This window comes from Flavobacterium sp. (assembly GCF_035195345.1).
GTDB lineage: Bacteria > Bacteroidota > Bacteroidia > Flavobacteriales > Flavobacteriaceae > Flavobacterium.
Genome location: NZ_CP136574.1, coordinates 2129484 through 2590856, shown reverse-complemented (window position 1 = coordinate 2590856; position 461373 = coordinate 2129484). Strand labels below are relative to the sequence as shown.

377 protein-coding genes, 7 tRNA genes, 3 rRNA genes, 2 pseudogenes and 1 riboswitch (2 of these 390 running past the window's edge) are annotated in these 461373 nt (G+C 32.6%); of the genes and pseudogenes, 143 read left to right on the top strand and 246 right to left on the bottom strand.

Going from position 1 to position 461373, the window contains the following annotated elements:
• Together RSE15_RS12055 and RSE15_RS12050 are read right to left on the bottom strand one after the other, a co-directional pair.
• On the bottom strand, positions 1 to 1518 hold the start of the coding sequence (locus RSE15_RS12055) for a T9SS type B sorting domain-containing protein (protein ID WP_324068799.1). The gene continues 5175 nt to the left of window position 1, outside the view; only the first 1518 of its 6693 coding nucleotides appear in the window; its start codon is at positions 1516 to 1518; the stop codon falls past the left edge of the window.
• A 6-nt stretch (positions 1519 to 1524) separates the two neighbouring features.
• Positions 1525 to 1938: a hypothetical protein gene (locus RSE15_RS12050; RefSeq protein WP_324068798.1), complete on the bottom strand. Its 414-nt coding sequence runs from the start codon at positions 1936 to 1938 to the stop codon at positions 1525 to 1527.
• A gap of 159 nt (positions 1939 to 2097) precedes the next feature.
• Between RSE15_RS12050 and folE the strand changes: the two genes are divergently transcribed.
• The 4 genes from folE (at position 2098) to lgt (ending at position 6078) form a co-directional block, all read left to right on the top strand.
• On the top strand, positions 2098 to 2769 hold the full coding sequence (gene folE / locus RSE15_RS12045) for a GTP cyclohydrolase I FolE (protein ID WP_324068797.1): 672 nt from the start codon (positions 2098 to 2100) through the stop codon (positions 2767 to 2769).
• Positions 2770 to 3000: 231 nt separating this feature from the next.
• Positions 3001 to 4488 carry a cysteine--tRNA ligase gene (gene cysS / locus RSE15_RS12040; protein WP_324068796.1) on the top strand — a complete coding sequence of 496 codons (1488 nt, stop codon included), beginning with the start codon at positions 3001 to 3003 and terminating at the stop codon, positions 4486 to 4488.
• Between the two features lie 125 nt (positions 4489 to 4613).
• A complete protein-coding gene (gene yidD / locus RSE15_RS12035; protein ID WP_324068795.1) occupies positions 4614 to 4871 on the top strand; it encodes a membrane protein insertion efficiency factor YidD in 258 nt (85 codons plus the stop codon).
• Positions 4872 to 5145: 274 nt separating this feature from the next.
• A complete protein-coding gene (gene lgt / locus RSE15_RS12030) occupies positions 5146 to 6078 on the top strand; it encodes a prolipoprotein diacylglyceryl transferase (RefSeq protein ID WP_324068794.1) in 933 nt (310 codons plus the stop codon).
• 41 nt (positions 6079 to 6119) lie between these two features.
• Here the strand turns inward: lgt and RSE15_RS12025 are convergent, their stop codons facing one another.
• Positions 6120 to 6782, bottom strand: a complete 663-nt coding sequence (locus tag RSE15_RS12025) for a hypothetical protein (RefSeq protein ID WP_324068793.1) — start codon at positions 6780 to 6782, stop codon at positions 6120 to 6122.
• A gap of 125 nt (positions 6783 to 6907) precedes the next feature.
• Between RSE15_RS12025 and RSE15_RS12020 the strand changes: the two genes are divergently transcribed.
• The 9 genes from RSE15_RS12020 to RSE15_RS11980 all read left to right on the top strand — a co-directional run bounded on the left by RSE15_RS12020 (position 6908) and on the right by RSE15_RS11980 (position 15268).
• Complete coding sequence (locus tag RSE15_RS12020) at positions 6908 to 9277, top strand: TonB-dependent receptor (RefSeq protein ID WP_324068792.1); 2370 nt, start codon at positions 6908 to 6910, stop codon at positions 9275 to 9277.
• 2 nt (positions 9278 to 9279) lie between these two features.
• The gene (locus RSE15_RS12015; RefSeq protein ID WP_324068791.1) at positions 9280 to 10119 is read left to right on the top strand and encodes a DUF4249 domain-containing protein; all 840 of its coding nucleotides are present in this window, start codon (positions 9280 to 9282) and stop codon (positions 10117 to 10119) included.
• Between the two features lie 39 nt (positions 10120 to 10158).
• Positions 10159 to 10821: a thiamine diphosphokinase gene (locus RSE15_RS12010; RefSeq protein WP_324068790.1), complete on the top strand. Its 663-nt coding sequence runs from the start codon at positions 10159 to 10161 to the stop codon at positions 10819 to 10821.
• A 32-nt stretch (positions 10822 to 10853) separates the two neighbouring features.
• On the top strand, positions 10854 to 11084 hold the full coding sequence (locus RSE15_RS12005; RefSeq protein WP_324068789.1) for a hypothetical protein: 231 nt from the start codon (positions 10854 to 10856) through the stop codon (positions 11082 to 11084).
• Positions 11069 to 11365: a type II toxin-antitoxin system RelE/ParE family toxin gene (locus RSE15_RS12000; RefSeq protein WP_324068788.1), complete on the top strand. Its 297-nt coding sequence runs from the start codon at positions 11069 to 11071 to the stop codon at positions 11363 to 11365. Before RSE15_RS12005 ends, RSE15_RS12000 begins: the two co-directional genes overlap by 16 nt.
• A complete protein-coding gene (gene uvrB / locus RSE15_RS11995) occupies positions 11366 to 13354 on the top strand; it encodes an excinuclease ABC subunit UvrB (RefSeq protein ID WP_324068787.1) in 1989 nt (662 codons plus the stop codon). It begins immediately after the preceding gene.
• A gap of 76 nt (positions 13355 to 13430) precedes the next feature.
• Complete coding sequence (locus tag RSE15_RS11990; RefSeq protein ID WP_324068786.1) at positions 13431 to 13934, top strand: DMP19 family protein; 504 nt, start codon at positions 13431 to 13433, stop codon at positions 13932 to 13934.
• Between the two features lie 50 nt (positions 13935 to 13984).
• A complete protein-coding gene (locus tag RSE15_RS11985; protein ID WP_324068785.1) occupies positions 13985 to 14830 on the top strand; it encodes an SRPBCC domain-containing protein in 846 nt (281 codons plus the stop codon).
• 6 nt (positions 14831 to 14836) lie between these two features.
• Positions 14837 to 15268: a VOC family protein gene (locus RSE15_RS11980; protein WP_324068784.1), complete on the top strand. Its 432-nt coding sequence runs from the start codon at positions 14837 to 14839 to the stop codon at positions 15266 to 15268.
• 2 nt (positions 15269 to 15270) lie between these two features.
• Here RSE15_RS11980 and RSE15_RS11975 read toward each other — a convergent pair whose 3' ends face one another.
• On the bottom strand, positions 15271 to 15672 hold the full coding sequence (locus tag RSE15_RS11975) for an excinuclease ABC subunit B (protein ID WP_324068783.1): 402 nt from the start codon (positions 15670 to 15672) through the stop codon (positions 15271 to 15273).
• Positions 15673 to 15714: 42 nt separating this feature from the next.
• Here RSE15_RS11975 and RSE15_RS11970 point away from each other — a divergent pair, with 42 nt between their 5' ends.
• The 3 genes from RSE15_RS11970 (at position 15715) to RSE15_RS11960 (ending at position 17477) form a co-directional block, all read left to right on the top strand.
• A complete protein-coding gene (locus tag RSE15_RS11970) occupies positions 15715 to 16503 on the top strand; it encodes an alpha/beta hydrolase (RefSeq protein ID WP_324068782.1) in 789 nt (262 codons plus the stop codon).
• A gap of 37 nt (positions 16504 to 16540) precedes the next feature.
• Positions 16541 to 16990, top strand: a complete 450-nt coding sequence (locus RSE15_RS11965; RefSeq protein WP_324068781.1) for a DUF1456 family protein — start codon at positions 16541 to 16543, stop codon at positions 16988 to 16990.
• 115 nt (positions 16991 to 17105) lie between these two features.
• The gene (locus RSE15_RS11960; protein ID WP_324068780.1) at positions 17106 to 17477 is read left to right on the top strand and encodes a hypothetical protein; all 372 of its coding nucleotides are present in this window, start codon (positions 17106 to 17108) and stop codon (positions 17475 to 17477) included.
• A 14-nt stretch (positions 17478 to 17491) separates the two neighbouring features.
• On the opposite strand, the gene RSE15_RS11955 is transcribed toward RSE15_RS11960, so the two are convergent.
• From RSE15_RS11955 to pyrF, 3 genes are read right to left on the bottom strand one after another with little or no spacing between them, the layout of a single operon-like run.
• Positions 17492 to 18274, bottom strand: coding sequence for an alpha/beta fold hydrolase (locus RSE15_RS11955; RefSeq protein ID WP_324070470.1), 783 nt, complete (start codon positions 18272 to 18274; stop codon positions 17492 to 17494).
• 56 nt (positions 18275 to 18330) lie between these two features.
• A complete protein-coding gene (locus tag RSE15_RS11950) occupies positions 18331 to 19128 on the bottom strand; it encodes an ABC transporter substrate-binding protein (protein ID WP_324070468.1) in 798 nt (265 codons plus the stop codon).
• Between the two features lie 22 nt (positions 19129 to 19150).
• Entirely contained in the window at positions 19151 to 19963 is an 813-nt protein-coding gene (pyrF, locus tag RSE15_RS11945) for an orotidine-5'-phosphate decarboxylase (protein ID WP_324068779.1), read from the bottom strand.
• 213 nt (positions 19964 to 20176) lie between these two features.
• Here pyrF and RSE15_RS11940 point away from each other — a divergent pair, with 213 nt between their 5' ends.
• Genes RSE15_RS11940 through RSE15_RS11920 form a run of 5 tightly spaced genes read left to right on the top strand, consistent with a single transcriptional unit; the run spans position 20177 to position 22005 of the window.
• Positions 20177 to 20329 carry a lmo0937 family membrane protein gene (locus tag RSE15_RS11940; RefSeq protein WP_324068778.1) on the top strand — a complete coding sequence of 51 codons (153 nt, stop codon included), beginning with the start codon at positions 20177 to 20179 and terminating at the stop codon, positions 20327 to 20329.
• Between the two features lie 19 nt (positions 20330 to 20348).
• Positions 20349 to 20618, top strand: coding sequence for a YtxH domain-containing protein (locus RSE15_RS11935; RefSeq protein ID WP_324068777.1), 270 nt, complete (start codon positions 20349 to 20351; stop codon positions 20616 to 20618).
• A gap of 7 nt (positions 20619 to 20625) precedes the next feature.
• Positions 20626 to 21009 (top strand): hypothetical protein, encoded by a 384-nt coding sequence (locus RSE15_RS11930; RefSeq protein WP_324068776.1) that lies wholly within the window; start codon positions 20626 to 20628, stop codon positions 21007 to 21009.
• A 2-nt stretch (positions 21010 to 21011) separates the two neighbouring features.
• Entirely contained in the window at positions 21012 to 21341 is a 330-nt protein-coding gene (locus RSE15_RS11925; RefSeq protein ID WP_324068775.1) for a hypothetical protein, read from the top strand.
• A gap of 10 nt (positions 21342 to 21351) precedes the next feature.
• On the top strand, positions 21352 to 22005 hold the full coding sequence (locus tag RSE15_RS11920; RefSeq protein ID WP_324068774.1) for a DUF6565 domain-containing protein: 654 nt from the start codon (positions 21352 to 21354) through the stop codon (positions 22003 to 22005).
• A 75-nt stretch (positions 22006 to 22080) separates the two neighbouring features.
• Here RSE15_RS11920 and prfA read toward each other — a convergent pair whose 3' ends face one another.
• On the bottom strand, positions 22081 to 23154 hold the full coding sequence (gene prfA / locus RSE15_RS11915; RefSeq protein WP_324068773.1) for a peptide chain release factor 1: 1074 nt from the start codon (positions 23152 to 23154) through the stop codon (positions 22081 to 22083).
• Positions 23155 to 23353: 199 nt separating this feature from the next.
• Between prfA and RSE15_RS11910 the strand changes: the two genes are divergently transcribed.
• From RSE15_RS11910 to RSE15_RS11895, 4 genes are all read left to right on the top strand, one after another.
• Complete coding sequence (locus RSE15_RS11910; RefSeq protein ID WP_324068772.1) at positions 23354 to 25498, top strand: TonB-dependent siderophore receptor; 2145 nt, start codon at positions 23354 to 23356, stop codon at positions 25496 to 25498.
• A gap of 64 nt (positions 25499 to 25562) precedes the next feature.
• Positions 25563 to 26735 carry a PepSY-associated TM helix domain-containing protein gene (locus RSE15_RS11905; RefSeq protein WP_324068771.1) on the top strand — a complete coding sequence of 391 codons (1173 nt, stop codon included), beginning with the start codon at positions 25563 to 25565 and terminating at the stop codon, positions 26733 to 26735.
• Positions 26736 to 26739: 4 nt separating this feature from the next.
• The gene (locus RSE15_RS11900) at positions 26740 to 27087 is read left to right on the top strand and encodes a DUF6686 family protein (RefSeq protein WP_324068770.1); all 348 of its coding nucleotides are present in this window, start codon (positions 26740 to 26742) and stop codon (positions 27085 to 27087) included.
• 204 nt (positions 27088 to 27291) lie between these two features.
• Positions 27292 to 27615 (top strand): hypothetical protein, encoded by a 324-nt coding sequence (locus RSE15_RS11895; RefSeq protein WP_324068769.1) that lies wholly within the window; start codon positions 27292 to 27294, stop codon positions 27613 to 27615.
• A gap of 164 nt (positions 27616 to 27779) precedes the next feature.
• On the opposite strand, the gene RSE15_RS11890 is transcribed toward RSE15_RS11895, so the two are convergent.
• Entirely contained in the window at positions 27780 to 29246 is a 1467-nt protein-coding gene (locus tag RSE15_RS11890; protein WP_324068768.1) for an aminoacyl-histidine dipeptidase, read from the bottom strand.
• Between the two features lie 132 nt (positions 29247 to 29378).
• Between RSE15_RS11890 and RSE15_RS11885 the strand changes: the two genes are divergently transcribed.
• The 4 genes from RSE15_RS11885 to RSE15_RS11870 are packed head-to-tail and all read left to right on the top strand — an operon-like array spanning position 29379 to position 32455.
• Positions 29379 to 30431, top strand: a complete 1053-nt coding sequence (locus RSE15_RS11885; RefSeq protein ID WP_324068767.1) for a DUF3810 domain-containing protein — start codon at positions 29379 to 29381, stop codon at positions 30429 to 30431.
• Positions 30432 to 30461: 30 nt separating this feature from the next.
• Entirely contained in the window at positions 30462 to 30956 is a 495-nt protein-coding gene (locus tag RSE15_RS11880; protein ID WP_324068766.1) for an RNA polymerase sigma factor, read from the top strand.
• A 3-nt stretch (positions 30957 to 30959) separates the two neighbouring features.
• Positions 30960 to 31601 carry a DUF8845 family protein gene (locus RSE15_RS11875; protein WP_324068765.1) on the top strand — a complete coding sequence of 214 codons (642 nt, stop codon included), beginning with the start codon at positions 30960 to 30962 and terminating at the stop codon, positions 31599 to 31601.
• Positions 31601 to 32455, top strand: coding sequence for a TraB/GumN family protein (locus tag RSE15_RS11870; protein ID WP_324068764.1), 855 nt, complete (start codon positions 31601 to 31603; stop codon positions 32453 to 32455). Before RSE15_RS11875 ends, RSE15_RS11870 begins: the two co-directional genes overlap by 1 nt.
• A 56-nt stretch (positions 32456 to 32511) precedes the next feature.
• Here the strand turns inward: RSE15_RS11870 and RSE15_RS11865 are convergent, their stop codons facing one another.
• The 10 genes from RSE15_RS11865 to RSE15_RS11820 form a co-directional block, all read right to left on the bottom strand.
• Positions 32512 to 32973, bottom strand: coding sequence for a gliding motility lipoprotein GldH family protein (locus RSE15_RS11865; protein WP_324068763.1), 462 nt, complete (start codon positions 32971 to 32973; stop codon positions 32512 to 32514).
• 79 nt (positions 32974 to 33052) lie between these two features.
• Complete coding sequence (gene secDF, locus RSE15_RS11860; RefSeq protein WP_324068762.1) at positions 33053 to 35974, bottom strand: protein translocase subunit SecDF; 2922 nt, start codon at positions 35972 to 35974, stop codon at positions 33053 to 33055.
• A 302-nt stretch (positions 35975 to 36276) separates the two neighbouring features.
• Entirely contained in the window at positions 36277 to 37209 is a 933-nt protein-coding gene (mdh, locus tag RSE15_RS11855) for a malate dehydrogenase (RefSeq protein ID WP_324068761.1), read from the bottom strand.
• A 28-nt stretch (positions 37210 to 37237) separates the two neighbouring features.
• Positions 37238 to 38233 (bottom strand): DUF6588 family protein, encoded by a 996-nt coding sequence (locus tag RSE15_RS11850; RefSeq protein WP_324070466.1) that lies wholly within the window; start codon positions 38231 to 38233, stop codon positions 37238 to 37240.
• Complete coding sequence (gyrB, locus tag RSE15_RS11845; RefSeq protein WP_324068760.1) at positions 38226 to 40166, bottom strand: DNA topoisomerase (ATP-hydrolyzing) subunit B; 1941 nt, start codon at positions 40164 to 40166, stop codon at positions 38226 to 38228. Before gyrB ends, RSE15_RS11850 begins: the two co-directional genes overlap by 8 nt.
• 270 nt (positions 40167 to 40436) lie before the next feature.
• On the bottom strand, positions 40437 to 42053 hold the full coding sequence (gene asnB / locus RSE15_RS11840) for an asparagine synthase B (RefSeq protein WP_324068759.1): 1617 nt from the start codon (positions 42051 to 42053) through the stop codon (positions 40437 to 40439).
• A gap of 227 nt (positions 42054 to 42280) precedes the next feature.
• Complete coding sequence (locus RSE15_RS11835; RefSeq protein WP_324068758.1) at positions 42281 to 42730, bottom strand: GreA/GreB family elongation factor; 450 nt, start codon at positions 42728 to 42730, stop codon at positions 42281 to 42283.
• A gap of 59 nt (positions 42731 to 42789) precedes the next feature.
• Positions 42790 to 43269: a hypothetical protein gene (locus RSE15_RS11830; RefSeq protein WP_324068757.1), complete on the bottom strand. Its 480-nt coding sequence runs from the start codon at positions 43267 to 43269 to the stop codon at positions 42790 to 42792.
• A 184-nt stretch (positions 43270 to 43453) separates the two neighbouring features.
• Positions 43454 to 45208, bottom strand: a complete 1755-nt coding sequence (locus RSE15_RS11825) for a porin family protein (RefSeq protein WP_324068756.1) — start codon at positions 45206 to 45208, stop codon at positions 43454 to 43456.
• A 73-nt stretch (positions 45209 to 45281) separates the two neighbouring features.
• Positions 45282 to 48293, bottom strand: coding sequence for a tetratricopeptide repeat protein (locus tag RSE15_RS11820; RefSeq protein WP_324068755.1), 3012 nt, complete (start codon positions 48291 to 48293; stop codon positions 45282 to 45284).
• 189 nt (positions 48294 to 48482) lie between these two features.
• Between RSE15_RS11820 and RSE15_RS11815 the strand changes: the two genes are divergently transcribed.
• Genes RSE15_RS11815 through RSE15_RS11805 form a run of 3 tightly spaced genes read left to right on the top strand, consistent with a single transcriptional unit; the run spans position 48483 to position 51207 of the window.
• Positions 48483 to 49166: a cell division ATP-binding protein FtsE gene (locus RSE15_RS11815; RefSeq protein WP_324068754.1), complete on the top strand. Its 684-nt coding sequence runs from the start codon at positions 48483 to 48485 to the stop codon at positions 49164 to 49166.
• Positions 49166 to 50053, top strand: coding sequence for a glycosyltransferase family 2 protein (locus RSE15_RS11810; RefSeq protein WP_324068753.1), 888 nt, complete (start codon positions 49166 to 49168; stop codon positions 50051 to 50053). Before RSE15_RS11815 ends, RSE15_RS11810 begins: the two co-directional genes overlap by 1 nt.
• On the top strand, positions 50050 to 51207 hold the full coding sequence (locus tag RSE15_RS11805; protein WP_324068752.1) for a glycosyltransferase family 4 protein: 1158 nt from the start codon (positions 50050 to 50052) through the stop codon (positions 51205 to 51207). The genes RSE15_RS11810 and RSE15_RS11805 overlap by 4 nt, the downstream gene beginning before the upstream one ends.
• Here RSE15_RS11805 and RSE15_RS11800 read toward each other — a convergent pair.
• Both RSE15_RS11800 and RSE15_RS11795 read right to left on the bottom strand, forming a co-directional pair.
• Positions 51187 to 51582: a sugar 3,4-ketoisomerase gene (locus RSE15_RS11800; protein ID WP_324068751.1), complete on the bottom strand. Its 396-nt coding sequence runs from the start codon at positions 51580 to 51582 to the stop codon at positions 51187 to 51189. The two genes, RSE15_RS11805 and RSE15_RS11800, sit on opposite strands and share 21 nt — an antisense overlap.
• Entirely contained in the window at positions 51582 to 52688 is a 1107-nt protein-coding gene (locus RSE15_RS11795; protein WP_324068750.1) for a glycosyltransferase, read from the bottom strand. Before RSE15_RS11795 ends, RSE15_RS11800 begins: the two co-directional genes overlap by 1 nt.
• Before the next feature lie 48 nt (positions 52689 to 52736).
• Here RSE15_RS11795 and RSE15_RS11790 point away from each other — a divergent pair, with 48 nt between their 5' ends.
• The gene (locus tag RSE15_RS11790) at positions 52737 to 53612 is read left to right on the top strand and encodes a glycosyltransferase family 2 protein (protein WP_324068749.1); all 876 of its coding nucleotides are present in this window, start codon (positions 52737 to 52739) and stop codon (positions 53610 to 53612) included.
• Between the two features lie 3 nt (positions 53613 to 53615).
• On the opposite strand, the gene RSE15_RS11785 is transcribed toward RSE15_RS11790, so the two are convergent.
• From RSE15_RS11785 to RSE15_RS11770, 4 genes are read right to left on the bottom strand one after another with little or no spacing between them, the layout of a single operon-like run.
• Positions 53616 to 54638, bottom strand: coding sequence for a glycosyltransferase family 2 protein (locus tag RSE15_RS11785; protein WP_324068748.1), 1023 nt, complete (start codon positions 54636 to 54638; stop codon positions 53616 to 53618).
• 2 nt (positions 54639 to 54640) lie between these two features.
• Positions 54641 to 55930: an oligosaccharide flippase family protein gene (locus RSE15_RS11780; RefSeq protein ID WP_324068747.1), complete on the bottom strand. Its 1290-nt coding sequence runs from the start codon at positions 55928 to 55930 to the stop codon at positions 54641 to 54643.
• The gene (locus RSE15_RS11775; protein WP_324068746.1) at positions 55923 to 57026 is read right to left on the bottom strand and encodes a DegT/DnrJ/EryC1/StrS family aminotransferase; all 1104 of its coding nucleotides are present in this window, start codon (positions 57024 to 57026) and stop codon (positions 55923 to 55925) included. Before RSE15_RS11775 ends, RSE15_RS11780 begins: the two co-directional genes overlap by 8 nt.
• Positions 57023 to 58003 (bottom strand): GNAT family N-acetyltransferase, encoded by a 981-nt coding sequence (locus RSE15_RS11770; protein WP_324068745.1) that lies wholly within the window; start codon positions 58001 to 58003, stop codon positions 57023 to 57025. Before RSE15_RS11770 ends, RSE15_RS11775 begins: the two co-directional genes overlap by 4 nt.
• A gap of 109 nt (positions 58004 to 58112) precedes the next feature.
• Here RSE15_RS11770 and RSE15_RS11765 point away from each other — a divergent pair, with 109 nt between their 5' ends.
• The 15 genes from RSE15_RS11765 to RSE15_RS11695 all read left to right on the top strand — a co-directional run bounded on the left by RSE15_RS11765 (position 58113) and on the right by RSE15_RS11695 (position 79214).
• The gene (locus RSE15_RS11765) at positions 58113 to 59939 is read left to right on the top strand and encodes a T9SS type B sorting domain-containing protein (protein ID WP_324068744.1); all 1827 of its coding nucleotides are present in this window, start codon (positions 58113 to 58115) and stop codon (positions 59937 to 59939) included.
• A gap of 97 nt (positions 59940 to 60036) precedes the next feature.
• Positions 60037 to 63066 (top strand): amidohydrolase family protein, encoded by a 3030-nt coding sequence (locus tag RSE15_RS11760; protein WP_324068743.1) that lies wholly within the window; start codon positions 60037 to 60039, stop codon positions 63064 to 63066.
• Positions 63067 to 63068: 2 nt separating this feature from the next.
• A complete protein-coding gene (locus tag RSE15_RS11755; RefSeq protein ID WP_416380773.1) occupies positions 63069 to 64361 on the top strand; it encodes an amidohydrolase family protein in 1293 nt (430 codons plus the stop codon).
• Between the two features lie 62 nt (positions 64362 to 64423).
• A complete protein-coding gene (locus tag RSE15_RS11750) occupies positions 64424 to 65218 on the top strand; it encodes a TrmH family RNA methyltransferase (RefSeq protein WP_324068741.1) in 795 nt (264 codons plus the stop codon).
• A gap of 97 nt (positions 65219 to 65315) precedes the next feature.
• The gene (locus RSE15_RS11745) at positions 65316 to 67535 is read left to right on the top strand and encodes a RelA/SpoT family protein (protein ID WP_324068740.1); all 2220 of its coding nucleotides are present in this window, start codon (positions 65316 to 65318) and stop codon (positions 67533 to 67535) included.
• Positions 67536 to 67630: 95 nt separating this feature from the next.
• Positions 67631 to 68071: a Fur family transcriptional regulator gene (locus tag RSE15_RS11740; protein WP_324068739.1), complete on the top strand. Its 441-nt coding sequence runs from the start codon at positions 67631 to 67633 to the stop codon at positions 68069 to 68071.
• Positions 68072 to 68135: 64 nt separating this feature from the next.
• Positions 68136 to 69407 carry an adenylosuccinate synthase gene (locus tag RSE15_RS11735; RefSeq protein ID WP_324068738.1) on the top strand — a complete coding sequence of 424 codons (1272 nt, stop codon included), beginning with the start codon at positions 68136 to 68138 and terminating at the stop codon, positions 69405 to 69407.
• 115 nt (positions 69408 to 69522) lie between these two features.
• Positions 69523 to 71217, top strand: a complete 1695-nt coding sequence (locus RSE15_RS11730) for an OstA-like protein (RefSeq protein WP_416380760.1) — start codon at positions 69523 to 69525, stop codon at positions 71215 to 71217.
• A gap of 74 nt (positions 71218 to 71291) precedes the next feature.
• Positions 71292 to 72482: an aspartate aminotransferase family protein gene (locus tag RSE15_RS11725; protein ID WP_324068737.1), complete on the top strand. Its 1191-nt coding sequence runs from the start codon at positions 71292 to 71294 to the stop codon at positions 72480 to 72482.
• 148 nt (positions 72483 to 72630) lie between these two features.
• On the top strand, positions 72631 to 74025 hold the full coding sequence (locus tag RSE15_RS11720; protein WP_324068736.1) for a tetratricopeptide repeat protein: 1395 nt from the start codon (positions 72631 to 72633) through the stop codon (positions 74023 to 74025).
• 10 nt (positions 74026 to 74035) lie between these two features.
• Complete coding sequence (locus RSE15_RS11715; protein ID WP_324068735.1) at positions 74036 to 74683, top strand: VTT domain-containing protein; 648 nt, start codon at positions 74036 to 74038, stop codon at positions 74681 to 74683.
• A gap of 271 nt (positions 74684 to 74954) precedes the next feature.
• Positions 74955 to 75440, top strand: coding sequence for a VTT domain-containing protein (locus tag RSE15_RS11710; RefSeq protein ID WP_324068734.1), 486 nt, complete (start codon positions 74955 to 74957; stop codon positions 75438 to 75440).
• 93 nt (positions 75441 to 75533) lie between these two features.
• Positions 75534 to 76289, top strand: coding sequence for a shikimate dehydrogenase family protein (locus tag RSE15_RS11705; protein ID WP_324068733.1), 756 nt, complete (start codon positions 75534 to 75536; stop codon positions 76287 to 76289).
• Between the two features lie 383 nt (positions 76290 to 76672).
• Positions 76673 to 78556, top strand: coding sequence for a DUF349 domain-containing protein (locus RSE15_RS11700; protein WP_324068732.1), 1884 nt, complete (start codon positions 76673 to 76675; stop codon positions 78554 to 78556).
• Positions 78557 to 78782: 226 nt separating this feature from the next.
• The gene (locus tag RSE15_RS11695) at positions 78783 to 79214 is read left to right on the top strand and encodes a hypothetical protein (RefSeq protein WP_324068731.1); all 432 of its coding nucleotides are present in this window, start codon (positions 78783 to 78785) and stop codon (positions 79212 to 79214) included.
• Between the two features lie 133 nt (positions 79215 to 79347).
• Here RSE15_RS11695 and RSE15_RS11690 read toward each other — a convergent pair whose 3' ends face one another.
• The 5 genes from RSE15_RS11690 to ruvX form a co-directional block, all read right to left on the bottom strand.
• Positions 79348 to 79635: an antibiotic biosynthesis monooxygenase family protein gene (locus tag RSE15_RS11690; protein ID WP_324068730.1), complete on the bottom strand. Its 288-nt coding sequence runs from the start codon at positions 79633 to 79635 to the stop codon at positions 79348 to 79350.
• Positions 79636 to 79811: 176 nt separating this feature from the next.
• Positions 79812 to 80585 carry a nucleoside triphosphate pyrophosphohydrolase gene (gene mazG, locus RSE15_RS11685; protein WP_324068729.1) on the bottom strand — a complete coding sequence of 258 codons (774 nt, stop codon included), beginning with the start codon at positions 80583 to 80585 and terminating at the stop codon, positions 79812 to 79814.
• 142 nt (positions 80586 to 80727) lie between these two features.
• Positions 80728 to 81159, bottom strand: a complete 432-nt coding sequence (locus RSE15_RS11680; protein ID WP_324068728.1) for a DUF5606 family protein — start codon at positions 81157 to 81159, stop codon at positions 80728 to 80730.
• Between the two features lie 115 nt (positions 81160 to 81274).
• Positions 81275 to 81862: a peptide deformylase gene (gene def / locus RSE15_RS11675; RefSeq protein WP_324068727.1), complete on the bottom strand. Its 588-nt coding sequence runs from the start codon at positions 81860 to 81862 to the stop codon at positions 81275 to 81277.
• A gap of 33 nt (positions 81863 to 81895) precedes the next feature.
• The gene (gene ruvX, locus RSE15_RS11670) at positions 81896 to 82309 is read right to left on the bottom strand and encodes a Holliday junction resolvase RuvX (protein WP_324068726.1); all 414 of its coding nucleotides are present in this window, start codon (positions 82307 to 82309) and stop codon (positions 81896 to 81898) included.
• A gap of 116 nt (positions 82310 to 82425) precedes the next feature.
• Here ruvX and RSE15_RS11665 point away from each other — a divergent pair, with 116 nt between their 5' ends.
• Together RSE15_RS11665 and RSE15_RS11660 are read left to right on the top strand one after the other, a co-directional pair.
• The gene (locus tag RSE15_RS11665; RefSeq protein WP_324068725.1) at positions 82426 to 83241 is read left to right on the top strand and encodes a 2,3,4,5-tetrahydropyridine-2,6-dicarboxylate N-succinyltransferase; all 816 of its coding nucleotides are present in this window, start codon (positions 82426 to 82428) and stop codon (positions 83239 to 83241) included.
• Positions 83242 to 83400: 159 nt separating this feature from the next.
• Positions 83401 to 85269 carry an LTA synthase family protein gene (locus RSE15_RS11660; protein WP_324068724.1) on the top strand — a complete coding sequence of 623 codons (1869 nt, stop codon included), beginning with the start codon at positions 83401 to 83403 and terminating at the stop codon, positions 85267 to 85269.
• Here the strand turns inward: RSE15_RS11660 and RSE15_RS11655 are convergent.
• A complete protein-coding gene (locus RSE15_RS11655; protein WP_324068723.1) occupies positions 85255 to 86016 on the bottom strand; it encodes a glycosyltransferase family 2 protein in 762 nt (253 codons plus the stop codon). The genes RSE15_RS11660 and RSE15_RS11655 overlap by 15 nt on opposite strands.
• 97 nt (positions 86017 to 86113) lie before the next feature.
• Here RSE15_RS11655 and RSE15_RS11650 point away from each other — a divergent pair, with 97 nt between their 5' ends.
• Positions 86114 to 87175 (top strand): glycosyltransferase family 9 protein, encoded by a 1062-nt coding sequence (locus RSE15_RS11650; protein ID WP_324068722.1) that lies wholly within the window; start codon positions 86114 to 86116, stop codon positions 87173 to 87175.
• On the opposite strand, the gene RSE15_RS11645 is transcribed toward RSE15_RS11650, so the two are convergent.
• From RSE15_RS11645 to RSE15_RS11635, 3 genes are read right to left on the bottom strand one after another with little or no spacing between them, the layout of a single operon-like run.
• On the bottom strand, positions 87165 to 87986 hold the full coding sequence (locus tag RSE15_RS11645; protein WP_324068721.1) for a glycosyltransferase family 2 protein: 822 nt from the start codon (positions 87984 to 87986) through the stop codon (positions 87165 to 87167). The genes RSE15_RS11650 and RSE15_RS11645 overlap by 11 nt on opposite strands.
• A gap of 24 nt (positions 87987 to 88010) precedes the next feature.
• Positions 88011 to 88778, bottom strand: a complete 768-nt coding sequence (locus tag RSE15_RS11640; RefSeq protein WP_324068720.1) for a lipopolysaccharide kinase InaA family protein — start codon at positions 88776 to 88778, stop codon at positions 88011 to 88013.
• Positions 88779 to 88782: 4 nt separating this feature from the next.
• The gene (locus RSE15_RS11635) at positions 88783 to 89637 is read right to left on the bottom strand and encodes a glycosyltransferase family 17 protein (protein ID WP_324068719.1); all 855 of its coding nucleotides are present in this window, start codon (positions 89635 to 89637) and stop codon (positions 88783 to 88785) included.
• A gap of 56 nt (positions 89638 to 89693) precedes the next feature.
• On the opposite strand from RSE15_RS11635, the gene RSE15_RS11630 reads away from it, so the two are divergent.
• Both RSE15_RS11630 and RSE15_RS11625 read left to right on the top strand, forming a co-directional pair.
• Entirely contained in the window at positions 89694 to 90491 is a 798-nt protein-coding gene (locus tag RSE15_RS11630; RefSeq protein ID WP_324070462.1) for a glycosyltransferase family 2 protein, read from the top strand.
• Positions 90491 to 91399 (top strand): glycosyltransferase family 2 protein, encoded by a 909-nt coding sequence (locus RSE15_RS11625; protein WP_324068718.1) that lies wholly within the window; start codon positions 90491 to 90493, stop codon positions 91397 to 91399. The genes RSE15_RS11630 and RSE15_RS11625 overlap by 1 nt, the downstream gene beginning before the upstream one ends.
• 49 nt (positions 91400 to 91448) lie before the next feature.
• On the opposite strand, the gene RSE15_RS11620 is transcribed toward RSE15_RS11625, so the two are convergent.
• The gene (locus RSE15_RS11620) at positions 91449 to 92411 is read right to left on the bottom strand and encodes a hypothetical protein (protein ID WP_324068717.1); all 963 of its coding nucleotides are present in this window, start codon (positions 92409 to 92411) and stop codon (positions 91449 to 91451) included.
• A 175-nt stretch (positions 92412 to 92586) separates the two neighbouring features.
• Between RSE15_RS11620 and RSE15_RS11615 the strand changes: the two genes are divergently transcribed.
• The 4 genes from RSE15_RS11615 to RSE15_RS11600 all read left to right on the top strand — a co-directional run bounded on the left by RSE15_RS11615 (position 92587) and on the right by RSE15_RS11600 (position 96556).
• Complete coding sequence (locus tag RSE15_RS11615) at positions 92587 to 93153, top strand: L-threonylcarbamoyladenylate synthase (RefSeq protein WP_324068716.1); 567 nt, start codon at positions 92587 to 92589, stop codon at positions 93151 to 93153.
• A gap of 79 nt (positions 93154 to 93232) precedes the next feature.
• On the top strand, positions 93233 to 94648 hold the full coding sequence (locus RSE15_RS11610) for a CCA tRNA nucleotidyltransferase (protein ID WP_324068715.1): 1416 nt from the start codon (positions 93233 to 93235) through the stop codon (positions 94646 to 94648).
• Between the two features lie 74 nt (positions 94649 to 94722).
• Positions 94723 to 95742: a COX15/CtaA family protein gene (locus tag RSE15_RS11605; RefSeq protein WP_324068714.1), complete on the top strand. Its 1020-nt coding sequence runs from the start codon at positions 94723 to 94725 to the stop codon at positions 95740 to 95742.
• A 43-nt stretch (positions 95743 to 95785) separates the two neighbouring features.
• Positions 95786 to 96556 carry a CDP-alcohol phosphatidyltransferase family protein gene (locus RSE15_RS11600; RefSeq protein WP_324068713.1) on the top strand — a complete coding sequence of 257 codons (771 nt, stop codon included), beginning with the start codon at positions 95786 to 95788 and terminating at the stop codon, positions 96554 to 96556.
• On the opposite strand, the gene RSE15_RS11595 is transcribed toward RSE15_RS11600, so the two are convergent.
• The 4 genes from RSE15_RS11595 to RSE15_RS11580 are packed head-to-tail and all read right to left on the bottom strand — an operon-like array spanning position 96553 to position 99335.
• Positions 96553 to 97308 (bottom strand): LytR/AlgR family response regulator transcription factor, encoded by a 756-nt coding sequence (locus tag RSE15_RS11595; protein WP_324068712.1) that lies wholly within the window; start codon positions 97306 to 97308, stop codon positions 96553 to 96555. The genes RSE15_RS11600 and RSE15_RS11595 overlap by 4 nt on opposite strands.
• A gap of 51 nt (positions 97309 to 97359) precedes the next feature.
• On the bottom strand, positions 97360 to 97668 hold the full coding sequence (locus tag RSE15_RS11590) for a 2TM domain-containing protein (protein ID WP_324068711.1): 309 nt from the start codon (positions 97666 to 97668) through the stop codon (positions 97360 to 97362).
• A 27-nt stretch (positions 97669 to 97695) separates the two neighbouring features.
• Positions 97696 to 97995 carry a 2TM domain-containing protein gene (locus tag RSE15_RS11585; protein ID WP_324068710.1) on the bottom strand — a complete coding sequence of 100 codons (300 nt, stop codon included), beginning with the start codon at positions 97993 to 97995 and terminating at the stop codon, positions 97696 to 97698.
• A 2-nt stretch (positions 97996 to 97997) separates the two neighbouring features.
• Positions 97998 to 99335, bottom strand: a complete 1338-nt coding sequence (locus tag RSE15_RS11580; protein WP_324068709.1) for a 2TM domain-containing protein — start codon at positions 99333 to 99335, stop codon at positions 97998 to 98000.
• Between the two features lie 295 nt (positions 99336 to 99630).
• Between RSE15_RS11580 and RSE15_RS11575 the strand changes: the two genes are divergently transcribed.
• The 11 genes from RSE15_RS11575 (at position 99631) to RSE15_RS11525 (ending at position 111113) form a co-directional block, all read left to right on the top strand.
• The gene (locus RSE15_RS11575; RefSeq protein ID WP_324068708.1) at positions 99631 to 100182 is read left to right on the top strand and encodes an IS1096 element passenger TnpR family protein; all 552 of its coding nucleotides are present in this window, start codon (positions 99631 to 99633) and stop codon (positions 100180 to 100182) included.
• A 103-nt stretch (positions 100183 to 100285) separates the two neighbouring features.
• Positions 100286 to 101344 (top strand): nucleoid-associated protein, encoded by a 1059-nt coding sequence (locus tag RSE15_RS11570; protein WP_324068707.1) that lies wholly within the window; start codon positions 100286 to 100288, stop codon positions 101342 to 101344.
• A 140-nt stretch (positions 101345 to 101484) separates the two neighbouring features.
• Positions 101485 to 102144, top strand: a complete 660-nt coding sequence (locus RSE15_RS11565; RefSeq protein ID WP_324068706.1) for a TetR family transcriptional regulator C-terminal domain-containing protein — start codon at positions 101485 to 101487, stop codon at positions 102142 to 102144.
• Positions 102145 to 102150: 6 nt separating this feature from the next.
• The gene (locus RSE15_RS11560) at positions 102151 to 103461 is read left to right on the top strand and encodes an ABC1 kinase family protein (protein WP_324068705.1); all 1311 of its coding nucleotides are present in this window, start codon (positions 102151 to 102153) and stop codon (positions 103459 to 103461) included.
• A 128-nt stretch (positions 103462 to 103589) separates the two neighbouring features.
• Positions 103590 to 104486 carry an ABC transporter ATP-binding protein gene (locus tag RSE15_RS11555; protein WP_324068704.1) on the top strand — a complete coding sequence of 299 codons (897 nt, stop codon included), beginning with the start codon at positions 103590 to 103592 and terminating at the stop codon, positions 104484 to 104486.
• A gap of 7 nt (positions 104487 to 104493) precedes the next feature.
• The gene (locus RSE15_RS11550) at positions 104494 to 105345 is read left to right on the top strand and encodes an ABC transporter permease (protein ID WP_324068703.1); all 852 of its coding nucleotides are present in this window, start codon (positions 104494 to 104496) and stop codon (positions 105343 to 105345) included.
• A gap of 16 nt (positions 105346 to 105361) precedes the next feature.
• Complete coding sequence (locus RSE15_RS11545; RefSeq protein ID WP_324068702.1) at positions 105362 to 107380, top strand: choice-of-anchor L domain-containing protein; 2019 nt, start codon at positions 105362 to 105364, stop codon at positions 107378 to 107380.
• 44 nt (positions 107381 to 107424) lie between these two features.
• A complete protein-coding gene (locus tag RSE15_RS11540; RefSeq protein ID WP_324068701.1) occupies positions 107425 to 108435 on the top strand; it encodes a DHH family phosphoesterase in 1011 nt (336 codons plus the stop codon).
• Between the two features lie 4 nt (positions 108436 to 108439).
• A complete protein-coding gene (gene gldI, locus RSE15_RS11535; protein ID WP_324068700.1) occupies positions 108440 to 108997 on the top strand; it encodes a gliding motility-associated peptidyl-prolyl isomerase GldI in 558 nt (185 codons plus the stop codon).
• 7 nt (positions 108998 to 109004) lie between these two features.
• Positions 109005 to 110084: a peptidylprolyl isomerase gene (locus RSE15_RS11530; protein ID WP_324068699.1), complete on the top strand. Its 1080-nt coding sequence runs from the start codon at positions 109005 to 109007 to the stop codon at positions 110082 to 110084.
• 18 nt (positions 110085 to 110102) lie between these two features.
• A complete protein-coding gene (locus RSE15_RS11525; protein ID WP_324068698.1) occupies positions 110103 to 111113 on the top strand; it encodes a peptidylprolyl isomerase in 1011 nt (336 codons plus the stop codon).
• Positions 111114 to 111164: 51 nt separating this feature from the next.
• Here the strand turns inward: RSE15_RS11525 and RSE15_RS11520 are convergent, their stop codons facing one another.
• From RSE15_RS11520 to proS, 6 genes are all read right to left on the bottom strand, one after another.
• Positions 111165 to 111596 (bottom strand): hypothetical protein, encoded by a 432-nt coding sequence (locus tag RSE15_RS11520; RefSeq protein ID WP_324068697.1) that lies wholly within the window; start codon positions 111594 to 111596, stop codon positions 111165 to 111167.
• 47 nt (positions 111597 to 111643) lie between these two features.
• The gene (gene typA / locus RSE15_RS11515; protein ID WP_324068696.1) at positions 111644 to 113440 is read right to left on the bottom strand and encodes a translational GTPase TypA; all 1797 of its coding nucleotides are present in this window, start codon (positions 113438 to 113440) and stop codon (positions 111644 to 111646) included.
• Positions 113441 to 113585: 145 nt separating this feature from the next.
• Positions 113586 to 113837, bottom strand: coding sequence for a 30S ribosomal protein S20 (gene rpsT / locus RSE15_RS11510; RefSeq protein ID WP_026724626.1), 252 nt, complete (start codon positions 113835 to 113837; stop codon positions 113586 to 113588).
• A gap of 156 nt (positions 113838 to 113993) precedes the next feature.
• Positions 113994 to 114065, bottom strand: a tRNA-Glu gene (locus RSE15_RS11505).
• Positions 114066 to 114094: 29 nt separating this feature from the next.
• A tRNA-Glu gene (locus RSE15_RS11500) sits at positions 114095 to 114166 on the bottom strand.
• Positions 114167 to 114250: 84 nt separating this feature from the next.
• A complete protein-coding gene (gene proS, locus RSE15_RS11495; RefSeq protein WP_324068695.1) occupies positions 114251 to 115729 on the bottom strand; it encodes a proline--tRNA ligase in 1479 nt (492 codons plus the stop codon).
• 98 nt (positions 115730 to 115827) lie between these two features.
• Here proS and RSE15_RS11490 point away from each other — a divergent pair, with 98 nt between their 5' ends.
• The 5 genes from RSE15_RS11490 (at position 115828) to RSE15_RS11470 (ending at position 120466) form a co-directional block, all read left to right on the top strand.
• A complete protein-coding gene (locus RSE15_RS11490) occupies positions 115828 to 116763 on the top strand; it encodes a hypothetical protein (RefSeq protein WP_324068694.1) in 936 nt (311 codons plus the stop codon).
• Between the two features lie 18 nt (positions 116764 to 116781).
• Positions 116782 to 118257 (top strand): OmpP1/FadL family transporter, encoded by a 1476-nt coding sequence (locus tag RSE15_RS11485; RefSeq protein ID WP_324068693.1) that lies wholly within the window; start codon positions 116782 to 116784, stop codon positions 118255 to 118257.
• Between the two features lie 210 nt (positions 118258 to 118467).
• Positions 118468 to 119772 carry a 30S ribosomal protein S12 methylthiotransferase RimO gene (gene rimO, locus RSE15_RS11480; RefSeq protein WP_324068692.1) on the top strand — a complete coding sequence of 435 codons (1305 nt, stop codon included), beginning with the start codon at positions 118468 to 118470 and terminating at the stop codon, positions 119770 to 119772.
• Positions 119773 to 119775: 3 nt separating this feature from the next.
• A complete protein-coding gene (locus tag RSE15_RS11475; RefSeq protein ID WP_324068691.1) occupies positions 119776 to 120057 on the top strand; it encodes a hypothetical protein in 282 nt (93 codons plus the stop codon).
• Positions 120058 to 120229: 172 nt separating this feature from the next.
• Entirely contained in the window at positions 120230 to 120466 is a 237-nt protein-coding gene (locus RSE15_RS11470; RefSeq protein ID WP_324068690.1) for a DUF465 domain-containing protein, read from the top strand.
• A gap of 53 nt (positions 120467 to 120519) precedes the next feature.
• On the opposite strand, the gene RSE15_RS11465 is transcribed toward RSE15_RS11470, so the two are convergent.
• The 6 genes from RSE15_RS11465 to RSE15_RS11440 all read right to left on the bottom strand — a co-directional run bounded on the left by RSE15_RS11465 (position 120520) and on the right by RSE15_RS11440 (position 130272).
• Positions 120520 to 121644, bottom strand: a complete 1125-nt coding sequence (locus tag RSE15_RS11465; protein WP_324068689.1) for a C40 family peptidase — start codon at positions 121642 to 121644, stop codon at positions 120520 to 120522.
• 190 nt (positions 121645 to 121834) lie between these two features.
• Positions 121835 to 124627, bottom strand: coding sequence for a bifunctional aconitate hydratase 2/2-methylisocitrate dehydratase (locus RSE15_RS11460; RefSeq protein WP_324068688.1), 2793 nt, complete (start codon positions 124625 to 124627; stop codon positions 121835 to 121837).
• A gap of 444 nt (positions 124628 to 125071) precedes the next feature.
• The gene (locus RSE15_RS11455) at positions 125072 to 126025 is read right to left on the bottom strand and encodes an AAA family ATPase (protein ID WP_324068687.1); all 954 of its coding nucleotides are present in this window, start codon (positions 126023 to 126025) and stop codon (positions 125072 to 125074) included.
• A 79-nt stretch (positions 126026 to 126104) separates the two neighbouring features.
• Entirely contained in the window at positions 126105 to 127460 is a 1356-nt protein-coding gene (locus tag RSE15_RS11450; RefSeq protein ID WP_324068686.1) for a peptidylprolyl isomerase, read from the bottom strand.
• Positions 127444 to 128295, bottom strand: coding sequence for a hypothetical protein (locus RSE15_RS11445; protein ID WP_324068685.1), 852 nt, complete (start codon positions 128293 to 128295; stop codon positions 127444 to 127446). The genes RSE15_RS11450 and RSE15_RS11445 overlap by 17 nt, the downstream gene beginning before the upstream one ends.
• Positions 128296 to 130272: a peptidylprolyl isomerase gene (locus RSE15_RS11440; protein ID WP_324068684.1), complete on the bottom strand. Its 1977-nt coding sequence runs from the start codon at positions 130270 to 130272 to the stop codon at positions 128296 to 128298. It lies immediately after the preceding gene.
• 112 nt (positions 130273 to 130384) lie between these two features.
• On the opposite strand from RSE15_RS11440, the gene RSE15_RS11435 reads away from it, so the two are divergent.
• Entirely contained in the window at positions 130385 to 131980 is a 1596-nt protein-coding gene (locus tag RSE15_RS11435; protein WP_324068683.1) for a peptide chain release factor 3, read from the top strand.
• Between the two features lie 56 nt (positions 131981 to 132036).
• Here the strand turns inward: RSE15_RS11435 and RSE15_RS11430 are convergent, their stop codons facing one another.
• The 3 genes from RSE15_RS11430 to ffh form a co-directional block, all read right to left on the bottom strand.
• Positions 132037 to 132363: a hypothetical protein gene (locus RSE15_RS11430; RefSeq protein WP_324068682.1), complete on the bottom strand. Its 327-nt coding sequence runs from the start codon at positions 132361 to 132363 to the stop codon at positions 132037 to 132039.
• A 172-nt stretch (positions 132364 to 132535) separates the two neighbouring features.
• On the bottom strand, positions 132536 to 133417 hold the full coding sequence (locus RSE15_RS11425; protein ID WP_324068681.1) for a bifunctional 5,10-methylenetetrahydrofolate dehydrogenase/5,10-methenyltetrahydrofolate cyclohydrolase: 882 nt from the start codon (positions 133415 to 133417) through the stop codon (positions 132536 to 132538).
• A 130-nt stretch (positions 133418 to 133547) separates the two neighbouring features.
• Positions 133548 to 134894, bottom strand: a complete 1347-nt coding sequence (ffh, locus tag RSE15_RS11420; protein WP_324068680.1) for a signal recognition particle protein — start codon at positions 134892 to 134894, stop codon at positions 133548 to 133550.
• A gap of 210 nt (positions 134895 to 135104) precedes the next feature.
• Here ffh and RSE15_RS11415 point away from each other — a divergent pair, with 210 nt between their 5' ends.
• Positions 135105 to 135407 (top strand): YbjQ family protein, encoded by a 303-nt coding sequence (locus RSE15_RS11415; protein WP_008254165.1) that lies wholly within the window; start codon positions 135105 to 135107, stop codon positions 135405 to 135407.
• A gap of 60 nt (positions 135408 to 135467) precedes the next feature.
• Here the strand turns inward: RSE15_RS11415 and RSE15_RS11410 are convergent, their stop codons facing one another.
• The 11 genes and pseudogenes from RSE15_RS11410 to argS all read right to left on the bottom strand — a co-directional run bounded on the left by RSE15_RS11410 (position 135468) and on the right by argS (position 145687).
• On the bottom strand, positions 135468 to 135935 hold the full coding sequence (locus tag RSE15_RS11410) for a hypothetical protein (protein ID WP_324068679.1): 468 nt from the start codon (positions 135933 to 135935) through the stop codon (positions 135468 to 135470).
• A 45-nt stretch (positions 135936 to 135980) separates the two neighbouring features.
• Positions 135981 to 136073 carry a hypothetical protein gene (locus tag RSE15_RS11405; RefSeq protein WP_324070460.1) on the bottom strand — a complete coding sequence of 31 codons (93 nt, stop codon included), beginning with the start codon at positions 136071 to 136073 and terminating at the stop codon, positions 135981 to 135983.
• A gap of 7 nt (positions 136074 to 136080) precedes the next feature.
• Positions 136081 to 136686: pseudogene (locus RSE15_RS11400) on the bottom strand (TolC family protein); the annotation flags it as partial.
• A gap of 145 nt (positions 136687 to 136831) precedes the next feature.
• Entirely contained in the window at positions 136832 to 137038 is a 207-nt protein-coding gene (locus RSE15_RS11395; protein ID WP_324068677.1) for a hypothetical protein, read from the bottom strand.
• A 109-nt stretch (positions 137039 to 137147) separates the two neighbouring features.
• The gene (locus tag RSE15_RS11390; RefSeq protein ID WP_324068676.1) at positions 137148 to 138746 is read right to left on the bottom strand and encodes a hypothetical protein; all 1599 of its coding nucleotides are present in this window, start codon (positions 138744 to 138746) and stop codon (positions 137148 to 137150) included.
• Positions 138747 to 138808: 62 nt separating this feature from the next.
• Entirely contained in the window at positions 138809 to 139129 is a 321-nt protein-coding gene (locus tag RSE15_RS11385; protein WP_324068675.1) for a hypothetical protein, read from the bottom strand.
• Positions 139130 to 139184: 55 nt separating this feature from the next.
• Positions 139185 to 139388: a DUF6132 family protein gene (locus tag RSE15_RS11380; RefSeq protein WP_324068674.1), complete on the bottom strand. Its 204-nt coding sequence runs from the start codon at positions 139386 to 139388 to the stop codon at positions 139185 to 139187.
• Between the two features lie 58 nt (positions 139389 to 139446).
• Positions 139447 to 140961, bottom strand: a complete 1515-nt coding sequence (locus RSE15_RS11375) for an MBOAT family O-acyltransferase (RefSeq protein ID WP_324068673.1) — start codon at positions 140959 to 140961, stop codon at positions 139447 to 139449.
• Between the two features lie 2 nt (positions 140962 to 140963).
• Positions 140964 to 142385, bottom strand: coding sequence for a GDSL-type esterase/lipase family protein (locus RSE15_RS11370; protein WP_324068672.1), 1422 nt, complete (start codon positions 142383 to 142385; stop codon positions 140964 to 140966).
• Positions 142375 to 143826 (bottom strand): SGNH/GDSL hydrolase family protein, encoded by a 1452-nt coding sequence (locus RSE15_RS11365; RefSeq protein ID WP_324068671.1) that lies wholly within the window; start codon positions 143824 to 143826, stop codon positions 142375 to 142377. The genes RSE15_RS11370 and RSE15_RS11365 overlap by 11 nt, the downstream gene beginning before the upstream one ends.
• A 79-nt stretch (positions 143827 to 143905) precedes the next feature.
• On the bottom strand, positions 143906 to 145687 hold the full coding sequence (gene argS / locus RSE15_RS11360; protein ID WP_324068670.1) for an arginine--tRNA ligase: 1782 nt from the start codon (positions 145685 to 145687) through the stop codon (positions 143906 to 143908).
• Positions 145688 to 145856: 169 nt separating this feature from the next.
• Here argS and RSE15_RS11355 point away from each other — a divergent pair, with 169 nt between their 5' ends.
• Entirely contained in the window at positions 145857 to 148271 is a 2415-nt protein-coding gene (locus tag RSE15_RS11355; protein WP_324068669.1) for a TonB-dependent receptor, read from the top strand.
• Between the two features lie 87 nt (positions 148272 to 148358).
• Here RSE15_RS11355 and RSE15_RS11350 read toward each other — a convergent pair whose 3' ends face one another.
• Together RSE15_RS11350 and RSE15_RS11345 are read right to left on the bottom strand one after the other, a co-directional pair.
• On the bottom strand, positions 148359 to 149366 hold the full coding sequence (locus RSE15_RS11350) for a 3-oxoacyl-ACP synthase III family protein (RefSeq protein ID WP_324068668.1): 1008 nt from the start codon (positions 149364 to 149366) through the stop codon (positions 148359 to 148361).
• 57 nt (positions 149367 to 149423) lie between these two features.
• The gene (locus RSE15_RS11345) at positions 149424 to 150353 is read right to left on the bottom strand and encodes an ABC transporter ATP-binding protein (RefSeq protein ID WP_324068667.1); all 930 of its coding nucleotides are present in this window, start codon (positions 150351 to 150353) and stop codon (positions 149424 to 149426) included.
• Positions 150354 to 150471: 118 nt separating this feature from the next.
• Here RSE15_RS11345 and htpG point away from each other — a divergent pair, with 118 nt between their 5' ends.
• Positions 150472 to 152358, top strand: coding sequence for a molecular chaperone HtpG (gene htpG / locus RSE15_RS11340; protein WP_324068666.1), 1887 nt, complete (start codon positions 150472 to 150474; stop codon positions 152356 to 152358).
• Between the two features lie 78 nt (positions 152359 to 152436).
• On the top strand, positions 152437 to 152835 hold the full coding sequence (locus tag RSE15_RS11335; protein ID WP_324068665.1) for a DUF2721 domain-containing protein: 399 nt from the start codon (positions 152437 to 152439) through the stop codon (positions 152833 to 152835).
• On the opposite strand, the gene RSE15_RS11330 is transcribed toward RSE15_RS11335, so the two are convergent.
• A complete protein-coding gene (locus tag RSE15_RS11330) occupies positions 152836 to 154935 on the bottom strand; it encodes a TonB-dependent receptor domain-containing protein (protein WP_324068664.1) in 2100 nt (699 codons plus the stop codon). It abuts the gene before it with no gap.
• 58 nt (positions 154936 to 154993) lie between these two features.
• A complete protein-coding gene (locus RSE15_RS11325) occupies positions 154994 to 155590 on the bottom strand; it encodes a murein L,D-transpeptidase catalytic domain-containing protein (RefSeq protein WP_324068663.1) in 597 nt (198 codons plus the stop codon).
• 158 nt (positions 155591 to 155748) lie between these two features.
• On the opposite strand from RSE15_RS11325, the gene RSE15_RS11320 reads away from it, so the two are divergent.
• The 5 genes from RSE15_RS11320 (at position 155749) to RSE15_RS11300 (ending at position 160777) form a co-directional block, all read left to right on the top strand.
• Positions 155749 to 156654: an EamA family transporter gene (locus tag RSE15_RS11320; protein WP_324068662.1), complete on the top strand. Its 906-nt coding sequence runs from the start codon at positions 155749 to 155751 to the stop codon at positions 156652 to 156654.
• A gap of 37 nt (positions 156655 to 156691) precedes the next feature.
• Entirely contained in the window at positions 156692 to 157294 is a 603-nt protein-coding gene (locus tag RSE15_RS11315) for an alpha-ketoglutarate-dependent dioxygenase AlkB family protein (RefSeq protein ID WP_324068661.1), read from the top strand.
• Positions 157295 to 157534: 240 nt separating this feature from the next.
• Positions 157535 to 157816, top strand: coding sequence for a DUF2805 domain-containing protein (locus RSE15_RS11310; protein ID WP_324068660.1), 282 nt, complete (start codon positions 157535 to 157537; stop codon positions 157814 to 157816).
• 228 nt (positions 157817 to 158044) lie between these two features.
• A complete protein-coding gene (locus RSE15_RS11305; protein ID WP_324068659.1) occupies positions 158045 to 159904 on the top strand; it encodes a M61 family metallopeptidase in 1860 nt (619 codons plus the stop codon).
• Positions 159905 to 160057: 153 nt separating this feature from the next.
• The gene (locus RSE15_RS11300; RefSeq protein WP_324068658.1) at positions 160058 to 160777 is read left to right on the top strand and encodes a DUF4369 domain-containing protein; all 720 of its coding nucleotides are present in this window, start codon (positions 160058 to 160060) and stop codon (positions 160775 to 160777) included.
• Positions 160778 to 160883: 106 nt separating this feature from the next.
• On the opposite strand, the gene RSE15_RS11295 is transcribed toward RSE15_RS11300, so the two are convergent.
• Together RSE15_RS11295 and RSE15_RS11290 are read right to left on the bottom strand one after the other, a co-directional pair.
• Positions 160884 to 160957 (bottom strand) — tRNA-Thr (locus tag RSE15_RS11295).
• Positions 160958 to 161034: 77 nt separating this feature from the next.
• Positions 161035 to 161304, bottom strand: coding sequence for a hypothetical protein (locus tag RSE15_RS11290; RefSeq protein ID WP_153207631.1), 270 nt, complete (start codon positions 161302 to 161304; stop codon positions 161035 to 161037).
• Positions 161305 to 161411: 107 nt separating this feature from the next.
• Here RSE15_RS11290 and RSE15_RS11285 point away from each other — a divergent pair, with 107 nt between their 5' ends.
• Together RSE15_RS11285 and RSE15_RS11280 are read left to right on the top strand one after the other, a co-directional pair.
• Complete coding sequence (locus tag RSE15_RS11285) at positions 161412 to 162386, top strand: ATP-binding protein (RefSeq protein ID WP_324068657.1); 975 nt, start codon at positions 161412 to 161414, stop codon at positions 162384 to 162386.
• Complete coding sequence (locus RSE15_RS11280; protein WP_324068656.1) at positions 162387 to 162716, top strand: STAS-like domain-containing protein; 330 nt, start codon at positions 162387 to 162389, stop codon at positions 162714 to 162716.
• A 67-nt stretch (positions 162717 to 162783) separates the two neighbouring features.
• Here the strand turns inward: RSE15_RS11280 and RSE15_RS11275 are convergent, their stop codons facing one another.
• From RSE15_RS11275 to idi, 4 genes are all read right to left on the bottom strand, one after another.
• Complete coding sequence (locus RSE15_RS11275; protein WP_324068655.1) at positions 162784 to 163743, bottom strand: type I phosphomannose isomerase catalytic subunit; 960 nt, start codon at positions 163741 to 163743, stop codon at positions 162784 to 162786.
• A gap of 81 nt (positions 163744 to 163824) precedes the next feature.
• Entirely contained in the window at positions 163825 to 164277 is a 453-nt protein-coding gene (locus tag RSE15_RS11270) for a peroxiredoxin (protein WP_324068654.1), read from the bottom strand.
• Positions 164278 to 164279: 2 nt separating this feature from the next.
• On the bottom strand, positions 164280 to 164690 hold the full coding sequence (locus tag RSE15_RS11265; RefSeq protein WP_324068653.1) for a 6-pyruvoyl trahydropterin synthase family protein: 411 nt from the start codon (positions 164688 to 164690) through the stop codon (positions 164280 to 164282).
• A 107-nt stretch (positions 164691 to 164797) separates the two neighbouring features.
• Positions 164798 to 165325 carry an isopentenyl-diphosphate Delta-isomerase gene (gene idi, locus RSE15_RS11260; protein WP_324070458.1) on the bottom strand — a complete coding sequence of 176 codons (528 nt, stop codon included), beginning with the start codon at positions 165323 to 165325 and terminating at the stop codon, positions 164798 to 164800.
• A 300-nt stretch (positions 165326 to 165625) separates the two neighbouring features.
• Between idi and RSE15_RS11255 the strand changes: the two genes are divergently transcribed.
• Positions 165626 to 166072, top strand: coding sequence for a cold-shock protein (locus RSE15_RS11255; protein WP_324068652.1), 447 nt, complete (start codon positions 165626 to 165628; stop codon positions 166070 to 166072).
• Between the two features lie 103 nt (positions 166073 to 166175).
• Entirely contained in the window at positions 166176 to 167054 is an 879-nt protein-coding gene (locus tag RSE15_RS11250) for a phospholipase A (protein WP_324068651.1), read from the top strand.
• 9 nt (positions 167055 to 167063) lie between these two features.
• Here RSE15_RS11250 and RSE15_RS11245 read toward each other — a convergent pair whose 3' ends face one another.
• Both RSE15_RS11245 and RSE15_RS11240 read right to left on the bottom strand, forming a co-directional pair.
• Positions 167064 to 168620 carry an NAD(P)/FAD-dependent oxidoreductase gene (locus RSE15_RS11245; protein ID WP_324068650.1) on the bottom strand — a complete coding sequence of 519 codons (1557 nt, stop codon included), beginning with the start codon at positions 168618 to 168620 and terminating at the stop codon, positions 167064 to 167066.
• A 47-nt stretch (positions 168621 to 168667) separates the two neighbouring features.
• Complete coding sequence (locus RSE15_RS11240) at positions 168668 to 169714, bottom strand: DUF2891 domain-containing protein (RefSeq protein ID WP_324068649.1); 1047 nt, start codon at positions 169712 to 169714, stop codon at positions 168668 to 168670.
• A 57-nt stretch (positions 169715 to 169771) separates the two neighbouring features.
• On the opposite strand from RSE15_RS11240, the gene RSE15_RS11235 reads away from it, so the two are divergent.
• Positions 169772 to 170005 carry a hypothetical protein gene (locus RSE15_RS11235; protein ID WP_324068648.1) on the top strand — a complete coding sequence of 78 codons (234 nt, stop codon included), beginning with the start codon at positions 169772 to 169774 and terminating at the stop codon, positions 170003 to 170005.
• Between the two features lie 87 nt (positions 170006 to 170092).
• On the opposite strand, the gene recQ is transcribed toward RSE15_RS11235, so the two are convergent.
• Positions 170093 to 172288: a DNA helicase RecQ gene (gene recQ / locus RSE15_RS11230; RefSeq protein ID WP_324068647.1), complete on the bottom strand. Its 2196-nt coding sequence runs from the start codon at positions 172286 to 172288 to the stop codon at positions 170093 to 170095.
• A gap of 85 nt (positions 172289 to 172373) precedes the next feature.
• Between recQ and RSE15_RS11225 the strand changes: the two genes are divergently transcribed.
• From RSE15_RS11225 to lptB, 4 genes are all read left to right on the top strand, one after another.
• Positions 172374 to 173339, top strand: a complete 966-nt coding sequence (locus RSE15_RS11225; protein WP_324068646.1) for a KpsF/GutQ family sugar-phosphate isomerase — start codon at positions 172374 to 172376, stop codon at positions 173337 to 173339.
• Positions 173339 to 174160 carry a twin-arginine translocase subunit TatC gene (gene tatC, locus RSE15_RS11220; RefSeq protein WP_324068645.1) on the top strand — a complete coding sequence of 274 codons (822 nt, stop codon included), beginning with the start codon at positions 173339 to 173341 and terminating at the stop codon, positions 174158 to 174160. Before RSE15_RS11225 ends, tatC begins: the two co-directional genes overlap by 1 nt.
• A 2-nt stretch (positions 174161 to 174162) precedes the next feature.
• Positions 174163 to 174513: a carboxymuconolactone decarboxylase family protein gene (locus RSE15_RS11215; protein WP_324068644.1), complete on the top strand. Its 351-nt coding sequence runs from the start codon at positions 174163 to 174165 to the stop codon at positions 174511 to 174513.
• A gap of 121 nt (positions 174514 to 174634) precedes the next feature.
• The gene (gene lptB, locus RSE15_RS11210; protein ID WP_324068643.1) at positions 174635 to 175432 is read left to right on the top strand and encodes an LPS export ABC transporter ATP-binding protein; all 798 of its coding nucleotides are present in this window, start codon (positions 174635 to 174637) and stop codon (positions 175430 to 175432) included.
• 234 nt (positions 175433 to 175666) lie between these two features.
• Here lptB and RSE15_RS11205 read toward each other — a convergent pair whose 3' ends face one another.
• Positions 175667 to 176518, bottom strand: a complete 852-nt coding sequence (locus RSE15_RS11205; protein WP_324068642.1) for a glycoside hydrolase family 25 protein — start codon at positions 176516 to 176518, stop codon at positions 175667 to 175669.
• Complete coding sequence (locus tag RSE15_RS11200) at positions 176518 to 177261, bottom strand: CDP-alcohol phosphatidyltransferase family protein (protein WP_324068641.1); 744 nt, start codon at positions 177259 to 177261, stop codon at positions 176518 to 176520. The genes RSE15_RS11205 and RSE15_RS11200 overlap by 1 nt, the downstream gene beginning before the upstream one ends.
• 211 nt (positions 177262 to 177472) lie before the next feature.
• On the opposite strand from RSE15_RS11200, the gene RSE15_RS11195 reads away from it, so the two are divergent.
• On the top strand, positions 177473 to 178462 hold the full coding sequence (locus tag RSE15_RS11195) for a putative type IX sorting system protein PorV2 (protein WP_416380772.1): 990 nt from the start codon (positions 177473 to 177475) through the stop codon (positions 178460 to 178462).
• 44 nt (positions 178463 to 178506) lie between these two features.
• Positions 178507 to 179631 (top strand): lipoprotein N-acyltransferase Lnb domain-containing protein, encoded by a 1125-nt coding sequence (locus tag RSE15_RS11190; protein WP_324068637.1) that lies wholly within the window; start codon positions 178507 to 178509, stop codon positions 179629 to 179631.
• A gap of 32 nt (positions 179632 to 179663) precedes the next feature.
• Here the strand turns inward: RSE15_RS11190 and RSE15_RS11185 are convergent, their stop codons facing one another.
• From RSE15_RS11185 to RSE15_RS11095, 19 genes are all read right to left on the bottom strand, one after another.
• Positions 179664 to 181046 carry an exopolysaccharide biosynthesis polyprenyl glycosylphosphotransferase gene (locus RSE15_RS11185; protein ID WP_324068635.1) on the bottom strand — a complete coding sequence of 461 codons (1383 nt, stop codon included), beginning with the start codon at positions 181044 to 181046 and terminating at the stop codon, positions 179664 to 179666.
• Between the two features lie 57 nt (positions 181047 to 181103).
• A complete protein-coding gene (locus RSE15_RS11180) occupies positions 181104 to 182117 on the bottom strand; it encodes a glycosyltransferase family 4 protein (RefSeq protein WP_324068633.1) in 1014 nt (337 codons plus the stop codon).
• Positions 182077 to 183438: an O-antigen ligase family protein gene (locus tag RSE15_RS11175; protein ID WP_324068631.1), complete on the bottom strand. Its 1362-nt coding sequence runs from the start codon at positions 183436 to 183438 to the stop codon at positions 182077 to 182079. Before RSE15_RS11175 ends, RSE15_RS11180 begins: the two co-directional genes overlap by 41 nt.
• Positions 183435 to 184523 carry a glycosyltransferase gene (locus RSE15_RS11170; RefSeq protein WP_324068629.1) on the bottom strand — a complete coding sequence of 363 codons (1089 nt, stop codon included), beginning with the start codon at positions 184521 to 184523 and terminating at the stop codon, positions 183435 to 183437. Before RSE15_RS11170 ends, RSE15_RS11175 begins: the two co-directional genes overlap by 4 nt.
• Positions 184524 to 184592: 69 nt before the next feature.
• Positions 184593 to 185726, bottom strand: coding sequence for a glycosyltransferase family 4 protein (locus RSE15_RS11165; protein ID WP_324068627.1), 1134 nt, complete (start codon positions 185724 to 185726; stop codon positions 184593 to 184595).
• On the bottom strand, positions 185727 to 186278 hold the full coding sequence (locus tag RSE15_RS11160; RefSeq protein WP_324068625.1) for a serine O-acetyltransferase: 552 nt from the start codon (positions 186276 to 186278) through the stop codon (positions 185727 to 185729).
• Positions 186278 to 187420, bottom strand: coding sequence for a glycosyltransferase family 4 protein (locus RSE15_RS11155; RefSeq protein WP_324068623.1), 1143 nt, complete (start codon positions 187418 to 187420; stop codon positions 186278 to 186280). The genes RSE15_RS11160 and RSE15_RS11155 overlap by 1 nt, the downstream gene beginning before the upstream one ends.
• A 2-nt stretch (positions 187421 to 187422) precedes the next feature.
• Positions 187423 to 188451: an exostosin domain-containing protein gene (locus RSE15_RS11150; protein ID WP_324068621.1), complete on the bottom strand. Its 1029-nt coding sequence runs from the start codon at positions 188449 to 188451 to the stop codon at positions 187423 to 187425.
• The gene (locus RSE15_RS11145) at positions 188448 to 189851 is read right to left on the bottom strand and encodes a CDP-glycerol glycerophosphotransferase family protein (RefSeq protein ID WP_324068619.1); all 1404 of its coding nucleotides are present in this window, start codon (positions 189849 to 189851) and stop codon (positions 188448 to 188450) included. The genes RSE15_RS11150 and RSE15_RS11145 overlap by 4 nt, the downstream gene beginning before the upstream one ends.
• Positions 189841 to 190731, bottom strand: coding sequence for a hypothetical protein (locus tag RSE15_RS11140; protein ID WP_324068616.1), 891 nt, complete (start codon positions 190729 to 190731; stop codon positions 189841 to 189843). The genes RSE15_RS11145 and RSE15_RS11140 overlap by 11 nt, the downstream gene beginning before the upstream one ends.
• Entirely contained in the window at positions 190731 to 192164 is a 1434-nt protein-coding gene (locus tag RSE15_RS11135; protein WP_324068614.1) for an MBOAT family O-acyltransferase, read from the bottom strand. Before RSE15_RS11135 ends, RSE15_RS11140 begins: the two co-directional genes overlap by 1 nt.
• The gene (gene neuC / locus RSE15_RS11130) at positions 192164 to 193288 is read right to left on the bottom strand and encodes a UDP-N-acetylglucosamine 2-epimerase (RefSeq protein WP_324068612.1); all 1125 of its coding nucleotides are present in this window, start codon (positions 193286 to 193288) and stop codon (positions 192164 to 192166) included. The genes RSE15_RS11135 and neuC overlap by 1 nt, the downstream gene beginning before the upstream one ends.
• Before the next feature lie 88 nt (positions 193289 to 193376).
• Complete coding sequence (neuB, locus tag RSE15_RS11125) at positions 193377 to 194417, bottom strand: N-acetylneuraminate synthase (protein WP_324068610.1); 1041 nt, start codon at positions 194415 to 194417, stop codon at positions 193377 to 193379.
• A gap of 15 nt (positions 194418 to 194432) precedes the next feature.
• Positions 194433 to 195095, bottom strand: a complete 663-nt coding sequence (locus RSE15_RS11120; protein ID WP_324068608.1) for an acylneuraminate cytidylyltransferase family protein — start codon at positions 195093 to 195095, stop codon at positions 194433 to 194435.
• Positions 195088 to 195675: a CatB-related O-acetyltransferase gene (locus RSE15_RS11115; RefSeq protein ID WP_324068606.1), complete on the bottom strand. Its 588-nt coding sequence runs from the start codon at positions 195673 to 195675 to the stop codon at positions 195088 to 195090. Before RSE15_RS11115 ends, RSE15_RS11120 begins: the two co-directional genes overlap by 8 nt.
• 79 nt (positions 195676 to 195754) lie before the next feature.
• Positions 195755 to 196753, bottom strand: a complete 999-nt coding sequence (locus RSE15_RS11110) for a glycosyltransferase (protein WP_324068604.1) — start codon at positions 196751 to 196753, stop codon at positions 195755 to 195757.
• Between the two features lie 15 nt (positions 196754 to 196768).
• Positions 196769 to 198034 carry an ABC transporter ATP-binding protein gene (locus RSE15_RS11105; protein WP_324068602.1) on the bottom strand — a complete coding sequence of 422 codons (1266 nt, stop codon included), beginning with the start codon at positions 198032 to 198034 and terminating at the stop codon, positions 196769 to 196771.
• A gap of 5 nt (positions 198035 to 198039) precedes the next feature.
• A complete protein-coding gene (locus RSE15_RS11100; RefSeq protein ID WP_324068600.1) occupies positions 198040 to 198912 on the bottom strand; it encodes an ABC transporter permease in 873 nt (290 codons plus the stop codon).
• Between the two features lie 62 nt (positions 198913 to 198974).
• Entirely contained in the window at positions 198975 to 199616 is a 642-nt protein-coding gene (locus RSE15_RS11095; protein WP_324068598.1) for a hypothetical protein, read from the bottom strand.
• Between the two features lie 264 nt (positions 199617 to 199880).
• On the opposite strand from RSE15_RS11095, the gene RSE15_RS11090 reads away from it, so the two are divergent.
• Positions 199881 to 200630, top strand: a complete 750-nt coding sequence (locus tag RSE15_RS11090) for a tyrosine-protein phosphatase (protein ID WP_324068596.1) — start codon at positions 199881 to 199883, stop codon at positions 200628 to 200630.
• Here the strand turns inward: RSE15_RS11090 and RSE15_RS11085 are convergent.
• From RSE15_RS11085 to RSE15_RS10930, 32 genes are all read right to left on the bottom strand, one after another.
• Positions 200614 to 203007, bottom strand: coding sequence for a GumC family protein (locus RSE15_RS11085; protein WP_324068594.1), 2394 nt, complete (start codon positions 203005 to 203007; stop codon positions 200614 to 200616). The two genes, RSE15_RS11090 and RSE15_RS11085, sit on opposite strands and share 17 nt — an antisense overlap.
• A 10-nt stretch (positions 203008 to 203017) precedes the next feature.
• Positions 203018 to 203884 carry a polysaccharide biosynthesis/export family protein gene (locus tag RSE15_RS11080; RefSeq protein ID WP_324068593.1) on the bottom strand — a complete coding sequence of 289 codons (867 nt, stop codon included), beginning with the start codon at positions 203882 to 203884 and terminating at the stop codon, positions 203018 to 203020.
• 198 nt (positions 203885 to 204082) lie between these two features.
• Positions 204083 to 204562, bottom strand: a complete 480-nt coding sequence (locus RSE15_RS11075; protein ID WP_324068591.1) for a sugar transferase — start codon at positions 204560 to 204562, stop codon at positions 204083 to 204085.
• 105 nt (positions 204563 to 204667) lie between these two features.
• Positions 204668 to 205798, bottom strand: coding sequence for a DegT/DnrJ/EryC1/StrS family aminotransferase (locus tag RSE15_RS11070; protein ID WP_324068588.1), 1131 nt, complete (start codon positions 205796 to 205798; stop codon positions 204668 to 204670).
• Between the two features lie 508 nt (positions 205799 to 206306).
• The gene (locus tag RSE15_RS11065) at positions 206307 to 206852 is read right to left on the bottom strand and encodes a hypothetical protein (protein WP_324068586.1); all 546 of its coding nucleotides are present in this window, start codon (positions 206850 to 206852) and stop codon (positions 206307 to 206309) included.
• A 225-nt stretch (positions 206853 to 207077) separates the two neighbouring features.
• Positions 207078 to 211454, bottom strand: a complete 4377-nt coding sequence (locus RSE15_RS11060) for a MopE-related protein (protein WP_324068584.1) — start codon at positions 211452 to 211454, stop codon at positions 207078 to 207080.
• 194 nt (positions 211455 to 211648) lie between these two features.
• Positions 211649 to 216784 carry a MopE-related protein gene (locus RSE15_RS11055; protein WP_324068582.1) on the bottom strand — a complete coding sequence of 1712 codons (5136 nt, stop codon included), beginning with the start codon at positions 216782 to 216784 and terminating at the stop codon, positions 211649 to 211651.
• Positions 216785 to 217071: 287 nt separating this feature from the next.
• Entirely contained in the window at positions 217072 to 218223 is a 1152-nt protein-coding gene (locus RSE15_RS11050; RefSeq protein ID WP_324068580.1) for a glycoside hydrolase family 16 protein, read from the bottom strand.
• Between the two features lie 196 nt (positions 218224 to 218419).
• Complete coding sequence (locus tag RSE15_RS11045; protein WP_324068577.1) at positions 218420 to 234283, bottom strand: DUF8696 domain-containing protein; 15864 nt, start codon at positions 234281 to 234283, stop codon at positions 218420 to 218422.
• Positions 234284 to 234568: 285 nt separating this feature from the next.
• Entirely contained in the window at positions 234569 to 243385 is an 8817-nt protein-coding gene (locus RSE15_RS11040) for a putative Ig domain-containing protein (RefSeq protein WP_324068574.1), read from the bottom strand.
• A gap of 321 nt (positions 243386 to 243706) precedes the next feature.
• Complete coding sequence (locus RSE15_RS11035; protein WP_324068572.1) at positions 243707 to 244387, bottom strand: YdcF family protein; 681 nt, start codon at positions 244385 to 244387, stop codon at positions 243707 to 243709.
• Positions 244388 to 244858: 471 nt separating this feature from the next.
• A complete protein-coding gene (locus tag RSE15_RS11030) occupies positions 244859 to 245548 on the bottom strand; it encodes a copper homeostasis protein CutC (protein WP_324068571.1) in 690 nt (229 codons plus the stop codon).
• 17 nt (positions 245549 to 245565) lie between these two features.
• Entirely contained in the window at positions 245566 to 246207 is a 642-nt protein-coding gene (locus RSE15_RS11025) for an acetyltransferase (protein WP_297869137.1), read from the bottom strand.
• Positions 246208 to 246211: 4 nt separating this feature from the next.
• Positions 246212 to 246817 (bottom strand): sugar transferase, encoded by a 606-nt coding sequence (locus RSE15_RS11020; RefSeq protein WP_324068569.1) that lies wholly within the window; start codon positions 246815 to 246817, stop codon positions 246212 to 246214.
• A 16-nt stretch (positions 246818 to 246833) separates the two neighbouring features.
• Positions 246834 to 247859 (bottom strand): sugar-transfer associated ATP-grasp domain-containing protein, encoded by a 1026-nt coding sequence (locus RSE15_RS11015; protein ID WP_324068567.1) that lies wholly within the window; start codon positions 247857 to 247859, stop codon positions 246834 to 246836.
• Positions 247860 to 247865: 6 nt separating this feature from the next.
• On the bottom strand, positions 247866 to 249068 hold the full coding sequence (locus RSE15_RS11010) for a glycosyltransferase family 4 protein (RefSeq protein ID WP_324068565.1): 1203 nt from the start codon (positions 249066 to 249068) through the stop codon (positions 247866 to 247868).
• Positions 249069 to 250202, bottom strand: coding sequence for a glycosyltransferase family 4 protein (locus RSE15_RS11005; protein ID WP_324068563.1), 1134 nt, complete (start codon positions 250200 to 250202; stop codon positions 249069 to 249071). It abuts the gene before it with no gap.
• Positions 250202 to 251062, bottom strand: coding sequence for a carbohydrate deacetylase (locus tag RSE15_RS11000; protein ID WP_324068561.1), 861 nt, complete (start codon positions 251060 to 251062; stop codon positions 250202 to 250204). Before RSE15_RS11000 ends, RSE15_RS11005 begins: the two co-directional genes overlap by 1 nt.
• Positions 251059 to 251913, bottom strand: a complete 855-nt coding sequence (locus RSE15_RS10995; RefSeq protein WP_324068559.1) for a carbohydrate deacetylase — start codon at positions 251911 to 251913, stop codon at positions 251059 to 251061. Before RSE15_RS10995 ends, RSE15_RS11000 begins: the two co-directional genes overlap by 4 nt.
• 35 nt (positions 251914 to 251948) lie before the next feature.
• Positions 251949 to 252863 (bottom strand): hypothetical protein, encoded by a 915-nt coding sequence (locus RSE15_RS10990; protein WP_297869144.1) that lies wholly within the window; start codon positions 252861 to 252863, stop codon positions 251949 to 251951.
• A gap of 3 nt (positions 252864 to 252866) precedes the next feature.
• A complete protein-coding gene (locus RSE15_RS10985; RefSeq protein ID WP_297869145.1) occupies positions 252867 to 254309 on the bottom strand; it encodes an MBOAT family O-acyltransferase in 1443 nt (480 codons plus the stop codon).
• 55 nt (positions 254310 to 254364) lie between these two features.
• Positions 254365 to 255492, bottom strand: a complete 1128-nt coding sequence (locus tag RSE15_RS10980) for a glycosyltransferase family 4 protein (RefSeq protein WP_297869146.1) — start codon at positions 255490 to 255492, stop codon at positions 254365 to 254367.
• A gap of 3 nt (positions 255493 to 255495) precedes the next feature.
• Positions 255496 to 256674 carry an O-antigen ligase family protein gene (locus tag RSE15_RS10975; RefSeq protein ID WP_297869147.1) on the bottom strand — a complete coding sequence of 393 codons (1179 nt, stop codon included), beginning with the start codon at positions 256672 to 256674 and terminating at the stop codon, positions 255496 to 255498.
• Positions 256675 to 256678: 4 nt separating this feature from the next.
• Positions 256679 to 257686, bottom strand: coding sequence for a hypothetical protein (locus RSE15_RS10970; RefSeq protein WP_324068557.1), 1008 nt, complete (start codon positions 257684 to 257686; stop codon positions 256679 to 256681).
• 11 nt (positions 257687 to 257697) lie between these two features.
• Positions 257698 to 259083: a glycosyltransferase gene (locus RSE15_RS10965; protein WP_324068555.1), complete on the bottom strand. Its 1386-nt coding sequence runs from the start codon at positions 259081 to 259083 to the stop codon at positions 257698 to 257700.
• A gap of 7 nt (positions 259084 to 259090) precedes the next feature.
• Positions 259091 to 260125, bottom strand: a complete 1035-nt coding sequence (locus RSE15_RS10960; RefSeq protein WP_324068554.1) for an N-acetylneuraminate synthase family protein — start codon at positions 260123 to 260125, stop codon at positions 259091 to 259093.
• The gene (locus RSE15_RS10955) at positions 260104 to 260796 is read right to left on the bottom strand and encodes a cytidylyltransferase domain-containing protein (RefSeq protein ID WP_324068551.1); all 693 of its coding nucleotides are present in this window, start codon (positions 260794 to 260796) and stop codon (positions 260104 to 260106) included. The genes RSE15_RS10960 and RSE15_RS10955 overlap by 22 nt, the downstream gene beginning before the upstream one ends.
• Positions 260793 to 261338, bottom strand: coding sequence for an acyltransferase (locus RSE15_RS10950; RefSeq protein ID WP_324068550.1), 546 nt, complete (start codon positions 261336 to 261338; stop codon positions 260793 to 260795). Before RSE15_RS10950 ends, RSE15_RS10955 begins: the two co-directional genes overlap by 4 nt.
• A 6-nt stretch (positions 261339 to 261344) precedes the next feature.
• The gene (locus tag RSE15_RS10945; RefSeq protein WP_324068548.1) at positions 261345 to 262610 is read right to left on the bottom strand and encodes an oligosaccharide flippase family protein; all 1266 of its coding nucleotides are present in this window, start codon (positions 262608 to 262610) and stop codon (positions 261345 to 261347) included.
• A 30-nt stretch (positions 262611 to 262640) separates the two neighbouring features.
• Positions 262641 to 263915 carry a nucleotide sugar dehydrogenase gene (locus tag RSE15_RS10940; protein ID WP_324068546.1) on the bottom strand — a complete coding sequence of 425 codons (1275 nt, stop codon included), beginning with the start codon at positions 263913 to 263915 and terminating at the stop codon, positions 262641 to 262643.
• A 23-nt stretch (positions 263916 to 263938) separates the two neighbouring features.
• Complete coding sequence (locus RSE15_RS10935) at positions 263939 to 264907, bottom strand: SDR family oxidoreductase (RefSeq protein WP_324068544.1); 969 nt, start codon at positions 264905 to 264907, stop codon at positions 263939 to 263941.
• Between the two features lie 74 nt (positions 264908 to 264981).
• Complete coding sequence (locus RSE15_RS10930; protein WP_324068542.1) at positions 264982 to 265485, bottom strand: ArsR family transcriptional regulator; 504 nt, start codon at positions 265483 to 265485, stop codon at positions 264982 to 264984.
• A gap of 231 nt (positions 265486 to 265716) precedes the next feature.
• Between RSE15_RS10930 and RSE15_RS10925 the strand changes: the two genes are divergently transcribed.
• Positions 265717 to 267612, top strand: coding sequence for a polysaccharide biosynthesis protein (locus RSE15_RS10925; protein ID WP_324068540.1), 1896 nt, complete (start codon positions 265717 to 265719; stop codon positions 267610 to 267612).
• Between the two features lie 532 nt (positions 267613 to 268144).
• On the opposite strand, the gene RSE15_RS10920 is transcribed toward RSE15_RS10925, so the two are convergent.
• Together RSE15_RS10920 and RSE15_RS10915 are read right to left on the bottom strand one after the other, a co-directional pair.
• On the bottom strand, positions 268145 to 268333 hold the full coding sequence (locus RSE15_RS10920; protein ID WP_324068538.1) for a hypothetical protein: 189 nt from the start codon (positions 268331 to 268333) through the stop codon (positions 268145 to 268147).
• A 105-nt stretch (positions 268334 to 268438) separates the two neighbouring features.
• Positions 268439 to 275440 carry a PKD-like domain-containing protein gene (locus RSE15_RS10915; protein ID WP_324068536.1) on the bottom strand — a complete coding sequence of 2334 codons (7002 nt, stop codon included), beginning with the start codon at positions 275438 to 275440 and terminating at the stop codon, positions 268439 to 268441.
• Between the two features lie 374 nt (positions 275441 to 275814).
• Here RSE15_RS10915 and RSE15_RS10910 point away from each other — a divergent pair, with 374 nt between their 5' ends.
• Complete coding sequence (locus RSE15_RS10910) at positions 275815 to 277488, top strand: helix-turn-helix domain-containing protein (RefSeq protein ID WP_324068534.1); 1674 nt, start codon at positions 275815 to 275817, stop codon at positions 277486 to 277488.
• 492 nt (positions 277489 to 277980) lie between these two features.
• Here the strand turns inward: RSE15_RS10910 and RSE15_RS10905 are convergent, their stop codons facing one another.
• The 4 genes from RSE15_RS10905 to RSE15_RS10890 form a co-directional block, all read right to left on the bottom strand.
• Complete coding sequence (locus RSE15_RS10905; protein WP_324068532.1) at positions 277981 to 278451, bottom strand: T9SS type A sorting domain-containing protein; 471 nt, start codon at positions 278449 to 278451, stop codon at positions 277981 to 277983.
• Between the two features lie 365 nt (positions 278452 to 278816).
• A complete protein-coding gene (locus RSE15_RS10900) occupies positions 278817 to 280643 on the bottom strand; it encodes a LuxR C-terminal-related transcriptional regulator (protein WP_324068530.1) in 1827 nt (608 codons plus the stop codon).
• A gap of 206 nt (positions 280644 to 280849) precedes the next feature.
• A complete protein-coding gene (locus tag RSE15_RS10895; protein WP_324068528.1) occupies positions 280850 to 282220 on the bottom strand; it encodes an OmpA family protein in 1371 nt (456 codons plus the stop codon).
• A 177-nt stretch (positions 282221 to 282397) separates the two neighbouring features.
• A complete protein-coding gene (locus RSE15_RS10890; RefSeq protein WP_324068526.1) occupies positions 282398 to 283006 on the bottom strand; it encodes a hypothetical protein in 609 nt (202 codons plus the stop codon).
• A gap of 147 nt (positions 283007 to 283153) precedes the next feature.
• On the opposite strand from RSE15_RS10890, the gene RSE15_RS10885 reads away from it, so the two are divergent.
• The 4 genes from RSE15_RS10885 (at position 283154) to RSE15_RS10870 (ending at position 294360) form a co-directional block, all read left to right on the top strand.
• Complete coding sequence (locus tag RSE15_RS10885; protein WP_324068524.1) at positions 283154 to 285916, top strand: T9SS type A sorting domain-containing protein; 2763 nt, start codon at positions 283154 to 283156, stop codon at positions 285914 to 285916.
• A gap of 10 nt (positions 285917 to 285926) precedes the next feature.
• Positions 285927 to 286145, top strand: a complete 219-nt coding sequence (locus tag RSE15_RS10880) for an Fjoh_0651 family PID-CTERM protein (RefSeq protein ID WP_297869165.1) — start codon at positions 285927 to 285929, stop codon at positions 286143 to 286145.
• Positions 286146 to 286279: 134 nt separating this feature from the next.
• Entirely contained in the window at positions 286280 to 293359 is a 7080-nt protein-coding gene (locus RSE15_RS10875) for a PKD domain-containing protein (RefSeq protein WP_324068520.1), read from the top strand.
• Between the two features lie 8 nt (positions 293360 to 293367).
• A complete protein-coding gene (locus RSE15_RS10870; RefSeq protein WP_324068518.1) occupies positions 293368 to 294360 on the top strand; it encodes a PorP/SprF family type IX secretion system membrane protein in 993 nt (330 codons plus the stop codon).
• Positions 294361 to 294466: 106 nt separating this feature from the next.
• Here RSE15_RS10870 and RSE15_RS10865 read toward each other — a convergent pair whose 3' ends face one another.
• The 4 genes from RSE15_RS10865 to recR form a co-directional block, all read right to left on the bottom strand.
• A complete protein-coding gene (locus RSE15_RS10865) occupies positions 294467 to 295858 on the bottom strand; it encodes a UDP-glucose 6-dehydrogenase (RefSeq protein ID WP_324068516.1) in 1392 nt (463 codons plus the stop codon).
• A 10-nt stretch (positions 295859 to 295868) separates the two neighbouring features.
• Positions 295869 to 298310 (bottom strand): polysaccharide biosynthesis tyrosine autokinase, encoded by a 2442-nt coding sequence (locus RSE15_RS10860; protein ID WP_324068514.1) that lies wholly within the window; start codon positions 298308 to 298310, stop codon positions 295869 to 295871.
• 7 nt (positions 298311 to 298317) lie between these two features.
• Positions 298318 to 299112: a polysaccharide biosynthesis/export family protein gene (locus tag RSE15_RS10855; protein ID WP_324068512.1), complete on the bottom strand. Its 795-nt coding sequence runs from the start codon at positions 299110 to 299112 to the stop codon at positions 298318 to 298320.
• Positions 299113 to 299242: 130 nt separating this feature from the next.
• The gene (gene recR, locus RSE15_RS10850) at positions 299243 to 299860 is read right to left on the bottom strand and encodes a recombination mediator RecR (RefSeq protein WP_324068510.1); all 618 of its coding nucleotides are present in this window, start codon (positions 299858 to 299860) and stop codon (positions 299243 to 299245) included.
• Between the two features lie 142 nt (positions 299861 to 300002).
• On the opposite strand from recR, the gene RSE15_RS10845 reads away from it, so the two are divergent.
• Positions 300003 to 301499 carry a sodium:solute symporter gene (locus RSE15_RS10845; protein WP_324068508.1) on the top strand — a complete coding sequence of 499 codons (1497 nt, stop codon included), beginning with the start codon at positions 300003 to 300005 and terminating at the stop codon, positions 301497 to 301499.
• Here the strand turns inward: RSE15_RS10845 and RSE15_RS10840 are convergent.
• The gene (locus RSE15_RS10840; protein WP_324068506.1) at positions 301496 to 301852 is read right to left on the bottom strand and encodes a CoA-binding protein; all 357 of its coding nucleotides are present in this window, start codon (positions 301850 to 301852) and stop codon (positions 301496 to 301498) included. The two genes, RSE15_RS10845 and RSE15_RS10840, sit on opposite strands and share 4 nt — an antisense overlap.
• Before the next feature lie 155 nt (positions 301853 to 302007).
• Between RSE15_RS10840 and RSE15_RS10835 the strand changes: the two genes are divergently transcribed.
• Both RSE15_RS10835 and RSE15_RS10830 read left to right on the top strand, forming a co-directional pair.
• A complete protein-coding gene (locus RSE15_RS10835; protein WP_324068504.1) occupies positions 302008 to 302631 on the top strand; it encodes a MarC family NAAT transporter in 624 nt (207 codons plus the stop codon).
• Positions 302632 to 302660: 29 nt separating this feature from the next.
• Positions 302661 to 304082 carry an SDR family oxidoreductase gene (locus tag RSE15_RS10830; protein WP_324068502.1) on the top strand — a complete coding sequence of 474 codons (1422 nt, stop codon included), beginning with the start codon at positions 302661 to 302663 and terminating at the stop codon, positions 304080 to 304082.
• Between the two features lie 53 nt (positions 304083 to 304135).
• Here RSE15_RS10830 and ctlX read toward each other — a convergent pair whose 3' ends face one another.
• Together ctlX and RSE15_RS10820 are read right to left on the bottom strand one after the other, a co-directional pair.
• Positions 304136 to 305071: a citrulline utilization hydrolase CtlX gene (ctlX, locus tag RSE15_RS10825; RefSeq protein WP_324068500.1), complete on the bottom strand. Its 936-nt coding sequence runs from the start codon at positions 305069 to 305071 to the stop codon at positions 304136 to 304138.
• A gap of 77 nt (positions 305072 to 305148) precedes the next feature.
• Positions 305149 to 306063 (bottom strand): dimethylarginine dimethylaminohydrolase family protein, encoded by a 915-nt coding sequence (locus tag RSE15_RS10820; RefSeq protein WP_324068499.1) that lies wholly within the window; start codon positions 306061 to 306063, stop codon positions 305149 to 305151.
• A 134-nt stretch (positions 306064 to 306197) separates the two neighbouring features.
• On the opposite strand from RSE15_RS10820, the gene RSE15_RS10815 reads away from it, so the two are divergent.
• Positions 306198 to 306560, top strand: coding sequence for a hypothetical protein (locus tag RSE15_RS10815; RefSeq protein ID WP_324068497.1), 363 nt, complete (start codon positions 306198 to 306200; stop codon positions 306558 to 306560).
• A 36-nt stretch (positions 306561 to 306596) separates the two neighbouring features.
• Here the strand turns inward: RSE15_RS10815 and RSE15_RS10810 are convergent, their stop codons facing one another.
• From RSE15_RS10810 to rpsL, 35 genes are all read right to left on the bottom strand, one after another.
• The gene (locus RSE15_RS10810; RefSeq protein ID WP_324068494.1) at positions 306597 to 307880 is read right to left on the bottom strand and encodes a citrate synthase; all 1284 of its coding nucleotides are present in this window, start codon (positions 307878 to 307880) and stop codon (positions 306597 to 306599) included.
• Between the two features lie 183 nt (positions 307881 to 308063).
• Positions 308064 to 309362 (bottom strand): phosphopyruvate hydratase, encoded by a 1299-nt coding sequence (gene eno / locus RSE15_RS10805; protein WP_324068492.1) that lies wholly within the window; start codon positions 309360 to 309362, stop codon positions 308064 to 308066.
• A gap of 100 nt (positions 309363 to 309462) precedes the next feature.
• Entirely contained in the window at positions 309463 to 310572 is a 1110-nt protein-coding gene (gene carA, locus RSE15_RS10800; RefSeq protein ID WP_324068490.1) for a glutamine-hydrolyzing carbamoyl-phosphate synthase small subunit, read from the bottom strand.
• Positions 310573 to 310706: 134 nt separating this feature from the next.
• The gene (gene rplQ / locus RSE15_RS10795; RefSeq protein ID WP_324068488.1) at positions 310707 to 311189 is read right to left on the bottom strand and encodes a 50S ribosomal protein L17; all 483 of its coding nucleotides are present in this window, start codon (positions 311187 to 311189) and stop codon (positions 310707 to 310709) included.
• Between the two features lie 62 nt (positions 311190 to 311251).
• Positions 311252 to 312244: a DNA-directed RNA polymerase subunit alpha gene (locus tag RSE15_RS10790; protein ID WP_324068486.1), complete on the bottom strand. Its 993-nt coding sequence runs from the start codon at positions 312242 to 312244 to the stop codon at positions 311252 to 311254.
• Between the two features lie 21 nt (positions 312245 to 312265).
• On the bottom strand, positions 312266 to 312871 hold the full coding sequence (rpsD, locus tag RSE15_RS10785) for a 30S ribosomal protein S4 (RefSeq protein WP_008254444.1): 606 nt from the start codon (positions 312869 to 312871) through the stop codon (positions 312266 to 312268).
• An 84-nt stretch (positions 312872 to 312955) separates the two neighbouring features.
• Positions 312956 to 313339 (bottom strand): 30S ribosomal protein S11, encoded by a 384-nt coding sequence (gene rpsK, locus RSE15_RS10780; RefSeq protein ID WP_008254446.1) that lies wholly within the window; start codon positions 313337 to 313339, stop codon positions 312956 to 312958.
• Positions 313340 to 313350: 11 nt separating this feature from the next.
• Entirely contained in the window at positions 313351 to 313725 is a 375-nt protein-coding gene (gene rpsM / locus RSE15_RS10775) for a 30S ribosomal protein S13 (RefSeq protein ID WP_264368713.1), read from the bottom strand.
• Between the two features lie 2 nt (positions 313726 to 313727).
• Positions 313728 to 313844, bottom strand: coding sequence for a type B 50S ribosomal protein L36 (gene ykgO / locus RSE15_RS10770; RefSeq protein ID WP_002987490.1), 117 nt, complete (start codon positions 313842 to 313844; stop codon positions 313728 to 313730).
• Positions 313845 to 313854: 10 nt separating this feature from the next.
• A complete protein-coding gene (gene infA / locus RSE15_RS10765; protein ID WP_008254466.1) occupies positions 313855 to 314070 on the bottom strand; it encodes a translation initiation factor IF-1 in 216 nt (71 codons plus the stop codon).
• Between the two features lie 5 nt (positions 314071 to 314075).
• On the bottom strand, positions 314076 to 315419 hold the full coding sequence (gene secY, locus RSE15_RS10760) for a preprotein translocase subunit SecY (RefSeq protein ID WP_111566952.1): 1344 nt from the start codon (positions 315417 to 315419) through the stop codon (positions 314076 to 314078).
• Between the two features lie 12 nt (positions 315420 to 315431).
• Positions 315432 to 315884 (bottom strand): 50S ribosomal protein L15, encoded by a 453-nt coding sequence (rplO, locus tag RSE15_RS10755; protein WP_008254468.1) that lies wholly within the window; start codon positions 315882 to 315884, stop codon positions 315432 to 315434.
• Between the two features lie 12 nt (positions 315885 to 315896).
• On the bottom strand, positions 315897 to 316079 hold the full coding sequence (rpmD, locus tag RSE15_RS10750) for a 50S ribosomal protein L30 (protein ID WP_111566953.1): 183 nt from the start codon (positions 316077 to 316079) through the stop codon (positions 315897 to 315899).
• A 13-nt stretch (positions 316080 to 316092) separates the two neighbouring features.
• Positions 316093 to 316617: a 30S ribosomal protein S5 gene (rpsE, locus tag RSE15_RS10745; protein ID WP_008254470.1), complete on the bottom strand. Its 525-nt coding sequence runs from the start codon at positions 316615 to 316617 to the stop codon at positions 316093 to 316095.
• Positions 316618 to 316623: 6 nt separating this feature from the next.
• A complete protein-coding gene (rplR, locus tag RSE15_RS10740; protein WP_026725631.1) occupies positions 316624 to 316974 on the bottom strand; it encodes a 50S ribosomal protein L18 in 351 nt (116 codons plus the stop codon).
• Positions 316975 to 316985: 11 nt separating this feature from the next.
• The gene (gene rplF / locus RSE15_RS10735; protein WP_324068467.1) at positions 316986 to 317528 is read right to left on the bottom strand and encodes a 50S ribosomal protein L6; all 543 of its coding nucleotides are present in this window, start codon (positions 317526 to 317528) and stop codon (positions 316986 to 316988) included.
• 15 nt (positions 317529 to 317543) lie between these two features.
• Positions 317544 to 317942, bottom strand: a complete 399-nt coding sequence (gene rpsH / locus RSE15_RS10730) for a 30S ribosomal protein S8 (protein WP_133609608.1) — start codon at positions 317940 to 317942, stop codon at positions 317544 to 317546.
• Between the two features lie 105 nt (positions 317943 to 318047).
• A complete protein-coding gene (gene rpsN / locus RSE15_RS10725) occupies positions 318048 to 318317 on the bottom strand; it encodes a 30S ribosomal protein S14 (protein ID WP_014387709.1) in 270 nt (89 codons plus the stop codon).
• A 3-nt stretch (positions 318318 to 318320) separates the two neighbouring features.
• Positions 318321 to 318872 carry a 50S ribosomal protein L5 gene (gene rplE, locus RSE15_RS10720; RefSeq protein ID WP_324068465.1) on the bottom strand — a complete coding sequence of 184 codons (552 nt, stop codon included), beginning with the start codon at positions 318870 to 318872 and terminating at the stop codon, positions 318321 to 318323.
• A gap of 2 nt (positions 318873 to 318874) precedes the next feature.
• Positions 318875 to 319189: a 50S ribosomal protein L24 gene (gene rplX, locus RSE15_RS10715; RefSeq protein ID WP_324068463.1), complete on the bottom strand. Its 315-nt coding sequence runs from the start codon at positions 319187 to 319189 to the stop codon at positions 318875 to 318877.
• Positions 319190 to 319200: 11 nt separating this feature from the next.
• Positions 319201 to 319569: a 50S ribosomal protein L14 gene (rplN, locus tag RSE15_RS10710; RefSeq protein ID WP_007803649.1), complete on the bottom strand. Its 369-nt coding sequence runs from the start codon at positions 319567 to 319569 to the stop codon at positions 319201 to 319203.
• 2 nt (positions 319570 to 319571) lie between these two features.
• A complete protein-coding gene (rpsQ, locus tag RSE15_RS10705) occupies positions 319572 to 319829 on the bottom strand; it encodes a 30S ribosomal protein S17 (RefSeq protein WP_008254481.1) in 258 nt (85 codons plus the stop codon).
• Between the two features lie 18 nt (positions 319830 to 319847).
• Positions 319848 to 320039, bottom strand: coding sequence for a 50S ribosomal protein L29 (gene rpmC, locus RSE15_RS10700; RefSeq protein ID WP_008254482.1), 192 nt, complete (start codon positions 320037 to 320039; stop codon positions 319848 to 319850).
• 12 nt (positions 320040 to 320051) lie between these two features.
• Positions 320052 to 320471, bottom strand: coding sequence for a 50S ribosomal protein L16 (gene rplP / locus RSE15_RS10695; RefSeq protein WP_008254483.1), 420 nt, complete (start codon positions 320469 to 320471; stop codon positions 320052 to 320054).
• A gap of 19 nt (positions 320472 to 320490) precedes the next feature.
• Complete coding sequence (rpsC, locus tag RSE15_RS10690) at positions 320491 to 321225, bottom strand: 30S ribosomal protein S3 (RefSeq protein ID WP_264368715.1); 735 nt, start codon at positions 321223 to 321225, stop codon at positions 320491 to 320493.
• A gap of 5 nt (positions 321226 to 321230) precedes the next feature.
• Positions 321231 to 321641, bottom strand: coding sequence for a 50S ribosomal protein L22 (rplV, locus tag RSE15_RS10685; protein ID WP_324068405.1), 411 nt, complete (start codon positions 321639 to 321641; stop codon positions 321231 to 321233).
• Between the two features lie 9 nt (positions 321642 to 321650).
• Positions 321651 to 321929, bottom strand: a complete 279-nt coding sequence (rpsS, locus tag RSE15_RS10680; protein WP_073583326.1) for a 30S ribosomal protein S19 — start codon at positions 321927 to 321929, stop codon at positions 321651 to 321653.
• 10 nt (positions 321930 to 321939) lie between these two features.
• Positions 321940 to 322764: a 50S ribosomal protein L2 gene (gene rplB, locus RSE15_RS10675; protein ID WP_264548177.1), complete on the bottom strand. Its 825-nt coding sequence runs from the start codon at positions 322762 to 322764 to the stop codon at positions 321940 to 321942.
• Between the two features lie 6 nt (positions 322765 to 322770).
• Positions 322771 to 323061 (bottom strand): 50S ribosomal protein L23, encoded by a 291-nt coding sequence (gene rplW, locus RSE15_RS10670; RefSeq protein WP_324068400.1) that lies wholly within the window; start codon positions 323059 to 323061, stop codon positions 322771 to 322773.
• Between the two features lie 7 nt (positions 323062 to 323068).
• Positions 323069 to 323698: a 50S ribosomal protein L4 gene (gene rplD, locus RSE15_RS10665; protein ID WP_324068397.1), complete on the bottom strand. Its 630-nt coding sequence runs from the start codon at positions 323696 to 323698 to the stop codon at positions 323069 to 323071.
• On the bottom strand, positions 323698 to 324315 hold the full coding sequence (gene rplC, locus RSE15_RS10660; protein WP_324068395.1) for a 50S ribosomal protein L3: 618 nt from the start codon (positions 324313 to 324315) through the stop codon (positions 323698 to 323700). The genes rplD and rplC overlap by 1 nt, the downstream gene beginning before the upstream one ends.
• A gap of 233 nt (positions 324316 to 324548) precedes the next feature.
• The gene (gene rpsJ / locus RSE15_RS10655) at positions 324549 to 324854 is read right to left on the bottom strand and encodes a 30S ribosomal protein S10 (RefSeq protein ID WP_008254495.1); all 306 of its coding nucleotides are present in this window, start codon (positions 324852 to 324854) and stop codon (positions 324549 to 324551) included.
• Between the two features lie 11 nt (positions 324855 to 324865).
• Positions 324866 to 327022 (bottom strand): elongation factor G, encoded by a 2157-nt coding sequence (gene fusA, locus RSE15_RS10650; RefSeq protein ID WP_008254497.1) that lies wholly within the window; start codon positions 327020 to 327022, stop codon positions 324866 to 324868.
• A gap of 11 nt (positions 327023 to 327033) precedes the next feature.
• Positions 327034 to 327510, bottom strand: a complete 477-nt coding sequence (gene rpsG, locus RSE15_RS10645; RefSeq protein ID WP_264548182.1) for a 30S ribosomal protein S7 — start codon at positions 327508 to 327510, stop codon at positions 327034 to 327036.
• Between the two features lie 24 nt (positions 327511 to 327534).
• Complete coding sequence (gene rpsL, locus RSE15_RS10640) at positions 327535 to 327942, bottom strand: 30S ribosomal protein S12 (RefSeq protein WP_026725646.1); 408 nt, start codon at positions 327940 to 327942, stop codon at positions 327535 to 327537.
• 340 nt (positions 327943 to 328282) lie between these two features.
• Between rpsL and RSE15_RS10635 the strand changes: the two genes are divergently transcribed.
• Together RSE15_RS10635 and rlmB are read left to right on the top strand one after the other, a co-directional pair.
• Positions 328283 to 329896: a BamA/TamA family outer membrane protein gene (locus RSE15_RS10635; RefSeq protein ID WP_324068388.1), complete on the top strand. Its 1614-nt coding sequence runs from the start codon at positions 328283 to 328285 to the stop codon at positions 329894 to 329896.
• 148 nt (positions 329897 to 330044) lie between these two features.
• Entirely contained in the window at positions 330045 to 330782 is a 738-nt protein-coding gene (gene rlmB / locus RSE15_RS10630) for a 23S rRNA (guanosine(2251)-2'-O)-methyltransferase RlmB (protein WP_324068386.1), read from the top strand.
• 81 nt (positions 330783 to 330863) lie between these two features.
• On the opposite strand, the gene RSE15_RS10625 is transcribed toward rlmB, so the two are convergent.
• Positions 330864 to 331616 (bottom strand): rhomboid family intramembrane serine protease, encoded by a 753-nt coding sequence (locus tag RSE15_RS10625; protein ID WP_324068384.1) that lies wholly within the window; start codon positions 331614 to 331616, stop codon positions 330864 to 330866.
• A gap of 72 nt (positions 331617 to 331688) precedes the next feature.
• On the opposite strand from RSE15_RS10625, the gene RSE15_RS10620 reads away from it, so the two are divergent.
• On the top strand, positions 331689 to 332966 hold the full coding sequence (locus tag RSE15_RS10620; protein WP_324068382.1) for a replication-associated recombination protein A: 1278 nt from the start codon (positions 331689 to 331691) through the stop codon (positions 332964 to 332966).
• 21 nt (positions 332967 to 332987) lie between these two features.
• On the opposite strand, the gene RSE15_RS10615 is transcribed toward RSE15_RS10620, so the two are convergent.
• The 8 genes and pseudogenes from RSE15_RS10615 to radC all read right to left on the bottom strand — a co-directional run bounded on the left by RSE15_RS10615 (position 332988) and on the right by radC (position 339392).
• A complete protein-coding gene (locus tag RSE15_RS10615) occupies positions 332988 to 333698 on the bottom strand; it encodes a hypothetical protein (protein WP_324068380.1) in 711 nt (236 codons plus the stop codon).
• A 2-nt stretch (positions 333699 to 333700) separates the two neighbouring features.
• A complete protein-coding gene (locus RSE15_RS10610) occupies positions 333701 to 334393 on the bottom strand; it encodes a YjjG family noncanonical pyrimidine nucleotidase (protein ID WP_324068378.1) in 693 nt (230 codons plus the stop codon).
• A gap of 51 nt (positions 334394 to 334444) precedes the next feature.
• Entirely contained in the window at positions 334445 to 334933 is a 489-nt protein-coding gene (locus tag RSE15_RS10605; protein ID WP_324068376.1) for a hypothetical protein, read from the bottom strand.
• On the bottom strand, positions 334926 to 336185 hold the full coding sequence (locus RSE15_RS10600) for an ABC transporter permease (RefSeq protein WP_324068374.1): 1260 nt from the start codon (positions 336183 to 336185) through the stop codon (positions 334926 to 334928). Before RSE15_RS10600 ends, RSE15_RS10605 begins: the two co-directional genes overlap by 8 nt.
• Positions 336182 to 336811, bottom strand: coding sequence for an ABC transporter ATP-binding protein (locus RSE15_RS10595; RefSeq protein ID WP_324068371.1), 630 nt, complete (start codon positions 336809 to 336811; stop codon positions 336182 to 336184). The genes RSE15_RS10600 and RSE15_RS10595 overlap by 4 nt, the downstream gene beginning before the upstream one ends.
• A 467-nt stretch (positions 336812 to 337278) precedes the next feature.
• A pseudogene (locus RSE15_RS10590) lies at positions 337279 to 337938 on the bottom strand (superoxide dismutase); the annotation flags it as partial.
• Between the two features lie 329 nt (positions 337939 to 338267).
• The gene (locus RSE15_RS10585; RefSeq protein ID WP_324068369.1) at positions 338268 to 338672 is read right to left on the bottom strand and encodes a GxxExxY protein; all 405 of its coding nucleotides are present in this window, start codon (positions 338670 to 338672) and stop codon (positions 338268 to 338270) included.
• A 36-nt stretch (positions 338673 to 338708) separates the two neighbouring features.
• Positions 338709 to 339392 carry a RadC family protein gene (gene radC / locus RSE15_RS10580; protein WP_324068367.1) on the bottom strand — a complete coding sequence of 228 codons (684 nt, stop codon included), beginning with the start codon at positions 339390 to 339392 and terminating at the stop codon, positions 338709 to 338711.
• 189 nt (positions 339393 to 339581) lie between these two features.
• On the opposite strand from radC, the gene RSE15_RS10575 reads away from it, so the two are divergent.
• Positions 339582 to 340229, top strand: a complete 648-nt coding sequence (locus RSE15_RS10575; protein ID WP_324068365.1) for a DUF1287 domain-containing protein — start codon at positions 339582 to 339584, stop codon at positions 340227 to 340229.
• Positions 340230 to 340293: 64 nt separating this feature from the next.
• Here RSE15_RS10575 and RSE15_RS10570 read toward each other — a convergent pair whose 3' ends face one another.
• Positions 340294 to 341649 carry a UDP-N-acetylmuramate--L-alanine ligase gene (locus RSE15_RS10570; protein WP_324068363.1) on the bottom strand — a complete coding sequence of 452 codons (1356 nt, stop codon included), beginning with the start codon at positions 341647 to 341649 and terminating at the stop codon, positions 340294 to 340296.
• Between the two features lie 86 nt (positions 341650 to 341735).
• Positions 341736 to 342422, bottom strand: coding sequence for a tetratricopeptide repeat protein (locus RSE15_RS10565; RefSeq protein WP_324068360.1), 687 nt, complete (start codon positions 342420 to 342422; stop codon positions 341736 to 341738).
• Between the two features lie 111 nt (positions 342423 to 342533).
• On the opposite strand from RSE15_RS10565, the gene RSE15_RS10560 reads away from it, so the two are divergent.
• Positions 342534 to 349070 carry an alpha-2-macroglobulin family protein gene (locus tag RSE15_RS10560; protein ID WP_324068359.1) on the top strand — a complete coding sequence of 2179 codons (6537 nt, stop codon included), beginning with the start codon at positions 342534 to 342536 and terminating at the stop codon, positions 349068 to 349070.
• A 56-nt stretch (positions 349071 to 349126) separates the two neighbouring features.
• Here RSE15_RS10560 and RSE15_RS10555 read toward each other — a convergent pair whose 3' ends face one another.
• From RSE15_RS10555 to hpt, 5 genes are all read right to left on the bottom strand, one after another.
• Positions 349127 to 351274, bottom strand: a complete 2148-nt coding sequence (locus RSE15_RS10555) for a S46 family peptidase (RefSeq protein WP_324068357.1) — start codon at positions 351272 to 351274, stop codon at positions 349127 to 349129.
• A gap of 182 nt (positions 351275 to 351456) precedes the next feature.
• The gene (obgE, locus tag RSE15_RS10550; protein ID WP_324068355.1) at positions 351457 to 352467 is read right to left on the bottom strand and encodes a GTPase ObgE; all 1011 of its coding nucleotides are present in this window, start codon (positions 352465 to 352467) and stop codon (positions 351457 to 351459) included.
• A gap of 136 nt (positions 352468 to 352603) precedes the next feature.
• Complete coding sequence (locus tag RSE15_RS10545; RefSeq protein WP_324070456.1) at positions 352604 to 353827, bottom strand: hemolysin family protein; 1224 nt, start codon at positions 353825 to 353827, stop codon at positions 352604 to 352606.
• A 167-nt stretch (positions 353828 to 353994) separates the two neighbouring features.
• Positions 353995 to 354570, bottom strand: coding sequence for an adenylate kinase (locus RSE15_RS10540; RefSeq protein WP_324068354.1), 576 nt, complete (start codon positions 354568 to 354570; stop codon positions 353995 to 353997).
• A 58-nt stretch (positions 354571 to 354628) separates the two neighbouring features.
• A complete protein-coding gene (gene hpt, locus RSE15_RS10535) occupies positions 354629 to 355159 on the bottom strand; it encodes a hypoxanthine phosphoribosyltransferase (RefSeq protein ID WP_324068352.1) in 531 nt (176 codons plus the stop codon).
• A gap of 96 nt (positions 355160 to 355255) precedes the next feature.
• Here hpt and RSE15_RS10530 point away from each other — a divergent pair, with 96 nt between their 5' ends.
• From RSE15_RS10530 to RSE15_RS10515, 4 genes are all read left to right on the top strand, one after another.
• Positions 355256 to 355804 (top strand): hypothetical protein, encoded by a 549-nt coding sequence (locus RSE15_RS10530; protein ID WP_324068350.1) that lies wholly within the window; start codon positions 355256 to 355258, stop codon positions 355802 to 355804.
• 73 nt (positions 355805 to 355877) lie between these two features.
• Entirely contained in the window at positions 355878 to 357041 is a 1164-nt protein-coding gene (locus tag RSE15_RS10525; protein ID WP_324068348.1) for a 5-(carboxyamino)imidazole ribonucleotide synthase, read from the top strand.
• A 66-nt stretch (positions 357042 to 357107) separates the two neighbouring features.
• On the top strand, positions 357108 to 357590 hold the full coding sequence (gene purE / locus RSE15_RS10520; RefSeq protein WP_324068346.1) for a 5-(carboxyamino)imidazole ribonucleotide mutase: 483 nt from the start codon (positions 357108 to 357110) through the stop codon (positions 357588 to 357590).
• A gap of 158 nt (positions 357591 to 357748) precedes the next feature.
• Positions 357749 to 359773 (top strand): M3 family metallopeptidase, encoded by a 2025-nt coding sequence (locus tag RSE15_RS10515; protein ID WP_324068345.1) that lies wholly within the window; start codon positions 357749 to 357751, stop codon positions 359771 to 359773.
• A 41-nt stretch (positions 359774 to 359814) separates the two neighbouring features.
• On the opposite strand, the gene RSE15_RS10510 is transcribed toward RSE15_RS10515, so the two are convergent.
• Positions 359815 to 360930: an ATP-binding protein gene (locus RSE15_RS10510; protein ID WP_324068343.1), complete on the bottom strand. Its 1116-nt coding sequence runs from the start codon at positions 360928 to 360930 to the stop codon at positions 359815 to 359817.
• Between the two features lie 189 nt (positions 360931 to 361119).
• Between RSE15_RS10510 and RSE15_RS10505 the strand changes: the two genes are divergently transcribed.
• The 3 genes from RSE15_RS10505 (at position 361120) to RSE15_RS10495 (ending at position 362764) form a co-directional block, all read left to right on the top strand.
• A complete protein-coding gene (locus RSE15_RS10505; RefSeq protein WP_153207769.1) occupies positions 361120 to 361623 on the top strand; it encodes a GbsR/MarR family transcriptional regulator in 504 nt (167 codons plus the stop codon).
• Between the two features lie 398 nt (positions 361624 to 362021).
• Complete coding sequence (locus RSE15_RS10500; protein ID WP_324068339.1) at positions 362022 to 362366, top strand: hypothetical protein; 345 nt, start codon at positions 362022 to 362024, stop codon at positions 362364 to 362366.
• A gap of 11 nt (positions 362367 to 362377) precedes the next feature.
• Positions 362378 to 362764: a hypothetical protein gene (locus RSE15_RS10495; protein WP_324068337.1), complete on the top strand. Its 387-nt coding sequence runs from the start codon at positions 362378 to 362380 to the stop codon at positions 362762 to 362764.
• A gap of 2 nt (positions 362765 to 362766) precedes the next feature.
• On the opposite strand, the gene RSE15_RS10490 is transcribed toward RSE15_RS10495, so the two are convergent.
• Positions 362767 to 363606 (bottom strand): UbiA prenyltransferase family protein, encoded by an 840-nt coding sequence (locus tag RSE15_RS10490; protein WP_324068334.1) that lies wholly within the window; start codon positions 363604 to 363606, stop codon positions 362767 to 362769.
• Between the two features lie 150 nt (positions 363607 to 363756).
• Here RSE15_RS10490 and gcvP point away from each other — a divergent pair, with 150 nt between their 5' ends.
• From gcvP to RSE15_RS10450, 8 genes are all read left to right on the top strand, one after another.
• Positions 363757 to 366600 carry an aminomethyl-transferring glycine dehydrogenase gene (gcvP, locus tag RSE15_RS10485; RefSeq protein ID WP_324068332.1) on the top strand — a complete coding sequence of 948 codons (2844 nt, stop codon included), beginning with the start codon at positions 363757 to 363759 and terminating at the stop codon, positions 366598 to 366600.
• 110 nt (positions 366601 to 366710) lie between these two features.
• Positions 366711 to 367538 (top strand): peptidoglycan DD-metalloendopeptidase family protein, encoded by an 828-nt coding sequence (locus tag RSE15_RS10480; RefSeq protein ID WP_324068329.1) that lies wholly within the window; start codon positions 366711 to 366713, stop codon positions 367536 to 367538.
• Positions 367539 to 367614: 76 nt separating this feature from the next.
• Positions 367615 to 367986, top strand: a complete 372-nt coding sequence (locus RSE15_RS10475; RefSeq protein ID WP_324068327.1) for a group III truncated hemoglobin — start codon at positions 367615 to 367617, stop codon at positions 367984 to 367986.
• Positions 367987 to 368120: 134 nt separating this feature from the next.
• Complete coding sequence (locus RSE15_RS10470; RefSeq protein WP_324068325.1) at positions 368121 to 369179, top strand: 3-oxoacyl-ACP synthase III family protein; 1059 nt, start codon at positions 368121 to 368123, stop codon at positions 369177 to 369179.
• A 129-nt stretch (positions 369180 to 369308) separates the two neighbouring features.
• Positions 369309 to 369836 carry a class I SAM-dependent methyltransferase gene (locus RSE15_RS10465; RefSeq protein ID WP_324068323.1) on the top strand — a complete coding sequence of 176 codons (528 nt, stop codon included), beginning with the start codon at positions 369309 to 369311 and terminating at the stop codon, positions 369834 to 369836.
• Between the two features lie 20 nt (positions 369837 to 369856).
• Positions 369857 to 370705, top strand: coding sequence for a glycosyltransferase family 2 protein (locus RSE15_RS10460; RefSeq protein WP_324068322.1), 849 nt, complete (start codon positions 369857 to 369859; stop codon positions 370703 to 370705).
• Positions 370706 to 370763: 58 nt separating this feature from the next.
• Complete coding sequence (locus RSE15_RS10455) at positions 370764 to 371510, top strand: MlaE family ABC transporter permease (RefSeq protein WP_324068320.1); 747 nt, start codon at positions 370764 to 370766, stop codon at positions 371508 to 371510.
• Positions 371510 to 372280 (top strand): ABC transporter ATP-binding protein, encoded by a 771-nt coding sequence (locus RSE15_RS10450; RefSeq protein ID WP_324068315.1) that lies wholly within the window; start codon positions 371510 to 371512, stop codon positions 372278 to 372280. The genes RSE15_RS10455 and RSE15_RS10450 overlap by 1 nt, the downstream gene beginning before the upstream one ends.
• Before the next feature lie 2 nt (positions 372281 to 372282).
• On the opposite strand, the gene RSE15_RS10445 is transcribed toward RSE15_RS10450, so the two are convergent.
• The 9 genes from RSE15_RS10445 to porU form a co-directional block, all read right to left on the bottom strand.
• Positions 372283 to 373338 (bottom strand): mannose-1-phosphate guanylyltransferase, encoded by a 1056-nt coding sequence (locus tag RSE15_RS10445; protein ID WP_324068312.1) that lies wholly within the window; start codon positions 373336 to 373338, stop codon positions 372283 to 372285.
• Between the two features lie 40 nt (positions 373339 to 373378).
• The gene (locus RSE15_RS10440) at positions 373379 to 373981 is read right to left on the bottom strand and encodes a SprT-like domain-containing protein (protein WP_324068310.1); all 603 of its coding nucleotides are present in this window, start codon (positions 373979 to 373981) and stop codon (positions 373379 to 373381) included.
• Between the two features lie 2 nt (positions 373982 to 373983).
• Positions 373984 to 374667 (bottom strand): SDR family NAD(P)-dependent oxidoreductase, encoded by a 684-nt coding sequence (locus RSE15_RS10435; protein WP_324068308.1) that lies wholly within the window; start codon positions 374665 to 374667, stop codon positions 373984 to 373986.
• Positions 374657 to 375619 (bottom strand): M28 family metallopeptidase, encoded by a 963-nt coding sequence (locus RSE15_RS10430; RefSeq protein ID WP_324068306.1) that lies wholly within the window; start codon positions 375617 to 375619, stop codon positions 374657 to 374659. The genes RSE15_RS10435 and RSE15_RS10430 overlap by 11 nt, the downstream gene beginning before the upstream one ends.
• Positions 375620 to 375692: 73 nt before the next feature.
• Complete coding sequence (locus RSE15_RS10425; RefSeq protein WP_324068304.1) at positions 375693 to 377291, bottom strand: dihydrolipoyl dehydrogenase family protein; 1599 nt, start codon at positions 377289 to 377291, stop codon at positions 375693 to 375695.
• Positions 377292 to 377296: 5 nt separating this feature from the next.
• Positions 377297 to 378295 (bottom strand): pyruvate dehydrogenase (acetyl-transferring) E1 component subunit alpha, encoded by a 999-nt coding sequence (pdhA, locus tag RSE15_RS10420; RefSeq protein WP_324068301.1) that lies wholly within the window; start codon positions 378293 to 378295, stop codon positions 377297 to 377299.
• 160 nt (positions 378296 to 378455) lie between these two features.
• Complete coding sequence (cdd, locus tag RSE15_RS10415; protein ID WP_324068299.1) at positions 378456 to 378935, bottom strand: cytidine deaminase; 480 nt, start codon at positions 378933 to 378935, stop codon at positions 378456 to 378458.
• Between the two features lie 67 nt (positions 378936 to 379002).
• Positions 379003 to 380208, bottom strand: coding sequence for a type IX secretion system outer membrane channel protein PorV (gene porV, locus RSE15_RS10410; RefSeq protein ID WP_324068297.1), 1206 nt, complete (start codon positions 380206 to 380208; stop codon positions 379003 to 379005).
• Between the two features lie 39 nt (positions 380209 to 380247).
• Positions 380248 to 384123: a type IX secretion system sortase PorU gene (gene porU / locus RSE15_RS10405; RefSeq protein ID WP_324068295.1), complete on the bottom strand. Its 3876-nt coding sequence runs from the start codon at positions 384121 to 384123 to the stop codon at positions 380248 to 380250.
• 211 nt (positions 384124 to 384334) lie between these two features.
• On the opposite strand from porU, the gene gldJ reads away from it, so the two are divergent.
• A complete protein-coding gene (gldJ, locus tag RSE15_RS10400; protein ID WP_324068293.1) occupies positions 384335 to 386032 on the top strand; it encodes a gliding motility lipoprotein GldJ in 1698 nt (565 codons plus the stop codon).
• An 82-nt stretch (positions 386033 to 386114) separates the two neighbouring features.
• On the top strand, positions 386115 to 387398 hold the full coding sequence (locus tag RSE15_RS10395) for a UDP-N-acetylmuramoyl-tripeptide--D-alanyl-D-alanine ligase (RefSeq protein ID WP_324070454.1): 1284 nt from the start codon (positions 386115 to 386117) through the stop codon (positions 387396 to 387398).
• 276 nt (positions 387399 to 387674) lie between these two features.
• Here the strand turns inward: RSE15_RS10395 and RSE15_RS10390 are convergent, their stop codons facing one another.
• The 12 genes from RSE15_RS10390 to RSE15_RS10335 form a co-directional block, all read right to left on the bottom strand.
• Positions 387675 to 389588 (bottom strand): OmpA family protein, encoded by a 1914-nt coding sequence (locus RSE15_RS10390; RefSeq protein ID WP_324068291.1) that lies wholly within the window; start codon positions 389586 to 389588, stop codon positions 387675 to 387677.
• Positions 389589 to 389599: 11 nt separating this feature from the next.
• Complete coding sequence (locus tag RSE15_RS10385) at positions 389600 to 390523, bottom strand: PorP/SprF family type IX secretion system membrane protein (RefSeq protein ID WP_324068289.1); 924 nt, start codon at positions 390521 to 390523, stop codon at positions 389600 to 389602.
• 54 nt (positions 390524 to 390577) lie between these two features.
• Positions 390578 to 395779: a T9SS type B sorting domain-containing protein gene (locus tag RSE15_RS10380; protein WP_324068287.1), complete on the bottom strand. Its 5202-nt coding sequence runs from the start codon at positions 395777 to 395779 to the stop codon at positions 390578 to 390580.
• A 131-nt stretch (positions 395780 to 395910) separates the two neighbouring features.
• Positions 395911 to 405126 (bottom strand): hypothetical protein, encoded by a 9216-nt coding sequence (locus tag RSE15_RS10375; protein ID WP_324068284.1) that lies wholly within the window; start codon positions 405124 to 405126, stop codon positions 395911 to 395913.
• 634 nt (positions 405127 to 405760) lie between these two features.
• A tRNA-Val gene (locus RSE15_RS10370) sits at positions 405761 to 405838 on the bottom strand.
• Positions 405839 to 405920: 82 nt separating this feature from the next.
• A complete protein-coding gene (locus tag RSE15_RS10365) occupies positions 405921 to 407135 on the bottom strand; it encodes a bifunctional folylpolyglutamate synthase/dihydrofolate synthase (protein ID WP_324068282.1) in 1215 nt (404 codons plus the stop codon).
• A gap of 21 nt (positions 407136 to 407156) precedes the next feature.
• Positions 407157 to 407963 (bottom strand): energy transducer TonB, encoded by an 807-nt coding sequence (locus RSE15_RS10360; protein ID WP_324068280.1) that lies wholly within the window; start codon positions 407961 to 407963, stop codon positions 407157 to 407159.
• Positions 407964 to 407968: 5 nt separating this feature from the next.
• Positions 407969 to 408364 (bottom strand): ExbD/TolR family protein, encoded by a 396-nt coding sequence (locus RSE15_RS10355; protein ID WP_324068278.1) that lies wholly within the window; start codon positions 408362 to 408364, stop codon positions 407969 to 407971.
• On the bottom strand, positions 408364 to 409068 hold the full coding sequence (locus tag RSE15_RS10350; protein WP_324068276.1) for a MotA/TolQ/ExbB proton channel family protein: 705 nt from the start codon (positions 409066 to 409068) through the stop codon (positions 408364 to 408366). Before RSE15_RS10350 ends, RSE15_RS10355 begins: the two co-directional genes overlap by 1 nt.
• A 49-nt stretch (positions 409069 to 409117) precedes the next feature.
• Positions 409118 to 410491, bottom strand: coding sequence for a sodium:proton antiporter NhaD (gene nhaD, locus RSE15_RS10345; RefSeq protein WP_324068274.1), 1374 nt, complete (start codon positions 410489 to 410491; stop codon positions 409118 to 409120).
• Positions 410492 to 410503: 12 nt separating this feature from the next.
• On the bottom strand, positions 410504 to 411730 hold the full coding sequence (locus RSE15_RS10340) for a Glu/Leu/Phe/Val dehydrogenase dimerization domain-containing protein (RefSeq protein ID WP_324068273.1): 1227 nt from the start codon (positions 411728 to 411730) through the stop codon (positions 410504 to 410506).
• 77 nt (positions 411731 to 411807) lie between these two features.
• The gene (locus RSE15_RS10335; RefSeq protein WP_324068271.1) at positions 411808 to 412878 is read right to left on the bottom strand and encodes an anhydro-N-acetylmuramic acid kinase; all 1071 of its coding nucleotides are present in this window, start codon (positions 412876 to 412878) and stop codon (positions 411808 to 411810) included.
• A gap of 96 nt (positions 412879 to 412974) precedes the next feature.
• Between RSE15_RS10335 and RSE15_RS10330 the strand changes: the two genes are divergently transcribed.
• Positions 412975 to 414114 (top strand): acyl-CoA dehydrogenase, encoded by a 1140-nt coding sequence (locus tag RSE15_RS10330; protein WP_324068269.1) that lies wholly within the window; start codon positions 412975 to 412977, stop codon positions 414112 to 414114.
• 75 nt (positions 414115 to 414189) lie between these two features.
• Complete coding sequence (locus RSE15_RS10325; RefSeq protein WP_324068267.1) at positions 414190 to 414822, top strand: endonuclease III domain-containing protein; 633 nt, start codon at positions 414190 to 414192, stop codon at positions 414820 to 414822.
• Positions 414823 to 414878: 56 nt separating this feature from the next.
• Here the strand turns inward: RSE15_RS10325 and rrf are convergent.
• From rrf to RSE15_RS10295, 6 genes are all read right to left on the bottom strand, one after another.
• Positions 414879 to 414988, bottom strand: a 5S ribosomal RNA gene (rrf, locus tag RSE15_RS10320).
• Positions 414989 to 415150: 162 nt separating this feature from the next.
• Positions 415151 to 418031: ribosomal RNA gene (locus RSE15_RS10315) — 23S ribosomal RNA — on the bottom strand.
• A 162-nt stretch (positions 418032 to 418193) separates the two neighbouring features.
• Positions 418194 to 418267 (bottom strand) — tRNA-Ala (locus RSE15_RS10310).
• Positions 418268 to 418355: 88 nt separating this feature from the next.
• A tRNA-Ile gene (locus RSE15_RS10305) sits at positions 418356 to 418429 on the bottom strand.
• Positions 418430 to 418514: 85 nt separating this feature from the next.
• A 16S ribosomal RNA gene (locus RSE15_RS10300) occupies positions 418515 to 420028 on the bottom strand.
• The 16S, 23S and 5S rRNA genes sit together here with 2 tRNA genes alongside, the layout of an rRNA operon.
• A gap of 1072 nt (positions 420029 to 421100) precedes the next feature.
• Positions 421101 to 422333 (bottom strand): ABC transporter permease, encoded by a 1233-nt coding sequence (locus tag RSE15_RS10295; protein ID WP_324068266.1) that lies wholly within the window; start codon positions 422331 to 422333, stop codon positions 421101 to 421103.
• A gap of 82 nt (positions 422334 to 422415) precedes the next feature.
• On the opposite strand from RSE15_RS10295, the gene RSE15_RS10290 reads away from it, so the two are divergent.
• The gene (locus RSE15_RS10290; RefSeq protein WP_324068264.1) at positions 422416 to 423648 is read left to right on the top strand and encodes an exo-beta-N-acetylmuramidase NamZ family protein; all 1233 of its coding nucleotides are present in this window, start codon (positions 422416 to 422418) and stop codon (positions 423646 to 423648) included.
• Between the two features lie 54 nt (positions 423649 to 423702).
• Positions 423703 to 424362 (top strand): hypothetical protein, encoded by a 660-nt coding sequence (locus RSE15_RS10285; RefSeq protein WP_324068262.1) that lies wholly within the window; start codon positions 423703 to 423705, stop codon positions 424360 to 424362.
• A 14-nt stretch (positions 424363 to 424376) separates the two neighbouring features.
• Here RSE15_RS10285 and RSE15_RS10280 read toward each other — a convergent pair whose 3' ends face one another.
• Positions 424377 to 424874, bottom strand: a complete 498-nt coding sequence (locus tag RSE15_RS10280) for a YkgJ family cysteine cluster protein (protein ID WP_324068260.1) — start codon at positions 424872 to 424874, stop codon at positions 424377 to 424379.
• Positions 424875 to 425002: 128 nt separating this feature from the next.
• Between RSE15_RS10280 and RSE15_RS10275 the strand changes: the two genes are divergently transcribed.
• Positions 425003 to 425707: a class I SAM-dependent methyltransferase gene (locus tag RSE15_RS10275; protein WP_324068258.1), complete on the top strand. Its 705-nt coding sequence runs from the start codon at positions 425003 to 425005 to the stop codon at positions 425705 to 425707.
• A 100-nt stretch (positions 425708 to 425807) separates the two neighbouring features.
• On the opposite strand, the gene RSE15_RS10270 is transcribed toward RSE15_RS10275, so the two are convergent.
• On the bottom strand, positions 425808 to 426440 hold the full coding sequence (locus tag RSE15_RS10270; protein ID WP_324068256.1) for a 7-carboxy-7-deazaguanine synthase QueE: 633 nt from the start codon (positions 426438 to 426440) through the stop codon (positions 425808 to 425810).
• Between the two features lie 119 nt (positions 426441 to 426559).
• On the opposite strand from RSE15_RS10270, the gene RSE15_RS10265 reads away from it, so the two are divergent.
• Positions 426560 to 426928 carry a DMT family protein gene (locus RSE15_RS10265; RefSeq protein WP_324068254.1) on the top strand — a complete coding sequence of 123 codons (369 nt, stop codon included), beginning with the start codon at positions 426560 to 426562 and terminating at the stop codon, positions 426926 to 426928.
• Positions 426929 to 426932: 4 nt separating this feature from the next.
• Positions 426933 to 427295, top strand: coding sequence for a cupin domain-containing protein (locus tag RSE15_RS10260; protein ID WP_324068251.1), 363 nt, complete (start codon positions 426933 to 426935; stop codon positions 427293 to 427295).
• 6 nt (positions 427296 to 427301) lie between these two features.
• Here RSE15_RS10260 and RSE15_RS10255 read toward each other — a convergent pair whose 3' ends face one another.
• Positions 427302 to 428642, bottom strand: a complete 1341-nt coding sequence (locus RSE15_RS10255; RefSeq protein ID WP_324068249.1) for an FAD-dependent oxidoreductase — start codon at positions 428640 to 428642, stop codon at positions 427302 to 427304.
• Between the two features lie 148 nt (positions 428643 to 428790).
• On the opposite strand from RSE15_RS10255, the gene RSE15_RS10250 reads away from it, so the two are divergent.
• The 4 genes from RSE15_RS10250 to RSE15_RS10235 are packed head-to-tail and all read left to right on the top strand — an operon-like array spanning position 428791 to position 432394.
• Positions 428791 to 429426 carry a flavin reductase family protein gene (locus RSE15_RS10250; RefSeq protein WP_324068247.1) on the top strand — a complete coding sequence of 212 codons (636 nt, stop codon included), beginning with the start codon at positions 428791 to 428793 and terminating at the stop codon, positions 429424 to 429426.
• Positions 429426 to 429572, top strand: a complete 147-nt coding sequence (locus tag RSE15_RS10245) for a DUF2256 domain-containing protein (protein WP_324068246.1) — start codon at positions 429426 to 429428, stop codon at positions 429570 to 429572. The genes RSE15_RS10250 and RSE15_RS10245 overlap by 1 nt, the downstream gene beginning before the upstream one ends.
• Positions 429569 to 430861, top strand: coding sequence for a DASH family cryptochrome (locus tag RSE15_RS10240; protein ID WP_324068244.1), 1293 nt, complete (start codon positions 429569 to 429571; stop codon positions 430859 to 430861). The genes RSE15_RS10245 and RSE15_RS10240 overlap by 4 nt, the downstream gene beginning before the upstream one ends.
• Positions 430862 to 432394: a cryptochrome/photolyase family protein gene (locus RSE15_RS10235; RefSeq protein WP_324068242.1), complete on the top strand. Its 1533-nt coding sequence runs from the start codon at positions 430862 to 430864 to the stop codon at positions 432392 to 432394. It abuts the gene before it with no gap.
• A 99-nt stretch (positions 432395 to 432493) separates the two neighbouring features.
• On the opposite strand, the gene RSE15_RS10230 is transcribed toward RSE15_RS10235, so the two are convergent.
• The 3 genes from RSE15_RS10230 to queA form a co-directional block, all read right to left on the bottom strand.
• Positions 432494 to 433570 (bottom strand): agmatinase family protein, encoded by a 1077-nt coding sequence (locus RSE15_RS10230; RefSeq protein ID WP_324070453.1) that lies wholly within the window; start codon positions 433568 to 433570, stop codon positions 432494 to 432496.
• A gap of 119 nt (positions 433571 to 433689) precedes the next feature.
• Positions 433690 to 434970 carry a kynureninase gene (kynU, locus tag RSE15_RS10225; protein ID WP_324068240.1) on the bottom strand — a complete coding sequence of 427 codons (1281 nt, stop codon included), beginning with the start codon at positions 434968 to 434970 and terminating at the stop codon, positions 433690 to 433692.
• Between the two features lie 137 nt (positions 434971 to 435107).
• Entirely contained in the window at positions 435108 to 436157 is a 1050-nt protein-coding gene (gene queA, locus RSE15_RS10220) for a tRNA preQ1(34) S-adenosylmethionine ribosyltransferase-isomerase QueA (protein ID WP_324068238.1), read from the bottom strand.
• Between the two features lie 155 nt (positions 436158 to 436312).
• On the opposite strand from queA, the gene RSE15_RS10215 reads away from it, so the two are divergent.
• Positions 436313 to 436386: transfer RNA gene (locus RSE15_RS10215), tRNA-Pro, on the top strand.
• Between the two features lie 13 nt (positions 436387 to 436399).
• Here RSE15_RS10215 and RSE15_RS10210 read toward each other — a convergent pair.
• The 7 genes from RSE15_RS10210 to RSE15_RS10180 form a co-directional block, all read right to left on the bottom strand.
• Positions 436400 to 437668 carry a 3-phosphoshikimate 1-carboxyvinyltransferase gene (locus RSE15_RS10210; RefSeq protein WP_324068237.1) on the bottom strand — a complete coding sequence of 423 codons (1269 nt, stop codon included), beginning with the start codon at positions 437666 to 437668 and terminating at the stop codon, positions 436400 to 436402.
• Positions 437669 to 437708: 40 nt separating this feature from the next.
• Entirely contained in the window at positions 437709 to 438035 is a 327-nt protein-coding gene (locus RSE15_RS10205) for a nucleotide pyrophosphohydrolase (protein WP_324068235.1), read from the bottom strand.
• A 1-nt stretch (position 438036) separates the two neighbouring features.
• Positions 438037 to 438234 (bottom strand): hypothetical protein, encoded by a 198-nt coding sequence (locus RSE15_RS10200; RefSeq protein ID WP_324068234.1) that lies wholly within the window; start codon positions 438232 to 438234, stop codon positions 438037 to 438039.
• Positions 438235 to 438687, bottom strand: a complete 453-nt coding sequence (dtd, locus tag RSE15_RS10195) for a D-aminoacyl-tRNA deacylase (RefSeq protein WP_324068232.1) — start codon at positions 438685 to 438687, stop codon at positions 438235 to 438237. It abuts the gene before it with no gap.
• A gap of 66 nt (positions 438688 to 438753) precedes the next feature.
• Positions 438754 to 439731, bottom strand: a complete 978-nt coding sequence (gene rsgA, locus RSE15_RS10190) for a ribosome small subunit-dependent GTPase A (protein WP_324068230.1) — start codon at positions 439729 to 439731, stop codon at positions 438754 to 438756.
• Between the two features lie 144 nt (positions 439732 to 439875).
• Positions 439876 to 440397 (bottom strand): hypothetical protein, encoded by a 522-nt coding sequence (locus RSE15_RS10185; RefSeq protein WP_324068228.1) that lies wholly within the window; start codon positions 440395 to 440397, stop codon positions 439876 to 439878.
• Positions 440398 to 440479: 82 nt separating this feature from the next.
• Positions 440480 to 441562 (bottom strand): bifunctional 3-deoxy-7-phosphoheptulonate synthase/chorismate mutase type II, encoded by a 1083-nt coding sequence (locus RSE15_RS10180; RefSeq protein ID WP_324068226.1) that lies wholly within the window; start codon positions 441560 to 441562, stop codon positions 440480 to 440482.
• A 167-nt stretch (positions 441563 to 441729) separates the two neighbouring features.
• Between RSE15_RS10180 and gldA the strand changes: the two genes are divergently transcribed.
• Positions 441730 to 442632 carry a gliding motility-associated ABC transporter ATP-binding subunit GldA gene (gene gldA / locus RSE15_RS10175; RefSeq protein WP_324068224.1) on the top strand — a complete coding sequence of 301 codons (903 nt, stop codon included), beginning with the start codon at positions 441730 to 441732 and terminating at the stop codon, positions 442630 to 442632.
• On the opposite strand, the gene metF is transcribed toward gldA, so the two are convergent.
• From metF to RSE15_RS10160, 3 genes are all read right to left on the bottom strand, one after another.
• A complete protein-coding gene (metF, locus tag RSE15_RS10170) occupies positions 442633 to 443589 on the bottom strand; it encodes a methylenetetrahydrofolate reductase [NAD(P)H] (RefSeq protein ID WP_324068222.1) in 957 nt (318 codons plus the stop codon). It lies immediately after the preceding gene.
• A 75-nt stretch (positions 443590 to 443664) separates the two neighbouring features.
• Positions 443665 to 446340, bottom strand: coding sequence for a methionine synthase (gene metH / locus RSE15_RS10165; protein WP_324068221.1), 2676 nt, complete (start codon positions 446338 to 446340; stop codon positions 443665 to 443667).
• A 160-nt stretch (positions 446341 to 446500) separates the two neighbouring features.
• A complete protein-coding gene (locus RSE15_RS10160; protein WP_324068219.1) occupies positions 446501 to 447493 on the bottom strand; it encodes a homocysteine S-methyltransferase family protein in 993 nt (330 codons plus the stop codon).
• Between the two features lie 97 nt (positions 447494 to 447590).
• A riboswitch (SAM riboswitch) is annotated at positions 447591 to 447697 on the bottom strand.
• Between the two features lie 640 nt (positions 447698 to 448337).
• On the opposite strand from RSE15_RS10160, the gene metK reads away from it, so the two are divergent.
• A complete protein-coding gene (gene metK / locus RSE15_RS10155) occupies positions 448338 to 449588 on the top strand; it encodes a methionine adenosyltransferase (protein WP_008254742.1) in 1251 nt (416 codons plus the stop codon).
• Between the two features lie 70 nt (positions 449589 to 449658).
• Here metK and RSE15_RS10150 read toward each other — a convergent pair whose 3' ends face one another.
• Both RSE15_RS10150 and RSE15_RS10145 read right to left on the bottom strand, forming a co-directional pair.
• Complete coding sequence (locus RSE15_RS10150; RefSeq protein ID WP_324068215.1) at positions 449659 to 452403, bottom strand: carboxypeptidase regulatory-like domain-containing protein; 2745 nt, start codon at positions 452401 to 452403, stop codon at positions 449659 to 449661.
• A gap of 17 nt (positions 452404 to 452420) precedes the next feature.
• Positions 452421 to 453332 (bottom strand): GLPGLI family protein, encoded by a 912-nt coding sequence (locus RSE15_RS10145; RefSeq protein ID WP_324068213.1) that lies wholly within the window; start codon positions 453330 to 453332, stop codon positions 452421 to 452423.
• 174 nt (positions 453333 to 453506) lie between these two features.
• Between RSE15_RS10145 and RSE15_RS10140 the strand changes: the two genes are divergently transcribed.
• Positions 453507 to 454250: a hypothetical protein gene (locus tag RSE15_RS10140; protein WP_324068212.1), complete on the top strand. Its 744-nt coding sequence runs from the start codon at positions 453507 to 453509 to the stop codon at positions 454248 to 454250.
• Positions 454250 to 454864 (top strand): deoxynucleoside kinase, encoded by a 615-nt coding sequence (locus RSE15_RS10135; protein ID WP_324068210.1) that lies wholly within the window; start codon positions 454250 to 454252, stop codon positions 454862 to 454864. Before RSE15_RS10140 ends, RSE15_RS10135 begins: the two co-directional genes overlap by 1 nt.
• Positions 454865 to 454893: 29 nt before the next feature.
• Here the strand turns inward: RSE15_RS10135 and RSE15_RS10130 are convergent, their stop codons facing one another.
• The 4 genes from RSE15_RS10130 to RSE15_RS10115 all read right to left on the bottom strand — a co-directional run.
• A complete protein-coding gene (locus tag RSE15_RS10130) occupies positions 454894 to 457362 on the bottom strand; it encodes a beta-mannosidase (RefSeq protein WP_324068208.1) in 2469 nt (822 codons plus the stop codon).
• A gap of 50 nt (positions 457363 to 457412) precedes the next feature.
• Positions 457413 to 458093, bottom strand: a complete 681-nt coding sequence (locus tag RSE15_RS10125; protein ID WP_324068207.1) for a copper homeostasis protein CutC — start codon at positions 458091 to 458093, stop codon at positions 457413 to 457415.
• Positions 458094 to 458174: 81 nt separating this feature from the next.
• Positions 458175 to 459173 (bottom strand): isoaspartyl peptidase/L-asparaginase, encoded by a 999-nt coding sequence (locus RSE15_RS10120; protein WP_324068205.1) that lies wholly within the window; start codon positions 459171 to 459173, stop codon positions 458175 to 458177.
• Positions 459173 to 461373, bottom strand: partial view of a glycoside hydrolase family 20 protein gene (locus RSE15_RS10115; RefSeq protein WP_324068202.1) — the 3' portion only. Its footprint extends 64 nt past the window's final position; only the last 2201 of its 2265 coding nucleotides appear in the window; the start codon falls outside the window, past its right edge — the gene reads right to left on this strand; it ends in the stop codon at positions 459173 to 459175. Before RSE15_RS10115 ends, RSE15_RS10120 begins: the two co-directional genes overlap by 1 nt.

The window sequence follows — 461373 nt, the reverse complement described above, 5'->3', positions numbered from 1 at the left end:
ATCTAAAGTTACAAATTGAATTGGATTACTATTAATTGTATAAAAAACATTAGCACCAGGTGTACCAGATAGATTAAACACAGCATCAGCACCAACACAAATTGGACCATTTGCTGTTAATGAAGTAAAAGTTGGATTTGGATTAATAGTGATTACTCCAGTTAATGTTAAATTTGGAGAACAACCAACCGTTTCAACAGTATAATTAAAAGTTCCTGTTTCTGTTGGAACTCCACTTATTGTTAATATGTTAGTATTATAAACAGCTGTAAGACCTAATGGCAAACCAGTAGCTGTTACATTCGTTGCATCTCCAGCCGTTTGATATGTAATATTAGATATAGGATCATTTAAACAAATAGTTTGATTAGCTGTTGCTGGATCAGAAGTTAAATCGACATCACAACTAGCAACAACACAATCAACGAATAATTCAAAAGTTGTTATTTCAGAACACGAACCTGCAAATATTTCTACAATAATTGTTGTATCATCGTTAGTAGTATAGTTTGCTAAATCTGTAATAACTTGACCTGTCATACCATCCGTAAAGATAAAAGTAAAACCCGCAGGATTATTAGGCGCTACTAAATCATCTAAATAGGCGGATAAATCAAATACCGGATTACACTCACCAGCTGGACTTGAATAAGGACCTATATTGTTATAGGGGACAGAACCTATAATATTTACAATAACATCATCTGTTGCAATATCAGAACAACCAGGTCTTGTTACGCTTACGCCCCATGTACCATTCTGAGTTACGATTGTTGTATTGGTTGGCGTTGTAAATTGTAAAACCCCATTTAAATACCACGAATAAATAGGAGACCCTGGTGTAGAAGGTGCTTGTAAAAAGGTTGCCGTTAAAGAAACATTAGTTGCAGAGCCACATAAAATTCTATCAGGACCTAAATTAACACCACAAACTATATCACAAGTTATCTGTCCGGACGATGGTGTTACGCCAACTTGATTGACCGAATAAGTACCTGACTGAGTACTATAATTTGTAACTAAAAGCAAATAAGTTTCACCAGCAAGAGCATTTGGAAAATGAATAGTTTCATCAAAATCACCTGAAAAACTAGCATCTACAAGGTTACATGGCCCAGTATAAGTAGTACCAGGAAAACCAGATAGACTATTACATATGCTAGCCAAATTATTATTTGGAAATGGACCCCAAAGCGCAAAATCAACATCAATTCCAGTACCAGAGTTATTAAACTGTTGCAAATTTAAATTTATAGGACCAGACTGACCGATTTGAATGGTAAACCATGCAGGTCGTGGTGTTGACCCCAAGGAGCCGTTATTTCCATGACTATTACTACCTCCACATCCAGTAATTGGACCATAACCTGTTTGATTTCCGCCTGGGGTTCCAGGATGTGTATTAACGTAAGGCCCCCCTTGACCAGAACACATTGCAGAAGCAGATGAACAATCTGGTGATTGAGCAAAAGTCAAACTAAAACTCAATAGAAATATAATTTTAAAAAATAACTTCATAATCAACTACTTTAGAAATGAAAAATATGACCACTCAGAAACTTGTTCACTAGTAGATTCTTTAACTACAACACGCCACTTAAAGCATTTAGCCATTAATTCTAAATGTATAAGTTGATGACTACCTTTTACAGAAAAATTATCTTTATTTAATATTGAAAATTGAGTTTTAAAATCAGACGCATTTTCTTCATTAAAGCAATCATAAATTGTAATCACTTCAATTGAAACTTGATTATTCTGTAAATCAACTGATGAAAAATCCCAAGAAATTTCAGCATTATTAATGTAATCAAATTTAGCGTCATTAATTTTTTCAAGTTTAATTCTTTTTAAAATAAGAGAATTAGGATTCAATTTAGCTTGAGAGTATCCTAATTTAAAAAAAAGAATAAAACCTAAGAGTAGTAATTTTTTCATTTTTATAGTTTGATAATTTAGTTAACTGAATTACAAATTTAACAAATTTTTAATCTTAACTAATATTTTTTTTAATAATTAACATTTAAAAATATTTTTTAAAGTTTATTATTTATCTTTGCAATACTTTTTAAATTGCTATAAAAACATATTGTTAAAATGATACAAAACGAGGATTTTCAAGACGAAATAGGAAACAACCACATTGCAACAAGTACTCAAACACCCATGCGTGACGATGCTTTCGCTATTTCTGATGAAGAAAAAATTGAATTGATTAAAAAAGATGTAGAACATATTTTAAACACATTAGGTTTAGATTTAACAGATGACAGCTTAAAAGGAACGCCTAATCGTGTAGCAAAAATGTTTGTTAAAGAAATTTTTGGCGGTTTAAATCCTACTAAAAAACCAAGTTCTTCAACCTTTGATAATAAATATAAATATGGTGAAATGTTAGTAGAAAAAAACATTGTTGTTTATTCTACTTGTGAACACCATTTATTACCAATCGTAGGTCGTGCACACGTGGCTTATATTTCAAATGGAACTGTAGTAGGTTTATCAAAAATGAATCGTATTGTAGATTTTTATGCTAAAAGACCTCAGGTTCAAGAACGTTTAACTATTCAGATAGTTCAAGAATTACAAAAAGTATTAGGAACTGAAGATGTAGCCTGCGTAATTGACGCTAAACACTTGTGCGTAAATTCGAGAGGAATTCGTGATATTGAAAGCAGTACTGTTACAGCAGAATATGGCGGAAAATTCAAAGAAGATAAAGTTCGTAGAGAATTTTTAGATTATATTAAATTAGATACACAGTTTTAAGTTGGGAAATGGGAGTTAGAAGTTCTGACTTAAAACATGAAATTTGAAACCCAAAACCTAAAAATCTTAAATAAATTAGCCCTGATAGTAATGAAAAGCCCGGAGCAATAAAAATGTAGCTTTTGTTGTTTTAAAAATGCGACCTAAGAAGCACTTTTTAAAATGTAGAAAAACAGATTTTTAGGCTAGGACTTGTAATGAATAGCAGGAATAGCTTCAAAAAATAGCATAATGGAATTACATAAAAATCAAACGTTGCAATTATACAATACGCTTTCGGGCGAAAAAGAAACCTTTACTCCTATTCATGAAGGGAATATTGGGATGTATGTTTGCGGCCCTACTGTTTACAGTAATGTGCACTTAGGAAACGTGCGTACATTTATGAGTTTTGATGTAATTTTTAGATATTTATTGCATTTAGAATATAAAGTTAGATACGTTAGAAATATTACCGATGCAGGGCATTTAACCGATGATGGCGATGTGGATAACGACCGTTTTGTGAAACAATCGCGCTTGGAGAAATTAGAACCTATGGAAATCGTACAGAAATATACGGTGGATTTTCACAAGGTTTTGGATACCTTTAATTTTCTTCCGCCAACGATTGAACCTACAGCAACGGGACATATTTTAGAACAAATTGAGTTAACTCAAAAATTAATTGATACCGGATTTGCTTATGAAAGCAATGGTTCGGTATATTTTGATGTGTTTGCTTATAACCAAAAAGGAATGAATTACGGTGAATTGAGTAACCGTAACATTGAAGAACTTTTTGCTAATACCCGTGATTTAGACGGACAAACCGAAAAGAAAAATCCGCAAGATTTTGCCCTTTGGAAAAATGCTTCTCCAGCACACATTATGCGTTGGAACTCGCCTTGGGGTGAAGGTTTTCCTGGTTGGCATTTAGAGTGTACCGCAATGAGTACGAAATACTTAGGCGAAACTTTTGATATTCACGGTGGTGGAATGGATTTGAAATTCCCGCATCATGAGTGCGAAGTAGCACAAGGAAAAGCTTGTAATGGTCATTCACCAGTTAATTTTTGGATGCACACCAATATGTTAACCATGAACGGTTTACGCATGAGTAAATCGACTGGAAACTATATTCTTCCAATGGAATTGGTTACGGGTGAAAATACGTTTTTCGAAAAACCTTTCCAACCTAATATTGTACGTTTTTGTTTCTTACAAGCACATTATAGAAGTGTTTTAGATATTTCTAATGATGCCATGTTAGCCAGCGAAAAAGGCTATTCTCGTTTGATGGAATCATACAAATTAATTCCGATGTTGAAAGCTGGCAAAACTTCTACCTTAGATATTGCAAGTTGGAAACAAAGTTGTTATGATGCGATGAATGACGATTTTAATACCCCAATTTTAATTGCTCAATTATTTGAAGGCGCGCGTTACATCAATTTGGTAAACGACGGAAAAGAATCGTTAACTGCGGAAGATATTAAGTTATTACAAAATACGATTTCAAGTTTCTTATTTGATGTGTTAGGAATTAGTAATGAAGCTACTTCAGGAAATTCCAATACTACTGAAAAATTAAGTGGCGTTGTTGAAATGTTAATTGGGATGCGAAACGAAGCTAGAGCAAACAAAAACTTTGCTTTATCGGACCAAATTCGTGACCAATTATTAGCATTAGGCATTCAATTAAAAGACGGAAAAGAAGGAACTAGTTTTAGTTTTTAAATATATATTATCGCTGTCATTCTGAACTCGTTTCAGAATCTCTTTTATCTTCAGAAACTTTTTTTTAGAAGCTGAAACAAGTTCAGCTTGACAGAGATTGTAGTTATTTTTATCAATCAATAATCATGTGTAGCCAACACCAATCGAAATATCCAAAAACACTGAAACAATGGGTGATTTATCCGTTTGTTTTATTGGTGCGATTTTATCAGGTTGGCATCTCCCCTTTCACACCCGCTACTTGCCGTTTTGAACCAACATGTTCTAGTTATACCATTCAAGCATTGCAGAAACACGGCGTTTTTAAAGGTGGTTGGTTAGCTTTGAAACGCATTTTTAGTTGTCATCCTTGGGGACGAAGTGGTTATGATCCGGTGCCATGATTAATTACACAGAGGTTCACAGAGCTTTTTTTTGATTTTGATTGTGTTGAATAGTGATACACAGAGCGTTTCAATTATTTGATTTTTGAGATTGAAATTGAAATTGATTTTTTTAAATTTCTTTAATCTGTGTTCCTAATTATTTGTTTCATGTTTGTGGTTTGAAGTTGATTTTTGAAATTGTCATTGCTCTTGAAAAAATTTCTTATCGGAATTTTAACATGTTTACCAATTTTATTATTTATTTTTACCCTTTAAACATTTACTCATTATTATGATTCACACACTCAATATGGTTTGGAATCCTTCGGAAGGGATTGATTTAGGATTTTTCTTACTACGTTTTTATAGTCTTTCTTGGGTATTGGCTTTTGGATTAGGCTGGTATGTGATGAAACCTATTTTCATGAGAGAAAACGAATCGGTTGACTCATTAGATAAATTATTTGTGTACACTTTGGTGGCTACAATGCTTGGTGCAAGATTAGGACACGTTTTGTTTTATCAATCTGAATTATTTTACCAAGATCCATTGAGTATTTTATTACCAATTAGCACAAAACCAACTTTACATTTCACAGGTTTTGCAGGATTAGCGAGTCATGGAGCGGCAATTGGTATCATTATCACTATGTTTTACATTCAAAGAAGAGTCATCAAGCGTTCATTTTTATGGATTTTAGACCGAATTGTAATTCCAGTATCTTTAGGTGCGATTTTTATTCGTTTAGGGAATTTCATGAATTCTGAAATCGTTGGAACTGAAACTAGTTCTGCGTTCGGAATTAAATTCTTAAGAGACAAATATAGTCCGAATGAAGCTATGCAATTAACCCAAATCGGAGATAAAAATGAAGCTTATCAAGCAATTGCTACAAACCCTCAATTTGTAGAATATTTAACAGCTGTAACGCCTAAACATCCCGCACAATTATACGAGGCTATTTGCTATGTTTTTGTTTTCGCTATTTTGATGTTTTTATATTGGAAAACAGAAGCAAGAAACAAAGCTGGTTACTTATTTGGCTTGTTCTTAATATTACTTTGGTCAATTCGTTTTGTGGTGGAATTTGTGAAGGAAAGTCAAGGTGGTTTTGAGCAATACACAATCTTTAATGCACTTTCAACAGGGCAATGGTTGAGTATTCCTTTTATTATTATTGGATTTTACTTTGTTTGGAAAGCGAAAGTGGTTAAAGAAGATTAATATTTATAGACAAAAAGGCGGTTTTAACAAAACGCCTTTTTTTATTTCTTATCAAGTGGTTTTACATATTCAATTGTAAACTTTGCTGATACTCCCGTATTCAAATTCCAATCGTTTTTTGTAATTAAATTATTATTTCCATCATATAAAGCAAATGTTGCTGTATTTGGTCCCGCTAATCCTTGATTTAAAGCAACAATATCTATACTATTTTCTCCTTCTCTTAATTCAATATAAGTTGTTTTAAATTCAGTTTCTAGAAAAATAACATTATATGCAACAATACTATTTAATAAAATTCTAATTTTATCACCATCAGGATCCATGTGATCTCGCGTCATTATTTTTAAAACAGATGTTGTTACTTTAAACTTCCCAAAGAATACATCATCCCAACTACCCTGTTGAGTTTCTTTGTTCAGTTTTTCTTTAATTGCATCACCTGGATTTTTAAATTCATTTTTCTTAATCAACACACTTTCCTCCCCTTTTTTTTGATTAAGAACAGAATAGCGTTTTAAGTAACTATCATCTTTATCAAAAATACTTTTATAAGGCAAAGTAATTGTATTTGATTTGGTATCTACTTTTGCAGGCTCATCCCAATCAATCTTCAATTTAGAAGTCTTGAAAGGGTTCTCTTTTTGTCCCAAAAGTGACACAAAATGAAACAGAAAAAGTAAAGTAAATAATTTGAATCTCATCTGTAAACTATTGAAAGATGTAAAATTAAAACAATAATTGATTTTTATTTATAAATTAACATATGTTTTAAACAATTGCCTTTTATTTTTGTGAAATTTGTGCAACAAAATCTATACCAAAAACAATGCTACAACAAAAACTTTATTGGTTTTTATGCTTCTTTTCGCTTCTTGGATTTGGACAAGAAAAAATGATCTTGAGCGGAGTTGCATCAGACACGAACACTAATGAAACATTAATTGGCGTTTCGGTCTACATCGCTGAACTGAACATTGGAACTTATACAAATGAGTATGGTTTTTATTCCATTTCGTTACCCAAAGGAACATATACTGTTCAAATTAGTTACATAGGGTTTGAAACTATCACGGAAAAGATAGAAATCAATCAAAATACAAAGAAAAACTTTGGTCTAATTGAAAGTAAGCTAGAACTGAATGAAGTTGTAATTACCAAAAATATATACAGAAACAACATAAAAAAACCTGAAATGAGTGTTAATAAATTATCGATTAATACCATAAAACAAATGCCAGCAATTTTAGGAGAAACCGATGTTATAAAATCTATTTTAACATTACCTGGAGTAACAAATGCTGGAGAAGGTCAATCAGGATTCAATGTTCGAGGAGGTTCTGCAGATCAAAACTTAGTTTTACTTGACGAAGCAACGATATACAATACGTCACATTTATTTGGATTCTTTTCTGTTTTTAACACCGACGCAATTAAAGACCTAAAATTATATAAAGGAGGAATCCCATCACGATTTGGTGGTCGAGTAGCGTCTGTGCTAGAAATTTACCAAAAAGATGGAAATAGTACGAATTTTCATATGAGTGGAGGAATTGGTATCATATCTAGTAGATTATTAGCTGAAGGTCCGATTGTAAAAGATAAAGGTTCATTTTTATTTGCTGGAAGAAGTTCGTATGCACATTTATTTTTAAAATTAACCGACAATAAAAATTCAGCCTATTTTTATGATTTGAACACTAAACTAAGCTATAAACTTAACGAAAACAATAATTTATATGCTTCAGGCTATTTTGGAAGAGATGTTTTTAGCTTAAATCAAAGTTTTGTAAACACGTACGGAAATTCGGTTTTTAATTTACGTTGGAATCATTTATTTTCAAATAAACTTTTTTCCAATCTTTCTTTAATTTACAGTGATTACTACTATGGATTAAAACTAGATTTTATAGGATTTAACTGGGATAGCGGAATTAAAAATTACAATTTAAAATATGATTTTAAACATTATATTTCTGATAAAGTAAAACTTTTTTACGGAGCAAATGCTATTTATCATGACTTTAATCCTGGTAAAATTGAACCAACAAATGACACTTCGGGAATTAATCCTGATCAATTAGCAAAAAAATATGCTTTTGAACCTGCTGTTTATGTTGATGTAGAGCAACAAATTACAGATAAATTAAGCATTAACTATGGTTTACGTTACAGTAAATTTTATCGATTAGGTGACGAAGAAATTAATTTATACGCAAATAATCAGGCTGTTGTTTATAATGAAGATTTTCAAATTTATGAAAAAGGAACTCCAACGGGAACAAAATCCTATGGAAAAAATGAAACAATTGCTGAATTTGGCAATTTAGAACCACGTGTTTCAGTTGCTTACAGCTTAAATGAAAACAGCTCAATTAAAGCAAGTTACAATCGAATGTCGCAATATTTGCATTTAATTTCTAACACACAATCTCCAACGCCATTAGATGTGTGGGCTCCAAGTGACGATTATTTAAAACCTCAAATTTTAGATCAAGTTGCCTTTGGATATTTTAAAAACTTTAAGAATGATGATTATACTCTTGAAGTTGAAACTTTCTACAAAAAACTAAAAAACAGAGTAGATTATATAGATGGTGCCGATTTAATTGCTAATGACGATATTGAACAAGTGGTTTTAAATGGAGAAGCTAGAGCCTATGGTTTAGAAATTTTAGCTCGTAAAAATAATGGAAAACTTAATGGTTGGATTTCCTATACTCTTTCTCGTTCCGAACAAAGAACACCCGGAAGAACAGCAGTTGAAACCGGAATTAATAATGGAAATTGGTATAAAACAGGTTGGGATAAATTACACAATATTTCTATCACCAGCATGTATAAGTTAAATGAAAAGTGGAGTTTTAGTAGTATTTTCACATTGCAATCTGGACAGCCGGTAACCTATCCTAATGGCCAATATCAATATCAAGGTATTACAGTTCCTACTTACGGATTACGCAATGAAAACAGACTACCAACATACCATCGTTTAGATATATCGGCAACTTTAGTTCCTGAAAAAAATAAAAACCGAAATTGGTATGGTGAGTGGATTTTTGGAATTTACAACCTTTACAGTCGAAAAAACGCTGCTTCAATTAGTTTTAGACAAAATCAAGATTCAGGTAATAATGAAGCCGTTCGTTTATCTATTTTTGGTATCGTACCAAGTGTAACCTATAATTTTAAATTTTAATTATGGTAAAGAAATTATTAAAAATAGTAACGTTATTTCTTTTAACAACAACTATTTCATTTTCATTATTTAGTTGTGAAGATGTCGTTGATATAGACTTAACTACGGCTGCGCCAAGATTAGTAATCGATGCTTCTATAAAATGGCAAAAAGGGACGCTTGGAAATGTGCAAACCATAAAACTAACCACAACAACTGGTTTTTATTCTTCAACAATTCCAACTGTTAGTGGTGCAACTGTTTTTATTACTGATGGAAATGGAATTCAATATGATTTTATTGAAAATCCGGGTACCGGCAATTATGTATGTACAAATTTTAATCCTGAAATAAGACAATCTTATACATTAACTGTTAGTCTAAACAGTCAAATTTATACTGCTACAGAATCATTAATAGAAGTTCCAACCATTGATGCTGTGCAACAAACCGAAGATGGTGGCTTTACAGGAAATGAAAAAGAAGTAAAATTCTTTTATCAAGACAATGGATTAGTCAATAATTTATATCTTGAAGAATACAATACCTCATTCACCATATTACCTGAATATGATGTAATAGACGATGCCTTTTTTCAAGGAAATCAGATGTTTGGATTATATACAAATGAAGACATGAAAACAGACGACACATTACAGTTCACGTTACATGGCATTTCCCAAAACTATTACAATTATATGAATGTTTTATTAGGAATTGCAGGTACTAATGGTGGAAGTCCTTTTCAAACGCCGCCAGCAACGGTTAGAGGAAACATTGTAAATCAAACTAATTTTAATAATTTCGCTTTAGGATTCTTTAGATTATCAGAAACCGATACAATGAGTTACACCGTTGAATAATTTTTTTCTAAATTCGTACTCTTTAATTTCAAAATCGAAATGTCATCACACCATATTGTTCGCGACGATCAAGAACCAGCATTAATAATTGCTAATGGTGCAGCATGTAGTGAAGAATTAATAGGACAATTATTAGAATGGTCGCCATTAGTAATTGTTTTAGATTCAGCTATTGAACGCGTACTACAACTTGGTATCAAAGTGGATGTATTATTGGGCGATTTTGATCGAGGCTTTGATCCAAACTACTATTTAGAAAAACAATATCCCTTAGAAATTGTTTACGCCCCTAATCAAGACAAAACCGATTTAGAAAAAGCATTTGATTACCTCATCGAAAAAGGCCATAAAGCCGTAAACGTTATTTGGGCAACCGGAAAACGTGCTGATCACACCATAACCAACATCACAAATATTGTAGCTTACCGCAATTCGTTAAAAATTGTAGTACTAGATGACTATTCTAAAGTTTTTTTACTGCCATTAACATATAATAAATGGTATACAGCTAACACCGTTTTATCATTAATTCCGATTGGAAAAGTGAGTGGAATAACTACAAAAAACTTATTTTATCCACTAAATAACGAAGTACTAACCATTGGATATCGTACCGGAAGCAGCAATCATGTAACCGAAGACGGCATTGTTTCAATAGAACACATTGAAGGTGATTTGCTATTGATGGAATGTTGGGACTAACTTTTTTTGTATCTTCGTAAAAATGTTTTGCTATGAATACATTGGAACTAAAAAATATTCTAAAATTTAAAATTGACCTCATAAACGACAAGAAGTTTTTGGAGGCATTAACAATTTTAATTGAATCTAAAACAGACCAAATTATAACACTATCCGACGAGCAAAAAAGCAGCTTAGAAACATCAAAAAATGAATATCTTTCAGGAAATTTCGAGAACAATAATATTCTAAATGAAGAAATGGAAAAATGGCTGAAAGAATAATTGTTTGGTCTTCAAAAGCAAAAATTGATTTAAAAAACCTTTATGAATTTTACAACTATCACAATAAAAGCAAAACCTATTCTCTTAAATTACATAGAAAAATTCAAAAAGAAATTAAACTATTGCTTAAACAACCCGAAATTGTCAAAAAAACAAATAAAATTGGAGTTAGAGGCTTGTTAATTGACAACCATTACCTTTTCTACGAAATTTTTCAAGAACATATTGTTGTTTTAGCCGTATGGGAAAACAGCCAAAACCCTTCAAAATTAAAGCCTTAAATGAAATTCCAAGTCGTATCTGATTACAAACCTACTGGTGACCAACCACAAGCTATTGAAAAACTTTCAAAAGGCATTCTCAATGGTGAAAAATACCAAACGCTATTAGGAGTTACAGGTTCTGGAAAAACATTTACTGTTGCTAATGTTGTACAAGAAGTGCAACGACCAACTTTAATTTTAGCACATAATAAGACCTTAGCAGCGCAATTATATTCAGAATTTAAGCAGTTTTTTCCACATAATTCGGTGCAGTATTTTGTTTCGTATTACGACTATTATCAACCCGAAGCCTTTATTCCTGTTACAGGAACCTATATTGAAAAAGATTTATCTATTAATGAAGAATTAGAAAAATTACGTTTAAGTACTACCTCTGCCCTACTTTCGGGAAGAAGAGATATTATTGTAATTTCATCTGTTTCTTGTTTATATGGAATTGGGAATCCCGTTGAATTTCAAAAAAACGTCATTAATTTAGAGACAGGTCAGCAAATTTCACGTACCAAATTATTACATCAACTGGTACAAAGTTTATATTCGAGAACTGAAGCCGATTTTGCTGCAGGAAATTTCAGAATTAAAGGCGATATTGTTGAAATTTTTCCAAGCTATGGCGATGAACCGTTCCGAATTCACTTTTTTGGAGACGAAATTGAAGAAATTGAAGCCTACGATCCTAGGACTTCACAAGTGATTGAACGTTATGAAAAACTAACGATTTATCCTGCCAATATGTTTGTGACTTCACCTGATGTATTGCAAAATGCTATATGGGAAATCCAACAAGACATGGTGAAGCAAGTGGATTATTTCAAAGAAATTGGAAAACATTTAGAAGCCAAACGATTAGAAGAACGCACTAATTTTGACTTAGAAATGATTCGAGAATTAGGCTATTGTTCAGGAATTGAAAACTATTCGCGTTATTTAGATGGAAGAGAACCTGGAACTAGGCCTTTCTGCTTATTAGATTATTTTCCAGATGATTTTTTGATGGTGGTAGATGAAAGTCACGTTACGATTTCGCAAGTGCATGCCATGTATGGAGGTGATAGAAGTCGTAAAGAAAACTTAGTGGAATATGGTTTTCGATTGCCTGCTGCCATGGACAATCGTCCGTTGAAATTTGAAGAGTTTGAAGCTTTACAAAATCAGGTGATTTATGTATCAGCTACACCTGCCGATTATGAATTGCAAAAAACGGAAGGCGTTTATGTAGAACAAGTTATTCGTCCTACAGGTTTATTAGATCCCATTATAGAAATTCGTCCTAGCGCCAATCAAATTGATGATTTAATAGAAGAAATTCAATTGCGATGCGAAGCAGACGAACGTGTTTTAGTTACTACGTTAACCAAACGTATGGCAGAAGAATTGGCAAAATATTTAACTAAAGTTGCTATTCGCTGTCGTTATATTCATTCAGACGTTGATACGTTGGAACGTGTGGAAATTATGCAAGATTTGCGAAAAGGAATATTTGATGTTTTAATTGGTGTAAATTTATTACGAGAAGGATTAGATTTGCCAGAAGTTTCTTTGGTAGCTATTTTAGATGCAGACAAAGAAGGTTTTTTAAGAAGCCATCGTTCGTTAACCCAAACCGTTGGGCGTGCCGCTCGTAATGTAAATGGAAAAGCAATCATGTATGCTGATAAAATCACGAATTCGATGCAAAAAACCATTGACGAAACCAATTACAGAAGACAAAAACAAATTGATTACAATACCAAACACGGCCTAGCGCCAAAAGCATTGAACAAGAGTTTAGGAAGTGCATTAAGTGGTAATTCGGTTTCAACAGGCTATTTTGAAAAAGAAGCATTGAAAGCCGCAGAACCAGAAAGTTTATACCTTTCAAAACCCGAAATAGAAAAGAAAATAAGAGACCTGCGCAAAATGATGGAAAAAGCCGCTAAAGAATTAGACTTTATGCAAGCTGCCAAATTGCGTGATGAAATAAAAGCATTGCAGGGGAAATTGTAATTTTCTCTAAACTTGTCAAGTTGAACTCGTTTCAGCTTCACTGTAAAATAAAATTAGATTCTGAAACGAGTTCAGAATGACAAAAATATTAAACGTTAATCAAGAAATTATGAGCAAAATTAACAACATTTTAAAACTAGAAGACGAAGTAGCCATCATTGAAGCTGTTGGGACATTAATTTGGGATAAAAAAGAAGAAACCGAAGACTTTTCATCATTAACAGACGAAGAAAAAGTATTTGTTTTTATCGATATTTTTGAAGGTGCTATGGGAGAAGGCGGATTTGAATTCTTCTTTTCTTCAGAATCTGGAAATTTTGTAGAAGAAATTATTACTTCTTACCAAGAAATAAATGCAATAAAAACGGCTGAATTAATTTCAAATGCCGTTAAAATTTTTCCAAAAGGATACGATACCAACTTAGAAACTCGCATTGCTGCTATAGAAAAAGCTGACGAAAACACAATTTCAGGTTGGGAAGATTTAGACGAGCTTTTCTTTACCAATGAAACTGAAGAAGATGTGGTTACACTTATTGTAAATTATATAAAAGCAAATGAATCTCAGTTTGGCAATTAATTGTATTCCAAAAAAACGTAACTTTAATTTTCATTTAATTCATACTAAAAATGAAAAAATTAGAATTTACAATATCTATTAAAGCACCGAAAGAAAAAGTTTGGTATTCCCTTTGGGACAACGAAAACTACGAAAATTGGACCACTGCTTTTTGTAATGGCTCGTATGCCCTTTCGAGTTGGGAGTTAGGTAGTAAAATCCACTTTTTATCGCCTCTAGGTGACGGAATGTATTCAAAAATTATTGAAAATAATGAATTTGAATCTATGGTCTTTTCGCACATTGGAAACATTCAAAATTATAAAGAAGTACCTCTGGATGAAGAAACTAAACAATGGACAGGCAATACAGAACGTTATACATTAACTGAAATAAATGGAACAACCTTACTGTTAGTAACTTTAGATACGCTTGAGCACTATATTGACTTTTTTAAGGGTACTTTTCCAAAAGCATTAGAAAACATTAAGGCTATAGCCGAAAATCCAACTATAAAATCAATTACTGTTCGTACCACAATTAAAGCACCTATTGAAAAAGTTTGGAACTTTTTTACTCAACCTGAACACATTACTAAATGGAATTTTGCTTCAGACGATTGGCATTGTCCAGTAGCAGAAAACAAATTACAAGTAAACGGGAAATTTAAATATACTATGGCTTCAAAAGAAGAACCAATTGCTTTTGACTTTGAAGGAACATATGAAGCTATTGAAACACATAAAAAAATAGTTTACAAAATTACGGATGGTCGAAAAGTAGTTGTGAAATTTGAACTCTTAGAATCAAAAGTAATTCTTACGGAAATTTTTGAACCTGAATATATCCATTCCATCTCGTTACAACGTAATGGTTGGCAAGCAATTCTGAACAATTTTAAAAAACATTTAATTTAAAAAATCATGGCAACCGTAAACGTTTATCTTACATTTAATGGTAATACTGAAGAAGCATTCAATTTTTATAAATCTGTTTTTGGTGGCGAATTTAGCTATCTAGGCCGATTTAAAGATGTACCAGCTGATGATAATTGCCCTACTAGTGAAGAAGAAGGCAACCGTATAATGCATGTGAGTTTACCAATTAGTAAAGAAACCATTTTAATGGCAAGCGACAGCACTTCATTTAGTGGTGACGTTACTTTTGGAAACAATTTCTCAGTTTCAATCAATGCAGATAGTAAAGAAGAAGCGGATCAATTATTCAATGGACTTTCAACAGGTGGCAACATCATCATGCCTATGGAAAAAACTTTTTGGGGAGCTTACTTTGGGATGTTCACCGATAAATTTGGCATCAATTGGATGATTAATTTTGATGAAGTTCCCTGCTAAAATTAGTTGTGCTGCTCACTAAAAACAGCTAATAAAACTTCGCTTGGTACCATTCTATTAGGCGAAGTTTTCATCAAATGCAATACACGTTTCATGGCAAAAGGATTTAATCCCATGTTAATACCAATTTCGTTGATTTTTATTTGTTCTCTTTCGTGGAGCACACCATCACAATGCATTAATAAAACCAAACGATAAAATTGACAAATACGGTGGAATTCATCTTTAATAACAATGATTTCAGCTATATTTTGAAACAATTGCAAAAACACTTCTTTTTCAATTTCGAGTTCTTGTGCTATAATTTCTAGAAAATCATATTCCCTATCATGCAATTCGCCATCAATTAAGGCAAAAGCAATCATTTCTTGCAATAAACTTATTTTTTCTTGGTAACTGTCCATCAAAATTGTAATTTTAGGTCTTAGATGATATCAAATATAAAAATGAAAAAGCACTATTTACTCTTTTCTTTCTTTTTTTTATTAACATACGTTTCTGGATGGTCGCAAGGAACTGTAACTACTTTTGACATCAAAGCGTTACAATTAGAAACTACAAAGAAAATTTGGGTGTATTTGCCACACAATTACGAAACATCAAAAAAGAAATTTCCTGTTATTTATATGCACGATGCTCAAAACTTATTTGATGCTAAAACATCGTATGCTGGAGAATGGCATATTGATGAAACCTTAGACAGTTTACAAGCCCAAGTTATTATTGTGGGAATTGAACACGGAAATGAAAAAAGAACCGAAGAGCTCACACCTTTTTCAAATGAAAAATACGGTGGCGGAAAAGCAGATGCGTATTTAGATTTCATTGTTACTACTCTAAAACCCTACATCGATTCCAATTTTAGAACTAAAAAAGGCAAGATGGATACTGCCATTGCAGGAAGTTCATTAGGTGGTTTGGTTTCCTATTATGCTGTTTTAAAATTTCCGAAAGTATTTGGAAAAGCGGCTGTATTTTCGCCTGCTTTTTGGATTAATCCTGAAGTGTATACTCTTACAGAAAACACCAAAAAGATGAAAAACAAACTATACTTTCTTTGTGGAGATAGCGAAAGTGAAACAATGGTTGCCGACATGAATAAAATGATTGGTTTAGTTAATACCATACGTTGTTCCTGCATGCACTTAACCAAATCTCGTGTAGTTGAAGGTGGTAAACATAATGAAAAATTATGGGCGAAAGAATTTGGAAAAGCGTACCTTTGGCTGTTTTAAATTTAGAATTTGAAATAGAATAATAAAATAGATACGAATGAATAATAATGATATTTTTAAAAAGTTACGTGTTGCCTTGCAATTGCGTGACGACCAAATTATTGAAATTGTAAACTTGGTTAATTTTAGAATTTCTAAAGGCGAATTAGCTGATATTTTTAGAAGTGAAGACCACCCCAACTACATGGAATGTGGCGATCAATTATTGCGAAATTTTTTAAATGGATTAATTATTCATTTACGTGGTACAAAGGAAGAACCTAAAAACCCAAGAGAAGTACTAAGCGAAATTGCAAAGAACAAAACTTCCTTATACAAAGAAGACAAAAAGCCAGATTTTAAAAAAGAAGGCGAAAAAAAACCTTTTAAACCCAAAGGCGCACCTGCTAATAAACCATTTGGACAAGGTAAACCTTCCGACAAAAAACAAAAGCCAGAAAACCCTGTAGAACGTTTTAAGTTCAACTCAGGTAAAACTAAAAAATAGACTGAATCCTCAAGCAATTGGGGATTTTTTGTTTGAAGATATTTTATAATTATTATTTATATTTGAGAAATGAAAATTGAATTTACTAATTAACGTATACTAACTTATAGAAGAAATGAAAAAAATAAAAAACTGCTTTACTCTTATTCTAATATTCATTTGTATAAATTCATTTTCACAATTAAAATCAAAGACTATATATTTTGAAATTTATTATGAAAAAGATTATCCAATAGCGGGAGCGAATATAGTAGAAAGAGAAGCAAAAAAAATAAATGAAACTACCACTGATTTTGATGGCAAGGCTCAACTAATAGTAACTAATTTTAATTCAGAATTCGAACTATCATTTACTGGCCCACATGTAAGATTCAAAATTCCTGAAAAAACAGAAAAAATAATAATCAATATTGATAAAAGAAGAATTGAGTATTATCACAATGATAAAATTTTCAAACGAAAAAGAGTTAAGTTAAAAGGATTTTAAAAAATCTAATCAACCTACCTTCCCTTCAAATACCCAATCACCGTTTCGTTAAAAATTACGGGTTGCTCTACATTCACTACATGACCACAATTTTGAATGATGAAAAGTTCGGCCGTTTTTACATGATTGGCAACTACTTGCTTTACTGTGGGTAGAAACATATAATCTTCTTGTCCCATAACATATAATGTGGGAATGTTCAGTTCTTTTTGGCGAAACCAACGCAAAACAGGATTGATTTCAGCAGTGAGTTTGAACCATTTAATAAATTCTTTTTGGTATAATTTCTTCGCTTCATTAATAAACAGTAAGCGTGATTGTTTGTGGTTCTTTTTTGGCATAATCACAAACGCAAAAAACTTGTACAAAACCAAATAAGGCAACACGTATTTAAACATATTACCCAAGCGCATTAATACTTGAGAACGGAAATTCATTTTTAAAATGGCACCGCCTAAAATCATGCTTTTCACTCGATTAGGATGCATTTCTGCCAATTGACGAATGACGATGGAACCCAATGAAATTCCCACAAAATGAGACGATTCTATTTTTAAATGATTGATTACCTCAACAATATCTTCGGCAATGGCTTTAAACGTATATTGCTGCTTAAATGCCGATTTCAATGGTTCTTTTGAATCGCCATGACCTCTTAAATCCAAAAGCAAAACATTAAAATGCTTCTGAAAATCACGAATTTGCTTAAACCATACAGACGAACTTCCTCCTGCTCCATGAACAAAAGTAACCCACTCTGAACTCGATTCATTTTTATAAATTGTATAGGAAATCAAATCTTTATTTTTTTTCAAATGTAAGCTTTTCAAGAGACTTTTGAGTTGAACAAATTTTAAATTTTATCATGGAGTACTTTGAAATAAGCAAAAGCTTTTAACAATCGGCTTCCGTACCACGAAAACATCTCGCCATCCACAAAAACAGTTTTGGCATGATGCGTAAAACATCCAATTTCAAACGCATGTTCATCCTTAAACGGAAAAGGTTCAGAAGACAAAAACACATAATCTGGATCCCCTTCTAATCGAATTTTCTTCAATTCAATTTCAGGATAACGTCCTTCTTTTTCTTTGTAAATATTTTCGAAACGATTCAATTGCAACAATTCGTTAATAAATGTGTTATTTCCAGCAACCATATACGGATTCGCCCAAATGAAATAAGCAGCTTTCTTAGTCGGTTTATCTTCAACAAATTGCTTGAAATCTTTGTAAGCAAAATTAATTTTATCAATCCATTTTTGAGCTTCGGTACGTTTGTTAAACAATTGACCAAAATCGGAAATCATTTGTAAATTATCTTCAATCGTATAGATATCAGTAACCCAAACAGGGCAAATTGCACTTAATTCTTCGACAATTTCTTTCGTATTTTCTTCTTTGTTGCAAATAATAATATCAGGCTGAAGCGCTTTTATTTTATCAAATTTGACGTTTTTAGTCCCGCCAACAATAGTTTTTGTAGCTTTAAAATGAACAGGATACACGCAGAATTTGGTAATTCCAACGATGTTGTCTTCTAACCCTAAATCGTATAACAATTCGGTTTGCGAGGGCACTAAAGAGACAATTCGAACAAGTTGAGTATCGAATGTATGTGAAGTTCCTAATTGGTCTGTGAGCTGCATGATTTCAATAGTAAATATTCAATATTTACCCTAAAATAGATTGCATTTCTAATTGCAATTTCAAAACTTCTTCCCTAGCCTTTGCTGCGAAATCTGTTCCGTTGGAAGCATAAATAATTCCTCTTGAAGAATTGATTAACAAACCTACGTTTTTACTCATTCCGTATTTACAAACCTCAGCTAAACTTCCCCCCTGAGCGCCAACACCCGGAACCAGTAAGAAACTATCAGGAACTATTTTTCTAATTTCAGTGAAATATTCGGCTTTTGTTGCGCCAACTACATACATTAAATTATGTGCGTTTTTCCAAGATTTTGAAGTTTCCAAAACAACTTTGTACAATTCTTTTCCCTCTACATTTTGCGTTTGAAAATCAAAAGCGCCTTCATTGGATGTTAAGGCAAGCATGATTGTATGCTTATCTTCAAATGCTAAAAAAGGTTCAACCGAGTCCTTTCCCATATAAGGCGCCACGGTTACCGAATCAAAATCCAAATCATTGAAAAAAGCTCTGGCATACATAGACGATGTGTTACCAATATCACCTCGTTTAGCATCGGCAATGGTGAAAATTTCTGGATAGTTGGAGTTGATGTACTTGATTGTTTTTTCTAATGATTGCCAACCTTTTATACCGTAAGCTTCATAAAATGCTATATTGGGTTTATAAGAAACACACAAATCATGCGTAGCATCGATAATTGCTTTATTGAATTCAAAAATTGGATCTTCGGTTTGTAATAAATGCTCTGGGATTTTATTCAAATCAACATCCAAACCAATACAAAGAAATGATTTTTTAGCTTGAATTTGGTCTTGAAGTTGTTGTGTTGTCAAAACGGTGTGATGTTTAGTGTTAGTAGTTTGGCAAAGTTAACTCAAAGTTTTGGAAACTCAAAGTAACAATATTTCAATAAAAGTGGGAAATATATAACATTTAAGATTTGCTATGTAACACAAATGTATTCAATAAGTTACACCTTTGTTTAAGTAAAAAAGAAGGGATTTAATACGTATCCCATCAAATTGTAACCTTTAAAATATAAAGATATGTCAAATTTATTATACACCGTGGCAGTTGTGCTTGTTATTCTTTGGGCATTAGGTTTTTTTGTTTACAGTGCGGGTAATATTATCCACATTTTATTAGTAATCGCAATAATTGCAATATTATTTAGATTAATCAAAGGGAGAGAAATATAAATCATTAAAAAATAATACGATGAAAAATACAGACGTGGTTATAGGAGTGTTAAGTGGATTAGCAATTGGTGCAATATTGGGTGTTTTATTTGCACCAGATAAAGGTAGCAATACAAGAAGAAAAATTGCACAGAAAGGAACCGATTTAAAAGATAATTTAAAAGGAAGTTTTACTGACTTTATTGCTTCGGTGGAAGATCAATATTCCAATTTTACTTCCAACGCAGAAGAAGTTATTGAAGAAGGAAAATCGAAATTAGAACGAATGAGTAACGAAATTACAAGATAAAAAAGCAATGGAAAACATAGCCACTGATATTGAACTACTTTATAATAAAGCAGAAAAATATACCAAAACTAGTTTTGAATTATTACAATTAAACACAATTGATAAAACATCAGATGTAATATCATCTTTAGCTGTAATAACTTCTATGGTAATCATAGTGGCTATGTTTATATTGTTTATTAACATAGGAATCAGTCTTTTAATTGGTAAACTCTTAAATGATTATGCTATGGGATTTTTCCTTATTTCTGGATTTTATTTTATAGTTGCCCTAATCGTTTTTGTTTTTAGAAAAACGTTAATTAAAATTCCAATCGATAATTTAATTGTTTCAAAGCTGTTAAAAGATAAGATTATCGCTGAAAATGAAAGTAATACAAACAATATATAGGGATGAAAGCGCTTAAACAAACCGATATTCTCGATGCTAAAATTGCTACTTTAAAAACAAAACGAACTAAGGAATTCATGGAATTAAAAGAACAATATTTCATAGTTCATAATTCTTTTACCGTTTCCAATATTGTTAATCAAGGTATTAGCGAATTTTATAAAACCGCTACTAACAAGGACAATTTATATACTAACATTGCCAGCGTTTTAGGTGGTTATCTAACTAAAAGATTGGTAGTTGGCACATCCAAAAATCCATTCAAACAAATTCTAGGTTATGGCGTTCAGTTTGCGGTAACTCAATTAATTTCAAAAATTTCTAACAAATAAATACTCAAAAATGAAAAAATTTAAAATTTTACTTATTACCCTTGCAACTGGAGCTGCTTTAATTTCATGTAAGAATGAAAAGCAAACTAATGCAGAAAAAGAAATTGTTGCCTATGAAATGTTCGTAGATTCACTAAATAATGTTGCTGTTATTGATTTAAAAACAAATTGGGATAGTATTGAAAATGATCACCAAAAAAGAAAATTAGTAGCCGAAAACGCATTATTAGAACTTGAAAACCGCGAAGAACTAAAAGGTAAAATTATAGTTTCTAGCGACAAATATGAATTGTATAAAGCTAGTTATTTAGCTCAACAACCTAAAAAAAGCACAAAATCGGTGGTAAGAACAGCGTTATTTGGCAGTGAAGATATTGGAGACGATATGGCATTTAGTTGGGTTAATAAAAACAATATTTTAAGAGTCTATGAAAATTTTACAACTACAGTAGAAAAAAACAAAGATGTGTACTCAAGAGAAGATTGGGATGAAATTAAATTGTATTATGAAGCATTAGATACCAGAAAAAATACGGTAGAAAATGAAGGTTTATCAAGTTCAGATAACATGAAAATTGCATCAATCAAATTCAAATTTGCTCCGATGTTAAAAATAAATAGAATAAGTTCAAAATCTGAAGAAAATTCAGAAGCTAAAGAATAGGTAGTAATTGATTCAAAAAAAGATGCCAAACTATTTATTTAGCTTGGCATCTTTTGTATAAATTAAGTTCCTAATTTAGAACACTTCGTTTTCTTTCAATTTCTCCATGTTGTTAACCAACTGAAGTTCGTCAACAAATTTTTGAATTTTTCCGTTCATCACTCCATCCATATCAAAAACGTCTAAACCAATTCTATGATCGGTTACACGACCTTGAGAATAGTTATACGTTCTAATTTTTGCTGAACGGTCACCTGAACTTACTTGCGAAGAACGTTTTGTTGCATCTTCCGCTTGTTTGATGGCTAATTCTTTTTCGTATAAACGAGAACGCAGTACATCCAATGCTTTGTCTTTATTTTTATGTTGCGATTTTTGATCCTGACATTGCGCTACCAATCCTGTTGGAATGTGCGTTAAACGAACCGCAGACTTCGTCGTATTTACCGACTGACCACCAGGACCAGACGAACAGAAAAAGTCTACACGAACATCATTCATATCAATTTGAACATCAAATTCTTCTGCTTCTGGTAAAACCATTACCGTTGCAGCCGAAGTGTGCACACGTCCTTGTGTTTCTGTTTGAGGTACACGTTGAACACGGTGTACGCCTGCTTCAAATTTTAAAGTTCCGTAAACATCTTCACCAGTAACTTCAAAAATTACCTCTTTAAAACCACCTGAAGTTCCTTCACTAATATCTACCACAGAAGTTCTCCAACCTCTTGCTTCACAATATTTAGTGTACATACGGAATAAATCACCTGCAAAAATAGACGCTTCATCCCCACCCGTTCCAGCACGAATTTCCACCATAACGTTTTTCGCATCTTCTGGATCTTTAGGAATCAACATAAATTTGATTTCTTCCTCCAATTGAGGCAAACGATCTTTCGCTTCGTCTAACTGCATTTTGGCCATTTCAACCATTTCAGCATCAGAACCATCCGCTATAATTTCGTTTGCTTCTTTTATATTTCCGTCAAGAGTTATATATTCTTCACGCTTTTCAACCAAACCTTTTAGGTCTTTGTATTCTTTGTTTAATTGTACATAACGCTTTTGATCGGCAATCACATCAGGCTGAATAATCAAATCTGATATTTCGTCGAAACGTTGTTTAACATATTGTAATCTATCTAACATAACTGTTATTTATTTTGGAGTGCAAAGTTACAATTTTAGTTTAAAGTTTAAAAATTTAAGTTCTGAAACTTCGGAATAAAACTTTTTACCTGAAAATCAATTCCTTATAAATATTATTTAAAATAAGTCTAAATAAATTTTGTAGTTTCATTTCGACTTAATATTTTTGCGAAGTTATTTTAATTAAATCTAAATAAAAATGAATAAAATAGTATTAACAACACTTTTGTTGTCATCGCTACTAGGTTTTAGTCAAGAAAAAGCGGATTCAACAAAAGTTTTAAAAGAAGTTACCGTTGAAGGCACGAGAGAAAACAAGTACAAAAAAGAAAGCAGTACAACTGTTTCTAAAATGCCTTTAAAGGATATCGAAAATCCGCAAGTGTACAATTCCATTCCAGCTAACCTTTTGAAGGAACAAGTGGTTACGAATTTTAACGATGCACTTAAAAACGCAACTGGTGTAACTAGACTTTGGGAATCTACTGGTCGTAATGGCGATGGTGCTGAATATTACTCCATGCGAGGTTTTTCGGTTCAACCAACGATGACAAACGGTTTACCATCCTTAACTAACACAACAATCGACCCAATTAACATCGACAACATTGAAGTCATCAAAGGGCCATCTGGAACATTGTTTGGAAGTAGCGTTATTTCGTATGGTGGATTAATTAATGTGGTGACTAAAAAACCGCATCAAATGTTTGGTGGTGAAATCAGTTACAACAACGGAACGTATGGTAGCAATCGCGTTACCGCAGATGTAAACCTTCCTCTTAATGAGAAAGCCGCTGTTCGAATTAATTCCGCTTACACCACAGAAGAATCGTTTCAAGATGCTGGATTTTCGAATACCTTCTTTTTAGCGCCTTCTATAAAATATGAAGTAAACGACAAATTGACTTTCTTAGTAAATACCGAATTTTATAAAAATACATCAGCAAAATCGAGCATGATTTTCTTGAGTCGTTACGCTCCTCTTTCATTTGATTCAATGGAATTATTTGACAGAAACTACAAAAGATCTTTTACTTCGAATGATTTAACCATGAACAACAATTCATTCAATATGCAAATGCAAGCATTGTATAAACTATCAAACTATTGGACTTCGCAAACGGTTTTATCTAAAAGTTCAACTAAAACAAATGGATACTATCAATATTTATGGGATTCGGCAAATGGTGATGAATTCACACGTTATATTTCAAAAGCAGATGGAACATTCTATACTACCGATATCCAACAAAATTTCATTGGTGATTTCAAAATCGGAAACATGAGAAACCGTTTGGTTGCAGGATTGGATTATTACAATTCGAGATTGATTAATAATGGTTCTGGTTGGGTTACTAATGGTACGGTTTCTTTAGTTAATGGCACCGATACTGGAATTTTAACGCAAGCAGGAACTGACGCTCTTCTAACGGGAAGCTTTGCTGGAAATACCGAAGCCAATCAAGAAATCATGAGTGCTTACGTTTCTGACGTTTTAAATGTTACCAATAAATTATCTGTGATGGCAAGTTTACGCTTAGATTATTTCGACGGAAAAACTTCACAATATGATGGTGTTGAAACAGAAGGTCAAGTAGCTTTATCTCCAAAATTTGGAGCGGTGTATCAAATCGTTGAAAACAAAGTTTCTGTTTTTGGAAATTACATGAATGGTTTCCAAAACGTTGCTCCAACAACTGTTGCCGATTTAGACGGAAGCAATCCAAGAACCAAAGAATTTGATCCAGAACAAGCGAATCAGTTTGAAGTAGGTTTAAAAACAAGTTTGTACAAAGATATTATTTCGGCATCGGTAAGTTATTATGACATCCGTGTGAAAGACCGCGTAATAACGGATCCATACAACATCAACAACTCGATTCAAGGTGGTGAAGTAGAAAGCAAAGGTGTTGAAGTAAGTATCGTTGCCAATCCAATTAAAGGATTAAACGTTATTACTGGTTTTAGTCATAATGATACGGAAGTTACAAAAGAATCTCCTAGCGACGGTTATTTAGGCTTACGTCCTGAAGAAGCTGGTCCAGAAACGTTAGTGAATTTTTGGGCAAATTACACCGTAACAAACGGACAATTGAAAGGTTTCGGAATTGGTTTTGGTGGAAACTACGCTAGCGAATACAAAACTTTGAACAGAGCCAACACAGGAACTTTCGCATTACCTGATTACACTGTATTAAATTCGGCTTTATCATATGACAACGACAAGTTTAACGTATCCTTAAAATTGAATAATATGTTGAATGAGAAATATTATTCGGGTTGGTCAACCGTTACTCCGCAACGTTTACGAAGCATTACGGCTGGTGTTACATACAAATTTTAAGTTTATTTTCTGTTTAGTTTAAAGTAAGCTCCTCATTTCGGTGGGGAGTTTTTATCGTAATCACATGCAAAAATCAAGTTTCAAAAAAGGCATTAGAAAATTACATCTCTGGTTAGGTTTATCGACGGGTTTAATCGTTTTTATCATTTCTATTACGGGTGCGATTTATGTGTTTCAAGAAGAAATCACCAATTACCTTCGAAAAGATGCTATTTATCATCACGAATCGAATATCGCCAACAAAAAACCGCTTTCGCTTAAAGTGTTAGAGCAAAAAGTAGATGCTTTTACCAATGAAAAATATCCCATTCACTGGGTAACTATTCCTATTGATAAAAGTCGAAGCTACATTTTCTATTACTACGAAAGAAATCCGGAAGGTTGGAACTTTTACAAAGAATATGTTGTTTACAAATCGGTTTATGTAAATCCGTTTACGGGCGAAATTCGCGGTGTTTATGATGAAACAACTGATTTTTTCAATATCATCAAATCGATTCACTTCAGTTTTATGCTGAAAACCGATTGGGGAACGTATGTGTGTGGTATTCCAACATTGATTTTTGTTTTCATGCTGATTTCGGGCATTATTTTATGGTGGCCAAAATACAAAAACGCGAGAAAACAGCGTTTTGCTTTTAAATGGAAAAACGTAAAAAGTTGGAAACGCAAAAACTACGATTTGCACAACATTTTAGGATTTTACGTGTCGTCATTAGCTTTTGTGGTTGCCTTTACGGGATTGTTTTATGCGTTTTTCTTCATTCAAGCGATTTTATACTTCGTATTTTCGGGCGGAAGCACAACGTATCCTGATTTTTCGCACATTCAAACCAAAGCACCTATCGAAATAAGAAACGAGCATACGTTGGATAAAATTGGGAAAAAAGTCGAAGAATTATATCCTGATGCGTTTCAATACAGTTTGGATTTTGGTTACGAACATTTAGACGACCACGAACATCCGAATTATGATGTGTTTGTGAAGCAACTCTCCTACTCGTATCATGTGAATCATAGTTTGATTTTTGATGAAAATTCAGGAGAATTGTTACATCAACATTCGCATCACGACAAAAACTTGGGTGAAAAAGCGGTTGCTGCAAATTACGATATTCACATTGGCGCCATTTTTGGGATTTGGAGCAAGATTTTAGGGTTGATTATTAGTTTAGTTTGTGCATCATTACCAGTTACCGGATTCTTTATTTGGTGGGGAAAACGAAATAAAAAATAAAACTATGTGTTGCAATTATTCCATTTTAAAACAAACCCAAAACGGCATGCTGATTTTCTTGAAAGGTTGTGGCAATTACCAATTAACCTTCAACAACCTCAACTTTAGCCTTACCGAAGATGAATTAATTGGGTTTGCAAATTACCTAAAACGCATTGATATCGACTATTGGGAAAAGGAATACAAACACTCGATTTATAAAAAGAAAATCCCTATTCCTACATTGCAAAGCAATTTCATTATTCTCATTACCCGATTGGAATTGTACGAATTGCTCGTACTCCTCAACTTCGAAAACATAAACGAAATGTTAGGTTATAACGATTTGAAAAACGGAATAATTTGGAATTGAAAAAATTAGGTTCATGAAAGTGAGCCTTTTTTGTTTTAGAAATTGTAAATATTTTATTATATTTGATTTCATTAAAACTATTACGCAGCAATAGTTGAGTATATCTAACTAAAAAACAGTTGGACATGGTCAAATAAACAGAAAAAAAATGAGCATATTTTCAAATTATAAGTAAGCCTCACAAAAATTGTAAAACGAGAGAAAATGAAGATACTTCACTATTCAATTTTAACTATTATTTTGTGTTTGCTTTTACAAAGTTGCAAAAAAAATAGACCAGAAGAATTTATAAATCTTAATCAGAAAACAATTGATTCTGGACATTTTGTGGCGACGATTTACTCCAAATCCAAATCTGATAGCACAATACTTTACACAGACACAATAGCTGGAAAATTATTTGGTGGAACGGAATTTGAAACTAAATGGTTTAATAATTCGGTTAAATGTTTAGTCCCAAAATATATTCCAGAGAAAACATATCGAACCAGTACAAACTTAAAAGTAATTCTAAAACATAAATTATAGGCCAGCTTATATCAGCGGTTTGCTTTACCTAGCTATCGCTAGCGTCATACCTGTGAACACAATGTAAAGCTGATAAAAAATAGTTACGAGTAAGATGCTCGCCCCAGCACAAAAAAAATCCCGAGCTAGCTCGGGATTTCCTCTTTATTCTATTTTCTATTCTCTTATTTCTTCTCTGGAATATTCTCTAAAATTTCTAAAACAAACTTCCAAAATTTCTGAGACGATTTAATGGATGCTCTTTCATCTGGACTGTGTGCTCCGTGAATGGTTGGTCCAAAAGAAATCATGTCCATGTTTGGATAGTTCGTTCCTAAGATTCCACATTCTAATCCAGCATGACACGCGACTACTTTTGGTTTATCTCCGTTTTGTTTTTCGTAAATTGAAGTCAAAACGTCTAAAATTTCAGAGTTTACATTTGGTGTCCAACCTGGATAACTTCCTCCAAATTCTACTTCGCAACCAAATAATTCATACGCCGAGCGCAAGCTATTTGCTAAATCCATTTTAGAACTTTCTACCGATGAACGCGTTAAATTCTGAATCGAAATTTGCCCGTCTTTTACAATTATACGTGCAATATTATTAGAAGTTTCTACCAAGTCTTCCATATCAGCCGACATTCTGTAAACGCCGTTGTGTGCAGCATAAATCGCTCGTAACAAACCTTCTTGCACACCTAAATCCATTACTTTTGTAGGAATCGTATCGTTTTTAACAATTTCAATCGTTAAATTTGGTTCCATCGTTTTGAATTCGGTTTTGATGTCGCCAATTACTTCTTGCATGTCAAAAACAAACGCTTCGTCATACATTTCAGCAATAATAACTTTCGCTACACTTTCTCTTGGAATCGCATTACGCAAACTTCCTCCTGAAATTTCGGCAATTTGCAATCCAAAATTCTCAAATCCGTCAAATAACAAACGGTTCATGATTTTGTTGGCATTTCCTAATCCTTTATGAATATCCATTCCGGAGTGTCCACCGTGTAAACCTTTCACAGTAATCGTGTAACCCACAGAGCCTTCAGGCGTTTCTTCTTCGTTATAACCTCTTGTTGCAGTTACGTCAATTCCACCTGCACAACCGATATCGATTTCATCATCTTCTTCGGTATCTAAATTTAATAAAATTTCACCTTGTAACACACCGCCTTTTAAGTTCAAAGCGCCTGTCATTCCAGTTTCTTCATCGATTGTAAATAAAGCTTCAATTGCAGGATGTTTAATATCAGTAGATTCTAAAATCGCCATAATCATCGCAACTCCTAACCCATTATCAGCACCAAGTGTAGTCCCTTTTGCACGAACCCAATCACCATCGACATACATATCGATTCCTTGCGTGTCGAAATCAAAATTCGTGTCGTTGTTTTTTTGGTGCACCATATCCAAATGTCCTTGCAAAACAATTGGTTTGCGGTTTTCCATTCCTGGCGTTGCTGGCTTGCGAATAATAACGTTTCTGATTTCGTCTTCAAACGTTTCTAATCCTAAACTGGTTCCGAAGTTTTTCATGAATTCAATCACACGCTCTTCTTTTTTAGACGGACGTGGTACCGCATTCAAATCGGCAAATTTGTTCCAAAGTGGCTTTGGTTCCAGATTTCTAATTTCTTGGCTCATTATATTTTTTGTGTTTTTTTGTTTCAAGTTTCAAGTTTCAAGTTTCAAGTTTCAAGTTTAAGATAACAAAGTTACAAAGTTTAATTTCTTTACAAATTGATTTGTGATTATATTTACGTTTTAAAATACGCTGTGAAAAGAAAATTCATACTTCCTCTTCTTTTAATAATCCAAATCATCGTTGTAAAAACGATTGGTTTATTTCCTGATTTTGTAGAAACCTGGTACAGTAAAGGTTTTTATCCGAAATTGGCTTTCTTGTCAAGAAAAGCATTGGGTTGGTTACCATTTTCGCTTGGTGATGTGATTTATTTTATCCTGATTTTACTATTATTACGATGGATTTGGAAGCACCGAACTGGCTTTTTCAAAGAATGGAAAAATAACGGATTGGCTATATTGAGTTGGGTTTCTGTTTTTTACTTTTTCTTTCATATTCTTTGGGGAATGAACTACTACCGAATTCCGTTACATGAAAAACTACAGATTGAAAAAGAATATTCGGCAGAACAATTAAAAACGTTTGCAGAAAAAATGTTATTGAAAACCAATGAATTACAATTACAAATCACAAAAAATGATTCTATTGCGGTTGTGATTCCGTATTCGCATGACGAAATTTATAATTTGGCTTTGAAAGGCTATGAAAATATTCCAATTGATTTACAAGAATTCCGTTATGAAGTAAAAAGCATCAAATCATCGTTGTTTAGTTATCCTTTGAGTTATATGGGATTTGGTGGTTATTTGAATCCGTTTACCAATGAAGCGCAAGTGAATTATTTAAAACCTAAATACACTTCACCTTTAACCACTTGCCACGAAATGGCGCATCAAATAGGAATTGGAAGCGAAAGCGAATGTAATTTCATCGGATTTATAACGGCAGCTAAAAATGACGATTTGTATTTCCAATATTCAGCATACAGTTTTGCGTTGCGTTATGCGCTGAATAATTTAGAAGCTTTAGAAGAAGGAAGTTCGAAGCCTTTTGCAGATAAAATCAACAAAGGTGTTTTAAAAAACTTTGAAGAGAACAAAATCTTCTGGAATCAATACAAAACACCTATCAATAGCTTTTTTGAATATTTCTACGATAATTTCCTAAAAGCCAACCAACAAAAAGACGGGATGGAAGGTTATAGTAAGTTTGTAGGATTAGCGATTGGGTATGAAAACTTGTAACAAATTTGTGCAAAAAACTACTTATTATTTATGAAATCAGAATCGGAAATACTTTTTGTGCAACAACTCAAAGAAAATCAGAATATAATCCACAAAATTTGTAGGTTATATACTACTGATTCAGATGCACATAACGATTTGTTTCAAGAAATTACCATTCAATTATGGAAGGCTTTTCCAAACTTTAGAGGAGATTCTAAGTTTTCTACTTGGGCATATCGTGTAGGGCTAAATACAGCTATAACCCTTTATCGAAAAAAGAAACGTACCGTTGACACCATTGAGTTTGATAATGCCTTTCACAAGGTGACTCAGGAGGAATATAACTTTGAAGATGAAGAAAAATTAAAATTGTTATACAGCGCCATTAGCGAGCTCAACGATATTGAAAAAGCCTTGGTTTTCTTATATTTAGAAGATAAAGATTATACTGAAATTTCTGAAACATTAGGGATTAGTGAAGTAAATGCACGGGTAAAAATGAATCGTGTAAAAGGAAAATTAAAAAAAATATTAAATCCGTAACAGATGGATGAATTAGAAATATTAAAAAAAGATTGGAAAAAACAAGAAGGTTCATTCCAACAAATAGGAGAAAAAGAAATTTACAGAATGCTCCACAAGCGATCCTCTTCTATCGTGAAATGGATTGTAGTAATTAGCATACTAGAGCTTTTACTATGGACAAGTATATCTGTTTTTTCTGCAGATGAAGAGTATTTTAAAACCTTAAAAATATATCATTTAGATACTGCAATGCCTATAATTGCATTTGTAAATTATGGTGTTATTTTATTTTTCATCTACTTGTTTTTCAAAAATTATAAAGCAATCAATACTACAGACACTGTAAAACAATTGATGCAAAGCATATTAAAAACTCGAAAAACTGTAAAATACTATGTTTGGTATAATTTAGGGATGACCGCTTTTTCATTTATTTTGGTCTTTATTTTTCAATTTATGTATGATCCAAATATTCGGAGAATGATAGATAAAGTTTCTCAAAATGTAGATCCAAATATTTTTTATTGCATAATGATTGTTATTTATGCTGTTATAATTACTGTTTTCATTGGACTAATCTGGCTGTTTTACCGCGTTTTATATGGTATTTTAATGCGAAGACTTCAGAAAAATTACAATGAACTCCAAAAAATAGATTATTAATGAAAAAGCTATTCATTTCTCTTTTAACCTTACTTACAGGTTTGTCATTTTCTCAAGAATTAGAAAAAAGTTTACTTTGGAAAATATCGGGTAATGGTCTACAACAAGACTCATTTTTATATGGAACCATTCATATAACTTGTGATGCTACTTTGGATGAAAATACAATAAAAGCACTTGGAAAAACAGAACAATTGTCTTTAGAACTCGACATGGATGAAAAATCATTGCAAATGCAAATGATGAAACACATGATGATGAAAGATGGCACAAAATTGTCTACTTTATTAAATGCGGATGATTTTAAAACAGTTGATGAATTTCTCAAAAAAAACATCAACATGTCGGCAAAAATGTTTGATAGTTTTAAACCATTTATTATAACAACAATGTTGTACCCAAAGATGATTGATTGCCCTTTTCAATCGGTTGAAAATGAATTGATGAAAGTAAGCAAGGAACAAAAAGAAGAAATCTTTGGACTAGAAACTGTGGAAGACCAAATGAAAGTATTTGATGCGATTTCCTACCAAGTTCAGGCCGATGAATTAGTAAAAATGGCTAAAAGTGATTTACAAAAGGACAAAGATGAACTAAAAAAAATGATGAAAATCTATCAAAGTAAAGACATTGAGGGCATGCTTAAAATGATGGATGATTCAGATAACAAAATTACTTCAGATAATCAAGATGTTTTGTTAAACAATAGAAACAAAAACTGGATTCCCGTGATGATAAAAACTATGAAAGCTAAACCAACATTTTTTGGCGTTGGTGCGGGACATTTAGCGGGAGAAGAAGGGGTAATTAAATTATTGCGTAAGGAAGGATTTACAGTTGAAGCTGCAAACTAGACACTGTGGAATAAATTATATCATAAGAAAGCGGTTAGAAATTCTAACTGCTTTTTTTATTTTTGTTTCTCGACTACAATTCCTACTCCTAACACATTTGGCAGATAAGGTCCTTTAAATTTACTTTTAATACTAATTTTGTATTTACCTTTTTCAAGTTTTTCAAAAGTTTTAATAGATTGGAACACATCACAAACATCACCTGTACAATCGCCAATATCATTTCCTGACTCATCAATAAGTTTCATAACCACAGGGAGTGTTTCTGCCATGTCATCAGGAGTTGAAATTTCGACTTCTAAAGGCACTTCCTTGAATTGAAAACCGCTTATGTGACCAATGTGTAATTTGACATCACAAACTTCCTCAGATTGCATATTTTCAAATTCAAATGACTTCACATCTTTGCTTTCCCAACGATTATCTGTAAAATCACGATTAAATTCGTCAAATACTTTATTCTTATTACAAGACATTACTACGAACACAAGAGCAAATAAAAAAAGTTTAGCTTTCATAATTTATCATTTTAGAATTATAAATATAAAAAAAGTCCTGAATAAATCAGGACTTTTCAATATAATGTAAACTAATTACTTAGTCTTCTTTTTTAAATTCAGCCATTTTACGACCTTCTTTTTCACCAATTGTATCTTGCATCACTGGAGTTGCAATGAATAATGAAGAATAAGTTCCTACTAAAATACCCACTAAGATAGCAAATACGAAACCTCTAATAGTTTCACCTCCAAAAATGAAGATTGCCACTAACACAACTAATGTTGTTGCAGAAGTATTGATTGTTCTACTTAAAGTAGTATTTAATGCTTTGTTAACTAATCCTTTGAAATCTGGTGAGGAATTGTAATCTAGGTATTCACGAACTCTATCAAATACAATTACAGTATCATTCAACGAATATCCAATAACGGTTAAGATTGCAGCAATGAACGCTTGGTCAATCTCCATGTTAAATGGTAAGATTGTATAGAAAAATGAGAAAATACCCAATACAATAATTACGTCATGCGCAACTGCTATAACAGCAGCTAATCCAAATTGCCATTTACGGAAACTAATCATTAAGTAAACAAATACAACAAATAATGAACCTAAAACTGCCCATAAAGAGTTTGTTTTAATATCTTTTGAAATAGTTCCTGTTACTTTAGCAGATGATAAAATACCAATTTCTTTACCTTCGTATAAATTGGCAAACTTTTCATAGGTTAAATCAGCTGGTAAATATTTCTTTAAACCTTCATATAATTTTTGGTTTACTTCTTTATCTACACCTTCGCCTTCGTCTTCAATTTTATATTTAGTAGTAATTTTTAACTGATTATTACCTCCATAAATTTTAGCTTCAGCACTTCCAAAAACAGCTACTAAATCAGCTGTAACTTCTGGAGCCGAAACCGCTTTATCGAAACGTACTTGGTACGTTCTTCCTCCTACGAAGTCAACCCCTTGATTTAATCCTTTAGTTGCTAATGAGAAAATACTTAATGCTACTAAAAGACCTGAAATTATATAAGCAATTTTCTTTTTCCCTAAGAAATCGATATTTAAGTTTTTAAACCAAGTTTTAGTTAACGAAGTTGAATAAGCTAATTTTTCGTTTCTGTTTAAACTCCAATCTAAGAACATTCTAGTTACAAAAACTGCAGTGATAACAGAAGTAAAAATACCAATTAATAAAGTAGTAGCAAAACCTTGAATAGGCCCTGTTCCAAACACTAATAAGATAATAGCTGTAATCGCTGTAGTAACGTTAGCATCAATAATAGATGACATCGCACCTTTCCAAGTAAAAGCATAATCAGTAGCTTCTTGTACCGATTTACCATTATCTAATTCTTCTTTTGCTCTTTCAAATATGATTACGTTAGCATCTACCGCCATACCGATTGTTAAAACGATACCTGCAATACCTGGCAATGTTAATACCGCACCAAAACTTGCTAATGTTCCAAAAATGAATAAGATGTTTACTAATAAAGCTAAGTTAGCATAGAATCCAGTTTTACCGTAGTAAACTACCATCCATAATAATACTAAAGCAAAACCAATAACGAATGATAACATACCATTATCAATAGCTTCTTGTCCTAATGATGGCCCTACTACTTCTGATTGAACAATTTCTGCTGCAGCTGGTAATTTACCTGCTCTTAAGATGTTTGCTAAATCTTTTGTTTCTTCAATTGTAAAGTTTCCAGAGATTTCTGATTGACCTCCAGTAATCGCTCCTTTACTTACACCTGGTGCAGAGTAAACGATATTATCTAAAACAATTGCAATAGCATTTCCTTGTTGAGAAACTGCTCCTGTAATTTGTTCCCATTTTCTTGATCCGTTACCATTCATTTGCATAGAAACGGCTGGTTTACCTAATTGATCAAAAGTATCTTTTGCATCAACAATAACACCACCACTTAAAGGAGCAACATTATCTCTTGTTCCTTTTAATGCATATAAATCTGTAATATCTGGATTTTTTTCGTTGGTTTTTCCCCAAGCAAATCTAATGTTAGTTAAATTAGCTGGTAATAAAGCTTTAATATCTGCTCTTTTTAAATACCCGTTAATAACTGCAGTATCTTTAGTAGCAAATGTTCCTACATGTGGAGCACCTTGCTGACCTGGAGCTAACATTTTACCTAAGAAAGGACTATTATTTGCAGCTGTAGTATCTGCTTTATCTGTTAATAAAGAATCTATTCCAGTTGTTTTAGTTGGTGCCGCTTTAACAGCTACTTCTGTTTTCTTTAATGCATCTTCTACAGACATTAAATATTGTCCAACTTCTTCAATTTTATAGGTTTCCCAAAACTCTAATTGAGCAGTACTTTGCAATAATTTTTTTATACGATCAACATCTTTAGCGCCTGGCAATTCTACCAAGATTCTACCAGAATTTCCTAATAATTGAATATTAGGTTGAGTTACACCAAATTTATCGATACGCTCTCTTAATACTTTGAAAGCACTTTCTACTGATTCTTGAACTTTTTGTTTGATGATTGGCTCAACTTGTTTGTTGGTCATATCAAACTTGATAACTTCATCTAAGTTTCTATTTCCAAAAACATCAGCAGCAGCCAATTTCACATTTGCTGCATTAGCTGCTTCAAAGAAAGCATCAATATAATCTTGATTTCCTTGTTGGTTTGCTTTTGCATCAGCAAGTGCTTTTAGGAAAGCTGGATTTTTAGAATCATTAGCTAATCCTTTCAAAACATCTTTAACTGAAATTTGAAGGATTACGTTTAATCCACCTTCTAAGTCAAGACCTTTGTTGATTTGGTTATTGGTAACTTCTTTGTAAGTATGTCCTAAGTATACTTCTTCTTTTCCTATAGAATCTAAATAACGTAATTCCTTAGCAGCATCTCCTTTTGCAAAAGCTTTTGCATCAGAAACAATACTATTTGCTACGAAAGTAAAAGAAAGTTGGTATACACATACCAAAGCAAAGATAATTGCGAAAAATTTAATAAGTCCTCTATTCTGCATTATACTAAAATTTATTTATTCTATATTATAAAAACGGACAAATATATAATTTACAATAAGATTAAGCAATTTTATTTTGGATTAAAATAGCCTTTTTAATAAATTTTAATCGCAAATCCTTATTATTACCTAATAATTAAACACTTACAACAAAAAAAAGTAATTCACAATCCTTCATTTATTGTTTAAAACTTATTAATTTACAGCAAAAAATGCAATCTTATTGTGTTCATAAAAAATGTCATAACAAAAAAAAACTGCCAATTTATTGACAGTTTTTGTATTTTATTTTTAAGATAAAATTACAATACTGATTTCAAATCTGCATTCATGTTACGAACTGCATCTGCACTTTTAGCAAATAATGCTTTTTCAGCTTCATTTAATTGCACATCAACAATTTTCTCAACACCATTTTTACCAATAATACATGGAACTCCCATACAAATATCTTCTTGTCCATACTCTCCTTCTAAGAATACTGAACATGGAATCATACGCTTTTGATCATTTAAAATACTATCAACTAAATAAGCCACAGAAGCTCCTGGTGCATACCAAGCTGAAGTTCCTAACAAACCTGTTAATGTAGCACCACCCACCATAGTGTCAGCAGCTACTTTATCTAATTCTTCTTGAGATAAGAAATTAGAAACCGGAACACCATTGTAAGATGCTAAACGTGTTAATGGAATCATTGTAGTATCACCATGACCACCAATAACCATACCTTGAACATCATTAGCTGGTTTATCTAATGCTTTTGATAAATAATATTTAAAACGAGAGCTATCTAAAGCACCACCCATTCCAATTACTCTATTTTTAGGCAATCCTGTAGCTTTTAATGTTAAATAGGCCATAGTATCCATTGGATTAGACACTACTACTATAATTGCATTTGGAGAATGTGTTAAAACGTTATCTGCAACCGACTTAACAATTCCAGCATTGATACCGATTAACTCTTCACGGGTCATTCCAGGTTTTCTTGGAATACCTGAAGTAATTACTACTACATCACTTCCTGCAGTTTTAGAATAATCACCAGTTGTACCACTCAATTGTGTATTAAACACAGTAGTTGTAGCGCATTGCATAATATCCATAGCTTTACCTTCGGCAAAACCTTCTTTAATGTCTACTAATACAACCTCACTTGCAATTCCTCTGTACGATATAACGTCTGCACATGTTGCACCTACGTTTCCCGCACCTACTATAGTTACTTTCATTTTATTGTGTATATTTAAAATTATTAAATTAAAATTGATATTGAACTCCCATATTTCCGTTGACAAATTTACCAAAAGCAATTGAACTTTGCAGATAAAATTTGCTTATTTGATATCTACCTGAAATTTCACCTATTGCATTCCATTTGGTTTCTTCAAGCTGTGGAATAAGCTTATTGATTGGATCTAAAAATACTGAAGGTTCAGAACTATCACTATATACCTTATAATTAAAATCACTCACATTAGTAATTATACTTCCAATAATTTCGAAATCCTTAATTCCTTTTGAAACAGCTAGTTGAAAATGATAAGTATTAATTTTACTACTAAATCTATCCAATCCTAAATTACCAAAAGTTGCCGTTTGGACATCTAAAAAATCAAATCGGATTTCTTCATTTGAATAAACCGTTAGCAATGAAATATTGATTTTCTTTTGTTCTAACTTTGAAAAATACTGACTAAAATTATGCTTTAAACCAAATCCATATACCTGATAATCGCCCTTTTTAAGTTTGGTTCGAGTTGAATATCTTCCTACAAATTCAAATCCATAAGGTAATCCTACGCTCGCTTGCAAATAAGGATAAACCACTACTTCTTGATTAATTCCTTCAGGAGTTTTAAATCGCACTTGTTGACCATCTAAATCTCCTACCAAATAAACTTGATTATCATTTCCTAAAGTAGAAGGAACAACTGCGGTTTCTGCATTTTCTATTTCAAAAAATAGAAAATCATCATTACTTATTTGAAATTCTCTATCCTTTTTAGGAACAAAAAAAGTATTTACATGTAAACCTAAATCAACTTTCCATTTTTCTTTTTTCTTTGCCGAATTCATCCAAGATGAAGAAGCTTGATAAACCGCTGCATCTGTTGCAGGAGTAATATACTGACCCGAATAGAAAAGGGCATCTGTTAACAGATACCCTATTTGTTCATTTACAGTCTGAGCCTTACTTTTTTGTGTAAAAAAGAAAGCAGCAAATAATCCTATTATTATACCCGATTTACGCATCAATTTTAGCGTAAGAGGCATTCTTTTCAATAAACTCTCTACGAGGCGGTACCTCATCACCCATCAACATTGAGAAAACTCTATCCGCTTCTGCCAAACTATCGATTGTAACTTGTCTGAACGTTCTGTTTTCTGGATTAAGAGTCGTGTCCCACAATTGTTCTGCATTCATTTCCCCAAGACCTTTATAACGTTGAATAGCAGCATTTCCTCCCATTCTTTCATTAGCAACATCACGTTGAACATCGTTCCAAGCATACTCTTTTTTGTTTCCTTTTTTAACCAAATATAAAGGTGGAGCTGCAATATATACGTGACCTTTTTCAATAAGTTCTTTCATATATCTAAAAAAGAACGTTAAAATCAAAGTTGAGATGTGAGAACCATCGACATCGGCATCACACATAATCACTACTTTGTGGTAACGTAATTTTTCTAAATTTAAAGCTTTTGAATCTTCAGCGGTTCCGATTGTAACTCCTAATGCGGTAAAAATATTACGAATTTCTTCGTTTTCAAATACTTTGTGTTGCATTGCTTTTTCCACATTCAAAATTTTACCACGTAAAGGTAAAATTGCTTGGAAAAATCTATCACGACCTTGTTTAGCTGTTCCTCCTGCCGAATCTCCCTCTACAAGGAAAATTTCGCATTTTTCTGGATCTTGTTCTGAACAATCTGATAATTTACCTGGCAATCCTCCACCACCCATAACGGTTTTACGTTGCACCATTTCACGTGCTTTTTTAGCAGCATGACGTGCTTGTGCAGCAAGAATTACTTTTTGAACTATGATTTTAGCATCATTTGGATTTTCTTCCAAATAATTTTCTAACATTTCAGAAACCGCCTGAGAAACTGGAGAAACTACTTCTCTATTTCCTAATTTAGTTTTGGTTTGACCTTCGAACTGTGGTTCTTGCACTTTTACCGAAATAATAGCTGTTAAACCTTCACGGAAGTCATCTCCTGAAATTTCAAATTTTAATTTATCCAACAAACCAGAAGCATCCGCATATTTTTTCAACGTACGCGTTAAACCCATACGGAAACCTTGTAAATGTGTTCCTCCTTCGTGTGTATTGATATTATTTACATAAGAGAAAATATTCTCGGTGTAACTTGTATTGTAAATTAAAGCAACCTCAACAGGAATCTCACCTTTTTCATGCTCCATGCTAATTACATGAGTAATGATAGGTTCACGATTTCCATCTAAAAACTTAACAAATTCTTTTAAACCTTCTTTAGAATGAAAAGTTTCAACTGGTTGAGAACCGTCTTCTGCTAAATTTCTTTTATCAGTTAAAGTAATGGTGATTCCCTTATTTAAGAAAGAAAGTTCGCGTAAACGAGCCGCTAATGTGTCGTATGAATATTCTAATGTTTGGGTAAAAATAGTAGCATCTGGTTTAAAAGTAACCATAGTACCTCTTTTATCAGTCGTTCCAATTTGTTTTACTGGATATAACGCTTTACCTCTTTCGTATTCTTGCTCATAGATTTTACCTTCACGATAAACCGTTGCACGTAAATGGTCAGAAAGTGCGTTAACACACGAAACCCCAACACCATGCAAACCTCCAGAAACCTTATAAGAATCTTTATCAAACTTACCTCCTGCTCCAATTTTAGTCATTACAACTTCTAGTGCAGAAACGCCTTCTTTTTTGTGTAAATCAACTGGAATACCACGACCGTTATCTTCAACTGAAATGGAATTATCTTCGTTTATTGCTACATAAATAGTATCACAATGTCCAGCTAACGCCTCATCAATAGAGTTATCAACCACTTCATACACTAAATGGTGTAATCCACGAACTCCAGTATCTCCAATATACATGGAAGGTCGCATTCTTACGTGCTCCATTCCCTCTAAGGCCTGAATACTATCCGCAGAATAACCACTTTTCTTATTTTCTTCACTCATAATATTTGTGCTAAATAAAGTATTTTTATATCAACAAATATAACTAATTAGAAGAAAAGAAGAAATAAAAACCAATCGAACTCACCTCTAAGTTATTAACATTTGTTAATTTCAAACAAAAAGCGCTTAAATCGAATAAAAACTAGCTTATTTTGAATTTTTGCACTTTTTTTGATTTTAGCGAAATAGAATAAAAACAAAAAGCCTCTTTAAAACTCAATTAAAGAGGCTTTTAAAAATCAACAAACCAAAAAATTTAAAAAATCAAAACTAAATTTTCTCCAATTCCACTGAAATCGACACATCTGCCTTAACATGAGCAGCATTGGCTCTACCACTTGGATCTTGGTTTTCTTGCCATTTTGGAATCCATTTACGAACCGTTTGAGCAGCACTTTCTTGTGGAAAATGTTTATGAAATATGCTTCTGTAATAAAAAGCCTCTTTTGTAACAGGTGTATTGTAAGGAAAAAACTGTTTTGCTTTTTCAAATTCATCATCTGTAACTTGGCTTGAGCAATACTCAATTAAAGTATCAATCCAGTTGTAACCTACTCCATCAGAAAATTGTTCTTTCTGACGCCATAAAATCTCTTCGGGCAAAAAGGGTTTTTCAGGTGTATCAAATGCTTTTCTCAAAATATATTTTTCAATTCCGTCGTACGATTTTGGCATTTTTTCTTCAGGTTGAATTTTGATGGCTAAATCCAAAAATGCTTTATCTAAAAATGGAACTCTTGCTTCTAATCCGTGCGCCATGGTTGATTTATCGGCACGAAGTAAATCGGCAGTAAATAGCTTTTGAACGCGTTCGATGGTTTCTTTTTGGAAATCTAATACGGATGGCGCATTTCGGAAATACAAATAGCCTCCGAAAATTTCATCTGCTCCTTCACCTGATAATACCATTTTGATTCCTTTTTCCTTGATTGCTTTCGATAAGAAATACATCGGTGTACTAGCACGAATTGACGTTACATCATACGTTTCTAAATGCCAAATCAATTTATCTAAAATTTCGATTCCTTGTTCGACTGTGAAATGAATTTCATGATGCGTAGTTCCAATGAAATCCGCTACTTTTTTTGCAGCAATTAAATCGGGTGCCGAAGCATCTAATCCGATAGAAAACGAATGCAATTCTTGTCCAGTTCCTTCTAACAATCTTGACGTTATTGATGCGATTAACGATGAATCTAATCCACCCGAAAGCAATACTCCAAAAGGCACATCGCACATTAATCGTTTTTCTACCGCTTGTGTTAAACTTGATTGCAAAGCTTGTAAATCTAATTTTTCAACTGCGGTTTCATGCGCTTCCCATTCTGGTTTATAATATTTTACAAAACCTGTTTTTTCAGTATAATAATGTCCAGGAGGAAAAGTTGAAAACGACTTACATTGGTCGGTAATAGCTTTCATTTCTGAAGCAAAATACAAACGACCTCTTTCATCCATTCCGTAATACAAAGGTTTAACTCCAAGCGGGTCGCGAGCTACTATATAATCATCTCCATCGATAACGACTAATGAGAAAATTCCGTCTAACATATCGCAGAAATCATAATCAAACTCCTCATACAAATGCACTATAACTTCTGAATCGGATGTAGTCCTAAATGTATGATGTTTTAAAGTTGTTTCTCTTAATTTTTTGTGATTGTATATTTCGCCATTATGCACCATCCAAGCGGAATCGGTTCCTTGAATCGGTTGTTTTCCTGTATGTAAATCGACAATTGACAAACGCTCGTGCGCCAAAATGTGCCCTTTCTCCGTTACATGAATATCACTTTCATCTGGACCACGATGACTCATTCTTTTTGATAATTGCTGCACTAATGTTTCTTCCTTTCCTTTTCCAATAATGGCTAATATTCCACACATAACTTTTTAGTTTAAGAGTTGATAAGTTTAAGTGATATTTTAGATTCACTTAATTTGATGAAGCAAAATTGAATATATAAGTTTAAATAATAAATCTTAAAACTAATTTTAGTTATAATTTTAAACTAAAATATACTTTTTTAATTGTATTATCAATCAGAAAGACTGTTTTTAATTTGTTTTGGTCACAAATCATAAAAAAACCACTCGAGAGAGTGGCGTTTGTTTTATTCGATGCATTTAATTTGGAATCGATTGGTATTGATCACAACCTCATCTCCGAGACTTTTTCCCATTAATTGACTTCCTAATGGTGATTGTGGTGAAACGGCAATAATCGTTTTATTTTCGAGTTGGACTTTTGGTAAAGCAGCGCTGATGTAAAACAACATTTCATTGGTTTGAACTAAACTTCCCAGAGCAACTTTGGTGTGAATTGCATCCGCATCAATTTTATCAACACTATTCTTTTGACCGATGATTTCTGCTAATTTTTGATTGAGTTTTTCTTGCTCTAAATGCATCATCGATAAAGCGGTTTCGTGCTTATCGCCAGCCGAACCTTTCGCATCGTTTTGCGCATCTTGAGCTAAATCGGAAATCATAAAACGCAATTCGTTTATTTTTTCAGATAATAGGTATTGGTAATGGGATTTTATTTTTTGTTTGAATGTCATGGTTTAACCGCTAAGTTCGCTAAGAAGGCGCTAAGAACGCGAGTATTATTTTTTCCCTTTTAAAATTTCATACAATCACCATACTCTCCACAGCTTCCAAAATCCCTTACATCATTAGAAGAACCTAAAATATAGCTTTGTCCACATTCAAAACAAATTTTTGCTATTCCTATAATCTTATCTTGTTTGTAAAAAACAAGAATATTTCTATAAACTGGAGCACAAGCTGAAGGATAACCTCCTTCACATTTTGATGTACTAAAAAGTTTATTTATGTCTTTATGGATATTATTATCAATTTGTATTTTCGAAAATTTGTATTTTACCAAATTACTTATAAATTCTTTGTCATTAACATCTTTAGGATAATTATACGCAATTAGATTTAGATAATTATATTCTTCAGAATGCTTATCAATACCATCTAATCTTTGCATTTCGTGCAAAATATCGTCATCTTTTATATTTTTAGAATAATGTTCAACATTATCAAAATCAAAGAAATTCAAATTATTAAATTTTATCTCAGCAGTATTCACAATTTTATTTTCCGAATTCTTACAATTCAAAAAACTAAAACAAACAATAAGAAAGAGATATTTATTCACGAATATAGTATTGAAAAAACTTATAAAATCACTTTAGTAAACTTCAAAATTCATTGTTCAAAATTGAATATTCAACATTTTTAACTTGGAACTATGAATGTTGAATATTGAAGTTTTAGAAATCGAATTTATAATTTGCACCTAACAACACCTGAATTCCTTGTACTGGAAAATTAGCCCAGCGATTATATTGTTGATTGGCTAAGTTGTTTCCTTTTAAGAAAGCAGTTAATTTTGCATTGTACTTATAACCCACGTGTGCATTCAAATCGAAATAGCTATCTAATGTGACCACTTGTTGTGAAAAAGTAGCTGGAAAAACCAACACATCATCTTGAATTGAAACTAAATCTTTTCTTTCGCCTACAAAAAACACATTGGCTCCTGCATACCATTTTTCATTGATATCAAAATCTACGGTTGAACCAATTTTTAATTGTGGTAAATTCCATGCTTCCGCTTGCGAATCGGTTGAGTAATTATTGTAGGTTCCGTTGATTCCGAAAGTTACGTTTTTAGAAAAATCAGCTTTCAATTCTCCGAAAATGCTTAGCGTGTTTAAATCGTCATACACCACTGCAAATGAATTTCCATAAGCATAACCGTTTGTATTCGTTCCTGTTTCATCAAAACCATTGCTAACAAATAATGCTCTATCTGCTTGATTTTTATTCGAAGCTCTAACATTGAAGGCTACAGAATTGGCTAATTTTCCTTTCATACCAACATACAAATCAAATTTATTATCCGTTGGCGCAATAAATAACGTTGGCGACACAAACGGATTTTGATCTACGAAATCAGCATACGAATTTTGCTCTAAATCACCTTCAGCTCCTGCATAAGCAACAAGAATATCACCTACTAATTTATAAGACGCTTTGATGTTTGGATAAATAAAAATTTTCCCGTCGCTTTCGCCATTGATTTTTGCAGTTGCATAATACACTCCAGCTCCAATTTGAACTGATAAATCATCTTGTTGGTACAAAATACTTGGTTTTGTTCCTGCAATAATAGTGCTGTATTTTAATTCCGAATCTACATCGTACATTCTCTCAAAACTTCCTCCCACATAATCCACTACGAAATCAGCTTTTATTTTTTGATTCATTACATCGAAATCGAAATTTGGCTTAATAAAAAAGCGATTTTCTCCCGAATCCAATCCATCAGAAAAACGTTTGAATTGCATGCTAGCATCATTAAAGATTCCGTCTTTGAAACTCATTTTTCCGCCAAGTGCAATCGTATTATACGTTTGTTTTGAATCGATTCCTGCAATTGTAGCATCATCAAAAACAATTGATTCTGTAGGTAAACCGTACCAATTATAAATTTGATTTTTCACTCCTAAATCAACATTCCAACTCATATCGCGTTCGCGAACTCCGTACGTAACATCTAAACTGGTGTTGTAGAATTTATCATCTAAAACCAAATCTTTGATTCCGCCTTGAGACGATAAATGACGTAACATTCCGCCCACATAATTGCTTCGGCTTAAATTTTGTGTAATAAACAATTCAGCATTGATAGTTGGATAATTTCCAAAACCTAAAGTTGCGTAATTGTTGTATAATTTTTCTTTTTCGATTTTATCTACTCCTGCTGCTTTTCCTTTTGCTGGTGTAAATGTTGATGCTACCGGAAATGAGAAAATATTGTACTGAATTGGCAACTTTTTTTGTTCTTCTTCATCTTCCAAAACAGGTGTTTCTTTTACTTTGAAAGCATCTGAAATAGTGGGCGTATAAGGTTTTACGATATTTACCACTTCTGAACCAATATTTTCATCTTTTACTTGAGCAAAAGAAAATTGGATACCGAATACGACTACAACTAAGGCGATTATATTTAATTTCTTCATGTTCTATTTTTTTAAATGAGATACTGAAACAATCCCGAAACTTCGGGGCAGTATGACAATTATCTAATTTTTATTAATTTGTGATTGATGAATTACGTTTTGCTTCTTCTCCTTTGATGAAATCCAATTCTTTTTGCGCTTCTTCAATTACATCTGTATATTCTTTGAAGTTTTCAATTACACTTTCTAAAATGTAAGTCGCTTGGAAACTATCTTTTAATCCGTAGAAGTTTTTCGCCATAATTACCAAACTCTTCGCTCCATAATATTTATACCCTGAGTAATCTTTAGCGATTTTCTGCACTACAACATTCGAAGGTTCAAACTTGCCTTCTTTGTTTTTGAAATACGCATCGTAATACAAAGCTTCTGCAGCTAATTCACCTTTTGCAATTTTTTGCAATTTAGCATACGCCTCTTTTGCTTTAGCTTCATCGTTTGTTTTTATTGCCGAACGCGCTACGATAATTTGCGCATCACTTTTAATTCTGTCATCGATTTTGTCGTTTTTCAACACTTTATCTGCATACACAACGGCATTAGTAAAATCTTGTTTTTCGTAATACGATTTCATCAAATTAGATTGCGCATACGTGATATTTTGCGGGAAATCTGCTTCAGTTTCTAATCGTTTTAAAACGGGAAGAGCGCTATCGTAATTCTTAGCTTTCAAATGCACTTGACACAAACGAGCTAGCGCTTGCTCCGTAAATTCATTTCTTGGTTTTGAAACTACAAACTCATAATGTTTCACTGAATTAGCTTCTAAATTATCTGCAAAATACAATTGCGCTAAATAGAAATTCGCCTTCAATGCATGCAATCCGTTTGGAAACTTGCTCACATAACTTGAGAATCCTGAAATAGCTTGTTTGGTATTGTTTTGTAAATATTGTTTTTCGGCAGATTCATAAGTATCATTATCCAAATCTGCATCTGAAACTTCTACAAATGATAAAGTTTTCACCCAAGCTGCATAATCATCCACTTGACCTTTATCTACATAAATTAAACGCGCTGTTGAAACCGCCTCAATAGATTCTGGCGAGTTTGGATATTCCGCTACAACCTTTTTGAATTTCGTTAAAGCTAAATCTTCTTTGCTTGAGTTATAGTAAATTAAACCTTGTTTTAAAATGGCTTTTGCTACATACGAACTTGATTTATATCCGTTGATTAACTTATCATACGTTGCAATTCCTTTTTCGTTCTGATTTTGATTTACGTAAGTATTTCCTAATTCATACAATGCATCATCGGCATATTGAGACGTTGGATATGTTTTTGCGAATTTTTCTAAATCTTCAATTTTACGATCGGGTTTGCTTACAAATCCATAGCTGATTCCTTTTTGAAATGCCGCATAATCAGCATCAACACTCTTCATGTCTATCGCTTTGTTGTAGGCATCCATAGCTGGCCAATATTTTGCTGCCATGAAATTACAATCACCTAAACGTAAATAGGCATCTGTTAATCGAATTTTATCATCTTTAATAGATTTGGTAAACGAATCGAAATACTGAATTGCATTTTCATATTCTTTCAACTTGAAATACGAATACGCTAAGTTGTAATTTGCATTTGCGTATTCAGGTGTATTTGAAGCTTCAGATGAATTTAAAAACTGCTTGAAACTCAATTTTGCTTCTTCAAATTGGTCTAAATTATACTCGGTTTCCGCTTTCCAAAAAGTAGCTCTTGCTGTGAATTTTGCATCTTTATTTTCAGCTAACGTTTTTTTAAATAACGCATAAGCACCTTTGTAATCGCCATCGGTATACAATTCTAAACCTCTGTAAAATGTTACTTTTTGATACGCTAATTTATTTTCTGGCGATTTATTTTTCTCTAATAACGAAAGTGCTTCTTTATAATTTTTGGATGTGATATAAGAACTAATCAACAAGTTATTAATCTCTGATTTATAAGGTGAATTTGGATACTTATCCAAATAAGCATTCATGATTTCAGGAACCGATTTGTATGGATTTCCTATTTCATAACTCAATTTGGTATAATTCAAATAGGCATCTTCTTGAATTTTTAAATCAAACTCCATTTCAGAAGCTGTTTTGAATGCATTTAATGCTTGTTGTTTTTTATCCGTTTTTAAATAACTTTCCGCCAAATGATAATACGCATTTTGAGCGACACCATCATTCCCATCAATGATTTTATTGAACTGCGAAATAGCATTTTCGTAATCTTTTTGTTGGTAATAAGTATACCCTAATTGGTAAAAATCGGTATTCGTCCATTTTCCTTTTTTCCCGTTATAAGCTAACAAATGAGGAAGTGCTTTGTCGTATTGTTTTAAATTAAAATAACTCTCTCCAATGATTTTAGACAATTCACTTCTTTCTTCTCCTTTTGATTTTGGTAATTGCTCCAAACCTAAATCGATGGCTTTTTGGAAATTCCCAAGCTTGAAATTCATATCCGCTTGAAAATACCCCATTTTTTCTTTGTACTTTTCTTGGTCGGAAACTTGATCGAAATATTGATTTGCACTTTTATAATCATCGGTTTCATAAGACATGTAACCTAAATAGTATTTCGCTTGACTTCCAAAAGTCTTTGAATTTACTACTTGATTAAAGTATTTTGTAGCTTCTTTTGTGTTTTTCGCTGTGAAATAGGCATATCCTTTTTGGAAATTATATTTTTCTCTTTCGGCTTGTGACATATTATTTGAATCGGCTTTATCAAACCATTCTAATGATTTTGGATAATTTCCTTGATCAAAATAATAATGCGCTACTTCAATATAGGCTTGATTCGTTTTTGTACTCGTAGGATAATCTTCTACAAAACTTTCTACCAAAACATCTGCTCCTATTTGGTCCAAACGAATAGCACAGTTCGCAAAATAGTAGGCACAATCCGATTCAACTTCCATATTATCGGTTTTGGATTTTACTTTGTCGAATAAAATTTGTGCTGCTTGATATTGTTTATCTTTATATAATTCAACTGCTCGATTAAACTCTGTCAATTCGTGCGTATAGACAAAAGATTGTTGGGCTAAAAGTGTTCCTGAAAAGAAAACAACTAAAAAAGAAAGTTTTAAATACTTTATCATTTGATTCGTTATTTATAAGTTCCAAATATAAGTCTTATTACAAGTAATAACGAAGGCTATTAACATATTATTGTACAATTTTTAAACATAGTTTTCAACCAAAACTACTATTTTTAATCGAAATTAACTTTAAATTTTGAAACAGCCGTTTAAGTTATTACTTTTACATTTTTAAATTAAAATTAACTTATGTCGCAATCAGTTCTATCTTTAAAAAACGTAACGATTTATCAAGAAAAAAATCCAGTTTTAACCGATGTTAATATTGAAGTAAAACATGGCGAATTTCTATACTTAATTGGAAGAACCGGTTCGGGTAAAAGTAGTTTTTTAAAAACGTTATATGCTGATTTAGCTTTAATTGAAGGCGAAGGTAGCGTAGTTGATTATGATTTAAATACTTTAAAAGAAAATGACATTCCCTATTTGAGAAGAAAATTAGGTGTAGTGTTCCAAGATTTCAAATTACTTTCTGACCGCAACGTAAAAGAAAACCTTTTATTTGTTTTAAAAGCAACTGGTTGGACAGCTAAAGAAGAAATGGATGTAAAAATCGAAGAAGTTTTAGACAAAGTAGGCATGAAAGGTTTTGCATCTAAAATGCCACACCAACTTTCTGGCGGAGAACAACAACGCATAGGAATTGCTAGAGCTTTACTGAATGATCCTGAATTAATTTTAGCCGATGAACCAACTGGAAATTTAGATCCACAAACTAGTGTTGAGATTATGGAAGTGCTAAGAAAAATTAATGCCAACGGAAAAACCATCTTAATGGCTACTCATGATTATGCATTGGTTTTAAAATACCCTTCAAAAACATTAAAATTTGAAGGCGGTAAAATGTTTGAAGTGGTTCAAAGAACGGTATAATGCTGTCTATTTTAATAACGATATACCATTACAATCTTTTGCATTTAGTTAAAGAGATTCATCAACAATGTGTTGATTTAGAAATAGATTTTGAGATTTTAACGCAAGACGATGCTTCAAATTCGATTCATAATTTAGAGAACGAGAAAATCAATTTATTATCCCATTGTAGTTATGTTTCTTTGAAGAAAAATGTAGGTTATCGTGAAAATAAAAATATTTTAGTTAGTCAATCTCGATATGAAAATTTACTAATTTTAGATGGCGATTGTGTATTACCTTTTCCTAATTTCATAAAAAATTACGTTAATCAAATTCCTGATTACGAAGTAGTATATGGTGGAAGAATTCACGCTGAAAAAGCACCGTCAAAACAACAATTACTTCGTTGGAAATATGGGAAATTCATGGAAGATCAAACGGTTGACCAAAGAAATAAAAATGTGTGTCGAGCGACTTTGTTCAATAATACTTTGATAAAAAAATCGGTTTTTAATCGCATTAAATTTGATAGTTCTTTTAAAAAATATGGTCATGATGATACGCTTTTTTCTTTTGAACTTCAAAAAATGAATACTAAAATCAAACATATTCATAATCCAGTTCAACATGACGATATTGACACGAATGCAGTTTATGTTGAAAAAACAAAGAACTCGTTAGATAATTTACACTTACTATATAAAAAACAACTTATTACAAAAGAATACAGCAAAATGGTTAACTTAGTTTCTAAGTTACATACTTTTAAAATTACGTATTTACTAGCTGTTTTGTATTCGGTTTTTGGGAAATTTTTAGAGAATCAACTTAAAGGAAACAATCCGTCTTTGTTTGTTTTCAATGTGTTTCGATTGACTTATTTTAGTAAAATTTATATTGGATGAAAATACTGATTATCAATAATTTTAATAGTGAGAATCGACTTGGTGGAGTTGAACATTATTTATATGAATTGATTCAGTATGCCGAAAAAAATAATTCTAACCTAACTTTTAAATGGTTTGGCAAAGAAAAAATCAAGACCAATTGGATTGAAAAATTCTACCACAAAAAAATTACAGCAGAAATTATTCAGGAAATTAAAGCCTTTAAACCTGATATAATTCATTGCTTTAGTATTGGAGCACCAGTAACTCCGCAATTCATGGAATATGCAAAATTGAAAGGCATACCAATTGTGTACTCGTTTCGAGATTATTATTACATCTGTCCAAAAAACTATATGTTGAATGATAAAAACGAAGTTCTTTTAAAACATGAAAGCGCTTTAGAATGTATTTTACATCATCAACCCAAACGAAATATTTTGTTTGATACGTTATTACATTTTAAACAGTCGTATCACAAAAGTATTATTAAAAAGCACATTGATTACTATTTAACACCTTCAGAAAATTTAACACAATTTATTGCTAAACATTTTCAAAAAGAAGGTCAAACTCTTGCAAATCCAATATTAATTGAACCTAAACGTAACTCCAATTCAGAAGAAAACTATATTTTGTTTGTTGGGCGTTTGGTTCCTGAAAAAGGAGTTTTAACCTTGTTAAAAGCGTTTCAGAATATTTCCAAACAATTTCCAAATGAACAATTATGGATTGTTGGTGAAGGAAATCAATTAGAAGAACTTCAGAATTTTACGATGTACAACAACTTGAAAAATGTTTCTTTTTTAGGGAATAAGTCTCGTGAAGAGCTTCAAGTTATTTATACTAATTCGAAATTTTCGGTAATTCCAAGTGAATATTTAGAAGCGTATGGCAATGTAATAATAGAGAGTTTATCCTTTGGTAAAACTATAATTATAAGTGATTTAGTTGGAATTAAAAATGAAATCGAACAAAATTGTGTTGGTTTGACATATCCTTTCAAAAATCAGAAAGCATTAGAAGAAAAAATGATTGCACTTCTTTCTAATCCAAGTTTAAAAACAGAATTAGAAAACAACATTCAAAATTATTTAGTTACAAAAACCTTTGCAAAACATTTTTCAGATTTAGTAAACGTTTATGAAAATTTAATTAGTCGAAATCGCTAAAAACTCTTCAAAATCTCTAATGTAATCTTCTTCTTCAAACACATCAGAAGCCACTACCAAACAAACCGCTCCCGAAGAAAAATTCTTCAATTCACGCCAAATTCCGTTTGTTATTAACAAGCCTTCAAAAGGTTTATTTAAAGTAATTGTTTGTTTGTTTTTTCCATCGTTTAAAACTACATCAAAACTTCCAGCAAGCGCTACTAAAAATTGTTGTAATTTTTTATGTGCATGCCCTCCACGCTCTGCGCCAGCTGGAACATCATACAAATAATAAACACGTTTGATTTTAAACGGAACCACTTCCTTTTCGATAACGGATAAATTACCTCTTGGATCTTCTATTTTTGGAATATTTATAATTTTGGCTTTCATTATTCTTGTATTTGCAGTAAATTTAACCATTCTTTCTTAATTTCTTCAAAAGAAAACTTTTGTACACTTTCTAACGCATTAATTTTACAAGTTGTATATAGTTCTTTATCTAAAAACAATATATTTATTGCTTCTGTAAGCTTTTCAAAATTTTGATTTTCCACTAACAAGCCATTTTTTCTATGCTCTATTATTTCATTTGGACCCGAAACTAAATCAAAACTAATTACTGGAGTTATACAAGCTAAAGCTTCTGCCAAAACAAGTCCAAATCCTTCACACTTACTACATAATACTAAAAATTTAGCGTTTTGCATATATTTATATGGATTATTAGAAAACCCCACAAATACAACATTTTCATTTAAATTTAAAGACAAAACTAATTCTTTACATCTCAAAAGTTCTTCTCCTTCACCAACAAGTACTAACTTTACCTGATTTTGAGGTAAAATAGAGTTTGCATAACTTATAATTAGTTCATAAAATTGCTTTAATTCAACAAATCGTCCAACTGCTAAAATATATTCAAAATTAAAATCAATAGATTCCTCTTTCTTAACTTTAATATCTTCAAAATCAATTGGATTATAAATAGTTATGGTGTTTTTGAAATGGTGCTTTTGAATAACCAACTTTTCATTTTCCTTTGCACCACATACAGTTTTATACGCTTTACCATATAAATAATTAGTCAAAAAAGTGTTATTAGGTAAATATGTTTCTAGTTTAGAACTATGAACATTATAAATTAATTTCGTTTTTGGATAAATTAATTTTACAATAAGTAACTCAGTTAAAGGATTTATCCTGTAGCGCAAATCAATAATAAAATCAAAATTCTGTTTTTTAATATATTTATTAAATTGAATATACTTATTAATTTTATTATAAAAGGAGGATTTTATGTTTGCTAAATCTCCAAAATAGACTACTTTTCCATCCAGATTAGAGCTTTTAATGTCATCTAATAATAATAATTCAACATTAAAAAAACTAATTACTTTGAATAAAAGAAAAACATTCTCAATCACTTTTGCCAATCCCCCAGAATCTAAGTTATAGGCAACAATAGCAATTTTATATTTTTTACTTTGCTCAATCATAGTTATTATTTACTTTCGTAACAAATATAAAACTCTTCTGTTTAAAATATGCAAAATTTTCCGTTAGTTAGTGTCATTTGCCTTTCTTATAATCATTCTCCTTTTGTTGAAGAAGCTTTAGATTCGGTTATGAACCAAACCTATACCAATATTGAACTTATTATAGCAGACGATTGTAGCACGGATAATTCAAAAAAAGTAATTGATAATTGGCTGAAAAAACACCCAAACATTTTATTTATACCAAATGTAATTAATTTAGGAAATACTAAAACTTTTAATAACGCAGTAAAACATGCTAAAGGTGATTATTTTATCGATTTAGCTGCAGATGATATTTTACTACCTAACTGCATTGAAAACCAAATAAAAACTTTTCAAAATTCAAAGTATAAAAACCTTGGAATTGTATACGGAAATTTAATTGAAATCGATGAAAACGGAAATTCTATAAGGAATTATTACACAGAAGAAGACCATCCAGAAAGTGGCGACATATACAAAATGGTTATCGCAAGAACAACTAAAATTTGTTCGGTTTCATCAATGATTAAGAAATCAGTTTTTGAAAAATTAAATTATTATGATGAAAATTTAGCCTATGAGGATTTAGATTTATGGGTTAGAGCCGCAAGAGTATTTGATTTTGAATATATTGATAAAGTATTGGCATGTAAAAGAGAAACGCCAAACTCATTAAGTGCTCATTTTTTATTTAAAAACAACTCAAAAACAAAGCAACTGAATCTATCAACTTTGAAAATTTTAAATAATGCTTATCAATTAAATAAATCAAAAAAAGAACATCAACTATTACTTGGAAGAATACGATTTGAAATGTATAAATTTTTTAAAGCTAGAAACTTTATCTTACTTTTCAAACTTTTTTTATTTGGAATAAAAGTTAAGTTTAAAAGTCTTTAAAATTTATTGAAATTGCTTTTTATACTTCTTTGAATATAAATTTAAAACAATATTAAAGAGCAATGGTATTCTAAATATCATTAAAAATAATATAAATTTTACTTTTGCATTTTTTACGGCGTAAATAATATTCTCTGAATAAAAATTTGTGTTAAAATTCGTCTTTTTGAATGATGACAAAAATAATTTTATTTCAGTTTTATCTGTTTCTGTTTTAAAATTATAAAAACTATATATACTAGCTAATTTCATGTAAACACGCAAAAAATTAAATTGTGTTTCATATACATACTTTTTATCTATTTTATTTTCTTTTAATAAATGATACAACTTTTCTAAAGTGTTTAGAACATAAAAATTTTTCTTAGAAAATATTTTTGTAATTGCTTTTAAATTATCTTGTCTGTAAAAAAAAGTCCCTGAAGAAAAAACAACTTTATTACTTTTTGAAAACAATTTTCTAGTTATAAACTCGTCTGAATCAAAAGCATCTTCAGGAAAAAATTCACTATTCATTAAGCTCTTTTTAAATAAAGCAAAACCATGAATATTCCAATTTAAAGATTCTATTAACGCTTGCTCTCCTGATAAAATTACACTTCTATCCAAATTTAAACCTATAATCTTTTTATTCACTTTTTTATTTTCGAAATAATATTCTAAATCTGGCAAAACAGTATCTGCAAAAGTCTCATTCTGTCTCTTTACCATATTTTCAATTAAATCGCTAGAAAAAAGATCGTCTTGTGAAGAGTAATAAAAATACTCCCCATTTAAATGTGGTAAAATGAAATTAAATGATTTCGCAACTATTTGACCATTTTCTTTCTTAAAAACCTTTATTCTATTATCCTTTAAAGCAAAATCTTTTAAAATTTGATAACTATTATCTAAAGAAGAATCATCTACTAAAAGTAATTCAATATTAGAATACGTTTGATGTAATACTGACTGTATGGTTTCATTTAAGTATTTCTCTCCGTTATAAACAGGTATAAAAATGGATACTAAATAATTATCTATCATAACTAAAATAACTTATTTTTTTTGAAATACATCTTAAAAAAAACAACCAATATAATGAAATAAAGAAAACTACTGGCTATTTGACTATACCATACGCCACGAAAATCAAAAAAATGCATTGCTATTACAAAGAGAATAAAATTTATGGTGAATGAAAAAATTTCAGTTAATAAAAATCCTTTTGTTTTTCCAAAAGCAAAAAAACGAATACCTAAAATTAAACATATAGATTTAATTATGTCTAAAACAACTTGATACTTGACAAATGGCGTAATTACCAAAAAACTTTTATTAAAAAAGAATGGTACAAAAAAATCTACACCTAATAAAAGAATAACTAAACCAATTACAAAAAGAGGAAATATTTTTTTATAATACTCTTTAGTTAACAACATAACTTCAACTTTCGAACTGCATTTTGCTAATTCTGGTAAATAATAAAAAGATACAAAAGTATTTATAAAAATCATATAGAACCCTGAAATTCTTAATACTGCTTCATAATATCCTGCATATTCTAATGAAAATTTATCAATTATCGTTATTCGCATATAATAAGAAAAAGCAAATGACATAATAATTGAAACTAATGACATTAAGCTATAGTTTAATAAAGGTTGAATTTCTTGTTTTACAAACTGAAAAGGTTGAAAGAAAATTGTAACAGAATATATTTTTAAAAAAAAATAGGAAGAAATTACAAACATTATTATTGAAGTAAATAATAAACCAATAATTGCTCCTTGAAGGTTGTATATAAGCATTAAAAAAACAGAAACAATTAATGTGAGTACATTTGTAATCATTCCGATAGAAGCAACATTTTTATATTCACTTTTTCCGTTTAAAACAGCATTAAATAGAAGTGATATAGCTTGAAATGGAATACTAATAACAAATAAAAAAAGTATCCAATCACTTTGAATTTGGTTTACAAAAAAGTATTTATTTATTTTCTCAAAAAAAATAAAAAAAATAATTGAAATAAAAGTAGACAAAAATAAAAATAGCCAGAACAAACTAACTATAAATATTTCTTCATTCTTTATTTTCCTTTTAGAAGCTAAACTTGTAACTATTCCATTTTGGGTTCCTAATAAAAGAAAATTATTAAAAAAAGAGGCAAATGTTTTTACTAAACCAATTACACCCATTCCTGCAATTCCTACAAAAAATGCAATGGCTTTAGTAGATAAAAACCCGACAATTAATTGAATTAAAATTCTAACACCACTTACTGAAAAAATTTTATATAATTCTTTTGAATAAAGTTTATCAATTAATTTATTCATTATATGAATTGAGTTTAAAAATTATATAATCAACTTCAGTTTTACTTACACTCGAATTCAGCGGAATACTCAAAACTTCATCATGGATTTTTTCAGTGATTTGAAACGATAAATTGTTCCAATCTGATAAAGCTTTTTGTTTGTGTGGTGGAATTGGATAATGAATCATGGTCTCAATTCCGTTATCTTTTAAAAAATGTTGTAATCCTAATCGATTGGAAGTTCGAATGACAAATAAATGAAATACATGATTTTTAAAAAAATCGTAGGTTGGTAAAATCAACTTATCATTTTTAATTTCTGAAAGATACCGTTTTGCTAAATTTCTTCTAAAATCATTTTCCGAATCCAGCTGTTTTAATTTGATATTTAAGAAAGCCGCTTGTAATTCATCTAATCTTGAATTTACTCCTAAAATTTCATTTTCATATTTTACTTTAGAACCATAATTTCTTAAAGAAAATAAAACTTCAGCTAATTCATCATCGTTTGTTGTAATGGCACCCGCATCGCCTAAAGCACCTAAATTTTTACCTGGATAAAAACTAAATCCAGCTGCATCTCCAAAATTTCCAGCTTTAATTCCATTCCATTCTGCACCATGAGCTTGAGCTGCGTCTTCAATAACCAATAAATTATGCTTTTTAGCAATTTCATTAATAGCTTTCATTTCGCATAATTGCCCGTAAAGATGAACTGGTAAAATAGCTTTAGTTTTAGAAGTTATTTTATCTTCAATTTCATCAGGATTAATAGTATATGAATCTAATTTTGGCTCAACCAAAACAGGAACTAAATCAGCTTGTAAAATAGCTATAATACTTGCAATATAAGTATTTGCTGGTACAATAACTTCATCGCCTTTTTGCAGTTTTCCTAAATGAATGTACGCTTTAAAAATCAGCACTAAAGCATCTAAACCATTCCCTACACCTATGCAGTGCTTGGTTCCACAATAAGTTGCAAAATTAGCTTCGAACTGTTTTACTTCATTTCCTAAAATGTACAAGCCACCTTCTAAAAATTGCTTCATTTTGTCTTGAAAAGCAATTTCAAAAGATTGGTTTATTTTTTTTAAACTAAGGAAATGTATCATATTAAAACGTTTTCTAAAAGTGGATAATTTTTAGTTTCAATTTCATAGAAATTTTGAACTATTGTTCTTGCTCCAAAACCTTCTTTCCAAAACAACAATCCTTGATTGATATTTTGTCCTTGATTCTCATTGGAAATTCCAAAATCAAAATACTTTTTATTACGAAACGTATAAGTTATTAATCTGTTGTGTAAAAAATCTAAACTACCTGTGGTGTTTTTTGAATCATCTGCCGAAATATATTGTGAATGTGCCACAAAATCACTTTCAAAAACGGTAGTTCCTGCAATAATTTTTCCTTGATTATAAACATTAAATTGTCTGATATTATTTGGAAATTTAGATTTTAAAAATGTTATTTCTTTTAATGAATGAACAGGTTTTGTCTTGAATTTTTGATCTAAATTAGGAATCAATATTTTATTCCAAAAAGAAGTAAAATCTTGCTCTTCTTTCCATTCTAATTTTAAGTCAGTTCCTCTTTTTATTCCTTCTGCTCTACTACTTGTAAATTCGAAATCAGTTTCTAAATTAATAACAGACAAACTATCTCTTCTACATAATTTGGCGTTTAATATAAAACTCAAATATTCCATTTCATCAGAAGGTGATTCGTGATAAATATTTGGTAATTGCTTTAAATTAAAAGATAAAATTGCATTTTCATTCAAAAACTTCAATAAAGAATACATCATTTCAACTACATCTTGCATTTTTGAGTTTTGATTTAAAATCAATCCTCCGTAAGTCAATCCTTGATGTGAATGCAAAACATCTTCTACTCTATTAGCAGGTAAAATAGCTTTAAGTGTATTCTTTTCATCGAAAATTAGAAGCGAAAAATCTTGAAATCTATCGCTATGATATTCCATAAAATCTCTATGAAACAAAAAGGTAGCATTTTTTGCATGAGCTACAAATTCATTCCACAAATGATAATTATCTGAACAATATTTTTGGATGCAATATTTTTTCAAAATTTGTTTTTAAAGCGGAAAATTACTAATTTTTTTGGTGTTACGATTTTAAAAATGCGATTTTAAAAAAAATTATAGTAAATTAGAACCAAATTTTCACAAAATCAATATGTTGAAAAAATTACTTTACTTCATTTTTTTGTTAGAAATTCTTTTTCCAACTTTAATAAAAGCACAGGATATATCTCTGTTTACGCAAATAAATGGAAGATATGATTTTACTTTTATTGGAAACACATTAAACCCATCTGAAAATACTAATTTCTCTCCTACCTTTTTATATACCCAATCTTCTGCTAATCTTACTTTATCATCAAATGATAGAATTGAAAGAGCATATTTGTATTGGGCCGGAAGTGGTGCTGGAGACACACAAATAAAATTAAACGGCATAGATATTTCGCCTGATCAATTAAGTACTGTAAATGGAACTTTTAGTAACTTCACATACTTTAGTGCGTTTAAAGATATTACAACTTTTGTACAATCCACGGGTAATGGCACGTACACTCTATCAGATTTTGACATTAATAGTTTGGTTTCAACCTATGCTTCAAATGCTACTCAATTTGCAGGTTGGGCAATTTTAGTGGTTTATGAAAACCCTAGCCTAACGTTGAATCAAATCAATATTTATCAAGGTTTAGAGGCACTTTCGCCAAATCCTAATGCAATTCCTCCACTAATTGATAACATGACAATTCAATTAAACAATCTTTATCTAATTAGTAATACTGGGGCAAAAATTGGATTTATTGCATGGGAAGGTGATCGCTTTATTCAAGTAAGTGAACGATTAAGTTTTTCTGCCAATGGAACTACAAACATATTAAGTAACCCCATAAATCCGAGTAATAACGCATTTAACGGAACCAACACCGAAACAAACGCTACAAATCTATACAATATGGATTTAGATGTTTATTCTATTGAAAATTATATTGTCCCTGGAACAACTTCTGCAACAGTTTCACTTCAATCAGGACAAGATTATGTAATGTTAAATACTGTTGTTACCAAACTTAATAGTCAACTACCCGATGCAACCATAGTTTTAGAAAACCCAACATCCACTTGTAATTCTAGAGAAGTTACAATTGATTTTACCGTTTCAAACTTAAACAGTACAGAAATATTACAAGCAAATACACCAATAACATTTTATATTGGAACACAAGCTATTACTACAACTTATACTCAAAGTATAATTCCAATAGGTGGAAGCGAAAACGGAACTATAACATTAACCATTCCTACTACAATTCCTTTAACATTTACATTAACCGCTGTGGTTGACGATACTGGAAATGGAAGCGGAATTAGACCCGAATTAATTGAAACCAATAACTCTTTCCAAATAGAAATTGAGCTAACTGTAGCACCCACTTTTAATCCCTTAGAAAATTTAACTAGTTGTAATTTAGGATTAACAAGAGGATTATTTGACTTTTCAAATTACTCAGAATTAGTTAAAACCAATCTTTCTGATATTGTTTCATTTCATGAATCTTATAATGATGCCGTACAAAACATTAATCCTATAACAAATAGCTCAAATTATGAAGCAATTACAACACCAAAAGAAATATTTATTAGAATAGACAATAGTTGCTTCTCCATTACCTCTTTTTTATTACTCACCGAAAACTGCCCTCCTATTGTTTACAATGCCGTTTCACCAAATAATGACACCACGAATGATACTTTTTTCATTGATGGATTAAGAGATGTATTTGTGAATTTTGAATTATTAATCTACAACCGTTGGGGAAAACATTTATGGACTGGAAACAATAATAAACCAGATTGGGATGGCTATATTCAAGATGGCGTAAGTAGCACAATTGCTCCAGATGGCACGTATTATTACATACTTTATTTGAATGACCCAAATTATCCTGAACCTCTAACTGGATATCTCTATATCAATAAATAACCTACTTACAACAAAAGTTAAAATTTCTTAAATAAGCCATAGAGAATATTATAATTGAAGATAATTTTTATCTTTATGCTTTACTAAACTAAAAATCATGAGATACTTATCATTATTGTTAGTATTCTTGCTTTCCTTTTCAGTGAATTCGCAAGAATATTTTCCTAAAAATGATGGCGTAAAACAAAGTTTCAAGAACTTTACCGCTATTACAAACGCTACAATTTATGTGTCAGCTACGCAAAAAATTGAAAAAGCAACACTGTTAATTAAAGAAAACAAAATTATTGAAGTTGGAACAAATGTTTCCATTCCAAAAGGCACTACTATAGTAGATGCCACAGGAAAAACAATTTATCCTTCTTTCATTGAATTATATAGCGAATTTGGTATTAGCAAACCTACTCCAAGACCTAATGGCAATTTCACCCCACAATATGACACCAACCGCGAAGGCTATTACTGGAACGATCATATAAAGCCAGAATACAATGCTTATGAAAACTTAAACTATGATGAAAAAGCAGCTGGAAGTTTAAGAGAAGTTGGTTTTGGTACAATTTTAAGTCACCACAATGATGGCGTAATTGCCGGAACAGGTTTACTTTGGACCTTAAATGATTTTGGAACCAATGCAGATAGAATTGTAAAAGATAAAGTTTCGCAACATTTCAAATTCAGTAGAAGCAAATTCACCAAACAAAGCTATCCGTCTTCTATGATGGGAAGTATGGCTTTAATTCGCCAAGTATTTAATGATGCTAAATGGTATGCACAAGGAAACGCAACTAACAGAGATTTATCGTTAGAAGCTTTTAATGCTAATAAATCATTACTTCAAATCTTCAACGCTGGTGATAAATTAAACGCTTTAAGAGCGGATAAATTAGGCGATGAATTCGGAGTAAAATACCTAATCAAAGGTGGAGGTAATGAATTTGAACGTATTAACGAAATTAAAAAAACAGGAGCTACCTTCATAATTCCATTGAATTTCCCTGATGCTTATGACGTTTCTGATCCATATTTAGCACAACAAGTAAGCTTGAGCGATATGAAATTTTGGAATCAAGCACCTTTCAACTTGAAAATTTTATCAGAGAACAATGTTTCATTTGTTCTTACTTCTTCCGATTTAAAAGACACAAAATCCTTTTTATCTAATTTAAGAAAGGCCGTATTATATGGTTTACCTAAAGACAAAGCCCTATTAGCTTTAACCGAAACACCAGCAAAATTGGTCAATCAATTTGATAAAGTAGGTTCAATTTCCAAAGGAAAATTAGCGAACTTTATTATTGTTTCAGGTGATATTTTTGAAGACAAAAGCAACATCTTAGAAAACTGGGTGCAAGGAAATAGAAATATCATCGATAAAATTAACCCAACAGACATTAGAGGAACTTATGATTTAGTTTTCGACAATACCAAATTCGAACTAATAATCGAAGGCGAAACTTCAAAATTCGAAGCAAAAGCAGTTAAAGATAGCATCAACTTTGGAACAAAAATTCAGTTCAATGATCCGTGGGTGAATTTGGTAATTAAAAATCAAGATACTACAAAAGCAAATTTCGTTAGACTTTCTGGAACTTTCGTAAAAGACATGATGCAAGGAAAAGCCGTTTTAGAAAATGGAAACGAAACTTCATGGACTGCTACTAAAAGAGCGACAGAAGTTAAAGAAGATAAAAAGAAAGATGATAAAAAAGACGAACCAAAAGTGCCGTCAATGTATTCGGTAACTTTCCCTAATATTTCTTTTGGAAATGACGAAAAACCAAAACAAGAAACCATTTTATTCAAAAATGTAACGGTTTGGACAGGTGAAAAAGAGGGAATTCTAAAAGAAACCGATGTTTTAATCCAAAACGGTAAAATTGTCAAAATTGGTAAAAACTTACCTGCTTCTGGAGCAAAAGTTGTGGACGGAACTGGTAAACATTTAACTGCTGGAATCATAGACGAACATTCACACATTGCTATTTCAAATGGAGTAAACGAAGGAGGTCAAAATTCATCTGCCGAAGTTACGATTGAAGATGTTGTGAATTCAGAAGACATCAATATTTACAGAAATTTAGCAGGTGGTGTTACTTCTGCAAACTTATTACATGGTTCTGCAAATCCTATTGGAGGTCGTGCAGCTTTCATCAAATTAAAATGGGGTTATTCTCCAGATGAAATGTTAGTAAAAGATGCTCCGAAATACATTAAATTTGCTTTGGGTGAAAACGTAAAACAATCCAACTGGGGCGATTTTTCACGAAACCGTTTCCCGCAATCACGTATGGGTGTGGAACAAGTTTATGAAGATTATTTCACAAGAGCTATTGAATACAAGAATGATTGGGATGCCTACAAATCAGGAAAAGGTAAAAACAAAGTTATGCCAAGATTTGATGTAGAACTGGAAGTTTTAGGCGAAATTTTAGCTAAAAAACGTTTCATTACTTGTCACTCTTATGTGCAATCAGAAATCAATATGTTGATGAAATTAGCTGAGCGTTACGGGTTTAAAATTCAAACATTCACTCACATTTTAGAAGGTTATAAATTAGCAGATAAAATGTCAGCTCACGGCGTTGCTGGTTCAACTTTTGCTGATTGGTGGGCCTACAAATACGAAGTAAACGATGCAATTCCTTACAATGCTTCTATAATGATGAATGAAGGTGTAAAAGTTTCTATCAATTCAGATGATGCTGAAATGTCAAGACGTTTAAATCAAGAAGCAGCTAAAACAGTTAAATACGGAAATGTAACGGAAGAAGAAGCTTGGAACTTCGTAACCTTAAATCCTGCAAAAATTCTTCAAGTCGACAACAAAGTGGGAAGTATTAAAGTAGGAAAAGATGCGGATGTGGTACTTTGGTCAGACAGTCCGTTATCAATCTACACAAGAGCTGAAAAAACGTTAGTAGACGGAATCATTTTCTACGATTTAGAAAAAGAGCAAGAAGTGTTGAACCAAATTCAAAAAGAAAGAGCCGATTTGATTAACATCTTATTAGACGCTAAAAACAAAGGAATGAAAACACAATTACCTAAGAAAAAAGAAAACGGTCACTACCACTGTGATACTTTAGGAGAATATTGCAAAGAATCTCACTACAAATACAATTAATGATGAAAAAATATATAGTTCTTTTATTTATTTCTTTGTTTGGTTTTGCCCAACAAACGCCTGCACCAAAACAAAGCAAATCGATTTTAATCATAGGTGCAAAAGCGCATTTAGGAAACGGAAAAGTAATCGAGAACAGTTTAATTTCGATTATTGATGGAAAAATTGCCAACATTGGCGATGCTACTGTAATGAAACCAGCTAAACACGATATTGTGATAGAAGCTTCTGGAAAACATGTTTATCCTGGATTCATTGCACCAAATTCAACATTAGGTTTAGTAGAAATTGATGCGGTTAGAGCTTCAGATGATGAAAGTGAAATTGGTGATTTCAATCCACACGTAAGAAGTATTATTGCTTACAATGCTGAATCTAAATTAGTAGAAACAACAAGACCAAACGGCGTTTTATTAGCTCAAATTACACCAAGAGGCGGAAGAATTGCTGGAACTTCTTCAATTGTTCAATTAGATGCTTGGAACTGGGAAGACGCTGCTATCAAAACTGACGATGGAATTCACTTAAACTGGCCAAGAAGTTATTCGAGAGCTGGTTGGTGGGCTGAACCTGGAGGAATCGAAATGAACAAAAACTACGATCCGGAAGTAAAAGCAATTCAAGAGTATTTCGACAATGCTTTTGCTTATTTAGGAAGTAAAAATGCTAAAAAAGATATTCCATATGAAGCTATGAAAGGTTTACAATCAAGCGAAAAAACCTTGTTTGTAAATGCAAATGGCGAAAAAGAAATCATTGATGCGGTTTTATTCAAAAAGAAGAACAACATCAAAAAGATGACGATTGTTGGCGGTTATTATGCTTTTAAAGTAGCTAATTTATTAAAAGAAAACAGCGTTTCTGTTTTATTAAAACGAGTGCACGATTTACCTTTATTAGAAGACGAAGATGTAAATTTACCTTATAAAAATGCTAAATTACTAGTTGATGCAGGTGTTTTAGTTGGGTTACAAAATGCAGGCGACATGGAACGTATGCAAACTAGAAACCTTCCTTTCTACGCTGGAACTTGCGCTGCTTGGGGACTTTCAAAAGAACAAGCGTTGCAATTAATTACTGGTAATTCAGCTAAAATATTAGGAATTGACAATTTATACGGAACCTTAGAATCTGGAAAAAGTGCCACATTATTTATTTCTGAAGATGATGCTTTAGATATGAAAACGAATGTTATTTCCTTCGCTTTCATTGATGGAAGACAAATCAGTTTAGAAAGTCACCATACCGAATTGTACGAACGATACAAAGGAAAATTCGAACAACAAAAAAAATAACACCAAAAGCCTTTCAGTAAATGAGAGGCTTTTTTGTATTTTTGCAATATAATTTCTATTTCATGAAACAAATCACCTCGGTTCAAAATCCGTATATAAAATCGTTAGTTCAATTACAGGAAAAGGCAAAAGTTCGTAAGCAAACGGGCACTTTTTTAATTGAAGGAAAACGCGAAATTGAATTAGCACTAAAAGGTGGCTATGAATTAGAAACGATTCTATTTTTACCAGAAATACAATCGGAAAGAGAAATAAAAAACCTTCTCAAATCGATCGAAGTTGAACTTATCGAAATTTCAAAAGAAGTCTATCAAAAGTTAGCCTATCGCGATACTACTGAAGGTATTTTAGCTATTGCGAAAACAAAATCATTAGCTTTAGCCGATTTAAAACTTTCTAAAAATCCATTGATTTTAATTGGAGAATCATTAGAAAAACCAGGAAACGTAGGCGCTATTTTAAGAACTGCTGATGCCGCAAACATTGATGCGGTTATTATCGCCAATCCAAAAAGTGATTTATACAATCCAAACATCGTTCGCTCCAGTGTAGGTTGTTTGTTTACTCGACAAATTGCTGTTGGAACTACAGAAGAAGTTATAGCGTATTTGAAAGCAAATAACATTAATATTTATTCGGCAACTTTACAAGATTCTACTGAATATCATACACAAAACTTCTCCACTCCTACTGCTTTAGTTGTAGGAACAGAAGCTACAGGTTTATCCAAAAAATGGCGAACAGAAAGCACCAAAAACATCATCATTCCAATGCAAGGCGAAATCGATTCCATGAATGTTTCCGTTGCAGCCGCAATTTTGTTATTCGAAGCCAAAAGACAAAGACAATTTCAATAACAAATTCAAAATTCAACTTCAAATCTTTGTTCTTTATTCTTTTCTCTATTGCACAATTAGAAAAAATAATATACTTTTAGGTTGTTAAAGAAAATGTATGACAGAGATTGAATTAGAAGCCGAAAACAAAGCCATTGCGCAAGAATATAAAGAATTACTTCGCATCAGTTATCAAACCCTTACAGCTGAAGACAAAAAAATCATCCGTAAAGCATTTGATGTAGCTGTTGATGCTCATAAAGACCAACGAAGAAAATCGGGTGAAGCCTATATTTTCCATCCTATTGCTGTTGCAAAAATTGTGGCCCGTGATATTGGTTTGGGAGCTACTTCCATTGCTGCTGCATTAATGCACGATGTGGTTGAAGATACGGATATTACTGTTCAGGACATTGAAAAAATGTTCAATCCAAAAATTGCGCAATTAGTTGAAGGACTAACCAAAATAGCAAAAGTTAAAACCGATCAGGAAATTTCAATGCAAGCGGAAAATTTCCGTAAAATGTTATTGACATTAAATGATGACGTAAGAGTAATTATTATCAAAATTGCCGATAGATTACACAATATGCAAACTATGGGAAGTATGGCTGATTACAAGCAAGCCAAAATTGCTTCCGAAACCTTATACATTTACGCACCACTAGCTCATCGTCTAGGCTTATATAACATCAAAACACAATTAGAAGATTTAGGACTAAAGTATACCGAACCCGAAGTTTACAACGATATTGTTAGTAAGATTAAAGAAACCAAAGAAGAGCAAGACTCCTATATCAAATCTATTTCTGACGTTTTGAGTAAATCAATGATTGATGAAGGAATTGAATTTACAATTAAAGGTCGACCAAAGTCTATTTATTCTATACGAAGAAAGATGAAGATGCAAGGCGTTACTTTTGATGAAGTATATGATAAATTCGCTTTACGCATAATTTATAAAGCCAATCAACATGATGAAAAATTTATTGCTTGGAAAATTTACTCCGTTGTAACAGACCATTATCGTCCATCTCCAAGTCGATTACGCGATTGGATTTCATCACCAAAATCATCAGGTTACGAAGCATTGCACATAACCGTAATGGGACCAAAAGGACGTTGGGTAGAAATTCAAGTACGTAGCGAACGCATGGACGAAATTGCAGAAAAAGGCTATGCAGCGCACTACAAATATAAAAACGGTGCAACAGAAGAACATGGATTAGAAATTTGGCTGAACCAATTAAAAGAAGCTTTAGAAAATTCTAGTGCCAATGCAGTTGATTTCGTTGAAGACTTCAAGCTGAATTTATATGCTAAAGAAATTTATGTATTTACCCCAAAGGGCGAAATCAAATCGTTACCTAAAGGAGCTACTTCATTAGACTTTGCATTTAGTATTCACTCGGAAATAGGCGTAAAAACTAGAGGAACAAGGGTTAACGGAAAATTAGTTCCTTTGAACCATGTTTTAAATAGTGGTGATCAGGTGGAAATTATTACTTCCGCAAATCAAAAACCAACTTCGCAATGGTTAGATTATGTTACTACCTCTAGAGCAAAAAATAAAATTAAAAATGTTCTAAACGAGAACACCAAAAAAATTGCCGAAGATGGTAAAGAAATTCTTACCCGAAAATTACGCCATTTAAAAATTACACTTAACGAAAACACAACCAATGAATTAGTTAATTATTTTAAATTTCAAACTAGTTTAGATTTATATTATCGTGCCGGAATTGGCGCAATCGAAAACCAACAATTAAAAGAATTTGCAGCTCAAAAAAGCAACACTTTGGTTAATTTCTTTAAGAAAACCATGAAGCGTTCGCCTACCAGCCAATCAGAACAAATAAACAAAAACGAAATCAGTAAAAAATACGATTTACTGGTATTTGGTTCAGAACAAGATAAACTTGATTATAAATTATCCAGCTGTTGTAACCCAATCCCAGGAGACGAAGTATTTGGTTTTGTAAGTATTAATGAAGGAATTAAAGTACACAAAAAAGATTGTCCAAATGCTATAAGAATGCAGTCTAACTATGCATACAGAATTATTCAAGCAAAATGGATAGACTCTTCACAAGAAGAATTTAAAGCTATTCTAAAAATTACTGGAATGGATATTTTAGGATTAACTAATGATTTAACCAAAGTTATTTCAAACCAAATGAATGTTAATATTCAAAGTATTTCTTTAAGTAGTGAAGCTGGAATTTTTTATGGACAAGTAGCTGTTGTAGTTCAAAATAATACGATCCTTAAAAAACTGATAGAAAACATCAAAAAAGTGGATGGAGTTGATAAGGTAATAAGGGTTTATAATAATTAACAAAAGTTAATAACTAAAATACCATCTATTAAATTTAGACTTTTTTACAATGCAAAAATAACACTATCTTTGCGAATATTTCATTAACCAAAACAATGGAAAACAAAAATCAGGAAATTGTAAAAAATGTTTTTACTAAATATTTAGAAGAAAAAGCACACCGTAAAACACCAGAACGTTTTGCTATTCTTCAGGAAATTTACAGTGCAACCGAGCATTTTGATATCGAATCTTTGTACATCAAAATGAAAAACAAAAATTATCGCGTAAGTAGAGCTACACTCTATAATACTATCGAACTTTTATTAGAATGCGGTCTGGTTCGTCGCCATCAATTTGGTCAAAATCAAGCGCATTATGAAAAATCATATTTCGATAAACAACACGATCACATTATTTTAACTGATTCTGGCGAAGTTATCGAATTTTGTGACCCAAGAATTCAACAAATAAAACAAACCATGGAAGAAATGTTTGGAATTGATATTCAAACCCATTCACTTTATTTCTACGGCACAAAAAAACAACAACAATAGAATAAATTAATTAAGTACAGACGTTGCAATGCAACGCCTCAACAACAACAAACAACACAACACAATGACTGTAGATTTACTACTTGGATTACAATGGGGAGACGAAGGAAAAGGAAAAATCGTTGACGTTCTTACCTCAAAATACGATATTATTGCACGTTTTCAAGGTGGACCAAATGCGGGACACACTCTAGAATTTGATGGAATCAAACACGTTTTAAGAACTATTCCTTCTGGAATTTTCCACAAAAACGCCATCAATATTATTGGAAATGGTGTTGTAATTGACCCTGTAGTTTTCCAAAAAGAAATTGAAGGTTTAGCAAAATTCAATATGGATGTTACTGCTAAATTATTCATTTCTAGAAAAGCACACTTAATTTTACCTACGCACCGTTTATTAGATGCTGCTTCAGAAGCATCAAAAGGAAAAGCAAAAATTGGTTCTACTTTAAAAGGTATTGGCCCAACATACATGGACAAAACCGGTAGAAATGGTCTTCGTATAGGTGATTTAGAATTAGAAGATTTCAAAGAAAGATACAGAACTTTAGCTGACAAACACGAAGCAATGATTAAGTTCTACGATGTAGAATTACAATACAATCTTAAAGAAATGGAAGATGAGTTTTTTGCAGCAGTAGAAGACTTAAAAAAATTAACTTTCATTGATAGTGAAGAATATTTAAACAAAGCGTTAAAAGAAGGAAAATCAATTTTAGCAGAAGGAGCGCAAGGTTCTTTATTAGATGTTGATTTTGGAACTTATCCATTTGTGACTTCTTCAAATACAACAGCAGCTGGTGCTTGTACTGGTTTAGGAATTGCGCCTAACAAAGTAAAAGACGTTTTCGGAATTTTCAAAGCATACACCACTCGTGTAGGTAGCGGACCTTTCCCTACAGAAGATTTTGAAGAAGCTGGGCAAACAATGGCAAAAGTAGGAAATGAGTTTGGTTCAGTTACTGGACGTGCTCGTCGATGTGGCTGGTTAGATTTAGTGGCTTTAAAATATGCCGTTCAAGTAAATGGCGTAACACAATTATACATGATGAAAGGCGATGTACTTTCAGGATTTGACACCTTACAAGTTTGTACAGGTTACAACTATAAAGGTCAAAAAATTCAACATTTACCATACAATATTGAACCAGAAAATGTAACCCCAATTTTCACAGAAATGAAAGGATGGAAAGCTGATTTAACTGGCATGACAACGTATGATGAATTACCTCAAGAATTAAAAACATACATCGAATTCATTGAAAAAGAAGTCGAAGTACCAATCAAAGTTATTTCGGTTGGACCAGACAGAAAACAAACTATCACAAAATAATTACCAAAACGCTTTCTATTGAAAGCGTTTTTTTATACTCCAAACTGATAAAAAAATCTTAATTCGCTACCGACTTTCTGCTTTTTACTTAAATTTGGCTCAAAATAAATTCGAATTGAAAAACACATTTTTTTATATCGCCTTCTTACTACTTTCAATTACCTTTTCGGTAGCGCAGGAAAAGAAAAAAATCATCATTGAAAACTCAGATTTCGTTGATATGAATCAAACCGAGATTCCAGGCGCAATTGTGTTTACTGGAAATGTTCGTATCATACACAATGGTGTAAAAATGTTTTGCAACAAAGCCTATCATTTTAAAGATGAAAATTACATAAAAGCATTTGGAAACGTTCAAATGAATCAAGGCGACACCATTACTATGAATAGCCGTTATACAGAATACAATGGTGATAAAGAACTTGCTTTTGCTACGGGAGATGTGGTTTTACGTTCGCCAGAATCTACATTGACTACCGATACCGTTTATTTTGATAAGAAAAATCAAGTAGCATCTTACAATACCTACGGTACCATTCACAACAAAGAAAATACGTTGAAAAGTAAATCAGGACGCTATTATGTGGACCAAAAAAAATACAAATTTACAACCGCAGTAACGGTTACGAATCCAGAAAGCACAATCAAAACCAATAATTTAGATTATTACGAAAATTCAGGTCACGCCTATGTTTTTGGACCTTCAACTATTACTAGCAAAGAAAACATAATTTATACCGAAAACGGATTCTACGATACCACAAATGACGTTGGAAAACTATCCAAAAATTCCAAAATAACGCTCGACAATAAAATAATCGAAGGCGATGATTTGTATTATGACCGAAAGAAAAATTATTCGAGAGGTATCAACAATGTAAAAATCACCGATACAATTAACAACGTAATTGCTACAGGTCATTATGCAGAATTATACCGAAATGCCGCTACCAAAAAAGACTCAATGATTTTAACCAAAAGAGCTTTAGTGAAAACCTTGGTGGAAAAAGATACAATGTACATGCATGGTAAAAAAATCATTGTTTCGGGTCCGCAAGAAGATCGTGTAATTCGTGCTTTTAACAATGTTCGATTTTATAAAAGTGATATGAGTGGGAAATGTGATTCTCTCCATTCAAACAATAAAACACAACTAACAAAATTAATTGGACGCCCAATTCTTTGGAACAATGAGAATCAAATGACGGGTGACATTATGCATTTAATTGGAAATAACAAAACCCAAAAATTAGATTCGCTAAAAGTTCTCAACAATGCTTTTATTATTCAAAAAGATAGTCTTAGTAAAAATGGCTACAATCAGATTAAAGGGCAAAATTTATTTGGAAAATTTATTGAAAGTAAACTAAAAGAAGTCGATGTCGTGAAAAATGCGGAAGTCATTTATTACATGTACAACGATGCCAACGAATTCATAGGAATCAACAAAACGGTTTGTAGTAAAATCAATTTAGAATTAGAGGCTAACAAAATCAATTCAATTACTTTCTTTACAAAAACAGATAGTTTTATTTATCCAGAAGCTGAGTTTCCAGAAAACGCACGAAAACTAAGAGGTTTCCTTTGGCGTGGTGATGAACGCATCTTATCAAAAGATGATATTTTCCCAGCAGAAGAAATTGCATTAGACGATAAAATTCAAATCGACGCCAAAAAGAAAGCAAAAGAAGCTGAAAAACCAATGGAAATTCTTCCAGAAACTTTAGATTTCGACGAAAACAAAAAAGCGAAAGAAAAGAAAATTGAGAAAAAAGCAGACTCAAAAAAGAAAACTGTGAAGAAGCAATAAGTTTTGTGCAAAATATTGTTTAGTAATTCACAACAAAGTTTTGAGCCATTGCTATAAACCTAAAGCAGATTAAAATGATTGACGATTTTTTTAAATACCAAGCACAAACCTCACCTCACCCATTAGCTATGGAAATTTCTCATGCTAAGGGTTCTTATATTTACGACACAGAAGGCAATGCCTATTTAGATATGGTTGCTGGAGTTTCTGCTTGCACATTAGGGCATCAACCAAAGCGTGTAAATGATGCTATCAAAAAACAATTAGACACCTATTCTCATGTAATGGTATATGGTGAATATGCCCAACATCCAGCTACTGAATTATGTAAATTATTAGCACAACACCTTCCCTACCCACTTACAAAAACGTATTTAGTTAATTCGGGTACAGAAGCTATTGAAGGTGCTCTAAAATTAGCTCGAAGAGTTACAGGAAGAAGTCAATTGATTTCATGTCACAACGCCTATCATGGTAATACTATGGGAAGTTTGAGTGTGATGGGATTTGAAGAACGTAAACAAATTTTCCGCCCTTTAATTCCTGATGTAGATTTTATTACGTTCAATAATGAAGCTGATTTAGAAAAAATAACTACAAGAACTGCTGGAATATTGTTAGAAACAATTCAAGGTGGCGCTGGTTTTATTGAACCTCAAAATGATTTTCTTAAAAAAATACGCCAACGTTGTGACGAAGTTGGTGCTATCATGATATTAGACGAAATTCAACCCGGATTTGGTCGCACCGGAAAACTATTCGGATTCCAAAACTACGATGTCATTCCAGATGTAGTGGTTATGGGAAAAGGAATGGGTGGCGGCATGCCAGTAGGTGCTTTTACCGCTTCTGAAAAAATGATGGATTTACTAAGTCATGATCCTAAACTTGGACACATAACTACTTTTGGCGGACATCCTGTCATTGCGGCAGCATGTTTAGCAACATTACAAGAAGTTACCGAAACCAAATTAATGACCGAAACATTAGAAAAAGAGCAATTATTCCGAAGCCTTTTAGTGCATCCATTAATTAAAGAAATTCGTGGTCGCGGTCTTATGCTTGCTGCGATGACCGATTCTCCGGAAATAACTAATGAAGTGATTTTACGTTGCCATAAAAGAGGCATAATTTTATTCTGGTTACTATTTGAAGGTTGTGCCGTACGAATTACACCTCCATTAACCATTAGCAATGACGAAATCGCAAAAGGATGTGGCACTATTATTGAGGTATTAAATGAAATTGAGAAAGAAATGAAGTAAATGATAGATGATTTTATCAGTTTAGGTTGACATTGTTTTTTGACATTGTAAATTGTTAATTAAATTGTTTAAAACAAATCCATTTCAATCAAATGCTTGCTTCAAATATAAGTACCTTTATTAAGGATAAATCATAAAAGATAGCGCTATGAATTTGAGTCACGAAGAAGAAGAAAACAGCTTGTCCTTATCTAAATTTGAATCGATGTTAAAAACCAATAAAGTTTTTTTCTTTGATTCTGAAGAGTTTGAAGATATTATTCTTCATTACATGGATACTGGTCGATTAAATTTGGCCAAAAAAGCGCTAAAATTAGGTTTAGAACAACACCCAAAATCTACAGGATTAAAATTAGTTCAGGTAGAAATGTTGGTTTACGAAGACAAACTCGATTTTGCTGAAAAGTTATTAAACGAGTTATACGCTATTGAACCTACCAACGAAGAAATCTACATTCAAAAAGCCAACATACATTCTAAAAGAGACGAACACGAAAAAGCTATTGAGTTTTTAAAAATCGCTTTAAAATATACCGATGATTATGCTGATGTATATTCGATGATTGGAATGGAATATTTGTTCATGGATAATTTAGAATTGGCTAAAGATAATTTCATCAAATGTTTAGACGAAGATACTGAAGATTATTCAGCACTTTATAATGTAGTCTATTGTTTTGATTTCTTAGATCAGAACGAAGAAGCTATTGTTTATTTAAATAAATTTATTGATAAAAATCCGTATAGCGAAGTGGCTTGGCATCAGCTTGGTAGACAATATTACGCGTTAAAAAACTATGAGAAAGCAGTTTGGGCGTTTGAATATGCTACTTTGATTGACGAAACTTTTTTAGGTGCGTACATGGAAAAAGCAAAATCCTTCGAAAAACTAAAAAAATATCAAGATGCCATTGACTGCTATAATATTACCTTAGAATTAGACGATCCCTCATCATTTGTATTGCTTCGTGTAGCAAAATGTTACGAACGATTGGGAAATACCGAATTCGCACTGAATTATTATTTAAAAACAGTCCACGAAGACCCGCTGCTCGATAAAGGTTGGATTGCAATAACTGATTTTTACATTCGTCAAAAGAATTTTCAAAAAGCCTTATATTATGTCAACAAAGCTATTGGCATTGACGGAGATAATTCGCTATACTGGAAACGTTTTGCGGCTGTAAATAGTGCTTTGCATTTTTTTGAAGAAGCCGAATATGGATACCGAAAAGCATTTGAAAGTGGTGATATCAATTTAGACACATTTACGCTTTGGACTGATGTTTTACAATATCTTGGTGAATTTGAAACAGCAATTGACATCCTTTTAGAAGCAACTAATGTTTTACCTAATGAATACGAAATCGAATATCGTTTAGCAGGATTATATTTCACATCAGGCAATAACAAAAAAGGAAGTATTCATTTAATCAACGCAATGAATTTAAACTTAAAACAACTATCTTTGTTCGAAGAGTTATTTCCAGTAATTTACGAAAGAACGGAAGTACAAAAAACAATTTTAAAATTTAAAAAATAGCCAAAATTTAATGGAATTAGTAACCTTTTTATTAGAATTTTTAAAAGACCCATTAACTGTAATTCAAGCATTAATTCAGGAATATGACAATCTGATTTATTTCATTTTATTTATGGTTGTTTTCGTAGAAACCGGATTTGTTATTATGCCTTTATTACCAGGCGACTCGATGCTTTTTGCTATTGGAGTAATCGCAGCAACAACAGGACAATTAAGCATGACTATTATTATACCGTTGCTAATTGTGGCCGCCTTATTAGGAGATAATCTTAATTATTTTGTTGGACATAAATTTGGAGAATTAATCAAAGAGAAAAAGAAAATTCTATTTCTAAAAAAAGAATACATCACCCAAACAGAACACTTCTTTGAAAAAAATGGAGGAAAAGCGGTTATTATGGCACGTTTTGTTCCTATCGTTCGTACTATTGCTCCTTTTGTAGCTGGAGCTGGAAGTATGCAATACTACAGATACATATTTTATTGTATTACAGGCGCAATTATCTGGGTAACTAGTATTACTTTCTTAGGATACTTCTTAGGACAAGTGCCTTGGGTAAAAGCAAACTTTGAAAAAGTAGTTTTATCCATTATCATAATTTCTGTTTTACCAATAATTATTAAACTTTTTAAAAAGAAGAAAGTAACAGAAGCATAAAAATTTAAATCATTCAAAATCAATAAGTAAGGCATAAAAAGAATAATTAATGCCTGGTGTTTTATCAAACAAATAACCCAAATTTAAAAATTTAGAATACCCAAACCCCTATAATGGAAATTATCGATTTTTTATCTGCCTTTTTAAACGATCCTTTAACTGTAATACAAGACTTAATTCATCAATACGATTACTTAATATACGTTATTTATTATTAGTTATTTTTATTGAAACTGGCTTTGTAATAATGACACTTTTACCCGGCGACTCCTTGCTTTTTGCGATTGGTGTAATTGCTGCTTCTACTGGACAATTAAGTATGTCAATTATAATTCCACTATTGATTATTGCAGCGCTTCTTGGAGATAATTTAAATTACTTCGTAGGAAATAAATTTGGAGAGTTAATAAAAGAGAAAAAGAAAATTCTATTTCTAAAAAAAAAATACATAACACATACTGAAACTTTTTTAAAAAAAAATGGCGGTAAAGCAATAATTATGGCGCGCTTTATATCCGTTCTTAGAACTATAGCTCCCTTTGTCGCTGGAGCTGGAAGTATGCTTTACTATAAATATATTTTTTATTGTATTATTGGTGCAGGCATTTGGGTAACAAGTTTAACCTTTTTAGGTTATTTTTTAGGACAAGTTATTTGGATGAAAGAAAATTTTGATTTGGTTATTTTATTAATAACACTTGTATCTGTATCGCCAGTTATCATTAAGTTAATAAAAAAGAAATATTCTAAGAAATAAACATTCTAAATTATTTAAAAAGATATTGTATTAAGTTTATATTTAAAAAATAATTTTAAATTTGATTATTATAACTTTATAAATAATTTACCCATGAAAAAGAAAACAAAAAAACAGTTAAAATTTGGCTTAATTGGCCGAAACATTAGCTATTCTTTTTCAAAAAAGTATTTCAATGAGAAGTTTGAAATTGGTCATTTCGACAATTGCGAATACAAAAATTATGATATTGAATGCAGTAAAGAGTTCCCAAAAGTAATTACTGAAATTAAAGGGTTATGCGGTTTAAATGTAACCATTCCGTACAAAGAAGAGATTATTCCGTATTTGGATAAATTATCAAAAACTGCTGAGAAAATTGGTGCGGTTAATTGCATTACAATTTCTAAAAAGAAAAAACTAAAAGGATATAATACCGATTATTACGGATTTAAAAAATCGATAAAACCTTTATTGAAAGACCATCACAAAAAAGCATTAATTTTAGGAACAGGTGGCGCTAGTAAAGCCATTGCTTACGCCTTAAGAAGCTTAAAAATTGAATATGATTTTGTTTCTAGAAACGCAGATGAATTTCTATACAAATACGATGAATTAGACGCTTCAATTTTCGAAGAATATACAATTATCATCAACACTACACCAGTTGGAACACATCCTAATGTAGACGATTGTCCAAACATAGATTACAGTTTATTTACCAAAAAACATATTGCTTACGACTTAATTTACAATCCAGAAGAAACCGCATTTTTAAGAAAAGCCAAAGCGCAAGGCGCCATGACTAAAAATGGTTACGAAATGTTAGTTTTACAGGCAGAAAAGGCTTGGAAGATATGGAATGAGTAGATTAGCACGCGGATGACACGGGTTTTCAAACACGGATTATAACTGATTTTTCTTTTAAACCCATAGACACATTATAAAAACTTTGCGTTGATTTTAGGCGTTTCACTTTGCATAGAACACATTTTATTTTTTGTTCACTGTGAAAAAGCATAAAACTAAAACTACTTCAAAAACCAATCCCAAGAAAGCCTTTTGACAACTATCTAACCCCGATAGGAGCGACATCTTGTAAAGCATATAGCGGGAAAATGGATGACAAAAATGCCTTAAACATCCGTTTCAAAGAAAAAATAAGATAAATAATGATTTTTTTTTTTGAATTTTCGTAGTGCTTTAGTACCTTCACACATTAATAATTTAAAGTAACCTTAAGCATTTACACAATGTCAGAAGCAACACATGATAACCTGCACAACGCAGATGGACAAGACCAAATGGAACAATTAGATGATGTTACCATTATTAGTCAATCGGTATTAGAGGAAATAGACAATTCTAATGCAGAAGAAAACGAAGATGAATCGATAAAAGAAAAGCACGAAATTCCAGTATTGGAGTACGATTCAATGTCGATGGAAGCCTTAACCGATGAACTAGAAAAATTGGTGGAAAACGAAAAAGTAATGGCAATTAAAGACCATGTAGAAGGCATTAGAAAAGCTTTTTCGGACAAATACCATCATTTTATTGAAGAGAAAAAAGAGGAATTCTTAGCACAAAATAGCGAAGAAGGATTAGATTTTGAATATCATTTCCCATTAAAAAACAAGTTTGATGGTATTTACAACGCTTACAAAGCAAGCAAAGCCAAACATTTCAAACAATTACAAAACAATTTAGAGCAAAATTTCGCAGTTCGTGAAGGCTTAATCGACGAGTTAAAAAACTTAATCGATTCGGGTGATTCTAACATAGGAGATATGTTCAAAAAAATAAATGATATTCGCGAACGTTGGAAAAATGCGGGGGCGATTCCAAGAGATAAATACAACATCTTGTGGAATAATTATCATTTTCATACGGAGCGTTTTTACGACATTATGAACTTAGACAAAGAAGCGCGTGATATAGATTTGAAACACAATTTAGAGCAAAAACAACAAATTATACTGAAAGCTACAGCCCTATTAAATGAGGAAGATGTAATGAAAGCTTTCCGTGAATTACAATTGTTACACCGCGTTTGGAAAGAAGAAATTGGTCCAGTTGATCGTGAACATAGAGAAGCAATTTGGAATGAATTCAGTGAAATTACCAAACAAATGCACGACAAAAGAGAAGGTTTGTTTGCAATTGCAAGAGGTAAAGAAACTGATAACTTAGCGCTTAAAAACGAAATCATTTCGCAAATTGAAGCTTTGGGAACCGAGAAAATCGATTCGCACAGTGGATGGCAAGGTCAAATTAAGAAAATGGAAGCATTACGCGAAACATTCTTTAAAGCAGGGAAAGTTCCAGCAGAAGTAACTGAGGAAACTTGGGCTAAATTTAAAAATTCGGTTAGAGCGTTTAATGCACACAAAAACGTTTTCTATAAAGATATTAAAAACGAGCAACACGATAATTTAACTAAAAAATTGGAGTTAGTTGAAAAAGCAAAATCGTTAAAAGAAAGTACTGATTTCGGTGTAACTACCCCAATTATGAAGAAAATTCAGGACGATTGGAAAAAAATTGGTCATGTACCTCGTAAATATTCAGATAGCATTTGGAAAGACTTTAAAGATGCGTGTAATGCGTATTTTGACCGAATGCACGAAGCTAAAAATGCTGAAACGGGTGAAGAAGTAGAAGCTTTTGAAAAGAAAAAAGCGTTTTTAGAAGAGTTGAAAGATTTTACCCTTTCGGGAGAACATAAAGCCGATTTAGAAGCGATAAAAGCGCACATTGCTACCTGGAAAACATATGGTAGAGTGCCGTTTAACCGCAGACACATCGAAGGAAAATTCAATAAAATTTTAGATGCCTTGTTTGAAAAATTAAGTATGTCAAAAAAAGATACTGAAATGATGCGTTTTAGCAACCGTTTAGAGCAAATGAGCGACAACGACGACAAACGTGCCTTAGAACAAGAGCAATTCTTTATTAGAAAGAAAATCGACGAAGTACAAAGCGAAATTTTCCAATTAGAGAACAACATTCAGTTTATTAGCAGTAGTTCAAAAGGTGAAAATCCTTTTATTAAAGAAGTTCAAAAAAGTATCGAACGCCATAAAGACGAATTGAAATTGTGGAAAGAGAAGCTACAGCAAATTAAAAATATGTAAGATAGAATCCCGAGTTTAGGCTCGGGATTTTTTTTGCTTGTTTATAACTTTAACAGAAACTGCAGAAAAACTACAGCAAGCACTATAAGAAATTTGTTATTTTTGTATAATTACTTAATGTAATTTACTAGTTACCTGCTAATTAAAACCTAAATGTAATCAAATGGATATTTATCATATTTGTCCGAATTGTAAAAAAGAAGAATATTTTTTCGACGGAGAAAAATTGAAATGCCCAAATTGTAATCAAAAACAATTTGAAATAGCCTTGTATATTAGTGAGGGTAATCACAATTTTCAGAATCTTGCAGAATTAAACCAACCGTATTTTTATTTAAACTGTGGAGAAATTTACAGTTGCACAGTTGAGCATAATCAAAGAATTGAAAATACTACAATTGTCCCAATAGTTTATGCCACGGATTCAAATAAAATGTTTTTCATGTTTGACGCCGAGAAGATTTTAAAACAAATGCCGAAAATGATAAATAAACTATTTTCAAAAACATTTTTAGAGCTTTTGATCTTAAAAATAAATTTTGACCTTGACGATGAAATCGGTTATTTAGTAGTTCCTGGAGCAAGTGAAAAAGACAACTCTATAATTGAATATAATGGATATGTATTTAAAAAATTCAGTAAAATAAACAACAGGTAACAGTAGTTACAAGAAATTGCTAGGCTTGGGATTTATCAGAATTGGAAATTGTTGAATCAAAGTTTTGTTTATATTTGTAATTGACAGTGAATGAAGTACGCAACTTCTTAAAGCCGCGAAACGTTAAAATTACTTAAAACTCATATTCCCTCTCCACTTTAGCAATTCTTACTTTGTAATTTTTGTACCAAGTAGTTTTACCTTTTTCTTGTGCTTCTAGATGTTCCATATTGGCTTTCCAGTTTTTTATGGCTTCCAAGCTTTCCCAATACGAAACGGTAATTCCAATTTCGCTTCGAGCGCTTTCCATACCTATATATCCGGGTTGGGCTTTGGCTAATTCCACCATTTTAATTGCCATTTCGGCATAACCTGCTTCCACTTCGGTTCTGGTAGAGGTAAAAATTACTGCGTAGTACATAATTAAATTTTTAAATTATCGAATCGCTAATGTTCGCTATGTAAAGTGCAACGTCCAAAGCTTCGGACTAAAATTATAAACAAAGTATTTCTATTGTGACTATGTGTTTAAACAGAGATGCTTTCAGCATGACAAACTAAACGTTAAAACTGAACACTGAGACTGAACACTGACCACTACAACTTCTTCGCTTCTTCCCAAAAAACATCCATTTCGGCCAACGTCATATCCATTAAAGGTTTGCCTAATTCGGTGGCTTTACTTTCTAAATATTGGAAACGCTTGATGAATTTTTTATTGGTGCGTTCTAAGGCATCTTCAGGGTTTACTTTTAGGAATCTTGCGTAGTTTATCATGGAGAACAAAACATCGCCAAATTCGGCTTCTATTTTATCTTGGTTGCCTGATTGCACTTCAACTTGTAGTTCGTTTAGTTCCTCTTGTACTTTGTCCCACACTTGATGCGGTTCTTCCCAATCAAATCCAACGCCTTTTACTTTATCTTGTATGCGACTGGCTTTTACTAATGCTGGTAAACTTTTTGGTACACCTTCCAAAACTGATTTCTTACCTTCTTTCAGTTTTAGTTTTTCCCAATTTTGCTTTACTTCTTCTTCGTCAGCCACTACCACATCGCCATAAATATGCGGGTGACGATCGATTAATTTATCACAAATGGAATTTGCTACATCGCCAATATCAAACGCATTGGTTTCGCTACCTATTTTTGCATAGAACACAATGTGTAACAAAACGTCGCCCAACTCTTTCTTGATTTCTTCCAAATCATTGTCCAAAATAGCATCGCCTAATTCATAGGTTTCTTCAATCGTTAAATGACGTAAACTTTCGAGTGTTTGCTTTTTATCCCACGGACATTTTTCGCGTAAATCGTCCATAATGTCTAAAAGGCGGTTGAAAGCTTGTAGTTGTTGTTGGCGTGTGTTCATGATTTTGTTTTTTGTTCCAAGTTTCAAGTTTCAGGTTTCAAGTTTGAAATTGTTCTTGAATTTGATTTTTGCACTTGTTTATGTAAAAATAAAAAATCCCACGTGGAAAACGCAGGATTTTAAAGTATATTTTTTCAAATGCTTATTCAGCTGCTGGAGTTTCTTCTTCTTTTACTTCTTTAGATAACGCTTCTAATGAAACGAAACCTTTAGGTTGTAACAAATTGTACCAATTTAAGATTTTCTTGATGTCAGACGTATATACTCTGTCTTCATCAAATTCTGGTAAAATTTCTCTGAAATAAGCTTTTAATTTCGCATCGTCTTCTTTGTGAGACATCGCCAAACCGTCGTTTTCTTTCGTAGCAATAGCTTTTAATACTTCTGCTAAACGCACTTCTTCAGAATAGGTGTACACTGCAATTTCTGACAACAAACTTACATTGGCTCTCATTCCTACCGTTATTTTTTTGCCATCTAATAAAGATTCAGCAACAAATCCGGTACGTGTTTGAATTTTTAATTCATATAATCCTGGTTTTCCAGAAACTGCTAATATTTTTTGAATACTCATGTTACTTAATTGTTAAGGTTGGCAAATATATTATTTAAAGTGAAAAGTGAAAAGTGAAAAGTGAAAAAGTTTAGTTAAAATAGTTATTTACTTTTCGCTAGTTACTAATCATAACTTAACGCCCTTTTTTGTTTACATATTTCATTTTATAATCGGGTCTTGCTTTACCATCCATAATGTTTTGCAATTTTTTCCCAATTAACTTCTTTTTCAACATGGATAAATGATCGGTAAATAAAATTCCTTCAATATGATCATACTCATGTTGGATAACACGAGCAATTAACCCATCATACACTTCTGTTTTTTTATTGAAATCCTCATCAAAATATTCAATAGTAATGGTGTCATGACGAAAAACATCCTCACGCACATCTGGAATACTCAAACAACCTTCATTAAATCCCCAAACATCACCTTCTTCTTTGATGATTTTTGCGTTAATGAACGTTTTCTTGAAATCTTTCATTAAAGCCGCTTCTTCTTTAGAAACGTCATCGCTATCACTAAAAGGTTCGGTATCAACAATAAACAAACGAATTGGCAAACCAACTTGTGGAGCAGCCAAACCAACACCATGTGCGTGATACATTGTATCATACATATTAGCTATTGTTTCTTTTAGATTCGGATATTCAGTAGTAATGTCCTCACAAACTTTTCGTAAAACTGGTTCTCCGTATCCGTATATTGGTAAAATCATGGTAATCGTATTAATTTTAAAAATGCAAAAGTACTATTTTTTATAATGTAAATAATCTTGCAACATAATTGTTGCGGCAATTTCGTCTACTAAAGCTTTATTTTGACGTTGTTTCTTTTTTAAACCGCTATCAATCATGGTTTGAAATGCCATTTTAGAGGTAAAACGCTCGTCTACTCTATCTACCTGAATTTCAGGAAAAGCTGTTTTAAATTTTACTACAAAGGCATTGATAATTTCAGCACTCTGTGAAGGCGTTCCATCCATTTGTTTCGGTTCACCAACGATTACGCAGGCTACTTTTTCTTTTGAAAAATAGTCTTTTAAAAAAGCTATTGCAGTTTCAGATGGAATTGTAGTGAGCCCAAAAGCTATCATTTGCATTTCATCGGTTACAGCAATACCTGTTCGTTTGATTCCGTAATCTATAGCTAAAATTCTTGGCATTTTATTTTTTTTACAAAAATAAGGCATTTGTTTAACAAAATAGACCCCAAACTTTAAACTATTCATTTTAGCTTTAAAACAAATGATTTATCTTTGCTACACAAATTTTGAAAACTATGATAAATTTACAAGCAACAATAGAGCAAGCATGGGAAAATCGTGCTTTATTACAAGAAGAACCTACACAAAAAGCTATAAAAGAAGTTATCGAATTATTAGATAGCGGAAAACTTCGTGTTGCTGAACCAATTGAAAATGGCTGGCAAGTAAACGAATGGGTTAAAAAAGCAGTAGTAATGTACTTCCCAATTCAAAAAATGGAAACTTGGGAATCAGGTATTTTTGAATATCATGACAAAATGTTGTTGAAACGCAATTATGCAGAAAAAGGAATTCGTGTAGTTCCAAATGCAGTGGCAAGATATGGTGCATACATTTCTTCGGGAGTAATTTTAATGCCAAGTTATGTAAATATTGGCGCTTATGTTGATGAAGGTACGATGGTAGATACATGGGCAACAGTAGGAAGTTGTGCGCAAATTGGAAAACATGTACATTTGAGTGGAGGTGTTGGAATTGGAGGAGTTTTAGAACCTTTACAGGCCGCTCCCGTAATTATCGAAGATGGTGCTTTCGTTGGTTCAAGATGTATTGTGGTGGAAGGTGTTCACGTAGGAAAAGAAGCGGTTTTAGGTGCGAATGTATGTTTGACAGGTTCTACCAAAATTATTGATGTTACAGGCGATGAGCCAATAGAATACAAAGGTGTTGTTCCGGCTCGCTCGGTAGTAATTCCAGGAAGTTATACGAAAAAATTCCCAGCGGGAGATTATCAAGTACCTTGTGCCATCATCATTGGACAAAGAAAACCTTCAACAGACTTGAAGACTTCTTTAAATGATGCTTTGAGAGAATATAATGTAGCGGTATAATTTAAAGTACGAAGTAAAAGCACAAAGTATAAAGTTGAATTCCAATTCATGACAAAATTGTTATGGATTGGAATTTTTATTTTCTTTTAAAAGTAAATTAAAGGTAAATAAATTGTAAATTTTGCATGAATAGTTAAATTTGCTAAAAATTACCATTTTATGTCAAACTATTTTAGCAGTGTAAAACTATTTTTCAATCGTTTTTTTATTGTTCTTTTTGTTTACCAAATCTGTCGTTTGTTATTTTACTTTTTTAATAAAAATGCCTTTGAAAACATTTCAGCTAAAGGTTTTTTAGGTGGTATTCATTTTGATTTATCGGCAATTGCATACATTAATTTAGTTTTTGCGCTTCTACATTTTATTCCAGGTAATTTTAAATACAAACCCAACTATCAAAAGTATTTGAAAATTGGATTTTTCATCGTGAATCTCATCTTCATCTTAACCAATTTTGTTGATTTCGAATATTATAAATTCACCGGAAGAAGAAGTACTTTTGGCATGATTACAGCAAGCGGAATGGAAAATGAAATTGGCGGCTTAATTTTTTCTTTTTTAGTTGAGTTTTGGCATTTGCCGTTATTAGCAATTCTTTTGGGTTTTGGGTTTTGGAAAATGATTGCTAATCTAAAATCAGCAAGCGAACAAAGTGCAAACTGGTCACAAATTGCAAAACAATCAGGAATATTTATTGTTTTAATGGGTTTTGTTTTCTTGTTAGGTCGTGGTGGTTTTCAGAAAAAACCATTGCGAATTGTTGATGCTGTGAATTATGGATCGATTAATCAATCGGCAATTGTATTGAATACGCCTTTTTGTATTCTAAAAACTATTGGTAAAAAAGAAACATTAGAATCACCAAAATATTTTTCAGAAACGGAATTAAACCAAATTTTCAATCCAATTACCGAAATTACATCAAGCGAAAATCCAAATAAAAAAAATGTAGTTATCATTATTTTAGAAAGTTTCGGAAGAGAAAATATTCAACGTGGACAAACCCCTTTTTTAGATGGATTAATTGAAAAATCGCTGTTTTTCGAAAATGGCTTTGCCAATGGAAAACTATCTATTGACGCGGTTCCTTCTACCCTTTCAAGTATTCCGAGTTTGATGAACAATTCGTTAATTACATCAAGTTATTCTATTAATGAAGTATATGGTTTGCCAAAAATTTTAAAAGCAAATGGTTATCAAACCGCTTTTTTTCATGGTGCTTTTAACGGAAGTCAGAATTTTGACCAATATTGTAAAGTTGCTGGTTTTGATACTTATTATGGGAAAAATGAATATGTAGGTCCGGAAGCTTTTGATGGAAGATGGGGGATTTTTGATGAAGAATTTATGCAGTATTTTTCGGCTAAAATGACCGAATTTAAACAACCTTTTTTTAGTACAATTTTCACCATTTCATCTCATAATCCGTACATTATTCCTGAAAAATACAAAGGAAAATTTCCAAAAGGAACTACAAAAATTCATGAAAGTATTGCCTATGCTGACAATGCACTAAAGCGCTTTTTTGAAACAGCTTCAAAGGAAGATTGGTATAAAAATACCTTATTCGTAATTACTTCCGACCATACTTCTTCGGAACCAACAGAGAAAAAATTCAAAACAAATGTTGGAAAATTCAGAGTGCCAATCTTATTTTTCGATCCGTCAAATCCATCAATTGTAGGAAAAAATCAGAAAAATTTACAGCAAATTGACATTATGCCTTCGATAATTGATTATTTGAATATAAAAAGTAAAATGATCACCTATGGAAAATCTTATCTGTCTGAAAAAGATTTTGTAGTGTATTATTTAGATAACATTTACCATTACATTTCAGGCGATTATTACTTAGCTTTCGACGGAAAAAAATCGTTAGCAATGTATAATTTTAAGAAAGATGAATTGCTAAAAACCAATTTAATCAAAACCGAAAAAGCAAAAGCTACCGAAATGGAAACGTTTATTAAAGCCTATATCCAATCCTTTAATGAACGAATGATTGGTAACAAACTAACGCTTCAATAATTTTTCTTCGCGTTGCAATTTTAATAATTTAGCGTATTTCATGTGTGAAAAAAAGCCTTGAATTAATGCGATTGTGATACCGTCAATTCCATTGAAAATTCCTTTTTTAAGAAAATAACAACGAAAAAAAGCGGTTAAACCATTAATTACAGGTTTTATTGCAGTAACTCTTTTTCCTTGATCAAAAAGTTGTTGGGCATGCCAAGTGGAATACTGATTTTTCTTGGCTACAATTTGCTCAAACGAATCCCAGCCATAGTGTAAAATATGAACTGCTACTTTTTTTTCATTCGTAGTAATAATTTTTTGATGCACTTTTGCTTCTGAAGGCTTTGCTGTTTTTTTATTAAAAAAACGCACTTTATGATCGGGATACCAACCTGAAAAATCAATTAATTCATCTTTTAAAAAGTTTTTAACTCGAAACGAAAAAGCATCATAATTTCCATCTAAATATTTTCCTTTTAAGATAAAGTCAGTAGCATCTGTGTCCAAAAACTCATCGGCATCTAAATTTAAAATCCAATCATTTGAACAAAAAGGTAATCCATGCGTACGTTGAGGACCATCGCCAAGGAACTTTTGAGAAATTACCTTAGCTCCTTTTTCTTCAGCAATTTTAACTGTATTATCAGAGCTTAACGAATCTACTATAATAACTTCATTACACACTTTAAAAAGTGCATCAATACATTTACCAATATTTTTTTCCTCGTTAAAGGTGATTACCAAACCGCTAATTGCCATTTTAAAACTTTTTTACAAATGTAATTAAATTATTTGTTTGCAATAATCAAAAATTAAGCAGTAGTTGTGTATTTTAGCCACTTAATAATTGTATATCATGAAAATATTAATCATACAGCAAAAACGCATTGGCGATGTATTAACTTCTACCATTTTAGCCAATAATTTAAAGAAAAAATACCCTACTGCAGTGATTGATTATATGTGTTATGCAAATTGTGTAGATGTATTAAAAAACAATCCAAACATAACAAACATTATTGTTTTAGAAGAAAAAGTACGTAAAAACTACCTTTCGCTTTTCCAATTTATTTTCAAAATTAGAAGTTCAAAATACGATGCTGTAATTGATGCTTATAGCAAATTAGAAACTAATTTAATCACTTTTTTTTCAGGAGCAAAATATAAAATTTCGTATAAAAAAGGGTATTCCAACATCTTCTACAATTATAATTTTGAACGTATAAAAAACGGCACAAAATCAGCTATTGGATTAGCAATTATTAATCGTTTAGGGTTGTTGAAGCCACTAATTGAAGAAGAAATTACCGATTATAAACCTAAAGTTTTTTTAACAGATTCTGAAATTGAATCGGCAAAAAAATTACTTCAATCCTACCCATTAAAAAACGATAAACCAACTTATATGATTGGAATTTCAGGCAGCGAATGGTACAAAACTTATCCATTTGAAAAAATGGCTGAATTACTAGATTTTACGGTTCAATCTACTGATGCAAATTTGTTATTTAATTATATTCCAAAGCAAAAAGAAGAAGCTCAAAAAATATTTGATTTATGCCAGCCCGAAACACAACAACGTATTTATTTTGATTTATATGCTAATGATTTGCGCTCGTTTTTAGGATTACTTTCGCAATGTGATGCTTTAATTGGAAATGAAGGCGGAAGTGTTAATATGGCAAAAGCATTGTTTATTCCAACATTTTCATTGTTCTCGCCAAGTGTAGATAAAGAAACATGGCAAATTTTTGAAGATGAGAAAAACATCTCAATTCATTTAAAAGATTTGAAACCTGAAATTTATACAGAATTTGACGAAAAACACATCAAAGAACATACTTTTAAATACTTTGATGAATACCCAATTGCATTAATTAAAGAGAAATTAAAAGACTTTTTTGAGATTATTCGCTAAAATATTTTGACAATCCATTTTCAATAAAAGTAACATTGTGTTTTTTATTAAAATTACGAATAGCATTATTTTTTGTCCAGGTTTCTGAAGTAGCATAACCTCTTTTGTGATCTAAGTGAAGGCAAACTGCGCTGTAACGAATTTGCTTAGATAAAATTCCAAAATTGAATAAGCGTTCTCCAACTTCTCGATCCAAACCACCGTATTGCATCTCTTCGTTAAAGCCATTAACCGCAAGTAAATCTTTCTTAAAACAAGAAGTATTGTGTCCGTTGAAGGTTCGTTTAGTAGGTGTTAACCAATTCATAAAAGTTGCAAAAAGTTGAATTTTTGTTAGTTTAGACAATTTAAAACTCTTTGAAACCCCATTTTTTAATAACCAAGAAATTGAAAAACATTGCTGACTTTTAATATTTTCTAATGAAATGGTTTTAGAAGTTTCCATTGGCAATTTAAAATAGCCACCCGAAAGAAAATAGCCTTCCTCTTTATTTTTTAAATGTTGCGCAACAAAATCCTTTCTTGGAATACAATCACCATCGGTAAAAAGTAAATAATCGGATTTGGTTTTTAAGATCGCTTTATTTAAGATTTTACATTTCTGAAAACCATTATCTTCCTGCCAAATATGTTGAATAGGATATTGAAATTTTTCACGAAAAGTATCAATAATCAATTTGGTTTTTTCTGTTGAACCATCATCAGCAATAACCACTTCAAAATTGTTCTCGGTTTGGTTACAGTAACCTTCGAGAACTTTTGCAAGCCATTCTTCTGAATTGTATGTGGTGATGATTACTGATAATTGCATCTATAGAATTAAAAAGTGAAAATACTACTTTTTCCAGAACTTCAATTTCTTTTTGATTCTTTTTTTTCTGTGAAATCGAAATTGAAAATCTGCAGTAAGTTTCCACATGGTTTCAAAAACTACTGCTTCAGGTTCGCCTGAAAGTTTTACGTATTCGTTACTCATCACTTCAATCATATCCTTTTTGTGTGTAATCTTGGATAAATTTTTCATTCGTGTTTGAAAATCAATCGTATTATGAAATTTCATTCGATTCAAATCTACCAGATAAAAAGAATAGCTACCGTTATAATTATCTTTAATTAGTGTATTTCCTGGCGAATGGTCTAAAAATTCAACCCCATTCTGATGCATTTGAAATGTAAATCGTGTGAATTGTCTAATAATCTCTTCTCTGTTAGTAAAATCTTCATTTTGAACAATAGCTCTAAACTCAAACACATTTTCAAGATGTTCACACACATAATAACTTTCATTCAATCCAACTAAATCAAAATGCTCAAAAAAAGCAACCGGCTGAGGCGTTCCAATTTGCATTTCCATTAATTTAGAAGCGAATTCAAAGGAGCGACTTGCTTTTGATTTTCTGAAGTATCGATATGCAATTTTGTTGACTAAATTTGGCTTTTTGAACGATTTGATATTCAATGTAATATCATCAACATCAAATAATTTAATGGCATTTCTTTGACCATTTACAAGAATTTTTCCTTTAGAATTAAAATTGACAATATTGTCTAATATTAACTCCTTAATGGAATGAAACTTACTATCAATTTTAAAATTATTCATGCTCTTACTTGGTAAAAAGATAGTCTTTAAATTTAGAATTAGTAGCGTTTTCTTGAATATATTTTGGTAATGACTCTAAGCTATTCAACATTTTGAATTGTAAATCACGCCCAAACAAATCCTTCCCAGAAGTTATAAAGCTTTCAATTTGTTCTTGACTTTTAAAATTATCATTATTGTATTCTGTATGAGAAAAAGCTTCTAATTTTTCTATAATTTTAGAAACACCACCAAGATAAGTAAAATGCCAACCCGCATTTGGAATTATTTTAAAAACTTCACCTCTACGTTTTGTTCGCATGATGATTTTTCTTATTCTGTTTGGTTTTTGCTTCAATAATTTATACGGTAAAACTGCTGTACAATGCCAAATTCCATCTTTAGCTTCTTCCATAGACATAGAACTTCCACCGTCATAAATTAACTGATTATTTAAAAAGTACATATACATGTCCATTTTTAAACCGTAAATTTCATTAATTCCTTTGTCTAATAAATTTTGTAAAACTGTAGGATTTGGTATTTCATCTACATCAGAAATTAAAACAATATCATCAGGTTTGCAATTTACCAATCCTTTTACAATAGAATTTCGTTGAAAAAATTCTAATTTCCAAGGTGTAAATGGATTAATAATTGGAATAAAAAGCGGGTATTTATCTAGTTTAATATGAATTATTTTTGAAGAAAATTGCGAAAAACGTTCTTTGTTTTCTTGAAAATAATAAGGCTTATGGTTGTTTTGAAATGTTTTGTTTGCTTCAATAATAACAAACTTATCTATCACATTATTTAACTCGTTTAATCTTATTTCTAATAAATCTAGTTCATTAAAAAAAATAAAACAATCATATACCATAATCTTTTTTTTACAAATATAAATATTTATATTAATTTGCACTATATTTATAGATGATGAATAAAAAACCAACTTCTAGTTTAGTTACACCAACATATAATTGGCCAAATGCACTAGAGCTATTACTTTTGAGTGTGAAAAATCAGACCGTATTACCCAATGAAATAATAATTGCGGATGATGGTTCGAGGCCTGAAACAACTGAATTAATCAAAAAATTTCAAAAAGATTTTCCAGTTCCTTTAATTCATGTTTGGCACGAAGATAATGGCAATCAAAAGCCAAAAATAATGAACAAAGCCATAGCAATAGCTAAAAACGAGTACATTATTGAAATTGATGGTGATATTATTATGCATCCAAATTTTATTGAAGATCATTTAAAATATGCACAAAAAGGAACCTATTTGTTTGGTTCGAGAGTAAATATTCAAAAAAACATATTAGAACAAATCTTTAAGAATAAAACTACTTACTTTCATTTCTTTTCTACGGGAATTAAAAAAAGAGCTAGAACGTTACGCTTACCATTTTTGATGAATTTTGTCAAATTGGTTGACAAACGTTCCTCTAAATTAAGAGGTTGTAATATGTCATTTTGGAAAGAAGATTTTATAAAAGTTAATGGTTTTAATGAAGGATTAGTGGGTTGGGGAATTGATGATTCCGAAATGATTCAAAGACTTCACAATATTGATATTCAGGGAAAAAGATTAAAAAATGTTGGCATTGCTTACCATATTTATCATAAAGAACAAGATAAAAGTCACATTGAAGTAAATCATATTATTGAAAAAGAAACAACAGAAAAGAAAATTACTTTTATAGAAAAAGGCATTAATCAATATTTATAATGAATACAATAGCGGTTATTTTAATTAACTACAACTCTGCAAAATATACAATTGATTGTATAGAAAGTATTTGGGATAAAACTTCATCAAACCTAAATTATGAAATTATTGTAGTAGATAATAATTCAAAATCTGATGATTTAAACCTAGTAGATATTTTTGTTAACAATGCAAATAGAGCAAATTTAAAGTTAATTAAAAGTAAAATAAATATAGGATTTGGTGGTGGAAATATGATGGGAGCCCAAGCTGCAAATGCCAAGTATTTTGCTTTTGTCAATAACGATTCTATTTTTAAAAATGATTGCTTAACCCTTTTAGTGAATGCAATGGAAGCAAATGAAAACTATGGCGTTTGTGGTCCAAAAGCGTACAAAGAGGATGGTTCCATATTGGCAACATTAGATCATTACACTTCCGTATCAAAAGAATTATTAGGAAGATCTTTTCTTGAAAAAATGAATCCGAAAAAATATCCAAATCGTAAAAAAGAATACACTAACCATCAAAAAGGACAATTTGTTTCTGGCAGTTTTATGATGGTTAAATCCGTAGATTTTTGGAAAGTTGGTGGCTTTGATACAAATATATTTTTATATCACGAAGAAACGGATTTATGTAAAAGAATAAACAAGTTAAACAAACATTCTTATCTAATTCCTGAAGCAGAATTTGTTCATTATCATGGAGCTAGCACTCCAAAATCGATAGCAATAAAAACAGAACTAAAACTTTCCCAATTATACGTAATAAGAAAACATTACGGCTACTGTAAGTTTAAATTTTTACTCACTTACTTTCAAATTAAATACTTTTTATCTTCCATTGTTAAGCCTAAGTATTGGCATTTGTTCTTTGTGCTTCTCAAAGGAGCTCACCTTTCAGATTCTTTAAAACAAAAACAATAAAAAACATCTAATTGGTAGCATAAACAATAGCTTAAAACTATATTTTTAGTTACTCTATAAATACACTTTTAAATTTATCCATTACGCGTTCTGGTGCAAATTCATTTGAATAAGCATCCCAGTCATTAGTTTTATCTACTTTAAAATTTTGAATTATTTCGTTCAAATCTTTTTCATTTTGGTATAAAATAGCTTTAGGACCTAAAATATCAATATGTGATTTTTCTTCCGAATTAGCCCACGTTATAATTGGTTTATTTGCGATTGAAAACTCTCCAACTGCTATACCAAAACTCTCGCCTTGTTGTCTTGCATGCAAATAGGCGTCGCAAGTATTTATAAATTTAGCTTTATAAATTTCGTCCTGCGATTTTGGAAGAAAAATAATATTTTTATATGGTGTAAAAATACTTTTAAATACAAAGCTATTGGTTCCCATAAAAACAAAGTATAGATCTTTTCTTTTTTTAGAAATTTCAACAATTAATTTTTTAACAAATGGTAAATCAAATGTAGTGTCGCCACCATGTCTTCCAAAAACGATAGCGTCTTTAGGAATATTTAACTCATCTCTTAAATTTGCTTCTGTTTTTTCAATAGAAATCATATGAGGAACAAATGGCGCCACACCATTAGTCATTTCTTTAGATAACCATTCTGACACATAAGCATATACATCACCATGCGGTTCATAATATTTAAAAACAGAATGAATAGCCGTTTTACAATTTTTAGGATTAACTCCATCAATTTTTCCTGCCTTTATTGCATAAAAAAGATCCGATTGGGTATTCAAAACAATTTTTTCAATTTCGTTCAAATTAGAATATGAATGAACTTCAAATTTTTTCTTAAACTTTTCAATTGCAGGAGCAAAATTATTCTTGTTGTTTTTTTGATGAATTATTATTGATTCATTATTCAAGTATTCTTGATTAAATAATGCATAATTATAAACTGCATTTGAGGTACCTCTATATGAAAGTTGATTTTCGTGAAAAAGTATTTTCATTTTTAAAATTCAGGGTTACAAAAAAAGAATTGACATTTTTTTTCAAAAATACATTTTTTTTAGTTTAACATATATACATTATATTTGATAAATTTTTTAATTTAAATTTTATCAAGAAAATCATTATTTTTCTTATCAAATAAAGTATTATTCTTTAAAACTAATAACTACCATTTTGGACATCAACACTCAAGTTCACAACGCATACGAAATCATCAAAAACGGAGGCATTATTTTATATCCAACAGACACCGTTTGGGGAATTGGCTGTGATGCTACCAATGAAGAAGCTGTAAAAAAAATCTATGCTTTAAAACAACGTGAAGAATCCAAAAGCATGATTGTTTTACTAAATGGCGAACGGATGATGTACAACGTTTTTAAAGAAATTCCTGAAGTGGCTTGGCAAATTTTAGACTTATCGGAAAAACCAACGACTTTAATCTTAGACAATCCTCGAAATGTTGCCAAAAATATTATAGCCGAAGACAAGACTTTAGGAGTTCGACTTGTTACTGAGCCTTTTTGCTTTAAACTAATGGAACGCATGAAAAAACCATTGGTTTCAACCTCTGCGAATATTTCAGGAATGTTTACACCAAAAACTTTCAAAGAAATTAGTCCCGAAATTATAAAAGGTGTCGACTATGTAGTAAATTTGCACCACGATAAAGTTTGCAAAAATCCTTCTACGATTATTAAATTAGGTTTAGATCATCAAGTAAAAGTGATTCGCAAGTAAAAATGTTCCAAGTTTAAAGTTCCAAGTTTAAAGTTATCTCCAACTTGAAACCTTAAACTTGAAACTTTAAACTAAGAAAATGAATTACAAACAACATTTAGAACATAACATCTTCAAAATCATTTCACAGGCCGCACAAGAACTTAACTTGGAATGCTATGTGATTGGTGGTTTTGTACGCGATATATTACTCAACAGAGACCACAAAAAAGACATCGACATTGTTGCCGTTGGTAGCGGCATTGAATTGGCTTTAAAGGTTTCTGAATTGATTCCTTTTCATCCAAAAGTGCAAGTTTTTAAAAACTATGGCACCGCAATGCTACGTTATGATGACATTGATGTGGAATTTGTTGGGGCTCGAAAAGAATCGTACACACACGATAGCAGAAATCCTTTAGTGGAAAATGGAACTTTAAAAGATGATCAAGAACGAAGAGATTTCACTATAAATGCTTTGGCTTTTTCTTTGAATTTTGAAAACTTTGGTGATTTAGTTGACCCATTTAATGGTGTAGAAGATTTGAAAAATAAAATCATCAAAACACCTTTGAATCCTGACATTACGTATTCTGATGATCCATTACGCATGATGCGTGCAATTCGTTTTGCTTCGCAATTGAATTTTGAAATTGAAACTGAATCCTTAGAAGCAATTTCAAAAAATAAAGACAGAATCAATATTATTTCAGGCGAACGAATTGTTGATGAATTGCATAAAATTTTAGCTTCTAATAAACCTTCGATTGGATTTTTACATTTGTATCAAACTGGCTTGTTGGATATTATTTTGCCTGAATTAACCGCTTTGAATAATGTCGAAGAAGTGGAAGGTCATACACACAAAAACAATTTTTATCACACATTAGAAGTAGTTGATAATATTTGTCCAAATACCAATGATGTTTGGTTACGTTGGGCTGCATTATTACATGATATTGGCAAAGCACCAACTAAAAGATTCAACAAAAAACAAGGCTGGACGTTTCACGGTCATGAATTTTTAGGCGGAAAAATGGTCAAAAAAATATTTGAACGTATGCACATGCCATTGAATCACAAAATGAAGTTTGTGCAAAAAATGGTCATGATGAGTTCACGACCAATTGTAATTGCAGAAGAAATTGTTACCGATAGCGCAGTCCGTCGTTTGGTTTTTGATGCTGGCGAAGACATTGATAGTTTAATGACCTTGTGCAAAGCAGATATCACTACAAAAAATCCAAAGAAATTTCAGAAATACCATAAGAACTTCGACATTGTTAAACAAAAAATTGTTGAAGTGGAAGAAAAAGACCGTGTTCGTGTATTTCAACCACCTATTTCAGGCGAAGAAATCATGGAATTATTCGATTTGAAACCTTGTAGAGAAGTTGGAATTCTAAAAGAAGCGGTGAAAGAAGCTATTTTAGAAGGAGAAATTCCGAATGAATACGAACAAGCAAAAGAATTTGTTTTGAAAAGAGCTGAAAAATTAGGATTGAAAAAAGTATAATTTTATAATTTGTTAAAGCACTTCAGAAAGAATCATTGATTAAATTTGAAGCGCTTTTTGAATATCAAGAAAAAATGAAAACAAATAAATCGGTTATTTACTGGCTACTTTCAGGATGTGTTTTGTTATTTATCATGGTTACTGTTGGCGGAATTACCCGTTTAACCAACTCGGGTTTATCCATGACTGATTGGCATTTAATCAACGACACCTTCCCTCCTATGTCGGAAGAAAAATGGGTAGAAGCCTTTGAAGAATACAAGAAATTTCCAGAATATCAAAAAGTAAATCAATACAAAGATTTTCAATTAGAGGATTATAAATTTATCTTCTTTTGGGAGTGGTTTCATCGTTTTATTGGTCGCATTATTGGGGTTGTATTCATTATTCCATTTATTTATTTCTTAATCAAAAAACAATTAGATAAAGAAACCATCAAAAAATGTTTCATTCTTTTAGGAATGGGTGCTTTCCAAGGATTTTTGGGTTGGTTCATGGTAGCCAGTGGTTTAAAAGACATGCCCGATGTGAGTCACTTCAGATTAGCGATTCACTTAACATTTGCTTTCATAACGTTTGCTTATACGCTTTGGGTTGCCTTAGATTTAATTTATCCTGAACGAAAATTGCCTGTTCTAGAATTAAGAAAAATTGCTCGAATAGCCTTAGCAATTCTAATCATTCAAATTATTTATGGAGGCTTTGTTGCTGGTTTAAATGCTGGTTTAATTCACAATCATTGGCCTTTAATGAGTGACGGACAATTTTTCCATGAAAGTATTCGATTAGAGCAATCGAATTTGCTTTTAGCATTTACAGAAGGAAAAAGTGGCGTGCAGTTTATTCATAGAACTTTTGCTTATTTTGTAGTTGGAATGATTATTTTCTTATTCATCAAAAGCAAAAAAATTGTATTAGATAAAACACAATACAACGGGGTTAAAACACTATTAGTTTTTGTTTTTATCCAGTTTTTATTAGGAATTTTTACCTTGTTATTCCATGTGCCACTTTGGTTAGGATTATCACATCAAATTATGGCGTTCTTTTTATTGACTGCCATGACGTTTACATTACATAGATTCACAAAATAAGGTTGCCGACTATATTGTCACAGTTCTTTATTATTAACTTTAAATGTCAAAATTAAACGCTTCGGATAAATTTTTAGATTTGTCTGACTACGGAAGATCTTTCGGACGATTCTTCGCCCTTCAATTGAAAGAAACACGCTTTACAGCTATTCATGTTACAATTTTATTTGGAATTTCTGGTTTACTTGCAATTTATTGTATTTTAAACCAATACTTTTTAGCTGCTGCTTTTTTCATCGTCTTAAAATCCGGAATTGATGCCGCTGATGGCGAATTAGCCCGATTAAAAAACACGCCTTCGTATGTGGGAAGATATTTAGATAGTGTGTTTGATATTATCTTGAACTTTCTGTTTCTAATGGCAATTTGTTATGTTTCTAAAACTACAATTTGGTTAGCATTATTGGCTTTTATTGGCATTCAATTACAAGGCACACTTTATAATTATTATTATGTGATTTTGAGAAATAAATCGGTTGGTGGTGACGCAACAAGTAAAATATTTGAATACAAAACCCCAAGAGCTTTACCTGGGGAAACGCAACAAGCTGTTAATATTCTATTTGGGATTTATACTATTGTTTATGGTTTTTTTGATAAAATAATTCACTTTTTAGACGCTGAAGCTTATAAAGTAAAAACATTTCCTAATTGGTTTATGACGTTACTTTCACTTTATGGGTTAGGTTTTCAATTACTAATTATTGCTTTCATGTTGCCTTTTGGTTGGATTGAATTAATCGCTCCCTTCTTTATTATTTATTCCCTATTGATTTTTGTGCTTATTGGAATTCGAAAAACTATGATTAATTAACCAATCCACTCTTTAAAATCACCAACACGCTCTCTGGCAACAATAACCTCATCGTATTTGTAAGTTGGCAAAATAATTTTCAATCTTGAATTGGAATAGACTTGTATTTCTTTAACGGCTTTCAACGGAACTATGAATTTTCGGCTTACGCGATAAAAGTCTTTTGGATTGATTTCAGCTTCTACAACTTCTAAAGTGGAATCAATTAAATAATCACGATTGTCTAAAGTGTGAATATACGTTCCTTTGTTTTCACTGTAAAAACATTCTACTTCATCAATGGAAATCACTTTTAACTGTTGCCCAATTTTTACTGAAAATCGCTTTTTATATTCCTTTTCAACTGGATTGACTAACATGCGCTTAATTGCTTCAAAATCTATACTTGAAATCGTATTTTTTTGAAATTGATTTTTGAATTTTGAAATTGCAGTTGAAAGTTCGTCTTCATCAATTGGTTTTAGTAAATAATCGATACTATTTAGCTTGAAAGCGCGCAATGCATATTCATCATAAGCAGTTGTAAAAATCACTGCGCTTTTAATATTGATTTGCTCAAATATCTCAAACGACAATCCATCAGACAATTGAATGTCTAAAAAAATCAAATCAGGATGTGCGTTGTTTTGAAACCAAGAAATTGATTCTTCTACTGAATGCAACATGGTATTCGCTTGCAATCCTAATTTTTCAACCTTACGTTGCAACAATCGTGCTGCTGGTTTTTCGTCTTCGATTATTAATATATTCATTGTTTTAAAACTTCAAAATTCAACATTCGTTGTTCAATATTCAGCATTTGATTATTCCCACTTATTCGCCTTCTCTTTCTCGATGAATTCCTTAATCTTACGATCTTCCCAGTTTTGTCCCATAATCCAATTAGGAACAAAAACCGAAAGTCCGTGCGCTAATAAACCAATTCCCCAGAAAAAAGCAGTCATAAAATTCTTAAACTGGAAATATGTTTCTCCTTCATTCAAACTTTGAATATTGATAATCACAATCATTATATTAATTATCACATAAACAATTGCATGCGTGTAAAAACCTTTAATTTTTTTAACTCGTTTTAAAGCTTCTTGATATTTAATTTCGTCTTGTGTGTTCATGATTTCTATTTTTTAATTGGTATGTAATTATTCCCATTTTGTGTTTTTTTCTTTTTCCATTATCTCTTTAACTTTTTTATCATCCCAATCTTTTCCAAAAAAAGGAATAATATTAAAAACGCCAACAGCATGAAAAAACAAACCGATCCCCCAACCTAACATAGGCCAATAAAACCAAATGTGTGCTGGTGAAAATCGAAGGTTAATGAAAGTCAAAAACGAAATTACAAGAACGTAACTTGCTAAATGTCCGTAAAAACCTTTTAACTCTTTTACTCTTTCTTTTGCTTTGTTGTATTTTTCTATGTCAAATTGATTTGCTTCCATGTTTACTTCCAATTTTTAGAATTATCGTCTTTATTCATTAATTCATTGATTTTGCGCTCTTCCCAAGATTTTCCGTAACCAAAAGTTTCTAAAGCATGAAAGGTTAATCCCATTCCCCAACCTAGCATAGGGAACCAAAACCACTGAAAATTAGAAGTGTTTAGATTAATAATAATTAATACTGGAATTACAATGCAATATGAAATCAAATTGCCATAAAATCCTTTTAGTTGTTCTACTTTATCTTTTGCTCGTTGATAAGCTAAGTTTTCGTTGTATATATTTTGTGTTTCCATAATGGTTACTTGTTTGGTTAAAATGGGTAGAAAAATTTTAAATTCTTTTTCGTTTTCTTCTACCAAAACGGTTCTTTTTGTTAATATAGCGTATCGATTAACAATATTTTGTAATCCAACGCCTTTTCGGTCTGATAATACTTCTTTCTTTTGCAAATTATTCGTTACGACCAACTGGTTATTTTCGATAGTAATTTTTACGTGAAGCGGTTTTGCTTCGCTCACTATATTGTGCTTGATGCAGTTTTCTAATAATAATTGCAATGATAATGGAACTACTTTTGCTTCTTCGTTATCAAAACCTTCTGGAATTTCAAATGTTATGCTGTTTTCAAAGCGCATTTTTAATAAATTCATATAGGTTTTTGCAAACTTTAATTCTTCTGCTACCGAAACCAATTCTTTGTCTTTTTGCTCCAAAACATAACGATACACTTTTGAAAGCGAAGTCGAGAATTTTTGAGCACTTTCTGGATTTTCTTCGATTAATGAACTCAATACATTCAAACTATTAAACAGAAAATGCGGATCGATTTGGTTTTTTAAACTTTCAAACTGTGCCGAAGCGTTTCCTGCAATAATTTTTTGTTCTTTAACTTTGTTTTCTTGATAGGCTTTATAAAAATAAAAAGCGTGAAAAGCAAGGGTTACAAAAAATGTAATTATAATAGTTACCAAATAATTTGCCAGTGTTTCATTTTGCAAAAATGCATCAAAACTCTCACCTTCTATAATAACATCTTCAATAATTCTTAGTAAAAAAATTACAACAACTGAAATCAAAAAAGAACCCAAAAAGCCTATGATTATCCTTCTTTTTGTAAACCGTTCGACTTCAAAAATTGAATCTAAATAGATGAACAAAAAAGCATTGGCATAATATAAAGTTAATCCATACAAAATAGTATAGCCCAAATTAACAAGCAAATATTCATTCAATTGAATGGTAACACCTGTAATTAATTTAATTACAAGTAAAACTAAAAAGATAGAAATGGATAAAATTATCGCTCTTGGAAATTCTTTTATGAGTTTATCAAACATATCAAAAGGTTTAGTATAAAATTAGTTAAAAAAATAAGTGACTTCGCAATAATTGCACTTAAATAAAAAATGAGTTGCATCATAATTTGTTTGCTTTTATTTCTGATACAAAATTCACTATAAAAACTCACCTAAAAAACTTAATGTAACCCAACTGTCGATTTTTAAAGATGAATTGTAAAATATAAAAGTTGAAGCTATTTTTATTATTGCTGAAATTTAAAATTGAACGTGATTTTTGTAATTGATTTTTGAAATTAATACTTACTTTTGCTTTTCTTAAAATTTCAAGATTATGATTTATAAATTCAGAGCTATTCTCGATGCTGAAGAAGATATTTTTAGAGATATTGCTATCGAAAGCGACAATTCATTAGAAGATTTACACAATGCGTTAATCAATGCATTTGGTTTTGACGGTACCGAAGTAGGCGCTTTTTATACCTGTGGTGCTAACTGGTCTTGGCATGAAGAAGATGGCATTCCGTTATTTGACACAGGGGATATTCCTGGCGAAATCAAAACAATGGCTGAATATAGATTAGACGATTTAGTTCACGAACAAAACACTAAATTAGTTTATGTGTATGATTTGTTTTCTATGTGGACTTTCTTCTTGGAATTAGCTGCCATTGAGAATGACAAACAAATTGGTGAAACCTATCCTGCTCTTTTATTTTCACATGGTGAACTTCCAGCCGAGGCTCTACAAAGTGGATTCAGAGGAGATTTATCTGAAGAAGATATGTTCGGGGAATTTGAAGACGATTTAGACGACGAAGATTACGACATGTTTGATGGAGACGATAGTTTTGAAGACATGGGATTTGAAGAAAATTGGAATTAAATAATTAGCCAATGTGCTAATATGGCAATGTGCCAATTATAAAAACTTAATACTAACATTGTTAATTGGCATATAGACCAATTGACGAATTGACACATTAATAATGATCAACTTATTTAACGCACATATTGAAAACCTATCTATTCATAGAGTAGGAAACAAAAGTAGAAACGAAGCCATTTTCTTATCTGAAAATCCATACGGATTGAATGATGAAATTATGCCTTTGTTAAAGGAATATTTCTTTAAACCTTTTAGAGAAAAAGAAGAAAATTATTTTCAATTTGCGCACGAAGTAGATTTAGAATACAATGATATGTTCAATTTTGCTTCAGAAGTTTTTAATAACCCAAGCGAAATTCACAACGTTTCAAAAAAAATCACAAAACACCTTTTCGAACAATCCAATCATCCGCATATTAAAAATGGAGAAGTATATGTAGCTTATTTTACACACGTTTCTATTGATAATAATGTTGTTGATGCTATTGGAGTTTTCAAAAGTGAAGTACAAACCGATTTCTTACAATTTGAAGAAAAAGAAAGCAACTTAGAAATGATTTTACAACAAGGAATCAACTTGAATAAGTTGGACAAAGGTTGTATCATTTTCAACTATAAAAAAGAAGAAGGTTATAAAATTTTAACTGTAGACAGCAACCGTTACGATGCACGTTATTGGTTAGAACATTTCTTGTCGGTAGATGCGTTTCAAGATGAAAACTTCATGACTAAGAAATACTTGAAATTCTGTCAAGAGTTCGCTAAAGAAGTGGTTTTACCAGCAGAAGACAAGCAACAAGAAGTATTGTTCATGAATCGTGCCATCAATCACTTTGCTAAAAATGATGAGTTTGAAGAAACCGCTTTCTTAAATGAAGTAATGCAAAATCCTGAATTTATTCCAGAATTCAAAAATTACAAAGTAGATAAAGGCGCAAAATACAGCATCGAAGACGTTTCAAGTTTTCCAATTGCAAATGCTGCCGTTACTGATGTGCGTCGTACGTTAAAAAACACGATTCAATTGGACACGAATATCCAAATCAAATTGGATTTCATCAACCCTGAAAGCGCGGAGAAATTCGTTGAAAAAGGTTGGGACGAAGAAAAACAAATGTATTATTACTTGGTTTACTTTAATAAAGAGCAGAAATCGTAAGCAGTTTACATACAAATTATTAAACCTCAATTACAATCTTGTACTTGAGGTTTTTTTTGAAAGAACTTTAACAAAAAATTTGTTTAACTTTTTTGATTATAAATTAAACATTCTTTACCTTTGATAAAATTTTAAAAGTCATGGCAAAGAAGAAAGAGATTACTCATCAAGATATTTTAGGTTTCTACATTGATTATTTTTTAGAAAATAACAAAGCGCCACATTCGGTATATAAATTTGCAAAGCAGTACAATTTTGAAGAAGCTGTATTTTATGCTAATTTTTCATCGTTTGAACAAATTGAAAAAACCTTTTTCACTTCATTATTTCAGCAAACAATGAATTTGTTAGAAAAAAGCGAAGATTTCGAATCGTATGATGCACGAACTAAATTATTAAGTTTTTATTTCACTTATTTCGAAATGTTAACTGCCAACAGAAGTTTCACGGTTGCACTTTTAAAAGAAGATAAAAACAAATTAAAAAGTCTTTCTAAACTAACCGAATTGAGAAAACACTTCAAACAATTCTTTGATACGTTAGAAATTGAAAAAATCGATTTAAAACAAGATAAGCTAGTCGAAATTCAAGAAAAAACTTTGAGCGAAATGGCTTGGTTCCAATTCTTATTCACTTTAAAATTTTGGATAGAAGACACTTCACTCTCTTTTGAAAAAACCGATATTTTCATTGAAAAATCAGTCAATACTAGTTTTGATTTAATGGATATTGCACCTTTAAAAAGTTTAATTGACTTCGGAAAATTTATGTGGCAAGAAAAAGCCTCATTTAAAATGTAAACAAAAATGAAAACTATAGATAGTATTCCTACATCAAAAATTCAGAGAGCATCCAAACTGATTCAAACTGGAGCAAAAGTTGGTGTAAATTACATTAAATATTATGGTGACAAAATCACCAAAACCGAAGAAGAAGCCAAAGAAAATCTAAACATTAATAATGCTTCTGACATTTACGATGGTTTAAAACAAATGAAGGGAAGCGCTTTGAAAGTAGCTCAAATGCTAAGCATGGACAAAAGTATTTTGCCTCGTGCTTATGTAGAGAAATTTTCATTAGCTCAATTTTCGGTTCCGCCGTTATCACCTCCTTTGGTAAATAAAACTTTTAAAAATTATTTTGGCAAACAGCCAAACGAAATATTTGACACTTTTAATGCCACTTCAATAAACGCTGCGAGCATTGGTCAAGTACACCAAGCGAGCAAGGATGGGAAAAATCTTGCTGTGAAAATTCAATATCCTGGAGTGGCAGAAAGTATCAGTTCTGATTTGGCAATGGTAAAGCCAATTGCGATTAAAATGTTCAATATCAAAGGAAAAGATTCTGATAAATACTTTAAAGAAGTTGAAGATAAATTGATTGAAGAAACCAATTACATCAACGAAGTCAAACAAAGTATTGAAATGGCTGAAGCTTGTGTCACTATTCCTAATTTGATTTTTCCTAAATATTATCCTGAATGGTCATCGGAAAAAATCATTACCATGGACTGGATGACAGGCGAACATTTGTCTGAATTCACGGCTTATAATACAGATGCAGAAAAATCAAATATTTTGGGGCAAACGCTTTGGGATTTTTATATGTTTCAAATGCATAATTTACGAAAAGTACATGCCGATCCGCATCCAGGAAACTTCTTGATTACAAAAGACACAAAACTAATTGCTTTAGATTTTGGTTGTATTAAAGAAGTCCCAAATGATTTTTATGTACCGTATTTTGAATTAGCGAAGAAAGAAAATCTGGCAAATCCGGAATTCTTTAAATCAAAATTATACGAATTAGAAATATTAAGAACCGACGATTCTAAAGAAGAAACAGAATTTTTTACAGAAATGTTTCATGAATTGTTAAGCTTATTCGCAAGACCATTTCATGTGGAAGAATTTGATTTTTCAGATGATGAATTCTTTGGTCAAATTGCCGATTTAGGTGAACGCTATTCTAAAAGCACCGAATTAAGAAACATGAACGGTAATCGCGGTTCAAAACACTTTATCTATATCAACAGAACGTTCTTTGGTTTATATAATTTAATGCACGACTTAAAGGCTAAAAATGTTAAAATCAACAACTTTATAAAATATTAATTTTATCTAACTAACTGTAAATCCCTAATCTTCAATTTTGATTAGGGATTTTTTTATGCAGATTAATTTCATATCGTAACAATTTACCTATTTGTTCGTCTTATCTCTAAATCAAAAAACGAACAAATTTGGAAACCATTTTAAAAATCACCCAACTTAATAAGATTTTCAACAAACATTTACACGCTGTTAAAAACGTGTCTTTTGAAATCAAAAAAGGAAATGTTTACGGTATTCTTGGCCCCAATGGTTCCGGAAAATCAACCACTTTAGGAATAGTTTTGAATGTTGTTAATAAAACTTCAGGCGATTTTGAATGGTTTGGAGGAAAAGTAGCCACTCATGATGCCTTAAAAAAAGTAGGTGCTATCATTGAAAGACCAAACTTTTATCCCTATATGACCGCCAAAGAAAATTTGGAATTGGTTTGTAAAATCAAAGGAACTTCTTTTGCAAAAGTGGATGAAAAATTAGAATTAGTTGGTCTTTTAGATCGTAAAAACGATAAATTCCGAACTTTTTCATTGGGAATGAAACAACGTTTAGCCATTGCATCTGCCCTTTTGAACGACCCTGAAATTTTAATTCTAGATGAACCAACAAACGGTTTAGATCCTCAAGGAATTCGTCAAATTAGAGATATTATTAGAGTAATTGCTTCGCAAGGCACTACTATTTTATTAGCATCGCATTTGTTAGATGAAGTTGAAAAAGTATGTAGCCATGTGGTAATTTTACAAAAAGGCGTAATGTTATACCAAGGTTCGGTTCATAACATGATTGAAAATAACAGCTTTTTTGAGTTACAGTCAGACAACAACGAACAGTTAAAATTGGCACTTCAAAATCACCCATCAGTTGAAAAAACAATAGACGAAGAAGGAAAAGTTTTGATTTATTTAAAACAAGACATTGCTGCCAAAGAATTAAACGCGTATCTGTTTGAACAAAAAATTGTTTTAGAACATCTTGTTAAAAGAAAAAACAGTTTAGAAGAACAATTTTTAGAATTAACCAAAAACTAATCCAATCATGAAAAGATTATTATCTATAGAATTCCAAAAAATATGGAAAAATAAAGCCAGTAAATTTTTACTTCTAACCTATTTCATTTTATTAAGCTTTATAGCTTTAATTGCTTCAATAAAATTTAATATTGGAACATTTGAAATTAGCATTGCTGATCAAGGAATTTTTAATTTCCCATACATATGGCACTTTAATACCTATATTGCCGCTTGGTTTAAATTTTTCTTAGCCATCATAATTGTGTCCATGATGGCAAATGAATATACTTATGGAACACTTAAACAAAATTTAATCGATGGATTAAGCAAAAAGGAATTCATACTTTCTAAATTTTTAGTAGTTGGAAGTTTTGCTTTAGCTTCAACCGTTTTTGTTTTCATCATGTCTTTGATTTTGGGATATTCATTTTCATCGTATAATGAATTTTCAATTGTTTTTTCGGATTTAGAATATTTAGTTGCGTTTTTTATCAAGCTAGCTGCATTTTTCTCATTCTGTTTATTCTTAGGAATTTTAGTTAAAAGGAGTGCTTTTGCATTAGGATTTTTATTTATATGGTTTGTTTTTGAAAAAATATCTTACGGGATTTTAAAGTTTGAAATTTTAAATGGAAATAATAAAACTATTGATTTTGCGGACAAACTTTATAAGTTTTTTCCTTTAGAATCATTGAGCAATCTAATTAAAGAACCTTTTACAAGATTAAGTTTTGCAAAAACAATAGAAACAACAATTGGAGGTCAACAAACCATAAGAGATTATAGCGTTCACTTCTCAGAAATTAGCATTGCATTAGTTTGGACATTTATATTTATTTTAACATCCTATTATATTCTTAAAAAGCGCGATTTGTAGTATCTTTGCAGATGCTATGAAAATTATCAAACATCTCATTTCTGCCCTATTTTTCGTACTGGGAATTCAATTTGGAAATTCACAAAACATCTCTGTTGATGAAGGATATTCTTCTCAAACTTTAGTCGAAGATATTTTAATCAATAGTTCTTGTGCTAACATTTTTAATGTGAGTGTATCGGGTGGCAATTTTGCTACTGGAGAAAAAAGTTTTGGCTATTTTGACGCTACAGGGACTACTTTCCCATTCCAAAATGGAATTATACTTTCTACTGGAAAAATTAATAATGCCCCAGGGCCCAACTCCTACCTTTCTGATGATGGTGGAAGTATGGGCTGGGATGGCGATTCAGATTTAAACACAGCATTAGGGTTAAGCAATACCTTTAATGCAACAATTTTAGAATTTGATTTCATCCCTTTAGGAAATAAAATCAGTTTTGATTATATTTTTTCATCTGAACAATATTTATCCAATCCATCATCAAATCAATGTAATTTCACAGATGGTTTTGCTTTTTTATTAAAAAGAAATGGCACTACCACTTATGAAAATTTAGCAGTTGTTCCTGGCACATCTACACCCGTAAAAGTGAATACCGTTCGAGGTCCCGGAACTATTTGTCCCCCAGCAAATGCTAATTATTTTGATGCTTTTAATGATGCCAATCACCCCACAAATTACAACGGACAAACCAAAGTGTTAACAGCGCAAGCCGATGTAATTCCGGGAGAAACTTATCACATAAAATTAGTAATAGCAGATGAAGGAAATTACCGATTTGACTCGGCCATATTTCTTGGTGGCGGTAGTTTCAATTTCACAATTGATATAGGTGATGACCGATTAATTTCCTCTGGAAATCCATTATGTCAAAACGAAACTTTATTGGTAGATGCAACACAAGTTGGTGCAACGGCTTATCAATGGTTTCAAGATAGTATTGCTATTCCTGGAGCTACAAATGCAACTTATACTATTACATCTGTCGGAGATTATGTAGTGGAAATCAACTATGGTCCTTCTTGCCAAACAACTGGAACTATTAAAATTGAATATGCTGATGTATTAACTATTGATGAAAACACTTTTTCATTGTGCGATTCAGATACAAATCAAGATGGAAAAACAGCTTTTAATTTAGATAATATTAAAAATAGTCTTTTTACGAATTTACCAACTAATTATGTAATTTCATTTTTTGAAACTCAAACGAGCACAACTATTTTACCAGTAAACTATACGAATACAACCGCATACAATCAAACCATTTACGCTAGAGTAATGAATATTCAAGGTTGTTATACTGATTATCCTGTATTTTTAAAAGTTAATACTTTTGACGCTATAGTTACTGATAAAGAATTAAGTTTATGTGAGAATGACATTCTAATACTAGATGCTGGCTCAGGCTTTAATTCCTATACTTGGGATACAAATCCACCACAATTTACACAGCAAATCTTAATTGCTTCAGCTGGTACATACAAAGTAATTTTAACCAATGTAAATAATTGTTCTAAAACAAAAACTTTTACTGTTGAAGCTTCAAGCACTGCTTTAATTGAAGATATTATTTGCAACGATTTTCAAGAAAACAATACTGCAACAATTCAAATATCAAGTGCTAGTTTAGGCGATTACGAATTTTCTTTAGACGGAAGCAATTATCAAGATTCTAATATTTTTACCAATTTAGCACCTGGAGAATATAAGGTTTATGTCCAAGATAAAAAAGGTTGTGATATTGCATTCGAAACCTTTTACATCTTAGATTACCCAAAATATTTCACTCCAAACGGTGACGGATATAACGACACTTGGTTCATTAAAAACCTAGACAAACGTAATTTAGAAAACAGTCCAATTAATATATTTGATCGTTATGGAAAATTTATAAAACAAATTTTCGGAGAAAGTGAAGGTTGGAATGGTACTTTTAATGGAAATCAATCTCCTTCAAATGATTATTGGTTTGAAATCAAATTAACCAATGGACAATCCATAAAAGGGCACTTTTCATTAAAACGTTAGGCATAATTATTGCAGAATAGCCTACAATATAATATATTCGCACTATGATGCAAATACACGAAATTGAAGCTATAAAATCGATATTAGCTACACCAAAAAGAATTACCATAATACCACATAGAAATCCTGACGGAGACGCTATGGGTTCGACACTAGGATTATATCATATCTTAAAACAATTACAACATAACGTTGTGGTTATAGCTCCAAATGAATTTCCAGATTTTTTAGCTTGGTTACCCGAAAGTGAAAAAGTTTTAATCTTTGAACGAAGTTTTGATACGTGCAAAACTATATTAGAAAAATCGGAATTAGTTTTTACATTAGATTTTAATGCACTTCATCGAACGGGAGACCAAATGGAAAATGTATTAAAAACACTAACAGCTCAAAGCATAATGATTGACCATCATCAAGCACCAGATGGTTATGCAACCTATACTTTTTCAGATACTGCCTATGGTTCAACTTGCCAAATGGTATATGATTTTATTTATCAATTAGAACTTGAAAATCTACTTAACAAAACAGTAGCAACTTGTTTGTATACTGGAATTGTAACCGATTCTGGCAGTTTTCGTTTTCCAAAAACCACAAGCGCTACTCATAAATGCGTTTCCGATTTAATTGATAGAGGCATCAACAACAGTGAAATTCATAATTTACTTTTTGACAATTCAAGCTATAATCGTTTATTGTTGCTTGGAAAGGCGCTTCAAAATTTAAAAATGCTTCCTGAATACAAAACCACATACATCACCTTAACTCAAGATGAATTAAACGAACTTGGTCATCAAAAAGGCGATACAGAAGGAATTGTAAATTACGGATTAAGCATTAAAGGAATTGATTTTACGGCCATTTTCATCGAAAATAAAGAAGAAGGAATAATTAAAATATCGTTCCGTTCACAAGGTGATTTTGATGTAAACCAATTTGCACGAAATCATTTCAATGGTGGCGGACATATCAATGCTGCTGGAGGAAAATCTTTTTTAAGTTTAGACGAAACGATACAACAATTTATTGCTATTTTAGCACAAGAAAAAAAATAAACAAATGAAAATTCACAACCTATTCCTTCTTGGAGTAATGATTTTCTTAGCTAGCTGTTCGCAACAACAACAAGCCAGAAAACCTATTTCTCACACTTCTGGAACTTTTATAAAAGAATCTATAGAGCGCAACAAAATTTTAATTGCAGACGAAGAAGATTTGATTGCCGAAATAATAAAAAACGATTCTCTTAAATCTTACATAAGTTCAAACAAAGGTTATTGGTACAAATACGAAACCAAAGTTGAAGAACTTACACCTTCACCAAAAAGAGGCGACATTGCTTTTTTTGATTACGAAATAAAAGATTTAAAAAGCAGAATTATTTACACAATTGCCGATACAAAACCTCAGGTTTATTACGTTGATAAAGAAAATATCATGATGGGATTGCGAGATGGTATTAAATTAATGAAAAAAGGAGAAACAGTTACATTCTTATTTCCTTCTCACATGGCTTACGGCTATCATGGCGATGATAAAAAAATAGGCACCAATGAACCTTTAATTTGCACCGTAAGTTTAAATGATATTAAAATAGATACTCAAGCTAAAAACTAATTTTAAAATGAAGAATATCACAATTTTACTTTTAAGTATTGCAACATTTTTTATTTCTTGCTCAAAATCACATGACAATCTAAAAGAAGGTTTATATGCTGAAATTGAAACCGCAAAAGGCAATATGATTGTTAAATTAGAATTTGAAAAAGTTCCTAATACCGTAGCTAATTTTGTAACTTTAGCAGAAGGAAAAAACCCATTCGTAAGTAACGAATTCAAAGGAAAACCATTTTATGATGGTTTAAAATTTCATCGTGTTATTCCTGATTTCATGGTACAATGTGGTGACCCAATGGGAGATGGTACAGGCGGACCCGGTTATAAATTCAAAGATGAATTTCATCCCGATTTAACACATTCAAAAGCAGGAATTTTATCGATGGCTAATGCAGGTCCAAGCACCAATGGAAGCCAATTCTTTATAACTCACAAAGAAACACCATGGTTAGATAATATGCATACCGTTTTTGGAGAAGTTGTTGAAGGATTAGAAGTAATCAACACCATTGAAGCTAATGATATTATTGAAAAAATAACAATTATAAGAATAGGAAATGCAGCTAAAAAATTTGATGCTGTAAAAATTTTCAAAAACTACTATTCTTCCGTTGCCAAAGAAATTAAAGAAGCTGAAGAAAAAGCTCAACAAATAACTGAAAATAAAATTAAAGAAATTACCACTTTAAAAGCAACTGGAACAAAAACTAAATCAGGTTTAATATACCAAATAATAAAAAAAGGAACAGAAAAAAAACCAGCTAATGGCACACAAGTTCTAATTCATTATGCAGGTTATTTAGAAAACGGACAGCTTTTTGATACTAGTTACGAAGATGTAGCTAAATTGCATGGGAAATTTGATCAAAACAGAGCCAACCAAAACGGATATGCTGGTTTTCCTGTAACCATTGGTAATTTGCCTTTCATCCCAGGATTTAATGAAGGAATTACCTTAATGAATTATGGAGATAAGTTAATGTTATACATTCCTTCCAATTTAGGTTATGGCGAACAAGGAGCCGGAGATGCAATTCCACCTAATGCTAATATTATTTTTGAAGTAGAACTTTTAGAAAACAAATAACAAACTAATAATTACAAAATGAAACACTTATTAAAAATTGTAGTAATCACATTAAGTTGGTTAACATTTGCAACTGCTCAAAACAAAACAGAAGATGGTATTTTTGCTGAATTCAACACAGCAAAAGGAAAAATTGTAGTTGAATTAGAATACAAAAAAACACCTATTACAGTAGCCAATTTTATTTCACTTGCGGAAGGAAACAATCCAAAAGCAGATGCTAAATTTAAAGGAAAACCATATTACAATGGATTGAAATTCCATAGAGTTATAGCAAATTTCATGATTCAAGGAGGTTGTCCTGATGGAAAAGGAACTGGCGGACCTGGATATAAATTTGACGATGAAATTGTTACTGACTTAAAACACTCAGACAAGGGTATTCTTTCTATGGCTAATGCTGGACCAGCTACCAATGGAAGTCAATTTTTTATCACCCATAAAGCAACTCCACATTTAGATGGAATACATACGGTTTTTGGTCATGTCGTTTCAGGACAAGAAGTGGTAGATAAAATTGCACAAGATGATGTGATAATTTCTGTTAAAATAATTAGAGTTGGAAAAGAAGCAAAAAAATTTAATGCTGAAAAAGTATTTGCAGACTATTTCATAAATAAAGAAGCTGCTGATAAATTGGCCGCTGAAAAGCAAAAGGAAGCTAAAGAAAAAGCGTTAAAAGAATTTGCAAATGCAGCATCTACTCCAAGCGGCTTAAAATATATTGTTCTACAAGAAGGAACAGGAAACAAACCAGTAGCAACAAGTAACGTAAAAGTACACTATACTGGTATGTTTTTAGATGGCAAAGTATTTGACAGTAGCGTACAAAGAGGAGAAACTATAGATTTTGGTTTAAATCAAGTTATCAAAGGCTGGACAGAAGGTGTTCAACTTATGAATGAAGGATCTAAATATAAATTCTATATTCCATCTAATCTTGCTTATGGTGAAAGAGGAGCAGGTGGTGTTATTCCACCGAATGCTGATTTAATTTTTGAAATAGAATTAATCAAAATAAATCAATAAAAAAGAAAAGCCGCTAAAATTTTATTAGCGGCTTTTTTAATATTTCGAAATTTAAAATTTCCAATCAAATTCGTCTTTATCACTAAAAACAGCTCCTACTTCAATCTTAACGATTTCGTTGTAATCAACGTGGACAAACAACCAATTTTCTTCGTTAAAATAACTCATCATTCCTTCTACTGTATCTGTTTCAAATGATTTTACTTTGTGTTTTTCCAATACAGGAAATACGTCACTCCAATTTTTACCAATTAAGCTAGTATTAAACAACTTAACTATTGGATTAGTAGTTGTCAAATACCCTAACTTAAAAGCTTCTTCTTTGTAAAAAATTAAACGAAGTTTTCTAGCGTTGTACATAAAAACAACATTCTCTTCTTCGTCTTTATATTGTGTATCGGGCTTACCCAAAATTTTAGTAACATCTTGCTCTTTCATTCCGAAAAGCAAATTGTCAATTCCGTATTTCAATTTAATTTCCATGCTTCTTTATGCTAAAAAATCCCGATTTTCATCGGGATTTATATTAATTATATTTTAAAACGTTTTCTATCGTTTTCTGTCAAATAAATTTTTCTTAAACGAATAGATTTTGGAGTAACCTCAACATACTCATCTTTTTGAATGTATTCTAACGCTTCTTCTAATGAGAAAATAATCGGTGGAATAATTCTAGCCTTTTCATCATTTCCAGAAGAACGAACGTTTGACTGTTTTTTAGCCTTAGTTACGTTGATACACATATCATCACCACGAGAATTTTCTCCAATAACTTGACCTTCGTAAATTTCAGCATTTGGTTCCACGAAGAATTTACCACGATCTTGTAATTTATCGATAGAATAAGGAATTGCTTTTCCATTTTCCATAGAAATTAACGAACCATTGTTACGTCCAGGAATTGCTCCTTTAAAAGGTTCGTATCCAATGTAACGGTGCGACATGATTGCTTCTCCAGCCGTAGCAGTTAACAATTGATTTCTTAATCCGATAATTCCACGAGATGGAATATTGAATTTGATAATCATACGATCACCTTTAGCTTCCATTGATAACATTTCTCCTTTACGGATTGTTACGAATTCAACCGCTCTACCTGAAAGGTTTTCTGGCAAATCGATTGTTAATTCTTCAATTGGCTCACATTTTTGACCATCAATTTCTTTGATGATTACCTGTGGCTGACCAATTTGCAACTCATACCCTTCTCTTCTCATAGTTTCAATAAGAACCGATAAGTGAAGAACTCCACGACCAAAAACCATGAATTTATCAGCAGAATCAGTTTCACCTAACTTCATCGCTAAGTTTTTCTCTAATTCTTTTGTTAGACGATCTCTAATATGACGAGAAGTAACAAATTTACCTTCTTTACCAAAGAATGGTGAATCGTTAATTGTGAACAACATACTCATTGTAGGCTCATCAATAGCAATAGTTTGTAACGCTTCTGGGTTTTCAAAATCAGCGATAGTATCTCCAATTTCAAATCCTTCAATTCCAATAATTGCACAAATATCTCCAGCAATTACTTCGTCTACTTTTTTACGACCAAGACCTTCAAAAGTATGTAATTCTTTAATTCTTGATTTGATTACTTTACCATCTCTTTTAACCAAAGAAATAGGCATTCCTTCTTTTAAAACACCTCTTTCTAAACGACCAATCGCGATACGACCTGTAAAAGAAGAGAAGTCTAAAGAAGTAATTAACATTTGAGGAGTTCCTTCAGATACTTTAGGAGCTGGCACGTTTGCCAAAACCATATCTAATAAAGGCTCAATATTATCTGTTTGGTTTCTGAAGTCATCAGACATCCAGTTGTTTTTAGCCGAACCGTAAACTGTTGGAAAATCTAATTGTTCTTCTGTAGCACCTAATTCAAACATTAAGTCGAAAACTTTTTCATGTACTTCTTCTGGAGTACAGTTTTCTTTATCTACTTTATTAATAACCACACATGGTTTTAATCCTAAGTCAATTGCTTTTTGTAATACGAAACGCGTTTGAGGCATTGGCCCTTCAAAAGCATCAACTAAAAGACAAACACCATCAGCCATATTAAGTACACGCTCTACTTCACCACCAAAATCGGCGTGACCAGGAGTATCGATAATGTTGATTTTTGTTCCTTTATAAGTTACAGAAACGTTCTTAGAAGTAATAGTAATACCTCTTTCACGCTCTAAGTCATTATTATCTAAGATCAAATCTCCAGTATTTTCGTTTTCACGAAACAACTGACAGTGGTACATAATTTTATCAACCAAAGTAGTTTTACCGTGGTCAACGTGTGCAATAATTGCGATGTTTCTAATAGAAGTCATTTATTAATTTTTTGAAGGTGCAAAGGTAATGTTTATTTTGATAAAAACACTATAGTAATCAATACTTTAGTAGAAATAACATAATAAGTAATATATAAAAAAAGCTCTCAAAATGAGAGCTTTAGTATATTTTACTAACAGTAGACTATAAAGAAGCTACGTGTTTAGTTAATTTTGATTTTAAGTTAGAAGCTTTATTATCATGAATGATATTTTTCTTAGCTAATTTATCAATCATAGAAATTACAGTTGATAATTTTGCAGAAGCCTCAGCTTTATCAGTAGCTAAACGAATAGCTTTGATTGCGTTACGAGTAGTTTTGTGTTGGTATCTATTTAATACTCTTCTTTTCTCGTTACTTCTAATTCTTTTTAAAGCAGATTTATGATTTGCCATTTTGTTCTTTTTTTAATTGTAATAATTGTTATAAACTACTAGTTAAAAAAGAAAAACCTCCCACATTCACCTAGGCGAACACTTTGGTTTTAACTAATAAAATAATAACCGAGACACCAATTATTATTTTACAAAACTTATTTACAACTAATTTTGTAGCCCGTAGGGGAATCGAACCCCTCTTACCAGGATGAAAACCTGGCGTCCTAACCGATAGACGAACGGGCCATTAACCAATTTTTTGTATTCTCAATATGTAGCCCGTAGGGGAATCGAACCCCTCTTACCAGGATGAAAACCTGGCGTCCTAACCGATAGACGAACGGGCCATTACATTAATTTTGTAATGCGAGTGCAAAAATACAACTAATTTTGATTTCTGCAAGACCTTCAATAAAAATTTTTATTTTTTTTTAGTAAGCTTTAGCAAAAAGAACCCTTCCTTTAGATGGAGCACCCGTAAACATACAACTTCCAGCCTCTTCTACCCTATCTAAAGCAATGCATCTAATAGTTGCTTTTGTTAGCTCTTTTATCTTTTCTTCTGTTTCAGCTGTACCATCCCAATGCGCTGCTAAAAAACCTCCCTTAGTTTCCAACAACTCTTTAAATTCTTCGAAAGAATTCACTTCTGTTATATGAGTATCTCTGTATTCCAATGCTTTAGCAAACATATCACTTTGAATAGTTTCTAACAAATTTTGAATATACGAAGCTACTCCTTCTTTAGAAACCACTTCTTTTGACAAATTATCTCTTCTCGCAATTTCGTAGGTTCCGTTTTCTAAATCGTTTGGTCCAAGGGCAATTCTAACTGGAACACCTTTTAATTCCCATTCAGCAAATTTAAATCCTGGTTTTTGCGTGTCTCTATTATCATATTTTACAGAAATACCTAACTTTCTTAATTCAGCCGTTAAAGCATTTACTTGCTCAGAAATTGCATCAAATTGCTCCCCTGTTTTATAAATTGGAACAATAACTACTTGAATTGGCGCTAAATTTGGAGGTAACACCAAACCTTTATCATCAGAATGTGTCATTACTAAAGCACCCATTAATCGGGTTGAAACTCCCCAAGAAGTTCCCCAAACATACTCTTGTTTTCCTTCTTTATTCGCAAATTTAACATCAAAAGCTTTGGCAAAATTTTGACCTAAAAAGTGCGAAGTTCCCGCTTGCAATGCCTTACCATCTTGCATTAAAGCTTCAATACAATAGGTTTCGTCAGCTCCTGCAAAACGCTCTGTTTCTGTCTTTAATCCTTTAATTACTGGAATTGCCATGAAATTTTGTGCAAAATCAGCATATACATGCATCATTTTTTCTGATTCTTCAATTGCTTCCTGACGTGTAGCATGAGCTGTATGCCCTTCCTGCCATAAAAATTCAGCCGTTCTTAAAAACAATCTTGTTCTCATTTCCCAACGAACCACATTTGCCCATTGATTAATCAATAAAGGTAAATCTCTATACGATTGCACCCAACCTTTGTATGTTGACCAAATGATTGCCTCACTTGTAGGGCGAACAATTAGTTCCTCCTCTAGTTTAGCATTTGGATCTACCATTAATTTTCCAGGGCGAGATTCATCATTTTTTAAACGATAATGCGTCACAATAGCACACTCTTTTGCAAAACCCTCTGCATTTTTTTCTTCTGCCTCGAACATGCTTTTCGGAACAAACAAGGGGAAATATGCATTACTATGCCCAGTTTCTTTAAACATTCTATCTAATTCGGCTTGCATTTTTTCCCAAATTGCATACCCATATGGCTTAATTACCATACAACCTCTAACACCTGAATTCTCAGCTAAATCAGCCTTTACGACTAATTCATTATACCATTTAGAGTAATCTTCCGCTCTTGTTGTTAAGTTCTTGCTCATTATTTATATTTTGGCACAAAAATTGTTTGTATAAATTTTAACTAATTTGTTGGGCAAAAATAGTTAAATTTGAGGTGTCCAACAATAAAAAAAGAGCTATGAAAACTTTTTATCAATTTAATTCAAAAAAAATAGCTTATTCCTTGATGGGAATAATAGCAATTTTAACTACTTCGTGTGGATCTTATCAAAATTCATCTTATTATGATAATGATGGCGTTTACAGTTCAGATAGACCAACAACGCAGCCAGAAAACAAATATACTGAGCAGAATATTGAAAAATCAAATAAATATGCTCAGCAATTTAAAAACATGCAAGATGATTATACTTATTTTACAGATGTAGATAATTATAATTCACAAACACAAGACACTATAGTAACTGTATACCGAAACGAATCCAATAACAATTATGCAGGATGGGGAAACAATTCCTCTGATGTAACCATAAATTATTACAACAACAATTGGGGATGGAACAACTGGTATTCTCCATATTGGGGTATAGGTTGGAACTCATGGTACGGACCTAACTGGGGTTGGGGATGGAATTCATGGTATGGTGCAGGCTGGGGATGGAATTCTTGGTACGGCCCGAGTTGGGGTTGGAATGGATATTATGGAAACAACTGGGGTTGGAACGGATATTACGGAAACAATTGGGGAGGAGGAAGAGATGTAATATACAATAACGGAAGAAGAGGCGGAACTAGAGATTATAACTATTCATCAGGAAGAACCAACAACTATTCTAATAGAAGAACAGATACACCTAGACCTAATTTTAACAGCACTAGAAATGCTCCAAGAACTGAAAACAACAACACAAGACCTTCAGTAACTCCAAGAGAAAATACTACTACAACACCAAGAAACAACAATTACTCTACTCCTAGAACTAATACTCCATCACCTAGAAGTAATAATTATTCTTCTCCTAGAAGTAGTTCTGGCGGAAGTTTTGGTGGAAGTTCATCTGGCGGTGGAGGAAGTCGTTCTGGTGGCGGAGGATCAAGAGGTGGAAGAGGTTAATTTAATTTACAATAAGATATGAAAAAGTTATTTTTAGTTATAATACTCAACGTATCATTCTTGTCAATTGCACAAGAAATGACAACATCAGATGCGCTTAGATATGCTGTTGACAATATGAATGGAACTGCTCGTTTTAGAGGAATGGGTGGTGCTTTTGGAGCAGTAGGCGGCGATTTATCAGCTATAAACATAAACCCTGCAGGTTCGTTGTTTTTTAGCAATAATTTCGCAAGTGCTTCTATTTCAAACTATAACACCAATAATAATGCAAATTATTTTGGAACAAAAAATAAAGAAAATTACAGCACATTAGACTTAAATCAAATTGGAGCTGTACTTGTTTTTAACGACAATTCTGGTAGTTCTGACTGGAATAAAATCTCGATTGCACTTAATTATGACAACACCAATAATTTTGACAATCGTTTATTTACTGCTGGAATAAATCCATATAATTCTATTTCTCAGTATTTTGTAAATCAAGCGAATTTTGTTGCGAATACTCAGTTCAATGATTATCAATATGAAATGGCTTATGAAACTTACATTATAAACCCTCATCCTACCACACCTAATCAGTTTGTCTCAAATGTTTCTCCAGGAGGTAATTATTATCAAGATTTTTATTCTACTTCCAATGGTTATAACGGTAAGATAACTGCAAATGTGGCTTCAAGCTATAAAAATAAATTATTTTTAGGATTGAATCTTAATGCTCATTTCACAGATTATGTTGTAACGACAAGCCTGTATGAGAATAATAACAATCCACTGAATCCAAACACACAACCAACAATCAGCAATATTGTGTTTGATAACCAATTAAGCACTTATGGTTCTGGATTCTCATTTAATTTAGGAGCAATTTACAAAGTAACTAATTCTTTTAGATTAGGAGCCTCTTATGAATCCCCAACTTGGTACAATCTAAATGACGAATTAGTTCAAGACTTATATACTTATGACAATGTGAATGTCCCTTCTGGAGATGAAAGTCGTTATTTTGGAAGTCCTATTTTCATCTTTCCAACTTATAGATTAAGAACTCCAAGTAAAATTACGGGTAGTGCAACCTATATTTTCAATAAAAAAGGATTAATTAGCATTGATTTAGCAACGAAAGACTACAGCAATATTCAATTCAAAAACACAAATCAAAATGATTTTAGAGATTTGAATTCACAAATGAGCTCTGAAATGAAAAATGCCTATGAAATAAGAATTGGAGGTGAATACAAAATCAAACAATGGAGTGTTCGAGGTGGCTATCGCTTTGAAGAAAGTCCTTATAAAGTAGACACCACAATGGGAGATTTAACAGGCTATTCAGCTGGATTAGGATATAATTTTGGCGAAAACAGATTAGATCTATCCTATTCAAATACCCACAGAAATTACAATCAAAGTTTAATTTCTTCAGGCATGACAGATGCAACAAGAATTAGAAATGTACAAGATAATATCACTTTAACGTATTCAATAAATTTTTAAAACAAAATCCATATACAAAACCACTTCTATCAATGAAGTGGTTTTTTTATACCAAAAACTCAAAGAATAATCTCAAAGAAAGCAACATAAAGCCTTAACAGATATAGCAAACAGCGAAACCACACACTTAAAAATTTCTAAATCGCTGTGCTTCTACTAATTATTTTATGTAATTTTGCCCACCGAATGTTCGGAATCAAAATTAAAAGCATGAGAACCAAATCGTTAAAGAAAAATAAAATCAATGTAATTACTCTAGGATGTTCAAAAAACACTTACGACAGTGAGGTGTTGATGGGACAACTAAAAGCCAACGGAAAAGAAGTTGCACACGAAGAAGAAGGAAATATTGTGGTAATTAACACTTGTGGTTTTATTGATAATGCAAAGGAAGAATCGGTCAATACGATTTTGGAATATGTTGACAAAAAAGACCAAGGATTAGTAGATAAAGTTTTCGTTACTGGATGTTTATCTGAACGATATCGACCTGATTTAGAGAAAGAAATCCCAGATGTAGATCAATATTTTGGAACAACAGAATTACCACTTCTATTAAAAGCATTAGGAGCGAATTACAAACATGAATTACTTGGTGAACGTTTAACAACAACACCCAAAAACTACGCTTATTTAAAAATTGCGGAAGGTTGTGATAGACCTTGTAGTTTTTGTGCGATTCCTTTAATGCGTGGAAAACATATTTCGCAACCAATTGAAAAATTAGTAAAAGAAGCAGAAGGTTTAGCAAAAAAAGGCGTTAAAGAATTAATTTTAATTGCCCAAGATTTAACCTATTACGGATTAGATTTATACAAAAAACGTAATCTTGCTGAATTATTAGAAAACCTTGCAAAAGTAGAAGGTATTGAGTGGATTCGTTTGCATTATGCTTTCCCTAGCGGTTTCCCAATGGACGTTTTAGATTTAATGAAACGTGAGCCTAAAATTTGCAACTATATTGATATTCCGTTGCAACACATTTCAGATGACATTTTGAAATCAATGAAGCGTGGAACTACAAAAGAAAAAACAACTAAATTACTACAAGAATTTAGAGAGCGCGTTCCAGGAATGGCAATTAGAACTACTTTAATTGTAGGTTATCCAGGTGAAACGCAAGAAGATTTTGAAATTCTAAGAGATTGGGTTCAAGAAATGAAATTTGAGCGATTAGGTTGTTTCACCTATTCACACGAAGAAAATACGGGTGCTTTTGCTTTAGTTGACGATGTTCCACAAGAAGTAAAACAAGCACGTGCTGCTGAAATAATGGATTTACAATCACAAATTTCATGGGATTTAAATCAGGAAAAAATTGGACAAACTTTCAAATGTGTAATCGATAGAAAAGAAGGGCAATATTTCATTGGAAGAACCGAATTTGATAGCCCAGATGTAGATAACGAAGTATTAGTAGACGCTTCTAAATATTACTTAAAAACAGGCGATTTTGTAAATTTAAAAGTAACTGATGCTACTGAATTTGATTTGTATGCGGAACCAATATCTTAAAATATGAAAAAAATAATCTTTCTAGTTCTTATCAGTTTTTCGTTTTTAAACACTAACGCTCAAGTTGACAGAAGAGTTGGTGCAGGACAATATAAAAATGGAAACCAAAACAAAAATGTAAATCTAGTTGAAACTTCTGTTGAATCTCTAAAAGAGAAATTAAATCTAGATGGTTTCCAAGAAGCTATAGTACGAAATCTTATCAAAGAGAATCAAGCTAAATCAAAAGAAATAATTGAAGCTGTTAGTTATAGTGACCTAGAAAAAAGAAACTTACTCACGTAGCTAGGTGAGAAATTTAATGTAGAAATTAAAAAAATATTACAACCCGAACAGATAGAAAAATACGAAAAATTAATTTCAAAGAACAAAAAATAATGTTCGAAAATGATAATTATCATATACCTTTTTAGAATTGATTACTAATTTTGAGTATAGAAATTTTAAAACTCACATTATGATAACTAAACACCCTATTTACCAAGATTTCCCTGAATACGCAGACCAAATTAAAGATCTATATCATAACAATGATGAGTTTCAGGTTTTATTACATTCATATACCGATTTAGACGAAAAAATCTATAAAATAGAAAAAGATGAAGAGCTTGCTATGAATGATGAATTATCAAAACTTAGAAAAGATCGTGTATTCTTAAAAGATGAAATTTTTACTTTTTTAAAAAATAGTTAAAAAATGTATAAGCATAAAAAAACCGTTTTAACAACGGTTTTTTTATGCTTTATTTAATTCTCTATAACTCTGTTAATTTGAACAAAACGTCTTTTATAATAAGGTTCTTCGCTTGATGAAATAATAACCCCTGCTTGAACTGAAGAATGAATGAATTTAATTTCATCACCATTTATTTCTGTTATCATTCCAACATGATTAACACTTCCTCTTCCATTAGTTGTAAAAAAAATCAAATCGCCTTTTTGAGCCTGATCTCTATCAATTCTATAACCTGCTCCTACAGCCATTGCACTTGAAGAACGAGGTAATGTCATATCAATATTTTTAAAGGTAGTAAACATCAAACCAGAACAATCAAAGCCCGCACTTGTGGTACCTCCGCCTCTATAACGAGTACCAAGATACTGAGAAGCCTTAGCAATTAAAAATTCAACTTTAGAAAGATTTTCAAAAGAAATTTCACCAGCTTCTTTTGGAACTTCAACCACAATATTTTGATTTTTTTCTAATTCAACATTTCCTTTTTTAATAACAACTTCATATCCAATTGGTAAATTAGCAACAATTTCAGGATTCATTTCTTCCAAATCTCTAACACTAACTTTATATTTTTTTGAAAGTTGATACAACGTCTCCCCTTTTTGCACTATATGAAACTGATTTCCTAATTCGTCTAAACATAAATTAGTATCTTTATTAGTTGATGGAACATCTATTTTCACATCTTCAATAGCTTTCTTTTTTTTAGGTTTTGCAATTTTTTTTTTTGCTAAAACTACAATTTCATCACCTATTTGGATAGCTTCCGGTTTAATATCTGGATTTAATTCGATTAGTTTTTCTAAAGTAATATTGTATTTCTTTGCTATTTTATAAAGTGATTCGCCTGATTCTACAGTATGAATTTCTGAATTTGTATTCTTTGAGGAAGCAACTTCTTTCTTATCTTTTGATTTGTTTTTCTTATTTGGAATTAACAAAACCGTTTTTAATTGTAGCAAAGCGCCTTTTGATTTGGGATTTAATTCATAAATATCAGACTCACTAACCTTATATTTTTTAGCAATAGAATAAATAGATTCTCCTTCTACTACAGTGTGCTTAATCGTCTTTTGCGAATAAACAAAGCTAGAACCTAGGAAAAATAAAAAAAATATAATTTGTATAGCCTTCATTTTGAATTAGTTTATATGGATTGCAGTTAATTTAAGGATTGCAAGTTAAAAAAAACTCCTTTAAAATAGGGAGATTTAACATTATTTTAAAGTCAAATATATTTCTCAAAAGAATACGAACATTCATAAAAAAAGCCTAAATCAATTACGACTTAGGCTTTCTTTAATTTATATATAATTCACTAGTTTATTAATTATTCACTAATAACTTATGTGATGGTGCAAACTGTGTCAAATTAATACCTTCTACAGCTTTTTTATATTCTTCAATTGTTGGAGTTCTTCCTAAAATTGTTGACAACACTACCACAGGCGTAGATGAAAGTAAAGATTCACCTTTTTTACCTTCAGCATCTTCCACAACTCTACCTTGAAACAAACGAGTCGAAGTTGCCATAACTGTATCACCTTTAGAAGCTTTTTCTTGGTTACCCATACATAGATTACAACCAGGACGTTCTAAATACAACATGTTTTCGTATTCTGTACGAGCTGCTGCTTTTGGAGCATTATCATCAAATTCAAAGCCAGAGTATTTTCTTAAAACTTCCCAATCACCTTCCGCTTTTAATTCATCTACAATGTTATAGGTAGGTGGAGCGACTACTAAAGGTGCTTTGAATTCAACTTTACCTGTTTGCGCTTCTACATTTTTAAGCATTTGCGCTAAAATTTTCATATCTCCTTTATGAACCATACACGAACCAATAAATCCAAGATCTACTTTTTTGGTTCCTCCATAAAATGAAAGTGGTCGAATTGTATCATGCGTATAACGTTTTGAAACGTCAGCATTATTTACATCTGGATCAGCAATCATTGGTTCATTAATAATATCTAAATCGATTACCACTTCAGCATAATACTTAGCATTTGCATCTGGCGTCAATGCAGGTTTTTCACCTGATTTAATTTCAGCAATCCTTTTATTTGCAATATTAATTAATCCTTTTAAAACTTGCTTTTCATTATCCATGCCTTTATCAATCATAATCTGGATTCTTCCTTTAGCAATTTCCAATGATTCGATTAATGTATCGTCTTCCGAAATACAAATTGAAGCTTTAGCTTTCATTTCTGCAGTCCAATCTGTAAAGGTAAATGCTTGGTCAGCGGTAAGTGTACCAATATGCACTTCAATAATTCTACCTTGGAATACATTTTCTCCACCAAACTGCTGTAACATTTGCGACTGAGTAGCATGAACAACATCACGGAAATCCATATAATTTTCCATGTGACCTTTAAAAGTCACTTTTACTGATTCTGGAATAGGCATTGAAGCTTCACCAGTTGCTAAAGCAAGAGCTACCGTTCCAGAATCCGCACCAAATGCAACCCCTTTAGACATTCTAGTGTGTGAATCGCCACCAATAATAATAGCCCATTCATCAACTGTAATATCATTCAAAACTTTATGAATAACATCTGTCATTGCAGGATAAACACCTTTAGGATCACGAGCTGTAATCAAACCAAAATCATTCATAAACTTCATCAATCTTGGAATGTTTGCTTTTGATTTATTGTCCCAAACTGAAGCTGTATGACATCCCGATTGGTATGCACCATCAACAATAGGTGAAATTACTGTAGCAGCCATAGACTCTAATTCCTGAGAAGTCATTAAACCCGTTGTATCTTGCGAACCTACAATATTTACAGTAACACGTACATCAGATCTAGCATGTAAAACTTTACCTGGAGTATTTCCTACTGCATTTTTATTAAATATTTTTTCTACCGCTGTTAATCCTTGTCCAGCTATTGAAACCTCTTTAGAAGGAGCAAAAACAGGTACAATATCAATACCCAACATTTTTGAAGCAAACGTTTGTAATTTTTTTCCAAAAACAATAGCGTAAGAACCACCAGCTTTGATGAATTCCATTTTTTGAGGTGTAAATGATCTTGAAATATCAATCAATTCATGATCACCACTATATAATTTTTTTGTTTTAGTATTGATAGTCAAAACCGTTCCACTTGCTACCGAATACACTTGCTCTAAAATTGGATCACCATTAACATCACGAACTAATTCTCCGTTTGCATCTGTTTTCTTAACCCAGTTTTTCAAGTCAATTCCAATACCGCCTGTTACATCAACTGTAGTAAGGAAAATTGGAGAAATACCATTTGTTCCTGCAACAATAGGTGCGATGTTAATAAAAGGAACATAAGGACTAGCTTGTTTACCAGACCAAAGCGCTACGTTATTAACACCTGACATTCTAGATGATCCAACACCCATCGTTCCTTTTTCTGCAATCAACATGACACTTTTATCTGGATGTTGAGCTTTAAGCGCCTCAATTCCTTGTTGAGCTGCTGGTGAAATAAAACATTTTCCATGCAATTCACGATCTGAACGAGAATGCGCTTGATTACCTGGCGAAAGCAAATCGGTTGAAATATCACCTTCTCCAGCTATAAAAGTTACAACTTTAATTTCTTCTGCTACTTCTGGAAGCTTAGTAAAAAATTCAGCTTTTGCATAACTTTCTAAAATATCTTTAGCTATTGCACTACCATCTTTATAAGCAGCTGCTAAGCGGTCAGTATCTGCTTCATACAAATAAACTTGCGTTTTAAGTACTTCAGCAGCATCTTTAGCAATTGACTCATTATTTCCTAAAGCTAAATCTAATAAAACTTTAATAGAAGGTCCGCCTTTCATATGAGATAATAACTCAAATGCAAAAGCAGTAGAAATTTCATTTACAGCAGATTCACCTAGAATAATTTCTTTTAAAAATTCAGCTTTTTTAGCAGCTGCAGGTGTAGTTCCTGGAACTACGTTGTAAATAAAAAACTTAAGAGAATCTTCGCGATCAGCGTTAGTAATATCTTTAATCTGAGAAATGATTTCGTTTAATAAATCAGCTCCATCAATAGGTTTTGGATGAAGTCCTTGAGTTTTACGATCTTCAATTTCTTTAAGATATTCTTTATAAAGACTTGTGTTATTATCTAATGACATACTTTTATATAATTAGTGTTTATTTTTATGCTACAAATTTAATGAATCTTAATCAAATTTAAAAATTTTTAATAAAAAGGCTGATTAAAAGAATAATCAATTGCAAAGATTGTTATTTACTAATAATAATTCAACAAAAAATACCATAATAGCAGATATATTATATAAAATATAATTTAATCCCAAAGTATTAAATAAATCAGCAAAAAGTAAATCAGCAATAAATAGAATACAAATTAAATAATTGAAAAATCAATTTCTTCAACTCATATTTTTTTTAAATTACAAAAAATGAATAACTCGTAAAAGCTTCAAAATAGATTATTACACATTACTAAATTAATAAATGAAGTTTACCTTCATGTGAATTCGAAAACTTTTTTGAAGCATATATTCTGTACTTAAATAAAAAAATATAAAATTACTACTAACTAAAAAAGCTGTTTAAAACAGCTTTTTTATTATATCTTCTTCTGTAATACCTTCAGCATCTGCTTTATAATTTTTCACTATTCTGTGACGAAGAATTCCTGTTGCAACAGCTTTTACATCTTCTATATCAGGGGAATACTTTCCATTAAAAGCAGCATTGGTTTTAGCCGCTAAAATTAAATTTTGCGACGCACGAGGACCAGCACCCCAATCGATATACGTTTTTACAAATTCATTTGAGAGTGGATTATCTGGACGTGTTTTACTCACCAATGTTACAGCGTATTCAATTACATTATCTGTGACAGGCATCTTACGAATAACATTCTGAAAATCAATAATTTCTTCAGCAGTAAACAAAGGATTAACAACAGGTTTAAGATTGGAAGTTGTTGCTTTTACCACATCAACTTCTTCTTGAAAAGAAGGATAATCTAATTTTATAGCAAACATAAAACGATCTAATTGTGCTTCAGGTAATGGATAAGTTCCTTCTTGTTCAATAGGATTTTGAGTTGCTAAAACAAAATAAGGCAAATCTAATTTATAATGACGACCTGCCACCGTAACTGCACGTTCTTGCATTGCCTCAAGCAAAGCTGCTTGTGTTTTAGGTGGCGTTCTATTGATTTCATCCGCCAAGATAATATTAGAAAAAATTGGTCCTTTAATGAATTTAAAATGGCGGTTTTCATCTAAAATCTCACTACCCAATATATCAGATGGCATTAAATCAGGTGTAAATTGAATACGTTTAAAATCTAAGCCTAAAGCTTGGGAAATAGTATTCACCATTAATGTTTTTGCTAAACCAGGCACACCAACCAATAAGGCATGTCCGCCAGAAAAAATACTTAACACAATTTGATGCACTACTTCATCCTGACCAACTATTACTTTAGCAATTTCTTGTTTTAAAGCTTTTTGTTTTTGAACTAATTCCTGAATGATTGTTACGTCTGACATATTTCACATTATTATTAAAGGACTAAATTAAGAAAAAAATATTAAAAAAACCCTCTGAAAATTCAAAGGGTTGGTTAATTTATTTCTTAAACCAATTGTTTGCAAACTCACAATCTTTATAATCATCCGAAATCTTAATATACGTTTCTTTGATTTTTTCTTCTGTCCATTTTGCAATTTCTTTGATTTGCTTATCTCTAAGTGCTAATTCTTTAATTTTAATATAATCTCTAGAAAAATCAGCCTGATGCTCTTCAATTCTATTATTAACTGTAATTATTTTATAAAACTTACCAGCACCTCTTTCCTCATCTAATATTGGTAATGAAATTTCATTATCCTTTAATGCAGAAACTTGCGCATATAAAACAGGATCCATTTTAGTTAATTCAAATCTAGGTTCCATTGTTCTTGGATTTAACAAAACACCACCACTATTACGTGTTTCTTTTTGATCTGAAGATGATTTTGCCGCTTCTGCAAACGTAATTTCTTTATTTATGATTTTATTTCTAATTTGTTCTATTTTCTCTTTAGCATCTTTCATGGCTTGCGTAGAAACTTTTGGTGAAATAAGAATGTGACGTAATTCTACTTCTTGTCCTTTAATTTTTTCTACCATTATAATATGATAACCAAATTCTGTTTCAAATGGTGCAGAAATTTCTCCTTCAGCTAAGCTAAATGCAACATCTTTAAATTCTTTAACAAAAGCAGTTTTACGATTCATTTTATAAAAACCTCCATTTGAACTTGAACCTGGATCTTCAGAAAACAAAACAGCTTTACTAAAAAAACTAGAACCATTTAAAACATCTTGACGAATTTCATTTAGTTTATCCAATACTCTTTTCTTTTCACTTTCTTCAATAATTGGATTAACTACAATTTGAGCCACTTCCATTTCTGCTCCAAATGTTGGAATTTCATCTGCTGGAATAGTTTTAAAGAAATTTCTAACTTCTTCTGGTGTAATTTCAACTGCATCAACAATTTTTTTTTGCATTTGAGAAGTCAGTTTGTTCATTTTAACAGCATCGAAAAAATGGCTTCTTAACTCATCTACATTCTTTTTGTTGTAATATTTTACTACTTTTTCAATTGAACCAATTTGTTCAACAGCAGCATCTAACTGTTCGTTCAAGTATGAATTAACTTCTGCATCGGTTACCACAATACTATCTTGAATAGCTTGATGTGCATATAACTTATCTTCAAGCTGTTTTCCAAACAACTCACAACGTGTAATATCTTTAACATCTACACCTTGCGCTTTAAGTGTGATATAATCTAAATCAATATCAGAATCTAACACAACATAATCTCCTACAACCGCAACTACACCATCTACTTTAAGCTTTTTAGGTTGAGCAACTGCTACAACTGAAGTAACAAATAACAGTATTACTAGTATCTTTTTATTCATAAATTTCATATTTATTGTCTTTGATTGCGTCATTCGTAATCTCTTTTTCTAAAGTGTTAATTAATTTTAATTTTCTATTATTTATGATAATCTGTTTAATTGTGGGTCTTAAAAACTCAAGAGGTGTTGAACTATTTTTAGGTAAAACTTTATTAACCTTAACTAACCAAACCGTACTAGAATCAGGATATTGAAAATTCATACCACTGGATATATATTTTTGCTTATTCTCAATATTTATAAATGGTATTTTCTCATAAACCTGATTGATATCAACCCAAATTGAGTCATTAAAAGCATAACTTTTAAATTGAACTGCAAGCTGTTCTAACTCGTTTTTATCTTTCTTGGTAAAGGAACTAAACTTTGATTTAACTTTTGCAAATTTTGGATTTTCTTTAACTAAATTAACATATCTTAACTTAACAAGTTCATCTGAATTCTTAAAGTATTGTTTATTTTTATTGTAATAATCTACAATTTGATCTTCGGTAACTAAAGTATCTATTTGTCTAATTACCAAGTTTTCTATATACGCCTTAGTATATAAATCAACTTTATATTGTTCTATCAAAACATTAAATTCATCCAATTGACTTTTACCAATGTTTTTTTCAGCAGCTTCAAAAAGCAACTTTTTAGTTGCCCATTGACCAATAAACGATTTAACTATGGCGATACTATCCTGTTTTGAAGTTCCCTTTGGAACTAAATCTAAAATATCTGCTTCAAACAAATAATTTTCACCTACGCGCGCAATTGCTTTTGGTTTTCTTGGTGCTTTAAAGTAATCACACGAAGTAACCATTAAGAGTAAAATTAGTATTTGAAAACAATATTTCATCTAGTTTTTTAATTGATTTTTTACCTTCGAAAAAACGTCAGTATTAATCTTTATTGTAAATTCACTTTTTAATTCATCAACCCAATTATTCTCCAAAAATTGTTGATAATCACTAATAACTTTCCCTTTACATTCAGACAATTCTTTTACTCCTGCTGGCTTTGTATCTGTCACATTAACAACAAAAAAGTATTGATCTTTGGCAATGATATTAGTTACACCTTTAGATAGATTTTGAAAATTAGACAAAACATCATAATCTTCTTCATACAAACCTGACTTTGACATTACATTAACTTTGCCATCTTTATTCAATTGCTCTTTAATGTAATCTAAAGATTTTCCTTTTGCTAAAAATTTTTGAGCTTTTTCTACAATTTTCTTATCAGTTGATGATAATATATCTACATTATATCTTTTCTTCCATTGGTAATTTTTACTGTTCTTTTGAAAGAAATCTTGCAAACCAATAGTGTCATTTTTAGCTCTGTTCCATATTTCCTTTTCCATTAAATCAAATAATAACAAACCATCTCTGTATTCATCCATTACATTTTTAAACTCTGGAAATTCATTTTCTAAATTTTCATTATAGTAAGCCATTAATTGTTCATCAATAAATTTTTCAAATAATTCATCAACTAATTTAGAAACAGGTCTAGTTTTAATATTTGCCTTTTGTTTAGAAGCAATGAAATCGATAAATAATTTAGAATTTACTTTTTTATCATTATTAATAATTAAAATAGTTCCGTTTGCATCTTTGTTTTTTTCTGGAGCCACCCAAGTTTGAGAATAAAATTCATCCGTAACTACAGCTTTAATTTTAGCTAATAATTTTACATCTTTAGTTACTTTGTATTTTGCTCTCATTGTTTTAGCCAAAGAATTTGTAATCAGCATTGAACGCTCATCTTTTCTGATTTTCTCTTCTAATTCCACTTTCATTTCATCAAATAAACGAACAGGATGTTTTTCAATTAGTTTAACAATATGCCAACCAAATTGCGATTCAAAAGGAACTGAAATTTGATTTTTATCATTCAAGCCAAATGCAACATTTTCAAAAACTTCAGAACTCAATTGTCCTGAACCAAAACGCTGTAAAACACCTCCTTTTGGAGCTGAAGATTTGTCTTCTGAAAATTGTTGTGCTAACGTTTCAAAACTTTCACCTTGTTGAATTTTTTTATAAATATCATCAATTGTAGTTTTTGCTTTTTCATTTTGAGCCGCATCATTTTGTTTAACAATCATAATATGAGCAACCGTAACTTCTCCTCTATTTACTCTTTTGTCAACCACTTTTACAATATGATAGCCAAAACGGGTACGAAAAGGTTTAGAAATCTGACCAACATTTGTATTAAATGCAGCATTTTCAAATGTATAAACCATTCTAAAAGCAGAAAAATAACCTAAATCACCATTATTTTCTTTAACTGAAGGGTCTTCAGAAAATTGTTGCGCTACCGAAATGAAATCCTCTCCAGCTTCTAATCTTTTTTTAATATCTAAAACTTTTGTGTATGCTTTTAAAGTATCTTCAGGTGAGGCACCTTCGTCAACCAAAATTAAAATATGCGAAGCTCTAACTTCTTGTTGCATTCTTTCGTAGGCTTCTCGAACAAGTTCGTTAGTTACTTTTGAATCGTTTAGATAATTCTTTGACAATTGATTTCTGTAAGACTTCAATTCATTTTGATAAGTTGTCCCATTTTGCAAACCAAGTTTATTCGCTTTTTCAACTTTTAATTTGTAGCCTAAAAACAATTCTAAATACTTGTCTAAATCTTTTTGAGAATCATCTTTAACTAAATCTAAATTTTTATTATACACTCTTATGAATTCATCAGTGTAAAAAGCATGATTGTCAATTGTAAATAAAACTTCTTTGGTTTGTGCCGATAAAAAACAAGACACTAATAAAAAAGCAAAAATAAGTAGTCGACTAATTTTCATAATTATTTTATACATTTTAAGTTGTAATCGACAAAAATAACAATTCGATACTATTCCACAACATTTATACGCTAGTATTAACAGAAAATTCTACAAAAAAAGTTACTTTTGCACAAAATTTTGAATAATGAGTTTTATAGAAGAAATTGCAAGAAGACGAACTTTTGGAATTATATCGCATCCCGATGCTGGAAAAACAACTTTAACAGAAAAATTATTGTTGTTTGGTGGCGCAATTCAAGAAGCTGGAGCGGTAAAAAGTAATAAAATTAAAAAAGGAGCTACTTCCGACTTCATGGAAATTGAAAGACAAAGAGGGATTTCGGTAGCAACTTCTGTTTTGGCTTTTAACTATCAAAACAAAAAAATCAACATTTTAGACACGCCTGGTCACAAGGATTTTGCAGAAGATACGTTTAGAACGTTAACAGCTGTAGATAGTGTTATTGTAGTAATAGACGTAGCAAAAGGGGTTGAGGAACAAACAGAAAAACTAGTTGAAGTTTGTAGAATGAGAAACATTCCTATGATTGTTTTCATCAACAAATTAGACCGTGAAGGTAAAGATGCATTTGATTTGATGGACGAAGTGGAGCAAAAATTAAAACTTCGCGTAACACCATTGAGTTTCCCTATTGGAATGGGGTATGATTTTAAAGGTATTTACAATATTTGGGAAAAGAACATCAACCTTTTCGAGGGCGATAGTCGTAAAAACATTGAAGAAACGATTGCTTTTAACGACATTAATAGTCCAGAATTAGAGAAAATTATTGGCGAAAAACCAGCAAATCGCTTACGTGAAGAATTAGAATTAATTGAAGAAGTATATCCAGCATTTAGCCGTGAAGAATATTTAGAAGGCGATTTACAACCCGTTTTCTTTGGTTCGGCTTTGAATAATTTTGGAGTTCGTGAATTATTAGACTGTTTTGTCGAAATTGCGCCAACACCAAGAGCTAAAGAATCAGACACAAGATTAGTTCAACCTGAAGAACAAAAATTAAGCGGATTTGTATTTAAAATTCATGCTAACATGGATCCAAAACATAGAGACCGTTTAGCGTTCATTAAAATTGTATCAGGAACGTTTGAAAAAAACAAACCTTATTTACATGTTCGTTTAGGAAAAAATTTAAAATTCTCAAGTCCAAATGCTTTTTTTGCTGAGAAAAAAGAAATTGTAGACATATCGTATCCTGGTGATATTGTAGGTTTGCATGACACTGGAAACTTCAAGATTGGAGATACGTTAACCGAAGGAGAAATTATGAATTTTAAAGGAATTCCAAGTTTTTCTCCAGAGCATTTTAGATACATCAATAACGCAGATCCATTAAAATCGAAACAATTAGAAAAAGGAGTTGACCAGTTAATGGACGAAGGTGTAGCGCAGTTGTTTACCTTAGAAATGAACGGAAGAAAAGTAATTGGAACCGTAGGAGCGCTTCAATACGAAGTTATCCAATACCGTTTAGAACATGAATATGGTGCGAAATGTACGTATGAAAACTTCCCTGCGTTTAAAGCGTGTTGGGTAAAACCTCAAGATCCTAAAAATGTAGAATTTGCCGAATTTAAACGTGTAAAACAAAAATTCTTAGGTCATGATAAATACGGACAATTGGTTTTTTTAGCCGATAGCGATTTCTCTATACAAATGACCCAACAGAAATACCCAACAGTAGAATTATTCTTTACTTCGGATTATCAGAAGAGATAAATAAAAAAAGCCATTTCGTTTGAAATGGCTTTTCTTTTATAAAAATCAACAGCTTTCTATTCTCTTATAAATTTACCTGAATAACATTGAACATGTAAATCTATTCTACAAATAAAATAATATTCATTTTCTTCAATTTTATAAATTTCAAAATAAGGCTTTTGCTGTACTAACATTTTTTGTAAATCTGTAAGTTTTGATTCATCAATAATTTCATCATTTTCAAGACTAAAACTACAATCTGAAATTTTTATAATTTTAAAATATCTCTTTATATCATTTTCAAATTTATAATAAACATTCCCTTTTATTTCGAATTCATATTTTGGATAATTTTTAAATCTAGTATCATATTCAATCCTATATTTTCCATTTTTAAGCATATGACAATTTTGTGCCTGAACTGAAGCCAAACTAACTATAAACAATGTAAAAAATAAACACTTCATGTTTTTTTATGATTCAAACATTAAATAAATTTAATAGCAATTTCAAATATAAGAATTTTCATAAAAAAGACCTGAAAAATTTCAGGTCTTAGTATTTATTCTTGCATTATCTATTTCTCTTTTGTTCTCTTGCTAACAAAGTGTTTTTTAACAACATTGCAATGGTCATTGGTCCTACTCCACCTGGAACTGGCGTAATGTAAGACGCTTTTTTGGAAACGTTTTCAAAATCTACATCACCCACAATTCTATAGCCTTTCTCGGTGGTTTCGTCTTCAACTCTTGTGATTCCTACATCAATTACAACTACATCGTCTTTTACCATTTCTGCTTTTAAGAAGTTGGGAACACCTAATGCTGAAATTATAATATCTGCTTGCGAAGTTATTTGGTTGATGTTTTTAGAATGGCTGTGCGTAACTGTTACTGTTGAATTCCCAGGAAATCCTTTTCTTCCCATTAAAATTCCCATTGGTCTACCTACAATATGACTTCTTCCGATAACTACGGTGTGTTTTCCATCGGTTGGAACATTGTATCGTTCTAATAATTCTAAAATTCCAAACGGAGTTGCTGGAATAAAAGTAGACATATCTAACGCCATTTTTCCAAAGTTTTCTGGATGGAAACCATCTACATCTTTACTTGGATTAATAGCTTCAATGATTTTTTGGGTGTCGATTTGTTTTGGTAAAGGCAACTGAACAATGAATCCATCAATAGCATCATTTTCGTTCAATTCTTTGATTTTTTTCAAAAGTTCTGTTTCTGAAGTTGTGCTTGGCATTTTAATCAAAGTAGATTCAAAACCAACTCGCTCGCACGATTTTACTTTACTTCCCACATACGTTAAACTCGCTCCATCATTACCAACAATGATGGCTGCTAAATGAGGAACTTTTTCACCATTAGCTTTCATTTGAGCTACCTCAGCAGCGATTTCATTTTTAATATCTTCCGATACTTTTTTTCCGTCTAATAATTGCATTTGCTCTTGTTTCAGGTTTAGTGTTTTGGGTTTAAAGTTGTGTGATACCCAAAACTAATAGTTAGTATATTTAAAAAAAATTAAGGTTTAAAACTTTCATAACTTGAAATTTTAAACCTTAAACTATGATTTATATTTTTGGCATTCCGCCTTTCATTCCGGCCATGGCTTTCATCATGTTTTTTCCGCCACCGCCTTGCATCATTTTCATCATTTTGCTCATTTGGTCAAATTGTTTCATCAATTGATTCACTTGCTCAATTTTTGTTCCCGAACCTTTAGCAATTCTCGTTTTACGTTTTACATCGATTAAAGATGGTTTGCTTCTTTCAATTGGCGTCATTGATTGAATGATAGCTTCAATATGTTTGAACGCATCGTCTTCAATTTCAACATCTTTTAATGCTTTTCCAGCTCCTGGAATCATTCCAACAAGGTCTTTCATATTCCCCATTTTCTTGATTTGCTGAATTTGCGCCAAGAAATCGTCGAAACCAAATTCGTTTTTAGCGATTTTCTTCTGTAATTTTCTTGCTTCTTCTTCGTCGTATTGCTCTTGTGCTCTTTCTACTAAGGAAACAACGTCTCCCATTCCCAAGATTCTATCCGCCATACGATTTGGATAAAACACGTCGATAGCTTCCATTTTTTCACCCGTACCGATGAATTTAATTGGTTTGTTTACTACCGATTTAATTGAAATAGCTGCTCCACCACGCGTATCACCATCTAACTTTGTTAAGATAACTCCGTCAAAATTTAATCTATCGTTGAATGCTTTTGCTGTATTCACGGCATCCTGACCTGTCATAGCATCCACAACAAATAAAGTTTCGTGTGGTTCAATTGCTTTGTGAACGTTTGCAATTTCGTTCATCATTTCCTCATCAACTGCTAAACGACCAGCGGTATCGACAATTACAACATTGAAACCATTTTCTTTAGCATGTTTGATAGCGTTTTGAGCAATTTCAACAGGGTTTTTATTTTCTGGTTCTGAATAAACTTCAACACCAATTTGTCCACCCACAACATGCAACTGGTTAATTGCTGCTGGACGATAAATATCACAAGCTACCAATAAAGGTTTTTTGTTCTTTTTAGTTTTAAGAAAATTAGCTAATTTTCCCGAAAAAGTAGTTTTACCAGAACCTTGTAAACCCGACATCAAAATCACGGTTGGGTTTCCTGATAAATTAATTCCAGCGGCATCACCACCCATTAATTCGGTCAATTCATCTTTAACAATTTTCACCATTAACTGACCTGGCTGTAACGTAGTTAATACGTTTTCACCAATTGCTTTTTCTTTTACTCTTGTAGTAAAATCTTTAGCAATTTTAAAGTTAACGTCGGCATCTAATAATGCTCTACGTACTTCTTTTAAAGTATCGGCAACATTTACATCGGTAATTTTACCATGACCTTTAAGTAGGTGTAACGCTTTATCTAACTTATCGCTTAAATTATCAAACATAATTCTGAATTTGTGTAATGAAGTGCAAAGATAAGATAAAGTTATAAAGTCGCAAAATAGTAGTTTACTTAAAAAATGTTTTCTTGAATTATAATTTCAGAATAATAAACTGTCTGAATTTTAAATTCGGAAGGCATTGGTTTTTTATGTAACAAAATAGAATGCTGTTAGTCTAATTAAAACATAATCAATTTATATAACTAATTAGCCATGATCTTAACAACAACTAATTCAATTGATGGTTTTAGCATTGCAGAGTACAGAGGTATTGTCTCTGGAACAGCAGTAAATATGCAAAAAATGAAAATGACTTTCAACATGCAAAAATATTACGCAGGAATAAGCGAAAGTGTTTCTGAAATCAAAGACCAAGCTTTTGAACAACTAAAATCAAATGCAGAAAAATTAAATGCCAATGCAGTTGTGGGAATTAATGTGGATATTGAATTGACAACCAGTAATTATGTCATAGTAACTATAACAGGGACAGCTGTTAGTATTATTAAAAGATAGTTAAGCATTATTATAAAAAAAACCAGCTTTTGTAGCTGGTTTTTTAGTATTTATTATAAACTAATTCTTTTCAAATGTCAAATAATCAGTTCCTCCATTACCTCCACTAACATCAATTAATTCAATTTTAGTAGCGGTATAACTCACAATTTCCCAATCATCTGTTAAATCATCAGTGAAAGAATTGGGAGCTGGCGCTACAAAAGCAATATTGAAATCTAAATCATTATCTGGATTGTCATCATTGGAAGTACTTGTAGTAACTGACCATGTTCCATTATAACTAGTAGAATTTGAAGCAGTTAAAACTCCATTTGAATTAAACGTAAAAATGTAATTTGAATAATTATTTGTTTCATTCACCCCATTGTCATCATATAATGTAATTCTCCAAGTGCCAGAAGTTACCGTGTTAACAACAGGTGTTGGATTAGCTGTTGAATTAGAATTATCATCATTGGAGCACATTGAAGCTACATTTAAAACAAACAACAATGATAAAATTGAGAATAATTTAAATTTTTTCATAATTTATTTTTTTTAAAAAGCTAAATTATAAAAAATTATTTAACTTTAGTCTTGTATTTTAAATACTTTTCTCAAAATATCTTCCATTAAACACCATTTGGTAATGGATGATTGTAATAAATTAGCGCCTACAAAAATGTTAAACCACTTTTAACAAATCTGTTTTTTGCAACATTCCGTTTTTAAAATAATTTTCAACCAATTTTAAATTGCCCTGCGCAGTTGTATTCGCTTTTTCTAAGACTTTCACTGCTTTGTAAGCCAATTGCAATTGCATGTATGCTTTTGAAACTTCCAATTCTAAATATTCTTTAGTTCGTTCCGTTTGTAATTGAAAAGCGTCCATTTTTTCTTTAGCGGCTTGTCTTGCATATAAACCATCTAAATTAAAAAGAGGTTGTTGTACTTCGATTTTAGTTGCGAAGTTTTGCGTTTTTTCAGGATTATTCAACAACGCAGGATTAAAATCGGAAGCAGTTAAGATTTCCTGATTTAATTTTGACCCAAATGCCATTAACGGATTCGTTGTTGAAATTCCGGTATGCGAAACATTAATATTGGGCAAAAAAAGTGCATTTGATTGACGATAATCCGCTTTAGCGGATTGAAATGATTTTTCGGCCACTTTAATTTGAAGATTATTTTCAGTGACTTTTTGCAACAAATCATTTTTTGAAATCGATAAGGTATCTTGCGCATACAAATTGGCAGTTCCCAAAGCAATTACTATTACTAGTTTGATTTTCTTCATCATTTTGTTTTCATTTTATTACTGAACAAAAGTACGATGCCAAAAAACCATAGTCGGTAACAAGATTTACACAGACTTGTAATATATGTTACATAAAAAAACGCCCCGATAAAATCGAGGCGTTTTGAATTTGTTTAGCAAAAAACTATTCAGCTTTTTTCTCAGCAGCTTTTTTAGATGAACAACATCCACCAGTTTTAGCATCAGAACCACATGATTTTTTATCTGAAGTTGAACATGATTTTTCAGTTTTAGTGGTTTCTTTTTTTGCTTTTTTCTTTGGCTCTTGAGCGTTAACATTCATTGAAAACATAAAAGCTGCAACAGCTAGGATAGAAACTAATTTTTTCATTGTATTTATTTTTAAATTGTTATTTATTCTTTTTTGTTGGCATTATACTATTACAAATATATATAATTTTAGAAATAGTACTCTTAATATTTTATTAATTTAACAGTTATTACTTTTTAATAACTTTTTGAGATCTATAAAATTTATCATCAAAAATAAAAGTAATAATCACAAATTCTGATTGAATAGAATTCAAATCAAAACTCATTGTATTGAAACCCTGTTTTACATCTTCGATCTCACCTTCTTCAACAATTTTACCTTCTATAGTAGTTAAAATATAGTTGACTTTTGCTAAATACGGTATATCAAACTGAATTCTAACAGTGTCATTTGTTGTTGGATTAGGCGAAACACTAAAGGAAAAAGGATTTTTTCCCTCGATTTGAGGTGTGCTCAATGAGGTGTTTTTAACTAATTTCACTTCATATACAGTTGGATCGGCACTCGTTAAATTAGTTTGATTATCTGTAAATGCTGAAAGAGAAGAACTTTGTATACCTCCAAATAAATGTCCAATTACAAATTCATTCGCTATAATATTTGACAGTTGAATAACTTCATTTGAATAATGTGGAAGTGATTCATTTGGAATAAATTCGGCTCCAGCTCCTTTTAAATTTGGCATTTCAACAGGTAATTGATATTCAAATAAATCTCCTGATGAAGTTCGAGTTGTTCTACTAATTGTTTTTACAAACGGAACCGTATTATCCTGAACTAAATTACCCGCTTGATAATAATACTGACTCATGCCTCCAAAAAATAAATTGTGCATTTGATTTAACGTAGCATCATATAAACAAGCTTTTCCACTGTGATAATTACTCAAATATTGATTGAATTGAGTTTGCGGATAATAACCCGATGACTTTATATCAACCGGATATAAAAATGGCAAATCAACCGCAATTTGAAATACGCCTGACGAAATGGTATATCCTAATTCACCATCAGGAAATACTTGAGGCAATAAATTATAATCTCGACGGTGTAAATGAACCGCATCTACAATTTCTTCATAATTAGCATAACTCAAACTCGCTCCCGAATTATCAATCGTGAATTTTCGGATAGCATTCGAATACGTTTGGGTAAACGTTGGATTGTTCATTGGGTTATATCTTCCATCAAAACGATGTCCACCTACCAAATAAAAAGTAGTGCCAATTTTTGCTAATTGCCCACCCGTAATCGCAAAAACATCATTTGAGATTTGTTTGAAATAAGATGTTATTGGAGTTCCTGCTATAATAGCATTTATCAAATTCGGCACATCAACTGAAGTTAAATTATTGAACGTTTTGTGATCGGCAGCCAAAGTGGCATAAGCATATCCGCCCACGATAAACAAGTCATCTCCGTCTTGATAAAAATTCATATTAGTTGATTGTAACTGCTCTTTAATTCCTGTTGGAAGAGAATTCACTGAAGCCGACCATGATTGTTGGGTAGCAATATCAACTACATATAAATCCGTATTATTTTGCGCTCCAGGAAAAGCATTAAAAGGCTGACGTTCGTGAACACCATCTTTTCTTCCGCCAATAATAAGCCATTTACCATTATGTTGGGCAAAAGCATACGAATGTAATCCTGGCAAACCTGAAACGGTTACTGGTATTAACACCACATCATAATCAAATGTTGTTTGTGCTATTGATGATTGTAAAAACATTAACAATAACAGCATGAAATATTTTTTCATTGTATAAAATTATAAGTTAAGCTCCTGAAAAAACAGGAACCATAAATAAACTTTTTAAATTTCTAAATGAAAAATTTAGGCGGATGCCAAATTGAATGTTGGTATTTTGGAATAAAAATCTTTTCGTAGTTTGATTTTTCTTTTTCGGTATTAAATTCTGGAGATAAAATTTCAGCACTAAAATCCAATTCAGCTACAAATTGAACGGGACTAAAATTCAAACTCATGATAATTTTTCCTTTTTCACAACCTGAAGATTCAGAATCTAAATTATGACAAGTTTGTTCACAATTTTCACTAGCAAGCATTTTAATAGCTCTTACTGATGGCAAAGCCACCAAAAGCAATAAGTAAATGCATAATATGTGAACTAAAAATTTCATTTAACAAATATAGATAAACTACAAAAAAAACAGGTAACAATTGTTACAAAAGGAATTAGGATTTCTTCTTTTTAAAAAAATCACCAATCATATTAAAAAGTAACCCGCCTAAAACGCCACCATATAAAGTACTATTCATTGGTTTTGAAGTAATAGAACAAGTTCCGGAAACACAACCAACATAATGGTAATAAGCGTATCCAGAAATTAATCCGATTCCAACTCCAATAGCAGTAATGATGATTTCTTTTTTATTCATTTTGTTTTAAAAAAACAAAGTTACATTACATAAAGTAATTCAAAAGCAACATATGTTACTAAAACTGAAAATAAATAAAAGGTTGAGTTCCTGAAGAAGCTGTTGCGTAAACTACCCAATAAATCAATCCTAATAAAACAGCTTTAAAAACTAACGGGATAGTTGAAAAAGTTTTTTGCATGAAAGCAATAGTTTTTACTGGAATAAAATGCCAAACCACTCCGATTACTAATAACAAAAACACATTTTTATATCCTAATACAATCGTTTGCCATTGATCATAATTGAACGTTAATTTGCCTATGTTTTTAATGACTTGAAATGCCGTTGCAAAGTCTTTAGCTCTGAAAAACAACCAACAAAACACAACAAAATGGAAAGTCAAGATAACTTGAATGGTTCGAACAAACATGTTTTTTGGAAATTTAATAAACTGACCAAAGAATTTCTCAACCACTAAAGCCAATCCATGTAAAACACCCCAAACAACAAATTTCCAGGAAGCGCCGTGCCATAATCCACCTAATAGCATCGTCATAAATAAGTTGAAATAGGTTCTGATTTTTCCTTTTCGATTTCCGCCCATTGAAATATACAAATAATCGCGTAACCAAGTGGAAAGCGAAATATGCCATCTTCTCCAAAATTCGGTAATAGAACCTGATTGATAAGGCGTTCTAAAGTTATCTGGTAACCAGAATCCCATTAATAAAGCTAATCCAATTGCTATGTCAGAATAACCTGAGAAGTCACAGTAAATCTGAATCGCATAACCATAAGAAGCCATCAAATTTTCGAAAGCGGTATAACTATTTGGCGCATCAAAAACACGATCCACAAAATTGGTCGAAATGTAATCTGAGATGACTGCTTTTTTAATTAATCCACCAATAATTAAGAATAAAGCACGATTGAAATCTTCTTTCGTTAACTTTAACTTCTCATAAATTTGCGGAATAAAATCACTCGCTCTTACAATTGGTCCCGCTACTAATTGTGGAAAAAATGAAACGAAGAATAAAAAATCCATAAAACTTTTCGTGGGTTCTAATTCTCTTCTGTAAACATCTATGGTGTAACTTAACGTTTGGAAGGTGTAGAATGAAATTCCAACGGGAAGAATAATATCTTCAAACTTCATAGTTCCATCGAAAAGTGAATTATAATTATCAATGAAGAAATTGGTATATTTAAAATAAGCCAACATTCCTAAGTTTATCAACAAACTCAATATCATGTAGAATTTGCGATAGCCTTGCTTGGCTTCTTCATAAATTAATCGCGATAAAACATAATCAACTACAGATGAAAAAATCAACAATCCAAAATAAATACCACTGCATTTATAATAGAAAAACAACGAAAATAATACGACATAAGTAATTCGAAAATAATGTGTTTTACGCGATAAAATATATATCACATAAAAAATTAGGAACAAACCAAGAAACAAAGCGCTATTGAATAAAAGCGGTTGTTTTGGATTGAATAAAAACCAATTTTTCATGGTTTCTAAATCGATATTCCCAACATTTTCAAGAAACCAATTTTGTAAATTAAAAAGTGCTCTCACTATTATTTTGTTGATTTAAATAATTCGTATGATTGTAAAAAAGCCTCAAAAAACAATTCGCCTTGCTTTTCATATCCTGCTTTTGAATAATGTACTTTATCTCTTGCCATATAGCCTTTTGCTACATTTCGTTTTATGGATTTATTACCCCCAAAAACTTGAAGTAAATCCCATACGGCATAATTTTTTAGATTCGCATTTTCTTCGATTAATTCGGCATATTTTTCAATAAAAGTATTTTTATATTTTCGGTGTAAAACCGATGGTGGTGGCGTCATTACCAAAACACAAGCTTGCGGATTCTTATCTTTTATTCCTTGAATCATTTGGTTCAAATTTGCAAAATACTGCTCACCCGATTGTTTGTCAAAACTTTCATTGGTTCCCAAAGATATAATCACTAAATCAGGATTTAATACTGGCAATTGTTCATTAAACAATCGAAATTTATTGTAATCGGAAGCTTTCGCTCCATTTACTCCAATACTATGATAAATAACCCCCGAATTATTATTTTCCAAAACCAATCCGTTTAAAGCAAAATAGTCAATTTCTTGATTGGGAACAATCGCAATTTTATCTAAAGGTGTTTCCGAATAATAATCGTTTGAAAATAATGAAGGTTGTAATTCTATTGGAATGTATTCCGTTTTTGTACTCGTTTTTGATTGGGTTGCTTTGCTTGGAATGGTTAACACTTTTCCATCGCGAATCATATCACTTTTTAAACCATTTGCTTTTTTCAATGCTTTTAGAGAAACATTATATTTATCGGCAATTCCACCTAAAACTTCTCCTGGTTTTACCTTGTGGGTGATTTTTTTTGGAACTTTTCGTTCAACGACAATATTTTTATGAGACACTGAAACATCAAACAAATTGACATTTTGGGGTGTAATCACTTTTATTTTTGTGAAATTAAATTGTGCATCTTTTACATTCAATTGAATTGCTAAATCATCGGAGTTTGCTTCCATGGAAAAACCACTTAAACCAACAGGACGATTTTCATCGGCATATAAATTCCTGAAACTTTGAAAATTTCCTGAAGCAGAATAGCGAATAGGCGCGCTGTTATTTGTCTTAGCCACACTATATGGAAAAGTAAATCCAAAACCACCATTACCAAATACTTTTTGGAATTGAGTTCTAATTTTTGCCGTAAACAAATCTGCTTGAATGTGTGAATCGCCAATATGAACAATATTAATCTTACCGGATTTACTTTGCTCTAATTGGTACATTTTTTCATAAAACGTCAAAAGCGCATTCGGATTGTGAATATCATTTCCTGTAAAAGTAACTTCGATAGAATCAACTACAGCAATATCTACATAAACCGAATCCATTGGAACGAATAAAGTGTCTTGAGAAAATCCGAAAAATGAAATTCCCAGCAAAAGCATCAATAATCTATTCTTCATAAACGGAGTCTTTATTAACAATAACACTATCTTTTTTCACTGGAGCAGCGGGCTTTTTACGCTTTTTTCTTAACTCTTTATACATTTCGTAGCCTTGATTTAATTGCGTAAAAATCAAATTAGCAGCTTGTTTTGCCCCTCTATGATTAAAATGCGTGTAATCTTTATTAGCTCTGGCTGGCTCTTGTTCTACCCATTGAATCATAGAACCATCGCCTCCCATTAGGGTGTACATATTTACAAAACTCGATTCTGATTTTATAGCATATCGCTTTTGTGCTGTATTTAAAGGAACAACAGCAGAATCTGTTTTCATTTCCAAATCGTATTTTGTAGATTTATCTGCTGTGGACACAATCAAAATAGCCACACCTGGAAAACATTCTTTCAAATGCGCTATCACTTTTGTCATTCGTTTTTCGTACCATCCGTAATTTAACGAACCGTAATTCAAGACATTAGCACCATATTGCAACACGATTAAATCGTAATCCAATTTCGAATGAAATGCACGCATGGTTGCCACATCAAAACTTCCAATTGGTAAACCTGAATTTCCTCTATTCGAAAAATTATCCACGTGAGCGCCTTTTCCGTCATCAAAATTGAATCCGTAAATAGGAATAGAATCGGCTTTTTTGAAATTCACTTTGATACTTTTTAAATTTCCTTCCGATAAAGCTATCGTATTAACCAATTTATTAGGTGTCAATTTCTTTACAATGGTATCGGCGCCCGACATATAAAATACTTTTCCTTCTTTATTCGACGAGCTTCCGTAGAATAAAGTTGGACGAGGTAATTCTGAAGCAAATCTTGTTTTATTCGCTTTATATTTTACCCAAGCTACATTTGAAGTATCATTCGCGTAAAACACATGACCATTAACTCCAAATGGATTGGATGGACGCTTTACTTTTAAATATGATTGTGTTTTCCAGTTTCCTGAAAATTCGTGAGTAATTGAACTACGAGAACTCGCCGATTCAGAAGTAATATTCACAAATCCAACACCTTGACCTCCAAATTTTTCTTGCAAATACGTTCTGAAATCTTTTACTATTAAATCGCCATCCGTCATCGAATCACCAAAATAAGCGACACGAACATTGCCTTCTTTTTTGGTTTCTAATTGGAATAGTTTTTCAAAAAATGTCGCTAAATATTGATTTCCAGTATATTCTTCAAAAGTTTCTGGCGGAAATTGAATGCCGTTTACCACTTTGTAATCAATAACGGTTTTCGCCATAGAATCTTCTAAAACTTCACCTTCATCTTCGGCAATAGCTTCTAAAAGTAAACTGTCTACTACTACATTTTTGGAATCTAATTTACTTTCCGTAAATATTTTCTTAGGCAAAAACGTTTTGAATGCCAAAAAAGACAATCCAGAAACGATTACCACGATTAAAGTTTGAAAAAAATATTTTGATGTATTCATTTATTAAATTTCAATTTCAAGTACAAATTCAAAAAAAAAGATTAAGTTCTAACTCGTAACTTTAGACTCGCAACTCTTCTTACATTCTCTCAGGAACTTCAATTCCCAATAACTGAAATGCATTTTTTATGGTGTTTCCAAATGATTTTGACAATTGTACTCTAAACACTTTTTTATCGTGATTTTCTTCTCCTAAGATTGAAACCTGTTGATAGAATGAATTGAATTCTTTTACCAAATCATAGGCATAATTCGCAACCAACGCCGGACTATGATTGGCTGCCGCATTTTGAATAACTTCAGGGAATAATTGCACTTGCTTGATTAATTCTTTCTCTTTTTCGTGTAATTCTAATCCCGAAATCGAAATTGAAGTATCAAAATCTGCTTTTCTCAAAATTGACTGAATACGAGCGTAAGTATACTGAATAAATGGTCCTGTATTTCCTGCAAAATCAACTGATTCTTCTGGATTGAACATCATTTGTTTTTTTGGATCCACCTTTAACATATAATATTTCAACGCACCTATACCGATAGTTTTAAACAACACCGCTTTTTCATCTTCAGAATAGCCGTCTAATTTCCCTAATTCTTCTGAAATAGTTTGCGCTGTCGTAGTCATTTCTGCCATTAAATCATCTGCATCGACAACTGTTCCTTCACGAGATTTCATTTTCCCAGAAGGCAATTCCACCATTCCGTATGATAAGTGATATAAGCTATCAGCCCAATCAAATCCTAATTTTTTCAAGATTAAGAATAACACTTTAAAGTGATAATCTTGCTCGTTTCCAACGGTGTAAACCATTCCTCCAACATCTGGAAAATCTTTCACACGTTGGATAGCTGTTCCGATATCTTGCGTCATGTAAACCGCTGTTCCATCTGAACGAAGCACGATTTTTCTATCCAAACCATCCGCAGTTAAATCAATCCAAACCGAACCATCTGGATCTTTCTCGAAAATACCTTTTTCTAAACCAAATTGCACTACTTCTTTCCCTAGTAAATACGTGTTTGATTCGTAATAATTAGGAATATTGAAATTAACACCTAAATTTTTATAAGTTTGCTCAAAACCATCATACACCCATTGGTTCATGGTCTTCCAAAGTTCAATAACTTCTGGTTTTCCATTTTCCCAATCTAAAAGCATTTGTTGTGCTTCCAAAATGGATGGTGCTAGTTTTTTTGCTTCATCTTCAGTTTTACCTTGAGCGATTAATTCTGAAATTTCTTTTTTGTATTGTTTGTCGAATTCCACATAGAAATTCCCAACCAATTTATCACCTTTCAATCCTGTTGATTCTGGTGTTTGTCCGTTTCCGAATTTCTGCCAAGCCAACATCGATTTACAGATATGAATTCCTCTATCGTTGATAATTTGCGTTTTGTATACTTTTTTTCCAGAAGCTTTAATGATTTCGGCAACTGAATAACCCAATAAATTATTACGAATATGCCCTAAATGCAAAGGTTTGTTAGTATTTGGCGAAGAATATTCCACCATTACCGCTTTCTCGCCTTCTTTTGGAGCTACAAAACCAAATGTTTCGTTGTTTTTAATCGTATTGAAAAATTCTACATAAAAAGCATCTGAAATCACGATGTTTAAAAATCCGCCTACGACATTGAACTTAGCCACTTCATTTACATTCGCTACTAAGTAATTTCCAATCTGATTTCCGATTTCAATTGGGTTACCTTTTAATTCTTTTACCAAAGGAAAAACTACCATAGTAATATCACCTTCAAACTCTTTCCTAGTAGCCTGAAATTCAAATTTTTCAATAGAAATATTGAACAATTCAAGAACTGCTTTTTGGATGTGTGTTGTTAATGTGTTATGTAATGTCATTTTTACCTGATTTTTAGAACGCGCAAAGGTAATAAATACTAATTAGTGATTAGTAATAAGTGAATAGTTTTTTTTGATTAAAAAATTATTTTCAAAATTGCTGTAACAATTTACAAATGTTGAAGTCTACTAATCACAATCATCAATCATTTTAATTAAAAACAAACAAATGAAACTTAAATTAATTATTGCATGTTTCTTCTGCTCGATTGCTTTTGGATTTGCACAAAATTCAGGAAGTATCAAAGGAAAGGTAATTGACAATAAAACCAATGAACCTTTGCCTTACGTAAACATTATTCTTAAAGATAATGATAAGATTGTTACAGGAGGTGTAACCACTGAAGATGGTAATTTTGCCATCAACAAGTTAACATTGCAAAAATATACTGTAGAAATTCAATTTATTGGATACACAACAGTTGTTAAAAACATTGATTTATCTTCTGATGCTAATCAAAACTTAGGCACAATAGCTATTTCAGAAGACGTTTCAGAATTAAAAGATGTTGAAGTTGTGGCAGAACGTTCAAACATGGTACAAAAAATCGACAGAAAAGTAATTAATGTTGGAAAAGATTTAATTGCTTCAGGAACAACTGCATCTGAAATTATGAATAACATTCCAACGGTAAGTATTGACCCTCAAACGAAAGAAATTAGCATGAGAGGAAATAGTAATGTACGTGTGCTTATTGATGGAAAACCTTCGAATGTTTCGGTAGAGCAATTGTTACAACAAATTCCTTCGGCATCCATTAAGCAAATTGAGTTGATTACGAATCCTTCTGCAAAATATAATCCAGAGGGAATGAGCGGCATCATCAACATTATTTTACATAAAAATTCGCAAGATGGTTTTAATGGTTCTATCAACACAGGAGTTACTTTCGGAATTACACCCAAAACCAACTCAGCTTTAAATATGAATTACCGTGTTGGGAAAGTAAATTTTTACTCCAATTATGGTTTTAATCACGGAATCAATGCTAATAATGGTTTTGTAGATAGCGAAAGAACCAATCAAGAAAATCGTCAAGATTTTAATTTTAGAAACAAAAACAATTCGCATCTATTAAAGTTAGGAATGGATTATTACATCAACGACAAAAGCACATTATCTGCTTACACCAATCAAAGTTTTACATCTGGAACAGGTTCTGGTTTGACTACTGTAGTTTATGACGACCCAATTGCGAATAGAAACACAACACAACTTTTTGGAAGTAGAGGAAACAATAAAAACCAAACTTACGATATGGTTTTTAAACATGATTTTGAAAAGAAAGATGAAAATTTAGAGATTCAATTAAACTACTCACACACGGTGAATGATGAGAATACTGTGTACGATGAAACAATTTCGAATCCAACTTTTAATTTTTACAGAACCAATATTGTAAAAGGAACCACTGATTATTTTCAGTTTAATGCCGATTATATCAACCCTATAACTGAAACTACAAAATTGGAATTAGGTGTTGAAACAAGAATTCAAAATTCGGGTAACCGTTTTAATGATATTAATCCGAGTTTTACAAGCGCTGACAATTCGTTTGAATTTGGAAGAAATATTTATTCGGCTTATGCAAATCTAGGAAAGCAAATTGGAAAATGGAGCGGTCAACTTGGTGTTCGTTTAGAATATTTTGACTTAGATGCCGATTTTGCAATTAATGAAACAAATCCAAGTTTTTCAGATGCTCAAAATATTTCTGATGATTTGTTTACAGCATATCCATCTGCATTTTTAACATATACAGCAAACGATAAAAATTCATTTAATTTCAATTATTCAAGAAGAGTTGACCGACCAAGTATTGGACAAATTAGTCCAATTAGAGAATGGACAACTCCTTTAATGGAATCAAGAGGAAATCCAGGATTAGTTCCTCAGTTTACTAATTCATTTGAAGTAAATTATACGAGAAACACAAAAATTGGTTCCATAACAAGTGGCGTGTTTTACAGAAGCATTTCAGATGAAATTTCAAGAACCGTTTATAACGACCCAAATAACCCGAACAGAAATATATTATCGTATGATAATTTTGATAATAATGACGCTTTTGGAATAGAAACTTCGGGAAATTTAAAATTTACACAATGGTGGTCAGTGAATGCAAGTGCTGATGTGTATTTTAAAACTGCTAAAGGAACGATTCAAAATGCTAGTACAAATGCATTAGAAAACGCAGAAATAGATGTAACTACTTTTAATGCAAGAATCAACAATAGTTTTACCGCTACAAAAGATTTACGTTTTCAATTGTTTGGAATGTATAGAGGAAAAGACCGAGGATTGCAATATGACAGAAAAGCAATGTATAAAATGGATTTTGGAGCAACCTACAACATCTTAAAAGGAAAAGGAACAATTACTGCAAGATATAATGATGTTTTTGAAAACATGCGTTTTGCATTTGATGGTAATATCCCATTTAGACAACAAGGTGCTTTTTATTGGGAAAGTCAAACGTTTTATATTGGATTCAACTACATTTTTGGTGGCGGAAAAAACCGTGCTTTAGCAAGAAAACAAAGAGATGCGAATGAAACTAGTGGCGGTGGTGGAATGTTTTAATTAGGCATTAGGCAAAAGTAAAAAAGCGTTCTGAAATTCAGAACGCTTTTTATCTATATTCTATTTTCTTAATTCTATTCTCTAAAACTACCATCTAATAATCACACTCCCCCAAGTAAATCCAGAACCAAAAGCAGCTAAAACTACCAAATCTCCTGATTTGATTTTACCTTGTTCCCAAGCTTCGGTTAAAGCAATTGGAATAGAAGCGGCAGTTGTATTTCCGTATTTTTGAATATTATTGAATACTTGGTCATCCGTTAAACGAAATTTCTGTTGAATGAATTGTGAAATTCTCAAATTCGCTTGATGTGGCACCAACATATTAATATCTGAAACTTGTAAATTATTCGCTTGCAACCCTTCGTTAATGACTTCACTAAAACGAACCACTGCATTTTTAAACACAAATTGTCCGTTCATGTATGGATAATAACTTTCGTCATTTGGATCTTTATCAGTAATGATATCGGTTATCCAACGTTTTCCCATTCCTGGAGCAATTAATGATAATTCTTCGGCATGTTGTCCTTCCGAATGTAAATGAGTAGATAAAATTCCTTTAGTCAAATCTTCTTCTCTTGAAAGTACGGCTGCTCCTGCTCCATCTCCAAAAATTACTGAAACTCCTCTTCCGCGAGTCGTCATATCTAAACCAGTTGAATGCAATTCAGAACCGATTACTAAAACGTTTTTATACATTCCGGTTTTGATGTATTGATCGGCAATTGAAATCGCATATACAAATCCAGAACATTGGTTACGAACATCTAAAGCGCCAACCGTTCTTAAACCTAAATCGCGTTGTACTAAAACACCTGGACCTGGAAAATAATAATCAGGGCTCAAAGTAGCAAAAATAACAAAATCGATATCTTCATTAGCCACTCCAGAACGTTCGATGGCAATTATAGCTGCTTTTACACCCATTGAAGTAGTTGTATCTTCTCCTCTTATAACATGACGACGTTCTTGAATTCCAGTTCGTTCTTGAATCCATTCGTCGTTTGTTTCCATGATTTTTGACAAATCATCATTGGTTACAATATTTTCGGGCACGTAATAACCTAATCCTGATATTTTTGAGTGGTACATATTCTAAATGGTATTTTTTATATAACAAAAATACGAAATTAATATTTTAAGATCGACTTATTTAGAATTTGATAATTCCAAGTAAACATCTTTTCCAGTTTCAATTTCAGACACATTTTCAAAAAATAGAATTTGATTCCCAAATTTCGCTTCAATCAAATAATGACTTCCTCTGAAATAAGAATTTACAACTTCCACTTTTAAATCAGAACTCATGGAAACTTTCAATTGATGTGGATACACAAATTGTAGCTTTCCGCTAATTTCAATTTCATTCACATCTCCAAATAAAGAGGCTACATAGTTGTCTTTTGGATTTTCGTAAATAAACTTTGGAATACCCCTTTCAATAATTTTCCCCTCTCTCATTATAGCAACCTCATCGGCAAATGCTAAAACATCAGTGCTATCGTGAGTGGCAACAATACAAGTTACATTTTGTTCTTTCAAATACGCAAATAACTTTCTTCGAAGACTATTTTTTCTAAAATTATCAATATGACTAAAAGGTTCATCCAGTAATAATACTTCGGGTTCTAATGCTAATACTCTTGCCAAAGCCACACGTTGCATTTGACCACCACTCAACAACTTTGCTTTCACATCAGCATATTGTGTCATTTCAACAATTTCCAATAATTCAGCTATTCGCGATTGTTTTTCTTCTGGAAAAAAATTAGAAAGATACTTTCCTACATTTTCAGCCACCGTAATAAAAGGCATCAAATCAAAATCTTGTGCCAAATATTTCATAAAAGGCATTCCTGGTATTAAATGAAATTTTGGACCCAACACTTCTGTTTCGTTCCAAAAAATTTGCCCTTCCTCTAAATCATATAATCCGTAAAGCAATTTTAGCAAGGTACTTTTACCACATCCACTTTCGCCAATCAAAGCTAAATTTTTTCCTTTAGTCAACCCAAAGGAAATGGAGTGTAAATTAGGTTGATTATCATACGAATAAGAAATGTTTTTTACAGCCAGCATAACTGAGTTTTTTTTGCAAATATAAAACTAATTTTATGTCAATTTGTCATTAAACTCAGTTTGGTACTTGTTTTGAAGTTAAGAGAAACCATAATTGTTTAACTAAAAATTTTAAAATATGGCATCAGGAAAAATTAATGTTTCAGTAGAAAACATCTTTCCCTTAATTAAAAAGTTTTTGTACAGCGACCACGAAATTTTTCTTCGTGAATTAGTATCGAATGCGACAGACGCTACTTTAAAATTAAAACACTTAACCAGTATTGGGGAAGCTAAAGTAGAATATGGCCATCCAATCATCGAAGTTAAAATTGACAAAGAAGGCAAAAAACTGCACATTATTGACCAAGGTTTAGGAATGTCTGCTGATGAAGTGGAAAAATATATCAATCAAATTGCGTTTTCAGGAGCTGAAGAGTTTTTAGAAAAGTATAAAGATTCTGCCAAAGATTCAGGAGTAATTGGTCATTTTGGATTGGGATTCTACTCAGCTTTTATGGTTGCTTCTAAAGTAGAAATCATAACAAAATCTTACAAAGACGAACCAGCAGCACATTGGACATGCGACGGAAGTCCAGAATTTTCATTAGTTCCTCACGATAAAACCGATAGAGGTTCGGAAATCATATTGCATATTGCTGAAGATTCGTTAGAATTTTTAGAAGAATTTAAAATCCGTGAATTGTTGACGAAGTATAACAAATTCATGCCTATTCCAATTAAATTTGGAACCAAACAAGAAGCACTTCCAAAACCAGAAGACGCGCCAGAAGATTACAAAACAGAATACGAAGAAGTTGACAACATCATCAACAATCCAAATCCGGCATGGACAAAACAACCAGTGGATTTAAGTGATGAAGATTACAAAAATTTCTATCACGAATTGTATCCAATGCAGTTTGAAGAACCATTGTTCAACATTCATTTAAATGTAGATTATCCGTTCAACTTGACTGGTATTTTGTATTTCCCAAAAATGTCGTCTGACTTACAATTACAAAAAGATAAAATTCAATTATACCAAAATCAGGTGTATGTAACCGACAATGTAGAAGGAATTGTACCTGAATTTTTAGGCATGTTAAAAGGTGTAATTGATTCTCCAGATATTCCGTTAAACGTTTCACGTTCGTATTTACAAGCGGATGGTAATGTGAAGAAAATTTCGAATTACATTACCCGTAAAGTAGCGGATAAATTGAAATCGTTATTCAATGAAAATCGTGCTGATTTTGAACAAAAATGGAACGATATTAAAATCGTATTGGAATACGGAATGCTATCAGAACCAAAATTCTATGAAAAAGCAGGTGATTTCGTATTGTATCCAACAACAGAAGACCAATATTATACATTAGCAGAATTAAAAGAAGCTCTTGCACCGAATCAAACCGATAAAAACGGAAAATTAGTTGTTTTATATGCTTCAAATAAAGAGGCACAACACAGTTACATTGATATTGCTAAAGAAAAAGGATACCAAGTATTGTTATTAGATTCGCCTATTGTTTCGCATTTGATTCAAAAATTAGAAGCGGATAATGAGAATGTAACTTTTGCTCGTGTAGATGCCGATCATATTGATAAATTGATTCAGAAGGACGAAACAACTATTTCTAAATTATCTGATGATGAGCAAACAAATCTAAAATCGGTTTTAGAAGCAATTGTTCCAAAAGCAAACTACACCGTTCAGTTAGAGCCAATGGATAGCAACGCAGCACCATTTATGATTACGCAACCTGAATTCATGCGAAGAATGAAAGAAATGAGCGCAACGGGCGGTGGCGGTATGTTTGGTATGGGTAATTTCCCAGATATGTATAATTTGGTAGTGAATTCAAATTCAAATTTAGCCACTACAATTTTACAAACCGAAGACAAATCGGCTCAAGAAATTTTAATAAAACAAGCTTTAGATTTAGCAAAAATTTCACAAGGATTACTAAAAGGTGAAGAGTTAACAGCTTTTGTTAAACGTAGCTTTGAAACTTTGAAATAATATTTAAAACTTGAATTTTAATCCTGATAGGCTCTTGAAACCTATCAGGATTTTTTTATATTTGATAAATTCTTTTATATGACACTTTCTCTTGAAACTCCAGCATTACTATTCTCAGCAACATCACTAATTTTGCTTGCCTACACCAATCGTTTTTTAACTATTGCGCAAATTGTGCGTAGCTTAAAGAAAAACTATGAAGACAATCACAACAAAAGTATTTTACTTGAAATTAAAAACTTAAACTTACGATTAACCTTAATTCGTTACATGCAACTTTTTGGCGTAATGTGCTTGTTCTTATCCGTTTTTGCCATGTTACTTTTGTATGTTAGTCAAGAGACTATAGGAATTTATGTTTTTGGTGCAAGTTTACTTTGTTTATTAATTTCACTAGGTATTTCATTTTGGGAAATTAGTATTTCAGTAAACGCTCTTAGAGTTCATTTAAAAGATTTGTCGGAAGATGTTGAGTAATTAATTACCAATTGCTGGCTGATCTTCTTTTTTATCGTTATTTAAAATATTTCCTTCTTCTTTTGCTAATTTATTTTTAGTTGGAATTTTATAATTTAAGCTAATTCCAACTCGTCTTGAATCATTTTTACTTTCGTAAATTAAATTCGTTCCAAGAGCATTAAAGCCTTGTTTATTGGTATTAAAAATATCATTACAATAAACAGAAACTGATAAATTATTATCTAAGAATTTCTTAGCAAAAGTAACATCAAATTGTTGGCTAAACGGCACTCTATTTTCATAATAGTAGTAGTTTCCTCCAGTTGATGAAGTGTTGTAATTTGCTGTAAACTTAATTTTACTTGGCAACACCATTTGAGACATGGCATTAAAAAACCACAAACCTTTTCCGTTAACATCTGGTAAATTGTGCTTTTGATGTCCCACATATAAATACAAAAAATTAATCTCATCTGGATTAAAATCAAACTTTAAGATTTCTTTTAAACCTTTGGTGAACAACATGTAAGGGACTGGCAATCCAAAATTAAAATTATGAATGGTAATTTGAGGGATATTTTCTGAAATACTTGCAGCACCATCACCATCAGCTATTATCCTATTCATTACCTGATTATTCGCATCGCTACGAGAATAACTAATAAAAAAGTATTCAAAAGCGCTAATTTTTAACTCATAATTATCAAAAATGGTAGGCTCTAAATTAGGATTCCCAAAAAAGGAAACATTTGGATTTTGATAATTGGTATTGTTCGGATTTAATGCGGAAGTATTGGGTAAGCTAATCTTTTTATTATAATTAGCATTCACAAAAACTTGTGGAATAATATTGTATTGAATGCTTGCATTTGGGAAAAACCGAGTTTGATTAAATGGAATTAACTTGTCTACATCAGTATTTCCTTCAATAGAGTACGACTCCAATCTTCCTCCTAAAATAAAATCAAACTTTTTATAGGAAGATTGAAATTCAGAATAAGCGGCTAAAGTAGTTCGTTGATAATCTAAATTGATAACATCTAAACTTTGCGCTTCAAATTCTAATTTATCAGCTAAAACACCCGTTGAAAACTTAGTCTTTTCTAAAAAGGAAAGATCTTGCGAATAATCGGTTTTAAATTGATAAAATAGTTGATCATAACCATTATCCAAAACAGAATTTCCAGAAATTCTATTATTCAAATCAAAAGCATTGGCAACAGAATTTACATTAAATCGAAAATCTAATTTCTTGGTTATATCATCAAATCGCTTTTGATAATTTAAAGCAACATCATTTCGGTTGAGTTTATTTTTACTATGATCGCTGGTTGCAAATCCAAAACCACTTGCATCAATGAGCGCATCATTATTTGAAGTGGTGAAATCATAATTGACCAACAATCGGTCTTTTTTTAAATCAAATTTCAAACCTGTTTTAAAAAAATAAAAACGATTTTCTCTATCGGTTGTATTTTTAGACAACACTGTACTCTCGTTTTGAAAATTGGTACGTTGATACCCTTGATTAAAATTTTGACCCAACTGCACTTGCCAACCAAACCACTTATTTTTAACGTTTACCAATAAACTATTGTTGAATCGATGACGTGATTTATCGTAATTTGTATAACTGTATCCGTTTGAATAGGTTGCTGAAAGATATTTTTTTGCGTTTTTTGAAGTAACAATATTTATAATGGCACCGCCCGAAATAGCAGGAAATTCAGCTCCCTGCTGAGTGATAATCTCCACTTTTTCGATAGAATTAGCAGGAAGACTCTCTAAATAGGAAGTAAGCTCATTAGAGTAAATATTCAAGGGTCTTGCATCCATAAATACTTCTAATTGTTTTCCTTGATACATCATTCCGGCTACATCAGAAACTATTAATCCTGGTAATTTTTTTAATCCTTCCATTACAGAACCTGAATTCAAATGGCTTTGTTCTGAAAAATCAAATATCGTTCTATCTGCTTTTTGCTCAATACTTTTCTTTTTAGATTGAACCACAACTTCATTTAATTCAGTTGTTTTAGTAGTGTCTTTTGCTGTTTCTTGTTGAGCAAATATGGCTTGAATAGTCAATAAAGAGAAACAAATTAAAAAAATTTTCATTGGAATAGTTTATTTGCAATTAGTCAGTATTTTCTAAATTTGTTACAAAACAAACGCACTAATCTATTATCCATAGCAAAACTGGTTTTTCTGAATCTTGTAATCGAATATCTAATTTTTCCATAAATTCATTAGAAACAGCAGGACAACCCCAACTCAATGGCGCATATTTTGGATACACTTCTTTATTTTTAACAGCATTCCAAGAATGCAAAACCACTACCCTTTTTTCAGCGCTTTTATTGGTTGATTCTAGTCCATGCAACCAATACTTTACGTTGATTCCCCAAGAACTATAATCGCGATTACCTATTTTATATTTGCCTTTCATGGAGCAATGACTATTAACTCTACTATCGAATTTTACTTTTTCCCATTTAGCTGAATTTTCTTCAAATTGATCGCAGCTACCATGGGTTACTAAATTTTTATCAATAATTTTTTTTGTTTTAAAATCATAAATAAAGAATCGATTTTTACCTGAATGAACACTTAAATCAACTAAAAAATAATAGTCTTCATTAAATCCATTATTTATACAATACGCTAACGATTCGTTGTGAAATTTTGAATAATTTTTTATGGGTTCCGTTGTGTTTTCTGCATTATTACAACATAAAAAACAAACCGCAATCAATAGTAAAAAGTGTTTCATAAAAATGGGATTAAAATAACATAACTCCTATTTTTAATTTTTATTTAAGGGTATTCTGTTAAATTCTTACTAAAATTAAACCATCCAAAAAATCTTTTTTCTTTTATCTATACCCTTTTTTCTTTTTCCCTATCTTTGCGCCCCTTAAAAATCAGGAGATGTCAAAAAATAATATAATTAAAGGAGTTTTTTTAGTTGCTTTAGGTGCTACAAGCTATGGAATGTTAGCTACTTTTGTAAAACTAGCCTACCAAGAAAATTTCACAACAGCTGAAGTAACCTCGTCTCAATTCATCTATGGAATTATTGGTATTTTAATCATCAATTTATTCCAAAGAACAAAAAACAAAAATACCGCTGTAAAAGCAACTCCAAAAAACATTTTTAACCTAATGTTAGCTGGAACTTCATTAGGCATGACAAGTGTATTTTACTATTTAGCCGTTAAATACATTCCCGTTTCCATTGGAATTGTATTATTAATGCAGACGGTTTGGATGGGCGTATTATTAGAATGGTTTCTTGATAAAAAAGCACCATCAGTACAAAAAACAATTGCGGTAATTATTGTTTTAATTGGAACAGCTTTAGCTATCAATATTTTTAAAATTAACTTTAACGACCCATCAATAGATTGGGCAAACGGATTATTTTGGGGAATTTTAGCAGCAGCTTCTTTTACAACAACCATGTTTACTGCCAACAAAGTAGCATTATGTATTTCGTCAGCACAAAGAAGTTTGTATATGCTATTAGGTGGAGCAATTATTGTATTTGGGTTTAGTTTGTATACGCAAACAACGCCTTTTAACTTTGAAATTTTTACTAAATGGGGAATCGTATTGGCACTATTTGGTACAATTATTCCACCCATGCTATTAAATGCAGGATTTCCTCATACAGGAATTGGATTGGGAAGTATTGTTTCGTCATTAGAGTTACCGGTTTCAGTAATGATGGCTTATTTCTTATTAAACGAACAAGTTTTGTTAATTCAATGGGTTGGAATTGTACTGATAATTACTGCTATTATAATCATGAATATTCAATTCAAGAAAAAATAAATAGTAAATTAGCGGTGTTTTTAACATCGCTTTTTTTATGCTCGACTTGTTTCCAAAAGAGAAAATTATTTTACCGCTACCCGATGCGGTATTTGAATATTACCCCAACTTTTTTACGAATGATGAAGCCGAAGCACTATTCAAAAAAATTCACGATGAAACTAAATGGCAACACGATGAAATTACCATTTTTGGCAAGAAAATAGCGCAACCCAGACTAACTTGCTTATTTGGGAACGAAGGAAAACCCTATTCATATTCTGGCATAACCATGCATCCCAATCCTTGGAATCCTACTTTAGTATATATCAAAGAAAAAATTGAAGCAATTGCTCAACAGCATTTCACCACAGTTTTAGCCAATTTATATCGAAACGAAAAAGACAGTAACGGTTGGCATGCCGATAATGAAAAAGAATTAGGGAGAAATCCTATAATTGCATCCGTTAGCTTTGGAGAAGTGCGTAAATTTCAACTAAAGCACAACAATAATCCCGATGCTAAATTAACGCTGAATCTATCTCATGGAAGTTTATTACTAATGAAAGAAGGAAGTCAAATACATTATAAACACCAAATACCCAAAGCAACTCAATCTAAAAAAGATAGAATAAATTTAACATTTAGAACCATTCTATAAATATTCTTCAAAAAAACACATCAAGTTCAATAAAATTTTAAAATATCCAAAAAAAAACAATTGAGGCATTTTTTGAATTTATTTTTTTATTAATATTGAAGTATGAACCAATAAATCAATGAAACTAATTTTCATCTACTAAAATCAAACAAAATAACTTTTAAAATTAAAAATGAAGCCCAAGTTGGTAAAACAAATGAATCTTTTTCAAGTGTTGCCAATGAATAATTTTTTAAAAAAATGAAAAAAAATAGAATTTCAGATTTAGACCATGAAACTTTAAAAAAAGTTTTTGCTATGGCTCAAGAGGAAAAAAAACCTTTTGAAGTGTTAAAAGAAAAATTTGGCCTATCAGAAAGTGATATAACAGACTTTATGACTGAAAAATTATCTAAAGACAATTTTGAACTTTGGAAAAAGAAAGCCATTGCTAGCAAGCCAAAACCAAAACCACTAAAATTCAACCCTTTAGAAGACGATGACTTAGACAGTAAATACTATTTTAAAAATAAATTCGACTAAAAATTCAACTCTTGATCAGCAAGAGTTTTTTTTACATAAAAAATTATTTCCCACATAAAGAAAATAAGAGCGCGGAGTTGAACAACTAAAAATCTAAACTCCGCACTTATAGCATCGATAAAATCAAGTGTAAACTGCAACAACAAATTACTGAAAATAAAATTTATAGGCCCTAATTGTAACAAAAACTTCATTAATTCTACTTATCAATAATTCAATTTTGATAAAATGAAAAAAATTATTCTTTCCCTAGCTTTTGTAGGATTTTTATGGAGTTGTAGTTCAACTCAATCGACTGCTAAACAAAACGATGTTGCAGTAACTATCGATTTAATTAATGTAAAAGAAGATAAAGTAATGGTAACTGTTACGCCTCCAACTTTTACAAGTGAAACCGTAACTTTCCATTTCCCTAAAACTGTCCCTGGAACCTATTCAGAAGACGATTACGGTCGTTTTATTGAAAATGTAAAAGCTTTTGATGCGAAAGGCAACACCATTAAAGTAGCGAAAATTGACGAAAATTCATATACTATTTTTGATGCTAAAAAACTTTCAAAAATCACCTATTTAGTTAATGATTCTTTTGATACCGAAGGTGGTGCAGGTTTTGGCGAAAGCGAAGACATCTTCTCTCCCTCAGGAACAAATATTAATGCTGGAACTAACTTCATGTTAAACACACATGGATTTGTTGGATACTTCAAAGGAAAAGAAGAAACACCATACAAATTAACTGTTACACACCCAGAAAGCCTATTAGGTGTTTCGGCAATGATAGATACAGATGCAAGTGCAACTTCTGATGTTTTTGTAATGTCAAAATATGCAAGTTTGGTAGAAATGCCAATCATGTATTCAAAACCTGATTTTACTTCTTTCATGGTGGATGATATGGAAATTATCATAAGTGTATATTCTCCAACAGGAAAATATACCGCTAAACAAATTACGCCAAACATGGAAAACATGATGAAGGCTCAAAAACGTTTCTTAGGACCAATTAACTCTACAAAAAAATACGCCATCTTATTATATTTGTCTGATATGGCAGCAAAAGATGCTAAAGGATTTGGAGCATTAGAACACCCAACTTCAACTGTAGTAGTTATGCCAGAAATGATGGGATTAGAAATGCTACAAGAACAATTAAAAGATGTTGTTTCTCACGAATTCTTTCACATTGTAACGCCACTTACCATTCATTCTAATGAAATTCAATATTTTGATTTCAACAATCCGCAAATGTCTGAACATTTATGGATGTATGAAGGTGTTACCGAATATTTTGCAAACCTTTTCCAAGTAAATCAAGGCTTAATTGACGAAAAAGAATTCTTTGAAAGAATGGCTGGTAAAATTGCACAATCGCGTCAAATGAACGACAATATGAGTTTTACAAAAATGAGTAAAAACGTATTGAATGCACCCTACAAAGATCAATACTTAAATGTGTATCAAAAAGGAGCTTTAATTGCTATGTGTGTTGATATTTTAATAAGAGAAAACAGTAATGGCAAAAAAGGAATTCTTAATTTAATGCAAGAATTATCTAAAGAATATGGCACATCAAAAGCCTTTAAAGACGAAGAATTATTTGATAAAATTACCGCATTAACCTATCCAGCAGTAGGTGAATTTCTTAAAAATCACGTGGCTGGAGAAACACCTATTACATACGAACAATATTTTGCTAAAATGGGTGTAACAGAAGCTTCTCTTGAAGTAGCTGGAAATCCATTCTTAAAAGGACAAAGCCAACCTTACATTACGGTAAATCCAACTACAAAAGAAATCATGATTTTACCAGAAATTGAATTAAATGTTTTCATGACAACACTTGGACTTAAAAACAATGATACACTTTTAGCTTTCAACGGTAAGGATTATAACTTAGACAATATCTACGATTTAATCATGGCTAGTATGAATTGGAAAGATGGTGAAGCTGTTACCGTAAAAATCAAAAGAGACGGTAAAGAACAAACTGTAAAAGGAAATGTTGTAATGCCAAAAGAAAAACAAGAAGGATACCAAGCAACAGATGATGCTAAAAAAGCAGTTAGAGAAGCTTGGTTAAGAGGTTAAACTTAAGATTGAATAATATTGATTTTAGATTTTAGGAGTATTTAAAATTTGAAATTGAATTTTACAATTGATATTGCACTTGAAAATCCTCAAAGTACATAGTATTTTGAGGATTTTTTTATTTACTTTGCGAACTCAAAATTATTCAAACAGATGAAAAAGATATTTTTACTCGCTATTGCCACTATTACATTATTCGCTTGTAACAAAAACAAAGGCGATGCCAATGCAAACCTTCATATTACAGGAGATATAAAAGGGTTAAGCCAAGGAAAATTATATTTACAAAGAATTCAAGATTCAACCTTAGTAATATTAGACAGCATTTCAATTAATGGAGACTCCAAATTTGAAAGTCACTTACAACTAGAAAGCCCTGAAATGTTGTATTTATTTTTAGACAGAGGACAAACAAATTCCATTGACAATAGTCTGCCGTTTTTTGCTGAGCCGGGAACTATTAAAATTGAAACAACCTTAAAACATTTTTTTGCGGATGCCAAAATATCTGGGTCTAAAAATCATGATTTATGGGAAAAATTTGACAGCATTAACAGTAAATTTAGAGACCAAAATTTAGCTTTAATGGCCAAACGTTTAAAAAACGAATTAAAACCCAATACAACCACCACAGACAGCATTGAGAAGGCGTATAAAAACCTATTGACAAGAAAATATCGTTATACTGCTCATTTTGCTACCACACACGGAGATGCAGCAATAGCACCGTATTTAGCGTTATCAGAAATTGCAAACATCAATATAACCTATTTAGATACCATTCAAAAAAGCATGACTCCTGAAGTTGCCAAATCAAAATACGGAAAAATGCTTACCGAATTTGTAAAAGAAAGAAAAGCTACTGAAAAATAATAAAGTAAGATTACTAGAAACCACAACAATAAGTTGTGGTTTTTTGTTTACCAAAACTCCCAAAAAACGAAAAAACCATCACAGTTAAGTGATGGTTTTTAATTTGAGCCGGCGGAGGGACTCGAACCCACGACCTGCTGATTACAAATCAGCTGCTCTAGCCAGCTGAGCTACGCTGGCAACTCAAATTTCGAGTGCAAATATAAGGGTGAATTTTTAATTTCCAAATATTTTTTGCACTTTTTTTCTTAATTTTTTTAATTTAACTCGTTTATTTTTGCAACAAATTGATTAGCAGCCGCTTCGTATTCTTTACGAATTTGTTTAAAATGTGCTTTTTTATTCTCAACGTCTTTTTGATTTGCTTTTGTCATTAAAGCATCGAAAGTTTCGTAAATTTCATCAATTAATTTATCAGATGCTTCAGTTGGTTTTCCTGTTGTAGACATTTCCCAAATGTAAACGATGTTTACAATATCACCTAAAACGTAGTTGATTTCTTTTTTCAAGTTTTTAACGCTTGCCATTTTGTATAAATTTAAAATTTGAAACAAAGATAATTATTTTATTAATACTAAATAATTAAGTATTAATTGTTTTTATTTATATTTGATAACATCTAAAAGTTGATTTAATGAAAGTTCACATTCCGTATAGTTCTTGGTTAGGTAATATTGAGGGTTTTTTGAGAAATATTGATATTGAAGACAACACAAAGCTAGATATCTCATTTGATCCTAAATGGATTTCTATTCACCCTGTAGTTTTATCAATTATTGGAGCATTAGGTTTAGAAGTTATGAGAGCAAATCCAGGTGTTTACAAAAACATAAGATTAACTGCTCACACAAAAATGGAAAATCAATTAATAAAATTCAATTTATTAAATATGTTAAATATGGATAAAAAATCTGTTGACAGAGATTTATCCGGAAGAATAATTCCTTTAACTCAAATTAAAGATTCAACAAAACTAACAGAAACGATACAGGAATTAGTTCCTCTATTACATTCACCACCAAAACAAGCGGATGCAATTAAATATGTAATGAGTGAAATGATTAGAAATGTTTTAGAACATTCACAATCTTTAAATGGCGCAATCTTGTGTGCTCAATATAGTAAAAAAAGTAACAGAGTATCAATTGGTATTGCTGATACTGGCATAGGTTTAAAAAAGGCATTAAGTCATTTTCACTCACCAAAAGATAATTTAGAAGCTATCAAACTTGCATTAACACCAGGAATTACTGGAACGACATCAAGAATAGGTGGCACAGAATATAACGCAGGTGCAGGTCTTTTTTTTACAAAAAGTATTGCAAAAGTGAGTAATAATTTTTTTATTTTATATTCTGGAGATGCTCTTTTTAGATTAAAAAAGGATAAAAATGGTGAAAATGATACTAAACTAAATTCGAATCCGTTAGAGGACAATTGTTCATTGAAAAATATAACAAATTATTGGAAAGGAACTGTAGTTGGATTTGATATATCTTTAGATTCAGAGAGTGAATTTCAAGAATTATTGAAGCAAATCAGAGATGTATATTCACTAGATGTGAAAAATAGAAATAAGTTAAAATACAAAAAACCAAAATTTACTTAAATGATGATAATTAGTGTTTTTGAACGTTTTGGCGAATTCGCTGAAAACAAAAACAAAGCAAAAAATGTTAGAACAACACTTATTGAACCTTCAATAAAAAACGGAAATACAATCTGTTTAGACTTTAAAGGAGTTAATAATGCCACACAATCTTTTATTCATGCATTAATAAGCAACTTAATTAGAATTCATGGAATTGAAGCATTAGAAAAAATTGAGTTTAAAAATTGTAATGAAACTTTAAAAACAATAATAACAATTGTTGTAGATTACATGCAAGACAGTTTAGAAAACGAAGAAGACGAAAACGAAGAAGACTATATTGAATAATTATTTTTAACAAACATAAACGTCGGATTTAATCAAAACATATTGAATTAAATCAAAAAACAAGCAGTTAAATACTAATTTCTAATAAAGTAGCCTTTCCTTTAATGGTTAAATTCTCAATACAAGCCGGAATTAAAATGGTATCTCCCATGCGATATCGCAAAATTTCACCATTTACCACCATTTCAAATTGCCCATTAGTACACATAAAAACAGTAAAAGCTTGTTTTTTTCTTTTCCAAATAAAACAATCTTGTAAGGCAATAATATTTGTAATAAAGTAAGAGCAATTAACCACTTGAATACTATTATTAACTTCTTCTGTATATGAAACCTTAACAGGAGTTACCGCATAATTAATAGCTTCTAAAGCTAATTCTGTATGTAATTCTCTGCTTTTTCCAGTAACATCTGATCTATCCCAATCATAAATACGGTAAGTAATATCACTAGTTTGTTGAATTTCAGCCACCATTACTCCTGCCCCAATAGCATGAATTGTACCCGTCTCTAAAAAGAAAACATCTCCTTTTTTAACAGGTGATTCATTTAATAAAGCTACTAAGCTTTTACTTTCTAAATGTTTTAAATACTCTTCCTTAGTAGAATCTTTTTTAAAACCAACGACCAAACGAGCCGATTCATCAGCTTGCATCACATACCACATTTCGGTTTTTCCAAAAGAATCATGACGCTCTTTAGCCAAATTATCATTAGGATGCAATTGAATAGATAAATCCTCCTTGGCATCAATGAATTTAAAAAGCAATGGAAATTGTTTTCCAAAACGAGCTATAACGGATTTCCCTAATATTTCATTAGGATATAAATCGATAATATCATTTATATTCTTCCCTTTTAAAACACCAGAATTTACCACACTAATATCGCCAGGAACGGTTGAAATTTCCCAACTCTCGCCTGTAGTTTCAGAAACTATAGGTTTATTGAGATAGATTTTCAATTTATTCCCACCCCAAATGCGGTCTTTAAGTATCGGAGTAAAGGTTAAAGGATAAAACTTCATATTCAGAATAATGAATTACAAAGATGCAAAAATTCTAACGAAATAAAGAAATTGATGCTGTTACTTTTATATGAAATTAATTTATTTTGCTTTCTGAATAGCATCTAAAGCTTTTGCAATATGAATTTTAGCACTCATGCTATCAAAAATATAAATTGCTTTTCCATGAGCATCAAAAACATAAGTAACGCGACCTGGCACAAGTCCAAAAAGTGCTGTTGGAACACCAAATAACTTACGCAATTTACGATCTGTATCCGAAAGTAAAATAAAAGGCAAATTATGTTTTTGACGAAAATTTTGATGCGAACTCACCGAATCACCACTTACACCAATAACTTCAGCGCCTAAATCTTGAAAATCTTGATACGCATCTCTAAAACTGCACGCTTGAGTAGTACAACCTGGCGTAAAATCTTTTGGGTAAAAGTAAATCACAATGGGTTTTTCATGAATGGAAGCACTTTCAAAAGCAGTTCCATCTTGTTTAGTTGCTTTAAAACTTGGTAATTTATCTCCAATTTGAATTGCCATAATTAGTTTCCTTTATAGGTTACAAAGTTTCTAGGAGTTTCATATAAGATAATTTCTAATTCTTTATCAGCATCGATTAAAATGCGAAGTTTGTTCCAAATAATATAAGCAATGTGCTCGGCTGTTGGATTCAAATCGCTAAATTCAGGAACGTCTTCGTTTAAATTTTTATGATCAAACGCTTCTTCGATATGTTCTTTAATATAATCGGATAAAACCTTAGTGTCAATTACATACCCAGTTTCCTTGTCAACTTCTCCAGTTACTGAAACTATTAATTCATAATTATGACCATGAAAATTTGGATTATTACATTTTCCAAACACTTCCTGATTTTTTTCCATACTCCAATCCTTGCGATACAAACGATGTGCAGCATTAAAATGGGCTTTTCTCGAAACAGTTACTCTCATGGTAATTTAGGATTTAGAAATTTGAATTCAGAATGTTGTATTATTTTTAAACTTTAAGAAATATGTTTTTTATTGTATTTCTTTAATCTGTATTCCTATAATAGAATTTACAATTTATGATCTTCAAGATAATGGTAAAATTCATCAAATATTATCTTAAACCAAACCGTGTAAGAATTTGGATTGGCAAGCATATCGTCTTTAATAGCTTCAATTGGCATCCATTTCCAGCTTTCTACTTCATCTAAATTTATTACTGGTGCATCATCATAATAACCAATCATCACATAATCCAATTCGTGTTCGGTTAAACCGTTATCAAAAGGGGCTTTATAAATAAAATGAAACAATTCTTTTAGCTCCGTCTCAAACCCCATTTCTTCAAACAAACGACGTTTGCCAGCTTCAATATTGGTTTCACCCGCTCGCTGATGACTGCAACAAGTATTGGTCCATAAAAGTGGTGAATGGTATTTGTGATGGGCGCGTTGTTGTAACATCACTTCGTTTTTATCATTCAGCACAAACACAGAAAAAGCCCTGTGCAAAACGGCCTTTTCATGAGCTTCCATTTTGTTCATCAACCCAATAGGCTCATCTTGTTCGTTGACTAATATTACTTGTTCTTCTATCATAGCATTGAAAATACTTGTCAAAAATACGAAAAAAGAAAGGATTGGAAACTAGTTTTTTAGTTTGTGATAAGTTTAACTTGTGTTGAATTCTATTTAAAAATAAACAGCTAACACTTAAAAAGAGTAAGTTTTAGCAAAGGGAAGGTTTTTTTGATTACCTTTGCATTATTGGTAATGATAATAATTTCCTCTCGCAATACTTTGAATAAAAGTACTTTATAAATTTCTTGTTTATTCCGCTTGTGTATTTTTATCCTTTTACTTTTCAAAATTATATTAATTAAAATTATTTAAAATTTAATGGCTAGACCACAAGAAACCTTTAACAAAAAAGAACAAGAAAAACTTCGTGCTAAAAAACGAAAAGAGAAACAAGAGAAGAAAGAAGCACGTAAATCAAATCCTAAATTATCAGGAGAAGATTTATATGTATATGTAGACGAGAACGGTCACTTAACAAGCACACCTCCAGATCCATCTAAAAAGATTATTGTTGATGTAGAAAGCATCGAAATTGGTACTTCAAGAAGAACCGAGGAAGAAGAAGCGCCAACAGAACGCAGAGGAACCATCGATTTTTTCAACGATTCTAAAGGTTTTGGTTTTATTAAAGCTGTAGAAACTGGCGAAAAATACTTTGTACACATTAGTGGTTTACTAGATGATGTTAAAGAAGGTAACTTAGTAACTTACGATTTAGAAAAAGGCGCAAAAGGCATGAATGCTGTAAACGTTAAAAAAATATAATTTCTTTTATATCTAATATTAAAATCACAGTTTTCACTGTGATTTTTTTGTTTAAGAAACCTTTTATTTTTGTATATTAGAATTCATTTTAGAAAAAAGACTCATGCACCAATTCACTTGGCTATTTTTTTTACTATCATTCACAATCTACGGACAAGACTATAGTAAAGACACCACGATTATAACCAAAACCTACTCACAACGTTGGGAACTAGACAAAGCAAACAAAAAAGGAACTTTTAGATTAATATCATACAAACCTATTTACTTAACGGCAGGAAGAATATCAAGCAATCCAAACAAACAGCCAAAAAGCGAAAACCCAGATTACTCAGCCACAGAAAGTTCTCCTTATAAACATGTAGAAGCTAAATTTCAATTGAGTTTTAAAACAAAAATTATTCAAGACTTGTTGTGGGGAAATGGTGATATTTGGTTAGGCTATACACAAAAAGCACATTGGCAAATCTACAACACCGATATTTCAAGAGCCTTCAGAGAATTAAATTATGAACCTGAACTAATTTTTAAATACCCAATACATTTTAAATTTTTTAGTGGGCAATTCAAATCTATTGGAATTTCTTTAAACCATCAATCAAACGGAAAAGATCTTCCTGGCTCTAGAAGTTGGAATAGAATTATTTTTCATACTGGATATGAAATTAACAATTGGATTGTTACATTAAATCCATGGATAAGAATAGCTGACAAAGAAGATGAAAACCCGAAAATTACCAAATACATTGGAAATGGAGAATTGAATATTGCTTACAGTTATAACAAACACCAATTTTACTCAATCATTACACATCCATTTACAAGTTTGGAAGGAGGAAGTATTCAACTGAATTATGTGTTCCCAATAAAAGGTCATTTACGAGGTCAAATACAAGCATTTGAAGGCTATGGAGAAACTATGATTGATTACAATCACAGACAAACAACTTTTGGAATAGGAATTTCTTTTGCAGATTGGTAAGATATAGAATTACAAGCTCTCCGCAATTTTTAAAGCACATTTTTCACCATCAATAGCCGCTGAGATAATTCCACCTGCATAACCCGCTCCTTCTCCACAAGGATACAAACCTTTGATTTGAACATGTTCCAAAGAAAAATTATCTCTTGGAATTCTAACTGGAGATGATGTTCTACTTTCTGGTGCATGTAAAATGGCTTCATTCGTCATGTAACCTTTCATGGCTTTTCCAAATTGCACAAAACCTTCACGCATAATTTGCGATAAAAATCCTGGAAAAACTTGCCCCATTTCTACCGAAGTTGTACCGGGAACATAAGATGTTTTTGAGATATCTTTTGAAACTTTATTTTGCGTAAAATCAACCATTCGTTGTGCAGGAACTTTTTGAGTCTGCCCAGCTAAATGCCATGCTTTTTGTTCGATGGCTTTTTGAAATTCCATTCCCGCTAACGGCCCGAATTTCTCATATGGTTTGAAATCTTCCAATTTTAATTCGACTACAATTCCAGAATTAGCTGTCGCTTGATCTCTTTTTGAAGGTGACCAACCATTCGTAACTACTTCGCCAGGAGCGGTAGCACAAGGTGCAATTACCCCACCTGGACACATACAAAACGAATACATACCTCGACCATTGACTTGTTTTACAATGGAATAAGGTGCTGGAGGTAAATAATCACCTCTAAAATCGCAGGAATATTGAATTTGGTCAATCAATTCTTGTGGATGCTCAGCTCGAACACCCAATGCGAATGGTTTTGCTTCTATATGAACGCCTCTTTTATGTAACAATTCGAAAATATCTCGAGCCGAATGTCCAGTAGCTAAAATCACTTTATTAGATGAGATAACATCACCATTTTGAACCACAACACCTTGCATTTCGTTGTTCTTGATTACGAAATCAGTCACACGAGTTTCAAAAAGTACTTGCCCACCACATTCGATGATTTTCTCTCGAATATCTTGAATAATTTGTGGTAATTTATTAGTTCCAATATGCGGATGTGCTTCGACCATAATATCTGGCGTAGCTCCAAAACCTACTAAAATGGCTAAAATTCTGTCAATATCACCGCGTTTTTTAGAACGAGTATATAGTTTTCCATCCGAATACGTTCCTGCGCCACCTTCGCCAAAACAATAATTTGAATCTTCATTTACGATATGATCCACATTAATTGCTTTTAAATCGCGACGACGACCACGAACGTCTTTTCCTCGCTCTATAACGATAGGCTTTAAACCTAGTTCAATTAATTGCAAAGCAGCAAACAATCCAGCTGGACCTGCTCCTACAACAATAACTTCTTGCTTATTCGTTACATTTGGATAATCAGGTAATTCTATTTTTTGCGCTTTATATTCTTCTCCAATCAAAAAAACATTCGCCTTGATATTCATTTTAATAGCTTTCTGACGCGCATCGATAGAGCGTTTTAAAATATCTACTTTTTGAATTTCTTTTGGGCTAACCTGAAATAACTTAGCAACATGTTGGGCTAACAAACTTTCGCTTGCAGCTACTTCGGGTGAAACTTGAAATTGAAATTCGCGAGGCATAAAATGAATTTAAAAATGAATTATTTTGCAAAAGTAAGCATTTGTAACTATTTTTTTGCTTCAAATGCTCGTAAAGCAAACGAAGCCAACCAATGTTCGCCTTCATAATTACCATCAACAATAGAGGGCAAAGAGAAAGACAAATGAGTATCAGCCATTGATTTCAAATGAGAAAATTCTTTTGGATAATGCTGTATCAAATCATACAAATTCCAAGATCTACTAAAATTAAGTCCATCTAAATGCACTAAATGTCCATCAGTTCTATCCGATACTTTTGCGACTTCCCATTTCCATTTTTTAGAAAATAATTGAGGCGCAAATTTTTTAACCCATAAAAGAAACTCTTTTTCAGGAAGAATTCGTTGCATTATGGCTACTTCTTCCATGCATGGAGAAAGAAAATCTGTACCGCTTGGCTCCCAATTAAAAGGACAATTCTCATCTTTTAAAAACATACGTTTTGCATTTACTTTAATACTGTTTTGCAAAGCAATATTACCAGAAAAAACGGCATAATCCCAAGCATTTGTTAGTCCAAAAGCAGTATTAGAATGTGTTCCAACACGAATAGGATATAAAAGTTTTGGCAAAAATTCGATATAACGTTTGATAATTAAATTAGTTAACGGACGAAGATTATCAGCCAATTCTTTAGCATACAAATCATTTGAAATTTCTAATTCATGTTGTAACTTTAACAACCAATTCCAACCATAAGTTCGCTCGAAAGATTTTTCATGTGTTTTCTCAAAATATAGCATTTCTTGAGCTATATTCTCTTTAGAAAGATTAATTTGAAGCTTCTCTATAATGAGTTCTTTATCTTTTAAATTTTCAAAGTTAGACAACAAGTAAACTAAACTCCAATGCCCATGCACCGAAGAATGCCAATCAAAACAACCATAAAAAGCAGGATGTAATACTTTTGGAGAAAGTAATTCGGTTTCATTCAGTAAAAGTTGATTTAGTTTATTAGGATATTCTTGCTGTAAGCATTTTACAGGTAAACTCGCCAAATGATTTGCTTCATCAATTGTTAAATTTTGTGAGAAGGCGATACTAGTAACCAGAAAAAAAAGCACACTTTTCATAACAAATAGTTTTTTCAAATTTAGTAAAAACTTACCTTTGAAAAATAGTTAATTACGATGTCAAGAAAAATAAAACTAATTTGGGATTTTAGAGGAGAAGCTTCTGCTAAAACTGCTGAACATCATGATATTCATTTAAAAGAATATTTAGATGAAGAAAAAATAACGTTAGAAAAAACAGGCTTTGAAGTTTTGAACGAAATACATGCAATTGCTTTCATTGTGGTAGAAGAAAAAGACATGATTAGGTTTAGAGATGTTTTAAAACCGCACCGTGGGGAAATATTTTAAACAAAAAATCAATAAAAAAATCCAAAGTCTATATTAAACAAATAGACTTTGGATTTTATATTTTTATTCAGAAATTGGAAATTAATCTTAATTCGCAACCTCACTAATAAATTTAATACGCATAAAACGTAACTCTTCGATATCATAATCACCGTCAAATTCTTTTAAGGCATCTTTTATATTATCCGATTCGGAGTCCATGAAATAATCGTGAATTTCTTCTTGTTGGTCTTCATCTAAGATTTCATCTATCCAATACCTGATATTTAACTTAGTTCCTGAATAAACAATTTGCTCCATTTCTTTTAGCAGACCATCCATATCCAATCCCTTTGCTTTGGCAATATCATCTAACGCTAACTTTCTATCTACGTTTTGAATAATATACAATTTCAATCCCGAATTGGCCCCAGTAGATTTCACTACCAAATCATCAGGGCGAATAATGTCGTTATCTTCTACATATCTATTTATCAAATCAACAAATGGCTTTCCGTATTTTTTAGCTTTTCCTTCTCCAACGCCATGCACATTGCTTAACTCATCAATTGAAATAGGATATTTTAACGCCATATCTTCCAAAGAAGGATCTTGAAAAATAACAAATGGAGGAACGCCCATTTTTTTTGCTTCTTTCTTGCGTAAATCACGTAACATACCCATTAAAACCTCATCTGCAGTTCCCGATGATTTTGCGGCTGTTACAATGGCTTCATCTTCTTCTTCATTATATTCATGATCTTCAGACATCAAAAATGAAACTGGTTTTTTAATGAATGCTTCACCTTTTTCAGCCATTTTTAAAACCCCATAGGTTTCAATATCTTTTGTAAGTAATCCTTCCACTAATACTTGACGAATTAAAGCCATCCAATATTTTTCATCAAAACCAGCACCACTACCAAAATAAGACTGAGTGTCGATTTTTTGGGCTTTAATCACGGCATTTACTTTACCCACAAGCGCTAAAACTACCTCTTTTGATTTGAATAATTGTTTGGTATCTCGAACTACTTTTAATAAGGTAACTACTTGATCTTGTGCTTCTACTTTCTTTTTTGGATTACGAACATTGTCATCCATATCGGCACCATCACCATTGATATCATCAAATTCTTCACCAAAATAATGCAATAAAAACTTACGACGCGACATAGAAGTTTCAGCATACGCCACCACTTCTTGCAACAAAGCAAAACCGATTTCCTGTTCGGCAACAGGTTTTCCTGAAAGGAATTTTTCTAACTTTTCAATGTCTTTGTCCGAATAATACGCCAAGCAATGACCTTCACCCCCATCTCGACCAGCACGACCTGTTTCTTGATAGTAACTTTCTAATGATTTTGGAATATCGTGGTGAATTACAAAACGAACGTCTGGTTTGTCGATTCCCATACCAAAAGCAATGGTGGCTACTACGACTTCGACATCTTCCATTAAGAACATATCTTGATGTTTCGCACGTGTTTTAGCATCTAAACCAGCATGATAAGGAACTGCACTAATACCATTTACTTGTAATACTTGCGCAATTTCTTCTACTTTTTTACGACTTAAACAATAAATAACGCCAGATTTCCCTTTATGTTGTTTGATAAATCGAATAATATCCGATTCAATATTTTTAGTTTTAGTTCGTACTTCGTAATATAAATTTGGTCGATTAAAGGAAGCTTTAAACGTATTAGCATGAGGCATATCTAAGTTTTTCAAGATATCTTCTTGTACTTTTGGAGTAGCTGTTGCGGTTAATCCGATCATCGGCACGTCGCCTAAAAGACGAACAATATTTCTTAAATTACGATATTCTGGACGGAAATCATGTCCCCATTCAGAAATACAGTGCGCTTCATCTATGGCCACAAAAGATAATTTGACACCATTTAAAAACTCAATATATTCTTCCTTAGTTAAAGATTCTGGAGCTACATACAATAGTTTAGTTACACCTGAAGTAATGTCTTTTTTTACTGTAGCAATCTCTGTTTTATTTAAAGAAGAGTTTAAAACATGGGCAATTCCATATTCAGAACTCAAGCTTCTTATAGCATCTACTTGGTTTTTCATTAATGCAATCAGTGGAGAAACTACAATAGCAGTACCCTCTAACACTAATGCTGGTAATTGATAACAAAGCGACTTCCCTCCTCCAGTAGGCATAATCACAAAAGTATTGTTTCCTGTAATAATGCTTTTAACTACTTGTTCTTGAAGTCCTTTGAATTGACTAAAACCAAAATATTTCTTTAATTCTTTATGTAAATCAATTTCGTGTGGATTCATTCTCTATTAATATGATTTTACCTAAATTTGCAAACATAAAGATACGAATTTCTTTTATACATACAAATTTTTTAATATTTCTATTTTGAGCACAATTGAAACCATTTTAGCAACAGCTAAACGAACCTTACTTTCTGAAAGCCAAAGCATTGAAAACTTAGTAAACTACTTAGATGCTGACTTTGGTAAAAGTGTTACGGAGATATACAACACCAAAGGAAGACTTGTAGTAACTGGAATTGGAAAAAGCGCCTTAATCGCTCAAAAAATTGTTGCTACTTTGAATTCAACAGGCACTCCTTCTATGTTTTTACATGCTGCTGAAGCCGTTCATGGTGATTTAGGCATGGTACAACCTGAAGATATTGTAATTTGTATTTCAAAAAGCGGCAACAGTCCTGAAATAAAAGTTTTAGCTCCCTTATTAAAACGATTTGGAAATACTTTAATAGGTATGACAGCCGATAAGAATTCGTTCTTAGGAAAAGAATCTCATTACATTTTACATGCTTATGTAGAAAGTGAGGCTTGTCCAAATAATTTAGCACCCACTAACAGCACTACCGCACAACTAGTTTTAGGAGATGCTTTAGCGGTTTGTTTAATGGAAATGCGCAACTTTAAAAGTGAAGATTTTGCAGTATATCATCCTGGCGGCGCATTAGGAAAAAAATTATTGCTACGCGTAAAAGACATGTTAGATACTACTCACAAACCTATGGTGACTCCAGATGCATCCATCAAAAAAGTAATCATGGAAATCTCGGAAAAACGTTTAGGAGTAACCGCTGTTATTGAAAATAATCAGGTTATTGGTATCGTAACGGATGGCGATATTCGTAGAATGTTAAACACGAGAGACACTTTTACAGATTTAACAGCCAATGATATTATGACTAAAAACCCTAAAAATATCAATTCTACTGTTCTTGTATCGGAAGCTTTAGACATTTTGGAAAACAACTCCATTACCCAATTAGTAGTAATTGACAATAACGAATACAAAGGAATACTTCACTTACACGATATTTTAAAAGAAGGAATCGTATAATGGCAGAAAAAAACATAAAAGAGATGTCGTTTTTAGATCATCTCGAGGAATTACGTTGGTTATTAGTTAGAAGTTCAGCTGCCATTTTAATTGGCGGTGTTGTTGCTTTTTTCTTTAGTGATTTTATTTTTAACGAAATTATTTTTGGCCCCAAAAGTCCTGATTTTGTTACCTATCAGTTCTTCTGTGAATTGGGAAAATATGTTGATATGCAAGAAACAATGTGCATAACAGAAATCAATCTCCCTATCCAAAACAGAGAAATGGGCGGACAATTTTCAATGCACATGTGGACTTCCATAACTGTAGGATTCATTTTTGCATTTCCTTTCATTTTATGGGAAATTTGGAAATTCATAAGTCCTGCGCTCTATGAAAAAGAAAGGAAATATGCTGTGTCTTTTATCATTGTTTCTTCATTCTTATTCTTTGTTGGCGTATTATTTGGCTATTATTTAATTGCACCATTATCAGTTCAATTCTTTGCAAGCTATATTGTGAGTCCAGAAATCAGCAATTCAATAGATATTGACTCGTACATTAGCTTAATGAAAACATCAGCAATTGCTAGTGGATTGTTGTTTGAATTACCAATTATTATTTTCTTCCTTACGAAAATAGGATTAGTAACTCCCGAATTTTTAAGAAAATACCGAAAATACACCTTAGTCATAGTGTTAATTGTGGCAGCAATTATAACACCACCAGATGTATTAAGTCAAATTATTGTTACAATTCCAATTATGATACTCTACGAAGCTAGTATATTAATCAGTGTTTTAGTAGTAAGAAGTCAAGAAAGAGAAAAATTAAACGCATAAAAATGGCAGATTTAGTAAAAGAATTCAACGATTACCGTTCAAAAATGAACAAAAAATTATTAGCTGACAACAACAAAGTCATCAAAAGAATTTTCAATGTAGATACAAATGCTTACATGGAAGGTGCTTTAGATGTAAAAACCAAAGAGCTTCTAGGCTTAGTAGCTTCAGCCGTTTTACGTTGCGATGATTGCATCAAATACCATTTAGAAACCGCCTATAAAAATGGCGTTACTAAAGAAGAAATGATGGAAAGCATGGGAATTGCAACTTTAGTAGGCGGAACGATTGTAATTCCTCATTTAAGAAGAGCTTATGAATTTTGGGAAGCACTTGAAGAAAGTGTTCAATAAACAGAATTCAGTAGGCAGAAAATAAATTATTATTAATTCGTTTAACTGTTAAATTGTTTATTTGTTTATTTGTATCATAATGTCTTTTAAACTCATAACCTTTTAAACTCATAACCACACTATGAAGCTTAGAGCAGAAAATTTAGTTAAAACCTATAAAAAAAGAAGTGTAGTAAAAGGGATTTCCGTTGAAGTAAATCAAGGTGAAATCGTAGGTTTATTAGGCCCAAACGGAGCTGGAAAAACCACTTCATTCTACATGATTGTAGGTTTAGTAAAACCAAATAGCGGCAATATTTATTTAGATGATATGGATATTACTAACTTCCCAATGTACAAACGCGCACAAAATGGGATTGGCTATTTAGCTCAAGAAGCTTCTGTTTTTAGAAAATTAAGTATCGAAGATAATATATTAAGTGTTTTGCAATTGACATCACTTTCTAAAGAAGCGCAAGAAGCTAAAATGGAAGAATTAATTGCAGAGTTCGCATTGGAACATATTCGTACCAATCGTGGTGATTTACTTTCGGGTGGTGAACGTCGTCGTACTGAAATTGCGCGCGCTTTAGCAACCGATCCTAAATTTATTCTTTTAGACGAACCTTTTGCAGGAGTCGACCCAGTTGCTGTGGAAGATATTCAACGAATTGTAGCCCAATTAAAAAATAAAAATATCGGGATTTTAATCACCGACCACAACGTACAAGAAACTTTAGCGATTACAGACAAAACCTACTTAATGTTTGAAGGTGGAATTCTAAAGGCAGGAAAACCAGAAGAATTAGTAGCAGACGAAATGGTAAGACGAGTTTACCTTGGACAAAATTTCGAATTACGTAAAACAAAAATTGATTTTGATGCTCCAAAAACAACCATCATTCATGGTAAAGGAGAATTAAATTTAAATAAAGAGTAGTTTTTTTGGGTACACAAAGTTTCACGAAGTTTAACACGAAGTTACACTAAGATTTCTTTCTTTAAAAGTATTTTTTCGGTTCAAGAGATAATTGATAGCATGACAAACTAAGCATCTATTCTAATGTGATCTATGTCAAGTGAAACGACTATTAACAGAAAGCAAAACAATGGTGGCTATGTGTTTAAAGAATATTGTGCATTGTGCATTCTTTGTGACCTTAGTGGTTAAAAATCACCGCATACACTTCAACAACAACTTGTTTTTATCTCCATTAAAAATATTCAAATCCACCATACCTTGAACACCTGTAATTTGAGCTTTCTCTGTGAATTGCCAAAACTGCCAATCCGATTCTAAATCGTTTCGCCAAAAATTATAATTAGCAATCCAAAGCGGGTATTCTGAAAATTCTTCTCTCAAAAAATCAGTATAATAACTTTCTCCCGAATAAATAATTGGTTTTACCTTGTAATGTTTTTCAACTTTTTTTAACCAACGACGCAATCCTACTTTCAAACTATCAATAGATTGTTTTCTTGGCAACTTTTCAATATCTAATACTGGTGGTAAATCGCCTTTTTCTAATTTTACGTTTTTGATGAAATTTTCAGCTTGTTCGATCGAATTTTCGTTGGGACGATAATAATGATAAGCACCGCGAATCAATTGACGTTTTTTTGAGGCTTCCCAATTTTCCTTAAATCTTTTATCAGTTTTGTTTTTTCCAGCGGTAGCACGAATAAAAACAAAAGACAATTCAAACGATTCATCGATATGGTAGGTTTGCTCCCAATCGATTTCGCTTTGATATTCTGAAACATCAAAACCAATGGCTTTATTATCGTGTTTATGCAACACTTCATAAATTCTAATATCTGCTAATTTGCGTTCATCAGCAGACAATTCATGAGAATATTTATCAGTTTTAAACCCTAAATAATATAAAAATCCATCTCTAAATTTATAGATTCCTAAGAGAACAAAAAAGATAAATACAAATACAAAAAACCTAATAACCCATTTGCTTATCGAATTGGATTTTTGTTTGGAAGGATATTTTTTTCTATAAATTTTGGCAGCCATTACTCTTTAGCCATCATTTTATTACTGATTACAGAAACCAATACATAACTGATAATAATCAACGGAATGGCTACGAAACCTAGTAGCGAAAAAGAAAACAACGACCCAATTAAAAACAAAATTTGCATTTTATATTTTGCCCAAGTAAACTCTTTTATTTTTAATGAAAATAAAGGAATTTCGGCATTTAGAATATAAGCACTTATTATTGTTATAGCTAAAAGTATAAATGGATTTTTAACTAACATTCCTGCCCATTGATCTTCGTAAGAAAATCTTATCATTGGCAAACTCATAATAAACATAGCATTTGCGGGTGTAGGTAATCCAATAAAAGAATCTGTCTGACGAGTATCAATATTAAATTTTGCTAAACGATAACATGAAGCTAATGTGATTAAAAAACCTAAATAAGGTACAAATCCCATATACCATGTATCTTCTGTTAAAAAATATGGAGATGTACTATCAATTTGTAAATTCTCAATTAATTTAAAAATCATCAAACCCGGGACAACCCCACAAGTAACCATATCTGCCAACGAATCCAACTGTAATCCTAAATCACCAGATACATTATACTTTCTAGCAAAAAAACCGTCCCAAAAATCAAAGAAAATACCTAAACAAACAAACCAAAATGCTTCAGCTTCTTGATCTCTAAATATTGCTATAACAGCTAACAATCCACATGTAAGATTTAGTAGAGTGATAAGATTGGGAATATGTTTTTTAATTTGCATACAAATAGGTTTAAAATACGGCTAATGCAAAGCCTTAAATAATATACAGCAAATGTAATACAATAAGTTAATACTTTTAGAGTTTACTATTTAAGAAATTTATTTCATCTTTGTAAAAAAATTGGCATTGAAAAAGACCACTTTATATCTTCTACTTGGATTTAGCTGCATAGCTTATGGGCAAACCGTTAGAAAATATTCAAATGATTTTATGAATATTGGCGTAGATGCAGCTGCATTAGGAATGGCTAACGCTGTGGTATCTCATTCCGGCGACGTAAATTCTGGGTACTGGAATCCGGCTGGTTTATTAAAACTAGAAGACAAACAGTTTTCATTAATGCACGCTAGCTATTTTGCAAATATTGCACAATATGATTATGCCGGTTTTGCAATGCCAATCGATGATCAAAGTGCTGTGGGAATATCGGTTATACGTTTTGGCGTAGATGACATATTAAACACGACCCAATTAATTGATAGCGAAGGCAACATTGATTACAATAGAATTTCACTTTTTTCTACCGCAGATTATGCTTTTACCGCCTCGTATGCTAGAAGCTTACCCATTGAAGGATTAAATTATGGTGTCAATGCAAAAGTAATTCGCAGGGTAATTGGAGATTTTGCCAACTCATGGGGATTTGGACTAGACCTAGGTATTCAATACATTAGTGAGGACGAAGATTGGAAATTTGGTTTAATGCTTCGCGACATAACTACTACTTACAACACCTGGACAATAGACGAAGAAAAGTTTCAAGAAATTGCCGATGCTATTCCGGGCGAAAATCAGGAATTGCCCGAAACCAGTGAAATTACGCTTCCAAAAGCGCAATTAGGAATGTCAAAAAAATGGATAGTTCGTTACGATTACAGTATTTTAGCGGCGACCAATTTAAACATGCAATTTGCTAAAACTAATGATATTATTTCAACAAATACCATAAGTATTGATCCTGCACTTGGATTGGAATTTGGCTATATTAATTTGGTTTATTTAAGAGCCGGCGTTGGTAATTTTCAACAAATCACACAAATAGACGATTCTAAAAAACTTAGTTTTCAACCAAATATTGGGATAGGATTTAAATACAAAGGTATTCAAGTAGATTATGCATTAACCGATCTAGGCGATCAAAGTGCAGCTTTGTACTCCAATATATTTTCATTAAAAGTAGATTGGGAATTGTTTAGATAATTATAGAAGCAAGAGAAAAGAAACAAGACGAAAGACTTTATAAAATGACAAAAAAAATACTTTTCGCTCTACTTATTTTAATTTCTTTTAATGGGTTTTCCCAAAATATTTCGCTCTCAAACCAAGCAAAAGTTAGTATTTTAACTTGTGGTTTAGGACCAGAATCCTATGCGATGTATGGACATACTGGCATTCGCATTCAAGACAGTTTAAACAATCTTGATGTGGTTTATAATTATGGTGCTTTTGATTTTAGTACGCCCAACTTTATAGGCCGATTCATTAAAGGGGATTTGCAATATTTTGTTACTAATGGAAGTTTTATTGACTTTTATTACAACTATCAAGTGGAAAATCGTGAAATAATTGAGCAAGAATTACAGCTAAATCCAAATCAAATAAATAGACTATTTCAACAATTAAACCATTCAGTTTACAGTGATGAACGCTTTTATACTTACAAATTCATAGACAGAAATTGTACAACAATGGTTGTGGATAAAATCAATACTATTTTAGGAAAAGAATACATCAAATCAAACATATCAAATCAATCTTACCGAGAAATTTTATATCCGTACATGACTAATTTTTATATGAAATTAGGCATTCAATTGATATTTGGTACCAAAGTTGACAAACCTGGAACGCGTCTATTCTTACCCTATGAATTCAAAGAAGCTATTTCAACAACAAAAGTAAATGGAAATAAAATTGAGAAGAGTGATGCTAAAATTCTTCAAGTAACCAAACCTGAAACTCATTTTAATTGGTTCAACTCTATTTATTCATTAATTACAGTGCTTTTATTTTTAGTGCTTTTGAATAAAAAATGGATAAAAATGAGCTATTTTATCTTTGCTGGATTATTGGGGCTTTTCTTCTCTTTAGTGGGATTGTATTCATTACACGAAGAAATCTTATGGAATTACAACATCTTATTATTCAATCCGCTGTTACTGATTTTTGTATGGTATTACAAAAAAGAAAATCGAGATAAAACAATACTTTTAGGAAAAATCATACTAGCAATGTTGCTTATCTATTTAGCTTATATGACTACTAAAATCCATTTGGAAATTGTTTGGCCTTTTATAGCACTTCATTTTTATTGGATAGTAAAAATTGTGTTACAAATTAAAAGATCAAAACAAAGTACTTCCTTTTAAACTCTTAAAATTTTTAACTTTCTAAACTATTTTTATTGCCCTCTAAAGAATAAAACCGTACTCATCGTTTTTATTACAATATCAACATCTAAAAACAAACTTCGATGCTTGATGTAATATAAATCGTATCGCAATTTCATCAAACTATCCTCTAAATTAGAGCCATAAGGATAATTCACTTGTGCCCAACCAGTTAATCCAGGCTTAATTACGTGACGTGTTTGATATAATGGAATTGACGCTGCAATTTGATCCACAAAAATAGGGCGCTCTGGTCTAGGACCTATAATTGACATTTCACCTTTTAGTACATTAATAAATTGTGGAAATTCATCTAATCGTGATTTACGAAGAAACTTTCCAAAAGGAGTGATTCTACTATCATTGCTTACTGCAAATACTGCACCATTTTTCTCAGCGCTTTGCACCATAGTTCTCATTTTATAAATTGTAAAGGGAATACCATTTTTACCAACCCGTACTTGTGTGTAAAAAAAACTTCCATTGTTAGCAAAAAGGTTGATTATCCATAAAAAAGGGGCAATAAAAAAAAAGAAAATCAAACCTAGAGTTGAAAAAACAATGTCAAAAAAACGGGTGTAAAAAACAAAAAATTTATTTTGATTACTTCTACTAAAAGGGAAAAACTTGTACAATTCCTTCTCTTCAAAATTTATTGGTAAACGATAAGTTGTATTCTCATATACCTGATTGTATTTTCTAATTACTACTCCCTTTTCAAGTAGTTGCAATAACTTATTGTACAAATCTACAGATGTTAATTTATTATTTATAGTGGAAACTACTATTTCAGACACATTATTTTTACGAACAAATTCATCTAAATTTTCTTGTAGAACTCGCTTTACTTTTACTTTAATTGGAACTTCATCAATAGCTACATAACCAACTACTTTATAATGAGGATTAAATGTTGCTAATTGTCTCAATAAATCATTGATATCTTTACTATTACAAACAAAAATTACTTCTTTCATAAATCGATTAGAAGCTAAGAAGACAATATAAATATACCGCCAAATAGATAACGAAAACAAAATAGAAAAGAAAAAGAGTAAAATTTGCAAACGATTAGAGGGTAAAATCGGAGTATAAAAAGGTGTTAATAAATAAAATAATACGGTTACAGATGTTGTAAGAATAATACTTTTTGAAATTTGAAATCGATTACTAGCAATTTGTAAATTATACATTTCAAAAATAGTACCAAAAAAACTAATATAAAATGCTAATACAATGGTCCAATAAAAATTAGTTTCTGAAACTCTGAAATAATGAAAATTTGTGTAATACCCTATTAATGTTAAAGTTAGTATGGACGAAAAAACATCCATTACACGCAATAATATTTTGCGTTCAGAGATTTCAAAGTGTATTTTTTTTGTCGAATTCATAATTTGGGCAATTATCGTATACAAAGAAACAAAATAATAATCAAACTTCTTTAAAAACTACCCTATTAGCCTAATCCATTGTCTTTTAACGACTTCCCAATCCATTTCTTCAATTTTTCTCCTTGCGTTTTGAACCATAACCATAGTATTTTTAGAGTTGGTAATCAAATACAAAATAGAATTAGTCATTTGATCAACATCATTAGCACTGACTAATAGAGCAGTTGTTTTATGGTTAAGTAAATAAGGGATTCCGCCCACATTTGTACTTACAATTGGTAACCCCAAAGCCATAGCTTCCATTACACTTACAGGAGTATTATCAAAATTAGAGGTGTTAATAAAAAAATCATGTTCTAAAGCTAATTCTAGCCACGCTTCTTTTGATAATTGTCCTGTAAAATTGACAGTAACTCCAAGTGACTCTGCAAAAAATTTTGTAGTATTTAAACTCCCGTCTTTATCAGGCCCAACCATAGTTAACGTTGCGTTGGGAAATATTTTTTGAAGTTCAAACAAAACTTTAACCGCCATTTCAGGATTATAAATCAAGTCAAATGCTCTTACCCAAAGCAATTTAGGAGTAAAATCTGTTCTTGTTTTAAATTTATATTTTTGAATTTCAATTGAATTAGGAATATAAATTATGTTTGCATACCCATTTTGTTCAAACGCTTGCTTCAAATACGCTGAAGGAGCAACGTTTTGATAGGCATTTGCAAACATAATTTGACAAAGTTTAGGATTGGTTTTTAAGCGATTGGGTAAATCACCACCATGTAAAATTGGAATGTATTTAATTTTGAAAAATCGTGCCAATTGACTACAAACAAATGAATACCAAAAAGCTTTGGTACTATAAGTATCGATTAAAATGTATTCTATACGTTTTCTGTATTTAAAAACGGCGCTAATCATAGCTAACATCCGAATCGACAATGATTTTTTATCAGAACTATAAAAAATACTTAAACCTTCCATCTCTAATTGAAAACCCAAAGTTTCAATTGTCGTTTTATTAAAACCATGTTTAGACAGTTGATTGCCTAGGTAAAGAATTTGATTTTTCATCCACAAATGTAACTTTTAATAGTGATAAAGCATAGATAAAGGCAGGAGCAGCCAATCGCATGGCGGCATGGTTTATAGTTAGTATCCAAAATAAATAAAAAGATAATATAAAAATATTATTCCTGTTATTTAAATACAAAATAAATGGTGTGATAAATAAAATCAATAAACAAAAAACACCTAACATACCTTGTTCTGCAAGCATTCTTGAAATTTCATTATGAGATGCAGCTGAAATCCCAAGCATTTCCTCTCTATATTCTTTATTTTTTCCTACACCAACCCCTAAAATTGGGTTTTCCCAAAACATTTCTAACTCTGATTCAATTAGAATCTCCCTTCCTGTTAATTTACTTTCTTTTTCTCTACCTTTCGCATCTTGATTTGCATATCTTTTATCAATTAATCCACCCGTTTGGACGGAACTATATAACCAGATAAACCCACTTAACAAAATTGTAGTTATTATAATTAATAGTAATTTTGCTTGCCCTTGCTTATTCAATTTATTATACGCTAAAATTACTAAACAAATTATCATAATAGCACCTGTTAACATGCCACCTCTAGAAAAAGTAACTATTCCTCTATAAGCAATTACGGTAGTTAAGATTATATTTATTAGAAGAATCGTTTTAGTTTTTGAATTAAAAAAAGTATTAAAAAAATACACAAAAGTTCCTAATCCTAAAATTGTTGACATTTGATTTGGCCCAAAACCTCCAGAAGTTTGAAAATTTGAATAGGTACCAATAACAACATCTTTAACAGATGGAGTGTACAAGAATAAATATAATGTTATTGCAACTATTGGATAACCTAATGCAAAGATCATTTTTTTAATTTGTTCAAAAGTAATTTCTCGATCAAAACAATACAAAGCTGCGAATCCTAAAGTAGCAGGGCCTGAAATATTAAAAGCAATTGCTTTTCTAATATTAGTCTCAAAATTAAGTTGTGAAATACCATAAAATACTCCTGGAATTAGAAAAAGTAAAAACAACCAATACGGAAAAGAATATTTAGAAAAACCCGAATATATCATTCCTAAAACCATCAAAAGAATGACATTGTATTTAGCATACTCGTTAATAAACATCCCGTCTGTCATTCGCAACATTACCTCTGCTCCTATAATATACGCTGCAACAATTAAAACTTCGTTATTCTTATTTTTATATTTAATTACATAACTATAACCAAAAAACATTATAAAAATTGCATACAATTTTGATAGCGGAGGAAATACAAATATTACCCAACCAATAATTAAATGTATCAACAAAAATTTAAAATAATTGGTTGAATCGTTTGATTTCATAACTTATTTAGATAGCTAAAAACAAGCTTATTAACTATTATTTTTTCTGAAAAATTCTCTTCAACAAAAGTATTCAAATTATCAGCTAAAATAGAACTCGAATGAATATTATTTGGTAAAGACCTGAAAACAAATTCCAATTCTTTTACATTTCCAGTTTCAAAAGTAATTCCTGTTTCATGATTTTTAATAATCTGACTACAATAACCTACATTTGAACAAATTACAAATATGTTAGCCCTGCCATATTCTAATAAAGTCACAGGAAAACCTTCATAAGTAGAAGTCAGAAGTCCAACGTTTGCCTGATTTAAAATGTGCTGAACGTCATTACAAGAACCATAAATATATACTGTATTTACTAAATTTTCAGCTTCAATTTTTTGTTTTAAATGAATTGAATAGTCATCTAAATTATCTTTCCCGATAAAATGCATCGTCCAACCTAAAGCAGCTATCTCACTACTAACAAAAGCTTCTAGCGCTAAAAAATGATTCTTAGGTTTTCTTAAATTTGCCAATAAAACAATTCTTTTTCCTTCTGTTCCTTTTAAGCAAGTGATAGCTTTTTCAATTGCTTTTTCTTCAATAAAATTAGGGATAAAATGGATATTAGACATATTTAAATGATCTATAGCCCATTCTTTAAGCTCTTGATTTACTGTAAAAACACCACTAAAAAAATAGGAAACTTTTTTTATAAAAAAATTTGCTTTATCATTTTTAACTCTGTTTCCTAAATGATCATGCCAAAATATTTTTATTGATGGCGTAATAAATTTCAATAATACCGCAAAAAAATAGGAACTACCGTGAGCGTGAACAATTGATATCTTATTTTTTTTTACAAACATTCTCAATCTAATTAAAGCTCGAAAATCAAAAATTTGTTTTTTTTTCAAGTATAGATAATCAACATTTGAACTGATTGAATCTTTTAAACTTCCTTCTAAACGAGTTACTACTATTCCTGAAAATGTTGCTTCTTCAACTAATGAATTAGCTATAGTAACTGCCATTCGCTCTGCTCCACCTGGCTCTAAACTATCAATTAATTGAATTACTCTCAAATCTTGAATTGGCATTACATTTAGATTTAATTTTTATGTAAATTTAAAAAATAAAAGACCTGTTTAAGTAAAAAGCTAACGAAATTATTTATCTTTTAACAACTTACTAATTTCGGTTTCAAACTTATTAGTTGTATATTGTTGCGACCACAGTTGTCCTTCAAGAGCCATTTTTAAATATACTTTTTCATTATTAATAACAGTTAGAATTCGATTCAAATCATCGTTTAATTTTTCATTTAAAATAATACCTCTGCTTCCATTACCCATCATATAAGAAACACAAGATACAGGAATTGCTATAGGAACACAGCCCCAAAACATGGCTTCAGCAACTACCTTAGGCCAACCTTCACTTTTTGAAGGCAAAAGCAAAAAGTGGCTATTTTGATAGGCTCCTAAAACTTCCTTATGAGATTGATTTCCTTTTAATGTAACAATTGCATGTAAATTATTTTGAATAATATAACAGTCAATTTCGTCTCTCATAGCACCTTCTCCATATAAATCGAGTGTGACATTTTTTCCTTTTTTATACAATTTTTCCACAAGCTGTATAGCATATAATGGCTGCTTCCCTTTGGACAATGTTCCTACAAAAAGAAATTTTATAGATTCGTGCTCTTTTTTCTGTTTAATTCTAATTTTCGAATGCTGAATTTCACTTTCACTATAAGTAGCAGTAAAAAAAGGTTTGATATTTATTGTCTGATTTTCCCATTCGCCATATACCAAAACTTTCATATTTTTAGTTAAAACTGTATTACTTAATATCCACTTTTGGAGACGATAGCTCCATGGTTGATTGCTTTTTGGATCCCAATTACCAGCATATTTTGCAGTTTTAGTTTTCTTAGGAAAAAAAATTTGAACAATTGTTCCAATCAAACCCATATTTCCTGGACAACGCAAGTGAATATGATCGGCTTGTTGCATGACTTTAAATATTTTTATCAAAGCTAAAAAAACAAAAGGAACTGCTTTAATTTTATTTAAAAATGTGGTAATTTCAAATTCATGAAGTTCAATTATATCATCAATTTTAAAAGAAATTGGTGCAAATAATAGTTTCCTATCTTCTTTCCAAATAGGACAGCAAAACTGTATACTGGCAACATGTTTTGCCCATATTTGCATTTCTTTTTCATAGGGAGCATATATGTGTATATTTTTTCCTATCTTTAAGATTGGTGCTGATGAAATAACAACTAACTTCATTTATATATATCCCTCCGAACTTTTTTCTGAAATTTTAATTGCTGGTACTCCTACCATTACACTATTCGCTGCAACATTTTTATTTACGAATGAACAAGCTCCTATTAATACATTATCTTCTATAATAATATTTCCAGCAATTACTGTATTAGCCCCTATATAAACATTATTTTTGATTTTGGGAACCCCCCTCTTTTTTCCTTGCCCCGATACTCCAATAGTTACACCTTGCGAAATATTGCAATTATCTCCAATACATGCTTTAGCATTAATTATTATTCCTCCAAAATGTCCAATGTAAAATGAATGCCCAATTTTGACTGAAGCTGGAATAGATATACCAGTAGATATTTCTATTCCTTTTTGCCAAATCAAACACAAAATTTGTATAATTTGTTTTAGTAATGGAATAGGCAGTTTATAAACCGAATGGGCGAATCGGTATTGAATACAAGCCCAAAAACCTTGTGTAAAAAATACAATTGTAATAAAATTACCTCCGTATTTCTTATACTTTTTATAATCGGTAAAAAGCAGACTTAAGCAATTCATTATAGTAATCTATTATAAAATGAAATATTTCTAGAAACCAAAGTAGTAATTTCAAACTGTTTTAGCACTGAAACTCTTGCTTTTTTTCCCATTTCATAGGATTTATGCGGATTTTGGAGAATATATATTATTTTATTAGCAATATCAATTGGGTTATGTGGATTGCACAACAAACCCGTTTCGCCATCCGTAATTACTTCGGGTCCTGGTCCTAATTTTGTAAATACTACAGCTTTTTCCATTGCCATTGCTTCTGGTGCCACTAAACCTAAAGTTTCCATATGTGATGGAAATACACAAACGGTAGCTTTTGCATAAGTCAAAGGAATTTCTTGATAAGAGACAACTCCATGAAATATAATATCATTCGACCAATCACTTAGTTTAGGCAACTCATTTTTCTGTAACAAATTAATATATGAGCTGCCGTTTGAAAAAAACCAATCTCTTCCGTAAAGATGTAAAATAGCAGTTGGAAACTTTTCTTTTACTAATGGAAAAGCTTGAATTAATTGACGAACTCCTTTTTTTTCACAAATAGTCCCTGCAAAAGTGATATTAGTGTCATCAGTTCCAATATTTTGAGGTTTAAAATGCTCATCGTTAATTGGATAATATATAATTTCTACTGGTCTATTATGATAACTTAAATACTTTGCTGTATGAGATTTAACATAATTTGAAACGGCAATAAAAGCATCGGCATTTTTAAACGAACGCTTTTCTTGAAATCCTTTCCACCAATTTACGTTTCTTTTTTCAGCTTCTGCAAAAAAATGATGCCCACCGTGTAAACGAATAATATATTTTATTCCATTAATTTTAGGAAGAAATGCAAAAGACAACTCTGATCCTTCTACAATGTGAATTGGATTCTTTTGATGAAGATTTGATAGTGTTTTGGCAATAGCCCTAAAATTATATATCCAAGCAAATCCTTTTATTTTGCTCCTTTTTAATCGAACAATTGTGATACCGTTTTGCTCTTCAATTTCATTTAATGCACTATAATTTAATCCAACAATCGTAACTTGTTCTCCATTTTTTACTAATGCTTCAGCAATAGTCTTTACAAAACTACCAACACCACCATGTGGAAAGCCTGCTTTTGGATATTCATTGGTTAGGAAACAGATGTGCATTTTTATTTGTTTTTTAAAAGTTCTTGACACAGTCTTATAAAAAAACTATCTTTTTTAAAATAATCTTCCCATAATTTTCTATTTGCTTTTTGAAGAGCAACAAATTCTGAATCAGTAAATTTAGCATGAAATTGATTCAATATTTCGCCTATGAATCTTACATTTTCCTCTTCAATAATTAAGCAATGATTATCCCAGTTTATTAATTCATCAAAAGGAAATTTACAATCGGTATTAATAACAACAGGTATTCTTCCCATAGCAAGTGTTTCATATAATCGAACAGAAAAATTGCCTGTGCCTCGCATGCAAAAGGTATAAGGGTTGTCAAAAACATTTTGATAAAACTCAATTGTTGTTCTTAATCTGTCTCCTTTTGAAGTAATTCCTGCCCTATATTTTTTACGATAGATAAAATTTGAAAGTATGCTTTTATTATTTTCAATAATTTTCAAATATCTATATCGATAATAACTTGATGGATAAAATGGTTGATAATCGAAATAGTTTTTTTTAAGCATTCTATTGATGTTAAATTTTAAATAAATCAAAAATTCCTTTATCAATTTAATAAAACTTCCGTTTGAATGACCTACAAAACCAATAGATGCTTTTTCCTCTTTAGATAAAAAAGAAATCTTTTTATTTAAAAGAATGTAAGGATCATCAATAAAGGGAGGCATAATGTATGTTGTATGCTTGAATTTTGAATTAAAACCACCTAATCGAATTGTGATACAATTTGGATGGTTGATGGTTTTACCAATATCACTAGCAGAAAAAACCAACATCTTTTTTTTATAAACATCTGATTTTTCAAAAATTACCTTAGCATATTGAGCATTATTTTTTAATAAATAATCTACGGTAACTGGTAGTGCAATAAAATCACATGTTTCAATTGTGGTAAACTCGTAAAATTGATACAAGTCTGAGGTTTCATCTTGCAGCAATTCTAGCAATGGAAAAACATATCCCCAACTTGGAACATCTTTAATTTTATCTATATCTGAATAAATTTTAATTTTCACATCTTTATAATTAACTGTTCGGCAATTAAAGAAGAAGCTTTATCTAATGGATGTTTAACAACTTTTTGAAACCATAATTGTTTTTGCTTTGCCAATAAATCGGCATGATTCAATCCTAAATTAACCTTTTGAATTATTTCATTTTTATTGTTTAACCAAATCACTACATCTAAATCATTTATGCTTTTAAAATGCTGATAATTATATATAGTTTTAACAGACCAATTACTTTTAATATTTTCAACATCATAATTCAAATAAAAACAAGGCTTATTAAAAACTGAAAAATCAAATGCCATTGTAGAACCTAAATTTACAACAAATTCACAATGTTTTGCTAAATTTACTTGCATAGAAATATCTTCCAATTTAGGGAAGTAGGCTCCCCAACTTAAATTATCTTTTGGGACACTCCAAATGGGGTCAATTGAAAAAATAACATCTTTAAATTGAGAAAGCACTTCATCATATCTATCTGTAAAATCAATAGGACAACGCCTAAATATTATTTGAGGCTGATTAGCTACTTCAATTTTTGAAATTGATTCAGCCAAATCAAATAAATAATCTGGATCATAAGGTGAAGTTTTTACATCATCTCCGCTGAAACAAATCCATTTTTTATTTGCATCTAGATTATATTTTTTTGCAAAGTCTTGCTTAGAAATTATTCTATTTTCCTGTAAATAAAACTCAAATTGTGGTGTGCCTGTAACTACTATTTTTTCTTTCGGAATTTCTGGATAATATAATTTCATTTCTTCTTTCATATAATCCGACCAAACTAAATACTTATCTGCTTGCACTGCTAACCTAGCTTTTGGTATATTATCCCATGAGTAAATTACACTTATTACAGGAATACCTAACTCTTTTGCAGCAATACAAATGGGCATTAATGAGGATACTCTTTGGTGTGTTATAAAAAGTGATGTTGGATTAATTTTTTTGATTTGAGCCTTATGTTTTTCAATGCAACTTCTATCCCAATTATTGAGCGCTATTTTTTCAAACTTTAAAATTCTATCATATTTTTTTGATGCCCAAACTCCTAGTTTTTGAGCTATAAAATTTAAAATTTTTCTCTGAAATCCAATTGGATTATAGTTCCAATTAGTTAATATGGTAGGGTTATTAGTTAGCTTAGAATTTATTAGTAAACGACCATAAGTTGCAGCCTCTTTTAATAATCGAGTAACATTGTTCTCTTTGTCAAAAGTAAATGGGGTAATTTCTATTTTATCAATAGTATCAATCTCCGAAAATGCTGCTGCATTTAAAGGAGTATAAAAATGTAAATTAGCTTTAGCAATACACATAACAACAATGTTAGAAAATAGATAATTCCTAATACCAACACCATCTGGAATAACAAATAAGATTTTATTATTATTTTTCATTCTTTAGTAATACTAAATCATTTATTATTATTGTTGTAAAAAGTCTTGCCCCTTTATCATTTAAATGCCCACAAGAAGAAAAATACTCATCTCCTTGAACCACATGCTCATATTCCTTAATTTCAGGATAGAACTTCTTAACTTTTTTGAAATAATCCATTCCTTTTACTTTAGAACACATGGGAGTGGTTACTGCAATTAAGTTGATGCCATTACTTTTACAAATTTTCTTAATCTCTTCGAAATAACGGTTACGAAGAGGTTCTAAGCTTTCAATATTATTTTTCATATTAGCTTTTGGATTAGTGCCTAACGGGTAATACCCTTTGTTTGCTAATGTATTTGTAGGTTCTTGCGCTAAAGTTTTATAAAAAGCTCTAAATCCAACTTTACTATCAAATTGAATATATCTATAAAATGGCACAAAATACAACTCCGTAAAATCAGGTTCTTTTTTAAAATGTTGCGTAATGATTTCTGATTGATGCATAAATGGCATAAAACGCCCAAAAGTGCCATCATCGCGTTTTTCATTGGACAAATTCAAATCGGCTTCTAATAGTATGTTTTTAATTTTCCATCCTCGCTCAATCATTAATTTCAATAATAAAGATGTTTCAAACAAATGAGCACCACTCATTCCGTAATTGAAAGTTTTTAAACCTTTTTTTTCAAACAATTCAGAAACAAAATGATTATTTGCTCTAGATGTTCCCAAAATAATAACATCATAATTTTGATTTTTTGAATTGATCACCTGTTCTACTTTATTTCGAGTATTCGATTGTGAAAAAACAAAAGTATAAATGAAATCAAATGCAAATGCCGAAAGCAAAAGTACTAGTATAATTTTTCCGATAAAGCCTAAAAACTGTTTCATTAAAATTGAAAATAAATAAATTCTTTATAATCAGAATATACGCCTAACGTTAACAAAGTAATAATTGCTATTGCAACTTTAATCCAACTCAATTTTCCAGAAAACGGTTCTACTTTTGAACGATTAAACCACTCTACACCAACAAAGACGAGCACTATCAGCAATAATTCATAATTATAGCGTTCGTTAGTCAAATACTGACTTTCAAAATGAAAATCAGTCAGCATTTTTTGGATATATCCTGTTGCTTCTGAAATGGTTTTGGCTCTAAAAAAAATCCAAGCAATAGTGGTTAAAACAAAAGTACCTAAAATGTTTAGAACCGTTTTAAGGCTACTAAAGTTCCAACCCATTTCAATTTCACCCATATTTGATCTATTTCTATTATGAAGCAATAAAGGCAAGAAATAAATCGCATTGATTAATCCCCAAACTAGATACGTCCAATTGGCACCATGCCAAAACCCGCTCACCAGGAAAATAATAAACGTATTTCTAACTTTCATCCACATACCGCCTTGACTTCCTCCTAACGGAATATATAAATAATCGCGAAACCAAGATGATAAAGAAATATGCCAACGACGCCAAAATTCTGCAATATCTCTTGAAAAATAGGGGTAATTAAAATTTTTTAACAAATCGATTCCAAATAATTTTGAAGTACCTAAAGCAATATCTGAATAACCCGAAAAGTCTCCATAAATCTGAAAGGAAAAATAGATGGCTCCCAATAGTAGTGATAATGAATTCATACTTTCATAATTATCAAAAACTGCATTAGCATAAGTTGCACAACTATCAGCAATCACCACTTTTTTTACTAATCCCCAAATAATTTGATAAACACCTTCTTTAGATTTTCCAAAGTGGAAATTTCGTTTGATTTTTACCTGAGGTAATAAATGCGTTGCCCTTTCGATAGGACCCGCTACTAACAATGGGAAATAACTCACAAACAAAGAATAATCAATAAAATTACGTTCTGCAGTAATGCGTCTATAATAAATATCAATCACGTACGATAAGCCATGAAAGGTGTAAAATGAAATTCCCACAGGAAGAATTAATTGCAATAAAATAGGATTCGTTTGAAATCCGAAACCGTTAATCAAATCAGCTAAGGATTGTGCAAAAAAATCGTAATATTTAAAAACACCTAATAATCCTAAATTAATTCCAACAGTGAGCCATAACCAACACTTTCGTTTTTTATCAGTATTGCTACGTTCCATCATTATTGCACTAAAGTAATCCAACAAAGTTGAAAACACCAATAAAAAAAGAAAACGCCAATCCCAACAAGAGTAAAAATAATAACTTGCTACAATTAAAACCGTATTTTGAGTCGTTTTATTTTTATTAAAAACAAACCAATAGCATAAAAATACAATGGGTAGAAAAACAGCAAAGGATAAGGAATTGAAGAACATTATATATCTTTAAATTGTTTTTGATGGTTAAGTTGCCAAGTTTTGTGATTTAATAGATATTTTAAGAATAATTCGGCACTATTCCCTTTACCAAAATCATTTGCCGATGGCTTTACTTCATGTGAATCAATCTTTTTTAATGCTTGTAAAATACTTTTCAATGTATAATCAACGTTAATAATATCGGCATGCAGAGCTCTATTTTTCTGGCGTGTACCTATATTGATAATTGGCAATCCATAATAAGGTGCTTCTCTTATTCCTGCGCTACTATTGCCTATAATAAATTGTGCATTTTTTAATAAGGTTAAAAAATATTCAAATCGCAAGGAAGGAAAAATTCGAAAACGAGGATTTTCAGTTAATTGCTCATAAGCCTTCAAAACTGCTTTACTGCCCAAATCGTTATTCGGATAAACTAAAACATAATTATGATTATCTGCCAATAAAGCCGCTACAAAATTATCCGCATAGTCTTGCATGCAATTTGCTTCTGTTGTAACCGGGTGAAACATCGCCACAGCGTAGTTTTCAAAAGCAATTTCGTAATATTCTTTAGCTATAGGTAAATCAGGTAAATTTGAAGAAAACATAATATCAATATCAGGAGAACCAATAATAAATATTGATTCATCTAACTCACCCATTTGTACTAATCGTTTTTTTGCTTGTTTATTAGATACAAAATGAATATGGCTCATTTTACTAGTAGAATGGCGAATCAATTCGTCAATAGTTCCTGAAACTTCTCCGCCTTCAATATGCAAGACTAAAATATTATTTAAACTTCCAACAATTGAACCAGCTAACGCTTCAACTCTATCGCCATGTATAACAATCATATCTGGTCGACAGGTTTTTATATACGTTGAAAGACCCTCAATAGTTTTTGCTAAAGTTAAATCCATTGTGGTTTCATGCGTATGGTTTTCAAAAGTATGAATATTAGAAAATCCACATCGTTCTACTTCTAATAATGTATAACCATATTCATTTTGAAGGTGCATACCGGTAACAAAAATATACGGTTCAAAATTAGGATGCTCTTCCAAAATCTGAATTAATGATTTTATTTTACCAAAATCAGCACGAGTACCGGTTAAAAACAGGATTTTTTTAGACATGCTACTATTGCTTTGTGTTGCAAATATAAGTTTTTTGGTTAATAATTTTGTGTAAGACCTAATAGGTGCTTGAATTTATATTCACGAATCACTGAAAATCTGCAAAATTTAATTGCTCATCATTTTCAATGTCTCTTTTAGCAGTTTTGCCTAATAAATTATCGAAGTGTTCGGCTAAAATTTCACCCGTTCCTGGTCGCTTTACCCAAATATTTTCTTTAGTTAAAATAGCTCCCTTTTTAATGGCTGCAATAGAACAAACTGTTGCAAAAGCAAAATCAATTGTTACCTGCTCCTCAGATACTGGTTTTTTTGTTCCACCGCGCATTTGGGCCATTTCAGCACTGTTGATAATTAATTCTTTACATGCTTGCTCATCCATACTACATTGTATATCAGGACCAGTCCGACGCATATGATCCGTAAAGTGGCGTTCTAAAATAGACGCCCCTAAAGCTACTGCTCCCAAACAAGCATTATTATTTAAGGTATGATCTGACAATCCAAAAACCTTTGTAGAAAAAACTTTATGCATTTCCATCATGGCACCAAAACGAACTAAATGAATAGGCGTTGGATATAAATTAGTGGTATGTAATAATGCCACAGGAATGTTGTTTTTTTCAAAAATATCTACAGCTTTTTGAATACTATCTATTGTATTCATTCCTGTACTTAAAATGACTGGCTTTCCAAAAGAAGCTATATGTTCTAATAACGGATAATTGTTGCATTCACCTGAACCAATTTTATATGCTGGAATATCAAACTTTTTTAAACGTTCTGCAGCAGCACGAGAAAATGGAGTAGATATAAAAATCATTCCTTTACACTCCACATACTTTTTTAATTCTAATTCATCTTCTTCATTTAAAGCACAACGCTCCATAATTTCATAAATGGAAACATTGGAATTTCCTGGAATTACATTCTTAGCAGCTCCAGTCATTTCATCTGCTACAATATGCGTTTGATGTTTGACAACCTCAACGCCAGCTCTATAAGCTGCATCAACCATTTCTTTTGCTACTTGTAATGAACCTTCATGATTAATTCCAATTTCTGCTATGACTAAAGGAGGAAAATCTTGACCTATTTTTCTTCCAGCTATTTCTATATAGGGATTCATATATTTAGTAAATAATTAGTTGTGTATTTTTAAAAGATATTCTGCGTAATCAAAATCTTCTTGTGTATCAATATCTACGTTGGCAAAAGGATGATTTACTACAAAAGGGAACGATTCTTTTGTAATAATTTCATTATTTAATATAGTTGATGCTTTTATAATATAAAGTAACCCATTCTCATAATACAAGGGTTCTAAATCTTGATTGCGTTGCCCCACTTCATAGTTGTATGGAATAAATGTATGGTTTTCAATTTTCCCTAATTTGTGGTGACTACGCGAAACCGTAAACAAACAGTCTACTTGTTCATCTTGAAACCTAACAAAGGCTTCATTTAGTAAGTTATGAGGTCGCAATGGATTAGTAGCTTGTAATAATAGTACATTTTCTACTTCTTGAGTAATGGTTTCTAAAACATGCTTTAGAGCGGAAACGGTAGGTTCAAAATCTCCAGAAAGCATTTGTGGTCTATCGATTACTAAAGCACCATATTGCATTGCTACGCTTTTTATCGCTTCATCATCTGTAGAAACATAAACTGCAGCTATAAAATCATGTTGTTGCGCAAATAAAATGGTATGTACCAACAAAGGAAGTTCTCCCAACAGCTTTATGTTTTTGCCTGGTAAGCGTTTGGAACCGCCACGAGCTGGGATGATGGCTATTGTTTTATTCATAAATACTATGTCTATTCGTAAAATCTTTCAAAAATAAAGGTTTTATTTTTTCTAATTCCTGCTCTGATTTATCCCACCACGCTAACATCTCAATTTCTTTAATAATACTTTCAGAAAAACGTTTTCTAATTTCTTTAGCAGGAACTCCTGCAACTATGGAATAAGGAGCAACATCTTTTGTAACCACACTTCCAGCACCAATTATAGCACCATTTCCAACTATAACATTTCCAACAATTTTCACACCATGACCTACCCAAACATCATGACCTACCTTAATTACATACTGCTCTTTAAATTGGTTTAATTCACCATTGAATAGATTACTATTTATATAAGTTGTTAAATAAGAAATAGGATGGTTTGAAGCGTGAAAAGCTACATCGGCACCAATTTGACAATAATTCCCTATCTCAATCTTTCCGGCAAAACAATTATTTACTCCCAAAGTAGTTCCAAAACCAATTGATATTCCTTTGTTTAAAAATTGACATCGCTCTGGAATAATATTTTTACCTAAAAAAAGAACTTTACAATAACCTTTTGCCATTGTATCAATAAAAACATCTTGTTTTTCCATTCTTTTTCTGAAAAGATAGTTTAGGCGTTTTATTTTGTATTTATATATATATATAATAAGTCTTTTAAACATTTTTTAATTATTTATAGAGTCCCTTACTTTTTAAAAAAATATTCCAAAAAACAGTACTATATAATATCTTTTCCAGAATTTTCTTTATCCAATAAGGATAAAAATACTTTTTATTTTTATTTAAACAAACAAAAAAATCAATTTCACGATAATCAACTTTACTTGTATTTACAATCATTTTAATTGCATCTGTCATAGTATTTCCCATATGATAGGTGAAATTATCAGTTGTACTTAAACGATAATACCCCTTCATATCGCAAGGAGAATCTAAAAAATCTAATTCACTTCTCCCTCCTAAACTATAACTAGAATAGGTAGCATTCAATTGGTCAAAAAAATCACCTCTATATGTAGCTGAGTAATGACCTGATCCAACAACCGCTTTTACACCATTATGTTCAATTATTAAATTTTTTTTTAATTGTAATTCATTGAACAAATTAGGATTATTAACACTTTTTGCGAAATTATCTAATGCACTTTTATCTGCTACATTTTCAAAACGCATTTTATTTGAAAATAAAAAATCTATGTAAATTGAAGCAGTATAATATTTCAACATGTTAGAAAAAGGTGTTGTTCCAACTACTCCTGCCTTAGGAAAAGCATTAAAAATATTGTATACTTTATTTTGCCATCCATGTAAATATAAAACATCTGCATCGGTTATGGTAATTAAATCAAACGAATTGCCTACAAGAGCCTTCAATATAGCATTCATTTTACCAATTGAAGTTGTATGAATCAATTCATGTATTTGTTTATTATTCATTAAATCATCTAAATAAGCAGCAACTTCTTTGCATGACCCATTATTTACAATTGTAAAATAAGTTTTACTATGACATGTGTTAAATAAGGATTCTAAACATGTTTTCAAAACATTTAGACTCTCATTATAATATGCTTCTTGATTAGGAATAAAAACAGGTACAATCACCTGATGTATAAAATCAGATGTTGAAAGAAGTTGATCACGTGCTGGATTAATTCCTATTCTCATAACAATGAAATTTAATTAGCTAGAAATAAAATCCCATGTATTGGGAGAAAACACATTTCCATGTTGCTTCTTTAATGGAAATTTATATTCTGTGTATGAACTATTAATCAATTCAAAAAAATAAAAATCTCTAAATTCGATCCTTTTATTACCAATAACATATAAACTTATTGAATATTCTCCAGAGGCAAAGGGTAGTCCATTCTTTAAATAACATGAGAACTCTAAAATATTGGTCTCTACATTAATTACTATTGAATTTAACCAAGTAGAGAGTGTAGTACAAGGTTGTCCAAAACTATTATTAACTACAATTTCTAATTTTAAATCCACGGGTAATTCTTTTTCAAATTTTAAAGTACCTTTAAATGTAAAAGGAGTCCATACATTAATAATTTGTATAGAACTGGCTTCTTTTTCAATATAAAAATCTTTTATATAATAGCCAAAATCATTTTCTTTTTGAACAAATTTTCTATTATTATTTCCTGTAATATATTTTTCAATTCCTTTCTCAACTGCGCCATCATAAGCAATATACCCATTCTCAACAATCAATAATTTTGAACATAGTGATTCGATTGCAGACATATCATGACTCACAAATAATACCGTTCTTCCTTCTGTTGTTGATATATCTTTCATTTTGCCAATAGCCTTCTTTTGAAACTCCACATCTCCAACAGCTAAAACCTCATCTACAACCAAAATTTCAGGCTCTAAAAATGCCGCCACTGCAAAGGCTAAGCGAACGGTCATTCCACTACTATATCGTTTTGTTGGGGTATCGATATAACGCTCACAGCCACTAAAAGCAATAATTTCATCTAATTTTGAAGTAATTTCTTTTTTGGTCATACCCAAAATAGCTCCATTCAAATAGATGTTTTCTCTTCCTGTTAATTCTGGATTAAAACCTGTTCCAACTTCTAACAACGAAGCTATTCTTCCTCTTGATTTAATAATACCTGTTGTTGGTGCAGTAACTTTTGATAATATTTTTAGTAAAGTAGATTTTCCTGCCCCATTTTTTCCAATTATTCCTAAAACTTCTCCTCTATTAACCTCAAAATTAATGTGTTGCAGAGCCCAAACGTACTCACTATTCCCTTTTAAACTTCTATCATTAATTTCACCGACTTTCAGATATGGGTCTTGTTTTCCTCGAATAGCATGCCACCATCGATTCAAATCATGACTCAATGTTCCAGTACCCACAGTTCCTAAACGATATTGTTTAGAAATATTTTCGGCTTTTAATATGATATCTTTTTGACTCATTTCTCTTACACAGTATCAATAAAACTCTTTTCGGTCTTATTAAAAATTAATACTCCTAATAAGAATATCAAAATTGTTATACCTACAGTATACAACAATCCTGAAATTGAAATACTCCCCTCATGCAACAACATAAATCTTGACGTTTCAACCATATATGCTAGTGGATTATACACAATCAACCAACCATAATCAGGTAATTTTTCTTTTAACAATGCCATAGGGTACATTACGGCAGAAACATACATTAACAGTTGCACACCAAAACCCACTAAGAAACTTAAATCACGATATTTTGTAACCATTGAAGAAATAATCATTCCTAATCCAAGTCCTAAAATTCCCATAGCAGCAACTAATATTGGGAAAAAAAAAGTAGCTGTTGTAAATTGTATTGTTATTTCACCTACTATTAAGTAATAAATATAAAAAAAAATAAAAATAAAAAACTGCATTCCAAATTTTACCAAATTAGAAATAACAATGGCCAAAGGAACTATTATCCTTGGAAAATACACCTTTCCAAAAATAGCTGCATTTTTCTTAAAGGTATCTGATGTATCATTCAAACAAGCTGTGAAATAACTCCAGACCATAACACCTCCTAAATTAAATAAAAAAGAAGGGGTTTTACCCGTATCAATTCCTGCAACATTATTAAAAATAATAGTAAAAATTACTGAAGTAAATAAAGGTTGAATTAAATACCAAAGCGGGCCTAAAATTGTTTGTTTGTAAACAGTTACAATATCACGCTTTACAAACAACATTAATAAATCACGGTAGCGCCAAATCTCATTTACATGAAAAGAAAAGAAATTATCTTTTGGCTCTATTGTATACAACCATTTGTCTTCTGAAAATTCCGGTTTACTCATGCTGATATTTATTCTATATCAACTTTTAGCTAAAGCCAATACAATAATTACAAATATAGGATTTAATACCAATCCGAATGATATTTATTTTCACCAATATAATAAATTAAACCAATAGAAATGTTGTAAAAACTACCACTTTCAGAAACTTTATTAGTATTGATTGGAAAGCCATCAAATCCATATAATTGCTTTAAATTGATATTATATGTAAAATCAGAAACGATGGCAAATTTATTATTGATTCTATATTGAGGTGTAATACCAAATCCAATTATTTGTGTTTTTTCTGATTCAAATTGTTGTTGTAATGAGTTTGCAAAACCAATTGAACCTTCTAAATGAACCAAAAGACCTAAATTATCTCTTGTAAAATAGGTTAAACCTAATTTTTTTCCAGCATTATAAACTAAACCTGCACCCAAAGAATTGTATTGAATCCCTATATTACCTCCTGGATCATTTACAAATTTATCGGATTTAAAAATTATTTTTGTTCCCAAATATTCTGAAAACATGTATCGAAGACCTACTTCAAAATGATTAAATCCAGAAAAATTGGATTGAAATTGCTTGTTATAAGGTTGTATGGCGCCATTGTAACCGTAATTTAATTCAACCGACATATTATTTCTATTGAATTGAGCTACCGCTAGAGAACTACTTATTAAAAACACTACTACTAAAAATAATTTATTTTTCATTATGGCTTATTTTTTTTTTATTTCATTAATGCATTATAAATAGCAACAAATGAATTATTACGTTTTTTTTATTTAAGGTTACAAATTTATTCTATTGACTAAAAAAATTTAAAAATTCATTTCCTCTGTATTGATTTGAAAATATCTATATACTAAGTACATCTCTAAAATAAATTTGATGCAAACTTAAAAAAACATTTTAATTGTAAACACAAATTGTAGTATTAAATTGTATTTTTGACTATTAATTTTAAAATCACCGAAATGTTTTGGATTTCTAAGAAAAAAATTTTCTGGAAAGACTTGTGGGAAAATGGTTTTATTGACATCCACAATCACCTACTTTGGGGAATAGATGATGGCTCAAAATCATTAGAAGAAACGATAAGCCTTTGTAATGCTATGCAAGAATTAGGCATCACAGAAGCAATAGCTACACCACACACCTATCCAGGTTTATGGAACAATAGCACAGCTGATCTTACAACTGCCTATGCAAACTATTGCAGTAGTGTTGACTCTTTGTTTATTAAGAATGTTGCAAGTGAATATCTTGCAGATGTCTATTTAGAACATCTGATGGAACAAAAAACTTTAGTAACCTTAACAGGGGGGTATGTATTGGTTGAATTTTCTATGCTTTTTGCACCATCTGAACGGATAATGGAAACACTGTTCCAATTAAAATTAAAAGGTTTTAAATTAATTTTGGCACATCCTGAACGATATTTGTATTGGAAAAATAATCTTTCCGCTTTCGAGCGCTTAAAAAATTTTGATTTATATTTCCAAATGAATAGCTTATCCATTTTAGGGTATTATGGAAATGATGTAAAAAAACTTTGCCAACAACTACTTGATTTAGAAATGTACGACTTTATGGGTACTGACACCCATAGAATAGAGCACATTCTGTTTACTAAAGAAGTGCCCTTGAAAATTGCCGGTTCAAATTGCAAACAACTTGAGGGACTTATTCAATCAAATCGTATTTTCTCTACTTCTTCTTTTTAAGCATACTTTTAAAAATTCGAGTAAATTTAGCGAATCGAATTGGTAATAAAGTACTCATATTATAACCATATCCATAGCCATAATTGTATTGATATGAATAAGCATACCCTTTTCCATATCCTTCATTTTGACCAATATTATTAAATACAATTGCTGTATTTTTAATTTTATTTTGGTGTTTTAAATTATTAATATATGGTAAAATTTGTTTATCAGTATAGTTTGCTTTAATTAAATAAAGCGTTGTGTCTGCATATTTTGTAATTATTGTAGAATCTGCAACTAATAAGGTAGGAGCAGTATCAATAACAACATAATCATACACTTGTTTTAGTTCGGCCAAAATATGCTCAAAATGACCGTTTGCTAAAATTTCTGTAGGATTAGGAGGAATAACCCCTGAATAAATAATATCTAGTGGAATATCATTTATCTCTTCATGACAAACACAATCGTTAAAACTTAACTCAGGTTGCACTAAAAGGTTGACCAATCCAATTTTTTCTTTCTTAGTTTTTAGCGCTTTATGTAATTGAGGATTTCGTAAATCTGTACCAACTATAATTACTTTTTTTCCTAAAGAAGCTAATGTTAGGGCTAAATTAGTTGCAATAAATGTTTTACCTTCTCCTTTTATTGTTGATGAAACAAAAATTGCTGGTGCACTTTTACTATTCATAGGAATAATAAAATTCAAATTAGCCACCAATATTCTGAAAGCTTCCGATAACACAGAATGATCATTTTTCTTGACTATTTTGCTTTGTTCCTCTATAAAGGGAATCTCAGCAATAATAGGCATATCGTCCAATACATGTTCAATCATTTTTCTAGTATGAATTCTACTATCAAATAAATAATACAAAAAAATTAAAGCAAGAGGGATTGATAATCCTAAAAAAGTGGCTATTAAATAAAACAATGCCCTTTTTGGGGAATGAGGATTTGATTCTGAAATCGCTTCATCTACAATTTTAATAGATGGATTTGTTATAGCTAAATTTATACTGGCTTCTTCTCTTTTTTGTAACAATAATAAATACAGTGTTTCTTTTATTTTTTGTTGTCTTTCTATAGAACGTATTGTTTTTTCCTGGTAAGGTAACGCTGCAAATTGAAATTCCTGCATAGCTTTTACTTTGTCTATAGCCTGAATCTTAATTGATAAAACATCTTGATAAGCATTTAGAGAATACCTAACATTACTCTTCAAGTTTTTTTGAACTTCTATTAACTTTTGAACACTTGGATGATTTTCACCAGCGCTTGTAATTATTTTTTGGGTTTCTAAAACTACTTTGTTGTATTCATCAACTAAACCATTAACTTTCATTTCTTCCAAACCTATATTAGTAGGTAACAATTCATTATCATTAACTTCCTTTAAGGCTGAAATAATAATATCACTTAACAAGGATTGCGTTTTAGCTTGCTCGTATTCAGAAAATGTCACTCCCTTTGTTCCTAATAAAGATTGGCTATCTCCCTCAAGAAATGATAATTTTTGCTCTTTTTTGTAATCTGCTTTATTCAATTCTATAGTATCCAATTCTTTGAATAAATATTCGAAACGAGCATTAACAAATTCAATAGTTTTCTTAAAAATTTGTTGCCTATCTTCTCTACCATCTCTATCAAAAACTTCATTTAAAGTATTTAAAATTGCATTATTTTTATTTATTATTGGACCATTTGTAGTAATTTGCAACAAATCACTTTCCTCTCCTACTAAACTTACTTCGATATTAGCTTTTAATCGAGTGACTGCATCATTTAAAGAAATCTTTTTAATTGAAAGTGTATTAACATTATTATGCAGTTCAATAGGAGGAATAACCCTCATCGCTATTCCCTCTATGTCATAAATTTTATTGTATTCTCTTTTTTTATTATCGTTGTCCCAAAAATACCCTTTACTATCATAAGTTATTTTCCACAATCCTTTAAATGAATTTGTTTTTTCTTCACTTCCAATCCATTCAATACTTGGATTTTTTATTCCATATTCTTCAGAATTTTTTACTTTACCTTCTGTAAAAAATTGATTATACAACTGAAGCTCTTTAACTACCTTGGTTAATAAGCGATTAGACCTAATAATTTCCTTTTCATTTTCAATATTGATTTTGCTTCGCATAAAGAAATTAACACCACTAGAAGGCATTTTAAAATCAGAATTAGTGTCATCCAATAGTTTTACAATAGTTTTAGATTCATAAATATCACTTTGATATCTCAAGTAAATCTTTACTGATATTAAAGCAAAGAATAAACCTATAACGAACCAATACCAAAAAGGCAAATATTTATAAAACTCTTCTTTTAAATCAAATTGATTATTATTAATTTCGTTATTTTTTGGAAAATTATTATTCATTTATGAGAGATTAAAGACTTCTAATGATTAAAAATGAGGATAAAATAACAGATATTGTTCCTAGTAAAGTTCCTGCATTACCAATAATACCTGCTGATTTAACTTTAGCAGTATTTGGATTTACAATAATAACATCATTAGGTTTTATAAAATAAAAAGGAGAATTCATCCAATTCTTTTTAGTTAAGTCAATTTCGCCGATTTTTTGCTGATTATTCTCCAAACGAATAACTTTAATGTTTTTCCTTACACCATTAATATTCAAATCTCCTGCCAGACCTAAAGCCTGTAAAACGGTTAAATTATTCTCAAAGAAAGTATAAGTACCAGGATTCCTAACTTCTCCTAAAATAGTAACTTTTGCGTTTAATATTCTACAAACAACAATTGGATTTTTTAATAATTTTTTCGAAATTAAATCCCCTTGAATCCTAGACTCTAATTGGGTATAAGTTAAATTTTTAACCTCAAAATCACCTAATACTGGTAGATTTATTTTACCTTCATTAGAAACTAAATACCCTTGTAACATTAACTGAGTATTTTGTAAATTTTGTTGTTGGGCCGGGTTTAAATTATAAGGAGCTGCTAATAACATATCATCTGCAGTTATTTTTACACTTATAATATCATTTGGTTGTATAATTACATCGGACCATTGAAAACTACTATTCTCATTGGCTTTTAAGTCATTTAAATACAGAATTTCTTTCTTTGCCGTACACGATGTTATAACAAATATTAAAGCCATCAGTTGTAGCACAACCACTTTTTTCATAAAATCAAATTTAACTGCAAATATAGTATAATTTAATTGAATGAAAAATATTTTAAATAAGAAAGCATAAATAGTATGAATGATGTAATTTGGAATCATTTAGTTGGATTTTTTAATATTAAGTTATTATAACCACTAAAGACACAAGTAACACAAATCATTGCACTTTTTATTTTGCACAGAGAATTTTCGATTTTTTTTGACTTGCTTTGTGCTGAGAGAGTTACAAATCATCTGAAAATTAAGACGTTATACTTTGTTTTAGTCCAAGAACTGAATTTGTTCTTTAATTTGAGCTTATGATTTATAATTTTCAATAAACTTATCCACATTAAAAGGCAAAGGAATAAAGGTATAAAATAATATTATAAGATCCATAACAATAGTTCTGTGCTGAATATACCATTTATTAATACGTACTTTATCAGGCCAGATGATTTCGTCATTATACTGTTGAGGATGCTTCTTAGATTGCAATAAAAATTCCTCCTTTTTATATTTTAGTGAGGCTAATCCTGTTATTCCTGGTTTTACCGTTAATATAATTGCATCCTCTCCTTCCAACGTATCGGCATAACCTGGAATATCGGGTCTAGGACCGACTAAAACCATATCGCCTTTACATAAATTATACAGTTGGGGTAATTCATCTAACTTTGTTTTTCTTAAAATACTTCCATAAAAAGTTTGTTTAGCTCCCTCTACTGTATAGGTTCTAAACTTATAAATTGTAAAAGGAATTCCTTTATAACCTATTCTTGTTTGTGTAAACAACATTCTACGTAATTCCCTATTTAAATTTTATCTTCTAAAATCTTCAATATAAATCTGTACCTATTACGTACCTTGAGTGCCCAATGGTAAACATTTAAAACACACGAATCACCTTGGAAAAAACACTTCAATAACCTCAGCAATTCTATCTCTATCTGTATCTGTTAGATTGGAACCTGAAGGCATGCATAATCCTTTTTCAAATAATGTTTCAGATACTTTTGCCCCATAATACGGATACTTTTCAAAAATAGGCTGCAGATGCATTGGCTTCCACAAAGGTCTAGACTCAATATTACATGCCTCCAATGCTAAACGTAATGCTTCTCGTTGCTCATACGACCCTAACACTATAGCACTTAGCCAATGATTAGAAAAATAGTCATTTGACGGTTCATTGAACACCGTAACTACGTTATTCTCTTTAAATATCTCTTGGTAAAATGAATGCATTGCTCTACGTTGGGATACCCTTGTGTCAATTACTTCCATTTGACCTCTTCCTATACCCGCACAAATATTACTCATTCTGTAGTTATAACCAATTTCTGAATGTTGGTAATGTGGTGCGTTATCTCTTGATTGTGTTGCGAAAAAGACCGCTTTTTCTTTACTCTCTTTGGTCTTAGTAACCAAAGCCCCCCCTCCTGAAGTGGTGATTATTTTATTTCCATTGAATGAAAGCACACCAAATGCGCCAAACGTACCACACTTTTGTCCTTTATAAGTACTTCCAAGCGCTTCAGCACTATCTTCAATGAGAGGTATTTCATATTTTGTTGAAATCGCAACAATTGCTTCTACATTGAAAGGCATACCATACAAATGTACTCCTATGATTGCTTTTGGTTTTTTTCCTTTTAAAATTCTGTCTTTTATAGCTTCTTCTAAGGCTATAGGACACAAATTCCAAGTTTCTTTTTCACTATCGATAAAAACTGGAATTGCTCCTAAATATAAAATAGGGTTGGCAGAGGCGGAGAAAGTCATGCTCTGACAAATTACCTCATCACCTGCTGTAACACCTGCTAAAATAAGTGCTAAATGTAGTGCAGCAGTCCCAGAACTTAAGGCAGCTACTTCTGCACCTTCTTTTAAATAATTTTGAATGTCATTTTCCAAACCTGTTACATTTGGCCCTAAAGGTGCTACCCAATTCGCATCAAAAGCTTCTTGTACATATTTTTGTTCGTTACCCCCCATGTGTGGAGAAGATAACCATATTTTAGATGGATTCATATTATTATATTTATGCAAATATATTATTTTTAGAGTTTGTTTATAGTAGTTCTAGATACATTTTTAATAAAATAGCTGGGGTAATTTTATGAAAAATCGAAGTGATGGGGGTGGAATTACTTTTTTTCATTAGATTTATTAGTTATGTTTACTGAGATGATTGAAGGCAAAAGGGTGAAAACTATGGCTTCAGTATTTCGAAATCTTACTAAAACTAAGTTCATTTTTTAGTAATCACATATTCAAGAGATGCTTGACAGCATGAACCATCTAATTAGTTTAGTTTGTATTATGAATAACGTAGCTTCCGAAGCTTCGGACTCTGTATAACTTTTTAAAAGCAATCTATTTCAAAAAATACCGATGCAGCTCTGTGAAAAAAATTAACACTCTCTATTTAAAAAAATCATTAACCTGTTTTAAATTCTTTTTGATTTTTTCAATTTTTTACACTCTTTATCGTTATAAACTCCTTACAACTGAAGTAAACATACTATAAATTGAAAACTCAATGGGAATTAACAATATAATTTTTCAAATTTTCATTAAATGAATTAAAAATAGTTTCTATCGTACTAGGATACATTTTATATCTAGCATTTATCATCCCATTTTTTTTAAAATACTTATTTTGATGATCCGCTTCAATTGAAAAATCCATCCATTTTCTTTCCGTATTTGTTTGTATTAGTATTTCCATTTTAACTACCTCGAACTTATAGCTATTATTATTGAAAGAAATTAGAATGGTGGATCTGATATCATAACAATTCAAATCTTCCAAATACTTATCACATAAAATTCTTGATTTCACTTCTTCAAAGCAAATGAATTCGTTTTTTTTTGTATCGTTTAGCTGAATTTTACTCTTTTGTTTATTTAGATTTAACCAACTCATGGTTTTTTCATACAATTCTTTCTGTTTTACGTCTTTAAACTCTTGAATAATAAATTTAGTTAATCCGCTTTGAGTGAATGAAAATAAATTATTTTGAGCTCTTACTGACATAAAAGAAAATAATAATATAAAAAATGAATATTTAATTAATTTCATAAGATAAATTTTTTATTTAATAACAACTATTTTAAAATTTTTACAAGTAAGACATATTTTTCATTATGTAAAAATATCCAATCTTTTTAGATTTAAGATTGTTATTGTAAAATAAATAATTAAGCCAAGTTATAACCCAAAAAAAAAGGCTGTCTTACGACAGCCTCCTCTTGTTTATAAGTTGGTTTCACTTGTACTGATTTATGCAGTACTTGTGTTACTACCTTACTCTTTTTTAACCATTCTAATGGTTTTCACTTGGTCATCTTGGGCTACAATTACATTGTAAACTCCTGATGCCCATTCTGCGCCTAGTTGTAAGCTCTCTAACGATGACGGTGCAACTTCTCTATCTTCGATTAGTTTGCCTGTCATATCAAATACTCTTACATATACCATCGCATCGCTCGGTGTATCTAACGATAATGTGAAATACGCATTGTATGGATTTGGATACCCTTTCACTGCAAAGATGGTAGTATTGGTTGGAAGTTCCTCCTCTATTTCTCTTGTATTTGGTGCTGTACCTGGTAACGTTACGTTACATACTGATCCATAAGAACTCCAAACTCCATTATTCAATAATGCCACTTTTACTCTATAAGATGATCCTGCAACTCCAGTGAAGCCAACAACATCTCTTAATTTAAATGAATTTATTGATCCCGAAGATGTGGTAAAATACAACGGATTTGATGCATTGGCATTGGCTACTTCAAAACGATAAGCCTCTACTCCTGATACTGCATCAGCAAAAATAGTTGTATTTACACCTCCTGCCAATGTTGCTCCACATTGTGATGACTGAACTTTACTTAATGGTAAAGATGAAGTAGTCACATTACACGATGTGCCATAAGCACTCCATAAACCATTATTCATAACAGCCACTCTTACTGTATAAGCTGTAGCATATTTACGTGTAATTCCTGAAACATTAGCCAATTGGAAGAAGTTATCTGTCGTAGATGTTGTCTCATAATATCCAACTTCACTACCACGTGTTACCTCAAATTTATACTTAGTAACTCCTGCTACTATATCAGCATAAACTTTTGTCCCAAAACTAATTCCTACAATACCACATTGTGAAGACTGAACTTTACTCAATGGTAAGGCAGGTGTAGTTAAATTACAAGAAACTCCATAAGGTCCAAAATTACCATTGTTTTCTACTGCTACACGAACAGCATAAGTAGTGCCAAAATTAGCTCCACCTGACATATCTGTTAATTTGAATGATCTTACGGTACCATTTGCTGTAGTAATTACTCTTATAGCTCCTGTTACTGTATTGGTAATCTCAAAACGATATCTACTAACGTTAGATATTGCATCTGCAAAAATTGTATTACCGTAACTAGATAAAGTTGTACCACATTGAGATGCTTGTACTTTTGTAGCTGGTAAAGCTGGTGTAGTCAATGTACAACCTGCACCATATGCTCTCCATACTCCATTATGTAATACCGCAACTTTAACTAAATATGAAGTTCCATAAGGACTTACGCCTAAATCAGAAAAACGGAAATAGTTTTGTGTTGCATTCGCTGTAGTAAACTCTCTAACTTCTGATCCTCTTATTACTTGGAAACGATAAGCTGAAATCGTAGGATTACCTGATATCGCATCTACCGAAAAACGAGTAGTTGAAGATGCAGCTGTTGTTCCACAATGAACGGCTGCAATTTTAGTTAAAGGGTCTGGCGTAGTAACATTACATGAACTTCCATACGCACTCCATTCACCATTATTAAGGACAGATACTTTTATACTATATACCGTTGAATAAGTTATTACTCCTGTCAACTGTGTTAAGTTAAAATAATTCAATCCATCCAATGCTGTATAAGTTCTTACTGTTGCACCATTAGTTACTTCAAATTTATATCCTGTTACACCTATTACTGATGTAGCATAAATAGGAGTATCGAAAGCACTTAATGTAACACCACATTGTGATACTTGAACGCTAGTTAATGGTAAAGCAGGCGTAGTAACGTTACATGATGTACCATAAGATGTCCAAACATCATTATACATAACAGCTACTCTTACAGCATAGGTTGTTGCGTAAGTAGGACCTCCTGTTAAATCAGTTAAACGGAAAGTACGTGTAGATCCATTTACTGTGGTAAATGTTCTTACGTTTGAACCATTGGTAACCTCAAATCTATATGCTTGAGCACCTGATATAGCGTCTGCTGTTAATTGTGTTGATAAAGATGCTAATGTGATACCACACTGAGAAGTTTGTACCTTAGTCAAAGGAACATCAGGTGTGATAACATTACATGAATTACCATAATCACTCCAAACTCCTGATTTAAAATATTTTACACGAACTGAATAAGTCGTAGCATAAGTATTTACAAATCCTAAAGAAGTTAAGTAACTAAATCTAAAGAAATTAGATGAAGTATTTGTATATTCATATACAGTAGCTCCTCTACTAACTTCAAATCTATATTGAGTAGCACCAGTAACTAAATCAGCTAAAACATTTGTACTGAATGAAGCAACAGCAACTCCACATTGTGAAGATTGAACTTGTGTTCCACATCCCTCATCTGTTTGTCCATTACAGTTGTCATCAATTGAGTTACCACAAATCTCTGTAGCTCCTGGATTAACCAATGCATTAGCATCGTTACAATCTCCTGCTACAACTGCATATCCTGATGGTGTGCTTGCTCCATAACATAATGAAACTGCATCACCTGCTCCGTATGTATCACCGTCAGTGTCTACATAGAAACTGCCTGTACGCCATACTTGAGCATTTGCATCATTACAATCTGAACCATTAGTTGTTGTAGCATAACCTGCTGGTGTATTAGCTCCGTAACAAACTGTAGCTGATCCACTATCATAGCCATCTGAATCTGCATCTACATAGAATGTAGCGCTTCTCCAAATTTGTGCATTGGTATCATCACAATCTGTATTGTTTGTTGCATAACCTTCTGGCGCTGTCAACGAACATAATGAAGCCGTTGTAGTTGAACCGTAACCATCTTGATCAGCATCTACATAATATGTGATTGCTGTGTGGATGTTTACATTGTTATCGTTACAATCTGAACCATTAGTTGTTGTAGCATAACCTGCTGGTGTAGTAGCTCCATAACATAATGAAACAACTTGACCTGCTCCGTATGTATCTGCATCTGCATCAACATAGAAACTGCCTGTACGCCAAACGAATTCATCTTTGTCATCACAATCAGTGTTATTTGTAGCATAACCTGCTGGTGCAGTTGTTTCACATAATAAAGCAGTAGTTGTAGAACCAAAACCATCTCCATCTGCATCTACATAATAAGTAATAGCTGTGTGGATATCTACGTTGGTATCATCACAATCTGTATTGTTCGATGCATAACCTGATGGAGGTGTTGATTCACATAACATTGCTGTTACTGTTGAACCATATCCGTCACCATCAGCATCTACATAATACATTACGGCTATATGAATGTTTGAATTAGAATCGTTACAGTCTGTACCGTTTGTTGTTGTTGCATATCCTAATGGTGTATTAGCTCCATAACAAACTGATATGGAACCATTATCATAGCCGTCTCCATCTGTATCTACATATAATAATCCTGACTGCCATACAGTTTCATCTGCATCATTACAATCGATATTATTTGTAGAATAACCTGCTGGCGCAATTACCTCACACAAGGCGATAGGTAAGCCAAATCCATAACCATCATCATCAGCATCTGAATAAAAATAATTGGGTTGCGGAGAAAATTGATAATTAGAACCAGAGTTATCATCAAAATTAATTACGGATAAAGATTTATTAATTTCAGTATCATTTATAAGTTGCGATAACGTTCTTGTACTAGTAAATACATAATAATAAATTGGCTGACTACAATCTTGAAATGGAATATTAGCAATCCAATTAATATCATTTCCAGAAGCTTGAATAATCTGAGTTTGAGAAGTAAAATCATTAACTCCAATTCTGTACCTTACATAAATTTTTTCCTCTATAGATGGAGATTTATTTGATTTAATATCTACAACACAATAATTTCCAGTAACTATCTGACCATTATTTGAAACAGATATGGGATATTCTGTTGTAAAACTCACAAAATACTTAGAATTTAAACTTGTATATCCACAGTCATTAAAAACAAAAGTATAATAACCTTGTTGACTCAAATTAAGTCCCATATCATTACCATAATTATAAGCAGTTATATTATTAACTTGATTTATGGTTCCTTGAGCAATACTAGAAAAAACCCATTTATTTTGCCATCGATTATTTGAAGGACCTGATATAAAAAGAAAACCATTACCAGCGCCTCCATTCATATTCAAATTAATAAAATTTCCACCATTCTGAAAAACGGAGAAAGTCCTTTTCCACTGCCCTCTACCATCAACAGGGTTAAAAGAATTGGTAGATAATTTTCTATATTCAGTATTGAAAATTGGGGCAGTATTATAACCATTCATTTGACCCACTACTTGAATAGGCTCTAAATTATAAATATTTTGGGCATAAATATTATTAATGGATAATTTACCAAAGAATAAAATAAAAAAGAGAATAATTTTAAAATTTTTCATAATAAATTAATTTTTTTTAAAATTAAAAAAAAAAAAAAAAAAAAAAATACGAAAACGTTTTCGTGTTAATAATTTTTTTTTAACCTAATACATATATATTTTAACCAAAAAAAAGAGGCTGTCTTACGACAGCCTCCTCTTGTTTATAAGTTGGTTTCACTTGTACTGATTTATGCAGTACTTGTGTTACTACCTTACTCTTTTTTAACCATTCTAATGGTTTTCACTTGGTCATCTTGGGCTACAATTACATTGTAAACTCCTGATGCCCATTCTGCGCCTAGTTGTAAGCTCTCTAACGATGACGGTGCAACTTCTCTATCTTCGATTAGTTTGCCTGTCATATCAAATACTCTTACATATACCATCGCATCGCTCGGTGTATCTAACGATAATGTGAAATACGCATTGTATGGATTTGGATACCCTTTCACTGCAAAGATGGTAGTATTGGTTGGAAGTTCCTCCTCTATTTCTCTTGTATTTGGTGCTGTACCTGGTAACGTTACGTTACATACTGATCCATAAGAACTCCAAACTCCATTATTCAATAATGCCACTTTTACTCTATAAGATGATCCTGCAACTCCAGTGAAGCCAACAACATCTCTTAATTTAAATGAATTTATTGATCCCGAAGATGTGGTAAAATACAACGGATTTGATGCATTGGCATTGGCTACTTCAAAACGATAAGCCTCTACTCCTGATACTGCATCAGCAAAAATAGTTGTATTTACACCTCCTGCCAATGTTGCTCCACATTGTGATGACTGAACTTTACTTAATGGTAAAGATGAAGTAGTCACATTACACGATGTGCCATAAGCACTCCATAAACCATTATTCATAACAGCCACTCTTACTGTATAAGCTGTAGCATATTTACGTGTAATTCCTGAAACATTAGCCAATTGGAAGAAGTTATCTGTCGTAGATGTTGTCTCATAATATCCAACTTCACTACCACGTGTTACCTCAAATTTATACTTAGTAACTCCTGCTACTATATCAGCATAAACTTTTGTCCCAAAACTAATTCCTACAATACCACATTGTGAAGACTGAACTTTACTCAATGGTAAGGCAGGTGTAGTTAAATTACAAGAAACTCCATAAGGTCCAAAATTACCATTGTTTTCTACTGCTACACGAACAGCATAAGTAGTGCCAAAATTAGCTCCACCTGACATATCTGTTAATTTGAATGATCTTACGGTACCATTTGCTGTAGTAATTACTCTTATAGCTCCTGTTACTGTATTGGTAATCTCAAAACGATATCTACTAACGTTAGATATTGCATCTGCAAAAATTGTATTACCGTAACTAGATAAAGTTGTACCACATTGAGATGCTTGTACTTTTGTAGCTGGTAAAGCTGGTGTAGTCAATGTACAACCTGCACCATATGCTCTCCATACTCCATTATGTAATACCGCAACTTTAACTAAATATGAAGTTCCATAAGGACTTACGCCTAAATCAGAAAAACGGAAATAGTTTTGTGTTGCATTCGCTGTAGTAAACTCTCTAACTTCTGATCCTCTTATTACTTGGAAACGATAAGCTGAAATCGTAGGATTACCTGATATCGCATCTACCGAAAAACGAGTAGTTGAAGATGCAGCTGTTGTTCCACAATGAACGGCTGCAATTTTAGTTAAAGGGTCTGGCGTAGTAACATTACATGAACTTCCATACGCACTCCATTCACCATTATTAAGGACAGATACTTTTATACTATATACCGTTGAATAAGTTATTACTCCTGTCAACTGTGTTAAGTTAAAATAATTCAATCCATCCAGTGCTGTATAAGTTCTTACTGTTGCACCATTAGTTACTTCAAATTTATATCCTGTTACACCTATTACTGATGTAGCATAAATAGGAGTATCGAAAGCACTTAATGTAACACCACATTGTGATACTTGAACGCTAGTTAATGGTAAAGCAGGCGTAGTAACGTTACATGATGTACCATAAGATGTCCAAACATCATTATACATAACAGCTACTCTTACAGCATAGGTTGTTGCGTAAGTAGGACCTCCTGTTAAATCAGTTAAACGGAAAGTACGTGTAGATCCATTTACTGTGGTAAATGTTCTTACGTTTGAACCATTGGTAACCTCAAATCTATATGCTTGAGCACCTGATATAGCGTCTGCTGTTAATTGTGTTGATAAAGATGCTAATGTGATACCACACTGAGAAGTTTGTACCTTAGTCAAAGGAACATCAGGTGTGATAACATTACATGAATTACCATAATCACTCCAAACTCCTGATTTAAAATATTTTACACGAACTGAATAAGTCGTAGCATAAGTATTTACAAATCCTAAAGAAGTTAAGTAACTAAATCTAAAGAAATTAGATGAAGTATTTGTATATTCATATACAGTAGCTCCTCTACTAACTTCAAATCTATATTGAGTAGCACCAGTAACTAAATCAGCTAAAACATTTGTACTGAATGAAGCAACAGCAACTCCACATTGTGAAGATTGAACTTGTGTTCCACATCCCTCATCTGTTTGTCCATTACAGTTGTCATCAATTGAGTTACCACAAATCTCTGTAGCTCCTGGATTAACTGATGCACTTGAATTGTTACAATCTCCTGCTACAACCGCATATCCTGATGGTGTGCTTGCTCCATAACATAATGAAACTGCATCACCTGCTCCGTATGTATCACCGTCAGTGTCTACATAGAAACTGCCTGTACGCCATACGAATTCATCTTCATCATCACAATCTGTATTGTTTGTTGAATAACCTTCTGGGGCAGTTGTTTCACATAATAAAGCAGTAGTTGTAGAACCAAAACTATCTCCATCAGCATCTACATAATAAGTAATAGCTGTGTGGATATCTACGTTAGTATCATCACAATCTGAACCTAAAGTAGTTGTTGCGTACCCTTGAGGTGCTGTTGAAGAAAACAACTCTTCAGTACCATTATCATAGCCATCACCATCTAAATCTACATAATATACATATGATGGTTTGCTAAAATAAATATTATCCAAATAAACTGTTGAACCTCCAGGAGCTGCAACAAACTTGAATTGCCCTACATTATTTAAAGCTATGTTTGTATATTCTGATAAAGCAATATCAAAACTATTCCAACCCGAAGTACTTGGTATTAAAGTTACTTTTTGCTCTCCAATACCTGGATTAATTAAATAAACTTCAAAAGAAGTACAATTTGGCGTCCACATATCTAAATGCAACGTAGTCATATCTGAAACATCAACTGAAGACTCAAGTTGAATACCTTGATAACTTAATCTTTCGTATTTTAAAGTACTGTTATTATCAATTGAAACTGTAGAACCAATAACTGTTGGATTTTGTCCCCAATATGGAAAAAAGTTAGTATTCGCTACATTTGTATAAGCGTCACTAAACACAGACAACACTCTATTAGATGAAATAGTTGGTGTTGGAGCTGCTGTTGCTGGCGGAGGGAAACTAACTACTAAACTTGCAGTTATAGTACCTGAACCATAATTTGAAGAAGCTTCTTGAGTTGCCGTTATCACCGTAGTACCAGGCGCTATAATTGTTACAATATTCCCTTCTATAGTAGCCACTTGAGTATTACTACTCGTATAACTAAATGTACCATTAGAATCACTTGAAGGTGCTGTCAATTCGAAAGGTTCATCTCCTACAAATTTACTAGGAACTGTAAAACTTGTAATTGTTGGAGGAGGCAATGAAGATTCTGGTCTCCAAAAATACAAGTTGTCATAAAAAATAGTACTAGAACCAAAAGGGGTTCCAACAAATTTGAATTGAATAATATTTGTTAATGTTCTAGCTGCATAGTTTGACATGTCAATATCAAAGCTATTCCAACCTGCTTGTGTAGGGAATAATGTAAATCCATTTTCACCACCACCAATTAAAAAAACTTCAAAAGCTTCAGCGTTTGGAGTCCAAACATCTATATGAAGTTTAGTCATGTTCGCTACATTAGCACCTGCATTAAATTGAACCCCTTGATAATTAAGATTCGCATACTTCATGGTAGCGTTTCCTTGTATTTGTTCTTGAGTAACAATAGTAGTCTGACCCCAATATGGATTGAAATCAGCACCTAGATTTGTGTAAGCATCACTAAAAAACGAAATTACATCCCAAGCATTTCTAGCCGGAGGCGTTGGAGCCGCAACTAGTGGTGTAGTAGGGATTTGTATTTCTTCATATTTAAAATAAATATTATCCACGTAAGCAGTTCCTGTACCTACTAAAATAATTTGCGCTATGTGCCCTTTTGCTGTTAAGCCTGTAAAAGTAGATAACAACAAATCTTTACTATTCCATCCTACTTGCGTAGAAAATGCTACTTGGTGTTCACTGTCATCACCACCCCCATATAATCCATTAGCACCAAAATCAACTAATTTTACTGCAAATGTGGTTGCTGTAGGTGTGTAAACATCTAAATGAAAACGATTCATATTAGAAGCATCAATTGGGTTAGAAGTGGCTTCTATTCCAACAAAACCAAGATTAGTATATTTTAGTGTATTGTTACCCGAAAGAGAAACTTCTGTTAAATTAGCACCAGACCAACCCGTTCTAAAAGTATCAACAGTTACAGCAGTTCCTTCTAAAGTACCACTATCACTGTAAATTGTTATTGCACTAGTGTCAGCAATTGTTGGGTCTGGAGCAGGAGGTGTGTTATCTGGACACGCTGTACATGTTCCACCACAATCAATTCCTGTTTCTGTTCCATTCTGAATCCCATCATTACAAGTAGGAAGTGCATCAGACTTTGTTAATTTAAATCGCCACCAATTTCCACCATTAACAAGTATGTCAAGTGTCATTGAACTAGAAGTTTGAGCAGAAACAATATAGGTTATTGAATTTGGAGCATTTGCTGGATTGCTTAATTCACCCCCATTGTATGCTTTTGGAAGCCCAAGGTAAGCACCCACTCCAGTAAGAGTAAGTGTGTTGTTTGATGCATCAAATGCCCATGTAGCAGGATTTGAACCATTGTGTGGTGCAACTGGCGTACCACAACCATCAGGGTTAGCTTGCCAAGTCTCTAACCATGTTTGTGATCCTAATACATTTTGAAATGTACCATCAGAACCAAACACATACTCGTCATCAAAAAAACAAGCCCGTTGTGATACAACTGCTGTAGAGTTTGAAAACCATTGCATACTTCCTTGGGAAGGTCCAACCCCAAAAGAAGATGCCTCAGGAGTCATTTTCCATGTACCTGAAAAATCCTGAGCAAAACTCAATGTAAAAAACATTAAGTAAAAGATTAATAAAAATTTTTTCATAATTAATTAGTTAAAATTAGATTTTACTAAACTAAAAAAATACTAAATTATTCGAAATCGTTTTCGTATACATAAACTATACAAAAAGTAAATATATTGCTAAATGTTAAAAAATATGGGGGAAAATATATACATTTCGCATAAATAAAGATAAAATGAAGCAGTTAAAAAAAAAACGTTAAGGTGATGTATAGTTAAATTAATGGTAAACTTCTTAAAATCAACAACAAAAAGAAGTGTAAATTGATTCTTTATGTTACGATACTATATGTAAAGTACAAAATTAACTATTGATAAACCCTTACATAATCAACTTCTAACGTGCGTTGGTTAATTGACGAATCAATTGGAGGTTGAATTGCTAAATTCAATAAAATATATTGATCTGAATTAAACGGCCAAGTATAAGCATTTTTAACAGATGGGTTATATACATAATATATTTGACCATCAACACTAAACGACATTTTTTCTGGAGTCCATTCTAAAGAATATATATGAAACTCACTGCTAGCTGTTGAAACCGTAGTTCCCCCTAAATTATTCGTTGAACCATTACTAGAAGGTGTATGCAAGGCGCTCTGAACAAAGTTCTGATTGTGTCCCCAATGTTCCATAATGTCAATTTCTCCACAACTTGGCCATGCTACAGTTCCGTGCGTAGCTGACCAAAAGCCTCCAGGCTCTATAATGTTTTTTCCTAACGTCCAAATTGCAGGCCAAGTACCAAGACCCGCTGGCAACTTAGCCCTTACTTCAATTCTTCCATAAGTAAATGCAAATTTTGAATTTAATCTAGCAGACGTATATTGTTTAGTTACCCCTTGACTTGTGTAGGATTCTTTTTTTGCAACAATATTTAAAACTCCATTTTGAGCGAATGAGTTAGCAATATTATTTGTATAGTGTTGAACTTCGCCATTATACCAACTATTCCCGTTTGGGAGTTGAGTTTGATGGTGCCATTTTGAAGAATTAACTGCTCCATTCTCATTAAATTCATCTGACCATACTAAATTTGTATATAAAGGGCATGGTGTTAAAGTTTGTTCGCCACTACAAGTATATATTAATTGATTTGTTTGATTTGTTTGATAAAAAGGTACATAAATCCATTCGCATGAATTATTACCAGTAAAAAATTCTACTATTAAGTAATAATTACCTTGCGACCAATTAATTTGAGAAAAAGAACCAACCTCTGGTAAACCTCTACCTACTATACTTGTAACTTTTCCAATATTACTAGTTAGTGGATGCTGAATTTCTCTATAAACAACTGTGCCATTTGGACTATTTGCGTGAATGGAAAATTTCAAAGTTATCATCTTTTTGTCCACTAAACTTCCATTACTATATTTTATAATAGATTCATAATTAATTTGAGCTGTTGAATCCAAAGCGAAAAGCAACATAAAAAGAAAGAATATTTTTTTCATAATTCATAGATTTTTATCAAATAAACAAATTAATTATGGCACAAAAAATATAAACACCTATAAAAAAACTATACAATTGCTATAAAATAATACATATATATTTTAACCAAAAAAAAAAGGCTGTCTTACGACAGCCTCCTCTTGTTTATAAGTTGGTTTCACTTGTACTGATTTATGCAGTACTTGTGTTACTACCTTACTCTTTTTTAACCATTCTAATGGTTTTCACTTGGTCATCTTGGGCTACAATTACATTGTAAACTCCTGATGCCCATTCTGCGCCTAGTTGTAAGCTCTCTAACGATGACGGTGCAACTTCTCTATCTTCGATTAGTTTGCCTGTCATATCAAATACTCTTACATATACCATCGCATCGCTCGGTGTATCTAACGATAATGTGAAATACGCATTGTATGGATTTGGATACCCTTTCACTGCAAAGATGGTAGTATTGGTTGGAAGTTCCTCCTCTATTTCTCTTGTATTTGGTGCTGTACCTGGTAACGTTACGTTACATACTGATCCATAAGAACTCCAAACTCCATTATTCAATAATGCCACTTTTACTCTATAAGATGATCCTGCAACTCCAGTGAAGCCAACAACATCTCTTAATTTAAATGAATTTATTGATCCCGAAGATGTGGTAAAATACAACGGATTTGATGCATTGGCATTGGCTACTTCAAAACGATAAGCCTCTACTCCTGATACTGCATCAGCAAAAATAGTTGTATTTACACCTCCTGCCAATGTTGCTCCACATTGTGATGACTGAACTTTACTTAATGGTAAAGATGAAGTAGTCACATTACACGATGTGCCATAAGCACTCCATAAACCATTATTCATAACAGCCACTCTTACTGTATAAGCTGTAGCATATTTACGTGTAATTCCTGAAACATTAGCCAATTGGAAGAAGTTATCTGTCGTAGATGTTGTCTCATAATATCCAACTTCACTACCACGTGTTACCTCAAATTTATACTTAGTAACTCCTGCTACTATATCAGCATAAACTTTTGTCCCAAAACTAATTCCTACAATACCACATTGTGAAGACTGAACTTTACTCAATGGTAAGGCAGGTGTAGTTAAATTACAAGAAACTCCATAAGGTCCAAAATTACCATTGTTTTCTACTGCTACACGAACAGCATAAGTAGTGCCAAAATTAGCTCCACCTGACATATCTGTTAATTTGAATGATCTTACGGTACCATTTGCTGTAGTAATTACTCTTATAGCTCCTGTTACTGTATTGGTAATCTCAAAACGATATCTACTAACGTTAGATATTGCATCTGCAAAAATTGTATTACCGTAACTAGATAAAGTTGTACCACATTGAGATGCTTGTACTTTTGTAGCTGGTAAAGCTGGTGTAGTCAATGTACAACCTGCACCATATGCTCTCCATACTCCATTATGTAATACCGCAACTTTAACTAAATATGAAGTTCCATAAGGACTTACGCCTAAATCAGAAAAACGGAAATAGTTTTGTGTTGCATTCGCTGTAGTAAACTCTCTAACTTCTGATCCTCTTATTACTTGGAAACGATAAGCTGAAATCGTAGGATTACCTGATATCGCATCTACCGAAAAACGAGTAGTTGAAGATGTAGCTGTTGTTCCACAATGAACGGCTGCAATTTTAGTTAAAGGGTCTGGCGTAGTAACATTACATGAACTTCCATACGCACTCCATTCACCATTATTAAGGACAGATACTTTTATACTATATACCGTTGAATAAGTTATTACTCCTGTCAACTGTGTTAAGTTAAAATAATTCAATCCATTCAATGCTGTATAAGTTCTTACTGTTGCACCATTAGTTACTTCAAATTTATATCCTGTTACACCTATTACTGATGTAGCATAAATAGGAGTATCGAAAGCACTTAATGTAACACCACATTGTGATACTTGAACGCTAGTTAATGGTAAAGCAGGCGTAGTAACGTTACATGATGTACCATAAGATGTCCAAACATCATTATACATAACAGCTACTCTTACAGCATAGGTTGTTGCGTAAGTAGGACCTCCTGTTAAATCAGTTAAACGGAAAGTACGTGTAGATCCATTTACTGTGGTAAATGTTCTTACGTTTGAACCATTGGTAACCTCAAATCTATATGCTTGAGCACCTGATATAGCGTCTGCTGTTAATTGTGTTGATAAAGATGCTAATGTGATACCACACTGAGAAGTTTGTACCTTAGTCAAAGGAACATCAGGTGTGATAACATTACATGAATTACCATAATCACTCCAAACTCCTGATTTAAAATATTTTACACGAACTGAATAAGTCGTAGCATAAGTATTTACAAATCCTAAAGAAGTTAAGTAACTAAATCTAAAGAAATTAGATGAAGTATTTGTATATTCATATACAGTAGCTCCTCTACTAACTTCAAATCTATATTGAGTAGCACCAGTAACTAAATCAGCTAAAACATTTGTACTGAATGAAGCAACAGCAACTCCACATTGTGAAGATTGAACTTGTGTTCCACATCCCTCATCTGTTTGTCCATTACAGTTGTCATCAATTGAGTTACCACAAATCTCTGTAGCTCCTGGATTAACTGATGCACTTGAATTGTTACAATCTCCTGCTACAACCGCATATCCTGATGGTGTGCTTGCTCCATAACATAATGAAACTGCATCACCTGCTCCGTATGTATCACCGTCAGTGTCTACATAGAAACTGCCTGTACGCCATACTTGAGCATTTGCATCATTACAATCTGAACCATTAGTTGTTGTAGCATAACCTGCTGGTGTATTAGCTCCGTAACAAACTGTAGCTGATCCACTATCATAGCCATCTGAATCTGCATCTACATAGAATGTAGCGCTTCTCCAAATTTGTGCATTGGTATCATCACAATCTGTATTGTTTGTTGCATAACCTTCTGGCGCTGTCAACGAACATAATGAAGCCGTTGTAGTTGAACCGTAACCATCTTGATCAGCATCTACATAATATGTGATTGCTGTGTGGATGTCTACATTGTTATCATTACAATCTGAACCATTAGTTGTTGTAGCATAACCTGCTGGTGTATTTGCTCCATAACAAACTGAAGCTGATCCATTGTCATAGCCATCTGAATCTGCATCTACATAGAATGTAGCGCTTCTCCAAATTTGTGCATTGGTATCATCACAATCTGTATTGTTTACTGCATAACCTGCTGGTATATTAGCTCCATAACATATTGAAACTAATTCTCCTGTTCCATATGTATCTGCATCTGCATCTACATAGAATGTAGCGCTTCTCCAAATTTGTGCATTGGTATCATCACAATCTGTATTGTTTGCTGCATAACCTGATGGTATATTAGTTCCATAACATATTGAAACTAATTCTCCTGCTCCGTATGTATCTGCATCTGCATCAACATAGAAACTGCCTGTTTGCCATGCTAATGCATTAGCATCATCACAATCTGTATTGCTTACAGCATAACCTGCTGGTGTAGTAGCTCCATAACATAATGAAACAACTTGACCTGTTCCGTATGTATCTGCATCTGCATCTACATAGAAACTACCTGTTTGCCATACTTGACTGTTGGTATCATCACAATCTGTATTGTTAGCTGCATAACCTTCTGGCGCTGTAGCAACACATAATGAAACTGTTGCTGTTGAACCATAACCATCTTGGTCTGCATCTACATAGTAAGTAACTGCTGTATGAATACTAGCTAAAGCATCATTACAATCAGCACCACTTGTTGAAGTTGCATAACCTGCTGGTACTGATGCACCATAACAAACCGTAGCTGAACCATTGTCATAACCATCTTGGTCTGCATCTACATACAATACTGCTGATTGCCATACAAACGTATCGCTATCATTACAATCTGTATTGTTTGAAGCATACCCTACTGGTGCAATTGCCTCACATAATTGTGCAGCCGTAGTAGACCCATAACCATCACCATCTGCATCTACATAGAAAGTTGCAGTTGTATTAACTGATGGGTTAGCATCATTACAATCTGTGTTGTTTGACACATAACCTGTTGGTGCTCCTTGACATGAAACTACTGAAGTAGTAGCGTCTCCGAAACCGTCACCGTCTGCATCTACATAATATGTAACATTTTGTAATACATTTAAAGTAGTTGTATTATTAACTGTTAATAATTGTGTACAACCTGCACTTTGAATTGCAGTAATAGTTAAAGTTTGGCTATTGTTTGCTGCTACCACGTTGATATCGAAACTAGCGTTTCCAGAAGCATCAGCTGTTAAACTTGGTACGTTTACTGTTGCTCCAGAACCAATTTTATAACCAAATGAGAATGTACTATTTGCAATTAAACCTGTTAAGTTAATTGTAGCCGTTGATCCTTCACAAACTGCAGCTGCTTGCGCTACTGAAGCTAATGTTGGTTTAGGGTTCACCGTAACTGTAACAGTTGACACATTTGAACATCCGTTAGATTTTGTAGCTGTAACCGTATACTGTGTTGTAGTACTTGGTTTAGCATATACCGTACTTGCATGACCTCCTGTATATGGTGTAGTCGCTGCTGCATTGGTATATAAATCTGTAGTTGGACTCCAAACTAAAGTACCACCATTTACTCCAAAACGCATATTTGCTCTTGTTGTTGAAGTAGTTGCAGTACCTGGTGCTGAACAAACTGTAGGTGTACTATCTGAAGAAAAATATGTAGTCAGATTAGTAGCAGTAGTCGAAGACTTAACGTTTGCTGAATTAGTTGATGAACCACCTCCATTATTATTATTAAAACAGAACTCTACTAATAAATTAGAAGTACCATTCCAAGTGAACTGGTAATCTAACGGTATAGTTACTGTAAACGGAGCTGTACCTGATAATACATAATTAGATGTATTTTTCACAGTCGTTACACCTGTTTCAAGAGTAGAAGTTAATACAGTTGAAGCTGTATTTTTCATACTTACTGTGAAACCATTGAATGTAAATGGACTAGAAAAAGCTGTAATATCCATACCTAACGAAGTAATTACTGTACCATTAGTATACCCTAATGCTTGTAATTCTGCTGCCGTATATAAATACTGAACTTTATTACCTCCCCAATATCCTTTGAATGGAGTATTGCCTGTATTAGAAACCGAACCAGTTCCAATTACACCATTTTGTGCTACTGAACTAGAAGCTACAGATAATGTTTGAACATTACCTTCACAAATAGTTGCCGAAGCAGGTGTAAAGATTGGTGCTGCTGGTTGATCTACTACTAAAGTTACTTCGTTAGAAGTTACTGCGCTACAAGCTGTAGCTCCAGAAACAACTGCACGGAATTTGTAACCATTCATAGTTAACTGTGCTCCTGAAACTGTTAATGATGTTTCTGTTGCGTCAGCCACTTGTGACCATGAAGTACCGTTTGTACTCATTTCCCATTGGTACGCTAAACCTGTACCTGTTGCTGCCACTGTAAATGTAGCTGAACCATCGATACAAACAGTAGCTCCTACTGGTTGTGTTGCGATTGCTACTGCTGTATTTACGTTTAATGTAGCTGCACTTGAAGTTACTGGACTACATGGTGCAGTACCTGAAACTATCACTTGGTATTGGTTACCGTTCATTGATGGCGTAATAGCATTAAGTGTTAAAGTAGCACTTGTTGCTCCAGCCACATTTGACCAGTCTGTACCGTTAGTACTCATTTGCCATTGATAAGCTACCCCAGTTCCTGTTGCTGCTGCTGTAAAAGTAGCTGAACCATTAGAACATGCTGTAGTATTTTCTGGCTGTGTTGCTATAGCAACTGCTGTGTTAATGCTTAATGTAGCTGGGTTTGAAACCACTGACTCATTCACCACACAACGGAATTGCCATCCATTATTTGCTAAAGCTACACCTGATAATGATAAAGTAGCTGAAGTTGCGTCAGCATAAATACCACCATTAGCGATATTTGACCAACCTGAACCTTCATTTACTTGCCATTGATATCCTGTAACCTCTCCAGTAGTTGTAACTGAGAAAGTAGCTGTGTTAGCTCCTTCGTTACAAGCTGTGAAGTTCACTGGGTTTTGTGCAATAGCTGCTGAATTTACTGTTAATGTTGCAACATTACTAGTTACAACTGCACAAGGTGCTGCACCTGTAACAACCACTTGATATTGAGCGCTTGCTGCTACTGCTGTTAAGCTTAATGTAGCCGCTGTAGCTCCTTCAATGTTGTTCCATGAAGCTCCATTGTCTGTGCTTACTTGCCATTGATAAGAAATTCCTGTTCCTGTTGCAGTAACTGCGAAGTTAACATCTGCTCCCGGCAATACAGAACTATTTGCTGGCTGTGAAGTAATTGCCACTGCTGTGTTTACGGTAACAACTGCTGTTGATACACTGTTAGCACAACCAGGAACACTTACTGTATTAGTAACTGTATATTCACCTGCTGCAGAAGTAGCTAAATTAATAGCACCTGTTGTAGCATTGATTGATAATCCTGATGGAGTAGCTGTAAATGTACCTGCTGATCCTGTTACTGTTGGAGTAATAGTTGTAGCTGATGTACAATATGCTGCTGCATCATAAGAGAAATCTGAAGTTAATGCTTGATTAATTACTACTGTTGTTGTAGCAGTTTGTGCCTCACAATAAGTAGTTGGTAACATAGTATATACTACTGTATATGTACCTGCTGCTGTAGCGGCTACATCAATAGCACCTGTTACACTGTCAATAATCAATCCTTCAGAACCTGCGAATGTACCATTTTGGAATTCGTTCGTTCCTGTTAAAGTTACATTTCCATTTGTAGCTGAACTACAGAAAGGCGTTGCATAACTCATTGAAGCTGTTGGTTTTTGACCTACTGTTGCTACAACTGCTGTTCTAGCTGAAGTACAACCTGCTTCAAAATCAATATTATGAATACCTCTTACATCTGTAGTAGTTGCTCCCCATCCCCATCCGCTAGTGATGTTAACAGCACTAGAAGTGTATGGATAACTACCTGTAAAATAATACCAAGTAACTCCTGTTTTAGTCATCGTTAATCTATATCCTGCAGCAGCTGTAGCAGCGCTGAAAGTAGATGGTAACGAAACTTCTACGGCAGTACCTGAATTTGCATTAGTTACGTTTTCAGTATGAGTTGCAATAGATGTACCTGCTGCATTTCTCAATGTAAAGGTTAATGTACCTGTACCTGTTACATATACATATGCTTTTTTAACCGTAACATTTGGTTTAGATGTAGTAAATACGATACCTGCATCTGATGAAGAAGTTGAACTAAAATTAGCTTCTGCATCCTCAGCTGTATCTTGATTACCTACATTTTCAACTGCACCACCTCTGAATGCTTCTGCATAGAAAGTAGTAGTAGTTGCAATACTTGGTGTAGTAAATGTTGTACCAGTACCTAATGATGCACCGCCTGTTTCAGCAGCATACCAATTGATAGTTGCTGAAGCATTTGCTTCTGCACCTAGCGTTACTGTACCTGTTCCACAACGTGCTGCTTCTGTAGTAGCTGTAATTGCAGGATTGTAAACCTCCACAAAAACAGTAGTAGAATTAGCACTTAAACCACTAGTTGCACAAGTTACTGTACAATAGAAATACGTGCCTTCTGTTAACGCTGCTGTTACTAAAGTAGCTGCTGTTGCATCTGCTACTGGCGTAAAGTCAACGTTATTTGTTGAAGCATACCATTGTAAAGAAATACCTAATACACCACTTGTTTGTCCTGTTACAGCTACATTTGTTGCTGATCCAGTACACACATAAGTACTTCCTGCTGTTGCAGTTCCTGCTACTGGTGTACTATCACAAGTAGGTGCTGGTGTAATGTTAATTGTATAATCTTCAAAAGAACCATAAGCTCCTGTATAACATGGTGTAGATGGGCCAGCATCATTATCTGTTCCTCCAATTCTCATTCTGTGAGCGCCTAGTGGTGCTGTTAAAGGAATGTTGAAGCTTCCTGATAATGTTGTTGGATTAGCACTTGTTGATAAACCGAAATATACTTGTTCACCGGCATCGGTAAACAATCCATTATCGTTAAAGTCAATCCAAATTTTAGTACCATACGTATATCCTGTTGCATACGTAATATCAAAGTTAACCGTTGACAATTGAGTTGTCGTTGTACTTTGAGAGGTATAATCACCATAGTTACCTGTTTCAGCAACTGTAGTGTTATTAATACTTCCCATAGTAACATTTGTAATACCAATACCATCTACTGAAGAAGGTGCAGGTGTACAAAACCAGTTAACTGTTAATAAAGCTGCTGCAGAAGTAACTGAACATGCATTATTATCTACTATACAACGGTAGAATTTACCACCACCCGTTGCTGTAGTTGCAGATGTAAATACAGATAATGTAGCTGTATCAGCTCCATTATAAGTTACCCCTGTTGGTAATGCATCCACATTTGCCCAACCTGAAGTTCCATTTGTAGAGAACTGCCATTGGTAACTAGAAGCTGCCGAAGCTGCCACTGTAAATGTAGCAATATTACCTCTTAATACAGCTGTAGCTGTAGGTTGTGAAGTAATTGTTGGATTATTAATACTTAATGTAGCTGCACTAGAAGTTACGCTTGTACAATTTGCTGCACCACTTACTACTACTTGATATTGGTAACCATTCATACTTACTGTAGGATTTGTTACTGTTAAAGTAGCTGTTGTAGCTCCTGAAATTGGTGACCAAGTAGAACCGTTTGTGCTCATTTGCCACTGATACGATAAATTATCTCCTGTTGCAGTAGCTTCAAAAGTTGCTGTACCTCCGTTAACACAAACCGATTGATTTGCTGGAGATGTAGTAACTACAACTGGATTGTTTACTGCTAAAGTAGCTGTAAAAGAATTAAGGAATTCATTTACTCTAGAACGGAATACGATTCCGTTATTTGCTAACGTAATTCCTGAAACATTTAATGTACTTGCTGTTACACCGTCAAATGTTAATCCTGAAGCATCAAGACCATTTGCAATGGCAACAAATCCATTTCCTGTATTCATTTCCCATTGATAAGTAATTTCAACTGTTTCGTCAGGTGAAGTTGCAATCGTTGTGAACGATGTTGTACCTGCTTCACAAATACTTGCACTTACTGGGTGAGTTTGAATACCTACATTGTTTACTTTTAAAATATAAGGTGCAGAAGTAGCATCACCACAAGGTGTTGTACCTAAAACCATACATTGGAATTGTAAACCAGCGAAATCAAAGTCAACGTTATTGATAGATAATGTATTTGAAGTAACTCCTTCAAAAATTTCATCTGCTTCAAGTGCCACAAAAGTAGCCCCTTCGTCGTCGCTCATCATCCATTGATAACCTGAAACTGTACCAGTTGCAGTTACTGAAATTGTAGCTGTTTGACCAGGTAAAACACCTTGTTCTGGTGATAAATAGGTAATTACCACAGGGTTGTTCACTGTTACGGTTACTGTATCTGAAGATTGACAACCGTTAGCTCCTGTTCCTGTAACTGTATAAGTAGTAGTTACTGTTGGATTAGCTGTTACTGTAGATCCAGTAGTAGCTGATAATCCAGTAGCTGGAGACCATACATAGGTATCTGCTCCTGAAACTGTTAATTCAGTAGCATTTCCGTTACAAATTGTAACAGCTTCTGATGCTGTAACCTCTGGTAATGGTAATGGTGATACCATAGTTGAACTAGAATTTGTACACTCGCCATTGCTAGCTGTTACAAAGTATTCTGTTTCTACAGTTGGTTTTACATAAACCACATTTACATTTTGACCTGTATATGGAATAGTTGCTGCAGCATCTGTATATAAATCAGTTACTGGCTCCCATACCATAGTGGTTACTTGCATTGGTCTAGCAAACGTAATAATTGTTCCACTTGGAATATTAGCTGTATTTACTGAAGTATTTTCTGCAGTAGAAGAAGCTGTTGAAGTTCCAATTGGCGAAAGTGGAGATACACTTAAGTAATTACCCGATGCCCCTGAAATACCAATAGAGCAAGTTGGTGAAGACAATGCTGCACTAGTTCCTCCATAATTAAATCGAATGTTTCCATTTTCAAATAATTGCGCTTGCATTGAAATTGTTGGAGTAGATGAACTTCCTGCTCCTGCAATATGCAAATCTGTCCATTGAACTGTTAACACTCTATTAGGCGCTGTTCCCGTAGTTGCATACGTAATAGAACCACCTGTCGTGTTGTTGTCATCCCATAATGGTGCAATTGCATTAGCTGTAGAAGCTAAAGCATTACCTGAAAAACCAGAAATAGTTGCAGATGTATTTCCTAATAATAGTAAACCATTAGAAGAAGCTGCAAAAACAGTCTGAGTTGTTCCATTATATGGGAAATCAAAACCAATTGGTAAATTACCTACTCCAACGTCATCACCAATTGCAGAACTACTTAAAGTAGTACCTGTAATTGCAGTGTACGTACCTGTAGTACCATTCATGATATATGCTGAAGGAGTTGAAGGCAACGTAATTGTACCTCCATTAGCTGTTAAAGACATTACACCATCTGTACAAACAGAAGGTAAGCCTTGTACAACTGTAATATTACTTGGATATAGATTTACTGATACTGTTACTGTAGCGGTTGTTGTACAACCGTTAGCATCCGTACCTGTAACTGTATAAGTAGTTGTTTGCGTTGGTGTAGCTGTAACTGATTCACCTGCTGTTGCAGATAATCCAGTAGCTGGTGACCAAGCATATGATACACCTCCTGCTGCTGTTAACACAGTGCTTTCTCCTGTACAAATTGTAACTGCTGGAGAAACTGTAGTAACCGCTGGCGTATTAACTGCTACCGCAATTGGAGTACTGTTTACAGGTGTACCTGTTAAACAAGTTACTTTTAAACGGTAGTACATTGTAGCTGTTATGTTTCCTGTAGAAACATTTGCATAATTAGCCGAAGCAGCACCCATACTTACTGGTGTAGTAAAATCCGCATCAACTGATGATTCCCACTCGTAAGTTGTTCCTACTCCTACCATATAACCTGAAGCTGCAATAGTTGCAGAACCAGATGTACATAATGAAGCTGGCGTTGCTGTTAAAGTACCTGCAACAGCTGGCTCACCACAATATAATGTAGAAAACTCATCCGCTCCCATATCTGGAGTAGCCGAACGTGCATCACCATCAAAATCGGTAGTAACCGCTGCGATTGGTGTTCCTAAATTATCTAAAGTTGCATTTGTACCCGTTGCTAAGTGTAAATCTGTGTTAGACACAAAATTTGGAGCAATCGCTACTGAATTCAAATCTTTAGTAGTAAACGTTTTCCATGCTGCTAAATCAGCTACGTTAGTAGTACCATTATAACCTAATCTATAAGTTGTATTTGTTGATGTAGCACCAACGTAGTTGTTATAATTGATATCAGCAAATGTAGTTCCTGATGTTAAATACACATTGTAAGCCGATGAACCACTAATAGCGAATGATTGTACATTTCTAAAAATGTTATTTCTCATGTCAATGTTAGCAGCCGCTGCTGTAGTTACAAAGTTAGCAGAAATACCAGAATTAAAACCTGAAGCCACATTACCATACATATTAACAGTATTGTTGTAGAATTTCAAGTTTGGAACGGCTGCTCCTACACGAATACCAAAAGCATTCCAAGTAAGAGAAGTTGTACTATAATTAGCTGTTTCAATATTACTAATCATATTATTAGCTACTAAAGTACCTGTAGTACCCGTAGCTGATGAGAAGTTAATACCATAAGCACCATAACCTGAAGTATTAGAATTTCTAATTCTCTCTATACGGTTTGCAATTATACTTCCGTTAATAACTCCAGCAGCTATTTGAATAGCTTGCACATTAACTGTTGCAGTGCTAGTAGTTATGTTAAAAATGTAGTTGTTTCTAATATTTGGATTATCATTGTTTGATACAAAAATACCAACAGCTCCAATTTTTTCAGCTGCAATTTCTGAACCTACACTATTACCTACAATAGATAAACCTGTTTGATAGGTTGAATTACCCGCTACACCAATACCAAAATAAGCTTCCATTACAGAGTTATTTTGAATTGTTAAGTTAGTATTAGATGCTTCAGCTACACCACCAGCAGTTGTTCCACTACTTGACATAATAGCTGCTAATGCAGAAGCACTTCCACCTTTTACAATAGTGTTTTTAATTGTATTGTTAGTAGCACCATTTGTTGTTGATGCACTAGCAATCCAAACTACTACTGATGAAGTACCCGTATTAGTGTTTTCAAAAGTTAAACTTTTATCTGAAGCACCACTATTTGAACCATCAATTGTTACGTTATCAACACCATTCAATTTAATAATTGCTGAAGCTGAAGAACCTGTAATTGCTGCTGTTACACCAGCTGCTGGTTTAACCATTACTGTGTAAACTCCTGCATTTGCATTTTCATTCATAACAATTGGGAATGTTTCTGCTGTAGAATATGTAGCATCTGTAAGTGTAAATACTACGTTATCAGAGAAACAAAGTGCATTGTTATATGCCGCAACTGCTGCTGTTAAAGTAGCATAGTTTCCACCAGTACCTACTGTATATGTTCCTCCTAAAATTTGAGAAACAGAAAGCGTTACTGCATTTGATGTTACAAAAGTACATGGAGCTGTTCCACTTACTACACAACGGAACGAATTTCCAGCATACGTAGCTGGTGAATCAACTGTTAATGTATTTGAAGTAGCTGATGCGCCTATGTAAGGATTCCAAGTTGTACCATTAGTAGAGAATTCCCATTGATATGTTAATCCTGTACCTGTAGCTGCTACATTAAATGAAGCTGAACTTACTGTAGAACATTGATTAACAGCAACTGGTTGTGTCGTAATTGCTACCACTTGATTAACTGTCAATGTTGCTGCATCAGAAGTTACTGCACTACAAGGTGCTGTTCCTGATACTACTACACGGTATTGGTTATTATTTAAACTAACGCTTGGCGTATTGATTGTATAAGCAGCTGAAGTAGCCCCTGTTACATTTGACCAATCTATACCGTTCGTACTCATTTGCCATTGGTATGACAATCCTGAACCTGTTGCTGCACTTGTAAAAGTTACTGAAGCATTATTAGAACAAACCGTTTGATTAGCTGGTTGTGTTCCAATAGCTACCGCATCATAAACTGTTAAAGTAGCTGGATCTGAATTAACTCCACCATTAGCTGGTCCGCCATTAATTATACAATAGTATTTATTACCTGTATTTGTAGATGTTAAACCTGATAAAACAAGAGTAGCTGCATTAGCCCCTTCAATATCAGACCAAGTAGTACCATTTGTACTTACTTGCCATTGGTATGAAGTAACTTCACCTGCAGTACTAATAGCAAAAGTAGCACCCGCATCTGAACAAACCGTTTGATTGGTTGGTTGTGCAGTAATACTCACTGAACCTACTGATAAAGTGTAAGCATTTGAAGTTGCTGCTGTACATGGTGCTGTTCCTGAAACCACACATTGAAATTGTTTTCCATTGTCTGCTGATGAAGCTGCTGCTACTATATAATAAGAGTTCGTAGCGCCATCAATATTGTTCCAAGTAGCTCCATTATCTGTGCTTACTTGCCATTGGTAAGTAATACCTGTACCTGTTGCTGTAATTGCATAAGAAGCATCTGCTCCATCTAACACAATTTGATTGTTAGCTTGAGCAGTGATTACTGGAGGATTATTTACTGTAATTGAAGTAGTTTCTGCCGTAGCACAACCACTTACTGTTACAGTATAAGTAATCGTAACTGTTCCCTCTGAAACAGCTGTTACTTGTCCTGCAGCATCTACTGTTGCAATTGCTGTATTCGAACTTGTCCAAACACCTCCTGAAGTGGTATTTGACAACGTAACCTTTCCGTCTTTACACAATGACACTCCTCCTCCTACAATATCTTCCAAAACTGGATACGCATTCACTACAAAGTTAGCAGTACTAGCTCCTGATCCTTCAGCAGTAGTTACCGCAACCACACCTGTAGATGCTCCATTTGGAAGTGTAAAAGTTAACGAAGTACTTGTATTAGCTGTAATTGTAGCTGCTGTACCATTTACAGTAACTCCTGTAGCATTTGCTAAATTAGCTCCTGTAATAGTAACTGAAGCACCGCTATCTACACAAGCTCCTGCTGGCAAGAAACTAGTAACTACTGGAGGCACCGCTACTACTTCAAAGTTATCGATATGGAAATCAATATCTGGTGAAGTACTAGTTGTTTGTGCCAAGAAACCTACTCTTACAACACCTGTGTAACCTGCTAAACTAATAGTTTCAGTTACACCTGTTGCACTATAAGTCCCTGAACCTGTATATGTTTTAACTACATTAGCTGCCGACCAAGTTAATCCATTGTCTGTAGATACTACAATTTTTACTTGGTGTGTCCCTAATGTACTTTGAACAGTTGTTCCTAAATAACTGGTAACAGCCATATTAAATCTAGCCGCAAAATTTCTTCCTGAACCCAAATCAATAGATTGAGATATCAACCAATCATTTTTGGTACTGTATAAATTAATTCTAACAGCCGCATTAGTTCCTGTATTAGCCATTCCTGCTTCGGACATCCATCCGCCATCGGCTGCTGTTACAGTTCCTCCTATAGCACCCGTTGCTTCATACCAACAAACTGGTACATAAGACGCAAATGTTTGAGCAACTGTTGGCGCAGTATTAACACCACAACTAGTTATTGCTGTTTGTGATGCACTGTTAGCACTATTACATGTAGTTCCTGTAGCTCTCACTCTATAATAATAAACTGTAGAATGAGAAAGATTTGAAACCACATAAGAACCAATACCTGTACCATTATTAACAACCGTCACAGGATAACCTGCTAATAAAGTTGCAAATGTACTACTAGTAGAAACTTCTAATTCATACCCTGCATCAGAAACTGCTCCTGTCCAATTCGCTGTAAAGCTAGAAGTGGTCAACGCTGTAGCTGTTGATGATGAAGGTGTTGGCATACATGTAATTACATTTCCTGTTAAAGGAGCTGTAGTTAAATATTTTGGTGGTGTTCCCACACAACCTGAATTGTATGCATAAATATAATAATAATATTGTGTATTAGCTGACAAACCAGAATCTGTGAAAGATCCTGTAGCCGCATTAGCTACTACAGATGTACCTGCTCCTAAAGCTGTGGAACCAACCGCAAGTGCCGTTCCGTCTGTAGGTGCAGTTGGTGCAGTTGCACTCGTGCTTCGTACCACCATATAACCCGTTGGGGCTGGTGAAGGCACTGTAAAAGTACCACTCAATGAAGTACCTGTTACACTTGAAAACGCTAAAGCCGTAGGCTGCGCTGCTGGTGTTTGACATCCTGCTGCCGCTTGTGCCACGAACTGAACAAATGGAATCCCTGATTGTCTGCTACTTGCTGTAGGCGGAGTGGCAGGATTAGGATTTGTTCCATCACTACGATAGACAATTCCGCGATTGGTTACCCCTGTAGTAATGGCTCCCCAATAAACTAAAGTGCCAAAACTTGCTTTATTCTCATCAACCGCTACTACTAAGTTGCTAGTCCCATCCCAAAGGAAAGGGGTAGCAAACGTAATTTCCATCCAGTTTCCTGCCGCTGGAAAAGTAACTGTTCCTGAAAACACTTGTGTTAATGCCGAACTAGGCACCCAATCTGTTGTACTAGCAAAACTAGTTTTACTAGTATTACCCATGTAAATAGTCCAGTCATCAAAAGTACTAGTCGCAGGAGATGTTCCTGCTGCTGTACCTGTTCCTGTACCATTGTAATACAAGCGCAATTTACTAATTGAGGTTAAACCTGTTCCTCCTGCAGTATTGTACTCGCTAGCGAGATACAACTGTTGGGAATAAGTATAACCATAATTAGAAATAATTGGAAGGTTGGCACTTCTCGTGTTCCCCGAACCAATCGACACAGTGGTCTGCGCCTCCATCCCTAAAGCAGCTAACAGCGTCAGCGCTAAAAGGAGGACATTTTTTGCAAACAAAGCTTCAAAAAAGCTTCTCGTTCGCGAAAAATAATTGTTTTCCATAAAGTTAATTGTTTGTTAATAAATATTAAAAAATGTTGGAAAAGTTACAAAATAATAATTTATAAAAAATATTATTTATAAAAAAAAGGCTCTAATACAAAAAAAATCGATAAAATACACCCTGAGTATTTACTTTGTATAATAATAAGTTAATGTTTAGCAAGTAATAATCTAGACTCAAACTTTATAATATATCCAAAAAAAAGAGGCTGTCTTACGACAGCCTCCTCTTGTTTATAAGTTGGTTTCACTTGTACTGATTTATGCAGTACTTGTGTTACTACCTTACTCTTTTTTAACCATTCTAATGGTTTTCACTTGGTCATCTTGGGCTACAATTACATTGTAAACTCCTGATGCCCATTCTGCGCCTAGTTGTAAGCTCTCTAACGATGACGGTGCAACTTCTCTATCTTCGATTAGTTTGCCTGTCATATCAAATACTCTTACATATACCATCGCATCGCTCGGTGTATCTAACGATAATGTGAAATACGCATTGTATGGATTTGGATACCCTTTCACTGCAAAGATGGTAGTATTGGTTGGAAGTTCCTCCTCTATTTCTCTTGTATTTGGTGCTGTACCTGGTAACGTTACGTTACATACTGATCCATAAGAACTCCAAACTCCATTATTCAATAATGCCACTTTTACTCTATAAGATGATCCTGCAACTCCAGTGAAGCCAACAACATCTCTTAATTTAAATGAATTTATTGATCCCGAAGATGTGGTAAAATACAACGGATTTGATGCATTGGCATTGGCTACTTCAAAACGATAAGCCTCTACTCCTGATACTGCATCAGCAAAAATAGTTGTATTTACACCTCCTGCCAATGTTGCTCCACATTGTGATGACTGAACTTTACTTAATGGTAAAGATGAAGTAGTCACATTACACGATGTGCCATAAGCACTCCATAAACCATTATTCATAACAGCCACTCTTACTGTATAAGCTGTAGCATATTTACGTGTAATTCCTGAAACATTAGCCAATTGGAAGAAGTTATCTGTCGTAGATGTTGTCTCATAATATCCAACTTCACTACCACGTGTTACCTCAAATTTATACTTAGTAACTCCTGCTACTATATCAGCATAAACTTTTGTCCCAAAACTAATTCCTACAATACCACATTGTGAAGACTGAACTTTACTCAATGGTAAGGCAGGTGTAGTTAAATTACAAGAAACTCCATAAGGTCCAAAATTACCATTGTTTTCTACTGCTACACGAACAGCATAAGTAGTGCCAAAATTAGCTCCACCTGACATATCTGTTAATTTGAATGATCTTACGGTACCATTTGCTGTAGTAATTACTCTTATAGCTCCTGTTACTGTATTGGTAATCTCAAAACGATATCTACTAACGTTAGATATTGCATCTGCAAAAATTGTATTACCGTAACTAGATAAAGTTGTACCACATTGAGATGCTTGTACTTTTGTAGCTGGTAAAGCTGGTGTAGTCAATGTACAACCTGCACCATATGCTCTCCATACTCCATTATGTAATACCGCAACTTTAACTAAATATGAAGTTCCATAAGGACTTACGCCTAAATCAGAAAAACGGAAATAGTTTTGTGTTGCATTCGCTGTAGTAAACTCTCTAACTTCTGATCCTCTTATTACTTGGAAACGATAAGCTGAAATCGTAGGATTACCTGATATCGCATCTACCGAAAAACGAGTAGTTGAAGATGTAGCTGTTGTTCCACAATGAACGGCTGCAATTTTAGTTAAAGGGTCTGGCGTAGTAACATTACATGAACTTCCATACGCACTCCATTCACCATTATTAAGGACAGATACTTTTATACTATATACCGTTGAATAAGTTATTACTCCTGTCAACTGTGTTAAGTTAAAATAATTCAATCCATTCAATGCTGTATAAGTTCTTACTGTTGCACCATTAGTTACTTCAAATTTATATCCTGTTACACCTATTACTGATGTAGCATAAATAGGAGTATCGAAAGCACTTAATGTAACACCACATTGTGATACTTGAACGCTAGTTAATGGTAAAGCAGGCGTAGTAACGTTACATGATGTACCATAAGATGTCCAAACATCATTATACATAACAGCTACTCTTACAGCATAGGTTGTTGCGTAAGTAGGACCTCCTGTTAAATCAGTTAAACGGAAAGTACGTGTAGATCCATTTACTGTGGTAAATGTTCTTACGTTTGAACCATTGGTAACCTCAAATCTATATGCTTGAGCACCTGATATAGCGTCTGCTGTTAATTGTGTTGATAAAGATGCTAATGTGATACCACACTGAGAAGTTTGTACCTTAGTCAAAGGAACATCAGGTGTGATAACATTACATGAATTACCATAATCACTCCAAACTCCTGATTTAAAATATTTTACACGAACTGAATAAGTCGTAGCATAAGTATTTACAAATCCTAAAGAAGTTAAGTAACTAAATCTAAAGAAATTAGATGAAGTATTTGTATATTCATATACAGTAGCTCCTCTACTAACTTCAAATCTATATTGAGTAGCACCAGTAACTAAATCAGCTAAAACATTTGTACTGAATGAAGCAACAGCAACTCCACATTGTGAAGATTGAACTTGTGTTCCACATCCCTCATCTGTTTGTCCATTACAGTTGTCATCAATTGAGTTACCACAAATCTCTGTAGCTCCTGGATTAACTGATGCACTTGAATTGTTACAATCTCCTGCTACAACCGCATATCCTGATGGTGTGCTTGCTCCATAACATAATGAAACTGCATCACCTGCTCCGTATGTATCACCGTCAGTGTCTACATAGAAACTGCCTGTACGCCATACTTGAGCATTTGCATCATTACAATCTGAACCATTAGTTGTTGTAGCATAACCTGCTGGTGTATTAGCTCCGTAACAAACTGTAGCTGATCCACTATCATAGCCATCTGAATCTGCATCTACATAGAATGTAGCGCTTCTCCAAATTTGTGCATTGGTATCATCACAATCTGTATTGTTTGTTGCATAACCTTCTGGCGCTGTCAACGAACATAATGAAGCCGTTGTAGTTGAACCGTAACCATCTTGATCAGCATCTACATAATATGTGATTGCTGTGTGGATGTCTACATTGTTATCATTACAATCTGAACCATTAGTTGTTGTAGCATAACCTGCTGGTGTATTTGCTCCATAACAAACTGAAGCTGATCCATTGTCATAGCCATCTGAATCTGCATCTACATAGAATGTAGCGCTTCTCCAAATTTGTGCATTGGTATCATCACAATCTGTATTGTTTACTGCATAACCTGCTGGTATATTAGCTCCATAACATATTGAAACTAATTCTCCTGTTCCATATGTATCTGCATCTGCATCTACATAGAAACTACCTGTTTGCCATACTTGACTGTTGGTATCATCACAATCTGTATTGTTAGCTTCATAACCTGCTGGTGTAGTAGCTCCATAACATAATGAAACAACTTGACCTGCTCCGTATGTATCTGCATCTGCATCAACGTAGAAACTGCCTGTTTGCCATACTTGACTGTTGGTGTCATCACAATCTGTATTGTTAGCTGCATAACCTTCTGGCGCTGTAGCAACACATAATGAAACTGTTGCTGTTGAACCATAACCATCTTGGTCTGCATCTACATAGTAAGTAACTGCTTGGTTTATTGTAATTTGTATAGCTACGACTTCACTTTCACAAGTACCTATGGTTTGAGTAAGATAGTAGGTTGCTGACTCCAAAAGGGTATCACCATTTAAAAGTATGGTTTTATTACTATCTCCATATACTTTTATGTTTTGGCCTGCTACTACAATCTCGGATATTTTTGGAGCAACACTGCTACAAAATGATTGGTTTTCAACAATAGGTGTAGTAATTAAAATAGGTGATACATTAATTAAACCTGAATTACTTGTAATATTATTAATTGTTTGTGTTACCGAATAACTACCTGCTGATGTTACCACAATAGTATTTGACGTTTCACCAGTAGACCATAAAATTGTTCCTGTTGCGTCTGTTGTTAAAGTTACTGTTCCATCACAATTTTGAACTGCTGTAATCTGTGGTGTTGCAGGCAAGGCTACTAATGAACCTCCTATTGCCAACGCATCAGCATCAAGTGCTGGCGAACTGAATCCCCAACCTCCTGTTGTGGTTTGTCCACTTGCATAATATCTAAAAGTTACTGTTGTACCGTTTGGAATATTTTGCAATTCAGCTATTTGACTCAAGTCAACGGTATCCATTGTTAAAACTGCACTAGTTACTGGATTACCTATTAGCGTGAAAGTGGTACCATTTAAACTATAAGCAAACTGAGAAGTTACACCAGCATTTGCAAAGAAAGAAGCTGTTCCAACAAAGGAAGCATCAATTGAAGCTAAATTCATTTGATACCCTTCAGTTGGTTGTAACTGAAATTGAAAATAATCTGTATTATTTACACTAATTCCATCATTTTTGAAGCCAGTTGTTCTAAATGAGTTGGCACCAATACTTGCTCCAGCACCTGCTCCTCTGGTTAATAAATCTCCATTATTACTTGTTACTAGATTAGCAAATGATGTCGCAGTTGCTGTAGCGGTTTGATTTAAACCATAAACATTCCATGCTGCAATTGGGTCTGGTATTATTTTAAGCGATCTTACTTGCGTAATTGGTTCGTAATTTGCATTACCAGCCTGAGTAGCAGTAATTTCTGTTTGCCCTACCCCCACAATAGTTACCACATTTCCTTCAACAGTAGCAACAGCTGTGTTAGAACTCGTATATACAATCTCTAAAGCTGAAGAAGCCGTAGCATTTAATGGAAATGGTGATGTGGAAATATACTTGGTTCCTAAACTAGTAAAACCATTAATAAATTGCACTCTAGGCGCAATTACTAAATCTTGTGAAACAGAAACAGCAGCGTTATAATTTTCATTTCCTAATTGACTTGCGGTAATCTGTACCGTACCTCCTGCTAAAATTGTTACCTGATTACCAGAAACAGTTGCAATAGATTCATCTGAACTAGTAAATACAATTGGTTGTCCAGAAGCGCCACCTATAGCTGAAATTGTAAAGACCGCATCTCCAAATACTTTTGATGGTAAAGCACTAAACGTAATAGTTTGGTTCGCTTTAATAATAGTACCCAAAACATTAGTTGGTTGTACTAAAGTATAACGATCTGCATGTAATCCTGTTAATTCAAAATTAGGAGTCACAGCTATATCTTGTCCAACACCAACTTGTTCAAAGACAGCACTATTTGTAAGTGATACTTCATCCGTACTTACAATGCCGTTTAATTGATAACTATTAATTTGTGCATTGTTTGTACCATCATACGTTTTTTCAGCCACCACTACTTCACTTACTGATAGTTGTTTTTTACCAATTACCAATGTTTGTATTGAAGCAGGTGCAGGATTGAAACTTGTATTACCTCCTTGTAAAGCTGTAATAGTTACCGTTCCTGGTTGTAATAGTGTGACAATATTTCCATTAATAGAAGCTATTGCTTCATCTGAGCTAGTATAATTAATCGCCAATCCTGAACTTGCTGTTGCATTTAAACCAAATGGGGCATCACCATAATTACTTTCTGTTAGCGGTTCAAACGTAATGGTTTGATTAGCCAATTGTGTATTTATAATTAATTGCTCTCTAGAAATTAATATTGCAGGATTATAATTCGTATTTCCTCCCTGTGTAGCATTAATAATTGCAGTACCCGAACCAACAATCGTTGCTACATTTCCAGATATTGCAATAATCGATTCATCTTCACTAGTAAATGAAACTGGTAACCCAGAAGAAGCTGTAGCGGTTAATGTAAAACTTTCATCCGTATCTAATCTGCTAGCTAATGGTTCAAAAGTAATGGTTTGATCCGCTTTATTTATTATTAATTCTCTAGCTATTTCTATAGCTGAATTGTAATTATCGTTTCCTGATTGAGTCGCTGTAATTGTTGTACTACCAGCACCAACAATGGTTACAGTATTTTCCACAATTGTAGCTACATCCGTATTCGAACTTGAATAGGTTAAAGCTAAACCAGAAGTAGCTGTTCCATTTAAACTAAATGACAAGTCACCATATGTTTTTGCAGAAAGTTCATTAAAAGTAATTACTTGATTTGCTTTCGCAATTGAAATTACTACCACTTTGGTATCTGTACCACTTAAATTAGTTGCAGACAAACTCACATTGAATGTTCCTGCTGCTGAGGGTGTTCCAGCAATAACACCTGTTGTTGTATTGATAGATAAACCTGATGGCAAACTCTCTGCACTATAACTAGATGGTACGTTTGATGCTGTTGTTGTATAATTGAATGCTTGACCTACTGTTCCTGAAGCATTCAAAGAACTAGTGATAACTGGAGCTGGTAATTGATCTACATATCCTGAAACTACTAAACTATTTGTTGTAGCTCCTGATGCATATCTTCCAATTGAAAAAGTTGCCGTTGAAGAAGTACCTCCCCAAGCATAGATTCTAAATTTCACAGTTGTTCCTGCGGGTACATTTTGTAATTCAGTTATTGAAGCTAAATTAATTTGTGTTTGAATTTGACCATCTGCAGTACTTGAAAAGTTAACATCTGAACCAATATCATTAAAAGTAGTACCATTAAGACTGTATCTCCATATATAAGCATTTGGAGCAGTAGCTCCCGATCTTCTTAATGTAGCATCTAATGTTTTTAATGAAACTGCTTGACCCGCTTTGGGAGCAAAACTAAATTCAAAAAATTCATTTGAAGTAATTGCATCTGATTTAGTATTTGAACCTGCAGCTGCTAACCAACTCGTTGCGGCAAATGCCCTACCTAAGCTTGTTGTAGAAATACCTGAACCTCTTGAGAGTACTGCTGTTGTTAATCTATTATCGTTCGTTGTAGCATTGTATGTAGTTTCGTTACCCACTGCAGCAGGCGTACCAAATTGCCAAGCAACTAGTGTTTCATTTGCGCGAGTAACCAACAAAGATTGTGTGACATCTGAAGCAGCGTTGTAATTATCATTACCTGACTGAATTGCAGTAATTGTAGCTGTACCTGCACCTATAATAGTAACCGTATTTCCACTTATTGTAGCAACCGCAGTATTTGAGCTTGAATACGTCACTGTTAATCCAGACGATGCCGTACCATTTAAAATAAATGAAGGTGTTGCTGTGGTATAACTTGGTAATGTATTAAATGTTATCGATTGAGTTGCTTTTAAAATAGTACCTACTACATTAGAGGGTTGCACTAATTCATATTTACCAGCATCTACTCCATTCAAAATGAAATTTGGAACGACTAATTTGTTAGTTCCAGCATTTGCATTTTCAAAAACAGCATTTGACGTATTTAAAGCAATTGCATCATTTCCAACTGTTCCGTTTAGGACATAAGATGTTACCCCCGCAGTTGTTGTACCGTTGTAGATTTTATCTTCAACAATTACATTAGAAACCGTTAAGCTTTTTTTGTTGATTATTAATTCTTGTTGCACGCTTGCTGCAGGATTATATCCGTCTCCACCTACTTGAGAGGCAGTTATGGTAAGAGTTCCTGGTTTATGGATTGTTACTACATTACCTGTAACTGATGCAATCGTTTCATCACTACTAGTATAAGAAATGGATAATCCTGAATCTACTGTAGCTTCTAATTCAAATGCAACATCCCCATAAGTAACTGCTGGTAATGCATTGAAAGTAATTTCTTGACTTTCAAGTGCTGTATTTATAATCACTTGATTTTGAGTAACAGCTATGGCTGCATTATAATTTTCATTACCCCCTTGTGAAGCTGTAATTGTAACCGTTCCTGGGCCAACAATACTAGCTGTATTTCCTGAAATAAGAACTACAGATTCGTTTGAACTCGTATAGGTTATAGGTAGACCAGATGACGTAGTTGCAAATAATTGAAAATCCGCATCGGAATCTAGTTTATCTATTAATGTTCCAAAAGTTATTGTTTGATTCGCTTTGTTTACAACTAGCTCTTGAGTTACTGCAGTAGCTGTGTTATAATTATCATCTCCACTTTGTGAAGCAACTATATTTGTTGCCCCTACCCCAACAACGGTTACCATATTCCCAGTGACTGTTGCCACACTAGGATTTGAACTTGTATAAGTGATAGGCAAACTCGATGATGCAGTTGCGTTTAGTATAAAGTCGCTATCACCATACGTTTTTGATGGAATACTAACAAATGAAATAGTTTGATTTCCCTTACTCACTGTAATAACCAAAGTAGCAGTACCTGTTCCTGCAGTATTAGCAGCAGAAATAGTTGCGTTAAAAACACCAGTTTGAGTTGGGCTACCTGAAATAACACCCGTTGTGGTGTTTATTGACAATCCTGTTGGTAATCCTGTGGCATTATAGCTTGTTGGATTCTGACTTGCTGTAATTGTGTAATTAAATGCTGTATTGTAGTTTGCATTTGCCACAAGAACACTATTTATTTCAGGAGTTGAAGCCACACCTTGTCCTGTAAATAAAATATCATCAACTCTTACACCTTTTCCAGTCCCATTGTTTCTGAATCTAATTTTAAATTGACTAGAATTTGAAATTGGCAAACTAATATTCCCAGAATTTATATAAGTCGTTGAAGTAGGTGTTGCAGATAAATAGGATGTAGTTGACCAAGTCACCCCATTATCTTCTGAATAATCAACCTTACATGGATTATTTGTCCCAGAACCATAAGTAGCAACCTTAAAGCTTAATGTAATATTCTGATTAAAACTACTCACATTAAACGCCTCAGAAATGATAACATCATTTGCTTCAATTAGCCAATAGCCAGACTGTTGTACAGAATTGGCTGTAGTCCCATTTGTATACGTCCAATTTGCTGAAGCACTCGAACAATTACTTGAATAAATTGTTGTTTGTCCAAAAGTTAACTGACTACTTAAAAACAAAAAAGCAACCATCAAAATTGACAATATGCCTTTAAAATTTAAGTAATCGTTCCATAACCCCATCTCCAATGTAAAACTTGAAGAGAAAAAACTATTAGTTCTTGCCGGTTGAAGTGGCGCGTTCCAATCTTTTGTGTAAAGTTTTGTTTTCATGTATGATTATCAATATTTTTGACAAAACTACTAAAAAATATTTTTTCTACTTACATAAAGATATTAACTTACTGTTAATAAATATTTTAGAAAGACAACTTTAAAAAAATAACATTTAAATGAAAACCAATAATGGTCTTAATAACTAATTTTTAAGGAGATAGAAATTGAATTAAATAGTTTACTAAATAGATTTAAAACAAAAAATGTAAATAAAATTAATATAATCCAATCGTAAAACATGAAAATTTAGCATTCTATTTTAACAAAAAACAATAAACAAATATAGATTTACATAATCGAAAATCAAATTCCCTAATATTACCAACTATCTTTCCAATATTTGAGTTGTTCTCTTAGGTATTCGTTCATTAAATCTATTGAAGATATAGATGGCAATGTTACACCATTATAATCATTAATTCCTTGTTTGACCTTAAAATTTGTAGGTGCTGAAATTGCAACAATTCCATTTTTTTTATATAACATTATGGCTCTAGACAAGTGTAATGCATCGGAGACTACAATCACATTTTTATTAGTTCCAAATCGTTTTACAAAAGCAGAAACTTCTTCTGAAGTGTTAGATGGAGTGGTTAACATTTCGATATTTTGTTTAGGTATGCCTAACTCAACAGCAGCCCTTTTTACAACTGATGCTTGAGACTCTAATCCTAAGCTAGAATATCCTGAACTAACAATTATATAATTTGGTAACAACTTTGATATTCGTATTGCTTCAATTAATCGAGTCAATGTAACATCAGACAATTGTTTTGTAGCTGACAATCTTTTTTCTAGACTATAACCAGCACCTAACACATGTAAATAATAAGTTTTATTTGTATCAATAAGATTCGGATTAATTATGCTGTTTTTATTTTCATGCTTTTTTACTAAACATTTAGGCAAATATGAAGTAGTACACATTAAAAATAAAATAAAATAAAAAATCCACAACCAATACGCTTTTTGAATGTTGAATTTATAAGTTAATATCATTAACAATACTAGAAACAGTATAAAAAAATTGTATAGGGTTAAATTATTTTGAAAAAAATTCATTGTAGCGACAAGTTTAAAAATCTTAAAAGAGAAATATTTACCCGTTATGTAGAATTGTTTTAATGCTAAATATTTCAATAATTTTATATCGAACTCACATTATTTTGTTAATAATTCAATTAAAATAAACAAACTAAAAAAATCTATTTGACTATAGAACGATTAAAAATCACTTGAATAATTTAATCTCTATGCCTGTAATCGATATTGCGAGGTAACAAATATATTATTTAAAAAAAATGAATAAATTATTAATATATATAATTTTACAAATTAAAACGAAACAAAAATATATTGAGGATGTATTAATAGCAAATTAAATGTCCTAGAAATATTTTTATCAAAAAAACAAGAATTTACAAAAATTCAACATACAAAATTATTTATCCAAGAGGCTTATTAACCTTATTACAAGTTTAAAATATTTACTAACTTATTTAAATTTAGCTTATATTCATATCCCATACTGGAATTTTCACTTAAGATTGCATCTTTAATATTAAAATGTATTGTTTTTAAACCTGCACTTTTTAATTGCCTTGCATTATCAAAAGTAACACCTCCACCTGCTATTATTTGAATTTCATTACCATAATTATCAGACCATTTTTTTAATTTTTCTTTTCCAAAATCAACCGTTTTTTTACTTCCAGCTGTTAAGAGCCTATCAAAGCCTGTTTCAACTAAAAACTGTATGGCATGCTCGGTATCTATTGCAAAATCAAACGCCCTATGAAAAGTGGTTTGTAAACCTAATTCTTTTGCAGCAAAATAAAGACGTTTTGTATGCTCCTTTTCAATTTTAAAATTTTCATCTAATAGTCCAAATACCACACCTGTAACTCCAAGCTTAGCAAAAAATTTTATATCTTCTACCATTAATTTAAGTTCATATTCATTATAATTAAATCCCCCAGCTCTAGGTCTTATCATAACGTGAACTTCAGGAACAGCATGTTCACAAAAATAGGCTGTTGTAGCATAACTTGGTGTTATTCCACCTAATTGAAGCCCTGCACATAGTTCAACACTTTTAATTGTTGGTAAATTAACCTCATTTAATTCTTCAATAGATTCTAGAACTACTTCAAAATTCATACTATTTAAAAGTTATTTTAATGATTTATATTAGTTCTTAAAATTTTTCCAGGATTTCCTATCATTACTACTTCATCTGGAACATTTTTAATAATTAAAGTTCCTGCTCCGATTAATGTATTTTTACCAATATAAGAAACACCTGTCATCACTGTAGAACCTATTCCAAAATAAGCAAATTCTTTTATGTAAATTGACGCACCTATATTTACTCCTTGTGAAAAAAAACATCCCTTTTCAATGGTAACATGATGAGCAATATTAACACCCATACTTATCATTGAATAATCTTGTATTTTTGTAAATGGCATCACATTAGAACTAGGTAATATATATATTGCTTTTCCTAACTCAACTGTTGCATCCAGCAATACGGATTCATGAATAAAAGATGGTATCTCAAATCCTTCTGACTCTATCTTTGAAAGCAAATTAACTCGAACAGAGTTATTACCAATTGGAACAAAAACAGCTATATCTTTAGTTAATGCATTAAATAAATAATTAATATTACCTAGAACAGAATATCCTCCAATATCAGTCCCTTTCAACAAATCATTATCATCAATAAAACCGAGAATTTCGTAATATTCTTCTAAGTATTTTGAATATACTTGACCATAGGTACCCGCACCAAAAATAACCGCTCTTTTCTTCATATTATTAATTTTTACCATCAAATGGAATCATAGTAATGTCCGCTGTTGCATTAACTTCATTTGTTTTAAAAATTTTAAATACAGTTTTAAATAAAATTTTAACATCTAAAAAAAAACTTAAATTATCAACATACCAAACATCATATTGAAATTTTTGAGTCCAACTCAACGTATTTCTGCCATTTACTTGGGCCCAACCTGTAATTCCCGGTCTAACTTCATGCCTTCTATTTTGTTCATTAGAATAAAGAGGTAAATAATACACCCTTAATGGCCTTGGCCCTACTAGTGACATATCTCCTCTTAAAACATTTATTAATTGAGGTATTTCATCAACAGATGTTTTACGAACCCATTTCCCAACAGTTGTTAATCTAAGATTATCTGGTAGTAGATTTCCATTGACATCCGTTTGATCAGTCATGGTTTTGAATTTAATTATTTTAAAAATATTACCATATCTTCCAGGGCGTTCTTGGTTAAAAAAAGGTTTCCCTTTATTTGAAAAATAAAGTGCTGTAAAAGCAATTATAAATATTGGAGATAATACTAGTATCCCTAACAAAGCTAATATAAAATCAATTACTCTTTTAAAAATATTTTTATACATTTTTTTAATTACTTCTTTATAAATATTTTTTAATCACATGAAGTTTTCCTTTTCCAGCTGGAATTTGCCATGTATCTTTATTCCACTTACTATTTCCTTCAATGATTATAGGACCACTAGGCGTAATTGCAATATCCCATCCCACTGTTCTAACTTGAGGCACAATATGCGCAGCTTCTGTAACCAATTGCTTTATTTCATTCCAAAATGGAACTTTTAAACCTAAAATTTGTTGTTTTGTTGAAGGATGTATTTCATGATAACTATCACAAGAAGATCTTTTTCTTATACCTCCTGAAATTACAACTCCTGTTTCACTATCAATCTCTGCTGCTAAATTACCTGCTGAATAATTATCTATAGGACAATCTACACTAATACGAAATACCGAACCAATAATATCTACTCTATTTTCATCATTAAGTAAGGTTATCATTCTTATTGTATTAACCGCCGATGGAGAAATATTTGCGATACTTTCATGCTGTACTATAAAATCTTCAAAATAAAAGTATTCATTTTCCTTAAAATGGTTTTTTAAAAAAGTAATTAGTTCTTCATCTCCAATCATTATACTATTTTCTTTTTTTTGAACTTGGAAAATTCGCACACCCTTTCCTCCCGAACTTTCTGGATTTTTAATCACAATTTTTTGATTAATTCGTTCCAAAATAACGGTTGTGATGATATCCATATCTTTTTGGGTATATAAAAAAGCTGGATTACAGAATTTATTAAACGTTTTGAAAAATGTCTTTTTATTATCAACCTCATCAATAAAATCTTTATGATTCATTTTATTGTGAAACTTATACATAATACCCATTGTTGCATATTCTTTCTTCTGCTCTTTATTTTTTCTATAGAATTGGAAATTATAATAGTCTACAAATGAAGAACCATACCATAATGAGTTTATTACCATTCTTATACACAAAAATAGTTTGTTATACCCTTTTTTTGAAGTACAATTGATTGATTTTATTAAATCTTTATAATCCGTCTTCAAAATAAAAAAACCTAAATATAGAATATTTTTCATTGCTTGTTACTTGTTATTAAAAGTATTTATAATACTTGCAAACCTTTTGGTTAATATGGATTCATCATAAGTAGTTTCAGCTAATTTTCTACTATTATCACCCATAATCTTTAGTAAATTAGGATGATTTTTCCATTCCATGATAAGTTCAAATAATTCATTTGGATTTTCTGGGTCTACAAAAGCACCACAACTATTTTCCTCTACCATTTTTTTTGTCCAACCATTTGAATTTACTATTATTGGTTTACCAGCAGCTAAAGAATCAAATAATTTATTTGGTGAATTAGTACTTAAAATTGGAATATTTAGAAATGGGACAACCGAAATATCACAAACATTTACTACTTCACTTGTCTCTTTCATTGCTAATCTTTCGTAAAAAAATACATTTGTTAATTTATTACTTTCAGCGAATAATTTTAAAGTTTTTTCTGCTTTTCCTTCTCCTAAAAGAATAAAATCAACATCCATTATTCCTTTATCATGAGCAATTTTTGCAGCTTCAATAAAATATTGAAGGCCATTTGCAATACCCATTGTACCAAAATGAATTACTTTAAAAGAATTTTCTCTAAGTTGTAACTTTTTAATACAATCTTTGCTTTTTTCTCTTGGCCAAAAATGTTCTTTCTTAGCCATATTGGGAATCATTGATACTTTATCAGATGAAACATATTTAATAACACCATCATACATACCTGGAGATAAAGCAACTATATGGCTTGCATTTTTATAGATTGTTTTTTCAAACCAAATAGCTATTTTTTTTACTAAAGAATTTTTAAGCCCCCCCATTTGTATAGGCACTTCTGGCCACAAATCTCTAACTTCAAAAACAAAAGGAATACCTTTGATTTTTTTTAATAATAGGGCGGGAAGTCCAACTGATAAGGGTGTAGATGTAGCAATAACTAAATCAATATTTTTATGTTTAAAAACTTCAAAAGAAGATTTGTACATAAAATTAAAAAATGATTTAATCCGCATAGGAATACTCATTTCATTTGAATAAGCATTTTTCAAATAAACTATATTAATACCGTCTATATAGACTTCTTCTCTATTGGATGCTGTTATTTTTTTATTTTGAGTAATAACTGTAACTTTATGCCCCTCCTTTAAAAGTTGCTGAACAATAAAATAAATACGAGTAGCTCCGGGTTCTCTCGGAGTTTTAAAGTATTGGTGTATATAAAGAATTTTCATTTATTCTATTTTAGTATAAATATCATTAAGCATTTTAGAATTGTATGTCCACGAAAAGTCTAAAGCATGATTATAAGCATTTTTCGAGATTTCATTGTAATTTTCTTTTATTTTTTGAATAGCTTCTGCTATTTTTTCATGTTCTTTTGGCATTACTGAAAAACCAACTACTCCTTCTTCGTAATTTCCGTCAAATCCTTGGCCTTTTGTATAAACCACTGGCAACCCTTGAGTCATTGCTTCTACATATACTAATCCAAAAGATTCTTTAAATGAAGGCACCACTAAAAGATTCGAATTCCTATATATTTTTAATAATTGTTCCTTATCTGAAATAAAACCTACAAATCTAACTTTTATACCTTTTGCTTCTTCTTGCAATTTATCTTTAAGATAACCTTCACCTACAATTGTAAGTTGGAAGTCAATACCTTTTTCTTTTAATATTTTACAAGCTTTAATTAATGCACTACAATTTTTATTTTCACGAAGCTTACCAACGAAAAGAATTTCTATGCAATTACTGTTTTTAGACTCATCAAAATATCTATTTTTAATCCAAAAATCATTCACTCCGTTAGGAATAACTTTAATCTTATCTTTCAGTTGCTCAAATTGAAATGTTGTTAAGCATTCTCTTAATTGTATGTTCTTATAAGCTGGTGATAAAACCATTATTGATTCAGCACTATTTAATATTTTGAAACCTATTTTTCTAAAAAAAATAGATTTTTTCATGAATATATTTATATCTGTATTTCTAACTGTAACAACATAAGGAATAGCTTTCTTTTTAAATAATAAAAAGGAAATAATGCCATTAGATATTAACGAATGTGCATGGGTAATTGTTATTTTATCATTTTTTACTTTTTTATTAAAATCCTTATAAATAGATAACATTTTTAATGGCCAGAAATATCTTTCAAGATTTGAAAAAGCTTTGGAAATTGTATATAAAATATTTTTAGATTCACAATAATCGCTATTTATTTTATCCTTTTTGTTTATTGGAATATATACAGTTTGATGAATTGAAGCATTCATATCCCTTAAGGACATAACTAACTCTTCATGTAACTTATTAGTAAGAAAATAGGAATTAATATGTACTAAATTTATCTTATTTTCCATTATGCTACTACAGAATTGAAACTAACTAAATCTAAACTTTTCTTTGCTTCAAGAAATGCTGTTGATTTCAAAAATTGGTATTCTATAACTCTTTCATCTGTTAACTTTGTGTTTTCTAATTCAGTTATATCAATAGATGGATGACAAGGTATCTCTAAAATTGCATTCTCAAATTTTGCCAAAGGATTTTTTACCAAAGCTTTAAAAACATCAATAGCATTATGAGAACTTGTAACCAACATCCCTTCAGGGCTCTTAAAATATTTATTAATTTGATTTTTATTATTTTTAAGGTATTGCTCCACTAGCAAACGTTTAATTCCAAATTTTTGGATATCAAATAAACCAGGAACAATTACTTTTCCTGAATTTTGTATATAGTGCTTAACATAAAAACGAATTCCTTTTGGCTTTTGAGTTTCTTTTCCAAAATCCAATAATGCTTTAAAAACTACTGGAATTCTATTAAGTCCTTGGTGGGAATCAAAGTGTGTTATATTGTCTCCTAAAATATCATAAAGCTTTGCATATTGGTTTTTCAACTCTAATAATACTTCTTCTTTTTTAATTAAATTTTTCTTTGCTCTACTCTCTAATTCTTTTTTAGAATGAAAATTACCCTTTTTATCAACTAAAGAAGATACTTCATCAATAGAAGACGTTGGTTTTCCTTCCGTTAAATTAAAATGAAGTCCAATACTAATATTTGGGATTTTAAGTAACTCTATTGCCTCATTTGCATAAGGCATATTTACCATTACTGTTGTAGAAGTAATAGTTCCTAAATGCATTAATTCTGTTATTGCATTATTTATTGACTTTGTCATTCCAAAATCGTCTGCGTTGATAATTATTTTCATTTTTTTAAATCTTTAAAGCTAATTAATTGAAACTTATTGAGGCTATTTTTAAAACTTTCAGACTTCAATATTTCGAACTCTTGTAGTCTTTTATCAGTTAATTTTGTCTTTGGCAAATCTGTAATTGATGTAGCTGGATGGCAAGGAATTTCAATATATAACTTTTCTAAAGCAATTAATTTTTCCAATGCTTCAAAAGTATCTACTTTTTTTAAATTTATATTTAAAAGTTCCCCTTCAGGCATTACATAATATTTGCGAAAAGCAACATTATATTTTCTATAATACAATTCTGTTATATATCTTTTTATTCCAAACTTAAAAATATTTTTAATTCCAACAACCTCAGGAACTATAGCATCAGTAATAAACAAATGATGAGGTGAACGTAAACCTAATACTATGTTTTCTTTCCCTAAAGATAAAAAAGCATTTGAAATGGGCTTATATTTATGTACTCCTTGATGCGAATCCATATGAGTTAAACGATCTCCTACACGCTGTTTTAATAATAAAATTTGAGCCTTTAATTCTTTATAAACGTCATTAACATTTATTTTTCCTTGTTTACTCCTTTTTCTTAATTCTTTAAATTCATAAAACTCTCCCGTTTCACTATTCACAATTGTTGAAATTTCTGACGCATCTAAAATAGGCTTTCCTTGAGTTATATTAAAATGCAGACCAATGCCAAAATTAGGATATTCTAATAATTTATCTACCTCTTCCCAATAAGGCATATTAACCATAACGGTTGTAGAGGTTAATGTTCCCTTTTTAGCTAATGTGAATACTGCTTCATTTACCGACTTTGTAAAACCAAAATCATCAGCATTGATAATTATTTTCATTTTTTATAAAATTATGTTCATTAAATAAATAATAATTACTGATCAAGATTAATCCATTGTGCAATTTCTTTACTAATTAATAATGAAGATTCTTTATATAAATGACTACCGTCTGTAAATATATATTTTCCCTGATTATTATTAAACACCTTAAATTTAACACCATTTTTTTTTGCCAAAAAAGATATTTTTTTATCAAAATCTGGAAATGCCTTAAATTGTCTCTCTAAAATAGAATTATGAACAGGTAGTCTTACAATATAAACTTTACCATGGCTTTTTAAAAAAGTTATAGTTTTTTCTAAATACTCATATCTTTTTTTTGAAAAATGATATTTAGCCGAATATCCTTCTTCCTGCAATTTTAGTTTTAGTCTTTTATTAATTGAAGAAGTATCCATTTCTAAATTAACTTCTAGCCAACCATCGTCATGTAAAAATCCTTCACCTCGAATTTTGTTCAAAAAAAGTTTCTTGTAAAAAGTTTCTTGTCTATGAAGTATATATTCAAAATTTGGATTACAAGAAACACATTCAATATTAGCCAAAAAAGAGCTATTCTCTATAAAAAGACTTTCATCATTTGGATTATCTGTATTAGAAGATATAGAACCTGGATCAACAGATATAATAAAAACACCATCCTTTACAGTTTCATCTACTTTATTCTTAATACTCTTGTAATAGGCTGGGCCATAAGGTGAATAATTTGCTGCAAAAGAAAAATTATACATTTTATTCTTTTTATTAATCAACTCATCATTAAAAACCGATGGAACCAATCCTTGCGCTGCTCTTGAGTTACCAATAATTAATGAGTTTTGTTTTGGTGAAGATACCCTTCCATAATAAAAATCAAAACTCCCAAAACTAAATGAATAAACATATATTCCAATAATAAATAATAATGGAATAGAAAAATAGACAATCTTTTTAAAAAATTTTTTCATAATTTAGAATTGAAAATAAATAAAATCTTGCTCTTTACCTGCAAACAGAAAAATAGAAATAATAATTATAAAATAAAAACACCATTCTAAAAAGCGGTAATTATTATATTTTAAATTTTGAAGTGCATATTCACCTGTTCGGCCTATCCATTCTATGAGAATAAAGAAAATAATTAATACTATTACAACGTATGATAAAATTGGTATATCCGAAAGGTTAAGAAATGGGGATTCAAAAATTTTCTTAATATAGCTAAAAGCATGCTCTAAATTATCTGCTCTAAAAAATATCCAAGCAAATACAGTTAAAGTGAATGTTAAAAACATATTTAAAGCATCTCTAAAAGATGGAAAAAACCTTCCTTTAGCAACTATTTCAAAATTATTTCTATTATTATTTGTCAATAATAATGGCATAAAATACAATGCGTTCAAGAAACCCCATACAATAAAAGTCCAATTTGCCCCATGCCAAAAGCCACTTACAATAAATATAATAAAAGTATTTCTAACTTTCATCCACATACCTCCTTTACTACCTCCTAATGGAATATATAAATAATCTCTAAACCAAGAAGAAAGTGAAATATGCCATCTTCTCCAAAATTCCGCTATATCCCTAGAAAAATATGGAAAAGAAAAATTCCTTAACAATTCAATGCCAAATAATCTCGAAGTTCCTAAAGCAATATCCGAATAACCAGAAAAATCACAATAAATTTGAAAAGTGAAAAATATTGCTCCAAGAATTAAAGAACTTCCAGAATAATCATTATAATTATTGAAATATAAATTTGCAAATTCAGCACAGTTATCTGCAATTACCATTTTTTTGAATAGCCCCCATAGTATTTGCTTAAGACCATCAACTGCTTTATAGTAATCAAAATTCCTCTTTCTTTTTATTTGCGGTAACAAATGAGTTGCACGTTCAATAGGTCCTGCAACTAATAGAGGAAAATAACATACAAAAAGAGAATAATCCACAAAATTTCTTTCTGGTTTTATCCTATTGTAATAAATATCAATTACATACGATAAACCGTGAAATGTATAGAATGATATTCCAACCGGTAAAATGATATTTAAAGTAAAGTAACTAGCCTCAAAACCAAAAAAACTAATAAAATTTATAAAAGATTCAGCAAAAAAATTGTAGTATTTAAAAACTCCTAAAAATCCTAAATTAATAATTATACTTATCCAAAACCATAATTTTTTATTTACTTTAGAACTTGATTGCGACATTTTAATAGCAGTAAAATAATCCAAAATAGTTGAAAAAATCAATAAAAATAAAAATCTATAATCCCAACAAGCATAAAAAAAATAACTAGCTATAATTAATAAAAAATTTTGTTTTACTATACTTTTTTTAGCTATAAACCAATATAAAAGAAAAACAATAGGCAAAAAAACAGCAAAACCATAAGAATTGAATAACATATTTTATTATTTTAAGATTTATTAAAAGTTTGAAAAAAAATTAATTTATATAAATTTATAAAAACGACTTTATAAATTTAATAATTCTTTCAGTTCTTCTTTCTATACTAAATTTTTGTGCATGTTCAATAGCATGTAATGACATTTTATCTCTTAATTGTTCATTTACTAATAGTTTTTCTAGTGCTGTTCTAATTTGAGAAATATCATTTGGATCAACTAAAATTGAAAAATCTGAAGTACATTGCACTCTTATTTCAGGAATATCAGATGAAATTATAGGTAATCCACAAGCCATTGCTTCAATTATAGCGTTACTAGAGCCTTCGTGCTGCGTTGGTAAAACAAAGATATCCGAAGCTGATAAAAGTTCAGGAACACAACTTCTAGGTACTTTCTGTTTGAAAACAATATCTGTGCTTTCTGGATTTTGTTTTCCTTCCCCTACCATAACTAGACCAATGTTCTCAATTCCTTCAGCTGCTTTAACCAATCTTAGAGGCCCTTTGTTTTCTATAAAATGTCCTAAAAACATAACTAATGTTTTATTTTGAGGTAAATTATATTTTTCTCTAAGCTCATTTATATTTTCCCTTTTATAATACACTTCAAAATCCACCCCATTAGGCTCTACAATAATTTTATCTTGAGAAACTTTCATATCTATCAATTTCTCTTTTATCAATTCAGAAACAGCTATAAAACCATCTATTTTATTGAAAAATTTCGTATATGTATTCTTATTATACCATTTTTGTACTAATTGGATATTTCTATTTTCACCTACAGCTGCAATAAATGGCTTATTATATTTTTCTAATGCTTCTACACCTAATAATGCATTTTTTATAAAATGACAATACACTACATCAAACTCAATTTTATTTTTCTTTATAATACGTTGTATTGCATTTACTTGTATTTTACGAGCAATTGTATAGGTATTAAAACTTCCTATTTGTTTTGTGGATAAAGAAGTAAATAATGGACGGTAAACCTTTGCTAATTCATTACCATATACTACTTTTTTAAATTTTATTTTTCTTGGCACTAATTGAAAAGGCGCAATAACAATTACTTCATGCCCTAGTTTTGCAAATTGTTGCACTAAATTGTATACAAAAACTCCATTAGTAGGATGTTGTTCCGATGGGTAATTATCTGATATTATTAATATTTTCATAACTTAATTTATTACATGATTATTCATTCTTGTTGAACCTATTAAAATTGCAAAAACAAACCAAACAAACAAACTAGAAATAGCTCCCCCCGCTTTAAATATATGGAGCGTTATTGCAGAAAAAAGCAAAAAAATTAACACTGTTTTTGTCCTTTTGAAATTATTATGTGCAAGGATTAAAAGTCTAAAATAAAAAATCATAAATACGATAAAACCAATTAAGCCCGTTGTAGCTAATATTTCAAGAAAAGCATTATGAGCTCCCATTGCCCCACCAAAAGTTTCTTTCATCATAGGTTTAAAACCAGACCTCCCTACTCCTAAAAATGGATTATCAACAAAAAAACCAAATGCAATTTCCCATATATCATTTCTTCCTGTTTTCCCTTCATCTACAAATTGCATAAATCTAGTATAAAAAATCTCATTACTTAAAAAATAATTAAATAATAATACTCCTACAATAGAAGCTAAAATTATTATTAAAAATTTAACTTTAAAATTTTTCTTTAAAAGCAAAATCATAACTGCTGCTCCAATGAAAAATGTAAAAACTGCACCTCTTGAAGCAGTTGCTGAAATTAAAGGAAATATAGGAACTAACATGAGTCCCATAAAAATTTTATAAATTATATTAAATTTTTGTTCCAAAATAAATGAAAGCAAAATTAAAGCTCCTATAACAGCCTTAATACCTATATTATTTGGATTTTCACCAAAAATTATAAGCCTACTCTCACCTTCTGTAAAATCAATATCTACACCTATTCCAAACAGAAATAAAACACTTAATAAAAAAATACCAAACGTATATATTTTTAAAACATACAATAGAATTGTTGGGTTTGATATCAAGTGATTTCCTAAAATTAACAATAAAAATAAAAATTTTAAAATTCTTGTAGTAAAAAGATCATTTAATTCTTCTATATAAGTAATATTTAAAAATGATGATATTGCTTCTATCAGTAGAAATAATAAAATAGGTTTAATATAAGGCCCCAGGTAAAAAAAAGATAAACGTTTATTAAGAAATGGTAAAGTGGAAATTATATAAATAAAAAAAACGACCATTGTTATAGAAAGTACTCCTTTTAAATCAAAAGGATTCCAAAATTCAAAAACAACAGAAAGTACTAATAAGTACAAACAGAAATCATTTATTTTTTTTAAAAAAATCATATTTTTATTTTTGACATAATACTATTTCCTTAGAAAAACTTGCTAAATCATTCCATATTTTTTGCAAATTTTTCATATGGACTTCATTGGTATAATTTGGAAGTTTTATATAATGATAGTCAATATTTTCGCCAAATAAGTTTCTAACATTAAATAAGGCAGAAGAATGGAAAGTAATTATTCGATTTGGCAACTTTTCCAATGAAGATAAATATATTTCTATTGGAAAATCATTTCGTTGCACGCTCATAATTTGCTCTATTTTTTTTAGTTTTTTTGTTGATTCAAAAATTCTAGGTACATAAATAATTTCTTTTTGAAACATATCTCTAATTTTAACTAAGATATCTAAATAATTATCCTCAGATATATACCCTCTTTCAACATGTGGATCTCCTATAAATATAATGTAATCGTTTATATTTGAAAACGATATGTTTTTTAGGTAATTAAAATTATTATTAACTATTTTATATTTAAATTTCTGTAAAAAAAAAGAACCATAAGAAGTGAAATACTGATCAAATAATATATCATAATTATTAATTCTTAAAAATTTGTATAATAATTTGTTTTTATAATTCTTAAAATATTTAAAAGGATTTTCTGCTTTATAATTTACCGATCCTGAACCGTCATCAATAAATGAAATTGTAACATTTTTAGATTTTTTGCAAGCATATCTGTAAAATGCATTTAAATCATTTCCAACCAAATGCCCTTCATTAAATTTAAACAAAAATATCTTGAAAAAACTGATAAGATTTATTAATACAAAATTATATCTTGCAATTTTTTTATTTAATAAAAAAGTTGGAGGCATAAATATAACTTCATCAAAGTAATGGTTTTTAATCAAAGACAATACTTCTAATCTTGAATTTATTTTTTTGTTACATACAAACAATACATTATAACCTTTATCTAATTGATAATTCTTAATATACTCTACACAATTAATAACTTGTAATCCCGTTACAACAAAAAAATAATTTTTATTCCTTTTACTCATTAAAATTATTATTAATTAAAATTATTAGATATAATTTCAAAAACAGAAAAATCCCATGTTGAAAAAACACCAAAAGAAACTTTTTCATCAACGACAATATGACCTACTTTTCCCGATAGCATTTTACCGCTATTTTTGAAATTATCGACTTTTGACAACATAATTCCTCCTTGACCCTTATATATAGCTTCTCTTTCAAGTCTTGTGAATTTATCTTGTTCTAAAATAGGTATTAAACCATGACCTATGTGTTGGAAATACATTTTATTATCTGGTCTTACACTTATTAAAGAATCGGCATTGAAAATAGTTAAAGTATTAATGGCATCATCAACTATATCTGTTGTTACAAATGGATAGTCTAATGAAAATGACATTATAGCCTCTGGTATAATTTGTTTTTGGGTAACTGACTCTAAAATAAATTTAAATGTACTATTTAATGTTTCTCCTGATTTTGATAACTGAAAAGGTCTTTCAATTATTAGTAATTTTGAAAATTTTATCTTCTTACTTTCGACAAAATCTAATATTTCTTTATCGGAAGAAGTAACTACAATCCAATCAATTTTTTTGGAGTTTTCTAATTTTTCCAAAGCCAATTCCAAAATAGTTTTATTATTTGAATTTTTGTGTAATGGCCAATTAATCTTATTAATAAATGTATTTCTAACTGGAATTATTGCTATTGTTTTAGGTGTAATTAACTTAAAAGATTCTACATAAGTTTCTTTAATTTTTTTTCTTGTTGATAAAATTCTTTCTTCATTACCTGTAAGATTATTTCCATGCCTTCTGTAGTAAAAAAGGGGTTTATTAATATTTGTAACTTTGAAGTGCATTATAAATTTTATCCATAAATCATAACCATCTTGACAAGTAAAGCTTTCATTATAACCTCCTAACATTTTCAAATTTTCTAAGCGTATCATTGTACATGCACCGTGAGCAGGCTGATCGAAAAGAGAAACATCTTTATCAAAATCATGCCTAATTTCTTCTCCAGTTATTATACCATTATCGTTGGTATAATAATAGTCAGGGAAAACCAATCCTAAATCTATATCGTTTTCTAATGCAGAAACCATAATTTCTAATGCATCTGGCGTAAGAAAATCATCTGCATCCAACCTCATAATATATTTGGCAATAGAGGCTCTCATTGCAATATTATTGGTTACATTTAATCCTTTATTTTGTTGATATATTATATTTATTTTAGGATTATCCCTGTATTGTTCAATAATTTCTTTACTATTATCTACAGAACCATCATCTATGATAAAAAGTTCAAAATCTTGAAATGTTTGAGACAATACACTCTCTACAGATTGTTGTATATACATTCCATAGTTATAATTTGTAATATAAACGGTTAATAAAGGATTACGCTTCATCTGTTAATTATTCTATTAAATTCCAATCTAATTTTTGGTGTTTTAAAACATCTTTTTTTAATACTTTTCCAATCAATTTATCAAAATCTCTTGCATCAATCCCATGGTTTGGGCGTAATACTGTTAAATTATTTTCTGTCAAAACTTCTCCTGCTTTGATATTTTTTGAGGGATAAACCGCCCTTCTAAATGATTCAACATGACCGTTTTCTATTTCTATTAAAACAGGCTTCTTGATATTATTTCCTTTCAAGTCATTAATAAGTTGAATTTCTTGAATTAATTCAGTTATTTCATTAGGTGTTAATGAAACTTTATGATCTCTAAATTGCTTTCCTTCTCTTGAATCTGTGAAGTGAAATTCAAGGACTTCTGCTCCAATTGCAACAGCATAATTTAAAGCTTTGCTTCCTTCTGTATGATCAGAATAACCAATTGTAAGATTAGTTAGCTCTTTTAATCTTTTCATTACGTTTAAATTTGCATCTGCGCTTGGTATTGGATACATACTAGTACATTGCAAAACTGCCAACATTTCAGCTGACTTATAATCCGAATTTATTGATTGAATATATTCAATTGTTTTTAAAACTTCATTTTCAGAAGAAAGACCTGTTGAAATAATAATAGGTTTTCCTTTCTCAGCTGTTTTTTTTAGTACAGAATAAGCCGTTAAATCTCCACTACCAATTTTATACAAGCTAATATATTTATCAAGCCAATTCATAGCATCAATATCCCAAACCGATGAAGTATATAATATACCAGCTTCTTTAACCATTTCTGCTAAATATATATGGTTCTCTTTGGTCAACTCAAATTTTTTGAAATGCTTATTCCTATCTGGACTTTCCAATTGAGAAACTAATGTATCTCCTGTGTAAATTTGAAACTTCACATAATCAACGTTAGTATCAATTGCAAGTTGAGAAAGTTTTTTGGCGTATTCAAAATCACCTTCATGATTGCCTCCTATTTCTGCAATTAAAAGTGGTCCAAATTTCCCTTGAAAGGGACTATTTATTTTTGTATCTCTTTCCATATATTGTATATCTCATATAAATTATAGTTAAAATGGTCTCCATTAAAAAGCTGTATTATTTGTTCTGTTCTTTCAAAATCTTCCTTGGTATCTAAGGCCATCTGAATACCTGATGCTTCAGGCAATAATGAATTCATATAATAGAAATTATTGCCTGAAGGATAATCGTAGGCATATAGAGTTACATGTTCTTTATATTTTTCTTCTTTATTTATTTGAAGTAATAAAGATTCAAAGTAGGATAGTTTTAGAATTTCAATACTCATACCTTTTGGAAAAGTTCTATCTTTTACATTAGTAATAAAATCATATTTTCCAGTTTTGGCTATTGTAATCATATCCTTTAATATGTTTATATCTAAAAAGATATTATCGCCATTAATTCTAACAATATAATCCCACTTTTTATTCTTTCCTGCTTCAAAGAAACGCTCTGCAACATTATCTAAAGATCCCCTAAAGCAATTTATTCCTGTTTTTTGTGCAAACTGCTCAATTTTATCATCACTATTTTCTACAGAAGTTGCTATAACAATTTTTTCAGTATCGACAACTTGAGAAATTCTTTCAATTATATATTGAAGTATTGGTTTTCCACCTATCTCCATTAAGGCTTTACCCGGTAAACGATTAGAAGAAAATCTTGACAAAATTACAACCCCTATTTTCATCTTTCACCAATTTTTTTTGCTGGAGAACCTCCCCAAATTTCATTTTCTGGCACACTACAATTCACGACTGAATTAGCAGCAATTACAGCTCCATTAGCTATAGAAACACCTTTTAGAATTGTAACGTTACTAGCTATCCAAACATCATTACCAATTTTAATTGCATCTGTAATATTTGTTTGAATATTGATATTTATCCCTTTTTCTATTTGATGGTTACTATCTACAATATAAACAAAGGGAGCAATAAGACAATCGTCTCCTATTTCTATTTTTTTTGAGGCAAAAATAAAGGTATGATACCCTATAGTTGTTCTTTTTCCTACTGCTATAATGGCTTGTTCATTACATGAACAAATTCGAGCTCCTTCTTTTATAATTACTTCATCGTCAATATAAATATTTTTAGGAAATCTTATAAACTCAACACGTTTATCAATAAAAACCATTTTACCTAATTTTCCTAAAAAAAATCTATTTTTAATCATTCTAAAATAATTAAAAATACTAAATTGAAGGTGTTTTCTTACTTGTGATTTCATATATTGCTATTCTTTAATTTTTTTTGATGTAGAGTATAAAAATCTCCAATAATTGAAAAAATTAAACATCTCAGACATTAATGCCCCAAAGGATACTGCATTTAACAAAGAATCAAATAACAAATATCCAATTCCAGAAAAAGCAACAATAAATATGAACCTCATAGTAATTATAACTCTAAATACTTTAAAGCTTTTTAAGCTATTTAAAGCGCTATGCATCATGGTGTTTAAACAGAAGAAAACACCTGAAAAAACAGTTATTTGTACAGCTATTATTCCCATTGTATACTTTTCAAAATATTGTTCAACAATATATGGAATTGTTAGCGCAATTAGGGTAGCCATTATTGACATCAATATAAATAATTTCCAAATAGCTGACATTGTAAAATCGTAAACTTTTGATTTATCGCCAGTTTTACCATAAATGTGTGACATTTGAGGAAATAAATACCGATTTATATAAAGTGGAAGCGCCAAAAAAGCATTATTAATACTTCCAGCAGGAGAATAAAGCCCAACCATTAATGGCCCACTAAAGGCAACCAAAATTAATCTAGGAATACTTCTACTCACAGATGCCAGATAATTCCAAATATACATAGGCATACCAATACCAACCATTTCTTTGAAATCTACTAATTTAAATTCATATTTAACTTTATAGGGCCTAAAAACATAATAACCTATATATAACATTAATGCAACAACTACTTGATAAATTATATAACCCCACAAATCATAATAATAAACCAAAGGTAATAATAGAAAATATAAAAAACTTGTGAAAAATTGAACCTTACCTAAATAAACAAATGCACTAGAAGATCTATATGTTGCCCCCAAAAAAGAAGTTTGAATCCCTAAAGAACTAGTTGAAAATGCTAACACAAACATTAAAGCATACTCAAAAGTAAAAACTTCAAAAAAAGCAAAAAAAATACCCATTAATAAAATTAAAACCATTAAACCCAAACTAAGAGCAGTTGTATAATATCCGACTGTTTTTAATTTTTTAAGAGCCTCTTCTCTCTTATCTTGACCTATCAAAAAGGCAATTTCACGATTTAAACCACTAGTAGTCCCTAAGGTGAAAATTTGTAAATATCCAACAAAAACCAAAAAAGATTGCCATTGACCTAAATCAATGGGATCCAACCATCGTAAAATAATTATTCCAGAAATAGTTACTGAAAATGTTTTAAACAATCCTGAAGACACGTACAAAACTCCGGCGCTTTTGGATATTTTATTTAAGTATTTTTTCAAAATTTTTTTATCTAATGAGATTAACACCTATTATAATCTGCCATCTGAGCAATTATTTAAAATTCCTTTGACATCATAAATTATAGCATTATCTTTTTTCAAATTTTCAAAATTCATTTTTAAAAATTCATTATGAGCCACTCCTAAAACTATTGCTTCATATTTTTCACTTGTCAATTCTTTATCCATGTTTAAACCATATTCATGTTTTACTTCTTCAGGATTTGCCCATGGATCATAAATTGTAACAATTATGCCATATTCCTCTAAAGCGCTAACAACGTCAACAATTTTAGTATTACGAACATCTGGACAATTTTCCTTAAATGTAATTCCTAACATCAAAAGTTGAGCCCCATTAACAGTTATACCTTTCTTTATCATCAATTTTACAACCTGAGAAGCAACATATTGACCCATGCTATCATTTAGTCTTCTCCCAGCTAATATTATCTCTGGATGATACCCTGCTTCTTGTGCTTTTTGTGCCAAATAATATGGATCAACACCTATACAATGACCGCCTACTAAACCTGGTTTGAAAGGCAAAAAATTCCATTTTGTTCCAGCTGCCTCTAATACTGCATGGGTATCTATATTTAACAAATTAAATATTTTTGCTAATTCATTTACAAATGCAATATTAATATCCCTTTGAGAATTTTCTATTACTTTAGCGGCCTCAGCAACTTTAATAGTCGGAGCTAAATGTGTTCCTGCTATAATTACAGACTGGTATAATTCGTTTACTTTTTGGCCAATTTCTGGGGTTGAACCAGCGGTTACTTTTAATATTTTTTCAACCGTATGTTCTTTATCTCCGGGATTGATTCTCTCAGGCGAATAACCCGCAAAAAAATCAATATTAAACTTTAATCCAGATATTTTTTCTAAAACAGGTACACATTCTTCTTCTGTAACCCCAGGGTAAACTGTAGATTCGTAAATTACAATATCTCCTTTTTTCAACACTTTTCCAACCGTTTCACTAGATTTATACAAAGGAGTTAAATCTGGTCGATTATTTTTATCTACGGGTGTAGGGACTGTTACAATATAATAATTACAATCTGCTATATCAGATAAATTATAGGAACAAAATAATCCAATATCATTTCCTGGTTGTTCAAGCAGTACACTTTTTAACACGTCATTTTCTACTTCTAATGTAGCGTCAACACCAGCTCGTAAACTATCTACCCTATCTTTATTAATATCAAAACCTACTACAGAATATTTTGTAGCAAACAATCTTGCTAAAGGTAAACCAACGTAGCCTAAACCTATTACGGCAATTTTTTTCATTTCTATTAAATTACTATTATTTATTATTTTAAATTGTTCCAATACCACTGAACAGCCTCCTTTAATCCTTCACGAATTTTATGTGATGGCTTATAACCCAATAATTTCTGAGCTTTATCTATTGATGCCAATGAATGCGGAATATCTCCTTTTCTATTTGGTCCGTGTGTTATTTCTATTGTTGCAATTTTTGAATCCTTTTCTGCTAAAAACTCTTTTAGATAACTGACTAGTTGATTCAATGTTGTTCTATCGCCAACAGCTGTATTATAGACTGTATTTATTGCTTCGATATTAGTAGTTAACATTGCTAATTCATTCATTTGAATCACATTATCTATATAAGTAAAATCCCTTGAAAAATCACCAGTACCGTTAATTAAAGGACTTTCATGTTGCATTAATTGCATTACAAATTTTGGTATTACTGCCGCATATGCACCATTAGGATCTTGTTTTCTTCCAAACACATTAAAGTATCTTAATCCTATACATTCTAAACCATATGTCTTAGAAAAAATATCAGCATATAATTCATTTACATATTTTGTAATGGCATATGGGGATAACGGTTTTCCTATTTTATCTTCTACTTTTGGTAAATTTTCAGAATCTCCATAGGTAGAAGAGCTTGCAGCATAAACAAACCTCTTAACACCAGCATCCCTTGAAGCAACTAACATATTTAAAAAGCCAGACACATTTACATCGTTACTTGTAATAGGATCATTTATAGAACGTGGCACAGAGCCTAAAGCCGCTTGATGCAAAACATAATCTACCCCTTTAACTACCTCATTACAAGTTTTTAAATCTCTTATATCTCCTTCTATTAAATGAAATTTATTATTCTCAAATAGAGAAGAAATATTATGTCTATGTCCTGTTGAAAAATTGTCTAAACAAATTACTTCATGTTCTTTAGCTAAAAAAAACTCGCAAAGATTTGAACCTATAAATCCTGCTCCTCCTGTTATGAGAATTTTTGCCATATTTTTTAATTTTTATATGTGCATACAACGCACTATTGTTTATTATAATTTAAATTAATGTAATTTGTATACATTTATTTTTGAAAAATCAACAACCCATTACCCTCAAAATTATCCTCTACATAAATTCTAACACTTTTCTGAATCTCTTTAGTTATTTTACATGCTAAATGATTTAAATAATCATAATTTAAATTATTTCCTTCTACAACTATTTCAATAGATCCAGAATCAATACCATTCGCATAATCCCCAATTAAATAAATTTTTGAAACTTCACCCATTTTAGAAAAAATTTGTTCAACAATTTTATCTAACCCAACATGCTTCCTAACTAATTGTTGTATAAGATAAAACAAAGGATGGTTAGTATTCGCTTTATACATTATTTTAGCCTCTGTTTCATCTCTAATAATGTAGCCCGCTTTACTTAAATTATTTAGTTCTTTCCTTATAGCATTAGTATTTTCATGCATTTCACTTGCTAAACCCCTTAAGTAACCTGCATTAGAAACATTAATAAAAAATTTTATCAACAATCTTAAACGAGTTTTTGAGGTAATTAAACTTTCTAACATGTTAAAAATATTGTGCAACAAAAGTACTCAATGTATTTTTTACAACCAAATTTTATATTTTATAAAATTGTAAATTTTTAAATTAACATGTAAAAATATGATTTTTAGTTACCAAAATAAAAAAAAACACTCCTTTTAATGGCATTGGTTTATATAATGATTTTGAATTCCTATATTTGCAGGAAGTTAAATTCGTTATTTTTTTGAATTACTATACAAGTTAAATATATTATGAAAAAAAGAATATCTTTTTATTTAGATTTATTGAAAAAATTACAAATACTACCTTCTTGGGTTATATTATTTATTGATATTTTGATAATAAGTAGTGTAAGTATTGGAAGTTATTTAGTTTTTAAAGGATTAGGCGTAAGTTTTACGAGTGGAATTAGTCTGCCTATCAGATTTTTCATAATGATATTTGTATTTATTTGCTATTTTTTAGTATTCAAAACTTACCAAGGAATTGTTCGTTATTCTACACATAAAGATGTAATAAAAGTATTCAAAGCTGTATTCTTCTCAAGTATAACTCTATTTTTACTTAATATTGGATATCAAATTGTTTATCAAAAATCTATATTTGTATACTATACAATTTTAAATGGAAGTTTTTTTGCCTTCTTTTCTCTAATTGGATTTAGAATTTTAGTCAAATATGTCTTCCAAATACTGCATAAAGAAGAACATAAAATTCACGAAAAAGAGAGTATAGCAATTATTGGAGTAAATAGTACAAACATAACACTTGTCGAACCGCTTTCTTCATCAATAGGTCTATACAGATTAATTTGTTTTTTTGATACCAACACCTCACTAAATGGAAAAAAAGTAGCTGGTGTACCAGTTGTAGCAGATTCTAAATCTATCATTGTTCACCTAAGAGCAAAAAAAATTCGAAATATAATTTTACCTAAAAACTATTTAAACGAAATAGACGAAAAAAAGCTATTTGATGATTGCATCGAAAATGGTATAAAGGTCTTTAAACCTGAATTATTACAAAAAGCAAATGCTAATTCTTCAAACACTACTTTTAAAGAGTATCAATTAGAAGAGTTATTGTTTAGAAAAACGATAGATATTGACAATCCAAATATTCTAAAACAATTTACGAATAAAGTGATTTTAGTAACTGGAGGAGCCGGCTCTATTGGATCTGAATTAGCTAAACAAATTACTGAATTCAATCCTAAACAGCTCATCGTACTTGACCAAGGAGAAACTGCCCTTCATGACATACAACTTTTTTTTAATAAAAACTTTCCAAATTGCAATTGTGTTTTTGAATTAGTTGATGTAACAAATAGAAAAGAATTAGCACCGATTTTTGATTTTTATAAACCCGAAATAATTTTTCATGCCGCAGCTTATAAACACGTTCCTGTATTAGAAAAAAATTATAAGCAAGCAATCAAAGTAAATGTTTTTGGCACTCAAAACTGTTTAGAATTAGCAGTTCAACACCATGCCAAAAAGTTTATTTTTGTTTCCACAGACAAAGCGGTAAACCCTACAAACATAATGGGAGCTAGTAAAAGAATAGCTGAAATGATAGCTCAAAATATATATCACTCTCAAAATGACATCAATAAACTAGAAATAATGACTACTCGTTTTGGTAATGTTCTAGGGTCAAATGGTTCTGTTGTTCATTTATTCAAAGAACAAATAGCACAAGGTGGTCCTGTAACAGTCACTCACCCTGAAGTGAATCGTTTTTTTATGACTATTCCCGAAGCCTGTAAACTAGTCATAGAAGCAGCTGCAATGGGCAATGGAGGTCATATCTATGTATTTGACATGGGGAAATCCATTAAAATCGTAGATTTAGCCGATAAAATGATTCGTTTGGCTGGTAAAATTCCTGGAAAAGATATTGTTATCGAATTTTCTGGTTTACGCCCGGGAGAAAAACTTTATGAAGAAGTCTTGACCGAATGTTCCGAAACACTTCCTACTTATCATCCAAAAATTGTTATTGCCAAGGAAAAATCTCCTTGTCGTTTTTCACTTGACGAAATCAATAAAAATTTACAAGATTTTCATAGTTTGAGTAGAAAAGAAACCGTTTTTACAATTAAAAAGCTTGTTCCAGAATACCAACCTGAAAACATGGAGAATTAAAATTATCAATTCATAGGAAAAAACATTAATGGAGTGATATGCTTTTAAACAATATACTAACAGGATTTATCAAAAGAAGGTAACGAAAATTATATAATAAATAAAACAATTTTTAAAATCCTTAAATCTTGATTTAATAAATATTACACATTCTCATCTCCAATTCTTGGCATTTGTTACCTAATTTATAAAACCACATCACAACTAACCGAGCTTTGTTTTAACGGGAAAAAAGCTTAATTTTTAATAATAAACCTACCTATCTACACCAATTAAAATATAGCTAAACTTTATTGTTTGTTGTTCTTTAAATTGGTCGATTGATAAGGTAGTAAGTTTTTTTGTATATAAATTTTATATTCCTGTTCAGCGATATCATCCATTACCATGTCAAAAACAATACCTTTCTTAATAGTTACATAAGTTTCACGATCAAGTAAGGTTTCTATTTTTCCAATAACTTAACTTATTCCTCAAGTTAAACTACTTTTTGTTCGGGTTATTTTGGCATATTTAACAGCGTTTGATTCTCCTAATTAAAGGTGCTAAATTTTTTGAGCCAAATCAAAACATTTGCATGACTTTGAATACCATATTGTTTTCGTATTTGAGTAATTGTAGATTTTTCTTGCTCAATTTCTTGAACAATTTGAAACTTTAAAAACATTGAATAGTCTTTCTGGGTTTGCTTTACAGAACGATTTTCTTGAATGTTTTCCATAAAAATGAAATTATGAATCACTATTTCAGGTCTAAACAAACGTAAAACAAAAACCGCCTCAATGCAAATTGAGGCGGTTATAGTTAAAATAAATACGAGTCTATTTTATTGTTTAATCATTTTGAAAGTTTGTGTAGTAGCTCCTTGTCGGGCAATTACTAAATACATCCCTACAGGATAATCAGCACCTATGGTATGATTATGTACTTCACTTACTTCAACTGATTTACTCTCTAACATTTTCCCTGTTATATCATATACTTGATAGAATAAGGTAGCTGTTTCACCTTCTAATGGGGTAATAGTAAATGCTGTTGTAAATGGATTTGGATACGCTCCAATAAACATTGATGCTAATGCTTCACTTTCCTCTTCCTTATCCTTTGGCGTAACTTCACGTTTTATCTCATCATTTGGAATTGTAATCGAACATAATGTTCCTTCCAATCCATAATTTCCTTCTCCTTGCTTCACTTTTACGCCTACTTGATAGGTAGCACCCGAAGTATAACTGATGTCTGTTATTCTAAAGAAGCTATAAGGACGTTCTAACTCTGCTATGAAAGTACCATTCGAAGCATAAATTCTAAATGCATACATCGTCACATTTGCAACCGATCTTGCATAAATACGATCAGTAACATTAATCGAAGCTCCACATTGATTTGCTACTAGCGAGGTGGTTGGAATTGCGATTGTTATGTTACATCTTGAACCTTGTGCGCCATATGAACCATTACCTCGTTTTACTCGAACACCTATTTGATAAGACATCCCATAAACCGATGCAAATTCTCGCATTCTAAAGAAGTTGGAAGTCTTCTCTATTGTTGTTATAAAGTTACCTTCGTTATCATAAATATCAAATGCATACATTACACCACTCCATACAGAAGTAGCATAAATACGGTCTTCGTTAGTAACCGTTTGACCACATTGTGATGCTTGGATTGCTGTAACTGGTTTAGTTAATGTTACCGCACACGATGAACCTGCGATGCCATATACACCATTTTTCTTTACTCTAACTTTTACATTATAAGTAGTTCCAAATTCAAACGAAGGTAACGCATAAACAAATTGGAAAAAGTTCCCTCGTGTTTCATAAGTATTTAGTAAAACATTTGTTGTACTATCATAAATGTCAAACGCATACATACTAGCACCTGAAACTGAACGAGTATAAACTCGCTCATTAAATGCTACTATACCCCCACAATTGGTCAAATTCGAATAATCTGGACAATCGACCTTTAAAATCAAACTTCTCAACACTCCACATGGTGTCGTGAAAGACAAGGATACCTGATTATTGTTAGTAAAGTTTATTGGATTTTGGATTGAAACAGTGATACTATTAGTACCCTCTCCGTTTTCTATAATCATTCCTTGAGGAACTGTCCATACAAAATCACTACCACTACCAGTTGCTACGCTATAAGTTGCAGTAGTTGAACCACAAACATTCGTTGGTCCTGATAAAATAGTACTTGCCGAAGAAACCAAAACACTTCTTGAAGGACTAGTTCCACAACTCGATGAATTAGCAACCACTCGAATACTCCCTGATTCAAATGAACTATCAAATGAAACCGAAATGGTTGTTGTACCTTGACCCGCTATAACATTAGCACCTTGTGGCATAGTCCAAGTGTAACTATCAACAGCGCTCATTGTTGCAATACTATAGGTGAAAATACTTTGATTAATGGTATTCACATTTCCATTTATATCAACTTCATTTGAAGTAGCACCACAAATAATTCGCTCTCCATAAATATAACCAGGCGTAGCAACCCCTGATATTGATAATGTTCTTGGTTGACTTGAACCACATGACGAAATAGCGCGTACAGATATCGTTCCACTTACACTACTTGAAGTTGATACAACGATACTTGTTCCTGTTGCAGCTCCTTGCAATGTCATACCTAATGGTAAAATCCATTCATAACTTGTAGCGCCATCAACTGCTGTAATACTATATTCATAAGTACCTGCAGTACAAATCTGAGTCGCACCTACAATAGCAACAGGCATAGCTATACCACTCACTGTTAATGTACCTGATGATATAACACCTTGAGCACCTAAAACAAAAACTTTGACACTTCCCCGGTTGAATCTTGAGGTAAATAATACCAAAATTTCATTACTATTCGCACCTGAGACAATACTAGCACCTGAAGGTACTAACCACTGATAAGAAATAGCTCCCTCAACTGGAGAAATACTATAACTTTCCGTGACGTTACCTGCTGAAATACAAATCGTAGTTGTACCAATAATTGAAGTTGAAGGAGCTGATTGCTTAAATACATTAAGTGTTTTTAATGTTGTTTCTGAGCAATTATTAACTGCCTTAACGGTTATTGAACCTCCCGAAAAAGTTGCACTCACATTTACCTGTATAACATCACCTGAAGAAGATGTTATCGTCATACCAGGTGGTAAATTCCAAATGTAGTTGGTAGCACCACTTACTGGAACAACCCAATACGCTGCTGTTGTTGCATCTGATGCTAAATTCACTGGACCTGAAATAGAACCGATACTACCAACCGTTGGTGTAATCGTAACTACTACAGCAGTTCTAGTACTTTCTGTACCAGAAACAGTTTGTGAAACATAATAAGTAGTTCCTGTTAAAACAGTAGCAGCATTCAAAGCAACGCCTCCTTCAGCAACACTATACCATTTTAAGCCAGTACCCGTAGCTACTAAATCAGAAACGGTAGCCCCTGGACAGAAGGTTTGTGCTGATGCGGTGGGGGCATCAACAGTTGTTATTCCATTTTCAACTGCAATACTGATGGTATAACTAGAACTTCCTCCTGCATTTGTAGCTGTAATTGTATAATCTGTTGCTAGGCTCACTGTTGTTGGTATACCTGAAATACTTCCATCTTCGTTTAATACTAAGCCCGCAGGCAATACAGGACTCACAGCAAAACCCGTACCTGAAATTTTTCTTATGGTATTATTACGTTCATCTGCTATATATACATTTCCAGCAGCATCAGCTGTAATTCCTGCTGGATTATCAAATTTAGCTGTATTTAGAGGGCCGTTTAAAAGTCCAAAACCGTACCCATTTGAAATGGTAGTGACTACCCCTTCAGGAGTCATTTTTCGGAATTTAGTATAATCCGCAATAATTAAATTACCTTCTAAGTCAAAACACATACCTTGAGGATCGCTAAATCCAGCAGAGGTACCTGTACCATCAACAGCAAACCCTAATCTCCCGGCAACTGTTGTTACAACGCCTGCTGGCGTTATTTTACGGATTAAATTAGGTGAACCTGTTTCTGATACATACAAATTACCTGAGGCATCTATAGTGATAGCAGTAGGTCTCCAAAATGTTGCATTAATTCCTGTACCATCAGTATAATTTTGAATTCCGCTACCTGCAAAAGTACTAATAACACCCGATGGAGTTACTTTACGAATTCTATAATTGTAAGAATCACACACGTATAAATTACCATCAGGATCAATAGTAATTCCTCTAGGACCATATAAAATAGTATTATTACCCCCAGCAATTGTAGTTACATTTGCGGACGGGTCAATTTTACGAATCAGGTGATTACCTGAATCAGTTACATATAAGTTATCCGTTTTGTCAATAGTTATGCTAAAAGGAAAATAAAAACTAGCATTAGTTCCTGTACCATCTAAACGTCCTTGAGTTCCACTTCCAGCAAAAGTGCTTACCATACCTGCTGGCGTAATTTTTCTAATTTTATGATTTGCTCTATCTGCAACAAAAATATTTCCATGTGAATCGACAACCACGCCTTTAGGGAGATTAAACTGTGCTTGCGAGGCAGTTCCATCAGCAAATCCAGCGGCACTAATTTCGTTAAGACTTGAAACATAGTTTTTTAATCCGCTTACAGCTCCACCAGTATTTGTTACTTGTAAAGGTGTAATCTGATTGTTTAGTGTAAAGCTATTATTAGCATTATAAGATATATTTGGCACTTGCATTGGAGTAGTAAAAACAACTTGTGCTCCATAAGAAGTTCCCAAAGTATTAGTTGCGTAAGCTCTAACATAATAAGTGGTTAAAGCGTTTAAACCTGTCAAATTAGAGGCGAAAGCACCTGTTGCGGTTGTTTCATCTACAAGTTTACTATCATTAATTGTAGGATTAGCTGTTGTACTCCAACAAATACCCTTTTCTGTTAATGAAATACCTCCATTATTAGTTGCGTTTCCTCCACCAACAGCTGTTGATGAGGCAATTGAAGTAATGGCTGTAGTAGAAATAGTTGGTAAATTAGCTACCGTAATATTGAAATTTGCTGTGGAAGTGCCATAATAATTATACCCTGTAACCGAGTAAGCTGACGTATTTGTTACTATAGTAGGTGTGCCGCTAATAATTCCTGTGGTTTTATCAAAACTTAATCCAGTAGGTAAACTTGAAGAAATAGTGTATCCGGTAATTTCAACTTTTCGAATATCGTCACCATACCATTCAGAAACATACATATATTTTTGATTAATATCAAAAAGCATGTGAGTTGGGTAACTTAAAGTAGCCGATAGTCCATTATTATTATCTGCAGTACCTCTTGTTCCAGAACCAATAAAATTAGTCACCACACCACTAGGCGTAATTTTTCTGATAAAATTATTGGTAGACGAACTCAAATCAAACCCTGGATTGACTGAAGGATAATTTCCATCTTTTGCTTGTGTAATATATAAATTATCTCCACCATCTATAACTATTCCGTAAGGGTCTGCAAATGCTGCCAATACACCTGTCCCATTAGTTGTAGCATTTGAACCACTTCCTGCAAAGGTTGTAACGTTACCCGCTTCTATTTTACGAATTTTTTGATTGGCTCTATCTACAATATATAATATCCCCGTACTTGAAAAAGCTACCCCAGTTGGATTATTAAATCTAGCTGTAGTAAGTGCTCCATCTGTAGTTCCAGAAGTATTGCTTCCCGCGTATAAACTGACTTCATTTGTAGTAAGATTTATTTTTCGGATACAATGATTTCCTGCATCGGCAACATACAGAAATGCTGTTCCGTTTTCTGTTCTAAAAGTTACATCAGTTGGTCTTAAAAAACGTGCAGCGGTTCCTATCGCATTGGCATAACCCGATTGAGAACCAGATCCTCCACCAGCAATGGTAGTAACAGCACCGGTAGATATAACTAATTTTCTAATTTTATGATTCCCTCTATCAGCAATGTATAATACATCCTGCCCATCATAAGTCATTCCTGATGGGTATTCAAAACGAGCATTACCTACACCTACTCCATCATTAGACCCATTATCGTTTGTTAAAAAAGGAGTTGGAGTCGTTTGCCCAGCAATTTGTGTAACAGCCCCTGTAACGCCATCAATTTTTTTGATTCTGTGATTGTAAGAATCTGCAAAATAGATATTTCCTGAAATATCCATAACCATTCCCATTGGCGCATTAAATTTTGCAGCTAATGGATTGGTATTATTTGTATTACCCTCAGAGCTTCCAGCAAAAGTAATTACCTTTGAATAATTCCCCGCTGGTATAGCTGTTCCTACATTAGTTGGGGTAATTGAAGTAATAGCTATATTCTGTTGTAAGGTTTGGTCTTCATAACTAATACTTGGTCCAGCTGTTAAACCATTTGTTGTAAAAGTTACAGCTTCCGAATAACCACTTCCTGTTGTATTGGTCGCAAAAGCTTTAAAAGTATACGATGTGTTTCCACTTAATCCAGTTATTGCTTTGGTAAAATTTCCTACAGTGCCACTCACAACTATTTTAGTAGTTCCTGTTCCACCAATAATAGGGTTCGCATTTACACTCGTTGGGGCATAAATAAATCCTCTTTCAGAAATTGCTCCTCCGCCTCCGTTTGTTACAACGGTCCCAGTTAATGTTCCACCAGTAATCCCTACAGTTAAGGAATTAGCATCCATTATTGTTGGAATTTCTGCAACGTTAGACACGGTAACGGTAATCGTTTGGGTAGCTGATTTAGCAATACTTCCATTATCTGTAACTTTAACTTCAACAATGTATGTATTATTTGTATCTAAATCGGTTGGGGATTCATAATCGGGTGCAGTAACAAATGTTACTACTCCTGAAGCACTATTGATTGTGAATTTTGAAGCGTCTGCACCGCCAAGAATACCGTATGTTAAATTTTGTGCAGGCACATCGGCATCTGTTGCTTGAATGGTTGTAACAGCAGTAGTGTTTTCTGAAATTGCAACCGATATGCTGCTTAAACCTGATCCACTTGCAATTACAGGAGTCCTGTTGGTTGAAAAAGAAGTTTCTGAACCGTAATACGTTCCTGTAGCATCCGTTACATAAGCTCTTACATAATAGGTAGTATTGGGTAAAAGATTCGTTAATGTACTCGTAAAATCAGCCGTTCCTGCTCCTTCATTTGTAAAATCATTTGAAATAGTTGGGTTCTGAGAAGTAGCCCAACAAATTCCTTTTGCTGTAATTTCAGAATCGGCTTGAGATACATTATGTCCTCCAGAAGTAGCTGAAATAGTTGAAGTGTATTGGATGTTAGAAATGGAGGCCGAGGTTACAGAAGCATTAGGCAATGAACCTATCAACTCAAATGTTATATATTGTGACTCTAAAGAAGCTGATTCCCAGTTAGATCCATTAACATATTTAAAATATGGGGATGACGAGTTCAAATTAGGATATAATGTAACTGAACCTGAACTATTGAGGTTGTGAGTACGAAGATAAATACCTGCAGAACCTATATTAGTAGTCTGACGAATTGATACAATATACCGTCTATTTGCTATAAGAGTAAAAGGAGTATTAAGAGTTACTCCTGTATTAAGCTGACCGTAATTAGTATCAACAAATTTAGAAAAAGTTTGTTGATATAATAAGTTGGAATGAAGTAATACTGGATCTTCAGGATGTGCTTGTGCTTCATAATAAGCTTCTGAAATTTCAAGTTGAAAATCTAATAAAGAAACTGTACTACTATTCCATAGACTAAACCTAACTTGATTTAGTTTTACACCATTTATATTTGTTCCTGTTGTAAAAATATAACCCACACTTCGCCCATCACCTATGTAGTATGCTTCCATAGGAATATGATTTGGTGGATCAACATTACTATACAACACAGTATAGGATTGACTATAACTCCGTTGAAAACTGAAAAGCAACAGTCCTAACAAAAAAACATAAAGGAAGGACCAATTTTTAAATAGTGTAATCCGTGAAATCCATTTTTCATTTTGTTTCATGAAATAATTTTTTAAAGTTTATTTTTAATTGAACCACAAATTTCAATTATAACATGCTAAATAGCATTTTAAAAAAGAACTTTCAATTCTTAAAAAAAATAATTTTATTCCCAAAAAAGAACTTTTGCATTCTCAAAAAAGAACTTTTCCTTTATTTTAATTGCTTAGTTGAGATTAGAATAAAATTAGATTGTAGCTTTGTAAAAAAAAATATGCGCCCAATATTATTCTATTTTTTACTATTTTCTTGTACTTTTTTTGGCCAAACCTGGAAAGATCAAAATGTAGAGCAGCTTATTTTAGATAATAAATTTGAAGCCTGCAAAACGTATCTTGTTACTAAATTAAATAATGAAACTAATACAACAACGGACCAATTAGCCTATTACAACGCCAAATTGAGTCATTGTTATTTAAGAACGGGGCAATTTAACAAAGCTTTACACTGTGCAAAAACATCAAAAACACTTGCCATAAAAAACAACGACCCATTGTTGCAATCGGAAACATGGAGAGCTATGGCTTTTGCCTACATTAGAACAGCAGAACTCGACAGTGCGTTAGTCTATGCCGAAAAAATGTATGTGTTTGGGAAAGAAAACACTAACTACGATTTTACCCGTGCTGCATTAATGTGTATGGGAAACATTGCCAAACAACAACTAAAACACCAAGAAGCCACTATTTTTTATGCTGATGCCTTAAAACTAACTAAAAAGAACCCTTTGGGAAGTAAAAATCTAAAAGTGGATTATTATAATCTAGCAGAGGCGTATACGGGGCTAAAAAAAATGGAAGAAGCTGTGCTTTATTTTGAGCTTGCATTAAAAATGGCATTATTAGATTCCGACGAAGTTTTATTAGCTCGAATTTATGGTGGCTTATCGTATGGGTATTCTAAATTAAAAAACAACAGAAAAAGCATCATTTATCAAGACAAATCAAATCAAATAGCTATAAAAAATAATAATTTTCAATTATTAGCCATGGGATATTCCAATATGATGCAATGGAGTCTAAATGAAAACAATCCTACCAAAGCAATAGAATATGGCAATAAGTCCATTGAATATTTAAAGAAATTTCCAAACAAACAATTAGAAATTCGAGTGGACAGTATCATGTATGCTGCTTTAAAAACAATAAAACGAGACCAAGAAGCTTTGAGTTTTTTAGAATCCTATACACAGAAAAAGAAAAAAGTTAACACTCTGACTGCAGAAAAAAGATTAGAAGAATTGCTTGTAAAATATGATGTTGAAAACAAAAATTTAAAAATTAAAAATCAAGAAATTGAATTAGCCGTTGCAAAAAGAGAGCGTAACATTTACCTCTTAATAACTGGTATTATCGTTTTATTTATTCTTGGCTTGCTACTATTTAAAATGAATCAACGTATCTATAAAAACTTACTTTATAGAAAAGAAAAAAATTATGACAATCTTTACCAACAAATAAAAAGCGTTCTTCAAGAGCAAAACAAACAACAGAAATTAACAGAACCATCAGAAAACAGTGTAGAAATTAAAAGTGAATCGCTGTACATCAAACTAATCGATACTATTGAAAATGAAAAGTTATTTTTAAATCCAGAACTCGATCAAAAAACATTAATTCGTCTTCTAGGGACCAATAAGAAATACTTATATGAAGCAATCAAAATTCACGGTGAAACTAATTTTAGAGGTATCATAAATAGATTAAGAATCAATCATGCTAAAAACCACATTGAAAATCAAATTACAAATAAAAACCCTATAGATTTCTCGCAATTGTACCTGATTGTTGGCTTTAATGCCAATTCTACTTTTTATAGAACTTTTAAAACAATGACAGGAATTACACCTAATGAATATGCCATTGAGTTTAAAAAGGATTTGAAATAAAACGGCTATTTTTGTCACTTTACAGTTGTATTTTTTTTGTTTCAGGCTTCGGGTTTCAGGTTTCAGGTCTTGGAACACAGATTACAGAAATTTAAGTAATCTTTAAAATAAAAAATTAAATAAAAAATTCTTAGAAAGAATTGTACCCTTAAGGGTTACGACACTAGGGCATTTAGAGGTTTTGCGGATATTTTTAATAATGAATGTTGATTAACGAATATTGATTTAGCACGCGGATGAAACGGGTTTGCTTAAGCAAAACGCTGGTGGTGACGGATTTTTAGGAACACAAAGTATCGCAAATTTTTACACAGAGTGACACTGATGTAACTTAGCTACACTGAGACTATATAGAGGTTTTAATCCTTTTACTCTGTGGTATCATAAGTAAGCTATCGTTTACGAAGTAATCCTATCGATTTTTTTAAATACAAAAAACCGCCTCCACTTATATGGAGACGGGTTTTGAATTTAAAACCTATGAAACTTTAATTATTGTTTAATCATTTTGAAAGTTTGTGTAGTAGCGCCTTGGCGTGCAATCACTAAATACATACCTACTGGATAATCAGCTCCTATGGTATGATTTGTTACTTCACTTGCTTCTACTGATCTACTCTCTAGCATTTTTCCAGTTACATCATAAACTTGATAGAATAAGGTAGCTGTTTCACCTTCTAATGGGGTAATTGTAAATGCTGTTGTAAATGGATTTGGATACGCAGATAGTACCGAATGAGCTGCAACCGAAATTGTTTCTCTCTTAATGGCATCTTTTGGAGTTTCTATACTACAAATTGTTCCGTATTCACCAAACATTCCTATACCTTGCTTGATTCTAACCTTAACTGTATATATTGAACTATACGCATAAGCAATATCCGTTATTCTAAAGAAATTATATGGACGTTCTAACTCTGCTATGAAAGCACCATTCGAAGCATAAATTCTAAATGCATACATCGTCACATTTGCAACCGATCTTGCATAAATACGATCAGTAACATTAATCGAAGCTCCACATTGATTTGCTACTAGCGAGGTGGTTGGAATTGCGATTGTTATGTTACATCTTGAGAAGATTGATTAGACAATAAAAGCTGTGTTTTTAAATCCAATTTACCTATAAAAAATCTCACCAATAAAAAATATCAGAAAATGTTTTTCGGAAATGTATCTTACTGTAAAACAAAAAACACTCCCATAACCTGATGTGAGTGTTTTTTTTATCAGTTAATTTTCGATGATTTTTCGATAAAAAATGTTTAAAAAATAGTCACAAAATGGTTCTCTAAACATTTTTTTTATGTTATAGAAATAGAATTCAATTATAGTGTTTCTAAAAAACTAACCAATTCGTTATCACTAGAAAATCCCATTTTCTTTCGAAGAAGATATCGTTTACTAATGACACTTTCGTAAGAAATGCTAATAAGGGTTGCAATTTCTTTATTATTTAAATTTAACTTAATCAAAGTTAAAAAATCAATATCTTTTTTAGTTAATTTATGACAAAAACGAGTTACTTCAGCAGAAAAAGTGGGATGCATATTGGTGAATCTAAATTGAAACTCTTTCCAATAATCTTCATTTTCAAAACAACCATTTACATTATTCACTAATTTTTCTATTGCTTGATCATCAATGTTTAATTCATTTGATTTTAAAAGTTCAATTACCTTCTCTTTAATTTCAAATATTCTTAATTGTAAAGCCGTTAATTCACGTTCTTTAGCATGTTTAACTTCCGATTCTAATTGCAATTGCACATCTTTAAGTTCTGCACTCTTTTCATGCATTACCTTTTCTTGTTCTAACTGCAATAAAACAAGCTTTTGAATTTTGGATTTCTTTTTGTGTTTGTCCGTTATAAAAAACACCAATACTAATAAAAGGATTATAGAAATGGTAATTATGAAATTTTGTAATTTTAAATTAGCTAATTTTAGTTCTAAATTTTTATTTTTAGTTACTTCATTTTTAAGATTGTACTGATTCAACTTTTTTTGCAATTCTTCGAAAGTATTTTCTTTTTGTCGCTCTGCATATAGCGTTTGCAAACTTTTTAACGCACTGTATTCGGCTGGTTTATCTCCAAATTTTCCGTATAGCGTAGCTAGTGTTTCGTAATAAAAAATCTTTTCTTGCAAATTAGCCTCCACCAGCATAGTCGCCGCATCTAAAGCCAACAATTCCTTAATTTCTGAAAAACGATTTTGTTTTTGCAAACTATTGAGGTAAAAAGTAAAAATCTCTAAAGATATGTGAGGCAAATTGGCATACATATAATCAAAAGATTTTTTTAAATAAGGTGACGCTTTCGTATAGTCTTTAATTTTATAATAATACTTCCCAATTCTTCCCATACAGAAAAACTCATTTCTACTATCTGAAATAGCTCGAAAACCTATAAGGGCTTTGTTGAAAAAACCCATAGATTTAGGACTGCTCAATTCACTGTAACAAGCGCCTATATTCATTAATGCCACGTACTTATTTTGAAGATTATTTTCTATTTCTTCACTAAAATAAGGCAAGGTTTTGTTGTAATACACAATAGCATTAGCAAAATCCCCAATATTAAACTGAATATTGGCTTGTCGTAACAGTTGAATGTTAAGTAATTTTTCATCACCTAATTCTTCCAATTTTGGAATTAATTCGGAAGATATTTCTAATGCTTTATTGAAATCCGATTTGTTATAATAAACAGCACAAATTTCACTTTCAACTTTTAATAAATTTTTTTCATCCTGAATAGATGCATATAATTTTTTTGATTTCGATAAATTTTTTAAAGCCAACTCAAATTTGCCAAATAATTTTTGTGTATTGGCAATATTACATAAAATATTTGCCTTAGTTTTTACACTACAGTTAGGGTCAAAAGTATAGGATTTTTCAAAATTACGAAGAGCACCTTCATAATCGCCCACTATGGCATGATAAATCCCAACATCATTAAACGTTTTACAAATGGTGCTATCAGGTAGCTTAGGAAGCAACAAGATAGAATCCAAATACTTTTTAGATAATTGAGGATCAGAAAATTGTTTCTTTAAAAACGCATTATAATACGAAGTATAATCCTTTTTATTTTGGCTCCACAAAAACGAAACAGTAAGTAAGGCTATTACAATGAGGCTCTTTTTCATAGGCTATGGGTAGGTAATATATTTATAAAATTAAATAAAATTTACAAAATCTCAAGTTTTTTTTTGCATAAATATTAAATCTAATTCAATGAATAAACTATTTTCAATAATTTTAGTCACACTTTTAAGAAATTAATTCAAAAAATAATTTCTATAAAAAAGGTCTGTAAAAAATTTACAGACCTTTATATATAAAATAATCTTACTTAATCCACCTTAAATGCAACTCTTCTTACCAACTGACGCGCTAGTTTAGAATTTTTTGGAACTGATTTATCCGATCCTTTAACCACTAATTTTAATCGACTTGCATCTATACCTGAACGAACCACCATTTCTAATACACGTTGTGCTCTTTTGCGCGATAACGCAATGTTGTAATTAACATCTCCTAATTCATCTGCATAACCAATAATTTCAGCGTTTGCACTTGGATTAGCAATCATGTATTTGATTAAGAAATTAATTGCAGAGATGGTTCCTGTAGTAATTCTTGTTTCATCAAAATCAAAGAACACATTAACATACTGTCCATTAATCATGTTTTTCATTTGAGCAGTTGAATACTCTCCCGATGCCATGTTATTGATAATAGTTTCTATATCTCCATACTTATTATTAACATAGCTCTCTAGTTCATCAGGTACACCATTGTTATTTAAATCCACAGCTCTCCCTTTTGTATCCACAACAACCCCACCAATAGTATTGTTTTCAACATCTAAATGATCTGGTACTCCATCTCTATCTGTATCATTCATCATGGTTTCTAATTCTTCAACTCTTGCTAATAAATTTTTATATTCATCTTTAACATTTAAGTTTTCCCAATACCAATCAGCATGACGTTCTTTTTTTCCTAAATATAGCGTTAAACCTAATGATGTTGTATACATTGAACCTGTTCTACTTTCACTAGGATCTATGCTAGATTGACCATCTAAAGCAACATGGTGTGAAAGATTACTAATCATAGTATAATCTAAATTAAAAGCCAATCGATCAGAAACTTTAATTAAGAGTGTAGCTCCACCAATTATGCTAAAAATATTATCATAGTGATTAAATGAAGAAGTACCAGGCGCTTCTAAAAAAGAAAAGCCAGGGCCTAAATGAAATTGCAATCCAAACGTTTCCGTAAACTCTTCCCAATTCATTATGCGATGCATATTCAACAACCCTTGAAAACTAGTACGGTACATATTGTTGCTAAAATCAGGGCTTCCTGAATCAGATGTAAAGTTATCGTATCCAAAATCAAGCATTACACCAAACTTAGTATTAAACATTCTACGAACATTTAAATCAAAGTGATTAAATTCTGGCTTTGTAAAATAATTAGGTGTGGTGGCATAGTAACCATCTGTAAAAGGACGAATACCAATATTTGTACCCCCATTCAAGTTAACCGACCAACGATTATAGTTTTTTTCTCTATCTTTAGGATGAACAGTGTCCGAAACCACCTTATTAACAACCTTATTAGGAATATAAACCGAATCCTTTTTTTCCTGCGCTATGTTTTTAGTAAACACTAAAACAAAGAAAAAAATAAAATATTTTTTAAAAATACTCATAAGTGAAATTTTAATTCTTTTATAATTAGCAAAATTAGTTTTTTTTTTGATAAAAAAAATATTGTTTGGCAAAATTGTTAGATTTAATTATTTCTTAACCTGATTCCTATAATCTTAACAAAGCCCATTTGAGTATATTTTGCAAATTAAGTAAACAAAAATTCTACACAAATCGTTTTAAAACTTATTCTTACCAAAAGAACTTATCGTAATTTTTTTTGCCACCAACAAATAAGAAACCTTTACACCTAAAGAAGTATAAAAAGTACTACCACCAGTAGTAAAATCATTAGAACGCCCTAAACCTATATGAAAATTAAATAAAAAGTTTTTATAAAGATTACGCTGAATTCCCCAATGCACTTCATATAATAAAACGTTACTCAACCTAGTCTTTGAATCAAATAAGCGTTGAGAAACAAATTTATTTTGAATTGCAAAATAACTCCCCTCTCCATTTCTAGTAGACAATTTCTTTGCCACTCTTACATATCTATTATAGTAATATTTTAATTCTGATTTCAGATAAAACGCAGGTTCAAATAAACTTTTTTGAAACTTAATTTTATTATTAATAATTTCAGCTCCACTAGAAAAACCCATACCTGAATCTAAAGTAAAACCTTTAGCAACAGGAAGTTCATATGCAACTCCCACTCCAAATACATTGAACTCTGCTTTTTGCAAATAAGGTAAAGCGGTGGTATCTGTTTTTATATCTTGTGTAAAACAATTGTGGGATATCATAGACAAGAATATAGATAAAATCATGATTGTATATTTCATAAAGTATATTTTTTACTAATTACGAATATAGTAAATTTTAAATTAATATTAAATCTTATCCAACAATATTTTTTAAACTAAATTTTTTTTTTAACTTTGCAAAGATATTTAATAATAAAAAACTTTATGAAGTTATTTTACAAAATTATGACAGCAGTAATACTGCTTAATAGCTATTCATTATTTTCACAAGCTGTGTTTACGAGTCAAGCTACTGGTCAATGGAATACAGCGAGCACATGGACATATACAGGGACAGATGCGGATGGCATTCCAGATGCAGATGATGATGTGATAATAAGAGCACACTCAATTACTGTTTCTGTAAATTCATTTTGTAATTCATTAAAATCCGAACCCTTAGCTAACAACACAGTTGGATTAACTTCCAATACATCTTCTTTAAATACTAATTCAGCTGTATTGACAATTAATAGTGGTAGAATTTTAACCATAACAAACGATTTTACTGTACAACCGAATTCTTCTAATAGTCATACATCTGTTTTGAATGGCCCTGGTTCTATTCAAGTTGGATCCATTAATGTAGGAAATGATATGACACCTGTTAGTGTAAGTAGAACTACAACTTTAGCTTGCAGAACAAATTTAATTCTAGAAGTAAATGGAGATGTTAATTTATATTCAAATATCCAAGGAGGTCTAAATAATAGAGCCACTTTAAGGCATGACTCAGGAACAATAACAATTAATGGTCAACTAATTATGACCCAAGAAAGTAATGGAACTAATACTCAATACACTAGTAACGTTGCTACAAGAACAGGCACTCTAAAACTTACCAATTCAAATCCTTTCGTCTTCAATATGCTTGGCGGAACTCAATTATCACAACTTGTACCAATTTTTACAGGATGTACCGTTGAATATAGTCCAAATGGAAATGGATTAGAAGTTTACAATACAACCTATAGAGATTTAAAAATAAATTCAAACTATGATGTTTCAAGTTCTGGATTTACAATTAATAGTACTGGAAATTTATTTTTAACGAAAGGAAACCTGTTGGGAAATTACACGTTAAGTACTGGATCTTCAATCACAAGAAGTGGTGGAACAGTTAATAGTTCGCCATCAATTGTTGACGGAGCAACATATAATTTAGTCTATTCACAACATACTGCTCGAATAAATACAGGTTTAGAATTAATTGAAGATGTTTCAAAATTAGAAAAATTAACGTTGAGTTCTACAAATGGTGTAGAAATAAACAAAACAATTTACCCTAATCAATTAGTTGTAACTACAGCAGGTTCAATTACTGGCACAGGAGATGTAAGAGTTAAAACATTGTTTGATGTTACTGCGGCAGTTTCATTCAATACCGGAGGCATCATTACATTAGTTTCAAGTATTGCTAATACCGCAAGGGTTGCTCCATTAACGCTAAATCCAACTATAACTGGCAATGTAAATATTGAACGTTATTTACCAAATGCAGGTAGAAAATGGCGATTACTTACTGCTCCAGTTAAAGGAAGTAGTAATAATTCAGTTTATTTTAATTGGCAAAATAATGGAGTTTCAATAACAGGATATGGAACTGACATTTGGGGCCCTTCAGGAAACCTAGTTTCAAATGGCTTGCAATTAATAAATAATTCAAGCCATAGTTTAAGAAAATTTAATAACACTACTGGAACTTGGTCAAACGTTACAAATACATTTAATGAGCCTTTATTTGGAGGTTCTATTAACAATGGGTTTCTGATTTTTGCCACCCATCCATTTGGCAATGCTACTGATGGCAATGGAAATGTAAACCCAATTAATCCACAAATTACAACAACCTTAAAAGCATCTGGCGCTCTAATTACAGGGAATGTTGTGTATTCGAATGTATCACCTAATACCTATTATTTAGTTGGAAACCCGTATGCAAGCCCTATAGATTTTGCATCAATATTAAACGATGCTTCAAATAGTGGTATTGGTAAAAAAATATGGTATATAGATCCTACTTTAGGTTCTTATGGAGCTTATGTTACTTGGGATAGTGTAAATGGATATAGTGATACAGGCTCTACACGTTATCCTTCAACTATCTTACAATCAGGTGAAGCTTTTTTTATAAAAGCAGCTACTTCAACTTCAACTTTGACAATAAAAGAAACTCATAAAACTACTATTAACACAAACAATGTTATCAGTAGAGTAGCTTCTACAATTTCATCGGAACGTATAAGAATTTCGCTTCACAAAGAAGAAGATAATATTTGGAATAAAAAAGATGCTGTTGTCGCTGGTTTTTATATAGGTGGCAATAATATATACGACATTGATGATGTAACAAAATTATCTAATCCATCAGAGACTATTGCATTTTACACAGATTTAAAATCATTATCATCAGAACATAGGGCTCCTATTCAAAATAATGACTTTTTAACTATTAGAGTAACACAAACAACCGTTAATTCAAATTATAAATTAAAACTTTATACTGAAAATTTTACATTTTCTGGACAAGCTTTTTTACAAGACCTATATTTAGGAACCTTATCAGAAATTAATTTAGATGGCACTATCTATGAATATCCTTTTCAGGTTACAAGTGAAGCTCTAAGTACAGGTAATCGTTTTAAAATTGTTTTTCAAGCATCTGCTCTAAGTAACGAAGATTTTAATGTATCAGGAGTTAAAATGTATCCAAATCCTACAACTTCAGAAAATGGTATTTTTGTATCTTTTCAAAATGATAATAATGAGCAATTTGAATACAAAATATTTAATTGCTTAGGGCAATTAATCCAAAATAATTCATTAATTATGAACGATAATACTGGTAAAATTAAATTCGAAAACAAATTAAATCAAGGAGTTTACTACATTAACATATATGATGTTAACCAAAATTTAAAATTTTCAAAATCAATATTAATAAACTAATTAAACATATATGCTGAAGAATATTTTTTTTACGATATTATTTTTATTTTCTGTATCGTCTTTTGCACAAGATGAATTTGATCCTGGTTTTGGTGATGAAGGTGGTGGTGATGCAGCAGATGCACCTGGTGCGCCTATTGATGATTTGATTATTCCTTTGTTATTTACTGGAATATTGACAACAATTTATTTTGTTAATAAAAAAGAAAGACAACTAAAACAAAATTAAATTCAACTTAAAAAAACGCTGTAATTTGCATTACAGCGTTTTTTTTTATTATTTTTATAGAGCAATTTATTGTTGTGCCTAATTTTTAGGTATGCCTTGCAAACACCCCAAATGTTTACTTAAAACAAACTGCTATGGTAAAAGCTACTAAAACACTTCAAAGTACATTGATTATTTTTCTTTTCTTTGTATTCTATTCCGAAGTAACTTTCGGAAATATCTTAAACGCACAGTTTACCACCAATCCTGCAACTGTAAGTGGTACCGTAACTATATGTAAAACTCAAGCAGTAGTATTTACAGATAGCTCAATAGGAACACTATCCAGCACAAGCTATAACTGGCAGTTTACCGGAGGTTCAACAACCACAGCAACCACAGCAGGTCCTCATGCGGTAACCTACAACACACCTGGAACCTACACCGCCTCATTAACGCTAGATAATACATATAGCTACAGCATTACGGTAGTAGTTACTAATAACCAACCCAGTGCTCCCTCCATTGCCTTAGTAGATGGAAATTTTTGGGCGGCATCCGTGTATAATAGTCAAAATTACTTTACCTATTGCAGCAATGATGCTGCAATTGCAGGTGGTTTGTTTTCATTTACAACACAATCCACACAAACCAACGCTAGTACGCAACATATTTTTGACTGGGGAGATGGAACCACGAATGCCTACACAGGAACAAATCTTGGGGAAACGTTTCATTTTTACGCTTCAGCAGGTTACTATACATTAACGTATACCGTTGTACTATCAAATGCTTGCAGCAGTCAACGAATATACAATCTATATGTTGGAGCCATACCTACCGCCACAATTAGTCCCGTGGGAATTCCAACTTTATGTAACCCAGGAAGCGTAACCTATGATTTATTAATAGGCGCACAAAATACGCCCGGAACACTATATACGTTTCAAGTAAATGATGGTACTCCTCCTGTAACATTCAATCACCCACCCCCTGCTACCATTACCCATCAATTCCTGGATAGTTCCTGCGGTACAAATTCAAACATTAATAGTACGGTATACCCAAACTCTTATCAAGCATCTATTACAATATCAAATCCATGTGGCAATAGTACAAATGCCGTAGGACCAATAAATATACAATCGGCACCAATAGCTAATTTCTCTCGCACACCAAGTAACAATATAATTTGTGAGGGTACAACAGTAGCTATTAGTGATAATACACAAGGCGGGTATAATATTGGAGGTCCGCCTACCTATGCTTGTACACAAACCTATAAAAAATACTGGACGATATCAGGCCCATCAGGACTCATAGCAACGAGTACTGGAGGTGTATTGACGGCCAATCCTTTCATCAGTTGTCCTAACAACTTCGGTTATAACAACAGCCAACCTAACAATCCTGGTGCTTGGTTACCTTCTGCCGCAAGTGTATTAAATGTTACCTTTTTACTCCCTGGTGATTATACTATAACATTTTATACTGGTTCCAATTTATGCGGTATCAGTACAGCAACACAAACCATTTGTGTTACACCAGAAGTAGTAGCCGATTTCACAATGTCAAGCAGCGCAATTTGTGCCCCAACAGTTGTAACATTAACCAATAATTCGAGTACACCAGGCTGCGCTAACACGAATAATTATTTATGGGAAGTAACCGCAACGAACCCAAATAATTGCCCTAGCTTTACACCTGGAGACTGGTTGTTTTCAGATGGAAATGCAACAACAACAGCACCTGAAATAACTATAAATTCACCAGGAATATATAACATTAGCCTAACCACCTCTCTAAATATACCTACGGCAGGTGCCTTATGCCAACCTGACACCAAAACAACAACGTTAGTGGTAAAAGGAAAACCTATTACATCGCTGACAGCTGAAACAATTTGTGAAGGAAGCACACTAACTTTAAACCCAACCGTTTTTAATTGCTATGCAAGTAATCCAGTATCTTACACTTGGGATTTTGGAACTTCACCACCAACAAATATTTCTAGCGTAAATGACGCTAGTCCAATACTTTCCTTCAATAGTCCTGGCGTTTACAATTACACTTTAACAATAAGCAATGAATGTGGCAGTAATAGTTATACTAGTTCTATCACAGTAGAACCATCGGTACATTTAACCGCCAATGTTCCTTTAGCAACTTGTGTCAATACAAGTATTCAATTAACCAGTTCAATCACTGGAGGAGTTACTGAAGGAATCTGGACCGCCTCATTACCAGGTGGAACATTTTCTCCAAGCGCTACTGATTTAAATCCAACGTACACACCCCCATTAGATTTCATAGGAAGTATTACTTTCACCTTAACTTCAACTACTCCAACGGCACCTTGTACTATTGCAACCGCAACATTTACTACTAATTTCAACACAGAAGCAACTGTTGCAACAGGCACCTATGATCCCCTCTGTGAAAATGGTAGTATCATATTAAACGGTAGTATTGGAGGAGCTGCCTCCACGGCAATTTGGACTACTTTAAATGGTGGCGCATTTTCTGACCCTAACAGTTTGAATAGTACTTTTACACCTCCCCCTGGCTATGTGGGTGCAATTACCTTAACATTAACAACAAATGATCCAGACGGCCCTTGTGAAGCAACTTCAGCGGACTTGAACTTAAATGTTTTACCAACGCCTAGTATTGATCCAAAATCTGATTTGTTTTTTTGCAATGAAGAAGTTATTAACTCAATAACATTTACAGGAACCAATGCCAACTTATTTACCTGGACAAATTCAAATACCGCCATTGGATTACCTTCAAATGGAACGGGCGCTATAAATTTTACAGCAACTAATACAAGTACAAGCCCAATAACAAGTACCATAACTATTACACCTGTTAATACGATAAGTAGCACTTTGTGTCCAGGAATACCGACATCATTCACGATTACAGTTCATCCTAATGCGCAAGTAAACGATATAACAAATCAAACAATTTGTAATGGATTTTCTTCTTCAGAAATATCTTTTTCAACAGCAAATACATCGGGTGTAACCACTTATATTTGGACGAACGATACTCCTTCAATAGGATTAGGAAGCAATGGTGCTGGAGGTATTCCAAGTTTCACAGCGCAAAACAATACAAATTCGCCCCTAGTTGCAACAATTGAAGTTACGCCTACGTACACTTTAAATGGTATTAGTTGTAGTGGAACACCAAAAGTTTTTACGATCACAGTAAATCCAGAGGCACAAGTAAATACAATAAATGATATAACACTTTGTGAGGGCAGTACAACAAGTGCAATTGCATTTACTTCCTTAAATACTATTGGAGCTAACACTTATGAATGGACAAACAACAATACGCTAATAGGTCTTTCGGCTAGCGGGACTGGGCCAATTCCAAGTTTTACGACTGCAAATACTTCAAATTCAGAATTAGTTGCTACGCTAACGATTACACCCTATTTTACTAATAATGGTGTAACCTGTAGTGGTACCTCAGAAACTTTTACAATAACAGTGATTCCGAGTCCACAAGTAAATCCTGTTACCAGTGAAACTATTTGTAATGGTGGAACAATCAACTCCATCTCCTTTTCTACTACAAATACAATAGGTGTAACTAGCTACGAATGGACTAATGACACTCCTTCTATAGGATTAGCATCAAATGGCATTGGAGACATCCCTTCGTTTGCAGTAAATAATCCCACACTTTCCCCTATTGTTGCAACAATAACAGTAACCTCAGTTTTACAATATAATGGAGTAAATTGTCCAGGTGTTAGTGAATCATTCACGATTACAGTACTACCCGATGCACAAGTAAATTCACCTCTTAATGCAACATTTTGTTACGCATCAACTACAACTCCAATTGTTTTTTCAACAAATACCACTGGTGGTATAGTTACCTATGAATGGACAAACAACAATACATCCATTGGATTAGCAAACAATGGAATAGGGAATATTCCAAGTTTTATAACCAATAATACCTCAACTACTCCAGAAGTCGCAACAATAACAGTAACTCCTTTTTATAACTTTAATGGTATAATTTGTAATGGAGTAGCTAAAACTTTTGAAATTACAATTAACCCAAATGGACAAGTAAACACAATATCAAATCAAGAGGTTTGTAATGGAACTGCTACTAATTCCATTGATTTTTCAACCAATAGAACCCCTGGTACTACAACCTATAGTTGGACAAATGACAATAACAGTATTGGACTACCCGCAACAGGAACGGGAGCAATTAACGCATTTACGGCAATAAATAACTCACTTGCTCCCTTAATAGCTACCATTACAGTTACACCTACTTATTCCTATAACTCCATAAATTGTGTCGGAACTAGCGAACAATTTACGATAACAGTAAATCCGAGTCCAGTAGTTCACTTTTCAGAGAACAATCAATTAATTTGTTCTGAAGAAAATACAATGCCCGTGCAATTAACAAGTAGTACTTCAGGCGTAACCTTCAATTGGACTGCTACAGTACCCGTTGGAATCACAGGAGCCCTTACAAACGGAACGAATACAATACCCGTACAAAATCTTATTAACACTACAAATGAGGTGTTAACAATAACCTATCAAGCCTTTGCAATAACAAATGATGCCACAGCCTGTCAAGGTTTAGAATACACTTATCTCATTACTGTTTTGCCTAAGCCATCAATTTCAAATGAAACACTTCTATTATGCAGCGAACAAACGTTCAATTACGCTAGTAGTAATGGGGTTCCAAACAACACTACAATTGTTCCAAATAATACTATATATACGTGGACGGTATCTAACAATCCAGCAATTCTAGGAGCAAGTAATGGAAGTGCGCCACAAATTAATCAAACATTAACCAATACAACAGCAATCTCACAAACAATCACTTATACAGTGACGCCATCCGCTTCCGGTTGTATGGGTACTACCTTTACTTTATTGATAACTGTGTTACCAAAACCAGATGTGCTATTTAGCATTGGAAATCAAAATATTTGCAACCAAGACACAACAGTGCCAGTTAGCTTGAGTTCAACAATTGCAGGTCTGTATAATTATACATGGACAGCTAACATCCCAACAGGTATAACAGGTGCACTCGCTAATGGAACCGATGTTATTCCTGCACAAACACTCATAAATTCAACAACTACACCATTGACAATTACATATGCTGCATTTGCATCATTTGTCAATCTTGGATCGTCATGTACCAGCAACATTGCTACTTATGAAATAATGGTTAATCCAACACTAACAATCACAAGCAATGTTTCCAATTATAACACTTACAACATTAGTTACTTTGGCGGAAATGATGGATTTATAGATTTAACAGTTTCAGGAGGCTCAAACAATTATTCTTTCAGTTGGTCAGGACCAAATGGATACACAGCTATAACAGAAGATATAAGTAATTTGATGGCAGGTAGTTATACCGTAATTATAGATGATGGAATTTGTGAACCAAGAATAGTTAACTTCAACTTAATTGAACCTAATGAATTATTAGCACAAAATACAATTGCAGCATTGCAAAATCTATTGTGTTTTGGAGATACAAATGGCCAATTAGGGATTACGATTACACAAGAATCTGTTCCACCCTATAATTTTGAACTATTATACAACGCAGTAAGCATTCAAAACCTGACAAATAGCACTAATTTAAGTCCAATATTTACAGGTTTGTCAGCAGGGAATTACACCGTAAAAATAACAGATGCAAATGGTGTAATTAAAACGCTGAATAGTACTTTAACAGAACCGAGTGAAATTATAGTCACAGTAACTTCAACGCCTATAAGTTGTTACGCAGCTAATGATGCAAGTATAAATTTAACGATAACGGGTGGAGTAAGTCCATATACAGTAAATTGGAGCAATTTAGCAACAGGTACCTTTCAAAACAATCTAGGACCTGGAACTTATAATATCACCATCACAGACGCTGTAGGTTGCGTAAAAACCATACAAAGTATAATTGCGAACCTTCCAGTTTTTGACATACAACCCGTTTTTAATCAAATTACATGCTATGGAGCTGCAAATGGTAGTATTAATTTAGGTCTTATAGGTGGACAAGCTCCTATTGTTGTAACATGGAGTGATGGCAGCAATGCAGGCTTGGTTAGAAATAATTTAACGGCTGGAGTATATACAGCTACAATTTCAGACGCAAGTACTTGTTCATTTACTAGAACCTTTACCCTTATTGAACCTCAACCACTACTTATCAATGGCATTATACAAAATGACTTAGATTGTACCACTAGTAATAATGGCAGTGTTAATTTAATAGTAACAGGAGGAACACTTCCTTACACCTTCAATTGGTCAAATGGTGCAACTACTGAGGACTTACTCAATGTAAGTAACGGGAATTTTTCTGTGGTAGTTACAGATGCAAGAGGATGTTCAATTAATGGACAATATACCGTTTATAGACCAGCTCCATTAATTACAACACTAACGCAACAAAAAAACGTAAATTGTGCTACTGGAGAAATAACAAGTTCTTTTGAAGTTTTAGTAAACGGAGGTATACCACCCTATCAAATAGTTTGGTCAAACGGCACAGTGTCAGGAACTAACAACCAATTTATGACCACCACACAAGATGGATTAATTAGTGTAACAGCAACCGATTCAAATGGTTGTTTCAACACAAGTAGTTATTTATTAGATAACCCAATAATTGGTGATGCAAATTTCACATTGAATTCATATAGTATAAATACATTTGGAGAATATTCTATGGGGGATCCAATACAATTTACCAACTTAACCATTGGAGACTATATTGGAATATCATGGAATTTTGGTGATGGAATTTTCTCAACAGAAGAAAATCCAATTCATACTTATTTGACTGAAGGCGAATATGAAGTTACGCTCTTAATCACTTATGAATATGGTTGTACGAAAGAACAGAAAATTATATTAAATATTACAAAAGGATATAAACTAATGATTCCAACAGGTTTTACAGCAAATGATGATGTAATTAATGATTATTTTGTACCCGCTTCTGTGGGATTATCTAGTTTAAAAATGGCCATTTATGACACTTGGGGAAATTTGATTTATTATGAAGAAGGAGATGCTATAGGTGGATGGGATGGAAAAATAAAAGGAATACCCGCTGAAAATGGAAATTATTATTATAAAATTTCAGGAATAACATTTTATAATAAAGTAGTAGAAAAAAATGGTCCTTTTATCTTATTAAAATAATTTGCATTATGAAATTTAATTTATCTATCATATTCAGCGTATTTTGCACTTTAGTAAGTGCTCAGGACCCAATCTTTACCCAGTACTTTTTAGTTCCTGAATCTTTAAATCCTAGTTTTACAGGATTATTAGAAACAACGAGTGCAGGGGTAATACACCGTTCTCAATGGACAAATTTAAACTATAAAATAGATACTGATTATGCCTATTTTAGTACTTGGTCTGAAAACAATCTAAGCGGAATCGGTGTAAATTTTTTAAATCACAGAGAAAATTTTACAGGCTATAATTTTCTTCAGGCTAATATAAATTATTCCTATAGGGTTGAATTAAACTATGAATGGTATTTTAGACCCGGAATAGAAATAGGCTATGGTAGTAAAAGTTTTGGATTCCAAAATCTAATATTAAGAGATCAAATCAATCTTAGTAATGAAACAATATCACCTGTGAGTATTGACCCACTTCAATTAAATAACAGAATACATTTTATTGATATTTCAACGGGACTTTTATTTTATACTGATAATTTTTGGATAGGTAGCGCCATCAAACACTTGAACAGGCCAAATATTTCAATAGCTGAAGAAGGTAATATCCCATTAGATATGTTTTACAATATTTCAACAGGATATGAATTTAATTTGTCTGACATCATTGAAACTGGTTTTTTACCTTATGAAACAAGAATGATGGTGACTGGAAATTTTATGGAGCAAGGTGGATACAATCGACTAGATATAGGAACCTCAATAATTTTCAGTCAATTAGTCATTGGTGCAACAGCTGCATTAAACCCTATAAAAAAAACAGATCAAAGTCATACATTAACCTCCATCAATCTATTTAGTGGATTACAATACGAAAAATTTAAAATAGGCTTTTCATATGATATAAATACTTCTAAAATAGGAAGAACTGGAGGTGTATTTGAACTTGGCTTAGTATATCAATTCGACGTTGAGGCAAGGAAATGTTTCGGTTGTCCAAATTACAATTAAAATAAAAAGTGTATTGATTTTTTCAATACACTTTTTATAAACTTCATACGCTGTAATGACTTAAAATATTTATAAACTAATTTTAAGTATTAAAAACCTAAAATAATTATTTTGAGCCAATTGCTTGGTAAATAAATCCGATTTTTTGCAAACTGTCTTTATCTAAAATATTCCTTCCATCAAAAACAAAAGCAGGCTTCAACATGTTGTCATAAATTTTTTGCCAATCATAGGTTTTGAATTCATCCCATTCTGTAAGTATAGCTATAGCATGAGCATCCTTACAAGCTTCATAGGGGCTAACATTTGCAATTACCCCTTGTAAATTTTCATGCTCAGAGCGAGTTTGCAAATAATTCAAATCAAATTGAATTTGCTCAGCTCCAACTTTAGGATCATATACACTTATTCTTGCTTGTTCACTTAACAAATCATCCGCAACATAAATAGCCGCTGATTCACGCGTATCATTTGTATCCTTTTTAAAAGCCCAACCTAAAAAAGCAATTTTTTTACCTGAAACCGTATTATATAATGTTTTAATCATGTTTTTTGCAAATCGACGCTTTTGGTGATCATTCATTATAATTACTTGTTCCCAATAATCAGCAACCTCATCTAATCCGTATGATTTTGCAATGTAAACCAAATTCAAAATATCCTTTTGAAAACAAGATCCTCCAAAACCAACTGAAGATTTCAAAAATTTAGAACCAATTCTACTATCCATACCAATTGCTCTTGCTACCTCATTTACATCTGCACCTGTTTTTTCACACAACTCACTTAAAGAATTAATAGAAGAAACACGTTGCGCTAAAAAAGCATTAGCCGTTAACTTAGATAACTCAGAAGACCAAACATTTGTAGTTAATATTTTATCTTTAGGAACCCAATTTGCATATACATCTACTAAAAGTTGAATTGCTTGTTGTCCATCCAAACTCGTATCGCCACCAATTAAAACTCTATCTGGCGCAAACAAATCTTCTACAGCCGTTCCTTCTGCTAAAAATTCCGGATTTGAAAGAATTTGAAAATTAACCCCATTACCCGTATTATCTAAAATATCTTTAATTGCACTAGCCGTTCGAACAGGTAAAGTAGATTTCTCAACAACAATTTTGTCATTTTTAGCAACACGTGCAATTTGTCGTGCACATAATTCAATATATTTTAAATCAGCAGCCATCCCTTTACCAACTCCATATGTTTTAGTTGGCGTATTCACTGAAATAAATATCATATCAGCTTCATCAATAGCTTTATCCACATCTGTAGAAAAAAATAAATTTCTACCACGAGCTTCCGCAACAACATCACTCAAACCTGGCTCATAAATAGGAATATTATTTACATCTGCATCATTCCAAGCAGCTATTCTTTTCTCGTTTAAGTCTACAACTGTAACTTTTATATGTGGGCATTTTTGAGCAATAATAGCCATTGTAGGCCCCCCTACATAACCCGCACCAATACAACAAATATTTGTAATCATTTTATAAAATTTATTTTTTAAATCTATTAATAATTTTTTTCCACACTTTATTCTTTACTTTTTCATTATGATACCCTTCTCCATAAACACCATAACCATATGCATAACCATTTTTAGCATTATTGCTAAAGCCATTAAACAAAATACTAATATTATGTAATTCCCCTCTTTTATGTTTTTCATTAACAACATTTAACATGCCTTTCTTTGTAAAGCCTTGTCTGGCAACATATATTGTAGCATCACAAAATTGAGCTAATTCTAAAGCATCAGAAACCAACCCTACTGGTGGCGTGTCTAAAACAATATAATCATATTTAGCTTTTAGCTCTTGAATCATTTCATGCATGGCGTCACTCATTAATAACTCAGAAGGATTCGGTGGAATAGGTCCAGAAGAAATAACATCTAAAAATGGAATATGAGTACTTTGTGTCACCTCATTAATTGTTTTTTGCCCAATTAAATAATTTACAACACCCATAACGTTATCAATGTGAAAATCATCAAATATTCTAGGCTTTCTTAAATCCAAACCAACAATTACAGTCTTTTTATCACTTAAAGCAAAAACAGTAGCCAAATTTATTGAACAAAACGTTTTTCCTTCGCCACTAACAGATGAAGTTATCATTACAATTTTCGCACCTACTTTCTGCTGCTTTTTATACATAAACTGCAAAGAAGAACGAATGGATCTAAACGATTCAGCCAATGCAGATTTTGGCATTTCAAAAACTGACAAATTAGAATCTGAAACTTTATTACCTACTATTCCGATTACAGGAATTTTAGTCATTTTTTTAATATCCTCAATTGTGTTTACATTGTTGTCTATTAAAACCATAACAAATATAACAAGTAACGGAACCAATACACCTAAAAAAGCAGCTAAAATATAATTAATGCTTGTTTTTGGCCCCCTCAATCCACCACCAATATCTTTAGCAGGATCTAAAAATTTAATATCCGAAATATTTGCTGCTTTTACAATTTCAGCCTCACTCCTTTTTTCTAAAAAAGTACTATATATCTTATCTTTTAAATTATAATTACGAGTTATCTTGATGTGCTCTTGTTTATTTTCGGGTAATAAACTTGCTTCGCCTTCAGCTTTAGTAATATTCTTATTAATTAATGACAAATTTAAAGACAAAGCACTTTTTGAACTTGCAATATTTTCTAACAGTACTTTTTTAATAGATTCCATTTCGACATCAAATTCAGAAAACATTTTTTTATTCTTCACTGTATAGGATAAGTTGGCTCTATCAGCTGAAAGAACAATCAATTTAGAAACATTACTAACGACATTAGGATCATCAATTCCTGCAACACTTGGGGCAGGTAATTTAGAATAATCGGTTGTTTTTTCTAAATAATTTTTAAGTAAATTATAATACGCAATTTTTCTATTGATAGCATCTTTCTCCACATCATATCCAGACAACTTTTGGCTTAGTAGATTACCGCCAACTTCTTCTTCTAATTCTAATATATTTTTTCCTTTTCTAAACTCCTTTAACTCATTTTCGGCATTTTTTATTTGCCCTTCCATTTCTATTAAAGTACTATCTATAAAGCTAATTGTGTTATTTGCAAACTGATTTTTACTAGCTAATTGAATGTTTTTTAATTCTTCTACTGTCGTGTTTAAATATTCTACTAATCTATACTTATTTGAACCCTCTAATTGTAAACGGACAATTGATAATGCTTTAGCATCTGCACTTACATCAATTGCTCTATAATTTGCTACTGTATTATTAAAATCATCGAATCGAATGAAATATTCTTGATTTGTAAATTCAAATGCTTCAGGTTTAATAATTAATTTAAATTTTAAAAAAGGCAGATCAACAGACTCATTAATTTTAAAAATTCTATTAAACTCCCCTCCAGAAACATTAACAGGTTTAATTATAACATCAGAGTATTGAATTAATGACGCACTTGTTGATTCCCCAAAATCTATACTTAACTTGTATTGAGAAGGGGACAAAAAAGTAATTTTTATTAGCTTATCAAACAATTGCCCTTTTGATTTATCAATTTCAACATAGAAAGGGACTTCCCCATATGCATCTTTGAAAAAATATTCATCTTGCTTTAAATACTTTATGTAATACTGTAATTTATCAACTACAATTTCATTATGTGAACGAGACTTTAAACTTGTAATAATTGTTTGCACTTTATCAGATGTGCCTCCCCAATTAAAAACTAAACTAGTATTTGAAGTAAAAAAGGGATTGTTTTGATCTTCCACAATAATTAATGATTCCATCCCATACATACTTTCCTTTCTAATATTTACATTGTATGCAAATAAGAAAGTGATTCCAAGTGACAAAACAAACCACTTCCAACATCCAGTAATTTTAAAAAGAAACCCTTTAAAATCAAAAGAATTATGTGATTCAAAAAAATTAAAATCTTTGGTATCTAGCATCTTATTCTTATAATGTTTTAGATAACACTATCAATGTTGTTATTAAAGATATAGCGGTCATTATTGTAGCAACAGACTGCACACCTGTAACTCCAGTACCCCATGTTTTTTGTTTCAATGGTTTAACTATTATATAATCGTTTGGTTGAATATAAAAATAAGGAGAATTAATCGCATTTGCATCTGTTAAATTAATACTATATGTTTCAAAGCCGTGTGGAAACTTTCTAATAATCTGTACTTCTTTTCTATTACCAGTAATAGGAATATCTCCGGAATTTGCAATTGCTTCCATAATTGTTGCTCTATCTTGAAACAAAACATTTGTTCCTGGCTTACCTATTTCGCCATTAATCGTATACCTTAAACCAGCCAATTTTACCGTTACAAAAATATTCGCCTCTTTTCTAAAATATTCTTCTAATAATTGCTTTTCGATTTTTTGTCTGACCTCTTCAGTAGTAAAACCTAAAACATTAACTTCTCCCAAAATAGGAACTCTAATATTCCCATGATCATCCACCGTATATCCACTATAATACAAAGTCTGTGGCGATTGTTGCACTTGAAATGAACCTGCAGTAGGGACGGAAAACATTTCAACTAATTTTTGATCTAAAGCCTTAATATTAATACTTAAAATATCACTTATTTGAATCCTATATGGCTTTGAATTTTCTTGACTAACTTTAATTGAATCTGACTTTACTATAGTGCTTGGTTGTAAATATGTTATATCCTTAGTAGAAATGCACGAGGTAAATATAACAGCAAATAATGCTAAAAAAACTATTTTTTTCATAAGTAGTCATTTCGTAAACTGTGGTTGCATTTTAACACTAAAATACTATGTCACATTTAAGGTAACAAATATAGTTTTTACAATTAAAATAATGAAGTTATTCCATTAAATTGATGTAAAATTTTACCAATTATTGTTTAATAAAGCCTTCAAAAGGAATTCTATTCAATAAACTTCGTCCAAGGGTAACTTCGTCTGCATATTCCAATTCATCTCCAACAGCAATTCCTCTTGCAATTGTGGATGTTTTTACACCATATTCCTTAATTTGTCTAAAAATATAAAAATTAGTGGTATCGCCTTCCATTGTTGAACTTAAAGCAAATATTATTTCATTTATCTTCCCTTCTTTTACCTTTTCAACAAGAGAAGTGATTTTTAACTGACTTGGCCCAATTCCTTCAATAGGAGAAATTTTCCCTCCCAAAACATGATAAACCCCTTTATACATTCCTGTATTTTCAATGGCCATAACATCTCTAACATCTTCCACTACACAAATTAGCGACTTATCTCTAGAAACACTTGAGCAAATTCCACAAATTTCATCATCTGAAATTGTATTACATTCTTTACAGTATTGAATATCATTTCGCATAGTTGTTAATGCAGAAGACAGCAACTCAGTTTGCTCAATCGGTTGTTTTAACAAATGTAAAACCAATCGTAACGCCGTTCTTTTACCAATACCTGGCAATTGAGACATTTCGTTGACCGCATTTTCTACTAATTTTGAAGGAAATTCCATTTAGCAAAAGTAGTTAATTTTGAAAAAAGAAAAGAGATTATAGAAAACAGAAGTGTAGAAAGTTCTTCATTCTGTCTTTTTTCTATTTTCTGTGCTCAATTTTATGATTTATTTCTATTTTAGCCTAAATAAAAACACAATTATGTCATCAGGAATTATTCTAGCTATTATTATCATATATTTCGGAATTCTTATTCTTATATCAAATCTAGTAAGTAAAAAAGATAGTAGTAACGAAGCATTTTTTAAAGCAAATAAAAATGCTAAATGGTACTTAGTGGCTTTTGGAATGATTGGCACCGCTCTATCTGGCGTGACTTTTATTTCAGTTCCTGGTGAAGTTGGAAATCCTGATTTTCAATTTAAATATTTTCAATTTGTACTCGGAAATGCTATTGGTTTTATAATTATTGCAACCATTTTACTCCCACTTTATTATCGCATGAACTTAACCTCTATATACAGTTATATCGAGCAGCGATTAGGGATTGTAAGTTATAAAACTGCCGCAACCATATTCTTAATCAGTAGAACTATAGGTTCTGCATTTCGTTTATATTTGGTCATTATTGTATTACAACGATTTGTTTTCGACGAATACAACGTCCCATTTGCTGTAACGGTTTTAATCTCATTAGCTTTAATATTTGCTTATACCTATCGTGGTGGTTTAAAAACGATAATTATTACAGACACTTTACAAACTTTTTTCTTAGTTTCTTCAGTATTTTTAACCATTATTTTCATTTGTAATAGTTTGGATTTAGGTTTCATAGATGCCTTTGAAACCGTAAAAAAAAGCAACTATTCTAAAGTTTTCTTTTTTGAAGATTATTTGAAAGGAAATTATTTTTGGAAACAAATTTTAGGTGGGATATTTGTAACCATAGCAATGGTAGGATTAGACCAAGACCTAATGCAAAAGAATTTAAGTTGTGCCAATATTGGCGAAGCACAAAAAAACATGTTTACGTTCACAGGAATTTTTGTCCTAATTAACATTTTCTTTTTAAGTGTAGGCGCTCTTCTTTATTTATATGCCGAAAAAAATGGAATTGCAGTGCCTATGGTGGATGGTGTAAAACGAACCGATTTATTGTTTCCGGAAATCGCTTTTAACCATTTAAACATCTTTCCTGCAATAGTGTTTTTATTAGGATTAACCGCAGCCACTTTTGCCACAACCGATTCTGCTTTAACGGCGTTAACCACTTCATTTTGTGTAGATTTTCTTGGAATGGACAAAGTTGAAAATCAAAACAAACCAAACACCGTTAGAACTCGTCATTTGGTACATGTTGGATTTTCAATATTGATGTTTTTGGTGATTATTATTTTTAACTCGCTTAACGACAAATCGGTAGTAACGATGATTTTTAAAGTCGCAAGTTATACTTACGGACCTCTTTTAGGACTATATGCTTTTGGGTTATTTATGAAATCGAAAACCGTTCATGACAAATTAGCCCCTGTCATTTGTGTAATTTCTCCTTTAGTTTGCTTTTTATTGGTTAAAAATTCAGCAGCTCTTTTTGGAGAGTACGTAATTGACAACGAATTAATCATCATAAACGGAATTATCACATTTATCGGATTATTAATCATTAGCAAACCCGCTACAAGTAAAACTACATTTTAATATTGATTTGTAGCCAATAAAACCAAAGTACAAGCTACTTCGTATTTAATATTATTTGCTTCTAGGATTTTATAAAATTCAGGATTTTCAGTTCCAGGATTAAAAATTACGCGTCTTGGCTTTAGCGATAAAATATAGTCGTAATACTCTTCCTGTGCTTTTGAATTTATGTATAATGTAACTGTATCTACAGCATGAAAATCAAATTTTTCAGTCTCAATTGGTATGTCAAATGCCATTCCTTTTTTGGCTCCTATGGCAACAACTTGATGACTTTTATCTACTAAACTGTGAATGGCTTTATACGAATAGCGCTCTTTATTTGCTGAAGCACCAATAACTAATGTTTTCATGATATTGTGTTTTAACCTTCTAAAGTTACGAATAATTTATTAAAATTCATCAATTACAATCTACCATTTAGTGTAACAAAATAACATTTAAATGAATATTTGATATTGAGTTTATAAATAAATAGCCTATATTAGCATTAACAAACAAAATATTAATGGAATTATTTATTTATCTATTTGCTGCATTATTTTCAGTATTAAATCCAATTGGAACCGTTCCTATTTTCGTTGCTTTAACAGAAGGCTATACAAGTGGAGAAAGAGCAAAAGTTTCATTAATTACAAGTATTAACGTTCTGATCATATTAATAATTTCATTTTTTATAGGCCAATATGTATTGAGTTTCTTTGGAATAACCATTACTGCTTTACGAATTGCTGGAGGAATTATCATTACAAGTTCCGGCTTTGGACTATTGAACGGAAACTTTAGCAAAAACAAAGGAATTAATAAAAAAGTACAAAAAGAAGTACAAAACAGAACCCATATTGCCTTAACGCCATTAGCAATGCCAATGTTAGCAGGACCAGGTTCTATATCGCTATTAATAGCTTTTCACCAAGAACACAACACCTCTACTGAAATCATAATTTCTACCTTTGCAATAGCTGTAGTTGCTGTAACTATTTATATTATACTTCGTAGCGCACACTATTTGGCTAAAATGTTAGGATCTTCTGGAATTGTGGCCATCTCAAGAATTATTGGTTTCTTAACCATTGCAATTGGTATTCAATATATTATAAGTGCTATTTTAACTATTGTTAGAGGCATTTAACCATTCTATTTTGTACCTTTAAAAGAAAAATGCGAATTTTACTAACTGGTGCTAATGGTTACGTTGGACGAAGATTACTCCCTGAACTTCTTTCGCAAGGTCACGAAGTTGTTTGTTGCGTAAGAGACAAAAACCGTTTAGGACTTGACAAAGCAACTTTAGAAAAAGTAACACTTTGGGAAGTAGATTTTTTACACCCAATAGACTTAGAAAACATTCCAAAACAAATAGATGTTGCCTATTACTTGATACATTCAATGACCTCTTCTATTTCAGATTTTGATGTTATGGAAGGGAAATCTGCCCAAAATTTCAATATTTACATGAATGAAATTGGGGTTAAACAAGTGGTGTATTTAAGTGGTATTGTTAACAATTCGGAACTTTCCAAACATTTACAATCCAGAAAAAACGTTGAAGATATTTTATTTGAAGGCAATTTCAACACTACCGTACTTCGTGCAGGAATTATAGTTGGCTCAGGAAGTTCGTCTTTTGAAATTATTCGTGATTTATGCGAAAAACTACCCGTAATGGTAACTCCAAAATGGGTTTTAACGAAATGCCAACCCATAGCCATTCGTGATGTTATTCATTATTTAACAGGTGTTTTACTAAAGGAAGAACATTACAATAAATCCTACGATATTGGCGGACCTAATGTGATTACTTACAAAGAAATGATGTTGTTGTATTCAAAAACAAGAGGCATCAAGCTTTGGATTTTCACACTCCCAATTATGTCACCAAAGCTTTCATCCTATTGGTTGTATTTTGTCACTTCTACGTCTTATAAACTAGCTGTGAATTTGGTAGATAGTATGAAAATGGAAGTTGTTTGTCAAAACAATGACCTACAAAAAGCATTAAACATCCAACCAATTACTTATGTAGATGCTATTAAATTAGCTTTCTTAAAAATGGAACAAAACTTGGTTATTTCAAGCTGGAAAGACAGCTTGGTAAGTAGTAGTTTTCAAGAAAATTTTTCAGAATTTATTCAAATTCCAACTTATGGCTGCTTAAAAGATCATAAAATTAAATCTGTGAACAATGTTGAAAAAACACTCAACAATATTTGGTCTATCGGTGGCGACAAAGGTTGGTATTATGGAAACTGGATGTGGCGAATTCGTGGCTTTTTAGATAAATTGTTTGGAGGCGTAGGTTTACGAAGAGGAAGAACACATCCAACTCATTTAGACAATGGAGATGCACTAGATTTTTGGCGCGTTTTAGTTGCCGATAAAGAAGAAAAACGTTTACTTTTATATGCAGAAATGCGTTTACCCGGAGAAGCTTGGCTTGAATTTAGAATTGACAAAGAAAACAAACTACATCAAATTGCAACTTTTAGACCTAAAGGATTATTAGGAAGAATGTATTGGTACAGTTTAGTTCCATTTCACTTTTTTATTTTTGGAGGAATGATAAAAAATATTACAAAATAAAAAAAGCCTGATTTTAATAAAAATCAGGCTTTTGCTTTATGATATCAATTTAATTATGCTTTTGGCAAGAAAATTTCTGCCATCATACAACGAGCACTTCCACCTCCACAAGCTTCGATTGTATCTAAACTTGAACTTAAAATGGTAACATGTTCTTCTAATTGTGCAATTTGCTTTTTAGTCAAACTTTGGTGTGCCGAGGCACTCATGATTAAATATCTTCTATCATCAGTTCCTTTTACTTCCAACATATTTCCAGCAAAACTATTTACTTGGTCTTCTGTAATTAGAATTACTTCTTTTTCATCCCCTTTTAAACTATCTAACACCATTTTACGTTCTTTCTTATCATCAATGCAATCGGCACAAATAACAGCAAAAGTTTCTCCCACACACATAATTACATTCGTATGATAAATGTGTTTTCTTTCCCCATTTACGGTTTGGAATGCTTCAAAAATAACGGGTGTAAATTCGAAATCTTCACAAAATTCGATAAAAAGTTCTTCATCTGCTCTTGGAGATAATGCACAATAAGCTTTACCATTCGCTCTGTCTAAAACAATACTTCCTGTTCCTTCTAAAAAAACATCATCTTCTTCAGCAGAAGTATAATCCATTATTTCATTGATAAGAAATCCTTTTTCTTCTAACGTATCTAAGACATCTTCTCTTCTTTCTAAACGGCGATTTTCAGCAAACATAGGATACAACACTACATCTCCATTTTCATGAAAAGAAATCCAATTGTTTGGAAAAATACTATCAGGGGTATCTGGACTTAAAGTATCGTCAACTACTACAACATTAAGCCCAATCATTTTTAATTTCTGAACGAAAGTATCAAATTCTTCTTGTGCTTTTTGGTTTACCGTTTCTGTAGATAAATTATCCAATACTTTTTGATAATAATTATTAACCGCTGTTTGTTCGTTCATTCGGAATGCCACCGGACGAATCATTAAAAGGGAATTAGTAGTTTGTTTCATTTTATATTTATGTTTGAAGTTTCAGGTTGCAAGTTTCAGGTTTTACAACTTGAAACATTAAACTTGAAACAAAGTTTTTAATCTCTAATTAATGGCAAAGTTGAACATCTTAATAATCCTTCTTGTTTGGCTATTTCAGCGTACGGAATTTCTTCAACTGTAAAACCTTGTTCTCTAAGCCAATTGTTCAATCGTGTAAAATTCTTTTCTGAAACTACTACATTAGGAGCAATTGAAAATACATTTGAATTCATGTGATACATTTCCTCTCTTTCAATATGGAATAAATTCTCTTTTCCGAACAAGTTTACTAAAAACATATAGTCTGCTTCTTCACGGAAACCGCTTTTGTAAATAATTCCTTTATTAGCTCCAACAGGTTGAAAACAACAATCTAAATGCAAAGCATTATCTCTTGGTTCTATTTTTGATTTCACTAAATCAAATGATTTTACAATTTTATTTGGAAACAAGTTTTTAATATAATCAACTCCTTGCCAATTTGTTCTTGCAGTTATATAATCTTTATAATCTGAACCTTTGTAAGTACCTATAAAAATATAATCATTCCAAGGCATCACATCACCACCTTCAATATGTACTTCTTCTGGCGGACGCACTACTTTTTTAGGATCAATTTGATCAATTACATACTGAATAGCATCTAATTCACGTTCTCTATCTGGTAAAATATTGGCTTTAATAAATATATCATCAATTACAAATCCAATGTCTCTAGCAAAAATTTGATTGTAATTTTCAATAATTTGAGGTCTGAAAACTTTAACATCATATTTTTGAAATACGGCATTAAATGCTTCAATTTCTTTTACCATATTTTCTTCAACTGGATAAGTTCCGGCTTTAATATGCTCTAAAGACTTTGGATCATATGCTTCTTCAATAGTAGGTGTTGGACCGTTATTTTCGGCAGTACCAAGCACTACAGCCCTTAATCGGGAAGTTTCGTTTTTTACATTTAATTGTAACATAGATTTTGGCTTTTGGCAAATATAGAAAAAGGAGACGAGAATTTTTACTGGTTGTCTTTTATTAATTCATAAAGAATTAACAGTAATTGATTTATAAATGATTAGATTTGAGAAAACTATAAAATCAATTTAAAATGGGATTATCAAATTTTTTCAATTCTCTTTTTGGAAAAGCAAAAGAGAAAGCTGAAATAGCCAAAGAAAACTTAAGCGAAGTAGCAGAAAATGTTGCCGAAAAAGCTGCAGATGTAGCGGAAGACGTAAAAGAAACAGTTGAAAAAGTAGCCGAAAAAGCGGCTCAAAAACTGGAAGAGTTAAAAGTGAATGAAAAAGTAGCTGAAGTAATGGAAACTGCTAAAGAAAAAACCGCAGAAGCCGCAGGTTGGGTTGAAGAAAAAGCACACAACTTAAAAGAATCTTTGGAGCCTAAAAAGGAAGAATCTAATACATCTGAAATTGTGGAATCTGAAACAAATGAAGAAACAAAACAACCCTAATAAAAAACCACTCAATGAGTGGTTTTTTTATTTAGACTATCTATCTTTTACTTCTTTAAAAGTACGTAATGCATATCCAGTATATACTTGTCTTGGACGACCAATTGGCTCTTTGTTTACTCTCATTTCTTTCCATTGAGCAATCCAACCTGGTAATCTACCAATAGCAAACAGAACAGTAAACATTTCAACTGGAATTCCCATAGCGCGGTAGATAATTCCTGAATAGAAATCTACGTTTGGATATAAGTTTCTTGATTTGAAATATTCGTCTTCTAAAGCTACTTTTTCTAATTGTTTTGCAATATCTAATAATGGATCATCAACACCTAAAGCGGTTAATACATCATCAGCTGCTTTTTTAATGATCGTTGCTCTTGGGTCAAAGTTTTTATAAACACGGTGTCCAAATCCCATTAAACGGAATGGATCATCTTTATCTTTTGCTTTTAAAACGAATTTAGCCACATCTCCTCCATTGTCATGAATTTCTTGTAACATTTCTAATACTGCTTGGTTAGCTCCTCCATGAAGTGGTCCCCAAAGTGCAGAAACTCCAGCAGAAATAGAAGCGAATAAACCAGCGTGAGAAGAACCCACAATTCTTACTGTAGAAGTAGAACAGTTTTGTTCGTGATCTGCATGTAAAATGAATAATTTATCTAAAGCAGTTACAACTTTTGGATCAGCTTTATAAGGACCTGTCGGTAATTCAAACATTAAACGCATGAAATTATCAACATAACCTTTTGTGTTGTCATAATAATTTAATGGATAACCCATTGATTTTCTGTAAGTCCATGTAGCAATTACTAAAAATTTACCCATAGTTTTACATACTGCATCATACATTTCTTTTTCGTTGTGAGGATTCACAGACTTAGGATTAAATGCAGTTAAAGCACTTGTTAACGAAGCTAAAACACCCATTGGATGTGCGGTTTTAGGAAAACCATCAATGATGTTTTTCATTTCCTCATTAACTAAAGTATATTTACGAATGTCGTTTTCAAACTTCTCTAATTGAGCCGTTGTTGGCAACTCTCCGAAAATTAACAAATAAGAAACTTCTAAGAAGCTAGCTTTATCCGCTAAATCCTCAATAGAATATCCTCTGTAACGCAAAATTCCCTCTTCACCATCTAAAAAAGTAATCTCGCTTCTACATGAACCCGAGTTTTTATACCCTGGATCAATAGTAATAGCACCAGAAGCACTTCGTAGCTTATCGATGTCGATAGCAACCTCATTTTCAGTTCCTACGATAACTGGGAACTCATACTTCTTGCCATCAAGCTCTAATATTGCAGTATTTGACATATTAATATAATGTGTTTTTTGATAAATATTTATGTATGTTGCGAATTTAACAAATAATCCTCGAACATTAAAGAAAATTATTATAATTTATGGTTAAATAATATACATGAAAAACCCTTTCAAAATTTCTTCTGAAAGGGTTACTATTTAGATACTGAAACAAGTTTAGCTAAACTGTTTATCTTAATATCTTTTTACTTTAAAAGCATTTACACCAGGAAAATAAGCAACATCAGCTAATTCTTCTTCAATTCTTAATAATTGATTGTATTTTGCCATACGATCTGAACGAGAAGCTGAACCTGTTTTAATTTGTCCGCAGTTTAAAGCAACTGCTAAATCAGCAATTGTATTATCTTCTGTTTCACCAGAACGGTGTGACATTACTGAAGTATATCCTGCATTATGCGCCATATTAACTGCAGCAATAGTTTCTGTTAAAGTTCCAATTTGGTTTACTTTAATCAAAATTGAATTGGCAATAGATTGACTAATTCCACGAGATAATCTTTCTACATTTGTTACAAATAAATCATCTCCTACTAATTGTACATTATCACCAATTTTCTCAGTTAATAATTTCCAACCTTCCCAATCATCTTCATACATTCCATCTTCGATAGAAATAATTGGATAATTAGCAGCTAATTCAGCTAAATAAGAAGCTTGCTCTTCAGAAGTTCTAATTTTACCTGTTTCACCTTCAAATTTAGTATAATCATATTTTCCGTTTACATAAAATTCAGAAGCTGCACAATCTAAAGCAATCATTACATCCTCACCAAAAGTATACCCTGCATTCGTTACCGCTAATTTGATAGAATCTAAAGCATCCTCAGTTCCTCCAGCTAAATTTGGAGCAAACCCACCTTCATCACCTACAGCAGTAGATAAATTTCTATCGTGTAATACTTTTTTCAAGTTATGGAAAATTTCAGTTCCCATTTGCATAGCGTGAGTAAAATCTTTAGCTTTAACTGGCATAATCATAAATTCTTGAAACGCAATTGGAGCATCAGAATGCGAACCTCCGTTGATGATATTCATCATTGGAACTGGCAACGTATTTGCAGAAACACCTCCAACATAACGATACAATGGCATTCCTAATTCATTAGCCGCTGCTTTTGCAACCGCTAAAGAAACACCCAAGATTGCATTTGCACCTAAATTAGATTTATTTGCTGTCCCATCTAATTCAATCATCATTTTGTCGATTAAATTTTGTTCGAAAACAGACATTCCTACTACCGCTTCAGCAATTTTAGTATTTACATTTTCAACCGCCTTTAAAACACCTTTACCCATGTAAGCTTTACCACCATCACGAAGCTCAACCGCTTCATGTTTACCAGTTGAAGCACCACTAGGAACAGCTGCTCTACCTAAAATTCCGTTATCTGTAACTACATCTACTTCGATTGTTGGATTTCCACGCGAATCTAAAATTTGTCTAGCGTGAACTTTGATAATTATACTCATTTTATATTTTTTTAATTTACTATCTTGTGGATAATAACAAATTTATAATTAAAAATCTAATCATAATTAGAAACTCAAAAAACTTATAAACGATAACGTTTTAGTTCATTGAACTTTTAATATTTTCAATAAATTGATCAAATAAATAACTTGAATCGTGAGGACCAGGACTTGCTTCTGGATGGTATTGTACTGAAAAACAGTTTTTGGATTTCATTCGCATTCCAGCAACTGTTCCGTCATTTAAATGCTCGTGTGTTAATTCGAAATCAGGATGTTTATCTAATTCTTCTCTTACGATAGCAAAACCATGATTTTGAGACGTAATTTCACCTTTACCAGTAATCACATTTTTTACAGGATGATTGATTCCTCTGTGACCATTGAACATTTTGTAAGTTGAAATACCATTAGCCAAGCCAATAATTTGATGTCCTAAACAAATACCAAAAAGTGGTTTATTCTGATTTAAAATTTGTCTTGCGACTTCTTGAGCTGATTCAAGGGGTTCTGGATCTCCAGGCCCATTAGACAAGAAATATCCATCAGGATTGAATGATCTTAAATCTTCAAATGAGGCATTGTAAGGAAAAACTTTGATGTAGCAATCTCTCTTTGCAAAATTTCTTAGAATATTAGTTTTTATACCTAAGTCTAAAGCCGAAATTTTATATTTTGCTGTCTCTTCACCATAGAAATAAGGTTCAGTTGTTGACACTTTTGAAGCCAATTCCAATCCATTCATATCAGGAACTTGTGCTAATTTTTCTTTTAGCTCTTCAATCGGTGTTCCATCGGTACAAATAACTGCGTTCATTGCACCATTATCTCTGATATAACTCACCAATGCTCTGGTATCTACATCAGAAATCACGATAAGATTTTGTTTACTTAAGTAGTCAAATAGACTTTCAGTAGCATCTTCACGAGAATAATTAAAACTGAAGTTTTTACAAACCAAGCCTGAAATTTTTACTGAATCAGATTCAACTTCTTTTTCATTTACGCCATAATTACCAATGTGAGCATTAGAAGTTACCATGATTTGTCCAAAGTAAGAAGGGTCTGTAAAGATTTCTTGATAACCTGTTGTTCCTGTATTAAAAGCGACTTCACCAAAAGTCACCCCTTCAATACCGATTGATTTTCCGTGAAAAATTGTTCCGTCTTTAAGAAGCAAAACGGCTTTAGAACGATTATTGTATTTCATTATGTTGTGTTGTTGTGGGTGCAAAATTAGTTATAAAAGTTGTTTTAAGAAAATATTTGATTCGTAAAACCAAAAAAAAAAGGATAAACTTAAAAAAGTCTATCCTTATTATTTTTACATGAATGGTTTCATGACTATTCTGTAGCTTCAGTATTTTCAGAAGTTTCAGCAGCTGGAGCTTCAGGAGTACCTTCCGCTTTTTTAGCTTTTCCACGACGAGTCGTTTTCTTAACTTCTTTTTTACCACCATTATACAATGTGTTGAAATCTACGAATTCAATCATTGCCATGTCAGCGTTATCTCCTAAACGATTACCTAACTTGATGATACGAGTGTATCCTCCTGGACGGTCACCAACTTTAGCAGCAACTTCTCTAAACAATTCAGTAACAGCATATTTATCTCTTAAATAAGCAAAAACTGTACGGCGATTGTGAGTAGTATCTTCTTTTGATTTTGTAACTAATGGTTCAACAAATTGTTTTAAAGCTTTAGCTTTAGCAACAGTCGTGTTGATACGCTTATGTTCGATTAAAGAACAAGCCATATTAGCTAACATAGCTTTTCTATGTCCTTTTTGTCTACTTAAATGATTGAATTTTTTTCCGTGTCTCATGACGTGTTTTATTTATCTTCATCTTGCATCAATCCATTAAAGGAGCGCAAAATATGAAGCAATTATTCTTTATCTAACTTGTATTTAGTTAAGTCCATACCGAAAGTAAGGTTTTTATTAGCCACTAACTCATCTAATTCAGTTAATGATTTTTTACCAAAATTACGGAACTTCATTAAGTCGTTCTTGTTGAAAGACACTAAATCACCTAATGTATCAACTTCAGCCGCTTTTAAACAATTTAATGCTCTAACAGATAAGTCCATGTCAACTAATTTAGTTTTCAACAACTGTCTCATGTGAAGAGATTCTTCATCATATGACTCAGTTTGAGCAATTTCATCTGCCTCAAGAGTAATTCTTTCGTCAGAGAACAACATAAAGTGATGGATTAACGTCTTAGCAGCCTCAGTTAAAGCATCTTTAGGATGGATAGAACCATCTGTAATGATTTCAAAAACTAATTTTTCGTAATCTGTTTTTTGTTCCACACGGAAATTCTCAATAGTATATTTAACATTCTTTACAGGTGTGTAAATAGAATCCGTAAAAATTGTTCCTATTGGAGCGTTTGATTTTTTGTTCTCTTCAGCAGGAACATAACCTCTACCTTTTTCGATAGAAAGTTCCATGTTGATTGTAGTTTTGCTGTCTAAATTACAGATTACTAAATCTGGATTTAAAACTTGAAAACCAGAGATGAATTTTTGAAAATCACCTGCTGTAATTTTATCTTTTCCTGAAAGAGCAATAGAAACAGACTCATTATCAATATCTTCAATTTGACGTTTGAAACGTACTTGTTTAAGATTTAAAATAATTTCTGTTACATCTTCAACCACACCAGAGATAGTAGAGAACTCATGTTCTACACCTTCTAATCTAACTGATGTAATTGCATATCCTTCAAGAGAAGAAAGCAAAACTCTTCTAAGTGCATTACCAACAGTCAATCCGTAACCAGGTTCTAAAGGTCTAAATTCAAATTTACCTTCAAAATCGGTTGAATCGATCATGATAACTTTATCGGGCTTTTGAAAATTAAATATTGCCATACTTTCGACTAAAGTCAATTATTATTTGTTATACAACTCAACGATTAGTTGTTCTTTAATATTTTCTGGAATCTGAAGTCTTTGAGGTACAGAAACAAAAGTACCTTCTTTAGTATCATTATTCCATGTAATCCACTCATAAACCTGAGAAGAACTTGCTAAAGAACGCTCGATAGCTTCAAGAGATTTTGATTTTTCACGTACAGCAACTTTATCACCAGCTTTTAAGTGGTAAGAAGGTACATTAACAAGTTCACCGTTAACAGTGATATGTCTGTGAGATACAATTTGACGAGCCGCTCTACGAGAAGGCGCAACACCCATTCTGTAAACTACGTTATCTAAACGAGCTTCACATAATTGTAATAAGATTTCACCTGTTACTCCAGAAGCAGCAGATGCTTTTTTGAATAAGTTTCTGAATTGTTTTTCAAGAATTCCGTAAGTGTACTTAGCTTTTTGCTTTTCCATTAACTGAACTGCATATTCAGATTTTTTACCTCTCTTTTTAGCTAAACCATGTTGCCCTGGAGGGTAATTTCTTTTTTCGAAGGCTTTGTCTTCTCCGAATATTGCTTCGCCAAATTTACGAGCAATTTTAGTTTTTGGACCAGTATATCTTGCCATTTTAAAAAATTAAAAAAGGTAGGAATTATGAATTCAGGTCATATATCCTTCGATAATTTTAAACCTACCTATGTTATACTTAAATTATACTCTTCTTCTTTTCGGAGGACGACATCCGTTGTGAGGCATTGGAGTTACATCAATGATTTCAGTAACTTCAACTCCAGAATTATGAATAGATCTAATAGCAGATTCTCTACCATTTCCTGGACCTTTCACATAAACTTTCACTTTTTTAAGTCCAGCTTCAAGAGCTACTTTACTACAATCTTCTGCTGCCATTTGAGCTGCATAAGGAGTATTCTTTTTAGAACCTCTAAAGCCCATTTTACCAGCTGAAGACCAAGAAATAACTTCACCTTTCTTATTAGTCAAAGAAATAATGATGTTGTTAAAAGTAGCATTAATATGTGCTTCTCCTGAAGATTCAACGATAACTTTACGTTTTTTTGCTGTTGCTTTAGCCATATTATTACTTATTATTTAGTTGCTTTTTTCTTGTTAGCAACAGTTTTTCTCTTACCTTTTCTAGTTCTAGAGTTGTTTTTAGTTCTTTGACCTCTCAATGGAAGTCCAGCTCTATGACGAATACCTCTTTGACATCCAATATCCATTAAACGTTTGATGTTTAATTGAACTTCTGAACGCAATTCACCTTCAATTTTGAAATAAGATACCGCATCACGAATTGCTCCGATCTCGTCATCATTCCAATCTTGAACTTTCTTGTCTTCGCTCACTTGAGCTTTAGCTAATATATCTTTAGCTCTGCTTCTACCAATACCAAATATGTATGTTAAAGCAATGATTCCTCTTTTTTGTTTAGGTATATCTACCCCTGCAATTCTTGCCATAATTATCCTTGTCTTTGTTTAAATCTAGGATTCTTTTTGTTAATAACGTATAATCTTCCTTTTCTACGTACAATAATGCACTCGGCACTTCTTTTTTTAACTGATGCTCTTACTTTCATTTTAATAGCTTTAGTATCTATAAGTAATTCTTGCTTTAGACAAATCATAAGGGCTCATTTCAAGTTTAACCTTGTCACCTGGCAACAACTTAATGTAATGCATACGCATTTTACCAGAGATATGAGCAATTACAATATGTCCGTTTTCTAACTCCACACGGAACATAGCATTTGACAATGCTTCAATAATTGTACCGTCTTGTTCTATTGCTGATTGTTTTGCCATAAAAATTAAGCTACTGCTTTTCTATTTTTACCACTTTTCATCAAACCGTCATAGTGTTTATTCAATAAATAAGAATTTATTTGCTGAATGGTGTCTATTGCAACTCCAACCATGATTAATAAAGAAGTACCACCATAAAAATAACCCCAAGCACCTTGAACTCCAAGTAAACTTACTGCAACAGCTGGGAACACAGCTACTAAAGCAAGAAATAACGATCCTGGAAAAGTAATTAGTGACATAATTTTATCTAGGTAATCTCCGGTTTCTACACCTGGCTTAACACCTGGTATAAAACCTCCGCTTCTTTTTAAATCATCTGCCATCTTGTTAGTTGGTACGGTAATTGCTGTGTAAAAGTACGTAAAAATTACAATTAACAAAGCAAAAACTATATTATATACTAAACCGAATGGATCGTTGAACATTCCTGCAATAGAAAGTGCAGTGTCTGATTCTTTAGCCAAACCAGAAACAGCAGCAGGAATAAACATAATAGCTTGTGCAAAAATGATCGGCATAACACCTGATGCATTTAACTTTAATGGGATAAACTGTCTGTTACCACCCATCATGTCTTCTTCAAAATCCCCAGAAACTGTACGTCTTGCATACTGTACTGGAATTTTTCTTACAGCCATTACTAATAAAATACATGCAATTATCACTAAAAACCAAAGAATTAATTCGATAACAATCATCATTACACCCCCGTTTGCTTGAGAAGTTCTAGATGAAAACTCTTGAATAAATGCTTGTGGCATTCTTGCAATAATACCTACCATTATCAATAAAGAAATACCATTACCAATACCTTTATCAGTAATTTTTTCTCCTAACCACATTGCAAAAATAGTTCCAGTAACTAAGATTAGAACTGAAGAGAAAATGAATGTAGGTCCAGTTAGCATAAATGCTTCTCCTGGTAAAGTTCTGTAAAGGTTATAAATATAACCAGGACCTTGAACTAAAGTAATTAAGATTGTTAACCATCTTGTAATTTGGTTAATTTTCTTTCTACCACTTTCACCATCTTTTTGTAATTTTTGTAAATATGGTACCGCAATTCCCATTAATTGAACTACGATAGAAGCTGATATGTATGGCATGATACCCAATGCAAATACAGAAGCTTGCGAAAACGCACCTCCTGTAAATACATTAATTAACCATCCAATACCTTCATCAGTTTGGTTTGTAAGATTTGTCAATTTAGTAGCATCAATACCCGGAAGGGTAACTTGAGCACCGAAACGGTACACTAATAATAATCCAAGAGTTAATAAAATTCTGTTTTTTAACTCTTCAATTTTCCAAACGTTGATGAACGAATCTATAAATTTCTTCATTTTACTAAAGGATTATAAAGTTACAGCTTCTCCACCAGCAGCCTCGATAGCCGCTTTTGCAGATGCGGTAAATTTGTGAGCACTTACTTTAAGTTTTGTTTTTAGCTCACCTCTTCCTAAAATCTTTACTAAGCTATTTTTTGTAGCCAAACGAGTATCTACAAATACAGTAAAATCTACTGCATCGGTAACTACACCGTTATCTACTAATAATTGTAACGAATCAAGATTGATACCTTGATATTCTACTCTATTAATGTTCTTGAAACCAAACTTAGGCACACGTCTTTGAAGTGGCATTTGACCACCTTCAAAACCAATTTTCTTAGAATAACCAGAACGAGACTTAGCTCCTTTGTGTCCACGTGCAGCGGTACCACCTTTACCAGAACCTTCTCCTCTACCTACTCTTTTATTTTGGTTGTGAACTGAACCTTCAGCTGGTTGTAAGTTACTTAAATTCATAACTGTATAGTGTTATTTAGTTTCTTCAACAGAAACTAAGTGTTTAACTTTATTTACCATTCCAAGGATAGCAGGATTTGCATCATGCTCAACAACCTGTCCCATTTTACGAAGACCTAAAGCTTCCAAAGTTCTCTTTTGATCAAGAGGACAATTGATTTTACTTCTTACTTGTTTTACTTTTAATTTTGCCATGATTTCCTGTTGATTAACCTTTGAATACTTTTTCTAAAGATACTCCTCTTTGTTTAGCTACCGTTAAAGCGCTTCTCATTTGTAATAAAGCATCAAAAGTTGCTTTAACTACGTTATGAGGGTTAGAAGAACCTTGTGATTTAGATAATACATCATGAATACCTACTGATTCTAATACGGCACGAACAGCACCACCAGCAATTACTCCAGTACCATGAGAAGCAGGCATTAAAAATACTCTTGCTCCACCAAATTTACCTTTTTGTTCATGAGGTACAGATTGACCATGTAATGGAATTCTCACTAGATTTTTCTTAGCATCTTCTACCGCTTTAGCAATAGCCTCAGAAACATCTTTAGATTTTCCTAATCCATGACCTACAACACCGTTCTCATCACCAACTACTACGATAGCAGAGAAACCAAATGCTCTACCTCCTTTAGTAACTTTAGTAACACGATTTACACTCACCAAACGATCTTTTAATTCAAGACCTCCTGGTTTTACAATCTCTACGTTTTTATAATTATGATACATAATTTCTTAGAATTTAAGTCCAGCTTCTCTAGCTCCTTCAGCTAATGATTTCACACGTCCATGGTATAAATACCCACCTCTATCAAAAGAGATTGTCGAAATACCTGCTTTAAGTGCTTTTTCAGCAACTAATTTACCAACTGCTTTTGCAGTTTCAACAGCAGTTCCTTGAGCAACTTCTTTATCTCTCGATGAAGCGGCAACTAAAGTTGTACCGTTTACGTCATCTATGATTTGCGCATAGATTTCTTTATTACTTCTGAATACAGAAAGTCTTGGTTGAGCAGCAGTTCCGCTTACAATCTTTCTGATTCTGAACTTAATTCTTTGTCTTCTTTCAGATTTCGTTAATGACATAGTCTTAATTTTTAAGCTGATTTACCTGCTTTTCTTCTTAGTTCTTCTCCTACAAACTTAACTCCTTTTCCTTTATATGGCTCAGGTTTGCGGAAACCTCTGATCTTCGCAGCTACTTGACCTAATAATTGTTTGTCGAATGATGATAATTTCACTATCGGATTTTTACCTTTTTCTGAAATTGTTTCTACAACAACTTCGCTTACAACGTCTAGAACGATGTTGTGAGAGAAACCTAACGCTAAATCAAGTTTTTGTCCTTGATTAGAAGCTCTGTATCCAACTCCAACTAATTCTAATTGTTTTGTAAAGCCTTCAGAAACACCAACAATCATATTGTTGATTAATGAACGATAAAGTCCGTGTTTCGCTCTCTCATCTTTATGATCTGATGAACGCTCAACGATAACTTGGTTATCTTCGATTTTAACGGTTACATCAGAAAATTCTTGAGTAAGCTCGCCTAATTTTCCTTTTACTGTAACTACAGCTTCTTTAACTTCTACAGTTACTCCTGCTGGAATTGCAATTGGATTTTTACCTATTCTTGACATTGTCTCGTCTTTTTATTAATATACGTAACAAATAACTTCGCCACCAACATTTAATTGCTTAGCTTGTTTTCCTGTCATCAAACCTTTTGATGTAGAAACAATAGCAATACCTAAACCATTTAAGATTCTAGGTAAGTCTGATGAACCTGCATATTTACGTAAACCTGGTTTACTAATTCTTTGGATATCTTTAATAACTGACTCTTTCGTGTCTTTATCATATTTAAGTGCAATTTTGATTGAACCTTGTACAGAGTTGTCTTCAAATTTGTAACTTAAGATATATCCTTGATCGAATAAAATCTTTGTGATTTCTTTTTTCATGTTAGATGCTGGAATTTCAACCACTTTATGGTTAGCTCTCACTGCATTTCTAACTCTCGTAAGATAATCGGCAATTGGATCTGTATACATATGTATAGAATTGCGGCTATGGTTTTCAATCCGCCCTCAGCGGATTGAACCTTTAACCAATTAAACTTTTTTATTGGATTGCAAAAGTAATAACTTTTTTTGAGATTACCAAGATGCTTTTTTAACACCTGGAATTAATCCTTGATTTGCCATTTCACGAAATGTAACACGAGAAATACCAAACTGACGCATATACCCTCTTGGTCTACCTGTTAATTTACAACGGTTGTGTACTCTAACTGGACAAGAATTTTTTGGTAATTTTTGTAATCCTTCGAAATCTCCAGCTTCTTTTAAAGCTTTTCTTTTCTCAGCATACTTTTCTACTAATGCAATTCTTTTCACCTCACGGGCTTTCATTGATTCTTTAGCCATGTCTTAATTCTTTTTAAAAGGTAAACCTAGTTCTGCTAATAATGCTTTTGCTTCTTTATCTGTTTCTGCAGATGTTACGAAAGTAATATCAAAACCTGAAATTTTATTTACTTTATCAATGTCAATTTCTGGGAAAATGATTTGCTCAAGTACTCCAAGGTTATAATTTCCTCTACCGTCGAAACCTGTAGATTTAATACCACTAAAATCTCTAACACGTGGTAAAGATGAAGTAATCAATCTATCTAAGAATTCATACATTTTTTCTCCACGTAAAGTTACTTTAGCTCCAATTGGCATACCTTTTCTTAATTTAAAAGACGCAACGTCTTTCTTAGAAATAGTAGCAACCGCTTTTTGCCCAGTAATTTTTGTCATTTCTTCAACAGCGTAATCTACTAATTTCTTATCCGATACAGCTGCACCAACACCACGGCTTACAACAATTTTTTCAAGTTTAGGAACTTGCATAACATTTTTGTAACCGAATTCTTCTGTAAGAGCTGCAATTACTCTGCTCTTATATTCTTCTTTTAGTCTAGGAATATATGCCATAACTATAATACTTGATTAGATTTTTTTGAAAATCTCACTTTCTTGTCTCCTTCTTCTTTGAAACCAACTTTAGTTGTTTCTTTTGACTTTGGGTCAATTAAAGACAAGTTAGACACATGAATAGGAGCTTCTTTTTTAACGATTCCTCCCTGAGGGTTTTTAGCACTTGGTTTAGTATGTTTCGAAACCATGTTAACTCCTTCAACAATCGCTTTGTTTTTCTCACGAAGAACACGTACGATTTTACCTTCAGAACCTTTATGGTCTCCAGCAATAACTCTTACGATATCTCCTGATTTTATTTTTAGCTTTATCATTTGTATAAGAATTAAAGCACTTCTGGTGCTAATGATACAATTTTCATGAATTGTTTTTCACGAAGTTCTCTGGCAACTGGACCAAAAACACGAGTTCCTCTCATTTCACCTGCAGCGTTTAACAATACACATGCGTTATCGTCAAAACGGATATAAGATCCATCAGCTCTTCTCACTTCTTTTTTGGTACGTACAACTACTGCAGTTGATACCGCTCCTTTTTTAACGTTTCCGTTTGGAGTTGCATCTTTAATTGAAACTACAATTTTGTCACCAACAGAGGCATAACGACGTTTCGTTCCTCCTAAAACACGGATCGTAAGAACTTCTTTCGCTCCTGTGTTATCTGCTACTTTTAATCTTGACTCTTGTTGTACCATAATTACTTAGCTCTTTCAATGATTTCAACTAATCTCCAACATTTTGATTTAGATAAAGGTCTTGTTTCCATGATCTTTACTGTATCTCCAATGTTACAATCGTTTGTTTCGTCGTGTGCAACATATTTTTTAGTTTTTAACACGAACTTACCGTATAATGGGTGTTTCACTTTTGTAGTTTGTGACACAACAATAGATTTCTCCATTTTGTTTGAAGTCACCACACCAATTCTCTCTTTTCTTAAATTTCTTTTTTCCATCTTTCAGCTAGTCTACAATTATTGTAACTCTCTTTTAGTTAACTCTGTATGTAATCTCGCAACTGATCTTCTTAAACCTCTTAATTGAAGAGGATTTTGGATTGGCGAAATTGCATGAGCATTTTTTAGGTCGGTATACGTTTTCTTTAACTGACTAAGTTGTTCTTGTAACTCAGCTGCAGATAGATTTTTAATTTCTGATTGTTTCATAATAAATTTTGATTATGCTTCGAAATCTCTAGCAACGATAAACTTAGTTTTAACAGGAAGTTTTTGAGCTGCTAAGCGTAAAGCTTCTTTTGCAACTGATAGAGGAACTCCTCCAACTTCAAACATAATTTTACCAGGTTTAACAACTGCAGCCCAATACTCAACTGCACCTTTACCTTTACCCATACGTACTTCTAATGGTTTCTTTGTAATAGGTTTATCTGGAAATATTTTGATCCATAATTGACCTTCTCTTTTCATGAAACGTGTTGCTGCGATACGAGCTGCTTCAATTTGACGAGAAGTAATAAATGAAGAATCTAAAGATTTGATACCAAACATTCCATTTGAAAGCTCGTGTCCTCTTTGAGAAACGCCTTTCATTCTACCTTTCTGTACCTTACGGTATTTTGTTCTTTTAGGCTGTAACATTTTTCTTTAGTTTAAATAATTACTTTCTTTTGCGTGCGTTTGGCTTATTTCCATCTCTTTTTGGAGCAGAAGATCCTGAAGGTTTAGACTTTTGTTTGTCCATTCCTACTAACGGAGAAAGATCTCTTTTTCCATAAACCTCACCTTTCATTATCCATACTTTGATTCCCATTCTACCATAAGTAGTATGTGCTTCAGCTAATGAATAATCAATATCAGCTCTGAAAGTTGACAAAGGAATTCTACCTTCTTTAAAGTTTTCTGAACGTGCCATTTCAGCACCATTCAAACGACCAGAAATTTGAACTTTAATACCTTCTGCGTTCATACGCATAGCAGCAGCAATAGCCATTTTAATTGCACGTCTGTATGAAATTCTACTTTCAATTTGACGAGCAATACTTGTTCCTACTAAATAAGCATCAAGTTCAGGTCTTTTAATTTCAAAGATGTTGATTTGAACCTCTTTGTCAGTAATTTTCTTAAGTTCTTCTTTTAACTTGTCTACCTCTTGACCACCTTTTCCGATAATGATACCAGGTCTAGCAGTAGTGATAGTAACGGTTACAAGTTTTAAAGTTCTTTCGATAATTATTTTTGATACACTAGCTTTAGATAAACGAGCATGGATATACTTTCTGATTTTATAATCTTCAGCGATTTTATCACCGTAATCATTTCCACCATACCAGTTTGAATCCCATCCTCTGATGATTCCAAGTCTATTTCCTATTGGATTTGTCTTTTGTCCCATCTTAATTAATTGCTTTGTGTGTTATCATTTGATCCTAACACGATTGTTACGTGATTAGAACGCTTTCTAATTCTGTGTGCACGACCTTGTGGAGCTGGACGAAGTCTTTTTAACATCATTCCACCATCTACTGTAATCGTTTTTACAAATAAGCCTGCTTCTTCTAAATTAGCATCCTCGTTTTTCTGAACATAATTATTTATGGCAGATAACAACAATTTTTCTAATTTTCTTGAAGCTTCTTTTTGACTAAATCTTAATATATTAAGAGCTAATTCTACTTTCTGACCTCTAACTAAATCTGCTACTAAACGCATTTTTCTAGGTGAAGTTGGACAGTTATTTAATTTAGCAAAAGCAACATGTTTTTTTGCCTCTTTAGTCTGCTCTGCTCTTTCTCTTTTACGAACTCCCATAGCTTCCTATTATTTTTTACCTTTATTTTTAGCCCCAGCATGACCTCTAAAAGATCTTGTTGGTGAAAACTCTCCTAATTTGTGTCCTACCATGTTTTCTGTAACGTAAACTGGTACAAACTGACGACCATTGTGAACTGCGATTGTCTGTCCAACGAAATCTGGAGTAATCATTGATGCTCTAGACCAAGTCTTAACAACACCTTTATTACCACCTGCGATATTTTCTTGAACTTTCTTCTCTAATTTATAGTGAACAAATGGTCCTTTTTTTAATGAACGTGCCATGTCTATCTAATTATTTCTTTCTACGTTCTACAATATACTTATTACTCGGGTTAACTTTAGAACGAGTTCTATAACCTTTAGCAGGTAAACCTTTTCTAGAACGTGGATGACCTCCAGATGAACGTCCTTCACCACCTCCCATAGGGTGATCTACTGGGTTCATTGCTACTGGTCTTGTTCTTGGTCTTCTACCTAACCATCTTGATCTACCAGCTTTACCTGATACGATTAATTGGTGGTCTGAATTAGAAACTGCTCCAATTGTTGCTGAACAAGTTAACAAGATTAATCTTGTTTCACCTGATGGCATTTTAATTGTAGCATATTTTCCATCTCTTGCCATCAATTGAGCAAAAGTTCCTGCAGAACGAGCGATAACAGCTCCTTGACCTGGTCTTAATTCGATACACGAAATAACAGTTCCTAGAGGAATCTTACTTAAAGGCATTGCATTTCCAATTTCTGGAGACGCATCAACACCTGAAACTACAGTTTGTCCAACTTGTAATCCATTTTGTGCAATGATGTAAGTTTTAGCTCCATCAGCATAATACAATAATGAAATAAAAGCTGAACGATTTGGATCGTACTCGATTGTTTTAACTGTAGCTGGAATCCCATCTTTAGTTCTTTTAAAATCGATAATACGATACTTTTGTTTGTGACCACCGCCTGTGTAACGCATGGTCATTTTTCCTTGACTATTTCTACCTCCAGAGTTTTTTTTCGGTGCGATCAATGAACGCTCCGGCTTATCAGTTGTAATAGTGTCAAAGCTATTAACAACTCTAAATCGCTGACCCGGGGTAATAGGTTTTAATTTTCTAACTGACATTTTCTATTAGATATTAGTATAAAAATCTATTGTTTCTCCCTCTTGAACTTGTACAATTGCTTTTTTGTAAGCATTTGTTTTCCCACTGATTAAACCACTTTTAGTATATTTAACACTTCTATCAGCTCTATAGTTCATTGTATTAACGTTAACTACATTCACACCAAAAGCAGCTTCAATAGCATTTTTGATTTGAATTTTGTTAGCAGTTTTAACAACTACAAAACCAAAACGGTTAAAAATTTCACCATCTTTAGTTATTTTCTCAGTTATAATAGGCTTAATTATGATACTCATAATCTTATTATTTACTTAAATTAGCTTCAATTACATCTACAGAACCTTCTAAAAGAACTAGACTTTTTGCGTTTAAAATCGCATAAGTACTTAATTCTGAAGTGGTTACAACGTTAGACGTTTTTAAATTTCGTGACGACAAATATACATTTTTATTTGTATCACCCAACACAAATAAAGATTTTTTATTCTCTAACCCTAAAGATTTCAATACGTTAATGAAATTTTTAGTGTTTGGTGTATCAAATGTAAAATCTTCAACTACCACTAAATTTGACTCTTTTACTTTCAAAGAAAAAGCTGATTTACGAGCTAATCTTTTTAAGTTTTTGTTCAATTTGAATGAATAGCTTCTTGGTCTTGGTCCAAAAACTGTACCTCCACCTTTAAACAATGGATTTTTAGCAGATCCTGCACGAGCAGTACCTGTTCCTTTTTGTTTTTTAATTTTACGAGTACTTCCTGCAACTTCAGCTCTTTCTTTAGCTTTGTGGTTCCCTTGTCTTTGATTCGCCAAATATTGCTTTACATCTAAATATACAGCATGTTTGTTTGGCTCGATTGCGAAAACTGAATCAGAAAGTTGAACTTTTCTTCCAGTTTCTTTTCCGTTGATATCTAAAACTTTTACTTCCATTACTTCTGAATGATTACATAAGAGTTTTTGTGACCTGGTACACAACCTTTTATTACTAAAAGATTTTTCTCACCAACCACTTTTAAAACTCTAAGGTTTTGTACTGTTACATTATCTCCTCCCATTCTTCCAGCCATACGCATTCCTTTGAATACTCTAGATGGATAAGATGAAGCTCCTACAGAACCAGGCGCTCTTAAACGGTTATGTTGACCATGTGTTGCTTGTCCAACACCGCCAAAACCATGACGTTTAACAACTCCTTGAAATCCTCTACCTTTAGAAACTCCTACAACATCAACAAATTCACCTTCGGCGAATAAGTCAACAGCGATTACATCGCCTAATTTGTACTCCTGATCAAAACCTTTGAATTCAACGACTTTCTTCTTCGCAGCTGTTCCCGCTTTCTTAAAGTGACCTAACTCAGCTTTAATAGAACGTTTTTCAGCTTTGTCATCGAAACCTAACTGAATAGCAGAATATCCATCTACTTCATTGGTTCTGACTTGGGTAACAACGCATGGACCACACTCGATTACAGTACAAGGAATATTTTTCCCGTTCTCATCAAAGATGCTAGTCATGCCAATTTTTCTTCCGATTAACCCAGACATATTAAACTAATTATTAATTAAACTCTTATTTATAATACAAATAGTATTTGCACACTACTCATTTTGAGGGTGCAAATATATAAATTATTTTTTAATTATCGCAAAAATAAATAGTTAAGTAAAAAAACCTTATAAAAAGATATTTTCACCTTCTAAAAATGATAAGAAAAAAACCGTAATGCTTGAAACATTAACGGTTTTTTCTATTATTGCGATTTTACAATCTAAATCAATTATACTTTGATTTCTACTTCAACTCCGCTTGGTAACTCTAATTTCATTAAAGCATCGATTGTTTTTGAAGAAGAACTATAGATATCTAATAGTCTCTTGTATGAACTTAATTCGAACTGCTCTCTTGATTTTTTGTTAACGTGTGGAGAACGTAATACAGTAAAAATCTTTTTGTGAGTTGGTAATGGAATTGGACCCGTCACTACTGCACCTGTACTTTTTACAGTTTTTACAATCTTCTCTGCTGATTTATCAACCAACATGTGATCGTAAGATTTTAATTTTATTCTGATTTTTTGACTCATTTTCTTAAAAATTAAGCGTTACCTTTTGCTTTTTTGATTACAGCTTCTGAAATATTAGAAGGTGTTTCTGCATAATGTGAAAACTCCATTGTTGATGTAGCTCTACCTGATGATAATGTTCTTAATGTAGTTACATAACCAAACATTTCTGATAAAGGCACATCTGCTTTGATAGTTTTAGCACCATTTCTATCACCCATGTCATTTACTTGACCTCTACGACGGTTCAAGTCACCAACGATATCACCCATATTTTCTTCTGGAGTAATAACTTCAATTTTCATGATTGGCTCAAGAATAACTGCACCAGCAGCACGACCTACTTCTTTATATCCCATTTTAGCTGCTAATTCAAAAGAAAGAGCATCAGAATCCACAGGGTGGAAAGATCCGTCTAATAAAGTTACTTTTAAACTATCTACTGCATATCCTGCTAGAGGACCTGCTTTCATAGCTTCCCTGAAACCTTTTTCAACAGCTGGAATATATTCTTTTGGTACGTTACCACCTTTAACTTCATTAACAAACTGTAATCCCATAGGAGCTTTACCGTCTACTAAATCAGCAGGTTCTAAACGGAATACGATATCACCAAATTTACCACGACCTCCAGATTGCTTTTTGTAAGTTTCTCTGTGTTGTGCTGATTTTGTGAACGCTTCTTTATATTCTACTTGTGGCTCACCTTGGTTAACCTCAACTTTAAACTCACGTTTCATACGATCCACAAGGATGTCTAAGTGTAACTCACCCATACCTGAAATAATCGTTTGACCTGAAGCCTCATCAGTTCTAACTGTAAATGTTGGATCTTCTTCAGCTAATTTAGCTAAAGCCATACCCATTTTATCTACGTCAGCTTTTGTTTTTGGCTCAATTGCGATACCAATTACAGGATCAGGGAATTTCATTGACTCAAGGATAATTGGGTGTTTTTCATCACACATTGTATCTCCAGTCTTGATATCTTTAAATCCTACAGCAGCTCCAATATCTCCAGCCTCAATATATTCGATTGGATTTTGTTTGTTAGCGTGCATTTGGTAAATACGAGATATACGCTCTTTGTTTCCTGAACGTGTATTCAAAATATAAGAACCTGCATCTAAACGACCTGAATAAGCACGGAAGAAAGCTAAACGTCCAACATAAGGGTCAGTAGCAATTTTAAATGCTAAAGCTGCAAACGGCTCTTTTGGATCAGGACGACGTAAAATTTTCTTTTGATCTTCTTCTAATAAGTCAGCATCATCAGGGTGAATTCCTTCGATACCTTCTTTATCCATTGGAGATGGTAAGTATTTACATACTGCATCTAACATGAACTGAACACCTTTATTTTTGAAAGAAGAACCAGCAATCATAGGAATGATAGCCATGTCAATTGTAGCAGCTCTTAAAGCTGTATTGATTTCTTCCTCAGTAATAGAGTTTTCATCTTCCATGTATTTCTCCAACAAGTTTTCGTCGTAAGTAGCAATCTCTTCAATTAAAATTGAACGATACTCTTTTACTTCGTCAACCATATCAGCTGGAATAGGCACGATATCAAAAGTTGCCCCTTGTGTTTCGTCATGCCAAATAATAGCTTGGTTTTTTACTAAGTCAACAACTCCTTTAAAGTCATTTTCTTCACCAATTGGTAAAGTAATTGCAACAGCGTTAGATTTTAACATATCTCTAACTTGTTGACAAACATTTAAGAAGTTAGAACCTTGACGGTCCATTTTGTTTACGAATCCCATACGTGGAACTCTGTATTGGTCAGCTAATCTCCAGTTAGTTTCAGATTGAGGCTCAACACCATCAACCGCACTAAATAAGAATACTAAACCATCTAATACACGTAACGAACGGTTTACCTCAACTGTAAAGTCAACGTGTCCCGGTGTATCGATAATATTAAAGTGGTATGGTAATGTCTCTGGCAATACTTTTCCTTGCTCTGTTGGGAAATTCCATTCACAAGTTGTAGCAGCTGAAGTAATTGTAATACCTCTTTCTTGCTCTTGTGCCATCCAGTCCATTGTTGCAGCACCATCATGTACTTCACCAATTTTGTGTGATTTTCCTGTATAGAATAAGATACGCTCAGTTGTTGTTGTTTTACCAGCATCAATGTGAGCAGCAATTCCAATATTTCTTGTATATTTTAAATCTCTAGCCATTTCTGTACGAATTAAAATCTAAAGTGAGAGAATGCTTTATTAGCATCTGCCATTTTGTGAGTATCCATTCTTTTCTTAACAGCAGCACCTTCTTCTTTAGCCGCAGCTAAGATTTCAGAAGCTAATTTACCTGCCATTGATTTTTCGTTTCTTCTTCTTGCATAAAGAATCATCCATTTGATAGCATAAGAAATCTTTCTATCTGGACGAATTTGCATTGGAATTTGGAATGTAGCTCCACCCACTCTACGTGAACGAACTTCTACGTGAGGCATAACATTTGTTAATGCATCTTTCCATACTTCTAAAGCAGATTTTTCTGCATCTTGCTTTTTAGTTTCAACGATTTCTAATGCATCATAGAAAACTTTAAAAGCTGTTGATTTTTTACCATCCCACATTAAGTTGTTCACGAAACGTGTTACTAACTGATCGTTAAATTTTGGATCTGGTAAAAGTGGTCTTTTTTTGGCCGCTCTTTTTCTCATGTCTTTTCTTTAAAAGATTTTAAATTACTTTTTCTTTCCAGTTGGTGCAGGTGCTTGTCCTGGTTTTGGACGTTTTGCTCCATACTTAGATCTACGTTGTGTTCTTCCTGCAACACCCGCAGTGTCTAATGCTCCACGTACGATGTGGTAACGTACACCTGGTAAATCTTTTACTCTTCCACCTCTAACTAATACTATCGAGTGCTCTTGCAGATTGTGACCTTCTCCAGGAATGTATGCATTCACCTCGTTACCGTTTGTTAAACGAACCCTAGCTACCTTTCTCATTGCTGAGTTTGGTTTTTTAGGAGTTGTTGTGTAAACACGAGTACACACACCTCTTCTTTGAGGACAAGAATCTAAAGCAGCCGATTTACTCTTCTTAGTTATTTGGGTTCTCCCTGTTCTTACTAATTGTTGAATTGTTGGCATAATTAAATACTAAAAATTTTTACTGTTTAAAATTCCCGCTTTTTACGGGGTTGCAAATGTAGGAATTATTTTTTACTTTCCAAATCATAATTTATTAATTTTCAATATGATTGTGTTTTGGTAGTGTTTTGATTTGTATTGAGTTACAAAAAAGAAAGACAAATTCAAGCTAGCCCCGATGGGAGCAAACTACCATGTAGTGCGGACAGCGGGAACATGGTAACCAAAAATCCCCAAGTCATTCGCTACTGCAAATAAAATTTATTTTACTTTTTTTCGTTTCTTTACTGCTATGAAATTCCTTTTTGGCCTTATCCTGTGTTTTTGCTTCCAATTTTCATTGGGGCAAAACTTCTATTTAAAAATTGCCGGAACATCTGAAAAAGAAAACAATACCATTGACAGCTTACAATACGAATCTAAACACGCTACAGTTGCGCTAATTTTAGAAGAACAAAAACGTTTTGAAAGCAAATTAACAAATCAAGGTTTTTTTGATTGGTTGTTATTAGAACAAAAAAAGGTGAACGATAGCAGTTTTGTTTTTAAATACAGTTTAGGGAATTCAATAAAAAACAATAATATATATATAGGTAAACTTTCTGCCGAAGAAAAATTGCTATTACAATTAGAAAATGACACTTTAATTATTGCCACAAATGAAGTAGAGAATTTCATGAAAAGCAAAATTGCTTTGTTGGAAAAGAAAGGTTATTCTTTAGCGAATTTACAATTAGTGAGTCAACGAAAAATAGAAAACAGTTTGATATCCGATTTACAACTGAAATTAAACTCGAAAAGAAATATTACTGATATTGTTATTGTTGGTTACGATAAATTCCCAACAGGAATAAAAAAGGCAATTACCAAAAAAGCAAAAAAAGCAACTTTCAATCAAGAGAATTTAAAACAGATTAATGATGCTTTTGAAAAATTACAATTTGTTAACCAACTAAAATATCCTGAAATCTTATTCACCCAAGATTCTACCAAAATTTTCGTTTACGTTGAAAAATCAAAACCCAATAAATTTGATGGTTTTATAGGATTTTCAAACGATGACCAAAGCAAATTAACTTTTAATGGTTATTTGGATTTGCAATTGCAGAACATTTTGAATTCGGGAGAAAAATTCAATCTATATTGGAAAAACGATGGCAACAGACAAACTTCGTTTAACATTGGAACCGAATTACCTTATATTTTTAAAACACCTATCGGAATTAAAGCCAATTTGAGAATTTTTAAACAAGATTCTACTTTTCAGAATACGGTTACCGATTTGAATTTGGGTTATTATTTCTCATACAATACAAAAGCTTTTGTTGGATATCAAAAAACAAATTCCGTGGATATCCAAAATACAAATTCGTTTAGTTTGAATGATTTCACGAATACCTTCTTAACCTCGAGCTTTGAACATCTTGAATTAAATCCTGATAGTTTTATTTTTCCTGAAAAGGCAAAAGTTTTTGTGAAATTTGGGACAGGAAATAGAACGATTGCATCTCAAAAAATGAGTCAGTTTTTTACCCAGTTGGATTTGAGTTACAATGTGAGTCTGAGCACAAAAAACAGCATTTTTGTTCGAAATCAGACTTTTTATTTACAGAGTAATGATTATGTGATTAATGAGTTGTTTCGATTTGGAGGTATCAATTCGATACGAGGCTTTAATGAAAACAGCTTACAAGCCAATGCTTACACCGGAATTATCGCAGAATATCGTTATTTAGTTGCTTCTAATTTATACATACATTCCATCACCGATTTTGGCTATTTCCAAGACAAAACTTCTAATACAGAAGACCGATTATTAGGTTTGGGATTCGGATTTGGATTATTCACAAAAAATGGATTATTAAATTTGGTTTATGCCAACGGAAGCACAAGCGAGCAAGCGATAAAACTTTCTAATTCGATTGTTCACATTAGTTTTAAAACGAATTTTTAAGATTAAGCCACGGATTAAACGATTTTCACGGATTACTTTTCCATTGGGATATTTTAAAAAATCCATCTAATCCTTTAATCCGTGGCAAAACAAAACTATTGAAAATCAAAATCTATAATAAATCAAACTAAAATCCTATCTTTGCGCCATGGAAAAAGACAACCAAATATTCGGGATTAGAGCAATAATTGAAGCAATTAACGCTAAAAAGGAAATTGATAAAGTATTCGTTCAAAAAGATGCACAAGGCGACTTGATGCAAGATTTGATGAAAACAATGAAAAGAAACAACATCAACTTTTCATACGTTCCTGTTGAAAAACTAAACCGATTAACTCCAAATAACCACCAAGGTGCCGTGGCAACCATTGCTCCTATTTCTTTTGTTTTATTAGAAACTTTAGTGGAAGGCGTTATTGAAACTGGTAAAAAACCTTTATTCCTAATTTTAGATCAATTATCTGATGCGCGTAATTTTGGTGCTATCATCAGAACAGCAGAATGCACAGGTGTTGACGGAATTATTATCCAAAAACAAGGTTCGGCTCCTGTAAATGGAGATACAGTTAAAACTTCCGCTGGTGCAGTTTTTAATGTACCTATTTGTAAAGTAGATCATATCAAAGACGCCATTTTCTATTTACAAGGTTCTGGAATTAAAACCGTTGCGGCAACTGAAAAAACAGAGCAACACATTTATGACATCAACTTCAACGAAGGCGTAGCAATTATTATGGGTAGCGAAGACCGAGGAGTAAATCCTTCAGTGTTAAAAATTGTAGATGAAAAAGCAAAATTACCAATGTTTGGCACGATTGAATCATTAAATGTTTCGGTAGCTTGTGGTGCTTTTTTGTATGAAGCTTTGAGACAGAGACTTAATTAGTCAATTTTCAATGTGACAATGTGCCAATAGCTTTTGAGTAAATTAATTTTAATTGGCTAATTGACATATTGCCGAATTGACTTATTTTTTCCCTCCTAAAAACTCATACACCACTTTCATAGAAGAATTGAAGTATTCTCTAATGACTTCTTCTGGTTTTGGTGGTGGATTAAAATTTCCTTTTTCATCGAAGTTTTTCATAAATGGGTCGAGTTCTGGGTTGAAATCGGGTTTTTCCCATTCGTAGAAAATAGGTTTTGAAAATTGGGGCGTTTTTAGAACTAAAGCTAAAGCCAATCCAACAATAAATCCCGCTAAATGTCCTTCCCACGAAATACCTTCTTTTACATTTGGAAACATATACCAAACGCTTCCACCGTATAAAATTACAATGGTAAATGATAAAGCTACCAATCGATAATATTTGGTAAAAATACCTTTGAAGAAAATAAAACTTACTAAAGCATAGATTAATCCGCTGGCGCCAATGTGGTAACTTGGTCTTCCTAACAGCCAAGTTCCTAATCCTGAAAATATAATTCCGAACAGCAAAACAACAAACGATTGTTCTTTGTAAAAATATCTCAAAATAGGCAACAAGACCAATAAGGCAAACGAATTGTTCGCCAAATGCTCAATATCACCATGCAAAAAAGGACTGAATAGAATTCCTTTTAATCCATACACTTCTCTTGGATAAATTCCAAAATGCGATAAATTGTCTTGAAATTGCAATTCGTACCAAAAAACTGACCATAAAGTCATCACAAAAAACAACGGTAAAAAAATGACCGCTTTTGTAAACTGAAAAGGATTATCGTGCTGTTTTTTCATATTGATTTGAATTCAAAGATAAAGCCAAAAATATTTCTATGCACATTTGTCATAAAATTGTAATTTTACGTCATGAATCGACCATTAGCCGAACGCATTCGCCCACAACAATTATCGGATTACATCAGCCAATTGCATTTAGTTGGGCCTGAGGGTTCGTTGACGCAACAAATTGCCAAAGGATTAATTCCAAGTTTGATTTTATGGGGACCTCCAGGAACTGGAAAAACTACCTTGGCACAAATTATGGCGCAAGAAAGTAAACGTCCGTTTTACCAACTGAGCGCGATACATTCGGGTGTTAAAGACATTCGTGAAGTAATTGAAAAAGCGAAGCAAAGTAGTGGTTTGTTTACCGCAAAAAATCCGATTTTATTCATTGATGAGATTCATCGTTTTAGTAAATCTCAACAAGATTCATTGTTGACAGCGGTCGAAAAAGGTTGGGTAACTTTGATTGGTGCCACAACTGAAAATCCGAGTTTTGAGGTCATACCCGCTTTATTGTCAAGATGTCAGGTTTACGTATTGAATGCGTTTACCAAAGACGATTTGGAAGCCTTGTTACATCGTGCTATGAAAACTGATGTTCAGCTACAAAATAAAAACATCCAATTAAAAGAAACAGAAGCATTGTTAAGACTTTCAGGTGGCGATGGACGTAAATTATTGAATATTTTCGAATTGGTAATTAATGCTACAGAAAGTGATACCATTGAAATTACGAATGAAAAAGTAATGCAATTGGTACAAAAGAACACAGTGTTGTATGACAAAACAGGTGAACAACATTATGATATTGTTTCGGCTTTTATCAAATCAATTCGAGGAAGCGACCCAAATGGCACTGTTTATTGGTTGACTCGAATGATTGAAGGTGGCGAAGATGTAAAATTCATTGCTCGAAGAATGCTAATTTTAGCCAGTGAAGATATAGGAAATGCCAACCCAACAGCTTTTATCATGGCAAATAATGCTTTTCAAGCGGTGGCAACTATTGGTTATCCAGAAAGTCGTATTATTTTGAGTCAATGTGCGATTTATTTAGCAACTTCGGCAAAAAGTAATGCTAGTTATATGGCTATTGGCAAAGCGCAACAAATGGTAAAACAAACTGGCGATTTACCGGTTCCTATTCATTTACGAAATGCACCCACCAAATTAATGAAAGAGTTAGGTTATGGAGAAGAATACAAATACTCGCACGATTTCCCTAACAACTTTGCCGAACAAGAATTTTTACCAACTGAAATTTCTGAAACTAAATTCTTTGAACCAGGCGAAAATGCTCGTGAGAAAGAATTACGTCAGTTTTTAAAGAATCGTTGGAAGGATAAGTATGGATATTGATTCAGTGTTCAGTATTCAAAATTAAAACTTAACCTCCACTTTTTCAGAAAGTAATTTATCTCCTTCATAATATTCAAAAAACCAGCTGTTACTTTTCTTTATTAAAACACCGGTTAGTAATCCTTTCTTTGCTATAAAAACTGAATCAACTGAAGTTTTATGAATAACAAAAATAGTTTCAGGAATTCCATTTACTAATTTATATCCTAATGAGGTAGGAATGGCAAAAAGTTGATTTTCATTTACAACATTTGCTGTGTTAATTTTTTCTTCAGAAGCAACAACGGAAACTTCTTTTGTTGTAGGAATTACAGTAGCCTTAAAATTTAAAAGACCACGCATACTAATTAATGCTTCTCTGAAAGATTCTTTATACGCCTTTTCATATTCTTTGCTTCTAGATTCGCCTTGTTTACTTGCCAATACTAATTTGTTTTGACAATCTTTTATTTCAAAAATAATTTTGGTATATAACATATTGCTCTTTTCTAAAACATTTAAGTATAAACCAGAACATCTATTTGCAGCTAATTCAGACGGAAATTCTTCGGTATCGTAAATAACGGTAAAACCTTCATTTTCAAAGAATGACTTAGTTATTGCATTTAAATTATATTTGTTTTCTTCTTTAAAAAAATCAAACTTTTTAGGTACAATAACATATTTATAATTATCCTGAGCAAAGGAAAAGGAGTAAATAAACAAAACCAACAATAAAACAATTTTCTTCATAACTATAATATATTTTTTAATTCTAATAAATGATTCACTTGTAAAACAGGCTTTTCAACAGTAATGTTATGTTCGTTAAAAAAAACTGCTTCAATTCCTGCTTCAATGGCTCCAACTACATCAGCCTCATAACTATCGCCTATCATAATACTTTCCTCTCTAGAAGCATTTGCCAAAGATAAAGCAAAATCAAATATATCTCGATGTGGTTTTTTTACACCTGCAATTTCAGAATTTGTAATTGTTTCAAAATAATGTCCAATATTGGAATTTTCAAGTTTCCTAGTTTGAACAGAAGCAAAACCGTTAGTTATAATATGTAATTTATATTTAGGCTTAAGATACTCTAACAGTTCAATGACCCCATCAAATAAATGATTAAACTCGGGTAAATATTTTATATATTCATCGGATAGTAGATCAATTAATGCATCAGAAACCTCCAATTGCAATGCATCGAAAACGTCTTTTAAACGATAATAGCGCAAATCCTCATGTGAAATTTGATTTACTTGATATAATTTCCAATAATGCTGATTGCGGGGAATATATATACTTAGAAAATCAGTTAAATTGATATTCAAACCTTGCTGTTTAAAAATCGTATCAAACGCAAAAGCAGAATTTTTATCGAAATCCCAAAGCGTGTGGTCTAAATCGAAAAAGAGATGTTTTTTATGATGGAATGATTGCAATGCTAACCTATTTGAATGATTAAAAAAAGCCCAAACGAATGGGCTTCTAACTTATTTACTTTGAGAAATAATTTCGGCGTTTTCGATGTGGTAAATCCAATCTTCCACATCGGTTTCGTTGTATCTAAAAGTTCCTTTTAAAGTTACATACGTATCTGTTTTTAACTTTGGAAAAGCACCCCCTTTAAACTTAATTCCCGCAATTGTTTCTGGTCCTGATTTTCCACAGAAGAAACAAGCAGCAAAAACATTTTTACTCAACGCATAATTTTTGTTATCAATTGGCACAATGAATCCGCTCATAAAAACGGTTTTCTTTTGCATCATTTTTAACTTCATATTCACTTGTGGAAATTCTACTTCACCATACGTTGCGTGTTTTTTTCGAACGTATTTGATATCCCCTAACATTTTCCATGTCAAGGTATCTGCTATTGTAATATTACTTTTTGATTTTACTTCTGAAATCGAACTATTACTAAAGCTCATCAACGAAATAAAAACTAAAAGAGCTAGACTTAATTTAATATAATTACGCATTTGCTAATGTTTTTGAAATATTTAGGTTGTATGCTTTCACGGCTGGAATTAACGCTGCAATAAAGCCCACAAATATAGTTAGTAAAAATAAAGTTCCTTCTTTTTTCCATAGAAATTCATATGGATTGAAACTCATTTTAAAATCTTCTTCAGCTGAGTTAGAAAGCATACTTAATGCTACTCTACCCAAAATCGTACCAAAAACAAATCCCACTACACACAAAAGCAAACTTTCAATCATCACTACTTTTAAAAGTTGTAATCTTTTGGCTCCGTTGACACGCATTAAGGCAAATTCGTTTTGGCGTTCTTTTAAGGTATTGTACAAGGCAATAAAAATCGAAATTCCTGAAATCAACATAATGCCATAAGCCAAATATTGCAAAGCTGAAATTCCAATCCCGAATAAAGAAAACAAACGATTGACTTCGATTGCAGGTGAAGAAACTTGCATTTTAGTATTTTGTGCGATGATTCTTGGCCAAGTTACAATTCCCATTTTATTACGGAATTTTAGCAAAACAGCTGTTATTTCCATGCCAGGTTCATCTAAAGTCATATCAGCTTCTTCTTGATGTTCTTCTCCCTCTACATGAACATGACCTTCTTCGCCATGTGCTGGGTTTTCGGTTTCTTCATGTCCACCGTGCATTTGCCAAACACTTGGAATCGTACATAAAATCAAATTATCAACTACTTTTCCAGTTGGTTTTGCAATTCCGACAACTTTATATGCGTAATGGTCGTGCAATTCACCTTCAGCCGCATCGCCATGCGAACCGAAAAACTCATCCCCAATTTTTAAACTTAATTTTTGAGCGATATCACTTCCGAGTACCACCTCAAAATTCTTTTCAAATAGTTTTCCTTCTGCAATTTTTGCTCCATATTTTTCTAAATAATCTGGAGTTGTACCCAAGATTTTATAACCTCGATAGTTATCCCCAAAAGCTAACGGAATCGCTTTTTGAACAAAAGGATGATGCATCCAAACTTTTGCCGAATCGTAGCTAATATTTCCAGTTGGTGAATCTACTTGGTAAACTGATGATAAAATCAATTGCAACGGACTTCCTTGCGCACCCATTACCAAATCTACTCCATCAATATTACTTGAAAATTTTTCTTCAAATTGCTTTTCAACCAAAATTAAAGTCGTTATGATTGCAACACTTGAGGTTAACAAAATAACACTCAAAATAGTATTTAATGGTTTAAACCATATATTTTTCCATGCTAATTTTGTAATCATATTAAAGTGATTTTATTGATGAATTTTTCTTTAATTCGGCTGTCGTGCGTCACAATTAATAAAGCAGCTTTGTATTCTTTGGATAAAGAAGTCAGCAATTCAATTACTTTTTCTGCATTTTTATCATCTAAACTCGATGTTGGCTCATCAGCTAAAAGTACTTTAGGCTCGTTCATTAAAGCACGAGCAATGGAAACGCGTTGTTGTTGTCCTATACTCAATTGCGCTGGTAATTTAGCGGCTTGATTTTCAATACCTAATTGTTCTAATAATTTCTTAGCGCGTTTGGTATGTTTTTTACCTGTTGCTAACCAACTTGCCATTTCTAAATTTTCCAAAACAGTTAATGCTGCAATAAAATGGGATTTTTGAAAAACTACACCAATATGCTTACCTCGAAATTTATCGGTTGCTTTTTCTGAAAGTGCTACGATATCGGTTTTATCAATTTCGATTTCGCCTTTAGCAGGTTTTAACAATCCTGCTAAAATATGCAAATAGGTAGTCTTACCTTTACCCGAATCGCCAGTAATTAACAAGGTACTTCCTGCTTGGCAATACAGATCTGGAAAGATAAATTCTTGCTCTTTACTGTAAGAAAATCGTATGTTTTTTGTACTTATCATTTGTGTTATAGCATAAATTTAGTGTTGCAAGATAACAAAATAGCTTAAAAAATTTCTTAAATATTTTTTAACAAAAAAACCTTGCAAACAATTAATTTCACAAGGTTTATTTGCTTTAATTTTAACTATTATTCATCGCCATGTGTACACAATCCTACAATGGTATGAAAAGTATCATGTAAACCATTTAAAGCTTTTGTGATTTTGTCGTCAGAAGCTTTTGATTTTACTAATTTATCTAATGCTTTACTATCTTTTGCTAATTTATTGACAGCCGCCACAATTTCTTTTTTATTGAACTCAGCTGGAATTTTTGCCATTTTTAAAGCATTTGCTTTTTCAGCCATTTCAGCGCTTCTTTCTTTAATTGGCTGTAAGTTTCCTTCTTCACTTGGGTGAAACGTTTGTGACATTACTTTGTGAAACGTTTTAATTTCTGGCCATGCAGCAAAAGTATCTGGTTTTGGCATTGCTGCTTTGTATCTTTTACTTACTTCTGTCCAGTTTACTACATTCCATAAAGCAGCTAAATAATCAGCTCTTTTGTTTTGGTATTTTAAATAATACGCGTGTTCCCAAACATCGATTCCAAAGATTGGCGTACCTTTTACTTCAACAACATCCATTAACGGATTATCTTGATTTGGTGTTGAACTTACTACAAGTTTTCCTTCTTTCGTAACAACTAACCATGCCCAACCCGAACCAAAACGACTCGCTCCTGCAGCGTTTAATTTTTCTTTTAAAACATCTAAACTTCCAAAAGTCTCATTAATAGCTTTTTCTAAATCAGCCGACATTTTAGTGTTTTTTTCAGGTGTCAAAACCGACCAAAACAATTCGTGGTTGTAATGTCCGCCTGCGTTGTTACGAACAGCAGGAGTCATTGTAGAAACTTTTGCAAAAATTTCGTTTAAACTTAATTTTTCATCAGCTGTTCCTGCTAATGCTGTATTTAGATTTTTTACATAAGCAGCATGATGCTTGCTGTAGTGAATTTCCATTGTTTGTGCATCTACAAATGGCTCCAAAGCATTATAAGCATAAGGTAAAGCCTTTTGTGTAAACTGAGCCGATGCTGTTAGAGTTACTAAAAGTGTGGCAACTAAAAGTTTTATATTCTTCATGATATTTTAATTTTTGATAAAAATACGGCTTATCAATTAGATAAAAAATTAAGAATTCTTAAAATTTACATAATTGTTGGTTTAAACACAGAGAGTACAAAGAAAAATTTATTGAAAAACCATGTAACTATGTGTTAATTTATTTTTTAAACACATAGACACATAAGTTAAAGATTGTGTATAAAAGTCGTTTCACTCTGACATTAGAAAATCATAGAATCAAGTTTGCTATGTGACTATGTGTTTGATTGTTTTTTTAAACACATAGACACATAAGTTTATGTTTGCGTGCAAAAGTCGTTTCACTATAACAATAGATAAACATAGCTTTATTGTAAATTTCTGTAGATTTCATTTACAAATGTTTTTTGCCCTTCTTTGAAAATATTTTTACAGTTAAAATTTATCAAAATTCCTTTTGGAGCATTGAGTAAATTCATATAAGTTAGAATTTGAGAATCAAAAACTTTATGCATTTCTAGAGTAGATTTCAGTTCTACAACAATAAGATTTTCAATATACAAATCGCATCTTAAACTAGCTTCCAATTGATTACCTTTATAAATAATTGGTACTTTTTTCTCTGTGTGAAAATTTATTTTCCTCAATCGTAACTCTTCTTTCATACATTCATGATAAACCGATTCTAACAAACCCGCTCCCAAATTTTTATGCACTTCAATTGCCGCTCCAATTATCTGAAACGACAAATCATCAATTCCTTTTTTTGTCATAATAAAAAAACTATGTGACTATGTGTTTGGAAAAAATCAAAAAATCCCTTCATCCTGAAAACTCAAATAACCATTTTCGGTGATGATAAGATGATCTAATACTTGAATTTCTAATGTTTGTCCAGCTTCTTTGACTCTTTTGGTGATTTTTAAATCGGCTTCACTGGCGATTAATTTTCCTGATGGGTGATTGTGGGAAAGAATTAAACCGGTAGCATTTTGTTCGAATGCTATTTTGAAGATAATACGAATATCAACAATGGTTCCAGTGATGCCACCTTTTGAGAGTTGGGCTTTGTAGATGACTTTATTGGAGTTATTGAGATATAATACCCAAAATTCTTCGTGAGGCAATTCGCCAATAATGGGTTGCATGATATCGAAAACCGCTTTACTGGAAGTGATTTTTTTGAGTTCAATGGCGTCTTCGGCCCTGCGTCTTCTTCCTAATTCTAAAGCTGCGGCAATGGAAATAGCTTTGGCTTCTCCTATTCCTTTGAATTGCATGAGCTGGGAAACCGACATTTTTCCTAACGTATTCAGATTGTTTTCGGATGTAGCTAAAATGCGTTGGCACAATTGTACCGCACTCTCATTACGAGAACCGGAACCAATTAAAATAGCAAGTAATTCAGAATCGGATAAGGTAGATTTACCTTTTAGAAGAAATTTTTCACGTGGGCGATCATCTTCAGCCCATTGGTTGATTGGCGTGTACATAAAAATTTATTTTGGCGTTTATGAGAACAAAAATAATTGAAAAAAATGGAATGGCAAAATTATTGATGGGTGAAGGAAGACGGATGATAGATGATGGGTGAAGGAAGTTGGAGGTCGGAGGATTTTTTTCAATTTTAGAAGGATTGATACTAAATTCAGTTGAAAATACGTTTTATAAAAAATTAGCACATGAAATTTACTGGAATCATTTTATTGTCTTTTTTATTTCTGAATTGTAAAAAAGAAACCTTTAAAACGGAAATAGCGCAACAGATTGAATCAAAAACAGAAATCGAAGCAATTGAAAACCCAACTGATTTTTATGAAAAATTATCCAATGCAGCGCTTTCGATAATTGATCCAGAAGTGGTTTACACGCCGGCTTATGTTGGGATAAAATATCCAAATGGTGATGTTCCTGCAAAAACGGGAGTTTGTACCGATGTGGTGATTCGTGCCTATCGAAAACTAGGAATTGATTTGCAAAAAGAAGTGCATGAAGACATGAAAGACAACTTTTCCTTGTATCCCAATTTAAAAAAATGGGGTCTAAAAACCACAGATAAAAATATCGACCATAGAAGAGTTCCGAATTTAGAAGTTTTCTTTGCTCGAAAAGGAAAAACTTTATCCATTACACAAAATCCAAAAGATTACAAAACTGGTGATTTAGTCACTTGGATGATTGGCGATAAATTGCCACACATTGGAATTGTAACACATATAAAATCAGAAAATGGAAACCCTATGATTGTACACAACGTAGGAAGCGGACAAGTTTTAGAAGATTGTTTGTTCAGTTGGAAAATTGTGGGGCATTATAAATACGGCAATTAGACAATTTTCAATGTACCAATTAAATCTCGAGTAAAATTGACACATTGACTAATTGGCATATTGGCTAATTGATTAATCCTTTCACCTCATCAAAATTCAATCCGCCGTAATTTCCTGAACTCATTAATAATAAAGCTGAATTTTCTAAATTTTGGCTGAATAAAAAATCTTTGAATTCGGTTGGGTTGGTGTAAATAATTAAATCTTCTCTTTGGAACGATTGGGCAATTTGGTCATACGTTACTTCTTCCAAACGTTTGATTTTTACGGCATCGGGCGAATAGAAAACTACGGCAACATCCGCTGCGTCTAATGCTCCTTGGTATTCTTTTAAGAACTCGGCATTTAAACTACTATAGGTGTGCAATTCTAAACAAGCGACTACTTTTCTATCTGGATATTGTGCTTTTACCGCTTTTGTCGTGGCAGAAACTTTACTTGGTGAATGTGCAAAATCTTTATACGCGACTTTAGTAGCACTTTCGGCAATTTTTTCTAATCGTTTGGAAGCGCCTTTGAAACTAGCGATGGCTTCGTAAAATTCGGCTTCGTCAACGCCCATGCATTGGCAAATCCATTTGGCACCTGCTAAATTGCTTAGGTTGTGTGCTCCGAAAACTTCAATTGGCATTGGTCCTTCTGGCGTATCTAATAAAGTTGTTCCGTTTTCAACGGTGTAACTTGGGGTTTGATAAGCTATTTTTCGGATTTGATTTTCCGTTTCTTCGGCTACTGCTTTTACGGCTTCGTCTTCTTCGTTGTAAACTAAAATACCGCCACGCGTGATTTGATTAGCGAAAATTCTAAACTGTTCCACGTAATTATCAAACGTAGGAAACACATTGATATGATCCCAAGCAATTCCTGATAACAAGGCAATATTGGGTTGGTACAAATGAAATTTTGGTCGCAAATCGATCGGAGAAGTCAAATATTCATCGCCTTCTAATACGATAAAATCATTATCTTCAGTTAAATGTACCATCGTATCGAAACCTTCTAACTGTGCTCCTACCATATAATCCACTTCGATATTGTGATAATGCATCACATGTAAAATCATCGAAGTAATCGTCGTTTTTCCATGTGAACCACCAATAACTACTCGGGTTTTATTTTTCGATTGTTCGTATAAAAATTCAGGATACGAATAAATCTTCAAGCCTAATTCTTGTGCTTTCAACAATTCTGGATTATCCGCTTTGGCGTGCATTCCTAAAATAATCGCTTCAATATCGGTTGTGATTTTTTCGGGAAACCAACCTTCTTCTTTTGGTAACAATCCTTTTTTCTCCAAACGCGATTTTGAAGGTTCAAAAATAGCGTCATCGCTACCCGTTACATGATATCCTTTGTTGTGTAAGGCTAATGCTAAATTGTGCATGGCTGCTCCGCCAATGGCTATGAAATGTGTTCTCATCTTTATAGTTTATGAGTTGAAAAGTTCATGAGTTTAAGAGTTTAGGCACATTGCCTATTAGACTATTAAACCTATAACCTTTTAACCTATTTTTCAAATTGTTCTTTTAACTTATTTGCTTTCGCTTTATCTTTCAGTTTGTTCAAATATAAGTCATATAATTTTTCGAAAGTGGTTTTTGAATTCCCAATTTCGTGCGCTTTTTTATAATGGTTTTCCGCTTTTGCATAACGTTTAAAATACACATCGATATATCCTTTTGCTAAAAACCCATCGACTTTTGAAAGCAGCATTAACTCATCAGCATATTTTTGTGCTTTTTTTTCGCTTCCACCTATCATAGCGGGTAATTCAATGTATAACATAACTAATGCCCAACGGGTTTCAATATGTTTTGAATCTAATTTAGCTGCTGTAAGAAACGACTCTTCAACTTCATCTATCATTCCTAAAGCTTTGAATTTATTGGATTCTTTAGCTTTCATTCCTAATGCGCCACCATATTTGTACCAATAATTGGCAATTTTTGGATAAGTAACTTTTAGTTTTCTATAATTTGTAATCGCGGCATCCCAATCTTTTTGATGACCCGCAATATCACCAAGATATTCAATGGCTCTTGCATGGTTCGGTTGCGCTTTTAAATGTTCGGAAAATAGTTTTTCGGATTCGGTATATTTTTTTTGCGCATACAATTTCTCAGCCTTTTCAAACGTTGATTGTGAAAAGACTGAAAACGAAATCAATAGAAAAAAGATTTGAATAATTTTCATTTTTCAAAAATAGTGAAATGATTTTAGTTAATTTTACTTACAAATAATTTATTTTAATTACGTCCCAACCTTTTTATATTTTTTACACTCTTTATATAAAAACCAACTATTATGCGCAAAATATTATTATTAATCTTATTAGTTAATTCGTTCAATTTATATAGTCAGTATGATGATAAGTGGAAAGAAATTTATAGATATGAATTGGACGGAAAAGTTAAATCTGCTCAAGAAAAAGTTCAAGAAATTTACAAAAAAGCAAAGCGAAAAAATGATGAAACGCAAATAATCAAATGTTTTTTCTATTTATCAAAATTTGAACAAGTTTTTGATGAAAAAGCTCAGTCTACAATTATAAATAATCTTCAGAAAGAAATTAATGAAGCCAAACCTGTTTCAAAAGCTGTATTACAATATGTTTACATAATCATTATAGATGAATATTACCAAAGAAATAATTACAACATTAACAAAAGAACCAATTTAGAAAATCAAAAAAACAAAGATTTTTTGACGTGGACAGAAGCTGATTTTAATGCTCAAATAGAAAAAAACTATGATAATCTCTTGTCAAATGAGAACGAATTAAGAAATACAAGTATTGAAAAAATTAAAGAAATTTTTGATATTTCATCAAGTGTAGATATAAAAAACTTTAGCGTTTATGATTTTCTAGCTCAAAAAAAAGGCGACCATCTTAAGTCTACAATTACTTCCTGGAAACAAAAAAAATCAATTGATTTTAAATCAGAGATTGAAATTTTTTATGAAAATCCTGATTCTTTTGTAAAATACAATATAAAAAAATTAGAGGATGATAACTTAAAAAAATTAATAACCCTTTTACAAAACAATGAAAAATATTATCTGAATCAGAAGAATTATGAAAAATTAGATTTCGCATATTATGAAAGACTAAAATTCATAAAAGAAACCTTCTGGGATGAAGAATTTTATCTAAAAAAAGCTACTTCTTTAGAAAAAAGGACTACCAATCTATTTTTAAAACAACTTTTAAGAGTAGATAGAGCTTGGCATTATTATAATAAAACACATAAAAAAGGCGAATTCAATTCGTATACTAGTACATTAAAACTCGTAGATACTATTTTAAATACAAAAGTTAACGTAAATGCATTAGCAGAAGCTGAAAAAATAAAAATTGAAATCAACAATAAACATTTAGAAATTACATTACCTAAAACAAGCTATCCTAAACAAAATAATAGGGCTTTTGTAAATTTTAAAAATATTGATTCACTTACTATTTCTTATTATGAATTACCACAAAAACTAAATTATCTTTTTAAGAATAATTACTATTATAACAATACTGAAAAACTTAATAAAGATTCAATAATCAATGCATTTTTATTGAAAAACAAAGTGTTTAAAACACAAAAAGTAGTACTGCCAAACAAACGTGATTATTTTGAATATTCTACCGAAGTTTTATTAGAAAAATTAGATGTTGGCAATTATTTAATTTATATCGAAACACCAAACGATACCATTTCTAACAAAAAAGTATTTGCTTTTGATATTCTTCAAGTTACTAATCTGTATGTAATTGAAGATAACGAAGAAAACAAAGATGGCTTTTACATTTATGATAGGAAGCTAGGAAAACCATTAGAAGATGTAAAAATTGCTAGTGAGGAGGAAAACATAAAAACGAATGCTAATGGAAATGCCTATTTTAAACATAAATGGAGAATAAAGGACAAAAAATATAGCAATGATATTTTAATCACTTCTAAAAATGATTCCTTATCTATAAATTACAATAGAAACTTTTTATCTACAAATGAAATTAATAATAAATCGGTAGATGATTATGAAAATTGGGAAGCAAAAGCAATGATATACTTTGACCGTGCTATATACAGACCCGGACAAAAAATGTTTTATAAAGGTGTTATCATCCAGAAAAAAGACGCTGTTAAAAATGTGGTGCCATTTGTTACTGTTCATGTTACAATTTCTGACGTTAACAATACCAAATTAAAAGAATATGATGTTCAAACAAATGAATTTGGAAGTTTTTCTGGCGAATTTGACATTCCAAAAAACACCTTAACGGGAGAATTCAGCATAGAAATTGAAGAACCTGACAACTATGAACAAGATTCAAAATACTATAATAAAAAAGAAGAGGAACATGAATTTTGGGACAACGTTGATTTTGAAAGTTACACCGAATTTAAGTTCAAAGTAGAAGAATACAAACGCCCAACATTTGAAGTTAACTTTGATGAAATTAAAGAAAATTACACAATTGGCGACACCATTACTATTAAAGGAAATGCAAAAGCACTAGCTGGAAATAATCTTACCAATGCAAAAATCGCTTATACGGTTTCGAAAAACTGTTACAGTAAAACAAAAAGCATTCCTTATCAACAAAACTTTATTAATTCTGAAGGTACTACAGATGAAAATGGAAATTTTGCGATACAATTTATGGCAACTGAACCAACAATTGCAAATGAAGAAATTGAAACATTAAATTTCTCAATCAATGTTACAGTAACAGATATACAAGGAGAAACTAGAACTGCCTCTCAAAGTATTGCTGTAGGTAAAGAAATGTTGAAACTTAACTTAAAAGTCAATTGGGAATTAATTTCAGAAGACAATAACAAACTAAATATAAGTGCAACTACATTAAATAACTACCCTATTGATACAAAAGGTAAAATAAAGATTTATGAACTTAAAAAGAAAAGTTTCTTAAAAAAACGACAAAATGATATTCCTGAAATACAAACGCTTACAAAAAATGAATTTCAGAATTTATTTCCTCATGAACCATTTGATGAAACTGATGAAGAAGTTCAAGAAGTTCTTGTAAAAACCATTTCTTTTGACACGAAAATAACCAAAGAAATAACATTAGACTTTTTAAAAAACTATAGAAATTCTAAATTTAAAATCGTTGCTGAAGCTTATGATTTAAAAAACAATTTAATTACAAACCAAAGAGAAATTAGTGTTAAATCAAAACAATTTCCTTATTCCGAAAAAGAACTTTTTACGTTTAAAGATATTTCTGAATCAAAATCTAAAGATTACACTATTGAAATACAATCCATTATTCCTGATTTATATATAACTTCTCGTTTTTATGTTGACGAAAACATGACGAATGATGTTAAAACGATTCAAATGATAAATGGTAAAGCTGTTTTTAAATACAATAAAGACTTAAAATTTACAGATAATATAACTTTCCATTTTTCTACTATATGGGAAAATGAAGGTTATGAAAAATTGCATCAAATTAAAAATAACACAACCGAAAATAAATTACAAATTGAAATTGAGAGTTTACGAAACAAAATAGAACCTGGAAGCACAGAAAATTGGTCTTTTAAAATTACTAATCCAAAACTTCAGGCTGAAATTTTAGCCAGCATGTATGATAGTTCTTTAGATCAATTTGCCAAAAGCTATTGGGATGATTTTATTTTTCAAGTGAATAATTCGTATCCGAATACTCCACAAATAGTAAGCTACCAGCAAAATAGCTATTTAAACTTAAACAAATTTAGCACACAAAGAAATCATTATGCGATTTTCAAAAGAAATCCCGAACTATATTGGTTTGGATTTGATTTTAATGACCCTAAAAACAATTATACTCTTAAAAATTATCAGAGAAGAATAAGTAATGTAAATGAAATTCCTAAAAACTCTAAATTTATAACTGGAATCATTTCAGATGAACTTGGCCCTATTGCAGGAGCAAATGTATACATCAAAGGAACCAACAGAGGCACTACAACCGATTTTGATGGCGAGTTTTCTATTGAGGCAGCTAACGGAGAAATTATTGTAGTTAGTTATACTGGTAAAAAACCAGAGGAAATATCGGTAGAGCAAGCAAAAAATTTAGAAATAAATTTAAAAGACGATTCTCATAATTTACAAGAAGTAGCTGTCGTAGGTTATGGAATAACAAAAAAAGAAGCATTCACGGGAACAGCTACAAGTGTTTATATGAACATGGAAGAATCTTATGATGGCTATTTATCAAAAGCTCTTAGAGGAGAAGTTGCTGGTATCTATGTTAATGGTGGCTCAGGTGCACCTGGTAGTAATGATACTATTCGTATTCGCGGTTTTGGTTCTATAAACGGAAACAAAAATCCACTTTATGTTGTTGATGGCGCTCCTTACAATCTAGATGTTAGTAATATAAATCCTTCAGACATTGAAAATATTACTGTATTAAAAGATGCAGCTGCAACTTCAATCTATGGTTCTAGAGGTGCAAATGGCGTTATTTTAATCACAACTAAAAACGGTTTAAAAGAATTAACCCAAGTTAAAACTAGGAGTAACTTCAACGAAACTGCTTTCTTTTATCCTCACATAAAAACGGATAGTAACGGAAAATTTTCTTTCCAATTTACCACTCCTGAATCCTTAACTAAATGGAAATTACGCTTATTTGGTCACAATAAAAATTTAGAATCTGGCTATTTTGAATCGAGCATTATTTCGCAAAAAGATGTTATGATTCAAACCAATATGCCTCGTTTTGTTCGTGAAAAAGATGAGATTACGTTAACAGCTAAAGTGGTTAATTTAACTCAGGAAATAAAATCAGGAAATGCCATGTTATTGCTATTTGATGCAACCACTATGCAATCTATTGATGCAATTGCTAATAATAGTTCTAATGTAAAAGCTTTTAATTGTAAATCAAAAGAAAGTGTTCATGTTTCTTGGACAGTTACAATACCAGAAGGAGTTCAAGGATTACAATATAAAATAGTAGCTAAATCAGGTAATTTCTCAGACGGAGAGGAAAACATATTACCCGTAATGAGCAATAAAGTCTTACTTACAGAAAGTATTCCGATTTGGGTTAAAGGCAATTCAAAAAAAGAATATGTTTTTGATAACCTTACAAACAATGATTCTAAAACTTTAAAAAACCATTTATTTACTTTAGAATATACTTCAAACCCAACATGGCTTGCTCTTCAATCATTACCTTATTTGATGGAATATCAACACGAATGCGCAGAGCAAACTTTTTCAAGGTATTATGGAAACTTTATAGCAACTGAAATTATTTCAAGTAATCCAAAAATAGCTTCTTTGTTTGAATCTTGGAAAACTAATCCAAAAGCAGTGTCAAAACTTACTCAAAACGAAGAATTAAAGTCTATTGTTTTAAATGAAACTCCATGGCTATTAGATGCCGAAAATGAAGAACTAAAAAACAAACGTTTAGCGCTACTGATGGATTTAAACACCATGAAAGAATCGCAAGACAAAACCATCAAAAAAATAGAAGAAAAACAATTAGCTTCTGGTGGATTTGCATGGTTCGATGGCGGAGATGAAAATATTTTTATCACCCAACATATTATTTCTGGATTTGGACATTTAAGTAAAATGTTCCCTGAAAAAAAATCGGAATTTAAAAATATAGCTTCAAAAGCAATTCCTTATTTAGATAGTAAATATATAAGTCAAAGTACACTTAAAAATGAACGTATTAATTATTACGCATATTCCAACTTACATTATTTATATGCTAGAAGTTTTTATATAGAAGAATTTCCAATTTCTAAAAAAATAGATTCTATTATTGACGTTCAAAAAGTGGAGTTTAAAGCCAATTGGATAAACTATACTTTATACCAAAAAGGTTTGTTAGCTTTAACGATGAATCGATTTGGTGATAAAAAATTCGCAGAGAAAATCATTACAAATTTAAAAGAAACTGTTGCTAGAAATGATGATTTTGGTATGTACTGGATTGAAAACAAGAATGGGTATTATTGGTACCAATCGGCAATAGAAACTCAAGCTTTATTGATAGAAGCCTTTTCCGAAATAGAAAAAGACAAAAAGTTTGTAGATGAAATGAAGGTTTGGTTATTAAAGCAAAAACAATTAAAACATTGGCCAACTACAAAAGCTACAACTGAAGCCATTTATGCCTTATTATTACAAGGAACTGACTGGACAAGCATTAAAGACAATACCAAATTTAAAATGGGTAACGAAAAAGTATTGACAAAAAAACTATCAGAAAAAGATAAAGATGCAAGTACAGGTTATATTAAAATGAATTGGAAACCTGAAGAAATTTCGAAAGAAATGGGGCAGATATCGATTGAAAACAAATCGAATGTTGCTGGTTTTGGTGGATTATATTGGCAATATTTTGAAGATTTAGAAGCGATAAAATCGGATAGTACCTCAACGCTTTCAATTACAAAAAATCTTTATAAAAAAACCAAAACTACAGAAGGAGACAAATTGGTTAACCTAAATTCTGAAAATGTAAAAATTGGGGATTTAATTACCATTCGACTCATAATTAAAACGGATAATGATTTAGAATTCGTTCATTTAAAAGATTTAAGAGCATCTTGTTTTGAACCTGTTGATGTAATTTCGAAGTATGAATGGAAAGATGGCATTAGTTTTTACAGAAGTACGAAAGATGTAGCCACCCATTTCTTCTTTGATAAAATTAAAACAGGAACCTATGTTTTGGAATATGATGTTAGAGTAAATAATTCAGGAGTATTTAATGACGGAATTGCAACTATACAAAGCATGTATACGCCAGAATTTTCAAGTCACTCCATAAATACAAAACTCAATATTCAAAAGTAAACCATAAAAAAACGTCCCGAATAATCGGGACGTTTTAATTTTATTGTATTTGAAAATTACTTCACAATTGTCATTTCGTCTACAATATGTTTAGCTCCTGAGAAATTCTCAATAACCCATAACACATAACGAATATCAACGTTGATTGTTCTTTGTAATTTTTTGTCAAAGATTACGTCACCTGCCATCGCTTCGATGTTTCCGTCGAATGCTAAACCAATTAACTCTCCTTTTCCATTTAATACTGGAGAACCTGAATTTCCACCTGTAATATCATTATCAGTTAAGAAACAAACGTGTAAAGAACCGTCTTTATCTGCATAACGACCATATTCTTTTTTAGCGCTCATATCTAATACTTTAGTAGGTAAATCAAATTCTAAATCACCTTTTTTGTATTTTTTAACCTGACCTGCTAATGTAGTGTAGTTATTAATAGTTGCATCATTACGTTTGTCTGCAGGTAAAGAACGAACTTTTCCATAAGTTAAACGCAACGTTGAATTTGCATCTGGATATTTGATTTCACCAATTTTAGATTCTCTTAATCCTTCTACTAATAAACGGAAAGACGCTCCAAAATCGTTTTGTGCTTTCATTAACTCTTCACTTCTTTTTCCAAAATGAGTTGTTAAATCATTAGATAAAGCATATAAAGGATCATTAACTAATAAAGCTTCTGTTGGTAAATCTAAAAATGCTTTTACTTTTTCTTTTGAAGTAAAAATACTTAAATCGAAAGCAGCATTTACATATTTAGTGAAATCTCCGTTGTTCTCTTTAGCTAATTTTTCAACCATTGGAGCTAAAGTATAACCTGCCTTTTTGCTATATAAACTTAATTGTGCAGCTAAAATATCTTTCTCCGCAGGAATGTGTAATTCTTTGTACATTTCATCTACCATTTCTAAAATAGCTGGAGCCATTTCAGCACGTTTAGCAGCGTCAGCTTTAACGTAAGCATCGAATTGTCTTCCTAAACCTCTACTAACAGTTCCAAAAGCAGAAGTTCTGAATAATTGTTGTAAATAATTATCATGACGCGATTTTTCATTCGTCATAGCATAATATTTATTGATTGTAGGAACTACATTACCATATTTAGCTTTGTTAGCTGGTTGGTTTGCCCATTTGTGGAATTTAGCTTCTTGAGCTGCTTTCGTTTTAGCTGTACCAAATTTTGATAACGCATCAATCATTCCTTGACGGTTTTTCCAGTAGTTAGCTACTCCTGCAAATTTAGAAGCATATACAAGGTTTAAAGCATCTGATTGAACCATGTATTTTTTCATGTTGTCCATTCCTGTTTTTGAACCTTCAACCCAAGCTGGGTAAGCAAATTTTACGTTTTGCTCAATTCCACCTGCTGGCATCCAACGGTTAGTTCTACCTGGATAACCTAAAATCATAGCGAAATCATTTTCTTTAACACCACCCAAATTAACTGGTAAATGGTGTTTTGGTTTTAATGGAACATTGCTTGTAGCATATTCAGCTGGATTTCCATTCGCATCAGCATATACTCTAAACATAGAGAAATCTGCTGTATGACGTGGCCATTCCCAGTTGTCTGTATCACCACCAAATTTTCCTAAACTTTCTGGTGGAGTTCCTACTAAACGAACATCTTTATAATCTTGGTAAACAAAATAGTAATATTCGTTTCCTTGAAAAAACGGACGAACAGAAACTGTATATTTTCCGCCTTCGTTGTTTTCTTTTTCAATTTTAGCGATTTCAGCATTGATAGCTTTTTCTCTATCCGCTTCGCTCATACTTGGATTAACTACAGACAAAATTCTTTTTGTACAATCGTCCATACGAACAAAGAAACGTACAAATAAGCTAGAAGGTTTTAATTCATCTGCTTTGGTTTTAGCCCAATAACCATCTTTTAAATAGTTTTTTTCTGCAGAAGATAATTCAGCAATAGCATCATATCCACAGTGGTGATTGGTTAAAACTAATCCGTCTTTTGAAATCATTTCAGCAGTACATCCACCGTTAAATTGCACGATAGCATCTTTTAAACTGTGGTTGTTAATACTGTAAATTTCTTCGGCTGTTAATTGCAAGCCCATTTTTTGCATGTCGCGGTGATTTAAACGCTCAATGAACATTAAAAACCACATTCCTTCATCTGCTTTTACCGAAGCTGGTACAAGCATAATAGCAGAAACGACAAATAATAATAATTTTTTCATAATAAATATGTGTTCTTTTGATTTGTGGGGCGAATATACTCAAAAATAAGATTTTGATAAAATTATCCTATGAAAATCAGGCTCATTTGAATCAATTTTAACTTTTTATTACGATAACCGCATTAAAAACAAAAAAGCACCTTCAAATAGAAGATGCTCTTGTTTCGTTATTATAGGATAAATTATTTTTCTTCTACATTTAACATTTGCCACAATTTGTCTTTCAACTCTTGTAAACCTTGTTGTGCCACTGAAGAAATAAATAAATAAGGTGTTCCTTTAAATTCTTTGTCCAATTGTTTCTTTAATTCTGCTTTTAATTCGTCGTCTAACATATCACATTTTGAAATCACAATCAAACGATCTTTGTCTAACATTTCTGGGTTATAACGACGTAATTCATCTAACAGAATTTCGTATTCTTTCTTAATATCATCTGCATCAGCTGGAACCAAAAACAACAACGTTGAATTACGCTCAATATGACGCAAGAAATAATGTCCTAATCCTTTTCCTTCTGCTGCACCTTCAATAATTCCTGGAATATCAGCCATTACAAACGATTGAAAATCTCTGTAAGCTACAATTCCTAAATTTGGCTTTAAAGTGGTAAATGGATAATCCGCAATTTTGGGTTTAGCCGAAGTTAACACAGAAAGTAATGTTGATTTTCCTGCATTTGGAAAACCTACCAAACCTACGTCTGCTAATACTTTTAATTCTAAAGTAACGTCTACTTCTTTTACTGGCATTCCTGGCTGTGCATAACGAGGTGTTTGATTGGTTGAACTTCTGAAATTCCAGTTTCCTAAACCACCTTTTCCTCCTTCTGCGATAATTTTAACCTCATCATGCGCTGTAATTTCGAACAAAACATCTCCTGTTTCTTGGTCTTTTACAACGGTTCCTAATGGCACTTCAATGTATTTATCTTCACCATCATGACCCGTACTTCTTGAACTTCCTCCATCACCTCCGTGACCTGCACGCATGTGTTTCAAAAATTTCAAATGAAATAAAGTCCAAAGGTTTTTATTTCCTTTTATATATACGTGTCCTCCACGACCACCATCTCCACCATCAGGTCCACCTTTTTCAATAAACTTTTCTCTGTGTAAATGCGACGACCCTTTCCCCCCCTTTCCGGAAGAAACATATATTTTTACGTAGTCTACAAAATTTCCCTCTGTCATTTTTTCTTAGTGTTCAGTCATCAGTGTTTAGTGATTTTTTAACCTTCAAAAACCTCTTTTCTGATAACAATTTGTTATTATCAATGAACAGGATTTAGAACTGATTACTAAATACTGAACACTGAATACTTTCTTTTTATTCTTTTAAATTGGTAATTAAAATTTTATCAATTTTAACACCATCCATATCGATAACTTCGAACTCTAGTTTGTTCCAAATTAACTTTTGTCCTTGTTTTGGGATTATCCCTAATTCTGTTATGATTAATCCGCTAACTGTTGTTACTTCGTAATCACCTGTTAACTCATCCATATCGAAATAAGTTAAGAAATCATGTAACGAATAATGTCCGTCAACTAACCACGAACCGTCTTCTCTTGCCACAATTTTAAATTCGTCTTCATAGAAATCAGCCGCATCTCCTACTAACGCCTCTAAAATATCATTCAATGTAATTATTCCTTGAAAAACACCATGTTCATCAGTAACCAAAGCATAATGCACTTTTGAAATTTTAAAATTTTCCAATGCTTTATAGGCTGAAGTTTGTTCGATAAAATAAACAGGTTCTCTTGTAATTGCTTTTAAATCAAAGTTTCCTTTTTCAAAACCTGAAAACAAATCTTTTAATAAAACGATTCCTTCCACATCGTCTAAATTATCCGCACAAACGGGATAAACCGAATGCAATTCATCTAAAACTTTTGCTTTAATCTCTTCGATGGAATCTTCGTACGACAAATACACAATCGAATTTCGGTGCGTCATTAACGAATTTACTTTTCTATCGCCAATATGGAAAACACGTTCCACAATATCTTGTTCAATTTCTTGAACTTCTCCTACTTCTGTTCCTTCTTTAATAATAGCCTTGATTTCTTCTTCGGTAACTTTGCCATCAGCGGTTGGTTTTATTTTAAGTATTTTCAATAAAAACTCGGTTGAAGTAGTTAACAACCATATAAAAGGCATTGTAATCGTAGAAACTAATTTCATTGGAACGGCAAATGCTTTGGCAATTCCTTCAGGATAATTTAAACCAATTCTTTTGGGTAATAATTCTCCTAAAACTAATGAGAAAAAAGTTAAAACCACAACCACAATTCCTACCGCAACAGAATTAGCATACGGTTTTAATGCTTCAAAAGTGGCTACAAAGTTTTGAACATCTGTAGTAATTTTATCTCCAGAATAAATACCCGTTAAAATTCCGATTAAGGTAATTCCGATTTGAACCGTTGATAAAAATTCGTTGGGCGAATTAGCTAAATCTAAAGCTGCTTTAGCATTTTTATTTCCTTTTTTAGCCGCTGTTTCCAATCGGTTTTTACGCGCTGAAATCAATGCAATTTCCGACATTGAAAAAACACCGTTTAAAAGAATTAGAAAAAGAATGATTAAAATTTCCATAATTAAAATTATAAAAAAAGAGCTAAAATCCTAAATTACGGAAATAGCTCCTTTTCTGTGTGCAAATATCGAAAAAAAAATCGAAAGCCCGAAATTTTTCTCTCAAGCCTTATTTATTATTGAAACGTATCTAAAACTAAACTCAATCTTTCGGTTACTTCATCAATAGCACCAATACCATCCACTGCATGAAATTTGTGTTGCGATTTGTAATAATCCATTAGAGGCGCCGTTTTTTCGTTGTATTCTTGGTAACGATTTCTGATTTTTTCTTCATCTTGATCGTCGGGTCTTCCTGAAGTTTTTCCTCTTTCTAACAAACGTTGCACTAAGATTTCATCATTCGCTTCCAAAGCAACTGTAGCTGTAATTTCTTGATTTTTACCTTCTAAAAACTTATCTAAAGCTTCAGCTTGTGCAATAGTTCTTGGAAAACCATCAAATAAAAAACCTGCAGCTTGTGGATTTTTATCCACTTCGCTTTGCAACATTTTAATAGTTACTTCATCAGGTACTAAATCTCCTTTATCCATAAAAGTTTTAGCTAATCTTCCTAAATCAGTATCATTTTTAATATTAAATCTAAAAATATCTCCAGTAGATAAATGTACTAAATTGTATTTGTGTTTTAAAAAATCGGCTTGCGTTCCTTTCCCTGCTCCTGGCTTACCAAATAATACGATATTGATCATTGTTTTAGTTGTGTTTAAAAATTTTGGTCTTTATTCTATTTTCTTTGTTCTGTCTTCTTTACTCAGATAATTGGTATACGTCTTTTAAATTTCTTCCTAAACCATCATAGTCCAAACCATATCCTACAATAAATTTGTTTGGAATTCGAATCCCTACATAATCTAATTTGATGTCTTTTTTATAAGCTTCTGGCTTTAAAAATAAAGTTGCAATTTTAAAATGTTTCACGTTGTGTTGTTTTAAAATTGCTTTTAATTCTTCAATCGTATTTCCTGTATCTACAATATCTTCCACAATAACTACAGAACGACCTTCAAGATTTTGGTTTACTCCTATTAATTGTTTCACTTCGTTTGTAGTTTGCGTTCCTTCATACGAAGCCATTTTTACGAATGAAACTTCGCAATTGTGACTGTATTTTTTTAGCAAATCGGCCACAACCATAAAAGAGCCATTCAAAACTCCAATAAAAACAGGCACATCATCGCAAAAATCGTCTTCAATTTGTTTAGCCATGTTTTCTATGGCGAAGTTAATTTCTTCTCCCGAAATAAAAACTTCAAATTTTTTATCGTGTAGTTGTATCACTTTGGTTAGATTTAGAAATAAACAACAAATTTAAGAAAGTCAAACGAATAGCTGTAAAGTATTTTATTTTTTTTGCAAATTTGATATATTTACCAAATGAAAACTGATTTAGTAAATAAGATTAATCAAAGTACTGCTCACCGAAAAAGTCGCGTTTATTTAAGTAATTACATAATTCGCCACGAAGAATTACTAAACGAATTCATATCAATTGCATTTGACATACAAAATGAAAATCACGTAAAAGCTTTTTGGAGCTTAGAATTCGTTTGCGAAAAAAAATTAAAACTATTCACTCCCTACCTTGATTTATTTTGCGAGGTATTACCTAAAATAAAAGACGATTCTGCCGTTAGACCCGCTACTAAAATTTGTATGTTTCTGGCAAAAAGTAATCATCGAAAAAATGGCATTTCATTATCGCAAGAACAAGAACACCATTTAATAGAAGCACTTATTGACCGCTTGATTCAAGACGAAAAAGTAGCATCAAAAGTATATGCTATGAAAGCACTTTTTGTGTTAGGAAAAAAATACGATTGGGTTCACGAAGAATTAAAAACCATCATCGAACAAGATTATTCGAATCATACCGCGGCTTACCAAGCGGCCACTCGAAATCTTTTGAAAAAACTCAACAAGTAACAAATTGTTAATTATCAATTGTTAATTATCAATTGTCTGAGTATCTTTGCGACACAAACAACAACTACACCAAATGAATTATTTTTCTTCTGATTTTAAATTAGGAATTTTAGGAGGAGGTCAATTAGGAAAAATGCTTTTGACCGAAACACGAAAATTCGATATTCAAACTTTAGTTTTAGAACCAAGCGAAGAAGCTCCAGCACGATACAGTTGCAACGGATTTTACAAAGGCAGTTTAATGGATTTTGATACGGTTTACCAATTTGGGAAAATGGTCAATTTGTTGACTATCGAAATTGAGAATGTAAATTTAGATGCTTTAGATAAATTAGAAGAAGAAGGATTACCGATTTACCCTTCCCCAAAAACCTTACGTTTGATTCAAAACAAAGGAAAACAAAAAGATTATTACGTTTCAAACGATATTCCTACTTCGCCACACCAACGCTTTGTTGATTTAAGCGACTTAAGAAATGCTTTAGCAAAAGACGAATTAGAATTTCCATTTGTGTGGAAATGTGCGCAATTTGGCTATGATGGAAATGGCGTTAAAATTTGTCGTTCTGCATTAGACTTGGTAAAATTACCCGATGTAGAATGCATTGCTGAAGAAATGGTTCCGTTCAAAAATGAATTAGCAGTAATTGTAGCGCGTTCCGTTTCTGGAGAAGTGAAAACCTATCCAGTTGTAGAAATGGAATTTCATCCAGAAGCCAATCAAGTAGAATATGTAATTTGTCCTGCTCGAATTGATGAAAAAGTAGCGCAAAAAGCTACAGACATTGCTTTAAAAGTTTCGGAAGCTTTTAATCATGTTGGTTTGTTAGCTGTAGAAATGTTCCAAACAGCAGACGATGAAATTTTGGTAAACGAAGTCGCTCCTCGCCCACATAATTCTGGACATTATTCGATTGAAGCGAGTTATACTTCGCAATTCGAAAATCATTTACGTGCTATTTTAAACTTACCTTTAGGAAACACCGATAGCAAAGTTGCCGGAATTATGGTAAATTTGGTAGGTGAAGAAGGGTATTCTGGACAAGTAGTTTACGAAAACATAGAAAAAATCATGGCAATTGATGGTGTAACAGCACATATTTACGGAAAAAGAGAAACAAGACCTTTCCGAAAAATGGGACACGTTACCATTGTAAATGAAAATATGACGGCAGCAAGAAAAATTGCAGAGGAAGTGAAGAATTCTATAAGAGTAATCAGTGTTAAGTCACAGTAATCAGTCGAAGTTGGTAGTTTTGAAAACTAAATAAACTTGAAACCTTAAACTTGAAACAAAAAACAAATGAGCAAAGTAGCAATAATAATGGGAAGCATTTCGGATATGCCAGTAATGCAAGAAGCCATCGACATATTAAAAGGATTTGATATTGAAACCGAAGTAGATATTGTTTCGGCACACCGTACACCTGAAAAATTATTTGATTTCAGTAAAAACGCACACGAAAGAGGTATTTCAGTAATTATTGCTGGTGCTGGTGGTGCGGCTCATTTACCTGGAATGGTTGCTTCTATGTCGCCACTTCCTGTAATTGGAGTTCCTGTAAAATCAAGTAATTCTATTGATGGATGGGATTCGGTTTTATCAATTTTACAAATGCCTGGGGGAGTTCCTGTGGCAACTGTTGCATTAAACGGAGCTAAAAATGCTGGAATCTTAGCCGCACAAATTATCGGAAGTGCTGATAAATGTGTTTTAGACAAAATTATCGCTTATAAAGAAGGTTTGAAACAAGCGGTTTTAAAAGCCTCGGAAGGATTGAAATAAATAGAAAATCCCGAGTTATTGCTAACTCGGGATTTCTACTCACAATTAAGTGACAACTATAAAAAAATTCTACTCTCTCTCTGTTTGGGACAAAAAGGATGTTTTTTACATCATTTCATCGACAAAATTATACACTTTATCGATAAAAACAAATTTTTATGCAACTTTTTTCAAAAAAATTTACAACAAAGCACAATACAGCACCTTTCGGTAAGATAATTCTTTCAGAGTACAAAGAATCTTTTGAAAAAACTATCGAACTAGCTCGTACTGAAATTGATAACATTGTCAACAACCCTGAAAAACCTACTTTTTCAAACACAATTGAAGCATTAGATTATTCAGGAGAGCAATTAGATCGATTGTCTTCTATATTCTTTAATTTGAATTCGGCTGAAACTTGCGATGAAATGCAAAAAATCGCACAAGAAGTTTCGCCATTACTAACAGCCTTTAGTAACGATATCGCATTGAATGAAGAGTTGTTCAAAAGAGTAAAAGCCGTTTATGATCAAAAAGATACATTGACATTAACGACTGAACAAGCTACATTATTAGACAAAAAATTCAAAGGATTTTCTAGAAATGGAGCGTTGCTTAATGAAGAAGACAAATTAAAATTACGCGAAATTGATACCGAATTAGCCAAAGTCAAACTTACTTTCGGTGAAAATGTTTTGGCGGAAACCAATAATTATCAATTACATATTACCAATGAAGCCGATTTAAAAGGTTTGCCTGATGGCGCTAAAGAAATGGCGGCGAGTTTGGCAAAATCGAAAAATTTGGAAGGTTGGGTTTTTACTTTAGATTTCCCAAGTTATTTGCCTTTTGTAACGTATGTTGAAAATCGTGAATTACGAAAAGAAATCGCAATCGCTGCTGGAAAAAAATCGTTTCAAGATAATGAATTCGATAATAAAGAAAACGTAAAACGCATTGTAGAATTACGTCACAAACGTGCGAATTTATTAGGCTACCAATCGCATTCGCATTTTGTTTTGGAAGAACGAATGGCGCAAAATCCAGAAAAAGTACAATCGTTTTTGAATGATTTATTGGAAAAAGCAAAACCAGCAGCTCATAAAGAATTTGCTGAATTAACAGCTTTCGCAAAAGAATTAGACGGAATTGACCAATTAGAAAAATGGGATGGCGCGTATTATTCGGAAAAATTGAAACAAAAATTATTCAGTTTGGATGATGAATTGTTGAAACCGTATTTCAAATTAGAAAATGTATTAAATGGTGCTTTTACGATTGCAGAAAAGTTATTCGGAATAACCTTCAAAGAAGTTTTTGATATTGATAAATACCACGATGATGTTCAAACTTTTGAAGTGTTGGATTTCGAAGGAAATTTGGTTGCTATTTTCTATTCAGATTTTTTTCCGAGGAAAGGAAAACGAAACGGTGCTTGGATGACATCCTACAAACCACAATATATTAAGGAAGGAATCAACGAAAGACCTCATGTTTCTATCGTTTGTAATTTCACACCACCAACCGAAACAAAACCTTCGTTATTGACTTTTAACGAAGTAACGACATTGTTTCATGAGTTTGGACACGCATTGCATGGCATGTTAGCGAATACAACTTATCCAAGTTTGTCGGGAACTTCGGTGTATTGGGATTTTGTGGAATTACCAAGCCAAGTGATGGAAAACTGGTGTTACGAACCAGAAGCGTTAGCTTTGTTTGCCAAACATTATGAAACAGGCGAAATTATTCCGCAACAATATGTAGAAAAAATCAAAGAAAGCGCGAGTTTCTTAGAAGGAATGGCTACGTTACGTCAATTGAGTTTCGGAATTTTAGACATGACGTATCATGGAAAATCGCAAACTATTGACGATGTAAAAGCTTTTGAAAAACAAGCAATGGAAGGCATAAGCTTATATCCAGACGTAGCCGAAAATTGCATGAGTACGTCGTTTTCGCATATTTTTCAAGGCGGTTATTCTTCAGGATATTACAGCTACAAATGGGCGGAAGTTTTAGATGCTGATGCGTTTGCGTATTTCCAAGAAAAAGGCATTTTCAATAAAGAAGTAGCTACCAAATTCAAAGACAACGTACTTTCAAAAGGTGGTACCGAATTACCAATGGAATTGTATAAAAAATTCAGAGGTCAGGAACCAAAAGTGGAAGCTTTGTTGAAAAGGGCAGGGCTTTTGTAAAACATCAAACCTGACAGGTTTTCGAAACCTGTCAGGTTTAATCACTTCAAAAACTCTCTAAAATTATCCTTATTCACCACCAAAAAACTTGGGTTATACGCATCCGAAAAAGATTTTGGTAATTTCGCTTTTTTAGTAGTTGCCCATTTGAATTCAAAAGCACTTACTTTATCCGAATTGATTTCGATATAATCAATTTCTTGTTGCGTTGTGGTTCGCCAAAAATAAGGCTTCGCTATACTTTGTGTATAAGACAATTGTTTCATTCGTTCAGAAACTAAAAAATTTTCCCACAATGCACCTTTATCTTGTCTGAATTCTAAAGCATTGAAATTACCAATTAGCATATTCAGCACACCATTATCATAAAAGTATATTTTTTTATTTGCTTTTATTTCGTTTCGAATATTCTTTGAAAAACTTGTCAAACGGAAAATCACAAAGCTTTTTTCCAACAGATCAATGTAATTATTTACTGTGTTTTTATCTACTCCAACCAACTGAGCAATTTCGTTATAGCTTACTTCACTTCCTACTTGCATAGCAAGAGCGCGTAAAATTTTCTCTAAAACTTCTGACTTTCTAATACCTGCCAAAGCCAAAATATCTTTGTACAAATAACTCGAAACCAAGTTTTTCAAGATTTCGTGTTCAGCACCCAAATTATTGATAACATCGGGATACATTCCGTACAATAATCGAATCTCAAATTGTTGTTGTGCCTTCATGTAACCCACACTACTTTCAAATTCCTTCCATGAAACGGGAAACATATGAAACTCAAATTTTCTACCTGTTAATGGCTCCTGCGTAACATTATTAATATCTAAAGAAGAAGATCCGCTCACAATAACTTGCACATCTTTTATTTGATCTACTATAATTTTCAACTTCAGTCCAATATTAGGAATGCGTTGCACCTCATCAATAAAAATATATTTATGATTACCAATAATACTTTTCAAAATTTCTGTATTAGCATTAGCTAAAGTTTCGGTTACAGTATTATCATCCCCATCCAAAAACAAATACTCTTTATCTTTTAAAATGGAATTAATTAAAGTTGTTTTTCCTACTTGTCTTGGACCAATTAACACAATAACTTTTCCTTTGTGTAATTTTGCCTCCAAATTAGCTGCTAAATCTCTAAAAATCATACCTTAAATTTTAAACAAATTTATATGTTTTATTTCTATTCACCAAATTTATATTTTTTTGGTGATTATATTCACCAAATTTATGTATTTTTTAGTGATTATATTCACCAATATTAAACTTTTTACAATCAAAATAACAAACTTTCATTTTTTTTTGAAACTTTAAAAACTTTATTGTACATTTGTCTCATGGAATTCAAAGAAGCAAAAAATAAATTCGTACAAACCTGGGGAGCTTTAGGTTCTCAATGGGGTATTAACAAAACCATGGCACAAATTCATGCGTTGTTGATGGTTTCGCACGAACCTGTTTCTATGGAAGACATTATGGAAGAATTACAAATTTCGCGCGGGAATGCTTCGATGAATTTAAGAGCTTTAATGGATTGGGGCATCGTGTACAAAGAATACAAAGCGGGCGAAAGACGTGAATTTTTCACAGCCGAAAAAGATTTAGACGAATTAGCCGTAAAAATTTCTAGAGAACGCAGCAAACGTGAAATCAAACCTGCGTTGAAAGTTTTGAAAGAAGTTTCTTCTATAAAATCAGACAACACTGAAGCAGAAAAACATTTCGTAGATCAAACCACAAAGTTGTACGACTTCGTATTAAAAGCCGATAACGTTTTAGATAAAATCACCGAATATAAAGACAATTGGTTGGCAAAATTGGTTGTTAAAATCATGAAGTAAAAAAATTTAATCATAACTTTCAATTATTTCTGAAAGTTTAAAATAATAGATAATATGGGAATAATAAAAACACTCAACTCAATAGCTATTGGAATACCCATAGTTCTAGCTTTAATTGGTTATTTCACCAATGACCTATCGGGAAACTATTATGGATTTGCTCTGTTTTCAACAATACTTACAGGATTTATTCAATTAATATTAGGAATAATTCTTCTATTTAAATTCAAAGAAAACATTCATTACAAAATATATTTCTTAGGTGTTATAATGTTCTTTTCGATTTGGATTTGGTGTCCAATAATTAATAAAGTAGACTATTTCACTTATACATTGATTTATATTCAACCAATATTAGCTATCTACTTATCAATATTGATCTATAAAACTCCAAACAAATGAACCTCAACATCATCGCCTACCTAATCTATTTTAGCATTACAGCCATCATCATTGTCAAAGTTGGAAAAGTCTGTTATCAAAACGGAAACATTTTCGTTTCGCAATTGATTCCTAATCATCAAGACTTGTGTCACAAAATAAATCAATTGCTTTTGGTGGGATATTATCTGTTAAATATTGGTTATTGTGCGATGACGATAATTTCTTGGGAACAAATTGAAAACATCACACAACTCATAGAAGTGATTACCTCAAAATCGGCTTTCATTATTATTGCGATTGCCGTTATGCATTACATCAACATTATATTATTAACGAATTACATCAAAAAATTAATTTAAACACAATTATTATGGAAACTACAAAAATTTTAATCGGCTATGCAATTTATCTTCCAATTGCTTTATTTTTAACCTACTATGTTTCAAAAACACTTTTTAAAAACAGTAAAATTTATATGTTGGATATTTTTAAAGGTCGAGAAGAAATCGCCAACGCAACCAACAAACTATTCGAAACTGGATTTTATTTATTGAATTTAGGTTTTGCGCTTATGATTTTAGAAATTTATTTATACAAAGACAGTTATCAAGAACTGATTGAAAAACTGAGTTATAAGATTGGTGGATTTTCAATTTATTTAGGCATCATGTTGTTCTTGAACTTATTTTTCTTCTTTAAAGGAAAACGAAAAGCTAGTCAAACGCAAACAGAACAAGTAATGGTTGTTAATGGATAAATTCACAATCCTGACAGGTTTTTGAAACCTGTCAGGATTAGTAATAACCACCACAAAATCGGAACACTTTCTAACCAAAACGAAGCGTAATAGCGTGAACGATTTTCATGAGCAAAAAAGAGAAAAATAGCAATAGTTCCACAAACCAAAAGTTTAAAAAAGAAAAGCAAAAAGTGATGGTTATTGGTATAAAAAAACTCTAAAATCAGCAATAAAAACAATAATAGATAACCGAGTTTTTTGGTCAACTTCACTCCTATTTTCTGCGGAACGGTTTGCAAATGCAAGTCATCGTGTTTTACATCCACAATATCAAACACCAAAACTATTGAGAACACCAATAAAAAACGTTGCATCGCCATCAAAAGCACATCCATAGAAAACGGAATTTCAGCTTCTACCAAAGGCAAAATCACGGTTACTCCTACCCAAGTAATTCCGACAATGTAAATTTTCACCCCTTTCCAATTTCTAGCGTTTTGTTTGTTTGGAAAAAACGGTAATGTATACAATAAAGTTAAACCTAAAAAAACAAATGCACTAATTTGAGTCACCCAACACAATTGTAGAAAAAAATAAAAACAAGCAATTGAAGAAAGAAAACTTAACAAAACAATTCCTTTTAGTTCTTTTTTGATTTGATTTTTGTTTAATCTTGCTAAGGCATCGTATTTTACAAAATTATACCCTACAACAGTTCCAAAAAAAGCAAAGAAAACAATCGACAAACCGCCGTCAATATTGAAAAAATAGTGCGCCATAGACACCAAAGCAAAAGCCGACAAAGCCACATGTAAGCTACTATTGATATAGAAATCGATAATTTTCTTTAAAACAACCATTCAACAAAAATAATCAATCTGTTAATAAGACTCGATTTTAGTTGATAAAATCACAAAAAATCACATTTTAAAAACAAATTATTACAAGATTAATAATTACTTTTGTGTTCCAAAACAACACAAAATAACACACATACACATTTTTAGTAAATGAGAACAGATGCATTCGCTTTGAGACATTTAGGCCCACGTAATAGTGACTTAAATCACATGTTTAAAACGGTTGGTGTAGAATCTTTAGACCAATTAATTTTTGAAACCATTCCAGATGATATTCGTTTAAAAAACGACTTAAATTTAGACGCTCCTATGACTGAGTATGAGTATTTAACTCACATTCAAGAATTAGGAAAGAAAAACAAAGCATTCAAATCATATATTGGTTTAGGATATCACCCAGCGATCGTTCCAGCAGTTATTCAAAGAAATATTTTTGAAAACCCAGGATGGTACACCGCTTACACACCTTATCAAGCTGAAATTGCACAAGGTCGTTTAGAAGCGATTTTGAATTTCCAAACTACGGTTATCGAATTAACAGGAATGGAAATCGCAAATGCGTCTTTACTTGACGAAGGAACAGCTGCTGCAGAAGCAATGGCATTACTTTTTGATGTAAGAACACGCGATCAAAAGAAAAATAACGTGAAGAAGTTCTTCGTTTCGGAAGAAATTTTACCACAAACCTTATCCGTTTTACAAACACGTTCTACTCCATTAAATATTGAATTAGTAGTTGGAAATCACGAAACTTTCGATTTCTCAACAGAATTCTTTGGTGCAATTTTACAATATCCTGGAAAATACGGTCAAGTTTATGACTATGCAGGATTCATTGCAAAAGCAGCAGAAAACGAAATCAAAGTAGCGGTTGCTGCTGATATTTTATCGTTAGCGAAATTAACTTCTCCAGGTGAAATGGGAGCTGCTGTAGTTGTAGGAACTACACAACGTTTTGGTATTCCAATGGGTTACGGTGGTCCACACGCTGGATATTTCGCAACGAAAGAAGAATTCAAACGTTCGATGCCAGGAAGAATCATTGGTGTTTCTATCGATGTAAACGGAAACCGTGCATTACGTATGGCTTTAGGAACTCGTGAGCAACACATCAAACGCGAAAAAGCAACTTCAAACATTTGTACAGCGCAAGTTTTACTAGCGGTTATGGCTGGAATGTACGCTGTATATCACGGACCAAAAGGCTTACAATATATTGCTGATAAAGTACACGCTTCTGCGGTTACCACTGCTGATGCTTTAAATAAATTAGGTGTTTACCAAACGAATTCAGCTTTCTTCGATACGATTTTAGTTAAATTTGATGCGAATAAAGTAAAAGCAATTGCTGAAAAACACGAAGTAAATTTCTTCTATCCAGATGCTGAAACGATTTCGATTTCTTTTAACGAAACAACTTCGGTAAACGACATCAATCAAATCATTGCCATTTTTGCTGAAGCAACTGGAAAAGATACATTTACAATTAGTCAATTAGCCAATGAAGTAATGGTTCCTGAAAACTTAGTGAGAAAATCAACTTTCTTACAATATGATGTTTTCAACAATCATCATTCAGAATCACAGTTGATGCGTTATATCAAAAAATTAGAGCGTAAAGATTTATCGTTAAATCACTCAATGATTTCATTAGGTTCTTGTACTATGAAATTAAATGCTGCTGCTGAAATGTTGCCTTTATCGATGGCAAATTGGAACAGCATTCACCCTTTTGCTCCTGTTGAACAAGCAGAAGGTTACCAAATCATGTTGAAAAAATTAGAGCAACAATTGAATGTTGTAACTGGTTTCCAAGGAACAACGTTACAACCAAATTCGGGTGCTCAAGGTGAATACGCTGGTTTAATGGCTATTCGTGCTTACCATTTATCAAGAGGCGACTACCACAGAAATGTGTGTTTAATTCCAGCTTCTGCTCACGGAACCAATCCAGCTTCTGCTGCTATGGCAGGAATGGAAATCATCGTAACAAAAACCATGGAGAATGGAAATATCGATGTAGAAGATTTAAGAGCAAAAGCAATCTTACACAAAGACAACTTATCAGCTTTGATGGTTACTTATCCATCAACGCACGGAGTTTTTGAAAGTGCTATTATAGAAATTACCAAAATCATTCACGATAATGGTGGATTAGTTTATATGGATGGTGCAAATATGAATGCACAAGTTGGATTAACCAATCCTGCAACTATTGGTGCTGATGTTTGTCACTTAAACTTACACAAAACATTCGCTATTCCTCATGGTGGTGGTGGACCAGGCGTTGGACCAATTTGTGTAAACGAAAAATTAGTTCCATTCTTACCAACCAATCCAATTATTCCAACAGGTGGAAGTCAAGCTATCACAGCTATTTCTTCTGCACCTTATGGATCGGCTTTGGTTTGTTTAATTTCTTACGGTTACATCACTATGTTAGGCGCTGAAGGGTTGACAAATGCTACTAAATATGCTATCTTAAATGCAAATTACATGAAAGCGCGTTTAGACGAACATTATCCAGTTTTATATTCTGGAGAAATGGGAAGAGCGGCTCACGAAATGATTTTAGATTGTAGAGCTTTCGAAGAAAAAGGAATCAAAGTAACAGATATCGCAAAACGTTTAATGGATTATGGTTTCCATGCGCCAACCGTTTCTTTCCCAGTAGCTGGAACGTTAATGATTGAACCTACAGAATCTGAAGATTTAGCAGAATTAGATCGTTTTTGTGATGCGATGATTTCTATTCGTAAAGAAATTGAAGCTTCAACAAAAGAAGATGCTAATAACATTTTAAGAAATGCGCCTCATACTTTAGCAATGGTTACAGCTAACGATTGGGTTTTCCCATACACAAGAGAACAAGCTGCTTATGCTTTAGATTATATTGCGGAGAATAAATTTTGGCCAACAGTTCGTCGTATTGATGAAGCATATGGAGATAGAAATTTAGTATGTTCTTGTGCACCAATTGAAGCGTACATGTAAAATAAACAACCAATTTTTGTGAGCTATTAAAAATATAGTTCACAAATTTGGTTTAAATTATCAGTTAAGACATTAAAGTTGTAAATAAAAAAATTAACTTGTTAAAAAACATGAAGCTAAAATTTACTCAAAATATTAAATTTGTAATAGTTCTCCTTTTATTCCCAATTTTTAGTAACGCTGAAATAAAAGTCAAAATTTATTATGAACTTACAAGTAACGGATATGAAATTTTTGCTGATAACGATGAGTTTTGTACAGTAAGTGTTAAAATAAACTTTACTACTACAAATCTTTCTATTGAAGGTGGAAATAACAAAACATACGTTATTGATTCAAAAAGAAAAAAGCAACATTTAACAACATTAACTGAAATCAAAAAAGGCAAAGCTTACAAATTTTCCTTTCAAAGTAATTCAAATTATGGTTCAGTACTAGATAAGGAATTTGACATTGATTATGTCTATGATTTACCATATAAAACACATGAAAATTATACTGTTAGTCAAGGTTACAACGGAACATTTTCACATCAAAATGAGAATTCCCTAGATTTCTTAATGCCAATTGGAACTGAAATAACAGCAGTAAGAGATGGGATAGTAATTAATTTAATTGATAGTAATAATAAAAACTGCCCTACAAAAGATTGCATGAAATTTAATAATGTAATTTTAATTTATCATTCTGACAATACTTTTGCTGAATATGCTCATTTAAAACTTAAAGGAGCAAAAGTAAAAGTTGGGGATAAAATTACAAAAGGACAGGTAATTGGACTTAGTGGAAATGTAGGATGGAGTACAGCAGCACATTTACACTTAGTGATTTTTAAACAAGGGATTGAAAAAAGAGAAACTTTAAAGACAAAATTCAAAACCAATGAAGCAACTATTGAATTTTTAAACGAAAATAAAAACTACTTTAGGAAATATTAAACATTAGGTTTCAAATTAAAAATTTGAAACCTTTTTTTTCACCCATTACCCATCGCCTTTAACCCACTACCCTAAAATGAACGACATCGAAACCAGAGAAGATATTTTACTCATCATGCGAAAATTTTATGATAAACTTTTAGCTGATGACTCCATTAATTTTTTCTTCACGAAAGTAACAGCAGTTGACCAACATTTGGAAGCGCATTTTGAGATTTTAGCTACCTTTTGGGAGCAATCTTTGTTTTTAAAAGGAGGTTATTTCAATAATATGTTTTCCATTCATAAAGAAGTTCACGATAAACAGGCTTTTACAAAAGAACATTTTGAAACTTGGTTAACTCTTTTTAATTCGACAATTGATGAGCATTTCTCAGGCAACTATGCCAAGCAAATGAAAACACAAGCGTTAAGCATGGCAACAATTATGCAGATAAAATTTCCGTAAACACCTCTAAAAAAGTCAATTTCATATTTTTTTTGAGCTTAAATTGACAATTTAATAATTAGCGTAAAAAAAAATCCTTTTTTAATTTATGTTAAGAAATAATTAATAATTTCGTTACATTAACAATAACTATTATGAATATTAAAATAACGGGTTCAGGAAGCTATATTCCAACTAAAAAAGTTACGAATTCTGATTTTGCTCAACATGATTTTTTGAATGAAGACGGCACAGCTTTTAATATGACGAATGATATTATTGCAGAAAAATTTGTTGAAATTACTGGAATTCTTGAAAGACGCTACGCAGATGACAATATGGTCAATTCTGATATGGCAATAATTGCTGCTAAAAAAGCTATCGAAAAATCAGGCATTGATCCTGAAACTTTAGACTATATCATTTTGGCTCACAATTACGGCGACATTAAAACAAATACCATACAATCAGATACAGTTCCCAGTTTAGCCACACGTGTTAAGTATGGATTACAAATTAAAAATCCAAAATGTGTCGCTTATGATATTCTTTTTGGTTGTCCAGGTTGGATAGAAGCTGTTATTCAAGCTCAAGCCTATATTAAAGCTGGAATGGCTAAAAAATGCTTAGTTATTGGTTCCGAAACTTTATCAAGAGTTGTAGATAAGCACGACCGCGACAGCATGATTTACTCTGATGGCGCAGGAGCAACAATTATTGAAGCTACAGATGATGAAGGCGGAATTTTAGCTCACGAATCAGCTACTTTTTCTTTTGATGAAGCTAAATTTTTATATTTTGGAAATTCTTTTAATAAAAATGAAGACCCAAATATTCGCTACATAAAAATGTATGGCAGAAAAATTTACGAATTTGCCCTTTCTAATGTTCCAAAAGCAATGGCTTCTTGCTTAGAGAAAAGCGGAATTGCCATTACCGACGTAAAGAAAATTTTAATTCATCAAGCAAATGAAAAAATGGATGAAGCCATCATCAATCGTTTTTACAAATTATATAAGATGGAAACTCCAACAGGAATTATGCCAATGAGTATTCACAAATTAGGTAATTCAAGTGTAGCAACAGTACCTACATTATTTGACCTAATTACTAATAATGAATTAGAAGGACAAATTTTAAATGAAGGCGATGTCATCATTTTTGCTTCTGTTGGTGCCGGAATGAATATTAATGCTATTGTGTACCAAATGTAATTTTTTTGTTTCAGGTTTAAAGTTTCAGGTTTAAAGTTAAATTGCTAATTTTACCAACTGTTTTCAACTTGAAACTTTAAACTTGACTCATGGCAATGCCGAACTGAGCGAAGCTAAACAAATTTTATAATGTACGAAAAAACATATCCAAGTAAACGATTCAATATCACTTTAGATTTTCTAAAAAAACACATCAAAACTTCTGAAACCATTTTTGATTTAGGTGTTCCTAATCCTTTTTCAAAAATTATGGAAGACAATAACTACTCCGTTATCAATACAAAAGGAGAAGATATTGACAATAATCAATCGGCACTTAAAAACGAGAGCTATGATGTTTTTACGGCATTTGAAATTTTCGAACATTTATTAAATCCGTATACTGTTTTACAAAACGTAAAAGCAGATAAAATTTTAATTTCGATTCCATTGCGTTTATGGTTTTCTCCAGCTTATAGAAGTAAAACAGATATGTGGGATAGACATTATCATGAATTTGAAGACTGGCAATTGGATTGGCTTCTTGAAAAAGCAGGTTTTAAAATTGTAGACCGAGTAAAATTCACACATCCAGTTAAAAAACTTGGTTTTAGACCTTTGTTAAGATGGATTACACCTAGGTATTATTTAGTTTACGCGGAAAGAGAAAAAAGATAAAAGAAAATAGATTTTTTCTTATGAAATATTACATTATCATTCCAGCCTACAACGAAGAAGCCTTTATAAGCTTGACTTTGCAATCTTTAATAGAACAAACCGTTTTACCAACAAAAATTGTAGTGGTTAATGATAATTCTACCGATAAAACCTCAGAAATTGTTTCCGAATTTGCTTCCAAATTTCCTTTTATCACTTTAGTGAATAAAAAATCAGATGCGATTCATTTACCTGGCAGTAAAGTCATTCAAGCATTCCATGAAGGCGAAAAACACATCGATGACCATTACGATATTATCGTAAAAATAGATGCTGATTTGATTTTCCCAAACAACTATTTCGAAACCATTATCAAGCATTTCAAATCTGATGAGAAAATTGGAATGGTAGGCGGATTTTGTTACATCGAAAAAAATGGCGATTGGCTTTTAGAAAATCTAACCGATAAAGATCATATTCGTGGAGCCTTAAAATCGTACCGAAAAGCAACCTATCAACAAATTGGCGGATTAAAACCTGCCATGGGTTGGGATACCGTAGATGAATTATTGTGTAAATTCTACAACTGGAAAGTGGTAACCGATGAAAGTTTGCATGTAAAACACCTAAAACTCACAGGAGCCAGTTACAATAAAGCTGCACGTTACAAACAAGGAGAAGCTTTTTACAGTTTGGGTTACGGATTTATCATTACCGCAATTTCGTCATTGAAATTGGCAATACGAAAAGGAAAACCACTTTTATTCATTGATTATTTAATGGGTTTTTGGAAAGCAAAATCATCTGGAAAACCTTTATTTGTAACACCACAGCAAGCTAAATTTTTCAGAAACTACCGATGGAAGAAAATGAAAGAGAAAATGTTTTAATCTTTTACAATAAAATATAGTATTTTTACTGCATACTAGAATCTGAACACTGAATAAAATGATGCTCATTCGCTACTTATCGCAAATAGGAAAATACTTCATCATGTTGAAAGAAATTTTCAACAAGCCTACTAAATGGTCGGTAATGAAACAATTAATTCTAAAAGAAATTGATGATTTAATCATTGATTCACTTGGAATCGTTTCCTTTATTTCCTTTTTCGTGGGTGGTGTTGTGGCTATTCAAACAGCATTAAACTTAACTAATCCGTTGATTCCTAAATTTTTAATTGGTTTTGCTACAAGACAATCGGTAATTTTAGAATTTGCACCTACTTTTATTTCTATCATTATGGCAGGTAAAATGGGTTCATTCATTACCTCAAGTATTGGAACCATGCGAGTTACTGAACAAATTGACGCCCTTGAAGTAATGGGAGTTAACTCGTTAAACTATTTGGTTTTTCCAAAAATTATCGCCTTACTTTTATATCCATTTGTAATTGGATTAAGTATGTTTTTGGGTGTTTTTGGCGGTTGGATGGCAGCAGTTTATGGCGGTTTTACCACTAGTTTTGAATTCACAACGGGACTTCAAACCGAATTTATTCCGTTTCATATTGCCTATGCATTTATAAAAACAATTGCATTTGCTTTACTTCTAGCAACAATACCTTCTTTTCATGGTTATTATATGAAAGGTGGTGCATTAGAAGTAGGTAAAGCGAGTACAGTTTCTTTCGTTTGGACATCTGTAGTTATTATTTTAATGAACTTTATATTAACCCAACTCTTATTAAGCTAATGATTGAAGTAAAAAACATCGTAAAAAAGTTTGGCGAACAAACTGTTTTAAAAGGCGTTTCTACTCGTTTTGAAGCTGGAATGACTAATCTTATCATTGGGCAAAGTGGTTCTGGGAAAACCGTTTTCTTAAAATCGTTACTAGGCTTACATACTCCTGATAGTGGTACTATTTCTTTTGATGGTAGAATATATTCTGAATTATCAAATGATGAAAAAAGAACCTTAAGAACTGAAATTGGAATGGTATTTCAAGGAAGTGCTTTATTTGACGGAATGACAGTAGAAGAAAACATTGGGTTTCCTTTAAAAATGTTCTCAAATAAATCAGCTAAAGAAATTAAAGAGCGTGTGGATTTTGTAATTGACAGAGTACACTTAGTAAATGCACATCACAAGCGCCCTTCAGAAATTTCAGGAGGAATGCAAAAACGTGTTGCCATTGCTCGTGCCATTGTAAATAATCCAAAATATCTTTTTTGTGATGAACCAAATTCAGGTTTAGACCCCAAAACAGCCATTGTAATTGATAATCTTATTCAGGAAATCACCGAAGAATACAACATTACAACAGTGATTAATACCCATGACATGAACTCAGTTATGGAAATTGGTCAAAAAATTGTATTCTTAAAAAATGGATTATTAGAATGGGAAGGTTCAAACAAAGAAATTTTCAAAACCGATAACGAAGCTGTCACCGATTTTGTTTATTCTTCTGAATTATTTAAAAGAGTTAGAAAAATGTATTTGGAAGATAATGTAAAATAGAATTATTTCAATTTTGATACAATTTGCTTAATATCTTGCTCTTTGTTTTTTGGATATATCAGCAAAACATCGTCTTTATCAACAATAATATAATCTGTTAAACCATCAATAACGACTAATTTTTTTCCTTCAGTTCTTATGATGTTATTGGTTGCATTTTCTAGATAAACAGTTGCATTCACAATAGCATTTTCTTGTTCATCTTTAGGCAATTTATCATATAAGGATCCCCAAGTTCCTAAATCGTTCCAATCAAAAGTTGCTGGCAACACATAAACGTTTTGCGCTTTTTCTAAAATAGCATAATCAACCGAAATATTTTGAGCCAATGGATAATTATCTTTTATAAAAGCGGCTTCTTTATCTGTATTTAAAGTTTCATAACCGTTCATGAAATGAGCAAACATAACTGGTTGAAACTCTTCATAGGCATTTAAAACGGTTTTGGCACTCCACACAAAAATTCCAGCATTCCATAAAAAATTTCGACTTTGGATAAACTTTCTTGCGGTTGCATAATCAGGTTTTTCACGAAATTGTTTTACTTTTTTAATAGGGCGTGAATCTAATTTATCAAACTCAATATAACCATAACCCGTGTTCGCAAATGTTGGTACGATTCCTAATGTCATTAAATTTTCATCGCGCTCACAGAAATCAAAAGCGTGTTGCAAATTAGAACAAAACTGCACTTCATCTTCAATCCAGTGGTCAGAAGGCGCTACCACCATTACAGCATTTGGATTTTGTTTTTTAATCTTTAAAGAAGCATACAAAATACATGGCGCAGTATTTCGCATTACAGGTTCTAAAATAATTTGCTCTTGTTTTACCATCGGCAATTGCTCTAAAACAATACTATTATAATCTTCATTGGTAAGAATTAAGATATTTTCTTTAGGAATAATCTGAGAAAGCCTGGTAAATGTTTTTTGAATTAACGTTTCTCCAGTTCCTAACATATCATGAAATTGCTTAGGAAATTCAGTTGTACTAACAGGCCAAAAACGAGAACCAACTCCACCAGCCATCAATATTGCGTAATAATTTTTGTTCATTTCTTTTTTAAATCTAAAATCGTTAATCTTCCTTCTAAAATCAACTTGGCAACAATTCTACTTCAGCATTGGGTTGAAACAAATACATTCGTCCAGAACTTACTTCCATACATTCATATCGTTTAACACGCAAGGCTATTTTTTTAAAAATTTTTCCGTTATGAATTCTAAAATGACTCCCAAACGGTATTTCAAAGATATAATTTTTATCGGTTTCTTTTTGATCGAATTGTTTTAATGCTAAAGCTAATTTTGCATCCGTATCACTACTGGCTTTTGGATTTCTGAAATGCTTTGCCAACAAGGGCAACAATTGATTTGGAAATATTTCTGGACGAATAAAAGGCACCATCAACCGCTGAAAAGTGAGTTTCCATTCTTCACCATGGGGTTTTATGTTTCGACCATATTTTTCAAAAGCTACCAAATGTGCAATTTCATGAATTAATGTAATTAAAAAACGGTATTTGTTCAAACTTGCATTTACGGTAATTAAATGATACCCTTGCGCATCCTTTCGATAATCGCCATGTCGTGTTTGACGTTCGTTGACAATTTTAAGATGCACATGATTTGCTTTGATTAACTCAAAACAATGATGAACAGCGTGTTCAGGAAGGTATTTTTGTAAAACTTCGCTCAATTTTAAGGAGTTGAAGATGAAACTTGCAATACTTTTCCGTTGTAATATTTGTTTCCGGTTAAAGCAAAATTGAAAATATAATCTGCCATTTCTTTAGCTGAAAGTGGTGCTTCGTAACCAGGAAAAGCTTCTTGCAACATTTCGGTATTAACCGCTCCAAGTGCTAAAACATTGAAAGCAATACCTTGTTCTTTATATTCTTCTGCTAACAATTCTGATAACGTAATTACTGCGCCTTTACTTGATGAATAAGCGGCTAATCCAGCGAATTTCATACTACCTTGAATACCTCCCATTGAACTAATTGTTACCACGTGAGTTCCTTTTTCCATGAATGGAATACAAATTTTTGTCAATTCGGCAACCGCAAAAACATTGACTTTATATATGTTTTGAAATTCTTCTGAAGTAATTTGCGTGAATTGTTTATGCAACAAGCTTCCAGCATTATGAATTAATATATTAACCTTTTTCCAGGTTTCAGTGATAAATTTTTCCACTTGAAGTAATTCTTCTGGATTTGAAATATCAATTGATAAACACGTAATATTTTGATGTTCGATTAACTCTTTCGGTGTTTTGCGTGAAATTGCTAAAACTTGATGCCCTTCATTTGCAAATTGCAAAGCTAATTCATAACCAATTCCGCGAGAAGTTCCAGTAATAATTATATTTTTATTTTTCATTTAATTTGATTTCTTTTTTTGGTGCATTAATCATTTTTTCTAAAACTGGAATTGTTTTTGAAATTACCTGAGCCATGTGTTTTGTATCCATCAATTCAAATTCATCATCAGGTTGGTGATAAAAATCAAAATTTTCAAAATCAAAAGTAGAAACCGTTTGTGCTGGCACTTCAAATTCTGTAAAAAACGGATAATTATCAGAAGCTCTAAATAACATATACTTGGTTTCTATTGGTAAATAACCTACTAATTTTTCTCCTGCATATTCATTTATTTTGGCTGCCATATTAGTTTTTCCAAAACCTGTTAAATAGAAATCCATTCCTCTGTCTTTCATGGGAACACCAATCATCTCAAAATTGAACATGAAATACAAATCCATTTTTTGTTCTTTTAATTTAGCAGCTAAATGTTTTGAACCTAAAAGTCCTTTTTCTTCTGCTGAAAAGAACACGAAAATTACACTACGCTTGTTATTTTTATACTTTGCAAAATATTTTGCCACTTCAGTTACAGCGGTTGTTCCAGAAGCGTTGTCGTTTGCACCATTTCCTATATCATCACCATTTACAGCGGCAATTTTTCCGATATGATCATAATGGGCACCAATGATTACAAATTCATTTTTTAATTTTGAATCGGTTCCTTCGATATACCCTACAACATTATAAGACGTTTTATTGTAGTTTGACAACGTATCGCGATAGGTTTTAAAATAAGGCTTAATTCCATTTTCTTTCAGTAGATTTTCAAGATAAATCGAAGCTTTTTCTATTCCTTTACTTCCCGAATCTCTTCCTTCTAATTCATCAGAAGTTAAGTAAGAAAGTGTATTTTTGACATTATCTTCAGATACTTTATAATTCGTAGTTGAAACATCTTTTGAAGGAACATTTGTTTGTGCTTGAAGCGACAATCCAACAAAAGTAAATAAGCACAGTATTTTTTTCATAGCATTTAGTTTGTAGTAAAAATAAAAAAATCCCGACTTAAATCGGGATTTTGTATGATAAATTTAACAATTATTATGCCAACATAGTTACTGGATTTTCCATAAACGCTTTAAACGTTTGTAAGAATTGAGCTCCTGTTGCGCCATCTACTGTTCTGTGATCGCAAGCTAAAGTAACGGTCATTGTGTTTCCAACTACAATTTGTCCGTTTTTAACTACTGGTTTTTCAATAATAGCACCTACAGATAAAATAGCTGAATTTGGCTGATTAATAATAGAAGTAAACGATTGAATTCCAAACATTCCTAAATTAGAAATAGTGAACGTACTTCCTTCCATTTCAGCTGGTTGGATTTTTTTCGATTTTGCTTTTCCAGCTAAGTCTTTTACGTTAGCGCCAATTTGAGTTAAGCTCATTTGGTCCGTAAATTTCAATACTGGAACCATTAATCCGTCTTCAACAGCTACTGCTACTCCAATATTCACGTGGTGATTGATTACCATAGCATCTTCTCTCCATTGTGAATTTACTTGTGGATGTTTTTTCAATGCCATCGCACTCGCTTTGATTACCATATCGTTGAAAGAAACTTTCGTATCTGGTAAGCCGTTAATCATATTTCTTGAAGCAATAGCATTGTCCATATCTAACTCGATAGTTAAATAGTAATGCGGTGCAGTAAATTTAGATTCTGATAATCGTCTCGCAATGGTTTTACGCATTTGCGAATTTTTAATTTCTTCTTGGAATATTTCTCCTGCTGGAACAAATGGTTTCACAGCTGCAACTACATTTGTTGCTTCTGATACCGCTTGAGATGGAGTTGCAACTGCAGATGGAGTAAAATTCTCTACATCCGATTTTACAATTCTTCCATTTTCACCAGAACCTTTTACTTGAGACAAATTGATTCCTTTATCTTGTGCAATTTTTTTAGCTAATGGAGAAGCAAATATTCTTGAGTTGTCTGTTGCCTGTTGTTTGTTTTCAGTAATTTCAGTTTGCGTTGAAGTAGTTGTTTCTGCTTTTGGAGCTTCCACCACCGCACCTACTTTATAGTTTGCCGCAATACCTGAAACGTCAGTACCTGCAGGTCCTAAAATAGCTAAAATTGTATCTACTGGAGCAGAATCACCTTCTTGCACTCCAATATATAATAAAGTTCCTGCATTAAAAGATTCGAATTCCATCGTAGCTTTATCTGTTTCGATTTCTGCTAAAATATCACCTTCTTTTACCGCATCTCCTACTTTTTTCAACCATGTTGCAACCGTTCCAGTTGTCATGGTATCCGATAAACGAGGCATGGTTACTACTTTTACACCAGCTGGTATTTCAACAGATGCAGAAGTTGGTTTTGCTTCTTCAACTACTTTTTCTTCTTTAGATTCAGCAACAACTCTTCCACTTAATAAAGCAGAAATATCTTCACCTTCTTTACCAATGATTGCTAATAAAGAATCCACTGGAGCAGATTGTCCTTCTTGAATTCCGATATGTAATAAAACACCATCATAAAAAGCCTCAAATTCCATTGTTGCTTTATCCGTTTCAATTTCAGCAAGAATATCACCTGTTTTGATTGTATCACCCACTTTTTTTAGCCAAGTAGCTACAACTCCTTCAGTCATCGTATCACTCAAACGGGGCATTGTTATAATTTGTGCCATAGTTTTTATAATTTATGTGGGATGAAAGGATAATTTTCTTGTTCGTACACTACGTCATACAATTGTTGTGCTTCTGGAAATGGAGAATCTTCAGCGAATTTTTCACATTCAGCCACTAAATCAGCTACTCTTTGATCGATTGTTTCGATTTCAGTCTCTGTAGCGTAGTTATTTTCTTTAATAATATCAAGAACTTGAGTAATTGGGTCGATTTTTTTGTACTCTTCCACTTCCTCTTTTGTTCTATATAATTGTGCATCAGACATTGAGTGTCCTCTGTAACGATATGTTTTCATTTCTAAGAAAGTTGGTCCGTCTCCACGACGTGCTCTTTCCATTGCTTCATGCATTGCTTCAGCTACTTTTACTGGATTCATTCCGTCAACTGGCCCACAAGGCATTTCATATCCTAAACCTAGTTTCCAAATATCAGTATGATTTGCAGTTCTTTCTACAGATGTTCCCATTGCATAACCGTTGTTCTCAACAATAAAAACCACTGGTAATTTCCATAACATTGCCATGTTAAAAGCTTCATGTAATGAACCTTGACGCGCAGCACCATCACCAAAATAGGTTAAAGTAACACCACCTGTTTCAAAATATTTATCAGCAAAAGCCATACCTGCTCCTACTGGAATTTGTGCTCCTACAATTCCGTGACCTCCGTAGAAACCATGTTCTTTAGAAAAAATATGCATAGATCCACCCATTCCTTTTGAAGTACCTGTAACTTTTCCATACAATTCTGCCATTACTTTTCTTGGATCTACACCCATTCCAATTGGCTGAACGTGATTACGGTAAGCGGTAATCATTTTATCTTTAGACAAGTCCATTGCGTGTAAAGCTCCAGCTAAAACTGCTTCTTGACCATTGTATAGGTGCAAAAATCCTCTAACTTTTTGTTGGATATAAACAGCGGCAAGTTTATCTTCAAACTTTCTCCAAAACAGCATGTCTTCATACCATTTTAGGTAAACTTCTCTTGTAATTGGTTTCATTTTTGTTTGTTTTATAATACAATTGAATTGTAAAAGACACTATTAGTCATTTACAATTTTACGAACAGCAAAAATACTACATAGAACCTGATTGAAAAAATTATATTCCACGATTTTTGTATTTTTTATAACAAATTTGATAAAAAAAGTTACGAAATCGTTATAGGTGATTTTTATCAAAAACAAATGGTAGTAGATTTTTTAACGAATCTGATTTATAAATATCTCCTTTTGCTCCCATAAAAAAGATTTCAATGGAAACATCTTGTTTAAATTCATATTCCGCAATTGCTTGACGACAACTTCCACAAGGTGGTATTGGTAATTCTAAATCTCTATCTTGCGGAGAAGCTGTAATAAACATTTTTACAATTTTTGCGTCAGGATAATTCGCACCAGCATAATAAATAGCCACACGTTCTGCACATAAACCCGAAGGATATGCCGCATTTTCCTGATTAGAACCCTTAACAACAACCCCATTATCCAAAAGAATTGCTGCACCTACTGTAAATTTAGAATAAGGCGCATACGCTTTACTACGGGCTTCAAAGGCTTGCTTTTTTAAATCCAGCTCTATTGCGTTAAGTTCCTGTTCCGTTAATATAGTAATTGTTGAATGTATATTTATTTGCTTCATATATTGAGGAAAAAAAATCCAAATTCTAAAGTAAGAATTTGGATGTTAGTATAATTTATTTTTTTATTTAAAGTTCATCATAATTTTCTCCAAAATTAAATGTCAAAGAAAAACGTAGTGTGTTTTCCAATGGATTTCTAACTTTAGAAGCTGAAAACAAATAGGATACATCAATTTTAACAACATTGTACTTAAAGCCTGCTCCTAAGGTAAAGAATTTTCTTGCCCCTTTATACTCGTTCTCGTTAAAATAACCTAAACGAAGTGCAAATGAATCTTGGTACCAATATTCTGCGCCTAATGCCCAAGTAAACTCTTTCAATTCTTCTGAAATTCCATCTGGAGCATCATTAAAAGATTTAAAAATACCACCAGTCCAACTTGTTTTTCTATAATCTGAAAGCGCTTGCGCGTAAGCATCCTCAGCTATTTGTTCTTCGGAAGCATCTATAGAACCACTACCATCCGCATCAACTGGAGCAACAATTGCAGGGGGAGTTGGCACTAACAATTTAGTAACTTCTGCAGTAACACCTATTTTACTGTATTCGTCAAATATAAAATCAAAACCTCCACCTAAGCGCATATTAGCCGGTAAAAAGTTATTATTTAAATCATCTTTATCATAGCTGATTTTAGGTCCCAAATTCTGAAAATTAAATCCTGCTCTCCATCTTCCATTAAAATCATCATAAGCTACTTCTTCCGATTGATAATAACCCGCAACATCAACTGCAAAAGTGGTTGCCGCTGAAACATCGTTATTCAAATCAGGAACTCGTAATGCCGAACGAATAAATCTTCCTGCAACCGCCATAGAAAAACGATCACTAAGCTTTAAGGAATAAGAACCATCCAATGCTAATTCATTAGGGTTCACGGTTCTGACCGCTTCATTTGGATCTGCCGTTTGTCTTAATTCAATGTCTCCTAACCCAAAAAAACGTAGAGATCCTGCAAATGCACTTCTATCATTTATTCTATTATAATAAGTTAATTGCCCTAAAGAAATATCATTAGCAATGCTGGATAAGTAAGGGGTGTAACTTACCGAAAACCCTTGTTTTTGAAGTGAAAAAGCATATTTAGCCGGGTTGAATTGTTGTGAAAAAGCATCTGCCGAAGTAGCTACTCCCATATCTCCCATACCAGCAGAACGTGCATCAGCTGCAATTAATAAAAAGGGAACACCTGTCGTTATCACTCTATTTTCTTGTGCTTTAATATTCTGACTTACAGTGAACAAGATTAATAATATAGCAATTTTTTTCATTGTTTTTATAAAAATTAATTTAACAAATATAGTATTTTATTATAGTATTACAAGTTTCTCATATTTTTCGACCGACTGTCCAGTTGTGGTTGATCGAACTTTTATTTTATAAACATACACGCCTTTTCCTAACTTATCTCCAAAATCATCTCTTCCATCCCAAGTAATTTCTCTACATAAAAATCCTTCTGTTGTTACTTGTTGATTAATTGTTTTTACTAATTTTCCTGAAACAGTTAATATTTGTACTTGAACATCTAATGGCTCAAAAGGCATATTATGGGTAAACCAAAACTCGGTGTAACTAACAAACGGATTTGGATAATTCAACACTTTTTCTAACTGTAATCCTTCTGAAGAACAAATAGCATTGAATTGAATTTCTGTAGTTATTAAATTGTTATAAACATCCCAGGCTTTGAATAAAATTGTATGCATCCCAGGCGCTAAATCTCTAAAAGGGAATCGAACATATCCTCTTGTATAATCATCATTTTCCGTTTCATAATATTCGTTTAACACGTAAGGATTTGACTCATCACCATCCAATATTGCTACAATATCATGTCCAATTCCACTTGCTGTATTAATTCCGTTTTCATCTGTTAAAAAAGCTAATAAAATTGGCGAACAATTTGTAATACCTCCAGAAACAAAACCTTCATCATTCATATGTAATCGAACCGTTGGCGGATTTGTATCGGTTACAGGATTTGCATTAACACCACCTATTTGTATAGATCTATCATATCCTGTTTGGTTATCTAAATTAGGAGCATCTCGTTTTGCATAAAAACTTATTTTCCCATTCCCTACAGGTATTCTAATATCTTGAGGCACCACAAAACTAAATTCAAATTGTCCATTTACTACGGATGCATTACCTCTAAAAACGGTTTCACCTAATGTAGTAAAATTCATAACTATTAATCCATTGGAATCTGTTACTCCATTATTTCCCAAAGTTGTACGATTGATGTCTTTATCAAATATTTGAACTGCTAAATCGCCATTATAGCCCGAGAATAAAACATCATTTTCATCTCTTACTTGTCCTGTAATCTTTGTTAAACTTAAAGCTTGTAAAACTGGCAATGGTTGATTGGTTGGGACATCATTTACTTTTGTTAATACAATTTTAGGCTTTGGAATTGCCAATTTTAAAGCTGGATCACCAATATAAAACACCACTCTTCTGTTATCAGAACCCGTACTTAGTTTAGTTAAACGCAAAGCTTCTGCAATGGATGGATAATTATTGGAACCAAAAGCATATAAATCCTCACTCAACAAATTATTCATTATAAATCCTGTGGTAACTCCGATTTGGCGAGTGGTTGCAATTAAACCAATTGCGCCTCCACTTTTATTCCAAAACATATATTCACCTCCTGTAAAACGATTTGGATCATCAAAACGAGTAAATTCACAGGTTATTGTTATAAAAAGTGGATATCTATAACGATTGGTTAAATTTTGAGCATCTAATTTTTCAAAAAGTCGTTCCCTTGCTAGTGATTCTTCGCTTCCATGTCCAAAATAATTAAATACTAAAGCACCAAGTTCTATAGCATCTAAAAAATCTTTTTTAGCTTCAGGGTAACGTTCTCCTCCTGCCGCAACTTGCTGTAAATAAGAATCAGTATGGATTTTTTTTACATTTACAAATGGTTTTTGAGCTGTTAATGTATTTGCTAAATTATCTAATCCAAACTGAAGAGTTGCATCGGTAGAATTATCGGCATCATCTGAATAAATAACATAATTGTTTCGCCATCTTCCATATGATTTTTCGTCATGATATTCTATTACTTTGTCGACCATTTCTTTAGCTTGACTAACTGATGCAACTAACATTCTTCCTACAGCAATATCAATTCCATCAAAAGAACCTAACATCTGACCTTCACCATCATCCATCAAACCAAAAAAATCATCCGACATAAAAGTGGAATACAATGAAAAATTAGAAACATTATTAGTTTCAGTAGCTAACGGATTAAAACTGTGAAAAACAGGAACAATATTAGTATTATTAAACAATCTGTTTTTATAATCATAAGAAGCATCTCCGAAAAGATTAACATATTTTACTCTTTTATCGGGAGCAGATGCATTCCAATACACATATTTTATTAAATTACGAATAGCCGCAATATCTTGTTTTCCCGAAGAAAACTCATGGTAAATTTTTTCAAGCGTAACCACCCTAACCACTAATCCAGAATTACTTCTATGAAAATCAGCCAATCGTTCTGCCTGTGCTGATAAAAATTCTGGTGTTAGAATTAAATAATCAATATCTTGAAAATTTCCTTGTGCATCTTTAAAAATAGATCCTTTTAAATTTTGATTCACAACAACTGCGTTTGATTCACGAAGAGGAGTAAAAGTGTCTGATAAATCTATAGCAACATATTTTTTTGCTGTACCTAAATTCACTTTAAAATTAAAATTAGCTCCAGAAGTATTTTCATAAGATGCGACATTAAACCTATCTGTAACATCCCACACTTGAGAAATACTAGTAGCATTTGTAATTTTATATTCCCCAACTCCAATATTGGTTTCTTCTAAATCATTATAAAAAAAGAATTGCTTTGAAAAACCAGTTAAATTGCGTTTGACTTTTAATCTTATAAAATCTAAGTAACCATTTGAACTTGGAACACCCCCATTATTATAAGCTAATGCAATTGATATTGCAGACGATGTTGCATTAAAAACTGTATTCAAAGCAGATTCATAGCCCTCAACTCCGGTTCCAGATGTCAATTGTGGAAATACTAATGTTCCTAAATCAACAGCATTGGCTTTTATGTTAAATGAAGAACTACCAAACGACTTCGACGCAGTATTAACTTTAATTTGAATAGGAACAGTTATATCAATATTTGGAATAGAAAAATCAAAATTTTGCAATTCATCAATATTAAATTGTTCGCCAAACCATCTTCTACCCACTTTTCCTGCATTTACTAAATCTTTTTCATGATATAAAATATCATCAAACTGTGAAAAAGAAATAGAAGGTGTGTTTATTGGTTGAATGGCTGGCTCAATTCTTTTTCCTAAATTCCCTCCTCCTGAAGTTATATAAAAATAGGATTTATCTGCAAAAAGATTTACACTGGTTAAACTTTCGGTATTCCAAGTATCCACACCTTCTGCATAAAACAAAATATAATCGCTATTATCAAAAACACCATCTTCTTGACCCACAAACTGAATTGCATTTTCTGCCAAATCATCTGGATAAGGAATTGAATTATTTAATGGAAGCATTCGTCCACCATTTCCATAAATCTTAATATTTCTTGGGTCAACACTTACATTAAATCCTAAACTTTGTAAAAAAGATTTAGTAATTTTATAAACTCCAGACTTTTCAACATAAAAGCGATGCCAATTACCTGATGCTAAAACAGAATTTGAAATCGATTGAACTACATTTTGATTTAGATTTCTGTTTAATATGCTGTTTTGAAAAGAATAGGAAAAGGAAACCACTTTTTTATAATCATTCCCTACTTTAATAATAGGACTTAAAATTAAAAGTCCTTTATAATCCTCTCGAACACGAACAACCTCTAATGTAGCAAGCAATTTGTTTGGGATAACCGATAAATCTAAATCATAAAGATCAGCTGCATTAATAGATTGATAGACCACATTAGAAACAACCAAACTCGAGGCATCTGTAAGTGCGGTAACAGGAACCATTTTTCTGAATTGAATTTTACGTAATGATATATCAATATTGAAAAAATTAGAATCAAATTGAGGCACCTTAATAGACGAATCACCTATACTATAGTTAACATTAGAATACCAATTAATAGTAATATTTTCTGTTTGCTGACCAAAAGTAAACAGAGAAAAGAATAAAAATAATAATAAGAGAGCCTTTTTCATTAACTTCAAAACGTATTTAAGACATATATATTACAAAGAGAGAAAAATAATTTATTTTAATCTAATTTTTTACAATAAAACTTAATATAAAACGTTGTTAGAGAAAAGAATTTAACATAACATTAATTTTTTTTTACAAAAAACTAAAAACATGTTGCATTTTAATTCATTATTATTATCTTGCGACACGAAATTTATTACCTACTAAAGTATGAAAATTAAAAAAATTATGGCTTTAAAAGTGCTAGTAGTATTAGCGCTAACATTAGGCTTTACAGGTTGTAGTAAGAAAGGAAACACTAAAGGTGGATCTACTGCTACAGGATGGAAAATCAATGACAAGAAAGGCGGATTCCAGTTTAACGACAAGTTTAAACAACAAGAAACACCTCCAGGGATGATTTCTATTGAAGGAGGTACATTTACAATGGGTAAAGTACAAGACGATGTTATGCACGATTGGAATAACTCTCCAAACCAACAACACGTTCAATCTTTTTTTATGGATGAAACAGAAGTTACTAATAAAATGTACTCTGAGTTTTTGTTTTGGGTAAAAACTGTTTTTCCTCCTACAGAAGAAAACTATAAACATATTTATAATGGAGCAATTCCAGATACTTTAGTATGGAGAAATCGCCTAGGTTATAATGAAACCATGACTAACAACTATTTAAGACACCCAGCATATGCTGATTACCCAGTAGTAGGAGTTAATTGGATTCAAGCGGTAGAATTTAGTAAATGGAGAACAGATCGTGTAAATGAGAATATTTTAGAGCGCGAAGGATACCTTAAAAAAGATAACAAAATTAAATTAGGTTCTGACGTAACTGCTGAAAAATCATTTAGTACAGAAACTTACATAAATACTCCATCAAAAGCATTTGGTGGAAATGAAGAAGTTGTATTGAAAAAAGAAATGGGCGGCGGAAGACGACCAGCTGCTGATACGGCTAAAAACGTTTACGCTCAAAGAAGTTCTGGTTTAATTTTACCAGAATATAGACTTCCTACAGAAGCTGAGTGGGAATATGCTGCAGTAGCTTTAGTTGGTAACAGAGAGTACAACATTTATAAAGGACAAAAGAAATATCCTTGGAATGGTCAATATACACGTTCTTCTAAAAGACAATATAGAGGAGACCAATTAGCAAACTTTAAACAAGGTAAAGGAGATTACGGTGGAATTGCAGGTTGGTCTGATGACGGAGCTGATATTACAAATAAAGTAAAAGCATACGCACCAAATGATTTTGGTTTATATGATATGGCTGGTAACGTAGCAGAATGGGTACAAGATGTTTATAGACCTATTGTTGATGATGAAGCTAATGATTTTAACTACTTTAGAGGTAACGTATATACTAAAAATAAAATTGGTGAAGACGGAGTTGTTGAATTAGTAACTTCAGACAACATTAAATACGATACTTTAATTAATGGTAGAATTATAGCTAGAAATTATCCAGGCCAAATTGCTCAAGTTCCCGTTGATGAAAATGAAACTTATTTAAGAACTCAATTCTCAACTTCTGACAATAGAAATTACAGAGATGGAGATAGACAATCTACACGTTTCTATAAGTTTAATGATTCTGAAGAAGGTGGAGCTACTGGTGATCAAAAAAGAATGTACGAAGCTCCTAAACACTCAATCACAGCTGACAGTTTAGGGAAAATGAACAAAAAATATGACCGTTCAGACAAAAGAACAACTTTAGTAGACGACAATGTTAGAGTTTATAAAGGAGGTTCATGGAGAGATAGAGCATATTGGTTAGACCCAGCATCTAGAAGATTCTTCCCACAAGATATGGCTACAGATTACATCGGATTTAGATGCGCTATGTCTAAAGTTGGCCCAAAATCTAAGAAGAAAACTCCTAGAGGAAATCCAAAAAAATAATTTTCATACAATTACTTAAAAAAGCCCTTTCGTTTGAAAGGGCTTTTTTTTATCTTCGTCGCTATTTAATATATCGCACATGATAACAATAGCTTATATACATTCCTTGTTTTTAAATTGTACAAGTGTTTCTACAGATACTCGTAAAATAGAAAAAGACTCATTATTTATAGCTCTAAAAGGCGATAACTTCGACGCTAACACATTTGCTAAAGAAGCACTAGAAAAAGGCGCTAAATACGTTATAATTGACAATCCAAACTACACAATAAACGAACGCACCATTCTTGTAGAAGATTCTCTCATTGCATTACAAGAGCTAGCAAAATATCATAGAACATATTTAGGAATACCTATAATTGCATTAACAGGAAGCAATGGAAAAACCACAACAAAGGAACTAATTCATGCCGTACTTTCTAAAAAATATAATACACTAGCAACAATTGGTAATTTAAACAATCATATTGGAGTTCCTCTAACACTTTTGCGTTTTTCAAAGGAAACTGAAATAGGAATTGTTGAAATGGGCGCAAACCATCAAAAAGAGATTGAATTTTTATGCCAAATTGCTCAACCTGATTTTGGCTATATAACCAATTTTGGTAAAGCACACTTAGAAGGATTTGGAGGAGTTGAAGGAGTTATTAAAGGCAAAAGCGAAATGTATGACTACCTTAGAAACAACGAAAAAACAGTTTTTGTAAATCTTGATGACATCACTCAAAAAGAAAAGTCATCACATATAAACCAATATAGTTTTGCTTTAAATGAAACTGAAGCAGATGTGAAAATTACAAAAATAGAGGCCAATCCCATGGTGAAGATTACGTACAACAATCAAACTATTAATTCACATCTTATTGGAATTTACAATGCAAACAATATTAATGCTGCAATTACAATAGGGAACTATTTTAAAATTTCGGATGTGTTAATAAAAGCAGCAATTGAGAACTATATACCAGAAAATAATCGTTCCCAACTAATTCAGAAAAACAACAACGAAATAATTCTAGACGCTTACAATGCAAATCCAAGCAGTATGTCGGCCGCAATCGGGAATTTTATACAGTTAGCAAATGACAGCAAAATTGCTATATTAGGAGATATGTTTGAACTAGGAGAAGAAAGCCTCATTGAACATAAAAAAGTGATTGAGTTATTAGAAAATGAAAAAGAAATCACCACCTTTTTTATAGGAAAACATTTTTATAACAACAAAACAAATAACGCCCATTTAAATTTCTTTGAAGATTTCAATGCTTTTTCTACATTTCTCAAAACGAATGAAATAAAAAACAGTTTAATCTTAATAAAAGGTTCTAGAGGAATGGCTCTTGAAAAAACTTTGGATTTATTTTAGCCTCTATTAAAATATACCCCAACTAGACTTCTATTAGTAAAAACCAAATACCTATTAATAAAACCAAAAATCATGAGCACTAAATAGTATTCATTGATAAAGGTTTTATTGTATTTAAATATGAAGCACTAAATTCAATATTTCATTAATAATAATTTAACTCTTATTTATTATGAAAATTTAATTATTCCATAATAATAAAAATAGAATAATAACAAAAATTGTATTTAATAACTTAAAACTTTGCTTACTCCTTTTAATAAAATTTTTAAAACACTATTGCACTAAAACAAACTCACTTCGTCTATTTAATTGATGTTGTTCTCGAGTACACGGAACCGCATCTGAACAATCATTTAACAACTGAGATTCTCCGTATCCTTTACAAGTCAATCGTTCTTTAGCGATACCTTTTTTAATTAAAAAATCACGAGTAGCTTTTGCGCGAAAATTAGACAAGCGTAAATTGTAAGCTTCGCTTTGTCTACTATCCGTATGTGAGCGAATGTCAATTTTTAAATTAGGATACATCTTTAAGATTTCAACAATCTTTGCCATCTCAACTTCTACATCAGGACGAATAAAATACTTATCCAAATCAAAATAAATTGAAATGTCCAACAACTTAACTAAATCATCTCCTGTTTTAGTTTTAATGATTTTAGGAGCGATTTCAAATTTTTCGCTTTTAATTTTTCCTCCTTTAACACGAAACTCTTTAGTTAAATAAATATCATTTTCTACTTTAATATAATACTCCCTATCATATCGAAGATCAGAAAATTTAAATTGTCCTAAAGAATCTGATTTAGTACTACCAAGGATGTTTTGATTAGCATCTAACAAAGTAATCCTAGAATTTTGAATTGGCTCTTTTAAAATTTCATCAATAACTACATCGGTAAATTCAATCTTTTTAGGCTCAGGATTAACTTTTACTTTATAAACATCGTCATACCCTTTACCTCCTTGACGATTAGATGAAACAAAGAACACATTTTTAAAAGGACTTTCTATAAAAGCAAAATCATCGCGCTCACTATTAATAGGAGCACCTACATTATTAAAACTAATATAATTACCTTCAACATCAGGATGAGATTTAAAAACATCCAATCCTCCTATTCCCACAAGACCATCTGATGAAAAATACAAAATACCATCAGATGCTATAAATGGAAATGTTTCTCTAGCCTTCGTATTAATTTTCTCTCCTAAATTTACAGGAATCCCATATGTACCATCTTCTTTAATAGCTACTTTATATAAATCTGAATTTCCATAACCTCCTGGCATGTCAGAGGCAAAATAAAGCGTTTTTTCGTCAATACTTAATGCAGGATGAGCAATACTGAAATCGTTACTATTAAATGGTAATTCTTCTATTTTTCCCCATTTTCCATTTAAAAAAGTTGATTTAAAAAGTTTCAACTTAACAACGTTATCTTTATCCATGCCCACTTTACCGTAATTAAAGTTGTTACGGGTAAAATACATAGTTTTTCCATCTTTAGTAAACACAGGGCTTGACTCATGATATTTCGTATTGAACTCATCAACAATCTCATCAATATATACCACTTTTGCAGAATCACTAAACTCAGCGCGATATATATTCAAAAAATTTTGATTAGTCCATTTATCAATCTTCTTTTTATTATTTTTTGGAATTCTATTTGAAACGAAATACATTTTGGAATCTTTAAAATTTCCTCCATAATCAGAATATTCCGAATTAATTCCTGCATCTTCAATGGTAAACTTGTCCAAACTATAGTTAATATCAACCAAATACAACTTATTTTTAACATACAACTCTCCACGATAATCGTTAGTAAGTGTATAAAATTTCTCCATTAATTTATCGGCATCATTATAAGATTTCACAGCTTTTAATGATTGAGAGTAACGAAAATAATACTCAGGATCTAAAGATTGGTTATTTAATTGAAACAACTTATCATACCATACTTTTGATTTATCCAACATGCCATTAAAATAATAGGCATCACCTAATTTTTGAAACAATTCAATGGATGTATATCCTTTTTCTGCAACTTTTTCATATATAGCAATAGCATCTATATAAGAATATCCTTCATATTTTTTTTCTGCTAATTTTTCTTTTATATCTTGTGCAGAAACGGAAAAAAAGCAACCTAAACTTATTATGCTTATTATATATTTCATAATATTAACTATTAAAAGAATCTTGGATTAATAACCCTTTCTGATTTTTTATTGAATTCATATCTTAAAAAGAACTCATGTGACCCTGAGTTATAATTATTAAGTTTTGTAGTTTCCATATCATAAGCATATCCAATAAACCAATTATCAGAAACTTGGAAACCAGCTAATAAACTTCCTGCTGCATCCCATCTATAAGCAGCCCCAATATTAAAACGTTCATGGAATAGAAAATTTGCAGAAAAATCAATTTGCAATGGAGAACCTTCTACAATTTTTGAAAGCAAAGCAGGTTTAAATTTAACCATTGGAGAAATATCAAAAACTTTACCCATAATAAAATAGTAATGTAAACGCTCTGCTGCTACAGAATTTTGAGAAAACGAAGCTTGCCCTTTATCAAAATGTCTGGTCTCTAAAAAGTTAGGAATTGAAAAACCAAAATAAGTTTTATCTGAATAATAATAAATTCCAGCCCCAACATTAGGCGAAAATTTATTATCAATATTATATTGTGCTAATGGATCTCCGGGATTGTATATATTAAGCTTTGTAAAATCAACATTCAAAAAATTCCCTGTTGCTTTAAGACCAAAAGCTAATTTATAGTTAACAGACACAGGAAATGAATACGAAAAATCTATTGAAATAGAACTTTCATCAGAAGGCCCTATACGATCATTAATAAACGATAATCCTAACCCTAATTTCTCATTCTTAAGGGGAGTATGAATTGCAAATGTATTTGTAACAGGAGCACCATCTAAACCAACCCATTGATTACGATGCAAACCAAATATACTTAATACATCTCTACTTCCAGCGTATGCAGGATTTATATTAATAGTATTATACATATATTGTGTGTATTGTGAATCTTGTTGTCCAAATGTAGGCAACCACACTAAGAATACAATAAAAAATATTTTTTTCATTTTATAAATTTTTAATATTTATTATGAAGAAGCTAATTCACTTCTTCAATAAATTTATCTATTAAGATATAAGTACCCTGAACGCTCTTTATTTGTTCCTTGATCATTAACATATTTAACTATATAAAAATAAGTCCCTATTGGTAATTCAGAATCTTGATTTATAGTTACCCTACCTTCAGATATGCCTCTAAAAAATTGCCCATTCTGTCCGTAACCTTTAGTTTCAAATACCTTCACACCCCATCTATTGTATATTTCCACAGAGTTATTAGGATATAACTCAATATTTCTAATCACAAATATATCATTATCCCCATCGGCATTTGGCGTAACTAAATTGAAGATTTCTAAGTCATCTTGCGACACACTATGGTTATTTATTTCTAAATAATCAGGGATTCCATTTCCATTAGAATCATTAGGATTATTAGGATTGTTACCAATCTCTTCACCATTATTTAAACCATCACCATCACAATCTCCAACTAAGAATTCTTGTGATTGAGGCAAGCTAACGTTTTCTTCAATTGACTCACATGGATCCGATAGATTAGTACCATCAATAATTTCTTGACCGTTAGTTACTCCATCACCGTCACAATCAGCAGCTAACCAAAGTCCTCCTTGAGGTAATACCACATGATTAAGAAAGTAATCACAAGGATTAATCGGATCAGTACCATCTATTACTTCTTGACCGTTTGAAACTCCATCACCATCGCAATCTCCTTGTAACCAAGCTAAATTAGGTGAAGCATCTTGATTTGAAACCGTCAAGTCACAAGAGTTTGAAGGATCAGTTCCGTCAATAATTTCCTGTCCATTAGTAACACCATCACCATCACAGTCATTAATTAGAAAATCTAAACAACTTCCTATAATAATAGAAACTGTAGCAACATCACAATTTGTTGGATTCAATATTTCACATATTTGATATTCTATTATATAGGATCCAGACGGCGTACCTGAAGGAATGAAAAGATTACCATTAGCATCAATAGACAAACCTGAAATACCACCAGTATTTAACAATGTTATTGTAATTAAACTATCTAAAACAGAAGCGCCATTTAATGTATCATTAAGTGTCAAATCACCTACAACACCTCCTGCGACTCCATTAAACAAACTTGATGTGTAATTGTCATCTACTGCAACTATCGGCGCTGCAACTACTGTAATAACAACATCTGCTGTGTCACAATTCGTTGGATTCAACACCTCACAGATAGAATAAGTAACCGTGTATGTTCCTGCTGAAATCCCTGATGCAATAGTAATAGTACCATCCGCATTTAATGTAAAGCCACTTGGAACAGTAACTGGTGTTAATATAATTTGTGATGGATTTACAACTGCTCCATTTAATGTGTCATTCGCTAACACAGAAGCTGTAGTGGATCCTGTATAACCATTGATTGAACTATAACTATCATCTACTGCAACTATCGGCGCTGCAACTACTGTAATAACAACATCTGCTGTGTCACAATTCGTTGGATTCAACACCTCACAGATAGAATAAGTAACCGTGTATGTTCCTGCTGAAATCCCTGATGCAATAGTAATAGTACCATCCGCATTTAATGTAAAGCCACTTGGAACAGTAACTGGTGTTAATATAATTTCTGATGGATTTACAACTACTCCATTTAATGTGTCATTCACTAACACAGAAGCTGTAGTGGATCCTGTATAACCATTGATTGAACTATAACTATCATCTACTGCAACTATCGGCGCTGCAACTACTGTAATAAAAACATCTGCTGTGTCACAATTCGTTGGATTCAACACCTCACAGATAGAATAAGTAACCGTGTATGTTCCTGCTGAAATCCCTGATGCAATAGTAATAGTACCATCCGCATTTAATGTAAAGCCACTTGGAACAGTAACTGGTGTTAATATAATTTGTGATGGATTTACAACTGCTCCATTTAATGTGTCATTCGCTAACACAGAAGCTGTAGTGGATCCTGTATAACCATTGATTGAACTATAACTATCATCTACTGCAACTATCGGCGCTGCAACTACTGTAATAACAACATCTGCTGTGTCACAATTCGTTGGATTCAACACCTCACAGATAGAATAAGTAACCGTGTATGTTCCTGCTGAAATTCCTGATGCAATAGTAATAGTACCATCCGCATTTAATGTAAAGCCACTTGGAACAGTAACTGGTGTTAATATAATTTGTGATGGATTTACAACTACTCCATTTAATGTGTCATTCACTAACACAGAAGCTGTAGTGGATCCTGTATAACCATTGATTGAACTATAACTATCATCTACTGCAACTATCGGCGCTGCAACTACTGTAATAACAACATCTGCTGTGTCACAATTCGTTGGATTCAACACCTCACAGATAGAATAAGTAACCGTGTATGTTCCTGCTGAAATCCCTGATGCAATAGTAATAGTACCATCCGCATTTAATGTAAAGCCACTTGGAACAGTAACTGGTGTTAATATAATTTGTGATGGATTTACAACTACTCCATTTAATGTGTCATTCACTAACACAGAAGCTGTAGTGGATCCTGTATAACCATTGATTGAACTATAACTATCATCTACTGCAACTATCGGCGCTGCAACTACTGTAATAACAACATCTGCTGTGTCACAATTCGTTGGATTCAACACCTCACAGATAGAATAAGTAACCGTGTACGTTCCTGCTGAAATCCCTGATGCAATAGTAATAGTACCATCCGCATTTAATGTAAAGCCACTTGGAACAGTAACTGGTGTTAATATAATTTGTGATGGATTTACAACTGCTCCATTTAATGTGTCATTCGCTAACACAGAAGCTGTAGTGGATCCTGTATAACCATTGATTGAACTATAACTATCATCTACTGCAACTATCGGCGCTGCAACTACTGTAATAACAACATCTGCTGTGTCACAATTCGTTGGATTCAACACCTCACAGATAGAATAAGTAACCGTGTATGTTCCTGCTGAAATCCCTGATGCAATAGTAATAGTACCATCCGCATTTAATGTAAAGCCACTTGGAACAGTAACTGGTGTTAATATAATTTGTGATGGATTTACAACTACTCCATTTAATGTGTCATTCACTAACACAGAAGCTGTAGTGGATCCTGTATAACCATTGATTGAACTATAACTATCATCTACTGCAACTATCGGCGCTGCAACTACTGTAATAAAAACATCTGCTGTGTCACAATTCGTTGGATTCAACACCTCACAGATAGAATAAGTAACCGTGTACGTTCCTGCTGAAATTCCTGATGCAATAGTAATAGTACCATCCGCATTTAATGTAAAGCCACTTGGAACAGTAACTGGTGTTAATATAATTTGTGATGGATTTACAACTACTCCATTTAATGTGTCATTCACTAACACAGAAGCTGTAGTGGATCCTGTATAACCATTGATTGAACTATAACTATCATCTACTGCAACTATCGGCGCTGCAACTACTGTAATAAAAACATCTGCTGTGTCACAATTCGTTGGATTCAACACCTCACAGATAGAATAAGTAACCGTGTACGTTCCTGCTGAAATTCCTGATGCAATAGTAATAGTACCATCCGCATTTAATGTAAAGCCACTTGGAACAGTAACTGGTGTTAATATAATTTGTGATGGATTTACAACTACTCCATTTAATGTGTCATTCACTAACACAGAAGCTGTAGTGGATCCTGTATAACCATTGATTGAACTATAACTATCATCTACTGCAACTATCGGCGCTGCAACTACTGTAATAAAAACATCTGCTGTGTCACAATTCGTTGGATTCAACACCTCACAGATAGAATAAGTAACCGTGTATGTTCCTGCTGAAATTCCTGATGCAATAGTAATAGTACCATCCGCATTTAATGTAAAGCCACTTGGAACAGTAACTGGTGTTAATATAATTTGTGATGGATTTACAACTACTCCATTTAATGTGTCATTCACTAACACAGAAGCTGTAGTGGATCCTGTATAACCATTGATTGAACTATAACTATCATCTACTGCAACTATCGGCGCTGCAACTACTGTAATAACAACATCTGCTGTGTCACAATTCGTTGGATTCAACACCTCACAGATAGAATAAGTAACCGTGTACGTTCCTGCTGAAATCCCTGATGCAATAGTAATAGTACCATCCGTATTTAATGTAAATCCACTTGGAACAGTAACTGGTGTTAATATAATTTGTGATGGATTTACAACTACTCCATTTAATGTGTCATTCGCTAACACAGAAGCTGTAGTGGATCCTGTATAACCATTGATTGAACTATAACTATCATCTACTGCAACTATCGGCGCTGCAACTACTGTAATAAAAACATCTGCTGTGTCACAATTCGTTGGATTCAACACCTCACAGATAGAATAAGTAACCGTGTACGTTCCTGCTGAAATCCCTGATGCAATAGTAATAGTACCATCCGCATTTAATGTAAAGCCACTTGGAACAGTAACTGGTGTTAATATAATTTGTGATGGATTTACAACTACTCCATTTAATGTGTCATTCACTAACACAGAAGCTGTAGTGGATCCTGTATAACCATTGATTGAACTATAACTATCATCTACTGCAACTATCGGCGCTGCAACTACTGTAATAAAAACATCTGCTGTGTCACAATTCGTTGGATTCAACACCTCACAGATAGAATAAGTAACCGTGTATGTTCCTGCTGAAATCCCTGATGCAATAGTAATAGTACCATCCGCATTTAATGTAAAGCCACTTGGAACAGTAACTGGTGTTAATATAATTTGTGATGGATTTACAACTGCTCCATTTAATGTGTCATTCGCTAACACAGAAGCTGTAGTGGATCCTGTATAACCATTGATTGAACTATAACTATCATCTACTGCAACTATCGGCGCTGCAACTACTGTAATAACAACATCTGCTGTGTCACAATTCGTTGGATTCAACACCTCACAGATAGAATAAGTAACCGTGTATGTTCCTGCTGAAATTCCTGATGCAATAGTAATAGTACCATCCGCATTTAATGTAAAGCCACTTGGAACAGTAACTGGTGTTAATATAATTTGTGATGGATTTACAACTACTCCATTTAATGTGTCATTCACTAACACAGAAGCTGTAGTGGATCCTGTATAACCATTGATTGAACTATAACTATCATCTACTGCAACTATCGGCGCTGCAACTACTGTAATAACAACATCTGCTGTGTCACAATTCGTTGGATTCAACACCTCACAGATAGAATAAGTAACCGTGTATGTTCCTGCTGAAATCCCTGATGCAATAGTAATAGTACCATCCGCATTTAATGTAAAGCCACTTGGAACAGTAACTGGTGTTAATATAATTTGTGATGGATTTACAATACTCCATTTAATGTGTCATTCACTAACACAGAAGCTGTAGTGGATCCTGTATAACCATTGATTGAACTATAACTATCATCTACTGCAACTATCGGCGCTGCAACTACTGTAATAACAACATCTGCTGTGTCACAATTCGTTGGATTCAACACCTCACAGATAGAATAAGTAACCGTGTACGTTCCTGCTGAAATCCCTGATGCAATAGTAATAGTACCATCCGTATTTAATGTAAATCCACTTGGAACAGTAACTGGTGTTAATATAATTTGTGATGGATTTACAACTACTCCATTTAATGTGTCATTCGCTAACACAGAAGCTGTAGTGGATCCTGTATAACCATTGATTGAACTATAACTATCATCTACTGCAACTATCGGCGCTGCAACTACTGTAATAAAAACATCTGCTGTGTCACAATTCGTTGGATTCAACACCTCACAGATAGAATAAGTAACCGTGTACGTTCCTGCTGAAATCCCTGATGCAATAGTAATAGTACCATCCGCATTTAATGTAAAGCCACTTGGAACAGTAACTGGTGTTAATATAATTTGTGATGGATTTACAACTACTCCATTTAATGTGTCATTCACTAACACAGAAGCTGTAGTGGATCCTGTATAACCATTGATTGAACTATAACTATCATCTACTGCAACTATCGGCGCTGCAACTACTGTAATAAAAACATCTGCTGTGTCACAATTCGTTGGATTCAACACCTCACAGATAGAATAAGTAACCGTGTACGTTCCTGCTGAAATTCCTGATGCAATAGTAATAGTACCATCCGCATTTAATGTAAAGCCACTTGGAACAGTAACTGGTGTTAATATAATTTGTGATGGATTTACAACTACTCCATTTAATGTGTCATTCACTAACACAGAAGCTGTAGTGGATCCTGTATAACCATTGATTGAACTATAACTATCATCTACTGCAACTATCGGCGCTGCAACTACTGTAATAAAAACATCTGCTGTGTCACAATTCGTTGGATTCAACACCTCACAGATAGAATAAGTAACCGTGTACGTTCCTGCTGAAATTCCTGATGCAATAGTAATAGTACCATCCGCATTTAATGTAAAGCCACTTGGAACAGTAACTGGTGTTAATATAATTTGTGATGGATTTACAACTACTCCATTTAATGTGTCATTCACTAACACAGAAGCTGTAGTGGATCCTGTATAACCATTGATTGAACTATAACTATCATCTACTGCACATATAGAGTTAAATACTGTTACACTATTTGCACCTGTTGTACTACATGTGTTATCTGCTGTAGAGCGAACACTTATGGTATACGTTCCTGCTGCTACTCCTGTAAAAGTAGCACTTGATTGGTAAGTGGTACCATCAATGCTGTACTCAACGCCTGATTGCGTTGTGAAAACAATCGTTCCTGTTGGTACGGCACATGTTGGTTGTACTGTGACACTTGCCGATGGGGTGATTGGAGCACTTGCTACTGCGTTTATGGTTAGTGTTGCGCCTGTTGTACTACATGTGTTATCTGCTGTAGAGCGAACACTTATGGTATACGTTCCTGCTGCTACTCCTGTAAAAGTAGCACTTGATTGGTAAGTGGTACCATCAATGCTGTACTCAACGCCTGATTGCGTTGTGAAAACAATCGTTCCTGTTGGTACGGCACATGTTGGTTGTACTGTGACACTTGCCGATGGGGTGATTGGAGCACTTGCTACTGCGTTTATGGTTAGTGTTGCGCCTGTTGTACTACATGTGTTATCTGCTGTAGAGCGAACACTTATGGTATACGTTCCTGCTGCAACTCCTGTGAAGGTAGCACTTGATTGGTAAGTGGTGCCATCAATGCTGTACTCAACGCCTGATTGCGTTGTGAATACTATTGTACCTGTTGTAACTGCACAAGTTGGTTGTACTGTGACACTCGCTGTTGGGGAACTTGGTGCACTTGGTACTGCGTTTATGGTTACTGTTGCGCCTGTTGTACTACATGTGTTATCTGCTGTAGAGCGAACACTTATGGTATAAGTTCCTGCTGCAACTCCTGTGAAGGTAGCACTTGATTGGTAAGTGGTGCCATCAATGCTGTACTCAACGCCTGATTGCGTTGTGAAAACAATCGTTCCTGTTGGTACGGCACATGTTGGTTGTACTGTGACACTTGCCGATGGGGTGCTTGGAGCACTTGCTACTGCGTTTATGGTTACTGTTGCGCCTGTTGTACTACATGTGTTATCTGCTGTAGAGCGAACACTTATGGTATACGTTCCTGCTGCAACTCCTGTGAAGGTAGCACTTGATTGGTAAGTGGTGCCATCAATGCTGTACTCAACGCCTGATTGCGTTGTGAAAACAATCGTTCCTGTTGGTACGGCACATGTTGGTTGTACTGTGACACTTGCCGATGGGGTGCTTGGAGCACTTGCTACTGCGTTTATGGTTACTGTTGCGCCTGTTGTACTACATGTGTTATCTGCTGTAGAGCGAACACTTATGGTATACGTTCCTGCTGCAACTCCTGTGAAGGTAGCACTTGATTGGTAAGTGGCGCCATCAATGCTGTACTCAACGCCTGATTGCGTTGTGAAAACAATCGTTCCTGTTGGTACGGCACATGTTGGTTGTACTGTGACACTCGCTGTTGGGGAACTTGGTGCACTTGGTACTGCGTTTATGGTTACTGTTGCGCCTGTTGTACTACATGTGTTATCTGCTGTAGAGCGAACACTTATGGTATACGTTCCTGCTGCAACTCCTGTGAAGGTAGCACTTGATTGGTAAGTGGTGCCATCAATGCTGTACTCAACGCCTGATTGCGTTGTGAAAACAATCGTTCCTGTTGGTACGGCACATGTTGGTTGTACTGTGACACTCGCTGTTGGGGAACTTGGTGCACTTGGTACTGCGTTTATGGTTACTGTTGCGCCTGTTGTACTACAGGTGTTATCTGCTGTAGAGCGAACACTTATGGTATACGTTCCTGCTGCAACTCCTGTGAAGGTAGCACTTGATTGGTAAGTGGTGCCATCAATGCTGTACTCAACGCCTGATTGCGTTGTGAAAACAATCGTTCCTGTTGGTACGGCACATGTTGGTTGTACTGTGACACTCGCTGTTGGGGAACTTGGTGCACTTGGTACTGCGTTTATGGTTACTGTTGCGCCTGTTGTACTACATGTGTTATCTGCTGTAGAGCGAACACTTATGGTATACGTTCCTGCTGCAACTCCTGTGAAGGTAGCACTTGATTGGTAAGTGGTGCCATCAATGCTGTACTCAACGCCTGATTGCGTTGTGAAAACAATCGTTCCTGTTGGTACGGCACATGTTGGTTGTACTGTGACACTTGCCGATGGGGTGCTTGGTGCACTCTTTACTGCATCTATTGTTACTGTTGCACCTGTTGTACTACATGTGTTATCTGCTGTAGATCGAACACTTATGGTATACGTTCCTGCTGCTACTCCTGTGAAGGTAGCACTTGATTGGTAAGTGGTACCATCAATGCTGTACTCAACGCCTGATTGCGTTGTGAAAACAATCGTTCCTGTTGGTACGGCACACGTTGGTTGTACTGTGACACTTGCCGATGGGGAGCTTGGTGCACTTGGTACTGCGTTTATGGTTAGTGTTGCGCCTGTTGTACTACATGTGTTATCTGCTGTAGAGCGAACACTTATGGTATACGTTCCTGCTGCAACTCCTGTGAAGGTAGCACTTGATTGGTAAGTGGTGCCATCAATGCTGTACTCAACGCCTGATTGCGTTGTGAAAACAATCGTTCCTGTTGGTACGGCACATGTTGGTTGTACTGTGACACTTGCCGATGGGGTGCTTGGTGCACTCTTTACTGCATCTATTGTTACTGTTGCACCTGTTGTACTACATGTGTTATCTGCTGTAGAGCGAACACTTATGGTATACGTTCCTGCTGCTACTCCTGTGAAAGTAGCACTTGATTGGTAAGTGGTGCCATCAATGCTGTACTCAACGCCTGATTGCGTTGTGAAAACAATCGTTCCTGTTGGTACGGCACACGTTGGTTGTACTGTGACACTCGCTGTTGGGGAACTTGGTGCACTTGCTACTGCGTTTATGGTTACTGTTGCGCCTGTTGTACTACATGTGTTATCTGCTGTAGAGCGAACACTTATGGTATACGTTCCTGCTGCTACTCCTGTGAAAGTAGCACTTGATTGGTAAGTGGTGCCATCAATGCTGTACTCAACGCCTGATTGCGTTGTGAAAACAATCGTTCCTGTTGGTACGGCACACGTTGGTTGTACTGTGACACTTGCCGATGGGGTGCTTGGAGCACTTGCTACTGCGTTTATGGTTACTGTTGCGCCTGTTGTACTACATGTGTTATCTGCTGTAGAGCGAACACTTATGGTATAAGTTCCTGCTGCAACTCCTGTGAAGGTAGCACTTGATTGGTAAGTGGTGCCATCAATGCTGTACTCAACGCCTGATTGCGTTGTGAAAACAATCGTTCCTGTTGGTACGGCACACGTTGGTTGTACTGTGACACTTGCTGTTGGGGAGCTTGGAGCACTTACTACTGCGTTTATGGTTACTGTTGCGCCTGTTGTACTACATGTGTTATCTGCTGTAGAGCGAACACTTATGGTATACGTTCCTGCTGCAACTCCTGTGAAGGTAGCACTTGATTGGTAAGTGGTGTCATCAATGCTGTACTCAACGCCTGATTGCGTTGTGAAAACAATCGTTCCTGTTGGTACGGCACACGTTGGTTGTACTGTGACACTTGCTGTTGGGGAGCTTGGAGCACTTACTACTGCGTTTATGGTTAGTGTTGCGCCTGTTGTACTACATGTGTTATCTGCTGTAGAGCGAACACTTATGTTATACGTTCCTGCTGCAACTCCTGTGAAGGTAGCACTTGATTGGTAAGTGGTGCCATCAATGCTGTACTCAACGCCTGATTGCGTTGTGAATACTATTGTACCTGTTGTAACTGCACAAGTTGGTTGTACTGTGACACTTGCCGATGGGGAGCTTGGTGCACTTGGTACTGCGTTTATGGTTACTGTTGCGCCTGTTGTACTACAGGTGTTATCTGCTGTAGAGCGAACACTTATGGTATACGTTCCTGCTGCAACTCCTGTGAAGGTAGCACTTGATTGGTAAGTGGCGCCATCAATGCTGTAATCAACGCCTGATTGCGTTGTGAAAACAATCGTTCCTGTTGGTACGGCACACGTTGGTTGTACTGTGACACTTGCCGATGGGGTGCTTGGAGCACTTGCTACTGCGTTTATGGTTACTGTTGCGCCTGTTGTACTACATGTGTTATCTGCTGTAGAGCGAACACTTATGTTATACGTTCCTGCTGCAACTCCTGTGAAGGTAGCACTTGATTGGTAAGTGGTGCCATCAATGCTGTACTCAACGCCTGATTGCGTTGTGAATACTATTGTACCTGTTGTAACTGCACAAGTTGGTTGTACTGTGACACTTGCCGATGGGGAGCTTGGTGCACTTGGTACTGCGTTTATGGTTACTGTTGCGCCTGTTGTACTACAGGTGTTATCTGCTGTAGAGCGAACACTTATGGTATACGTTCCTGCTGCAACTCCTGTGAAGGTAGCACTTGATTGGTAAGTGGCGCCATCAATGCTGTAATCAACGCCTGATTGCGTTGTGAAAACAATCGTTCCTGTTGGTACGGCACACGTTGGTTGTACTGTGACACTTGCTGTTGGGGAGCTTGGAGCACTTACTACTGCGTTTATGGTTAGTGTTGCGCCTGTTGTACTACATGTGTTATCTGCTGTAGAGCGAACACTTATGGTATACGTTCCTGCTGCAACTCCTGTGAAGGTAGCACTTGATTGGTAAGTGGTACCATCAATGCTGTACTCAACGCCTGATTGCGTTGTGAAAACAATCGTTCCTGTTGGTACGGCACATGTTGGTTGAACTGTGACACTTGCCGATGGGGTGCTTGGAGCACTTGCTACTGCGTTTACGGTTACTGTTGCGCCTGTTGTACTACATGTGTTATCTGCTGTAGATCGAACACTTATGGTATACGTTCCTGCTGCAACTCCTGTGAAGGTAGCACTTGATTGGTAAGTGGTGCCATCAATGCTGTACTCAACGCCTGATTGCGTTGTGAATACTATTGTACCTGTTGTAACTGCACAAGTTGGTTGTACTGTGACACTCGCTGTTGGGGAGCTTGGTGCACTTGCTACTGCGTTTATGGTTAGTGTTGCGCCTGTTGTACTACAGGTGTTATCTGCTGTAGAGCGAACACTTATGGTATACGTTCCTGCTGCAACTCCTGTGAAGGTAGCACTTGATTGGTAAGTGGTGCCATCAATGCTGTACTCAACGCCTGATTGCGTTGTGAAAACAATCGTTCCTGTTGGTACAGCACATGTTGGTTGTACTGTGACACTTGCCGATGGGGTGCTTGGAGCACTTGCTACTGCGTTTATGGTTACTGTTGCGCCTGTTGTACTACAGGTGTTATCTGCTGTAGAGCGAACACTTATGGTATACGTTCCTGCTGCAACTCCTGTGAAGGTAGCACTTGATTGGTAAGTGGTGTCATCAATGCTGTACTCAACACCTGATTGCGTTGTGAAAACAATCGTTCCTGTTGGTACGGCACATGTTGGTTGTACTGTGACACTTGCTGTTGGGGAGCTTGGAGCACTTACTACTGCGTTTATGGTTAGTGTTGCGCCTGTTGTACTACATGTGTTATCTGCTGTAGAGCGAACACTTATGGTATACGTTCCTGCTGCAACTCCTGTGAAGGTAGCACTTGATTGGTAAGTGGTACCATCAATGCTGTACTCAACGCCTGATTGCGTTGTGAAAACAATCGTTCCTGTTGGTACGGCACATGTTGGTTGTACTGTGACACTTGCCGATGGGGTGCTTGGAGCACTTGCTACTGCGTTTACGGTTACTGTTGCGCCTGTTGTACTACATGTGTTATCTGCTGTAGAGCGAACACTTATGGTATACGTTCCTGCTGCAACTCCTGTGAAGGTAGCACTTGATTGGTAAGTGGTGCCATCAATGCTGTACTCAACGCCTGATTGCGTTGTGAATACTATTGTACCTGTTGTAACTGCACAAGTTGGTTGTACTGTGACACTCGCTGTTGGGGAGCTTGGTGCACTTGCTACTGCGTTTATGGTTAGTGTTGCGCCTGTTGTACTACAGGTGTTATCTGCTGTAGAGCGAACACTTATGGTATACGTTCCTGCTGCAACTCCTGTGAAGGTAGCACTTGATTGGTAAGTGGTGCCATCAATGCTGTACTCAACGCCTGATTGCGTTGTGAAAACAATCGTTCCTGTTGGTACAGCACATGTTGGTTGTACTGTGACACTTGCCGATGGGGTGCTTGGAGCACTTGCTACTGCGTTTATGGTTACTGTTGCGCCAGTTGTTATGCAAGAAGTGTTTGTTGTGGAGCGAACTCTCAATGTGTAAGTACCTGGTGCAACTCCTGTGAAGGTAGCACTTGATTGGTAGGTGGTGCCATTAATGCTGTACTCAACGCCTGATTGCGTTGTGAAAACAATCGTTCCTGTTGGTACGGCACACGTTGGTTGTACTGTGACACTTGCCGATGGAGAGCTTGGTGCACTTGGTACCGCGTTTACGGTTACACTACTTGAACCTGAAGTAATACAGGTATTATCTGTTGTTGAGCGAACACGAAGTGTGTAAGTACCTGGTGCAACTCCTGTAAAAGTAGCACTTGATTGGTAGGTGGTACCATTAATACTGTAATCTACTCCTGATTGCGTAGTGAATACTATTGTACCTGTTGTGACGGCACAAGTTGGTTGTACTGTTACACTCGCTGTTGGAGAGCTTGGTGCACTTGGTACTGCGTTTATGGTTACTGTTGCTCCAGTTGTTATGCAAGAAGTGTTTGTTGTGGAGCGAACTCTCAATGTGTAAGTACCTGGTGCAACTCCTGTGAAGGTAGCACTTGATTGGTAGGTGGTGCCATTAATGCTGTACTCAACTCCTGATTGCGTTGTGAAAACAATCGTTCCTGTTGTGACAGCACAAGTTGGTTGTACTGTGACACTTGCCGATGGGGTGCTTGGTGCACTTGCTACTGCGTTTACAGTTACTGTTGCACCTGTTGTAACTAATGTATTATCCGCTGTAGAGCGTACTCTTAATGTGTAGGTGCCTGGAGCAACTCCTGTGAAGGTAGCACTTGATTGGTAAGTAGTACCATTAATGCTGTATTCAACGCCTGTTGGAGATGTAAAAACTATTGTTCCAGTTGGTATGGCACATGTTGGTTGTACTGTCACACTTGCTATTGGAGTGGCTGGAGGAAGCGGACATCCGTTAGTGCCGACCGTAACACCAAGAGCAGTATTGGGACAGGTATCATTAGCATCAATTATACCATCACTATCTGAATCTAAAGTTGATACTGCAGTTCCAAAACTAGGACCGACAGAAAAATCTAAAAAAAAGAAAGCTAGACCACTTCCTTCAGACCCCATATTTATAGTAACATTTGAAATAAAATTTTCATATTTTAACCTTACTCTAGTTTGATCTGTTATTGTTGTACCGCTATTTAAATAATGAGTTGACCTGAATTTTGTAGTATTCTCGCTTGGGATTGGAATTACATTAATTACTGTATTTCCTGATGGAGGAGTATTACTAGTATTGGTTGAAGTTAAAAAAGGCCCACCAAGTTCATAAGAAGAAAAAAATTGAAACTCATTAAATTGATTTGTTCCAGCACTACCATTACCATCTAAATCATAAGAATTTATATAAAAATTTTTTATCTGAATATTTGTTCCTGTATTTGTAGTATTATTATAAGAACCTCCTAAAATAAATTGAAAATTTACTTTAAAAGAACCTCCTCCAGATCCAAAAGATAATCTAGGATTAAAAAATGGTATTTCTGCAGCAGTACCACCACCATCATAGTTTTGAAATGATGAAACATTACTTACTGACACTGTTGTTACTATAACATCAATAGATTGCCCACCTATTGTGATTACATTTGTATATAAAACTTTATTGCCATTACTTTGGCCATTTCCAATTTTATTAGAAAAGTTAGTCCCAAAATTAAATGAATTAAAATTTGCATCATATGTTTGAGATAACAATGCATTTGAAAAAAACAATAGTAGAATGCTAATAAATAATTTTTTCATGATTATGTAATTCCTTTTTTTATCGAATTTGTTATATGATAATCTATTTAATTAAATGACTTAAATTTTATGAACTGAATTTTGAAAAAATATAAATATTTAAAAATCAAAATCAACTATCAACACACAAGGTAAAGTCACAAAATGCAAAAATAAAATTAATAATTCGAAAAAATATATAGAAAAAATATAGAAAAAAATAAATTTTGAAGTTCTTAAATCTATGACAAAAAAACATGTTTTTACATCATAACAAACTGTTATTGTATTAGTTATTATTTATTTAATATAAAAAATAAAGCTGAAAATCGAAATAATCACTATTTTTCATTATTGTCTTTTATAGAAAATATGTCATTTAATAAAAGCAAAAAAAATAATAGCGAAAATCCATTTGGGAAGATAGGTTATGCAAAAAATTCTAATAATCAAAAAAATAAAAATCCTAAATTTAAATGCGAAAGGAGACATAAATATTAAATTCTTCCTCTTTAGGCTGACTAATTTTTATACTTACCATATCAAGTCAACAGGTTTTATACTTGATCCCTATTTTAGACTTGATTCAAAAATGCATGAATTTTTTAAAGAATAAAAAGAATAAAAAAATCCCACATTTCTGTAGGATTTAATTTGGTGGGCGATGAGGGGTTCGAACCCCCGACCCCCTCGGTGTAAACGAGGTGCTCTGAACCAGCTGAGCTAATCGCCCTAATAAGACGCTTTACTATTACCGTATTGCGAGTGCAAATATACAAGGAATATTTGTATCTGCAAGTGTTTTTGAAAAAAAATTAAACAATTTCAGCCACTACAAAAGTACTTCCACCAATATAAATAAAATCAGCATCTTGAGCGGCATCTAATGCTGCAATATAAGCACTTGAAACAGAATCAAATACTTCTCCTTGCAAACCAAAATTAGCTGCTTTAACTTGTAATAATTCTGCATTCAGTCCACGAGGAAGATTGGGTTTACAGAAATAATATTTTGCATTTTTTGGAAACAAAGGCAAAACAGTATCTAAATCCTTATCATTTACAACACCCAAAACCACATGAAGTGTTTCAAATTGATGTTTGCTTATTTGACTTACTACCACTTTTAAACCGTGACTATTATGCGCCGTATCGCAAACTACAAAAGGTTTTTGTTTTAAAATTTGCCATCTACCAAGCAATCCTGTATTTAGAATTACATTTTTCAAACCTAACATAATATGATTTTCTTCGATTTTAAATTGCGATTGTAATAATTCGGTGGTTTGAAGAACCGTTTTCTTGTTATGAATTTGATAATGTCCTAATAAAGCACATTCGTAAAAAACTTCTGGATTATCTTGTGCGAAATAAATTGGGGCATTTTCTATTTTAGATTTAGCAACAAAAACTGCTTTTGTTTCATCTGAATATTCACCTATTACAACTGGAATATTCGATTTGATAATTCCAGCTTTTTCTGCAGCTATTTTTGGCAAAGTATCCCCTAAAAATTGCGTATGATCTAAACCAATATTGGTAATTACAGAAACTAATGGAGTAATTACATTGGTAGAATCTAACCTACCCCCCATTCCCACTTCAATTACAGCTACATCAACTTGCTCTTTTGCAAAATAATCAAAGGCTAAGCCAACGGTCATTTCAAAAAAACTCAACTGATTCTCTTCAAAAAAAGACTTATTGAGAGCTACAAAATCAACCACAAATTCTTCAGAAATCATTTCGTGATTAATACGAATACGTTCTCGAAAATCTTTTAAATGTGGCGATGTATACAATCCAACTTTATAACCCGCTTCTTGCAAAATTGAAGCAATCATAGACGATGTTGAACCTTTTCCATTGGTCCCCGCTACATGAATGGATTTAAATTTAGTTTCGGGATGATGCAAATGTTCGACCAACAATAAAGTATTGGTCAAATCTTTCTTATACGCAGAAGCGCCTTGCATTTGAAACATCGGTAACTGGTCAAATAACCATGCTGTTGTTTCTTGATACGTCATTTTGAAAGGGATAACAAAAAATTATTCTCCTACTTGGAAATTCACAACCACAAAACCAATTTGAGTATCTGGTGCATTAGCGTCGGGTTGCCATTTGAAAGTTTTGGCAGTTTCTAGTGCTGGATTAACTAAACAAGGATTTGTATTGGTTGTACCTTGAGAACGTTCAGCTTTTATTACACTACCTTGGCGGTTTACCCAAACCTTAACAACAACCTTTCCAGACTCATTACAATCCTGTACTTTTTTGCTATTTCCTGCTAGTTTTCTACCTGCTAAACCCCAACCTGTTCCTTTTCCTGTCCCAATTCCATCTCCGGAGCCATTACCATAAAAGCTATTGGCATACAAGCTTCCATTTTCTTTTCCTTTATCTCCACCTTCAGAATCATCTCCATGACCTGATTGTGAAGTACCATCTTGTTTTGGACCTTTTATAATACTGTTTAAAGCACTGTTACTAGGTTTTGTTGGCTTAGTTTCTGTTGGTTTAACCACAGGTTTTGTTTCAGAAGGCTTAGTAACTGGTTTTTTAATATCTTTTTTTGGCAATATTACTGGCGCCTCTTCATCTTGTGTTAAGATATCGTCTTCTTCTGCTGGAACAGGTTCTGACTGCGCTTGATCGGGAGACATTTGCACAGGCTCTGTTGGTTGAATTTCACCACTACCTGTATCGCTAGTTCCAAAGTTAACCGCAATACCGTTTTCTGGTGGAGGATCCATGTATGTTAGTCCGAAAATAGTAAACAAAAGAAAAAGTATCACAAAAATAACCGACGTTACTGTGAATGATTTTTTTTCTTCAGGTGTTTCTAAAAATTTCATTTTTACTATTTAGGATTAACCGCAATAACCATTTTAATTTGATTTCGATATGCAATTTCCATTACTTTAACCACCTTTTCATGTGGAACAGATTTCTCTGCACGCAATACGATAGCTTTATCTTTAGAAGTAGCAAACAAAGCCAATAATTGGTTTTCCAAATCGGCTTCGTTTACTTTATCTTTATCAATGAAGAAATTCAAATCTTTATCAATACTTACCGAAGTACTTTTATTACTATCAGTTTTCCCCTTTGCTTTTGGCAATACTAAATCTAGAGCATTAGTAGTTACCATAGTGGAAGTTAGCATGAAAAAGATAAGCAACAAGAACACTATGTCGGTCATTGACGACATATTGAATTCTGTTGATACTTTATTTCTTGTTTTACCTAACTTCATTATACAGGTTCGTTTAATAAATCTAAGAAATCTACAGCGTTAGCTTCCATTTGATTCACCACTTTATTAGTTTTTACAACTAAATGGTTATACCCAACGTAAGCTATAATTCCAACTACTAATCCTACAACTGTAGTGGTCATAGCAGTATAAATTCCTTCTGCTAATGCGCCAACCTCAATTTGACCACCGCCGCTAGCCATTTTATGGAAAGCAAGAATCATACCAACAACTGTACCAAGGAAACCAACCATAGGTCCGGCTCCAGAAATAGTAGCCAACATACTTGTGTTCTTTTCTAATTTGTATAATTCTAAATTACCTGCATTTTCAATAGCTGTATTTATGTCTTCAAGTGGTTTTCCAATTCGAGAAATTCCTTTTTCAATTAATCGAGCTACAGGAGAATTTGTTTGTGCACACAACATTTTTGCGGCATCAATCTTACCCGACATAATATTCATTTTAATATTATTCATAAAGCTAGCATCTATTTTTGACGCTTTATTAATTGCCATTAATCGTTCAAAATATAGGAACAAGGCAAAAAATAATTGTATAAAAAGAACTAACATAATTAACTGACCGCCAATACCACCACTAGTTAATAAACTCCACATTGATAAAGTTTGTTCAGTTGGTTGAGCTTCAGCCACTACTTGACTTGCTATGGCTAAACTATCTGCTTGAAGAAATATACTCATAGTAATTACTTAATTTATATTAAAAACGCATATATAATATTATTATTGCTTATCTAATGTAATGTTCAATAAATAAGAATGCTAATGCTCCTGCCATAAACCCTGCAAAGGCTAACCAAGTGATTTTTTTAAGATACCAAATGAAATCGATTTTTTCCATTCCCATTGCGGCAACTCCGGCAGCAGAACCAATAATTAACATGCTTCCGCCCGTTCCAGCAGAATATGCAATAAAATGCCAAACAGAATGATCCATTTCATAGGTATACATTCCCATTGAAGCGGCAACAAGAGGCACATTATCTATAATAGCAGATAAAGCACCTAATAAAATAATTACAATATCCATATTTGGAAGGGCATTAGAAATACTTTCTGCAGCATAACGAAGAGTACCAACTTCTTCACCATTGATTGAACCAAAAACCAAACTTTCAAGTGCAGCAACAGCCATAAGTATTCCTAAGAAAAACAAAATACTAGAAATCTCAATTCTGGATAGAGCCTTATTTGCAGAGTATAAATGTTTTCTGCTCTTATCAAAATTATCTTCAGGGTGAATATATTCTGATACTAACCATACTACAGCTAAACTTAACATCATTCCAACATAAGGAGGTAAATGTGTAATTGTTTTAAATATTGGCACAAAAACAATAGCTCCTAACCCTAGCCAAAGCATTGTTTTACTACTCAATAACTTTTCAGTTTCCACATGATTACTTTCATCAATTTCAATATTACCTTTAAAAATTTTCATTCTTGAAGCCATAGCATACGGAACTATAAAACACAAAATTGCAGGAATAATAATATATTCTGACAAACCCCCAGCGCTAACTTTCTTTGCAATCCACAACATAGTTGTAGTCACATCACCAATTGGTGACCAAGCTCCTCCAGCATTTGTAGCAATAACAATTAAAGAAGCATACCAAATTCGTTCTTCTCTGTTGTCAATTAATTTTCTTAATAGCGAAATTAAAACTATAGTAGCAGTAAGATTATCAATTACAGCAGATAATATAAATCCTATAATACCAGTTATCCATAACAATTTAATTTTACTTTTAGTTTTAACCATTCCTTTTAAAACATCAAAACCCCTATGTAAGTCAATTAATTCAACTATTGTCATTGCTCCAATAAGGAAAATTAATATCTCTGCAACTTTACCAATATGATGCAAAAGCAACCCTTCAAAACCATGCTCTTGCTGATGTAAATCACCAAAATTTATATTAAAAATATTCCCATATCCATCTACCACCGAAAACCAACCTTTATGAAAACCAACAGCAAGTAAAGCCCACATTAATGAAGCCATTAACAATGCTGGAACCGTCTTATCTAATTTTAAAGGATGTTCTAAAGTAATAGACAAATAACCAATAACAAACAGAAGTATTAATATAGCTTCCATAATCTAGATGTTTTATACAAGTTGTTTTAAAGCAATTTCAAATGCTGTTGCACTAATGTTCTTTTTATCAGAATTTAACGCATGTGCTTTTTGAATTGCATTTTTGATACGTTCTGAAGTATCAGCAAAAATAGCTTCATCTGTCATTTGCACTTTTTTCTCCATAAAATAAGCAAAAACTCTTGCCATTCCACAGTTAGCAATAAAGTCAGGAATTAAACTTACTTTTTTATCCGTTTCTTCCATAATTGGTCCAAAGAAAATTTCTTTATCAGCAAACGGAACATTTGCACCGCTTGAAATAACTTCTAATCCAGAAGCAATCATACTATCAACCTGATCTTTAGTAACCAATCTTGACGCCGCACAAGGAGCGAAAACTTGAGCACCCATAGACCAAATCTTTTCATTGATTTCTGCAAATGGGATCATATTTTCGGCAACTAATTTATTTCCATCTTTATTTAAAAACAATCTTTTAATTTCTTCGAACGAATAGCCATTTTCATTGATAATTCCACCATCTCTATCTATAATTCCAACTACTTTAGCACCCATTTGAGCTAAATAAAAAGCTGCCGCAGAACCTACATTTCCAAATCCTTGAACAATTGCTGTTTTCCCAACAATACTTCCTCCGTAAATATCATAATAATGACGAGCTGCTTCTGCAACACCATAACCGGTAATCATATCAGCAACCGTATATTTTCTATTTACATCTGGTGAAAAATTTGGGTTTTCAATTACTTTTATAACTCCTTGACGTAATTGTCCTATTCTGTTAATTTTATCAGCTTCAGTAGGTCTAAAATGTCCATTAAAAACTCCTTCTTGTGGGTGCCATACTCCACAATCTTCAGTCATAGGAATTACTTCATGGATTTCATCAACATTTAAATCACCACCCGTTCCATAATAATTTTTTAATAACGGAGAAACTGCTTTATACCATCTCTCTAAAACTCCTTTTTTTCTAGGGTCATTTGGGTCAAAATTAATTCCCGATTTAGCACCCCCAATTGCTGGCCCTGAAACAGAAAATTTAACTTCCATAGTTTTTGCTAACGAAAGTACCTCGTTCATATCCAATCCTTTACGCATACGAGTTCCACCTCCGGCAGCTCCTCCTCTTAATGAATTGATCACCGTCCATCCTTCTGCTTCTGTTTCAGGATCTTTCCAATTAAATACTATTTCTGGTTCTTTGTTTTCAAATTTTTGCAATAAATCTTTCATTGAGTTGGTTAAATTTTATCGTTTTACAAATATACATATTCTGTTTTTAGCTTAGTAGCCAAAAGCGGTTTTTTTATTTACAATAATTCATTATAAATTGTTCCTGAAGAATGATTTACCTTAGCTCCTGTAACCGAAGAAAGCACATTTACTTCATCTCTTAATTTCAAAACCCCCAAAAGCGCAAAAATAAGAGCCTCTTTAAATTGTATCGTCTTATCATCAGGAATTACAACGTCAATTGTAGATAAATGTAATTGTAATCGTTCCATTAAAAATCGGTTATAAACACCTCCACCAGTAACAAATAATTTTGCATTAGGCTTTATACAAACGGCAGCAATTTGAATTGCAATATGCTCAACAAAAGTGCGCATTTTATCATTATTATCGATTGAAAAAGAATGGAGTAATGGAAAAATAGTTTGATTAACAAACTCCATCCCTAAAGACTTTGGGTAGGCAGCTTTATAATAATCTATTTCATTCAATTGCTTCAATAAATCTAAATCAATACTTCCTGATTTAGCTATATTTCCAGCATCGTCATAAGGAAAACCAAGTTCGTTAGCGTAGTGATTCAAGACAGTATTCACGGGAGAAATATCAAAAGCTAATCGTTTATTTTTTTCTTTAAACGAAACATTTGAAAAACCTCCTAAATTCAAACAATAATCATACTCTGAAAATAAAATTTTATCTCCAATTGGAACTAATGGCGCACCTTGTCCTCCTAATTGCACGTCTTGAACTCTAAAATCACACACTATTTTATAATTTAACAACTCTCCTAACAATGGAAGATTTCCAATTTGAAGTGTAAATCCATTTTGAGGTTGATGTAAAATAGTATGTCCATGACTACAAATAGCATCAATTTCTGATAATTCGTGTTTGATGATAAACTCTGAAATTATTGACGCTAGATATCTTGTATATTCAAGATTTAATTCATTTAACTCATCAGTAGTAAAATGAATGGCGTTATTTAGTTTATCTTGCCAGTTCTCTGGGTAAGAAATGGTTTCTGTTTGACAAATTTCGAAAGTCCAACGTTCTGAAATATTGAATTTTATGCAAGCTAAATCCACTCCATCTAACGATGTGCCCGACATAACCCCTATAACGTTGTAGTATTCTTTAAACATGGGTTAAAATTACAAATTGTTATTGAAAATTTCCTAATAATTAATTACATTTGAATTCATTAATTAAAAAATAATCAAACATTACATCTAAATAATATGGATTTTAAATTAACCGAAGAGCAAATTATGATTCAGCAAGCTGCACGCGATTTTGCTCAAACAGAATTATTACCTGGAGTTATTGAAAGAGATGAACATTCAAAATTTCCAACCGAACAAGTAAAAATGATGGCCGAACTTGGTTTTATGGGAATGATGGTCGACCCAAAATATGGTGGTGCTGGATTAGACAGTTTATCATACGTTTTGGCAATGGAAGAAATTGCAAAAGTTGATGCTTCTGCAGCTGTAATCATGTCGGTAAATAACTCATTAGTTTGTGCTGGTTTAGAAAAATATGGTTCAGAAGAACAAAAAATAAAATATTTAACTCCGTTAGCAAAAGGTGAAGTTATTGGAGCTTTTTGTTTATCAGAGCCAGAAGCAGGTTCAGATGCAACATCACAAAGAACCACTGCTATTGATATGGGTGACCATTATTTAGTAAACGGAACTAAAAACTGGATTACAAATGGTGGAACTGCGTCAACTTATTTAGTTATTGCACAAACTGATGCTTCAAAAGGACACAAAGGAATTAATGTTCTTATTGTTGAAAAAGGGATGCCAGGATTTGAAGTAGGTCCAAAAGAAAAGAAAATGGGAATCCGTGGATCTGACACGCATACTTTATTATTTAACGATGTTAAAGTTCCAAAAGAAAACAGAATTGGTGCAGACGGATTTGGCTTTTCGTTCGCAATGTCAACTTTAAATGGTGGAAGAATTGGAATCGCTTCTCAAGCGTTAGGTATTGCTCAAGGAGCTTATGAATTAGCTTTAAAATATTCACAAGAACGTGTGGCTTTTGGAAAACCAATTTTCAATCACCAAGCAATTGCATTCAAATTAGCAGACATGCATGTTAAAATTACATGTGCAAGATTATTAATTCACAAAGCTGCTACAGAAAGAGATAACGGTGAAGATATTGCTCATTCAGGCGCTATGGCAAAACTATACGCATCTGAGATTGCATTAGAAGTAGCTAATGAAGCTGTTCAAATTCACGGTGGAAATGGTTATGTAAGCGAATACCACGTAGAAAGAATGATGCGTGACTCTAAAATTACACAAATTTACGAAGGAACTTCAGAAATTCAAAGAATTGTAATTTCAAGAGGTTTAGTGAAATAGTCTAAAAATAAATTATTAATGAAAGGAGTTCAACTTGATTGCTGAACTCCTTTTTTTATTATCTTTAAAATAAAAATGTTATTTGAGAATTGGAAAGAAAATCTAGAACCATTAATTGAGAAATATAAAGGTAGAAAACATCCTTTACACTACAATAACACGTATCAATTATTAATAATGGTTATTTTGTCTGCACAAGATTCTGATGCTAATGTTAATAATATTACTATTCCCTTTTTTGAAAAATACAATAATCTGGAAACAATTTCAAATTCAAGTATTGAAGAAATTATCCCATACTTTACAAAAGTTAAAAATTATCCAACAAAGACAAATTGGATAATTGAATTAGCAAAATTATTAAAAACTGAAAGTAATATACCAACTAATTTAACAGATTTAATTGCTATAAAAGGCATTGGAAGAAAGTCTGCAAATGTAGTATTAAGAGAGACTAATCAAAAAGCAGAAGGAATAATAGTTGATTTACATGTTATTAGAGTTGTACCAAGAATTGGTTTAACACCAAAATATGAAGATGGAAATAAAATTGAAAAACTATTAATGCAACAACTTCCATATGAAATTTGGAACGAAATTGGAATGGCTTTTTCCCTTTTAGGAAGAGAAATCTGCCGACCAACTAACCCAAAATGTTATGAATGTCCAATAAATAGACATTGCGCATATTATAGTAACACTCTATAACTTTAAAATGCTATATAACAAAAAACCCCTCATCGATAGATGAAGGGTTTTCAAAAGAAAGGCGGCGACATACTCTCCCACATAACTGCAGTACCATCTGCGCAATCGGGCTTAACTTCTCTGTTCGGAATGGGAAGAGGTGAGCCCCGACGCAATAACCACCTTAAATTTTTGTTTAAGGTTTCAGGTTCGAAAGTTACAGGTTAAACAACTTGGAACTTTAAACTTGGAGCTTTAAACGCCACGCCATAGGCGAGCTAATATCTTAACATACTGAGATAAATAATTTAAAAGAAAGTTTTCTCCCGAGTCCGAAGACTCGGGAATTGTACATAAGCTAACGGGTTATTAGTACTACTCGACTATGACATTACTGCCTTTACATCTATAGCCTATCAACGTGGTCATCTTCCACGACCCTTAAAAGAAATCTCATCTTGTGGTGGGTTTCGCGCTTATATGCTTTCAGCGCTTATCCCTTCCCAACGTAGCTACTCTGCAGTGCTCCTGGCGGAACAACAGATACACCAGCGGTTAGTCCAATTCGGTCCTCTCGTACTAGAATCAGATCCACTCAAATTTCTAACGCCCACAGTAGATAGAGACCGAACTGTCTCACGACGTTCTGAACCCAGCTCGCGTGCCACTTTAATGGGCGAACAGCCCAACCCTTGGGACCTTCTCCAGCCCCAGGATGTGACGAGCCGACATCGAGGTGCCAAACCCCCCCGTCGATATGAGCTCTTGGGGGAGATCAGCCTGTTATCCCCGGCGTACCTTTTATCCTTTGAGCGATGGCCCTTCCATGCGGAACCACCGGATCACTATGCTCTACTTTCGTACCTGATCGACCTGTATGTCTCTCAGTCAAGCTCCCTTATGCCATTGCACTCTACGCACGGTTACCAAGCGTGCTGAGGGAACCTTTAGAAGCCTCCGTTACTCTTTTGGAGGCGACCACCCCAGTCAAACTACCCACCAAACAATGTCCTCCGATATTCGGAGTTAGGCCTCAGACAAGCAAAGGGTGGTATTTCAACAATGACTCCACAACGCCTAGCGACGCCACTTCATAGTCTCCCACCTATCCTACACATCACGTGTCCAAGGTCAATATTAAGCTATAGTAAAGGTGCACAGGGTCTTTTCGTCCCACTGCGGGTAAGCGGCATCTTCACCGCTACTACAATTTCACCGAGCTCATGGCTGAGACAGTATCCAGATCGTTACACCATTCGTGCAGGTCGGAACTTACCCGACAAGGAATTTCGCTACCTTAGGACCGTTATAGTTACGGCCGCCGTTTACTTGGGCTTCATTTCAATGCTTCTCCGAAGATAACATCTCCACTTAACCTTCAAGCACCGGGCAGGTGTCAGGCCCTATACTTCATCTTACGATTTTGCAGAGCCCTGTGTTTTTGATAAACAGTCGCCTGGATTTTTTCACTGCGGCCAGCATTGCTGCTGGCGACCCTTCTCCCGAAGTTACGGGTCCATTTTGCCTAATTCCTTAGCCATGAATCTCTCGAGCACCTTAGGATTCTCTCCTCAACTACCTGTGTCGGTTTACGGTACTGGTACTTATAATCTAAGTTTAGAAGATTTTCTTGGCAGCCTTTAGGTACACTATCACTTTGTCCGAAGACTCCGTGTACTATCGCATTTCACCAGTCCCAGCGGATTTGCCTACCGGGCCTATAGCTAAGTGCTTTAACGAACTATTCCGTCAGTTCGCGGTACTTTCACCACTGCGTCTCTCCATCACAATTATAAGTAGTACGGGAATATTAACCCGTTGGCCATCGACTGTCCCTTTCGGGTTCGCCTTAGGACCAGACTAACCCACAGCTGATTAGCATAGCTGTGGAAACCTTAGTTTTTCGGTGTGCGGGTTTCTCGCCCGCATTATCGTTACTTATGCCTACATTTTCTTTTCTAAACAGTCCAGCATGACTCACATCACACCTTCGACCCAGTTTAGAATGCTCCCCTACCACTTGTATTACTACAAATCCATAGCTTCGGTAATATGCTTATGCCCGATTATTATCCATGCTCGTCCGCTCGACTAGTGAGCTGTTACGCACTCTTTAAATGAATGGCTGCTTCCAAGCCAACATCCTAGCTGTCTGGGCAGACAAACCTCGTTATTTCAACTTAGCATATATTTGGGGACCTTAGCTGATGGTCTGGGTTCTTTCCCTCTCGGACATGGACCTTAGCACCCATGCCCTCACTGCTGGTAAACATTATATAGCATTCGGAGTTTGTCAGGAATTGGTAGGCGATGAAGCCCCCGCATCCAATCAGTAGCTCTACCTCTATATAACTTATACCCAGCGCTGCACCTAAATGCATTTCGGGGAGTACGAGCTATTTCCGAGTTTGATTGGCCTTTCACCCCTACCCACAGATCATCCCAAGACTTTTCAACGTCAACGGGTTCGGTCCTCCACTATGTGTTACCACAGCTTCAACCTGTCCATGGGTAGATCACACGGTTTCGCGTCTACCATTACTGACTAAAGCGCCCTATTCAGACTCGCTTTCGCTACGGATCCATACCATAAGTACTTATCCTTGCCAGCAACGGTAACTCGTAGGCTCATTATGCAAAAGGCACGCCGTCACCCCACGAAAGGGCTCCGACCGCTTGTAAGCGTATGGTTTCAGGATCTATTTCACTCCGTTATTCACGGTTCTTTTCACCTTTCCCTCACGGTACTGGTTCACTATCGGTCTCTCAGGAGTATTTAGCCTTAGCGGATGGTCCCGCCAAATTCACACAGGGTTTCACGTGCCCCGCGCTACTCAGGATACCACTATCGTTATCTTCTCTTACTTATACAGGGCTATCACCTTCTTTGGCTTACCTTTCCAGGTAATTCTAATTCAATCCGCAACAAATATCGTGGTCCTACAACCCCAGATATGCCGTAACATCCCTGGTTTGGGCTAATCCGCGTTCGCTCGCCACTACTTACGGAATCACTTTTGTTTTCTTCTCCTCCGCCTACTTAGATGTTTCAGTTCAGCGGGTTTGCCCACCTATCGGTGTACTATGTCTTCAACATAGTGGGTTGCCCCATTCGGATATCTACGGATCAATTCGTGTGTGCCAATCCCCGTAGCTTTTCGCAGCTTATCACGTCCTTCTTCGCCTCTGAGAGCCTAGGCATCCCCCATACGCCCTTATTTTGCTTATGTGCCGCCTAATTCTATAAATAAAACTAGGACTTTCTTTATAAAACCGTAACTTGTTACGATTCTACTGTACTTTCTACTTTTTAAAATATTTTATCTCAATATGTCAATGAACTTGTGGCGTATCGCCACTGATAATAATTATCAGCTTTGAATTAGCCGTTGTGGAGAATATCGGAGTCGAACCGATGACCTCCTGCGTGCAAGGCAGGCGCTCTAGCCAGCTGAGCTAATCCCCCGTTTTTTAGTGTTCAGTTAACAGTTATCAGTTAACAGTACTTCAAACGGTTACTCAACCTCTAAAATTTCCTTATAAGTAAAACATTGTAGTCCCGCCCAGACTCGAACTGGGGACCCCTACATTATCAGTGTAGTACTCTAACCAGCTGAGCTACGAGACTCTGTTTTTACTTATTTGTATTATTTGAATTAACAGCGAGAGTAATATTTTACGCATCGTAAACTAACTTCCTTAGTCTTCTCTAGAAAGGAGGTGTTCCAGCCGCACCTTCCGGTACGGCTACCTTGTTACGACTTAGCCCTAGTTACCAGTTTTACCCTAGGCAGCTCCTTGCGGTCACCGACTTCAGGCACCCCCAGCTTCCATGGCTTGACGGGCGGTGTGTACAAGGCCCGGGAACGTATTCACCGGATCATGGCTGATATCCGATTACTAGCGATTCCAGCTTCACGGAGTCGAGTTGCAGACTCCGATCCGAACTGAGATAGGTTTTGTAGATTCGCTCCTGCTCGCGCAGTGGCTGCTCTCTGTACCTACCATTGTAGCACGTGTGTGGCCCAGGACGTAAGGGCCGTGATGATTTGACGTCATCCCCACCTTCCTCACAGTTTACACTGGCAGTCTCGTTAGAGTTCCCGACATGACTCGCTGGCAACTAACGACAGGGGTTGCGCTCGTTATAGGACTTAACCTGACACCTCACGGCACGAGCTGACGACAACCATGCAGCACCTTGTAAATTGTCCGAAGAAAAAACTGTTTCCAGTCCTGTCAATCTACATTTAAGCCCTGGTAAGGTTCCTCGCGTATCATCGAATTAAACCACATGCTCCACCGCTTGTGCGGGCCCCCGTCAATTCCTTTGAGTTTCACACTTGCGTGCGTACTCCCCAGGTGGGATACTTATCACTTTCGCTTAGCCACTCAGATTGCTCCGAACAGCTAGTATCCATCGTTTACGGCGTGGACTACCAGGGTATCTAATCCTGTTCGCTCCCCACGCTTTCGTCCATCAGCGTCAATCGTTTGTTAGTAACCTGCCTTCGCAATTGGTATTCCATGTAATATCTAAGCATTTCACCGCTACACTACATATTCTAGTTACTTCACAAAAATTCAAGCCCTACAGTATCAATGGCAGTTTCCTAGTTGAGCTAGGAGATTTCACCACTGACTTATAAGGCCGCCTACGGACCCTTTAAACCCAATGATTCCGGATAACGCTTGGATCCTCCGTATTACCGCGGCTGCTGGCACGGAGTTAGCCGATCCTTATTCCTACAGTACCGTCAAGCTCCCACACGTGGGAGGGTTTCTTCCTGTATAAAAGCAGTTTACAATCCATAGGACCGTCTTCCTGCACGCGGCATGGCTGGTTCAGGCTTGCGCCCATTGACCAATATTCCTCACTGCTGCCTCCCGTAGGAGTCTGGTCCGTGTCTCAGTACCAGTGTGGGGGATCTCCCTCTCAGGACCCCTACCCATCATTGTCTTGGTAAGCCGTTACCTTACCAACTAACTAATGGGACGCATGCTCATCTTATACCGTTGGAACTTTAGTTATCAAACCATGCGATTCGATAACACTATGGGGCATTAATCCAAATTTCTCTGGGCTATTCCCCTGTATAAGGTAGATTGCATACGCGTTACGCACCCGTGCGCCGGTCTCAAGTCCCGAAGAACTCTACCCCTCGACTTGCATGTGTTAGGCCTGCCGCTAGCGTTCATCCTGAGCCAGGATCAAACTCTTCATCGTATATTGTTTGTTAGATAAATCTAACTATGTTTCGATTAAAGTCGCTAGTCTTTCAATGTTATTCGAAAAATCTTACTCTCTCTTAATGTTCAAAATTACATTACTGTAATTTTGTGCTGTCAATTCAATATGTCTATGAACGTGTCATTCTCTTTTTATATCCGCCTCTCATTCGATTAGCGGGTGCAAAAGTACAACTCTTTTTTAATCTGGCAAGCTTTTTTGAAAAAAAATTTTGACTATTTTCTCTTAACCACTTTGCCAATATTTTTAAGAACTTGCACTCCCCCAATTCTTTCGTTTCGGGTCGGCAAAGATACTACCTTTACTTTCTATTATCCAAATCTTTTTTTAACTTTTTTTAAAAGTTTTTTGATTTGTTTAATCCTTAGTTTGTGTGTGAACTTCTGCTCTAATGCGGGTGCAAAAGTAGAAATCTTTTTTGTTCCCACAAGCCTTTTATATTCTTTTTTTAATTCTTTTTTTGATACTTTTCTTAACTCACTGATAACAAGGATTTAATATAGAAAAGTTTTTTTAGGACTTAACCACTAAGGCACAAAGAAGACACAAAGCACACTATTTTCTTTTTAAACACATAAGACATAGTAGTGTTTTGTTACTTATATATAATGTGGGAAAAGTTCATAAAAGGGATTATGTATTGCGAAACATCCCCTAGCCCCCTTCGAAGGGGAAATTTCTTTACTTATATATAATAGTGTTTGTTCAACATATAAGTCATAAAAGCTTTTTGTTACTTACATATAATATAAGGTAAAGTTCATAAAAGTGGTTCGGTGGGTTGTGGGCTTAACTGCGTTAAGCAGTAGCCTGATGCACAGGAGATTACTATTCTGCGGAATGACAGCTCGCTTTGCGAGGAAGATGTGCTCGTCTTACGAGCTGGTGGGATGGTTATCTGGAATACTATACGTCTTGATTAGCCCCGATGGGAACGGCATCCTTTTATAAACCTGACAGGTTTTTGAAAACCTGTTAGGTTTATAAAAGATATAGTGGACAGCGGGACCAAAAGTTTTTATGGAATTAAAACGTGTGCTCCAAAATATTAATCGAAACGTATTGCTTTTACTGGTGAAATTTTGGTGATTATGTATGATGGAATCAATAACACCAACAAACAAACAATTATGGTTCCGATATTTAATAATGCGATGTGAAGCAAATTGATACATACTGGCGCTTCGTTTACGTAATAGTTTTCGGGATTGAGTTGGATTACTCCGAAATATCTTTGAATTAACAATAAAGAAATAGCAATTAAATTTCCCCAAAACAATCCGCGGGCGATTAAATAAAATGCATTGTAAAGAAATATTTTTCGAACATTCCAATTATTCGCTCCCATGGCTTTTAGAATTCCAATCATTTGGGTGCGTTCTAAAATTAGGACTAATAATGCTACTGCCATGTTGATGGTTGCAACGACAATCATTACGATTAGAATAACTAGAATATTGAAATCGAACAATTTTAGCCATTCAAAAATACTGTAATATTTCTCTTCGATGGTAATACTATTATAAGTCGGCGGAATTTCTTTGTAGACTTGCTCCCCTTTTTCTTTTATTTTTGAGAAATCGTCGACAAAAACTTCGAAGGCACCGACTTCTGTTGGTTGCCATTTATTAATGAGTTGCACATGACGAATATCTCCTAAAATAAAAGTTTTATCAAACTCTTCAAAACCTGAATTAAAAATTCCGGTGATTAGGAAATTCCTTTTATTCGGAAGTTTTCCGTTTTCTTTCATGAAAAAGGTTATAAACTTATCACCTACTTTTAATTGTAATCTTTTGGCTAAGTATTCCGAAATCAAAACTTCGGTATTTAATTCGGATTTTAGATTTGGGGTTTTGCCATCGACTAAATATTCTTCTAAATTGGTGAAATTATAATCTTTGCCAACACCTTTATATATGATTCCTTCGAAAGCTTTTTCTGTGCGAATGATTCCGGCTTTACTTGCCACGGCTTGAACATGACTGATGCCTTCTACATTTTTGAATTTGGGATAAAAACTTTGATTGATAGAAATAGGCTCAATTGTAACTTGCGATTGGTTATCGTCGAAATTAGAAATAATAATGTGTCCGTTGAAAGCGGAAACTTTTTCACGAATTTTATCTTGAAGTCCAACACCTGTAGCCACCGCCATAATCATCATAATAATTCCGATGGCAATTGCCGTAATCGCAATTTTTATAATTGGCGAAGAAATACTACTTTTATAACTTTTAGCAGCAATTAGTCTTTTGGCTATGAAATATTCTAAATTCAAGGTTTTAAAAATTATAATTAAGGCAAATATACATAAAGTTTTTGCCACAGATTACACAGATTTACACAGATTAAGAATAGTTATGAAATACAATATATACCGAATTACAACATTAATTGGCTTACTAATACTTTCTGTTTCGTGTGGAAGTAGTAAAAAAGCTATTCCGCAACTAAAACCGAGCACTGATAATGTGACTTTGACTTCCTCTTCAACAGATGTCGCTTTTAAAACAGGTGCCGAAAACTTTGAAAGTTATTTGCCGTTATTGAAGGACAAAAGCGTTGGAATAGTTACGAATCAAACGGGAATTCTTTCTAAAGAAAAGCATTTGGTTGATTTTTTAATCGAACAAAACATCAATCTTCAGAAAATTTATGCTCCTGAACACGGTTTTAGAGGAACAGCTGATGCTGGGGAATTAATCGTAGACGGAAAAGATACCAAAACGAATTTACCAATTATTTCCCTTTACGGAAACAACAAAAAGCCAAAACCAGAGCAATTAGAAGGAATTGATATCTTAGTTTTCGATTTGCAAGATGTGGGCGCACGATTTTACACTTATATATCTTCGTTGCATTATGTGATGGAAGCTTGCGCTGAAAATAATATTCCACTTTTGGTTTTAGACCGACCGAATCCCAACGGAACTATTATTGATGGTCCGATTTTAGAAAAGGAACACAAGAGTTTTGTTGGGATGCATGAAATTCCGGTTTTGCATGGGATGACGATTGGTGAATATGCCAAAATGATTAATGGCGAAAGATGGTTAAAAGACACTATTCAATGCGATTTGAAAGTAGCGCCATGTTTGAACTATTCGCATGACATGAAATATAGTTTACCTGTGAAGCCTTCGCCAAACTTACCCAACGATCAATCGATTAATTTATATGCGAGTTTGTGTTTTTTTGAAGGCACGAATGTAAGTTTAGGTCGTGGTACCGAAAAACAATTCCAAATTTACGGTTCGCCTTTTTTACCTGAAAGTGAGTTTGATTTCAGCTTTACACCGCAACCGAATTTTGGAGCAAAAGACCCAGTTCACAATGGAAAGTTATGTTTTGGAGAAGATTTAACCGAAATTAGAAAAGTACACCGACTAGAATTAAAATGGTTATTAAAAGCCTACGAAAACACAGCCGACAAAACCATTTTCTTCAATGATTTCTTCGCCAAATTAGCCGGAACAAAAAAACTCCGCGAACAAATTGAAGCTGGCATGACCGAAAAAGAAATTAGAAAAACTTGGCAAGAAGGTTTGGGACAGTTTAAGGAAGTTAGAAAGAAGTATTTGATTTATGAGTGATGATGGAAGCTGGATGATGGGTGATGGAAGTAAAAAATAGAAAACATTTAAAATATGGACGAAGACATAAAAAAAGAACTAGAAGATTCATTTACTTATCATTTTTTCTTCAACCACGGAGTTTATGATGAATTTATTCATTATGAAGATTTAATAAATGAAACCGAAAAATTTTTAAAAACGAAATATTCAGAAATATCGAATAGTAAAGATGACGATATTATTGATGAAAGATTTGGAAAGAAAATGCAATACACGGAAATTTTTCCAGAGATACTTTGGAAATCGATTTTTCTTAGCATTTATTTTTTGCTTGAAAATTCACTAGATCAAATATGCAAAAATTTAAGAAAATCGAATTCATATAATTTAACACTAAAAGACATTAGTGGCAATGGAATATTTAGAAGTAGCTTATACTTAAAAAAAGTATGTAATTTAAAAGCTCCTTTTGAATCTAATACTTGGACAGAAATAAATAACTTCAACAAGATACGTAATGTATTAGTTCATTCTGACGGAATTTTATCAAAATCTGTAACTGATACAATTAAAATTTGCAAAAAATATAATCAAATTGAACTAAAGGAATATGATGAAGATAATTTTATAATTGAAATTAACAGCGAGTTTTGTAAATTTTCATTAAAAAAAATTGAAAAAACAATAACTCATATTCATAGTGAAATGCAAAATCATAAAAAAAACATTTAAAAACTGAACACTCTTTAAAGAGGCAACTTCTCCTTCATTTTCTCCACAATATTAAACGCTGCTGGGCAAATCGCAACATTAAGTAGCGTTAAATCAGTGATTTGATTGAATTTTTTTCTGTCGGTATGAGGAAATTCTCGGCAGGCTTTTGGGCGGACATCGTAGATGAAGCATTTGTTGTCGCTATCTAAAAAAGTACACGGCACACTTTTCAATACATAATCTTTATCTTCATCAATGCGAAGATATTGGTCGATAAACTGCTGTGGTTTTTGACGTAAACTTTTGGAAATTCGTTCAATATCAGCCGAAGTAAATAAAGGCCCAGTTGTTTTGCAACAATTGGCACACTCTAAACAATCCGTTTTTTTGAATTCGGCATCGTGTAAATCTTGCATTACATAATCCAAATTCTTGGGTGTTTTCTTTTTTAGCTTGTCAAAATACTTTTTGGTTTCGATATGTGTATCTTTGGCAAGTTTTCCGAGTTCGTTTAAATTTGGCTTTAGCATTAGTTAATTTGTTTCAAGTTTCAGGTTTCAAGTTAAGTCACTTTATGTTTTTTATATACCTAAAACCGACTGAAGGCAAAGTTAACAACTTGAAACTAAATAACCCTGAAACTTTAAACAAAAAAAAGATGAACGACCTTTTCGGAAAAGCCATTTTAGACTACCAAACGAATAATTCTCCCGAAGATTTAATCACAGAAACTTCTATTTCGGAAGCAGATGAAATGAGCGTTGCCTATTTGTTTCGTGATTTTAAAGAGATGCCAAAATTGGAACAAAAAGCGTTGCAATTAGCTAAAGGAAAAGTTTTAGATGTTGGTAGTGGCGCTGGAAGTCACGCACTATATTTACAAGAAAAAGGTTTTGATGTAACAGCCATTGATATTTCGAAAAATGCGATTAAAGCGTGTGAATTAAGAGGTTTGAAAAACTGTAAAGTTTCGGATGTTTTGGATTTAGATACTTTGGAAAAATTCGACACCATTTTACTTTTAATGAACGGAACTGGAATTTTCGGAAAAATGAATCAGATTCCAAAGTTCTTACAAAAATTGAAAGCGCTTTTAAAAGAAGGCGGACAAATTTTAATTGATAGTTCGGACTTAATTTATATGTATGACCAGGACGGAGATGGCGCTTACGAAGTACCTGCAAATGGTTATTATGGTGAATTGACCTTCACTATTCAATATAAAGGAGAAACGGAAGATACTTTTGATTGGTTATATTTGGATTACAATACCCTACAAAACGCAGCAATTGCCAATGGTTTAGAATGCGAACTTATTTTAGAAGGCGAGCATTTTGATTACTTGGCGAAGCTTTCTTTTTAATTTCAAAAACAAATACAACTTCAAAAATCAATTACAATAACCTAAATTTAAATTATTCATCTACTTGATTTTTTAAATTGCATTTTGAGATTGATTTTGTTTAAGGAATATTCAAATATTTATGGGTTTGCAACGAAACTCTCCATTTCGGATTGTTCATTACATAATCTACAATTAAAGGCGTCATTTCTTCTTTTTTGCTCCATTCAGGTTGTAAAAATAAAATGGCATTTGGATTTACTTTTGCTGCTTGTTCTTCCGCAAAAATGAAATCGTGTTTGTTGTAGATGATTACTTTTAATTCGTTTGCAATATCATACGCACTTTGAACAGGTAATTTGTTTTTCTTTGGCGACAAACAAAACCAATCCCATGTTCCCGAAACTTCGTAAGCTCCAGAAGTTTCAATATGTACTTTTAAGTTTTGAGCTTTTAGTTTAGAAGTCAACAACGTCATATCCCAAGTCAGAGGTTCGCCTCCAGTAACTACAACGGTGTCGGCATATTTTTTAGCATTGGCAACGATAATATCGGTATTCGTTGGAGGATGCAATTCAGCATTCCAACTTTCTTTTACATCGCACCAATGGCAACCTACATCGCAACCGCCAATTCGTATAAAATAAGCAGCTGTTCCTGTGTGATAACCTTCGCCTTGAATGGTGTAAAACTCCTCCATTAAAGGCAACATTTTGCCTTTTTCAACCGCTAATTGTACTTCTTTCTGTAACATTTCAAATAAAAATAGTGGGCAAAGATACAACTTGGAAGTTAGAATTTTGAAATAAGAAGTTATAAAATCACATAACTTGATTTTTATAGAAAACATTTTATATTTTTGAATAAAAAATAATGAAAGGATTCATCACGATAGGATTACTTATTCTTTCCAATGTTTTCATGACATTGGCCTGGTATGGTCATTTAAAATTTAAGGAATTAAAATGGTTTGAAAATACAGGATTAATTACTATTGTTTTAATCAGTTGGGGATTGGCATTGTTTGAGTATTTCTTTCAAGTTCCTGCGAATAAAATTGGTTATGAAGGTAACGGCGGGCCATTTTCTCTGATGCAATTAAAAGTGATTCAGGAAGTTATTACCTTAGTGATTTTTGTAATTTTCTCAATGGTTTACTTTAAGAACGAAACTTTCAAATGGAATCACGCGGTTGGTTTTTGTTTTTTAGTATTGGCGGTTTATTTTATATTTAAGAAGTAACAAAATGAAAAAATATTTTATTCAAAAAGCACCATTCGTAGTTCCAACAACTGATGGCAAATTGATTGAAGAACACCACGGATTGGCCACTACAAACAATTCAGAAATCTCAATTGCACATATGATAGCACCACCAGGATGGAGCGAACCATTTCAAACACCTGAATTTGAGGAATACACGTATATCATCAAAGGTAAAAAGCAATTCATTATTGAAGAAGAAACAGTAGTTTTAGAAGCAGGTCAATCTATTAAAATTGAGAAAAATACTCGTGTTCAATATTCAAATCCGTTTGACGAACCGTGTGAATACATTGCTATTTGCACGCCGGCCTTTAGTATGGATTTAGCGAATAGAGAAGAATAACATTAGTTATTTCAATAACTCTAAAATTCTATTTTCAACTTTTTCTGAATTCCAATTTTCTTGAATATTCTCAATTTTCAAAACCTCTTGCATAATTTCATTTTGAAAATCACCAATAGCAAGTGCTTCTGAATAAGGTTGCAAACTGAAAGTTACTCTACTATATAACGGCATCCATTTTTCAGGATGTTTATCGGAGAACCATTTTTCGATTTTCTTTTGTAATAAAAAGTTGGTATCGGCTGTTTTAGCACTCATTTCTTCGAAATTTCTTCTTGAAAGTTCAGCAATGGCATCTGCATTTGGCTTTCTTGAAATTTCGTATTCTTTGAAAATTCGATCCCAATCGTCTCCATATTTTTGCATTAATTCATTCAGAATCGTAATATCTTCAAACCCTGCATTCATTCCGTGTCCATAAAAAGGTACAATGGCATGTGCAGAATCGCCAATTAAAGCAATTTTATCGTTAAATGTCCAAGGAAAACATTTCATAATCGCCAAATAACTGTTCGGATTTCTGAAAAAATCACGCACTAAGTCTGGAATTACGTCTTTTGTGTCTGGAAAATAAGTTGCAAAAAATGAAACCAATTTTTCTTCATTGGTCAACGATTCAAACGAATTTTCTCCTTCAATTGGCATAAATAAAGTACAAGTAAACGAGTTGTCTAAATTAGCCAATCCCATTAACATGAAATTGCCTCTTGGCCAAATGTGTAATGAATGAATATCAATTTTTGGTGAACCATCCGCATTAGATGGAATATGTAATTCTTTATAACCAATTTTCATGAACTCTTGCGAATAATCAAACATGGATTGACGTTGCATTCGATGTCTAATTCTTGAAAAAGCACCATCTGCTCCAAAAACTTTATCGTATTTTAATTCCGTCCAATCACCTTGTTCCGTTTCGCCTTCCCACAAAGTTGCGGTGGCTAATGTTACATCCCAAATTTTACGTTCAAAGAAAAACTCGACACCTTCTGCTTCGGCTAAATCAACCATTTTTCGATTTAAAACGCCTCTCGATAATGAAAAAATAGCTTCTCCTTCTTTTCCGTAATTTTGATAATTCAATTTTCCATCTTGTAAATGAATGGCTCTTTTATCAACTGGAATACCAATTTGTCTAATTTCTTCATCTAGTCCGACATCTTCCAATGCTTTCCACCCACGATTTGACATTACCAAATTAATGGAACGTCCTGAAAATTCAACTGTTCTAATATCAGGACTTCTATCGTAAACATGAACAAAGTGTCCGGCTCTTTTTAAATAGATTGCTAATAAAGTTCCTACTAATCCAGAACCTACAACAGCAATTTTCTGTGGCGTTTGCATGAAGATATTGTAAAAATTTGGACTGCAAAAATACGGAATAATAAAATTTAATAGCTGACATTTATCAGATTTTTCATTTGGAAACTATTTTTTGTTTAATTTTTTTATTTATATGTTAAACAAAATGTATCTTTGAATAAAAATTACAATGAAAAAGTTTACTAAGGACGAATTATATTACATGTCAAAAGTACCGAGACTAAACTTGGTTAATTGTGTTACTGGTTATAAATCTGCTAACTTAATCGGAACGATTTCATCTGGAGGTATTTTGAACGTAGCGATATTTAGTAGTGTAACTCATTTAGGAAGCGAACCGCCATTAATAGGATTTATTTTAAGACCTACAACGGTTCCAAGAGATACATATGAAAACATAAAAAAAACAGGCTATTTTACTGTAAATCACATTACAGAAGAAATGATTGCCGATGCACATCATACTTCTTCAAGCTACGAAGAACATATTTCTGAATTTGATAAAACTAATTTAGAACCTGAGTTTATTGACAATCACAAAGCACCATTTATAAAAGGAAGTCCAGTACAATTACTTTGTAAATACGTGAATGAATACAAAATTGAAGAAAATGATTGTATCCATATTATTGCTTCTATTGAAACCATTTATGCTGATGAAAAACTGTTTCATGATGATAATTGGATGCAGTTAGATAGAGGAAATGTAGTAGCAATTAATGGTTTGGATGGCTATTGTGTTCCAAAATTATCAGACAGGTTTCATTATGCACGACCAGATAAACCTTCAACTTCGATGCTATAATGGCTCATAAAAAAGTAAATCTTCCAGAAAAAATATGTAAAACTTGCCAACTTCCATTTTCGTGGCGCAAGAAATGGGAGAAAAATTGGAATGAAGTAATGTATTGTAGTGATAAATGCAGAATGAATAAAAAACAAATAGCATGAACGGATTAATATGGTTTAGAAACGATTTACGTACGATTGACAATCATTCGTTGCACAATGCATGCAGAGAAAACGAAAAAGTAATGGGTATCTATTGTTTAGATCCAAGACATTTCGAAACAACCCGATACGGTTTCAAGAAAACAGAAAAATTTAGAACCCAATTTCTTCTGGAAACGGTAACCGAATTACAAGAAAATCTAGCTGAGAAAAATATCACATTATTAGTTTATTACGGTTATCCAGAACAATTGATTCCGGAAATAGCTGCAGAATATAAAATTGATTCAATCTATGTTCAAAACGAATGGACACAAGAAGAACTTGATATAGAAAATAAAGTTCGTAATTTAATTCCAGCGGTGAGTTGGAAAACCTATTACGATCAATTTTTATTCCATCCTGATGATGTTCCTTATGAAAATTGGGAGAAAATTCCAGAAGTTTTTACGGAATTTAGAAAGCAATTGGAAAAGAAAATTCGAGTGCGACCAACAGTTGCCATTTCAACAAAACCGATTTCTAATCTAATTGAAGAAAAATCCACAATTCCAACATTAGAAGATTTAGGATTTGATGAGTTCAAGCAACCTAACAAAACTGCTTTCCCTTTTAAAGGGGGCGAAAATCAAGCTAAAAAAAGAATCAAAGAATACTTTTGGGACACCAAAAAATTAGCAGTTTATAAGAAAACTCGAAATGGTTTAGTCGGAAAAGATTATAGTTCGAAACTTTCGGCTTGGTTGGCAAATGGTAGTATTTCGGCACGCATGATTTATTGGGAAGTGCAACAATTTGAGAAAAAAGTAGTTAAAAACGAAGATACGTATTGGTTGATTTTTGAATTGATTTGGCGTGATTATTTTAAATATATTTCGCTAAAATACGGCAACAAAATTTTCCAATTGAATGGGATTTTGCAAAAAGAATACCATTGGAACCAAAACACAAAAGCTTTCAACCAGTGGACAAACGGGACGACACCTGAACATTTTGTAAATGCCAACATGATTGAATTACAAAAAACAGGTTGGATGAGTAATCGCGGCAGACAAAATGTGGCAAGTTATTGGGCAAAAGAGTGGGAACAAGATTGGCGCATTGGTGCTGCCTATTTTGAAAGTATGTTGTTAGATTACGATGTTCACAGCAATTACGGTAATTGGATTTACAATGCTGGTGTTGGCAACGACCCTAGAGATAGGAAATTCAACATTAAACGACAAGCAGAAATGTATGATAGCGATGGAAAATTTCAGAAAATGTGGTTAATTCCTGAATTATTCTAAATGAAAACACTTCGATTAGTATTAGGTGACCAACTTAATTCGGAACATTCTTGGTTTGATGAAGTCAATCCGAATGTGATATATGTGATGGCAGAAATGCGTCAGGAAACGAATTATGTAAAACATCACATTCAAAAAGTTGTGGCGTTTTTTATTTCGATGCGAAATTTCTCTGAGCAACTGATGAATAAAGGTCATCAAGTTTTGTTTTACAAAATTTCGGACGCAAATAATCCACAGAATTTAGAACAATTGATTTTGGATTTGGTTGAAAAGAATAAAATTGAACAATTTGAATACCAATTTCCCGATGAATATCGTTTAGACGAACAATTGAAATCCATTTGCGGAAAACTTTCCATTCTAACAAAAGCAGTAGATTCCGAACATTTTTATACTTCAAGAAATGAATTAGCGGATTTTTTCAAAGGAAAAAAACAACTTTTGATGGAAAGTTTCTATCGTATGATGCGCAAAAAACACGGTATTTTAATGGTCGGCAATCAACCGTTAGATGGTAAATGGAACTTTGATCATAACAATCGTAATCAATATAAAAACGAAGTGCCAATTCCTTTTCCTTTGGAATTTCATAAAAATGTAAATGAAATTGTTGCTGAAATTGAAGTAAAAAACATCATTGTGTTTGGAAGTATTGATGTAGAAAATTTCAATTGGCCGACTTCAAGAAAGGAAAGTTTGCAATTGATTGATTATTTCTGTGAACATTTGTTGGAACATTTTGGCACGTATCAAGATTCGTTATTTTCTGGACATAAATTTCTGTTTCATTCGCGTTTATCTTTTGCGATGAATTCAAAAATGATTCGTCCGAAAGAAGTAGTCGATGCTGTGATTTCGTACTATTATCAAAATCAAGAAACCATTGAATTGGCGCAAGTAGAAGGTTTTGTGCGACAAATTATTGGCTGGCGCGAATATGTCAGAGGAATTTATTGGAAAGAAATGCCGAATTATTCTAAAATGAACGCTTTAGAAAACTACAACCCATTACCAGAATTCTTTTGGACAGGAAAAACTAAAATGAAATGCATGCAACATTCGATTTCCCAAAGTTTATCGGAAGCGTATGCGCATCACATTCAGCGATTGATGGTCATTGGAAATTTTTCGTTGTTAGCACAATTGCATCCTGATGAAGTTGACGCTTGGTATTTAGGCGTTTACATCGATGCGATAGAATGGGTAGAAATGCCAAATACGCGTGGCATGAGTCAATATGCTGACGGTGGAATTGTGGCTACAAAACCTTATGTTTCTTCCGGAAGTTACATTAATAAAATGAGTAATTATTGTGGGAGTTGTCATTATAATGTAAAAGATAAATTAGGCGAAAAAGCCTGTCCATTTAACAGTTTGTATTGGCACTTTTTAGATGAGAAAAAACAACATTTTGCCAATAATCAAAGAATGAGCATGATGTTAGCGCTACTAAGAAAAATGAAACCGGAAGAATTAGCAGCTACGAAAGAAAAAGCAATTTCGATATTGGAGGATGTGGAGAGTTTATAAATTTATTGTCATCTTGAACTTGTTCCAAAATCTATATAATCAAATTATAGAGAAAAACTGAAACAAGTTAAGTTTGACATAATAGCTGTAAATTAAATTTTACTTATTAAATTGAATCTTATTTCCAACATTCATTTTTTGAGATTTAGCAAAAACCCCACACATGTGGAACAACATTCTAGCGCCAACGTTTCCATCCCAATCATCTTTACCAGGTGCAACCTCAACTAAATCAAATCCGATGATTTCTTTATTAGTTTCTGCTAAGCGACTGAACAAATAAGCGGCTTGTTCAAATGAAAATCCGCCTGGAACTGGTGTTCCTGTATTTGGACAATACCACGAATACATACCATCAATATCAAAAGAAATACATACTTTTTCTGGTAACGAAGCGATTATTTGATCGCATTGTTGTTGCCAAGTTTTACCTTCGAAAGCTTCTTGTTTTAAATCGCTGTCGGTATGTACTAAAACTCTATCGTTTAAAGCTACTTCAACTTCTTGCTCACAGAAATCGCGAATTCCTACTTGCACAATTTTAGAAATTTGTGGAATTTGCAATGCGTTATACATAATAGAAGCGTGTGAATACGTAAATCCTTCATAAGCAATACGCAAATCCATGTGTGCATCTAAATGTAAGATTCCGAAGTTGTCATATTTGGTTGCCAAAGCTTGGTAATACCCTAATGGAGTTGAGTGATCACCTCCTAATAAAACCACTTTTTTACCTTTATTCATCCAATTTAGCGTTTGCTCACGAACAGCTTCTACCATATCTGAACAGGCATAATTGATTTCTTCCAAATCTTTAGCCAATGAAGGATGGTGATCTAAAATTAATCCACTTTCCAAAGCTTTGATAATTGGCGCAGCTTGTTTTTTAAATTTCTTGGATTTTTTTCTTAATTCACTAGGAGCTTTATCTAAATAAATGCCTAATTTCCATAATTCAGGAAACTCTTGATGCTTTAAATCTATTTGAAAAGAAGCATTTAAAACAGCCTCAGGTCCTTTTGAAGCTCCTGCGCCATAACTTACCGTGACTTCCCATGGTACTGGTATTACAATAATTTCACTTTGTTCTGCCGAAAATGGCAAACCAAAAATAGTAGCATCAGATAATCCAGGCTGAGAAGGATCGAAGTTTTCTAAAATTTGTTCTTTAGTCATGGCTTTATGAAATTCAATTATTGATTGCAAAGATAGTTTATTTAGCAAAAAAGCCGAACGAGTTGTTCAGCTTTTCAAAAAAATTAATTTCTTTTTTAGTCTTAGTAAAACGGAAAATATTATTTATTTAAAATCAAATCTTTTAATATTTGTCCAAAATCATACATGTCTTCAAAAGAACAATAAAATGGGGCTGGTGCCAAACGAATAACATTTGGTTCTCTCCAATCGGTTATAACTCCGTTTTTCATTAGTCTTTCAAATAATTCCCTTCCTTGTCCGTGTAAATATACCGATAACTGACAACCGCGTTCATCTTGATTTGACGGGGTAAGAATTTCAAATTCTGCACCATCTAATTCATTATCTATTTCATGTAAAACAAACTCTAAATAAGCGGTGATAAGATTACGCTTAGCAATTAATTTATCCATTCCAACTTCTGCAAACATTTCCACCGAAGCTAAATAAGGTGCTAATGATAAAATTGGTAAGTTACTAATTTGCCATCCGTCAGCTCCATGCACAGGGTCAAAATCAGGTTCCATTTTAAAACGACGCTCTTTATTGTGACCGTACCAACCCGCAAAACGTTTAAGCTCTTTGTCGTTATGATGTTTTTCATGAACAAAAAAACCAGAGGCATTTCCAGGCCCAGAATTCATGTATTTATAACTACACCAAGCCGCAAAATCTACATTCCAATCGTGTAAGTCTAATTTTATATTTCCAGCAGCGTGAGCTAAATCCCATCCAACATAAGCGCCTTGTTTTTGTCCTGCAGCTGTGATGGTTTTCATATCAAACACTTGACCCGTATAATAATTTACACCACCTATAAGCACCAACGCTAATTCGCTTCCAACTTCTTCAATTTTAGCCAAAACATCTTCCAAACGAATATTTGCTTCACCTTCTCTCCTTTTAATTTCGACTATAGCATCTTTTGGATCAAAACCATGGAATTTTAATTGACTTTGAAACATATATTGATCACTTGGAAAAGCTTTTTCTTCACAAATAATTTTATACTTCTTAGGCGTTGGATTATAAAAAGACACCATTAATAGATGTAAATTAACTGTTAAAGTATTCATTACACCAACCTCAGAAGGCTTTGCTCCTACAATTTCACTTAATGGCACAGCAAATCTTTCTTGATAGTCCCACCAAGGTTTGTCTGAATAAAAATGACCCTCTACTGCCATATTTGCCCAATCAGACATTACTTCATCAACATACAATTTAGTTCTTTTAGGTTGTAATCCTAAAGAATTTCCTGTAAAATAAATTACCTGTTTTCCGTTTACTTTTGGAAAATGAAATTCATCTCTATACGTTCTTAATTCATCATTTGCATCTAAACTTTGTGCAAACTCACGGGAATTTTTAAAAATCATTATATTATTGGTTGTTTAGATGGTAAAAGTAGACAAAAGTTACAAAGCATCAAAACCTTAAATTTTGTTTTTTTTTGATTTCAGTGTATAAAAAATCCCGAAATAATTCGGGATTTAAATCGTAATTAAAGAAACAATTAAATAATCAACATAGCGTCTCCATAAGAATAGAAACGATATTTTTCTTTAACAGCTTCTTCGTATGCTTTTTTCATTAAATCATGTCCGCAAAATGCAGAAATCATCATAAGTAATGTAGATTTTGGTGTATGAAAATTTGTTATCATACAATCTGCTAAACTAAAATCATAAGGAGGATAAATAAATTTATTGGTCCATCCTTCAAAAGGATTTAAAGTTCTTTGAGAAGATACTGAACTCTCCATCGCTCTCATTGCAGTTGTACCAACACAACAAACTTTTTTCTTTTTAGTTTTAGCGTTATTAATAATATCACAAGCCTCTTGAGAAATTTTCATTTCTTCAGAATCCATTTTGTGTTTTGATAGATCTTCAACCTCAACAGGATTAAAAGTTCCTAAACCAACGTGTAACGTAACTTCTGCGAAATCAATTCCTTTAATTTCTAAACGTTTTAATAAATGTTTTGAAAAGTGTAGACCAGCAGTTGGAGCGGCAACAGCTCCTTCTTCTTTTGCATAAATTGTTTGGTAACGTTCTGCATCTTCTGGAGTTACTTCACGAGTAATATATTTTGGAATAGGCGTTTCTCCTAATTCTACTAATTTTTCTCTGAATTCTTCATAAGAACCATCATATAAAAAACGTAATGTTCTTCCACGGGAAGTAGTATTATCAATCACTTCAGCTACTAACGAATCGTCGTCTCCAAAGTATAATTTATTTCCGATACGAATTTTACGTGCTGGATCTACTAAAACATCCCATAAACGTTGTTCTGCATTTAATTCTCTTAATAAGAAAACTTCGATTCTAGCACCCGTTTTTTCTTTATTTCCGTATAAACGTGCTGGAAAAACTTTTGTATTATTTAAAACCATTACATCTCCATCATCAAAATAATCGATAACGTCTTTAAATAATTTGTGTTCGATTGTGCCAGTTTTTCTGTTCACTACCATTAAGCGAGATTCGTCACGATTTTCAGTAGGAAACTCGGCTAGTAGTTCTTCTGGAAGATTGAATTGAAAATGAGATAATTTCATAAATAAAATTTAGAATTTAAAAATTAGCGTTTAGAAGATTATTCTACTAAAAACTAATTAGCTGCAAATATACGATTATGAAATAGGCGTTGTCAAGTAAAAAGTAGTTTATTTTATTTTAAAAATAAAGTATAAATACCTATTTTTGTTTTATTCGGGATGTAGCGCAGCCTGGTAGCGTACTAGCATGGGGTGCTAGGGGTCGCTGGTTCGAATCCAGTCATCCCGACTTTTTTCTAAATCTATTTTACCAAAACCCCAATTTTCTTTAAATCTTCCCAAAAATCAGGATATGATTTTGAAACCACTTCCGCTTCATTAATTTTTATTGATACTTTCAAAGCTAAAGGTGCAAATGCCATCGCCATTCTGTGGTCTTGATAGGTATTTATAGCTATATTTTCGTTGATGTGAGTTGATGGCTTTAAATGTAATGATTCATTCGTTACTACAACAACTCCACCCAACTTAGTTAGTTCTGTTTTTAAAGCTTCTAATCGGTCGGTTTCTTTAATTTTTAACGTATGTAAACCATATAAATCACAACCCAATCCTAATCCAAAACAAGTTACTGCAATGGTTTGAGCAATATCCGGGGAATTGTTTAGTTGCGAATTGAGAGTTGAGAGTTGAGAGTTATGCACTCTTTCTTTTGAAATTATGATTGAATTATCGTTATTAAAAGTAGTTTCAACTCCAAAATCCTTATAAATTTCAATCAAAGCACAATCACCCTGTAAGCTGTTTTTTTTATAACTTGAAAGTGTAACTTGATAACCTATCTCAGATAAGGCAACAATTGAATACCAATAGGATGCAGACGACCAATCAGACTCAACTGTTAATCGAGATGCTGAAACGAGTTCAGCATGACAAACCGTAATTTTATTTCCAACAAATGAAGTTTCTACACCTATTTCATTTAGTAAAGCCAAAGTCATTTTAATGTATGGGATTGATGTTATTTCTCCTTCAAGAGTAAGCTCTAAACCTTTTTCGAGCTTGGGAGCAATTAACAATAATGCCGAAATATACTGACTACTTACATTGGCTGGAAGCGATACTTTATTTTGAGTGATTTTTTTTCCTTTAATTCGAATCGGTGGAAATCCTTCATTTTCTTCATAAGTAATTTCTGCTCCTAACTGAATTAAAGCATCAACTAAAATTTTTATTGGGCGTTCTTTCATTCGGCCAGAACCTGTTAAAACAACTTCCGCCAAGTCGGACAAGTCTTTACCTTCTTGGATAGCAAAAAAAGCAGTTAAAAATCGCATTGCTGTTCCCGCGTGATGAACGTCAATAAGTTGCGAGTTGCGAGTTGCAAGTTGCGAGTTTTGTAATGCTTTAAACATAACTTCTGAATCATCAGAATTGGAAGTATTTTCTAAAATCAGATTAGGATATAAAGCTTGCAACAATAGCAATCTATTGGTTTCAGATTTTGAACCTGTGATTTGAAGTTTCGAGTTTCGAGTTTCGAGTTTCGAGTTTTTTAAAAGTAAATTCATATTTTAATTATGACTGAAAACTGAAACTGAAAACTGTGAACTACTTAAGTTTTTCATTATTATGATGTCTATCGTGATCGCGTTTGGTTTTTAAATCCATCTTTTTATCAAATGCCGCTTGCAAATCTACTCCTGTTTGATTGGCTAAACACAAAACCACAAAAACAACATCGGCCAATTCTTCACCTAAGTCTTTGTTTTTATCAGACTCTTTTTCTGATTGTTCACCATAACGACGGGCTATAATTCGGGCTACTTCACCTACTTCTTCGGTTAGTTGCGCCATATTGGTTAATTCATTGAAGTAACGAACACCGTGTTCGTTAATCCAATTATCAACTTCTTGTTGGGAATTTTTTAGGTTCATATTATTTTTTATCTGTTTTATTTCTATTTAAAAAAGGAATACCAAACACTTGCAGAAACCCCATAAACAATCCAAAAAACAATGCTTGTACTACAAATCTAATAGTTTCTAACTTTACTTCCATAAAATAAATTATAACACTATATAGCACTGCGTTTATAAGTGATAAAATTAAAAATCTGATTAGCTTTTGTTTCATTTACTCTTTATTTTTTGTGTCAATTATAATCGTAACAGGACCGTCGTTTACTATACCTACTTTCATATCGGCACCAAATTGACCCGTTTGCACTTTTTTACCCAATTCCAATTCCATTTGAGTAATAAAAGATTCGTATAGTGGAATAGCTATTTCGGGTTTTGCGGCTTTGATATAGGAAGGTCGATTTCCTTTTTTGGTGGCAGCATGCAAGGTGAATTGACTCACAATAATCATATCGTCATTAGTATCTTTTAACGACAAGTTCATGACATTATTATGGTCTTCGAAAATTCTTAGATTCGCTATTTTTGAAGTCAACCAATGAATATCTTCTTGATTATCGGCATCTTCAATCCCAACTAAAACTAAAAGTCCGTGTTGAATCTCTGCTACTATTTTTGCATTAATGGTAACTGAAGACGATGAAACTCGTTGAATTACTGCTTTCATTTAGAATATAAAAAATCAAAAATATAAAAAATATCAGAAAAAAATTACGGAAATCCGTAAAATGGATTATTTTCTTGTTTCATCACTGGCTCTTCGTTCTGCATCATAAATATCTGCTCGATATTGCTCTTCGTCGCCTTCCAATATTTGCGTATAACTTTTATAGCGTGACCATGAAATTTCGTCGTTTTCTAAAGCTGCTTTAATGGCGCAATGTGGTTCGTCTTTATGCAAACAATTATTGAATTTGCATTGGTCTTTGATAGCGAAAAACTCAGGAAAATAATCCCCAATTTCTTGTTTTTCCATATCTACAATCCCAAAACCTCGAATACCTGGCGTATCAATAATTTTTGCCCCAAAAGATAAATCAAACATTTCTGCAAAAGTTGTAGTGTGCTTTCCTTGTGCATGAGATTCGGAAATTTGCTTTGTTTTTAAATTCAAAGATGGTTCCAAAGTGTTTACCAAAGTTGATTTCCCAACACCTGAATGCCCAGAAAACATAGAAACTTTATCTTTCATTAAAGCTATTAATTCATCAATTCCTTTTCCGTCTTTAGCAGAAACGCGTAAACATTTATAACCAATTGAAGAATACACATGTTGTAAATACAACTGTTCGTCTAATGTTGGGTCATCAAACGTGTCTATTTTATTGAAAACAATTACAGCTTCAATTCCGTAAGCTTCTGCAGTAACTAAAAATCGGTCAATAAAACTTGTTGTTGTTGGTGGATTATTGATGGTTACCAATAAAAAAACCACATCAATATTTGATGCTATGATATGCATTTGATGTGATAAATTCACAGATTTTCTAACAATGTAATTTTTTCTGTCTTGAATTGCCGTAATTACACCCGTAGTTTCATCGGTTGTATTTTCGATATCGTAATCTACTACATCTCCCACCGCAATTGGATTGGTACTTTTAATACCTTTCATTCTAAATTTACCTTTTATACGGCACTCTAAAAAAGCACCACTTTCTGTTTTAATGGTGTACCAACTTCCGGTAGATTTATATACGATTCCAGTCATGCAAAGTTAGAAGTTAGAAGTTAGCCCTTCGACAAGCTCAGGATAACTAATAATTATTTTCAACAAAGATAGTGTTTCTTGTTAAAAACTATAAATAAAAAAGGCTACTTGATTAAGCAGCCTTTTGATGTTGTATTACTAAAATTAGTATTTATAAGCAATACCTTTTTTAATAGCTTGAGAACCACCTAAACCATTAGAGTTAGCTCCAACTGTAGACTTGTCAGCAGTTTGCAAAATAAAAGGACAACCCATTGCAGCAGCTGCCATTTTTAATTTTTTTTCAGCTTTTTTATCTCCAGTATTACCAGTATGATAATTGATTAATCCTGTTTTCCCTCTAACTTCTCCTTCTTTTTTTAATCCAGCGATATAAGCTTTATCTTCTAAAATAACTACTTTTTCCCAATCGTCTTCACCTTTAACTACAATTTTTTCGGTAACTTCTTCAACTCTACCTGTTTTACCATAAACAATTTTCTCTATTGCATATTTACCAATTGTATTTTCAGCATCTTCTCCATCATATTTGAATATAATTGTATATTCCTCTAATTTAATAACTTTACCTTCTACAACTTCACCATTGTGTTTGTAAATTTTGTCAACCTGTGCATTTGCTGCAAAACCTAAAAAAGCTACAGCTAATAATAAGAATTTCTTCATTTTTTTGTTTTTATTTAAAATTAAATTTTACGACAATAATACAATATTTTTTAAACCTATAAACGAAAATAATCGTATTTTTTTATTTGTTAATCACATTTTCTTGATGTGTAATACTTTCTTGGTGAATAGCTTTAAACAATAACATAACAAAGTCATTACTCAATCCTTTTTCTTGACCTTCTAAAAGCATTTTGCTTAAAATTTCATTCCACCGCTTATTTTGCAATATAGCTACGTTTTTTTCTTTTTTAAGTAACCCAATTTTATTGGCAACTTTCATTCTGTTTCCTAAAATTTCTAACAATTTTCCATCAAACTCGTCAATTTGCATGCGCAGTTTTGCCATTTTTTGGTTGTATTCACTTTCGTCATCCGTTACTTTTCTAACCTTTAAATTGATAAACATTTGCTTCAATATAGCAGGTGTTACTTGTTGCGCAGCATCACTCCATGCATTGTCAGGATCAATATGGGTTTCAATAATTAATCCATCGTAATTCAAATCTAAAGCTTGCTGCGACACTTCTTGAATCATATCGCGCTTTCCAGTAATGTGTGATGGATCGCAAATCAAAGGTAAATCAGGAAAACGATTTTGTAAATCAATTGCTATTTGCCACTCCGGATTATTACGGTATTTTGTTTTTTCATAAGTTGAAAATCCCCTGTGAATTACACCTAATTTCTTAATGTTCGCATTATACAATCGCTCTAAACCACCAATCCATAAGGATAAATCGGGGTTTACAGGATTTTTTAATAAAACGATTTTATCCGTTCCTTCTAAAGCATCTGCAATTTCTTGAACTGCAAACGGATTTACAGTTGTTCTGGCTCCAATCCACAATACATCTATATCGTGTTCCAATGCTAATCTTACGTGAGCAGCTGTTGCTACTTCCGTTGCCATTAACAAACCGGTTTCGGCTTTGGCTTTTTGCAACCATTTCAAGCCGATTTCTCCCACACCTTCAAATCCGCCAGGACGTGTGCGAGGTTTCCAAATTCCGGCACGAAAAATCGAAACATCTGAATTTTTCAATTCGTGGGCAATTTTTAAAACTTGTTCTTCCGTTTCTGCACTGCAAGGACCTGCAATAACTAAAGGATGGTTCAACTGAAAATCATCTAACCAAGTATGTAATTCTATTTTATTTTCCATAACCTTTATTTCACTGTAAAATTACTATTTATTCTTTTCATGAGTAACTTAAATGAAAAAATCTAATAATTAGATTAAAAAAGTTAGAAGATGTAACCCGAAAAATACTTTTTTAAATAAATTTGAGTTCTTTTAAAAAAAGTTACTTTTGCTAAAATTTACATCATATGTCAATAGAAGTTCAAAATATTTCAAAAAAATACGGAGACCAAAAAGCGTTAGACAACATTAGTTTTTCTGTAAAAAAAGGAGAAATCGTAGGTTTTTTAGGCCCAAATGGTGCAGGAAAATCAACTTTAATGAAAATTTTGACCACTTATTTAACCGCAGATAGTGGAACTGCTGTTGTGAACGAACATGATGTGATTTCTGCACAAAAAGAAGTACAAAAGTCAGTTGGGTATTTACCAGAACACAATCCGTTGTATTTAGATTTATATGTGAGAGAATATTTGGCTTTTAATGCCGATTTACACAAAGTTTCTAAATCGAGAATTGACGAAGTAATAGCCTTAACAGGATTAACACCTGAAAGTCATAAGAAAATAGGCGAACTTTCTAAAGGATATCGCCAACGTGTAGGATTAGCAACTGCCTTATTACACAATCCTGATGTAATGATCTTAGATGAACCAACTACAGGTTTAGATCCAAATCAGTTGGTTGAAATTCGTGATTTGATTAAAAACATTGGGAGAGATAAAACGGTTTTTCTTTCTACCCATATTATGCAAGAAGTAGAAGCTATTTGTGATCGAATTATTATTATTGATAAAGGCAAAATTGTTACTGATAAAAAACTAAACAAATTAGTTGCCGAAGAAACCGAACAAATAATTGAAGTAGAATTTGACAAAAAGGTTTCTGAATCTGATTTTATAGCTTTACCAAATTTAAAATCTGCAAAAAACATTCACAATTTAGTTTGGGAACTTACTTTTTCAACCGCAACTGATATGCGTCCAACTTTGTTTGATTTTGCACAAGCAAATAATTTAAGAACGCTACAAATTGTATTAAAAAGTAAGAACCTAGAACAGATTTTTAGAGAAAAAACGGGTAAGCGATAACTAAAAAATTTCTTTAGCAATCGCTTTTACATTTTCAGCCTTTCCCATTGAGTAGTAATGCAATACTGGTATTCCAGCGGCAACTAATTCTTTGCTTTGTTGTGTACACCATTCAATACCAATTTGTTTCACAGTATCGTTATCTTTTGCTTTTACAACTGTCATAATTAAATCATCTGGTAATTCAACACTAAAACGATGTGGAATTAAATTCAATTGCTTTTTGGTAGCGATTGGTTTTAATCCAGGTATAATTGGAACAGTAATTCCTGCCGCTCTGCATTTTGCAACAAAATCGAAGAATTTTTTATTATCAAAAAACATTTGGGTAATGATATAATCAGCGCCGTTTTTAATTTTTTGCTTTACAAAATGAATATCACTATCCAAACTTGGTGCTTCCATGTGTTTTTCTGGATAACCAGCAACTCCTATACAAAAATCGGTTTTAGTGGAATTCTGCAAATCTTCATCCAAATAAATTCCTCTGTTTAAATTGCTAATTTGTGTTACCAATTCGGAAGCATACGAATGACCTTCTTTTTCGGGTTTGAAGTATATTTCGCTTTTTACTGCATCACCACGAAGTGCTACGACATTATCAATTCCTAAGAAATCTAAATCAATCAACAGATTTTCAGTATCTTCTTTGGTAAAACCACCACACAAAATATGCGGAATAGCATCCACTTGATATTTATTCTGAATTCCAGCACAAATTCCAACAGTTCCAGGTCGTTTTTTAACTACTTTTTTCTGAAGTAATCCGTTTGCTAGTTCTTTAAATTCATATTCCTCACGATGATACGTTACATCAATAAAAGGCGGATTGAATTCCATCAATGGATCAATACTGTCAAAAATAGATTGAATATTTTGTCCTTTTAAAGGCGGTAAAATCTCGAAGGAGAACAAAGGTTTTCCGTTGGCGTTTTGTATATGTTCAGTTACTTTCATAATTTTAAATTTGCGAGTTGCGAGTTGCGAGTTGCGAGTTAACTTTGAACCCGAAACTCGTAACCCGAAACCAAATTAATCTACTAAATTAGGTGACAGCCATTTTTCGGCTAATTCTACACTAGTATTTCTTCTTTTGGCGTAATCTTCTAATTGGTCTTTTTTAATTTTTCCTAAACCAAAATATTTACTTTCTGGATTTGCAAAATAATACCCTGAAACCGATGACGCAGGCCACATTGCCATGCTTTCAGTTAACTTTACTCCAATTTCTTGCTCCACATTTAATAATTTCCAAATCGTTGGTTTTTCCAAATGGTCAGGACAAGCTGGATAACCCGGCGCAGGACGAATTCCTTTGTATTGTTCTTTGATTAATGCATCATTTGACAAAACCTCATCAGAAGCGTAACCCCAAATTTCTTTACGTACTTTTAAGTGTAAATATTCTGCAAAAGCTTCGGCTAATCTATCGCCTAAAGCTTTAACTAAAATGGAATTGTAATCATCTAATTGCTTTTCGAATTCCGAAGCTTTTTCATCTACTCCAAAACCGGTTGAAACACAGAAACATCCAATGTAATCTTGTTTGCCAATTTCTTTTGGAGCAATAAAATCCGCCAATGCGATATTTGGAGCTCCAACTGTTTTTTGTGATTGTTGTCTTAAAGTCAGAAGTTGGAAGCTGGAAGCTGGAAGATTTACTTCGATATCATCATCATTTATTGTATTCGCTAGAAAAATTCCTAAAATTCCTTTTGCCGTGAACCATTTTTCTAAAACAATTTGAGCAAGCATTTTTTGTGCATCTTCAAACAAATTCGTCGCTTGTTCACCTACAATTTCATCGGTTAAAATCGCAGGATATTTTCCATACAATTCCCATGATTGAAAAAAGGGTGTCCAATCGATGAAATCTACTAATTCTGAAAGTTCAACTTCAATTGTTTTTGTTCCTATGAAATTTGGCTTGACAGGTTCAAACGTATTCCAATCGATTTTGAATTTATTTTTACGCGCTTCTTCAATCGATAAGAAATTTTTCTCTCGACTTCTATTCAAATAACCTTCACGAAGTGTATCATATTCTTCACGAAGTGATTTTGCATAAGTAACTTTAGTATCAGGTTGTAATAAATTCGTTGCAACCGTTACCGCACGAGAAGCATCGTTCACATGAACCACGGTTTCTTTATATTCTGGAGCAATTTTTACAGCAGTATGCGCACGAGAAGTTGTCGCACCACCAATCATTACTGGAATTTTGATATTCAACTTATCCATTTCTTTGGCCAAATACACCATTTCGTCCAGCGAAGGCGTAATCAAACCACTCAAACCGATAATATCTACATTTTCCCTAATAGCCGTTTCAATAATTTTTTCAGGCGGAACCATTACGCCTAAATCAATAATTTCGAAATTATTACAGGCTAAAACTACTGAAACTATGTTTTTTCCAATATCATGCACATCGCCTTTTACAGTCGCCATCAACACTTTTCCAGCACTTGAAGAAGTAGAACCATCTTTTGAAGCTTCAATATAAGGAAGCAAATAAGCCACCGCTTTTTTCATCACACGAGCTGATTTTACTACTTGCGGCAAGAACATTTTTCCGCTTCCGAACAAATCACCCACCACATTCATTCCCGCCATCAGATTGATTTCGATAACTTCAATTGGTTTTTTGGCCAACTGACGCGCTTCTTCAATATCAATTTCAATAAATTCGTCGATTCCTTTTACCAATGAATGTGTTAATCGCTCTTGAACAGAACCATTTCTCCATTCAGCAATAGCTTTTTCATTCGATTTTACATCGCCTTTGAAACTTTCGGCTAAATCTAGCATACGTTCTGTGGCATCTTCTCTTCTATTTAATAAAACATCTTCAACATGTTCAAGTAAAACCTTGTCAATTTCATCATAAATCTCTAACATTTCAGGATTCACAATTCCCATCGTCATTCCGTTTTGGATGGCATGATACAAGAAGGCAGAATGCATCGCCTCACGCACTTTATCGTTTCCACGGAAAGAAAAAGACACGTTACTCACACCACCAGAAATATTTGCATACGGAAGATTTTCGCGAATCCATTTGGTTGCTCGGAAGAAATCTAATGCATTTAATTTATGCTCTTCCATTCCGGTTGCAACTGGAAAAATATTAGGGTCGAAAATGATATCTTCAGCAGGAAAACCAACTTGGTCAACCAAAATATCATAACTTCTTTTACAGATTTCGATACGTCTTTCGTAAGTATCGGCTTGACCCTTTTCATCAAAAGCCATAACAATTACAGCTGCTCCGTATCGTTTAATTAATTTGGCATTATGAATGAAAGTAGCTTCTCCTTCTTTTAAAGAAATGGAGTTTACCACACCTTTTCCTTGAATGACTTTCAAACCCGCTTCTATAATTTCCCATTTTGAAGAATCAATCATAACAGGAACTCTTGCAATATCGGGTTCGGCTGCGATTAGATTAAGGAATTTTGTCATAGCATAAACGCCATCTAACATTCCTTCATCCATGTTGACATCGATGATTTGTGCACCACCTTCTACTTGAGTGCGCGCGATATCTAAGGCTTCATCATATTTTTCTTCTTTTATTAAACGAAGAAATTTTCTAGAACCTGTAACATTTGTTCGTTCTCCAACATTAACAAAATTGGTTTCTGGAGTTACAATCAAAGGTTCTAAACCTGATAATTTTAAATATTTATCGGAATTATAACTCATTACTTATTCTTTTATAATGTTTTGCAACAGACTCCCAAAAGACTTTACTATCACTAACATACTGGCAAACCCAACATCGTTGTGAATTTAAAAATGATTCGAAATTTATTTTTATTGTTCTGTTTTTCATTGTAATATTTTTTGCCACGGATTTCACCGATTAAACGGATTTCAATTGTTGCTTCCTAGGTTTAAATTCTTTTGCAACCTCAGCAATTAATTTGATGTGTTCTGGCGTTGTTCCGCAACAGCCACCTATAATATTTACTAAATTTTCCTGTAAATATTCCCGAATTAATTGTTGCATTTCTTCAGGCGTTTGGTCATATTGTCCAAATGCATTTGGTAAACCAGCATTTGGATGTGCTGAAATATTCAACGAGGTATTATTTCCCAATGCTTTTAAATACGGTTTCAATTGGTCAGCCCCTAAAGCGCAATTAAACCCAACACTTAACAATGGAATATGTGAAATCGAAATCAAAAAAGCTTCCACTGTTTGTCCCGATAATGTTCTTCCAGAAGCATCGGTAATAGTACCTGAAACCATCACTGGAATATCGATATTGCGTTCTTCTTTTACTTCTTCAATTGCAAACAAAGCCGCTTTTGCATTGAGCGTATCGAAAATTGTTTCTACCAAAAGTAAATCGCAACCACCATCAATTAAAGCTTCAACTTGTTGTTTGTAAGCGATTTTTAAATCGTCAAAACTCACCGCACGGAATCCTGGGTCATTTACATCAGGTGACATAGATGCCGTTCTGTTGGTTGGACCTATGGAACCTGCTACAAATCTTGGCTTATCTGTGAATTCATCTGCCACTTCACGAGCGATTTTTGCTGATTGAAAATTAAGTTCGTAAACTAAGTCTTCTAAATAATAATCTGCCATTCCAATAGTTGTTCCCGAAAAAGTATTGGTTTCTACAATATCAGCACCTGCTTCAAAATAAGCACGATGTACTGATTTTACAGCTTCTGGTTGGGTAATGGAAAGCAAATCGTTGTTTCCTTTTAATGGATGCGGAAAATCTTTGAAGCGCTCGCCTCTGAAATCTTCTTCTTCGAATTTATAACGTTGCAACATCGTTCCCATGGCTCCATCGAGTACGAGAATTCGTTTTTTGATTTCTTCTTGAATTTTTGACATATTATCTTTTAACCGAAAAGCTCGCAAAGATATTTCGCAAGGTTCGCAATGCTTTAATTTATTAATATGTTATCAAGAAATTGGAAAGAATTTCCTAAGGTTATCTTTTTCCGATAAATATCGGAATAGAATGTAGCACCTTCTACAAGAGTAGGGTTGCTAAGCTTTCAATGGGTCTATTCCCTCCAGCTTTCGTGATAACAAACTCTATGTTTATGAACATTGCAAATGTAGTGACAAAATTGAAATAATGAAATATTTTCTAAAATTTAATTAAAAAAATATTATTTATAGATTTATATTCCTAATTAACACTTTTAAACAGAATATAAATCTATAAAATAATTTAAAAACTTTTATTCTAACGCTTGTTTCAAGTCGTTAATTACATCATTAACTAATTAAAAAAACACAAACAACAACTTAACCGCACTTCAAATAACTGATTAAAAAAAGTAGAACTTTGTTATCTTAGACTGAATTTATAAGCACTACTTTGTTAAAAGATGTAGGGCATTTTAAAATAGTGACAAAAAGAATTGATTTTCTTATTTATCACAAAACTTATTTGTTTTATTTGATAAATTCATTTTACATAAAACAAATTCCTAACCAAAATTTATTTAAAACCCCATTTAATTGTATTTCCAAAATGAATAAAATAAAAAAAGGCAACAATCATTTGTAATTCAATTTCATTTCATACATTTGCAAACAAAAACAAAGAGGAAAAATTTGAACTGATTGCAACCTCATTAAAAAAATGCTAAAGCAGTATTCCTTACTCCTTTACGCAATTTGCAATCTTCGTTTTTTTCTCGCTTAATTTATAATAAATTTAATTATGGCTTATTTATTTACGTCAGAATCAGTGAGTGAAGGACATCCTGACAAAGTTGCGGATCAAATTTCAGACGCATTAATTGATAACTTTTTAGCATTTGACCCTGAGTCAAAAGTAGCTTGTGAAACATTGGTTACTACAGGTCAGGTGATTTTAGCTGGAGAAGTAAAATCAAACACTTACTTAGATGTACAAACTATCGCAAGAGATGTAATCAAAAAAATTGGTTACACAAAAAGCGAATACATGTTTGAAGCAAATTCTTGTGGTGTTTTATCAGCAATTCACGAACAATCTGCCGATATTAACCAAGGTGTTGACAGAGCAAGCAAAGAAGAGCAAGGCGCTGGTGACCAAGGAATGATGTTTGGTTACGCTACCAATGAAACTGCAGAGTTCATGCCGTTAGCATTAAAACTATCTCATCAATTATTACAAGATTTAGCTGATTTAAGAAGAGAAAACAACGAAATCACTTACTTACGTCCAGACGCTAAATCGCAAGTTACTTTAGAATATTCTGATGATAATAAACCGGTTCGTATTGATGCTATTGTAGTTTCAACTCAACACGATGATTTTGCTGATGAACCAACGATGTTAGCAAAAATCAAAAAAGACATTATTGAGATTTTGATTCCAAGAGTAATTGCTAAAAATCCTCAATATGCTCATTTATTTAATGATGCTATTAAATACCACATTAACCCAACAGGAAAATTCGTAATTGGAGGACCTCACGGCGACACTGGTTTAACAGGTAGAAAAATTATCGTTGATACTTACGGTGGAAAAGGAGCTCACGGTGGTGGTGCATTCTCAGGAAAAGACCCATCTAAAGTAGACCGTTCTGCGGCTTATGCTACACGTCATATTGCTAAAAACTTAGTTGCAGCTGGTGTAGCAGATGAAATTTTAGTACAAGTTTCTTATGCGATTGGAGTTGCTGAGCCAACATCAATCAACGTAAACACTTACGGAACTGCAAAAGTAAATTTAACTGACGGGGAAATCAGCAAAGTAGTAGAAAGCATTTTTGATATGCGTCCGTACTTTATTGAACAACGTTTGAAATTAAGAAATCCAATCTACAGCGAAACTGCTGCTTACGGACACATGGGAAGAACCCCAGAAACTGTAACCAAAACGTTTTCTGCTCCAGGTGGTTTAACAAAAACTGTTTCTGTTGAATTATTTACTTGGGAAAAATTAGATTTTGTTGATCAAGTAAAAGCTGCTTTTAAAATATAAGAAATCCTTTCTTTAATAAAAAAACCATTCGCATTAACGAATGGTTTTTTTATCTCTATACTCGAAAGAACTACAATGTATATTTTAAACTTAAAATTACATATCGAGGTTGCACTCTGTAACTCGAAAAACTACTTGTTCCACCTAATTGACTAAAACTATTTGTATCTAAAGATTTTGTATCTAATAAGTTTGTTCCCGAAAGTTTCCATTCCCATTTACTACCTTTCTTTTGATACAATAAACTTGCCGTTAAGAAATCATATTCACTATCAATAGTTTTTGCTTTGTTTCTATTGTGAAAATAAGAATATTCCGAAACGAATGAAAAGGCATCAAGAAAGAAATATTCTAACGTAACCGTTGGGCTATCTATGTAAATAACATCCGAAAAGTTATCGTTAATTGAAAAATTATAACCCAATGTTAAGTTAGGCAACGTTTTATAATTAGTAGAAAAACTTAAATTATAACTCTGAGAATACGATTCAATGGTTTGTAGTTCTGTTGGATTATTATTTGGATTCGCATCTCCATCTGGATAAACACGAATATTATTCGATTTAGACCAGTTAAATCCTGCTCTAAAATTTGCTTTATAATACCTTGCAAACGAACGACCATAATTTCCACTAGCTGAAAAAGTTTCATCTGGAAAATTAGAATTCATGTTTTCTGATGATGAAATTTGGTTTACACCAAACAACAAAGCTCTATTTTTAATTGTTTCTAATTCTCTTGAATATCTTATATAAGCAGAAATATTCTCAAAATTGAACATATTATATTTAAAATAACGCAACGAATGTACTTGAGAAGTTGAATTTTCTAAGAATCTATTCCCACTAAACAAACTGTTATAACTTGAAAACACATAACCTTGGGCCAATTTATTAATATCGGTAAAATTGTTGGTTAACGAATAATTATACGTTAAAGTTTCAGATTTTTTTATTTGCCACAACGCATAAATATCAGGTAAAACCTTATTGAATGATTGCTTGTTTGATGTTCCAAGTTGCTCATCATTCATATTATACTGATGCACACTAAATCCGGGATTAAAAGTAAAATTACCGGTCATGAATTTATAATGAACTCCTAAAAACACATCATTAAAAGCATAATCCACATTGTTAACAACAGTTGGATCTGTTAAATTATTTTGATTACCATTGTCTAAAATTTGAAAAATAGAAGAATCAAAATTTTGATATGAATACGTATTTCCTAATGTTAAATTGATATTGCTTTTTGGCGTCAACATATAATAATAATCAAACTTTGAATCTACTTTATTAGTTTGCACAAAACGATTTTGAGTGATATCATCTCTAATTCCAATTCCTTCATTTATATAACCTGTTAATAAAGGCGCAAAAGGTAAAGTTTCTAAATTAGCATTGTAGAATGGATCTTCATTTTGATATAAATGTTGCATTTCAAATGCAAAAACATGCTTATCATTTAAAGTGTAATAATAATTTAAATTCTGATTGATTGAAAAAGGATTTTGTTCTTTTCCTGTATAAATATCAGACAACAAACTAGAAAAAACATTCGTATTTTCTTTTTGATCAGAAAATTTCACCAAGGCATCATAATCAAAATGGGCTTTTTCAGAAGGAATATAACTAGAACTTAACTTTAGTAAAACTTGCTTACTGTCTTGTTTCGTGTAATCTTCCCTTGTTTCAGAAATAGTTTCGGTTGAACCATCAGGCAAATTATCTATACGATTAGAAATTGTTCTGTTTTCAATTTCTGTCTTGTTTCCTAATAAAATTCCAAAACCACTCAAAGTCCATGCTTTTGAAGGATTGAAACTAAAATTTGCTGCTCCAAATGTAGATTCAATATTTGCTGCTTGATTGTTACGAAGTCCCATAATTCCTAAATCGTTAGATGCCACATTGAAAGAAGAACCTCCTTTACGCATCATATTTTTGAAACCTCCAGTAAACTTGAAATAATCTTGAGCCGTTAATGGTAATTCCCCAATATTATTCACATTAGCAATTACATTTAAACTGTATTTTGGACTATAGAAAAACAATTTCGGATTGACAATAAATCGGGTATCTTCCATTCCTACTCCAATTCCGGCTGTCATATCCCCAAACCAGAAGTTCTTTTTCCCTTCTTTTAGTTTGATGTTTATTGCAATGCTTTCCTCGTTATTTTCTAATCCTTTTAAATTAGAAACTTCATTATAATTTCGTAAAACTTGGATTTTATCTAACGCATCCGCCGGAATGTTTTTAGTAGCTAATTTGGTATCGCCATCGAAGAAATCTTTTCCTTCCACCATTACTTTCTGGACTTTTTTACCTTCCACTTCAATTTCCCCGTCTTTATTTACTTCAACACCTGGGAGTTTTTTAAGAACATCTTCCAACTTTCGTTCAGTTCCATTTGTAAAAGAATCGGAATTGTAAATAATGGTATCTCCCGAAACACTCACTGGCATTTCGTGTACAATTTCTACTTCATTTAATTGAGTTCCTTCTTTTAAAACTACAGGAAAATTCATGTTAGTAGTTCCAGTAGTAACGGCTTTTTCAAAAGTTTGAAACCCTATATAACTTACCTTAAGCGTATAGTCTGTGCTAGGCTTAAGGTTTAGTGTGAATTTTCCCGTTTCATTAGTAATAGCATAAGCATCCATTGCTTTGGTTTGCTTGTTAATCGCCATAATATTGGCCATTTCTAAACCAACTCCTGTTGTATCTTTAACAGTTCCTTCGAAACGAATATTTTGAGAAAAGGCACTCGAAACAAGTGCCATCATCAATAATAAGAATATTTTTTTCATATGATTTTATTAGAAAATTAACGTCCACCACCCATTCTAAATCCACCTCTTTGACCGCCTGGACCTGAATTCATTTCACGCATTTCTTCCATTTTCTTTTTAACAATTTCGTCGTATTCTTTTTGGGTTACTTCTTTTCCTTTAGAAGCAGGTTTTATTTCTACTTTATCTTTAGAATTCAATACTAATTTTGAACATAAAATTACTGTTTTACCATCATTAACTTCTAAAATCAAACCTGGTAACCCCCAATAATTTTCTGGCCCTTGATTTACTGGAATTTCTGGACAATACCATGCTGTAATTGTATTTTCTTTTGGCATTTCCCAATCATCTGTAAAATTTGTTTTCTTAGCTTTCGCTGTATCTTTAACTGTTTCCGCTTTTTTATCGCCATCTTTAGCGTTGTTATTGTTTCTAAATCTAAAATTTCTAAAATCAGACTCACTTACTTTAACAACAGCCGTTGCTTTAAAACAAAAATAATCACCAATTTGTTTAGATTCGCTTCCTAAAACCCATTCATAATTTGGTAATGAATCTTTAATTAAAAATTCCTTTCCAAAAAATTCTTTATCCACAATGAATTGTTTGGTTTTTGCATTTTTATAATGCGTTCCACCACCGCCCATCATAGACATCATCATTCTTCCACCACCTTGTTGTCCACCAGGAGCATCTAGTTTTTCTTCTTCTTTGTATATTGAAGCTGATTTATCAAAGTTTAAAACAAATGTTCTCTCAAACATTTTTTTCATACGTTCTTCTATTTGTTTTTGCATTTCAGGAGTCATATCTCTATTCCCACTCATGCCTTTCATAAAATCGGCAGTACTAGTTTTAGATTCGTAAACAGCCATTCCTTGAAAATTCTGTGCATTTACAAGCCCAGAAACCATAAAAACCGATGCAATAATAAATTTTTTCATTCTTTACAGATATTACGTGTGTATATATAGACTACTAATCGTGTGTTTTGTTACAAAATTTAACAACTATTTTGTTTTTAGTAGTATATTAGACCCTAATTTATTGAAATAGTTTAACGAATGTCTAATAAAAAACTCTTGTTCATAACCCTTTTAATTTTTCATTGTCTAACAGTGAGTAGTCAGGGAATTATTTCTGCCACAAAATTAGAAACGGTAAAAATAGAAGGTGATGCTTTTTTAGGCTTTGACAACCAACTGAATTACTTCAGCGTTAGAAATAATATTTTAATCAAAAACAGTTCATCAACAAAGTATCAATACAATAATTTAGGATTAGGAAAAATTTATCGAGTAGACTTCCAAAATCCATTACAAATTTTGATTTTTTATAAAAATTTTAATTCGGTTGTACTTTTAGACAATCAGTTAAACGAAATCAAAAAAATAGATTTCAATTTAAAAGCTATTCCAGTTACCATTGAAGCCGTTGCATTGTCATCTCAAAATCAAATTTGGATTTATGATAGCATTTCGTCAAAAATTGGATTGTACAATGTAAATTCCGATGCTTTTAAATGGATTTCTACTATGCTTGAAAATCCGATTTTATATTACGAATCTGATTACACTCATTTTTATTGGATTGACACTAACTTGAATCAGTATCGCATTTCTATTTATGGAACGATTGAAAAATATGGATTACTAAAAAAATTTGATGCTGTACAATTGACAAAAAACGGTAATTATATTTTTCAATCTGAACAAGAATTATATTATTATGATTTAAAATTGAACAGAAGTAGTAAAATTGCAATTGATGAAAAAATCATTTCAAAATTTTTCTTTAGAGATGGAATTTTGTCTATTTTTACCCAAAATGAAATTACTAATTACAAAATAATTTTACCATAATGCACATAGCAGTAGCAGGAAACATTGGAGCAGGAAAAACGACATTAACTCGATTATTAGCCAAACATTTTAAATGGGAACCCCATTTTGAAGATGTTGTAGATAATCCGTATTTGGATGATTTTTACCACCAAATGGAGCGTTGGAGTTTTAACCTTCAAATTTATTTCTTAAACAGTCGTTTTCGTCAAGTATTGCAAATACGCGAAAGTGGTAAAAACATTATTCAAGACCGAACCATTTATGAAGATGCACATATTTTTGCACCTAATCTTCATGCCATGGGATTGATGTCAAATAGAGATTTTAATAATTACACTTCGCTTTTCGAATTGATGGAAAGTTTAGTGGGTTCGCCAGACTTATTGATTTATTTAAGAAGCTCGATTCCAAATTTAGTAAGCCAAATTCACAAAAGAGGAAGAGATTACGAAAACTCAATTTCAATTGATTATTTAAGTCGTTTGAACGAAAGATACGAAGCATGGATTCAAACGTATGATAAAGGAAAATTAGTCATTATTGATGTAGATAATATTGATTTTGTAAACAATCCAGAAGATTTAGGAACCATCATTAATAGAATTGATGCCGAATTAAACGGATTATTTTAGATAAATAAAACGCCTCATTGAGGCGTTTTTTATTTCATTGTATCAAACAACGATTTCACTTTAATGTTATCAGTTGGTCGATCGGTTTTAATTATTTTAGGAATTCCAGGAATCAAATCAAAATAGTTATCATTAAAAAAATGACCATCTGCCTGCAAATACACATTTTTAGCAAAAGTATTTGTTTTAACTTCAATAAGTGTTTCACCCACAATTTTCACTTCAATAGTTGGTTGTTCTAGTTGTAATTCTTTTGGTTTTACAAAATAATGATATGCTACTGTATTTTTATGATTACCACTAAATTCAATCTGTAATACTGTTTTTTCTTTTACAAATTTTGGTAATTCTGCATAAGAAATCTGCATACAGGTTGTGTTTTTTTCAACATCTAAAACACATTCTTTAGAAGCAGTCCAAAGTTCTTTCCCAGAAAAATCAATTAATTTTACCGTAACTATACCAGCTTTTACTTCCAAGTTATCATTAAATCCAATAATTGAAAGTCCATCTGTTTTTTCTGATACTGTTAAAAAAATAGGCGCAAAACTTTCTTTGACTTGGTAATGAGCCGCTTTCCAATTTCCATAATAATCCAACGAACTCCATGATGTAACTGGCCAACAATCGTTAAATTGCCAATACAAAGTACCCATACAATAAGGTTTTGCCATGCGGTGAGCTTCAATAGCGATTTTCATTCCACGAGCTTGTAACAATTGCGAAACATATAGATAGTTTTCAAAATCTTTTGGCACTACATAATAGCGCTCCATGTATTCGTTGATGGTTTCAAAACCTGTTGGATGTTTTTGATGGTTTTTGAAAGCTTCGGAAGTAAAATTCAAATCTTCTTTACGCATTACTTTTTGCAAGGTTTCTAAATTTGGCATGCCTTGAAAACCATATTCACTCATAAAACGTCCTACTTTTTTCTCATAAATTTCAAACGGTTCTTTTCCCCACCAAACGCCCCAATAGTGCGAATCGCCTTGCAGCAAACTTTCTTTCCTTCCCCAACCAATCGATGGCGAAGACGACCAATAAATATTTTTTTCTTTCGGAAGTAAACTGTCTAAAGTCTTTGGAATCATTTCATGAAATACTTTTTTGTAATCGTTCCAAATTTGAGTCGAATCCGATTTGGAATAGTTGAATTGTTTTTGCCAACCCCAATTGTGCCAACCTTCATCATTTTCATTATTACCGCACCAAATGGCAATACTTGAATGATTTTGCAAGCGATTTACGTTATCAATTACTTCTTGTTTTACATTTTCAACAAATTTTTCATCGCCCGGATACATCGAACAAGCAAACATAAAATCTTGCCAAACTAAAATTCCGTTGGCATCGCAAGCCTCATAAAACGCATCATCAAAATAAACGCCGCCGCCCCAAACACGCAACATATTCATATTCGCTTTTTTGGCATTTTCAACTAAAGAAAAATAAGTAGCATCAGAAACTCGAGGTAAAAAATTATCAGGTGGAACCACATTAGCCCCTTTCATAAAAACCGATTTTCCGTTTAATTTAAAGTAAAAACTTTTTCCAACTTGGTCTTTTTCCTGAATTAATTCGATAGTTCGCAAGCCAATATTCAGTTTTTTCGAATCCAAAAACTGCTTTTTCTGACTAATTTCAATAGTAAAAGGATACAAATTCGCATCCCCTAATCCGTTACACCACCACAATTTTGGATTCGCAATTTCATATTGCATTTTGATTTTATTCTTTCCTTTTTTAAGATTGAAATTTTCCGATTTTTCATTGATTTTTACCTGAATTGTTTTTACTTCAGCGACATAAATTTCGGTTGTGAATTCTAAAATCGCTTTTTTGTCATTCAGTTCTATTTGGCTGTATTTTATATTCTCAATTTTAGCCGAATTCCAAAATTTCAATTGCACTTTCTTCCAAATTCCTGCCGTAACGAAACGAGGTCCCCAATCCCAACCGAATTGATATTGCGCTTTTCGAACAAAAACACGTTCTTTTTCAGGTAAGATATAAGATAACTTTGAAGCTTCCTCTTTTCCTTTTTGAACCGCCGAATGAAACACAACTTTTAAATGATTGGTTCCAATTTTCAAATGTGATTTAGAAGAAATGATCCATTTTCGGAACATATTATCCGCTTCTAAAACTAGTTCTCCATTCAAATAAACCGATGCATAAGTGTCCAAACCCTCAAATTCCAAATCGATATATGGATTTTTTAGTTCCGATTCTGATAGTATAAAATGTGTTTCATATTCCCAATTTTCATTTTCAATCCATTGCAATTGCTTTTCATTAGCTCCAAAAAACGGATCAGGAATTAATTGGTTTTGAAATAAATCGGTGTGAACGGTTCCAGGAATGGTTGCCTTGTGTTTTTTTGCTTCGTTTTGCTTGTTGAATGTCCATTTTTCAGTTGACAAATTGCGATAGGAAGTTTGTCCAAAAACGGAATAGCAGAAGAAAATTAGAAATAATGTTATTTTTTTAAACATATTAGTCATATAAGTTTTGAGAGTGAAAGTGTCAAATCAAAGAAGTTCATTTAATATTGGATTTTATTCTTTAGTTGTATTATTTCCTCTGAACTAGCAATTTCGCTTCCATCTGTAATAGCGGATGAATGATACCAATTGGCATTTACCATTTCGTCTAATGCTGAAATATTGATTGAACGCAATCCACCACCAGGCATAATTTCGATGCGATTATTGGCTTGATTGACTAATCGTTTCAAAACTTCTTTTCCTTCCATGACGTTTGGAAAAGTTCCAGAAGTTAAAATCGTTGAAAATCGACATGAAATAACATCTTCTAAAGCTTTTTTTATATCTGAAACCTCATCAAATGCTCTGTGAAATGTGCAAGGAAATGGTTTCGCTAATTCAACTAAGGCTTTATTTTGTTCGATATTAATCGTATTATCATCCTTCAAAATCCCAAAAACAAATCCGTTGACTCCAAGTTTTTTGATGGTTTCGATTTCCGATTTCATTTGTTCAAATTCTGCTTCTGAGTAAACGAAATTTCCTCCTCTTGAACGAATCATTACATATAAATCGATATTCAAATGTTCGCGAGCTTGCTTTATTCTTTCAATTGTTGGAGTAGTTCCACCAACCAACATATCAGCACATAATTCCACTCTATCTGCTCCAGCATTTTGTGCTATTAGAGCAGATTCAAGGTTAAAACAAGCGATTTCTATTTTTTTATTTTGGAACATAAGTCATGAATATTAGCCACGGATTACACAAATTCTCACGGATTAAATAATCCTTAAAATCCTTTAATCTGTGGCGAAAAATTATTTCAAAAAGTAATTCGCATCGATTAATTTATTTCCTGTTGCATCGTGAACGGCATAATTGAAACCACCTTGCACGCAATAAGAACCATATTCTCCTTTTTTATTCAAAGCGATGAAACCAACTTGAATGCCTTTTAGATTTTTTCCTCGATTTTGCGTCAGTTTTACAATTCGCATCACCGCTTCTTCACAAGCCTTTTGTGGCGATTTTCCTTGACGCATTAATTCAACTACCAAATGACAACCTGTAATTCGGATTACTTCTTCTCCGTGACCTGTTGCTGTTGCGGCTCCAATTTCGTTATCTACATATAAACCAGCACCAATAATTGGGGAATCTCCTACTCGTCCGTGCATTTTAAATGCCATACCACTTGTAGTACATGCTCCTGATAAATTGCCTTGCGAGTCTAAAGCAATCATTCCTATAGTGTCGTGGTTTTCAATATTTGCTTTTGGTAAATATTCACTGGTTTTTAGCCATTCCTTCCATTCTTTTTCGGAAGCTTCTACTAACAAATTCTCTTTTTTGAATCCTTGTGTGATGGCAAACTGCAAAGCACCTTCGCCAACCAACATCACATGAGGCGTTTTTTCCATCACCATTCTTGCTACGGAAATAGGATGTTTGATGTGTTCCAAACAAGCTACCGAACCAATATTTGAAAATTCGTCCATAATACAAGCATCTAAGGTTACGCGACCATCTCTATCAGGGCGACCGCCGTAACCTACACTTCTCTCATTTGGATCGCCTTCTGGAATTTTCACTCCTGCTTCCACGGCATCTAAAGCGCGACCTTTATTTTTAAGCACTTCCCAAGCGGCTTCATTGGCTTGTAAACCAAAATTCCATGTAGAAAGTACAATGGGTTTGTTAGTTTTTCCTGAATTGATATCGATTTCAGTTTCCTCAGATTTTCGATTGAAAGCCTGAAACGCCACTCCAGCAGTTGCTAAAGCGGTTGTTTTTAAAAAATTTCTTCTGTTTGTCATTATTCTACACTTATTTCATCTACAAATAACCAACTGTTGGAACCTGCACCGGGTTTTCCTTCTGCAATGATTCCGTTGTTTTCTGCTATGACTTTTATAAATTGAACATTTTGTTTATCGAATTTAACTACGATTTTTCCTTTATTTTCAAAAATTTCTTTAGAAGAAACAATTGTGATTGGAATATAATTTTCATCATCTTTTGAAACTAAAATTTCGATGCTTTTTGGATAATAAATCCAACTTCCTACTGACGAAAGTGTGTTTATGCTGATTTTTGAAATCGTTTCTGATTTCCCTAAATCGATGGTAGCATTCATGTCTTTTCCCCAAAAGCCTAACCAATCTCTTCCAAATTTAGAAGTATTTCCTTTCATGCCATCGACTAAAGTAAAAGAGCCACCAATTCCATAATTTTCGTGTGGTTGATATATCAATTCTATCTTTTTACCCGTTGATTTTGTGATGAAAAATGGTTGTTCGATGTTGGCACTTTTAGCTTTACCATTCTCGAAGTAAGCCGCTTTTATGGTTTGATTTGAAGTTACTAAAATTGGTTTTTCATAAGACATCGAATTAGCATTGGGTTCCGAACCATCAGTAGTAAATTTAATTCCGTTTGGATTTACTGATTTTAATTCGAAAGCCACACCGTTTTCAGCAGGTTGTACTTTGGAAGTTACTTCAAAAATGGCTTTGCTATAATTGATTCCTTTTTTATCATAGATTTCAAAATGTGAAATCAATCTTTTTTCGAATTCTTTGTATTCTTTTGGATTGGACGTTCCCCATAATACTTCTGAAAGTGCAGCTATTCTTGGGAAAACCATATATTCAACATGTTTTGGTGTATTGATATATTCTGTCCAAAGATTGGCTTGAGCTCCTAGAATATATTTCGATTCTTCTACTGAAAGTTCCTTTGGAATTGGATTAAAAGAATACACTTTTTCTACGTTTGTATAACCTCCAAAAGCAATCGGTTCGTTTTTGGGTTCGCCTTGATAATGATCAAAATAACAATGTGAACCTGGTGACATGACTACGAAATGTTTTTGTTTGGCTGCTGCAATTCCACCTTCTGTGCCGCGCCAACTCATAACGGCTGCGTTAGGAGCTAATCCACCTTCGAGAATTTCGTCCCAACCGATTATTTTTCGACCTTTACTATTAATAAATTTTTCGATTCTTTGGATGAAATAACTTTGTAATTCATGTTCGTCTTTTAGACGTTCCTCTTTGATTCTTTTTTGACAATGTGGACAGCTTTTCCAGCGTACTTTTGGAGATTCATCACCACCAATATGAATGTATTCGGAAGGAAATAACTCAATTACTTCTGTCAAAATATTTTCTAAAAACGTAAAGGTTTCGTCTTTAGGGCAAAAAACATCTTCTAAAACGCCCCAAGTTTTTCCCACTTCAAAAGGTCCGCCTGTACAAGAAAATTCAGGATAAGAAGCTAAAGCTGCTAAAGCATGACCAGGCATTTCAATTTCTGGAACAATGGTGATGTGGCGTTCTTTGGCGTAAGCTACAATTTCTTTGATTTCTTTTTGGGTATAAAATCCGCCATAGCGAATATCGTCGAAAGTTTGGTCGGTGTAATGCCCAATCATGGAGTTATTTCGCCAGGCACCAACTTCGGTTAATTTTGGATATTTTTTGATTTCGATGCGCCAACCTTGGTCATCTGTCAAATGCCAATGAAAGGTATTCATTTTATACATTGCTAAATAATCAATGTATTTTTTGATAAAATCTTTTGGAAAGAAATGACGAGAAACATCTAAATGCATGCCGCGCCATTGGAATTTTGCATAATCTTGAAGTTGCAGGCAAGGAATTTTAATAATTTGATTTTTTTCTGCAGGTATTATTTGTAAAAGACTTTGAATAGCATAAAAAATTCCTTCTGAACTATTTGCGTTTATTTCGATTTGAGTTTCATCTATTTTAATTTCATATTGACTTTTAACTCTTGTAGAGATTGTATCAATGTATCTTAAATTTAAAATAATCTTAGATGTTGCTTGTGACTTACTTTTGGAATGTAATTTTAGCCCTGTTTGATTTAGAATAGAATTTTGTAAATATTGAATTTCAAAACTATCCATTTCATTCGACTCAATCTCTGTATTTTTTGATAGTTTGAAATAGTTATTTTTAATTTTTAAAAATTCAGGTTTTGGAATAATTG

Excerpts from the sequence above, each read along its gene's own strand:
- RSE15_RS12050 (WP_324068798.1), bottom strand. The coding sequence starts at position 1,938 with ATGAAAAAATTACTACTCTTAGGTTTTATTCTTTTTTTTAAATTAGGA.
- folE (WP_324068797.1), top strand. The coding sequence starts at position 2,098 with ATGATACAAAACGAGGATTTTCAAGACGAAATAGGAAACAACCACATT.
- cysS (WP_324068796.1), top strand. The coding sequence starts at position 3,001 with ATGGAATTACATAAAAATCAAACGTTGCAATTATACAATACGCTTTCG.
- yidD (WP_324068795.1), top strand. The coding sequence starts at position 4,614 with ATGTGTAGCCAACACCAATCGAAATATCCAAAAACACTGAAACAATGG.
- lgt (WP_324068794.1), top strand. The coding sequence starts at position 5,146 with ATGATTCACACACTCAATATGGTTTGGAATCCTTCGGAAGGGATTGAT.
- RSE15_RS12025 (WP_324068793.1), bottom strand. The coding sequence starts at position 6,782 with ATGAGATTCAAATTATTTACTTTACTTTTTCTGTTTCATTTTGTGTCA.
- RSE15_RS12020 (WP_324068792.1), top strand. The coding sequence starts at position 6,908 with ATGCTACAACAAAAACTTTATTGGTTTTTATGCTTCTTTTCGCTTCTT.
- RSE15_RS12015 (WP_324068791.1), top strand. The coding sequence starts at position 9,280 with ATGGTAAAGAAATTATTAAAAATAGTAACGTTATTTCTTTTAACAACA.
- RSE15_RS12010 (WP_324068790.1), top strand. The coding sequence starts at position 10,159 with ATGTCATCACACCATATTGTTCGCGACGATCAAGAACCAGCATTAATA.
- RSE15_RS12005 (WP_324068789.1), top strand. The coding sequence starts at position 10,854 with ATGAATACATTGGAACTAAAAAATATTCTAAAATTTAAAATTGACCTC.
- RSE15_RS12000 (WP_324068788.1), top strand. The coding sequence starts at position 11,069 with ATGGCTGAAAGAATAATTGTTTGGTCTTCAAAAGCAAAAATTGATTTA.
- uvrB (WP_324068787.1), top strand. The coding sequence starts at position 11,366 with ATGAAATTCCAAGTCGTATCTGATTACAAACCTACTGGTGACCAACCA.
- RSE15_RS11990 (WP_324068786.1), top strand. The coding sequence starts at position 13,431 with ATGACAAAAATATTAAACGTTAATCAAGAAATTATGAGCAAAATTAAC.
- RSE15_RS11985 (WP_324068785.1), top strand. The coding sequence starts at position 13,985 with ATGAAAAAATTAGAATTTACAATATCTATTAAAGCACCGAAAGAAAAA.
- RSE15_RS11980 (WP_324068784.1), top strand. The coding sequence starts at position 14,837 with ATGGCAACCGTAAACGTTTATCTTACATTTAATGGTAATACTGAAGAA.
- RSE15_RS11975 (WP_324068783.1), bottom strand. The coding sequence starts at position 15,672 with ATGGACAGTTACCAAGAAAAAATAAGTTTATTGCAAGAAATGATTGCT.
- RSE15_RS11970 (WP_324068782.1), top strand. The coding sequence starts at position 15,715 with ATGAAAAAGCACTATTTACTCTTTTCTTTCTTTTTTTTATTAACATAC.
- RSE15_RS11965 (WP_324068781.1), top strand. The coding sequence starts at position 16,541 with ATGAATAATAATGATATTTTTAAAAAGTTACGTGTTGCCTTGCAATTG.
- RSE15_RS11960 (WP_324068780.1), top strand. The coding sequence starts at position 17,106 with ATGAAAAAAATAAAAAACTGCTTTACTCTTATTCTAATATTCATTTGT.
- RSE15_RS11940 (WP_324068778.1), top strand. The coding sequence starts at position 20,177 with ATGTCAAATTTATTATACACCGTGGCAGTTGTGCTTGTTATTCTTTGG.
- RSE15_RS11935 (WP_324068777.1), top strand. The coding sequence starts at position 20,349 with ATGAAAAATACAGACGTGGTTATAGGAGTGTTAAGTGGATTAGCAATT.
- RSE15_RS11930 (WP_324068776.1), top strand. The coding sequence starts at position 20,626 with ATGGAAAACATAGCCACTGATATTGAACTACTTTATAATAAAGCAGAA.
- RSE15_RS11925 (WP_324068775.1), top strand. The coding sequence starts at position 21,012 with ATGAAAGCGCTTAAACAAACCGATATTCTCGATGCTAAAATTGCTACT.
- RSE15_RS11920 (WP_324068774.1), top strand. The coding sequence starts at position 21,352 with ATGAAAAAATTTAAAATTTTACTTATTACCCTTGCAACTGGAGCTGCT.
- prfA (WP_324068773.1), bottom strand. The coding sequence starts at position 23,154 with ATGTTAGATAGATTACAATATGTTAAACAACGTTTCGACGAAATATCA.
- RSE15_RS11910 (WP_324068772.1), top strand. The coding sequence starts at position 23,354 with ATGAATAAAATAGTATTAACAACACTTTTGTTGTCATCGCTACTAGGT.
- RSE15_RS11905 (WP_324068771.1), top strand. The coding sequence starts at position 25,563 with ATGCAAAAATCAAGTTTCAAAAAAGGCATTAGAAAATTACATCTCTGG.
- RSE15_RS11900 (WP_324068770.1), top strand. The coding sequence starts at position 26,740 with ATGTGTTGCAATTATTCCATTTTAAAACAAACCCAAAACGGCATGCTG.
- RSE15_RS11895 (WP_324068769.1), top strand. The coding sequence starts at position 27,292 with ATGAAGATACTTCACTATTCAATTTTAACTATTATTTTGTGTTTGCTT.
- RSE15_RS11890 (WP_324068768.1), bottom strand. The coding sequence starts at position 29,246 with ATGAGCCAAGAAATTAGAAATCTGGAACCAAAGCCACTTTGGAACAAA.
- RSE15_RS11880 (WP_324068766.1), top strand. The coding sequence starts at position 30,462 with ATGAAATCAGAATCGGAAATACTTTTTGTGCAACAACTCAAAGAAAAT.
- RSE15_RS11875 (WP_324068765.1), top strand. The coding sequence starts at position 30,960 with ATGGATGAATTAGAAATATTAAAAAAAGATTGGAAAAAACAAGAAGGT.
- RSE15_RS11870 (WP_324068764.1), top strand. The coding sequence starts at position 31,601 with ATGAAAAAGCTATTCATTTCTCTTTTAACCTTACTTACAGGTTTGTCA.
- RSE15_RS11865 (WP_324068763.1), bottom strand. The coding sequence starts at position 32,973 with ATGAAAGCTAAACTTTTTTTATTTGCTCTTGTGTTCGTAGTAATGTCT.
- secDF (WP_324068762.1), bottom strand. The coding sequence starts at position 35,974 with ATGCAGAATAGAGGACTTATTAAATTTTTCGCAATTATCTTTGCTTTG.
- mdh (WP_324068761.1), bottom strand. The coding sequence starts at position 37,209 with ATGAAAGTAACTATAGTAGGTGCGGGAAACGTAGGTGCAACATGTGCA.
- RSE15_RS11850 (WP_324070466.1), bottom strand. The coding sequence starts at position 38,233 with ATGCGTAAATCGGGTATAATAATAGGATTATTTGCTGCTTTCTTTTTT.
- gyrB (WP_324068760.1), bottom strand. The coding sequence starts at position 40,166 with ATGAGTGAAGAAAATAAGAAAAGTGGTTATTCTGCGGATAGTATTCAG.
- asnB (WP_324068759.1), bottom strand. The coding sequence starts at position 42,053 with ATGTGTGGAATATTAGCCATTATTGGAAAAGGAAAGGAAGAAACATTA.
- RSE15_RS11835 (WP_324068758.1), bottom strand. The coding sequence starts at position 42,730 with ATGACATTCAAACAAAAAATAAAATCCCATTACCAATACCTATTATCT.
- RSE15_RS11825 (WP_324068756.1), bottom strand. The coding sequence starts at position 45,208 with ATGAAGAAATTAAATATAATCGCCTTAGTTGTAGTCGTATTCGGTATC.
- RSE15_RS11820 (WP_324068755.1), bottom strand. The coding sequence starts at position 48,293 with ATGATAAAGTATTTAAAACTTTCTTTTTTAGTTGTTTTCTTTTCAGGA.
- RSE15_RS11815 (WP_324068754.1), top strand. The coding sequence starts at position 48,483 with ATGTCGCAATCAGTTCTATCTTTAAAAAACGTAACGATTTATCAAGAA.
- RSE15_RS11810 (WP_324068753.1), top strand. The coding sequence starts at position 49,166 with ATGCTGTCTATTTTAATAACGATATACCATTACAATCTTTTGCATTTA.
- RSE15_RS11805 (WP_324068752.1), top strand. The coding sequence starts at position 50,050 with ATGAAAATACTGATTATCAATAATTTTAATAGTGAGAATCGACTTGGT.
- RSE15_RS11800 (WP_324068751.1), bottom strand. The coding sequence starts at position 51,582 with ATGAAAGCCAAAATTATAAATATTCCAAAAATAGAAGATCCAAGAGGT.
- RSE15_RS11795 (WP_324068750.1), bottom strand. The coding sequence starts at position 52,688 with ATGATTGAGCAAAGTAAAAAATATAAAATTGCTATTGTTGCCTATAAC.
- RSE15_RS11790 (WP_324068749.1), top strand. The coding sequence starts at position 52,737 with ATGCAAAATTTTCCGTTAGTTAGTGTCATTTGCCTTTCTTATAATCAT.
- RSE15_RS11785 (WP_324068748.1), bottom strand. The coding sequence starts at position 54,638 with ATGATAGATAATTATTTAGTATCCATTTTTATACCTGTTTATAACGGA.
- RSE15_RS11780 (WP_324068747.1), bottom strand. The coding sequence starts at position 55,930 with ATGAATAAATTAATTGATAAACTTTATTCAAAAGAATTATATAAAATT.
- RSE15_RS11775 (WP_324068746.1), bottom strand. The coding sequence starts at position 57,026 with ATGATACATTTCCTTAGTTTAAAAAAAATAAACCAATCTTTTGAAATT.
- RSE15_RS11765 (WP_324068744.1), top strand. The coding sequence starts at position 58,113 with ATGTTGAAAAAATTACTTTACTTCATTTTTTTGTTAGAAATTCTTTTT.
- RSE15_RS11760 (WP_324068743.1), top strand. The coding sequence starts at position 60,037 with ATGAGATACTTATCATTATTGTTAGTATTCTTGCTTTCCTTTTCAGTG.
- RSE15_RS11755 (WP_416380773.1), top strand. The coding sequence starts at position 63,069 with ATGAAAAAATATATAGTTCTTTTATTTATTTCTTTGTTTGGTTTTGCC.
- RSE15_RS11750 (WP_324068741.1), top strand. The coding sequence starts at position 64,424 with ATGAAACAAATCACCTCGGTTCAAAATCCGTATATAAAATCGTTAGTT.
- RSE15_RS11745 (WP_324068740.1), top strand. The coding sequence starts at position 65,316 with ATGACAGAGATTGAATTAGAAGCCGAAAACAAAGCCATTGCGCAAGAA.
- RSE15_RS11740 (WP_324068739.1), top strand. The coding sequence starts at position 67,631 with ATGGAAAACAAAAATCAGGAAATTGTAAAAAATGTTTTTACTAAATAT.
- RSE15_RS11735 (WP_324068738.1), top strand. The coding sequence starts at position 68,136 with ATGACTGTAGATTTACTACTTGGATTACAATGGGGAGACGAAGGAAAA.
- RSE15_RS11725 (WP_324068737.1), top strand. The coding sequence starts at position 71,292 with ATGATTGACGATTTTTTTAAATACCAAGCACAAACCTCACCTCACCCA.
- RSE15_RS11720 (WP_324068736.1), top strand. The coding sequence starts at position 72,631 with ATGAATTTGAGTCACGAAGAAGAAGAAAACAGCTTGTCCTTATCTAAA.
- RSE15_RS11715 (WP_324068735.1), top strand. The coding sequence starts at position 74,036 with ATGGAATTAGTAACCTTTTTATTAGAATTTTTAAAAGACCCATTAACT.
- RSE15_RS11705 (WP_324068733.1), top strand. The coding sequence starts at position 75,534 with ATGAAAAAGAAAACAAAAAAACAGTTAAAATTTGGCTTAATTGGCCGA.
- RSE15_RS11700 (WP_324068732.1), top strand. The coding sequence starts at position 76,673 with ATGTCAGAAGCAACACATGATAACCTGCACAACGCAGATGGACAAGAC.
- RSE15_RS11690 (WP_324068730.1), bottom strand. The coding sequence starts at position 79,635 with ATGTACTACGCAGTAATTTTTACCTCTACCAGAACCGAAGTGGAAGCA.
- mazG (WP_324068729.1), bottom strand. The coding sequence starts at position 80,585 with ATGAACACACGCCAACAACAACTACAAGCTTTCAACCGCCTTTTAGAC.
- RSE15_RS11680 (WP_324068728.1), bottom strand. The coding sequence starts at position 81,159 with ATGAGTATTCAAAAAATATTAGCAGTTTCTGGAAAACCAGGATTATAT.
- def (WP_324068727.1), bottom strand. The coding sequence starts at position 81,862 with ATGATTTTACCAATATACGGATACGGAGAACCAGTTTTACGAAAAGTT.
- ruvX (WP_324068726.1), bottom strand. The coding sequence starts at position 82,309 with ATGCCAAGAATTTTAGCTATAGATTACGGAATCAAACGAACAGGTATT.
- RSE15_RS11665 (WP_324068725.1), top strand. The coding sequence starts at position 82,426 with ATGATAAATTTACAAGCAACAATAGAGCAAGCATGGGAAAATCGTGCT.
- RSE15_RS11660 (WP_324068724.1), top strand. The coding sequence starts at position 83,401 with ATGTCAAACTATTTTAGCAGTGTAAAACTATTTTTCAATCGTTTTTTT.
- RSE15_RS11655 (WP_324068723.1), bottom strand. The coding sequence starts at position 86,016 with ATGGCAATTAGCGGTTTGGTAATCACCTTTAACGAGGAAAAAAATATT.
- RSE15_RS11650 (WP_324068722.1), top strand. The coding sequence starts at position 86,114 with ATGAAAATATTAATCATACAGCAAAAACGCATTGGCGATGTATTAACT.
- RSE15_RS11645 (WP_324068721.1), bottom strand. The coding sequence starts at position 87,986 with ATGCAATTATCAGTAATCATCACCACATACAATTCAGAAGAATGGCTT.
- RSE15_RS11640 (WP_324068720.1), bottom strand. The coding sequence starts at position 88,778 with ATGAATAATTTTAAAATTGATAGTAAGTTTCATTCCATTAAGGAGTTA.
- RSE15_RS11635 (WP_324068719.1), bottom strand. The coding sequence starts at position 89,637 with ATGGTATATGATTGTTTTATTTTTTTTAATGAACTAGATTTATTAGAA.
- RSE15_RS11630 (WP_324070462.1), top strand. The coding sequence starts at position 89,694 with ATGAATAAAAAACCAACTTCTAGTTTAGTTACACCAACATATAATTGG.
- RSE15_RS11625 (WP_324068718.1), top strand. The coding sequence starts at position 90,491 with ATGAATACAATAGCGGTTATTTTAATTAACTACAACTCTGCAAAATAT.
- RSE15_RS11620 (WP_324068717.1), bottom strand. The coding sequence starts at position 92,411 with ATGAAAATACTTTTTCACGAAAATCAACTTTCATATAGAGGTACCTCA.
- RSE15_RS11610 (WP_324068715.1), top strand. The coding sequence starts at position 93,233 with ATGAATTACAAACAACATTTAGAACATAACATCTTCAAAATCATTTCA.
- RSE15_RS11605 (WP_324068714.1), top strand. The coding sequence starts at position 94,723 with ATGAAAACAAATAAATCGGTTATTTACTGGCTACTTTCAGGATGTGTT.
- RSE15_RS11600 (WP_324068713.1), top strand. The coding sequence starts at position 95,786 with ATGTCAAAATTAAACGCTTCGGATAAATTTTTAGATTTGTCTGACTAC.
- RSE15_RS11595 (WP_324068712.1), bottom strand. The coding sequence starts at position 97,308 with ATGAATATATTAATAATCGAAGACGAAAAACCAGCAGCACGATTGTTG.
- RSE15_RS11590 (WP_324068711.1), bottom strand. The coding sequence starts at position 97,668 with ATGAACACACAAGACGAAATTAAATATCAAGAAGCTTTAAAACGAGTT.
- RSE15_RS11585 (WP_324068710.1), bottom strand. The coding sequence starts at position 97,995 with ATGGAAGCAAATCAATTTGACATAGAAAAATACAACAAAGCAAAAGAA.
- RSE15_RS11580 (WP_324068709.1), bottom strand. The coding sequence starts at position 99,335 with ATGTTTGATAAACTCATAAAAGAATTTCCAAGAGCGATAATTTTATCC.
- RSE15_RS11575 (WP_324068708.1), top strand. The coding sequence starts at position 99,631 with ATGATTTATAAATTCAGAGCTATTCTCGATGCTGAAGAAGATATTTTT.
- RSE15_RS11570 (WP_324068707.1), top strand. The coding sequence starts at position 100,286 with ATGATCAACTTATTTAACGCACATATTGAAAACCTATCTATTCATAGA.
- RSE15_RS11565 (WP_324068706.1), top strand. The coding sequence starts at position 101,485 with ATGGCAAAGAAGAAAGAGATTACTCATCAAGATATTTTAGGTTTCTAC.
- RSE15_RS11560 (WP_324068705.1), top strand. The coding sequence starts at position 102,151 with ATGAAAACTATAGATAGTATTCCTACATCAAAAATTCAGAGAGCATCC.
- RSE15_RS11550 (WP_324068703.1), top strand. The coding sequence starts at position 104,494 with ATGAAAAGATTATTATCTATAGAATTCCAAAAAATATGGAAAAATAAA.
- RSE15_RS11545 (WP_324068702.1), top strand. The coding sequence starts at position 105,362 with ATGAAAATTATCAAACATCTCATTTCTGCCCTATTTTTCGTACTGGGA.
- RSE15_RS11540 (WP_324068701.1), top strand. The coding sequence starts at position 107,425 with ATGATGCAAATACACGAAATTGAAGCTATAAAATCGATATTAGCTACA.
- gldI (WP_324068700.1), top strand. The coding sequence starts at position 108,440 with ATGAAAATTCACAACCTATTCCTTCTTGGAGTAATGATTTTCTTAGCT.
- RSE15_RS11530 (WP_324068699.1), top strand. The coding sequence starts at position 109,005 with ATGAAGAATATCACAATTTTACTTTTAAGTATTGCAACATTTTTTATT.
- RSE15_RS11525 (WP_324068698.1), top strand. The coding sequence starts at position 110,103 with ATGAAACACTTATTAAAAATTGTAGTAATCACATTAAGTTGGTTAACA.
- RSE15_RS11520 (WP_324068697.1), bottom strand. The coding sequence starts at position 111,596 with ATGGAAATTAAATTGAAATACGGAATTGACAATTTGCTTTTCGGAATG.
- typA (WP_324068696.1), bottom strand. The coding sequence starts at position 113,440 with ATGACTTCTATTAGAAACATCGCAATTATTGCACACGTTGACCACGGT.
- rpsT (WP_026724626.1), bottom strand. The coding sequence starts at position 113,837 with ATGGCAAATCATAAATCTGCTTTAAAAAGAATTAGAAGTAACGAGAAA.
- proS (WP_324068695.1), bottom strand. The coding sequence starts at position 115,729 with ATGAGCAAGAACTTAACAACAAGAGCGGAAGATTACTCTAAATGGTAT.
- RSE15_RS11490 (WP_324068694.1), top strand. The coding sequence starts at position 115,828 with ATGAAAACTTTTTATCAATTTAATTCAAAAAAAATAGCTTATTCCTTG.
- RSE15_RS11485 (WP_324068693.1), top strand. The coding sequence starts at position 116,782 with ATGAAAAAGTTATTTTTAGTTATAATACTCAACGTATCATTCTTGTCA.
- rimO (WP_324068692.1), top strand. The coding sequence starts at position 118,468 with ATGAGAACCAAATCGTTAAAGAAAAATAAAATCAATGTAATTACTCTA.
- RSE15_RS11475 (WP_324068691.1), top strand. The coding sequence starts at position 119,776 with ATGAAAAAAATAATCTTTCTAGTTCTTATCAGTTTTTCGTTTTTAAAC.
- RSE15_RS11470 (WP_324068690.1), top strand. The coding sequence starts at position 120,230 with ATGATAACTAAACACCCTATTTACCAAGATTTCCCTGAATACGCAGAC.
- RSE15_RS11465 (WP_324068689.1), bottom strand. The coding sequence starts at position 121,644 with ATGAAGGCTATACAAATTATATTTTTTTTATTTTTCCTAGGTTCTAGC.
- RSE15_RS11460 (WP_324068688.1), bottom strand. The coding sequence starts at position 124,627 with ATGTCATTAGATAATAACACAAGTCTTTATAAAGAATATCTTAAAGAA.
- RSE15_RS11455 (WP_324068687.1), bottom strand. The coding sequence starts at position 126,025 with ATGTCAGACGTAACAATCATTCAGGAATTAGTTCAAAAACAAAAAGCT.
- RSE15_RS11450 (WP_324068686.1), bottom strand. The coding sequence starts at position 127,460 with ATGAAATTTATGAATAAAAAGATACTAGTAATACTGTTATTTGTTACT.
- RSE15_RS11445 (WP_324068685.1), bottom strand. The coding sequence starts at position 128,295 with ATGAAATATTGTTTTCAAATACTAATTTTACTCTTAATGGTTACTTCG.
- RSE15_RS11440 (WP_324068684.1), bottom strand. The coding sequence starts at position 130,272 with ATGTATAAAATAATTATGAAAATTAGTCGACTACTTATTTTTGCTTTT.
- RSE15_RS11435 (WP_324068683.1), top strand. The coding sequence starts at position 130,385 with ATGAGTTTTATAGAAGAAATTGCAAGAAGACGAACTTTTGGAATTATA.
- RSE15_RS11430 (WP_324068682.1), bottom strand. The coding sequence starts at position 132,363 with ATGCTTAAAAATGGAAAATATAGGATTGAATATGATACTAGATTTAAA.
- RSE15_RS11425 (WP_324068681.1), bottom strand. The coding sequence starts at position 133,417 with ATGCAATTATTAGACGGAAAAAAAGTATCGGAAGATATTAAAAATGAA.
- ffh (WP_324068680.1), bottom strand. The coding sequence starts at position 134,894 with ATGTTTGATAATTTAAGCGATAAGTTAGATAAAGCGTTACACCTACTT.
- RSE15_RS11415 (WP_008254165.1), top strand. The coding sequence starts at position 135,105 with ATGATCTTAACAACAACTAATTCAATTGATGGTTTTAGCATTGCAGAG.
- RSE15_RS11410 (WP_324068679.1), bottom strand. The coding sequence starts at position 135,935 with ATGAAAAAATTTAAATTATTCTCAATTTTATCATTGTTGTTTGTTTTA.
- RSE15_RS11395 (WP_324068677.1), bottom strand. The coding sequence starts at position 137,038 with ATGAAAAAATTAGTTTCTATCCTAGCTGTTGCAGCTTTTATGTTTTCA.
- RSE15_RS11390 (WP_324068676.1), bottom strand. The coding sequence starts at position 138,746 with ATGAAAAAATATTTCATGCTGTTATTGTTAATGTTTTTACAATCATCA.
- RSE15_RS11385 (WP_324068675.1), bottom strand. The coding sequence starts at position 139,129 with ATGAAATTTTTAGTTCACATATTATGCATTTACTTATTGCTTTTGGTG.
- RSE15_RS11380 (WP_324068674.1), bottom strand. The coding sequence starts at position 139,388 with ATGAATAAAAAAGAAATCATCATTACTGCTATTGGAGTTGGAATCGGA.
- RSE15_RS11370 (WP_324068672.1), bottom strand. The coding sequence starts at position 142,385 with ATGAAGAATAGATTATTGATGCTTTTGCTGGGAATTTCATTTTTCGGA.
- RSE15_RS11365 (WP_324068671.1), bottom strand. The coding sequence starts at position 143,826 with ATGAATACATCAAAATATTTTTTTCAAACTTTAATCGTGGTAATCGTT.
- argS (WP_324068670.1), bottom strand. The coding sequence starts at position 145,687 with ATGACATTACATAACACATTAACAACACACATCCAAAAAGCAGTTCTT.
- RSE15_RS11355 (WP_324068669.1), top strand. The coding sequence starts at position 145,857 with ATGAAACTTAAATTAATTATTGCATGTTTCTTCTGCTCGATTGCTTTT.
- RSE15_RS11350 (WP_324068668.1), bottom strand. The coding sequence starts at position 149,366 with ATGTACCACTCAAAAATATCAGGATTAGGTTATTACGTGCCCGAAAAT.
- RSE15_RS11345 (WP_324068667.1), bottom strand. The coding sequence starts at position 150,353 with ATGCTGGCTGTAAAAAACATTTCTTATTCGTATGATAATCAACCTAAT.
- htpG (WP_324068666.1), top strand. The coding sequence starts at position 150,472 with ATGGCATCAGGAAAAATTAATGTTTCAGTAGAAAACATCTTTCCCTTA.
- RSE15_RS11335 (WP_324068665.1), top strand. The coding sequence starts at position 152,437 with ATGACACTTTCTCTTGAAACTCCAGCATTACTATTCTCAGCAACATCA.
- RSE15_RS11330 (WP_324068664.1), bottom strand. The coding sequence starts at position 154,935 with ATGAAAATTTTTTTAATTTGTTTCTCTTTATTGACTATTCAAGCCATA.
- RSE15_RS11325 (WP_324068663.1), bottom strand. The coding sequence starts at position 155,590 with ATGAAACACTTTTTACTATTGATTGCGGTTTGTTTTTTATGTTGTAAT.
- RSE15_RS11320 (WP_324068662.1), top strand. The coding sequence starts at position 155,749 with ATGTCAAAAAATAATATAATTAAAGGAGTTTTTTTAGTTGCTTTAGGT.
- RSE15_RS11315 (WP_324068661.1), top strand. The coding sequence starts at position 156,692 with ATGCTCGACTTGTTTCCAAAAGAGAAAATTATTTTACCGCTACCCGAT.
- RSE15_RS11310 (WP_324068660.1), top strand. The coding sequence starts at position 157,535 with ATGAAAAAAAATAGAATTTCAGATTTAGACCATGAAACTTTAAAAAAA.
- RSE15_RS11305 (WP_324068659.1), top strand. The coding sequence starts at position 158,045 with ATGAAAAAAATTATTCTTTCCCTAGCTTTTGTAGGATTTTTATGGAGT.
- RSE15_RS11300 (WP_324068658.1), top strand. The coding sequence starts at position 160,058 with ATGAAAAAGATATTTTTACTCGCTATTGCCACTATTACATTATTCGCT.
- RSE15_RS11290 (WP_153207631.1), bottom strand. The coding sequence starts at position 161,304 with ATGGCAAGCGTTAAAAACTTGAAAAAAGAAATCAACTACGTTTTAGGT.
- RSE15_RS11285 (WP_324068657.1), top strand. The coding sequence starts at position 161,412 with ATGAAAGTTCACATTCCGTATAGTTCTTGGTTAGGTAATATTGAGGGT.
- RSE15_RS11280 (WP_324068656.1), top strand. The coding sequence starts at position 162,387 with ATGATGATAATTAGTGTTTTTGAACGTTTTGGCGAATTCGCTGAAAAC.
- RSE15_RS11275 (WP_324068655.1), bottom strand. The coding sequence starts at position 163,743 with ATGAAGTTTTATCCTTTAACCTTTACTCCGATACTTAAAGACCGCATT.
- RSE15_RS11270 (WP_324068654.1), bottom strand. The coding sequence starts at position 164,277 with ATGGCAATTCAAATTGGAGATAAATTACCAAGTTTTAAAGCAACTAAA.
- RSE15_RS11265 (WP_324068653.1), bottom strand. The coding sequence starts at position 164,690 with ATGAGAGTAACTGTTTCGAGAAAAGCCCATTTTAATGCTGCACATCGT.
- idi (WP_324070458.1), bottom strand. The coding sequence starts at position 165,325 with ATGATAGAAGAACAAGTAATATTAGTCAACGAACAAGATGAGCCTATT.
- RSE15_RS11255 (WP_324068652.1), top strand. The coding sequence starts at position 165,626 with ATGGCTAGACCACAAGAAACCTTTAACAAAAAAGAACAAGAAAAACTT.
- RSE15_RS11250 (WP_324068651.1), top strand. The coding sequence starts at position 166,176 with ATGCACCAATTCACTTGGCTATTTTTTTTACTATCATTCACAATCTAC.
- RSE15_RS11245 (WP_324068650.1), bottom strand. The coding sequence starts at position 168,620 with ATGCCTCGCGAATTTCAATTTCAAGTTTCACCCGAAGTAGCTGCAAGC.
- RSE15_RS11240 (WP_324068649.1), bottom strand. The coding sequence starts at position 169,714 with ATGAAAAGTGTGCTTTTTTTTCTGGTTACTAGTATCGCCTTCTCACAA.
- RSE15_RS11235 (WP_324068648.1), top strand. The coding sequence starts at position 169,772 with ATGTCAAGAAAAATAAAACTAATTTGGGATTTTAGAGGAGAAGCTTCT.
- recQ (WP_324068647.1), bottom strand. The coding sequence starts at position 172,288 with ATGAATCCACACGAAATTGATTTACATAAAGAATTAAAGAAATATTTT.
- tatC (WP_324068645.1), top strand. The coding sequence starts at position 173,339 with ATGGCAGAAAAAAACATAAAAGAGATGTCGTTTTTAGATCATCTCGAG.
- RSE15_RS11215 (WP_324068644.1), top strand. The coding sequence starts at position 174,163 with ATGGCAGATTTAGTAAAAGAATTCAACGATTACCGTTCAAAAATGAAC.
- lptB (WP_324068643.1), top strand. The coding sequence starts at position 174,635 with ATGAAGCTTAGAGCAGAAAATTTAGTTAAAACCTATAAAAAAAGAAGT.
- RSE15_RS11205 (WP_324068642.1), bottom strand. The coding sequence starts at position 176,518 with ATGGCTGCCAAAATTTATAGAAAAAAATATCCTTCCAAACAAAAATCC.
- RSE15_RS11200 (WP_324068641.1), bottom strand. The coding sequence starts at position 177,261 with ATGCAAATTAAAAAACATATTCCCAATCTTATCACTCTACTAAATCTT.
- RSE15_RS11195 (WP_416380772.1), top strand. The coding sequence starts at position 177,473 with ATGAATATTGGCGTAGATGCAGCTGCATTAGGAATGGCTAACGCTGTG.
- RSE15_RS11190 (WP_324068637.1), top strand. The coding sequence starts at position 178,507 with ATGACAAAAAAAATACTTTTCGCTCTACTTATTTTAATTTCTTTTAAT.
- RSE15_RS11185 (WP_324068635.1), bottom strand. The coding sequence starts at position 181,046 with ATGAATTCGACAAAAAAAATACACTTTGAAATCTCTGAACGCAAAATA.
- RSE15_RS11180 (WP_324068633.1), bottom strand. The coding sequence starts at position 182,117 with ATGAAAAATCAAATTCTTTACCTAGGCAATCAACTGTCTAAACATGGT.
- RSE15_RS11175 (WP_324068631.1), bottom strand. The coding sequence starts at position 183,438 with ATGAAATCAAACGATTCAACCAATTATTTTAAATTTTTGTTGATACAT.
- RSE15_RS11170 (WP_324068629.1), bottom strand. The coding sequence starts at position 184,523 with ATGCCAATTCAAGATTTGAGAGTAATTCAATTAATTGATAGTTTAGAG.
- RSE15_RS11165 (WP_324068627.1), bottom strand. The coding sequence starts at position 185,726 with ATGAAGTTAGTTGTTATTTCATCAGCACCAATCTTAAAGATAGGAAAA.
- RSE15_RS11160 (WP_324068625.1), bottom strand. The coding sequence starts at position 186,278 with ATGAATTGCTTAAGTCTGCTTTTTACCGATTATAAAAAGTATAAGAAA.
- RSE15_RS11155 (WP_324068623.1), bottom strand. The coding sequence starts at position 187,420 with ATGCACATCTGTTTCCTAACCAATGAATATCCAAAAGCAGGCTTTCCA.
- RSE15_RS11145 (WP_324068619.1), bottom strand. The coding sequence starts at position 189,851 with ATGAAAAATAATAATAAAATCTTATTTGTTATTCCAGATGGTGTTGGT.
- RSE15_RS11140 (WP_324068616.1), bottom strand. The coding sequence starts at position 190,731 with ATGAAACAGTTTTTAGGCTTTATCGGAAAAATTATACTAGTACTTTTG.
- RSE15_RS11135 (WP_324068614.1), bottom strand. The coding sequence starts at position 192,164 with ATGTTCTTCAATTCCTTATCCTTTGCTGTTTTTCTACCCATTGTATTT.
- neuC (WP_324068612.1), bottom strand. The coding sequence starts at position 193,288 with ATGTCTAAAAAAATCCTGTTTTTAACCGGTACTCGTGCTGATTTTGGT.
- neuB (WP_324068610.1), bottom strand. The coding sequence starts at position 194,417 with ATGAATCCCTATATAGAAATAGCTGGAAGAAAAATAGGTCAAGATTTT.
- RSE15_RS11120 (WP_324068608.1), bottom strand. The coding sequence starts at position 195,095 with ATGAATAAAACAATAGCCATCATCCCAGCTCGTGGCGGTTCCAAACGC.
- RSE15_RS11115 (WP_324068606.1), bottom strand. The coding sequence starts at position 195,675 with ATGGAAAAACAAGATGTTTTTATTGATACAATGGCAAAAGGTTATTGT.
- RSE15_RS11110 (WP_324068604.1), bottom strand. The coding sequence starts at position 196,753 with ATGAGAATAGGAATTAATCCAGCACGTGATCAACTTCTTTCAACATCT.
- RSE15_RS11105 (WP_324068602.1), bottom strand. The coding sequence starts at position 198,034 with ATGAGTCAAAAAGATATCATATTAAAAGCCGAAAATATTTCTAAACAA.
- RSE15_RS11100 (WP_324068600.1), bottom strand. The coding sequence starts at position 198,912 with ATGAGTAAACCGGAATTTTCAGAAGACAAATGGTTGTATACAATAGAG.
- RSE15_RS11095 (WP_324068598.1), bottom strand. The coding sequence starts at position 199,616 with ATGAAAAATAAATTATTTTTAGTAGTAGTGTTTTTAATAAGTAGTTCT.
- RSE15_RS11090 (WP_324068596.1), top strand. The coding sequence starts at position 199,881 with ATGTTTTGGATTTCTAAGAAAAAAATTTTCTGGAAAGACTTGTGGGAA.
- RSE15_RS11085 (WP_324068594.1), bottom strand. The coding sequence starts at position 203,007 with ATGAATAATAATTTTCCAAAAAATAACGAAATTAATAATAATCAATTT.
- RSE15_RS11080 (WP_324068593.1), bottom strand. The coding sequence starts at position 203,884 with ATGATTCCAAATTACATCATTCATACTATTTATGCTTTCTTATTTAAA.
- RSE15_RS11075 (WP_324068591.1), bottom strand. The coding sequence starts at position 204,562 with ATGTTGTTTACACAAACAAGAATAGGTTATAAAGGAATTCCTTTTACA.
- RSE15_RS11070 (WP_324068588.1), bottom strand. The coding sequence starts at position 205,798 with ATGAATCCATCTAAAATATGGTTATCTTCTCCACACATGGGGGGTAAC.
- RSE15_RS11065 (WP_324068586.1), bottom strand. The coding sequence starts at position 206,852 with ATGAAATTAATTAAATATTCATTTTTTATATTATTATTTTCTTTTATG.
- RSE15_RS11060 (WP_324068584.1), bottom strand. The coding sequence starts at position 211,454 with ATGAAAAATTTTAAAATTATTCTCTTTTTTATTTTATTCTTTGGTAAA.
- RSE15_RS11055 (WP_324068582.1), bottom strand. The coding sequence starts at position 216,784 with ATGAAAAAATTTTTATTAATCTTTTACTTAATGTTTTTTACATTGAGT.
- RSE15_RS11050 (WP_324068580.1), bottom strand. The coding sequence starts at position 218,223 with ATGAAAAAAATATTCTTTCTTTTTATGTTGCTTTTCGCTTTGGATTCA.
- RSE15_RS11045 (WP_324068577.1), bottom strand. The coding sequence starts at position 234,283 with ATGGAAAACAATTATTTTTCGCGAACGAGAAGCTTTTTTGAAGCTTTG.
- RSE15_RS11040 (WP_324068574.1), bottom strand. The coding sequence starts at position 243,385 with ATGAAAACAAAACTTTACACAAAAGATTGGAACGCGCCACTTCAACCG.
- RSE15_RS11035 (WP_324068572.1), bottom strand. The coding sequence starts at position 244,387 with ATGATATTAACTTATAAATTCAACATTCAAAAAGCGTATTGGTTGTGG.
- RSE15_RS11030 (WP_324068571.1), bottom strand. The coding sequence starts at position 245,548 with ATGAATTTTGAAGTAGTTCTAGAATCTATTGAAGAATTAAATGAGGTT.
- RSE15_RS11025 (WP_297869137.1), bottom strand. The coding sequence starts at position 246,207 with ATGAAGAAAAGAGCGGTTATTTTTGGTGCGGGTACCTATGGTCAAGTA.
- RSE15_RS11020 (WP_324068569.1), bottom strand. The coding sequence starts at position 246,817 with ATGTATAAAAATATTTTTAAAAGAGTAATTGATTTTATATTAGCTTTG.
- RSE15_RS11015 (WP_324068567.1), bottom strand. The coding sequence starts at position 247,859 with ATGAAAAATATTCTATATTTAGGTTTTTTTATTTTGAAGACGGATTAT.
- RSE15_RS11010 (WP_324068565.1), bottom strand. The coding sequence starts at position 249,068 with ATGAAAATTCTTTATATACACCAATACTTTAAAACTCCGAGAGAACCC.
- RSE15_RS11005 (WP_324068563.1), bottom strand. The coding sequence starts at position 250,202 with ATGGAAAATAAGATAAATTTAGTACATATTAATTCCTATTTTCTTACT.
- RSE15_RS11000 (WP_324068561.1), bottom strand. The coding sequence starts at position 251,062 with ATGAAAATAATTATCAACGCAGACGATTTTGGAATGACAAAGTCAATA.
- RSE15_RS10995 (WP_324068559.1), bottom strand. The coding sequence starts at position 251,913 with ATGAAAATAATTATCAATGCTGATGATTTTGGTTTTACAAAGTCGGTA.
- RSE15_RS10990 (WP_297869144.1), bottom strand. The coding sequence starts at position 252,863 with ATGAAAAAATTTTTTAAAAAGATTGTCTATTTTTCTATTCCATTATTA.
- RSE15_RS10985 (WP_297869145.1), bottom strand. The coding sequence starts at position 254,309 with ATGTTATTCAATTCTTATGGTTTTGCTGTTTTTTTGCCTATTGTTTTT.
- RSE15_RS10980 (WP_297869146.1), bottom strand. The coding sequence starts at position 255,492 with ATGAAAATATTAATAATATCAGATAATTACCCATCGGAACAACATCCT.
- RSE15_RS10975 (WP_297869147.1), bottom strand. The coding sequence starts at position 256,674 with ATGATTTTTTTAAAAAAAATAAATGATTTCTGTTTGTACTTATTAGTA.
- RSE15_RS10970 (WP_324068557.1), bottom strand. The coding sequence starts at position 257,686 with ATGAGTAAAAGGAATAAAAATTATTTTTTTGTTGTAACGGGATTACAA.
- RSE15_RS10965 (WP_324068555.1), bottom strand. The coding sequence starts at position 259,083 with ATGAAGCGTAATCCTTTATTAACCGTTTATATTACAAATTATAACTAT.
- RSE15_RS10960 (WP_324068554.1), bottom strand. The coding sequence starts at position 260,125 with ATGGAAAGAGATACAAAAATAAATAGTCCCTTTCAAGGGAAATTTGGA.
- RSE15_RS10955 (WP_324068551.1), bottom strand. The coding sequence starts at position 260,796 with ATGAAAATAGGGGTTGTAATTTTGTCAAGATTTTCTTCTAATCGTTTA.
- RSE15_RS10950 (WP_324068550.1), bottom strand. The coding sequence starts at position 261,338 with ATGAAATCACAAGTAAGAAAACACCTTCAATTTAGTATTTTTAATTAT.
- RSE15_RS10940 (WP_324068546.1), bottom strand. The coding sequence starts at position 263,915 with ATGAAAAAAATTGCCGTAATAGGTTTAGGCTACGTTGGTTTACCTTTA.
- RSE15_RS10935 (WP_324068544.1), bottom strand. The coding sequence starts at position 264,907 with ATGGCAAAAATTCTCATAACAGGAGGAGCAGGATTTATAGGTTCAAAT.
- RSE15_RS10930 (WP_324068542.1), bottom strand. The coding sequence starts at position 265,485 with ATGTTAGAAAGTTTAATTACCTCAAAAACTCGTTTAAGATTGTTGATA.
- RSE15_RS10925 (WP_324068540.1), top strand. The coding sequence starts at position 265,717 with ATGAAAAAAAGAATATCTTTTTATTTAGATTTATTGAAAAAATTACAA.
- RSE15_RS10920 (WP_324068538.1), bottom strand. The coding sequence starts at position 268,333 with ATGGAAAACATTCAAGAAAATCGTTCTGTAAAGCAAACCCAGAAAGAC.
- RSE15_RS10915 (WP_324068536.1), bottom strand. The coding sequence starts at position 275,440 with ATGGAAGCATACTACATAGGTGATGGGCGAAGTGTGGGTTATATTTTT.
- RSE15_RS10910 (WP_324068534.1), top strand. The coding sequence starts at position 275,815 with ATGCGCCCAATATTATTCTATTTTTTACTATTTTCTTGTACTTTTTTT.
- RSE15_RS10905 (WP_324068532.1), bottom strand. The coding sequence starts at position 278,451 with ATGTATGCATTTAGAATTTATGCTTCGAATGGTGCTTTCATAGCAGAG.
- RSE15_RS10900 (WP_324068530.1), bottom strand. The coding sequence starts at position 280,643 with ATGAAAAAGAGCCTCATTGTAATAGCCTTACTTACTGTTTCGTTTTTG.
- RSE15_RS10895 (WP_324068528.1), bottom strand. The coding sequence starts at position 282,220 with ATGAGTATTTTTAAAAAATATTTTATTTTTTTCTTTGTTTTAGTGTTT.
- RSE15_RS10890 (WP_324068526.1), bottom strand. The coding sequence starts at position 283,006 with ATGAAATATACAATCATGATTTTATCTATATTCTTGTCTATGATATCC.
- RSE15_RS10885 (WP_324068524.1), top strand. The coding sequence starts at position 283,154 with ATGACAGCAGTAATACTGCTTAATAGCTATTCATTATTTTCACAAGCT.
- RSE15_RS10880 (WP_297869165.1), top strand. The coding sequence starts at position 285,927 with ATGCTGAAGAATATTTTTTTTACGATATTATTTTTATTTTCTGTATCG.
- RSE15_RS10875 (WP_324068520.1), top strand. The coding sequence starts at position 286,280 with ATGGTAAAAGCTACTAAAACACTTCAAAGTACATTGATTATTTTTCTT.
- RSE15_RS10870 (WP_324068518.1), top strand. The coding sequence starts at position 293,368 with ATGAAATTTAATTTATCTATCATATTCAGCGTATTTTGCACTTTAGTA.
- RSE15_RS10865 (WP_324068516.1), bottom strand. The coding sequence starts at position 295,858 with ATGATTACAAATATTTGTTGTATTGGTGCGGGTTATGTAGGGGGGCCT.
- RSE15_RS10860 (WP_324068514.1), bottom strand. The coding sequence starts at position 298,310 with ATGCTAGATACCAAAGATTTTAATTTTTTTGAATCACATAATTCTTTT.
- RSE15_RS10855 (WP_324068512.1), bottom strand. The coding sequence starts at position 299,112 with ATGAAAAAAATAGTTTTTTTAGCATTATTTGCTGTTATATTTACCTCG.
- recR (WP_324068510.1), bottom strand. The coding sequence starts at position 299,860 with ATGGAATTTCCTTCAAAATTAGTAGAAAATGCGGTCAACGAAATGTCT.
- RSE15_RS10845 (WP_324068508.1), top strand. The coding sequence starts at position 300,003 with ATGTCATCAGGAATTATTCTAGCTATTATTATCATATATTTCGGAATT.
- RSE15_RS10840 (WP_324068506.1), bottom strand. The coding sequence starts at position 301,852 with ATGAAAACATTAGTTATTGGTGCTTCAGCAAATAAAGAGCGCTATTCG.
- RSE15_RS10835 (WP_324068504.1), top strand. The coding sequence starts at position 302,008 with ATGGAATTATTTATTTATCTATTTGCTGCATTATTTTCAGTATTAAAT.
- RSE15_RS10830 (WP_324068502.1), top strand. The coding sequence starts at position 302,661 with ATGCGAATTTTACTAACTGGTGCTAATGGTTACGTTGGACGAAGATTA.
- ctlX (WP_324068500.1), bottom strand. The coding sequence starts at position 305,071 with ATGAAACAAACTACTAATTCCCTTTTAATGATTCGTCCGGTGGCATTC.
- RSE15_RS10820 (WP_324068499.1), bottom strand. The coding sequence starts at position 306,063 with ATGTTACAATTAAATGTAAAAAACGAAACTTCCCGATTAAGGGCTGTA.
- RSE15_RS10815 (WP_324068497.1), top strand. The coding sequence starts at position 306,198 with ATGGGATTATCAAATTTTTTCAATTCTCTTTTTGGAAAAGCAAAAGAG.
- RSE15_RS10810 (WP_324068494.1), bottom strand. The coding sequence starts at position 307,880 with ATGTCAAATACTGCAATATTAGAGCTTGATGGCAAGAAGTATGAGTTC.
- eno (WP_324068492.1), bottom strand. The coding sequence starts at position 309,362 with ATGAGTATAATTATCAAAGTTCACGCTAGACAAATTTTAGATTCGCGT.
- carA (WP_324068490.1), bottom strand. The coding sequence starts at position 310,572 with ATGAAATACAATAATCGTTCTAAAGCCGTTTTGCTTCTTAAAGACGGA.
- rplQ (WP_324068488.1), bottom strand. The coding sequence starts at position 311,189 with ATGAGACACGGAAAAAAATTCAATCATTTAAGTAGACAAAAAGGACAT.
- RSE15_RS10790 (WP_324068486.1), bottom strand. The coding sequence starts at position 312,244 with ATGGCAATATTTAATTTTCAAAAGCCCGATAAAGTTATCATGATCGAT.
- rpsD (WP_008254444.1), bottom strand. The coding sequence starts at position 312,871 with ATGGCAAGATATACTGGTCCAAAAACTAAAATTGCTCGTAAATTTGGC.
- rpsK (WP_008254446.1), bottom strand. The coding sequence starts at position 313,339 with ATGGCTAAAGCAACAGCAAAAAAACGTAAAGTTATCGTTGAATCTTCA.
- rpsM (WP_264368713.1), bottom strand. The coding sequence starts at position 313,725 with ATGGCAAGAATTGCAGGGGTAGATATACCTAAACAAAAAAGAGGAATC.
- ykgO (WP_002987490.1), bottom strand. The coding sequence starts at position 313,844 with ATGAAAGTAAGAGCATCAGTTAAAAAAAGAAGTGCCGAGTGCATTATT.
- infA (WP_008254466.1), bottom strand. The coding sequence starts at position 314,070 with ATGGCAAAACAATCAGCAATAGAACAAGACGGTACAATTATTGAAGCA.
- secY (WP_111566952.1), bottom strand. The coding sequence starts at position 315,419 with ATGAAGAAATTTATAGATTCGTTCATCAACGTTTGGAAAATTGAAGAG.
- rplO (WP_008254468.1), bottom strand. The coding sequence starts at position 315,884 with ATGAATTTAAGTAACTTACAACCAGCTGAAGGTTCAGTTCACAACCAA.
- rpmD (WP_111566953.1), bottom strand. The coding sequence starts at position 316,079 with ATGGCAAAATTAAAAGTAAAACAAGTAAGAAGTAAAATCAATTGTCCT.
- rpsE (WP_008254470.1), bottom strand. The coding sequence starts at position 316,617 with ATGTATCATAATTATAAAAACGTAGAGATTGTAAAACCAGGAGGTCTT.
- rplR (WP_026725631.1), bottom strand. The coding sequence starts at position 316,974 with ATGTCATTAACGAAATCTGAAAGAAGACAAAGAATTAAGTTCAGAATC.
- rplF (WP_324068467.1), bottom strand. The coding sequence starts at position 317,528 with ATGTCAAGAATAGGTAAAAATCCAATTGCAATTCCAGCAGGAGTAACT.
- rpsH (WP_133609608.1), bottom strand. The coding sequence starts at position 317,942 with ATGTATACAGATCCAATTGCCGATTATCTTACGAGAGTTAGAAATGCA.
- rpsN (WP_014387709.1), bottom strand. The coding sequence starts at position 318,317 with ATGGCTAAAGAATCAATGAAAGCCCGTGAGGTGAAAAGAATTGCATTA.
- rplE (WP_324068465.1), bottom strand. The coding sequence starts at position 318,872 with ATGGCATATATTCCTAGACTAAAAGAAGAATATAAGAGCAGAGTAATT.
- rplX (WP_324068463.1), bottom strand. The coding sequence starts at position 319,189 with ATGATAAAGCTAAAAATAAAATCAGGAGATATCGTAAGAGTTATTGCT.
- rplN (WP_007803649.1), bottom strand. The coding sequence starts at position 319,569 with ATGGTACAACAAGAGTCAAGATTAAAAGTAGCAGATAACACAGGAGCG.
- rpsQ (WP_008254481.1), bottom strand. The coding sequence starts at position 319,829 with ATGGAAAAAAGAAATTTAAGAAAAGAGAGAATTGGTGTGGTGACTTCA.
- rpmC (WP_008254482.1), bottom strand. The coding sequence starts at position 320,039 with ATGAAACAATCAGAAATTAAAAATCTATCTGCAGCTGAGTTACAAGAA.
- rplP (WP_008254483.1), bottom strand. The coding sequence starts at position 320,471 with ATGTTACAGCCTAAAAGAACAAAATACCGTAAGGTACAGAAAGGTAGA.
- rpsC (WP_264368715.1), bottom strand. The coding sequence starts at position 321,225 with ATGGGACAAAAGACAAATCCAATAGGAAATAGACTTGGAATCATCAGA.
- rplV (WP_324068405.1), bottom strand. The coding sequence starts at position 321,641 with ATGGGAGTTCGTAAAAGAGAAAGAGCAGAGCAGACTAAAGAGGCAAAA.
- rpsS (WP_073583326.1), bottom strand. The coding sequence starts at position 321,929 with ATGGCACGTTCATTAAAAAAAGGACCATTTGTTCACTATAAATTAGAG.
- rplB (WP_264548177.1), bottom strand. The coding sequence starts at position 322,764 with ATGTCAGTTAGAAAATTAAAACCTATTACCCCGGGTCAGCGATTTAGA.
- rplW (WP_324068400.1), bottom strand. The coding sequence starts at position 323,061 with ATGAGTATCATAATTAAGCCTATTATAACTGAGAAAATAACTAAAGAT.
- rplD (WP_324068397.1), bottom strand. The coding sequence starts at position 323,698 with ATGGAAGTAAAAGTTTTAGATATCAACGGAAAAGAAACTGGAAGAAAA.
- rplC (WP_324068395.1), bottom strand. The coding sequence starts at position 324,315 with ATGTCTGGGTTAATCGGAAGAAAAATTGGCATGACTAGCATCTTTGAT.
- rpsJ (WP_008254495.1), bottom strand. The coding sequence starts at position 324,854 with ATGAGTCAAAAAATCAGAATAAAATTAAAATCTTACGATCACATGTTG.
- fusA (WP_008254497.1), bottom strand. The coding sequence starts at position 327,022 with ATGGCTAGAGATTTAAAATATACAAGAAATATTGGAATTGCTGCTCAC.
- rpsG (WP_264548182.1), bottom strand. The coding sequence starts at position 327,510 with ATGAGAAAAAGAGCGGCCAAAAAAAGACCACTTTTACCAGATCCAAAA.
- rpsL (WP_026725646.1), bottom strand. The coding sequence starts at position 327,942 with ATGCCAACAATTCAACAATTAGTAAGAACAGGGAGAACCCAAATAACT.
- rlmB (WP_324068386.1), top strand. The coding sequence starts at position 330,045 with ATGGAAAAAGACAACCAAATATTCGGGATTAGAGCAATAATTGAAGCA.
- RSE15_RS10625 (WP_324068384.1), bottom strand. The coding sequence starts at position 331,616 with ATGAAAAAACAGCACGATAATCCTTTTCAGTTTACAAAAGCGGTCATT.
- RSE15_RS10620 (WP_324068382.1), top strand. The coding sequence starts at position 331,689 with ATGAATCGACCATTAGCCGAACGCATTCGCCCACAACAATTATCGGAT.
- RSE15_RS10615 (WP_324068380.1), bottom strand. The coding sequence starts at position 333,698 with ATGAAGAAAATTGTTTTATTGTTGGTTTTGTTTATTTACTCCTTTTCC.
- RSE15_RS10605 (WP_324068376.1), bottom strand. The coding sequence starts at position 334,933 with ATGCGTAATTATATTAAATTAAGTCTAGCTCTTTTAGTTTTTATTTCG.
- RSE15_RS10600 (WP_324068374.1), bottom strand. The coding sequence starts at position 336,185 with ATGATTACAAAATTAGCATGGAAAAATATATGGTTTAAACCATTAAAT.
- RSE15_RS10595 (WP_324068371.1), bottom strand. The coding sequence starts at position 336,811 with ATGATAAGTACAAAAAACATACGATTTTCTTACAGTAAAGAGCAAGAA.
- RSE15_RS10585 (WP_324068369.1), bottom strand. The coding sequence starts at position 338,672 with ATGACAAAAAAAGGAATTGATGATTTGTCGTTTCAGATAATTGGAGCG.
- radC (WP_324068367.1), bottom strand. The coding sequence starts at position 339,392 with ATGTACACGCCAATCAACCAATGGGCTGAAGATGATCGCCCACGTGAA.
- RSE15_RS10575 (WP_324068365.1), top strand. The coding sequence starts at position 339,582 with ATGAAATTTACTGGAATCATTTTATTGTCTTTTTTATTTCTGAATTGT.
- RSE15_RS10570 (WP_324068363.1), bottom strand. The coding sequence starts at position 341,649 with ATGAGAACACATTTCATAGCCATTGGCGGAGCAGCCATGCACAATTTA.
- RSE15_RS10565 (WP_324068360.1), bottom strand. The coding sequence starts at position 342,422 with ATGAAAATTATTCAAATCTTTTTTCTATTGATTTCGTTTTCAGTCTTT.
- RSE15_RS10560 (WP_324068359.1), top strand. The coding sequence starts at position 342,534 with ATGCGCAAAATATTATTATTAATCTTATTAGTTAATTCGTTCAATTTA.
- RSE15_RS10555 (WP_324068357.1), bottom strand. The coding sequence starts at position 351,274 with ATGAAAAAATTATTATTATTTGTCGTTTCTGCTATTATGCTTGTACCA.
- obgE (WP_324068355.1), bottom strand. The coding sequence starts at position 352,467 with ATGACAGAGGGAAATTTTGTAGACTACGTAAAAATATATGTTTCTTCC.
- RSE15_RS10545 (WP_324070456.1), bottom strand. The coding sequence starts at position 353,827 with ATGTCGGAAATTGCATTGATTTCAGCGCGTAAAAACCGATTGGAAACA.
- RSE15_RS10540 (WP_324068354.1), bottom strand. The coding sequence starts at position 354,570 with ATGATCAATATCGTATTATTTGGTAAGCCAGGAGCAGGGAAAGGAACG.
- RSE15_RS10530 (WP_324068350.1), top strand. The coding sequence starts at position 355,256 with ATGAAAACTGATTTAGTAAATAAGATTAATCAAAGTACTGCTCACCGA.
- RSE15_RS10525 (WP_324068348.1), top strand. The coding sequence starts at position 355,878 with ATGAATTATTTTTCTTCTGATTTTAAATTAGGAATTTTAGGAGGAGGT.
- purE (WP_324068346.1), top strand. The coding sequence starts at position 357,108 with ATGAGCAAAGTAGCAATAATAATGGGAAGCATTTCGGATATGCCAGTA.
- RSE15_RS10515 (WP_324068345.1), top strand. The coding sequence starts at position 357,749 with ATGCAACTTTTTTCAAAAAAATTTACAACAAAGCACAATACAGCACCT.
- RSE15_RS10510 (WP_324068343.1), bottom strand. The coding sequence starts at position 360,930 with ATGATTTTTAGAGATTTAGCAGCTAATTTGGAGGCAAAATTACACAAA.
- RSE15_RS10505 (WP_153207769.1), top strand. The coding sequence starts at position 361,120 with ATGGAATTCAAAGAAGCAAAAAATAAATTCGTACAAACCTGGGGAGCT.
- RSE15_RS10500 (WP_324068339.1), top strand. The coding sequence starts at position 362,022 with ATGAACCTCAACATCATCGCCTACCTAATCTATTTTAGCATTACAGCC.
- RSE15_RS10495 (WP_324068337.1), top strand. The coding sequence starts at position 362,378 with ATGGAAACTACAAAAATTTTAATCGGCTATGCAATTTATCTTCCAATT.
- RSE15_RS10490 (WP_324068334.1), bottom strand. The coding sequence starts at position 363,606 with ATGGTTGTTTTAAAGAAAATTATCGATTTCTATATCAATAGTAGCTTA.
- gcvP (WP_324068332.1), top strand. The coding sequence starts at position 363,757 with ATGAGAACAGATGCATTCGCTTTGAGACATTTAGGCCCACGTAATAGT.
- RSE15_RS10480 (WP_324068329.1), top strand. The coding sequence starts at position 366,711 with ATGAAGCTAAAATTTACTCAAAATATTAAATTTGTAATAGTTCTCCTT.
- RSE15_RS10475 (WP_324068327.1), top strand. The coding sequence starts at position 367,615 with ATGAACGACATCGAAACCAGAGAAGATATTTTACTCATCATGCGAAAA.
- RSE15_RS10470 (WP_324068325.1), top strand. The coding sequence starts at position 368,121 with ATGAATATTAAAATAACGGGTTCAGGAAGCTATATTCCAACTAAAAAA.
- RSE15_RS10465 (WP_324068323.1), top strand. The coding sequence starts at position 369,309 with ATGTACGAAAAAACATATCCAAGTAAACGATTCAATATCACTTTAGAT.
- RSE15_RS10460 (WP_324068322.1), top strand. The coding sequence starts at position 369,857 with ATGAAATATTACATTATCATTCCAGCCTACAACGAAGAAGCCTTTATA.
- RSE15_RS10455 (WP_324068320.1), top strand. The coding sequence starts at position 370,764 with ATGATGCTCATTCGCTACTTATCGCAAATAGGAAAATACTTCATCATG.
- RSE15_RS10450 (WP_324068315.1), top strand. The coding sequence starts at position 371,510 with ATGATTGAAGTAAAAAACATCGTAAAAAAGTTTGGCGAACAAACTGTT.
- RSE15_RS10445 (WP_324068312.1), bottom strand. The coding sequence starts at position 373,338 with ATGAACAAAAATTATTACGCAATATTGATGGCTGGTGGAGTTGGTTCT.
- RSE15_RS10435 (WP_324068308.1), bottom strand. The coding sequence starts at position 374,667 with ATGAAAAATAAAAATATAATTATTACTGGAACTTCTCGCGGAATTGGT.
- RSE15_RS10430 (WP_324068306.1), bottom strand. The coding sequence starts at position 375,619 with ATGAAAAAAATACTGTGCTTATTTACTTTTGTTGGATTGTCGCTTCAA.
- RSE15_RS10425 (WP_324068304.1), bottom strand. The coding sequence starts at position 377,291 with ATGGCACAAATTATAACAATGCCCCGTTTGAGTGATACGATGACTGAA.
- pdhA (WP_324068301.1), bottom strand. The coding sequence starts at position 378,295 with ATGAAACCAATTACAAGAGAAGTTTACCTAAAATGGTATGAAGACATG.
- cdd (WP_324068299.1), bottom strand. The coding sequence starts at position 378,935 with ATGAAGCAAATAAATATACATTCAACAATTACTATATTAACGGAACAG.
- porV (WP_324068297.1), bottom strand. The coding sequence starts at position 380,208 with ATGAAAAAAATTGCTATATTATTAATCTTGTTCACTGTAAGTCAGAAT.
- porU (WP_324068295.1), bottom strand. The coding sequence starts at position 384,123 with ATGAAAAAGGCTCTCTTATTATTATTTTTATTCTTTTCTCTGTTTACT.
- gldJ (WP_324068293.1), top strand. The coding sequence starts at position 384,335 with ATGAAAATTAAAAAAATTATGGCTTTAAAAGTGCTAGTAGTATTAGCG.
- RSE15_RS10390 (WP_324068291.1), bottom strand. The coding sequence starts at position 389,588 with ATGAAATATATAATAAGCATAATAAGTTTAGGTTGCTTTTTTTCCGTT.
- RSE15_RS10385 (WP_324068289.1), bottom strand. The coding sequence starts at position 390,523 with ATGAAAAAAATATTTTTTATTGTATTCTTAGTGTGGTTGCCTACATTT.
- RSE15_RS10375 (WP_324068284.1), bottom strand. The coding sequence starts at position 405,126 with ATGAAAAAATTATTTATTAGCATTCTACTATTGTTTTTTTCAAATGCA.
- RSE15_RS10365 (WP_324068282.1), bottom strand. The coding sequence starts at position 407,135 with ATGACGTATCAAGAAACAACAGCATGGTTATTTGACCAGTTACCGATG.
- RSE15_RS10360 (WP_324068280.1), bottom strand. The coding sequence starts at position 407,963 with ATGAAATTTTTAGAAACACCTGAAGAAAAAAAATCATTCACAGTAACG.
- RSE15_RS10355 (WP_324068278.1), bottom strand. The coding sequence starts at position 408,364 with ATGAAGTTAGGTAAAACAAGAAATAAAGTATCAACAGAATTCAATATG.
- RSE15_RS10350 (WP_324068276.1), bottom strand. The coding sequence starts at position 409,068 with ATGAGTATATTTCTTCAAGCAGATAGTTTAGCCATAGCAAGTCAAGTA.
- nhaD (WP_324068274.1), bottom strand. The coding sequence starts at position 410,491 with ATGGAAGCTATATTAATACTTCTGTTTGTTATTGGTTATTTGTCTATT.
- RSE15_RS10340 (WP_324068273.1), bottom strand. The coding sequence starts at position 411,730 with ATGAAAGATTTATTGCAAAAATTTGAAAACAAAGAACCAGAAATAGTA.
- RSE15_RS10335 (WP_324068271.1), bottom strand. The coding sequence starts at position 412,878 with ATGTTTAAAGAATACTACAACGTTATAGGGGTTATGTCGGGCACATCG.
- RSE15_RS10330 (WP_324068269.1), top strand. The coding sequence starts at position 412,975 with ATGGATTTTAAATTAACCGAAGAGCAAATTATGATTCAGCAAGCTGCA.
- RSE15_RS10325 (WP_324068267.1), top strand. The coding sequence starts at position 414,190 with ATGTTATTTGAGAATTGGAAAGAAAATCTAGAACCATTAATTGAGAAA.
- RSE15_RS10290 (WP_324068264.1), top strand. The coding sequence starts at position 422,416 with ATGAAATACAATATATACCGAATTACAACATTAATTGGCTTACTAATA.
- RSE15_RS10285 (WP_324068262.1), top strand. The coding sequence starts at position 423,703 with ATGGACGAAGACATAAAAAAAGAACTAGAAGATTCATTTACTTATCAT.
- RSE15_RS10280 (WP_324068260.1), bottom strand. The coding sequence starts at position 424,874 with ATGCTAAAGCCAAATTTAAACGAACTCGGAAAACTTGCCAAAGATACA.
- RSE15_RS10275 (WP_324068258.1), top strand. The coding sequence starts at position 425,003 with ATGAACGACCTTTTCGGAAAAGCCATTTTAGACTACCAAACGAATAAT.
- RSE15_RS10270 (WP_324068256.1), bottom strand. The coding sequence starts at position 426,440 with ATGTTACAGAAAGAAGTACAATTAGCGGTTGAAAAAGGCAAAATGTTG.
- RSE15_RS10265 (WP_324068254.1), top strand. The coding sequence starts at position 426,560 with ATGAAAGGATTCATCACGATAGGATTACTTATTCTTTCCAATGTTTTC.
- RSE15_RS10260 (WP_324068251.1), top strand. The coding sequence starts at position 426,933 with ATGAAAAAATATTTTATTCAAAAAGCACCATTCGTAGTTCCAACAACT.
- RSE15_RS10255 (WP_324068249.1), bottom strand. The coding sequence starts at position 428,642 with ATGCAAACGCCACAGAAAATTGCTGTTGTAGGTTCTGGATTAGTAGGA.
- RSE15_RS10250 (WP_324068247.1), top strand. The coding sequence starts at position 428,791 with ATGAAAAAGTTTACTAAGGACGAATTATATTACATGTCAAAAGTACCG.
- RSE15_RS10245 (WP_324068246.1), top strand. The coding sequence starts at position 429,426 with ATGGCTCATAAAAAAGTAAATCTTCCAGAAAAAATATGTAAAACTTGC.
- RSE15_RS10240 (WP_324068244.1), top strand. The coding sequence starts at position 429,569 with ATGAACGGATTAATATGGTTTAGAAACGATTTACGTACGATTGACAAT.
- RSE15_RS10235 (WP_324068242.1), top strand. The coding sequence starts at position 430,862 with ATGAAAACACTTCGATTAGTATTAGGTGACCAACTTAATTCGGAACAT.
- RSE15_RS10230 (WP_324070453.1), bottom strand. The coding sequence starts at position 433,570 with ATGACTAAAGAACAAATTTTAGAAAACTTCGATCCTTCTCAGCCTGGA.
- kynU (WP_324068240.1), bottom strand. The coding sequence starts at position 434,970 with ATGATTTTTAAAAATTCCCGTGAGTTTGCACAAAGTTTAGATGCAAAT.
- queA (WP_324068238.1), bottom strand. The coding sequence starts at position 436,157 with ATGAAATTATCTCATTTTCAATTCAATCTTCCAGAAGAACTACTAGCC.
- RSE15_RS10210 (WP_324068237.1), bottom strand. The coding sequence starts at position 437,668 with ATGAATTTACTTTTAAAAAACTCGAAACTCGAAACTCGAAACTCGAAA.
- RSE15_RS10205 (WP_324068235.1), bottom strand. The coding sequence starts at position 438,035 with ATGAACCTAAAAAATTCCCAACAAGAAGTTGATAATTGGATTAACGAA.
- RSE15_RS10200 (WP_324068234.1), bottom strand. The coding sequence starts at position 438,234 with ATGAAACAAAAGCTAATCAGATTTTTAATTTTATCACTTATAAACGCA.
- dtd (WP_324068232.1), bottom strand. The coding sequence starts at position 438,687 with ATGAAAGCAGTAATTCAACGAGTTTCATCGTCTTCAGTTACCATTAAT.
- rsgA (WP_324068230.1), bottom strand. The coding sequence starts at position 439,731 with ATGACTGGAATCGTATATAAATCTACCGGAAGTTGGTACACCATTAAA.
- RSE15_RS10185 (WP_324068228.1), bottom strand. The coding sequence starts at position 440,397 with ATGAAGAAATTCTTATTATTAGCTGTAGCTTTTTTAGGTTTTGCAGCA.
- RSE15_RS10180 (WP_324068226.1), bottom strand. The coding sequence starts at position 441,562 with ATGGAAAATAAAATAGAATTACATACTTGGTTAGATGATTTTCAGTTG.
- gldA (WP_324068224.1), top strand. The coding sequence starts at position 441,730 with ATGTCAATAGAAGTTCAAAATATTTCAAAAAAATACGGAGACCAAAAA.
- metF (WP_324068222.1), bottom strand. The coding sequence starts at position 443,589 with ATGAAAGTAACTGAACATATACAAAACGCCAACGGAAAACCTTTGTTC.
- metH (WP_324068221.1), bottom strand. The coding sequence starts at position 446,340 with ATGAGTTATAATTCCGATAAATATTTAAAATTATCAGGTTTAGAACCT.
- RSE15_RS10160 (WP_324068219.1), bottom strand. The coding sequence starts at position 447,493 with ATGTCAAAAATTCAAGAAGAAATCAAAAAACGAATTCTCGTACTCGAT.
- metK (WP_008254742.1), top strand. The coding sequence starts at position 448,338 with ATGGCTTATTTATTTACGTCAGAATCAGTGAGTGAAGGACATCCTGAC.
- RSE15_RS10150 (WP_324068215.1), bottom strand. The coding sequence starts at position 452,403 with ATGAAAAAAATATTCTTATTATTGATGATGGCACTTGTTTCGAGTGCC.
- RSE15_RS10145 (WP_324068213.1), bottom strand. The coding sequence starts at position 453,332 with ATGAAAAAATTTATTATTGCATCGGTTTTTATGGTTTCTGGGCTTGTA.
- RSE15_RS10135 (WP_324068210.1), top strand. The coding sequence starts at position 454,250 with ATGCACATAGCAGTAGCAGGAAACATTGGAGCAGGAAAAACGACATTA.
- RSE15_RS10130 (WP_324068208.1), bottom strand. The coding sequence starts at position 457,362 with ATGTTTAAAAAAATAACATTATTTCTAATTTTCTTCTGCTATTCCGTT.
- RSE15_RS10125 (WP_324068207.1), bottom strand. The coding sequence starts at position 458,093 with ATGTTCCAAAATAAAAAAATAGAAATCGCTTGTTTTAACCTTGAATCT.
- RSE15_RS10120 (WP_324068205.1), bottom strand. The coding sequence starts at position 459,173 with ATGACAAACAGAAGAAATTTTTTAAAAACAACCGCTTTAGCAACTGCT.